A 461,373-nucleotide genomic window follows, 5' to 3' on the forward strand; every position below is an offset into this window, starting at 1 on the left:
AAAAATATCCACATCATCATCAACTAAAATGACTGTCTTCAATTCTTTAAAGGCTGACAAAGCTAAGATAGCAGCTTGTCGTTGCAAACCTTCATCAGCTTCATTATCCTTATGAATTTGCATAATAGTCATCAACTTACCACCACCAGCAGGCGGATTATAAACGTTAACTACTTTACCCGGAATAGCTTTATCAACTAATTCCAAAATTGATGCTTCAGTTGGAATACCTGCCATAGAAACATGTTCCTCACTAGGTCCAATCATCGTTTGGAAAATTGGATTTTCACGGTGGGTAACGGCCTTCACCTTAACCACGTTCACTGCGGGGTTAGCATCCCCATCGTATCCCGGAAATTCAGGCATTGCCTTGCCAGTATTCGTATTGATATCTTCTTGCATCGTTTGATTTGGCATAATTTCAGCTTCAATTACATATTCAGCTCGAGCAATCGCTTTTTCATTGACTGTTTTAGCATTAACTAATTGAACTGCTTGTTGACGCAAAGCTCCTGCAACATTCAATTCATCGTAACCTAATGGCGTTGTAGGTGGTTCAAAAGTTGCTCCAATGGTAATCGCCGGATCCAATCCGATATTAATCGTAATAGGCATTGGTTTATTCAATTTCTCAAATTCCTTTTGAAAATGACCGATATGACGACCACCAGGCATAATATACATACCTAAAGTATCTTTATCCTCCAAAACCATGCGATGAATTGTTACATCAGTCATCGTTTTATCAGGATTAGACCCGAGGACTACCCCAACCGTAATATAAGGACCAGCATCATATTCAGTATTCGTCGCTGCCGGTAAAATTTTACGAATATCAAAGCCTTTATCAGTTACTTTATGCACAACTTCTTGCACAGGAGCATCCTTTTCATCAACCACTACCGGTGCAATTGGATTATCTACTGAATCTTTCAAAAAACGACCGAGAGTCTTGTAATCGTGATGCAAAATCTTTCCGACACGCTTACGACTAGCCATTGACCCAATATAAATTCGAGAATCAGGAAAACCTTTGATATTATTAAACATCATTGATGGGCCAACCTTTGTCGGACGTTTTACCGTACCACCGGCACCGATATAACGATAGACACCAGATAGTTCTGCAATCTGATCAACCTCAACATTAGTTTCATGATATTCATCGGGCAATTGTTTTAATTCCTCAATAACACTTCGCAAATCATATAATTGTTCTGACATACGATTACCTCTCTTTCTTAACAGTGATTAGTATAGGGCTTGAGATAGTCACAGAACAATTCAAGATAAAGCAAAAAGCATTCCATAATGGAATGCTTTATTATTACTTAAAATTTTAATAACCTGAGCGATAAAAACAAAATGAATACTAGTACATTGGTTTTACCCTTGTTCCATAGACAAAACAGCCACAATTAAAGAAATAACCCAAACCGCAATCATATAACCATAGAACAATCGATTTTGCCTCTTATATTTAAGATTCCGTGAAGAATTAACCATTGCTTCAAAGAATGAAATTACCGGAATATAAACACTCAAACCAGTAATACTAATTACAAACGAATTATTCCAGACACCACCAGACATTCGCAATGACAAGCTATAAAAATAAATTCCAATTAAGATAAGTGTCGGAATAACCTCAATAATACGACGAATTTTCATTACTTTCCCCCAATAATATGTAATCTGCTAAACACAGTAATATCTTGATTTTTTTACCATGATTTTGAATCATTTTTGCATTCTTAACCTAAGATTAAACCTTCATAAACCCAACTATCTATCCAAAACAACGAATAAACTAACCGGAAGGAATAAGAAATTTTGGTCGCTGTGAAAGTGGCGTTATGGCTTTAGCCATTACATCACGGGACGACTTTTGAAACTCGCGTACCTTGCGAGGTTCAAAATCGAGGTTGGAGACCTTGGCTCCAACCGGTCCCCATAGCGACCAAAATTTCTTACTCCTGCAGGTGGCATATTTAAACTACGCACAACCATCATACGCTAATAACTACTTCTTAGTTTTCTTCTTAGGCAATCTCATTTCAAACAACAACGGATTTGAATCAGGAGCAATTCGTAAACACAATTCCTGTTGTGCCCGCGTCACCCCAACATATAGTAACCGGCGCTCTTCCTCAATAAATGCCGAGTAATTTTCCACTTCTTTGTAAAAAATATGAAACATCGAAAATTCTTTTTTCTTATCCAATGTTTTATCCAAATTGATTGGATTAAAACCATTATTATTCGTAATATCTTTATAGTTATCAATATGTGCTGACTGCAAAGCTCGTTCCAAAAACTCATAACTCTTGTTATAAACCAACTTCCACTTTTTAACAAATTGATCAAATGGCATTTCAGGTGGGAACCAGTTATTCAAAGCGACGGCGGCACTTTCAACTTCCTTGTTCGTTAAACCATACAAATAAACGTACTTAAACTCCAATCCTTTAGCCTGATGCAATGACAAAAATTGGATTCGATGTTCTTGTTTTCCCTGTTCCATTCGACTCGAAAGAATATTCTTTTTCTGTTCTTCATCTAAAAAGAACGCATCCACATCGGTATAAGTTTCAATTTCTTCTTCCAGATATGCCTTGATGTCGTTAACTTCAACTTTGGACATGAAATTTTTATCTTCCATGAAATCAAAATATTTATCAGTTAACTTAATCGCAGCTTTGTACAAATCCTTCATCAAACTTTTAGATAATTTCTGCTTAGTTGCCTCATCGTCAGAATCATTCATTTTATTTTTAAAACGTTTAATACTATTGAAATAAACTTGCACACGCTCATCGGTCCGCTTATAGGGAGTGTTTGTTTCGGCGTTATACGCTTCAGCGGCTAACAAATATTTACTCAATTTATGAAATTCATCATTGGCTCGAGTCTCAACTTTTATCGTATGGTCTTTATAAGCTCGAAAGCCGATACGGTTAGCTTGATTAGCAAAATACTTATATTTATCCTGCCAGAGAGCTTTCATCAGTTCAGTTATAATTCGATAAATTAAATTATTTTGCAGAATTGCACCAGAATTATTAATATTGGCATATATTTCTTGATTGGCTAACCAATCAGCCAGTAACATTCTGGAAGAGTTGTACCGCACTAAAATAGCAATATCATCATTGTTGATTTCAGGATCGTTAATTTGCTTAACTAGTCGTTTTAACATCTTTGAAGTCCGACTAAAGCCTGATTTCTTACTGCTATATAAGACAAATTTACCAACATCGGGACGACCAGATAATAAATCTTTATCGAGTCGAACATGATTATGCTTAATTAAAGGAACAACACGTTTAAGAATTTTCTCACCCGTCCGATAATTAGTTGATAGATTCAACTTCTGAGCATCTGGCAGTAGCCGCTTGTAATTCAAAATATACTGTGGATTACTACCCCTAAACGAATAAATACTCTGGTCATCGTCACCAATCACAATTAAATGTTGCATCGTTTCGGGACTGAGTAATTTAGAAATTATTTGCCACTGCAAATTATCGATATCTTGAAACTCATCAATCACCGCTATCTTATAACGTGACATGATATTTTGATAATATTGCAAATACTCAGGATTGTTCATACTATCCAACAGCAACATCTTCATATCATTGAAATCGATATATCCATCGCGGCGCTTTAATTCTTGATATTTATCAATCACATCAACATAATCTTCATAAAAATTATCATCATGGTTCTGACGTGAATATTCGGCCATAACCTTAATCGATTGTGATAATGGCTCGTTTTCGGTTACAGTTGGTAAAATACCGTCAGTCGTTAGACCTTGATTAATCATGTATTCGTTGAGGTCAAACATTTCTTCTAACATCTCAGCCTTCGTTATAACGTTACTAGGATGCTTAATTTGATCTGATAAATCACGCATAAATAGACGATAACTAGTTAAAACTTGAGCATCACGATACTCAGGGTTTTGTCGTAACAGTTGATAAAACAAGGCATGAAAGGTTGTGAAATTTGGTCGCCCGACCGGGAATTCTAACCCCGTATCTGATAGCTCGGTCACAAACTTATTAAATCGATTGCCCATATCAACTCGGGATTTATGCGAGAAAGTTATCCCCAAGATTTCGTCTGGGTCAGCATTTCCTTTGGCAACGGCAATTAACGCCATCAAAATAAAGATGGTTGTCTTGCCGGAACCAGCACACGCATTAACGAGTAGCGGTTTCGTAAAATCATTATTTAAAATTTTTATTTGTTCATCGGAGAACTTCATATTAAGACCTGATTCCATCAGATCAATTATTTCATTAGTTGATAATTCTTGAATCGTTTTGTCCCCCATTACTTTCATTTAAAACATAGTTCCAAAAGAGATCATTGGCTTGAGAATGATGTCCCTTAACTCTGATGAAACAAAGTTTATTATTAATATTCGATGTCAACGGTACAATTGCGACAGACGGGTTAGCAAATTGCTTGGCCGTTTTAGCTGTCATCACTGACACACCCATATTATTTTGAACCATTTGCATGATCAAGTCCACACGCGTGCCCCGATAAGTTATTTTTGGTTGAAAGCCAGCTTTTCGACAAAGTTGTAAAACTGGTTCATATAGATTAGTTGACGCACCCAAAATCAAAAACTTTTCATTCTTCAATTCAGCTAAATTCAATTCGTGCGACTTAGCTAATGCGTGATCATAGGGTAAAACGGCGACAAATTTATCGTCCTCCATGATTATTCGATCCAAATCGTTATCATTGAAGTCAAACGTGCGCGCAAATACAATTTCACATTTACCAGCCTTTAAAGACGTCAACAAATTATAACTTTCATCTTCCTTCAATTGTATTTGAATCTCCGGATAGGCTTTTAAAAATTGACTAATCAATGTAAAACTTTGATAACTAGGCATAGTTGGAATTGTCTGCATCTCAATGATGGAACTTTCAGAAGCTTGAAACTCGGCCAATTTAACTGTCATCTCAGAGTAATCTTTCAAAATTTTTTGAGCGTATGGCAATATCAATTGTCCTTCCGAAGTTAATTCAATCCTTCGATGGGCACGTTTAAAAAGCTTCGTTCCTAAATCCTTTTCTAACGCCAAAATTTGCTTTGAAATGTTTCCCTGCGTAGTAAACAAATTTTCTGCCGTATCCGTATAATTAAGCGTTCTTGATAAATCAACCAAGACCTTAAATTTATGAATATCCAAGACAACACCCCCCTCTAAAATATTCCACATTGGAATTAATTGTAGCATTTAATAAACTTCAGTTGAAAAAATAAATTTGAACCCGTATGGTTAACGTATGTTAATTAGAGGAGGAAATATTTTGACAAAGATTAAATTGATAGCTTCCGATATTGATGGAACGCTATTTGATTCTGAGCACAACTATGATGTAAAGCGTTTTAATAATTATTTAGATTTATTACATCAAAAAGATATTAAATTTGCTGTTGCTAGCGGCAATAATCGAGATCATTTGGAAAAAATCTTTCAACAGAGTCCTAACATTGATGTCTTCATTGCCGAAAATGGGGCCCAAATTTATAACCAGCAAGAAACACTTTACGAAAAAACGCTCCCCAATACATTAGTCAACGATATGATTCAAACTTTCGATAAAGAATTGGAACTCAAAGCACTTTCACTCTCAGGAAAAAAAGCCAGCTATTCCAATACTGCAGAGAATCAACCTCTTTATCACATCAATAATCTAGTATGTGTTGATGACCTGACGAGGGTCAATGACGAAATATTTAAATTGAACATTCAATTACAACACGAAGATCTTGATACCGGAGTCGAATTATTAAATGAAAAATATGGCTCAAAAATCTATGCGGCTGTCAGTGGCTTTGGAAGTATCGACATTATGAGCAACAACGTTAACAAAAGTTTGGGACTACAACATCTTTGCCAAAAATTGGATCTTTCTCTAAAAAATGTAATGTCATTTGGCGACAACACAAATGACTTAGAAATGTTAGCTGAATCAGGCATCAGTTTTGCTATGAAAAATGCTAAGCCAAAAATTCTCAAGACCGCTGATCATATTACTAAAGACGATAATGATCACGACGGCGTTTTAAATACACTCGCAGAATTTTTCCGGCTATAAAATTGCATATAAAAAGGCTAGATATTTTTTCCTTGGTATAATCCACAGAAAAAATATATCTAGCCTTTTTTACTTCAAATGATATATAGCTTATTCATCTACTCAAGAATAAACTAATTTTCATCCGGTCTTTCCATCAATAGTAACAAAATCAAATAAACGATAATTCCTGGAAACATTGGTGTCAACGATAGTGCCACATAAAGAATACGACCAATGGCAGGATTCCAGTCATACTTTTCACAAAAACCAGCAATAACTCCACCTAAAATTTGATTGTCTTTTGATCTCTTCACAGAAATATGCATTGTCTCTAACCTCTATTATTCAGGATTTTCCATTAACATCCAGAGAACTAAGTAGCCTATGATACCCGGAAATGGTGTCAAACTTAAAATAACCCATAATACTCTGGCAATTGTTGGATTCCACTGGAAATGCTCTGACAAACCACCGATAACACCGGCAAATACGTAATTACTTCTAGAACGTCTAATTGAAATATGCATAAGCTACTTCCTCCTCTTATCTTTAATTACATAATAAATGATTCCAAATAAATAGTACATTGAATTCACTTACATCAAACTTACAATTTTGTCACTTGGACTTCTAACAAATCCTTTAGTACCTGTAAGTTTTGGTTAAAAGCATGTTTAGCAATTGGGGCCAGTAAGGTTAGTGGTAAATGTAAATTATTTGTCGGATAAAGTGTCTCGGTAATTTTGGTTAATCCAGCTTGCTCAGCCAATTCAAAAATCAGTTGATATTCTAAACGACCAGTTGTACTTTTACAAACAATTTTATTATTTAAAGCTTTAATTTCAACAATTTCATCTTTATTTAACGCATCAACATCTCGATGAATCGCATAAGTATTTTTGGCAACCGGTTCAATTTTTCCAATCGCCCAATTCCACTTTAGCCAATTCGGAGCTGTTAATAAAAATTGTTGAACACTATTTTTATCAGCCTTAATTAAGATTTCATTTTGAAATAATTTTTCCATGATTATTACTCCCTTGATTTGATGAAGTAATCATATGAAAAAATCCTCTCAATTTGAAATCAGCATTCTGATATTTTAAAAATCAGTAAAAACTTTTTCACCATACAATTCTGAAAATAAGTCTTTACGCTGGTGGGCTTCCAAACGTTTATCGTCGTCATGTGCTTCTTGAGCTAAACGAGCCATCAAAAAATAGCAGTTAGCTAACATATAATGCGAATCATGCTTAGCAATGAAACTAATGCCATCAACTAAATAGGCTGTTGAATTTTGATAGTCATTCAACTTGAAATAAATTAAAGCTGCTAAGTAATAAATAATATTTTGATTTTCATCATAAGAAAATTCATTCCAATTACGAAAGGCCAAATCAATATTATCAATGGCACTCGTTTTATTATTTTGTAGCGCATCAATACATCCCATCGCCAAATAGCCTAATCGTGAAATAGTATTTAAATGTAAGTGATTAACCTCCGCCAAAGATAGCTTAAAAGATGCTAGTCCTTCATCCAAGGCCCCCGTTTGTAACTGCGAAACACCCAAGTAGTAATAGTACGCTTGCATTTGAGCTGCTGTATCCAAACTATCAAGTACATTATCTTGTTGTAGAAAAGCTAATAACTCCTTATATTGGTGCTGATTACACAACTTATCCACTGTTTGGTTAAAATCATCATTTTTACTAATAGTGTAATTAGATGCCAGACTAATTTCATTCAAATCAACATTTAGCTTATTCGCCAAATTGATCAACAAATTAGCGTTGGGAATATAAACATCATTCTCAATTGCTGACAACATTGATTGCGCACAAACACCCTCGGCCAGTTCCTTTTGCGTCAATCCTTTTTCTTTACGTAATTCTTTTAAGACAGTCCCTAAATTTTTCATATACAATCCCTGACTTCTACTTTTAATTACTTACTTCAATTCTAAAGTAAATTGGGAATAAATACACAAAAAAGGAACTGTGATATAACTATTTTTTTCTCAAAAATGCAACATAAACGTGCAACAAAACATTGCTTTTTCCGCTGAAAACAAATTAGACTCGCAATCCAAAAATCGGATTACGAGTCTAATTCGCCTTAATGCTCGAAAGCTAACCATGTTTGGTCACACTCTCTTATTAATTTTCTTGTGATATTTTTACAACTGGAGTGGTAATTCGAGTTGTAAAAGCAGCCTCTGGATTAAGTGGTTGCAATGCCAAAATAGCTGGTTGACCTACTTCGATTCTGAATGGATTCAAAACTTCAATATTTTCTGTGTCCATTCTCAATTCTTTACCCCGTAATTCATCACGTTTTCGATTCAAAAATACCTGTGAATTCTTAATTATTATTGTATAAACTGATCTACTCATCGTGATGAACTTATACGTTCCGTCCGGAAAATTGTATTCCAAAGCTTCCACTAATCCCACTCCTTTTAATCAATTCTTTGACGTGCAATTAATATTATCACTGAAGTTCTTTATAAGTCCAAGCTGGACTCTCGTAACCATGGAATTGTTTCTTAATTACGTCAGCAACTTCCTTCGTATGGTAGGCTTTAACAATTTTCTTGAAAGTTGAGTTATCTTTGTCCTTGGCGTTGGCTGAAAGAATATTGACATAAGGTTTAGATTTAGCTGTGATTTTTTCACGATAAACGGCATTTTTAGGATTCAATTTAGCGTCGCTGGCAACACCACTGTTAACACAAGCTGCTGTAACGTCATCTAATGATTTGGCTGTTTGACCAGCATCTAGTGAGGATATCTTTAATCCACGAGTATTTTCAGTAATATCACGCAAACTTGGAATCTTCGCATTGTTCAACTTAATCAAACCTGCGCTTTCCAACAATTGTAGTGCTCGACCCTCATTAGTTACATCATTAGGAATGGCGATTTTATCACCTTTCTTTAATTGACTAATATTGGTAATCTTTTTGGAAAAAAGTGACATTGGTGCAATTACTGTTGTACCTAACGTCACAATATTAGTTTTATGTTTCTTATTCCAATCACTTTGGAACGTATATGTTTGGAAATCATTCATATCAATCTCACCTGCAGCCAAAGCCGTATTTGGTTGACTGTAATCTGAAAATTCAACGATTTTTATATTGATACCCTCTTTTTTAACAATTTTGGCAACTTTTTCCAAAGCTGGATCATTAGCACCAGTAATACCAACTTTCACAGTCTTTCCAGAATTATTGCTGCCACAACCTGCTAAAATAAATAAACTAAGTGTGGTAATGAATACTAGTAATATCCCCTTAATTTGCTTCTTCATAATTTCTCCTCCTCAAATGGGTAAAGCTACTTCTTGGAGTAAGAAGTTTTGACTATCATTTTCAATATTTCTCACTCCAAGTAAGCTAGTTAAAAATGAATTTCGTGGTAGTAGTAAATCGTCTAATATACAAGAATTTTTAATTTCAGTGGTAATATATTCCTGCATTCAACTTAATTATTTAGTCGGAAGAGTGGAAAAGATTAACAGGCAGTGAAAGTGGTGTTAGGACGAGTGGTTTTCTCGTTCTTACAGCACCGGGCGTGTTTGGAGACTTGCTGAACTTGCAAGGCTTCAAACCGAGCCTCGAGACCTTGGCTCGAGGCGGTCCGCACAGCCCGTTAATTCTTTTCCACTCTGGAGACGGCATATAACAAAATAAAAAGACGCTACTATCAGGCAATGTTTGCCAAATAGCAGCGTCTTTTTGTGGCGCGGTATTTAAAAGCAAACTTTCTCATATTTACTTTTCAAAATACCAATCAATTTAATTACGATTGTGGTAGTAGTAATTAAATTAATGTTCTAGCTTGCGAACTGCGAAATCTCCCAGTCCTTGAATAACGAAAACCAATACCAAAATGAATAACATGGATACGATCGTGACGTCATTTTCAAATCGTTGGTAACCGACGGAAATCGCCATATTACCAAGACCACCACCACCAACGGCACCAGCCATGGCAGTTAATCCGATCAAACTAATAATTGTCAAGGTTCCAGAACGAATCAATTCAGGTAAACCTTCACGAAGGTAAACGCGGAAAATGATTTTCATTGGTGACAATCCAATTGCTTCAGCGGCTTCAATCACACCAGGATCAACTTCGACTAAAGCTAATTGAACTTGTCGTGCGAAGAATGGAGCTGTACCGATAACCAACGGTACTAAAGCACCTGTAGGTCCAATTGTTTGTCCAACAATCAATTTTGTAAACGGTCCGATAACCGCTAGCAAAATGATGAAAGGAATTGATCTGAACAAGTTAACAATCTTATCTAACCAATAGTAGAAATTCTTATGTGGTGTAATGCCATCCTTTGATGTGACTACTAAAAGAATTCCTAAGATGATACCAATAATACCGGCAAATAATGCACTGACAAAAGTCATATAAAGTGTTTGCCAGATTGCGGTAACGAAACCATTATCGCCTTCCCAGTTAGCAACTACGTTAGGTAAAAACTTATTTACTAATCCTGTCATGAATTATTTGCCCTCTTTCTTTAAATCAATTTCTTTAACATTAACTTTCAAACTATTTAAATACTTAATTGCTGCTTCAACTTTGTCATCTTCACCCGTTAAAGCAAATAACATAATTCCAACTGTGGTATTTTGGAGTCTTTCAATATTACTGAAAAGAATATTTGCTTCAACTTGGAAACGTTTATACAATTCAACAACTATCGGTTCGTTAGTTGAATCACCGATATAGTTCAATTCAATCAAGCGTCCAGAAAGTTTATCAACAATTCCACTATCACGAATTTCATCAAGAACTGAACCGATATGTGTTGAAGTATTAACAAAGTCTTTGGTCAATTGTTCCTTAGGATTACCGAAAATAGAAAGTAAGTCGCCTTCTTCAATTAAACGACCATTTTCCATGACGGAAACCCGATTACATACTTGCTTAATAGCGTCCATTTCGTGAGTGATAATCACAATAGTAATTCCAAGTTCCTTATTCAAACGACCAAGTAGATCCAAAATTTCTGTGGTAGTTTTCGGATCCAAAGCACTAGTAGCTTCATCAGAGATCAAAATCTCTGGGTCATTAGCTAGCGCACGTGCAATCGCAACACGTTGTTTCTGACCACCTGACAATTGAGATGGGTAGTTATTTGCCCGATCTGACAACCCTACGATGTCTAATAATTTATCAATTTTCTTCTTACGTTCAGCTTTACTCAAACCTGAATCACGTAAGGGAAAATCAACATTTCCATAGACAGTCAAAGAATTCATTAAATTAAAGTGTTGGAAAATCATTCCAATATTACGACGAGCTGTACGTAAATCTTTTTGACTTAACTCGAGCATGTTTTGACCATTTACGATAACTGATCCAGCAGTTGGTTTTTGTAATAAGTTGATTACTCGAACCAAGGTACTCTTACCAGCACCAGAGTAGCCAATCACCCCGAAAACGTCACCTTTCTTAACATCAATTGAAACGTCTTTGACAGCTTCAATCGTTTTACCTTCATTTTGAAAGGTAACATCAATATTCTTAAGCTGAATTATCCCATTTTGTTCTGCCATTTAATAATTACTCCCTTAACTTAAAATCTTTGAATCATGGTAGTTTGTCTGACTAAACGATCCCCAAATCATCAGTCATGTGGTTCTCCGGTAGTTATACTACTAATATATCTAAATATGTATTTCTACTATTACTTAAAGTTTAGCGTTCCAAGCAGGAATTTCGTTTCCGCCGTAAACCTTCTTGATTTCTTTTTCAACATCTTTAGTTTGGAAAGCTTTAACAACTTTCTTGTATGTCTTGTTATCTTTGTTCTTCTTTTGAGCAACGATGATGTTGATCCAAGGAATTGAATTCTTGTTGATTTTTTCTGTTACAACAGCTTTCTTAGGGTTCAATTTAGCATCGTTAGCAACGTTACCATTAACAACTGCGGCGTCAACATCATCTAGTGAACGAGCTGTTTGTGCTGCATCTAGGGTTGTGAACTTCAAGTTAAGCTTGTTTTCTTTAATATCTTTGGTTGAAGGCAATGTCTTACTATCATCAAGTTTTAAAACACCATTGTATTCTAGTAATTGTAAAGCACGAGCTTCATTTGAGGCATCATTTGGAATAGCAATTTTAGCACCATTCTTCAAATCACTAAGCTTTGTGATCTTGTGTGAATATAAAGCCATTGGTTGAATAACTGTCTTACCAATTGAAACTAGATCAGTCTTATGTGCCTTGTTCCAAGCGTTCAAGAAATCAGTATGTTGATAAGCATTGATATCAACTTCACCTTGAACTAAAGCTGTATTTGGTTGATTGTAGTCATTGAATTGAACAATCTTCAAATCAATTCCTTCACTCTTAACATTCTTTTGAACAACTTTCCAAATTGGTGCATCTGAAGGGTTGATTCCCACTTTAACTGTTTGGGTCTTACTTTGATTACCACAACCAGCTAGTACAAAAATAAATAATGCTGTGAAGGCTAATAAAATAACCTTGCCAAATTTCTTAAATTTACTCATATCTTTCTCCCACCTTACCTAATACTAATCGACTAAAAAATATCTATAGAAACAAAAAAGCCGCTTCAAAACTGAACATCTCTGTCCAATTTTAGAAGCGACTCCTCGCGGTACCATTCTAATTCGGAATAAATTTACACTTATCCCCTTAACAACATACAAAATTACTATATGCGTGTACTGTAAAGGGTACCAACCATTGCATCTTTATCCGAAGATTCAGCGCACCAATCACGGGTCATTTTCATTCAAGTCGTTGCCCTCATCTCAGCAAATAGAGGTTTTCTGTACAAACGAGGTTGAATTACTTCCCCCGATCAAATTGTTTAATAAATATCTTTTGTTAATCGTTGGTTAGATAATACAATCTAATTTTTGAAATGTCAATCAATAAAAATAAGTTTTTTCAGTCGATTTTCTAATTTTTCATTTATGTGCCAAATGGTATTTATACTAAGTTATGGAAAAAGTCTTTTATTTTCAATGGTTAACGAAGTTTGTCGTTGTGCGTTTTATAACGTTAAAATGATATTTTTTTAGAAATAAAAAATTTATAAATATCTTTTCAATTAGAGATTTACATTAGTAAAATTAAATATTTACTAATGTTGCCGCCTCCGGTTGCGAAGAAGAATACCCGCTATGGGACCGTCTGGAGCCAAGGTCTCCAGACTCGGTTTTGAACTTCGAGAAAACCACTCGAATTTCAAAACACGTCCTGTGTTGTAAGGACTAAAGTCCTAACAACACTATCACAGCGGGTATTCTTCTTCACAACCTCCAGCTAGTTTAACTGATATATCAAATATCTTATAAAAAAATAAACTCATAACTTAAATTCCAACTAATTAACCCCCAAAATGAGATAATTAATAAAAATACTAAGGACAAAAATATGTCATTGCCTATCGAAGATATTAAAAATTATCATCTTTCCCAAAATGAATTTGAATCGATGTATTTCTACAAAACCGAATTACAAACTATCTGTCGAAATCTAAACTTGAACACCTCTGGAACAAAATTTGATTTGAATCAACGAATCATTAAATATCTCAATCACGATCCGCAAACCAACGGCCCTTCTTCACAACATAACGGTATTACAACGGACTTAAAATTATCGACAAAAATCATTAATGGTGTGAAATTAAATCAACAATTACGTAATTTTATGGCTAATTACTATGGTAAAGAAACATTCAAATTTTCCAAAGAAATGGCTGTTACTTTTCGTGAAACTAAAGCTAATAATGATTCTTCAATAACAATTCAAACTTTAATTGATATTAATGATGGTAAAGTTTCAGTCAATACTGATAAAGACGATGCAAGTTATCAATGGAATCAGTTTGTTAAGGATTTTTGTGCTGATCTTGCTACTAAGCCAATCCAGAATAAACTAAAATCAGCCGCCATTTTGTGGAAATTAGTTAAAACTAAGGCCGATAAACGTTATTCTCATAATCTTTTAAAATATTTACCATAACAAAAAAGGCTTCCTAAATTAATAGAAAGTCTTCTTCGGCAATTGTCTGTTGCATCTATATTTTACCCTAAATTATGATAAAACTTCAACTGAAGCAGTTGTAACACCATATGATGGGATTGATGAACTAGGCATAGCAACATCTAATTGTTGTGAGTTAGAATTTGCGAATGTTCCTGTATCATTAACTGTTCTGTAAAGAACTGTTCCATCAGATAGAGTAATCTTCAATTGTGTACCCTTTGGAAATACTGAAAGGTTAGCGGCAACACCACTGTAACCCATATTTGAACCTAAAACGGCTGGATCATAGAAGGAAATTTTAAATGTTCCTTGTGATGTACCGGTTGTACTTGTTGATTGAGTTGTTGCTTGTGATGTTGTATCTGTTGTTTGTTGTGTTTGTGTATTGTCTGTAGTTGTGTCTGTTGAAGCAGCTGTTGTAGCAGCTTGTGTGTCAGCAGATGTATTTGTAGTTGTATTTGCGGTTGTATTTGTAGCACCAGGCAATGTGATTGTTTCACCTGGGAAGATTAAGTCAAATCCGCCAACTTCACGTCCGTTAGCTTGTTCTAGAGCAGAAATACTAATTCCATTAGCTTCGGCGATACTCTTGTAAGAATCACCCTTTTCAACTGTAACCTTGTTACCGTTAGTTACGGCAGCTTGGGCTGTATTTGTTGAAGCTAAAACTCCTGTCAAAGCCATTGCACTTACTAAAGCGATAGATAAAACTTTTTTCATAAATTAATTACATCCTTATTTTTTAAAATTTAATTTCTCTCAATTGCTATGGTGCTATACTAACAGGCTTATATTACATGACGACCACCTCAGAGTTACATTTTCAAAGTTTTATGTAATCTTAGTAACGTTATTGAAATATTTATATTTAAGGTAATTGTGACTTTTATTGCCATGGAGATATATTCATGCTATAGTTTTATATATGAAGAATAAAAAAACAAGATTGTCCGCAAAACTACTAATAATGTTAGTCGCTTTGGAACTTATCGCATTTAGTCTAAATATGTTCTTCGAGCCGCACAGCATAGCCGCCGGTGGAGCCACTGGAATTGCTATACTGTTGCAAGCAGGATGGAAAATCCCAACATTCATCTCGGTTCTTGTCATAAATATTGTGATGTTAGTACTGGCTTACTTACATTTAGACCGTCAAACAACGGTTAAACTAGCACTGGGAAGTTTCATGCTTCCGTTATTGTTATATATCACACCTGTTTATAACTTGATTCCAAACAGTCGAGTTCTTTCTATAATAGTAGGAAGTGTTATTTTCGGAATTGGTTTAGCAATTTTATATACATTAAATATGTCTAGTGGTGGTACAACTGTTCCACCAATGATCATTCACAAAAACTTTGGAATCGACAAATATATCAGTCTGTTCATCATCGATGCCCTCGTCTGCTTAGGAAACATTGCTCTAACAGATATCGTATCTTTCCTACTAGCAGTCATGTCAGTCGGAATTTCCAGTCTTTCCATTAAGGGTTTTGGAATTATTCATGCAAGAAGATTAGCACAAGCATAATAAAAGGTGCACATATCAAAGTATCGAAAATTCGAGTATTTTGACATATGCACCTTTTTTATTTGGATTATTTTAGATTCTGCTGTTCTTTAGAAACAATTTCATTATTAGAGATTTCAATTTTTATCATTGCATCAGCCGTTGGATCAGCCTCTAGCAGGTCAGATTCATAAGTTAAAGTTCTGACACCATTTACATCCGAATAATCATCAGGATCACCTAATTTATTGATGACTTTATTATAACTATCGCCTATTTGTAACTGATCATATTCTTTGAGAGTTAAAACTTTCTTCCTATCTATGTTCAAACCTTGAATCGATTTAGAAGTGGCTTTATCTTTTTCAAAAGTAATTTGAATCGTTACTCCATTGGTTTCATTCCAAATCAAAGTTGAAATGGGATTATTGACGTTTACTTTTTGAGTGGTCGTTGGTTGGCCTAACAATTGAATAATATCATCCCTACCGTAACCATTCTTACCAGTTTTAATGGAATTGTATCTGGCTACAACTGAAGGATTATCTTCAATTTTCTTTTTTTCAGCTAAACTTTTACTTTGACTAACGGTAGCTTTATCAGCTTGACCCATATAAAACGAATAGTTTGCGATGTAGGTTGTGGCTGAAACTATAATAAAAATAGAAAAGATTGTGATCCAAAACCAGTTTCTATGATAGAAAGGTTTTTCATCTTTTTCATTCATAATTTTTATGCCTCCATTCACATAGTGTATTTTAGCAATATTAATATTAAGTAGCACCTTTAATGCATTACTTTTCTAATTATATAAAAAAAGCCAATCATATTAAAACTTAAAAAGTCTTAATACGATTGGCTAATCTGCAAAATGGAGGTGAGGGGAAACCAACCGTGTTTCTTATAAACCCCGTAACACCAACGTATATAACAACTTAAATACACAAAAAGCGGTTTTGACTAAGTGACTGACTAAGTTTTTACTAGAAATTCACATATTTAGCAAATTTCTCGGATGTTTCTAACTTCTGTTTTTCGGTGACAGCCGTATAGATATTCATGGTTGTTTGAAAGTCAGAGTGTCCTAGTTGTTCCTGTACTTCTTTGATACTTGCACCCGCCTCAAATGCTAATGTGGCGTATGTATGTCTAAAGCCATGAACGGTTATACGTTTGAGACCGTACTTCTTAATGATCTTATATAACCAGTTTTGAGGTTTAACAGGTTGAATAAATTCATTGTTAGTATTTGAGAATACTAATTGGTTTTTATTCTTTAAGACGTTGAAACCAAGCATGAGTAATTCTTTTGCTTGTGTGGAGCGCCATTTCTTTAATATATCAATGGTCTTATCATCCAAGTTAACGACTCTTTCACTGGCTCTAGTCTTAGGTGTCTGGACTATCAAACGTGCATCAGCACCACGGGCAATTGTCTTATTGATAGATATTTGATTGTTCTCGAAATCAATATCTTTCCAAGTTAGTGCAAGAGCTTCACCTTTTCTCATCCCTGTAAATGCTAATACTCTAAAGAATGTTGCACGTTTAGGGTACTTGTCATTATCAAGATAACTAAAGAATTGTCGTAGCTCATCCACGGTGAAATAGTTCAACGTCATGTCTTTTACATGCTTGTTTTTAGGGATGATAACTCTTTTAGTAGGGTCATCATGAACCAGCCCCAATCTAATAGCATATTGAAATACCGAGGATATAAGACGAAAGAAGTCTTTATACTTCGTGTATTTAGCCTCATACCACTTATTAATTGCTAATTGACATTGCTGTGGCGTGATCTTACTTAGTATTTTGCTACCAAAGACGGGTAAAACATGATTACGGTACATTTGTTCAGTTTTAACCCAAGTTGATTCTTTGACAGTATTCTTATATTGTGGAAAATATTCTTTATAGACATCCTCGAAAGTAATACGCTCATTTTTAGTATATCCACGGTCAGCAAGCTCTACTTCTAGTCTGGCTAAAGCTAGTTTAGCTTGTCTGGCATCATTAAAGCCACGTCGTGTGGTTTGCATATCTTTACCAGTCAGAGGGTCTTTACCAAGATATAGACGGAACATCCAAGCAGATGAACCGTCTTTTTTTGTATATTCTTTTATACGTTTATCCATTGTTATTTCTCCTAACGCTGGCGGGCGGTAGAGAAATTCTATTGTCTATCTAAGGATATGTGATAAAGTTTTTCTTTTGCTTTTTTACCAAGTTCGCTGTTATCAGCCCAGTTATTGAATATTCCATCAATATTAAGATTATTTGAACTTTTAATTAAGTCATCCATGTTAGTAGAAAGATAGAAATCATTATTATTTAAATTAATTATATTTTTCCCTATTGTTCCAAAATTGATTGAAAAGAAATTAATAGAATCCCTTTTATTGAGTTTGCTTTTGGGAATTGTGTTTACTTCTTTTTTAATAATGGATTGCATTAATTTATCAGTAAAAATTTGAGTTTCAAATGAATTAATAAATTTAGGATTTATTGATTGGGTGAAAAGATAATCAGTATTTAATGCTTCAACGTTTATTTCATTAAAGATTTGCTGATCTAGGTAATAGATTTGATTTAAATCATCGGTATTCAAAAATTCACAGTCAATACCTAACCCCATTGCGAAGGATATTGTGATAAATAGTGGCTTTTTTCCATTGTTAAAATCACTTAAACACTTTAATAAATATATATGACTCTCATTAGAACCGATTAGATGATTGGTAATGGTGTAATATTTTTCAACTTTCCATGAAGTTACATTTTCATAAAGTGAATCAATTGTGACATTTAGTGCATTGGCAACTTTATTTAAAGTGTCAATTCTAGTTTGTTTTGGTAATTCGGCATTTTTACTTAAAGGTGTGATGGTTGTACGTGAAAGACCTGTTATTCTGCTTAGTTCACTAACACTAATACTATTTTTTTCCATTATTTCTGGAATATTAGATTTCATATAATCACCTCTAACTGTATTTTAACTGTACAAATAAACTATATCAACAAAAAATGTTGATATTTAAACTACACAAATATATAATTGTCACTATAAAAACAATATTTAGACACAGTAGCCTAAAATGTTCAGTATAAAAGCAGGAGGAAAGAAATGAATAATTTAGATATTAGAAATGAAATCAGATCAAATCGTTTAAGAAATTGGGAAGTTGCTGAAAAGGTAGGCATTTCAGATAGTCGTTTATCTGTATGGCTTAGAACTCCATTGAACGATGAACGCAGACAACGTGTATTAGAAGCTATCAAGAAACTTACATCAGAGATTCATTCTTGATATTAAAAAATGGAAAAATCTACGATTACAAGATTAGTAGTATATTTTATTTGGACATGGATAAATAATCTCTAAACGGAGAAATTTTTACTTTTAAATTCTGTGTTATATTGCATCTATCAACTTTAAGAGGAGGTGAAAATATGGCACAAGGAATAACTGTAATGCTTGATGAACATGATTCAGATGCTTTACGTAAACAGGTTTATACGATCGTTACTAATAGCATTGAACAGGCGCGTAGAGATTCTGGACTAGACAGACAATACTTAAAACGTAAGGATGCGGCGAAATACGCTGGCGTTTCTCCAACGACATTAGACAATTGGAAACTTCCAGTTCATAGAATTGACGGCATTGTTTTGTACAGCAAAAAAGATATTCAAGCATTTATAGAGAGCAATTAACTTGGGGGGTGTGTTGTGTGAACAGCAATGAACAAAGAATATTGAACAATATTATGAATGGACATATTGAGAACGAACAAATAGTCAATTTAGTAACTAATACTTTGAATATGACTATTGCACTAGCCAATGAGGATAGAAATAAGGCTATAAACGAATTGATATATGGCAAGGTGTTGGAGTCACTTTGTGACAATCTAATTAATGTATCAAGCTCAATGAATGGCATTGATAACGATCTAACTGATTTACAACAAGAAATTGAATCACATTAAATAATCAGTCTGGCGGGCGGTATTCGTGATTCTATTAATCTTTGATTTACAAATTATTTGAGGACTAGGAACATGAAAAAGTGCATAAAAAATAGACATTACTAACCGGCAAGTAAGTAATGTCTATCGAGTATTTCTCTAAGTAAAATACTATTTCATTTTATCATGGTTCCCAAGAAAATGAGGGATGAAACACATGAAAAAAGATACTAATTATTATATTGATCCTGTAATCATAGGACTTAAATTCATTATTGATGAGATGAGTAAGCGTAAACATCCAAGTAGCAGCGACCTAGAAATATTAGAAGTCGCTCAAACCGATCTAGTAACGTTGCAACGAGCCCAATCTTTAAACCGAGATGTAACAAACATCCCTATCTATAACCATATTAAGGCGGTACTTGAATGATGAAAGTTACTTTATTAAGAGCTCCAATTATGAAAGACAATTATAAATCTTTATTGAGTAACTTAGATTCCAAGTCATTCAGTGTTTATACGTATGTAGTTAATAAAGCTCGGCATAATAATATTCCCTACCTTGATTTCAATGTATCTGGTATCGAGCTGTATAAGGTATTTGAACGGCTTGAATTACTGGGGCTTATTTCTATCAAAACGGAGGATGTCAAACAATGAATATACATGCAAATTTAAATTTTAAAAAAACTACCGATCAAGAAATACTAAGTAAGTTGTCTGATGATACATTAACTACTTATATAATGCTCCAGAAATCAAAGATACCAGTATGTTTACACATTCCATTGAATGGCAATATACCCGGTTCTGACAGCGTAAAAAAGTCATTAGTTGAGTTGTCCAAGCTAGGACTTATTCATTTAGATTAGGAGGTAATCGGTTATTCATGGACTACTTCAAACAACGTAGAGCGTACCGAGATTTCAAAGTTTATGAAGGTAATATCTCAGAGACACAAAATAACTTATACCGTGAACTATTAGACTATGCTAATGACAAACGTCGGTTAGATCAAAGTTTCAGGTTAACCAATGATGTATTACTTAAATTAACAGGCTCTTCAATGAACGGGCTTGTCCAAGCAAGAAAGAAATTAGTTGAACTCAATCTTATTGAGTATTCAAAAGGACAAAGAAATTTAAATGCACCCTCTTATAAAATTGTAAAACTATATGATGATTTTATAACTCAAAAGCAGGTATACAACCCAGACCCCGAAATTTCAATCACTCAGGGTAATAAAACCATGGGTAGTCAGGGTAATAGGAATTCAAACAGTCAGGGTAATAAAATCCAAAGTAATCAGGGTAATAACATAAACTCTAGTGGCACAAGCATTCGGGGCAATATTTTACCCACTACTATACAACCCAGTAACGAATCAGATGACAGCCCAGATAGCAAAATTTCAATTACTCAGGGTAATAGAACTGGGGGTAATAAGGGTACTGAACCCCAAACACTTAGGGTAACGAACCTTTGTACTAGTACTATAACTAATACAGACTATTATCATAATAACGCGCGTAGCGCGAAAGAAAATGATGATGATGATTTCAAAAATTTAATAACTTACTACCAGAAAAACATAGGACAAACCAATTCGATTGTTATTCAAAGTATTCAAGAATCAGTTAATGATTTTGTAGAACATAAGACATCCCTAAAAGAATGCTATGACATTGTAAAGTATGCTATTGAGCTGACGGCTAAGAATAACGTTCACAACTGGAACTATGTAAACAAGATCTTAATGAACTGGCAAAAGGATAGTTTATTTACATTGGCAAACATAAAGGCTAGTCAAAACGAACGTAGCAATAAAAATAACCAATCGAGGGATGATAGTGATTCAGTATATCCCGAGTTGTTTTAGGAGGTATAGGCATGGAAATGTTTGGCTTTGACGATTACATGCGTAAAATTGCACGTAAACATGGTATTGATCTCAATAAAGCTAATATACAGGACGCCATTGATCATAGGGATGAACGTCAAGAACAGGAATCAATTAAATTCACGAAAGAAAATAATAAGGTTAAACGAAAGAGAATGTTTGATAGCTCAGTGGTAAGTGACCCAATCATTTTAAGTAAAACGTTTGATGACTTTAATATCACTGACAAAATTCAAAAGTCTGAATTTGATAAAGCTAGAAGTATAGCTGACAGGATATTGAACGGTGAGAAAGGAAACTTCACCTTTTCAGGAACTCCGGGAGCTGGAAAGACTTTATCTGCTGTAAGTATTTTAAACAAAATTCAGCATTCAGACAGTTCACTAACTTGTTATTTTGCTAGTGTTTCTATGCTCGCTCAAATGAATAAAGATTCGATACAATACCCCGAGATAAAAACCGATTTTATTAATGCTGAAAGGTGTATTAAGCAGTGTGATATTTTGGTGCTTGATGATCTAGGTAGCGAAACTTCGTTTCAGAAAAATATAAAAGAGGCATCAGACTACCAACAGGCAATGCTATTTAGACTTGCCGACTATCGGGCAGAGAATAAAAACAAAGTTAATATTGTGACGACAAACAATACATCAAAAGAGCTAAAAAGAATTTACAACGGGAAAATATATGACAGGTTAATAGCTAGTAATTTCGACAATGTAATTAAATTTACAAGTAAAGATTGTCGGATGTTTTAAGAGTTTCAAGGCACAAAAAAAGCCATTCACAAAGTGAACAGCCACTAATTAATTGATACGAGCAAATCAATTATATCACTGTGGAGGTTGTAAGCATGGGATTATTTCCAAAGCTCAATAAGAGAAAGACTATCAAGAATGTTAAAGATTATTTTGAAAAGGACTTTCCCAGACTAAAGGCAAGATCACATATGGACTTATCTAGTTTACAATCTCCTCAGTTTGATACGATCCCCAATACAGGTAACGTAAGAAATAATCAAGAGGACAACGTTATCAGTGGCATTGATGCTCAAGAGTTCGTTAAGTCAACGTATGATGTTATTAATAAAGCTCCAAGAATATACAAAATTATTCTTAAAAATGTCTATTTATTGGATCAAGGTAATTCGGTAGCTATGGAATTAACTGGCTACGAGACAAGCCAGTATGCAAAGTACAAAAATCGCTCATTGCTGTATTTTGCTGACACATACCAAGACATATACGATCTTAATGATTACAGTGAATGCACCAATGACTTAAAGAGTGTGTAAAACATTCTGGAGAAATTGGAGTCCCTAAAGAGAATTAATGCGTAGTTTATTTGATATTAGGGATGAAAATGCTGATGTGGTAAGCATTAGAGCTTTATTTTAATAATAAATAGTGTGTCCTAACCGTAGTTAATACCTATACCCGACAATTTGTCGGATATGAATAGTTTCGGTGTGATAATTCACAGTGGGAGTTTTGGGAACCCCTAAAAAGAATAAATAGTTTTGTGTATTTAAACATTTTATACACCCTAAAAGAGAAAAATATAAAATATGTCAGAATCTGCAGATTCTGCAGTCCCTAAAAAAAGAAAAATATTAGTGTATTCGGACATTTCAGACACCCTAAAAAAGGAATTAGAAAGGTAATTTTAAAAATGAAAAGCAATCAGATAGGGTTTCACGGTGTATTAACCAACAATGATTTACTCGAGCTATTAAATATGATTTATGACAGCCGTACACGTCTAAAAGCTGTACAGGGTTATGTAGACGAGCTGAAACAAGGTAGCAACGAGGATATTTCTAGCAAAGTTCAGGAATATACGCCAATAATCAAAGTGTTAGATAATGACATTGATAAGACGCTTGATACTACAATTTATTATTTGAACAACCTAAAGCCATAAATAAACGCCCCACGTCTTAAATAATTGAGATGTGAGGCGTTTTTATTGTAGTCACGATTAATTATATTAATTTATTTTATTGGGGCTCATACGTTCGTATAATGAATTAAAAATGCTAACATTTGATAACGTTTATTTTGTAACAACCTGTCAAAACCTGACATTGTTTTGTAGAGCACTATTAAAAGTTACTTTAAATCGCCTTGCATGGTATAATTAAGGCATAAAAAAGAGGGATGCTCGAACATCCCCCAGATAGCCCGTTTAAGACGGTAGCTACTAGGTTTTAATAAAAATAATCGTAAACCCGCTAAAGTTTAGACGATTATTTTTTTTGATTAAATTCGAGTATTAAAACTACCAAAGTCGCAAATGCAATCATTAGCGAAAGTGCTTGGTAAACACTCATGGTTATCCTTTCGAGAGGTAAAGCCATTTTATTAATCTCATAAGGCATCACCTCACATTATCATGAAGTTAGCCACCGTCATTAACTTGCTATCGTTTATTATTATCCAATATGAATCAGATCAAAGAAAGTCATTTATCGAAATCTTAATAGATAAATGGCTTTTTATTTTTTTTATTTTGCTCAAAAAAGGTATGCATACAAACATAAAAAGGGGTGCACCCTTTTTTGTAAAAGGTTGCACCCTAAAATAATGATGAAATTAGTATTTTAAACGCCATCTATGATGTCATTTGCGGTCATTTTATAGCTTGATAATACTAGGTTTTACTAGGGTAACATCCCTGACAAACCCTAACATTAATGTCAGCATTAATAAGCATTGCATGCTATTAAATACTAGTATTATTTGTTCGGAAAAGTTCGGATTATATGCTCGGAAATGCTCAGGTATTACTAAGAAATACTAAGATAAAGTGCAAAAATTTGAGGCATTGAAATGTTGAGTAATGTTGAGTGTTATACCCTAAGAAAACCTAAGATAAATGTCGGAAAATGTAGGAACAATTTTGTTATTTAGGTCAGATAAGTCAGTCCCTAAAAAACAATGTATTGGAGTGTCAAAAGTGGCGTGTGAAATTGTCTAGCTAATAGAGGGGTATCACCAAAATTGGCGACACCTTTCATTGTGTTTATAAGAGCTACCCTCGTGAATCACGACGGTATGTACATTAAGTACGCCCCTTTGATATTTACGAATTAACTTAGTATAAAAAGAATAGATTGTAATGAAAAAGGTCATTTATATATAACAAAAAGGACGCCTCAATTCGGGGCCCCCTTGGTTCGAGTTCAAAGTTACATAGATGAGTCGTCAATTTGAATTAGGTGACTAGATTCAGCATAGGCAGTAAGTACCGTATCTTAATAACCTGAGGTACTAAAATGGTACTTTAGCTGAGTGAACGAATCGTTCTGTTAGATCAAAATAAAAAAGCCACCACATAAGAATGTGATGACAACCGCCCGACCAGTAATATTATTTGTGTTTAAATTGACTAAGTTTTGACTAAGTAAAACCGCTTTTGACTAAGTTGTAATTGATTCATGAAAATAAAAAAACCAGTAATACCAAGGCCTTTAAGTCTCAATATAACCGGTTGATTTCTCATTATGGAGGTGAGGGGAATTGAACCCCTGTCCAAGCATAATGCTATGCAAGCATCTACACTCATAGTTGTATCATTTAATATTTCGCTACTCTGAACGCCATACAACCAGGCTAACCACAGTAGCTATCCCGATGATCTCTTTTTAACTATTCAGGATGCACAGTTAAACGTAGCCCAATTAATTTGAGACCCATTTCCAACCCTTGGGCGAAGCTAGAATGGATCACGCTTAGACTGTTTTTAGGCAGCTAATGCGTAGTTATTATTATTTTTTGCAGTTATAATAAACTGTGTGTTTTTAGAGGGACACGAAACCCTAAGTGCAGCCTGCACGCTACTACACATGTCGAATCCAGAACACCCCCAAGAATGTCCACTTAAATATAATAGCTAATTTTCTTGAATATAGCAAATCGTTTGACTCATCAAATACAATTTATTTGATAATATAAATAAGCTACCAACCACTACTAACAGGTAATGTAAGTTATTTTTTATTTTCTCTAAGTATTATATGTTCAAATCCACTCGACGCGGTTAAATCATATCATCCTGGATGGGATTATATCGTTTACAAAACACGAATATATTTTATAAAATGAATCCCCTTGATTCCAAAAAAAGACCGCCAGCACTAAGCTAACAATCTTATCATTCTAAAAACATCTATCAATATAATTATTTAACTACGGTTAACTCATGTAACGTCTTACCTTCAGGCGATTTCAACTGCAACCAACTGTTAGTCCCAGCAAAATACAAGAACGTCCCAACTTCATTGACACTTCTTAATTTGACATCTTGGATAAGAGTGTCATTTTTTATTTGTTCTGCATGCTCTTCACGTAAACGTAATCCAAATTTACCTGCAAAACCAATTACACCAGCCTTAGTTAGGGGTGCATTTTCGACTAAGGTAGCTCCGGCTTTAACAATAAATTCGTTGCGTTTGACCCAATAAACAGTTGCTTTACTTCCTTTATAATTAATTGAAAAAGGTACGTCTGCTAATGATTTGATATATTTATGGCGTGCTTTAGAAGTTTTCTTTTTAGCTTTAAACAATTTAACCCCACAAAGATTCAACAAGGGTAAAAGTTTTTGTAAGTATTCGTTATAAACCTCAATAGATTCCTTAGCGATGGTCATTTCATAACCGACGTTTAATTCATAGCCAGCTTTATCCAACTCTTTTGTCAAAAAATAGAAGAAATCAGCTGCAATTACATTTTCGGGTACCACAATTTCGACAAAGCGACTGTCATCAGACCAATCATCCAAACTGCCGTAACTAATCCCTGCCAGTAAATTGTCTTTTATAATAATAAAAATAGATTCTTCATCAACTTTAGTAGGTTGTACTTTATAATAATTGATCTCTCCTAGATTCTTCAAATTAAAGTTGATCCGCTGATCTGAAAAATCTCCTGAAAACTCGACTGTCATATAAATCCTTTCCAATACTTAATTATTACCATATTCATTAAAGTTTACCATATTACATTGCAGACAAATTTAGCCAAAATCATTACTGTAAAATTCATCCATCAGAAATGAATATTTTCCCAGTTTATAATAAAATCAATAACCTAATATTAATTAATTATATTTTCCCATTTAATTCCAATTTCATATAACCCAATTTATAAAAGATGAAATGTAAGCCCTACTCACAGATTATATAATATATCATGATAAGAGCATTAATATGACTATTTATGATTAATCATTGAGGAAGTATTTATTTTAAATATAATAATTATTTTTCAAAATATAATCATACTAAATACTTAAATCTAACCTGTGAGGGGTAATAACTATGGGAATGAATAAAAATTTCAAGTTATTTTTAATTGGTATTTTTTCAATCTTTTTAACTTTAATTAGCTTTACACAAACGGCATCAGCCGCATCTGTTACTATTGGCCCTTATGACTTTAATGATGGCATTACTAATTGGAATCAAGTCACCTCGGGTAATCAAGTAGCCAATATTCCCATCGATGGCACAAATCTACAATTGGGCTACGCTTTTGGTTTAGCTCAGGATACTAAAGGTAAAGTATCTACTGGTGGTGATACTACCATTACATCAGATAGTATTTCGACCGGAATGAATGTCCAGTATTCTAAAATGAATGTCTTTTTAAATCAAAATGGTAACTATGTCAGTTCAGTCTTTCAAGGTGGATATTCAAGTACCGGAACTAATCGGCAAAACGTTTCTCCTACTTCACCTGACTTTATGATTGCTCCCAATGGACCAACTTCATTACAAGGTATCACTGCACCAGCCTATAACATCTTAGGAAATCCCAGTGGTCCATCTAATGGTACTGGAAATACCGGTCTGGTATCAAAGAAATATTACGTTGGAACTGATGCTAACGGTCATCCAGCATACAAAATCATGGGGCACTTTACTAGAACGAATAATTCTGGATATAAAAATGGTACCTACGACCTGGAAATAGAAATTCTCCTGCGTGCCTCACCAACTAATTCAGCAATTGTCCAAAGAGAAATGTACGTTAAAAATTTATCAACTGATACGGCTGAATTTATCACCTTATTCGGTGAAGATACTAAATTAGGTGACAGTAATGGTCTGCACAATGATATGGTGCCAGTCTATGATCTTGGAAATAAGCAAGGAATCTACGTTCAAGATACGTATTCCGGCAATAATTATCGGTTATTCGTTACTAACAATATGCCCGACGGATTCGATAGTTATATTGGACAAATCGCATCTACTAATTGGGTAGACAAATTTGGTACAGTCACTGGCAGTGGCGACGAAGCTAAAGATAATCCTAAAGGTACATCACTAACAGGATTTGGCGATTCAACTTATACGTTGAAATGGAATCCCACAACTCTAAAAACTGGTGAAACTGCTCACTTTGGATCAACTATGGGAGTAACGTCTAAACCTTACTCAATCATGACTCCTGAAAAGACTTATACTAATGAAACTCGCTCTGATGGCACAAATATGGTCGGTGATAAATTAAAGTTCAACCTAAAAATCACCAATAACGGTTACGGAGCCAAATGGAACTACAACAAATTAGTCGATAAATTACCGGCTGGTTTACAAGTTGATGCATCTTCAATGACATTAAGCAACAACGGTGAAAAGCCACAGCCACTGGCCGAATCCGATTACGATGCAACAACTAATACGATTACCGTTCCACCTGGGATATCATTAACTGACGACCAATATGCCACCATAAGTTTTACTGCCACCCTAACTAAAGATGCTTTAACAAGTTCCGGAGAAGAAAACACTATTACAAATACAGCTGAATTTAGTGGTATCGATGTTGGTAATAACGAAACAGTCCAAAAGACCTTCCCCGCCTCTGTTGATATTAAAGTTCAGCCACCAAGACTTAACTATAGTTTTATCAAACAAGTTAAGAAACACGGTGATACAAGCTACTCACAAAGTATTGATGCTAAAAAAGGTCAAGTTGTTGATTATCAAATCATCTACTCTGTTGCTTCCGAAAGTAAAGATAGTGTAAATTCTGGAGCCACCTTAGAAGATACTTTGCCAGCTGGATTACAACTCGATACGTCCTCAATTAAAATCTGGGGACCTGGTGATCCCGACAGTGGTGGTTATCATCAAGATCACATCAATACTGGAGTAAATGCTATCGGCAAAGGTCAGCGTGTTAAAGTCGAGTTTAGTGCTACCGTCACTGCTTCTTCAGTCGGAAAAATAACCAATACAGCAACAATGTCCAATGTTAATACGACTGGCAATCAATACTTTGACAAGCAAACCTCAACTGCTGCAGATATTAATGTTCAAAATGTTGATGCAATAACTAAAGTTCCAACTAATATCGATTTTGGATCAACTAATATGTACGGTCAGAATAAAGTTCTGCATAACACGAGCACAACCGGTGAATTGATTGTCTCCCATCCAACTAATACGCCTTATAATGTGACGGTTGCTTATGATAATGACAATAAAGATTCACAATTAATAAACAGTGATGGTGATACCTTACCTTCTGATGCCACAGGATTGATTTTCATAAAACAAAGAACCGAAAATGATACTGATCCTGGTACATGGACACCGATTACACCATCAGGTACAACCCTTCAAAGTGATAACTTTACCGATTATAGTAGCGCCGTTAATTTAACGAATTATATTGGTGCTGGTAATTGGCAATTGAAGATTTCTTCAGCTACTTTACCAGGTGCATATAATGGTACTTTGACTTGGGGACTAACTGAATCAGTCTGAAAATTTATACGAATAACAAAAAGTCGTTCACATTGTGTGAGCGGCTTTTTGTTTAATCATTTTTTGCTTTTATTATTAATAATGATTTATCTAAACTACATATTGCTCAGTTCATTAAATTAAAAATTTATTTCAAATAATTTCATTAATCACTGGAAAAATGATGCGATAATGCTATATCATGGTCACATTGATAATATTTATAATGTTTTCCACATAAAATGTGTATTTTTGTAATAACTAATTAGTCATATTTTCATTAATAATCAATCTTAATTATGTTCAGTGTTGTCTATTAAAAAAATAATCTAAAGGAAATTAAAATTGAAATTTAGAGGCATCTTAGTATTATTGGCTATTAGCTTTTTTGCAGCATTCTTCACGTTTATTTACTTTACAAATACTATCACTGCAGAAGACATCGGACGCTACGACTTCGATGATGGCATTGATAAATGGAATCATCCCAGTAATATTATTAATCAAGTCGGAGAATTACCTATTAAAGATAATTTAAAATTAGGATATGCTTTTGGATTAGCCCAAAATACTTCTGGAAAAGTATCTACTGGTGGTGATGATACGATCGAAAAAAATTCAATTTCAACAGGTGATCTTTCTAGTTATTCCAAAATGAATATTTTTCTTAATGACAATAATGACTATATAAGTGCGATATTTCAAAGTGGATTTTCGAATACAAATAGCAACAAGGAAGGTGTTTCACAAACCTCACCTGATTTCATGATTGCTCCAAGTACATCTAACACTGCCAAAGGGATCACTTCAGCTGCATTTAGCGTCTTAGGTAATCCTGGAACAATAAATGGTTCCGGTAATGCTGGTTTATCATCAAAAAAATACTTTTGGGGTAAAGACAAAAACGGCAATCCAACCTATAAAATCATGGGTTATTTTGACCGTAAAAATAATTCTGGATTTCAAAATGGAGATTACCACTTTGAAGTCGAATTATTACTTCGTGCCTCGCCGACACATTCAGCCATGGTTCAAAGAGAAATGTTTGTTAAAAACTTAGATAATAAGCCTGCTGAATTTGTCACATTATTTGGTGAAGACACTAAAATCGGTGAAGATACATCTGGAGACGATTCTGTAGCCGTCAAAGATTTAGGAAACAGAAAAGGAATTTATATTGAAGACCTCAATAATGGCAAGTATTACCGACTTATGGTCTCTAATCAAACAATTGACGGATTCGATAGTTACAATGGACAAGCGCGTGTCTCAAACTGGGCTTCTGGGTTAACCAACGGCCTAGTTACAGGTTCAGGAGCCGAAACCCGCAATAATCCTAAAGGTACTCAACTCACCGGAGTAGTTGATTCAGCCTACATTCTCAAATGGAATTCTAGAACACTCGCCCCAAATCAAGTTGCGCATTTTTCATCCGCCATGGGAGTTAACAAAAGAAATTATTCAATTCCGACACCTTCAAAAACTTACATTAATGAAACAAGACGAGATGGTACTAATAGGATCGGTGATAAATTAAAGTTTACCCTTCAATTAACTAACAATGGATATGATTCTCAATGGAATGCTCAAGAAGTCATTGACCATATGCCAAAGGGATTACAAATCGATCCAAATTCTATCACCCAAACGTCTGATACCTTTTTAAATTCACAACCATCGCCAACAGACTACGATTCAACTACAAGAACTTTAACCGTACCCACGCCATATAAATTAACCGATGGAAAATCAGAAACTGTCACGTTTGAAGCCACGTTAACATCCGATGCTTTACAAAATTTAGATGGCAATTTAAACTTCACCAATACTGCCTATTTTTTAGGCTCTGATGCCGAAGTTTCATCTAATATAACGGATACCTTCAAAGCCTCAACCAGTTTCCCAGTGTTAACTTCAGGTTTTAAGTACACCTTTCAAACAAAAATTAAAAATATAACAAACAACGAAGATTATCGAGAATCTACGACTGCAAAAATTGGTGACCGCATTGGCTATCAAACTATATATAGAGTAGATTCCGATAGCCACTTCGATTTAGTTAGAGCCGACAATATCGATGATAAACTACCTGACGGATTGCTCCTAGACCCAAATAGTATCAAAACTCAAGGTGTTGATGGAAAATGGTATGGCCAAACCTGGGGGATCCATACGGGTGCGGTAAATACAATTAAACCCGGGCAACAAATAACAACTCAATTCGAGGTAAATGTCTCTGCTTCGTCCATTGGTACAATATCCAATAATGCTTTCATTACAAAAGTGGAAACCAACGAACCTTTTGATTTTAATCTAAAAAATACTACTTATGATGAACAAATTGCTACGGCGGCAATCCTAAATATTCAAAAGATGAATAGCTTTATAGATACACCTAAAACTATAGATTTTGGTTCCATAAAAATGCAGGGAAAGCCAGTAACCCTCAACAACATCAATACTGATGGAGAATTAATTGTTTCACACCCCGACAGCAATAATTTTAAGGTTAATATTTGCTACGACAACGATAATCCACACACACATATGGTCAATTCAAATGGTGAAACAATTCCAACTAGCGACTCCGATTTACTTTTTATAAAACAAAGGAATAACTCCTTTGAGGACATTGGAACTTGGCAACCAATCTTGCCTGGGGGGACACCCATTCAAACGGCCCCTTTTAAGGGAAATCAACAATCATTAAATCTAACTAAATACGTTGGAACAAATGATTGGAAAATAAAACTAGCCTCCAATACCCCCTCCGGTCTTTACAAGGGAACACTAACATGGGGTCTAACTGAATCAGTCTAACAACTAAACACCCTACCTTTAAAAATTCATAATAAAAATTAAGTTTCCTTAATAAAGGTACTACCCTAATAACAATTTGGTATTCTTATCTCGTAGGAATCAGTTGTTTTTATTAAAAAAAGTCGTTCACAATTTGTGAGCGACTTTTTTCTTGTCTTAGATAGCCTTTGATAAGACCCAATCCTTAACATCCCCATGACTCAAGTTAACTTTCTTAACTGAGCGCACTGAGAAATTATTCTTCTTATAAAATGTAACGTTCTTTTTAGTATTAGTTTCCAAAATAATATTGCGGTAACCAATCTTCTTAACGTAAGGACTAATGTGATTGTTCAACATTTTGCTACCGATACCTTGACCACGCAAGGATTTATCCACAGCTAAATATTCAACGACACATTTTTTCTTACCTTTAACTTTGTCGAAAAGATCTTCGAACTTAAAGATATCGAATGCATTGAAACCATTGAATCCACTCTTTAGGAGTTCAGGCAGTATTTTTAAACCATCCATTGTTAGATAGTCCCAATTACTGATCTGTCTACCTTGATTAAATTCAATTAGAGCAACAGCTCTAGGCGTTCCCTTTCCGTCAGCTCCAACATAAACCAAACCCTTTTTCATAAATACATTAACTTCGAGCGCAAAATATTTACGCATTAACTTGTCAAACTTAGCACTAGAACGGAACTCTTGTTGGAACATGTTCTTCGTAGTTATGTATTCCTTAAATGATTCTGTAAGTAAATTTATTATCTGGGGTTTATCACTGTTCAACCCACTCCGAAAATCCAAAAAAATGACCTCCTTTAAACAGCCATGTACCTATAATAAGCACTTAAATACAAAATGTCCATTAATCGAGCCATTTAAAATAATTTTATGTGCCAAAAGTTATTTTTGTTATATATTTTTAACAAAAAGTTTAGCTAAATTATTAGACATTAATATAAATACATAGTATGCTAATCAGTAATGTGAGATTTCCAGTTCAAACCGATATCTAAGTCCAACTTAGAATATCGGTTTTCTTATAACCAACTACTATCAGCAGATGGTAGTTTTTTTGAACTGAACAATTATTAACGAGGAGGGGAATATATGGGAAAAAATAAAAAATCGATTTATATTCTAGTATTTAGTAACTTTTTAATCTGTTTAGGAATTGGTTTGGTCATACCGGTCACACCATTTATCAAGAATGAATATCATTTTACAACCTCCCAAATGGGTGTTATGACTTCACTCTTTGCTTTCGCGCAATTTGTCGCATCACCAATTGTTGGTAAGATGTCCGATAAAATTGGTCGTAAGCCCGTGATTGTTTTCGGACTTTTCACTTATATGATTTCTGAATTCATCTTTGCGGTTGCCACAACGCTTCCTATCTTTAACATTTCTCGTATCATCGGTGGTTTATCAGCTGCCATGGTAATTCCAACCTCAATGGCCTTAGGTTCAGATTTAACTACCTTAAAAGATCGTGCCAGAGTTATTGGCTGGTTGTCTGCTGCTTTCAGTGGTGGATTGATTCTAGGTCCCGGACTTGGCGGTATTTTGGCTGGTATCAGTTATAAAACACCTTTCTGGGTCGCTGGTGTCTTGAGTATCACTAGTGCCATCTTCACGCAGATTTTCTTGAAAGAAAACAAAGAAGTTCTTGAACGTGAGGAACTGGAAGCTGAAAAAAAGGCACAAGAAAAGGGTTCGATTCGTTCAATTCTTACCTTACCTATGGTTATGCTATTCGGAATGATTTTGGTTTCATCCTTTGGACTACAAGGATTCGAAAGTATCTATAGTATTTACGTTAACCAAGTTTTCAATTTTGGTTTGAGTACGATTGCATTAGTATTGACATTAAACGGAATTATTTCTTTAATTCTACAAGTGGCAGCGTTCAACTGGATCATTAGTAAAATTGGGGAAATGCGTTTAATCAGCATTGCCTTCTTACTCAGTGCCGTCTGTGTCTTTTGGATCACTCAAGCACATACACACATTGAAGTTATTGTCGCAACGTTAGTTATCTTCTCATCATTTGATTTGTTGAGACCAGCGATTACAACTTTATTGACGAAATCAAGCCGTTCAAACCAAGGTTTGATCAATGGTATGAATATGTCATTGACTAGTGTTGGTAATGTTATCGGACCTTTGATGTCTGGTGCTTTGATGGATTGGAATACACACTATCCATATTTGGTCGTTACTTTTATTTTAGCGGCATCATATTTATTAACTTTCGTTGTTCGGAAGCATCCTCTTGTACAAGCAGAATAAAACTAAAGCCAGAAAACATTTAAGTCTCCTGGCTTTTTATTTATGCTTTTTAATAAAATATAACGTAATCAACTGACACAACCAAATGAATAAATAAAATCCTAACAATACCATTACTGAAACCATTTTAACTTGGGGCGTTTGAACCGCACCTGCGCCATCGACCTTTCGAACCAACACAAAAACGATTCCAATAATGAACAAAACTAACCAAATAATATTTAACCAATGCCAAACCTTCATATGATTATCCTTTATTCCAGACTAACTGATACTCTTTTTCATCATTGTCCGGATCAACATCTTCCAAGGAGACCGTAAAATCATTGTGATGATAAAATTTTCTAGCACCGTGATTTTTTTCATAAACATCCAAACTTAATTTATCATAATGTTGTTTCAAATAATCCAGCAGCTTTTTCCCTACGCCGTGATTACGAAATTCTTTCTTCACAAATATTCCGGCAATATGCTCGTCTTTCAAACCCGCGAATCCTTGTATCCCTTGCTCATCATAAACATAAATATCAGCTTGCTTAAGTTGTTCCTTAACATCGTCTAAATAATTCAACCAATAATTTTTATCAACGAAATCATGGGCTTCCAAGTTGCCATTAAGCCATATTTCACCAACTTCATCAATTTCGTCTTGTTTCATTCTTCGAATCATGTTTGCCATCCACCTTTATTTTTGCTAGAATAACCTGAAATCATTAAACACCGCCGGGTGTCACTTACAAAAGTATTCTTATTAATTCCGTTAGGCCAAAGAAGGAATTAATAAGGGTACTTATTTTTTTTGGAGGAAAATATTATGAATTGGATCTATTTAATCACTGCCGGACTGTTTGAAGTCGTTTGGGCAACCACTATGAAATTAAGCCATGGCTTTACCAAACTCAATTACACCATTATGACAATTGTCGGACTAGCTTTAAGTATGGGATTGCTAGCCTTAGCCGTCAAAAAAATGCCGATGAGCTTAGCTTACCCAATTTGGACTGGAGTCGGTGCCGTTGGCTCAATCATCGTTGGAGTCTTTCTCTTCGGGGATAAATTATCACCACTAACATGGGTCTTCTTCATTTTACTGCTAGTTAGTATCGTCGGGATTAAGTTCACTTCAGGTAGCTAATTAATTTTAACATTATTCAAGGTTATTTAATGACATCGGTTACATTTTAGCTTATGATTTAGTCAAAGTTGAAAGGATGGGATATTATGTTGACGCCTGAAGAATTACATCAAGAAATGAAAGAAAATAAAGAATTTAATATGGAGATGCTTCGCAAAAATCCTTGGTTGATTCCCGCTACGATTGCTTTAACAACCTTACCTGTAGCCGTTTGTATTCACGGCTTTTGGAAGAATCGCCAACTCCAAAAGAAACTAAAGATTGAACGTGAAAAGACTAAACAATTAGTTTTAGGTCATCATGAAGAAAAAAGAAACTATCGTCCATTCAAATTTCACTAATATAGTAGAATCGTGTTACCCATTAACCTTGCGGTAGCACTTTTTTTATGGGTAAAATAGCAGTGTCAAAAATCGTTTCAGAGGGGAAATAATGAAGAAATTTAAAATCACATCAATCTTATTACTTTTAACCGTTCTAACGTTACCTTTGGTTGCAACTAATGCTCTGGCCGCCGCTGCTCCTAAAGCTAAAAATCTAACTTCAGTAACTCAAAGTATCAATCATGCTGCACCCGATTCACCGATAATTTTTTCACATCGTGGTAGCCCTTATAACAAACCTGATCATTCATTTGCCGGCTACAATCAAGCAATCAAAGATGGTACACAATATATTGAACAAGATGTTTGGCTCAGTAAAGATAATAAGCTGTACGTTTCTCATGATGACAACCTAAAACAATCTACTGGCCACAATGTCACAATTTCAACCTCTAACTCTAAGCAAATTAATCAAGTAAAATTACATAATGGTGAAAAAATCCACCAGCTAAAAGATGTTTTTAAACGTTACGGTAAAAAGGTTCATTATATTATTGAAACCAAGAAAAATGCTGGTGACAATACCAACACTGAAAAAGCTTTAATCAAGGAATTAAAGAAAGCTAAAATGACCAATAACGTTATTATGCAAGATGAAAGTTTACCTGGCATTGAAGCTGTCCACAAAGCTTTGAAAAATGTCCCTACACTCTGGTTACTAGATTCCGTCACCGAACGTCAATATAGTGAACAAATCGAAAATGCTCCTCGTTACATCAAATTTATCTCCATCCGTTTGAATCAATGGACTCCCAAATTAGTTAAGCTGGCTCATAAAAATGGTTTTAAAACTAATGGTTGGATTCTGAATACTTATAATGATAATTATGATGCTTTAAATACTTTGAAATTAGATAGTGTCTTTACTAATAACACTAAAGAAACTTCACACTTAATCAATCGTTGGAAATAATTATGATTCCTGAATATAAAATATTTTTAAATAATGTTTGTTATACTCCACTAGTTTTTAATCGCGTGAATAAGAAACTTCAAGTTAATCTTTCTAATGAAGAAATTAAAACTTTAGTCAACCAAATCATTCAGGATAAAGTAACTACTATTGTTAAAGATGGTAAAAACTATTATCTGCAAAATGATGATATTGAATTAGTTATTAACTCATTCAATTATCGTTTAATCACCGTAAACAAACTTAAATATAATTCATTCTAAAAATCCCTATAAAATCAAATTAGATTTTACAGGGATTTTTTTAATCTTTATATAGTAAATCTCTATCTTGATGTAATTCTTGGCAACATCGCAAAAACCACCAAACCAATCAAGAAAAGCACACTAATTGATGCAGCTCCAATTGTTGACTTACCTGTTGCTTGGGTCACAATAGCAACAATAAATGGACCCATCACTGCTGAAAATTTTCCTAAAATATTATAAAAGCCATAGAATTCACTACCTGACTCCTTGGGAATAATTTTTCCAAAATAAGAACGGCTCAATGCCTGTAAACCACCTTGACTCGTTCCAACCAACAATGCCAAAATCCAGAAGTCTCGGCTGGTATTCAAGTTTAAAGCGTACAAACAAATAATGAAGTACATACTGATACCTAATAAGATACCTTTTCGAGTCGACGTCTTATCTGCTAACCAACCAAAGAAAATTGAAAATGGAAAGGCCACTAATTGAACGACTAGCATCACAATCATCAATTCATTAGTCTTGATACCAATATCCATTCCAATCGCTGTAGCCATAGTAAAAATTGTATCTACACCATCGATGTAAAAGAAGTATGCTACTAAAAACCAAGCTACTTTCTTATACTGCTTGATGTGCTGAACTGTTTGTAAAACACGTTTGAGACTATCAGTTAAAGGTGCTGAATTACTAGCAACTGAAAACTTTTGATGAACATTTTTTTGTAGTGGAATGTAAAAAATTATCCACCAAACGGCAGCAATAACAAAACTCCAGCGTGCAATCCCAGTCCCATCTAATTTCCCAAAGCCATTCGTCAACTGCAAGATTAAAAAACAGATAAAGGCTATTACGCCACCTAAATATCCGTAAGCATAACCATGTGTGGATATCCTGTTCATATCTTCATCTTCAGCAACATCGATCAAAAAGCTATCATAATACAAATTGCTGGCTGAATAACCTATTGCTGAAAAAATATAGACGATTAATAGCCATTGCCACTGATTTGCTGGGACTAAAGCTAATCCAAAGGTCATAACTATACCTAGCCAACAAAAAATATTCAACATTTTCTTTTTGAAATGTGGATAATCAGCTAATGCTCCCAAAAATGGCGCTAATAATGAAACTAACAACGTACTAAAGCTGTTTGCATAACCCCAAATAGCGGTCGAACCAGCTGCTGATACGTGTTGTGATTGAGCGATTGATTTAAAATAAATTGGCAAAACAGCCGTTGTTACAATAATTCCGTACGCTGAATTAGCCCAATCATAAAAAATCCAGCTCCATTGTTCTTTATTGATTCTCAAATAGACAACCCCTTTTCAGAGCTTTCTCCCCCAGTTATTTCAGTATAGCCTAGTTGGATTGGGGTTTTGATTGGGTTATTGATATAAGTTTTTATGAATATTTTAGTTTTTTTGTATAGAAAAATAGCGTTGGTAATCTGGTTAGGTTACCGACGCTATTTTTGATTTTTTTGTAAACTACTTATATTTTAATGTGAGTTGGGCATGCAGTGGCTCTGAAACGAGCTACACAAGGGCAACTCCCTCCGCTTTTCATAGAACTGTAAATCACACGCAAAAGCGGCGTGTAATTCACAGTTCTACGAAAATGCTCAGGAGCTAACCGCCCTTGTTCCGCTCTCTATTTACTTTCGATTCCTTTTCCGACGTAAACATCTTTCAATACTTGTTTCAATTCAGCAATCAATGGTTCTTTAGGATTTGTGAATGAGAATTGATCTCCGAAGGTTGCTTCTGCTAAGTCGTCTAACTTGCTATCAAAGTCTTTCTTATCGATGTAGTTATCTTTAAGACTTAGTTTAATACCAACGGCATGTGCTAAATCAACGATTTTCTTAACTAAGGCATCTTTCAATGCTCGTTCATCTTTGCCACTCAAACCAACGTAACTGGCAATTGCAGCATAGTCTGAATCTGCTCTGAAGCTTTCATATGCAGGCCACATTGTCATCTTTGTTGGTTGTTCAAAGTTATAGTTAATAACTTGTGGTAAAGCTACGATTGAAGCTAGGCCATGGTTGATACCATAGACGTTTGTCAATGCATCTGTAATTGAGTGAGCTACACCAGCAAAAGCATTTCCGTATGAAAGTCCAGCTAGTGTTGAAGCATTGTGCATTTCGGCTTGAGCATCTTTATCACCGGCTACAGCTTTTTCTAAGTTATCAAAGACTAACTTAATAGCTTGAAGTGCTGATGGTCTTGTGTAATCTGATGCCATATTAGCAACGTATGATTCAACAGCATTAGTCAATACATCCATACCAGATTCAGCCATGATGTCTTTTGGCATTGTTTCAACAAATTGTGAATCAATGATAGCAACATCAGGGGTCAATGCATAATCAGCGATTGGGTACTTAGTACCGGTCTTGGTATCGATGATTGAACTAAATGGTGTAACTTGTCCACCGTTACCAAAGGTTGTTGGAATAGCAACAAATTGAGCTTTTTCAGGCTTAGGGAACTTGTAAGTACGTTTTCTAATATCAATGAATCCTTGTTTGGCACCAAAGAGATCGACATCAGGGTGTTCATAGAAGAGCCACATATCTTTGGCTGTTTCCATAGTCTTGCCGCCACCTAAAGCAATAATTGTATCAGGTTTGAACAAGTTCATTTGTGTCACACCACGTTGAACGATATCAGTTGTCACAATGTTATCAACATCTGAGAACATTGAATATTCAACGTTAACTTTACTACGTTTCAATTCATCAGTAATTGTATCAACGTAACCTAGTTGAACCATGACAGGATCACAGACGATAAAGGCTCTCTTCATCCCTTCAAGGTCCTCTAGGTAACGGACTGATGTCTTTTCATAGTAAACTCTTGGTTGTTTAATCCATTGCATATTATTTCTCCGTTTTGCGATTGTCTTAATGTTAAGCAAATCAAATGAAGATACATTATGAGAAATAGAATTCTTCCCCATGAACCAGTACCAAGAGTAAGTGATGGGATCATTTCGTTATAAAGATTACCAATACCACCAATAGCAGCAGGAGTATTAACTAGTACACGACTAGCTTTCATCTTGATACCAAATTCAGTAGCTAAATCTTCGTCCATTGTGTGAATACCAACAGTATGACCTAGACCACCAAAGTGCAACAATTCATCAGCTTTTTCAAAGCCTTCTTTGTGACCAGCGACTTTGTAAACTGAAAGAACTGGTGAGAGTTTTTCAGCTGAAAGTGGTTCATCAGGACCAACCTTACTAATTTCTACACCGAGTACCTTTGTATCAGCAGGGACCTTGATACCGGCAAGATCAGCAATCTCTAAGGCTGAACGACCAGCGATAGGACCTTTAACGCCACCTTCTGGTCTAAACATTGCCTCAGCTAATTTCTTATAATCTGACTTTTTAATAAAGAATACTTTATTCTTTTCAAGCAATGACTTAACGTCACTATAAATGTCAGCATCAACAATGGCACTATTTTCAGCGGCACAAACCATACCATTATCAAAAGTTTTAGAAATCATAATGTCGTTTACAGCACGTTTGATATTAGCGGTCTTTTCGATGTAGGCTGGACCGTTACCAGGACCAACACCTAAAGCAGGTTTACCAGTTGAATAAGCAGCTTTGACCATACCAGGACCACCAGTAGCCAAGACACTGGCAACGCCATCGTTATTCATCAAGTATGAAGTAGCCTCGATACTTGGCTTTTCAATCCATTGGATAACGCCTTCAGGAGCTCCGGCATCAACAGCAGCCTTCAACATAACTTTGGCTGCCGCAACAGAACACTTTTGAGCTTGGGGATGGAATCCAAAAATAATTGGATTACGTGTCTTCAAGGCAATCAATGATTTAAACATTGCTGTTGAAGTTGGGTTTGTAACGGGTGTAACACCAGCTAAAACACCAAGTGGTTCAGCAACTTTGATTAAACGATGTTCTTTGTCGTCCTCAATGATACCAACTGTTTTGTCACGTTTGATTGAGTGCCAAATTTCTTCGGTCGCAAACATGTTCTTGATAACTTTATCTTCAACTAAACCACGGCCAGTTTCTTCATGTGCTAATTTAGCTAATTCAAAACTAGCATTCAAACCAGCAATCGCCATTTGATGAACAATGTGATCAACTTGTTCTTGTGTAAAGCTATCCATAATTTCCAAAGCTTTTTGAGCTTTAGCGACCATGGCATCAATAACTGGCTTTACATCTTCTTTTTCTTCAACCTTTGTATCTTTGGAACCTTTCAACATCTGATTACCTCCAAGAATAAAAAACTGTATTTGTTAACTAATTCACGTTTTATCTTATCACTGTGTATCTTTTGTTCAAGCATTTTATTTCAAATAATTAATGTAAACGTATTCACGTTGATATATCAACACGTAGCGTGCCATGATAATTAAAAAATAACTTTTCACATCAAAATAATTAGGTATCCAATTGTGAAAAAATCTTCACAAAGTGACTGATATCGGGCTTTTTTGATTCACAAAAAAAGAGCTGAATTGGTTTTCAGCTCCAGTTTGTGAATTATTTTATTATCTGAACATTGTCTTTGTGGCACGAGCCATAACTTTAGGATCTTTTTCGTAATGATGCATTGGTGTCATTTCTGACAATGGAATATTGAGCAATGTGTAAACAGCACGTTGAGCAGCACGGAATGAATATTGTTCCGTAAAGACCATATCGAATGGTTGTTCACAAAATTGACTAATAAAGGCCAAATTCTTGCTGTGTTCTGGAACAACATCAGGACGGTCACCAACAGCTCTTTGATTGAACAAAGCACTAGCATATGGCATATGAACAGGAATTACGTTGACAATACTGTCCATAATTTCTTGTTTGTGGTTTGCAATATTGTCCTTGCTTGGATCAACCGCAGCTAATTGACCAAGGAATTCTTCAAGCATTTCTTTACCTGTCATTTCAATAACTGGTTTTTGAACGTAGTCACCATTTCTTCTTGGATACATGAAGTAACCCCAGAAGACTGATTCGTTAGGCTTTTGGGCCTTGAAGTGTGGTTGGTGGTGCACAACGATTGACATCAATGGTGTACTGTGAATCCATGTGTTCAAGGCATTACCAGGTTCTTGTTGAGTAATACGTGAAATTTCGTTGACCAAGTAGTGGTTATTTGTTGTAACAGTGAAACTCATCCACTCACTTTGAGTCCGATCATTAAAGAATTTGTCAGGATTACCTAATGAGTAGAATTTCTCGGCGGCTTTCTTCCAAAGCATAGCACTTGGTGCGTATTCCATATTTTCCTTAACAGGTGTGTCATAATCACCGATTGATGAACTATCAGTAATTGAACCATTAGTATCAAAGACTAGATCATTTTCAGCAACGTCGATATGACCTTCTTTGTTATCATTGTCGACTTCTTCATACTTGATTCCCGTTACGATAATATCATCTTGGAGTGGAGTATCTTTAAATTCTAATTCAGTAACTTTGCGGTTATTGATAAAGGTTACGCCACGGTCTTCCAAATACTTACGCATTGGTAAAATAATGCTTTCGTATTGGTTATATGGTGTTCTTGTTACACCTTCCAAAGTATTGATACGACTGAATTCAAGAATCATTCTGTTCATGTAACGACGTAGTTCCATGGCTGAACTAGCACGTTTGAAAGCAAAAGTTGTTTGCCACATGTACCAGAAATTAGTTGTGAAGAAGTGTGGTGTGCTTTCGAACCATTCAGCAATACTAATATTGTTGAGCATTTCTTCGTCTTTTTCGGGCATCAACATCAACTTACTTAACAAATAACGTTCCTTGTTAGTAAATTGCATATGTTTGTAATTATCTTTATTTGGTTTATTACGAGGTCCATCGTCATCCATCAAACGACCGACATCATGTGTTGGATGAGCGTGGTCAAAATTCAAAATGTCATCAGTAACAGTTTGACCAGGATGATCAAGTGATGGAACTGAACGTAATAAGTCCCAAAGGTTTTCATATGTTTCTTCGTTCAACATACGACCACCTTTGGCTAAGAAGCCTTTGCTGTTACTTAAAGCTTGGTTACTATATTCATCCTCATAATCTTTAACTGGGGCACCATCATTAGCACCATGTGTTTCTAGACCCATCATAGTGATTTGTTCACCATTAAAGCCACCATCACGAATTAAATAGATACCAGCAGCTAAATTTCCAATACCAGTACCAATCATGTAGGCTTTTCTTGTCATAATAACTAACCTCCATTCAAATCTTCCTATTTCATCTATACACCTTAAATATAGCAGTTCCACGCAAAAAGTAAAGGCTTTCATTTTTGATATATCGAAAATTTGTAATCTATTTTTTGGTACAAATTTGGGATTTTGTAGCATTAATTTGGGGATATGAAAATAGCCGGAGCAATCTTTTAGGATTGTTCTGGCTATTTTTCGTTAGTTATATGTATTTATCTTATTTAATTAAAAGCCCTGTTGGGCATGCAGTGGCTCTTAAACGGGCTGCGGACGACAGCTTCCAATGGTTTCTACACTTCCCAAATCGCACACAAAAGCAGTGTGCAATTCGTGAAGCTAGGAAACTCATTGAAAGCTAAGCGTCGTCCTCCGCCCTCTGTCTAAAACGGGTTACGACATGGCAACTCCTTCCGCTTTTCATAACTATGCAAATCACACGCAAGACCAGCGTGTAATTCACATAGTTACGAAAATGCTCGGGAGCTAACCGCCATGTCTGCACCCTCTGCCATTAATCACTATACTTAGTTAATCTAACAACATCTCTAACAATCATCAATTCCTCATCGGTTGGTACTACAAGGACTTTAACGGTTGAATCTTTGGCACTAATGACACGAGTGTCGTCGCCATTTTCATTGGCTTCTTTGTCAATTTTTACACCCATATAGTTAAAACTATTGGCAATATCAGCACGGATTTCAGCATTTTGTGCTCCTGTCCCTGCTGTAAAAATCAACACATCGACTCCGCTTAATAGGGCAATGTATGAACCAATATATTTAACAATTCGGTTGACATAAATTTTAATTGCTAGGTCTGAACGATCATTTTCATCTCTTGTTGCTAACAAATCACGCATATCGGGTGACACGCCAGAGATTCCGAGTAATCCTGACTTAGTATTCAAGATTTTAACCATTTCCGTAGGATCAGTAATCTTCATTTTTTGCATCAAATAAGCAACAAGTGATGGATCAATATCACCTGAACGTGTACTCATTGTGATACCTGCTAGTGGAGTGAATCCCATTGATGTATCGACAGACTTACCATCTTCAATTGCATCGATTGATGCACCACTGCCTAAGTGGCATGAAATAATTTTCAAATCATTTAATGGTTTATGCAAGTAATCGGCGGCAGCTTGTGAGACATATCTATGACTTGTTCCATGAGCTCCAAATTTACGAACGCCATATTTTCATAATATTCGTAAGGGATACTATACAAATAATTGACTGGGTCCATTGTTTGATGGAATGAAGTATCAAATACTGCCACTTGTGGTACATCAGGAAGAATTTTTTCAAATGCTTCGATACCGGCAGCTTGACCAGGGTTGTGTAATGGAGCGAATTCTGAAAGATTTTTAATTTGTTGAATCACACGTGGTGTCACAACAGCGGAATCTTTAAAAATACTACCACCAGCAACTACTCGATGACCAACACCTGTAATTTCATCGTAACTACCGATGATTTTCAAATCGATCAATTTATCGAGCATTTTGTTGACAGCAGTTGTGTGATCAGGAATATCGCCCATCTCACTGATCTTTTTACCATCAAACTCAACTTCAAAAACTGAGTCAGATAGTCCCAATCGATCAACCATCCCTTTTGCAACAACTTTCTCATCAGGTACTGTGTATAGTTTCCACTTCAATGTAGAGCTACCAGAATTAACGGCCATGATTTTAGACATTTAATCTCACCTAACCTTTAAAATTTTTCGCCCAGTCTTGCAACTGGTCCTTAAATCCTTCGAATAATTTTGGATTATTGGTATCTGGTATTGTGCCCATCAAAACATTTCCCACTTGCTTAGCATTGCCACCGTGTTTTTGCAAAACAACAATTGCTTTTTGAGCTTCTTTTGAAGCAAATAATGTAGCAGGTAAATCAAGTACAGCTTGTAAGTAAACACTTGAAACCATCCATTCAGATAGTTTCTTAGCTTGATCTGTTTGGAAAATTTGTGAAGGTACAATGAATATACCGATTCCACCATCATTTAAATTATTCATCGTCTGTTCAATTAACAAATGATGAGCGTAGGAATGGCCTTTGTCAGCTTTTGTCTTGAATTTTAGTGCATTATCATCGACTGGATAATAACCTACTGGTAAATCGGCAATTGCCATATCAATGTCAGTGATATCCCATTCTGCAATGCTATCTTGGTGATATGCATCTAAGTTAAGATTCATCACTTCACTGAAAGATTTGGCCAAAGCCACCAAAGTATCGTCATTATCAAGTGCTGCGGCATTGATCTTGAATTTATCTGTCATATTCAATTGCTCAATAAACTCAATCAATAAGTTCCCTGTTCCCACTGTTGGATCAACAATGTTAACGCTCGTCTTCTTTTGAACATTGAGTACCTCATAAGCAATGAGACTAGCAATCAAGCCAATTGCGTCCGGAGTCATTAATTTATTAACTTCGGTGTTGTCATCCTTTTGAGCTTTGATAATAGCAACAGTAATAGCTTGCTTTAATTGTAAAGGCGTTAAATTCAAGTTTTTTAATTCCTGATAAAGTGCCTCTAATTTACTGACTGTTTCCTTATCTGGAACATCATTTTCCACATAAACTTTTCCATCAGAAATGTTTGTCAAAGTTTCAGCAAGTGCATCAATGTTACCAACCTTCAAGGATTTCTTCAAAATCGAATTGACTTCATTTAGCTTCTCAAAATACGATTGCATATCTTTTTCAGACATAGTTAACCTCTTTGCTTAATAATAAAATTTTAACGTTGGAACCGATTTTATTCAAGGATTCCTAAATTGCTAATAGTCTATTTTATTACTTTTATTAATTTCTTTGTTGATTTGTTGCTTGTAAATTTTGTCCAACTGCCGGTAGTCATTGATTTGTTCACTAATGTAAGACGTACTATAACCGACAACCATAATTGAAACCATAAGTACTAATATACTATTTAACAGTACGGTTCCGCTATGTTTTTGATTGTCGAAGTGCCTTTTACGGATCATTGATGATACACATTTGTGACTTTTGACCGGCTTTGTTCTCTGTTGTAATGATAACTAAATTCTGGATTTTTTCAATGTTAATCTTGTTTAAATTTGTCATTATTGGCTCATGACCTTTGTTATCTGCTGTCTTTATTCTTAACATCCTTCCTCCGTACGCTTCAAGAACCATTCTTTTATTTGGGTCATTTTGATAAATTATAATATCCTCATCAAGCTTGATTATTTGGGCTTTACCTAAGACATCTTGAAGTTTCTCTTGAGTAATATGCCATCTTACTTGATCGCGAAACGATGTTTTTTGAATTGTTTTTAATAATTGAATCGATTCCTGTAAAGCTCCTAAAGTCATAATCGCAATCATTAACGATAAAATCGATTCATACAGTACAAATCCCCTATGCTTACTTTTTAAATTTATAATCATTTTTACCGACTTTTACGTGATAATAATCGTCTAGCTGGGTGAAATAATATTCTTGACCTTTTATAACTAGATTATTGGGTACATCTTTATTTTTGAGATGTAATAAGACGATTTTATCCGCATTAACTTTTCTTTCCCAAGAATTTAATAGTTTGAATTGCTCATTTATACAATAATTCAGTGTAAATATTATCAAAATTGAAATAGTTAGAGCCGTTAAAGATTCTAAAAGTAAATAGCCTTTACGTCGTGTATTTCTTTTCAATTATTTCTCCCCACCCAAGTTGAACCTTATAAGTATATTTTCTACGCGTTAGAGTAGAAACGAAGGTTATCGTAACAGCTGGTGCTGATCCAGTCCCATAAATAGTATATTTATGAGAATAGTTTTCAGTAATAGTTAATGTTTCAGGTAACTTTCTATACACAGACTTAGTTTTATTTCCCACGTCTGTATCAAATTCGACTAAATTCTTTTCAAAAATCATTGTCGTAGACTTATGATTTAGATAACTATAATTAAATTTACTTTTAAAGGTGTTCTTAAACCAATCTATAGCTTGTCGTTCTTCCACCTCAGCTCTATAATTTTTTAAACTATAAATAGATATCGATAGTATGGAACAAAAGATGACCAAACTAATCACTGTCTCCAATAAGGTAAATCCATCTCTATTCATTTCTAATTATTTTCTTTCAATTTAGCAAAAATATCATCGTCTGTCTTTATTCCCAAGCTTTCTTCTGCTTTTTTTTGTTGAGATTCGGAAATATATTTTTCTGTAACTAATTCATTAATAGTAACTTTTCCAGATTCATTGCTTTTATTTTCCATATATAGTTCTGCCTGTGTTTTTAACGTTGTTCTAAAGGCATCATTTGACCTTTCATTTGCATGATTCTTTTGTTCAACCAAATTAGGAATCATAATCAAAAGCAACAACGAAATAATAAACAACACAATAACCATTTCAATTAAAGTAAAACCTTTACGAATTTTTTTCATTAGGACATCCCTTTCATCATTCCGTAGATTGGTAGTAAAACCATCAAATAAGTCACAACTACTACGACTGCAATAATTCCAAATAATATCGGTTGGACTAGATTCAATAGTTTTTTCAAGTTGCGTTGTGTTTCATCAAATTTCAATTCAGACATTAATAACAAATCCGCTGCCAATTGCGGTCCACTTTCCCCTGCCTGTAGTAAAACTTTCAACTGCTTGGGTAATAATGGCTCTTTATCAATCAAATCTAATAAACTTTTTCCCGCTGTTAAATTCCGAACAAATTTATTAGCTAAATAAACTTGGATCGATCCTTTTTGAAAGCGGTTGTTCGATTCACAAATATCGAATAAATTCATCCCACTCCCAAGTTGCATTCCTAGTCCTTGTAAAATCAAAAATTGAAAAAAGCTCAGATAAATCTTTCCAATTGTTGGTAATTTCACAAGTGTTAAAGCTCTTTGATATTCAGCTTTCTTACGTAAATTACAACTAAAAATCAATCCCCAAACTATGATAATCACAAGCAATATCAACAATATTTGTAAAAACAGATCAATGTTCTTTCCACCGTTTGCAATTTCTAGCTGAGGAATAATATAAATTTTCATCCCTACTAACATCGTTAATAGAAACGCTAGTATAAAACATGGATAAGCTAATAATTCTTGTAATTTGGCTTTTTGTTTGGCCTGACTTTGCAATAATTGTCCTGTTTGCTCCAAAGCTTGTGCAATATTTCCATGTTCCTGAGCGATGACCAATTGATTGAAAATTACGGCTGGTAGCTGTAAATGATGCAACGATTGTGAAATCATTGCGCCACTTTGCAGGTCTCGATTGATATTTTCAAAAATTTTGTTACCTTCATCAAGTAAGCGTAAACAATTTATTGATTGACTTAGTGAAAATCCATTCTTCAATAACTTACTAATAACCAATAAATATTCAGCCTGCTGGCTTGTTTTAATCTTTTTATCCGAAAATAAACTCTTGATAGATATCTTCATTTATTTGACCCATTTGATATGACTTTTCTAATAAATTTTTCCAATTATTGTCCGTAACATTATTAGAAATAAAAGACTTAATCTCTTCATTTTCCATAACATCTAAAAACAACTTTAAATCGTATTCCGTCGGTACCAGTCGTTGATATGAAATATAATTGATTGCATTAACAATCTCGATATCATTGACACCAAACTGACGTAATCGCTGAATAACCGAATACTTAGATTTGCCATGTATCGTCGTCATAACTGTATATCCACAGATTGCTGCTTGAATGGCTTGTTGAGCGGTCTGGCTATCACGAATTTCTCCAATGATCAATACTTCAGGACGATGTCGTAAGCTCGTCTTAATCAACTCTTCGTATGTCATCCCCGCTTCATTGTTGACTTGTAACTGTAAAAAATTGTCCTCAACAATTTCAATCGGATCTTCAATACACATTACTTTCTTATCCCAACTTAATCGTCGACCTAACGCATACATCAAGGAAGTTTTCCCAGACCCCATTGGACCGGCAAAAATCATCATTCCTTTACGTTGTGAGATCGGTAGTAATTTTTCGATTACCGTCTCATCTATATTTGCCGTTAATTCAGGCGGATAAATCAATCGAACGACCATTGATTCCCGATTCTTGAAATCACCAACTGAAGAAATACGGATAAAAATATTGCGATTTTGATAAACAAAATTAAATGCTCCTTTTTGTGACCTTCTACGCTCTGAAACATCTAACCCCGAATTAAATTTCAAGTAATTCATAATTGCCAAAGTTTCCTCAATTGTTAAATCCGCTACCGTATAACTTTGTAAAGAATTACGAGCTTCCAAATGATAAAAGTTATCACGTGGAAAAAAATAAATGTCAGAAATTTTATTCGTACATGCTTCAGTTAACAAATTATTAACCATTGTTTCCGCAGTCATATCTCGACCTCCCTTCTTGAAAAATTACGAAAAAAAAGACTACCAACTAAAAAAGTTGATAGTCTTTTTGAAATCAATTATTCTTCATCGTCATCTGCAGCAGCAGTATAAACTTCAGAAACATCCTCATCATCTTCCAATTGGTCGATCATGTGTTGGAATTGTTCCTTCTTTTCTTCTGGTACTGGAGTTGTGTTTTGAGGGATCATTGTCAATTCTGAATCGGCAAGTTCATAGCCCTTTTCGATCAATCCATCACGTACTGCAGCAAATTCTTTTGCTTCAGTGTAGATTTCATAAGCGTCGTCAGATGTTTGAAGATCATCAGCGCCAAGATCCATGATATCCATTAAAACAGTATCTTCATCTTGAGAGTTCTTTGAACGGTCAAGCACGATATAACCTTTACGGTCAAACATGTAAGCAACTGAGCCACTTGAACCCATGCTTCCTCCGTTACGGGTAAATGCAACACGTACGGCAGAAGCAGTTCTGTTTTTGTTATCTGTCAAAGCTTCTACTAGAACTGCAACTCCACCTGGAGCGTAGCCTTCGTATGTAACTTCATCATAATGTTCATCACTACCGCCATCAGCCTTGTCTAAGGCACGTTTAATGTTGTCCTTTGGCATATTGGCTGCACGAGCTTTATCTACTATTAAACGAAGGGCAGCATTATCGTTAGGATCGGAGCCACCCGCCTTAGCTGCCATAAATAATTCACGAGACAGCTTTTGGAAGATTTTACCACGTTTGGCATCTTGGGCACTTTTTCTACCTTGGATGTTATGCCATTTTGAATGTCCTGACATTTCTGTTTCCTTCTTTCATGATTAATTGTAAACCGCATATTATTTTATCAAAGTAATAGTGTTATTTCAATATTTGCAGCATAAATAACCATGAAATATTAAGCGTTTTTACTCTAATGGTGAAGTTTTTTGATATCGATTACACCAAGCGTCAAAATACCGATCAAAACACCCAAAACTTGCATCCATACACCACTATCATTTCCTGTTTGTGGGAACGTAGCAACACTCGCTTTTTGATAAGTTGGTTGGTAACCAGTTTCTATCAAAATACCAGGTTTTTTACCATTAGTTTCCGGTACATAATAAACTCTACCAGCAGTTATCGGTTGTTTCTCTTGATTATTGCTTGATTGTGTTATTGGTACATTGGGAATCGCCGGATCGGTTGGTTTCGTTGGGTCCGTTGGATCTGTTGGGTCCGTTGGATCTGTTGGATCGGTTGGATCGGTTGGGTCCGTTGGATCTGTTGGGTCCGTTGGATCTGTTGGGTCCGTTGGGTCCGTTGGGTCCGTTGGATCTGTTGGGTCCGTTGGATCTGTTGGGTCCGTTGGATCTGTTGGGTCCGTTGGATCTGTTGGGTCCGTTGGATCTGTTGGGTCCGTTGGATCTGTTGGGTCCGTTGGATCTGTTGGGTCTGTTGGGTCCGTTGGATCTGTTGGGTCTGTTGGGTCCGTTGGATCTGTTGGGTCTGTTGGGTCCGTTGGATCTGTTGGGTCTGTTGGGTCCGTTGGATCTGTTGGATCTGTTGGATCTGTTGGATCTGTTGGGTCCGTTGGATCTGTTGGGTCCGTTGGATCTGTTTTACTTTGTACAATTAGATGAACTGTCGTACTTTGTCCATCACTAGCTTTTAAAACCACTTCGTATGTTCCAGCAGTATTTAAATCTGCTGTTCCTAAATCAACGGTAACTTCCAATGGATTTCCATCAACATCAGTCGCCGATGCATGAAAATCTGCTGCTGTTGGAGTAGCATCACCAATATTCATCGTAAAATCACTGCCAACAAGACTTTGTTTAGAAGTGGTAATAGTAAAGGTTCCTGGAACTACCTTTACAGTGTAATTGGGATTATCGCTTACTCCATTAACATTAATTTGATAATTCCCAACTTTTTCTCCAGAATCACGACTGACGGTATAGGTTGGATTATAACCATCATTAATATCGGGCTTTTCAACATTTGCTGTTAATTCAGGATCATCTGTTCCTGCAAACTTAGAAGCATTATTAACAGTAATTATTATTTGAGCTGGTGAAATAACGAAATCAGTTGTATCTCCTCCAGCCATCGTCCAATCATATAAATTATTCTGACCATTAGTCTGCAAATAATTTGCAAGATTATTTTTACCTTGTTGTGACAACCCAACTTGATAAGTACCCGCATTCACAGCCGAATCAGTTGATTCAAGTTCTAAATCCCCATTTTGTGGTGTGTAAATTGTTCCATTAGATAAATTAATTTGAAAGTTACCGCTATTAAACTGATTTTGACCATTGTATGTAACGTTTGCATTTGTTCCACTTAAGCTATAGGTACCTGAACGTTTATAAACTGAAACTGTAACTGTGGTACTTTCAGAACCATACGAATAAACAACTGTATGATTGCCAGCTTGAGTCGTATCGATTGAACCACTTTCAACCCCATCGACTGTAACCTTAATTTCGGAAAGTGGAATCGTAGTATCCCCATTATTTACCGAAGCACTAATAAAATTATCACTCGCTGACCAAGTCGTCCCAGCTGGAATATTTGAATTAACCGCTTTAATATCTGGATCATTTAAAACAGCATCATAAACACCACTATAACCTTGGTCAGAACCAGGATTAAGTGAAAGCGTCCAATTAAAGGTAAAGTCTTTCACGCCACTGGGAATCGTGAAAACTCCATTGCTATAAGTAACACCATTGCTTAAATTGCTAATCCCGAGAGCCTGTTCTGTAATACCACCAATATTAACGTTAAAGTACGTTGAAATATTGTTATGAGCGGAATCGGTAAAAATAGCCGCAAATTGATTAACAGCAGCATTAGGGTTATAACCATTAATCATCTCTGCCGTAACATTCGGAGCTAAAACGGTGGTGATTCGATTATTTGAAAAGGTATTTGTTCCAATTTTAAAATTAGAAGCTTCCGTTGATACTCCGGTTAATTGATTGCTAAGAAAAGCTTCAGTCCCAATATTTTGAATAGTACTTGGAATACTCACCATCCCAGTTAACTCATTATATGCAAAAGCTGAATCACCAATTGTATTCAAACCTTCATTTAAATCAAGCCCACTCAAATGCGAACCAGCAAAGGCCTGATTTCCAATTGTCTGTAAACTGGTTGGTGTCTTCAAAGTTCCAGTCAAACCAGTATAGACAAAGGCACCATCATCAATCATGGTTAATTTGTTTGCATTCGAAAGATCAACGCTTGTTAACGCTGTGTCATAAACAAAAGCTTGTTTACCAATGCTAGTAACATTTGGTCCTATAACAATATTTTGTAATTTCAAATTAGAGGCAAAGGCTTGATCACCAATCGTTTGTAAACTGTCTGGTAGCTTAACCTCATAAGTTCCACCATTATCATTTCCGTTATAAGCAAAAGCTAAGTTGCCTATACTTATTAGATTATTGTTGTTACTCAAATCAATCCCCAACGTATGAGAATCCCCAGAAAAAGCTTCATCTCCAATAGAGGTCAAAGCTGTATCTTTAGAAAAATCAATCTTTTGCAAATTGTTATCATTTAAAAAGGCTTGTGTTCCAATAGTTTGTAAATTAGCTGGTAGCGTTACTTCTGTTAAATTTCCATTAGCAGCAAAGGCCTGATAACCAATGGATTTCAAATTTGCTGGTAACGTTAATGAAGTCAGTGCTCCATTATAAGTAAATGCTTGGTCACCAATCGTTTGAACTGAATCAGGTAAATCAACTGTTTTAATTTGATCACTAACAAACGCTAAATTACCAATATTAGTTAAATTATTTGCATCAGTTAAATCAAGGTTTTGTAAATTAGAATAAGCAAAAGCTGCAGTATCAATATCAGTAACGCCACTATTAATTTTCACGCTGGTTACAGTCTTATTGCCTTGGAACGCTGACTCTCCGATACTCGTAACATTGTATTGTTTACTAGCATTAGTCGTATTATTAGTCACTGTAATCTGTGTAGGAATATTAATTGATGAGTCAGTCAGTTTATCAGTTGTACCGACCAAAGAAGCCTCACCACTGTCGTCATCAGTACTCCAAGTGAAGTTATCGGCGTTGGTATGGTCAGCATCAGAAGTAACTGTATTTGCTGTTGTATCAACTAAGTTAAAATTTGTGGAAGTTGTTGCAGCTGTTTTATCCTGTGATGCTGTATTAGCTGTCGTTACAGTTGTCCCACTAGGTGTAGCCGTCGCTGGAGTTGGCGTTTGAACTGCCGTTGTTGATTCTGCAGCAGGACTTACTTCTGCACTTGTTGATTTTGGATCCACTGTTGTTGTGGTAGAGGTGTTAGTAGCACTCGATACTGTATTTACCGTTGAACTGGGTACTGTCGAGCTAGAATCTATTTTTTCATTTTCTGAATTATTAGTGGAATCAGAACTGCCCGTAATTGAAGCTGAATTTTCTAAACTCGAGGCAGTAACACTATTTGTACTTGAATCACTATTTGAATCAGTATTTACGGCACTGCTTTGTGTCGAACTTTGAACTCCTGAATTGGTAGGAACTGTTGCAGTACTAGTTGTTGCAGTTTTTTCGGAAGGTGTTGTTGCAGAATTAGTATTATTGTCGGCATCTGCATGAACAACAACTTGCTGGCCTATGGTAGTTCCTAAGCCAAGCGTCATTGCCGTACCCGCAGCAAGCAATAATTGTCTCTTGCTTAACGTGATCTTCTTATTTGCCATAATAATAAACCGTCCTAACTGAGATGATTGCTCTCTGAATATGTTTAAACATATCTTGAGCGTATAATACAATATTTTTTTAGATTTTTTAAATATTTAGTCTTAAATATTTGCACTTTAAAAAAACAATAAAAAAAGAATGGTCATAAGATATAACAAAAAAGCCGACCGTTTTGGTCGACTTTTATAATTTATTTTATAAAAATATGAATCACATTAAACTTGAGATGTCTTGGTAGACTTCCGCTGGCGCCAAATAACAAAGTACAAGACAATCACAACAATTAAAGCACCAGTTAAACCACCCATACTATCTAAAATGACATCTGACACTGAGGGCGTCCTACCACCCGTTAGACCTTGATGAAATTCATCAAATGCAGCTAATCCGGTTGTCATCATCCATGGAACAAATATTTGAAGAAAATGATTGCGTTTAAAATACGTATACAACGCCAAGCATAAAAAGACACCCAGTATTAAATAAATTCCAAAATGAGCACCTTTACGGATAAAGAATTCAACGAAATGATAATAACCATCATTTGCAATGGACTGTTCTTTACCACCATAGTTAAAGTGAATTTTGCTTAAACTATCACGTAACGGTTTACCCTGAATATATTTTTCTAAAAAGGGTACTGAAGTTTGTTGTTTGTAAGTCATAGACGAACTGTAAAATAAAACCAATTCAATTAAAACAACTCCACTCCAAAACCATTTCTCTAACCTTTTTAATCTATCCATTATTCTTCATCCCAGTTCACAGTAGAATTAAGTCTTCTTGCGTCATCGAAATACCCTGAATGATAAGAAGAATTAATTGCCCAATAATAAATCACAGTTGAAAAAATAACAATCACTAAGAAATCAAGCGGATATTGAATTAAATTCATCCCACCAAAATGTTGACTTCCAATCCATGAAATAAGCGATAATCCAAACAAATGAACAATCAGCCACAAACTCGCATAAAATTTTTGCTTAAACTCTTTAAAGCCTCGGCGAAAATCATATACAAAATAAATTGGCAAACCAACAATAATAATTATTATAACTTCGACCGTCGTTGGAAACATTGACCAATAGATTGCTAAACTAATCAAGTCAAAAACAACCGGAGCCAAATATTTCATACCACGAATCTTGGTTGGTCGCTTGAAATCAGGGCCCATTTTCCGAAGGCTACCAGCCACAACCGGACCTGATAATAACGAAATCAACGTTGACGCAGCCACAACTCGTGACAACAACGCCCAATTTTTAAATAAAAGTATTAAGACTACACTGACAAAAAAATCAACCATCAGCGCGATTCTAGGAGTGTTGTAACTATTATTAGACTTACTCAAAATCTTTGGCAGGTGCTTATTTTTAGGCATTGACGACAATGATTTACTAGCTGAAGCTGAAAAGGCAATTCCACTTCCAATTGGTGAAATAAAGGCCGTAAAGTAAATCAAAGTTGACAACCAATAAATATTTAGCAAAATAGCCAAATCTGCAAATGGTGAATTGAAACTAATTTTTGACCAACCACCACTCACGATTGAGCTTGGTAAAGCACCAATAAAAACAATTTGTAAAGCAATATAAATTAACGCACTGATTAATAATGAATAAATAATTCCCCGACGAATATTAACTGCCGGCTTGATAATATCATTTCCAAGATTAATAACCGTTTGAAACGCCACATATGAATAAATAATTCCGGCACTACCTATGGCCACAAAAATCGACGACGTTCCATAAGGCATAAATTGATGCACCGTCGTTCCCATATTATTCAAATCGAAATGAGCTGAAACTAACAGTATCATCGTGACGATAGGAACAACAATTTTGAAGACTGATATAAAGTTATTAAATTTGGCCATGATCGTAACTGACCAATAATTTATTAATGTAAAGATTAACAACATGACTGTTGCCATCATAATCCCGCTAAATGATAATTGCCCTTTTTCCATAAAGCCATGTGTCCATTGAGCCCATTTCCAAGGCCAAGTACTCATATATTGTGTAGACGCCACTGCTTCAATGGGCAAAATAGCCAATAGCGATAACCAATTAGCCCACGAAAATACATGTCCTAATAGTGACCCATGTGTATACATCGTAAAACGACTCATTGCCCCATCTTCAGGAAACATCGTTCCAATTTCGACATAAACCATCGCTATCATTGCTACTAAAATTGCTCCCAAGATCCAAGCGATAATGGCTGCTGGTCCGGCAATCTTAGCTGCCTGACTGGAACCAAACATCCAACCTGAGCCAATGATAGCGCTCAAGCCAAACATCACTGTTGAGAACAAATTTAATTTTTTATCTCTCATAAAACCACCAATCTAAAATTTTCTTACTTCGAAACTTCCGGGCACAAACATTGAAACTATTTGTAAAACCGGCTAGTTTATTATTTTCACATAGTCCGTTGTATCATTCAATTATCTTTTCAAATTATTATTTATTAAAAAAATAATCAAAAATTCAACTGACACCACGAGTACTGTCATATACACCAACAAAAAAATAGCCCCTATGACAGAGGCTATTTTTTTAAATACTATAGTGTAGGTTACTCTACCGTAACACTTTTAGCAAGATTTCGAGGTTTGTCCACATCATTACCACGTGCCAAACTTGCGTAATATGCAATCAATTGTGCTGGTACAACACTGATAATTGATGAAATCAATTCATCAATTTCAGGGATAATAATTTGATCACCAGCTTCAGCATATTTTTGACTAGCGATTACTAGAACATGTGCTCCACGGGCTTGAACTTCTTGGATATTTCCACGTGTATGACTAGCACCAATTCCATCATTAACGTAAGCAATAACTGGCGTATCCTTTTCAATCAAAGCAATTGTTCCGTGTTTTAATTCCCCAGCGGCAAAGCCTTCAGCGTGAATATAAGAAATTTCTTTCAATTTCAAAGCAGCTTCTAGTGACAAGGCATAATCAATTCCACGGCCAATATAGAAGGCATCATTTTTATCAGTTAAAAAGTCTGCAGTTAATTTTTTAATTGTAGCCTTTTCATCCACAATAGTTTGAATTCCATTAGCGGCCAAAGCCAATTGTTTCTTAACATTGAAATCCTTAGCAGCGTCCACTCCTTGAGCTTGTCCTAATGCTTGGGCTAAAACTGCTTCAACAGCAATTTGAGCTGTGTAGGCTTTAGTTGAAGCAACAGCAATCTCTGGTCCAGCTAACAATTCCATTGTGAAAGTAGCTTCACGTGAAAGTGTTGAATTTGGAACATTAGTAATTGTCAAACTTGGTAAATTCATTTCATTAACTTTAACAAGCACTTGACGACTATCAGCCGTCTCACCACTTTGTGATAAGAAGATGAAGAATGGATGCTTTGAAAGTTTTGGCATATGATAACCAAACTCACTACCTAACTCAACATCGACTGGAATATCAGCAACCTTTTCAAAAATATTTTTACCAACTAAACCAGCATGATAACTTGTTCCGGCAGCTACGATATATAAACGATCAGCTTTTTTCATTTCATCTAACAACTTAGGATCAATGTTCATTGTGCCATCGTCATTTAGATAATGCTGAGAAATTTTTCTCATTACATTAGGTTGCTCATCAATTTCTTTAAGCATGTAGTGGTCGTATGTACCTTTAGAAATATCACTAGCATCAAGATCAACTGTATATGGATCTCTTTGAATAGCAGTTCCATCAAGCTTACTAATTTCAACGGAACCCTTCTTGAGAATCACTACTTCACCATCATGAATTTCAACAAATTGATGTGTCTGATCAAGCATTGCCATCGCATCTGAACAAATTACATTGAAGCCATCGCCTAAACCAATCAACAATGGACTCTTATTCTTAGCAACAAAGATACGATCAGGTTGTTCCTTATCAACCATAGCGAAAGCATATGAACCTTCAATCAAGCCAAGAGCCTTTCTAAAAGCAGCTTCTCCATCAAGCCCTTCTTTTGCAAAATGATCAACCAATTGTACAGCAACTTCAGTATCAGTTTGACTGCTAAATTTAACATCAGCTAAATATTTATTTTTCAATTCTTCATAATTTGTCAAAACACCATTGTGAACCAAGTAGAAACGATTATCTTCTGAAAAATGAGGATGAGCATTTTCAACAGTTGGTGTTCCATGAGTAGCCCATCTTGTGTGCCCGATACCAACAAGTCCTTGAACATCGTCTGACACCGCATTTTCCAATTTACTAATTTTGCCAACTTCTTTAACTAAATAATCTTTACCGTTTTGATCATTAACGTAAATACCGGCTGAATCGTAGCCACGGTATTCAAGTTTCTCTAATCCGTTTAATAAAATATCAGTAGTTTTCTTATTTCCAATAACTCCAACAATTCCACACATATTAATCAATGCCTTTCTAATATTGGTATAGTTCATTATATTTTAAATGGTATAGTTCAATCGAATTAATTTTATCACCTTGCGACAATGACTAGAATACTAATCTAGTCATTTTTTGTCAAGAAAAGATTGATATTTTATTAAATTGGTACGGTTGGTATGTACCGATATAAACGATATGGTATATATGCCGTCTCCAGATTCGGACAGTGGTCACTGGCGATGCGGAACGGCCCGAGCCAAGGTCTCGGACCTCGGTTTAAGCCTTGCAAGTTCGGCAAGTCTTAAACGCGTCCGGTGCTGTAAGAACGACAAAAGCGGTCGTCCTAACACCACTTTCACTGCCAGTGGCCACTGTCCGAATCTTCCGACTAGCTCTTTCTTAACTCAAGAATAGCTTGATATCTCAAATATTTTTCGTGACTTTTATTACTGTCTTGATAGGATTCTGGAACAACCATGCTCTTAAAATATTTATCCATCTCAGAATAATTTGAAGACAGACCCTGGTCTCCTGGAAAAAGAAATCTAATTAATAACTTCAATATAGAAAAAGAGATTGAGGATTTTCCTCAATCTCTTTTTAACAATCTAAAAAATTTTCTAGTTTAATTCGTTCTTTACAACTTCAACAATTTGGTCACAATATTCGTTAACCTTTTCTTCGGTTGAAGCTTCACACATAACACGTAGTAAGGCTTGTGTACCACTAGGACGTACTAGTACACGGCCATCGCCAGCCATTTCATCTTTGACTGCTTTAATTGAGTCTAAGATTGGTTGGTGTTGATCCCACGAGTTTTTATCTGCTACTGGTACATTAACTAGCTTTTGTGGATAAATCTTTACAGGTGAGCCTAATTCAGCCAATGACTTGCCTGTTTCTTTCATGACATGTAGCAAATGGATACCTGTTAGCATTCCATCCCCTGTATTCATGTATTCATACAAAACAACGTGTCCTGATTGTTCCCCACCAATGTTGTAGTTATTCTTACGAATCTCTTCAACAACGTGACGGTCACCAACGGCTGTTTGAACTGACTTCATTCCATTAGCTTCAATTGCTTTATACAAACCGAGATTACTCATAACAGTTGTTACGATTGTATCCTTCTTTAAACGGCCACCATCATGCAAATATTTACCAAGGATAAACATAATTTTATCCCCATCAACAATATTTCCGTCAGCGTCAACGGCAATACAACGATCTCCGTCACCGTCAAAAGCTAATCCAGCAACGGCATCTGATTCTTTTACACGCTTAGCTAATTCTTCTGGATGAGTTGAACCAACATTTTTGTTGATATTGATTCCGTCCGGATGTGAAGCCATGATTTCAAAATCAACGCCTAAATCAGCAAACAAGGTGCTTGCAAGACGACTTGTTGAACCATTAGCAGTATCCAAAACAATCTTCATGCCGCTTAAATCATCTGACAATGTTTGTTTCAAGAATTGTAGATACTTTTGAGCACCTTCTGGATAATCAGAAACACTACCTAAACCTTCAGCTGATGGTCTTGGCAAAGTATCTTCCTTAGCATCTAGTAACTCTTCAATTTCGTCTTCAACATCATCTGGCAACTTGTAACCATCTGAACCAAAGAACTTGATTCCGTTATCTTCAGCTGGATTATGAGATGCAGAGATCATAATTCCGGCATCAGCTGAAACGGCACGTATTAAATAAGCAACGGCTGGAGTTGTAATAACGTCAAGATTTAAAACTTCGATTCCGACTGAAAGTAGTCCAGAAATCAAACTTGATTGCAACATTTGACCTGAAATACGTGTATCTCTAGCAACTAAAACACGTGGACGTGAGTCACTATTTTCTGAATGTTGTGTTAGAACATAGCCACCAAAACGACCTAGCTTAAATGCTAATTCAGGACTTAATTCTTTATTTGCAATACCTCTTACTCCGTCTGTTCCAAAATATTTTGTCATGAAAACTTACCCCCAGCGTATTATTGTTCGCTATTATTATTATCTTCAGTCGAGTCGTTGTTAGTCGAACTCGAATTATTTGTGCTATTACTATTGTTGTTTGAATTATTTGTATTAGCACTATTGCTACTGCTATTGTTTGTCGATGAACTGGATGAACCCGTATTTATCGAAACACTAATAGTTTCTGGATCTGTAAAAGCCACTTTATTACCCAAAACATCACCTAAATCGATTGATTTCTTGGTATTTCCAGTCACATCGCTCACATCAACAGGGATATCTACAGAACTGTTGATAGCATCTATTTGCGATTGCGTCCCGAAAACTCTAATGTTTTTCACATCAGATTCAAGTGATAAATTTGAATTATTTGAATCTCCCTGTTGTTTCAAATTAATTGAAACTTGTTTACTTTGGATAGTAATTGGAATTTTAACGTGAACTGTTTGCGGATCCAATGTAACATTTACAGTTTTACCATTTTTATCGAGAGCTTGCACTAAAACTTCTTGATCAAACGTCGATTTTATTCCCTTAGGTAAAATTGGCTTTACAATTACTCTAGCAATTTTTTCAATTTCAGATGCAGCACCAGTAACTGTCACAGTGTCAGGAGAAACTTCAGTTTTCCCTGCCTCATAGCCAGTTGCCAATGATTCTTTATTATAATCAACATCAACTGCAAACTTCTTCGTCTCACGGCGTTGAATGTTAACAGTGACATACTTCGGTTTAATACTATAAGTTAATTCACTATTCAAACCAGATTCCTTAATTTGAACCCGATGCTGTCCAATCGATAAATCTTTTAAATTCAAATAGAGATTAAAGTTTTGTGTATTTTTGGTTGCTGTAACAAGAGCCGATGGACCTTCAATTGTTACTTTGACATTTTCAGGATAGCCAGTGATGTAATACTTATCAACATCAGCTTGTAATTGCAACGGCACCGTTAAAGTAGCCCGTTTCGTCACTGTTGATGTATTCGATTGATTAGAATCTCTCGTTGAGCCTACGCCTGGTGTACTTACAAAAAAGAACAACCATAAAGAACAGCAGAGGGCGATAAAGGCATAAAAATAGTTACTATTTATTATCTTCTTTATCATCTTGGCCCTCCTTCTTCTTTCGACCAATCTTAAAGAAATCGAGTAGAGAGTGATTATCATTCTCATTTGGATCCTTTAATTGTGCATGAAGATACTTCAGATAATCCTCACGGGAAAGATCAAGCATCATATGTCCATTGCGGGTAATCATTACCCCACCGGTTTCCTCAGAAACAACAATGGTGATTGCGTCAGTCACTTCACTAATACCCACCGCAGCTCGATGACGAGTTCCTAATTCCTTGGGAATAGTGTTACTTTCCGATAGTGGCAAATAAGCGGCGGCAACGGATATTCGATTATTACGAACGATAACCGCCCCATCATGCAATGGCGTATTAGGAATGAAAATATTGATCAACAAGGCACCAGTAACTTCGGCATCCAAATCAATCCCAGTTTCGACATATTCTTCCAAACCAGTATTCATTTCCAACGTGATCAATGCACCAATTCTACGCTTACTCATGTACTGAATCGCTTGATCCAAACTTTCAATCAAATGATTCTTAGTCTTACCTTCTTCATTACTTGTCGAACTAAACAGCGGCATGCGCCCTAAGTGCTCCAAGCCCCGACGGATTTCTGGTTGGAAAATAATCACAATAACGATAATTCCCCAATTAATCAGTTGATCCATCAAAAAAGAAACAGTGTGTAGATTCAAAGCCCAACTAACAAGCTTTATACCAAAAATTATCACGATTCCTTTTAGAAGCTGTACCGCTTTGGTTCCTCGTAACATTGACAGAACTTTATAAAGGAAATACCAGACTACCAAGATATCAACCAAGTTAGCCAAATTCTGCCACGTAAAAATATTGCTTGGTATAAAATTCATTTTCCTAGCTCCTTAGCAGTTCGAACTAATTATAACAAACAATAAAAATTATAAAAGTTCACTATTTTTTATATGTTACTCAACTCCTATATTAATAACCTCTTCACTGTAATTGATATTTTGACGCAACTCATTTGCAGTTTTCTTGCTAATTTTACCTTGTTCTAACATATCTTGAACAAAAGCACGTTGATAACTCAAAGCTTTTACTTCCAAAGCAGCTCGATCACCACTAAATTGCGGTGTCCGTCCACGATATTTTCCTTGTAGTAATTCTAAGCGGTCTTCATAATGCCGCTGGAAAATATAAATTAAATTATCAGTAAAATCATCATTATCAGAATGTGCCAATTCTTGCAATTTAACCAGAGCTCGCTTAGCTCCAGCAGTAGAAATTTTAATAGAGTCTTGGTTTATTTGTTGCATATCATCGTACTTAACGGAACGATAAAACCAACGTCTAATTTGTAAATAAGTTCTTCTAAAGTAACTTAGGAAAAACTCAACTGTTGAATTATAACGACGGTGAACAATCTCTTTTTTATACTTAGCAATCTTGCGATTAGCCAGATCATAGGCCTCATCGGAAATTTCATGGTTTGTATATAATTCGTCAATTGCTTCTAACTCACAGTTAAAACAAATGTCCCACAATTCAGCATCCTTCTTACCTTTGACCCGACGCTTACTAATTTGATGACTAGCAAGTTTCGGACTGCGATTACGAATACTTAAATTACGAATATCATACAAATATTCAGCAATGACGGATGAATAAACTGCAGTATCTCCGTCATCCATTTCACTACGCAATTTTTTGATTGTCTTATCCAAAATAATTCGATTAGCCTCAGCTTGTGTTAATTTCACAACAACTGGAGTTTCATCTTCATCGTCATTATCGTCATCTTCATCAGAAACAAAAGTATTACCACGATAAGCAACGGGTGCACTATTTTTAGTTAATAAAGGAATTAAAATTGTCGCCCCTAACAAACTAAAAATAATCACGGTACTTGCTAAGAATAAAAGTAATGTTCGCGAAGGAAATGGTGCTCCACCTTTAATGGTCATTGGTAATGACAAAACACCGACCATTGTAACGGCACCACGAACACCAGAAATTCCAGACATTATACAATCATCAAACCGAGTTTTCGACCACAAAACGATTTTATTATCGGCATTATTGGAGAAAGTAGTGTATACATAACTCCACACAGCTCTAATAACCACCAGCATAATCCAAATAATAAAGGCTAAAAAGACTGCCCCAATCGTATTAATGTTGTCATTATGAACTAATTCCTCCATCGCAAATGGTATCTCGATACCTAATAAGACAAAGACGATCCCGTTCAAGACATAAACGACCAAATCCCACGTTCTCGAAGTGACCATCTTAATTTCAGGCGTAAAACTGCTAAGATTACGGTTCGACGAGATATTTAGAATCCCCGCAATAACGACTGCAACTACACCAGATACATCGAAAACATCTTCCGCTATGTAATAAATAATAAACGGAATAATAATCTGAATAATGGCATGAAGAATTGAGTCATCAACACCTTGGTTCATCAAGTACAATCTAATCCCATTAAAAATCCAAATCATCACAGCACCAACTAGAGCACCGACAATTGAGATATGAAAGAAGTCAATCGTGGCATCTTTTAGGGAAAACATCCCGGTAACTGTGGCGGCAACACCATATTTAAAACAAATCAAACCAGACGCATCATTGATCAAACTTTCTCCACTGATCAAATGCATCAATTTATCAGGAATATGGGCTTTTTTAGCAATTGACTGTACAGCAATCGGATCAGTTGGCGACAATACCGCCACTAAAGTGAATGCTGTTGCCCAAGGTAAAGTCGGAATAAGCCATTTTACAAATACTCCACCGACCACAGTAGAAATGATAACTAGAACAATTGCATTTCCTAAAATAGGCCCCTTTAATTTCCACAGTTCACGTTTAGGAAAATTATTCCCATCATTGAACAAAATCGGGGCAATAAAAGCTAACAAAAACCACTCTGTATCAACATAAATTTTGACGTGCATAAATAGTGCAGCCAAAACGCCGGCAGCAATTTGTAACAAACTGGGCGGAATCGACACAAAGTAGTGACTTACAATATTGGCAACAATTAAAAGTGAAAGAATCAAAATGATTGATTCAAGTATCTCCACGGACAGCACCTACCATTCTTTTTTTATTTTATTAACTAAATGTGTAAATAATAATATGCCGCCTCCAGGAACAAGAAATCAGGTCGCTGTGGGGACCGCCTTGAGCCAAGGTCTCAAGGCTCGATTTTGAACCACGCAAGGTACGCGAGTTTCAAAACTCGTCCCGTGGCGTAAGTGCTAAAGCACTAACGCCACCTTCACAGCGACCTGATTTCTTGTTCCTTCCGGCTAATTTACTCTTTGTTTTCTTAATCTTAATAAAGAATAAATTTGAATATTTTCTTTCATAACTACTATTCTATTATTTCGAATTGTTTGAATATAACGTTAAACACAATTTAGAAATTTCATCATTTAGTACATTAACAAAAAAATGTTAAATTAATTTATTCTGTTGGTTCTTCACCAATAATACGAACTTCTGTATGTAAGGAAACGCCTGAATCTTCCTTAACAACCTTTTGAATTAAGTGAATCAAATTCATGTAATCTGTTGCGGTTGCGTGTTTGATATTAACGATAAAGCCGGCGTGCTTCATAGACACTTGGGCTCCACCGACCATCTTTCCTTGCAAACCAGCTTTAATAATTAATGGACCAGTAAAATGCCCTTTAGGACGTTTAAAGACGCTACCACAAGATGGGTATTCCAATGGCTGTTTTGAACGTCTCAATTCATTCAAACGGTCCATTTCTTCTTGAATAGCTTCCTTATTGCCACGTTTCAAGCTGAACGTAGCGCTTATAACGATGCCACCGTTATCCTGAACGATACTGTGACGATAACCAAAGTCCATATCTGAATGTGTCAAAATCGTTATACGTCCATCTGGCATCAAAACTTCAGCAGATTCAAAGCAATCCTTGATCTCACCACCATAAGCACCTGCATTCATGAAGACTGCTCCACCAACACTTCCAGGAATTCCAGCGGCAAATTCAATTCCGGTTAAACCAGCCTTTTGTGCTTCAATCGTCGTATTGATGATTGTTGCCCCAGCTTCTGCTGTAACGCTCGTATCGGAAACCTCAATTTTGTGGAAATTAGGCAAAATAATTACGATTCCGCGAATACCGCCATCTTTAATAATCAAATTACTGGCATTTCCAATAACAGTAATTGGCACTTGATTATCTCTAGCTGTATCAACGATTTCGACTAATTCTTTACGAGTCTTAGGAAAAGCCAATGTATCAGCCGGACCACCGGTTTTGGTAAAGGTATATTTACTTAAAGGTTCATTTAATTTAAATTCAATATTTGGTAACTTTTCAACTGGAAAATTCAACATTCATCATCCTTTTTATCACAAATACTTACCGTATAATTTTATCACATAGTTAGATACTTAACGAACTAACAAGCCTAACAATAATGCTATAATTGTGGCGAGGTGATTTTATGAAGCTTATATCTTGGAACGTCAATGGTTTACGTGCCGTGGTTAAAAAAGACTTTGCGGAAACATTCAATCAATTGGACGCTGATATCTTCAGTATTCAAGAAACTAAATTGCAAGAAGGACAAATTGATCTCGACTTACCGGGATACCATCAATACTTCTTTTACGCTAAGAAAAAGGGTTATTCCGGAACTGCCATTTTCACCAAACAAAAACCACTCAACGTTACACAAGGACTGGGAATCGACGAGTTTGACGACGAAGGTCGGACCATTACCTTAGAATTCCCTGACTTTTATTTAATCAACAGTTATACTCCTAATTCACAGCCAAAATTGAAACGTGTCGATTATCGGATGCGTTATGACGATACAATGCGGGCATATATGTTAAAATTATCAGCTGATAAACCAGCTATTCTCTGTGGCGACCTAAACGTTGCACATGAAGAAATTGATCTAAAAAATCCTAAAACAAATCACAAAAATCCTGGCTTTTCTGACCAAGAACGTGATAAATTTAGTGAACTATTAGATAGTGGTTTTATCGATAGTTTCAGATCACTTCATCCAGATGAGATTAAATACTCATGGTGGAGTTACCGTTTCAATGCCAGAAAAAATAACGCTGGTTGGAGAATTGATTACTTTGTCGTTTCAAAAAATGGCAAAGATTTAATCAAAAATGCCGATATTCTCAATGACATTTACGGATCTGATCACTGTCCAATTGAATTAGATTTAAATATTAAAGGAGAATAATTAATGAATTTTGTTTCCATGGATTTTGAAACTGCCAATGGTAAACGTAGCAGTGCTTGTTCACTTGCTCTAGTTTTAGTCCGTGACAGTAAAATTGTCGACAGCTTTTACACATTGATCAATCCACAAGAATATTTCAGTCCTCGAAATATTCAGATTCATCATATCCATCCTGAAGATGTTGCAGATGCACCGACCTTTGATCAAGTTTGGTCACATATCAGCCCACTCTTTGACAATAGTCATTTAGTTGCTGCTCATAACGCCAGTTTTGATAATAGTGTTTTGAAAAATACTTTGTCGAATTACAACATCATGGTTCCGAAGTATTTGACAATTGATACTTTGAGAACAAGTCGAAAATTTTATCCACAATTTCCTAATCACAAATTAAATACTGTTTCTGAAGGTCTGAATATTGATTTAAGAAATCACCACAATGCCTTAGCCGATAGTGTGGCTTGTGCTGAGATTCTTTTAAGAACTGAACAACAATTTGGAACAGAGCAACTTAAGAAAATGGTTAAGTTGACTAGCTAAACGGGCCTTGCCGCCTCCAGAATCAAGAAATTTAGGCCGCTGTGGGGACCGAAGAAAGCCAAGGTCTTTCGTCTCGCTTTTGAGCCTTGCATAAACCGCAAGTCTCAAAAGTCGTCCCGTGGTGTAGGGGCTAAAGCCCCAACGCCACCTTCACAACGGCCTAAATTCTTGATTCTTCCGGCTAATTAATCTTTTATAAGAAACAATATTAAAGCTTTTAATTTACATAAAAACACCCATGAAATCACAAAATAAATTTCATGGGTGTTTTTTTATTTTAAATATTTTCATACTTTTTTGAATATGTCACAAAATCTTTTTCATTAACAAAGTTTTTTCAGTTTCTGAATCGGTTGTAAATCCATACTTTTGATAAAGATGAATAGCAATTGAATTATTTTTATAAACTTCTAGAAATACTTCTTTCAATGGTGAATCAAAAGCCCAATTGATTGCGTCTTCTAATAAGTACGATCCAATTCCATTATTCCAAAACTCTTTATCCACAACTACGCCAAATTCGGCCTTACTATCGTCACTATTTTCTAAACGACTATAACCAACAATTTGATCATCAAAAATTGCAACGATCAGTTCATCATATTTTGATTGATAAATTGCATCTAGCGCAATTTTCTCATCAGCAACTGTGACATCTTTCATATCAGAAAATGATATAAAATCACTTTGTTGGCTAGCTTTCTTCAAAAAAGTCAGTAAGTTTGTAGCATCTTCTGGAATGGCTTCACGTAATTTTAATTCTTCACTCATACCAATTCTCCGAAACCACGATCATTGAAAGTGTCACCATGCAATTTGAAAGTAACTTCTCTTTCAGTATCGGACAAGCGTGTAATATTGATTGAGATATGGTCTGCTGGAATCTCATCTTTAATAAATTGAGGCCACTCGACAATGGTAATCCCGTCACCATTGAAGTACTCATCAAAGCCTAGATCTTCGTCAGGACTGCTTTCCAAACGATAAGCATCCATATGATATAGTGGCACCCGTCCGTCTTTATATTCACGAATCAACGTAAATGTAGGACTTTTGACATTTCGTTTGATACCTAAACCACGAGCTAATCCGCGCGTTAAGGTTGTCTTACCAACTCCAAGATCCCCATTTAAAACGACAACGTCACCAGCTTGCAACAAGTCGGCAATTTTTTCTCCTAGTTGTTCCGTTTTTTCATAGGAATCGGTTTTTAATTGATATTCAAGCATAAATTTCTCCTTAAAGTGCTAAAGCGGCAGTTAAAATGGCTGACTTATAAACGTCTTCTTCGTTACATCCACGTGATAAATCAGAAATTGGCTTAGCTAGTCCTTGTAAAATAGGTCCAATGGCTTCAAAGCCACCAAATCTTTGGGCAATTTTATAGCCGATATTTGCTGATTGTAGTTCTGGAAAGACGAAAACATTAGCATGACCAGCAACTTTTGAGCCAGGAGCCTTTTGCGCACCGACACTTGGCACAAATGCGGCATCGAATTGTAATTCTCCATCAATTGGTAAATCTGGTGCTAATTCATGCGCAATTTTAGTTGCTTCAGCTACTTTAGTAACATCGTCACTCTTTGCACTACCTTTAGTTGAGAAACTAAGCATAGCAACTTTAGGGTCAATATCAAACAATTTTGCATCATGAGCTGTTTGAACGGCAATTTCTGCTAATTCTTGAGCATTGGGATTAATATTAATGGCACAATCAGCAAACATGTAACGTTGTTCACCCTTTTGCATAATGAATGAACCACTGATTCTCGAATTACCTGGAGCAGTCTTAACAATTTGAAGTGCTGGACGAACAGTATCACCAGTTGAATGAATTGCGCCAGAGACCATCCCATCAGCTTTATCCATATAAACAAGCATCGTTCCAAAGTAGTTGTTATCTAATAACATCGTTTCAGCTTGCTCTTTTGTATTCTTACCCTTACGACGTTCAACAAATTTTTCGACCATTGCGTCAAAATCTGCATAATGTTTAGGGTCCAAAATTTCAATATCAGCTAAATCAAATGACTTTTCAGTAGCAATTTTTTTGATTTCAGCGACATCACCGATTAAAATTGGTTTCAAAATATTTTCTTTTGCTAGTCGAGTTGCGGCACCCAAAATTCTTGGATCTTCACCTTCTGGGAGTACAATTGTTAAATTTTTTCCATCAATTTTACTTTTTAGGCTTTCAAATAAATCCATTACTTTTCCTCCGTTTCATCGGCATGTTCAGGTAATTGCCAATTGATTTCCTCTTCATTATAGTTTAAAAGTGCAGCGTTTGCTCTAGAAAATGGCTTTGAACCAAAGAACCCATAGCGAGCAGCGAATGGACTTGGGTGAGTTGATGAAATCACAGTATTTTTAGTTTCATCAATCAAAGGAATTTTACTTTTAGCAGCATTGCCCCATAATAAGAAGACAACTCCACCACGTTCAGATAAAGCATGAATAGCGTAATCAGTTAATTGTTCCCAACCTTGTCCCTTATGAGAATTAGCTTGACCACGTCTAACAGTCAAAACCGAGTTCAATAATAATACACCTTGTTTTGCCCAAGCCTTTAGGTAACCATGATTAACTGGTGTACATCCCAAATCATCTTGTAACTCCTTATAAACATTACGTAAAGATGGTGGAATTGTCACACCAGGTGCCACGGCAAAACTACAACCAATGGCCTGATTTGGTTCGTGATATGGATCTTGTCCCAAAATAACTACTTTTGTTTTTGAAAAGGGTGTCCAATCAAAAGCCTGGTAAATTTTGTGCATTTCTGGATAAATGGTTTGCGTATTGTACTCGTTTACAAGAAATTCACGTAGTTTTTCATAATACGGTTTGTCAAATTCACTATTTAAAACTTCCTGCCAATCATTGGTTATTAAGTTTTTCAAATTTACACCTACCTGTTTTGATATCAAAATACATAAAATATGGTAACATTCATTTATAGCATAACGCATTCGGAGGAAACTTTATGATTAAATTAATCGCATCCGACATGGATGGTACATTATTAAATGAGAAGATGGAGGTTTCAAGCCGCAATATCCAAGCAATTAAAGACGCTGAAAAAAATGGCATTGAATTCTTAATTGCAACTGGTCGCGGTTTGAGTGAAGCCAAACCATTTTTGAAAAATCATGTCCACCCTGGTTTCATCACCTTAAATGGTGCCGAAGTCTTTGACACTAAAGGTGATTTAATTTCAAGTAATCCTATTTCTAGAGAAGCTCAAAAACAAGTTATTGAAATTTTCAATAAATACAATGTCTACTTTGAAGTCATTACTGACAAAGGTATTTTTTCAAACGACCGTGAAGCTCGAGTTACTAATTTGGCTAACTTGCTCATGAAGTTGAATCCCGGAACATCTTTCAAACAAGCCCTTAAGGACACTCAAGAACGTGTCAAAATGATGCCCATGAATTTTGTTGATAACTACGATCACATTCTTGACAATGATTCGTATCAAATTATGAAACTAATTGGTTTCAATGAACATCAACACAAAGTTTTAGCTCCGTTAAAGAAGGAAATAACTAAGAAAATCAAAGATGTTGTTCCTACATCCTCTTCACCCAATAACGTAGAAGTTAACAGCATTCATGCTCAAAAAGGTATTGCCCTTTTGCAATATGCTGAAAACAAGAATATTTTACCAGAAGAAATCATGGCAATCGGTGATAATCTAAATGATTATTCAATGATTAGAGATGCCGGTGTCGGTGTTGCCATGGCTAATGCCATCCCTGCTATCAAAGAAATTGCTCAAATTGAAACTGAAAGTAATATTAACGATGGTGTTGCTAAAATAATTGAAAAAACCATCGCAGAAAACCAAAATCAAGGTTAATTGATGGAACTTTATATTCGAAAATCAGATTTGGCAGTTGGTAATATTCTTGTCATTGCAAATCAAAATAAAGAGACCACCTTCATCGCCTCACGTGATAAAGATAATCCCTTTTTGATTAAATTATATAATCGCTTAAATACGTTAATTGGTGAAATCAAACTTAAAAATAACTTTTTAAAAATTTATTCAATTGAAATCAACGGTGAAGAAAAAGCAACCATCAACGCTGTGCCAATGATCGACTTAAAGTACGTTTATCTCAGCAAAGCTAATTGGAACGTTGTTGGTAATCTGGTTACCGCCAAGTATCACGTGATCAAAGGTGGTAAGGAGATCATCAAAGTCCAACCGACGATTTTAAGCCAGGGACATCCCGGACTAGAATTGTCATTTGCAAACATGGATGACAGCCCTATGGGAACCTTGTTAGCAATCTTTTTGGATAAATACATCAAATTACCTACATTTGCTCCAAAAGCTGATTTAGATAATTTAGGCATGAAGTCGAAGATGTCTTATTTGAATAATTTTAAGAACAAGTGTGATTAAATATTCCGCCTCCAGGAGCAAAAAAATTAGGTCGCTGTGGGGACCGCCGAAAGCCAAGGTCTTTCGGCTCGACTTTGAACCTCGCAAAGTACACGAGTTTCAAAGCTCGTCCCGTGGTGTAATGGCTAAAGCCATAACGCCACCTTCACAGCGACCTAATTTTTTGCTCCTTCCGGCTAGTTTGTTTATGAAAAATGTTAAGTCATTGATGGCAATAGTATTAAGGATTGAGGTTGTTTTGGATTTTCGGTTAGAAATGTAAAAATAAATCATACTAAAAAATATATAGAAAAACATCTATGAGAAAGTGTGTAATTCTTTTTCTTAGGGTCTGTCTTCAAATTAGTCTGATAAGAATTTATTCTGTTACGGATAAATATTTTAAGAGCATGGTTGTCCCAGAATCCTATCAAGACGGTAAAAACATTTGAGGTATCAAGCTATTCTTGAGTTAATAAAGAACTAGTCGGAGGATTCGGACAGTGGTTACTGGCAGTGAAAGTGGTGTTAGGACGACCGCTTTTGTCGTTCTTACAGCACCTGGCGCGTTTAAGACTTGCCGAACTTGCAAGACTTAAACCGAGGTCCGAGACCGTGGCTCGGACCGTTCCGCACTGCCAGTGGACACTGTCCGAATCTGGAGATGGCATATTCAAATAAAAAATCAGTCACTGCAAAAATTGAATTTGCAATGACTGATTTTTTTATTTAAACAAAGTTAAAGGCCTAACATAATTCTGATAAAAAACAATCATAGTATATTTCTGTCATCATTTCCCAATCGCTCAATTTTAACCATTCATTCCCTTTGTGGGCAATGCCCTTTTGTCCAGGAAATGATGGTCCAAATGCTACTATATTTGGCATTGCTCGAGCATATGTCACTCCTGTAGTGGTCACAGGGGCACCATCCAATTTAGTATCTTCTGCATAAATTTTGGAGAATCGTTTAACAAAATCTGAATCTTTATGACGAATAATGGAAGGATAGTTGCGATTAATCGTCAAACTCATTGTCGTCGCCATCTGGGATTCTAATTGCGCTAAAACAATATGTTCTGAAATAGTCACTGGATAACGCATCGAAATACTTAGCTGTAATTTATTATCAACAATTTTCAATGAATAAAACGACAATTGCAGTTCACCTGACTCAAAATCTTGATAATTTAATCCTAAATTTTCTCCATTAGTCTGCTGACCTATCTTTTCATGAATCCACCGAAAGAAGTCACCAGTTTGCCCCTGTAAATCCCGACAATGTGCGACTAACTTTGGAAGGACATTATCAGCTAAATCTGGAGCATTGCTAGGTGATTTGTCACCTTTGAATATTGTTTGAATTCCATTTATCGTCACAGTTGCATAATCAGGCAAAAAACTATGGTTAAACTCACCGGTCAATTCATCAAGCTGATCCATCGATCCATCAGTAATTATTTTAGTAATCGTCAAGTCCACTAATCCACGTTCACCATACACAATCGGAAATTTACAATCAGGTGTTATTCCGGCATATGGAGGCTGTTCTACTTTTAAATAATGTGGAATATCTCGACTTCCCATTTCTTCATCAGTCCCGAACATTATTCGAATACGTTTTTTTAGTGGGACACCCTGCTTTTTAATTAAATAAAGTGCAAAGATCGCCGATATCATTGGACCCTTATTGTCTAATACACCCCGTCCATAAATATAACCATCTTCTATCGTCAAATCGAATGGATCATATTGCCAATCATTAACTACATCTACAACATCTAGATGACCTAAAACGCCAAAATATTCTTCAGATCTACTTGCCATCGGTCCAAATTCAGCCCAACCAACACAATTATCCACTTGGCCAGTTCTAAATCCTAGTTGACTAGACAATGCCAACATAAATTTCAGAGCCCTTCGCGGTCCAACTCCAAACGGAGCACCAAAAGTTTCGTTGCCATTGACACTTGGGATAGAAACAAGTTGCTGAAGATAACCTAAGAATTCATCTTTCGATTCTAAAAATAACGAATTAAAATCCTCTCTGACTTTTTTCAATTATTTACTCCTAATCATTTACGATTAATTAACCTCTAAATTGTTTTCCTTCAAAAGGTATTGTTTGTCCAGCGATTTAACAAATGGATAATATATTAACATCCCCACAACCAATTCAAATAACTGCAATACTGCCGCTAGCCAACTACCGGTTGAAAGCCAGCCTGATATTAATGGTGGCGTCGTCCATGGCAACATCACTCCGGTTGGATACGGAACCCAATGCATACTGAAAACTATGCCTGAGATAATTGTATTTACTACTGGTACCGCTACAAATGGTATCGCTATTTTCAAATTAAATATTACTGGTATACCAAAAACTACTGGTTCGTTGATACCAAAAATTCCTGGAACCAGAGCCAGTTTACCTAAGCCTTTTAATTGCTTTGATTTACACATTAAAACGACGATCAGTAGTAGAGATAAGGTACTACCTCCACCACCGTAAGTAGTAAAAATATCAATGAACTGTTGTGTATAAATATGAGGAATCTTATCCCCTATTTGAAAAGCACTCAAATTGTCTTGTGTCAGTGAAAACAAAATGGGCGACCAAAAGCTATTCGTCACGGTAGGTCCATTAATCCCAAAAATCCACAAAAAAGAAGCTAAAAAGTTATAAAGAATTACTGAGATTAACGAATCACCCAAATTCTTTAATGGTTCCTGAATCATTATAAAAATCAAATTGTGAATTGATTGGATACCAGTCATTCCAAGGACTATTTTTATAACTGCAAAGATTAAAACAACAAAACCAAACGGTAATAATTCTGTTAAGGAATCACCCACCGCCGGCGGAATAGATTCGGATAATTTTATTTTCCACTTTTTGTTAAAACTAAATTTATATAATTCAACGCTAATCACACCAACTAGAAGCCCTACAAAAATTCCATTTGGCCCAAAATATACTGTGGAAACATCGGCTCCAATTCGATTAGTCATTGGAATGAGAATTAAAAATGAAATCAAACCAACTAAACTGGGAATAATTCCTTTCAGGCCACTATTATTTCCATAGGTATGCGCGATAACTATACAAACTAATAAACCAATAAAATTAAAGACACCAACAAACGTTGAAGCAATAATTTCGGTTAGTTCATCTCCAAAAACACTCGTCCAAAAGCTTGACCAACCTGGAATGGGGAAATTTCCAATTAAAATAAATAAAGATAGGATCATTATTAACGGTGTAAGAAGTGAAAGTCCTTCACGTATTGACTTCAAAAAGACATTATTCGTGATTTTGGTGGAAATAGGAATTAAATATTTTTCAGCTTTCTCTTGCATCTATAACACCACTTCCTACTCAACAGGAGCTTTGATTCGTTTTGAATACGCATCTAACCATTCTTGTGTTATGGGCTCAATTTTAGTCTTGTCGTTATCATCTGGGTGAGCGATGAAAATAGCTGGTTTGTCATCGCTAGTTCCAGCGGCAAACGTAAATTCAACATTAGTTGCCACACCCCAATCACCGTGTTTATCTAAAGCTACTAACGAAAATTCACCAATCTTTCCATAGCGCTGCTTTAATTTTTTCGTAAACGAATAAACTGCTTGATCACATGCTGCCTGAGGTTTAACTCCTGTCCCCATTAATCGAACAATTTCATAACAGAGACATCCCTTCATAATATCTTCGCCAAGTCCCGTAGCTGCAGCACCACCAATTTCGCTATCGGCATAAAACCCATCACCTACTAATGCTGTATCACCGGTTCTACCTGGCTTTTTCATAAATAATCCGGAAGTTGATGTCCCAACTGCTATTGAACCTAATTGATCCAAACCAACCATTCCCACGGTATCATGACCGTCATATGGTGATAGATTTTTTTCAATAATTTCTTTCTTACGCTTTTCCCAGATCTTATGTGCACGTTCAGTTAACATATTTTTACGTTCAAAATTGTTGAGCGTGGCATATTGTGAGGCTCCCGCTCCGACCAAAACACTGTTAAAGTGCTCGTGACTTAAACTACGAGCTACTGAAATAGGATTTTTAACATCACTTATTCCCATAACCGCACCAACTTCAAAGGTGTCACCATTCATAAAACCAGCATCCATTTCAACTAGTCCATTTGCATTTGGCAGACCACCGTAGCCAACCGATTTAAAGAATGGATAGTCTTCAACTTCTTTAACGGCAGTTTCAATAGCATCAGCACTCTTTCCACCTTCACGTAACATATCAATTCCTTTAGATAATCCTTCATAAGCCATCCGCCAAGTTCCAATCATTGCATATGTCATTTCAAATACATCCCCTTTAAAAAAATTATTATAAATCGTTTCCAGCCCCAAAGGGGCACCCAAATGGATGCCCCTTTTTATGGCCTAACTAATCATTATTCTCGAGTTCTTTTACAGCTTTTAAATTATCAATTGAATTCATTGGGATACGACCAAGTCCATCTAAACCAACATTCAATAAGTAATTGATTCCTAAACCATTGAGATGTTTTTTATATTTATAAATATCTTCTGGTGCTTTCCAGTTTTGATCATGGTATGAAAAGCCCCATGAATCATTCATTGTTCCGGCTGTTTCATATAAACCATTTGGTGAAGGTTTCAAACCGTCAACCGCATTGTAATCAACTTCTGCACCATTTTCGGTAACTTCTGTCGTTTCAGGAATTTCATTGTCTCCTAAGGAAACATAATCATATTCTCCATTACCTAAACGGGAATTTATCAAACAATTTGGTTGTAATTTCTTCACAGTATCGTAAATACGTTTGCTTTGTGCTTCAGTCAAAGTCATTGGTACATCAAACCAAGCAGTAGAAATCTCCCCATAGTTAGTCATTAATTCTTCAATTTGTGGCATGATTTTATTTTCAAAACAGATGTCATAATCTTTTTCACCGGTAAAGTCCCAGCTATTATCCCAAGTTGTTCCAGCAGTTTCGATGTCATTGGACTTATATCCACCACCGTTATAATCGTGCCAGTCAAGATCTTGTGAGTAATAAATCCCAAACTTCAAGCCAGCTTTTTTACTAGCGTCCGCTAATTCCTTGATAATGTCACGATGAAATGGTGTTGAATCCACAATATTATATTTATCCACTTCAGATTTATACATTGCAAAACCATCGTGATGCTTTGTTGTAACAACTAAATAACTCATCCCTACATTCTTAGCTAAATTAACAATCTTATCAGCATCGAAATAAATTGGATTGAATGCTTCAGTTAACTTTTCATATTCGGCATTAGGGATTTGAAGCTTTGATTGAATCCATTCAGCATAATTGCTTGATGATCTTCCATCGTATTCGCCAGCCAGTAGTGAGTAAAGTCCCCAGTGAATCATCATCCCGTATTTTGCTTCTTTAAACCATTTCATATTTTCATTCATTATTTTGTACATCCTCCGACTAATTTAATTGATAATTTTATAGTGTAAGACGATCTCTTTTAACCGTATATACATCGTAAAGAGCTAACGCAACATAGAACAATCCTGAAACTAAAATGATAAATTGTGGTGTCGTATTTCCAAACACGCTTGAAATCAATTGGAAGGCGTATGGAGCTACTAAGAAACCAATATTGATACCGATAATAATAATTGATGTTGTTAAGTTCATTGAATTTTCTGGTGAATAATCAACCATTCTAGCCGTTAAAGCTGGATTAATTATTCCGTTACTAAAACCACAGATAAGAATTAAAACTAGCAATACTGGAATTGAAGTTGAAAGTGTTAAAGCAACCATGGCACCGGCAGTGATAACTTCGAAAATAACAACAGTCCACTTACCTAAAATCTTAGAAATTTTATCGAATAATAGTCCTGAGAAAATTGAACACAATGTCAAGAATCCGAAGATATATGTAGCTGTTGCAGCTGTACCAATTTTATTTTGAACAACATAGTTGGCAAACTTCAATGAAATGGCACTGTAAAACATGCACATGAATAAGAAAATTGCTGCTAATTTAATAACTTTAAGGTTAGTTGATGGCTTGACATTAGATGTTTTTTCGACAACTTCAGTTTCACCATTTTCATCAGTTATTGCTTCAAAATTGTCTAGTTCTTTTGGAACAAAGAAGATGATTAAAATAATAGGAATTAACAGGAAGAAGAAAACTAAGTAAGTTGTATTCCAACTAAATTTAATCAAGAACCCGGCAATAAATAACATAATCGAATCACCGATGGCACCAATAGCATTACGATAACCTAAGAGTCGATGACATTTTTCTTTTGAAAATGTATCAGTGATATATGAAACACTTAAAGGTGTAAAGATACCACATCCCACCCCAAACATTGCTCGGGATAGTAGGATCGTAAAATAATTAGCCCAAAAAGCTGGCAGTACCCCAGTTATTAGCGCAATCGTTAATCCTAAGAGCACCGTATACTTCTTACCAATGACATTTCCGATAGCTCCACTGATAACCGTACCTAAAAGTACCCCACCAGTTGGAATAACCACCAATAATTCAATATTAGAACTTGAGACATTTGAAAAATACTTCTGCATTAATGGAATCGTACCTGAAATAGCATTACTAACTGACATTAAAAATGAAATGGATAAAATACCCAGGGTAATTCTTTTTGAATTCTCTATATTTTGTCTATCCAAACTATTTTGCATTTTTCCCTCTCCTTAATATATGAAGTGTGTATTTTCGCTGATAATCCTTAAAAATTCACTTAACTTGTCCATAGTTTTCAAATTTTTTAGCCATCAAACTCATTTCCTCATCAGGTAAAATCACTGGATTTCCGATACTCTTAGCAATGCAATAAATTTTGGAACAATATTCAATTTCCTCAATAATATTAAATGTATTGGCTAGATTATAGGATCCAGCTAATAAACCGTGATTTGCCAAGAAAACGGCTTTTCTATCTTTCATTGCTTCAAATGAAGTCTCAGCCAATTCTTTACTTCCATAGGTTGCATATTGAGCGACACGGACATCTTTTCCAGCCACAGCAATCATGTAATGGGATGCTGGCAATGGTTCGTGTAAAACCGACAACACAGTTGCATATACTGTATGAGCGTGAATAATGGCATCAATATCATCACGTTCTTGATATTCTTTCAAGTGCATTTGCCATTCACTTGATGGAACCGTTTCGCCCTCAATAACCTCACCGTTAAGATTTAAAATTGTAATATCTGCTTTTTGAATTTTATAAAAATCGATTCCTGACGGTGTTATTGCTACATGACCATTTTGGCGATCATAAATACTTAAATTTCCACCAGTACCCTTCGTTAAATCTGTATCAACTAACTTTTTGCCATACTCAATTAACTGTTCGCGTTCCTTCTCCATCAACATCCGTGTCATCCCTCACTTATTAATTTTTATAAAATGGTCCTAACTTTTGACATGCTGCAAAATCGGCTGCTTCCAAATTTTTAGTTCCAAAGCCATCAAACATACTTGGTCTAAAAATTTTCTCTTTTGGAACATTATGTAAGGCAACGGGAATCCTTAACATACTAGCAATCGTAATTAAATCAGCTCCGATATGTCCCTGAACAAAGGCACAATGATTAGATCCCCAATGATTCATAACATCATAGGTGGTTTCAAAACCATTAGCCCCTAAGTTCGGAACAAACCAAGTTGTTGGCCAAGTTCTATCTGTTCGTTCATCTAAAATCTGATGTACATCGTCATCTAAAACGACGGTATATCCTTCAGCTATTTGAAGCGTTGGACCTACACCACGGACCAGATTCATTCTAATCAACGTCACAGGCAATTCGGCATTTGTCTTGAAATGAGAAGAGAAACCACCGCCACGGAAATATTCATAATTAGCTCGACACCAGTCTGTTTCAGCTAAGCACGCTGCTCGGTCATCCTCAGTCATATTCCAAAATTCTTTCATGGTTCGATTACCATCAACATCTTTTGCCGCAGCAGTTCCATCCAAGGCTGAAGCTCCAGAATTAATCAAATGTAGAAAACCATTAGCTGCACGTCCCGTTAATTTTTTCCCAGTAACTCGTTGGACTGCTTCTGGACTCCAATAGGTTCTAACATCAGAAAAAATAGGCGCTTTATTAGTCAACAATGTTCCCAAAAGCATCGATACACCGTTAAGAGTATCGTTTTCAGTGGCAAAAGCAGTCACTGGTCGAGGACCATTCCAATCAAAAGTTGATGCCATTATGGCTTCAGTGAAATCACCATTAGGTAACCAATCGGTCCACTGCCGTTGTCCTTGGAAACCACCGGCAATCGCATTGTGACCATGTGATTCTTCTTCCCAACCAATTTCAGCTAATTTCTTATTTCCAAATAAAATATCTCTAATAATAATTGCTTGTTTTGCAATGAATTCCCAATCTTTATCAGCTGGAATTACTTTTGATTTAGTAATTATTTCCGGTAAATCTTTACCTTGATTAATATCTAAACCTTCATGACAATTTTTCTTGATCCACGCAAGTGCCTTCTTATATTCATCCGGATCATAAATATTTAATGTGATTCGACGAAGGATTTCTGTCATGTCAACAAATTCTACTGGCATACCCAGATAATCTTTGAAGAAATTGCTATCAACTTGTGAACCAGCGATTCCCATTGAAGAAGCTCCCAGGTTCACATATGACTTTCCTTTCATCTGCCCAACTGCAATTGCACCTTTAGCAAAGGTCAAAATCTTTTTTGAACATCTTCTGGAATTGAATTATCATCCAAATCCTGCACATCATGCCCATAAATTTTAAATGCCGGATAACCTTTTTGAGCGTATCCACTCATCGCTGCAGCTAAATAAACTGCTCCCGGTCTTTCGGTACCATTGAAACCCCAGATTGCTTTAATGGTATTTGGCTCTAAATCCATTGTTTCAGTCCCATAACACCAACTAGGTGTGACAGATAAAGTGGCAATAATATTATGACCATCAAACTCTGTTTGAACGATTCCGGCATCACCACGACCACCAATAGTCCGACTGGCTAAAACACATTGAACAGGAGTACCATCGGCATATCTTAACGTGCTCTCGATTAAATTTTTTGCCGCTCTAGCCATGTCCATCGTTTTTTCTTCAAGTGACTCACGGACACCACCTTGACGTCCATCAATTGTTGGTCTAATACCAATTTTTGGATATGAATTCATGAAATTTATCACTCCACTAATTTTATTTTTAAAGGTGCAAACTTCTTGATTGTGACCGAATTACTAACAATTCTTCTAGCTTCTGACACATCACTGATTTCCCCTAATGAAATCAATTGTATTAACACATTTCCCATGGCTGTTGCCTCAGCAGGTCCCGCCAAAACATTTCTCTTAGTCACGTTAGCAATCAATTGACAGAAATAATCTGACTTAGATCCTCCGCCAACAACATGAATCTCTTGATACGATTCTCCTGTAGCATCCTCTATTTCATCAATTGTCTCGGCATACTTCTGTGCTAAACTCTCATAAGCACATTTAAAGAATTCGCCGGGATGTTCTGGAATTGCCTGTTGGGTTGCTTTGGAATATTGCACAATTCTTTGACGCATATCACCAGGTTCATTAAATAAATCGTCATCGGTGTCAATAAGACAAGTCTTATTAGTGGTTTCTTCAACCATTTTTGTTATTTGTTCATATGACCAAGCCATTCCATCTGCTTGATAATTGCGTTTCAATTCTTGAACGATCCATAGTCCCGTACAATTTTTCAAAAATTCAGTTGTCTTATCAAAACCACTTTCATTTGTTAAGTTATATTCCAATGCCTTTTTATTCAAAATGGGATGGTCTAATTCGGTTCCAACCAATGACCAAGTTCCACAAGAAATAAATAAAAATGGCTTTTGAGCGGGAATACTAAGCACGGCACTAGCAGTATCATGCTGACAAACGTTAATCACTTTAATATCACCAAAATTCAAACTTTTTCGAATGGACCCTAGTTGAGTCCCTTCATTGACAATCGGCGGTAACATCTGTGCGTTAAGATTAAAGTTTTCAATTATCTTCTTAGACCAATCTTTCGAATAAGGATTAGTTAGCTGAGTAGTCGAAGCAATACTCCGTTCACTTGCCATTCTTCCCGTCAACATATAATTGAATAAGTCCGAAATCATTAAAATCTTTCTAGTCTTAAAATATTGGTCTGGATAATATTCGCGAATTGATAACAATTGAAACAACGTATTAATCTTCATAATTTGATTACCAGTGCTGTCGTACAAATCTTGTAACGAAATAAAGTCAGAGATTCTTGTTAAAATTTTTTCAGTTTTAACACCTCGGTAATGCATTGGCATCCCTATCAAATCTCCGTATTCATCAATCAACCCAAAATCTACACCCCATGTATCAACTCCTAAACTAGTAATTTCATACTTTGCTAGTGAATTTTTTAACCCCACTTTTATTTGTGAAAACAATTGGTCAATATCCCAAGATAATTTATCTTCAAAATAAATTGGATCATTCGCAAATCTGTGTGTTTCAACCAGATTGATTTTTCCATTCTCAAAACAACCAACAATTGCTCGTCCAGATGAAGCTCCAAAATCCATTGCTAAAACATTTGTCATATTCTCCCTCCATTCCTTGCTTTGAATTTCCATAAAAAATATATCATCATTTCGTAAGCGGTTACATGATATGAACGAAGAATGAATTTTGTTCACCATCATGATGGTTATTTGTTCACTATCGTTCAAAAACTTGCTATCCTGTTAGAGGAATTTCTATTTATTTTGAGGAGGAGTTTCTTTGGATAGACAAGACAGAATCATGCAAATCACCGAAATTGTTCAAAAAAGAAGAAGAGTAAGTACCACTGATTTAGCAAATGAAACATTCTGCAGTATATCGACCTTAAGAAGGGATTTAATATATTTGGAGAAACAGGGATTAATTAGACGAGAGCGAGGTGAAGTTATTCTAAATACCTTTAATACTGCCGAACAAAATATTTGGTTACGCGAAAAGCAACATTTAGACGAAAAAAAATCCCTAGCTAAAATTGCTAGAGATTTCATCGGTCCTGGTATGTGTATTTATTTAGATTCAAGTTCGACTGTGTTTCAACTTTGCAAGTATATCAAAAATATCGACAACTTAATTGTCGTAACCAATAGTCTAAATGTAGCTAATACCTTGGCTGCCAATGGCAACGATACCATTAGAACTTTCATTACCAGCGGCGAAATTCAACATAATTCTTGTTCCGTTTTAAATAGTGAGTTTGAAAACCCCATCATTAATTATTTCAATATTGATTTGGCCTTCTGTTCCGCAAGTGGAATTGATCAGACTAGCGTTTACGAATCAAATATGAATCAAGCATTTTCGAAAAAAAGTATTATAGATAAATCTAAGGAGACAATTCTCTTGGTTGATAAATCTAAATTTTTCAAAACTAGTTTTTTTAAAATGAATACATTGACTAAATATAAAGTTATTATTTCGGACGCTCTACCAGTTGATCCTATTTCCCAAACAGTCAAAGAGAACGATATCGAATGGATATCTTCCAATTATTTACATTAAGCAACATTGGTTCGACCCCGACCACCAGTATTAATAATAAACAAATGAGAGTAGTAATCCGTTTTAGGTTACTACTCTCATTTGTTTTAAACGAAAAAATTTTCTTAAAAATATGATTTATTTACCTTCACTTGTTATTAAGCCACCATGCGATTAACCCAATCACCAATACCCACGCCATAATATCCTTTAATTTAGGTTTAGTCGTTTCAATTGTTAACTTTGAATTTTTAGTTTTGAAAAGTGTCTTTTCCATAAGATACTCCCTTTAACTTTATTCGATTTCACGATTAAGTATATAATAATTTTCAAAAAAAAGTGGGCTAATATTTCTAAAAAAAATCAATATTTTCTTTACAAAAAAACAGCAAATACTCAAATCCCCTAAGTATTTACTGTTAATTTATTTTGTTAAATCATATTGCATATGATCGTACAAATGACTACCAATATAAAGTTGACCTACTTTTTTAAAACCAGTCTTAACGTAGACATGTTTAGCAGGTTCATTATTTACATCAACGTTTAAACTCAAAATCTTTTCTCCACGATCTCGAATTACGTCAATAAAGTGTTCCATCGTTTTAGTACCAATCCCCTTGCCTTGGAATTCAGGAGCAACAGCAAATGAATCTAAATACCATTCACCAGGCCAAGCTTCTTTATCTCCAAACAAGTTCTTTTCTTTGATACCATAATTATGCATAATTTTGATCAATGGTTCATCGATCGTATCCTCTAATTCTTCTGGATAACCAACCATAATGGCTGCAATTTTACCATCAATCTCATTTACAAGAATATTTCCAAGGCCATAACGATAACCCGGTTGGAAGAAACCTTCCTTAATAACCTGAGCCATCTTTTCGTCGCCAACTTCTTTAAAAACATCTAATTCCATCTCATCGAAGATTTGGAACAAAATTGGCAATATCTGATCTGCATCTTCTTCTTTTGCATTTCTAAACATTTTTTCACCTCAATTATATATAATACAGTATTTAATAAATTTCTCAAATATAGGATGGAAATAGAAAAAGGCATCCCAATTTTGAGATACCCACTTTTGATTAAGGGAAGAAATTATTGTCCGTAATTCTCCTCTTTATGTTATTTTTTTGTTGTTCTTACTCAAAAGTTTTTCTATGGTAATCTAATACTCTCTTACGTATACCTTCACATTCTGAAGTGAGTTCTTCTTGAAACCATTCTTGCAGTACTCCGATATACATGGTAATCAAATTTACTCTAACTATTGCAGTGCATCCGTTCAAGTATCTTAATAACAAATTGTTCATTAATTCAATAACAGTTTCATATCTTAATGTTTGGAGAGTTTGATAATACAAATTTAAGCAAAAACTTTTGTTGGTGGAGACAAAATCAAAGAAATGATTGATCAAATCTTCAATTGTGGAACAATCTCTAATAATCTTTTTAAACATCACTTCTTCAAATAATACCGTATAAAGATCATCCAATGAGTTGAACATATCACGGATACTATTTGAATCTAACTCGGAAATCTTAGCCAGTTCGATAAACGTTAAACGGTGGTCAACTACTGTTGTCGCAAATTCGTTATGTATAGATCGAATTACACTATCTATGGTTTCCTCCATAATGTTTTTCTCCATTTATTTTTGCACTAAAGAAAAAATATGATAATCGGTACTATTTCTTTGGTGCAAAATTATAGTAACAAATGCATATGAAATTAGATAGTCTTTTTTGAAGATTTTTTAATTTACTTTATTATTAAAAAACGATTATTCCATAAATATAAAGTTTAATTTTATCAATATTTAGTTATGCACTTTCCTAGTAGTTTAAAGATACATGGAATTATAATTAACTAGTCAACTTTGAGGAGGTTTTTAAATGAATCGCAAAAGAATTGCTTTATTAACTGGTCTAACGATTTTAATGACTGCTGCCGTCAATACAACTAATCCTTTACGAAATGCTCTAAAAAACGATGCTGAAGCCGCACGAATCAAAACAAATTTAAAACCTAATTCTAAATATCCAGATATAGCAAATAAACTTGATTTAACGTCAATGGAACAATATAGTAGCGTCCATCTGTTTATGAACGTAACCTTAAAAGATTTTTACGTTAAAGAATCGACTATTGATAACTATGGCCAGTATCATCTCCTACTAGCCCCTATTAAGACGAGTGATCAATATTTCTTAGTTGTTACCAAATCTAAGGCCGCTATAAAAAAGGGCCATAAAATCACTGTACAGGGATTTCTAAATGGTAAAACAAAAATTGATGATACTCAATTAAATGCTGGTATAAATTCAAAATACTCTAATAAAAAAGTTGTTTCTATTTTAGCTGATAATATTGAAATTTGATTGTATTCGAGACCATGAAGATGGATTGGTCAATGAAGACCCTAAAAAGGTGCCCGAAAAGTGCCCTAAAAAGCAATTTCTCTTCACAAATAGTGATAACTTGGATAAATAAAAAAAGCCCTGAACATTGTTAGATCAACATTCAGAACTAATCGATAACTTGTTTTTATATAGTTTAACTATATCTTTTAATACCGGTGATCGGGGTCGAACCGATACTCCCTACTGGGAACAGGATTTTGAATCCTGCGCGTCTGCCAATTCCGCCACACCGGCATGATTGCGAAACCTCATGCCTGACTACTTAAGCATAACCAAAGGCGGTAACCGGATTTGAACCGGTGATGAAGGTTTTGCAGACCTCTGCCTTACCACTTGGCTATACCGCCATATTCAATTATTACAGCAATTGGGTTAGCTGGATTCGAACCAGCGCATGATGGAGTCAAAGTCCATTGCCTTACCGCTTGGCTATAACCCAATAAAAAGGGCGGTATGTGGGAGTCGAACCCACGTGTGCCGGTGCCACAAACCGGTGTGTTAACCACTTCACCAATACCGCCATGATAAAAGGTAGAAACAGGGATAGTAGGAATTGAACCCACACTGACGGTTTTGGAGACCGTAGTTCTACCTTTAAACTATATCCCTAAACTATGGAGGGGAGTGGATTCGAACCACCGAACCCGAAGGAGCGGATTTACAGTCCGCCGCGTTTAGCCAGACTTCGCTACCCCTCCAAAATGGCGCGGGACGGAATCGAACCGCCGACACATGGAGCTTCAATCCATTGCTCTACCAACTGAGCTACCGAGCCATTTAACGGTCCCTGCGGGAATCGAACCCGCGATCTCCTGCGTGACAGGCAGGCGTCCTAACCAACTAGACCAAGGAACCAAATTTAATTATTTAGAGCTAATTGCGGGAGCAGGATTTGAACCTACGACCTTCGGGTTATGAGCCCGACGAGCTACCAGACTGCTCCATCCCGCGATAATAAAAAGTAAATCAACTGACACCCACTAAGGAGGATGTGGGATTCGAACCCACGCGCCGCTTTCGCGACCTGACGGTTTTCAAGACCGTTCCCTTAAGCCGGACTTGGGTAATCCTCCATTGCTTAAAAAGTTAATCTATAATACTAAATGACGCATACACGTCAATGACCCCTACGGGATTTGAACCCATGTTACTGCCGTGAAAGGGCAGTGTCTTAACCACTTGACCAAGGGGTCATATTTAACGGAGAAGGAGGGATTTGAACCCTCGCGCCGCTTACGCGACCTACACCCTTAGCAGGGGCGCCTCTTCAGCCACTTGAGTACTTCTCCAGATATAGTGGGCCTAAATGGACTTGAACCATCGACCTCACGCTTATCAGGCGTGCGCTCTAAACCAGCTGAGCTATAGGCCCATAAAAGTGGCAAAGCGGGTGACGAGAATCGAACTCGCGACAACAGCTTGGAAGGCTGTGGTTTTACCACTAAACTACACCCGCATCTTACCTTGCGACTACTTCTACCTTAGCAAACATATCGATTTGCTAACGGTCCCTGCGGGAATCGAACCCGCGATCTCCTGCGTGACAGGCAGGCGTCCTAACCAACTAGACCAAGGAACCAAATTTAATTATTTGAAACTAATTGCGGGAGCAGGATTTGAACCTACGACCTTCGGGTTATGAGCCCGACGAGCTACCAGACTGCTCCATCCCGCGATAATATTAATAAAATGCAAGGTCCGTACTGAAGATGGACCTTGTAGGACTCGAACCTACGACCGAACGGTTATGAGCCGTTTGCTCTAACCAACTGAGCTAAAGGTCCGGAATGAATAGCGGCGAAGGGGATCGAACCCCCGACCTCCCGGGTATGAACCGGACGCTCTAGCCAGCTGAGCTACACCGCCAAAAACTATGTTACATTGAAACTGACAATTAATATTGTCTATCGGGAAGACAGGATTCGAACCTGCGACCCCCTGGTCCCAAACCAGGTGCTCTACCAAGCTGAGCCACTTCCCGAAAATAAAACTAATGCACCTAGTAGGAGTCGAACCTACAACCTTCTGATTCGTAGTCAGACACTCTATCCAATTGCGCTATAGGTGCATATTCATTATAGTGCCGAGGACCGGAATCGAACCGGTACGGTAATTACTTACCGCAGGATTTTAAGTCCTGTGCGTCTGCCAGTTCCGCCACCCCGGCGTTACTATAATGAAAGCGGAAGACGGGATTCGAACCCGCGACCCCCACCATGGCAAGGTGATGTTCTACCACTGAACTACTTCCGCATTATGCCGACTAGAGGATTCGAACCTCCGACCCCCTGTTTACAAGACAGGTGCTCTGCCAACTGAGCTAAGTCGGCATAAAACGATACTTTCATATTTTACTAAATGAAACTCAATATTGCAACAACAATATTGAATACGGGTGAAAGGACTTGAACCTTCATGTCCACTGGACACTAGAACCTAAATCTAGCGCGTCTGCCAATTCCGCCACACCCGCATGATGTGTATATATGTTGCAAATGAGCCGTGACAGGTTCGAACTGTCGACCCTCTGATTAAAAGTCAGATGCTCTACCGACTGAGCTAACGGCTCATGATATGGAGGATACAGGGATCGAACCTGTGACCTCCTGCTTGTAAGGCAGATGCTCTCCCAGCTGAGCTAATCCTCCATCATGAGACAGCGTAGCGACTCTCTATCCTCGCGGGTAGTTTCCCACCAACTACTTTCGACGCGGAGAAGCTTAACTTCTGTGTTCGGCATGGGAACAGGTGTATCCTTCTCACTATCGTCACTACACTGTATGATACTCGTACCTTCAAAACTAGATATTAAGTTAATGAATTAAATCTGAATCACTTCAAACTGCTGTAAACTCTTACTCGATTAAGTCCTCGATCTATTAGTACTGCTCAGCTCCATGTATCGCTACACTTCCACCCGCAGCCTATCTACGTCATATTCTCTAACGGATCTTACTTCCTTAACGGAATGGGAAATCTCATCTCGAGGGGGGCTTCACACTTAGATGCTTTCAGCGTTTATCCCGTCCATACGTAGCTACCCAGCGATGCGCCTGGCGGCACAACTGGTACACCAGAGGTATGTCCATCCCGGTCCTCTCGTACTAAGGACAGCTCCTCTCAAATTTCCTACGCCCGCGACGGATAGGGACCGAACTGTCTCACGACGTTCTGAACCCAGCTCGCGTACCGCTTTAATGGGCGAACAGCCCAACCCTTGGGACCGACTACAGCCCCAGGATGCGATGAGCCGACATCGAGGTGCCAAACCTCCCCGTCGATGTGAACTCTTGGGGGAGATAAGCCTGTTATCCCCAGGGTAGCTTTTATCCGTTGAGCGATGGCCCTTCCATATGGTACCACCGGATCACTAACTCCGACTTTCGTCCCTGCTCGACTTGTCAGTCTCGCAGTCAAGCTCGCTTGTACGTTTACACTCTGCGAATGATTTCCAACCATTCTGAGCGAACCTTTGAGCGCCTCCGTTACATTTTAGGAGGCGACCGCCCCAGTCAAACTGCCCACCAGACACTGTCCCCCACCGCGCTGAGCGGCGTGGGTTAGAGTTTTCATATAACAAGGGTAGTATCCCACCAATGCCTCCTTCGAAACTAGCGTTCCGAAATCAACGGCTCCTACCTATCCTGTACATGTCACACAAAAACTCAATATCAAGCTACAGTAAAGCTCCATGGGGTCTTTCCGTCCTGTCGCGGGTAACCCGCATCTTCACGGGTATTATAATTTCACCGAGTCTCTCGTTGAGACAGTGCCCAAATCATTACGCCTTTCGTGCGGGTCGGAACTTACCCGACAAGGAATTTCGCTACCTTAGGACCGTTATAGTTACGGCCGCCGTTTACTGGGGCTTCAATTCTCAGCTTCGCAAAAGCTAACTGATCCTCTTAACCTTCCAGCACCGGGCAGGCGTCAGCCCATATACGTCATCTTACGATTTAGCATAGACCTGTGTTTTTGATAAACAGTTGTTTGGGCCTATTCACTGCGGCTGGCTGTTACACCAGCACCCCTTCTCCCGAAGTTACGGGGTCATTTTGCCGAGTTCCTTAACGAGAGTTCACTCGCTGACCTTAGGATACTCTCCTCGACTACCTGTGTCGGTTTGCGGTACGGGTAGTTTATTTCTAACTAGAAACTTTTCTCGGCAGTGTGAGTTACTGTGCTTCGCTACTAAAATTTCACTCCCCATCACAGCTTGTCCTTAGAGATAAAAGCATTTGACTCTTATCAAGACTTACTGCTTGGACGCGCATATCCATCAGCGCGCACACATCATCCTCCTGCGTCCTTCCATCGTTCAAACAAAATAAACTAGTACAGGAATATCAACCTGTTATCCATCGATTACACCTCTCGGTCTCATCTTAGGCCCCGACTAACCCTGGGAGGACGAGCCTTCCCCAGGAAACCTTAGTCTTTCGGCCGACCAGATTCTCACTGGTCTTTCGTTACTCATACCGGCATTCTCACTTCTAAGAACTCCACTGCTCCTCACGGTACAGCTTCAATGCTCTTACAACGCTCTCCTACCACGTGTCTTACGACACATCCACAGTTTCGGTATCATGCTTAGCCCCGGTACATTTTCGGCGCAGAATCACTCGACTAGTGAGCTATTACGCACTCTTTGAATGAATGGCTGCTTCTAAGCCAACATCCTAGTTGTCTATGCGTTTCCACATCCTTTTCCACTTAGCATGAATTTTGGGACCTTAACTGGTGATCTGGGCTGTTTCCCTTTCGACGGTGGATCTTATCACTCATCGTCTGACTCCCGGGTATAGATTGATGGTATTCGGAGTTTATCTGAATTCAGTAACCCAAGACGGGCCCCTAGTCCAAACAGTGCTCTACCTCCATAATCCTAATCCCCGAGGCTAACCCTAAAGCTATTTCGGAGAGAACCAGCTATCTCCAAGTTCGTTTGGAATTTCACCGCTACCCACAACTCATCCCAGCATTTTTCAACATACACGGGTTCGGTCCTCCAATGCGTTTTACCGCATCTTCAACCTGGTCATGGGTAGGTCACTTGGTTTCGGGTCTACATCAACATACTAGATCGCCCTATTCAGACTTGCTTTCGCTACGGCTCCGACTTTTCATCTTAACCTTGCATGTTAACGTAACTCGCCGGTTCATTCTACAAAAGGCACGCCATCACCCATTAACGGGCTCTGACTACTTGTAGGCACACGGTTTCAGGATCTATTTCACTCCCCTTCCGGGGTACTTTTCACCTTTCCCTCACGGTACTGGTTCACTATCGATCACTAGGGAGTATTTAGCCTTGGGAGATGGTCCTCCCAGATTCCGACGGAGTTTCTCGTGTTCCGCCGTACTCAGGATACTGAATGGAGTGGGTCAGATTTCGTTTACGAGGCTTTCACTCTCTTTGGCCAAGCTTTCCAGCTTGTTCAACTATCGTCACCTTTTGTTCTCACAACATCAGTCCTACAACCCTAAAGAGCAAGCTCTTTAGTTTGGGCTATTCCCGTTTCGCTCGCCGCTACTCAGGGAATCGAATTTTCTTTCTCTTCCTGCAACTACTTAGATGTTTCAGTTCATTGCGTGTACCTCTTGATTGCTATGTATTCACAAACAAGTAAATATCCATTACGATATTTGGGTTCCCCCATTCGGAAATCCCCGGATCAAAGCTTACTTACAGCTCCCCGAGGCGTATCGTCGTTAGTTACGTCCTTCATCGGCTCCTAGTGTCTAGGCATCCACCGTGCGCCCTTTATAACTTAATCTTGACAAAATATGAAATTAATCATTTTTATCGCGCAGTTTTCGGTGTTTCTTTAATTCATTAATTCTTAATATCCAGTTTTCAAGGTACGAGTTTTTTGAGGGTAGACCCCTCAAAACTAAACAAAGTTTTAACAATTGTGTATTTCCGTTGATGCATAAGCATCATATCCTTAGAAAGGAGGTGATCCAGCCGCAGGTTCTCCTACGGCTACCTTGTTACGACTTCACCCTAATCATTTGTCCCACCTTAGACGGTTAGCTCCCCGAAGGGTTACCCCACCGGCTTTGGGTGTTACAAACTCTCATGGTGTGACGGGCGGTGTGTACAAGGCCCGGGAACGTATTCACCGCGGCATGCTGATCCGCGATTACTAGCGATTCCAGCTTCATGTAGGCGAGTTGCAGCCTACAATCCGAACTGAGATCGGTTTTAAGTGATTTGCTTGCCCTCGCGAGTTCGCAACACGTTGTACCGACCATTGTAGCACGTGTGTAGCCCAGGTCATAAGGGGCATGATGATTTGACGTCGTCCCCACCTTCCTCCGGTTTGTCACCGGCAGTCTCACCAGAGTGCCCAACTGAATGCTGGCAACTGATAATAAGGGTTGCGCTCGTTGCGGGACTTAACCCAACATCTCACGACACGAGCTGACGACAACCATGCACCACCTGTATCCATGTCCCCGAAGGGAAAGACTTATCTCTAAGCTTTTCATGGTATGTCAAGACCTGGTAAGGTTCTTCGCGTTGCTTCGAATTAAACCACATGCTCCACCGCTTGTGCGGGCCCCCGTCAATTCCTTTGAGTTTCAACCTTGCGGTCGTACTCCCCAGGCGGAGTGCTTAATGCGTTAGCTGCAGCACTGAAGGGCGGAAACCCTCCAACACTTAGCACTCATCGTTTACGGCATGGACTACCAGGGTATCTAATCCTGTTTGCTACCCATGCTTTCGAATCTCAGCGTCAGTTACAGACCAGAAAGCCGCCTTCGCCACTGGTGTTCTTCCATATATCTACGCATTCCACCGCTACACATGGAGTTCCACTTTCCTCTTCTGCACTCAAGTTTACCAGTTTTCGAAGCACTTCCTCGGTTGAGCCGAGGGCTTTCACTTCAAACTTAATAAACCGCCTACATTCTCTTTACGCCCAATAAATCCGGACAACGCTTGCCACCTACGTATTACCGCGGCTGCTGGCACGTAGTTAGCCGTGGCTTTCTGGTTGAATACCGTCAGTACGTGAACAGTTACTCTCACGCATGTTCTTCTTCAACAACAGAGTTTTACGATCCGAAAACCTTCTTCACTCACGCGGCATTGCTCCATCAGGCTTTCGCCCATTGTGGAAGATTCCCTACTGCTGCCTCCCGTAGGAGTTTGGGCCGTGTCTCAGTCCCAATGTGGCCGATTACCCTCTCAGGTCGGCTACGTATCATTGCCTTGGTGAGCTATTACCTCACCAACTAGCTAATACGCCGCGGGTCCATCCAAAAGCGATAGCAGAGCCATCTTTCAAGCTACGATCATGTGAAAGTAGTTGTTATGCGGTATTAGCACTTGTTTCCAAATGTTATCCCCCACTTTTGGGCAGGTTACCCACGTGTTACTCACCCGTCCGCCACTCACTCAAAACTGATTCATGAAGCAAGCTTCAATCATCAGCAGAGTTCGTTCGACTTGCATGTATTAGGCATGCCGCCAGCGTTCGTCCTGAGCCAGGATCAAACTCTCATATTAAAAGTTTGTGACTCATAAAAAATTATACTAGCGAATTGACTTCGTTGTAAATCCAACAAATAAATGTTGGCCTACACAATTTAGTGTTAAAACTTTGTTCAGTTTTCAAAGGTCTACCAGCTGATTAAGCGCTTACGCTCATCAGCGACTTAATTATTTTATCAAGCTGACAAATGAATGTCAAGAACTTTTTAAAATAATTTTTCTAACAAATTATCAATGAAATGATGATTTGTTAGAAGTTATCTCAACAGACAACTTAATTATCATATCGAAGTTACAAGACCAAGTCAAGAACTTTTTTAAAATAATTAATGGCGTTTGGAGAAGCGATAAAGCTTCAAACCGTTGACGCCGTTGCTCTGTCGCAACAACAAGATATATATTACCAATTAGATTAAGTGTGCGCAACCCTTTTTTACAAAAAAGTTGAATTTTTTTCATTTTTTTCTGAAATATGCTTCATTGCGGCCTTTACCCACTCATTTTTGTGCTCTGCAATCGTCTTATAACCAATATGATTACGATAATCAGTCCAAAAATGCTTATGTAAAATTGGTCTGCCGATCTTCTCTGGTTGCAATGCCCGCATTGATAAACTGATTTTTTGATTATATTCATCAATTCCCATTACAATAACATCTACTTTGTCACCGACTTTATACTTACTATTAAGATCAGACACAAAGCCATGCTTTAATTCTGAGATATGAATCAACCCTTGATGGTCATCATCTAGCTTTACAAAGACCCCATATGATTGAATCCCAGATATGGTTCCAGATAGTCTATCTCCAATTCGCATTGCTTTTCCTCCCTTTTTGGATTTCATTTGTGTAACAATGTATCTATAGATTATATAACAGAAAATGGTGATTAAGATTATGAATGACAAAATTTACGACATTTCTATTATCGGTGGTGGCCCTGCTGGTATGTTTGCTGCCTACTTTGCTCGCTTACGAAATCTGAAAGTAGCATTAATAGAAAGTTTACCAAAGCTTGGTGGTCAGCCTGAAACGCTTTACGCACAAAAACATATTTACGATGTTGCTGCTTTACCCAAAGTATCAGGAACTGACTTAACTAAACAGCTTAACGATCAGTTAAACATTATGAACTGTGATCAATACCTCAACACTTCCGTTTCTTCTATAGAAAGAAAAGATGATCTCTGGTTACTAACTACTAATAAGGAAACTATCTATACTAAAACTATTATCATCGCAATCGGTAATGGAGCATTTAAACCACGCAAGTTAACATTCGATTACGACCCTATAATAGAAGAAAAGAATCTCGACTACTTCGTTAATGACCTTAATGACTATCAAGATAAAGACGTTGTTGTTGCTGGTGGCGGTGATTCCGCTGTGGATTGGTCAATTGATTTATCTAAGGTAGCATCACATACATCCCTAGTACACCGTCGCAATAAATATCGAGCAATGGAGTCTAGTGTAGAAAAACTAAATCAATCAAACGTCGAACAACTCAATCCTTACATTATCAAAGAACTTAATTTCAATGCCCATGATAATTCTAAAGTAGACGTAACTCTAAAAATGATTAAGTCTAATGAAATTAAGATTGTGACAACCGACAAACTATTAGTTAACTATGGCTTTGTTTCTGATTCTAAAATTCTCCGTGATTGGAACGTTGAGCTCAATGGTCCTTTCATCAAAGTTACTCAAGAAATGGAAACTAACCTACCGAATGTCTTTGCCATTGGTGATATTGTGACCTATCCTGGCAAACTCCAACTAATTGCAACAGCTTTTGCTGAAGGACCCATCGCTGTAACTAAAGCTTTACGAAACCTTTATCCGGAAAAGGATTACTTCGAACACAGTACATCCCTCTTTGAAAAATAATCTTTAATTTCCATTAATTTTAAAGTTATTTTAAGTTATGCTGGTATAATGAAGTTTAATTTGAATTCTGGAGTTGATTGATTGAGTTACATAATGGGTTTGGTTGATTTTATCTTGCACATTGATCATCATATGGTCAATATCGTAAATAACTTCGGCCTTTGGACATATTTAATACTGTTTCTGATTATCTTTATTGAAACCGGAGTTGTTATTCTACCATTCCTACCGGGAGATTCACTAATCTTTGCGGCAATGGCTTTGGCAGCTAATCCAAAATACGGACTACTTGCTTGGCTAATGTTTATCATCTTCCTTGCGGCCGCCGTCTTAGGTGACTCCATGAACTATGAAATTGGTGAACATTTTGGAGAATACGCGACGAGGAATAAATACCTCAGTAAACTTATCAATAAGGATCATTTAGATGAAGCACATCATTTCTTTGAAAAACACGGTGGTAAAACAATTGCCATTGGTCGTTTCATTCCTTTAATTAGAACTTTCGTACCATTCGTTGCTGGTAGTGGAACAATGCACTACGGAACTTTCCTGAAATACAATTTCATCGGAGCATTCCTTTGGGTGTTAGTTTGTTCAGCTGCTGGTTATCTCTTTGGTAATATTCCAGTTGTACAAGAACACTTCTCAATGATTATCATTGGTATCGTCTTAGTATCATTGGTTCCAGTTCTAATCACCGCCATCAAAAATAGCAAAAAGAAAAAAGCTTAGGAAATTTTTCCTAGGCTTTTTTTGTACGTGCTTTCCAAAAGTTCAATCCTTCAAACATTACGAAAAATAAGATAAAGCATTGGGTAAAGAACTCTTCTGGCAAAACATTGATAATTGGGTCCTTATCCGGATCAAATAACCAATCGCTATTACGAAAGAGCATTTCATGAAAGACGACGAAGAATTCATCGAAATTCAGCATCATTAAAATTGCTAAGATTATCCCAACGATTCCAATCCAGAAAAAGACTCGATTAAAATGCGCTCGAACTTTATGAAACTTAGCAACAATAATTCCCGTCCCGATGAAAACTGCAAAATTCAACAAGAAAAGTTTTTTTACATCATAAAAATGCAAGCGACCACCAGCTGACGAGGCAAAATCACTCAAATGCCAATGCCAATTGAACGGATTAATCAAAAAATCCATCATCTGTGCATAGTTCTTCATAATCGTTCCATATTTCATCCCTACGGCATTTTCTAGATAGTAATGCTTAATAGCAAAGGCAAATAAGGGATAACTGGCAAATATCGTCACCGTGATAGCTAACGTCAACAAAAAGAATGCTAATGCAATAGTATACAAAAGGTCCTTTTGTGAATTAGACATCCCACTGATCCAGACTTTCTACTTGATGAGTGGGCTTGATAGGTGCATTGTCGATATCTTCATGGGTACTGACACCAGTATTGACCCACAACGTATCAACGTCAGCATTAATTCCACACTTGATATCCGTATTGTAATTGTCACCAACCATGACGGCTGTTTTCGGATCAAAATTACGTGCCTTGACTGCAAAGTCAATAATGTTACGTTCTGGTTTACCAATATAATGAGCCTTTTGTTGAGTTGATGTTTCAACTAATGAGATAACTGAACCAGCACCTGGTACTAAACCTCTCTCGTTAGGCAAGTTAGTATCAGCATTAGTACCGATAAAGAAGGCCCCACGTTTGATAGCCAAAGTGGCCAATTCAAATTTATGGTACGTCACATCATAATCTAACCCAACGATAACAACATCAGGATCTACTTCATTCAATTTGATACCTGTACCAAAAACAGCACTCTTTAAACCGTACTCACCGATTACATAAGCACTATGATTTTCAATATCATCACCAAACATATTTTTAATATAAGCCGCTGTGGCTAATGATGGTGTCAAAACTTGCTCAGCTTGGGCCGTGATCTGATGGTTATTTGTCAAATTATCAGCCACTTGCTGTGGAGTTTTCGTTGTATTGTTTGTTAAGAAATAATAATCAATTCCTGCTTTGTTCAAATTATCGATGAAAACTTTAGCTTCAGGAATCTTATCCTTACCACGATACATTGTTCCATCTAAATCTATTAAATATGTTTGATACTTCATTTATTCTTTTCACCTATTTTTCTAATTTTGAAGGTCTTCTTAGTCGAAGCTGTAGTCTTTTTCGTCACTCGACGTTTGGAGACTTTGTTCTTCCGACGCTGATTATTATGTGGCCTATTAGATTTATTCTCAGCCTTAGCATGCGTAGTCCGCGTGCGGAATTTATGAGTATGATTGCTGTGATTGTTATTTCGATGATGGTTGTTTTTCAAAGGAGCCTTTTGAACTTTCTCAAGTACAAAATAAGCACAACCAAAATTACAATATTCCAACAAATAATCTTCCAAATGCGAAATGCGATTATCTAAGGTACTTTCTTTACGTTCATCTTCATAAAAACCCTTAAAACGCAATTGATCGTAACCCCAGTCACCAACAATATAATCATATTTTTCTAAAACATTGTTATAACGTTCTTCAATACGCTCTTCACTAAAACCATTATCATGATTTTCTACTAAGCGATACTTCTTCTTATCAATGGAAATCAAATTATCATCTAACTTAATGACATCGACCAACTTAGTAGTAGCAGTATTATCCTCAATTTCTTGCAAGTAATCACCTCAAATCGGATATTTTTTACTCAAGTAATCAGCGAATACACCACGCAAAAACTTAGGATACATAATTTCATTGTTACCCGAAATCTCAATTGATGGGAAATACGGTACAAACAAATAATGATCCAATAATGCTAGGGTGTATTCTTGATTCTTGTCTAATTCTTTACCGTTTATGTAAACATTTCGTTTGTTATCAATCGTAATGCCCCGATAAACTAGTTCGCCAAATATCTTACCACGAAAACCCATTCCTTTTTGCATATGATTGCATAAAAAGAGTCGATTCTTTTCCATTTCCATAACTAAACGCCAAACATTGTCACCCGTCATTGTTGTTTTCATAACATGAATCGCATGAGGTAAGCAATCATGCAAATTTTTCTCAGTCACAATACCTTTTGGCAAATTTTCCAAAAACAAACCTGAACTCAAAACTGCCACATCTGACTGTGCAAAGTCTTGGACAGCAGTCAAAGCCTCTTGCATGATCGAATTGTCAGCTTGATAATCTGTACTCAAGGTGTTTGGTAAATTGGCAACTTGCTTTTGATCTAGCAATTGTTCGCCACGGTTATATTGATGTTCAATCCAATTTTTATCAGTAGGCAATTCCTCTAGCGTGGCAGTTTTCACAGTAAAGGCTGACTTTTGGACAACTTGCTTTTGTTCATCAAGTTCCAAATTAATCGTTCCGATATGCTGACCATATTTTCCGGCTGCCGCCAACAAAACGCCATTATCAACTTCCCCTTTAGGAAAGAGATGATGTGTATGAGCTCCAATAATAACATCGATTTCCGGATGCTTTTTGGCAATCAAACGGTCCATTGAAACACCTAAATGAGAAAGTAAGATAATCACATCACAATCTTTAACTAATTCCAAAGATTTAGGTAGCATTTCTTGAATTAACTTAATATCCCAATCTAGCAATGGATAAGTCAAAATATACGGTGCCGTCAAGCCCATGAGTCCAATCTTGGTTCCCTGCTTAGTAGTGATAACTTTAGCCGGTTGAGCAAAATCAGCTAATCGTGAAGGATTATTTTCGTAAAGATTGTTCAAAATCACTGGAAAATTAGCATGATCATACAGATGTTCCAAATGCTCATGACTGTTACCTAAACCTTCATTATTACCAATCGTAGCAGCGTCATAATGAAGTGGATTCATCCATTCAATATTTGCTTGCCCATTAGTTGCTTCACTCAGCGGATGTGCCCGGTCCATAGCATCCCCAATATCAAACAAATAAAAATCATCGGCGGTACTTTCTTGACGTGATTGATTAATGAACCGCTCAACACGTGGAAAGTTTTCGAAGTGAGAATGTAAATCATTCGTATGAACTATTTGAATTTTTTCCATAATATCCTACTTTCTCTGTAATCTAGCCAAATCTTCTTTCTTCTTATCATACATCTCTAAAATTTCTTCACCACGTAAAGGTGAACCCCAGGGCAAATTCTCTGATAAATAGTCACGTTCTGGGGCATCCACACCTACGTTAATATTTTCAGGAATTGGAACAGCGTAGTGATGAATATGACCATGCAAATTAATAATCTTATCAACCTTACCCAACAACAAAGGATAGTGTGTGCAATAAAATTGATGATGATCAAATTTCAATAACGCACCAACATCTTCAAATTCAAATCTAGGTTTACCATCAGACATCGTTTCATTATGCTTATCCAAAAATTTGAATAATGAACGATAGTCATGATTTCCCTTAATCAAAGTCATATGTCCATTCAATTGACGCAACATATCATAAGTTTCTTCATCCGTCGGTGTGTTCTGGGGCCGCATCGAAATATCCCCCAAGTGGTACACGCGGTCATTCTCATCTACCCGAGCATTCCAGGCATCAATCATTGCTTGATTCATCTCGTCAACATTACCAAAATGACGAGGAGCAAAATTATTTGGTTCTAGTAATTGATAATGATAAAAATGTGTATCAGCTATAAAGTAATTCATTAGTCAGCATCGTCTTCCCTTGAAATAATACCGTTAGCTTTTAAAATTTCATTGAAAGCATCGCGGACCTTGCCCTTAGGCTTATCGTACTCAACCCATTCTTTTAAATTCATTGGTGGAACTGTATAATTTGCGTTGACATAATCCTCATAAACACTAACAGCTGAAGAATGTGGGATATTAAGTTTCAAAATACGGACCTCTTTGATCATCCCCAATTCAGCCGCCTTCTCAGCGCGACCATTCATAACGATATTAGCAAGTTCATAGTATTTCGTACCATCGTTACGCGTAATTTGTTCAATAATATCTAAAATTTGTTTCTCGTTATCCATTTATAAAACCTCACATTTAAATGTTTTATTGCCTTTTTGACTAGGATGTGTCTTAGAGTAATGCCGTCTCCAGAGTTGGACAGTGGTTACTGGCAGTGCGGAACGGTCCGAGCCAAGGTCTCGGGCCTCGGTTTAAGCCTTGCAAGTTCGGCAAGTCTTAAACGCGTCCGGTGCTGTAAGAACGACAAAAGCGGTCGCCCTAACAGCACTTTCACTGCCAGTAACCACTGTCCAACTCTTCCGACTAGTTCTTTATTAATTTGAGAATAATTTGATAACTCAAGTATTTCTCTAATAATCTTTAATGCCAAAATAATTCTTTTCTTAAAATAATTATGCTCATTAGCACAAATACTTATTCGACAATTTGAAGATAGAACCTAGTTGCCTCGTAATTAATGACTTTATTTTCACAAAATTGAAACTAATTATGCGTCTGTACCAACCAACTAGCCGGAAAGAGTAAGAAATTTAGGTCGCTGTGAAGGTGGCGTTAGTGCTTTAGCACTTACACCATGGGACGAGTTTTGAAACTCGCGGTCTGTGCGAGGTTCAAAATCGAGATTCGAGACCGCCCCTTGGCTCGAATCGATCCCCATAGCGACCTAAATTTCTTACTCTTGGAGGCGGCATATTTAAATAGCATTTTTAAATAAATACATAATAATATATACTCATCTCATATAACTAATACACTAATCATGAAAGTAGCAGTATTTATTCTTTACATCTAGTATATAATATCTCAAAAATTAGGGAGTTAATTATGGTCTCAAAACGTTTTAATCTTCTCAAGTTATCATTAGCATGTCTGATTTTTTTCTTTGCTAGTGGTTTTACGGTTATCGGTCATCGTGGTGATCCTATTAATGCACCCGAAGAAACTTTTGAAAGTTTTGATAAAGCCTTCTCTGAGGGAGCCGATTATGTGGAACTTGATCTACATGTTTCAAAAGATAATGTCCTAGTCGTCTCCCATGATCGTGATCTCGAACGTGTTACTGGTACCTCAGAAATTGTCTCAGAACATAACTTTTCTGATTTAGCTCAATTACATCAAAAAAATGGTGAACCTATTCATAGTTTGAACCAAATTTTTGAACATTACAAAAATAATCCTAAAGCTAAGTTCTTAATTGAAACTAAGAAAACTAAAAAAGGTAATCCTCAAAATATGGAAGCCTTATTGAAGCAAGTTATCGAAACATATGGCATGCAAAATCGGGTCATGTTCCACTCGTTCTCAACTAAGAGTCTAGAAAACGAAGCGCAATTGATGCCAGACATCCCTCGGATTTTTATTGCTGGGACAACTAAGCGAATCAATTTTGATATTTTGCAATATGTGACTGGTGTGAACCTCTCCTCAAACATCATAACGCCACAAATCATCGACACCATGCACTTCATGGGCAAAAGTATTTACGCTTGGGACGAGATGAACGAAAGTCCTAAAAAGTGGAATACATTAATCAATATGCCAATTGACGGTGTGGTCACCAACTATCCAGCCACTGGTAACGAATATCGCGAATTAAAGGATCAATCGAAGTCGGAAGCACTTAACCAAAACGTCTACTATATGAGTAGTCAAAAGGAAACTATTTACGAAAACCCTTATCGGCTAATCAAAACTGGCAAGAAAGTTAATCCGTTAGATGGTTATCACATCACTAACATTATCAAATTTAATGGCGAAAAGTATGTTCAATTAGGTGAAAATAAGTTTGCTAATGCCACCGGCTTTAATTCTGAATATGCTCTCCGTGATCTACGCCAATATTTTGGTTCCAAAGCTATTTTCCGTAACCAACAACCAAATAACTTCCTATATAGTGACCCAACTGATTCCAGCTCGATTGTTAATCGCATGGAAATCAACAAGCCTCAACAAATTATTACGATTCAAAAGTATGGTACCCAAACATGGCTCAAGCTAAAAAACGGTTGGGTCAATGCGCACAATGTCTTAATTCAATTGAATCCTGAATCTTACTTTGGAAATAATTCTCTTGATGGTTATCAAGATTTACCTCGTGGTCAAAGAATCAAAAATATTGATTTATTACAAAATTTAGCAATTACTAGACCAACCAGTGATCAGACTTTGCAAAATGCTGATTTAATTAAGGATTTCAACAATTTTTATGTTGATTTTTCCCTTACCAATGACAACGATTCCATAAATAAGATTTAGGTAAATTAGCCTTTAAGGGCAACCTTTGGTAAAATATAAAAAACTCATGTGGAGGTCAGAGATATATGTCTATAGATTGGGAGAAGGAAGTTTCACATCGTTCAGACGAACTGATAAATGATCTTTCTGAATTAGTAAGTATTGATAGTTCTAGAGATACAGAACACAAGACTAGCGATTATCCACTAGGCCCTGGACCAGCAAAAGCTTTACAAACCTTTTTACACTTTGCAGATCGTGACGGTTTTAATACAAAAAACGTTGACAATCTTGCCGGAAGAATTGAATTTGGGGACAACGACGATGCCATTGCCATCTTAGGTCACGTGGACGTGGTTCCTGAAGGACCAGGTTGGAATACTAATCCATTTGAACCAGTTATCAAAGATGGTAACTTCTATGCTCGTGGAGCTTCTGATGATAAAGGACCTAGTTTAGCAGCTTACTACGCTATGAAAATTATCAAAGAACTCAACTTGCCAGTTAAGAAGAATGTTCAATTAATTCTTGGAACTGATGAAGAGAGCGAATGGGTCGGCATTAACCATTATATGGAAAAAGAAACCATGCCAGAAACTGGTTTCTCACCTGATGCTGAATTCCCTGCTATCAATGGTGAAAAAGGAATCGTTTCATTCCGAGTTAATTTCCCAACACCAACAATCAGTCTAGTTAAATCATTCGTTGCCGGAATCAGACCTAACATGGTTCCTCAAAACGCTGATGCTGAATTGAACATTGATGTCGTTTCAGCTGATGATATTAAAGCTAAGCTAAATGACTTTTTAGCTGACAATACTGAAGTTACAGGTAGTGTCACAGTTGATGATCAAACAGCTTCCGTTAAAATTATTGGTAAAGGTGCTCATGCTATGGAGCCATTCAATGGTATCAATGCTGCTACCTACTTAGCCAAATTTCTAACTACCTTAACTTTAAATGATAGCGAAAAATTATACTTCTCATTCATCGCTAATGACTTACATCTTGATTTTGCCGGTAAACACCTTGGCATTGCCAATCAAGACGACGTTATGGGTGAATTAACGCTATCACCTAACATTTACGAATATGATGCAGACAAAGCTAATATTTTGTTAAACATCCGCTACCCTAAGGGGGACACCGGTGATACTCTAACTGAAAAAATTAATAAAGCTTTGCCAGCAAATGTTTCAGCCGTGATAGAAGGACATAACCAATTACCTCATTTTGTCGACGCTGATGATCCATTGGTTCAAGCTCTTGTTGGAGCTTATCGTGATCACACTGATGACAACACTGAGCCATTCACTGTCGGTGGTGGTACTTATGGCCGTATTTTAAAACATGGAATTGCCTATGGTGCAATGTTCCCTGGTGACGAAAACGTCATGCATCAACCTAACGAATATATTAATATCGAAAAACTATTGAAATCGGCTGCTATTTACGCAGATGCTATTTACCGCTTGATTAAGTAGTTGTGTAATTAAAATAATAAATATGTGATGACTAGTTCTCAACTCCGGAGACGGAATATACAAATGACTTTTGAAGTTCTGTGGAAGTTCTTTTCTACAGAACTTTTTTTGTTTTTGCACTTCTAAATCGATTTTATTATATAATTACGGTATGTAACTTTTTAAGGGAGCTTATTTAAAAGTGAAAAATTTATGGAATAGCATTGTCAACAGCTTTAAAAGTATCAAGAGCTGGTCTGATTTTGCTAAAAAAGCTAATTTAACGATTGAAGTTATTCGAAGGATCGTGCTCTACTCAATTGCTGGGCTGGCCATTATCCTTAGTTTAGCTATCGGTTTAGGGATGGGTTACGTCTCTGCCTTAACTAATCAGGTCGATGTCCCTTCTAAACATCAGATGCAAACTGAACTTCAAGATGTTAACAATTCAGCTACTTTATATTTTGCCAATGGCGAAAAAGTTGAAAGTCTCCAAAAGGACCTTGAAGGTAAGAAAATTCCCCTTTCTGAGATGTCACCTTACTTAAAGAAAGCTATCGTCTCTACCGAAGATAGCGACTTTTACCGTCACAAGGGTGTCGTACCAAAATCAATTTTTAGAGCTATTATCTCTGATATAACTGGTATCGGTGCACAAACTGGTGGATCGACTCTGACTCAGCAAACTGTCAAAATGCAAATGTTGTCTTCAGAAACGACTTGGAAACGTAAAGCGGTCGAAATCTTCTTGGCTATGCGAGTGGATAAGTATTTCAGTAAAGATCAAATTTTGGAAGACTATCTAAACGCTGCTACTTTTGGTCGTAATAACAAGGGACAAAATATCCAAGGTGTGCAAGCTGCTTCAAAAGGATTATTTGGTAAAAATGCTAGTGAATTGAATCTAGCCGAATCAGCCTTTATTGCTGGTCTGCCACAAAGTCCTTCAATCTACACACCATACGACTATCGAGGTCGACTTAATGATGACCTCAGTCTAGGCATGAAACGGAAAGATATCGTTTTGTATCGGATGTATCGTGATAATCAAATTACTGAATCACAATACAATTCAGCTCGTAAATTTGATCTCAAGAACGATTTCCAAAAGACAGCCAAAGCAAGTACCAAGAAAATTAAATATGGTTATGTTTATAATTTATTGACTGAACAAGCTAGAAATATCTTAATCAAACGTTTGGTTAAGAGTGATGGTCTCAAGTATAGCGACGTTGCCAAAGATGAAAATCTTTATAAGAACTATTCAACACAAGCTGACAATGAATTACATAACAAGAATTACAAAATTCACAGTACCATCGATAAAAAGATGTATATTGCAATGAATCAACAGGCTCAACAATTCAAGGGCAACCTGGGAACGGTTCATACCGATAACGCTACCGATCCTACAACTGGTAAGCCGGTCAAGATATCAGAGCCGGTTCAAAATGGTTCAGTTATGCTAGATAATAGTACCGGCCAAGTTCTTGCTTTTGTCGGTGGAGTTAACTTTAAGAAATCGCAAAATAACCATGCCTTTAATACTAAGCGTTCTCCTGGTTCCTCAATTAAACCATTGATTACTTTTGCACCTGCCATTGAAAATGGTGTCATCGGTTCTCAAACAATGCTAGCTGATTTCAAGACTTCATTTCATGGCTACTCACCTACTGACTACGGACAAACAATTCAAAATCGTTTTGTATCAGCTCGTGAAACTTTGGAAGAATCATATAATATTCCATCAGTTAATTTGTATAACGAACTAATTAATCGTGACATTAGTTCCAAGAAATACATGTCTAAGATGGGAATCAACTTATCTAATAAAGAATACAAACAATTGGGAATTACCTTGGGTGGTACTGCCAATGGTGTGACTGTTCTTCAACAAGCCAGTGCCTTTTCAACCTTTGCCAACAAAGGTGTTCACGTCGATCCATACGTTGTAACAGACGTACAAGATCCCGCGGGTAAAACAATTTACAAACATAAAGGTTCAAGTAAACGTGTCTTCAGCAAACAGACATCTTACATCATTAAAAATATGCTACACGGTGTTGTTACCAAAGGTACTGCTTCAGCATTATCATACGAAGCTAACTTCAGTACAAAGAATCTCTTTGGTAAGACTGGTACTTCAAATGATTACCGTGATAACTGGTTTATCGGAAGTACTCAAGGTGTCACAATTGCTTCATGGATTGGTTACGATAACTTCTATGGAAATAATTACAACTTAGCAAGTAATTCAACCGACCTTAACCAAGAGCTATGGGCCAATATGGCCAATGCCCTTTATAAAGAAGACCAAGATGCCTTCAGAGTTAAAGAAAGCTTTGAGCGACCTGCAGGAGTTAAATCCTATAAAGTTGATAAAGAAACTGGTACTTACACTGGTTCTATTGGCTACAATGGGATTACAACTAAGGTCAACCAACATACAACTAATTCCTTATATTACAAAGGTAGCCCTAAAGAAATGTCTTACAGTGATTTTGCTATCGGTGGCAAAGATAAAAACTATAAGCTATTCTGGGATAACTACTTTGGTCGTGATAATGGCTACTCTGTTGTTAAACAACTCGGTTCCAATACAAAATCGGCTGACGAATTAGCTAATGAAAATGGTAGTGGCCGAACTTCTGGATTTAGTAATAGTACTAATAGCAATCAATCTTCCGAAGTAACTACTAATAGTAATACCACGACAAATTCTAGTGGTAACCGAACAAATTCAACGACTTCAAATGGTACATCAGAAACAGGTACCGGATCTGGTGCTGGTGCTGGGTCAGGTTCAGGTGCTGGATCTGGTAATGAATCCAGTTCAAACGGTTCAGACAGTTCCTCATCGTCAACTGGATCAGAAAGCGATACTTCTACTGGAGATACCGTTTCAACTAGTCCTGAAACAGGCAATACACCAACTGAATAGTCCATATAAGCTTTCGAGCATTATGGCAAAAAAAATACTAGTAATCCGATTTCTGGGATTGCTAGTATTTTTTATTTTAAGCAGAATAGTGATATTTTGTTGCACATTTATGCTTGCCATATTTAAAACAAAAATAGTTATGTCACAGCTCCCGTTCTTCTATGATAGAATAACAGTATTGTTTTGACTAAAGGTTGAAAGATTCTAGGTTATTGTGCTCTAATTTTTCAGAGTATAAAGAAACCAGCCGGAAGGAGCATTGCAATGTTCCTGGAGGAGACCAACCTTCAGTTACTTTGATTTAAGGAGACTTCAAATGTACTTCAGTCCAGAATTTTTACAAAATACACTTTATATCGTCGCTACGATTTTAATCATCTTTATGATTATCGTTATCGGCTACAAATTTAAACATAATATCAAAATCTGGGATAAATCACTCACTTTAGCAGTGATTGTCCTTATTAATACGTTATATTCCATTCTTGGTGGCTTTATTGACCTTCCCTATGAATTAAGTTCTGTAGTTACGGGGGCCTCTCACTGGTCGCATTTGGATATATCGTTGTTATTATTTGGGAATTACACAAACAACGTAAAACTAATTAGAAAATAATCAAAATAGGCATTTTTCCATCTATAATAAAGAAGACTCGCAATCCAATTTTGGGTTCTTTCTTAACTTTGGTTAGTTGCCGTCTCTGGGTGCAAGAAATGTTGGCGCTGTGGGGACCGACCTGAGCCAAGGTCTCAGGTCTCGATTTTGAACTTCGCAGAGTACGCGAATTTCAAAACTCGTCCCGTGGTGTAATGGCTAAAGCCATAACGCCACCTTCACTGCTGCCAACATTTCTTGCACCCAGAGACTAATACTTTTATTATTTTTAATACGATGTAACCAACTAATTCGATAAACAAGTGCTATATTATTTGAAATTGAACATAAGCAAAAGGCTAGATATCTTTCTGGATTTATACCCAGAGATACCTAGCCTTTTTTATTTTCTATTCTATAACCAAAATTAAGAAAGAACCCAGTTTTTGATTACGAGTCTTCTTTATTATAGACGCTCAAAAATTGAACATCTTTGTCATACTCTTGCTAATTATTTAGTTGAACCACGTTTTACAATGCTGTATGGCAACTTAATTGTATTGTCATCAATTTGTTCTTGATTCATCATCTTTGTCAAAAGACGCATAGCAACAGCACCGATATCGTACAATGGCTCTTCGATTGAACTCATCTTAGGGCGAGTTACTTCACAAAGAATTGTGTCATTACTTGTAACCATTTCGAATTCATCAGGAATCTTCACTCCAGCTTTAACTGCAGAATTTAAAATTCCTGAAGCTAATAAGTCATCAGTTACATAAGCGGCTGTAGCACCACTACTGTGAACTGCATCCCAGATAGCTTCGCCGGCACGAACAGAATATTCAGCTTCAAATACCAAGTTTGATGAGAAGTTCAAGTGAGCTTTCTTCAAAGCCTTCTTGTATCCATCAAGACGATATTTACCATCAATAGGGTTTTCAAGACTGCCACCCACAAAAGCAATCTTCTTGTGACCATTTTGTGTTAATTGACCAACAACACTAGCAACAGCATCTGTAAAATCAATATTTACACTGGCACTTTCATTATTCTTATCAACTGAACCAGCCAAAACGATTGGTGTCTTTGAGTTTGACAAGATTCGCTTTAATTTCTTAGACAATTGCTTGCCCATGTAAATAAGGCCATCAACTTGCTTTGATAACAAATTATTCAAGATTTGTTCTTCATCGCCAACTGATTCTTGCAAACTAGTTAGAATGATATTGTATTTGTACATTGAAGCAACATCATCAATCCCCTTAGCTAATGATGCATAATACAAGTTAGTGATATCAGGTAGAATTACACCAATTGTTGTACTCTTTTTACTTGCTAGACCACGAGCAACCGCATTAGGACGGTAATTCAAACGATCGATTACTTCCAAAACACGCTTTCTAGTTTCTTCCTTTACATTGGCGTTACCGTTAACTACACGAGAAATAGTTGCCATTGAAACATTGGCAGCCTCGGCTACGTCATAAATTGTTACTACTTTTTTCTCCATTAATATTCACTCTCTCAAACAATATTTTCATTAATTATCTCTAATTTATCAAACATTTTTACATTTTGCAAGCGGTTTCTGTATCATTGGCATATGTTTTCACATTTTTTCAAAAAGAAAATCATTTTCAGTGATATACTACATATAAATATCATCATAAAGGAGTGTTTTCATGAAGAAACAATTAATCGCACTACAAGAGTATTTAGCACAAAATGGACTTGATGCTGCTTATATTTCAAATCCAACAGATATTAACTATTTTACCGGATTTTATAGTGATCCGGTAGAGCGTATTCTTGCTCTTCTTGTTTTCCCTGACAAAGCCCCATTTATGTTTGCCCCTCAACTTGAAGTTGAAGCTGCCAAAGAAGCTGGTTGGGACCAAGATGTCTTTGGTTATCTCGATCATGAAGACCCATTTGCTCTAATGGCTGGTCACATTAAAGACGTTGCTGGTTCACCTGTCAATTGGGGTATTGAAAAAGATGACATGTCAGTTCAAAAGCTTGAGGCTTTAACACAACAATTTCCAAATGCCAAATTTCCAGTTAACCTTTCACGTTACATGGAAAATGCTAAACTTATCAAAACACCTGAAGAAATCGCTGAATTAAAAGCCGCTGGTGATGAAGCAGATTATGCCTTCTCAGTTGCTTTCAACGCTATCAAAGAAGGACGCACTGAACAAGAGATCGTTGCTGAAATCGAATATGCGATGATGAAAAAGGGTGTCATGCATATGAGCTTTGATACCATCGTTCAAGCCGGTGCTAATGCCGCTAATCCACATGGTGGACCCGAAAAGAACCCTATTAAAAAAGATGAATTAATCTTATTTGACCTTGGTACTGTTCACAACGGTTATATCAGTGATGCTTCAAGAACAGTTGCTTTCGGTCAACCAGATGAAAAATCACTTGATATCTACAAAGTAGATCTTGAAGCACAATACGCTGCTATGGATGCCGCTAAACCCGGTATTACAGCCGCTGAACTTGATAAAGTAGCCCGTGACGTCATTACAAAAGCTGGTTATGGCGAATATTTCATTCACCGTCTCGGACATGGTATGGGTACTTCAGAACATGAATTCCCATCAATCATGGAAGGCAATGATATGGAACTTAAACCAGGTATGTGCTTCTCAATTGAACCTGGAATTTATATTCCAAACGTAGCTGGTGTCAGAATTGAAGACTGTGTCTACATTACTGAAGATGGCTGCGAACCATTCACACATACAAGTAAAGAACTTAAATATATCAAATAAAATAACGTTCACTCATAAAATACCAAAAAACTCTCGATTGATTTAATTGAGTCTTTCTCAATTTTGGTTATAGAATCGAATATAAAAAGGCTAGACACATTTTCACTGGAATAAATCCAGGAAAAGCATCTAGCCTTTTTCTCATATTCAATTTCAAATAATGCGGAACTCTTTCATTGAATTAATTAGTTATATCATACAAAAAACAACGAATATATTAGTCTCTGGGCGCAAGAAATATTGACAGCAGTGAAGGTGGTGTTGTGGCTTTAGCCATTACACCACGGGACGAGCTTTGAAACTCGCGACTTTTGCGAGGTTCAAAGTCGAGATTTGAGACCGCCCTTCGGCTCGAATCGGTCCCCTCAGCGCCAACATTTCTTACACCCAGAGACGGCAACCATTTAGGCTTTTTAATCTTAATTATCGTTTAAAGAACTTTTATCATCCAAATCATCTTCATCAAAGACAATATCTGATGTATCTTCGTCTTCCTTAATCTTTGACATATGATCTTTCAAGGCATCTGTCTTTTCGTTAAAGGAATCAACTAAATCATTGTTTGTATTCAAGCCAACGCCACCGTTGTTGAAATCGCCACGAATAGTTTTGATGTTCTCTATGACCTTTTGACCTGATTCACTTGTTAAATACTTAGAAGCAGCATATCCTGATGCACAGCCTAAGATTAGGCCCAAAATAAAATGATTATTTTTCATAATTAATTATTCTTCTTTCTTGGCCAAATCTTCGAAGCCACTTTAGCAGCTGTTGCGAGATTACCTATTGTCATCAAACTTTGGAAATTAAAACCACTGTTAGGCTTTTCTTCTGTAGCCTTAGCTGACTTCTTACCAAGATTCTCAACTGTATCAAACAATGGGTTTAACTTACTTGATTTACTGTTAACATCATCCATCAAAGTATTTGTCTTGTCGACCAACTTAGTGCTTTGATCCATGATTTGTTCAGTATTCTTTGAAAGAACTTCAACCATCTTTGTAGTTTCCTTCATTGTTTCCTGTAATTCTTGAAGCAATTTAGCAGTTTGTACTAATGTTCTGGCTAAATATACAACCAATACTACAAAAGCAACTGCTGCGATTAATCCTGCAATTTGTCCACCAGTCATAATATTACCCTCCTGTATTTTAATAGCACTTTCATACTAGCATTTTATTAATTTAACGGCAATCAATTACCAATTAATCCAATCTTCCCATTGTGTTTCAAGTTTTCTAATGGCATTGCCTCGATGACTGATTTTATTTTTTTCATCAATCGTCAATTGGGCCATTGTCTTATCTAACTCAGGAAGGTAAAATAGCGGGTCATAACCAAAACCATCATCTCCGGCAGGAAATAATCCAATCAATCCCTTAACATCGCCTTCAACTACCAAATCATGGTCATTTTTAGGATTAGCAAAAACTAACGTTGAAACGAAACGGGCCGTTCTCTTTTCACGAGGAACACCGCCTAATTCACTCAAAACTTTGGCATTATTTGCGGCATCATTGTGGTCTCCAGCATAACGAGCTGAATACACTCCAGGTCGTCCGTACAATGCATCAATTTGCAAACCTGAGTCGTCAGCAATCGTTGGTAAATTAAAACGTTCCATCACTGCATGAGCTTTAATAGTCGCATTCTCCTCAAATGTCTGACCAGTTTCTCTTATTTCAGGAAAAGCTGGCAAATCTAATAAGGTCTTCAAAGTAAAATCTTCCTCATTGAAGATTCGCTTGAATTCGCGAGCCTTGCCGGGATTCTTAGTTGCTATGATTATTTCCTTCATCACTGCCTCCAATATTTACTAAACTAATTTCATCAATATCTGTTTGTAGCCAACGTTTTGCTAGCTTTGAAAATTCATCGATACTACCAGTAGCATACAATTTCAAACTATGGTCAACCTTGTCAGTCAAAAGATTATTTTCAGCTAAATATTTTTTAGTTACATCGACGGTACTGACTGCGGGATCAACTAAAGTAGTAGTTGGTAAATAATCGTTGATCTGCTTTTTCAACATTGGAAAATGGGTACAACCTAAAATTAAAGTATCATAATTGCTATCTTTAAAAGGTAATAACGTTTCAGCAATACTATCTTTTGTAGCTTGCGTATTAGTTTTATCACCTTCTACAAAGGCAACAAACTTCTGTGCAGCAACTCCCAAAACATTAACTTTAGGATTGATTTCTGCAATCGTTTGATTATAACTTTTAGAATTAACAGTTGATTCCGTTCCAATGATTCCAATGTTACCGGTCTTAGTAGTTTTAACAGCTTCTTCAGAACCTGGTTGAATCACACCAATCATTGGAATGGTAAATTCAGTTCTCATTTCCGCCAAAGCATTAGCGGTGGCTGTATTACATCCATAAATGATTAATTTTACATTTTTACTAATTAAATACTGTACCATTTCGCGCGTATAAGATATGATTTGTTCATGAGTCTTTACCCCGTAAGGCATTCGTGCTTCATCACCAATAAAAACGACATCCTCATTTGGCAACTGACGAATTACTTCCTTAACGACTGTCAATCCGCCTAGTCCAGAATCTAGCACTCCAATTGGTCTTTGATCACTCATAATGTTACCCCTGCCTTCATTTAAGTGAATTACTTGTATTTTATGAAAATATTTATGTCCTATCTTTTACAATGACTTAAAAAGCAATTATTCTAATGATATAATGAATTGTCTGAAAAAAGGAGCTATAGCAATGGCCGCAAAATCAAAAGATCTTAACAAACCAACGTTAACTGATGCATTACATAACAGCGAATCAAGCGAAAGTACAGACACGCTAACTGAAAACTACTTTGCAGTTTCAGTTCTTCGTGATTTTATTCTTCCCGATTTGCTTGATAAAGATACTGTCGAACTACTTTACTGGGCTGGTAAAAACCTCAGTCGTCAATTAATTCTCGATATGGAAAGCTTACCAGAACTATTTGCCAAAGCCGGCTTTGGTAAACTAGAAATAGTTAAACAAACTAAAAGTAGCTATACATATAAATTAAACGGCCCAGAAGTTGAACAACGTTTTGATACGAATAATGATGATCCAGAGTTTTCATTAGAAACTGGAATAATCGCTGAAACTGTTGAAAAAACAATCGCAGCATATTGTTTGGGAACATATACTGTAAACAGTAAAGCCAAAAGCGTGACAATTAAAATACAAATTGATCGAAACTAAAGTATACACCAAAAAACGATTAATGTGGCTTTGTTTATTACTTAAAAACGATAATTATGATAAAAGAGAGAACTATCAATCCTGATTTAGCAAGGTTTGTAGCTCTCTCTTTTTGTTTCCAGATATCATCCTTTCTTGAATATACACAAGAAAACTAGATTGTTTTAATATTACAAAGTTGAAGGTTAGTTTCATCTTTCCAAGTCAAAGTCCAAATTTCCTGAAATCGCTCAATATTGGTATCTTCCTGAATCTGTTGATTATATTCAGTCGTTTTATTATCGTATTGAAAATAATCTCGAGCTTGGGCAGTAACAATAACCTGCATCTTTTGGTCAGATGATGTAACAACCTGTTGTAAGTCAATTATAACTAAACCATCCAGTTGATCAATTTTATGGTGCCGAATATAGCCATTTATAATTCTTTTTTGCTTGGTGAAGTAAAAGGGCGACATTAATTCCCTCAAAGTAGCCAAATCATTTTTCGTCCAAGCGTCTTCAACTTGATAAAAAAAAGGCTCAAAGCAATCATTCAGTTCGGGGGTCAATTCATCATATGTCTCTGGCAATTTAAAATTCTTTCGTCGATTACGTCTAACAGATGTTAAAAATGAGAAACCGATAAAACCTATTATGACAACATCCATCATTGAAAATCTATTATTACCGTAATTGTTGTAACCACGGTATCCACGATAATTATCATAACCACTATCAGAAGTATCACTGCTACTTGTAGTTGACCCACTACTCCCCATACTGCCACCGGCACGAGCCATTGTTGTCGTAGGCGTTAGAAAAAACAGTAGTGATAAATTAATGGCTACAAGTATTAATATTATTCTTTTCACGATTTATTCCCCAATGTATTCTCATCAAAATAGATATCAGCACCAAATGTTAACTATGTATTGCACTTAATATGATATCAATAGTTCAGTAAAAATGTTTGCCTCTTTGAAATTTTTTCAATGCTTTGATTGGCTGCCGCATCTGGGTATAAGAAATGTTGGCGCTATGGGGACCAAAATTTCTTGCTCTTGGAGGCGGCATATCCCCATATCATTTGAAATACAACAAAAAAAGGACTAGACAAATATCTAATCCTTTTGACATTCGATTCTATAAACAAAGAAAGAACCCAATATTAGATTACTGAAACCATTTGCTTCAACGACTAGTCTGAATAGCCGTCAAGAATCTTTGTAAGTTGAGCTTTGTTATGGAAACCAGTTAATTTTTCTACAACTTCACCATCTTTTTTGATAACAAGTGTAGGAATTGCCATGATACCAAATTCCTTAGGTGTATCTGGATTAGCATCTACATCCATCTTCAAGAACTTAACTGAATCATCGTTTTCTGACAATTCTTCAATGACAGGTGATTGCATACGACATGGACCACACCATGTTGCCCAAAAATCAACTAATACAACACCATCTTTAGTTTCTTCAGCAAAATCTTTATCTGTTACTTCATCAACCATTTTATTCACTCCTTTTGACAAATTAAATACTATCATTATTGCCTACCCTTTAGGAAATATTTACTCTCTAAAGGTCAACAATTGTGGCACCCGACCCACCAGAGCTTGCTGGAGCGTATCCGAATGATTTAACACGAGGATTTCTCTGGAGGTAATTCGTGACACCTTTTCTAATTACGCCGGTTCCGAATCCGTGAACGATTGTGACTTGATTATAACCAGCTAACAAGGCTGAATCAATATATTGATCCAAGTCTGACATCGCTTCTTCATAACGTTTACCACGTAGATCAAGTTTACTTGAAAGGCCAGAACTCTTCGTCCGACGAACCATCGTTGGCTTCTTCTCTGGTTCAGGCTCAACGTTTTGAACTTTCTCAAGTTCATCAGCGCTGAACTTCATCTTCAAAATACCTAGTTGAACTTCATATTGATCATTTTTATCTTTACGAATAATCGTTCCAATTTGGTCATAAGTCAACGCCTTAACGTCATCCCCGACCTTCAAGGCTTGACGACGTTTATTCCGACGCAATACTTTGTTCTTCTTGATTGCTTCATCTTGATGAAGATTTTTCAAATTAGTCTTTGCTGAAATAATTTGATCTTCCTTGATAGCAACGCCATCTTGTTCCATCTTATGAAGTTTTTCAATAATCTTATCCGACTCTTTTTTAGCCTTAGCAACGATTTGATTAGCTCGTACTTTGGCAGCTTGTATTTCAGAATTTTTCGATTTATCAAGCGCATCGCTCTTCTTCTCGAAATCCTTTTGAACATCTTTATTCTTAGCCAATTGAATTTTCAATTGGTCATTCTTTTGTTCAAATTCTTTACGACGGTTCTCAAGATCAGCAATCATATTGTTCAAATCTTGACTTTCACCATCCATCAAAGCTTGACCACGGTCGACCACGCTCTTATCCATCCCTAAACGAGCAGCAATATTAAAGGCATTACTTGCTCCAGGAATACCAATCAACAAGCGATACGTTGGTTTCAATGACTTATCATCAAACTCCATACTAGCATTGATAGTTTCCGGAGTATTATATGCAAAAATCTTCAATTCTGGATAGTGAGTTGTTGCCATGATATCGCAACTTGACTTAGCAAGCTTTTCCAAAATAGCAATCGCAATAGCGGCCCCTTCTTGAGGATCAGTTCCGGCACCAAGTTCATCGATTAAGACCAAACTGTGTTCAGATACTTTATGAATGATATTAATAATATTATCCATATGTGACGAGAAAGTACTTAAGTTTTGCTCAATTGATTGTTCATCACCGATATCGACAAAGACTTCATCGAAAACGGCGACTTCACTAGCTTCACGAGCAGGAATAAACAAACCTGCTTGAGCCATCAACTGAATCAATCCTAAAGTTTTCATGGTAATAGTTTTACCACCGGTATTGGGACCAGTGATCAACATGGTCTTATAGCCGTCACCTAATTTAATATCATTAGCTATAACTTTGTCTGGGTCGATTAGAGGGTGTTTTGCCTGTTCCAAATCAACGACATGGTTATCGGAAATAATTGGCTCTGTGGCCTTAATTTCTTTAGCATACTTAGCTTTAGCATTAATTAAGTCAAATTGTGCCAAAACTTCGTTATTTTTAACAATTTCATCAATTTCTGGACGAACCATATCTGATAAATTATTCAAAATACGAATCTCTTCAGATTTCTCTGACAATTTGGCTTCATGAAGTTGATTGTTCATCCCAACAACAGCTTGAGGCTCAATATAAAATGTTTGCCCACTGGCACTTTGATCGTGCACTACACCACCAAATTTTGCTTTATACTCTGCTTTAACTGGAATAACAAATCTGTCATCACGCAAGGTTACCAATGCTTCAGTCAAATACTTAGTATTCTTACCACGGGTAAATTGAGACATTGTTTGACGAATATTATCGTTTAACTTACTAATATGACCACGAATATACTTCAAATCATCTGAAGCAGTATCTAATACCCGACCAGTATCATCTAGTGAACGCGCGATTCGACGTGTCAATTCTGGATTATCAATCAAATTATCATTCAAGTCATACAGTTGTCTTAACTCGACTTGATTATCTTTTAAATCTTCGAAAAATTCTTTTAATTCACTCGTATTTTGTAGGACTTGACCAATTGCGGCCAACTCAGTCCCATTTAAGTTACCATCTTTTTTCAAACGGTTAGCTTGATCATGTAGATCAGCTAACTTTCGAACCGGGATTTCACCCTTAATACGGACAATGTCAGCACCATCTTTTGTTTGGTCAATCAATCTTTGAACAATTGATTCCACTGACATCGGCATTAATTTCTTTAAGAGAGTTTTCCCGCGCGTTGTTATTAGATATTTGGCAATTTCATCTTTGATCTTGTCAAACTCCAATACTTTCAAAGCTTTATTGTTCATAAATCTCTCCCTATTACAAAATAAGACTGAAACAAATTGTCTCAGCCTTAAAGTTTAGATAGCTCCAATCCAAAGATGACTAAGCATGGCTGTTAAAACAGGCGTACTTTTAATCATGGCTGAAGCCACAAATGAATGTTGCAAAGCATGTTGAAAACCGGGAACTGGAATCATTGCCACTAACAAAAGCACCATAAAGATGCTGACATAAGTAACAACAAAACCAATAATTCCTCCGCTCAATAAATTTACATCACTGTACATTGGAAAATACGTTAGACGTTTAAAATACAAACCAACGAATCTTACAATAATCCATCCAATGAAACAAATAAAGATAAAGGCAAAGGCACGGTAAAATGCATCGTCTAGTTCCATACCAACTTTTGTTGAGAAAAAGGCAAATTCACTGCCCAAATTAGCTGATGGATATGGAACAATCATCTCAAATTTAGGTCCTAGCCACTTGAAAGAAACTAGCGCTAAACAAAAGAACAGTACATATCCAACTGCATAAAATGCCTCCATGGCTAAACCACGGCGAGCACCAATATAAAAACCATAAATCAAAAGTAAAATAAGTAACAGACTAAGCATTATTTCCCCTTACTTCAACCTTGCTAAAAAAGCGAATTTATAAATCATATTTCAAATTGAATTGTTCGATCTTTAAACAACCAAACGATTGGCTTACGCCAATCGTCACTTGTTTAAGAATCTATTCATCTTCGTCACTTGTGAAGGTGTTCAAAACCTCTTGAACCATATCCCATTCCTCAGGATCATCAATTGGATCTAAATCTCCGGCATCAACATCACCATTTTCGTCTGGTGTAAATGAAAATGCTTGGATTTCAATTTCGTCTGAATCTTCATCAGCCTTAGGATATAAGAATACGTATGATTTACCATAATCATCTGAATCGAAAGTAAAAAGAATCTTGTATACTTCTTCATTACCTTGGTCATCACTTAAAATAACTTCATTTAAATCTTTTGGTGGTTGTTTTTCACTCATAATTATCACCTTAATTTCGTGTTAGTTTACCTTTAGCATCAAGATAATTCTGTAGAATCATCTCAGCGGCAATCTTATCGATAACTTTCTTACGTTTTTTTCGAGACACATCGGCCTCATCAATCAACATTCTTTCGGCTTGAACAGTCGTCAGACGCTCATCAATAAAATCGGTTGGCAAATGAAACCTATCTTCGACCATTTTGCCATATTCACGAGATTTTTCTACTCTTGGTCCTTCAGTATTATTCATATTTTTAGGCAATCCCAAAACGATACCTGTGGGTTGTTTTTCTTTAATAATTTCGCCTAAACGATCTAAGCCAAATTCTTCTTTGTCCTCATTAATACGAATAATTTCAACTCCTTGAGCTGTCCAGCCTAACAAATCACTGCAAGCAACTCCAACAGTTCGCGAACCAACATCTAAACCTAATAATCTCATTTATTTACCTTGATTGAGATAACTCTTAACTAATTCTTCAATTATCTCGTCTCTTTCATGTTTCAAAATCAAATTACGGGCGTCATTGTGACGTGGAATGTATGCAGGGTCACCAGAAAGTAAATAACCAACAATTTGGTTAATTGGATTATATCCCTTTTCTTCTAGTGATTGGTAAACACTTTGCAATGTTTCTTTAACATCCTTGCCCTTATTCTCATTAAAGTCAAAACTCATAGTTTTATCAAGTGAACTCATGGCAAACCTCCATATAACTAAAATTTAAGTGACCGAAAAGCTTCATTTCAATTATAGCCCACTTTAATAAGATTTAATAATATCTTTAGCTAATTGTAACGCATTTGTTAAACCAGCCGGATTCTTACCACCAGCTTGCGCCATATCTGGACGACCACCGCCGCCACCTTGAATTTCCTTAGATATTTTCTTAATTAAATCTCCAGCTTTAACACCTTTAGCTTGAGCATCCTTGTTAACAGCTACGACTAGACTAGCTTTGTCATCACCACTGGCACCAAGAACTAAGATATCAGACTTGTTATCATTCTTCCAATTATCAGCCAATTGTCTAAGGGCTGACATATCTGTAGATAAGATATTTGAAATAACTTTGAAACCATTGATATCTTCAACATTGTCAAAGACTTCGGCAGACTTTTGACTTGTAAGTTGTGTCTTCAAGTTTTGGTTATCACGCTTGAGGGCTTTAATTTCATCGGCCATTTGTGCAGCACGACTAGGTACATCTTTTAATTGGTTAACTTTAATATTTTTGGCTGTTTCTTGCAATGTTTGTAATTGTTCATTGAAGTATTCAAAGGCTTCTTCACCTGTTACAGCTTCAATTCTTCTTGTACCAGAACCAATAGCAGATTCAGAAGTAATCTTGAATAGTCCTAGTTCAGAAGTATTTCTGGCATGTGTACCACCACAGAATTCTGTTGAGAAATCATCAATTTCAACAACACGCACAGTGTCACCATATTTTTCACTGAAAAGGGCAATGGCACCCTTCTTCTTTTTAGCTTCTTCAATAGGCAAGACTTCTGTTTTCACTGGAATAGCAGCCCAGATCTTTTCGTTAACGATTTTTTCAAGGTCAGCAATTTGTTGATCTGTCAAAGCGGTATTACTGTTGAAATCAAATCGTAAGTAGTCTGGTTCAACTAGTGAGCCAGCTTGATGTGTTCTTGAACTAACAACATCACGTAAAGCTTGATCTAACAAGTGAGTAGCCGTGTGATTGTGACGAACTTTCTCACGGAAGTTAACGTCAATCTTTAATTTGTATTGTGTATCAGCAGAAATAGCTGACATAACATTAACTAAGTGAATATTTTGACCATTTGGAGCATGTTGAACATCAACAACCTCAGCAACTTGGTTACCTTTTAGATCGTAAATGTTACCAACATCAGCAACTTGACCACCCATTTCAGCATAAAAAGGAGTAGTGTCAAAGATCAATTGTGCTTGACCTTCAGCAACGTTTTTAACTTCTTTATCATCAACCACAATATTTTTTAAAGTACTTTCAGTTTCATTGTGATCATAACCAATAAATTCACTAGGCGTCTTGATTTCCATCAAAGTTTCATCTTGCATACCCATTGATTGTAAGTTTCCACGGGCTTCACGAGCACGTTGTTTTTGTGCTTCCATGTTTTCCTTGAAACCAGCTTCATCAACTGTCAAGCCTTCATCGTTAGCATATTCACGAGTAAGTTCCATTGGGAAACCGTAAGTATCGTAAAGTTTGAAAGCATTGGCACCATCAATAACAGTTTCATTCTTCTTACGAAGATCAGCGATAACACCATTAAGTAGTGCAAGACCAGCATCAAGTGTTTCTGAAAATCGTTTTTCTTCTTGTTTAATTGTTTTAGCGATAAATTCTTGTTGTTCACTAACTTCTGGATAGTAACTATCCATGATACGACCAACGATTGGCACAAGTCTGTACAAGAATGGTCCATTAACACCAAGCTTTTTACCATTTAGAACCGCACGTCTGATCAAACGTCTAATAACATAGCCACGACCTTCATTTGAAGGCAACGCACCATCACCAATGGCGAAAGATACTGAACGAGCATGGTCAGCAATAATCTTAAATGAAATATCATCTTCAGCATTATCACCATATTTCTTATCAACAAGTGAACCAACATCTTCAATCAAAGGCATGAATAAATCAGTTTCAAAGTTAGTCTTTGTTCCTTGAATAACGGAAACTAGACGTTCAAGACCTAAGCCCGTATCAATATTTTTATGTGGTTGTTCAACATATTTACCGTTTGGCAAGTGGTTCAATTCTGAGAACACGATGTTCCAAACTTCAAGGTAACGTTCATTTTCGCCACCAGGATAATTTTGAGGATCATCTTCTGCCAAGTTATTGAACTCTTGACCACGGTCATAGAAAATTTCTGAATCGGGACCACAAGGACCTTCACCAATATCCCAGAAGTTATCTTCATCTTTTAAGATATGATCTGGAGCAATTCCGACTTCAGCCCAAAGTTTTTGAGTTTCAGTATCTTTAGGATAAGTTGTGATATACAAATTATCCTTATCCATACCAATCCAGTCAGGACTTGTTAAAAATTCAAACGCCCAAGGAATAACTTCTTTCTTGAAATAATCACCAACTGAAAAGTTACCCATCATTTCAAAGAAAGTTTGGTGACGAGCAGTTTTACCAACATTTTCAATATCATTTGTTCGAATACACTTTTGGGCACTAGTGATACGAGGATTGTTTGGTACAACAGTTCCATCAAAATACTTCTTCATTGTGGCAACACCGGAGTTGATCCAAAGTAAAGTTGGATCGTCATGTGGTACCAAAGATGCACTAGGTTCAATCATGTGACCCTTTGTTTCGAAAAAGTCTAAAAACATTCTTCTTATTTCAGCACTTGATAAATTTTTCATTTTATCTCCCTAAAAAAACGAAAAATCGCTGCAATTCCAAGGACGCCACTGCGCGGTACCACCTTGTTTGCAACGATTTTCGTTAGCCTCTCAACATTAATATATACAATTTAAATTGGCAGCATCTCTATACCAAATAATTAGGCTTTCTCACCAACTAGCCTTCTCTTAAAATATCTGGCACGAAATATATCCAAGGAAAATATTAACCATCAACTTAAAAATTGTCAATGTTTAAAGAGTCTAACTGTTTAAAATTTCAAATTGTCTTTTTTGTTTGCCGCCTACGGGAGCAAGAAATTTAGGTCGCTATGGGGACCGACTTGAGCCGAAGAGCGGTCTCAAGTCTCGATTTTGAACTTCGCAAGGTACGCGAATTTCAAAAGTCGTCCCGTGGTGTAATGGCTAAAGCCATAACGCCACCTGCACAGCGACCTAAATTCTTGCTCCCTCCGGCTAGTTTATCTGTTGATTTAGAATTATTGTTTCTAATCAATCAAACATATTAAAAGTAATTTAAAAACAATTCAGTAACAGAATCTAAATTAACTCTAAAACCAATTTAGATAGCTTAAATTTACTATTACTTATTAATTACCAATAATCAAATCCAACCAACACATTAGTCGGAAGAGCTGAGAATATTTATCTGCTGTGAAAGTGGCGTTAGAGCTTTAGCTCTTACACCACCGGGCGTGTTTGGAGCCTCGCGTTCTTTGCGAGGCTTCAAACCGAGGCCTGAGACCTTGGCTCAGGCCGGTCCGCATAGCAGATGAATGTTCTCAGTTCTGGAGACGGCAAACTACTAATTATTCTTGTTTTTTCTAGCTTCTCGTTCTTGTCGTCTATTTTGTCTAATTTGAATCTTTCTTTGTTGACGATGCTCTTCATTAATTGCTTGCTTGATCTTCTTCTTGTAACCAGGCTTCTTCTTGGTCTTTTGTTTTTTAACATAACCAACTAGCTTAGTATCAAGTTTCTCTTGTGTGGCACGTCTATGTACTCGACGATCACGTTCCACGGCATCAACGATTTCACCATGTTTGATATCTTTTGGCTCAAACTTGATTCCCATGTGTTCAATTTCATCAACCTTGTGTTCTTCACCAGGTTCATAAATTGTAATGGCTGTACCTGACATCTTATTACGACCAGTTCTACCTACACGATGAATGAAGAAGTCCAAATCATCAGGGATTTCAGCGTTGATTACATGAGAAACTCCGTTAATATCAATTCCACGTGCAGCTAAATCGGTTGCTACTACGTATTGATATTCCATATTTTCAACTTGTTTCATGGCACGTTTTCTCTCACGGGGTGTTAGTCCACCATGAATACGTGCGACTTTCAAACCTTGACTCCGAAGATAGTTATAAATTTCATCGACACTCTTCTTGGTATTGGCGAAAATTAATACCAAGTATGGTTCACCTAAAGTAATCAATTGGTAAATCAATTGTTTCTTATCACGGCCGTGACTTGACATTAACCAATTATCAACGTTCTTAGGAATAATACTACTATTCTTAATTTCCACACGTTGTGGACCAGTCATGTATTTCTTCAAGAATGGTTCTAGTTTTTGTGGGATTGTGGCTGAGAAAACCATCATTTCACGGTTTTCTGGCAACTTATCAGTAATGTGATCAACATCATCCAAAAAGCCCATGTCCAATGTCATATCAGCCTCATCTACAACGAAACGTTCAACATTTTCGATATGTAGGTCATTCTCACGAATCAAATCCCATAAACGACCTGGTGTTCCGATAGCAATTTGTGGTTGGTGAGCTTCAAGTTTTCTCTTTTGACGATCACGATCAGAACCACCGACGAAAATAAAGGCATTATATTCTTCCGGATAGTTCTTCAAAATTGCTTGGGTATCTTCATAAATTTGATAAGCCAACTCACGACTTGGTGTCGCAATCAACAACTGTACTTCTTGCTTATTTGTCAAAGCATTCATTGATGGCAACAAGAAAGCATGTGTTTTACCAGAACCTGTTTCTGATTGAACAATAATATCCTTCTTCTTATTTACTAAGGAAATTACTGCCTCTTGTACTGGTGTTGGTTCATCGAAATGTATTTCTTTTAATGATTTATTAATTGAATCATTGAAATTGTATTGTGAAAATTTAGTCATCTATTCACCCTTCTGGTTATATTCAGTAACTAACTCTTTAAGCTCTTCAAACATTTGTTCCACTTCAGCACGGTCTTTAGCAGTGGCACCACTCGCTAATGGATGTCCACCACCATCATGATTTTTAGCTAATCCATTGATAACTGGTCCTTGAGAACGCAAGTGCATTCTAAATGTACCGTCATCTTTTTGAACAGCTTCCATCCATGTGCAAACTTCCTTCAAACGACCTGGTGTTGAAACAACTGAATTGGCTTGTTCTTGATTGATACCTAATTTCTTCATTAAATCTAGATCGATTACCGCATAAGCAGCTCCTGAAGCATCTATTTGTAAGTTATCAAATAGAACGCCTTGAAGTTTAGCTTGCTGTAAAGTAATTTCATTCATCTTATTATTGATTGCTGCTGTATCAACACCCAAAGCAATGAATTTTCCACCGACTTCCATTGTATGTTGCGTCGTTGATGGATATAAGAATCTTCCTGTATCTCCCACGATTCCGGCATAGAGATAGTAAGCAACTTCTTTCGTTAATTGTAGTTCATCACTGCTATCAATCAAATCAGCAATAATTTCTGAACATGAACTAGCATCAGTATTAACAAAAAGTTGATCTCCATAAGCATCATCATTAGGATGGTGATCGATCTTAATTAAGAAATCTCCATCATCAAAACGTTGATCGTCAATTCTTGGTTGATTAGCAGTATCAGTGACGATAACTAATGCCCCTTGGTAATCTGCATCAGTTACTTCCTCTGCAGTTGATAGCCATTTGAGACCTTCAGTATCGTTACCACCAATCAAAACTTTCTTGTCTGGAAATGCTTGGCGAAGTGTAGTTGCCAAACCAGCTTGTGACCCCAATGCATCAGGATCTGGATTTTGATGACGTAGAATGATAATTCTATCATATTTTTTAATTGTTGCAATTATTTCGGCAAAGCTATTCATTAAGATTGTCCCCCTTGTAAGACAAGTTCAAAGAAACCTCTTCGTATGACAATGGATCCAAATTAGTCACAGTGATTCCTAATAAACGAATCTTTTGATCTGTCACCTTTAATTTATCATAAATATCCTTGGCAACACGATAAATATCTGTTTTTGTTTGTACATAGTCTTGAAAACTCTCACGTTTGGTAATTGTTTCAAACTCTGAATTACGTAACTTCAAAACGACTGTTTTTCCATGTTGGCGCTGTTTCTTTAAATCTTTGCTGACTAATCCAGCTAAAAAATGTAGTTCATCAGTTATTTGTTCATCCGTTACCAGATTACGATTATAAGTGCGTTCTCGACCAATCGATTTGCGTTTGCGATGACCTTCAACTGGGGCGTCGTCAATTCCGTGAACTCGTTTATAAATTACGTAACCCATTTTACCAAACTTCCTTAAAAACTCGTCTTGATCAATATTTTGTAAGTCTTCCCCAGTATACACGTTCATGTCATGTAATTTCTGTTGCATGGCTTTTCCAATCCCATTAAATTTTTCAATCGGAATTGGTTTGAGAAATTCTTTAGCATACTTACCCAAAATAATCGTTCGCCCAAATGGTTTTCGATAATCAGATGCCATCTTGGCCAAAAACTTATTATAAGAAATCCCTACGGAACAAGTTAAACGTGTCTCTTTAACAATTCTTTGTTGGATATAATTAGCAATTTTTATCGTATTAACTTCACCCAACTTATTTTCAGTCACATCTAAGTAGGCTTCATCCAGGGCTACAGTTTGATAATTATCGGTCACATCACCAAAAATATTGTGAATTTGGTCCGAAACACTTCGATATAACTCAAAATTAGGTGGCGTAATAACTAGTTTTTCCTTCGGAATCAAATCGACTGCTTGTTGTGCTGGCATGGCCGAGTGAGCACCGTATTTCCGAGCATTATAATTTGCGGTTGTTACAACACCATGATGATTGTGTTTTCGAGGATCTTGAGCAACAATCAGACATTTCTTCTTATATTCTGGATGTTCCCGTTCTTCCACAGAAGCGAAAAAATCATCCATGTCAACATGGATGATTTTTCGATTTTCTTCAATTTTAATTGGTATTTTTAAAAAGATGAAACAACACCACCTTTAGCTCCAAATCCAAGAATTTCCGTCACGTTCCAAAAGCATTTCTGAAGAATCTGGACCCATACTACCACTGATATAATTAGGAAAATCAGCCGTTTGACTGTCCCAACGTTGTCTAATGGCATCAATATATTTCCAAGTACTTCTTAATTCGTCCCAAAGGGTAAAGTGAATTCTATTGCCAGCTAGAATATCAATAATCAAGCTTTCATAAGCTTCACGTGAATTGTCAGCTGATTCTGCAGTTGGTAATTCAATAAAGTCTTGGTCAAGTTCTCGATAGTCGATCCCGTTGATCAAAATACTTTGACCATCAACCTTTTCAATCAACAATGTTACAACGGTATTTGGTCTAACCCCAAAGTCGGTTACTTTATCGTTAAAAACAATGTCGATTCGTGAAGACTTATCTGGCATTCTCTTACCTGAACGGACGTAGAATGGCACTCCGCTCCAACGATCTGAATCAAATGAAATCTTACCAGCTGTAAATGTTTCGATTTGTGAATCAGAAGCCACATTATCTTCTTGACGATAAGCTTTTTGCTCACCTAAATCATCAGTATCATATTGACCACGAACAAAGTCTTTATCAACTTCTTCTGGAGACAATACTTTTAGACTGTTAAACAAGGCGGTGCGATTCTTGTGAATAACTTTGGCCTCAGTAGCTTCAGGTTCATCACTAGCAACTGCCCCAATAATTTGCATAATGTGATTTTGAACCATGTCACGTAAAACACCGGCAGTTTCGTAATAGCCACCACGATCTTCAACGCCCAACGATTCAGCTAAAGTAACTTGAATATTTGAAACATATTTACTATTTAAAGCATCCTCAAACTTACTGTTGTTAGCACGAATTCTTGGAATAGCTTGAATCATTTCCTTACCTAAATAGTGATCGATACGGTAAATATCATCTTCTGGGAAGGCTTTAGAAATATTGCCATTTAATTCACAGGCAGAATCGAGATCACGACCGAATGGCTTTTCAATAACTAGACGGTTGTAACCATCAGCTTTCAAACCTTCAGAATTGATATGTTCAGCAACGGTACCAAAGAATCTTGGTGCAATAGCCATGTAATAAACGCGATTATGACCAGCATCGAACTGATCATCTAGTTTTGCAGCTAAGTTCTTCAAAGCAATGTAATGTTCCGAATCATTGACATCATGTGATTGATAGAAGAAATGTTGTGCAAAATCTTCCATAATCTTCTCGTCATCTTTAAATGATTCTTTTAAGGAAGTAACAACAGTTTCACGGAAATAATCATCACTCCATGGACGACGGGCAGTTCCAATCACGGCAAAATGATCCTTCAAATAGCCTGATTTATACAAACGGAATAATGAAGGATAAAGTTTACGGTGAGCTAGGTCACCAGAACCCCAAAAATAATAAAAATTGCTGATCTCTCTTTAACCATTTTAAACTCCTTTTGACAGTCTCATGTACTTATATTTTACATCATGAATTATTAAACATCTGCATTATTGACTTATTATTTTTTTGTTTGTGGTATTTTAGTATGCCGCCTCCAGGAGTAAGAAAAATTAGGTCGCTGTGGGGACCGCCTGGAGCCAAGGTCTCCAGGCTCGATTTTGAACCTCGCAAAGTACGCGAGTTTCAAAAGTCGTCCCGTGGTGTAAGCACTAAAGTGCTAACGCCACCTTCACAGCGACCTAATTTTTCTTACTCCTTCCGGCTAGTTCATTCGTTGATTTTTAATAAAATGTAATATCGATAATTTGATATGTTAATTACTATTTTTGCAATAATAAGTTACATCGTAAATTTTAAAACTTAGAGTATACTTTAAGGCAAGCTTTTACCCTTATATTTTTAAATTAAATATTTACTTCTTAAGGAAGCCTGTTAAATAATCAATTGCTTCATCGGTGGTTTTGAAACCTTGTTTCTTTTTGATTTCTTCTAACTTTTCTTGAGATTTCTTACTTAAATCTGAAGCCTTTACATGCTTGGAATCTTTTTCTTTATCGGTCATCTTATTTACTCCTAATATTTCAATATTATTCTTATTTAAAAGAGTGAAAATAATCAAGTTAAACATTATCGCTTGTATCTATTTGAATCAATCAAAAAACCTCAAAATAAATAATCTAATAATTAAAAGTTTCAAGACATCTCTCAATTATTATCGTGCTAGTTCATATAATCCATATATTTAACAATTTGATTACCACTATTTCTAAGTTATTAATACACCGTTCCAACCAAATGCTAGCATATATCAAAAAAACTAGCTGGAAAGAGCAAGAAATTTAGGTCGCTGTGCAAGTGGCGTTGGCACTTCAGCGCTTACACCACGGGACGACTTTTGAAACTCGCGGTCTTTGCGAGGTTCAAAAGCGAGATTCGAGACCGCCTTATGGCTCGAATTGGTCCCCATAGCGACCTAAATTTCTTGCTATTGGAAGCGGCCATATCCAATTTTTAACAATAAAAAAGATTGAAACCTTAAAGTTTCAATCTTTTTTTAAACACTATTTTGTTTCTTCTTTTGTATCATCTTTAGCAGCATCATCTGTCTTATCTGCTGTATCTGTTTCTTTATCAGCAGCTTTATCTTCAACTGGTGCTTCTTCTTTATCATCTTTTGTTTCAGTAGCTTCTTCAACCTTAGCTGGTTTAGCATCCTTAACAGCATCAGTAGTAGCAACATCAGCAGGTGTTGTACGACGAATGAAGTTTAAATCAAATGTTAGATAAATTCCATCACAGTCTACAACAACTTCTTTGTTTTCGCGATCGATTGATGCGATTTTACCTTTAATACCACCAAGTGTAACAACTTTGTCGCCTTTGCTCATTTCTTTAAGCATTTCTTGACGTTTTTGTTGTTGTTTCTTTTGGGGACGAATTGACAAGAAATACATACCAACGAACATAATAACAACGAAGATAATAAGTGTCATTGATCCACCAGCACCTGCGGCGCCTAATGTAAGCATATTCAAATTTTCCACCTCTTAATAATTTACATAAGTATAGAGTAACAAAGATTTTCATTCGTTTCCATACTAGTAGGTTTTTCTTATCAAAATATTCTAAAAATTCTTAGCATTTTCCTTGTTAAAACCATAATCTTCAAAAACATGTTCTCTAAATTCTAATAGATTATCATCCCTAATAGCTTGGCGAACACCCTTCATCAAGTTCAACAAGAAGTATAGATTATGATAACTAGTTAAATGTGTACCGAATAATTCATTTGCATTGATCAAATGACGAATGTAAGCTCGTGAATAATTACGACATACATAGCAATCACAATTGTCATCTAATGGGCCGAAGTCACGCGCATACTTGGCATTCTTAATAACTAAACGACCGTGGCTTGTCATACATGTACCATTTCTGGCAATTCTCGTTGGCAAGACACAATCAAACATATCGATACCACGGATAACACCATCAATCAATGAGTCCGCTGTACCAACGCCCATTAGGTAACGTGGCTTGTTTTCTGGCAACATTGGTGTTGTAAAATCAAGGACACGATTCATTTCGCTCTTTGATTCACCAACTGAAAGTCCACCGATTGAATAACCAGGGAAATCCATACTAACAAGATCTTGGGCACTTTGTTTACGTAAATCTTCAAAACCAGCACCTTGAACGATTCCAAAGAGTGCTTGCCAATCAGGATTACGATGAGCTTTGAGTCCTCGCTCAGCCCAACGACTCGTTCTAGCAACAGATTTTTTGATGTAGTCATAGCTTTCAAAGAATGGTGGACATTCATCCAAACTCATCATAATATCTGGTCCCAAATAGTTTTCAATCTTGATAGCTTTTTCAGGTGACAAGAATTCACGACGACCATTCAAATGATTCTTAAAATGAACGCCGGCTTCAGTAATATCACGAGTATTAGCCAATGAGAAAACTTGGAAACCACCAGAATCAGTAAGGATACCTTTATCCCAGTTCATAAATTTATGTAAGCCGCCAGCTTCTTTAACAATATCTTCACCAGGACGTAACCATAAGTGATAAGTATTTGCTAAAACAATTGTGGCTCCAATTTTTTCCAAATCTTCAGGTGCCATATTTTTAACTGACGCTTCAGTACCAACCGGCATGAAAATAGGTGTTTCAAATGTTCCATGCGGTGTTTCTAGCAATCCTAGACGTGCACCAGTATGCTTTTCTTTCTTTAATAACGTATATTTAACAGCTGGTTCCATAAATTCCCTCTACTTAATGAACATTGCATCACCGAAACTGAAGAAACGATATTTTTCCTCAACAGCATGGTGATAAGCGTTCAAAATATTTTCACGACCAGTAAATGCGGCTACAAGCATAACTAAAGTTGATTTTGGCAAATGGAAGTTAGTAATAAATTCATCAACTACTTTCCATTCATAACCAGGTTTGATAAAGATATCTGTCCAACCAGAGTCAGCCTTGATTTCGCCATTAAACTTAGTTCCGATTGTTTCCAAAGTTCTAATTGATGTTGTACCGGTGGCCACAATTTTGCCACCGTTTTTCTTAACATCATTTAGTGTTTTAGCTGATTCCTCATCCAAACGATAGAACTCAGAATGCATTACATGCTTATCAACATCAGTTTCAGTTACTGGTCTAAATGTTCCTAATCCCACGTGCAAAGTAACATAAACTAACTTAACACCTTTATCTTCAACCTTCTTCAACAAGTCCTTTGTCCAGTGAAGACCAGCAGTTGGAGCAGCAGCAGAACCATTTTCTTTAGCATAGACAGTTTGATAACGGTCAGGATCATCAAGTTTTTCTTTAATGTATGGAGGCAAAGGCATTTCACCTAATTGTTCCAAAATTTCCATAAAGATACCTTGATAATGGAATTCAATGATTTTGCCACCGTGTTCCAAATCTTCCAAAACTTCGGCTTCAAGTTGACCATCTTCACCAAATTGAACTTTAGTACCCACTTTGGCACGACGGGCTGGCTTCATCAAAACTTCCCACTTGTCACCTTCAATATTGTTCAATAACAATACTTCTTCGTGACCATCAGTGTCTTCTTTAGTTCCGTACAAACGGGCTGGCAAAACACGGGAGTTGTTCATTACCAAGGCATCCCCAGGATTTAAATAATCCAAAATATCGTAGAAATGTTTGTCTTGATACTCACCCGTTTTATGATCAAGCACCAAAAGTCTTGATTGGTCTCGGTTCTTGATAGGTGTTTGTGCGATTAGTTCTTCAGGTAAATCGTAATCAAAATCTTCTGTTGATAGTGACATGTAAAAAATCTCCTTTAATAACTGGTTTAACGACATTCTTTAGAAACGCCAAGAATGTGACAAAACATGGTCAGCTTTCGAGCATTAAGTCAAATACAACTAGTAATCCGATTTTGGATTGCTAGTTGTATTTATTTTGAGCAAAAAAAGCTATGTTACTGTCCATTTTCAGGATATGGTAGCCCTAAGTGTTCATAACCTTTTCTTGTTACAACACGACCCTTGGCAGTTCTCTTTAAGAATCCCATCTGCATAAGATATGGTTCATAAACTTCTTCAATTGTTTCTTGTTCTTCACCGATGTTTGCGGCAATAACTTTTAGGCCGACGGGACCACCGTTATACAGTTCAATAATCATTTCCAAAATCCGCCGATCAATATGATCCAAGCCAGCATCATCAACTTGTAATTGGTTCAAAGCCGATTCTGCCATATCGTAATCAATCGTATCTTTATTGGCAACTTGAGCAAAGTCACGAACTCGTTTTAACAAGCGGTTGGCAATTCTTGGTGTTCCTCGAGATCTTCGTGCAATCTCATGAGCACCTTCCTCATCGACATTAATATTTAAGACATTCGCAGAACGGAAAACAATCTTAGACAATTCATCTATGGTATAGTACTCCATTCTCTCAACAATTCCAAACCGATCTCTTAAAGGAGCTGAAAGTTTTCCGGCGGCAGTCGTGGCACCAATCAATGTATAAGGAACTAATTGGTGATGTAGTGAACGAGACTCACTACCTTGGCCCACAATAATATCAATGTAAAAATCTTCCATCGCCGAATACAAAACTTCTTCGACTGCTCGAGGCATACGGTGGATTTCATCAATAAATAACACATCACCGGGTTCCAATTCATCCAAGACGGCTACTAAATCTCCAGATTTTTCAATTGAAGGACCGGTCGTTGTGTGAATATTAACCCCCATTTCGTTAGCAATAATCATTGCCAAAGTGGTTTTACCTAACCCGGGAGGTCCATAAAGCAAGACATGGTCAAGCGTTTGTTGGCGTTGTTTAGCCGCTTTGATATAGACATCAAGTTCCTTCTTGGCTTTCTCTTGACCTAAATATTGGTCAAAGCTTTGGGGACGTAATGTTTGTTCGACAATATCTTCAATATTATCAAGCGAGTCAGCATCGGTTAAACGTTCGTCTTCATTCTCATTATTTTCGATTGTTAACACTCCCTTCATTTCAATTCCATAATCAAAAAATCAACTAGCACCACGAGTTTACTTACTCAACAGTTTCAATCCAGCACGTAGGTATTCATCGGCGCTCTTGAGGTGTTCTTTCTCAAGTTGCGACTTAACTTTTCCAATTTCTCTAGTTGAATAACCTAGTGATTCAAGTGCTGCCAAGCCGTCTTCTAATTCTTGATTACCACCAGTACTGAATTCAACTGGTGTCTCACCAAGGGTCATTTGACCTTCAGCGGTAAATTTACCTGACAAATCCAAAATAATTTGTTGGGCAGTCTTCTTACCGATTTTAGGAAATTTTGTTAAATATTTAACATCATCATTTTCAATCGCATGAATCAAGCCCTGTAAATCTTGACCGGCCAAAATCGCTAAAGCACTCTTAGGGCCGATACCGGAAACGCTAATTAGGTGTAAAAAGATATTTTTTTCATTCAAATCATAAAAGCCATACAACGATTGCTCATTATCACGAACAACTTGTTCAACATAAACACAGGCTTCTTGTTTTTCTTCATAACGATAAGGGTTGGCCACTTGCACCTTATAGCCCACACCTTTAACATCCACCACAATATATGAAGGGGTAACGGTTGCTATTAATCCATTTAAATATTCAAACATAATTTACTCACTCTCTCTAGTATCGTGTGGATCTTGAATTCGCTTAAACATTTTTTCGAGATCTTTATTACTAAATTCTACCAAGACTGGACGTCCATGGGGACAATTATATGGATTTTCAGCTTTAGTCAAATTATGAAGCAATTGTGCGGCCTCGCGGTCATCAATATGATGATTAGCCTTGATTGCTCGTTTACAACTCATCATAATCGCATTTTTTTCACGAAAAGCTGCCACACTGATTTTAGAATCATTTAAGACATAGTCAACCATCTCTTTAATCGTTGACTCCTCTTGTCCGGGAACAAACCAAGTCGGATGCGTGTTGACCACAAAACTATTCTGTCCAAAATCTTCCAAATACAAACCAATACTTTCTAGGACTGGTTTCTTTTCTTTAATTAAAATACTCTCTGAATTAGGATAATCCAAAACAATTGGTACGAGTAATTTTTGCTGGTCATTGGAAACTTTACCAATTTCTTGACGATAATATTCGTAATTTACTCGTTCTTGAGCCGCGTGCTGATCAATCAAGTAGAAACCACTCTGACTTTCAGCTACCAAGTAAGTCCCATGAATTTGACCAATATAACGTAAATCTGGGAAGTCAGATTCTGGTGCTGGAGTAGCTTCATGACCGTCAGTATCAATAACATTAACTTTTTCAGCTTTTTCCTGCTTCATTCGCTCATCCCAAGCATGCAAATGCTCTGGATCATCAAAAATTGGCATTCCCGTCATTGGCGTCTCGACACGTTTTTCTAACGAGTTATCTGGCTCATAACTTTCAGGCTCTGGTTCAACCGTTGCTGTATTTCCCAGAGGTTCATTAATTTTATCAATTGATTTGATGTCATCAAAACTAATTTGTTCCGGCTTATACGTATCAACCTTAGGTGTAGCTTCTTTACGCCCAAGATTCTTAACGGCATCAGGTATCAAGTTTTGATTAGATAAACGATTTCTAATTCCATCACTAATCAAATCTCCAATATGACCTTCATTAGACAAACGAACCTCTTGCTTAGTTGGATGAACGTTAATATCCACCAAACTTGGATCCATCTTGATATTAATTACCGCAATTGGAAAACGTGCCACCATCAATTTTGAACCATAGCCACGAATAACAGCATTCGTTAATTGAAAATTACGAATATAACGACCATTCAAAATCAATGAAATATATGACCGATTAGAGCGGGTCGTATCTGGTTTAGAAAAGTAACCGTTGATTTCGTAATCAGGGTCAGAATTTTCAAAATCCAACATATGACTGGCAATCGTTCGACCATAAATTCCCGCAATTGTTTGTTGTAAATTATCATTACCAGATGTCCAAACTAAATCTTTACCCTCGTGAATCAAACGAAACGAAATGTCAGGATAGCCCATGGCTAACCGATCAACGATATCAACAATTTTATTCAATTCCGTGTGCAAAGATTTCACATATTTCAAACGGGCTGGTGTGTTGAAAAATAAATCTTCAACAGTCATAGTTGTTCCCTTAGAACGAGCAAAAGTTTCCTTCTTTATTAATTCATTACCCGAAAATTTAGCTCTGACTGCTGACTTGCCATCTTGGCTAGTTACGACTGTCAGTTTGGATACAGAGGCAATACTGGCCAAGGCTTCACCACGAAATCCGAGTGTTCTGACATTGAATAAATCGTGGTCATTTGAAATCTTACTTGTTGTATGCGGTAAAAAGGCGACTTCAACATCGTCTGCTGAAATCCCCTTTCCGTTATCATTTACTTCAATTGATTTTAAGCCAGCTTGTTTGATAGTAATCAAAATTTGTGTGGCCTGGGCGTCGATGGAATTTTCAACCAGCTCTTTAACAACTGATGCGGGACGTTCAATAACTTCCCCAGCTGCGATCTGGTTACTTAGTTCTACTGGTAGTTCATGAATTATGCCCACATTTCCACCTTCTTCTATATATTTATCTGCCGCTTCCGGTTGCGAGAAAGAAAGCCTGCTGTGGGACCGCCTTGAGCCAAGGTCTCAAGGCTGATTTTGAGCTTCGCATAGTACCGCGAATCTCAAAATACATCCGTGGTGTAAGGGCTAAAGCCCTAACGCAACCTTCACTGCTGGCTTTCTTTCTCGCAACCTCCAGCTAATTTATTTCATTCGTTTCTTTCTTAATTTTTGGATTGTATCGGTTATTTAAAACCAAATCAAAAAATTATTTCAACTTCTTCTGCCATTTATAAAGCAAGTTAATGGCTTCTATTGGGGTTATCCCCATTAAGTCTTGATTATCAAGTTCCTTGATAACTTGTGACTCTTTGCTAGACAACCTCTTTGTCTGCTTGGGCGTTTCTGGGAATAGTGATAATTGTTGCTCTTCATCACTTTCAACTGATTCTGGTTTCACAGTTGCCTTCTCGGGTACGGTTTCTTTTGCTGGTTCGATTGGTTCTGCTTTAGGTTCTTGAATACTTTCTGAAGTCGTTGTATGGACTGATGTTTCTTCCAAACTACTTAATATCTTACCTGCTCGGTTCAAGACGTCTTCTGGTAGTCCGGCTAACTTGGCAACGTGGATTCCGTATGATTTATCAGCTGGTCCTGGTAAAACTTTATGTAGAAAGACTAAGTCACCATTCTCTTCTGAAGCATCGACGTGGACGTTTCTTAATCCCGGCAACTGGCTTTCTAGTTCGGTCAATTCATGGTAATGCGTTGAAAACAAGGTCATTGCTTTGACGTGTTTATCGATGTATTCAATAATTGCTTGAGCTAAAGCCATTCCGTCATAGGTGGCAGTTCCTCGGCCAATCTCATCAAAAATAATTAAACTGTTGGGAGTTGCATTTTTTAAGGCATCATTTGCTTCTCGCATTTCGACCATGAATGTTGAATCCCCAGAAATCAAATCATCTGCCGCTCCAATTCTTGTAAAAATATGGTCAAAAATTGGCAAACTTGCGCTGTCAGCGGGTACGAAACAACCAATTTGTGCCATGATTACAATCAACGCCATTTGACGCATATAGGTACTCTTACCTGACATATTTGGTCCCGTAATCAACAAAATATCAGTCTTGTCATCAAAGTTAACATCATTAGGGATGTAACTATTATTGCTCAAAACTTTTTCCACAACTGGATGGCGACCATTAGTTATTTGTAACTCGTGTTCCTCAATAAACTTAGGCGCAACATAATGATAATCTTCACTAACAACTGAAAAACTTTGTAACACATCTAAACGTGACAAAATATTAGCTAGACTTTGGATTCGTCTGATTTGATCTTTAATTTTACTTCTAATCTGATCAAAAAGGTGATATTCCAAACTCTTTGATTTTTCCTCAGCTTCAAGAATCAAACTTTCTTTATCTTTTAATTCTGGCGTAATGTAACGTTCAGCATTAACCAATGTCTGTTTTCGTTGATAACGATCTTCAGGAACTTTATCGATATTAGCACGACTGACTTCAATATAGTAACCAAAGACCTTGTTGTAGCCAATCTTTAAGTTACTAATGCCTGTTAATTCTTGTTCCTTAGCTTTCAAACTAGCTAGCCACTGCTTACCATTTTTAGAAGCATCAAGATATTTATCGAGTTGATCGTTATAGCCTTCTTTGATCAAGCCACCACCAGTGACTGAAATCGGAGCTTCCTCAACAATTGCCTTATCAATCAAATCACGAATATCGGCAACCTCATCAATCTTTTCCACATAGGCTGTTAATTCATCATCACCGATATCTAGTAAAATCGATTTAATTTCTGGAACTTGTTCCAACGAGGTCTTCAACTGAATCAAATCACGACCATTGACTGTTCCGTAGGCAACTCGACCTGCTAAACGTTCCAAATCATAAACCTTCGTCAAATAATCTTGGAATGAAGATCTTTGAAAATAATTATCCAAAAAGACTTGCACGAAATGTTGACGCTCTTTCAGTTTTTCGACATTAATCAACGGACGAGCTAACCATTGCTTCAATAAACGACTACCCATGGCTGTTTTAGTTTCATCTAAAAGCCATAAAAGTGTTCCCGACTTTTTGTTTGTCCGGATATTTTTGAACAGTTCCAAATTACGTTGGGCGGAATGGTCCATCAATAAATAGGAAGAAGTCTCATATGATTCAGCGGCCTTCAAGTGATCTAGTGAACGCATTTGAGTCTTTACTAAATAACTTATCAACAGCTTGACGGTATTAACTTCGGTATCAGATTCAATTTGTGAAAAATCAAAACTATAATTTTCGTCTAAATCATCTAATTTTGAAATTAAAATACCATATTTACGTAATTGATCAAGATACTTCTGTGGAAAACTTCCTGAAACAACTGTTTCTTTCGTATCCAAATTTTGTAATTCATTAGTTAAATCTAATTGACTTTCGACTGATGTAACTTTAACTTCCCCAGTTGAAAGGTCAGCATATGCTAAACCGAAGACATTTTGGTGTGCTGTAATAGCAGTAATATAGTTGTTTTCCTTGGCTTGATCAGATTTATCCATAATCGTACCAGGTGTAACTACTCGAGTCACACCTCGTTTGACCATCTTGCCCTGTGCATCAGCGGGATTCTCTAGTTGGTCACAAACCGCAACTTTGTAACCTTTATCCACAAGTGTATCAATGTAACCTTCGATAGCGTGATGTGGTACTCCACACATAGGAATACCTTCATCAGCCTTTTTATTACGGGATGTCAATGTAAGTTCCAGAATTTGTGAACCTTTAACGGCATCGTCATAAAACATCTCATAAAAATCACCGACACGATATAACAAAAAAGCATCTGGATATTGTTTCTTATACTCCAGATATTGCTCCATCATTGGTGTTTCTTTTGTTTTTTGAGGCATGAATTCCCTCCATTAATTTAAAAATGATTGATTATTTGGTGTTATAACATAGTTCTTAATACTACGAGCATTATTAGTTTGGTCGTTGATCTCAATCACAGCAAAGCCAATTTGCATGCGACCATCTTCATCAACATCAAATTTATTAGGTCTTTGCGTTAAGAATCGGTTGATAATCGGTTCTTTTTTATCGCCTAAAATACCATCATATGACCCAGTCATCCCGACATCGGTCAAATAAGCAGTTTGCTTGTTAATAACCTGTGCATCATTGGTTTGAACGTGAGTATGTGTTCCACAAACAGCAGAAACACGGCCAACCATATAATTAGCAAAAGCAATTTTCTCACTGGTTGTTTCAGCGTGGAAGTCGACAAACTTAATGGCATCTTTATCTAATTTACTAATTAACTTATCCGCCGCAATGAATGGATTATCAAGTGGCTGCATCAAAGCAGTTCCTTGCATATTGATAACATAAACTTCTTTAGTATTTACTTTAATCTTTAGAAAACCACGTCCGGGAACATTTTCCCCAGAAAAGTTATAGGGACGTAAAATATTTTTCTTTGGATCATCGATGAAATCTAAAATTTCTCGTTTATCCCAAGTATGATTTCCTCCCGTAACAACATCAGCACCAGCACGAGTAATTTTTTGATAATCAGGTTCTTTAGTACCCTTACCACCAGCAGCGTTTTCACCATTAACAATTGTTAACTGTGGTTTAACCTTCTTTTTGATCTCAGGTAGATATGTTTCTATAGCCTTAATGCCGATACTACCAACGACATCGCCAACGAAGAGTATTTTCATTATATTTTATCCCCAATCTTTACCTTTGATATTGTATCAATTTTGACAAAATTAAAAAAGAGAGCGGCACAAAACATGCTCAGCTTTCGAATATGTTTTGTAACACGTTTAGGCTGCATGTTTAAAGACAATAATAGTTTTGTCCCAACCTCACGATTGTAAATTTCACAATGTACGCAAATTCCAAAAATAAATAACATGAATATATAGACTATTAATATAATTATTATGATTTATAATAGTAATAGATAGAACTTTAACTAAATATTAAAAATACCAAACATACTTTAAGCCTTGATGCTCTAGTTATCACTGATACAAAAGTATTCAAGAATACAGTTTACTTACGGCTTATTCAAAACAAAGAATAAACCAGCCGGAAGGAACCAGAAAATTAGATTGCCGTGAAAGTGGAGTTAAGACTTTAGCCTTTACTCCACGGGACGAATTTTGAAACTCGCTTGCGTGGTTCAAAATCGAGGCTGGAGACCTTGGCTCCAGTCGGTCCCCACAGCAACCTAATTTTCTGGTTCTTGGAGGCGGCCGACTACATATTTATCTCTTATATAGAATTGCATGATTATACCGAAATTGTTGTTTATGAGCCAATTTTTTCCCAGGGAGGATAAAGATGAAAGTGATTAAGTCAATTCCAAAAGTACTACTTGCTTTTCTCACTAGCTTATTTGTGTTCTTTATTTTTAATCACTCTGAAATACCTATTCACGCCGCTTCGTCAGATGCTATCAACACGTCGGCCAATGTTATGGCACAATACGATGGCATCACTAATTGGAAATTGCAGCGGTACACGCCTTCTAATCAAATCGGAGAAATTCCTATTGGAGGAAATGTTTCTCTTGGTTACACTTTTGGTGCTGCTCGTAATGCCAGTGGTAAAGTCACAGGCGGTGACAATACAATCACGCTATCAAGTACAATTGGTTCAGCAAAATTAGGACCAAATAGTAGCGCTCCGACAATTAATAATTCCAAAATAAATATTTTTCTAAACAATAATGGTAAATACTATGGCATCCTCCACCAAGGTGATAGCTCATATATCGGTAGCGGTGGTCATCCCGAAAGAGCGTCTGACACTTCAATCGACTTTGCTTTAATTACTGGTAAACAGGATTCATATTTTTATAACGATATGAATGTGTTAGCCAATTTGGAGACCATCAGTTCTGAACCAGGCAGCAGTAAGTTATTTTACACTGGAACAGATGCAAACGGTCGACCTGCATATAAATTGGCTGGTTACTATGCTAAGAAATCTGTTTTTGTGCAAATTGTTTTAAAAGCCGACCCTAGCGGTGCACCTATCGTCTGGCGAGAATTGTATGTCTATAATCCTAATGGTCCAGCACAATATCAAACTTTCTATGGTGAGGATACTGGACTTAACCCTAACAACAATTTAACCGATACCGTAGACAGCGTCCCCATGTTCGCTATTGGTGATAAGAAGGGGTTATATCTACGCAGTGGTGCCGACTCTAATGGTGTAAACTATGATCCAGCATCAAAATTATTCATTACCAATGATGTAGCTGGTGGCTTTAAAGATTTTATGGGACGGACACTAACAAATCCCGGTAACTGGAGTATCAAGGGACGTTCAGGAAGTGGAAATGCTTCTTCAATCACTAACCCAACCTTGCCTTGGACTTCATCCCCCAATGAAACTCAAAATGGTGATACTAACTTACCTGCAAATAGTAACCTTCTAGTTTTAAATGAAAATACTCCACAGGAATATAAAGTTGTTGATTCTGACGGCAGACAGGATTCTGCATATACTTTAAGATGGCCTCAAACAAATTCAGCCTCCGCATCAGTCGAACGCTTTGTCTCTAAAATTGGAGCAACTATTTCCGGCTATGCTATTCCAACAATGAAACTAACGTACAAAAACATGAACCGTAACGACGGCACCAACCAAGTCAATGATAGGTTGCATTTTAATATATCCGTTCGAAATGACGGACTTAATTCTAACTGGACGATAAGTCGAATTTTAAATGCTATGCCAAAGGGATTAACTATCGATCCCAAAACCAGTGTCTCTCTCACCAATGGCAACTCAATTGATTACAATCCTAACAGTTCCATTGAAGTAGGAGAGTCAGCCGATTTTAGTTTTGATGCAATAATTGACAATACTGCTCCTTATAACTTAGATTCAAAAGGTAATCTGACTAATAAAGCTAGCGTATTTGGAAATAATAGTGGTCAAAACGATACTCGGGAATTGACTGATAGTGTAACGATTCCAGTTCAAATCCCCAAATTTAAATATCGTTTTACAGAACTATTAAGAAACGAAACTACCGATCCTAATGGAACCTTTACTAACAAGGTCACTGCTCAAAAAGACGACATTATCGATTACAAAGTGGATTTTGTCAGCAACGGCTCCAGTATTGTAAGCAATGCATACTTTTACAACAAATTCGAAGCTGATGACGGACTGGAATTAGTCCCTAACAGTGTCGCTTGGAATGGCAATAATTATAATACTATGGATGTTCCAATGGGAGCACTCCGGAACAATCAAACCTATACTGTTACTTTCAAAGCCAAGGTTACTGGCATTTCACAAAAGACCACTTCAAATTCCGCCTCACTCATCTATGGTTTGGATGGAGATACTGGGTATAGTAATCGTATGGATGTCGAAGAACCAGCAATAGTTGATATTCAAGATGCACCACAAACAACAGCGATTACCGAAGTCCCATCAGGAATTGATTTTGGAAGTGTTAACAGTGCTGGTTTTGAACGTCTCCTGAAGAATATCAGTACAACCGGCAATCTTCGTATTACCCATGCGGCTGATTCACCTTTCCAAGTGAGCGTTAGTTATGATAATGATGGTGACACACCTATTTCAAGTAATGGCAATAAGTTAGTTCAAGACGACGGTAATACTTTACTACTTAATCAAGCCAAAAAAGATACTACTGACCTTTGGAAACCACTAAATGCCTTTCCGACTGCAATCAACTTTGACGGCTTTAATGGTTCTTATAAAGACCTAGATTTAACTAAGTACGTTGGAAAAAATAAATGGCAACTGCGAGTTCCAGCTAACAGTCAAGCTGGCCAATACAATGGTCAAGTAACTTGGTCCATTGAAGATACACTTGCTGAATAGAAAGACATCTTATAAAAAAGTAGGGTAGATAAATTGAAATGAAATTTATCTACCCTACTTTTTTGGAATTATATTTTTTTAAACTTAGCTACGTCACATTAAAATCACTAATACCCTAGCCTCTGGTTGCAAGAAATTTTGGCAGCAGTGAAGGTGGCGTTAGGACTTTACTATTACACCACGGGACGAGTTTTGAAATTCACGTACTTTACGAAGTTCAAAATCGAGACGAAAGACCTTGGCTTTCGTCGGTCCCCACAGCGCCAACATTTCTTGCACCCAGAGGTGGCATCTATCAACTAAAACAATTGCATAATTGCAATAACTACAATCGGAACTATCAAAGCTGGTAATAAATTCAACACTTTTATTTTTTTGATATTTAACAAACCAAGCCCTGACGCCATAATCAAAATACCACCAACGATTGTCAATTCAGTAATCATATCGTTATTGATTGAATTTTGTAGCAACATGGCAATCAAATAAATACTTCCTTGCCAAGTAAAAACAGCGATAGCCGCCAAAGCCATCCCGATACCAAATGTTGATGCCAAAACAATTGAAGTAATTCCATCAAGCATCCCATTAGTAAATAAGAACGTGTAGTCCTTATTCAAGGCCGCTTGAATTGGACCTAGAATCGACAATGAACCAATACAATACAACAATACGGCCGTTGCCAATCCTTCAGCTAAATTACTGCTACCGTCAGGATTAGGTTTTGAAAACTTTCCTACTAGATTATCAAAACGTTTTTCTAAATTCAGCCATTGTCCTATCAAACCGCCGACTGCCAAACTGACAATGAACAGCACTGGATAATGACTTTTGGGCATATGTTGCACAACTGCATTCAAGCCGATAGCAATCGCTGCTAAGCCCAAAGCTTGTGTCAGGATCTCATTATACGCCGGCTTGATTCCTTTTTTAAAATAACTACCAGTAAAACTCCCCACTAAAATCATGCAGACGTTAAAGATTGTTCCTATCATAAGATTCCCCCCTATTTAATTAACATAACGTATTGTTTTTTCGTAATTTAAAATAGCCTTGCGACACAGTTTCAATTAATCGTTAATCTCCAGATTGCTCTTATAGGCGGCATATTTAACTAGCACAATACGTTAAGGATATTAACTTAGAATTATAAACTCTCTAGCTACTTGAGGGTCAATCATTTTCAATAGGAATACGAATCTCAGTAATATATTTTTCAACATCATCAGAAATACCATAATCAATCAAGGCAGTTTCAATTTGCCGGACCAGTAATTTTGAAATTATGCTTCTGACAATAATTAATCATTAATGGATACTGACGGGCTGCTGTATCGTGTGTGCCACGAAATCTCAGTCGAATATATTTTCCTGCCTTCAATGTAGTTGTTGCATCTCCCTCATCTCCTGGTTCCATAATCAGTAGCAACCCATTGTAACTGTCAAATCTTCTTGCCAAAAGATTAGCTTGATTAATTGTTAAAGCAATTTTGCCTAGAAAAATATTTTTATCGACGCCAAACTTTTGTCGCAATGTTGCTATAGGAAATTCAATATCATCATTGGGACGATAATCCTCGTTCAAGTAAATTACCGCCATTTCTGGTACATCAACAATTTCAATTTTATCAATAACGCTATTAACCGCATTGTCAACTTGACTGATTCGCGTATCGATTCGACGTTCAATATTTTTCAAAGTCAAAATTTGTTGCTGAACTTGTACTTTTTGTTCTTTGAGCATTTCTTCCAATTTATCAATATCACGTGCCTCAAAAAAATGCTTGATTGATTCAACCGGCAAATCTAATGCACGTAAATAATTAATGACATTCAGACGTTCAAATTGTTCGGTCGAATAATAGCGGTAGTTCGTCTGATGGTTTATTTTAGCGGGCTTTAATAGTCCAATTTCATCGTAATAACGCAACGCTGAAATCTTAACGTTAAAAAGGTTTGATAGTTGCCCAATCGTGAAAAATTGTTTCATGCCATACTCCTTCTTGGAAAACAATTCTCTATATCAATATTTAAAAAAAATAACATGAATATATGGAATAGTAATATAAATATTATGATTTATACTAAATTAAAATCAATTATTAACAAAACAGTCTAATTTGTATAAAAAAGTTTATTTTGTAGTTAATTTTGTTTTTATAGGGGGATAAAAATGAAGACTAGAAAAATAATTTTCAAAATCTTATTAGCGCTTTTTTCCAGTTTAATAATGTTTCTCTTTCTTAGCCATGTTACTACCATCACTAAGGCAGCGGGAGGACAAGGCGACATTGAACAAGCTGAAAAAATCATGCGAAAATACGATGGCATAACTAATTGGCAAGAACAATCAACTTCTCCACCAAACCAGGTTGGAAAAATACCTATTGGCAACGGTGTTTCTCTCGGTTATACTTTTGGATCTGCACGTAACGCTACCGGTAAAGTCGTTACAGGTGGAGATAATACCATAACTAAATATTCTCAAGGCAATAATACCGGTGCGCCCACAACACCAAATGGAAAAATTAATATTTTTATAGACCAAAATGGCACTTATTACGGAATATTACATCAAGGTGCCAATTCATTTATCGGCACTGGTGGAACTCCCGGAAATGCTTCGGATACCTCAATTGATTTTGCTCTAGTTAATGGATCTACTAGTTCTAATGAATTTTATGATTCATATAATCTACTTAGACAGATGCCTGTGTTTGAATCCAGTTCAAGCACCAACAAAATATTCTACACAGGAACTGATTCAAACAATAAACCTGTTTATAAATTAGTCGGGTACTTTTATAAAAAGTCAGTTTATGCAGAAATCGTTTTACGTCCTGACCCAACTGGAGCACCAATTGTTCGGCGTGAGTTATATGTTTACAATCCCAACACGTCAACAGCCCAGTTCCAAGTTTTTTTCGGGGAAGATACAGGACTCGACCCAAGTAATAATAATACTCAAACGGTTGATAACGTCCCGATGTTTGCACTTGGAGACAATAAAGGATTATTTATGTACAGCGGTCTCTCAACCTCTCCTTCTAAACTATTTGTAACTAATAATGTTCCCGATGGATTTCAGAATTTCATGGGGAGAGTTTTAACTAATCCAACTAGTTGGGCTGTCAAAGGTACCATTCCTGGGAAAGGACAAATATCTGACCCCTCGATGCCATTTTCCACGGCACCCACAGCCTCACAAATGGGTGATATCAATGCTAAAGCTGGTGACAATCTGCTACAAGTAATGGGAAATACTGGTCAAATGATAGATGTTGTAGATTCTAATGGCTTTCAAGATTCTGCTTACAGTTTAAGATGGCCCGCAGTTTCCTTAAGTACTGGTGAAGTAGCTCACTTCTCTTCAGCTATTGGTGCAACTGTCTCAGGTTTAGCTATTCCCTCACTTAGAATGACATATACGAATGCTAACCAAACAACCACTGGCTCAAATCACGTTGGAGACACCTTAAAGTTTAATGTCAAAATTAGAAATGACGGTTACAATTCTAACTGGATAATAAGCAGAATTTTAGATAGTCTTCCAAATGGTTTGGCCATTGACACTAACACGATCAATTCATCACTTGTAAATGGAAATACCATAGATTACAACCCCAACACTGGACTTATAGATAACAGGGAATCTAATCTCACTTTCTCCGCTCAAGTCACAAACAGCGCCCCTTATTATTTAGATAGCTCTGGAAATTTGACCAATACTGTAGCAGTCACTGGTCACAATGCCGGTCAAAATGACTCTACCACAATGAAAGATAGCGTTAAAATACCAGTTATAACACCATCTTTTAAATATCGTTTTACAAAACTAGTAAGAAATGAAACGACAAATCCTAATGGTGATTACACTCAACAAGTAACTGCTCAAAAGGGTGACGTAATTGATTATAAAATCGATTTTACTAGTAATGGTCAAGCCACCGTTAAATCTACTAGTATTTACGATAAATTAGATAGTAATCTGGAAGCCGTTTCGGGTAGTGCATACTGGAATGGAACTTCTGTCAGTGACCCCGACCCTACTTATCATGAATATTACTTTGCCGTTCCCGGTTCAATCAATAATAATCAAACCTATAGCTTTACCTTTAAAGCTAAAGTAACTGCTCCGAGTTCACAAGTTATATCTAACACTGCCACTTTACTAAATACCACACTTAGCAGCGGCACTACAGATTCACGTATCAACACAGAGGAACCAGCCCTCGTTAATGTTCAAGATGCTCCCCAAACAACTGCCTTTATTGAAGTTCCTTCAAAAATTGATTTTGGTAGCGTTAATAGTTTAAATCTCGAACGGATACTTAAAAATGTCAACACAACAGGAAAATTACGGATTTCCCATGGAGATAATACTTCCTTCCAAGTAAGCGTCAGTTATGACAACAATGGTGATAACCCTATTGCTAGTGGTGACAATAAATTAGTCCAAGATAATGGTGATACATTGTTATTCAATCAGACTAAAACAAATTCTAACGAAAATTGGCAACCATTGAGTACCTCGCCGATACCAATCAATTCCGATGGTTTCAGTGGTTCTTACACAGATCTTGACCTGACCAAATACGTTGGTTCTCAAAAATGGAAATTACGAATTCCAGCTGACACTAAAGCTGGCCAATACAGCGGTAAGATTACTTGGACTATCGCCGATGTACCAGCATTATAGATTTTAAATACCAATAAAAAGTGACATACAGAAAATTTATCTAATAAAGATATTTCTTGTATGTCACTTTTTTAATTATAAATATATAAGATTCATCAAAAATTAATTATGCGATAAACAATCATTATAATTATTATGTCTTATAATAATCCCAGAAGGTTTTCTTATTGTCGAGGGGGATAAAATGAGAAAATTCAAATTAATAATAAAGATATCATTAATGTTACTAACAATTTTCACAATATTTCTAAAAATTCAAACGACAGAGGTAAAAGCAGTATCAACTAGTGATCTTTATGATGCAGCTTCAGTTCTTTCCAGATACGACGGCATTAGGTGGACCCAACAAACCAACATGCCTCCTAATCAAGTCGGTGAGATTCCATTGAATGATAATGTCTCACTTGGATATACCTTTGGAGCTGCTCGTGACAAAAACGGTAATGTAGTAACTGGCGGTGACACTACAATTACTAAAGCCAGTACAACGGGTACTGAGAATGGTGCTCCAATTATCAAGAATTCAAAAGTTAATGTTTTCATTGATAATAATGGTACTTACTACGGTGTTATTCACCAAGGTGCTAATTCTTATATTGGCAGTGATCCAGGAAATGCTTCTAATACATCCATTGATTTTGCTCTTTTAACGGGATCCGCCAATCCCGGTACCACCTTTACCAGTTCCATGAACCTATTAGTACAATCGGCTTCGCTTGATTCATCAAGTAACGCCACTAAACTATTTTATACTGGTACAAGTAATGGCCACTTAGCACTTCGACTAGTCGGTTATAATGCAAAAATTCATAGTTTCTACGAAATTCTTCTGCGTGCTGCTCCTCATGGAGACCCCATCGTTCAACGTGAATTATATGTTTATAATCCTGAATCAAGTAGTGTTCAGTTCCAGACTTTCTTTGGCGAAGACACTGGCTTAACTTCATTGAATAGTGGTACTGACGTTGATAATGTTCCAATGAAAGCCATAGGTGGTGGAAAGGGACTATACATTGAAAGTGGTAGTAAAGACTTTGCAAGTCCAGCTTCAAAACTATACATTACTAATGAAATTGCTGACGGCTTCAAAGACTTTATGGGACGTGTCCTCACCCCTTCTGATTGGTCAGTTAAAGGGAAACAAGGATACGGAAGCAGTTCCGATATTGTCAGTCCAAAGTTAACTTGGGGAGACTCTGATAAAATTGGTAATCAGGGTGATACAGCCGATGCAGCTGGAACTGACCTTCTACAAATGCCAAATTACAAAGTTGTTGACAAAAATGATAAGCAAGATACAGCTTATATACTTAGATGGCCTGAATCTACCGTCCCAGCTGGGGGCGTGGCTCACTTTGGTTCTAATATTGGAGCCATGCTATCTGGCTTAGCTGTCCCTCTTCTTTCACAAAGCTATAAGAATATCACTAACACAAACGGAACAAACAATGTTGGTGATAACTTACAATTTACCTTCACTCTAAAGAATACCGGGTATAATTCAAGCTGGATTATTGATAAAATCCTAGATAGTTTTCCTAAAGGATTAAAAATCACATCTTCCGTAATCAATAACAGTAATAATACAATTGACGGAGCACCAAGTAGTTCTGCTGTCAAAGACGGAACTTCAGATGTACTTACGGTCGATGCCACAATTACTAATGAAGCACCTTTAAACAATGATGGTAACTTAGTCAATACCGTTACTTATACTGGACATACCTCAGGAAAAAGCGACACGCAATCCATTTCATCAAGCATTAAAATTCCTGTCAAAATACCAAACTTTAATTATAGTTTCCAAAATTACGTCAAAAATGAAACAACCAATGCAGATGGCGATTATGCAAGTAAAGTAACTGCTCATAAAGATGACGTTATTGATTACAAAGTCGATTTCAACAGTACTGGTTCAGACTCTCTAAAGGATTCTTATTTTTATGATGTCATTCCCGACGGTTTGGAAATAGTTCCTAATAGCTTTGCCTTGAATGGTACATCTATAACAAATAGTGAATCTGGCAATAAACTAGGCTTTATGACTGGATCACTTAACAACAATACGGACAATATCATCACATTCAAAGCTAAGGTCACTAGTCCAACAGCACTCACCGCTTCTAATACAGCCCAACTGACACATATAACTACTAGTCAGAAAGAAAATGTATCAACCATAAATGCCGAAGAACCGGCTATCGTCGATATTCAAGCTGTGGCTGCTGCTACCGCTTTTAAAGAAGTCCCATCTAACATTGATTTCGGTTCTATCAATAGTGTTAATTTAGAAAAGCTATTGCTTAACAAGAGTACAACTGGTAAATTACTCGTTTCACATGGTAGCGCAACACCGTTTGATGTAGATGTTAGTTATGATAATAATGGTAGCAATTCGATTGAAAGTAATGGCAAGAAATTGATTCAGGATGATGGCGATTCCTTGTTATTCAATCAAGCTGATACCAATACTTGGGCATCTCTTTCATCTGCAGAAACACCGATTAAAACTGACGGTTTTAACGGCTCCTATGATAATCTTGATTTAACTAAGTACGTTGGTTCTGAAAAGTGGAAGTTACGTGTTCCCGCTGCAACTGAAGCTGGAGAATATAACGGTCAAATAACCTGGGCCATTGCGGATACACCTCAGTAAATAAATATTAAAAAAAATGGAACCGATAATCTGATTATTGGTTCCATTTTTAATGTCATTAATTTCAAATAAAAAAGTGTTAGAAAATGAAACATTATTTTATTGGTAGTATTAATCTTTTCTCCAAAGGCGTGACTATAATAAACCATCAATGCCAGTACAGTTGAACAACAATAAATAAATATTCGATAAAGTATTTGTGAATTGTTGAGCAAATATTTTATCGATGGTAGACTGTAACTGGGTATTCTTTTACACATACACGATTCTAATTAAAACAGTTATCACAAAACTCTGGAGGTTAGCTATGAAGACTTACAATAAGAATAAAATGAATCCTATTTTTTCTTTCTCATTTGCTATTCCCTTAATAAGCTTGAACACTATGGCAATACATATGAACCGTGAACCATTAAATATTAATGAACAGATGAAAAATGACATTAAAATTATTAACTCAGAATTCTATCAAGCACAAGTGGTTCTAGACATATGAAAAAAGGAACTATATATTTATTAACTTTTTTTATTACATTTTTAAGTACATTCATTTGGTTTACAATAAAGAACAATCCAGTAACGTCAAGACTCTTAAATAGCTTGGGGATTTCATTATTAGCAGTTTTTTTATTCGGAATAATTAATTTCTATAACAAAAGAAAATAACCGTTACAAGAAATCGGAAAGGATTTCTCTATGACGGTTATTTTTGTTCATAATGTTTACCTTGACATTTTTTATATAACAAATCTTACCCAAATAAATGAAGTCAGATATCATGAAAATATAAAAATTAACTAATAACTAACTTTAAAACCGTTTGCATCACAAGAGCTACTATTCAAAATTACCAGTTATAAAACCTAATTTTCTTGTTTAACAATCTCTGCTGGAATATCAGCTTCCGAACAAATCACAGCAATCACATACTCAATTGTTTCTGAATCATCCCAATCGGCTGATAAGTCCAACTCAACTTCCCGACCATCGTTTAATTTCAATTCCAAATAATATGGTGTTGGCAAGTGAAACATAATCTTCTTAGGGGCACTAAACGAGCCTCCTAAGATGTTTGCGGGTGCGTTCATGTCTTTACCCACCACAACTGTTAAACTCTTAATATCGGCAAATTTGAAGGCAAATTGGCTTTCACTGAAAGGCAGCATAACTGACTGAAGTCTGGTACTTAAATTTTGATAATTATAACTTCTAATTCCTTCATCGTTAACTTCCCAATAGCCATAAAAGTCGGTCATTGAACGTGCATAAAGCAATGCCACAATAACCAGACCTGTAATCCCTAAAATAATCGCTAACAAAATAACTTTGGTAAATATATATACTAATATGCCAACAACCAATCCGGCCACTAGACTCACTGTCATGGGCACATAATTGATCTTACGACCGAATTCAATCTTATCCATATTGACTCTCTCTTCTATTTTCTTATTCGACAATAATTCATTTTATACTTTTCAAGGACTGATAGGAAATTTTAGTTCTGATTTCAGATGACAAATTACAACGACTACGCGTGGTGCTAGTTAAATATGTCACCTCCAAGAGCAAGAAATTAGGTCGCTATGGGGATCGATAAAAGCCAAGGACTTTTGTCTCGATTTTGAACCTCGCACAAATCGCGAGTTTCAAAAGCCGTCCCGTGGTGTAAGCACTAAAGAGCTAACGCCACCTGCACAGCGACCTAATTTCTTGCTCTTTCCGGCTAGTTCATTGTTTATTTTTGAATTAATATTAAATAACTTTAAGTATCATTTTGACATCAATAATTAGAATTATCGGATTAAGTACAGTTAGAATAACTAAGACAAAAAAAAGCGTTGATAGAAATTAATCTACCAACGCTTTGAATTTATCGTAATTTAGATTGATGCAAAAATTACATCATACCGCCCATACCACCGGCAGCTGGGTTAGCAGCTGGTGCAGCAGGAGCATTCTTATCAGGTTTGTCAGCAACAACAGCTTCGGTTGTCAACAATAGTGAAGCAACACTGGCTGCGTTTTGCAATGCTGAACGTGTAACCTTAGTTGGGTCGATGATTCCGGCGTCAACCATGTTTTCCCACTTGTCAGTTGCAGCATTGTAACCAACTTCGTTCTTTTCGTTCTTGATATGTTCAACGATAACTGAACCTTCCATACCAGCATTTTCAGCAATTTGACGGAGTGGTTCTTCAAGAGCACGAGCGACGATGTTGATACCTGTTTGGATATCACCTTCAGCTTTAAGTGCAGTAACTTTGCCTAAAACATTCATCAAGGCTGTACCACCACCAGCAACGTAACCTTCTTCAACAGCGGCACGTGTGGCATTTAGAGCATCTTCAATTCTATACTTGCGTTCCTTCAATTCAGTTTCAGTAGCAGCACCAACTTTAACAACAGCAACACCACCAGCTAATTTAGCTAGACGTTCTTGTAACTTGTCTTTGTCAAAGTCTGAAGTTGTTTCACTGATTTGTTTCTTGATCAAATCAACACGTTCTTGGATGGCAGCTTTGTCACCAGAACCTTCAACAATTGTTGTGTTGTCCTTTGTAACGGTAACTTTACCAGCTTGACCTAATTGATCCATAGTTGTGTCTTTTAGTTCAAGACCAAGGTCTGAAGTAATAACTGTACCACCAGTCAATGTAGCAATATCTTCAAGTTGAGCCTTACGACGGTCACCAAAGCCTGGAGCCTTAACAGCAACAACGTTGAATGTACCACGAATTTTGTTCAAAACAAGTGTTGGTAGTGCTTCACCTTCGATATCATCAGCAATAATCAATAGTGACTTACCTTGTTGAACAATCTTTTGTAGTAATGGCAAGATATCTTGAATGTTTGAAATCTTCTTGTCAGTAATCAAGATGTAAGGATTGTCGAGGTCAGCTTCCATCTTATCGTTATCTGTAACCATGTATTGTGAAATGTATCCACGATCAAATTGCATACCTTCAACAACATCTAGTGTTGTATCGATACCCTTTGATTCTTCAATTGTGATAACACCATCGTTACCAACTTTTTCCATGGCATCAGCAATTAATTTACCAGTTTCTTCACTAGCTGATGAAACTGAAGCTACTTGAGCAATATCATTCTTACCTGAAACCTTGTGTGAAATCTTGTGAAGTTCATCAACAGCAGCATCTGTAGCCTTTTCGATACCAGTTCTGATACCAACAGGGTTAGCACCGGCTGTAACGTTCTTCATACCCTCTTTAACGATTGCTTGTGTCAAAACGGTAGCTGTAGTAGTACCATCACCAGCAATGTCATTTGTCTTTGAAGCTACTTCAGAAACAAGCTTTGCACCCATGTTTTCGAAGTGGTCTTCTAATTCGATACTTTTAGCGATTGTAACACCATCATTTGTGATCTCTGGTGAACCATAACTCTTTTCAAGAACAACGTTTCTACCCTTAGGTCCGATTGTTGTCTTAACTGTATCAGCTAGTTTATTAACACCATCTAACATCTTTGAACGTGCATCTTCTGAAAATTTAATTTCTTTAGCCATTAATTTTCACACTCCATAATTTAAAATAAATTTTTCTTGTTTAAGTTTTAATTTTAATTAGTCAACGATTGCCATGACATCTTTTTCATGAAGGATTAAATATTCATTGTCTTCGTACTTAACTGTTGAGCCTGCATATTTATCAAAAAGAATCTTGTCACCCTTTTTAATACTCATAGGTAATTTAGTACCATTATCAGCAACTAGACCGTCACCTACGGCAACAACTTCGGCTGTTTGGGGCTTTTCCTTAGCGTTGTTTGCTAAAACAATGCCACCAACTGTCTTTTCTTCTTCTTTATCGACTGTTACAATGACTCTATCTCCAAGTGGTTTTAACAATTTAAATACCTCCAGTAATATTAATTCAATGTTTTTGTAAGTCTTTTAGCACTCAACTATCTCTTGTGCTAATCACAAGTTTTATATTAACATTATATTGTGAAGTTGCAAGTATTTACCTTTAAAAAATATGGGGGAAATTATGTCTTATCGAACAAATCAGTTTTTCACATTATTGGCCTATATCCTGTTATTATCATTAGGTTCCATCCTAACGATGTTCTCTATCACAGGCTCAGCCTACTTTATAACCGTTACGATTGCTGCATTGATTGTAACCGGTCTAATGATTTATTTAGTCAAACAGAGTGGTCCATTGGAATTTGAAAAAAGCTCAGACTTAAATCATGATTTGCAATGGATTATTTTAGGAACAGTTGGGGCACTAGTCGTTCAATTTGGAATCGGCTTTGCAGATAAATTACTTTTCCACGCTAGTACCGATTCTCAAAACACACTCAGTTTGTTACTAATGGTCAAAGAATATCCATACTATTTCATCTACGTGATGATTGCGGCTCCAATCATGGAAGAAATTATTTTTAGACGTGTCTTTTTTGCCAATTTGATTAAGCCAACTAACATTTATATTGCTGCAATTATTTCAGCACTCTTGTTTGCTTTTATGCATCAAGATACCAGATTTTTAGTTTACGTATTTATGGGCCTTTGGTTCTCATTCGTTTACTACAAGTCAGAAAATATTTACGTCAGCGCCGGCAGTCACATTCTGATGAATGCCATTGTATTGACGTTAGGAATCATATAGTAATTTCCATATGCATAAAAAATAGCCTACCATTTTTCGGTAGGCTATTTCTGTGTGTTTAAATCGTTTTTGACTACATGGAGTGTCTTTACTAATCCCCACGTGTATATGACGCAACATACTTTTCCCGTTTATCTTCATCAAATTCCTTTTCACTCTTAGCTATAATAACTGTAGCAAGTGAATTTCCGACAACGTTAACAGCAGTACGTCCCATATCTACGAGACGGTCGATACCAGCAATGAAGGTCAAACCTTGCATTGGAACACCGATTGTCGATACTGTGGCTAGGAGTACAACAAACGATGCTCCGGGCACTCCGGCCATCCCCTTAGATGTTAACATCAATACCACTACAAGGGTAATTTGTTGCCCAATGGTTAAGTGAATATTGTAAGCTTGAGCGAGGAATAATGCAGCCAATGATTGATAAATGGCTGAACCATCAAGATTAAATGTATAGCCAGTTGGAATTACGAAAGAAACGATTCCTTTTGATGATCCATAATCTTGCATTTTTTCCATCATTTTTGGCAAAGCAGCTTCTGAACTAGCTGTTGTAAAAGCTAATGTCACTTCATTTTCAATAATTCTAAACAACTCATAAAATCTAACATGAAATAAATGTCCCACGGCTGCCATAACGACAAATACGAAAAATGCCATTGTCGCATAAGCAATCAAAATAAATAGTCCTAACGGTTTCAATGAATTGAAGCCCATTTCACCGACAGTGACACCAATCAAAGCACAGACACCAATTGGAGCTAAACGCATAACCCAATTAGTAACCTTAAACATCACATTAGCTACGGCATTTAAAACTTCAGTAATAATTTTGCCTTGCTTGCCGATTGAAGCCGTTCCTAGTCCAAAGAGAACTGAGAAGAAGATAATTGGCAACATATCACCCTTACCTAGTGATTCAAAGATGTTAGTTGGGATGATACTCATCAAGATTGACCAAATACCCGAATGTTTTGCAGTTTTAGCAGTTGCAGTATATTGACTAATATCCGAACCTTTTAGGCTATGGATATCAATATAGGTACCGGGGTGGGTAACATTAGCCACCACAATCCCAATAATAATCGCTAAAGTAGTCATAATTTCAAAATAAATTAAAGTTTTTAACCCGATTCGACCAAGTTTCTTAATATCTCCCATATTGGCGATACCAACAGTCAAACAAGAGATAACGATTGGTAGAACAATCATTTGAATCATTGAAATAAACATGGTTCCAATGTTCTGCATTACTTGTATAGCAACCTTATTTTGGTAAAATACTTGTCCCAAAATAATTCCTAGGATCAGGCCAATAATAATTTGCCAACCTAGACTAACTCGAAAAAAACGTTGTCTTTGCAATTTTAAGTCCCCTTTTGAATTAACATGTCTTTAATTATAGAAGATTTTTTAAGAAATAGGGGAATGATAGCGATTTCAAATTAAAATATTTTTCATTTTCTTAATTAGTCCGAACAAAATCAGAATGTAACGTCATTATTGTTCTATTTTTACTTAATTTTGAGATAAAAAAAGTCGGAATATACGGATTTATTTTTCCGGTATTTCGACTTTTCTTAATGTTTTTTGGGTTTTTGATTAGAAATTACTATTTTTTGATTGTAATTGTATATGTTTATCTGCAACTGTAATCAAAAAAGAGGTTAAATATGCAGCGGCTCTGAAACGGGCTACAACAGGGCAACTCCTTCCGCTTTTCATAACTATGCAAATCACACGCAAAACCAGCGTGTAATTCACATAGTTACGAAAATGCTCGGGAGCTGACCGCCCTGTTTCCGCCCTCTTTTATTCTTCTCCAGACTCTGAAGCTATAATATCCAAGTCACCTGACAACTTCCAAGCATCAACTGTTGCTGGAACTATCAAATGGATACCTTTCTTCAAATCATAATCTTTACCATCAACGGTAATCTTACCTTCTCCACTTAACACAGAGATTAATGTATACTTACCAATTTGGTGGTGTAATTCAACTGGTTCTTTGATTTCCCAGTGATAAACTGAGAAAAATGGTGATACTGGTGGTTGAACGAAGGTTGTAAATTTATTTTGTCCAACTTGTTTTGATTCGATATTTAATTTTGGATCTTTATGAGGAACGGTAATTGTGTCTTCTGATTGTTTAATGTGAAGATCACGTTTCTTGCCTGTTGTCTTGTCGACACGATCATAGTCATACAAGCGATATGTTGTATCTGAACTTTGTTGGGTTTCCAAGGCCATGATACCCTTATTCAAAGCATGCACAGTTCCACTTGGTACGTAATAGAAATCGCCTGTCTTAACAGGAACTTTTCTCAATAAGTGGTCCCAATCGCCTGATTCGATCATTTGATCAAGTTCAGCTTTATTCTTAGCATTGTGACCGTAAATCAAGTATGAACCTGGTTCAGCATCAATGATATACCAGCATTCAGTCTTACCTAATTCATGCTCATGTTCAGCAGCATAGGCATTATCTGGGTGCACTTGAACAGAAAGACTTGCTTCAGCATCCAAAATTTTTGTCAACAATGGGAAGACTTTGCCTTTAGGATTGCCAAATAGTTCACTATGATTTTTCCAAAGGTCATCAACGTATTGACCAGCAAATTCGCCGTTTTCAACTTCTGATCTGCCATGTGGGTGTCCAGAAATAGCCCAGCATTCACCGATAGTGCCATCAGGAATGTTATAACCAAATTTAGTTTCTAATTTTCTGCCGCCCCAGATTTTTTCATGGAAGACAGGTTTCAAAAATAATGGTTCACTCATAAAAAAATTCCCCCAAAAGTTTAGTTTGTCTCTTCGTTCATTGACTTATCACGATCCAAGAAGAAAATCAGTGTCTGCAATTCATTAGCTAAGTCAACATAATGAACACGGATACTGTTTGGAACATTGATGATAACTGGTGTAAAGTTCAAGATTCCTCGAACCCCTGCATCAGCTAACAAGTCAGCCGTCGTTTGTGCAGCGTTTGATGAAACTGTCAAAATACAGACATCGATCTGTTGCAAGTTAAGTTGTTCCTTCAATTCACTAATATCGTAAACTGGAACTCCACTCTTAACTGTACCGACAATTTCCTTATTTATATCAAAAGCTGCCGCAATTCGAACATTATTCGTCCGAGAAAAGTTATAATTTAGTAAGGCGTTACCTAAATTACCAACTCCAACTAAGGCTACATTGGTTCGTTTATCTTGATTCAACAGCTTCTTAAAGAAGACCACTAAATCGTTTACATCGTAGCCATAACCACGTTTCCCAAGTGCACCTAGATATGAGAAGTCACGTCTAATTGTAGCACTATCAATCTTGACCCCTTCTGATAATTCACCAGAGGAGATTTTTTTTGTACCTTCATCCTTGAGAAATTGGAAGTAACGATAATAAATTGGTAAACGCTTTATTGTTGCGTTTGGAACTGTTGTTTTTGTCATAATTTACCACCATATGTGTGTCATTTCACTAACATTCATAGTAAATAAAAATCACTAAAAACGCAATACGTTAAACCTATAAAGGCATAAATTATTAATTAATGATAAAATTGTGAATACATAAAGGAGTTATATTTTGATTTTATTACAAGCACAAAACATTACGAAAAATTTCGGAACAAAGAAACTTTTTTCCAATGTCAGTTTTGAGATTCAAGACAACAGCCGCATCGGTTTAGTCGGTCGAAACGGTGTCGGAAAATCAACTTTGTTGAAGATTATCTCTGATCAAGAGAGTTACAACAGTGGCAATATTGCCCTAAAAAAAGATACTAATATTGGTTATTTAGCCCAGGATTCTGGACTCGATAGTGACAATCAAATCTTTTTGGAAATGGAAAAAGTTTTTGATTATCTTAAAGAACAAGAAAAGAAAATGCACGCTCTAGAAGAGAAACTTGCCAATCCAAATGTCGACGATTACGATGCCATTCTGAAACAATATGACCAACTACAAAATACTTTCCGTCAAGAAAATGGTTACGGTTATCAATCAGAAATCCGCAGCGTTCTAAAGGGATTCGGCTTTGATGAAGATGTTTGGAAAAACCAAATTTCTACTCTTTCTGGTGGTGAAAGATCTCGTTTAGCTATGGCAAAGATGCTTTTGGAACATCACGATATCTTACTTTTGGATGAACCGACTAACCATTTGGACATCAATACCGTCGAATGGTTAGAAAGTTATCTGAAAGGTTATCGTGGTGCATTAGTTATCGTTTCCCATGACCAATACTTCCTTGATAAAGTTACGACCGAGATTGTTGAAATCAATCAACATTCATCAACTCACTACTCTGGTAATTATTCTTTCTACTTGCAAGAAAAGAAAAAGAACCAAGAAGTTGCTTGGAAACATTACGAAGAACAACAAGCTGAAATCAAGAAAACTGAAGAGTACATTCAAAAAAATATTGTTCGTGCTTCAACAACTAAGATGGCCCAGAGTCGTCGTAAAAAGTTGGAACACATGGATGTTTTGGAACGTCCTGGCAGTGATCAAGGTTCAGTTCACTTCTCATTTGATATCGACAAAGAAAGTGGTAACGATGTTTTACTAGTCAAAGATGCTGCAATCGGATACGATAACGAAATCATGTCTGAGCCTATCAACTTAGATGTCAAAAAAGGTGAACGCGTTGGTATCATTGGACCAAATGGTATTGGTAAATCAACTTTTCTTAAATCAATTTTAGGTAAAATTCCTCTAATCAAAGGAACTAGTCAATTTGGTGCCAATGTTCAAGTCGGTTACTACGACCAGAATTTAAAGGGCCTTGATCCTAAAAAAGACGTTCTTCACGAAATCTGGGACCGTTATCCACGACTAGATGAACAAATTATCCGCAAAAAGTTAGGTGCTTTCCTATTCAGCGGTGATGATGTTCTCAAGCCAGTTGCAGGACTATCTGGTGGTGAAAAAGCTCGATTAACATTAACAAAATTATCAATGGAAAATAATAATTTTCTTGTAATGGACGAACCGACAAACCACTTGGACATTGACAGTAAGGAAGTCCTAGAAGATGCCCTCAAGAGTTTTGCCGGAACCGTCCTCTTCGTATCCCATGATCGTTACCTTTTGAATACACTAGCTAGCCGTATTGTCGATATCGGTAGTCACGGAAGCACAATTTATCTTGGTGACTACGATTACTACTTGGAGAAGACAACCGACAAGCCTACTGAAGAAGAAACTGAAAAGGCTTCAACTGTTAGTGAAAAGAAGGTTGAGTATCAACAATCTAAGGAACAACAAAAACAAGAACGAAAATTACGTCGTCAAGTTGAAGACCTTGAAAGTCAGCTTGCTGAACTAGAAGCTAAGAATACTGCTATTCAAAAAGAAATGACTAAGGAAGAAAATCTCACTTCATACAGCAAATTGGCCGATCTTCAAAAAGAACTCGACGAAAATAAAGCGCAACAAGATAAAATCGAAGAACAATGGACTGAAAAATCTATCGAATTGGAAGACTTTAATAGTTAATATTGTTCCCTTTTTTATTTTGAGATGGGCAATTATGGACATTAGAGTGTATGTTTTGGTTACTTTTATATAAAATTAATAGCTCCAGTAATCCAATTTAGGATTGCTGGAGCTATTTGCCTTAATCAGCTAAAGATTGAAAGTTTTAAAATAAACTTTAAGTTGTGATGTTCTAGTTCTTCAGAGTATAAAGATAGTAACTCATTCTGTATAAAAAATAACGAATAAATTTGCCGGAAAGAACAAGAAATTTCGGTCGCTGTGAAAGTGGCGTTAACACTTTAATGTTTACACCGCGGGATGACTTTTGAAACTCGCGGTTTTTGCGAGCTTCGAGACCGTTCTTCGGCTCAAATCGGCCCCATAGCGACCAAAATTTCTTGCTCTTGGAGGCGGAACATTTAACTATCACCACGCGTATTCCATATTTTAATTGCCATAACATATATTTTTTGATAATGTGAATAAAATAACTTTTTCTAAAGAGGATATATGAAAACAAAACGAGATAATATTTTTATTCGCTTTTTCAAGGGTGTAATCATCGCTTTAGGGTTCATTCTCCCCGGAGTTTCCGGCGGTGTCTTAGCGGCCATTATGGGTATTTATGCACGTCTATTGAGTTTCATGGCTCACGTTCGTAAAAACTTCAAACGTGATTTTCTATATTTTTACCAATAGGTATAGGTGGAATTGTCGGTATCGGTGTCCTATCCAAACCACTAGAATATCTCTTAGCCAACTATCAAATGATTGTCCTATGGGGCTTTGCTGGTACCATTTTTGGAACTTTGCCCACATTGGTTAGGGAATCCACTTCTCAAACAAAACGTGACAAAATTGATATCATTTGGTTTTTCAGTATGCTCATCGGCGGAGGATTATTCCTCTACTTCATGAGTGAAATTTTAGGAACCATCCCTGCTAATTTCTTTGGTTTCATTATTGCGGGTATTCTGATTGCTTTGGGTGTATTGGTTCCCGGATTAAGCCCATCAAATTTATTAATTATCCTAGGCTTGTACACTCCAATGTTAAAAGGATTCAAAACTTTTGATCCGCTCGTATTCATTCCCATTGCAATTGGAGGAATTATTTCACTATTGACCTTCTCCAAGGCTATGGAAAGTTTAATTAAACATCATCATTCCCGAGTGTATCATTTCATCTTAGGAATCGTTTTAGCCAGTACCATTTTGATTCTGATACCCAACCCCTATTTGGCCGAAAGTATTTCCTACCAAAATGTCACCGGCATGGACTGGTTGTTGAGCATTGCTTTCTTCATCGTTGGCTGTCTGTTAGCACTTTGGATGAGTCGATTAGAGGATAAATATAAATAGAAAATGGCTTCAGTAATACGATGTAACTAATTTGATAAAAAAGTGCTGTATTGTTTGAAGTTGAATATAATCAAAAAAGCTAGATATTTCTTCTTGGTATAAATCCCAAAAGAATATCTAGCTTTTTTGCTCTATTTCAAATTGACACTACAAATTTAAGGTCAAAATATTTTTTGTTACAAACTTATTTTTTTCAGATAATTGCTTTTAATTTTATAAGACGTAGTTAAACGGTCATCAACTATCGGTTGAATCGAATCTGAATATTGATTCTCAAATGTTGCATTATTGCCGGCTTTCAACGTTTCAATCCCCAACAAATCTTGATAATGGAAAACTTGTTTCATGGTAAATTTATTACCCGACATCAAGCCTAAGATTGGGAAATCATTCGTCTGCTCTGTTACGAAATGCATCACATTGTTGAATGTCAATTCATCTCTATCACGTGGATTAGCAGTGTAATCGGTAATCGCATCATTGGCAAATTTGAAATCAACTGGATCAGTTAATCCATTACCCCAAGTTAAATTCCAATATTGCTTGTGATGGTCATATTTAACTCGATGCCATGACTCGTAGTTTAACGATGAGAACATATCTTGATTAGACTCAAAAATTACTGCAACATATGTAAATACTTTAATATCATTTTCAAAAGTTACGTCAATAAAAGGAATAAACACGTGATTTTCATCAATAAATGTATTAAAGTCGACGAACTTTTCTATAATATAATTTTTAGCGTCTACCAATGTCGATTCTCGTTTTTGAACGTAATCAAAGGCAGGTACTTCATAAGCGTGGTTTTCATTATTGGAAGTTTTGGTATAAATATTATCTGTTTGGTCATCATACTTTAAAATGATGTATGAAATTTTAGTTCTGGTTTTCATTAATACACCTCCCATACTTTGTACCACAAATGACGTCATAATATAAGTAATTTTTCCAAAAAAATAGACTATGACAAAATAAATGAATTTAAACCTTCTGTCACAGTCTAGTATAAAACTTTAATTTTTGAATGAGTGGATTGGTGCTGGAATTCGACCACCACGATGGATAAAATCAGCCGGGCTATTTGTATTGACTGCCATTACAGGAGCTTTCCCAAACAAGCCACCAAATTCAACGACGTCTCCAACTTTTTTACCAGTGGCGGGGATAATTCTCACAGCCGTTGTCTTATTATTGATCACACCAATGGCAGCTTCATCAGCAATCATGCCACTAATTGTTTCCGCGGTTGTATCACCAGGAATCGCAATCATATCTAACCCAACTGAACAAACTGCTGTCATTGCCTCAAGTTTCTCAATATTTAATCTACCAGCAGTGACAGCTCGAATCATTTCAGCATCCTCTGAGACAGGAATAAAGGCTCCGGATAAACCACCGACATGTTCACAGGCCATGACACCACCCTTTTTAACGGCATCATTCAGTAAGGCCAATGCAGCCGTAGTTCCAGGTGCACCGACACTTTCCAAACCAATTTCTTCTAAGATTTCTGCTACAGAATCACCTTCATTTGGCGTTGGCGCTAAGGATAAATCAACAATCCCAAATGGAACATTTAATGCCTTAGAAGCCAGATCTCCGACAAATTGGCCCATTCTAGTTACCTTGAAAGTTGTCTTCTTAATCGTTTCAGAAACAACATCAATTGGTTGACCTTTGACATGTTCCAAAGCACTCTTGACGACCCCGGGTCCACTAATACCGACATTAATAACACAGTCAGCCTCACCAACTCCATGAAATGCTCCAGCCATAAAGGGATTGTCTTCAACTGCATTAGCAAAAATAACTAAGCTCATACAATTAACTGGATCAACTTTAGCCAAATCTTTCACAACTTGTCCCATTTGACCAACTGCATCTAAGTTAATTCCTGAACGAGTAGAACCAACATTAACTGAACCACAGACACGACTAGTTTCCGTCAAAGCTTGAGGTAGCGATTGAATCAATTTAACATCACCAGACTGATACCCTTTTTGTACTAAAGCTGAAAAGCCACCAATTAAATCAACACCTAATTCAGTGGCAGCCTTATCCATTATCTTGGCATAAGCCACATAATCCTTATCACCAGATGCAGCAGCTATCATTGAAATTGGAGTTACCGAGATTCTTTTGTTGACGATAGGAATACCATATTCTGACTCAATTTTGTCAGCAACCTTTACTAAGTCCTTAGCTTTAGTCATCAATTTATTATAAATTTTTTGACGAGCTTTCTCACCATCACTATCAATACAATCAAAAAGTGAGATTCCCATCGTAATAGTTCGAATATCAAGTTTCTCTTCAGAAATCATCTGAATCGTTTCTAAAATTGAATTAGTTTCCATAGGAACCCCCTAGAGTTTTTGAATAGCATCAAAAATTTCTTCACGCTGAATCCGAATGTCTAAACCTGAAGCCTTACCCAGTTCACTGAGACTGTTCTTAACCGTATCAAAATTAGTGGCATCATCCCATGTCACCATCATCATCATCGTAAAGTTGTCATGCATTAAAGTTTGCGAAATATCAATAATATTGACATCAAGTTCCGCTAACTTAGTTGAAACCTTAGCCACAATACCCACTTGATCATGACCCAAAACTGTCAAAATAGCTTTCATAGTGATTCCTCATCTTTCGATTGTTTTGAGGTTATCTTATATTATTTGGTTTGTGGGGGCAATAGGGAAAATTATTTGTGGGTATAAAAATAATCCTAGATTGTTTTTGTCTAGGATTATGATGGAGATTTTTCATTGTTTCTAAATTTTTGAAGGTACAAAAACACGAGCGATACAAGCGAACTCAAACCGTCGGGTACAAAAACATCAGAAATCAAATGATTATCATTAATTTTGTTTTACTGTTTCTAAATCTTTGAAGGTACAAAAGCCAATGTTTGCAAAGGGCACTGGTAGCGATGGTTTTACTGTTTCTAAATCTTTGAAAGTACAAAAGCCCAACTTCGATATACAGTTTGATGATAAGGGTTTTACTGTTTCTAAATCTTTGAAGGTACAAAAGCCCAGGCGGTTAGTTCAAATCCATTTGGATAGTTTTACTGTTTCTAAATCTTTGAAGGTACAAAAGCTGATGCCACCTTCCGCCGACACTCCACCAAGTTTTACTGTTTCTAAATCTTTGAAGGTACAAAAGCATACTAAGACGACTGACGGTACTCCTGATCGTTTTACTGTTTCTAAATCTTTGAAGGTACAAAAGCTGTCTCTGTTAGCTGCGACACTCATATGAAGTTTTACTGTTTCTAAATCTTTGAAGGTACAAAAGCAGATTGGATTGATATTTTCAACCATGCTTGGTTTTACTGTTTCTAAATCTTTGAAGGTACAAAAGCCTTTTTGGTTACATCAATAAGCCGCTCATCGTTTTACTGTTTCTAAATCTTTGAAGGTACAAAAGCCTCAAATTCAAAATTTCATCCGTCAATTAGTCTTTCAAAAATTCGGTTTCTGCTTTAGTTAGCAATTGATTCTTTAGATCAAACGACGTCTCGTAACCCAAAATATCATTTACCACCTTTAATAATACCAAATCTTTACTCGAGATAAAGGACTTTTCACTACTTCCTATAAATGGAGCAATTCTTCCAACTGCCTTTGAAAATTCAGTTTCCGTCAAATTAAATTCATTCGGATAGTGAAGTTTAACTGAATGCAAAAATTCTTCACATGGTAATAATTGATGAAAATTATCGGCTGACACAACAATCTTATCAATATCACTAATTTCTATGGGGACTGAATTAAGAGTATTGCCTAAATATAGTAATTTCAAATCATAATTAGTCATTAATCTTTTTACTTTAATTAAAAACGAATGCTTATCCTCTAAGGATATGAAATTATCCAAATTATAAAGCACCAGCCAGACAGGGTTACCATTGTCTTTTAGTTTAAATTCCAAAAAATTCAAATACTCATCTAACAACGTTTCAGTGTCCATAAACTCTAACGGATAACTGTCGTCATCACTTTCATAACCCATTAACAAATTATTCTTCAAAAAATCAAAATAACTTAAATCTTGGAATTCGACCCTTAAGTTATTAGAATAAACATCTAATAGTTTTTGTACAGTAATTTCTAATTGTAGATGTTCATCATTAATTTTCTCTATTGACCGATCAATTCCAAGATCATCACTTAAACTATTCAGCAAATCAAACAACAAAGAGTCCTTCTTATAAACCATTTGACCATAAATACTGTCACGATTGTTAATAAAATAAAAATCATTATTCTTCACAGATAATGGGTGCCCGTCTAAAATCAATTCTATTTTGTTATCACCATAAATGTTCTCAGTTAATTTAGGATTTTTATTAAAGTAATAATATAAACTACGAAAAATTTTCCATAATTGTTTTTGATTTGGTCCACTAATATAGGCAGCATCATCGAATTCAATATCTAAGAACTTCTGATTTTCCAATTCTATTTTTAAAATCATATACAAACCAATTCCTTACTACCAACAAGCTCTTCTTGCTTGCTTCGACTTCCAACCAAAATCTGCATATCATTAAACTGCTTCTCGCTTACAGAAATTAGTCGAACTTCCCCATGAATTGGCAAATATTGTTTAAGAGCTTTTTCATATTTCTTGCCACCTGCCCGATTTTGGATAGCACGATAGTAAACTGAGTATTGCAACATAGTAAAACCATTACGTAACAATTCTTTTCGAAAAATACGGTACTGTCGTTTTTCATTCGGCGTATCAACGGGCAAATCAAACATACATAACATTCTCATATTTTGATATTTCAACTTTCCTCACCTATAAGATTTTCCAATTTAATATCAACCAATAATGCAGGATCTTGTTCATCAATAGCAGATATAAAACTAGCAACATATTCTTGCATGGCATTATCAATTGTCATTTTTTTATTCTGAATTTTGATTTTCTGACTCATAAATTCAATGATTTTCAATCGTGCTTCATAGCTCAGATAATCTTGTTTATCGTTAATAACATATTCATTTACCCAGTAATCCATTAACGGACGAAATGGTTCCATCAAATCGTCAACCAAATTAAAACTATTGAACTCATTATGATGAAAAATACCTAACATAGTAACTAAACCATTACCAACAACAATTCGCGCCATACACGACCTTAAAATTGCATAACCAAAGTTCATAGCACCGTTAATTAAATTTTCATCATCCCTGGTAAATGACTTACCATATAGCGAATCAAAATATACTTTAGCAACTGGACCTTCCCGATTCGTTGTATCACCAATGAGCAAATTTGAGATTAAGTCTTGCATTAAATTCAAACGGTCCTCATCTACACCAGCAAATCTAGCATAATCAACCTGGTTCGTCATTTTTTGCTTAATCACACTCTGCCAAATAAGTCCCTTTTGTTCTTTAGTCCACTCAGCTTGTCGAATAACACGTTTAGAATAATGATGATACTGACCATATGGTAGGTAAATTCCAACTGGTAAATACTTATCATCGCAAATAACTAAACCAACATTATTTTGACTTAAGCTCGATAACAATTTTGTTGTAATAGTGGTTCGATTACCTTCTAAAACAATCATCGTTATATCCGATAAGGGTATATAAACCTTATTCTCTTTCTTTAAAACTTCAAGACTGTCTAGTCGTAACCGTAAAACATCTCCTTCTTTGACATGGACAATTCGCCATCCCAATAACATCACCTCCAAATTTGGATAAAAAAAACCACCTATTTTTTAAAATAGGTGGTAAATTCGGAATAAATCCTTATTTTTGTAGATCTTCAAAGATTTAGAAACAGTAAAACTAAATCTAAGTCGAATGAACGTTCAAACATATAAGGCGTCCCTTACAAACAAAATAATAGCAATTTGTAACGGATTAATCAAGGATATCTTGAGGATAATCTGACTCTTTTTCAATGTAATATGGATCACCTAATATATTTGTATTTACTTTCCAAATTTTACAATTTTTTGGTACTAAACGTTTTATGGTTTGCGTTTTCGTATTACCAAAGATTGGAATGGTTCCTTCAGAAAATACATATCTATCGATAGGTTTCAACTCTGCATTCCATTTGTGATCTAACTTGGATCTTGACCAAAATAGTAATTCTACGCTCTTTTCTAAACTATCTTTACTTTTAATTTTAATTCTATCCTTACGATACAAAGTAAACATAAATTCAGAATCATCAGCAACTTTTTCGCGTTTCTTGATTTCCAAATATTTATCCATCTTTATACCGTATACTCCCCCCTTTTGAAACTTCAAGTCAGCATACTTAATACCCATGATTTCATATTCACCAGTCTCATGGTTTAAATAAACATCTGTCCGCCAAGGATTCAAAGACTGCAAAACAACGTGTTTTCCATTAGCATTATTAGGTGTGATATCAATATGTGAACCTAACTTCTTATCCAAATACTTCAACTGTTTAATAACTGGACCGTTATTTTTCTTAGAATACTTCTTTATCATCCCATGATCTCGGCGATAAAGTTCAAATGGACTAATATCCACTGACTTAACTTTACCGTTATTTTGTGTCTGATCAATCTTGTCTGGATACATATCCAAGACTTTTTCTAATTCAGAAAAACTTCTTGCATCAAATTTAGCCAATAGAAATTTAGTCTTATCTTTATCGAAAACTTTCTTGAATTTCTTATATCCATCAACTGAATAAATATCTTTAACTTTAGCAACTACATATTCAGCCGCTTTTTTATCTTTGGCTAATTGACCCATTCTAGTTGAGTAAATCGTTGCATCACTAACCTTACGATTCATCTTCTTATCAACTTGATGCGAGAATTTAATTCGACCATCGGCATTTCTAACGTCATCTAAAAACCCTTCATATGGTTCTTTATACATGACTTTATCAAATCGCTTATCATCTAAAATTTCGCCTGTTTGAATATCAATTGATTCCTCACCAACTTTGTTAGGAAAAATACTGCTACCTTTTTTCCACATATTCAAAAATGGTGTTGCTGCAATAATCGATGCATCAATCGCATGGTGATGGAAAGTCTCTCTGGTCTTATTGATATCCCAGTGTTTACGCATATTAGAAGTGAACTTTCCTCTAATAACAGTTACCTTAGTACCGTCATTTTTTTCTGAGAAGAATTCTTGTAGGCTATTTAACACAACCCGTGACGAATAACGAGTATCGACTAGATTTCTGGAAATAAATCTCTTCCTAGTCTCAATATCACTGACATTTTCAGCAAAAAGATAATTTTGCCTTTTATTCTTATTAAAACGAGGGTTAGCGACAACTGTTGCTTTAAATTTAGCCCAACCTTGACCATGACCTTCATTAAGAAATTCATATGGTGTTTTCTTATCTTTAACTTGATTCATTGAAGCAAAGCAGAGCGTTTTATTATTGATACCATCATCAAAAGAAATTGATTGTGGAATAATATGATCTATTTGAAACTTATCAGGATTTTTTAATAGGTCAGTTGCTTCTATTGTTTTCCCATTGTAAGGATCAATTTCATTTTGTTGATACCACAAACGGATAGCCATCTGTAATTTTCGACTCTTACTCAAAGCTATCTTAACTGCTTTTTCATCACCAACTGACGAAACAAATGCTTGATAGGCGGAATCCTTAGCTGCCTTATTTTGCTTTTGAAAATCTTCAATCTGTTTCTTCTCTTCGTCAAGATTCTTATCACGAGGCATCTCTACGACTAGATAATCAATATGACCATACTTCTTCAAAACGGCATTGACTATTTTTAAAGCTTCGCGGACTGCTTTAGCTGCAACTGGATTATAAATATCCTGAGCTATTTCACGATATGGCAAATATTTATTATCAGCAAAACGTTTTGAATCTTTTCTGACTAATCCCAATTCATTCAGCAAAGTCATTTGTTCAATTGGCCGTTCCATCATAATTGGGACCAATTTATTCATTGTCTTAATTGAAAAGCGATGCCACTTATTATTGGTAGTTATATCAAAACTAGCCTTATGATCAATGATTATTTGAATCAACTCATCATCTACAAAATCAAAGTCAGGCTTTAATCGATTAACAATTTGTTTTCTAATCTCACCATTTTCAGTATTCAACGTCAAAATAAAGCTCAATTTATTAATAAATTCAATCGGCCACTTAGTAATATCGACGTCAGCTTTCAAGAATTCCTTATGAACTTTTCGATAAATTGCCATTGAACTAATTTCTGGTTTATCTTTATCATTAGTTCGATAACCTTTAATATCATCTTTTTCACAACCAGTAACTTTCTTAATTAAATTCATCATATTAACAGTTGTGACATTATTCTTTAATTCGTTAATAATTGTTTCTTTATCAGTTTGAGTTAACTTTTCATCTTCATAACTCAAGATTCTTAAATTATTTAAATCATTCAAGACATTAAACAACTGTGCAGTATACGATGCCGCAGATGCTCTTAATTCATCAGGATAAACTTTATCATGGCCGATTAACTCTTCAAACAAATTGTCTAGTGTCCGACCATCAGTCTTATAAATACCATAATCAGTCCGTGATTTTTCATTACCCGGTCCAACAAAATAATCGCGTTTACGCGTCAAGATTGAATAATATTGTTTCTCGAACTCATCTGTTAAAATATCCGGATAAAATTTCTTTTGCATGGCAATAATTCTTTGAGCTTCTTTTTCATAAGCTTTAGTCGGAAAAACATTTAACAAAACTTTTTGACTATCTAAATCATCCCCGACAACAACTTTTCCACGCACAGCTCCAAACTCATTCAAACGCTGTAATTGAATTTCAGCCGGTGTTTTATTTTCCAAAGCTTGATTATTCAGACGTAAACTACTTGAGTAATCAGTTCCACCATCTTCAAAATCGGCATCTTTTAAATCATAGCTAATTCCCCGTCGTTTAACGATTTGATATAAACTCTCAGCCAATTCATTTTTAGTTAACTGCTCAGTTAAACCTTTCACCCTTAATTCATAAGGATTTTCATTGTTATCAAATAATTCTGAAAAGTTCTCTTTATCATAATTGGCAATCAAGCCAAATTTTTCAAATAACTTAGCAGTATCTTGACGACGTTGTTTTTTTCTATTTAATAATCGTCTAGAACCACGCATGCTACGACGATCTTGATTACCTTCAGCCACCTTGGCATTAAACAATCTAGCGCCCAACTCAACAACTTTACCTTGGTCAATATTCAACACACTAAATCCAACCGATGCAACACCAATATCCAAGCCTAAACTAATTCTGTCTACCATGACTACAACCTCTAACAATTAAAATTTGAAATAATGCGAAAAAAATCACTAACTAAAATATATCATATAAAATTACTCAGTTTTCCGCTTATCAAAAAAAGATGCTATCGATAAAAAATTCGATAGCATCTTTATTAATTCCTATTATTTTTTGAAATATAGTCCCAATCTACCAATAAACTAGTCTCTAGGTGCGAGTACGGATACCAGCAGTGATAGTGGTGTTAGGACGTTTCGTCCTTACAGCACAGGACGTGTTTTGAAATTCGCGCACTTTGCGAAGTTCAAAACCGAGCTCCGAGACCTTGGCTCGGGGCGGTCCCACAGGTATCCATACTCGCACCTAGAGACGGCACCCTACTCCATATCAAAATCCAAGCTAGGATCAGCATTCAAATCCAAATCGGCAAAGTCACCTTTATCATATTGTATTTGGGCCATAGCACCAATCATAGCAGCATTGTCACCGCATAAACGCAATGGTGGGAAAACTAATTCCATGTCCATATGACGTTTTTCAATTTCAGCAGCTAGGCGTTTACGTAGTCCCTGGTTAGCTGAAACTCCACCCCCAACAATCAATTGCTTAACTGGATGAAGTTTTAAAGCTCTAAACGTCTTGTTTGTTAAAATATCCAACACGGCACCTTGGAAACTAGCAGCCAAATCATCCTTATTTAACTCCTCATGAACTTGATCTGCATGATGAACTGTATTGATGAAGGCACTCTTCAATCCACTGAAACTAAAGTCCAAATTATCTTCTTGAACCATCGCTCTAGGAAAATCAAATGTATCATTCCCCACAGCTGCCATTTCATCAACTTTCTTACCAGCCGGATAGTTGATTCCTAAGACACGACCAATTTTGTCATAAGCTTCACCAACCGCATCATCACGTGTATCTCCCAAAGTATGGAACACTCCGGGTGCTGTTACCAACACGAGTTCAGTATGACCACCGGAAACCAAGAGAGACATGAATGGATATTGCAAATCAGTCACAAAATTAGCTGAATAAATATGTCCTGCCAAATGGTTGACCTTAATCAAAGGTAAATCGTGTGCAAAAGCAACTGTCTTAGCTGCCATAATTCCGATTAACAATGATCCAACTAAGCCTGGTCCATAAGTTACTGCTACGGCATCTAAATCTTCATAACCAACTTGAGCTTTTGCCAAAGCTAAATTGATACATTTAGTCACTTCTTCAACATGGTGACGACTGGCAACTTCTGGAACAACTCCGCCGAAACGTTGGTGACTCTTTATTTGTGTTGCAATAATATTAGCTAAGATTTCCTTACCGTTCTTAATAACAGCAACTGAAGTCTCATCACAGCTACTTTCAAACGACAATATTAACGTATCTTTTTCCAAAATAATCTCCTCACAGATCAACCATCATTTCCCAAGCATCGTGATGATTTCTAAAATAATACTTTTTATGCACTGTTCGAACTTTAAACCCAAACGCATCATACAGTGCCAGTGCCGCCTCATTAGTCACATCAACTTCTAATGATATTTTGGCATAATCCCGATCTCGACAATAATCAAACACTTGATTCAGCAACAAATGGCCAATCCCCAAATTTTGATAATCAGCATCGACTGCCAAATTCGTAATATGTGCCTCGGCTTTATCCCCCAAAGACAAACCAGTAAACGCAACTACTCGATTTTTTTCCACAAGTGATAAATAGAGTGCTTTTTTATTGTCAATTTCCATTTGGACAATATCAATTGGCCACGGAACTGGAATTGGATAAATTGTTTCTTGAACTTTCATATATTGAATTGCATCTTTTGGTAATGCTTTTCTTAAAATAAATTTTCGATCTTCAATTGAAACATTTTGTTCTTCAAAATCAAATTTCACTGTTTTGTTAGAAAATAATTGCTTAAACTTCTTCAACATAGGAAACATTGCCGTCGTCCTTATGTCCCTTAGCATACCAATCGTGTTCCGCTTGTGTTAAACGCAAGTACGTAGGTACAAAATCATCGATATCAGTAACTGGTTTCTTTGATTCTGCTAATTTGGCAAGTTTGGCTGCATCCGGCAATGAATTTTCAGCAGTAATAATTTTGGCACTAGGAAATTGATTTTGAATTAATTCTTGTAACCTTGGTGTTGCATTAATAAATTCAAGTTGATCAGCATCATATTCTTTCAAAGCATCAAATAGCTTTGCCATTGACGTATGGTGATCACCCATGATGCTGACAAACTTATCACGTGAATTTTGATAAACACCAGCGAAAGCATTGTCATTACGAGCGTCCATTAATGGCACTAAAATATGCGCTTTGTCACCGTTAGCAGCTAACAATTCCAAGCTTGAAACTCCAACTAACTTCTTGTTCAATGTATCGGCCAAAGTTTTAGCGACCGTCACAGCAATTCTTACACCTGTGTATGAACCAGGTCCCTTGGCAACTGCAATCAAATCAATGTCATTTACGGTTAAATTTGCTTCCTGTAAAGCCTCTTTAATATCCGGCAAAATAGTTATGCTATGAGTCTTCTTTTCAGTCGACTCCAAATGAGCTAAAACCTTGCCATCAACTACAACGGCAACGGATAGCGGCTTATTAGATGTATCAAATGCTAATATTTTCATATTTATCCCTCATTCTTCATAACAACTATTCTAACACAGATTTTTTAGTTCTTTCCTATGTTTGGTTATCGAACTTTTGACATTTAAATATGCCGCCTCCAGGAGCAAGAAAAATTTAGGTCGCTGTGGGGACCTAATTTTTCTTGCTCCTTCCGGCTAGGGTTTATCCTCAAATTAATTTTTATTTCTGAGTCTAGTTTTATTAAACAAAGTAGGATTGTATAAATACAATAGTCAAAAGAACAGTGCTTGTTTTTCCCTACTCCGGATACAGCATCATTTGAATGTACAAAAAAAATCGGCCTTATTAGCCGATTTTATTAAATTTCGAATTATCAATCCATTTCAGGACGATATATAAAAGACCTGTTTGGTAAACCAAACTGAAAGCCTCTTTTGCAAGTCTTGGAACCAACAAAGTTACATATGGCAAATTAGTCATCATGTGAATCCACAAGGTATTTAAACCTGTATTCACAATAACTGTAATTAATAACACCGTTAGAAAAGTTCTCCAAACTGTCACCTTGTGGTTGTAAAGCATGTAACCATAAATTACTCCCGCAACTAAGGCTGAGAATGTAAATCCAATGAAGAATCCACCGGATGATGGCATAACTAAATTACTAATTACATCAGCTAATACGTTAGCTATCGCAGCTTTGAAGGGTCCGAAATAATAACCTAATAACCCTATTGCTATAAAACTAAATCCGACTTTCAAGGTATTGCTACCGACTGACAATTTTGCTAACACCATTTGCAATGCTATTAACAATGCCATCCATGTAACTTCTTGAACGCTTATTACTGTACTTCTACTGTTCATAATCGACATCTCCCCAAAGGAGCTGCCACCAGATATAGGCAAAAGAGACGTATATAAAGTGGCGAATGCGGAAACAAGATCGCGAGAAAACTCTTTGTCCGATGTTCACATTCCGTTCCATCAGCACTTGACGCCTTGAATCCTACCCCAAATTTTTTTTAAGTACTCGTCAATAATAGCACTATTTTTTCTGTAAGCAAGTAATTTGTTTGCAATTTACTTATTTTTCCACTTGAATTGTGCAATAACGTTCAGCACGTCACCATTCTTAATCCAATGAATAGATTTATTATTCGTATTATCAAGCTTAGCATATGAAATTGGTTGACTATCCATATTTAATTCTTTGTCATATTTAATATCCATACTTGTCAATGTGTGGTCAGCGATAAAGTCCATATCTAATGTATCGACCATCCAATCAAAATAATATGAATTATTAACATGTTTATTAACATCGATATTGTAATAACCGATATGTTGAGGTTGCTCAAAATCATAATCTTCCGGAACTTTTAAACGATTGAAGCGTTTTAGTTTCTTCGTCTCTTCAGCCCCAAACACATCATCCAAACGATCGCTTGCACTAACGATTTTACGTTCTTCAATATCAATCAATACAAAAGCACTCTCAGCTTTTACAATGGTTTCTCCAGATTCATCTTCAATCCAAAAATCACGATAAAAGAAATACTTGTTGTAACTAGTTGCTTGCGTCATAATCTTCAGCTTTTGGCCTAACTTGGGCATCTGCTTAATATCCATATGATACTGAACAACGACCCAGCCTAAGCCTTTATTCTTAACCATTTCTGCACTATCTACATCTGCTTGGTGAAGTTGTTTTTCTGAAGTTAATAACATCACGTCAATTAAAGCTGACAACCGCATGTCACCTGAAAAATTGACGAAATAATATGGTACTTCCATTTCAATTGCAAAAGTTTGTTTCTCTGCCACTATTATTCTTCTCCGATTCCATGATAAAGGTTATAGACATCTTGTTTCTTTAAGCCATTTTGAGCTGCGACTTCCTTGATTGCTTTGTTAGGCTTTTGACCTTGAGCAATCAAATCATCAACCGATTTAACTAAATCATCATCTGATTCAGCTTGTGTAGCTTCGACAGGCTTACCAGCAATGATCAAAACATACTCACCTTTGGGATCATTATCTTGATAATACTCGGCTACTTGTTGCAAACTACCGCGCAAAAAGGCTTCATGAATCTTAGTCAATTCTCGGGCTAACGTAATTTGTCTGTCAGCACCAAAATTATCCATCAAATCTTGAATGGTCTTTTTCACTCGATAAGGTGATTCATAGACGATTGTCGTTTCTGCACGTTTGGATAAATCGCTCAATGCCTCTGTTCTTTCTTTACCTTTACGTGGTAAAAAGCCGTAGAAATAAAACGGTTGTGGTGCAATTCCTGAAGCAATCAATGCCGTTACTGAAGCAGTTGCTCCAGGTAGCGGTACAACCGGAATATCTTCCTTGATAGCAGCTTTAACTAATTCTTTACCGGGATCACTAATTGATGGTGCTCCAGCATCACTAACTTGGGCAATTTTTAGACCGGCATTCATTTTTTCTATTAATTCCGGAATACGTTGAGCAGTATTATGCTCATGAAAACTTATTAATTCTGTTGGTATTTCGAAATGATTTAATAAATTTTTAGTATTACGTGTATCTTCAGCTGCAACTAAATCAGCCTCTTTTAAAGTGTTAACAGCTCGAAAAGTCATATCTTCCAAATTACCAATTGGTGTTGGCACTAAAAAAAGGCAGCCCTTCGAATTATCAACAAAACTCCTTTGTTCTTTCATTCAAATAGCTCCCCTTATCTAATCTTAATTTTCTTTTTCTTACCTTTGTCATTACTCCCGTAAAGTACGTTGGTACAGAAAATACATTCTTCCTTATCTTTACGGTGAGTTCCATAGAATTGTTGGCAAACATGAAATCCTTTACGATATAAACTCTCAAGATTTAATCGTGAGTAAGATAATTCATTGCCTTTAATATCTTTATCTTCATATCCCATTTTTTCCAAATGTTTACGAAGATTTTGATTTTCTATCTTCAACTCCTCTTTTTCTTCCAGAGTCTTGGATAGTTCTTCTTTCAGCAAAGAAACCTTTTTACTTATATCATTCAATTGATTTGTGATTGTCTCAAATTCATCATATAAATCCTTCTCTGCCATGATTTCACCTACTAATCCACAAATTTTAATGATAAATCTTCTAAAATAGCTTGAAACGATACATTACTTTTCCACATTTGTTCGGCTGTGAATAACTCATCGGACATAGCAACGATTTTTTTTATACTCTTTTTGTCCAAGATATCCACCGACGTCAATGTTGATTTTTCTAAATTGTACCTAATTGATAATATATCACTAAAAATTTGATTCAACATGTCGAAAACCAAATGTTGTTGATCTTTATTCTCAATTAAAGGCATGATATCAGTCTGTATGTCGACAAAACTATTTATTTTTTGTTTGTTAATTTCTTTGAGCCAACTGACGAGTGCGACACTCAATGATTGGTATTTATCACCAGTAATACTTTCCAAATACTTAACGTCAGTCACTTTTAAAGCTCGCTGTGCTTGTTCAGATTTAAAACCGACTGCTACCAAACTAGCAATTTCATCATCGTTACTTTGGTTTGATAAATGAAAAATTTGCACTCGTGATTGAATCGTCGGTAATAATTGTTTAGCTGAATCAGCCAAAAGAATAATCATCAAGTTACCTTCTGGCTCTTCTATTGTTTTCAACAAGTTATTCGCAGCTTGCACTGTCATCTTTTCAGCTTCATCAATGATTAGGATTCTTCGTTTACCTTGAGTCGCTGCCATATTGGCTTCTTTTTTAAAAAATTTAATATCATCGACACCGATGCTTTGCTTATCAGTCGTTACTTCTAAGACATCAGGATTATCTCCCAAAGCAATCGTTCGGCATTTTTGACACGTTTGGTCAGGTGCTCCATCTTGTAAATGATCACAAAACTGGCTTTGAGCTAACCAAATTGCCATTTGTTGTCTAACTTTTGAAGATGCACTGTCAATCAAATAAGCATGTGACAACATATTAGTGGAAATAATTTTTTGAAATTCATGTACAACTCTCGGTTGTTCTTCTAATAAACTTTCCATTATTAGAATCTCACAAATTTATCAACTGGCAAAATGAAGCAGGTTGCACCACCAACTTGGACTTCAACTGGTTCAGCCATACTTGAAGCTGCTTCCGGCATAAGAAAAGTTGGCGTTACATATTGGGCTCTAGTATGACAAGTCTTTTTGATTATCGCTAAAGCATCGTCAATCTTATCTTCCTCCACACCAATTAGGAATGTGCAGTTACCAGCTTTCAAAAAACCACCAGTTGATGATAATTGAGTGGCTCTAAAACCTTTTTTAACTAAACTTGTTTGTAATTGTTGACTATCTTTAGATTGAATAATGGCTACAATGAGTTTCATTGGTTATTCTCCCTTGTTAAAAATATTTGGAAATTGCTTAGTAATAACATTCAACGCATCAGAAACGACCTTCTCAGGAGCTTGTTCAGCATCGATTGTTTTAATTCTATCAGGATTATCTTTGACAATTTGCATGTATGAATCGTAGACCCGATTGTGGAAACTGATAGCTTCCTTTTCCAAACGATCCATTGCACCTTCATGGTCTTTTCTGATACGAGACAGACCAACCTCTGGTGAAACATCAAAGTAAATTGTCAAATCTGGTAAATGTCCATCAATGGCAAAATCATTGATTTCAGCCACTTCAGACATTCCAATCTCACGACCGCCACCTTGATAAGCAATGGAACTATCAACGAAACGATCACTCAACATAATTTTATCTTCCTTCAAAGTAGGTAAAATAACATCAATCAAATGTTGACGACGAGCAGCCGCATACAAAAGTGCTTCAGTCCGAGAATCCATTTCTTCATCATGGATATCCAAAATGATTTTTCTGATTTTCTCAGAAATAGGACTACCACCTGGCTCACGTGAAAGCACGATCTCTTGATCTGTTTTTGCCTGCAATAATGGCATTAGTGTTTTTAGAGCAGTTGTTTTACCTGCCCCATCTGGACCTTCAAACGATATAAATATTCCTGACATAAATTAATCTCTCCTAGATGATTACTACTATTTTACTTGAAATCAGGGAGAAATGAAACTTAAGGTCTTGGTTAATAACTAATTATTCCGTCTCCAGAACCGAGAAAAGATTAACTGGCAGTGCGGACCGGGCCGAGCCAAGGTCTCGTCCCTCGGTTTTAAGCCTTGCAAGCAAGTCTCAAAACACGCCCGGTGCTGTAAGGCCGAGAAAAACACTCGACCCAACACCACTTTCACTGCCAGTTAATCTTTTCTCGGTTCTTCCGACTAGTTATTGAAAGTTAACCTATTTAATATTATTACCTCATTAAATACACGATTTAATAACAAAACTTTAAATAGATTTCATACAAAATAAAAAAACAAGCATCCCTAAATAAAAAGGAATCCTTGTTTTAATTTGATGATTCAATTTCTTAAAAAAATAATTATATATACAGTTAACTTAGCCGGAGGGAACGATAAATTTATGTCGCTGTGAAAGTGGAGTTAGGGCTTTAGCCCTTACTCCACAGGACGACTTTTGAGACTTGCGGTTTGGGCAAGGCTCAAAATCGAGGGTCGAGACCGCTTTTTGGCTCGAGCCGGTCCCCATAGCGACATAAATTTATCGTTCCCGGAGGCGGCTCTACCAGTGCTTCTCGGCCCGACTAGGTTGTTTCAAAAATGTATCTTCATCACCAAAAATAATATTGGTCGTAGCTTTAGCTTTGGCTTTTCTTCTTCTGGCTTCTAAATACAAAAATTGATACTTCAACTGATCCAGCTTCAAATGAATTCTGGTTGTGTCGTCAACGTCCACTGAATTATTGATCATTCTTTGAGTATTCCCAATTCTTTGTTGAATTTGGTGAATATTGTCTAAAAGGCGATCATCTTCCATTTTTTGGACGGTAACTTTTTTTCTACCAAACATGTTAAATCTCCCTGCGTCCTTGCACGGCACTCTTCAAGGTCATTTCATCGGCATATTCGATATCAGAACCGACGGCTAATCCGTGTGCTAGTCTAGTTACTTTTATTCCTGCTGGCTTAACTAATTTGGCTAAATATTGGGCTGTTGCTTCTCCTTCTGGAGTTGCATTTGTAGCGATAATCAATTCTCTTACATTTTGATTTTCCTTTAAACGATTCAACAACAGCTTAATATTCAAATCTTCTGGTCCTACTCCATCAATTGGTGATAGGACTCCTCCTAGTACATGATACAAACCGTTATAACCGTTCATATCATCTAGCGACATAATATCTTTTGCCTGTTCAACTACTAAAATTGTTGATTGGTCACGACTTTTATCGCTACAAATCGAACAAATTTCATCTGTCGTAATATTTCCACAAATGCGACATGATTTTAAATCAGTCTTTGCAGAAACTAAATTATCAGCAAATTCTTGCACTTGATCTTTGTCCATCCCAAGCGTAAAGAATGCCATTCTCGTAGCAGTCTTACGACCGATACCTGGTAACATCATATAACTATCAATTAATTTAGATATTGGTTCTGGATATTTCATTACATCAACCCGTTTGTGTATTTACCTAGTTTAGATTGCTTATCTTTGTCGACTGCTTCAAAAGCATTGTTCAAGGCATCAATTAACATGTCTTGCAATGTATCTGGATCATCTGGATCAATGATTTTTTCACTGATTGTCATATCAGCAATTTTCTTTTCACCAGTAACTTTTACAGTCACAAAGTCATCAACTGAACTACCAGTATATTCTGTTTTGTTTAATTCTTCTGTTGCTGCTTGAACTTCTTTTTGCATCTTTTGGGCTTGGCGCATAATGTTGGCCATGTTGCCACCCATTCCGCCCATATTTGGCATACCTTTACTCATTACAATTCCTCCTAGTCATCTTTAACATCAACTATATCATCACCGAACAATTTTAACGCTTCATCGACGGTTGGATCAGTCTTTTTAGTTTCTTCTTTAGATTTTACATTTGTTGGCTTGTTAGAATCAATATTATTATCAATATATTCTTTACGGATTACCGGCCAATCTTTCTTCGGTACCAACACAATCTGACAATCTTTTTTCAACAAGCGACCAGCATTATCAGTTAATTCTTGTAAAAATTCACTGTCATCTTGAACTTGTTCGAACCACAGTGCATAATCAAATGCCACAACAATCCCATCAGGTGAAGCAGCCACTGGTTCGGAGACTTTCATCATAGCACGTTGTGAGATTGAAAGCATACTCATTAAATCGGGCCAAATATCTTTAGCTGAATTCAAATCACCCTTCGTCGCACTACCCAAAACTTTATAAATAGCAGTCTTGTTCAAACGCGTATTATTGGTACCCCGACGACGTGGCTTTGTTTTAACTGGTTCTGGTTTTTGCACTCCATTAGACAAACCTTTGACTTCGTTTTGCAAATGAGAAATTTCATCACGTAACTTATCGATTTCCACATTCTCGACTTGTTCATCGTGAGTATTTTGCTCTGATGGAGCTGTTGTTTGATCAACTTTAGGCTCACTGATTTTAACGGTCAAAATTTCCATATAAATGTCAGTTTGATTAGAGTTCTTAATATTTTTTTGTGTGGCACTGACTTGGTCAACAATATAGAATAAACGACTGTTGTCAAACTTATTAGCAATGGCTAGTAATTCATCTGTCATAACTGACTTGTCCATTTGATCAGACAGGTCGGAGTTAGAATTATATAAAATTAAATTTCGACAAACTCGAATAATCATTTCCGTAAAACGCAATGCCGAACGACCACTAGCCAAAATTTGGTACAAACTAGTTAGTGCCTCCGCCGGCTTATTATCAGCAATGGCCGTCATATATGAAACAATTTGTTCATTACTCAAGGCACCAGTTACTTCTTGAGCGTTCTTGAGCGTTAACTCATCGTCGCCATATGATAAAGCTTGATCCAAAATACTTAAAGCATCACGCATTCCACCTTCTGCTGAAGCTGCAATAATGTTTAATCCTTCTTCATCATATTTAATATTCTTATCATCTAAAATATACGTCATCCGTTGTAAAATATCTTGCTTAGAAATACGACGGAAATTAAAACTTTGCGTTCTAGAAATAATTGTTGCGGGAATTTTTTGTGGTTCCGTTGTAGCTAAAATAAACATTACGTTAGCTGGCGGTTCTTCCAATGTTTTCAACAAAGCATTGAAAGCTCCCTGTGAAAGCATATGAACTTCATCAATGATATAGACTTTGAACTTTGCTTCAGTGGGTGCATATTTAACTTTATCACGGATATCACGAATTTCTTCGACACCATTATTTGAAGCGGCATCAATTTCGATTACGTCGTTCAATCGATTTTCGTTTGCAGCCTTACAAATCTCACATTCATTACAAGGTTCACCATCATGTGGATTCAGACAGTTGACTGCCTTGGCTAAAATTTTGGCACAAGATGTCTTACCAGTACCCCGCGGACCACTGAACAAATAGGCATGACTGGTCATATGACTAGCCACGGCATTACGCAGGGTTTGGGTGATGACATCTTGTCCGATTACATCAGAAAAAGTTTGGGGACGCCAAACTCGATAAAGTGCTTGATATGCCATTTTTACTCCTTTTAAAAAACTGATATGTAAATTTTAACACAAAAAAACTCCTAATCCTGAACAGATTAGGAGGCTAATATACATAACAAAAGGCACATGGCACACCTTACTTAGTGCTGCTTTCTTCCGAACCTGACACGATTCGCAAGAGCACCATTGCCCTAAGGCCTTGCGGCAATAACTATAATACTATAAATTAACGAATTATGCTACTTTTTGCGTCTAATTTCTCGAAAGAAATTCCGTAATAATTGTGCTGATTCGTCGGCTTTGACCTCACTTAACACCTCTGGTTGGTGATTATACCGCGTCTCAGCTAAGAGATTATTAATTGAACCAACTGACCCAGCTTTTGGATCCTTGGCACCATAAATAACTTCTTCGATTCGACTATTTATTATCGCCCCAGCACACATTGGACAAGGTTCTAGAGTTACGAATAAACTCGTATGTTCCAAGCGCCAACTACCAACTTTGGCACATGCTGCTTCAATTGCAATAATTTCCGCATGCTTGATAGCATTCTGCGTTTCTTCACGCTCATTTGAGCCCTCGGCAATAACTTCACCGGTAATATTATCGACAATTATGCAGCCGATAGGAACCTCGCGTCTTGTCTCAGCTTTTTTGGCCTCTTCAAGCGCCAGATTCATGTATTCATTGATTTGATTTTCTGAAAATATCATTTTAGCTAATTAAATTCGTTACTTTCTTCTCTAAGTATTTTGGAAAAACTGGTTCCTTAAGTTTTAGTTGTTTTTGTTCACGTTGGATTTTTTCAAGTATCTCGAGTAATTCTTTGACTTGATCATCTGATAAAGTTCCAATAAATTGCATTATTTTTTCGTTGCCATGTAAATATTTCCCAACGTAATCTTCTAATTTCTTGCGATCTTGGTTGATAACTTTATTCTTCAAGAACTTAACTAGCGAATAAACGACGAAAAACATTCCTGCGGAAATAAACGATAAAAGAGCTACAATTAAAATTTTCTTCTTCATATGCAAACGCCTCCAACATGAATATACCACATTGGGAAATATTTTAAATCAATTTACTTCTTAAAATATAATATCCCTTATCACGTGTCACAACTTCAACATTGCCAAAAGTTTGGTCCATCAACTTTTTAGCAGAAGGTGCACCTTGTTTCTTTTGAAGCACGATCCAGAGTTCACCATTTGGCTCTAAATAATCCTTTGAATCGGCCAAAATTGATGTCACAACACTCTTACCTGCTCTTACAGGTGGATTAGAAACAATCAAAGCATATTTACCTTCAACGGTCTTATAAGTATCAGACTCAAAGATATCGACGTTACTTACTTGATTATTTTCAGCATTTTGTTTTGCTAACCCCAGTGCTCGCAAGTTAACATCAACCATTGTCACTTGACGTTTAGGTTGATCTTTGGCTAGTGCTAAACCAATTGGGCCATATCCACAACCAACGTCCAAAATATTTCCATTAGGCACATTTTGGAAATCAATTGCATCAATTAAAACACGTGAACCATAATCGATTGTTTGTCGAGAAAAGACTCCACTATCAGATGTAAAATCTAAACTGTGATTTCTCAAGATAAAGTTAAAGTTTTTAACTTCATGTTCCAAATTTGGATCATTTTCAAAATATTGATTAACCATTTGCTTTACCTGTCCTTTTAAGGGTAAAAAAAAATCCTCTTACGAGGATTAATTTTATCATTAAAGTGTATTACTTCAATGTAACTGTTGCACCAACAGCTTCTAGTTTTGACTTCATTTCGTCAGCGTCAGCCTTAGCAACGCCTTCCTTGATAACCTTAGGAGCACCATCAACAAGGTCCTTTGAGTCCTTCAAGCCAAGTCCTGTGATACCACGAACTTCCTTGATAACCTTAACCTTTTCTTGACCTGCTTCTGTAAGTTCAACGTCAAATGAGTCCTTTTCTGCAGCAGCGTCGCCACCAGCAGCACCGGCAGCAGCAACTGGAGCAGCAGCCTTAACGTCAAATTCTTCTTCAATAGCCTTAACAAGGTCGTTAAGTTCTAGAATTGAAGCATCTTTTAAATCATCAATAATCTTTTGTGTATCTAAAGCCATTATTGTATCCTCCAAATATTATGAGTTATTTTTTAAATTAATTAAGCGGCAGGTTCGTCGTTTTTGTCTGCAACGGCCTTAACAACCATAGCAAAGTCGCGAACTGGAGCTTGTAATACAGATACCAACATTGATAGCAAGCCATCTCTGTCTGGTAATGTTGCAAGTTCTTGAATTTGTTCAAGAGTTGCTGCTTTACCTTCGATGATACCACCCTTGATTTCAACGGCTTCAACATCTTTGGCAAATTTAGCTGCTACTTTAGCAGGTCCAACAGGATCTGTTTCTGAGTAAGCAATAGCTGTTGGTCCAACGAAGTATTCTTCTAGACCTTCAACACCGGCTTTTTCAGCTGCACGTCTCAAGATTGTATTCTTGATAACTTGCATTGTAGCACCTTGTTCACGTAATTCAGCACGCATTTCTGTTGCTTGTTCAACTGTTAGACCTAAGTAATCAACAACGATTACTGACTTTGCGCCTGTAAGTTGCTTAGCAATTTCATCAACTTGTGCTTGTTTTGCTGCTAATACATCTTGCTTCATTATTACGTTTCACCTCCACAATTTATTAGTTAATTATCTACAAATTTCGGCTTAAAAATAATAAAATCTCTGTGCCCTAAGGACACAGAGATTAAGTGAAATAATCTTCTGGCCTCGGCAGGATATTAAGACTTTCATCACCTGAGTCTTCGGTAGAAATCAACTATATTAATCTATCATTATTTTGGTAGTTAGTCAACACTAATTAAGCGTTGATCTTTAGACCAGGTCCAAATGTAGATGTCATGTTAACACTTGTTACATAGTTACCCTTAAGTGAAGCTGGGCGTGCTTTCAAGATTGCGTTGTAGAAAGTATCGAAGTTTTCTGTAATCTTGTTTGTATCAAATGAAATCTTACCGATTGGTGCGTGGATAAGACCGTTTGAGTCAACACGGTATGTAACTTGTCCGGCTTTAATATCATTAACAGCCTTTGTAACATCCATTGTAACAGTACCTGTCTTAGGGTTAGGCATCAAACCTTTAGGTCCAAGAACACGACCTAAACGACCTACTTTAGCCATCATTGGTGGTGTTGCAACAGCAACGTCAAAGTCTAGCCAGCCGTCTTGAATCTTTTCAACAAGGTCGTCAGAACCAACAACATCAGCGCCAGCTGCTTCTGCATCCTTAGCTTGTTGTCCTTCAGCGAAGACGATAACCTTTTGTGTCTTACCAGTACCGTTAGGTAGTACGATAGCACCACGAATTTGTTGATCAGCTTGCTTTGGATCTACATCCAAGTTAACAGCAACTTCAACAGTTGCGTCGAATTTAGCGAAGTCAACCTTCTTTAATAATTCAACAGCTTCTTCAGCAGTGTAAGTTTTGTTTTTATCTACTTGTTTTAATGCTTCTGTATATTTCTTTCCATGCTTAGCCATGCTAAGTTCCTCCTTGCTTTGTGGTCTTTCGGAGAATTATATTTTCTCCTCCCACTTGTTAAGAATGCTTTCACATTCCTGTAAACTGCTTAAATCTAGTCTTTTACTTTACTTCAAAGCCCATACTTCTTGCAGTACCAGCAACCATACGCATTGCAGCTTCAACACTAGCAGCGTTTAGGTCTTTCATCTTGGTTTCAGCAATTTCGCGAACTTGGTCTTCAGTAACTGTGGCAACCTTGTTAGTGTTAGGTTCGCCAGAGCCCTTTTCAACGCCAGCAGCCTTCTTCAATAGAACAGCAGCTGGTGGTGTCTTAGTAACGAAATCGAATGAACGGTCTTCATATACTGAGATAACAACAGGGATAATCATACCCTTTTGATCTTGTGTACGTGCATTGAAGTCCTTTGTAAAGGCAACAATGTTAATACCAGCTTGTCCTAAAGCAGGACCAACTGGAGGAGCTGGAGTAGCCTGTCCAGCAGGGATTTGTAATTTTACTACGTTAGCAACTTTTTTAGCCACGGTGCATACCTCCTTGTTCCGTGATGTGGTCATGATGAGAATCAGAATTTTCTCTCCCACATGTATGTGTCAAAAACATACCGTTATATAGTAGCACGGTCTACTAGGGTTTACAATAATTTTTTTAATTTCCGTCCCCGGGAGCAAGACGATTTTCCTGCTGTGGGACCGATTCGAGCCAAGGTCTCGAATCTCGCTTTTAAGCCTTGCAAGTTCGGCAAGTCTTAAAAGACGTCCGTGGAGTAAGGGCTAAAGCCCTAACTCCACCTTTACTGCTGGAAAATCATCTTGCTCCCTCCGACTAGTTCTATGGCTGCTTGTTACCCATTTCCAATCCAAAAGCTACTAACTAAGTAAGAATTTTTATAAACTATGTTAAATATCATTATCTTAATCAGTAAAGCAACAAATCTACAACCACTACACTAGTCGGAGGACATGAGCACTATTTTTATCTGCTGTGAAAGTGGCGTTATGGCTTTAGCCATTACACCACCGGGCGAGTTTGGAGACTTGCCGAACTTGCAAGGCTTCAAACCGAGGGACGAGACCTTGGCTCGGCCCGGTCCGCACAGCAGATAAAAATAGTGCTCATTTCCGGAGACGGCAAAATTTAATTAAGCTTGTTTTTCAACCGCTGTAAAGTCAACTTCAGCTGATGTCATACGTCCAAACATATCAACATCAACTTTAAGTTTTCTGTGTTCGTCATCGATATCAGTGATTTTACCTGTCATATCTGAGAAAGCACCATCAGTGATCTTAACTGTTTCGCCAATTTCAAAGTCAGATGGTTTTTGTGAATCCATGCCAAATTGACTAAGGATATTATCAATCTCTTCTGGTAATAGTGGTGCTGGTTTACTACCAGAACCGTGACTGCCGACAAATCCGGTAACACCTGGTGTATTACGAACGATGAACCATGATTCATCAGACATAACCATTTCTACTAGAACATAGCCAGGGAAAGTCTTTTCCATTTCTTTCTTTTCTTTACCGTTTTTAACTTTTGTTTCTTCTTCTTCAGGTACTACTGCACGGAAAATGTAATCTTCCATACCCATTGATTGAGCACGTGATTCTAGATTTTCCTTAACTTTGTTTTCATATCCTGAATAAGTATGTAATACATACCATTGTTTTTCGCCAGCTTCAGCCATAATTTCCTCCAAAAATTCAAAATAAAAAAACTCCGAACTAGGTCGAAGTTTTTCTCGTTACAAACATAATAACAAATTTTACGATGTCTTACAATCTATTTACCCATTACAAAGTGTTGTAATAATGTAATTAGACCCCAATCAACTAGAGCAAAGAAGACTGCATACATCAATGATGTAGCAATAACGATCCATGTGTCACGTCTGTTTTCTTTAAATGTAGGCCAAACAACTAATTTCATTTCTTTGTTGACACTACCAAAAAATTTAAATAGTTTCATTTGTTCCTCCAGAATTATCTTGTTTCTTTATGTAATGTATGTTTACCACAGTGCTTACAAAACTTCTTTACTTCAAGACGTTCTGTTCTGCTTGGGTTTTCAGTAATTGTATAATTTCTTGAACCACAGACAGTACAAGCAAGGGCGACTTTTCTTAATCCCATGTTTATCTCCAAAATCTAATCTTAATCTTATTAATTGTAAACTCTGGAGTCTTGTTTGTCCATTGCAATCTCATGACAAATCACTCATAAACAAGATTGTCTGATTTTTTCTTAATCATCTTTTTACATCGATACGTTATTATCAATAAGCTTCTACGATCAACTTTTGCCAAATCACAAGCTTCTTCAATCGAAAATTTTCCCAAAGTATATTGTAAAGCAGTCAATTCTTTAAGCGTCATACCTAGCGTAACTTGTTGAATATGATCACAATACTCAATTGAATCTTTCGGACTTTGCATAATCATGTGGGACTCATCAATATCATCTAATGATTCAGTCATCCCATTTATTTTTCTCTTTGCTGAATTAGAATAACGAACTAAATCTATTACACGATGCTTAAATTTCATTTTAAAAAAACTACCAAATTTCGAACCTTGAGAACCATCAAACTTGATGCAAGAATCATGGCAAACTATCCGTGCTTCTTGATACCAATCATCACGATCATAACTCGAAACAAAATACTGCCTGATTGTATTATCAATCATAGGACGATACTTCATGATAAGTTTTGCTAGGGCTTCCGAATCTCCGAAATCCCGAAGCTGTTCGATCCATAATGTCTCTGAGTTTTCCATTCAGTACGTATATTACGGACAACAATTTACTCTTATACGATAACACGGAATATTTCCTACATTCTAGCGAACGTTTGTTTACAAAAAAAGCGAATAATATTTAATCATTCGTTTTATAAGTTATTGATAAATTCCACTTTCGGAAGCAAATTTATTAGTAATACCGCGTAGTGCTAATTGGGTTCTTTCTCAACTTTAGTTGCCGTCTCTGGGTGCAAGAAATGTTGGCGCTGTGGGGACCGATTGGAGCCGGAGTGCGGCCTCCAATCTCGATTTTGAACTTCGCAAAGTGTGCGAAGTTCAAAACTCGTCCCGTGGTATAGGCGCTAAAGCGCCAACGCCACCTTCACTACTGCCAACATTTCTTGCACCCAGAGACTAATACATTTATTATTTGAAATTTAACATAAGCAAAAGGCTAGATATTTTTCCGGATTTATACCCGGAAGAGATATCTAACCTTTTTTATTTTCTATTCTATAACCAAAATTAAGAAAGAACCGCTAATTGATTTTTTAACCACGAATTTAAAATTACTTTTAAAATCAAAATATACTCCGTATCCTACAATTCTAGTCATCAACGACATAATAATACTTAAAATGATTCACTATGGATTCAAAAATAAAGAATGAACTAGTCGGAAAGAGAAAGACATGGTTAGCTAACACCACACGTTAATAGTATTAAGCATGTCTAGAAGCAAAAGCTTGATACAACAAAATACCTGTTGCTACACTAGCATTCAAACTTTGAACATGTCCAACCATAGGAATATTCAAGGTTTGGTCAGCTTGTTTTAAGACTAATGGAGAAATTCCTTTACCTTCGTTACCGATAATCAGAGCAACAGCTCCCTTGGCATTCCAGTTACGGTAATTGTCACCTTCCATAGCTGTTCCAAAGACCCAAATATTACGTTTCTTCAAGTCCTTGATAGTATTAACTAAATTAGTCACACGCACAACGGGCACATGTTCAATCGCACCAGTTGAAGTTTTCGCAACTACGGAAGTCAATCCAGTTGAACGATGCTTAGGAACAATAATTCCGTGTACACCAACAGCGTCAGCCGTTCTCATAATTGAACCCAAATTATGGGGATCTTCAATTTTATCCAAAATCAAGATGAATGGATCTTCACCCTTTTCTTCAGCATTTTTGAAGATATCATCCATTTCAGCATATTGATATGAAGCAATATAGGCTGCCATACCTTGGTGATTACCGCCATCACTAATATCATCTAATTTATTCTTTGGTACTTCTTGAACAATCAAACGATCTCTTTTAGCGAGCTTGATTGCTTCAGCAATATGTTCACTGGAAAGTCCCTTTTGCACTAAAACCTTATTAACACGTTGATTAGCTGTGGCCGATTTCAATAATTCGATTACTGAATGGACGCCATAAACTAACTCAATGTCATTACTATTTGAATTGTCTGTCATCTGCTTCACCTGTCTCTACTTCATTTATGCACCATTGTGCTAGTTCTTTCACACGTTCTTTGTTGCCAGTAATATCTAAATAGCCAAAAACTGCTTCAAAACCAGTGGACATATGATATGTGACGACACTTGTATTCTTTGCTTTTGTTTGTTTCTTCGCATTACGACCATTCTTGTAAATACGAATTTCTTCTTCAGATAAAACATCTTTATCAAGCATCAAAGTAGTTAAGGATGCTTGTGCTTTTGCAGAAACGTAATGTTTTGCTTGGTGCTGTAATTCATTAACTTTGACGATATTTTTTCGAGTAAGTGTTCACGAATAAAAACTTCATAAACAGCATCCCCTAAATATGCCAAAGTTACGCCATTAAATTTTTTAACATCAGTCATTAATATGCCACCGTGTTCCTTGTGGTGTATCTTCTAAGATCACACCCATATCCTTTAGTTGGTCTCGCAATTTATCACTTGTCGCAAAATCTTTATTTGCGCGAGCTTCATCACGTTGATCGACCATTTGTTGGATTTCTTCAGATAGATCTTGTTGATCATCTAATTTAACACCCAAAATACTAGTCAATTTAACCATAGCTTCTAGGATAACATTTGCTGCATTTTTAGCAACTGTCTCTGATGCAGCATAATTATTTGCTAAGCTAACCAAATTAAAGATTTCTGTCAAGCCATTTTGGACGTTAAAATCATCGTTCATAGCAGTCTTAAAATCAGTTACGATTTTAGCAACTTGTGTCTGAATGTCATTGATATCACTGGCATCTTCAGCACCATCGAGTCTGAATTTCAAGTTATTATAAGCTGTTTTGATTTTATCCAAATTATCGGCAGCTTTTTGTAAATTAGCTTTGGAATATTCAAGCGGACGACGGTAATGTGTTGACGACAAGAAGAAACGTAAAACTTGTGGATTAGTTGTTTTAACTAAATCATGGACCGTGACAAAGTTACCTAATGATTTACTCATTTTTTCATTGTTTTCAACCGTTACAAAACCATTGTGCATCCAATAATTAACAAATTTCTTACTGGTCTTGGCTTCACTTTGAGCAATTTCATTTTCATGGTGTGGAAATTCCAAATCTTGACCACCACCATGGATATCAAAGGTATCACCTAAATATTTTGTGGACATAACTGAACATTCAATATGCCAACCTGGACGACCTTCACCCCAAGGAGAATCCCATTTGATCTCACCTGGTTTAGCTTTCTTCCATAGAGCAAAATCAATTGGATCTTGCTTCTTAGAAAACTCAGTATCACCAACGTGTTCACTAGCACCTTCAACCAATTGGTCAATATTTTGATCAGACAATTCACCATAATGTTTAAACTTACGAGCACGGTAGAAAACATCCCCTTGTGATTCATAAGCATAGTCTTTGGCAACTAGATCCTTGATGAAATCAATAATTTCTTGAATATTATCAGTTGCTCGTGGATTAATTGTCGCTTTTTGAACATTGATTGCAGCAATATCTTCATAAAATGCTTTGATGAATCGATCAGCTACTTCCGGTACGGTAATACCTTCTTTATTAGCTTCTTTGATCATCTTATCGTCAACATCAGTAAAGTTTGAGACAAATTTCACGTCATAACCTAAGAATTCTAAATAACGACGGACAGTATCAAAAGCTACGATTGAACGGGCATTTCCAATGTGAATATAGTTATACACAGTTGGTCCACAGACATACATATTAACTTGGTTAGGTGTTATTGGTTTAAATTCTTCTTTTTCTCTTGTTAAGGTATTAAAAATTTTCAACATAATCTTCACCTATATAAAAAAGGGGTTGAGGCAAACTAAGTTTTCCTTCAACCTCTTTTCTGTTTTATTTTTATTTGAAACGAACTAGTTCATTTCCTTCAAAGTCTTGTCGATATTAGCAAGGGCTTTTTCTTTACCAAACAATTCGATTGTTTCAGCAATAGCTGGACCATGCATTGTTCTTGTAGCAGCAATTCTAGCTGGCATGTAAAGTTTTCTACCCTTAACACCAGTATCAGCTCTAACTGATTGAATAGCAGCCATAATTTGTGTAGCTGTGAAGCGAGTAATCTTTTCTAACTTACCCTTCAAATCAGTAATAGCAGCCTTGGCATCATCGTCAGCAAGTTCTTTTTGTTCGTCATCAGTTAGATGTTCTGGTTGATTAAAGAAGACATCTGACAAGTCAACGATTTGTTGTGTATAACTCATTTGTGGCATGTAAAGTTCTGTTAAATGTCTGACCCATTGAATTTCATCAGTACTTGGTTCAGCATCAATCCGTTTAGCTTCAATCAAATTACCCAAAACTAAGTCAGTAATTTCACTAACATCAGCTGTCTTAACGTATTGGTTGTTGACCCATTCAAGTTTCTTTTGGTCAAACTTAGCAGGTGATTTGCTCAAACGATGTTCATCAAAAATCTTGATAAATTGCTTACGTGTGAATAATTCATCTTCACCCACTGGAGACCAGCCAAGTAAAGTAATGAAGTTAAACATAGCTTCTGGTAAGTAACCTAATTCACGATATTGTTCGATGAATTGGAGAATTGATTCATCACGTTTACTTAATTTCTTACCAGTTTCAGTATTGATGATAAGTGTCATATGGCCGAACTTAGGTGCTTCCCAGCCAAGGGCATCATAAATCATCAATTGTTTTGGTGTATTAGCAACGTGGTCATCACCACGAAGCACGTGAGAGATTTCCATCAAATGGTCATCAATAACAACCGCAAAGTTGTATGTAGGCATACCGTCACGCTTTTGGATAACCCAATCGCCACCGATAGTGTCTGAACCGATTGAAACTTTACCCTTTACGATATCGTCCCATTCGTAATTTTTAGCATGTGGTACGTGGAATCTGACAACTGGTTGTAAACCAGCATCTTCAGCTTCTTTGATCTTGGCAGCTTTTTCTTCTTCTGTCATACCTGCAAATTCATATTCGTAGTGTGGCATTTGACCATGAGCTTCTTGATCTTCACGCATCTTTGTTAGTTGTTCTTCAGTCAGATATGATTTGTAAGCTAAGCCCTTTTCAAGTAATTCATCAATATATTTTTGATAAATTTCTTTTCTTTCTGATTGACGGTAAGGACCATAATCTCCACCGACATCTGGACCTTCATCCCAATCAACGCCAAGCCATTTAAGGTTTTCTAGTTGACTCTTTGTACCACCTTCAACGTTACGCTTTGTATCTGTATCCTCGATACGGATTACGAAAGTTCCCTTGTGACTACGTGCGAACAAGTAGTTAAAGATAGCTGTTCTAGCATTCCCAATGTGCAAGTGACCTGTTGGACTTGGTGCATATCTTACACGAATTTTGTTATCTGACTTTTTTGCCATTTCTGTGTTCTCCCCTTTTATTTCTCGAGTTGTTCCGATTTGAATTCCGTTTGCCATTACTGTTATGGTTTTTGTTTGAACCGCCATTATTATGGTTATTGGAATTCTCTTTGGCACTACTCTTTTCTTGGATACCATGCATTGAATGCTTAGGCTTTGCGAATATCATTTTACCAGCATCAGTTTGCAATGCACTAGTTACGACGACATCGACATCCTTGTTAATGAAGTATTTACCTTCTTCAACAACGACCATCGTACCATCCTCTAGGTATGCGACACCTTGCTCTCTTTCAGTACCCTCTTTTATAACTTTAACAGTCATCGTTTCTCCTGGCAAAACCATTGGTTTCAAAACTTTGGCTAGTTCGTTAATGTTAAGCACTTGAACATTTTGAAATTCACTTACCTTACTTAAATTATAATCATTTGTGATGACAGCACCACCGATTTCTTTAGCTAATTTAAGCAATTTCATATCCACTTCTGGAATATTATCATAATCACGCGTTGTTGTTTCGTAATTAATCGTTTGATCCATCTTAATTTCATTTAAGATATCTAAACCACGACGTCCACGTTCACGCTTTTGATTATCACTAGAATCGGAAATTAGTTGTAACTCATGAACAACGAAGTCCGGAATCATCAACTTACCTTCCAAAAATCCCGTTTGTGCTAATTGATGAATACGACCATCAATCACCACTGATGTATCCAAAATTTTATATGGATAAAAATCTTTTTTGGCTGAACGACGAGTTACTTCACCCTCAGAAGCAATCTCATTATTCTTATCTGCTGCTGTTTTATTATTATTTCGTTTTGAAATCGAAAAGTTGTTCCAATCATTCCGACGACTCGTTCCCATTCGAAAACCGATCCAGCCAAAAACAATCATTAAAATAACTGGAATAACATTTGAGAACATATTGTGCATCATATAAAACGGAATTGAAATAATATTAGCTAAAACTAAACCACCAATTAAAAATCCTGAGCCATAAATGATCCAGCCGGGTGATCTTGAATTAAGATATTTTTCAATTTGTTGATTCAAATTCAAGATTGGTTTAACAAACAAGAACGACACAAAATAAAATATAATACATCCAATAAGTCCATCAAAATAGCCGTTATTGATAAAAGCAATTCCTGCTAAACCTGATACTTCCCACAAGCTAGGTAAAACGGTAATTCCGACAGCGATACCTAACAGTGCAAAAATTATATTTATTACAATTTTTCGCATAAAAACCTCCTCATTAGAAAATTTTGTTCATTGCATCTGATACTGTACTAACACCGATTATTTGAATTTTATTGTCTTTCGACCAATCACCGAGATTATTCTTGGGAATGAAAATACGCTTAAAGCCTAGTTTTTCGGCTTCATTGACACGCTGATCAATGCGGTTAACGCGACGAACTTCACCTGTCAAACCAACTTCACCAACGAAACAATCTGTTCCAGGAATCCCAGTATTTTTATAACTTGATGCGATTGACATGGCCAAAGCTAAATCAATAGCTGGCTCATCCAACTTTACACCACCAGTCGACTTTAAGTAGGCATCTTGATTTTGAAGCATCAAGTTGCCACGTTTTTCCAACACTGCCATGATCACAGAAACGCGGTTGTGATCTAAACCTGTGGCAGTTCTTTTGGCATTCCCAAAAACTGTTGGTGTGATTAATGATTGGATTTCTACCAAAATTGGTCTCGTACCTTCCATGGAAACAACCACGGCGGAACCATTGGCATCAGCTAAACGTTCTTCCAAAAAGATCTCCGATGGATTAGCAACTTCAACTAAGCCCTTTGTCCGCATTTCAAAAATACCAATCTCATTAGTTGAACCAAAACGATTTTTCACTGAACGCAAAATTCGATAGCTGTGGTGAGTATCCCCTTCAAAGTATAGAACAGTATCAACCATATGTTCCAAAATTTTTGGACCGGCAATGGCCCCACCTTTGGTCACATGACCAACGACAAAAACAGTAATATTTTGTTGTTTAGCAATATTCATTAACTCGGCTGTTACTTCACGAATTTGTGAAACACTACCGACAGCTGAGGTAATTTCTGGCTCATCCATTGTTTGGACAGAATCAATAATCAAATAATCTGGGTGCATTTCATCAATCGTTTCACGGATATAACTCATATCGGTTTGGGGATAAAGGTACAAATTGTCACCCTTGACCCCAATCCGATCGGCACGCATTTTAATTTGTGAAGCACTCTCTTCACCAGAAACATACAAAACTTTACTACCATCTTTGGCCAATTGTCCTGATACTTGTGTTAACAACGTCGATTTACCAATACCAGGATCACCACCAATCAAAATCAATGATCCTGGGACGATACCGCCACCAAGTACTCGGTTTAATTCACCCAAATCAGTTTCAACTCGAGGCTCCTTCTCAAAAGATACCTCATTTAACTTCATAGGCTTTGCTTCAACGTCACTAACTCGACGACTGGGAGTTGCACTAGCTTTGGCAGCTTCTGGATGTTCAACTTCTTCAACCATTTGATTCCAGACACCACAGTTAGGACAACGTCCTAAATACTTTGGTGAAACATAGCCACAATTTTGACATACGAATTTCGTTTTAACTTTTGCCAATAAAATAGTTCCTTTCTTATTATATTCCTGAAGAACCAAATCCTCCATTACGTTTCGTTAATCCGCCTTCATCATTATCAGTTGTTAGATATTTGATGAAAATACCTTGTGCCAAACGTTCACCCTTTTTAACAGTATAATCAACTGGGAAAAAGTTGATCAATTGAACAAACAGTTCTCCCTCGTTGCTTTCATTATTATAATAATCAGCATCAACAACACCAATACCATTAGGAATTGATAAGCCACGCTTCAATGGGTTGCTAGAACGACTGGCAATAATTAACACTTCATCGTCTTGCATATATGCTTTAACACCGGTTGGAACTAAAACTGGTTTAATTGACTTTTGAACTTCAGCAATTTTATCATCATCCATTTTGCCTTTATTGAGCAAAAATTTCAAAACATTGAGCACACCGAACTTCCAAATTGAAGGCACTACAAAATCTTCAGCGCTCTCAATGTCATATCCTGCGGCATTTTTAGTTTGACGAACTGGTAAATTAATATCTTTACCTTCGTATTTTTTTACAATTTCAAATCCACGTTTTTTAGTCAAATCGAAAACTCCTTAAGCATTAGATATCTAAAATAATAGCATTTTAGAAGCTATAAAACTATTCATTACACTGACTTTCTTCTTATAATAGAGTAGTATTATATTAAATTTAACTTAAGGTGGTTTTTTTTGATGCCGCCTCCAGTCGTGATTGAGTCAGTCTGCTGTGGTGACCGCTTGGAGCCAAGGCCTCTAGGCTCGATTTTGAGCTTTGACAATTTGCAAATCTCAAAACTCGTCCCGTGCTGTAAGAACGGAAAATCACCGTCCTAACACCACCACTGCTAACTAACTCAATCACGACTTCCAGCTAACTTAATTGAATGATTACTAGATAATGATTATAAATTGATAATTAAACAATTAAATTCCATAGTAATTTAGCTGGAGGGAGGGAGAATTGTTATCCAGCAGTGATAGCGGAGTTAGAGCTTTAGCTCTTACTCCACGGACGTATTTTGAGACTTGCGGTTTGTGCAAGGCTCAAAATCGAGGTCTGAGACCTTGGCTCAGACCGGTCCCACAGCAGGATAACAATTCTCCCTTCCGGAAGCGGCATCCCTTAGTTAATTAAAAAGCAGGAGGTAATTTTATGGAAATGAAACATGAGGACGGTCGTTTCTTTCTTGAAGATAATGACGAAATGATTGGTGAAATCACTTATTCCGCTGTTAAAGATGGAGTTATTTCACTTGATCACACTTATGTCAGCGATTCATATCGTGGACAAGGATTGGCTGGTAAACTTTTGAACGCTGCTTTAGATTTTGCTGATTTGAAGGGGCTCAAAATCGTCCCAGTTTGTGAGTACGCTAAAGCTACTTTTGAAAGAAAACCAGAAATCAGATTTTTGTTAGCTGAAAATTACCAAGAGCTATTAAAAAAGGGGGAAAATTAGTTGGATCAAAATGAATTAAAGAAAGCCGTTGGCATCAAGTCTGTTGACTACATCAAGAGTGATTCTGTTGTCGGACTAGGTACTGGTTCTACTGTTTATTATATGATTGAGGAACTTGGCAAACGTTATCAAGCCGGTGAAATTAAAAATATCGTTGCGGTGACAACTTCATCCCGTTCAGAAAAACAAGCTAAATCTTTAGGTATTCCAACCAAAGATTTAAATGATGTTGATCATATTGACTTAACAATTGATGGTGCCGACCAAATCGATAAAAACTACCAAGGTATTAAAGGTGGCGGTGCTGCCCACTTACTTGAAAAAATGGTTGCAACTAATTCCACCAAAAACATTTGGATCGTCGACCAATCAAAATTGGCTGACACTTTGGGAAGTTTTCCATTACCACTTGAAGTTATTCCTTTCGGTTGTGAAAAGACTTTTGTCGATCTTCAAAAAGAAGACTTGCATCCTGAATTCCGTTTAGATGATAAAGGCGACCGTGTTTTAACACATAATAAAAATTACGTTATTGATTTAAAGATGGGCGAAATTAAGCACCCTCATCTACTAGCCGATTGGTTAGATCATCAAGTTGGAATAGTTGCACATGGACTATTTCTTGATATAGTTAATACTATTATCGTTGGTTATGACGATGGACCTAAAGTAATTGAAAATATCAGATAGAGGAGATTATTGTATGACTAAAGAAATCACATCATCAGAATTAGATAAATTTAAAACTGCATTTGAAAACACACCTGGTTCTTCTGCAATTAAAAATGCAGTAGCTAACAACGGTTTGTTCAAATCAAGTGAAACAATGGCTTCAAAAGTTGCCATGGACCCTACTTTCTCAGTTGAAATTGATACTGGTAAAGTTGCCGATCAAAAGCAATCTGGATTATGCTGGGTTTTCGCAGCATTGAACACAATGAGACACCCTCTTCAAGATAATTTCAAAATTAAGGGATTCGAATTATCACAAGGCTACATGCTTTTCTGGGATAAACTAGAAAAATCAAATTACTTCTTTGAAAATGTTATCAACACAGCTGCCCTACCTACTGGCGACCGTAAAGTTGACTTTTTAATGGCAACACCTCAACAAGACGGTGGTCAATGGGATATGGTTATGGCACTAGTTCAAAAATATGGTGTTGTTCCTAAGGCTGTTATGCCAGATACATTCAGTCGTACAAACTCTTCCGAACTAAATAATGTTCTTAATAAAAAATTACGTAAAGATGCTATTATCTTGCGTGACCTTGTTAATGATAATAAATCTGCTGAAGATATCGAACGTAAGAAGAATGAACTTCTAAGCGAAATCTACAAGATTTTGGTTTACACAGTTGGCGTTCCACCTACCAAATTCGACTGGGCTTACCGTGACGATGATAAAAATTATCACAAAGAAACAGGTATCACACCTCAAGAATTCTTCAAGAAATATGTTGGCTGGGACTTAGACAGTTATATCTCAACAATCAACGCCCCAACAGCTGACAAACCATACAATCACGTTTATACCGTTGAAATGTTAGGTAATGTCGTTGGTGGTCGCCAAGTACGCCACTTGAACCTTGAAATCAATGACTTCAAGAAGTTAGCTGTTAAACAACTCCAAGCCGGCGAAACTGTTTGGTTCGGTAGTGATGTTGGTCAAAGTTCAGACCGTAAGATTGGTATCATGGATACAAACATTTATGATCTTGAAGGCCTACTAAATACCGACTTGAAGATGACCAAAGCAGAACGCCTTGATTACATCGAAAGTATGATGACACACGCCATGGTTATTACAGGTGTTGACTTAGACGAAAATGGTAACCCATTGAAGTGGAAAGTTGAAAACTCATGGGGTGAAAAAGTTGGAACTAAAGGTTACTTCGTAATGAGCGACTCATGGTTCGATGAATTCGTTTATCAACTAGTTATCAACAAGAAATACTTACCAGAAGATCTTAAGAATACCTTTGAAACAGAATCAAAAGATCCAAAAGTATTGGCACCATGGGATCCAATGGGCGCATTAGCTTAATATCTAAATATCAAAAATAAATCAAAAGAAGTCCTCGAAAGCTCAGAACAAAAGGTTCTAGTTTCTGGGACTTCTTTTTTATAAATAACGATAGTTTCATACATTTCATAGTTCAATGAATTTAAATTAAATAACTAAAAGTTAGAAATTTAAAAATATACTTTAAGTATGGTGCTCTAATCTTTAAGGCAATAAAAATAGTAATCTGCAAATTCAACATGCTGTATAAAAAACAACGAATAAACTAGCCAGAGGGAGCAATGAAATCAGGACGCTGTGAAAGTGGCGTTAGCTTTAGCTCTTACACCACGGGACGAACTTTGAAACTCGCGGTCTTTGCGAGGTTCAAAGTCGAGATTCGAGACCTTGGCTCGAATCGGTCCCCACAGCGACCTGATTTCATTGTTCCTGGAGGCGGCATGCCTAACTTAATATCTTTCAGTAAACAGGTAAAAACTTCCCCACTGCTCTATAATAAAATTAATATCTAATAAAGGAGTTGTTTCTATGAAAAATAACCAATTTGCAATTCGTCCAACAGACTTTACAGATCAATTAAAAGAGCTGACTGAAATTGGATTCCTTGATAAAGATAATGAATCTGAAACCAATCCGATTCAATTGTGGATCAGTTTTTTAAGTAAAAGTTTTTTAGAAGCTAAAACTTCCTCAACTTTTGAAGAAGAATTAAAAACTTATATGGCAACACCAGAACAAAATTTAAATGATTACTTAGATTCAGCGACACATGTTTCAGTTACCGCTTTTTATAATGTAGCGTTACAACTTTTAAAATTTAACCCAGACGTTGATTTTTCATTCTCTGATCCTTTGGCCGCAATGAAGAAAATCCAATTGATGATTGCTGATCATAACGGCGATACATTTACGATTGAAGAATTAAAATCTGCTTGGTATTGGTTATTGGCAACTCATAATAAAGTTGGTCAAACTTATCTTGACTCACTTGCTACTAAAGGATATTTCACTAAATTTTATGGCAAAGTAACTAAGCCGCTATTATTCAATGGTAAAACCTTACCCGTCTTTGATCCACATGAATTAATTCGTGAAGTTGTCTATGTTGAATCTCCACAAGACAGTGACCATGACGGCAAACGTGACCTTTTAAAAGCTGAGATTTTGCGTCCCAGTGAAACTGAAAATGGCTTGAAAGTCCCAGTTCTTTACACAGCCAGCCCATACAACCAAGGAACTAATGATGAAACTGGTGAAAAACTCACCCATAACGTCAACGTACCTTTAACACGTAAAACACCAAACAATCTTCAATACTCTGACATTGAGTATCATAACGATGACCCAATAATTCCCGAGCCAAGAACGGTTAACGGTGAAACAAAACGTGCTGAACAAACTTTTGCTCGTGAAAGTTCTTATACATTAAATGATTACTTCTTAGCCCGTGGCTTTGCCGTTGTCTACATGGCCGGTATCGGAACCAAAGATTCAGATGGCTTTAGAACAACTGGTGATCCTGAAGAGACTACTTCAACTGTTTCAATCATTAAATGGCTAACTGGTCAATTACCTGCCTTTACTAATCGAACTGACAATATTGAAATCAAAGCATGGTGGTCTAATAAAAAAGTCGCCATGACTGGTCGCTCATACTTAGGAACCTTAGCCACAGCCGCTGCTACTACTGGTGTTACTGGACTCAAAACAGTTATCAGTGAAGCCGCTATCTCTAGTTGGTATGACTACTATCGTGACGGTGGTTTAGTCATTGCCCTGGTGGTTTTCCGGGCGAAGATGCCGATGTTTTAGCTGAAGAAACTTTCAGTCGACGCCTCCAACCTGGTGATTTCCACAACATTAAAGACAAGTGGTCAAACCAAGTTAAAGCTATTGAAAAAGGTCAAGATCGTACCACAGGTGATTACAATACTTTCTGGGACGCTCGTAACTATCATAAGAACTTCAAAAATATTACGGCAGATGTTTTCATGGTCCATGGTCTGAATGATTGGAACGTTAAGCCTCGTAATGTTGAACGTCTTTGGAACGGAATCAAACATAACGGCGTTACGCAAAAGCTCATCTTGCATCAAGGCCAACATATTTATATCAATGCTTTTCGTTCGATTGACTATAACGATATCATCAATCTCTGGTTGACTTATGAACTACTCGGTATCGATAACCAAGCAAAGGAAATCATTCCTAATGTTATTATCCAAGATAATACGAAGCCAGAAAATTGGATAACTTGCAAAGACTGGTCTAACGCCGAAAATTCACAAATTAAATATAATTTATCAATTGATAAATTAACAACTGAACCTGTTACAGAAAATCTTCAAACATTCCAAGATCATTTAGATCAAACCATCTTTGACAATTATGCCAAGCATAACGATACTTGGGAGCAAAATCTAGTTGCGGCTGACGATAAACTATCCGATAACCAACTAATTTATAAGACCAACCGCCTATCCGACGATTTAACAATTGATGGTAAAGTCAGCTTGAATCTGAAAGTCAGTTCAAGTAACGATATTGGATTACTTAGTTTCCAATTAATTGACTACGGTGATGCCAAACGCTTAACCGTTTCTCCAACTTTATTAGCTAAAAATAGTCTAGCTGAAACTTACGACTGGCGTGAGGATGACTTACGAGAATTTACAACTGCTGCCTCAACCCCATTCAAAATGATCACTAAAGGTCATATAAACTTACAGAATCGTGAAAATAACTATAAAGTAGATGAACTAAAGCCAAATATTTTCTATAATGTTGGTGTTGAACTACAACCAACATTTTATAAGTTGCTCAAGGGACATCAATTAGGTTTGATTGTTTATGCCACTGACTTTGGTATGACCGTTCGTGGCAATCAAAATATCAAATACACAGTTCAAGCAAATGATTCTTCATTAGTGGTTCCAATTCAAACAGATTAATACCATTATCAAGTGATTGCTTTGATATATAGCGAAACCCACTAGACCAAAATTAAGTGGTTTCATACTAGCAATTCTAATGTTATAATCGCGGTTGAACTGTTTATTTTTGGAGATTATTTATATGGAAAAGACACAACTAAATTCATTGAAGAATAACCCCCATTCAAAGAAAAGTGTTGCAGGATTCCTAATTGCTTTGGGAATCGTATATGGGGACATTGGTACTTCTCCTCTATACGTTATGCACTCTTTGATGGTTGGGAATGGTGGACTGGAAAAAATGTCCACCAACTTTATTCTAGGCAGTGTTTCATTAATTTTTTGGACACTGACTTTAGTCACGACAATTAAGTATGTTTTAATTGCTCTTCGTGCTGATAACCGAGGTGAAGGTGGAATTTTTGCCCTCTATACCTTAGTCAGGAAACGCGCTAAGTGGCTGATCATTCCGGCTATGGTCGGTGGGGCAACCTTCTTAGCCGATGGTATGATGACACCAGCTGTTACTGTTACAGCCGCCATTGAAGGTTTAAAGGGCATTGCGATACACAACACTGTCCTAATCAGTACGCAAAACCAGGTAATCATAGTCACGCTGATTATTTTGTCGACCCTCTTCTTTATCCAAAGATTTGGTACACAATTAATTGGTCGTGCCTTTGGTCCCATCATGTTGATATGGTTCGCATTCCTTGGATTAATGGGAATTCTTAACCTTTCATCTGACTGGTCAATGATCAGAGCTTTGAATCCGTACTATGCTTTTGAATTACTCAGAAGTCCAATCAATATTCGTGGCGTCTTCATCCTAGGTAGTATTTTCCTTGCTACTACTGGTGCTGAAGCCCTTTATTCTGATATGGGACACGTTGGTCGACCAAATATTTATACTAGTTGGCCTTTCGTTAAAATCTGTCTGTTACTAAGTTATTTAGGACAAGCTACATGGATTTTGAGTGTAAAGGATAATCACGCACTTCAAAACATGGGTTCAGCGATGAATCCGTTCTACCAATCCATTCCTGCTGACTTCAGACTCTTTGGAATCTTCCTCTCAGCTATGGCAGCTATCATTGCTTCTCAAGCATTGATCTCTGGTTCTTACACATTGGTATCTGAAGCTACTAAGTTGAAGATTTTCCCAAGATTGAAAACTTACTATCCAACTAACTTCAAGGGTCAACTTTATATCCCAACAGTTAACTCAATTATCTGGGTCGTTTGTTTGTTCATTGTTTTCTATTTCAAAACTTCAGAAAACATGTCAAATGCCTATGGTCTAGAAATTACTATCACAATGCTTATGACAACAATTTTGCTCCATCAATGGTTGTTGATGAAACGTGCCAACCGGATTTTTACAACGGTTATTATCAGTTTCTTCTTTATCATTGAAAGTATCTTCTTCGTAACTAACAGTAGTAAATTTATTCACGGTGCTTACATTACAATGTTTATTGCCGCTTTACTTATTGCTGTTATGTTCATTTGGAGATACGGCGAACGTCTCAAAGACGATAACACTTACCGGAGCCACTTTGTTTCATTACTAGCTTTTAAACATCAATTAAACGATTTAAGAAAAGATCCAAGTTACCCACTTTACACTACTAACTTGGTTTACCTAACAAAGATTCACGACGGTTATCGTATTAAAAAGAATATTCTTTATTCAATTCTTGATAAACGTCCAAAACGAGCTCAAGTTTATTGGTTTGTAACAGTTAATGTTACTGACGAACCTTATACTGCAGCTTATAGTGTTGAAACTTTTGATACTGACTACATGGTCAGCGTTCAACTTTACTTAGGCTTCAGAGTTGACCAAAAGGTTAACGTTTACTTACGTCAAGTTGTTAACGATATGATGTCAAATGGTGAAATCAAGCCACAACCACAGAAATATACAACTATTCCTGATCGTGATGTTGGTGACTTCTCATTTGCTATTATTAAAGAAGTTCTCTCACCAGATACGAAAATCAGTAGTTTGAAGAAGAGTGTTATTCATATGCGCTTCTTCCTACAAAAGTTTATTTCACCAGCTAACTGGTTTGGACTATCATACAGTGATGTAGTTGAAGAACGTGTTCCATTAGTTCTTGGTAAAGTTTCACTCAATCGATTACGCCTCGTCCGTAAAGATCGCTCAGCCTTGAAAGATATTAAAGTTGACGAAGAAATCGACGATGACGACGAAGATTAAAGAGTGGGACAAAACAGTTTCAGCTTTCGAACATTAAAACAAAAGGCACCAGTAATCCGATTTTGGATTGCTGGTGCCTTTTGACTTAAGGGGAAAAACTGTGTTTTGTTCCACGTTTATGCTGCACGTTTAAGACAAAAATAGTTATGTCACAGCCCTTACTTTTTTATATTCTAACGGACAAAAATTCTATACTTGTAAAACTTGAACTGTTTTTTGATGGAGCTTATTCGTAATAAAATCAACAACCCATTCAACATCCTTACCTGGTTCTCCTGATTTCAACAAGTTCCAAGATAAATCCAAGGCGACATTATGACCGTTATCCAATTTCAATAAAATATAATGTGGCGTCCACTTATCGGCTTTTTTGGAAACTACTAGCGAATACGACATAATATTATCAAATGAGACGGATTTTTGCTTTTTCACAACTGGTAAGAATATAGCTTGAATCCGTTTCGTCCAAGTACTGTAATCGTAATATGAGACAGCTCCTTCAGAAATCTTCCAGCACCCATAAAGACTAGGTAGATAACGTGGATAAATGATGACGCTCTGAATCAAGAAAGCAATCACTCCTACGACAATGCCCAGCAACAAATCATGTTTTAATAAAATATAAATAAAAGTCCCAATTGCAGTACCAAAAATTAGACTATTAAACAGAGGTTTCCAATTTAACTTACGTGCAAAAACCTTCACCATTTTTATCGCCTACCTTTATTAAGAAACCAGTAAATTCTGTTAATTATTAGTTGATTAATAATTTTAAATTAAAAATAGACTGTCTCAATACTTTTAGCAAAGATAAAGCCCACTGATAGACAATTTGTCATGTCATGAAGCCCCTTATAGCAAGAAAATATATCGCCCATTCCCCTTAAACCAAACAAGACTAGCAACCCAAAATTGGATTACTAGTCTTGTTTGGTTTAACACTCATTTTATCTAAATCATCTTAAAGCTTATTTTTCGTCTCTGAGTACATTTTAAATATGTGTATTTCTCTCATATGGCAACAACATCAAAACTCTCTTAGAACTAATTTTTAAGCTATCTATCATTACAACTAGATATTTAACTAAAGACTGGAGAATTGCGAACATACTTTAAGCACTGTTACTCTTATCCTTATTGACACAGAAGTAGCCGAGTTTAAGACATAACTCAAACCAACGAATACACTAGCCGGAAGGAGCAAGGAAATTAGGTCACTGTGAAAGTGGCGTTAGCACTTTAGTGCTTACACTACGGGACGAATTTTGAGACTTGCGGTTTATGCAAGGCTCAAAATCGATCCTGGAGACCTTGGCTCCAGGCAGTCCCCACAGCGACCAAATTTCCTTGCTCCTGGAGGCGGCAAACCCAACGTCACTTATCTGTTAAATAATTCAAAATCCCGTATGCCACTCCGTCGTTATCATTATCTTTCGTTACATATTTAGCGTATTCTTTAACACCTGGCAGAGCGTTATCCATCACAATTGGTGTACCAACTTGCTTTAGCATGACTAAATCGTTATAACCATCACCAAAAGCTGCTAAATCATCTTTGGCCAATTCTTCCAACTCTTGAATATACTGAACCCCACGGGATTTTTTGGCTAAATTATCTGTAATTTCCAAATAATTTCTTGCTGATTGCGTGACTGCGAGTCCAGCCTTATTTAGATGTTGTAGTTTTTCATTTAATGCTTTCATTTCTGCATCATCAAACGAAATCAGCATAATTTTAAAAATTTTTAAGTCAGTCTGTTTTAGTAAAGAAACAAAATCAACAATAACTGGGTCGAAATCACAAACCTGTGCTTCATATTCAATACCCTTATCGACTTTTTCAATGTACCAATTCTCCAAATCATACAAAGAACAGCTAATGTCCGGAAAATCTTGTCTCAGAATCGTCAGGACTTGTTTAATGCCCTCTGGATTAATTGGAGTTTCCTGTAAAACTTTCTTACCATTTGGTGTTTGTTGAAAAATCAGGCCACCATTGAAAGCTATTTGAGGTTCATGTAATTCAAGGTCAGCAATGGATTCAACCATTTCTTGTGGTGAGCGAGCCGAAACCAATGTAAACGGAATTTGGCTTTCCTTAATTGTCTTGATAGTATTTTCACTAATTTTACAGTTGCTTTGTAACAAGGTCCCATCCATGTCAGAAAAGATATGTTTGATCAATTTGTTCTCCTCCTAAATCGCATTAATTCTCGAACTAGTTCGATACAAATCTGATTTTTTTACGCTCTATCCTTGCCTTAAAACGCGTTCTACATCTTATGATAAAGGTGAATCAAGAAAGGGACGTGAAAATTATGTTTGCATACATTCAAATCATTAATCAAAAATCAGGTATCAACTACGGCTATGTTAGCTTTAAGTTCTCAAATAATAATCTCTATATCTCAGCACTAAAAGGTATCGTTAATACCGATAAAATCACTATCCCTATTTCTGAAATTACCGATATTGATGAAGATACTTATTATGGCTGGAATAGAATTAAGTTTAATTATAACGGAAAGCGCTTTATTTTCCTATATAGTGGCTATGGTGAATTTGACTACTTAAGGAAAAACATGATGGGAGCTATCAGTATTAATTAAACATGCCACCTCCAGAAGCAAAAAAATTTAGGTCGCTATGGGGACCGACTTGAGCCAAAGAACGGTCTCAAGTCTCGCTTTTGAACTTCGCAAAGTACGCGAATTTCAAAAGTCGTCCCGTGGTGTAATGGTCGCGACCATTACACCACTTGCACAGCGACCTAAATTTTTTGCTTCCTCCGGTTAATTTATTCTCTGTTTGGAATATTCTTACCTTTACAGCATCGATGACTGTTCAAAATATTTTTATCAATCAATTGTCTGCTAAAGATACAAAAAAAGGATAAACTTTGAGATTTTATCCTTCTCAAAATCTATCCATCTTTTTTTAATATCTTTAACTATGCAAATGACGTAGCAACACTACCAACGACGATAAGGACAATTCCCAAAATCGTAAAGGTTAGTTCGTGGCGGCTCTTACGTTCATGAAGTACGAAAATACCACCAAATGTTCCGATCACTACGTTTAGTTGTGTCCAAATGAAAGCTGATGTATTACCGTTTGCCTTAGCTGAGAAAATGTAAGCAAAAGCAGCGATTCCCCAAGCAACACCGGCAATAATATTTTGATATTGTTCTTTTTGTTTAAATGAATTCTTATCGGTAAATAAAGCGTAAATAATTGATCCTAATAAGATTCCTAACATTTCAGGTAGAAAAATTCCAGTTGAACTTTCTGCCTTAACAATTGGCATATTTGGAAATGATGAGTAGATCCAAAAACCTACGGTTGTACATAATAGGAAGAGGGCATCTTTTAATTGCATCTTTTGACCATCAGTACTATCAGATACTGAGGTCAACAATGCACCTACTACAACAATAGCTAAAGCAATGATTCCGATAACCTTGGCTTGTGCACCTGCCCAATCACCGAAAATCAACATCCCGATAATCGAATTACCAACTAATTGAAAGACAGTTGATAATGGAACTGTTCCTGAAACGCCAATACGCTTGAAAGAAATAAATTGTCCAATTTGTCCGATTGTCCACAAAGCGCCACAAAGAACTGAGAACCAAAAGGCTTGAGCGCTTACACTCGGTTGTGTAACGAGGAATGAAATTAACCCAACAATGGTGGCACCGGCACCGATACCGAACATTTGGTTAACTGGGGATCCCCCAACTTTTCCAGTAATGATTGGCATAAAGCCCCAACCAAGCGCTGGAATTAAAGCAATTAAAATATTCATTATGAAACTCCTTCTTGTTTTAACTGAATATTAGTAATAATCATTTTTTAACGTGGTATATTTTGATTGGCATAAAGAATTTTGTGTTTCTTATTAATACAATCTCTATTACTCGTGCTGAATATTATTACAATTAATTTGTCTAAATCAGTCGAGTTGGCACAAAAAAATGTCATGACTTATCTAGACCATTTTAATAGTTTAACGCATTTCAAAAAAATTGAAAGCATTTTCTTCAAAAAATCAAAAAAAATGAAAGTGCATCCAAAGTCTTTCTCGACTTCAATACTACTTTCATAATTTTCAAATTAATTTATTTTTCAACACGATTACTGCTGACAATATTTAGTTTTTCATCAAATTCATAAATCAAAGGTTTTCCATTTTCGACTTCAACACCATCAATATCTTGATCACTAATACCTTCAATATACTTGATCAAAGCTCTGATAGTACTTCCATGAGCAACAATCAATTGATTCTTGTTATCCAGTAGTTCTGGTGCCACATGATCAACATAATATGGAATGATTCGTTGATAAGCTTCATATAAGCTTTCTGCAACTGGCATAATACTAGACTCGTAGTATTTATATGGGCCAACGTTTGGATCAGGCTTTTTCAATTCTGGTGGAACAGAATAAAAACTTCGCCGCCATTGATGCACTTGTGCTACACCAAATTCTCTTCTAGTAGCATCTTTATTTTGACCACGTAAAGCTCCGTAATGACGTTCATTTAAGCGCCAAGTTTTAGTAATCGGCACGTAATTAAGGTTCAAATCATCTTGAATGATATAAGCTGTGATAATAGCTCTTTGTAACACAGATGTATGTACATGATCAAAATAAAAACCCTGTAATTTTTTTGCAGCCACGTGAGCTTGGACAACACCCTCTTGCGTCAAACCAACGTTATTCCACCCTGTATATTGATTTAAAGCATTAGCAATACTCTCTCCATGCCTGACCATGACAAGTTTTACCATATTACGACATTCCCAACTTTCATATAGAATTACCTACTAATATTAGCACAATTCGGCTTTCTTATTAATCGATCAAAGAATTATCTAACCCTCTTGAGCATTCAGCCTGTAAGGTTACATGCGTAATATTGAACTTATCTTTTAATAATTTATCGACTGTATCATATAAACCATCAAGTTCACTCATATTGCAATTTCTTTTTACATTGATATGGGCATCTAGCATGATATGATTTTCATCAATCATCCATACATGGACATGGTGAACCTTGACAATTTCCGGAATAGTCAAAATTACGTCCTGAACGGCATCTAAATCAATTTTTGGACTAGCCTCCATCAGGATATTAATCGTTTCTGAAACGACCGTGTATGCCTCTTTTAAGAGCCAAATAGCAATAACGATTGTTATAAGTGGGTCGACCCAATTCCAATTAAACAAAATAACAAAAATTGAAGCTACGAAAACACCAATTGAAGACAGTGTATCTGTCAACATATGTAGAAATGTTGCCTTAATATTTAGGTTATGTTTCGATCCCGACAATAACATAAGCATTGAAATAAAATTAGCCGCTAAGCCAATCAATGAAACAATCATCATCAATTTACCATTAATATGTTGTGGTGTTGATAAACGTCTAAATGACTCAACTACCATCATTAACGTTATTACTACTAAGACAATCGAATTGACAAAAGCAGCCAATATTTCGGCACGCTTGTACCCAAAAGTCTTCTTAGTATTATTTTTGCGCTGACCAATTACATTAGCCACATATGAAATTACGATAGAAAGCGAATCTTCTAAGTTATGGAAGGCATCTGAAATCAAACCAAGACTTCCTGAGAAAAAGCCTCCGATAAATTCAGTAATTGTAATAACTACATTCAGTACGGTTACATAAAAGAAACGCTTCCCCGTTACTTTCTCATGATCCATAGCCGTCACCTCCTCGTGTCTATCATACCAATGTTTTCGACAAACAGTTAGCGACAAGTAACGGTTCAAAACAAATGACTCCAGCAATCCTAAATCGGACCACTGGAGCCATTCGTTTTAATACTCGAAAGTAGAACATGTTCTGCTCCACTCTCTTAAACGGTTATATTTTATCCTTCTATTTAGTTGTTAACTTTGCAACAACTTTAATGGGATGAGCTACATCAATGATATCAGAGAATCTGTTTGTAACATAATCTCTCATACCGTCACGGGCTTCTTTCTTAGAAACGTTGTGACAAATGCGCTTCTTAGCAATTGTTTGGCCTTCCTTGCTAAAGAAATTACAAGTAACTTCATAATCGCCATGATTACCAAAAAACAACATCATTGTGACCCCCTTCTACACAAAATAACTATCTCATTAACTTCGACCAGATATTTATACCACTTTTTCAAAGTCAGTTCAACACCGTATTTTTAAATTTCTTTTTTAAAGAAAAACTAAGCATTTTTTAGTTAATTAATTCAAATTAACTAATTATGATATTATGGTCTTAACGAATTATTCACAGGGGAGTAACGTTATGAAAAGGCAAAACGGCAATAACAGGACGCACATGACTCGTGAAGCGCTTCGTCGTAAAAGATTACCATTTTATAAAAAAAATTCTTTCATCATTTCCATCTTTTTGATTTTGATTGTACTGATTGGTCTATTCGTTTTTTGGAAAGCAAATACTTCCCACAACACTGATTCTACACAACCTTCACATAAGGTAGAAAAAGTTAAAGCTAAGAAACCAGCTAAAAAGAAAACTACTAAAAAAGCCAAACAGAGTAACAAAGCACAAAAAGTCACCAAAGAACAACCAGCTAAACAAGTGGAGAAACAACCTGAGAAAAAACCGGCTGCACCACAAATAAAGAATGCCGGAACTTACAGTGATTTAACTTATGATACTGATTGGTATACATTTAAAATTTCCAATGAAGTTAAGCTGATCAAAGATGCTAACGGGGATGCGGCATTATTAGTAAAATACAATTACACTAACAAAACTAATAACAACGAAGTTCCTCAACAAGTTCAAAACAATGCTATTATGTTGAAACAAGATGGCAAACAATTATCAGCCACTTCAGCAACTGGAGATAATGCAGCTATCGTCAATAGTAGTAATAATGGTCAAGTTCAGCCAGGCAAGAGCTTTGACGGCGCCCTTTTAGTTAAGGTAAACAATACGACCTCAGAAGTAACCATGTACTTCAAGAATATCCAAACTAATGATTGGCTCGATAGTACCCAACCACTTAAATTAGATTAACAAGTGCCACATTATTTGAAATTGAATATCATCAAAAAGGCTAGATATTTTTCTGGATTTAATACCAAAAAAATATCTAGCCTTTTTATATTTGATTACAAAAACTTGAGAAAGAATCCCCAAATGACGATTTCCATAATCTGCACTGGAAACTGGTCACACAGAGCAAAAATTAGTTATTCCGACCAATCTTTTACAACGTAATCTTGCAACTGAATATGGGCAATAAATAGCGCAATTAACAAGAAAATGACTGTAACATATAGCGAGGCTGCTGAAAATTCCATTTTACCAGCTTCTGCCATCATTTTATTTGAAAACATAGGAAACATGTCACGCAAAGCATGTAAAGCAATTACAATACTCAAATTACGTGTTTTAAGATATATTGTTCCAAAAAGAATCCCGATTGCTGCCGCAAAAATTACTTGTGCTGAAACATATCCGAACGACAAAGCTTTCAAATTCATCATGTGGATCAAGCCAAACATAATACTAGAACCAACTACTGCTAACAAAGCATTATTGTGCGTTAATTTTAAAAATAAGCCGATCAAAATGCCACGGAAAACATACTCCTCGGCTAAACCAACTAACAGACAAATTACAATCACTTTCAATTTAATTTGAAAATCGGCAACCGCCAACATCGGTGAATCTAGAAAAGCGACAATGATAATCGCTGGCAAAGCAGTCATAAACTGTGCTTGGAAATTTTTGCGACTGAACCAATAAACTTTTTGTTGAAAATACTTAGCATTTAAAGCATATGCCAACGCAAAGACTAACAAGTCCCCCATGGCTTGCCAAACACTACTAGAAGACTGTCTTGTTACAAATAAAGCTATCAAACTCAACCCAATTGGAAAGATTAAACTGGCAATAATAATTTTCGTAATGTTACTTTTTAATAGTTTCATATCTACCCCTTTTCATTTTGTCCTTATCACAATTATATTAAATTATTGCTTGACATGAAACGCGTTCGATACAGTATTCTTTAATCGTTGAAATACGAGTTAGGCAAAAGGCACTGGATAATTCTCCTCCACCAAACTCACCCTTCCAATATCATTTTAAGTATTTCACGTAATTATTTATTTGTTAGTTCAAGTCCACGATGTGGGCTTTTTTGCTAACTTCAAATGAAAATTATTGTCTTTAAACATGCGGCTTTTCCACTTAACCCAAACGAGACTAGCAATCCAAAATCGGATTACTAGTCTCGTTTACCTTAATGCCCAAAAGCTGAACAGGTTTTGTTCCACTCTTTTAAATATTAATTACAGCTTCGAATTAAGTAGCGCAACTACTCTTTGAATATCGGCAGTCGTTGTTGGAATCCCTGAAGCCTTCCAAGCACAGTTCAATTTAACATCATAATGACCCGTTTTAATCACCAGATAATAAATTTTGCGTGCTAATGGAACGTTCAAAGCTCCGCCTAACGGATATTGTGTGTTCATGATAGATTTACCATCTACGACTGAAAAAGCTTTGATAGCGGAATATGGTACTACAATCGGCTTTTCATATGATGGTAGAAAAATAGCTCTAATTTTCTTTCTCCAAGTACTGTAATCATAGTAGTAAATGCCTTGGTCATCGATTTTCCAGTAACCATAGGAATTTGACAGATATCTTGGATAAATCAGCATACTTTCGACAATAAAAGCCAGTACACCGCAAAGAGTCCAAATCAGTGGAGAGTTAGGAAACATCGAGTAGGTGATGGTTCCCACAACGAGTCCGAAGAAAATACTGATCAACAATGGTTCAAAATTGATTTTTCTAGCAAAACTCAATTCTTTTTCCATTTTAATCACCTTATTTTTACTCTATGATCACTATAAAAATAATACTGAATGACTATTTTTGCCAAAAATTAACACTCAAATTATCCCGATTGTCTTTTTTATAATAAATTACAAGGGGTGTTTGGTTAGTTGCCGTCTCTGGGTGCAAGAAATGTTGGCGCTGTGGGGACCGACTTGAGCCAAAGTACGGTCTCAAGTCTCGATTTTGAACTTCGCAAAGTACGCGAATTTCAAAACTCGTCCCGTGGTGTAATGGCTAAAGCCATAACGCCACCGTCACTGCTGCCAACATTTCTTGCACCCAGAGACTAATATATTTGTTACCTTTTATATGATATAACTAACTAATTCGATTAAAAAGTTCTATGTGATTTTAGATTTAACATAATCAAAAAGCTAGATATTTTTTTTTGATGTATACCAAGAAAAATACCTAGCCTTTTTTATATTCACTTCTATAACCAAAGTTGAGAAAGAACAGATTTTGAATTACTGGAGATATTTATCTTCATACTCAAAAATCAAAAGTTTCCTATTACATTTTCTTAAAAACCTTGTTCAATTACTTTTTATTCTTCTTAGACTTCTTTGCCTTTTTAGACGGATTCCTTGTAAAGGCTCGCTTAATAACTTGGAAAAAGCTCAACGAACGAACAATATGATCTGCTTTAATATAAACCCGAACAGCACGTAAAACTTTCTTAGGGTCTCTTGCAGAAAATGAGAAAGTCCCATTCTTCTTGGTCTCAATTGCAAATCGTGGAATCCATTTACCACCAAACATAACTGAAACGATAACTAATCGTACTTCAGTCCAAGGAATTTGAATATAGTTTTTAGCATCACGATCATCGTAAAATTCGAAGCCCTTATCTCCGACCATGATTTTTCCGTAATCTGCCATTCCTAAGTGAGAAGTTGCATTCATGACCAAATCCGACTTCGTATTTAATGATTGAACCATTTAAACTAACCCCTTTATTCTTTATATAAAAAGTATTATACGTCTTTATCTATTATCAAAAAAGAGGCGGAACTCGTTTGAGTCCACCCCATATGTGAAAGTTTCGAATAATTACATAACGTGAAGTACGTGTAGGACAACACCGACAACGAACAATCCAAGAATGATAACAATTGGAGAAACTTTCTTCTTTAGTAACCACATACAGAACAATGTTAGTAGCAAAGCTGCTAAACCAGGAATCAATTGATCCAAGTTATCTTGCAATGTTGTTACCTTATGTGCAGTCAATGATAGACCTGCTTTTTGTTGAATCAAGGCTTCCTTGATTCCTTGTGCACCGGCTGGTAGATGTGCCCAGTCAATATAAGCACCTTTATCTTGTTTAATTGATGAAACCACTGGTGTGAACTTAACAACAACCCAACGGTTAATCAATGAACCTAGAATGAACATACCCAAAATTGAAGCACCCTTTGTGATATCTTGTAAAATACCACCAGAAAGGTCATCTGTAATCTTTGAACCGGCTTTGTAGCCAAGTTCTTGTGTGTACCACATGAAGGCCATACGAATAGCGTTCCATGCTACGAAATAAATGATAGGTCCCATAATGTTACCTGTCATAGCAAGTGAAGCAGCTAAAGCACCAATAATTGGCTTAACAGTGAACCAGAACACAGGATCACCAATACCAGCTAGAGGACCCATCATACCAACTTTAACACCTTGAATAGTAACATCATCAATAGGTGCACCATTAGCACGTTCTTCTTCCAAAGCCATTGTAACACCTAGGATAGGTGAGGCTAAGTATGGGTGACAATTGAAGAATTCCATGTGACGCTTCAAAGCAGCGGCACGGTCTTCTTTTGTTTTATATAATCTTTTTAGTACTGGAATTAATGAATAAGTCCAGCCACCATTTTGCATACGTTCGTAATTCCATGAACCTTGAAGGAATGTTGAACGCCACCAAACGGAAATTCTATCTCTTTTAGAAATCTTTACTTGATCTGCCATGTTTGTGTGTTCTCCCCTCTTAGTAGTTATCTATAATGTCGCCGACTGGATCACCGGTGTTAGAGTTTCCTCCGTCACCGTTGCCACCGTTACCACCTGATTTAGATAATTTCAAGTAGATAAGCGCCATAGAAATACCGATAGCACCAAGACCGATAAGTGTTAATTGTGTAACTGTAGCAAGTACGAAACCAATTGCGAAGAATGGCCATACTTCTCTAGTAGCCATCATGTTGATAACCATTGCGTAACCAACGGCAACAACCATACCACCACCAAGTGATAATCCATCTGATAGCCATGCAGGCATAGCATTTAGTAATTCCTTAACGGGACCAGCACCAATTGCTAAGATCAATGCAGCAGGGATAGCGATACGAATACCTTGCATTGCAATAGCAATATATTGCCACATTTCAACTTTTCTAAAACTACCTTCTTCGGCAGCTCTATCCATAATGTGGACAATAGCAGTTGCTATTGTACGTGCCAAAATAGTTAATAGTAATCCGGCAACAGCCAATGGAACAGCAATAGCAATAGCTGAACCAACGCCAGCTTTACCTTTACCACCTAAAACAAGAATAATAGCTGAAGCAACAGCTGCCAAAGCAGCATCAGGTGCTACGGCAGCACCGATATTAGACCAACCTAAGGCGATCATTTGTAATGAACCACCTAGGATAAGACAAGGTAATAATTGACCTGTAACTAAGCCGATTAATGTACAAGCAATAACTGGTTGGTGAAAATGGAATTCATCCAAGATACCTTCCATACCAGCTAAGAAAGATACAATAACGACTAGAATCATTTGAATAGCATTCAATTGCATGATTATAATCCTCCGTGTTATTTCTTACTTATATAATGAATTAAAAATTAATTTTTGTTCAATTCGTCTTGAGCTTTCTTCATAATGCTATCAAGATTATCCTCAGAATCTGTTGGAACTTTACGAACATCAAACTTGATGCCTTCTTTTTCCATTTCCTTGTAAGTATCGATATCATTTTGATCAAAAGCCAAAACCTTGTTTGGTTGAACTTTACCAACTGAGTGAGCCATTGAACCAACGTTAACTGTCTTCAATGGAACTCCTCCGTCAATTGCCTTCTTAACATCTTGTGGTGTTTCGAAGAGCAATAGTGCACGTTCGCCACCAAAATGTTTGTCATCCTTAGCAATCTTGATCATTTGATCGATTGGGATAACGTGAGCGTGAACACCAACTGGTGCAGCTTGCATGATCAATTGCTTACGCAAATCATCTTTAGCAACATTATCAGAAACAACAATGATACGTGTAGGGTTTGTTGTCTTTGTCCATGCAGTAGCAACTTGACCATGCAATAGACGTGAATCAACACGTGCCAAAACATACTTCATTGATCCTGGTTGACCACCCTTTGGTCCTTGTTTTGGTGCAGCAGCCTTAGGAGCTTCCTTTGGTTGTAGAGATTCTGGACGAACCTTAACACCATCTTTTGCTGTTTCAATAATATGTGCAGCAATTTCTTGTGCTGAGTTCATTGATAGACGTGAAGCATATGCTTCAATCAACATAGGCAAGTTAAGACCAGCAACGATAGCCCACTTGTCTTTATGTGCCTCGAACAAACCATTTACTTGGTTAAATGGTGTTCCACCCCATAAATCAACTAAGAACAATACTTGTTCTTGGTCTTCTAGAGAAGAAACAGCTTTTTCCAATTTTGCCTTAAGATCATCAGGACCCATGCTAGGTTGCAATGTAACGGATTGAACATCTTTTTGTTCACCGAAAATCATTGAACCTGACATCTTGATGCCATCGGCAAAGTCACCATGGCTTGCAATAACAATTCCAACCATGTTTAATCCTCCTTTATTTTTATGTCATTAAAGCGCTTACTTTGACCTCCCATTTCAGGTCAATACTGACAATAAAAATAGAATAATTTCTAAATAAACCGCTTTAATAGAGCTCACCCTTCATGTGAACCCTTACATAATATCATTTTTTCAGAAAAAAAACAGCTTTTTTAACAAAAAGTATCAAATTAAAACAAAAGTAAACTTTAAAAATAAAAATATTAATTCATTTTTCATGTATCTGGTTCATCAATCATAGTTATCAGAACGGGAAGTTCAAAAAATAGGTATTATTTAGTCAAAGTAAATTAAGTCGCTATTTCCCTAATTAATGACACTTTGTGATAATTGAAAGTTTGGCGAATTTTTCACCATTTTCAATTATCACAGAGCTCAATCCCATTTATATCAGCATTTTCAATTTAGTTAAAAAAGATGATAAATTACGATAAAGATTTTTTCACATGTTACTTCTATGTAACAGCTTGTCACATATGTTTCTACGGATTTAAGTTTGAGAAAAATATTGTCGAACAGATTGTAATTTACTGAAACTGGTAGTTACCAATTTGTATAGCCCATTTTTAGTAAAAATAAATTCTTAAGATTTTTTAAAGATGGGCTAAACCAAAAAATATGCCGCCTCCAAGAGCAAGAGATTAGGTCGCTATGGGGACCGACAAAAGCCAAGGTCTTTTGTCTCGATTTTGAACCTCGCACAAACCGCGAGTTTCAAAAGTCGTCCCGTGGTGTAAGAGCTGAAGCTCTAACGCCACCTGCACAGCGGCCTAATTTCTTGCTCTTTCCGGCTAGTTCATTGTTTATTTTTGAATCAATATTAAATTATTTTGTCATCAACGACTAGAATTTCAGGATATAGAGTATGTTCTGAATTTTTTGACTTTAAAACAAATCCATAGAAAAAAATCAATCAGCACTACAAGTAATAGCATTATATTTTTAGACATATATAAGATACCAATTTACTTTTCTAAAAAATACCTTTAACGACAAATAATCTAACACCACTTAAATATGAAGTTAAAAATAAGTTAGATATTAAAAACCTCATTGTTCAAATGATAATCTTTGAAATTAAATTTATCTTGAAAGCGCAATTTCAAATTCTCTTTGAAGATAAATATGCCGTTCGCCTTCAGAAACAAAAAATTAAAGTATATTTTTATATTCTTCAATATTTAGTCCCTATTAATAGTAGGAATCAATTCGTAAATTTACTCCGTCACAAATAATCTTTTAGATTTAATAAATATCTAATATCACTTTATCTTTTTAATCTTATTCAAAATTCATCATATGAAAACATAATATTTTAATATAAAAGTAGAAGTCACGATATAACCGCTTTTTCCGTATAAGATAAATAGCCCCAGCAATCCAAACTCGGATTACTGGAGCTATTCTCTTAACGATTGAAAGCTGAACATCCTCCGCCCAACTTCCAATAGCAAAACACTATTATTTTTATTTAGCTAATGGTTTCATTTCAATCATCTTGCCTGTTAAACCAACTTCGACTCCAATAGCAATCTTATCTTTACGACTTGGATCAACTAATTGGAACTTGTTTTGTTTAACGATTCGTTTGTTAGTGCTCTTGAAATCTGCAGGTAACTCTTCATTAGTACCTTTAATCAACATAACAATGATTGAGAATCCAGAATCATGAACCTTGATAGGTGCATAATGCAAGGTTGAACTATAAAATTCAACTACTGTACCAGCTGGAACAAAGAATGTTTGACCATCGTCGGCTGGACTGTATGAACCTTTAGTATCAAGGATTGAACGTTGTCCTAAAACCATGATGACATCAGTCAACATAATATTAGTTTCGCTACCTTGGTGATATTCGATGGCTGAAAAGTTAGTTGATTGACCTGTACATTCCCCAGCTTCAATTGGCATGTTGGCATAAATATCCTTGCCCATTTCTTGAATAACTGGAATTGCTTCTAGTCCTTTATTTGACGGAGTATAGAAATTAGCTGGACTTGAAATTTTAACATTCTTATCCATATAGTCAGTTACTTCACTAATATCATAGTTAGTATAAACTTTTCCGTACTTCTTAAAGTCTGGATCATCAATTGAGAGGATCTTATATTCTGGATTTAATTTTTGAAATTCTTCTAATGAACTCATGCTGTTCCCCCATGTTTACTAATGTTTATTTCAAACATAATCTAACAGTTGAAAACGTTTTAGTCAATAGTTATGTAAATACTTGTAGCTTTTTTCACAATAAATCCCGTATAATGGTGAAGTAGAAAACTTAAGGAGAGAACACTATGAAAGTTATTATTGCAGGTGCGGGTGCTATGGGTAGCCGCTTCGGAATTATGCTTCATCAAGGTGGCAACGACGTTACTCTAGTCGACGGTTGGCCTGATCATGTCAACGCCATTAGAAACAACGGTTTAAAGGCTAACTTCAATGGTGAAGATATCACAGTCAATATCCCCGTTATGCTTCAATCAGAAATTAAGGCTGATGCGAAAGCCGACTTAATTATTTTATTCACTAAATCTATGCAGCTTGATAAAATGTTGCAAGATGTTAAACCTTTAATTTCTGACAAAACAAAGATCCTCTGTCTGTTGAATGGTATCGGTCACGAAGATACTATCGAAAAATACATCCCTATGGAAAATATCTTCATTGGTAATACAATGTGGACTGCCGGTTTAGTTGGACCTGGACAAGTTAAACTATTCGGTAATGGTTCGGTTGAACTACAAAACCTTGGTCAAAATCAAGAATCAGCTGCTCAGGACTTGGCTAAAGTTCTTTCGGATTCTGGTTTAAACGCCAAATATTCAAACAACATTCACTACTCAATCTATCGCAAGGCTTGTGTCAACGGAACAATGAACTGCCTTTGCTCAATTCTGGATGTTAACATGGCAGAATTTGGTGCCACTAAACCAGCCCATGACATCGTAGTCACAGTTGTTAATGAATTCGCCGCAGTTGCTCATGCTGAAAGTGTTGATTTAGACGTCAAAGAAGTAGTTGAACACGTCGAATCATGCTTTGACCCTGAAACAATTGGTAAACATTACCCATCAATGTATCAGGATCTAATCAATAACCATCGTTTAACAGAAATTGACTATATCAATGGTGCTGTTTCACGCAAAGGTAAAAAATATAATATTGCAACACCATACTGTGATTTATTAACGCAATTAATTCACTGTAAAGAAGATATTCTTGGCGCTAAATAATTAAATTACAGGAGACCCCATTTATGAAAGACAAACTAACAGCCAAAATTTTCCTTAATAAGGTTTTATCAGGAACTGCAACTGGTATCATTATCGGTTTGATTCCCAACGCTGTTCTAGCCGCTATCTTAAAAATTTTTGGAGACAACCCCTTTGCCGTGGCTATTGGCCAAATGGCGATTATTTTTCAACTAGGAACACCGCTCTTAATTGGCGCCTTGATTGCTCTACAATTCGGTTTAAAACCAATGCCAATGATGGTCGTTGGTGGAGCTGCCTTTGTTGGTTCTGGTGTTATTAAATTCAATGAAAAAGCTCAAGCATATATTGGTGCTGGTACTGGTGACATTATTAATACCATGTTGACTGCCGCCATTGCTGTAGGAATGATTTTACTAATCGGCGAAAAATTTGGTTCAGTTGCCATCGTTTTAACACCTATCGTTGTCGGTGTCGGAGCAGGATTAATTGGTTTTTACCTTTACCCATACGTTACCGATATTACCAAAGCTATCGGTGATGGAATCAATTCCTTCACTGACCTTCAACCAATCTTGATGTGTATTCTAATCAGTTGTGCTTTTGCAACCCTAATTATTTCCCCAATTTCGACTGTTGCAATCGGTATGGCAATCCAATTAAATGGAATTTCAGCCGGTGCCGCTGCTATGGGAGTTGCTGCTACAACAATCGTGCTTGTCGTTAACTCATGGAAAATCAACAAGCCTGGTGTTACCATCGCCATTGCCTTAGGTGCAATGAAAATGATGATGCCTAATCTCTTTAGAAAACCAATCATTTTACTACCATGTCTAATTACAGCAACTATTTCAGCCATTCCGGTTGCTCTCTTCAGTATTTCCGGAACACCTGCTTCAGCCGGATTTGGATTGGTAGGATTAGTTGGACCTTTAGCCTCATTAGAAGCTGGGTTAAACGTCGTCTTACTGTTAATCAGTTGGTTAATCGTTCCAATCGTTGTAGCAATCGCACTTCAATTCTTATTTGAAAAAGTTTTACATTTATACAAACGTAAAGATGTTTTTGAATTCTTAGGTTAATATCAAAACATAATCAACTTTAGAGCATTAAAATAATGACGCCAGTAATCCGATTTTGGATTGCTGGCGTTATTTGTTTTAAGTGAAAAAAGCAATACAAATATTTTGGCTTCCATCCGCTCCTTATATAACGCGTGGTGCTAGTTGATTTTTTGATGATGAATTTGAAATTATTTTTTTAAGCAATTTTTTTAATCAAAAGATTCAAATATGCCTTACATCCTATTGCTTTAGTCATTAATAGCATAATAATACTTATAACTATTCATTATTAATTAAAAGAACAAAGAATAAACTAGCCGGAAAGAGCAAGAAATTTTGGTCGCTGTGAAGGTGGCGTTAGGGATTTATCCCTTACACCACGGGACGACTTTTGAAATTCGCGGTTTTTGCGAGGTTCAAAATCGAGATTCGAGACCGCTTTTTGGCTCGAATCGGTCCCCATAGCGACCAAAATTTCTTGCTCTTGGAGGTGAAACCTTTAACTAGCACTACGCGTTATATGGAAAATAAAAGAGCATTGGAATCTTTCCAATGCTCTTACGTGACTATGAAGGGTGTAATACTCTATTTGGTTGTTACTTTAACAACTTCGGTATCTAACTTAACATCCTTGTCTAAGACGTTATATTTCATATAGCTAACACTAGGCATATTAGTTACGATGACCATCATGTCAGTCTTCTTACCTGCTTGTTTAATTTTATCTAAATCTACTTGAGCTAATTGATCACCATGTTTAACAACTTGGCCTTCTTTAACTTTAAGATCAAATGGCTCTCCCTTTAGTTGAACCGTATCAATACCCATATGTACCAATACTTCTAAGCCATTAGTAGTTTTAATCCCCATTGCATGCTTAGTTGGGAAAATCGTGGCAATTGTTCCATCAACTGGAGCAGTAATCTTGCCATCAGTTGGAACGACTGCATAACCATCGCCAAGCATTTTTTGTGCAAAAGTTGGATCAGAAACTTGTTCGATATCTTCCAAATGTCCATTAGCAACACTATAAAAGACATCTGTCTCACCTGATCTAATATCGCTAACTGGTTCAACCTTTTCTACCGGCTTATCGTTAGCTTCGTTAGTAGTTGTAACAGTAGCATTATCAGCATAAAGCTGCTTCAAAGCATCGGCTACGAATTGAACTTCAGTTCCGACAACAATATGAATATTGGTTTTATCTAAAACATTTACACCGGCGACACCAGCACTCATAATTTGTGACTTATTAATTTTTCCAGTATCTTTCAATTGCAAACGTAAACGTGTCGTACAATTATCGATCACACTAATATTATCGTGCCCTCCGATACCAGCATAAACTTTTTTCGCCATAATCATATATTTGTCATCAGTCTTAGAAGTCGAAACCTCTTCAACCGGTGCATCGTCAGCTTCAATTGGTTCACGACCTGGAGTTAACAAATTAAACTTCTTAATTGCAAAGTCAAAACCAAAGTAATAAATAACCGCCATAACTAAACCTTGAACGATTAACATGTAAGGCTTATTAGCAATTGGCATGTGGAAACTCAAAATATAATCGACCAATCCAGCACTGAAAGTAAAACCGGCTGTCCAATGCATGAACGCTGCAAAGGCCATTGATAAACCAGTGAAGATAGCGTGAATCACATAAAGTGGCCATGCTACAAACATAAACGAGAACTCTAGTGGTTCAGTAACACCTGTAAAGAACGAAGCAAAAGCACCAGCTAACATTAAACTGGCAGTAGTCTTTTTACGTTCTGGCAAAGCATTTTTATAAATTGCCAAAGCTCCGGCTGGTAAACCAAACATCATCACTGGGAAATATCCAGCTAGATACATCCCTGTGATACCCTTGGTACCCTTATTGGCCCAGAAATTTCCAATATCATTAATACCAGCAATATTGAATTCGAAGACTTGATTCAAAGCTTGATGTAAACCAGTAGGAATCAACAAACGGTTGAAGAAACCGAAGAGACCAGCTCCGACCCAACCCAAATTAACAATAAATTTACCAAATGTGATTAAGGCTCCATATAAAACGGGCCAAATAAATAACAAAACAACTGACAAAACTAACATTACTAACGTTGCCAAAATTGGCACTAAACGTTTACCACTAAAAAATGATAACGCCATTGGCAATTTAGTTTCATGGAAACGGTCAAACAAAGCTGCAGCAATTAATCCTGCTACAATCCCGATGAAGACATTTCCAGCAATCGCGTTAAAAGCAGGATCAACTTGTCCCACCTTGATACCCTTTAATAGAGCAACTTGTTTTGGTGCTAATACATAAGTTGGAACGATATAAGCAACAACACCAGCCATAGCAGCAGCACCATCTTTGACCTTTGCCATCCCAACTGACAAACCAATCGCAAATAATAATGCTAATTGACTAAGAATTGCTGTACCACCAACTTGCAAGAATTGTGATAATCCCCAATTTTGTGGCAACCAGTGACCAATACCCTCAAGTAGAGCGGCGGCTGGTAAAACAGCTACCGGTAATTGAAGAGAACGGCCCATTCTTTGAAGATAGGTTTTCATTTTCCTATTTTCCTCCCTCAAATCAAAATAAATCTTTACCGATTCCAATCATACTGGTATACATGCCACATGGCAATAACTTTATTAATATTTATCTACCATGTAAGGTAGTTAAACGTTTTCAGACAGCAATTGGACTAGATGGATTTGATATTGGTATATTCCGAAATAGTCTATATCTTCAAATGTGTTTTCCCATTTCCAGTATTAGTCATTATTTTTAATCACTTTTATATTTCTAATTTAAAAATTAAAAAACTTTAAGTCCTGACACTCTGGTTGCGAATGATACAAAACAGCAAGACTTATACAGCAATCTAAAAAAATATCTAAAGCAAAGATTACACTAGCCGGAAGGAGCAAGAAAATTTTGGTCGCTGTGACAGTGGAGTTATGGCTTTAGCCATTACACCACGGGACGAGTTTTGAGACTTGCGGTTCGTGCAAGGCTCAAAATCGAGACTGGAGACCTCGGCTCCAGTCGGTCCCCATAGCGACCAAAATTTTCTTGCTCCTGGAGGCGGCCACACATAACACATTATTAATTTCTAATAATAACTTTAATATTGACTTAATATATACATCCTGATATATTTATATCTACACATAACTGAGGGAGTGAACTTTTAACTGAAAACGAATCTTATATATTTCTTGCATCGAATTCGGAGCTGAGTGACTGCACATTACTTTTTATAGCAATGCGCTTTTTTTAACCCTAAAAAACGAATGAGGAGATGCTAATGAAACCTAAACCCTATCAAATAGGATTTAAAGCTTTAAAAGAAACATATAACACAAATGAATTTAAAGAAGGACTATCTACAAAAGAAGCTCAAAAACGTTTGAGTGAAAATGGTCCTAACAAATTAGAAGCGCACAAGACACCTAAATGGAAAATCTTTTTCCGTCAATTTAATAATATGGTTATCTACGTCTTGATTGCCGCAACAATTATTACTCTATTAATGCAGCATTATTCAGATGCCATAATTATCTTTTTGGTTGTAATCATTAACGCTATCATTGGTTACTACCAAGAATCTAATGCATCCGATGCCTTGGATAAAATTAAACAAATGTTATCAATCGAGGCGACTGTCTACCGTGATGGTCAGCGAAAAGATATCCCCGCTGAAGATCTAGTTGTTGGTGACACCGTATTCTTAGAAGCTGGTGACAATGTGCCAGCCGACTTAAGAATCATTGACTCTGATAACTTGCGAATTCAGGAATCAGCTTTAACTGGTGAATCAAACTCGGTCGCGAAAATTGCTGAAGCTTTACCAAATGATGCTCCACTTGCTGAACAGATCAATATGGCTTTTGCTTCAACTGCTGTTACCAATGGTAATGGTAGTGGTGTCGTAATCGCAACGGCCAAAGATACCGAAATTGGTAAGATTTCTGACGAAGTAAGTTCCGTTAAACAACGTAAAACACCTCTGATGCAAATCATCGATAGTTTAGGGACAAACGTCTCATACTTCATCGTTGCCGCCTCAATTGTAATTTTCATTATTGGTTTAATCTTTGGAACTTACTCACTACCTGTACTTTCCTTAGCTGTTGTTGCCATGATGGTTGGGGCTATTCCTGAAGGTATGCCTGCCACAACGTCCGTTATTTTGGCTAAAGGTGTTAGCGACATGGCTAAACGTCAAAATACTATTGTTAAAACTTTACCAGCTGTTGAAACTTTGGGATCTGTTGACGTGGTAGCAACTGATAAAACTGGTACCTTAACTAAAAACGAAATGACTGTTACCGATATTTTAATTGATGACCAAGAATATCAAGTAACTGGAACTGGCTATGAACCGACTGGTGAAATCATGCAAAATGGTCAACCAATCGAAGCTTCTAAACGTTTGAAATTATTCTTAGAAGCTGGTTACCAAGCCAACGATACAACGCTAGTTCATGAAGACAATCAATGGCTTGTGAATGGTGAACCAACTGATGGGGCCTTCTTAACGCTTTATCACAAGGTTTTCCCTTATGGACAAACTAACCCTTATCAAGAAATCGACATTTTACCATTCGATTCCGATTATCGTTATATCGGTAAAATCGTTCAAGATACTGATGACAATCGTTTATTATTCGTTAAGGGTTCACCTGACAAACTATTAGAAATGGCCCAAAAACAAGATGCTAACTTTAATTACGATTATTGGTTGCAAAAAGTAAAACAATTCTCTGCTGAAGGCAAACGAGTTATCGCTGTTGGGTATGAAGAAGCACCAAAGAACGCTGATGAAGTAACTCACGAAATGATTGTCGATGGTCTAAACTTCCTAGGTTTAGCCGCCATTATTGACCCACCTCGTGAAGAAGTTATTGAATCTTTAAAAATCATGCGTGGAGCTGGTGTTGAAGTTAAAATGATCACCGGTGACAATGCTATTACTACTAAAGCTATTGGTGAAAAACTTGGCCTAGCCGATGAAATCCATGCCATTACCGGACCTGAATGGGACAAACTTTCTGATGAAGAAAAAGTTATTGCTGCGGATGAAAACCAGGTTTTTGCTCGGACAACCCCTAGTAACAAACTAGAAATCATCAAAGCCTTACAAAAAAATAATAAGGTTACAGCAATGACTGGTGATGGAGTTAACGATGCCCCTGCCTTGAAACGAGCCGATATTGGTGTCGCTATGGGTATCAAGGGTACTGACGTTGCTAAAGACTCTGCTGATATGATTTTAACTGATGACAACTTTGCTACGATGTCATCCGCCATTAAAGAAGGTCGAAGAATCTTTGATAACATCAAGAAAAGTATTCTCTACTTGTTACCAATTTCATTCTCCGAAGGTTTGATTGTTGCTTATGCCATTTTGACTAAACAAGAAATTCCATTACAACCTACACAGTTGCTTTGGATCAACATGGTCTCAGCTATTACAATTCAATTTGCTTTAATCTTTGAGCCAGCTGAAGACGGCATTATGAAACGATCTCCACGAAAAACTGGTAGTAAATTAATGAATCGCCATGATGTTTTCCAAATGACTTACGTTGCAATCTTGATTGCTGCAGTCAGTTTGATTATTGATATTTACCTGAACAACCAAGGCGTTGGTGAAGTAATATCAAGTACAACCATGGTTAACACCTTGATTATTGGTAAGATTTTCTACCTATTTAACATAAGAACACCTAAACTAGCACTTTCCAAAGAACTCCTCTCTAATCCTAAAGCCTTCGTTTTCGTTGGCTTGATGATCTTGCTACAAATTTTCTTAACATACGTTCCATTTATGCAAGGAATTTTCTACACAGGTTCAATCGGATTAGTTGAATGGGGTATGGCAATCGCTGCTGGGGCAATTGTTCTAGTTGTAACTGAATTTGATAAATTAATTCGGTTAAGCATTAAACGATAATAAAAAACACGTTCGAAAAATTTGGTTATAGAATCGAATGTAAAAAAAGGCTAGATATTTTCCTGGTGGTATAAATCCAGAAAAAATATCTAGCCTTTTACTTATATTTAATTTCAAATAAAGTGTAACCTTCTTATCAAATTAACTAATCATACCATATAAAAAATAACAAATATATTAGTCTCTGGGTGCAAAAAATGTTGGCTGCAGTGAAGGTGGCGTTAGAACTTTACTATTACACCACGGGACGAGTTTTGAAATTCGCGCACTTGGCGAAGTTCAAAATCGAGACCTTAGACAGCCCTTTGGCTCAAGTCGTTCCCCACAGCGCCAACATTTTTTGCACCCAGAGACGGCAACTAACCAAAATTGCGGACGTGTTTTTTTACTTACCCGAAACTAACGGATAATCATTATCTAAAACATAACCAAAGCCACGAACTGTTTTTATACAATCCGGTGACTGCGATCTCTCTGCTAACTTATCACGCAAATGACTGATGTGGATATCTATTGTTCGACTGGATCCGGCTGAATCATATCCCCAGACCCCCTCTAATAACTGATCACGACTCATGACTTTGCCGCGATGCTGTACTAAATACCAAAACAAACTAAACTCCTTAGGTGTCAGGCCAAGATCATAACCGTTATGAGTTACACGATAATGTTTAAAATCAATCACGATATCATTGAATTTAACTGTTTCATTTTTTAATTCTTTGCGCGTATTTTTAGGAACATCCTTTGTTATTGAAAAACGGTCATAAACCCAAAAAAGCTGTTTAACTTTTGCAACCAACTCTGGATATTCAAAGGGTTTAGTAATGAAACTATCAATGTTGATATTGTAAAACAGCGACCGACGCTTCTTTTCTTTAGCGGGAGCCAGTACAATGATAGGTCCAGAGATTTTGCTACGTAATTCTTTTAATATTTTTAAAGATTGATGCAGATCAGTAATCGAAAAATCCCATAATAAACCAGCAATTTCTTCTTTTTCAACTAACTTCACTACTTCATTTGGATCAGTTATATTTCGAATAAACCAGCCTTGATTATTGAAATACCCGTTAATTTCAATAAAAAGTGGTAACTTATTGCTTAGCAATACTAGAGGTTGCATGTAAACTACTTCCTTCCTGTCATTTAATATTGCAAGGGCAAAAACTATTACAATATTAAAATTCAAGGCATCTTTGCTAACAGATTTCTTGAAATAAACTCAACTATAGCCAAATTATATTTTGATTATAACAATGCAGTTGCGGCCGGTCATTTATATCGACCGAATCGTCCATTGTCTTTCAATATATACAAATACAAATCTTATAATAATTAGCTGTCTCTTAATTCCCCTGCGTTTTTCAGTCTACAAAGTAAATGTATATTTTTTTCACAACTTTACAAAAACTTTACATTAAATAAACATTATTTATACACCCCACCGTTATCTTTATAGGTGTTCACTAAAAGATTTCATCAATTTGAATTTGAATAGGGGTTTTAGAAATGAAAAAGAAAACTATTATTTCACTAGTTTTAGGTTTCGCCGCATTGATGTTGGTTCTAACTGGTTGTGGAAATAACAGCAGTAAGAGCTCTTCATCAAAGGATTCTAGCAGTGAAGCTTCGGGCAAGATTACAGCAGTTGGTTCAACAGCACTACAACCACTTGTAGAAAAAGCTGCAACTAACTTCCAAAAGAAGAACAGTAAAGTTACTATCACCGTTCAAGGTGGTGGTTCTGGTACTGGTTTAAGTCAAGTTCAAGACAAATCTGTTACTATTGGTAACTCAGATATCTTTGCTGAAGAAAAACAAGGTATCGATTCAAAGAAGCTAGTTGACCACAAGGTTGCCGTAGTTGGTATGGCACCAGTTGTTAACAAAGATGCTAATGTTAAGAGCCTTACAATGGAACAAGTAAAACAAATCTTCACAGGTAAGATTACAAACTGGAAAGAAGTTGGCGGCAAGGACGAAAAGATCACTGTTGTTAACCGTGCTAAAGGTAGTGGTACACGTGCCACTTTCGAATCAGCCGTTCTTAAAGGTGAAGAAGCCGTTAAGTCACAAGAACAAGACTCAAACGGTACTGTTCAAAAGATCGTTGAAAGTACACCAGGTGCCGTAAGTTACCTAGCATTCTCATACATTAATGACAAAATTCAACCAATCTCAATTGACAATGTAAAACCAACTGACGAAAACGTTGAATCAGACAAGTGGAAGATCTGGTCATATGAACATATGTACACTAACGGTAAAGCCGACAGTGCAACTACTAAGTTCCTTGACTACATGAACTCAAAAGATGTCCAAGACTCACTAGTTAAAGACATGGGTTACATCAGCATCCACAATATGAAAGTTCAAAAAGATTCAAAAGGAACAGTTAGTTCAAAATAAATAATTGAGAAGAGAACTTCAACCTTGTCCAATCTTGGTCGAGGTTCTTTTTTTAATCTACAGGAGTGATTCCCGATGGATGATATTCAAAAAAAATTACAAGCGAAATCCAAAGCCACATTTCAAGATTACTTTGGCAAGGGAATTTGTTACCTATGCATAGGTCTAATTATTTTATTAGTTACTTGCATTCTCTACTTCATTGCTTCCAAAGGTCTAGCAACATTTACTCAAAATCATGTACGCGTGTTGGACTTTATAACAAAAACAAACTGGAACCCTGGTGCTACTGATGCTAAAGGACATCCCGACATTGGTGCCTTGCCAATGATCGTAACATCATTTAGTGTGACTCTACTAGCAGCGTTGATTGCTACTCCTTTCGCATTAGGCGTCGCCATTTTTATGGCTGAATTCTCAAGTAAACGTGGTAGTAAAATCTTACAACCAGTTATTGAATTACTAGTTGGTATCCCATCAGTTGTTTATGGATTCATTGGTTTATCAGTTATTGTTCCTTTTATCCGCGGAATCTTTGGTGGAACTGGTTTTGGTATTTTATCTGGTACCCTCGTCCTCTTCGTTATGATTTTACCAACGATTACTTCACTATCCGTTGATAGTTTAAAGTCAGTCCCACTCTATTACCGTCAAGCATCATTAGCACTTGGAGCAACCAGATGGCAAACCATTTACAAAGTTATCTTACGTGCTGCCGTACCCGGAATTTTAACTGCAATTATTTTTGGTATGGCTCGTGCTTTCGGTGAAGCTTTAGCTGTACAAATGGTTATCGGTAATGCGGCATTAATGCCAAAGAACTTAATTTCTCCAGCTTCCACTTTAACAAGTAAATTGACCACCGACATTGGTAATACTGTCATGGGTACTTTACCTAACAATGCTCTTTGGTCATTAGCACTAATCTTGTTATTGATGTCCTTAATTTTAAATATGCTTGTTAAATTCATTGTAAAGCGAGGTCGTTTCTAGATGAATGCAAAAAAATGGGATCATATTGCTACCGGTGTCATTTATGCTCTAGTAGCAACGGTCGTACTTATCTTAATTGCAATTTTGGGTTACATCCTTTTTAATGGTGTCCCTAATATTTCTTGGCACTTCTTAACATCACCTGCACAATCATTCAGCGCTGGCGGTGGTATTCGTGACCAACTTTTCAATTCACTTTACCTACTAGTTTTAACAATCATTGTTTCACTACCAATCGGTCTGGGTTCAGGAATCTATTTGTCTGAATACGCTTCTGACAATTGGTTTACCGACCTAATCAGAACTAGTGTCGAAGTTCTGAGTTCTCTACCTTCAGTCGTAGTTGGTCTGTTTGGTTACTTACTGTTTGTTATCAAATTGAACCTTGGTTTCTCCATTTTATCTGGGGCCATTGCGTTAACATTTTTCAATTTGCCACTATTAACTAGAAATATTGAAGAATCACTACGAAGTGTTCCTAACTTACAACGTGAAGCTGGTATGTCACTAGGATTATCTAATTGGAAAACAACTACTAAAATCGTATTGCCAGCTGCTTTACCCGGTATTTTAACTGGTCTGATCCTTAGTGCTGGTAGAATTTTCGGTGAAGCCGCTGCTTTAATTTACACTGCTGGTCAAAGTGCTCCAACTGTTGACTACACAAACTGGAATATATTCTCAGCAACTAGTTTTCTTAATCCAATGCGTCCTGCCGAAACTTTAGCAGTTCATATTTGGAAAGTTAATACGGAAAGTGTCACTCCCGATGCTAATTTAATTTCCAGTGCATCATCTGCTGTCTTGATCATCGTTATTTTGATTTTCAACCTAGGAGCACGTTTCTTGGGTAATAAATTGTACAAAAAAATTACTGCCACGAAATGAGGTCCTAGCTCTTGAAAGAATATAACTTGAACGATTCATACATTACAGATATCTCCGAAAAAAAAGCACTCTCGACTAAGGACTTACAAGTCTACTACGGTGACAACCATGCTATCTTTGATGCCAATTTAGATTTCCCACGTTATAAAATCACTGCGTTAATTGGAGCATCTGGTTGTGGTAAATCAACTTTCCTACGTTGTTTAAATCGGATGAATGATAAAGTTGCTCGCGTTGACGGTGAAATAATGTATCGTAATGTCGATATTAATAGTCCTAAAATCAACGTTTACGAAGTTCGCCAACATATTGGAATGGTATTTCAAAGACCTAATCCCTTTGCAAAATCCATTCAAGAAAACATTACTTTTGCTTTGAAAAATACCGGCATAAAAGACAAACATGAATTAGAAGAACGTCTAGAACAAAGTCTTCGTGGCGCTGCTTTATGGGACGAAGTTAAGGATGACTTAAATAAAAGTGCTTTAGCTCTTTCTGGTGGCCAACAACAACGACTTTGTATTGCGAGATCAATCGCTATGCATCCGGATATCTTATTACTAGATGAACCCGCTAGTGCCCTTGATCCAATCTCTACTTCTAAAATTGAAGAAACCTTGCAAGAACTCAAGAAAGATTATTCAATCATCATCGTGACGCATAATTTACAACAAGCCTCGCGTATTAGTGATTACACTGCTTTCTTACACTTGGGACACATCATCGAATACAATTCGACGGTCAATGTTTTTACTAATCCTAAAATTCAAACTACTGAAGATTATGTTTCCGGAAACTTTGGTTAATAATCTAAAAATATCAAACATTATGTCAAAAGACTCCAGCAATCCGATTTTGGATTACTGGAGTCTTTTGTTTTAAGCAAATGTCACACCCTTTAAGAACGAAAGAACATGGTTCAAGACAAACTTTAAATCAAATATAAAGCCGATGTTAAAATTATTGTGTAAAAGAAAAGAGGCTTAATCTTATGGAGGAACAACGTCAAAAACTTATCGACCTAATTGACACCGCTTATAATAATGTTCAAAATCCTAAATTCAAAGACTTTCAAAATAATCTATTGAAACTCGCCAAGGAATTAAATAACAATGGTGATTATATTAAAGTAATGCTTGCTTTAAGAACCGATTTACTACAGGCGGATTTATCTCTAAATATCAAAAAACGCATTTCGGGATTACCTGATGAATATAGTGCAATCTATTATTTTATTGAACCTCAATTAAAAACAATCGATGCTAAAGTTTTGGATCAGTACACACATTGCGGATTCATTCCCCTTAAATTTGGTAGTACCGTTAAATATCCCTAAGCAGGTCCGCCTTTAAGTACAAAACAGCTCCAGTAATCCGATTTTGGATTGCTGGAGCTGTTTTGTTTTTACCAAAAAAAATTTTGTACATGTTTAAAATAATGTCACGTTACTTTTATCTAGATTAAACCATCAACATTTTGATAATCATTAATCACCCTATCAACTCTCAACTTAGCGGGTATTTTAACTGGAGCTAAATTTTTATCTTCAACTAAAACAACTTTACCTGCTTGAGCATTATTAGCTGCCTTAATGCCTGACAAGGAATCCTCAAAGACAACACTCTGCTTCGGCGTAACTCCGAGATTTTCAATGGCTTTCAAAAAAATATCTGGGGCTGGTTTCCCCGCTAACCTTCCATCATTTAAAGCCACCTTTTCTCGATCAAACCACTTTTCTAAATGTAGATGCTCAAAGAAGAAATCAACATTACTTGGTTCGGAAGCTGTGGCAATATTTAACCGTATTCCTTTTTCTCTACAATAATCCAAAAACTCAGGTAACCCATCAACTAGCTGAAAAAGTTCAGAACGCTTTAAACATTCAGAACGATACAATTGTTCCTTTTTTTCAGACGTCTCAGCCAACTCTTGTTCACTTAACTTTCGACCCAAATAGTATTCAAAAGTATGTTGATTATTTCGGCCAGCAATATGTTGCGCAAATTCATTTTCTGTCATGCTGCGATTAAATTCCTGCTTAATAAATTTTTTCCAAGAACTTTTTTGAATCTTCCCATCAAAAATCATCGTACCATTGAAATCAAAAATCATTACTTTTTCCATGATGAATGCCCTTTCAATTTAGTTATCTTAATTCTTGCATCAAACTAAATTTTCTTCAAGACAAATAGATTACTTAGAAACGTATTTCACATTATGAAATCAAACTAAGCTTATTTACGTAAGATCAACTTATATTTAGTCTTGTCATCTAACTTCCTTATAATATATTGGCGTGAAATAATATGCTTTAAATCTTGTAAATCACGTTTTTCTTGACTCATAAAAGCCCGATGAATTTTATGATTAAGGGCTGTTATCAAAGCCATCCAACCGTGAGTTACCGCAATTGACCAATCAGCACCACTACCAACGATTTGTTCCATACGAATTTGGTCACAAAAATCAAACGCTGCTTCGGAAACTTCAAAATCTGTTTGTTTACTAGCGATTACCTGTTTTAAATCTTCAGTATTCTTAATTAACATAGATAAACTCCTCATTTACTCAACAAAAAAAGACGAGTTATTACGACTCGTCTTTTATTTTACTTGTTTATTTGTTAATTATATAGTCCAACTAATCATTGTCTCCTTGTGCTCTTAATAATTCACCTAGAGCTGGTTGATCTTTAGGATTGATTTCATATTTTTTAGCATAAGCATCAACAGTTTCTTGACCATACAATTTTGCATCTAATGGCATAAAGGCTGTCGCAATTGGATCAACTTGTCTAATTACCGCATTAACAACAATCGGTTTCTTATTGCCTGAAGCTTGTAATTCCTTAATTTTGGCAAAAACTTCATTAGCCTCTTTAATTGACGTGATCGTGAAGCCAATAGCTCCAAGTCCTTCAGATACCTTAGCCCAGTCAGCTCCAGTTAAATCAACTCCATACAAGTGCTGCTTTGAAGCAACTTGTTCATAGTAGATAAAACCAAGGCGTTCATTAGACAATACAATATTGATAACTGGTAAATTATATCTGGCTTCCGTAATGATATCCGGTGCAACCATTGAAAAACCACCATCACCCGATAACGTCCAAGCTTGCGCATCAGGGACACTCAAGGCACCAGCTAAACCAGCTGGCAAACCAAAGCCCATTGTGGCAAACAAACCCGATAATGCAAAACGCTGATTGTGATTCATTGGTAATCCACGCACGCCGAATTCAGTGACATTACCAGTATCAACACCATAAGTATCATTCGGACCAGCGAGTTCAGCCATCTTCTTAGTAACAGTTTCAGGATTCAAACCTTTGCTATCGTCATTTGCACGCTCATCCAGCCACTTATCCCAGTTAGCTTTATTTTCTTGGTTTGCTTTCAACCAAACGCCTGCTGGCAAGGTTTCTTTAGTATCAATTAAACCTTGAAGATAACTCTTGGCGTCAGCGATAACTGCATAGTCAACATCAACCGTTTTACCAATATCATAAGGATTATTATTAACATCAATAATTTTGACACCCTCAGGCCAAAATCTAGCAAATGGAAATTCCGAACCAATAAACAAAATCAAATCAGTATGTTGTAAAGCTTCAAAACCTGATTTGCTACCTAAACGACCAAACGTACCAATAAAATTAGGATGGTCCGAGCTTATGACCCCAATCGCAGGTACCGTAGTCATAACTGGAATATTAAATTGTTCTGAGAACTTGGTCAAAGTATCCTTAGCTCCCAACAGTCCACGTCCAGCATAAACTAATGGGTGTTTAGCTGCTTTTAACATTTTTAAAGTATTTTGAATATCTTCAGAGTCGATTGTTTGAGTGTAGTTTTGCTTAACAACTTTTGGTGTCTTGGTAGGCACATAATCAATTTCTGTACTTGTTAAGTCCTCTGGCAAGATTACGACAGCAACACCATTTTGACGATATGCTTCACGAATAGCCTGGTTAATTACATATGGAATTTGTTCAGCAGTTGTTACAGTACGATTATAGACTGCAACGTCCGCAAACATTGGACCCTCATCCATTTCTTGGAAATAATTGGTATTCATATTTTCAGTAGGAACTTGACCGACAAGAGCCAACACCGGAACATGGTCCATTTTGGCATCATATAAACCATTGAATAAATGCGTTGCCCCAGGTCCAGCAGAACCAAAGGCTACCCCAATTTTTCCTGTAAATTTAGCATCAGCAGAAGCAGCAATCGCTCCAACCTCTTCATGACGAACTTGAATATATTTAACTTGGTCTTTTTCCAAATATAGACCTTCAACAGTATGATTAATTGAACCGCCGGGTACACCATAAACGTGATCAACACCCCAGTCCTCAAGAACCTTTACTAAAGCTTGTCCAGCAATCATTTTTGTCATAATTTTCACTTTCCCTCTTAAAAAGTTTCAATCAAGGTACAAATAACATATGCCTCTTGTAAACGTTATCATCAAACAAATTCAAACAAAAATCAAATAATTAATCTTGTTAATAATTTAATTAGTAATAAAAAAAAAGCTAGATATTTTTCTGGATGTATACCAAGAAAAATATCTAGCCTTTCTTACATTCAACTTTGTACCCAAAATCGGATTACTGGAGCCATTTTTAATACCCGAAAGCTGACTATATTTCGTCAAACTTTCTCTGATTTGATACTTTAAGGAAAAAATATCTATCAATTAATTATTAAAGAACTGTGATATGACTAAGAAAACTATTCCACCTACAATTACCCCAATACCAATAATCAGATAATTCCACAATCCTAATACCCCTAGCAAAATTAAGATAATCCCGATAATTGGATGATGTAACAAAGCAATCCCCGTTTTAATAAATAACCAAATAATCACGAGAATAGCCACGCCAATAGCAATCAACAAAGGAGCTGCTGAACTACTGGAACTGGCTGCCATTAATGTGAGCATGTTAAGCCTCCTTTTAGTAAAACAAATTATATCATTAATACAATCAAAAAGTATATTTACATACGTTTGGTACTAGTTGGCCTTTGACTTTGGATTAAAAATTACTTTTAAAATCAAAATATACTCCATATCCTATAACTCTAGTTACAGTCATCAACGGCACAATAATACCTAAAATTACTCAATGCTAATTCAAAAATATGGAATGAACTAGCCGGAAAGAGCAAGAATTTTTGGCCGCTGTGCAGGTGGCGTTGGCGCTTCAGCGCTTACACCACGGGACGACTTTTGAAACTCGCGCTCTTTGCGAGGTTCAAAATCGAGATTGGAGACCGCTCTTTGGCTCCAATCGGTCCCCATAGCGACCAAAGTTTCTTGCTCTTGGCGGCGGCATATTTAACTAACCCGCACGTATAATTGTTGAAACATTATAATTTTGGATATTCATTTAAATCAAATATATTCTAAATTTTTATATAATTTCCTGTATTTATTACTAAAATAATATTACAATCAAGGCTTAAGGAAATGATAGGGGCGTTTTCTTATCATTCTGACTTCAAAGGAGCTTATCTTGCAATTAGAGGAAAATACTCATCGAAAATGGCTTGCATTAACTTATGCGGTCATCTTCTTTCTTTTAGAAATAATGGTGATAACTAACAGTCCCATTGTTACTAGTTTCGACAAAACAGCACAAAATATCTTAGGTATGATTGTTTCACCTTTCAGCACTAGGATTTTCACAGTTATTACCTTTATTGGCAGTCCGGTCATGGACGTTATCTATTTAGTTATCATGGCCTTATTGCTCTACCGAATTGGTAAAAAAGACGCAAGTTTCTGGATTGGGTTTATTTTAATAGGTGGAAATATTATTTCTTACTTAATTAAAATAACGGTCAAAAGATCCAGACCGACTGATAAAATTATTCCTGCATCAGGATTTAGTTTTCCCAGTGGACATGTATTTGGTACCATGCTTGTGATTTTAACCTTAATTTTTTTAATATTGCCACTGATTAAAAATCTATCAACGCGACATACCATTACTGCTATTTTGATTATTTGGTTGTTACTTGTGGCCATATCACGAGTATATTTACGGGGACATTTTCTCAGCGACGTAACGGCCAGTACTTTACTAGCTGGTGCTTGGTGGGAATGCTCAGAATTATTGTATTTAAAGTATTACAATGTATTAGGTAATTTTTTAAATTTAAATAATCAAGACAAATAAAAATCACGGAATGAATTTAAAAATTCACTCCGTGATTTTTTTTGTTACCTATTTGGCCATAATGTTTTTGATAGCTACTAATAATTCAGTAATATCTTCATCATAAACTTCACCAATATTACCAATTCTAAATGTTGGCACTTGGGAAATTTTACCTGGGTAAATAACAAACCCATCTTGTTTTAATTCTTGATAAAACTCGTGGAAATTAAAATCTGCAGTTGGATAAATGAATGAAGTGATAATTGGTGACTGGTACTTCTCGTCGATCAATACCTTGAAACCAAGTTCTTCCATTCCAGTAGCCAAATGTTTTTGATTACTTGCATAACGTTTATGGCGTGCACCCACACCACCTTCAGCATTTAATTCAGCCAATGCTTCATAAAATGCATGAACAACGTGTGTTGGCGAAGTAAATCTCCACTTACCATTATTGCGTTCCATCTCAGCATATTGATCATATAGATCCAATGACAATGTACGTGACATACCTTTAGTAGCTTCAAGTATTTGCTTGTTAGCAATTACAAATGAAAAGCCAGGTACACCTTGAATACATTTGTTAGAACTACTAATTAAATAATCAATTTTTTCTTCTTTGACATCAATCGGAACACCACCAAAACTGCTCATAGCATCAACAATTGTAGTGATTCCTTGTGCTTTAACATAAGGAATAATATCTTCGATTGGATTAAGGATACCGGTTGTTGTTTCACAGTGAATCATTGCAAAGTGTGAAATATCAGGATATTTGTCCAAATATTCAGTTACTTTTTCAAGTGTTATTGGTTCTCTTTCATCAACAACTAAGTCAACGTGATCAATACCATAGATATCGGCCATTTCACTGATTCTCTTACCGTAAGCTCCATTAATGGCAATCATCAATTTATCATCATTAGATATCGTTGAACTAATAACTGATTCCACACCATACGTTCCGCTACCTTGAATAGGAACAGCCGTATATTCATCTTCAGTTACTTGTGCAATATCTAATAGTGAGTGACGAAATGATTGGGTGATTTTCTTATAATCATCATCCCAAGTACAATAATCAAAATCCATTGCTTCCTTAACTTCTTCACTAGTTGTTAAGGGTCCAGGTGTTAAAAGTAAGTATTTTTCTACCATTTTTTATCCATCGATTCATTTAAGTATTCAATAATTTGAACTAAGTCATAAATATTCTCAATCACAAAGTCAGTATTTACTGCCTCAAACTTGCGTTTGACTTCATTACGTTTAGCAATTTGTCCTTCAGTATTCAGTTCATCAAATTCAATCTGTGATAATCCCATCAAACTGCTTCCTTCAACTATCCCAACGGTTTTGACACCAGCATTTTGACCTTCTTCAATATCAACCAAAGTATCCCCTACTTTGATAACTTTTTTAGGATCATCAATATTAAATTTCTTCATAATGAATTGAATCATCGCTGGGGATGGACGTCCCAATCCGTCAACATCTTCAGATGTGACAACAATTTCTGGTGTATAACCTGCTTCAGCAGCCTTGTCCTCAACAATTTTCATCATCTCTGCAGTATAACCAGTAGTTGTCGCAACTTTAATTCCGTATTCTTTTAAATAGTTAAAAGTCTTCAGTACCCCAGATTTTAACTCCGTTGATTCCTTCAAATAATGAAGTAATGCTTCTTGAAAATCAGCATAAAGTTTTTTACGATCATCATCATCTGGTGTCTTCGAATACTTTTGTTCCCATTGTTGTTTAACGTCATCGAGTTCTAAGATTTTACCGATATGGTCCCACTTGGCCATACCCATATCTTGACGGATCTCACCGTCGCTCAAATCAATACCGGCATCTTTGAACGCCTTTTTAAATGCGATAACTGGTGCCAAACTACCATAATCAACGGTGGTGCCGGCCCAATCAAAAATTACTGCTTCAATCATAAAATTTTCTCCCTAACTTAACGGTTTAAATAGATTTGTCTAATCTTAACCGCAATAAACTCAAGTGCAAATGTTACTAAAATAACTAAGTAAACAATCAAACCTGTCTCATGAAAGTCGAAACTCATTCCACTAGCGACAAATAATTGATATCCAATTCCACCAGCACCAGCAGCTGCACCCACGGCAATTGCATTTGCAAAATTAATTTCTAGACGGATGAATGTCCAAGAAACAATTGAAGCAACGATTGTTGGCCAAATGGCTTGAAATACGATCACCCAAAATTTGGCTCCCGTAACTTTTAATGACTCAATTGTAGATTTATCAATTCCTTCGATACTTTCAGAATATGCTTTAGTCAAGTAAGCAATACTATGAAAGCTCAAACCTAAAATAGCAGCGGTTGAACCCAATCCACAAACAATCGAAAAAATCAAAGCCCAGATAATTGTAGGAATTGCTCTAACAACAGCCATGATCACACGAATACCTGCTCCCAGATACGCGTTAGTTAGGTTCTTTGAAGCCAAAACGGCAAATATAAAACCGAAAAAGGCACCAATAATAGTAGTTAATATTGAAAGTACGACTGTACTTGCCAATGCTTGAAGTAATAATGGTAAGCCATCAGTACCTGCATTGGGTTGCAAGAACATTTGATTCAAGGTTGTTGCCAATTGTTTAAATGCTTCATCTACTTTGACACCAGCGGTATCTAGATGCGTTAAAGTAAACCCAGTAATCAAAACTAAACTGACAAAAACAATGAGGATCATTGTTCTTGAAAGAGACTGTTCGTGCAATTTAATTTGAGGAGATCGTGGTGTCTTAGGTTTTTGAATAATATTCTCTTCACTATTTATCACAAGATCACCCTCCTAATTTGATTTGAAATCGTCTCTAATGCAATTACAACTACGATAATCGCTAATACGGTCATACCAGCAGCATCAAAGCGGAAACTCTTATAATAAATATCGAAAAGAAAACCAATTCCGGTACCCGTCAAAATACCAACTAAGGTAGCGTCACGAACATTATTTTCAATCATATAAAGAATCCAACTTAAAATACTTGGTAAAATTTGTGGCAATACTGCCTGAAAAATAACTTGGAAATAACTAGCACCAGTCGCTTTTAAAGCTAACATGGTTTCACTAGCTTCATCTTCAATAATTTCCATGAATGCACGGATCAAGTAACCAATAGACATTAACAATAAAGCCAGGAACCCAGTGAAATCACTTTGTTTGAAAGAAAAAAGTAAAATCATTGACCATGCAACTAATGGAATGTTTCTAAAGAAAGAAGCAACCCCTCTAACAATCATTTGAACAAAGCTATTAATTCCCGTAACTTTTGACCCCAAGAGTGCCACAAAGATTGAAACAACTGCAGCAACAACCGTAGATGAAATTGCTAGTAATACGGTTTGAATTAATTTTTGCCAAATTTTTGGAAGATATTGCACCGAATGTGCTGTTGGCTTGAAATAGATTCCTAGCCATGCAAACGCCTTTGGTACCCCAATAAATCCGTTGACACTATCAAAATTTAACACCCAGCTACCGAAAACATACATGCCTCCGATTAGAGCGATAATTGCTGTCTGATGCCATCCTTTGTGTGCTAAATACTTTTTAGGTGATTGCATCATTCAAGCTCCTTCGTAATGTCTTGATCATACAAGGTTCTTAAAATATCCTCTGACAATAAATCAGCATTCTCATCGAAAACTAACTTTCCCTTACGAATACCAATAATTTGATCAGCATATTTTTTAGCCATATTGATTTGATGAAGATTAGCAATACAGATTAGGTTATATTCTTCGGTTAAGTCTTTTAGCAATTCCATGACGTTTTGTGCAGAAGCTGGATCCAATGAAGCGATTGGTTCATCACACAAAATTACTTTAGGGTGTTGAATCAAGGAACGAGCAATCCCCACACGTTGCTTTTGACCACCACTAAGTTCAGAACATCGCTTTAAAGCAAAGTTTTCCAAACCAACTTTCTTTAATAGTGACATCGCTTCTTCTTTTTCTTCTTGCGTATAGCGTCCGAAAACACCCGCTAGTGTAGATTTATAGCCGAGACGTCCGTGCAGAACATTTTCAATTACTGTTAATCGTTCAACCAAATTATAATTTTGAAAAACCATTCCAATTTGACGACGATATTTACGTAACTGTGTTTTGTTAGCTGTACGAATATCATTTCCGTCTAATAAAATCTGACCATCATCATCCTTGATCAACTGATTCAAACTTCTTAAAATAGTTGTTTTACCAGCACCAGAAGGTCCAATAATGGCAACGAATGTTCCTGGTTTGATGTCGAAGGAAATATCTGTTAATGCAGGTCGATCCTTCTCGTAGCTTTTTTGTAAATTCTTAACCTCTAACATAGCCTTACCTCGTTATTTACCAATTAGTTCATGAGTTGGTTTGTACCAGTCATCATCAACTTTTAGAAGCTTCATCTTGTCACTCTTCTTTTGCCATAGTGTTGGTGTCTTACCTTTACCATCTGAGAATAGATCTTTGTTGTTTGTAAATTCTTTTGCAGTAAAGTGTTTTGCGATTGCGTCTGTATCTTTCTTGCTTAGAGCTTTTGTATTAACTACGAAAGGTCCATTTTGAACAGGTAGAACTGAAATATTAACTAATTCCTTACCCTTAAATTGTGCAAATGGTGCATCAGCATCATCTTTAACCTTGAATGTTGAACCAACCTTGTCATAACTACCTTCTGAAACTTTTAGGAATGGTGTTAGATCAATATCATCAAATGCAGCAACGTCAACGTCACCCTTCAATAAGTTAATAGCTGAACCTGGATGAGTACTTCCATAAAGAACCTTTTCAAAGAACTTGCCACCTTCTGAAAGGTCATCTTTGTTCTTCAACTTAAAGTGCTTTTGAATTTCATCTGTTGGAACTGCGAAACCTGATGTTGAACTTGTTGAAACGAATGAAGCTTTTTCACCTTTGATCTTGTCGATGTTGAACTTGCCGTCTTTCTTGTATTGATCGGCTTTATCTTTGTTTACCATTAGGTATGAACGGTAACTAGCACCCTTTGTTGTACCATCTGGACCTGATTGTAAAAGAAGTGGTTCAATCTTGCTGTTTTGTGCATGTGCTTGAATATAACCATCGGCACCCATGAATGCCAATTGTGCTTTACCTGATGCAATAGCTTCAATAGCTACGTTGTAATCAGTTGTTGTTTGAATGTTAATCTTCTTACCTGTAGCCTTGTGTAATTCTTCTTGCAAAGCTTTACGTGAAGCAGTAAAGTTCTTTGCTGATTCATTTGGATAGAAAACCATAGTAATTTCTTTATTATCTGCACTACCTGCTTTTTCTGAAGCTGAACTCTTTGATGAGCAACCAGCTAGAACACCTGTAAGTAGCAAAAATACCCCTAGAAAAGCGGTCAAAATTCGCCCTTTTTTCATAAATAACTCCCAACTTTCTTTGTCTTTTTTTCGAACAAGATAAGGTTAACAAAGCTATGTAAAGTAATAATAAATTTTCTGTAAAATAATAATTTGTAACATTTACATTATTTATACATTTTATATACATTTAACTAAGCTATAATGGAATTGAAAAAACACAGGAGGTAAATTTATGGCTACAAATATTCCTTATATCGAATTAGCAAATGGCGTAATGATTCCCCAAGTTGGTTTGGGAGTCTTCAGAATGGATGATGACCAGGTTTTAGATAGTGTCAAGTGGGCTATCGAAAGTGGTTACAGACATATTGATACCGCCAGTTTCTACGATAACGAAGAAGCTGTCGGCAAAGCTATTAAAGCATCCGGTATTGATCGTAAATATCTTTTCATCACAACTAAGGTTTGGAACAATATCCGTGGATATGATGAAACAATTGCACAGTTCAACAATTCATTACAAAAATTAGGTTTAGACTACTTGGACCTTTACTTGATTCACTGGCCTGCAGCAGGATTTGAAGAGAATTGGCGTGCCATGGAAGACCTCTACAAAGCAGGTAAAATCCGTGCCATTGGTGTATCTAACTTCAAAGCTCATCACATTGAGCAACTAATGAAGACGGCGACAATTGCTCCAATGGTTGACCAAATTGAGACTCATCCATACTTACAAGAAACCGATCTACACGAATATCTTCAAGAAAAACACATCGTTCACGAATCATGGAGTCCACTTGGTGCTGGTTTGAACAAGGTTGTGGACAACCCAGTTATTAAAGAACTCGCTGAAAAATATGGTAAGTCACCTGCTCAAATAATCTTACGTTGGCACATTCAACGTGGCGAAGTTATTATCCCTAAATCAACTCATGAAAATCGTATCAAGGAAAACATCGACTTATTCGACTATCATTTTGATTTAACTGCTGATGATATGGCTAAAATCGCTACATTAGACAGTGACCAACGTGTCGGTGCCGATCCTGATGACAAAGAATTCTTGGAAAAATCAACAACTTACACAAATCAAAATAATGCTAAATAGGAAAGTGTGACCAATACTCAAATTTCGAGCATTAAAACAAAGAAGACTCGTAATCCGATTTTGGATTACGAGTCTTCTTTGTTTTACACCATATTTTTGGGGAGGATTAACTAGGAACTGTCTTAAAATTAGTCTGATAAGAATCGGTTCTGATACGGATGAATATTTTAAAGACATGGTCATTCCAGAATCCTATCAAGACAGTAATAAAAACCATAAAAAATATTCGAGATATCAAGCTATTCTTGAGTTAATAAAGAACCAGTCGGAAGATTCGGACAGTGGTTACTGGCAGTGAAAGTGGTGTTAGGACGACCGCTTTTGTCGTTCTTACAGCACCGGACGCGTTTAAGACTTGCCGAACTTGCAAGGCTTAAACCGAGGTCCGAGACCGTGGCTCGGACCGTTCCGCACCGCCAGTGACCACTGTCCGAATCTGTAGACGGCAGGCATATAATTTGAAGACACATCCTAGGCTGAAATCTTTTTAAAATGATGTTCCATTGATTCTCGATAAATTCGTTTGATAGTTTTTTCGTAATCATCATTATTAACACCGAAGACAATTTTCAAGTCACTGCCTTCTTGGAAGACGAATCGTACATGTATCAAGCTACTATCTAGATAATTTAAAATCTTGCCAGCAATCGCCGGTCTTTTGCTCAACTGCAATGACACCGCTGCGACAAGGGCAATGTTTTGATTAACTTCGACGGAATCGACACCACATGTTTTTTTCAATTTAGAAATAATAGCTGATAAATGAGTAGCAATCTCGGCATGCTGACACAAGAAACTAAATCCATCATTACCCGATGGCACTGAATTAATTGCTAAATCAAACTTCTGGAATACTGCCAAAACTTTTTGCAAAACTTCCAGATGTTTATTCAACTGATACTTTCTAATTGTTATTACGGTACAGTCTTTCCGTCCAGCAATCCCTGTCACGATTTGATCTTTTTTCTCATCTTCATGGGCACTGACAACTAATGTTCCGCCAGCTTCAGGTTGATTTGTATTCAAAATGGCTGTCGGAATGTGTTTTTCTCGCACGGGTCGAACGGCTTCTTCTTGGAAAACACCAATTCCCATATAAGAAAGTTCTTGCAATTCATCATAAGTCAAACTATCAATCTTTTGAGAATTAGAGACAATGCGGGGATCGGCCATTAAGATACCTGAGACATCTGTCCAATTTTCATACAATTCAGCATCTACTAAATTGGCCAAAAGAGAACCTGAAATATCGCTACCTCCACGAGGCATCAAATGAACGGAACCATTCTCATTAGCACCATAAAAACCCGGTACTACTATTTGCGAATGTGTTGCTAGAACATTTAACAACCTTTTTTGCGACTGAACATAATTTATGCCTTGATTATCAAATATCAAAATATCTTTTGCATCGACAAAATAATAGCCCAGGTATTTTGCCATTAATTTAGCAGTTAAATATTCACCACGAGAAATTAAATAATCATGTGAACATGTACCTAACTGTTGATGAATAATTTGTAAATCCTTTTCAATCTTAATAGATAAGGCTAAATCATTTCTTATTTTAATAATACGGTCACTTACAGCTTGAAAAAGTGGTTCAGAATCAGCAGCCTGTTCTAAATTTAACAACATATCAGTCATCTTGACTGGCTCGCTGGAACTTTTTCCGGCTGCACTGACAACAACTATTTGTCGCTTTCTATCGCTGTTTATAATTTGTTTTACCTTCTTAAATTGTCCAGCATCTGCTACCGAACTACCTCCAAATTTGACGACTTTCATATTAAGCGACCCCCTGACTAGGAAGACTAACCATGAAAGCAGCGGCATCCATTTGTAAAACTTTTCTCATTAACCGGTGCATTTCGCCTACTGGAATTTGATGAACTGCTAGATAAGCCCCATCATTAGTTGGCTGATAATCGACAAAAATATCACTAATGTCGACTTTGCTCCGGACTAAATAATCGCCTTTAGTTAATTCCGGACAATATTCCATCTTTTTGTTAAAATCACGACGTAAATGCGATTTCCGTTCTTTAATATCCAAGACATCTTGAACGACCGCATTAGCTGTTGGAAACATCCCTGCACCTTGACCAAAGAAATCAAGTTTGCCAATGGTGTCACCGTTCAAAGAAATTAAGTTGTAGTTATCAGGTGTATTAGCTTCCAATGTCCGGTCTAAAAACAATGCTGGCTCCACAACATAATCAAATTTGTTGCCCTTTTGATGTGTTCGGCCAATTAATTTAACTGCTAGACCTTTATCTTGAAAATACTTCACATCTGCGCAAGTAATATTTCGGATACCGAAAATAGGTAGATTTTGATGATTATGAATATCAATATCATAGGCAATATCAGCACTGATACACAACTTATTGGCAACATCGATTCCGTCAATGTCAGCACTAGGATCAGCTTCTGCATACCCCAGTGCTTGGGCCTTCTTTAAGACTTCCACAAATGATTCACCATTACGACTCATTTGGTCCAAAATAAAATTACTTGTACCATTAAAAATACCTGAAATTGCATTAACATTATCAATTCTTAAGGCTTTCTCTAAACCTTGAATCCAAGGGATCCCTCCACCAACGGAAGCTTCGAAATAAAATTTAACATCGTTTTGTTCAGCAGCTTCAGTAAATTCTTTCAAGTAACGAGCAATAACGGCTTTATTAGCAGTAATCACATGTTTACCATGCTTCAAAGCTTCCAAAATATATTCATGTGCGGGTTCGATTCCACCAATTGCTTCAACTACAATGTCAGTTTGCTCATCATTCAAAATCTCATTTATGTCATCTGTCATTTCTGGTAACGAACGTACTTTGTTCTTTCTAATTAAGATATGGCTAACAGCGAGGTCTTGCGTTTGAACATTAGCCTTCTTAATAATTTTATAAACACCTTTTCCGACTGTTCCAAATCCTAAGATTGCAATTTTCATAGGTTTAACCTCCTGTTTCCATTCTTGGATGTGTTTACATACAGTAAACACTTGTTTTTAATTTATGGACAGTTTACTATATAGATAATTTAAAAGCAAGGAGTTAATATGATGAATAAAAACTACACAAGCACTCGTAATGAAAAAATTAATATTTCAGCTAAGGAAGCCATAAAAAAAGGCTTTGCTGATGATGGTGGTCTTTTCGTCTATCCTGAATTATCAAAACTAAAAGTTGACCTTGCATCCATGCAAAACTTCACTTATCAACAAACTGCTCAAATTATATTAGAAAAATTATTACCAGATTTTTCTACTGCAGAAATTAAAGACGGCATTACTAATGCATATAATGATAGTTTTGACACCAAGGAAATAACTCCGCTTGTTAAGGTTGATGATTTTCATGTTCTTGAACTTTTCCATGGCCCAACTAGTGCCTTTAAAGATATTGGCCTACAAATGCTCCCTCAATTGATGAAACGGGTGCTAAAAAAAGATAATCGGGTCATGATTTTAACAGCCACAAGCGGTGACACTGGCAAAGCCGCTCTGGAAGGTTTCAAGAATCTCGACCAAACTGCTATCACTGTTTTCTACCCTCACAATGGTGTCAGCAAAGTTCAACAACTACAGATGGAAACAACTAGTGGTAACAATACTGAAATAACAGCTATTAAAGGTAATTTCGATGATGCTCAAAGCAACGTTAAAAAGATCTTTAACAATCAAGCTTTAAGACAAAAACTAGGCACAAACATTAGTCTTTCAAGTGCCAATTCAATTAATATTGGTCGCTTGATTCCCCAAGTCGTTTATTACTTCGATGCTTATTTCCAATTAATAAAACAAAACCAAATTAAGCTCGGTCAAAAAGTTAACTTCACTGTCCCAACTGGTAACTTTGGTGACGTCTTAGCTGGTTTTTATGCTAAACAAATGGGTCTACCCGTGAATAAGTTCGTTGTTGCTAGCAATGCCAATAATGTGTTAACTAAATTTTTCAAGACTGGGATTTACAATCGAAACATTCCGTTCTTACAAACCGACGCTCCTAGTATGGATATCCAGATTTCCAGTAACTTTGAACGCTTACTCTACTATAAAAGCCATGAGGACACTAATTACGTTCAAAAATTGATGGCTGAGCTCGAACAAACTGGTTCTTATCAAGTTTCTGAACCAGTCTTACGAAACATTCGTGCTGACTTCTACTGTGGTTTTGCCACTGATCAAGAAATCGAATCAACTATCAACAATGTTTATCAACAAGCTGGTTACTTAATGGATCCCCACACAGCCGTTGGGTACAAAGTTATGCGAGACTATCAAGCTAATGATCCTGACACACCAATGATTCTCTTGAGCACTGCTAGTCCATACAAATTCGTCCACGTTGTTACAAAAGCTGTTCTAGGTGAAAACTTTGAGAATGATCAAGTAGCAATGCAACAATTACAAAAATTTACTCGTCTACCGATTCCACAAAATTTGGCCCAAGTCTGGGATTTACCAATTTTGCACCAAGATGTTATTGACCAAACAAAAATGACTGAATACGTTTTGCAGAAAGTCGAGGCTAATTTCAATGATAAAAATTAAAGTCCCTGCTACTAGTGCTAATTTAGGTGTTGGCTTTGACTGCTTAGGTCTAGCTGTTTCGCTTTATTCCTATGCTTCTTTCACTGAAAACTCTGAGAAGTTAACAATTACTGGTTGTGACCCTAAATATCAAAATACTGATAATTTAATTTACCAAGCTTTTGTTAAGGGATGCCAAGCACTTGAACAAGATGTTCCTAATGTAAAAATAACGATTGAAAATCAAATCCCTATTTCTCGAGGTTTAGGTAGTTCAGCCTTTTGCGTCGTTGCCGGCCTAATGGGAGCTAACGCCTGGTTTGGCAATACACTTAACAAGGAACAACTGCTCGATTTAGCTACACAAATTGAAGGTCATCCAGACAATGTTTCTCCAGCTATCTACGGTCAATTGGGAGCATCCTTTATTGATCATCAAGACGTCCAGACGGTCCATTTTCAAGTCCATCCTAGTTTGCATTTTGTCGCCTTAATTCCCGATTACCAAGTTAGCACTGAACAAGCTCGAAGTATCTTACCAAAAGAAATGTCTTATCAAACAGCTATCTATCAAATCGGTCATGCAGTCGCCTTAACTAAGGCATTTGAATTAGGTGATCTGGAACTGATCAAGACAGCTATTATCGACAAAATGCACGAACCATTCCGTTCAAAACTTATTCCCGATTATCCACTTGCTAAAAAAATTGTTGAGGAAAACTCAGGTATTTTATACATCAGTGGTAGTGGTTCAACTTTAATGGCAATTACAAATGATAATCACACCGCTGATAATATTATCGCTGACATCAAAAAAGACTTCCCAGCTTGGGAAGCCCATCATTTAACTGTTGATAATCAAGGAGCAACAGTTGTTTGAGTTAGATTTTGAATATGTTTGCGATATTCTAATGGTGTTTGATGATAACGATCTTTAAAAGCAGAATAAAAGCTCTTTTCATCTGGAAAGCCTGTCTCTGCGACAATCATAGTAAATTTATCATCCGTCTTTTCAATTAACTCAGCAGCTTTTTGAATTCGGAGGAAAGTTAAATATTTCTTAGGTGACAAACCGAGATACTTTTTAAAAAACTTAGAAAAATAAGCATAGCTGTAATTATATTCTTTCGCCATATCCGACAATTGAATATCGTTTTGATAATCGGCGTGAAATTCAGCAATGATTTGCGAAATAACTTCCGGAATATCACTAGTTACCTGCTTATCCACAGCAAAATTCTTAACCAGCACACTAATCAATTCCACTGACATCGCTAATTGATGCAGATGATTATCCTCCGACGTATCATGGCATTGAAAATCATTAATATTATTTATTAAAGCCGTCAATTCATGAAAGGCAGTCATTTGACTGTCTTTTTTTGGTGCCTTGATAAGTTCAAAATTTTTCTTCCGAACCGTTTTAGGCAAACTGTGGCGCAACCAATCATAGTTGATCAAAATCGTAATAATGCGTGAACCATCATTGATAACCGTGTCAAAACTATGAATCAAACGAGAATTGATTACATAAATGTCCCCTTGATTTAATTGATATTCTTTATCCTCAATATACATGGTTCCGGGGTGTCCCTTAGCCACATAACAAATCTCAATAGCTTCATGCCAGTGAGGTACGACATACTTTTTTCCAATTGGGCGGTGATAAATACACTTAATGGGATTCGTGTAGTCGAACTCTAATAATTCCATTGGTGTGGTCATTATCTCTCCTCCTTTTCTTGACAAAAAATGGTAGTTGTGTAAACAAATAATAACTTATTGGTTTTATTGTAAACGTATACAATAAGCTTGTCAATGAGATTTTACCAGACTGCCACCACATCGCGCCACTCTGGAGGAACAAAAAATGGCACATATTAAATTAAATTACTTTTCTAATGCTCTTTTAAAGGATTGTCAAATGGATGTCTTGCTTCCTCAAATGACGGCTGATCATCCTGATTAATAAGCTTTCAAAAAACATAATTAGAAAATAATGACGCCAGTAACCCGATTTTGGATTGCTGACGTCATTTATTTTAAGTAGATAAAGCAATATTCTATCCCACGTTTACGCCGCATGCTAAAGATTGAAAGTTTCCAAATAAACTTTAAGTTGTGTCGCGCGCTCGTTTCACATTTGCTTTTTAAGTCATGATAAGTTACTATCACGTTAGAACTTAAAATAACTTAATTGGTGATTATTATCATGCAAAAAGAACGATTAGATCTTATCTTAAAAACACTTCAAGAAAAACAAACCTTGTCCTTAAAAGAAATTATCGAACTGACCCACTCTTCCCGTGATACCGCTCGAAGAGATATCGTTAAACTAGCTGAAAATGATTTAGTTGAACGTAATTATGGTGGTATCAGTCTCCCCAACACTTTTAAAAAATTAGACAATTATCTGCAACGAAGTGACGATTACGTTAATGCCAAAAGAGAATTGGCTAAACGAGCCGCTGTCTTTACCAATCAAGCCACTCAAGTCTATTTAGATGTTTCCACAACCGTAGAATTTATGCCTAAATACATAACTAATCCTAATTTATTCACGGTTACCAATTCTCTCGACATTGCTGATCAACTCCTAAGAAATTCACCATGTAAGACCCGTATCCTAGGTGGAAATCTTGATGCTGAAAAACGCTGTGTCACTGGTACTAGACCCTGTCTGGACCTTGAGAATTACACATTCGACTATGCCTTTTTGAGCAGTGTAGGTATTGACGAAAACGGTATTTATTATGCCTATGATGACGACATTGACTACAAAGCTAAAATCCGTAAACAATCCAAGAATTTAGTTCTATTGCTCGACAGTAGCAAGGTGAATGTTAAACACAACTTTAAGGTACTTAATTTGAATCAAATCGACTACATCATTACTAACGACAATCTGCCAAGGAAACTCGAGAATCGGCTTTTAAAATCAAAAACACAAATGATTTACATTTAAGGAGAATTTATTATGTCTAAAACAATTTTATTTGATGTTGATGGAACACTTGTTGATACAGAAAAAACAATTATCAAATCATGGCAAAAGACCTTGAAAGATACTTTGAATATTGAACCAAAGGCTGAAGAACTATTTTATGTTCTAGGCATTCCAGGTACTAAAGCCGTTCAAAAATATTCAAATAATCCCCAACAAAGTAAAGAACTACTCGAATTGTGGGAACACAACGACCATCAGATGTTTCACTATGCTAAGCTCTTCTCTGGTATTGAAAATATGTTGCAGCAACTAACAGCTAAAGGTGTGCAACTAGGCATCGTTACATCACGGACTAACCAGGAAATGAAAATTGTTTTAGATAAGTTCAATTTGGAAAAATACTTCGATACCTTTATTACTGCTTCAAAAACTAAACTTCACAAACCCAATCCTGAACCGATTCTTAAAGCCATCGAAACTTTAAAAGTTGACCCTGCTGAAACACTTTACATTGGTGATTCTATTTATGATTTCCAATGTGCCAAAAATGCTAAAGTTGAATTTGCTCTCGCAAGCTGGGGTGCTAAAGACAATCCTGAATTTTCTAAGGTAGATTATCTACTCCAAAAGCCCACTGATTTAGTTAAATTGGTCTAACTTCATGAAAATTTAATTAGCATTATTGCCCATAAACGTGCAGCTTAAAACAAAAAAATTAGCAAACCAAACTCAGGCTCTTTCTCAAGTTTAATTATAAAATCCAACATAAAAAAAGCTAGATATTTTTCTGGATTTATTATACCAAGGGAAAATATCTAGCTTTTTGTTTATATTCAATTTCAAATAACACGACACTCTTTTAATCTTGCAAATACTTAAACACTTGTTGTCCAGCCTGACGACCGAAGATAACCGTTTCAGCGATGGAATTACCACCGATACGATTATTTCCATGCAAACCACCAGCTACTTCACCTGCAGCAAACAACCCTTTGATTACCTGACCCGATTCATCAAGCACTTGCGTTTGATGATTAATCGCTATGCCACCCATCGTATAATGAACGGCTGGAGCAATATGGATCGCATAAAACGGCGCATCAGAGATATTACGTTCCATTCCGGTTGTACGCCCAAATGAAGAATCATTTTGACTCTCAACCGTTTTATCCCAATCAGCAACTGTTTGTTCAAGATTCTCAGCATCAATATTAATTTCAGTGGCTAATTCAGTTAAGGTTTGCCCTGTTTTCACTAAACCAACATGATTATAAAATTCGATTGCTTTAACACGATTACGAATATCGCGATCAAAAATTAAATAGGCTCCCGTTCCACCTAAATCATCAATTGCTTTAGTGACATTTTTTCTCGTATCCAACTCATTAACGAATCTTTGACCATTATTATTAACTAAAATAGCCCCTTCGCCACGAACAGCTTCACCAATCAAAAAGGCATGCGGTGTATCTTGTTGAACTGTTGGGTGAACTTGTATCTGATCCATATCAACTAATTTGGCACCCACTTTTTGAGCTAACTTCAAGCCATCTCCAGTGGCCCCAGGCTGATTGGTCGTCCGTAAATTCAATAAGTCTGAACGATATTCAGCTAACAAATCTTTACCAGCGCCAAACCCTCCAGTGGCCAAAATAACTGCTTTCGCATGAATATCAACTTCTCGATCAGTTTCAGCTTTTACACCAGAAATTCGACCATTATCTTTCAATAAGCCAGTTACCTTAATACTAGTAAATAATGGGATTTCGTCCTTAGCAACCCACTTCAATAGTTCCGTTACCAAATAACCACCAATTGGCGCTAATGAACTTGGGCGATGTGTCCGCATTGTTTTCATCCCACCAGTAATGGTTAAATCATCTAATTTAATACCATGTTGGGCTAACCAATCAATTGCTAAAGCCCCATGTTCAGTGAAAAATTTAAGCAACTCAGTATTATTTTGCTTGCCACCACCGAGATAAGTTTCATTGTAAAAATCTTCAAAACTATCAACAATTTTGTGGTCCAATTGAACTGAAGTTTCGGCCGCATTCATTCCTGAAGATGCCCGTGTCGTATTTCCACCGATTTTATCCATCTTTTCTAAGATGACTGGCTTCAAACCTAATTCATAAGCTTGAATAGCACTCGTTAAACCAGTTCCACCGGAACCAATAATAATAACGTCATAGTTATCCTTTAATTCACTCAAATCGCTCGATTCAAAGACAAATTTTTCTGCCATTTTACTTCTCCTCAATATTAGTCATATCAATCGGTACAACCCATTTGTCAAATTGTTTCTCAGTTACCTTACCTGATTTCAAAGCAGCGACTTTCAAAGTTGTTCCTTCACGTAAAGCTTGTTGCGCAATTTCTGCACTTTCATGATAACCAATGTGAGGTGATAATGCTGTGACAGTCATTAATGATTGGTCTACTAATTCAGCCATTCGTTTCTCATTAACAGTCAAACCGGCAATCATCTTATCGGCAAAACCATTCATTGTTCCTGTCAATAAATCAGTTGATTCTAGGAAGGTATAAATCAAAACTGGCTTATAAACGTTCATTTCAAAGTTACCTTGACTGGCAGCCATATTTACCGTTACATCGTTACCCATTACTCGCACGGCCGCCATTGTAATTGCTTCTGCCTGAGTCGGGTTAACTTTTCCAGGCATAATCGATGAACCCGGTTCATTTGCGGGAATATTCAATTCACCGTAACCCGATCTAGGACCACTAGCTAAGAAACGGACGTCGTTAGCAATCTTTAATAAATCGCTAGCCAAAGTTTTGATAGCACCGTGAACCACATTTAAGCCTGAGTGAGCTGCCAATCCATAAAACTTATTGGTTTCCGCAGTGAATTCATGATTATAAACTTGGCTCATCTGCTCAGCAATTTTATCAGCAAAACCAGGAGCAGCATTCAAGCCTGTTCCGACAGCTGTTCCACCCATTGCTAACTCACCGAGTGTCTTGTTCAAAGTTTGCAAATAGTCTAAATCATGTTCCAACATACTGACCCAACCACTGACTTCTTGTCCAAAAGTTAATGGTGTAGCATCTTGTAAATGTGTTCGACCAATTTTGACAACTCGCCAATATTTAGCTTGTTTTTGCCTCAATTCATTAATCAAATGTTTGGTTGCTTCTTCAAGTTTATCAACCGCCATAGCGGCCGTAATGTTCATTGCAGTAGGGAAAATGTCATTGGAACTCTGACCATGATTGACATCATCATTAGGCAAAATTTCAATTTTAGCATTGATTCTTTGAGCCACATGAGCCACAACTTCGTTAACATTCATGTTCGTTTGTGTTCCAGAACCTGTTTGATAAACGACTAAAGGAAAATCTTTACGCAAATCAGTGTCTTCAAGACTTAGCAGTTGGTCGATGGACTCAACAATTAAATCTGCCTTAGCAGCATCAATTGCTGAAACTTCTTTGTTGGCAATCGCAGCAGCCTTCTTAATTTGTAATAAGGCCTTGATAATTTCAAGTGGCATTTTTGCACCAGTTGAGAAATTGTTACGACTACGCTCAGTTTGAGCACCCCAGAGTGCATTAGCGGGGATTTTTACGGCACCAAGTGTATCTTCTTCAATTCTATAATCAGACATTTTTTCCCTCCAAAACAAAGTAATTAACTCAATTATAGCGGAGATGAAAGATGGGGCAAAATGAAAAGGAATCGTTTTTCAAATTCAGTTACTTAAATATGCCGCCTCCAAGAACAAGAAATTTTGGTCGCTATGGGGACCGATTCGAGCCAAAGTGCGGTCTCGAATCTCGATTTTGAACTTCGAGAAGACCATTCGAATTTCAAAAGTCGTCCCGTGGTGTAGGCGCTGAAGCGCCAATGCCACCTGCACAGCGACCAAAATTTCTTGTTCTTTCCGGCTAGTTTATCCTTTATTTCTAAATCAATAGTGAATAACTTTCAATATTATAATGTCACTGATAACTAAAGTCATATGATAAGGGGTATATTGAATTTCAAATCTATAGTAAAAAATCAACTAGCACCACGCGTATTGAAGATACTAAAAAAGGCTAAATATTTTATCTCGATATATTGCCTGAGATAAAAAGTATCTAGTCTTTTTTTCACAAATAGTACTAATTTTAGGCCTTAAATTATTTCTAAATCAACACTCCGACACTCAAGAAGACCAGTATCAAAACAACTATCATAATTAGTAGTTTCATGACAAATTTCAACCACTTGTCAAAACCGACATTAACCATTGCTAATGATACTAAAATCAATCCAGTTGGTGCAATTAGTCCAATCAAACCTTGACCCCAATTATAGGCGTTGATAATCATGGATCTATCAATTCCAACCACATCGGCTAATGGCGCCATGATAGGCATGGATAGTACGGCCAAGCCTGATGATGATTGAATAAAGAAACCTAAAATAATGTATACGAAGAATAATACGCAGATGAACAAAACGCTATTCATCCCTTTGATCTGGTTGGTAAAGTAATTCATGATCGTATCACTGACAAAACTCTTTTCCATTACGATACCAACTGATCTAGCTAAACCAACTGTTAGAGCAACGCCCAGCAAATCTCCAGCCCCGGACACGAAACTATCGACAAACTTGCTCTCTTTTAAGCCAGCTGTAAAAATCAAAATATACGTTACAGCCAAGAAAACAACCGCAATTTCAGTAAAGTACCAGCCTAATTGTTGTACACCATAAATCATGACCACGAATCCTAGTGCAAAAACAATCAAGGATAACTTCTGGCGCATTGTGAAATCACCTTTAGTCGTTAAATCTAAGTCACCTAAAAATTTCTCCTTATCAGTCTCTGCCTGGTCAGCAACAAATGATTTGGAAGGGTCTTTTCTAACTTTTTCAGCATAATGAATTGTATAAATAATCGAAATACCGATTGAGGCAACCCACATTAAAACTCTCATTGGCATACCGTCAGTAAAATTAATTCCAGCAGCGTTGGAAGCAATAACCGTTGAAAATGGATTGATTGTCGAACTCATGGAACCAATCGCGGTACCCAAATATACCGCTGCGACCACGGTCAACGTGTCATACCCTGCCAATAAAAAAATTGGAATAAGGATTGGATAAAAGGCAATGGTTTCTTCAGCCATACCAAAAGTTGTTCCACCTAATCCAATCAAGGCTGTGACAATAAAAATCAGCCACTTCTGTTTACCTTTCAATACTTCAGACAGTCGCATCATTCCGGAGTTCATCGCCCCAGTTTGATTAACGACCCCAATAACACCACCTAGAATCAAAACAAACACGATGATATCAACACTATCAACAATCCCTTGAACTTGTGACGTTAAGAATTGATTGATTGTGCCAAAAACACCTCGTTTTGGTTTCTTAATTTGATGATAAGTATTTGGAATAGCCGCTGGACGGTAAATTGTCCCATCCTTAAATTTTGAAACATTTATTTTAATCTTATAATCATCGAGTGTCTTTTGAGTGGCACTCTTCTTAATTGTCTTACCAGAAGCTTCGGTAATAACAAATTTGTCCAAGCCCGAATTATATTCCAAGGTACTGTACTTCCCTGATGGAATAAAGAACGTTAAAGCTTGAACCAAAATCAAAACGATAATAATAACAGTATACGCGGAAGGAAAGCTGTGCTTTTTCTTTTTTGCATTAGCCATAATTGTCCCCTCTTTTCCCATTAATTAAATCCTTCACAAGTTAATTATATCAGGAAAAGAAAGCGTTTCCATTATATTATTATAATCTTAATTTATTTACGTTTATTATCCTTAATGGCACGTAACGCACGCTTACGAGTCTTGATATTAGGACTCCTGAGCTGACGGTAAGCTGTTGCTGTAGACATTTTTTTCATAATTTTTCCCCTTATTACCAACTAGCTTTTTTCACACCAGGAATTTGACCGGCATGTGCTAACTGTCTAAAATTCAAACGAGACATCCCAAATTTACGCATGTAGGCGTGGGGGCGTCCATCGATTGAGTCACGATTCTTTAAACGAACTGGACTAGAATCTCTTGGTAGCTTTGAAAGAGCAATATAATCACCCTTAGCTTTTAATTCTTTTCGGATTTGAGCATATCTTTCAATTAATTCCATTTGTTTCTTATTTCTAACAATCTTTGATTTCTTTGCCATAATTACTTAACCTCTTTAAAAATTTCTCTTTGTTTTGTTTTTGGTGAATATTTCATTAATTCTAAACGATCTGGATGGTTCTGTTTATTTTTACTGGTTAGATATAGACGTTCATTCGTCTTACTACATTCCAAAATAATATTTTGACGCATTTTAAATCCCCACTTCTAAATAGTAATTTTTACCATTCGTACATACTATTATTTTTTTAATTTAATGTCAATCAATTAGTTTTGGTTAGTTGCCGTCTCTGGGGGCAAGAAATGTTGGCGCTGTGGGGACCGCATGAAGCCAAGGTCTCCATGCTCGATTTTGAACTTCGCATAAAGCGCGAATTTCAAAACTCGTCCCGTGGTGTAATGGCTAAAGCCATTACACCACCTGCACTGCTGCCAACATTTCTTTCACCCAGAGACTAATATATTCGTTGTTTTTTATACGGTCTAATTGATTCGATAAAAGGGTTACACATTATTTGAAATTGAATATGAGTAAAAGGCTAGATGCTTTTTCTGAATTTATACCAGGAAAACATATCTAGTTTTTTTATATTCGATTCTATAACCAAAATTGAGAAAGAACCCAAAATAACTTCTAATAATGCAGTTCAATATGAACCAAGCAACCTACTTCTCCCACAATTACTATCTTCTCAAAAAAATAATAAAATTTCGTTGACATTAATTCGGTACCGAACTATAATTCTTCTTGCAATAAAGTTCGGTACCGAATTAATTTAATAAAAACGAAAAGAGGATTTTAAATATGAGTCAACTTACAGATGATTTAATGAAACAACTACGTTTTATCAGTGAAGCTGGTAATTACTTTATGAGTCAAAAAAAACAAAAATTAACTGGTCAACAACGGGTCCTAGCTATTCTTAAACTGGAAGACGGCTTAACGCAAAACTACCTTGCCGAAGTTCTAGACCTTCGTCCTAGTTCTATTGCGGAGCTATTAAAGAAAATGGAAAACAATGGTGACATCACTCGTACTGAAGATGAACGAGACAAACGTACCAAACATGTGCACTTAACCGAAGCTGGTCAAAAAAAAGCTGAAGAAAATGCATCCCTAAAAAATGAGGACTACAGTGAGACTTTCTTTGCCGGTTTAAATTCAGATGAGCAAACCCAGTTCAGCGATTACCTTCAAAAAATTTCTGACGGTTGGGATGAAGATTTCAAAAAAAATTCAGCTAAATTCGTTGATCCAACGGACAAATTCAAAGCTATGTTGAATATGCGTAATCAAATGATGCATATGCGTGAAAATATGACCGATGAGGAAATCGATCAAATGCGACATGAAATGCGTCAAAATATGCACAATATGCCTTTTAATGGCCATTGCCGTCCTAATTTTGGTGGAGCAAGGGGCCATGAGAATTTTGGTCACGGACATGGGCCTGATTTTCGTAACAATTTCTGGCGTGGTCCAGAATATTAATTTCAATTTTGTGAGGATAGTACAATGCACAATGGAGCAATGATAGGACACGAATTACCTAAGCGTAATGGTACATTCAAGTTCCGAGATTTTATGCGTTTGATTAACAGTGTTAATCCTAAAAAGAGCTTATTCATGCTCGGTATGTTGTTAAGTTTAGTAACTAGTGGTGCCAGTTTGGTCGTGCCACAATTAACCAAAGGCTTAGTTGATACAAGTGGACTTTCCAAAATTGACAGTAAGATGTTAGTTGTTTTAGTCTTAGCATTCTTAGTTCAACTTGTTTTTGGGACCGTTGGTAGCTTTATCCTGCGTTATGTCGGTGAAAGTTCGGTTAAGACATTACGTGAAAAATTATGGGCTCACTTATTACAATTACCCGTTGATTACTTTGACGATCATAAGTCAGGTGAAACAAGCTCTAGATTAGTCAATGATACGAGTGTGATCAAAGATTTAATTACTTCTCAGTTCCCTAATTTTATTACCGGAGCTATTCAATTAATTGGTTCCATGATTATCTTATTCTTCATGGATTGGAAAATGGCATCACTTATGTTTGGCATCATCCCTATCTTCGTCTTGATTCTCTTACCGATTGGTCGAATCATGTCAAAACTAGGTCGGAAACTGCAGGCCGCCACTGCTGATTTTAATGCCGATGCTAGCGAAAAATTAGCCGAAGTTCGTTTAATCAAATCAAGCAATGGTGAAAACTTTGAACGTGCAACTGGCGGCAACTTTATCGACAAGATTTTCAAAGTCGGAATTAAAGATGCCCGTGTAGAAGCCGTTTTACAACCAATTATGACAACAGCTATGTTAGGTGTTTTTGTCGGTATCTTAGGTTATGGTGCTGTTAGAATTCAACAAGGTACCCTCTCAAGCGGTTCCTTGGTCGCCTTTCTACTCTACCTATTTAATATCATTACTCCAGTAGCCAGCTTTGCGACCTTCTTCTCCCAAGTTCAAAAAGCAATGGGTTCAACTGAACGCATTCAAGAAATTTTACAAACAAAACCAGAAGTTACTACCGCGGGAAAAGCAATTGATGTCGAGGGACAAACTATTACAGCTACTCAGCTTGATTTTAGTTACGACTCTGATAAACCTATTTTGAAAAATGTTTCTTTTGAGGCTAAACCTAATACAGTTATTGCCTTTGCTGGACCTTCTGGTGGTGGTAAATCAACTATTTTCTCTCTACTAGAAAGATTTTATCAACCAGATAGTGGTTCCATTTTAATTGGCGACCACAATATTAAAAATATTGATTTAGCTAATTGGCGTTCCCAAATCGGCTACGTTTCCCAAGATAGTGCCGTTTTTGCTGGTAGCATTCGAGACAACTTACAATACGGATTGGATAAACAATTGACCGATGAACAACTTTGGCACGGTTTATCATTAGCTTATGCCGACGAGTTCGTTCGTAACTTTCCTGATCAATTGGAAACTCAAATCGGTGAACGCGGTGTCAAACTCTCCGGTGGACAAAAACAACGAATTGCTATTGCTCGGGCCTTTCTCCGTAATCCAAAGATTTTGATGTTAGACGAAGCCACCGCCAGCCTTGATTCGGAATCAGAAGAAAAAGTTCAACGAGCCTTAGATCAATTGATGGTTGGCAGAACTACTCTTGTTATCGCACATAGACTTTCAACAATCGTTGATGCAGATCAAATTTACTTCATCGAACATGGCTCAGTCACAGGTCATGGAACTCACCAAGAATTAATGAAAGACCATAGTTTATATGCCCAATACGTGAAAGAACAAGTTGTTAACTAGAGAGTGGAACAAGCCCGGGAATTTTCGAGCATTTACATGACTTCACGAATTGTCCGCGTTTTTTGCGGATGATTTGGGAAGTTAGGTAAAGCGGAAAAAATTGGCTTGCGTAACTCGTTTCAAATAGAGAGTGAAACAAGCCTGGGAATTTTCGAGCATTTACATGACTTCACGAATTTCTTATTAAAACTTAAAAAGCAGGTATCTGGAACCCCCTCCAGTTACCTGCTTTTTTAGCTATAAATTAAAAGATCGTTGGCACTAATCCACCATCAACACGTAAGGCTTCTCCAGAAAATGATGAGGAATCTGGACTAGCAACAAATGCCGCAAATCGACCTATCTCTTCTGGTCTAATTAAACGTTGGATTTGGGAACGAGAACGATGATGTTTCATGAAGTCCTTTTCCCACTTATCCTTAGGCAAATCACTATCTTTATACATATCATCGAGCATCTTTTGAACGCCTTCAGTCAAGGTAGACCCTGGCATAATTGTATTAACGGTCACATGAGTATCAACTGTTAACTTCGATAGACTCTTAGCCAAAGATAGATTCATTGATTTGGTCATACTGTATTGTGGCATTTCACCAGAAGGCATTACGGCTTCTTCACTTGCAATAAAGATGATACGACCAAAATCTTGGTTTAACATTTTAGGTAGATAGAATTTAGCCAAAGAATTTCCTGCTAAAACATTAATATTGAAAAAATTTTCCCAAATTTCATCCGTAATATCTTGGTACTCCATTGGTTGAAAAATACCCATATTATTAATTAAAATATCTACTTCTGGAACTTGGGTGAACAATTTCTGACGTTCTGCTTCATTAGCTAAATCAGCAGCTACTCCAATAGGACTAGTTTTAGGAAAATCATGTTTAATTTCAGCCACAATCTGATCAACTTCTGACTGTTTTCTTCCATTAATAATGACATTCGTACCTTCACGGGCCATTTCAATAGCAATTGCTTTACCGATACCTTTGGTTGAGCCAGTTATTAAAGCCACTTTATTTATTAAGTGAAGATCCATAACATTACCTCCTAATTAGAAATCAAATTCATCTGGGTTTGGACCCACGCGCAAATCTTCGTTCAAAGCATTTATTTTATCCATATCTGCTTGATCCAAAGTAAAGTCAAAAACGTCGGCATTGCTTGCCATACGGTCAGGGTGAACTGATTTAACAACTAATAAGATATCCCTTTGAATATCCCAACGTAAAATAATTTGAGCGGTCGATTTACCATACTTGGTAGCAATCGACTCCAAAGTAGCGTCCTTTAGAATTTTACCTTGCATCAATGGTGACCAGGCTTGAATTTTAATATTATGCTTGGCAGCAAATTCGCGAAGTTCAGTTTGAATCAGCTTGGGATGTGATTCCACTTGATTTAAAACCGGTGTAACTGTCGCAAATTTAGCCAATTCTTCCAAATGATGAATTTGAAAATTGCTGACACCAATGGCTTTGATTTTGCCTTCTTTATAAAGTTGTTCCAAAGCTAAGTATGAATCTTTGAAAGAATCATCACCAGGCCAATGAATCAAATAAAGATCCAAATAATCTAAGCCCAATTTTTGCAGACTGTCATTTGCTGCAGCAAGTGTCTCATCATAAGTTAAATGATTGTTCCAAACCTTTGAAGTAATAAATAAATCTTCACGTTTCAAGTTATTTTCTTTGAGTCCGCGCTTGATACCAACACCTGTGCCCTCTTCATTGCCATAAACTTGTGCAGTATCAATCAAGCGATAGCCTTGCTTAATTCCATTGGCAACAACATCCGCTGTGTCTTCGTTAGGAATCTGGAAAACACCTAAGCCCAAACCAGGAATAGCTGTGCCGTTATTTAATTTAATGCGATCATTTAATGAAGTAATCATATTATGCTCCTCGTTATTGAATTCGTATTATTAATATAAACCGAATTGTAATAATTGGATAGTATGTACTTTTTAGTGGTATAGGTACTTTTTAGTGCCTATATTGTTACTCTTTAATAAGATTCCTCTTCACCATGTTGAAATATTCACGATTAAATTTTACTGGGAATGGAACAACAGTCGCTTGATTTATACGTACAAAATCAACATCGAACATTTCTGATAACAATTTATTGTACTCTTCTGAAAATCTGAAGCCTTTATTTATAATTCTCCTGATTGGATATCCCTTCTCATATGTTTGCTTGATGTTTGAAGTACCTTCCGCAACAGAATAGAATTCATGATTAACAGGTACTTGTTTACCTCTTGCATAAACAGTTTTATCAATTCCTGGAATATTTCTAAAGAAATGAGTCCAATATAAAGGCGAATAATCTTCTTTAAAATCTCTCCCCCTATGATTACTGAAAGCTATGTAAGGGCTATTCAATTTAATTAGGTAATCTGTATAAGCCTTTCCAATCTTTTTTCTTCCCGTAATATTACATTTACTCAATAACTGACGATATTCGTTTAGACTTATTTTTTCCTCATCAAATTCAAGTAAAAGTTGCTTTACATTCTTCAGATCGACATCATTTTTATACTCTGTATATTGATTTTCAAAAAGCTCTAAATCATTAATAAGTCGTTTTACATAAGGCTTCTTTCTTCCATCGGCGAGCCTTAGTCTTTCACTAATGGTTTCCATTTTAGGTATTTCATAAATTCCAATATTTAAAATTACATTTGGATTTTTTACCTCATCATAAAATATGCACTCCACTGTACCTTTATTTTTTTCTTTAATTCCCAAATCAGCTAAATTCTTAGCGAGTACTGATTCTTCATTAAAGAAATCCTCTGATTTTTCTAAATCAAAAATAATATTGCCATCATTATCAAATTGGGAAGTCACTGCATAATCCTTATAAAATTTTCCATAATAATACCTATGAAAAGTCACAAACTTATATTTAGTATTTATTTTTTCTTTGGGAATAAAAGTAAATTCAATTTTATTCTTACCGATACTATCCTTTACCATCAATTCCTGTAAGATTTTTAAACATATTGGATTTTTAATCAAACTACTTTCCTTTTTTATTTCAAGATTATCCTCAGTTATGTTTTGTACTATTATTTCTTTTGAAAAAGATTTGTAAGGATCATCTTTATCATTTCCCGAATAATACTTAGGATCCTTCGTTATCGAAATATTTATACCTTTTTTTAATTTATTACTTCGTGTAACATCTAAATTTTCAATTTCTTGATTTAACATTAAAATGATTTTTTCTACAAACTGCACTGATTTGTCTTCATTTATATAATCTACAACATTAATTTTCTTACCAGAAAAATATTTAATTGCACTTTCTAAGAACAACTGTTTATTTGAAGACAATTGATAAACAACCTCTTCATCCTTGGACATTTCATATAAATGAAATTCAATATATTTTCCCAAACTTTCATTAAAATCATCGATTATTGTATATAAAACACCAATTTTAGAATTCTTATATTCTTTAAAACTATTAAGGGATAGAAAAGTTATTAAATTTTTCTCACTACTTCGTCCACCCTGAATCCAATAGTCATTCGCTTTATCCTTAGAGTTATAAATTCTTGATGGTACCAAGGAGTCGTTATCCCAAAAATACTTAACTTTATGATTATCGATTTTTTTCTTAAAAGACTGAACACTAATATTCAAGCCTTTATAATACTTAAGACTTAGTACATGTCTATTGTATGGATCGTCATTCTTACCCACGGGATAAAAAAGTTCACCATATATAGATGACGTACTTTTACTAATTTTTGTTTGAGGAAGAATTTTAGAACCATACAAATTCAAAAATAAATTAACTAAACTTGCACGATGTTTCTTCAAATCATTAATATCTATTGAACTAACTTGATAATCATCAATCTCCAAACCTTGCAAATAATCTAAGTTAGTTACACCTTTGACAACAATTAGAAATACTGAAAAATATTGATTCGTCACAGCACATTTCTTGATTTCAGAGAGCTTTTCGAATGGAAAGTTTATATATTCTTTTGACTTGTCCTTAGATTTATTTTTTTTGAATTCAAAAATATCAAAATCAGATCTTATCTTCTGATCGTGTGTAACAAAGTCAATTGTATTAACTTGTTTGAGCGATTCTTTTTGCGATGTATCTAATATTTCCATCATTCAAAATACCATCCTTATTCATTAAACTTTGTACAATTACAATCCGTTCATCGTTAGTCTCATATGGCAGATAACTTCCATCACCAATTAAATTAATAATAAATGCTTTTTTACCATTAACTTCATCTAATTTTTTTGATACTCGATCAATTTCTTGTTCGAACTCCTTATCAAAGTTTTTCCAATTTTTAAAATCAAATACGATTTGCCCATTCATAAACTCATAATCGAATTTTTCAAAAAAACCTTCCTTAGAAAAACGTTTCAATTTGATATTCAATTGATTCTCTAATATAGCAATCCCAGCTTTTTCAGCAACTATCGCCTTATAGATAAATTGAAAAAGATATGAACACATTATTCTGCCATCTGTTCGAAATTTTGTAGGCCAGCCATTATCTACAAAATATTTACGAACTATTGGATTCTTCATAAAATCAGGTAATGTGGAGCTGCGTTCAGAAATTTCTATTAATGATTCATTTGTCATATCTTTTTTAAAATAATAATTCGGATTTTTATCACTACTAATCCAATATTCAGGGCCATCCATTTCAATATAAAACTCACTATAATCAGTCTGCTCCCCTTCAGTAAGAACTGGGTGTTTCAAAACAGATTCTCTCAGATCATCATAATCTTGACCAGATTCATAATTTTCAGCCTGACGAAAGCTACTCAAAATACGATAAACAAATAACTCGCAATCCTCATTTCTGTTCTTAGCATTATTCCGGCGATTTTTATCAGATACTGATTGAGAGATTTCTGATTTATCTGGTAATAGTTCAAAAACACTAATCATTTCCATTGTTAATAACCCAGCATCCTTCATCTCTTTTAAATCATCGTATGGAAGATTTTTTAAAAGATTGTCAGAAATAAGAATGCTTATTTCATTCTTATTAAATGTTCGACTTAGACGCCCCACTGCTTGAATAACAGTAGTCAAAAGTTTTCTACGACTTGATTCTTTGGTTATCAGTTTAAGATTGCTATAAACTTTTTCATTCGAAATCTTTTGTAATCCTCTATTTATAAGATAATTCTTTTCGTTAATACTTATTTCATATGATTTAGCTAAATACTCAATTTGAAAAAAATAATTCAACAATTCTTTTACGTCAAAATCAGAATCTGACAAACTCTCGATAACATACGTTATCTCCCCAAGATATAAACCATCAAAGTCCTTTTTTGTATAACGTTGGTCTGTTTCGGAAAAATTGCTTATATTAATCTGCTTTAATTTTTCTGAACTAAAAGGAGTATATTGTAAGTTTTGGCCATCTCCTATAGTCTGGTACGTACTTAAAACAAAAACTCTACCGCCTTTATGTAACTTACTTTTTATTTTTGCCTTTGTCTCTGCAAAATTTTCACCTTGTAAATTAAACAGATATGCATCATCAGAATTTTCTTCGTTAAAATAATCAAAAACATTTTTCAATAAATTTAAATCCAATTTATTATCATTTTCTTTAGCAGATTTATTATTCAAACATAAGAATGACTCCAAATTTTTATTTTTAAAAAATATTGCCATAGAATAAATAATTTCTAGATACCTTTTCATGAGATAATTTTCGGTCGTTCGACTTTGTATCCCATTTCCTATAGCCGTTATTTTATCTATTGAGAATTTTTCTCCCATTATTTTTTTCAAAATATTATTTAAATCCCCAGGGTTTGAACGATCTCCGTAATCCAAATACTCACCTATTTGTTCAGTTGAAGACGAATTAATTGGTATGCTTTGATTCGTATATTCTTTGTCCTGGTTATTTAATTCAATTAATGTTTCTTCTGAAATCAATTTATCATCAATGGCATTAACGTAACTATCTTTTAGACATCCTTCTAAATAATCCAAATCATAATTAGAAAGTTTGCTTTTTATACCAGCTGTTGCGGATAAACCGACTACATGGTTTTTCTTTGCTAAATAGAGCATTATCTTTTCTGGTGTATCCCAGATAGTATATGTATTAAAAACAGTACTAAGGTTATGACTAATTCCATTTTCCAAAGAAATTAGACGTAACCCATAATCGTAGAAAGAATTCGTCTTATATTTAAATACTTTCTTAGGTAAAATTTTACCTGTATAACGCATCTCATCCAGGATAATGCCGGATTGCTTATCATCCAATTTAAATATATGAATAATGGTTGATAGAGCATTGTTGTAGTCGATTTTAATATCTTGATTACTATGGACATTCGCTTGATTTTCCAGATACTTATGAGCAAAATTATTAAAATAATAACCTAATTTTTTATAAAAACTATTTATTTCAAAAATTGCTCCCAAAATACTGATATTATCTTCACTCACATCTTTTTCATCAACAATCCTCATAGATACTTCTGGGTTATTTGTATTATAAGAACTGTACAATCTTTTTTTGAGTCATTATTTAAAAATGTATTCACCTTTCCATCAAAAAACATGAATTCATGGACGGTATTACGTTCATTAAGATACCAATTAGCATTTGTATGATATTTATTTTTAATTTCAACATATTTCTTTTTTATATCCTCAAAGCTTTCAATCATCTTAGGACTTTGAAGCTTCTTCAAATCTTCAGAAATTTTACAATCAAATACCTGTTGAAACCCTTGAAAATCTTTAAAAAGATCCCCAATATTTCTTATGGCTTGATCCTCTATTTTTCTCAAAATGACCTTTTTAGTTTGATCAAATTCGTCAATAATAATCAGAGCATTATTGATTATTACTTTATTAGTTAAAAATTGTTGAGGACCCCCCACTATAGTGCTGTAGGAGGTAAGAAACTTAGATGTATTCATCATTAATATCTGATAATCTTCTATAAAAATCGTTGGAAAAACCGAAGAAATCCACCTGAAACTCTTGTCTTCCCTAACGGTCTTCAACATATATTCCTTTATAGATAAATTTGAATCAGAATTTTCTAACTGCTTAATCGCAAAATGTCGTAATTTTGTATATATTTCATGTCTAAATTCTTTCTCAAGTCCTCTGCCTGAGTCGATACCATTTTCAATATAACTTCTCGCAAACTTTTGTAAATCATCATCCTTATCATTACCTGAATGATTTATGTATATATCGATTTGTTTGATTAATTTGTGATACGTATTTGATTGAAACATCGAAGGAACATTAGCTTTAGGCAAATTTTCTACAATCGAGTCAAAATTTGATTTAACAATTAAAACCTTATTTTTAAAACTTGATTTTTCTGATTGATTTCTTTTAAAAGCTGCCCGTAATTCTTCTATCGGAAGGTTATTATTCTTATTAGTAATATAAATTATCCGATCATATTTTGAATTATTAGACTGGCTAACAAAATCCATTGCTGTATATGTTTTTGAAGATCCAGTTCTCAAAGGTACGATGGTCAAACCTTTAATCTGATTATCGGTAATATTTTTAAAATCTTTAATATTCAATCTATCTTTCACTCCTATTCTATAACCTAGTATTTTTAGAATATTCAAAAAATCTTATTTAGACTACTAATAAGGGGCTAATACAACAAAAACGAATATAATTACAAACCAATTTTTTATTATTTTATTTTAAGTAAATTCAAATCAATCTAAAATATAAAAAAAAGCATCCATCTATGTTGATATAGGTGGGTGTTTCTTATTTTTAAACTTATATTCGAATATTTAATATTACTTTTCGTATCATTCTTAACATTGCAAGCATACTTATTTTTTAGCACTTAGATATTTCTTCGCCAATTCTTCCGTCGTATCGTCAAATGCCACAAAATAAATCTTTGCATCTAAATCAAATTTTTTAACTGTATCAATTGCCACTGCAATGGCTTCTTCCAAAGGATAACTGTAAATACCCGTACTGAGAAACGGTATTGCTAACGAGTTGACCTGTAGTTTCTTTGCCATTTCCATGGAAGCTTTATAAGCATCACTCAATAACTGTTTTTCCCCATGTTCACCATCGTTATAACGGGGACCAACGGCATGAATTACATAGTCAGCGTTTAAATCATAGGCCTTAGTGTAGACGGCAGTTCCGGTAGGAGTACCACCGAAAGATATCATATCACGTCCCAGATTGGGACCGGCTTTTCGATTCAAAGCCCCATCAACACCCCCACCTGGAACTAAGGCACTATTAGCTGCATTAACAATTGCATCAACGTGAAATGGTAAATATGAAATATCTCCTCTAATAATGGAAATCTTATCCATAATAATTACTTCTTTCATTTTAAAACATATTTCTCAATGGCTTTAGAAACACCATTTTGATTATTGCTCTTCGTGATTACCTTAGCACAATTTCTGACCTCGGTTGGGGCATTTTGCATTGCAACACCTAGTCCAGCCAATTTCAACATTGGAACATCATTGAAGTTATCACCTAGAGCCATTGTTTTATCAAGTGATAAATTGTATACCTTTGCTAGCTCTCTTAGTGCTTTTTCCTTAGACACCTGACTACTAGTTATTTCCAAGTAATTAGGTTTTGATAAATAAAACAAACTATTGGGCATTATAGCGTTACGAAGGTAGTCTAAAACTTGCTCTATTTCTTTAGGCTCACTGATCAATAGAAGCTTATGAATTGGACTTTGATGCTCACTAACGAATTGATTTATGTCCGTTATGATTGGTTGTAATTGGGTAATTTCAGATTCAATTTCTGTCCACTTATCTCTTCTTTCAACATACCAATCTGAACCTGAATATAAATTAATTGAAACGTTAGGAAAACGTCGACGAACTATCTGAACTACCTGACGAACTTCTTCAATTTCCAGTTCATGACTCAATATTGTTGTATAGTCTTTTTTATTGAGATCTTTAACAACTAAAGCACCGTTATAACACGCAATCGGGTTATCCATAACATCCAATTCTTTGGCAATGGGTAACATCCCTTCAGGTGAGCGCGCTGATGCTAAAACAAAAGGAATACCTTGTTGACGTAATTCAGAAATGACTGATTTTAAATCACTATCAACCATGTTTTCGTCATTTAAAATTGTTCCATCAATATCACTTAAAATTAATCTAATATCCATAATTGCCCCTCCCTAATATTTAACCGAAGTAGCAGTCAAATATTTTTCCTCTGGTTTCACATCTGTCAGTAAATAATCAAACTCACTCAAATCACCAATTGAATATGTGGCTTCTTTAGTAAATTTAGCATTCTCAGCTAGTAAAATTTTAACCTTGGCATTTTGTAAAATTAATCGCTTAAGATATGCATCTGTCTGATCTTCAAAACTAACTTGGCCATCTTTTAATCCAGCAGCCCCAATGAATACCACGTCAAAATGTATATGTTTCAAGATTTCGGCCTCTTGTAATGAATAAAAGAAACGGTTTTTAGGATAAAATTGGCCTCCCAAAGCATGTAAATTAATTTTGGGATTAGCGCTTAACATAATGGTATTATCAAGCGAATGCGTATAAATTGTTGCTTCTGTATCGACAATCTGAGCTAACTTTAAAATCGTCGTCGAAACATCAAAGAAATATGTACCTTGAGATTGTACAAATGGTAGAGCTAACGTTGCTATGTGTTTCTTTGCCTCACTAAATTCATTCAATCGTTCATTAAACGAAACAATTTCATTACTAGTTGGTAATTGCATGATACCGCCGTGAACTCGTTTAACCTTACCTGCTTGTGACAATTTGGCGAAATCCCGTCGAACTGTATCACGAGAAACATGAAAGTATTCAATCATTTGTTCACTAGTCAAGCTATCTGAATCTCGTAATAGCTTTAAAATTTCTTCTAAACGTTGTTCTTGATACATATTTCCACCTCCTTTAAATAGTTTAACATTTTATAAGTATCTGTAAGTATTAATAAGTCTAAATAAGTATTTCGGTTTAATACGCTGTGACATATTTTATTATTCAAACAAAGGAGGAGCAAGATGCGACACATTAAAGTAGTTCCTGGTGAACTAAAAGCTAAGTTAGCCTCCCAATACCCAGACTACGACGATTCCAAAGAAGTTTTCGTTAAAAAATACGAGACATTGGCAAAACCAGTGACTCTTACTCGGCCTTGATACCGCATTATGATAGAATTAATATGATTGTTTTGGGGGAAACTACATTTTGTCATACTGAGGTGATTTTATGAATCAATTTTCTTCGTATTTGGACATCTTGCAAAAAACTTCAATCTATTTGGGGATTGCAACAATTGTTCTATTCGGAATTTTCTTATTCTTTTGGCTTAGAGAACCTCGACGACTAATCCATGGAATAACATTTACGATCTTCTTTATTACTTTTCTCACTGAATTAGCCGTTCTAATATTTACAACTGGTAATTCAGAATTCATTGTCGTTATGGGCGTCTTGTTCGTACTAATTGTGGGTGTCATCTTTCTGACAATGTTCTTCATGTGGGCGTTATTACTATGGAACGCCATTGTTGTTTGGAAGCGTGAGAGTCATACTTTATCGAATATGTTAACTTTATTTTTAGCGATTTTCTTGATTGCACTCTGGTTTGCCAACTCATTTATGGTTGGTCATTCTCGTTTTCTTCCAGACTGGTTTAACACTTTAATATCTGGCTTACCGCTCATCGGGGTATACTTACTTCTATGTTCTTACAACTACTTAGCAAGTGCGTTACTATACCAATTCGTCCCTCGACGTTACAAAGCTAACTACTTGATTGTTCTAGGAGCTGGCTTAATCAATGGTGACACAGTTTCTAGATTACTTGGTAATCGAATTGATGCCGCGATTAAATTTGGTAATAAGCAAATCAAAAAGGGACGTCCAGCACCTAAAATTGTCTTCTCAGGCGGACAAGGACCTGATGAAAAGTTATCCGAAGCAGCCGCCATGGCCAACTATGCGATTGAGCATGGGTGGAATAAAGACTTGGTTATCTTGGAAGATAAGTCCCGTAATACCTTACAAAATATGCAATTTTCTAATGCTATCATTCAAAAAGATTACGGAACTGATGATGCTTATATCAAATTTTTCAGTAATAATTATCATATCTTTCGTGCCGGTCTATACGCTAAAATGGCTGGTCTAGCAGCAAATGGTATTGGAGCACCAACAAAATTCTACTTCTTACCCAATGCTCTAATTCGAGAATTTGTGGCCGTCTTCTTAATGAATAAGAAACGCCATCTGATTGTTTTGAGTCTAATCGGAATTGGCATTCTACTCATGGTGGCAATTACAATTTATACCGATCTTGTAGCAAAATAGGATCAAGCTAGTGGAACAAAACACGTTTAGCTTTCCAGCATTAAAATAATGGCGCCAGTAATCCGATTTTGAATTCTTTCTCAACTTTGGTTATAGTAGCGAATATAAAAGGGTTAGATATTTTTTCTTGGTATATATCCAGAAAAAATATCTAACCCTTTTTTAACACATTCAATTTCAAATAATGTAGCACTTTTTATTTACTGTGGAAAACTTTTTCCATAATAACCATTGTGTATCCTGGAACCGGTACTTCACGATCCATAGAAATAAACTTATTCTTCAATAAAAACTGTTGGCTTTGAGCATTGCCTTTTGGATAGGCCACTTCGATACGCTTTAATTTAGTCCCTGACAATGCGTTAACTAAATCCGTCATAATTGTTGAACCAATACCTTGTTTTTGCACACTAGCATCAACCATGAAAAATCCAATCCAGGCATCCATTTCCGCTGGATAACCGACGATTAGATCAACAATTGCTATTAACTTATTAGCTTGATAAAACCCTAAATAATACTTATCAGCCAACGTTTTATCTGCCGGAACAACCTTCATATCCTCTAAAATACTGTGTCTTGTCGGTGCCGGTGGGCAGAAATTGAAAAAACTGGAATTACTCTGAACTAAGTTCAAGGCATGGTCAGCATCCGTTGTTGTTAACCTTTTGACTTGATACTTTGTGGATAACTTTTCAATATTTAACATTTTAGATCCTCTTTTCCCACATTTATAATAACAAAAAAAGTGAGATTAAACATGTTCAGCTTTCTAGCATTGATGCTTGAAATATGAATATCAGGCAGTAATTACCATTAATACCCACATCCCCAAACGTCACGACGCCTAAAAAATGGTCGTTGTGACGTTATTTCTATTAGACAAACATACATTTTACCGTCTTAAGTGGCACACAATGAGTTAATAGACAGCGAGCCAATCTTGATTACCTATACAGTAAACTGTATAATTTATACAGTCTGCTGTATAAAATTAAGGAGGCATTTTATGGATTTTAATCAAGAATATATCGTGGCACGGCGTATCCTTGAGCTTGCCAACCAACTGGTTGCGACTCGTAACCAGCACATTCGCATGTTAAATATCACCACATATCAAGCCGATACGCTAAATTTTTTTGCTGATTATCCAAACAGTACGATTTCAAATTTGAAAGATTTTCAACATATTAAACATCAAAGCGCCCAAGCAATCACACAGAAATTAAATGAAAAAGGTCTGGTTGAACTAACCGAAAATCCCAACGACCATCGTGCCAAGCTGGTGTCACTAACGGATGCCGGACGTACCATGCGCAATCACTTACAAGAAAATGGTTCGCATACGGGGGAACAGCTTCTTAATGGCTTTTCTGATGAAGAGAAAGCACAGTTTCTGGCACTAATAGAACGATCTGTAAATAATTTGAATCGAGGTAAAGAATGAAGAAACATGTTTATAATCGCAACATCATATTAATCTTGGCAGCCAGCTTCTTTTATCTGTCTAGTCCCATGCTGATAAATCCCCTAATTACAGGCTTCTCTGAGAGTTTGGGTAGTTCTACCCTCTTGGCTGGAATGATTGCCGGGCTCATGAACATCACATCACTAATACTACGTCCGATAGCTGGAAACCTTGTTGATAGGTATTCCAAATACCGACTATCTTCACTAGGAGGAATTTTCCTGATAATTGCATCTGTTGGTTATGTGATTGCCACTAACCCCGTTTGGTTACTAGTAATTCGAGTAATCAACGGTATCGGCTATGTGTTGTGCACCGTTTGCATGGCAACTTGGATGGCCAATCTATTGCCTAGAGAACGTGTCGGTTCTGGTATGGGAATTTATGGTTTGATGAATGCACTTGGTATGGCTTTGGCCCCTGCGCTAGGTATCTTTCTTTACCAGCACTTTGGTTATCGTTATGTGTTCATAGCTTCTGTAGTTTCCAGTGTCTTAATGGTTGCGCTCGTGCAACTAGTAACAGATCATGGGCACCCTGTGAAAAAGCCTGCTGGTACAGAACAACACAAAAAGTTCCGTCTTGTTCAACCACAAGTATTACCGATTGCTATGATTCTCATGCTATTTGCATTACCATATTTCTCCACACAGGCATATATCGTTAGTTACGTGGCATCAATTCATTCCAAAGTAGCGGTTGGCAGCTTCTTTCCAATCTACGCCATCCTCTTGTTAGTTTTGAGAATGTCACTAAAGGACCTTTTTGATTCGGTGGCATTTGGTAAGTTTTTGTACGTAAGTCTAGGGAGTACCCTAATTGGCTTATTAGCATTGGCTCATCTGTCCAATAATATCATGATGTTCATCGCTGCATTAGGTTTAGCTGGTGGTTATGGCCTTATGTTTTCAATTTGTCAGGCGACCGCGCTCTTAATTGCACCACATCACGAGCAAGGATTAGCGAATAGTACGTTCTATATCGGTATGGATCTCGGTATGTCATTGGGACCAATTCTTGGTGGTTTGATTAGAAGTACCGTTCCAATTACGTGGTTCTATCCGGTGATGCTGGTAACCATTCCTATCATCTGGCTAATCTACTTCATGAATCGAAAGAGTCTTAACCATGTATTCTAAAACGGAAAAATCAATGTTTACTTGCCACTTCATACTGACTTAACAATTGACGCTACAATAATTCAATTATTCAAAGTATTGGATAAACCGTGACACATTCAGCTTTTGAGTGGTATTCAAATCAAAAATCCCCCCAGTTAGATACTGGGGGGATTTTTCGTCCTACTAACTCTGGGGACAAAATAACTCTGTCTTTAAACATGCAACTTTAACGTTGACTAAACTACACTCGTTCCAGGTGTAGTTTATTGATATTCTGTGGATAACTTTTCAATATTTAACATTTTATATCCTCTTTTCCCACGACTATCATAACAAAAAAACATCCCTCACACTGAGAGATGTTTTTTGATCCAAAACTGGAAATATAAATATTAACGTTTTGAGAATTGTGAAGCCTTACGGGCTTTCTTAAGACCTGGTTTCTTACGTTCCTTCATACGAGGGTCACGTGTTAGGAAGCCAGCTGACTTGAGTGATGGTCTGAAATCAGGATCAACATCAAGTAGTGCTCTAGCGATACCATGTCTAATTGCTCCAGCTTGTCCTGAGAAGCCTCCACCGTTAACGTTAGCAATAACGTCATAGCTGTCTGCTGTTTCAGTGACATCTAAAGGTTGTTTCATATCAGCAATCAAATTGTCAAAAGGAATGTAATCTTTGACATCACGTTTGTTGATAGTAATTTTTCCGTTTCCGGGTACTAGGCGTACACGAGCAACTGAGTCCTTGCGACGGCCTGTTCCGGCATATGATACTTGTGCCAAATTCTTTTCCTCCTTAAATTAGTTTGTTGATATCCAACATCTCTGGATTTTGTGCTTGGTGGTTGTGATCTGAACCTGCATATACATGCAACTTCTTGATTTCTTGACGACCAAGTGTGTTCTTAGGCAACATACCACGAATTGAGTCTTCTACGAAGCGTTCTGGCTTTGTAGCTCTCTTTTCGCCGGCACTGATACTCTTCAACCCACCTGGGTGATCTGAGTGAGAATAATAAATCTTATTCTTAGCCTTTTTACCTGTTAATCTAACTTTATCTGCATTGATGATAATAACATTATCACCTGTATCAACGTTAGGTGTGTAAGTTGGTTTGTTCTTACCTCTAAGAATAGAAGCAACAACTGATGAAAGTCTACCTAAGACAACATCTTCACCGTCGATTACATACCATTTACGTTCAACTTCACTTGCTTTTGCTAATGGTGTTGTACGCACTTTAATTTCCTCCAGTTTCTACGTCTGTTTGACAACTCAATAAGTTTCCGGGGCTTATCGTGGGGCAAACAATACCAGTTACAATAATACTGTGATTTCGACTTCAAGTCAATATTTATCCACAGATTATTCGTAAAAAACTTCTTTTAAATATAGCCCACTAGCAGGTGCTGTTCCACGTGCTTCTTGTCGGTCCTTCACTTCAAACAACCTCAAGAAGTCGTGTACATCCCTGCGCCCATTACCGATCTCTAACAGAGTAGCAACTAAAATTCTAACCATATTATATAGGAAGCCATTGCCTGTAAATTCGAAAACTAATTCGTCATTGTTCTTATTATACACACATGACGCAGAATAGATAGTCCTAACTTTATTTTCTATTACCCCACCCGAAGCAGCGAAACTTGTAAAATCGTGTTCACCTTCGAGATCTTTAATAGCTGTTTGAATTTTATCCACAGACAACGCATATGGGTAATGACCTGTGTAAAACCTTTTAAATGGGTCCGTATAATGTCCACAATCGACCCGATATTGATAAGTTTTGCGTTTGACACCGAATCGTGCATGAAAGTTTTCGTCCACGATTTCGGCAGCTTTAACTAAAACATCTAGCGGCATTAAAGAATTAATTGCTCGTAGCATGTTCTCTGCCGGCATACTACCAGGATAATCAAAATGGATCACTTGTCCAAAAGCGTGTACCCCAGCATCGGTCCGACCAGAGCCAAACACATCAATATGTTGACCCTTAGTCATCTTACTTAATGCTTTCTCTAAAACACCTTGAACCGTTCGTAATTCATTTTGACGCTGAAAACCATGAAACTTTGTCCCATCGTATGCAATGGTCAGTTTGTATCTTGTCATAAATTAATAACTCCGTAAGAATAATAAAATAATTGTCACAGCAGCCATAGACAATACCATAATTGTGTCCCGTTTATCCCAACTGAGAACTCGGTACTTACTACGGCCTTCACCATCTTTATAGCCACGTGATTCCATAGCAATTGCTAAATCATAAGCAATTGAAAAACTACTGACAAAGAGTGGAATCAAAATTGGTACAAACGACTTAATCCGCTTGATTAATCCACCTTCACCGAAATCGACACCACGCGCACGTTGAGCATCCATGATTTTTGTAGTCTCATCCACTAATAACGGTACAAATCGCAAGGCAATCGACAACATTAAAGCAACTTGAGTCACTGGAAAATTGATTTTCTTCAATGGCTTGAGAATGCTCTCGATTGAATCGGAAATCTCGATTGGCGTCGTCGTTAATGTTAACAATGTGGAAATAAAAATAATTAACACGAACCTGATAAAAATATAACCAGCGATCACTAGCCCCTCTTTAGAAAAGGTAAAAATCCCCCAATGCCAAATCGGATGACTACTTGGTGTGAATAACAACTGCAGCGCAACTGTAAACAAAATCAGCCAAAAGATTGGCTTCAATCCTTTCAAGAAGAACCCAAAATTGATTTTTGATAAATACACTGCAAATAAGACGAATGCTAACAAAAACGCGTATGAGACGACATTATTTGCTAAAAAGACAATCCCCACAAAATAAAACGTTAATAAGAACTTACCACGTGGATCCAGACGATAAATTATCGAATCCCCGGGCAAGTATCTCCCCAATATTATTTTATCCATTACTTAATCACCATTTAACTGTTGTTTAATCTCAGTTCCTAACTCGTTAATTGTAATCGGTAGTCGGTCAAAATGAAAACCTTTTCTTGATAAATCTTTTGCAAATGCGGCGCTCTTAGGTAACGTCAACAAGTCATCTTGCAATAACTCTTGCTTGTTGAAAACTTCTTGTGGTATGCCCTCAGCAATTAGTTTTCCACGGTGGATAACTGCCATCTCATCAGCAAAATTAGCCACATCGTCCATATTATGCGTTATTAGGATAATCGTTTTCCCTTGCCGTTGTAAATTTTTAAAGAGTTCCATTATTTCCTTACGACCAACTGGATCTAGACCAGCGGTAGGTTCATCTAGAATAATCGTTTCCGGATCACTAGCTAAAACACCAGCAATCGCCACCCGCCGCATCTGTCCACCTGACAAGTCGAATGGTGACTGGCTCAAGTGTGATTCATCTAATCCTACCAATTTAATCATTTTGTGGGCAGCTTCTCTAGCTTCCGACTCACTTGCACCAAAGTTCATTGGCCCAAACATGATATCTTTTTCCACAGTTTCTTCAAATAATTGACTTTCTGGAAATTGAAAAACCATGCCAACTTGCTTACGTAGTGGTTTAAGATTCTTATTATTCGTCTCTGGTGTAATAACACGGTCCCCAACCGTAATCGTTCCCGAAGTAGGTTTCAAAAGTGCATTAATATGACGAACTAAAGTCGATTTACCACTACCAGTTTGCCCAACGATAGCAGTAAATTTCTTATCTTGAATCTTAAAAGAAACATCATCTAAACCAAGATTCACTGTTGGACTATTAGGGTCATATGCATGTGTTACATGTTCGAAAATAATTTCCATAATTGTTCCTTTAGCTCCTCTTCATTTAGATACCCTTTAGGGAGTTTAACTGTATCCCTTAGTGTTGAGACCAATTCACTAGTAAAAGGCTCCTCAAGGCCAAATTTTTCCAAATCAGACCCCAAATTGTATATATCTTCCGGTTTCCCATCTCTAACAATTTGACCATCATTCAAAACGACGATTCGTTGTGACAATTCGGTCTCCTCAATATCGTGAGTAATCGAAATAATAGTCAAGTCTTGTTGACTCCGTAATTGCTTAACCAAATTCAAAACAGTCCGACGTCCATCAGGGTCCAACATACTAGTCGATTCATCCATAATCACAATCTGTGGTTTAGTTGCTAAAACACCAGCAATCGCCACCCGTTGCTTTTGACCACCAGACAATGATTGCGGATCACGCTTTTTAAAATCAGACATCTTAACTAAAGCTAAAGCCTCATCGATTGCTTTAACCATCTCTTCACGTGGCATACCTTGATTCTCTAAACCAAAAGCCACATCATCTTCGACCGTAGCTCCAACAAATTGATGATCAGGATTTTGAAAGATAATACCAATTTTAGTCCGAGCGTCCCAAATACTCTTTTCATCAATAATTTGACCATCAATTTCAATAGTTCCCGAATCCGCCTCGATAAGACCATCAATCAATTTTGTCAGTGTCGATTTTCCACTACCATTTTTACCAACAATTGATAACCACTCATTCTTATAAATATCGAGTGAGAGATTCTTAATAGCCGAACGCTTAGCTTCTGGATATGTATAATTTAAGTCTTTAATAGAAATGATTTTTTCCAAAAGTTATCTCCCCTAATGTAACGTGTTTTATTTAAATATTCTGTTTCCAGAGTGGAGAAATATCAACTAGCTAGTTTTGATTCAAAAGATAAATCCAATTAAAGAAATTGAACCATTAACAGTAAGTATATATTCTCAATAAAACAATTCAAAGAAATTAATACACTAGCCTCCGGGTATGAGAAATTTAGGCCGCCGTGAAAGTGGCGTTAGCACTTTAGTGCTTACACCACGGACGACTTTTGAGACTTGCGGTTTATGCAAGGCTCAAAATCGAGACCTGAGACCTTGGCTCAGGTCGGTCCCATGGCGGCCTAAATTTCTCATACTCGGAGGCGGCATCCAAAACACGTTTTAAATATATAATAACAAAATTTGGGTAAAAAAAAATCATTCGATAAATTAGTGTCCCTTTTTACAGAGATCTCAGAGATAGACTTAGTCGTAAACGACCATCATCTTAACACTCACTAATTCATCAGAATGACTGATTTTTTAAATATTAATAAACAATTACTATTAAACTAATTCAATAATAACCATTGGAGCAGCATCTCCACGACGTGGAGTTGTCTTCAAAATACGTGTGTATCCACCATTACGTTCTTTGTAACGAGGTGCGATGTCACTGAAAAGTTTTTGAAGAGCTGATTGAACAACAACTGCGTCATCATCTTCTGTAATGTTAGCAACTTCGTTTCTAACATAAGCAGCAGCTTGGCGACGAGCATGCAAATCTCCGCGTTTACCTAAGGTTATCATTTTTTCTGTTGTACGACTGATTTCTTTAGCGCGAGTTTCAGTTGTAACAATGTGTTCATTAATGATTAAATCAGTAGTTAAATCGCGTAACATTGCTTTTCTTTGTGAACTGTTACGTCCTAATTTGCGGTAGCCCATGTCTATACCTCCTGTTTGAATTTGATATTATTAGTCTTCTTGCTTCAATGATAATCCAAGATCAGCAAGCTTTTCTTTAACCTCAACAAGTGACTTGCGTCCTAAGTTACGAACACGCATCATATCTGCTTCGGATTTTTCAGTAAGCTCTTGCACAGTATTAATACCGGCACGCTTCAAACAATTATATGAACGAACTGATAAATCAAGTTCTTCAATAGTCATTTCAAGTTTCTTTTCTTTTTGAGTTTCCTCTTTTTCGATCATCATATCAGCACTCTTAGCTTCTTCAGTAAGGTTTACAAAACTGTTTAGATGTTCTGTAAGAATCTTAGCTGACAAACTAATAGCTTCGCGTGGTCCAATTGAACCATTTGTCCAGATATCGATTGTTAATTTGTCGAAGTCGTTTCTCTTACCCACACGAGTGTTTTCAACTTGATAGTTAACTTTTTCTACAGGTGTAAAAATTGAGTCAACTGGAAGAACACCAATAGGTGTTTCGTCCGTCTTATTTTGTTCTGCAGGAGTATATCCACGACCATTTTTAATTGTCATTTGCATGTGGAAGTGTCCACCCTCGGCAACAGTACAAATAAATTGTTCTGGATCGAGGATTTCCAAGTCATCATCAGCTTTGATGTCATTTGCTGTAACAGTAGCAGGACCAACAATGTCGATTTCTGCCTTTAAGCTGTCTTCAGCATAAGACTTAAGCTTTAATTTCTTCACGTTAAGCACGATTTGTGTAACGTCTTCGATTACGCCATCAATAGCTGAGAATTCATGCAATACACCATCTATTTGAATATCAGATACCGCAGTACCAGGCAATGATGCTAACAAGACTCTACGTAATGAATTACCTAAAGTTGTACCATAGCCTCTTTCAAGCGGTTCGATAATATATTTACCATAGCTACTACTTTCTTCAACAGAAGTAATAGATGGCTTTTCAAATTCGATCATTCGGTTAGTTCCCCTTTCAAAACGAAATGTGTGTAGCGTAGTTCATATGGGTATACAACCATTCTATACACGACGACGCTTTGGAGGACGAGAACCATTATGAGGAACTGGTGTAACATCACGAATAGCAGTAATTTCCAAACCAGTAGCTTGTAATGAACGGATTGCAGCTTCACGACCTGAACCAGGACCCTTAACAGCTACTTCGACTGTTTTCATACCATGTTCCATTGATTCTTTAGCAGCTGCTTCTCCAGCCATTTGTGCGGCAAATGGTGTTGATTTACGACTACCCTTGAATCCTAGTGCACCAGCTGATGACCATGAAACGGCATTACCGTTAACATCAGTGATCATAACAAGTGTATTGTTGAATGTGGAGTGGATATGTGCAACACCAGATTCAATATGCTTCTTAGTACGGCGCTTACGACCTTTACTTTGTGCCATGATTAACCTCCTATCTTATAATTACTTCTTCTTACCGGCAATGGTAATCTTCTTACCCTTACGAGTTCTTGCGTTATTCTTTGTGTTTTGTCCACGAACTGGCAAACCACGACGATGTCTCATACCACGATATGAGCCAATTTCTTGTAGTCTCTTGATGTTCATGCTTACTTCACGACGTAAGTCACCTTCGACACGCACTTTATCAACTTCTGCACGAATTTTATCTTCTTGATCAGGAGTTAAGTCTCTTGTACGAACGTCTTCAGATACGCCTGCATCTTTAAGCACTTTTTGAGCTGTTGTTTCGCCAATACCAAAAATGTATGTTAGAGCGATAACAATTCTCTTATCACGAGGTAAATCTACACCTGCTATACGAGCCATTAATCACTGCACCTCCTATTTTATTATCCTTGTCTTTGTTTGTGCTTTGGATCTGCAGAGCAAATAACCATGACGCGACCGCGTCTCTTAATTACTTTACAGTGTTCGCACATAGGTTTAACGGATGGTCTTACTTTCATATTGTGGAACCTCCATTCCATTAAAAAACTTATTATCTATATCTATATGTAATTCTTCCCTTGGTTAAATCATAAGGGGATAATTCCACGGTAACCTTGTCACCGGGTAAAATTCTAATGTAGTGCATACGGATTTTACCTGATACATGGGCTAGTACTGTAGCTCCATTTTCAAGCTTTACCTTAAACATCGCATTAGGCAATGTTTCTGAAATTGTACCTTCTACTTCAATGACATCTTCTTTTGCCAAAGATATTAACCTCCATACGGGATGAAATTATTCTGCATATACTGGCGAATTATACAATAATTTTCCGTACATGTAAACATTCAAAGCAAAAAGTCTTACAAGTTTTGTAAAACTTTCTTAACTTCGTTATAAACTTCATCTATTTCTTGTTCACCATTGATCTTGTGTAACAAGTTCAACTTGTCATAAAAATCAATTAATGGTGTATTCATTTCAATATTAACTTTCAATCTATTCTTAACAGTTTCAGGCTTGTCATCCTCACGTTGATAGAAGTCATGGCCGCCACAGACGTCACATGTACCTTCAACCTTTGTAGGATTATAGATCTTATGATATGTTGCTCCACAATTAGAACAAATATATCTTCCAGATAAGCGATCAACTAGTGTTTCAGGCTTTACATCGATATAGATGACAGCATCTATCGGTTTGTTTACATTCTTTGCAATTGTCTGTAAAGCATTAGCCTGTTCAAGAGTTCTCGGAAATCCATCTAACATATATCCGTCTTTTTGAACATCATCTTCAGCTAAGCGTTCTTCGACGATAGCTTCGGTAACATCATCCGGAACAAGTTCACCTTTATCGATGAACCCTTTAGCCTTAAGACCAACTTCTGTCTTGTTAGCCATGGCTGCTCTAAACATGTCACCAGTTGAAATATGAACAACTTTAAAATCTTCAACAATCTTTTCTGCTTGAGTACCTTTACCTGCACCAGGCAATCCCATCAATACAATATTCATTGTCACATCTCCAATTATCTAATAAATCCAACGTATTCACGTTTCATCAAAAGACCACGTAATTGACGATCCATTTCCAAAGCAACACCAACGATGATCAATAAACTCGTACCACCTAATCCAATAGATTGAGGTAAATTGAACAAGTTAGCTGCCAACAATGGAAGCAATGAAACTAGACCTAGGAACGCAGCTCCGACGGTTGATAGTTTCATCAATACACCTGACATGAACTTGATTGTTTCATTACCAGGCCAAACGCCAGGGATATAAGCCCCTTGCTTTTGTAGGTTTTCTGCAAGCTTTTCAGGATTTACTTGAACAAATGCATAGAAGAATGTAAATAACACAATCAACAATGTATAAATAATAGAACCTGTTGTAGTTTGCATACTGAATATTTCTGTTAATACTTGATACCATTGATCTTCACTGTGATTTGCTTGGAATGCCATCAAAATTGTTTGAGGCGTTACAATAAATGAACTAGCGAAAATAACAGGAATAACACCAGCAACGTTAACCTTCAATGGTAGAAAACTTTCACTACCGCTACCAGCAGCACGTCTTGTGTATTGAATAGGAATTCTTCTATTTGCTTGTTGAACAAATGTAACAAATTGAACAACAATCAAAATGATGACCACAAGGCCAACAAGGAATCCAATATTCTTAGCAAGATCAGCGGAACTAGCATTTGTAATATAATCACGGTAAATTTGTTGAATTCCATTAGGGAATCTAGCAATAATACCAGCGAAGATAATTACGGAAACTCCATTACCCAAACCTTTATCAGTAATCTGCTCACCAATCCAAGTAAGAAGCATCGTACCACCTGTTAAGATGATACCGATAGTTATGAAAGCTCTCATATTAGGAGATTTAACTAATCCTAAACCACTTAATTGGTTAAAACCGGCAGTAATACCGATTGACTGAACAAAACCTAAAACAATCGTCAAATATCTCGTTACTTGATTTAACTTTCTACGACCAACTTCACCTTGTTTACTCCACTCAACAAATTTAGGAACAATGTCCATTTGCAAAAGTTGAACAACAATTTGGGCCGTGATGAATGGCGAAACACCCATTGAGAAAATAGAGTAGTTTGAAAGACCACCACCGGTTACAGTATCCAATAGGGGAACTAATCCGGTAGAACCAACTTTATCCATCGCCGCGGCATTAACACCGGGAACGGTAATTTGAGATCCCAAACGATATATAACAAGTAACATCAAGGTAAACAGAATCTTCTTACGAATTTCCTTTACCTTTAGAGCATCTCTGATAGTTCTAAGCATTAGATCACCTCTACAGTGCCACCAGCGGCTTCAATTGCTTTAGTAGCTGCGGCTGAACTCTTAGCAACTTTAACAGTTAACTTAGCACTAACCTCACCGTTAGCAAGCAACTTAACACCATTATATTGTTTCTTAATGATTCCGGCTTCTTTTAATGTTTCTGCATTAACTTCAGCACCATCATTAAACTTACTTAAATCACTTAGGTTTACAATAGCATATTCCTTGCGGTTGATGTTATTGAATCCACGTTTTGGCATACGACGGAACAAAGGCATTTGTCCACCTTCAAAACCGATACGTGTCTTACCACCTGATCTAGCCAATTGACCTTTTTGACCACGACCAGCAGTTTTACCTGTACCACTTGAAGTACCACGACCTAGACGCTTTCTTGAGTGTCTTGAGCCTGCACTTGGCTTAAGTTCGTTTAGTTCCATTATTGCACCTCCTAATCTCTTATAAATTTATTAATCTTTAACTTCTTCAACGCTTACTAAGTGAGCGATTTTACGTACAGCACCACGAATTGCAGCATCATCCGGCTTAACAACAGAACTTGAAACTCTTGCGAGTCCTAGTTCCTTAACTGTTTTACGTTGAGCAGGAAGGCGGTGAGCTGCACTTCTAATTAGAGTAATTTTAAGTTTAGCCATTATTACACACCTTTCTTCTAGTTAAGCAATTCTTGGGCTGAGATTCCGCGCATTTCAGAAACGCTTTCGGCAGTCTTAAGTTGTTTTAATCCTTCGATTGTTGCACGAATTACGTTAATTGGAGTGTTTCTTCCAAGTGACTTACTTGTAACATCACCAACACCTGATAATTCGATGACGGCACGAACGGCACCACCAGCAGCAATACCAGAACCTTCTTCAGCAGGCTTCAACATGATTCTACCAGCACCGTAAGTACCGATAACTTCATGAGGAATTGTTGAACCAACCATAGGAACACTAATAAGGTTCTTCTTAGCATCTTCAACAGCTTTACGAATAGCTTCAGGAACTTCTTGAGCTTTACCAGTACCGAAACCTACGTGACCATTCTTGTCACCAACGATTACGATAGCAGCAAAACGTAGACGGCGTCCACCTTTAACAACCTTAGTAACACGGTTGATTGAGACAACGCGATCTTCTAATTCTAATTGAGATGGATCGATATATGTCATAAATTTGGTTTCCTCCTTCTAGAATTTTAGCCCATTTTCACGAGCTGCTTCAGCAAGACTTTGAACACGTCCGTGGTATAAGTAACCACCACGATCAAAGATTACATTGCTAATTTTAGCTTCTTGTGCTCTTTGTGCAACCAATGCACCAACAGCTTCAGCTTGTTCAACTTTTGAACCGTCTTTAATTTCTTTATCAAGAGTTGAGGCACTTGCTAGCGTTACACCCTTTACGTCATCAATAATTTGAGCGTAAATGTTTTTATTCGAACGGAATACGTTTAAGCGTGGGCGCTCAGCAGTACCAGAGATTTTGGCACGGATACGTCTTTGACGCTTTTGACGTGCTTTGTTTTTGTCTGGTTTGTTAATCACAATTTTCACCTCATAGATTTATTTACTATTTACCAGTTTTACCTTCTTTACGACGTACATATTCGCCAACATAACGAATACCTTTACCTTTATAAGGTTCTGGAGAACGTACATCGCGGATTTCAGCAGCAAATTGACCAACCTTTTGCTTTGAAATACCTAGAATGTTGATTTCTGTGTTTGAAGGAGATTCGATCTTGATACCTTTTGGTGCATCCATAACAACTGGATGTGAGTAACCAACTGAAAGTGTTAGTGTGTCACCTTTAACTTGTGCACGGTAACCAACACCTCGTAGTTCAAGTTTCTTTTCGTAACCTTCTGTAACACCAATAATCATGTTGTTAAGGTTTGAACGCATTGTTCCGTGAAGAGCTTTATCATTTTCACTTTCACGTGTGAACTTAGCTTCGTTACCTTCGATAGTCAACTTGATTTTTGGACTGAATTCTCTTGTTAATTCACCCTTAGGGCCTTTAACAGTGATGTTTTCATCTTTTTGAGTAACTGTAACTCCTGCAGGAATTTCAATTACTTTATAACCGATACGACTCAAATTAGTGCACCTCCTTACTTTTTAAGTATATTACCAAATATAAGCGATTACTTCTCCACCAACGTGTTGAGCGCGGGCTTCTTTGTCAGTAATAACACCTTTTGAAGTTGAAAGAATAGCGATACCTAATCCATTAAGAACCTTTGGCACGTTATCTGAATCAACATAACTACGTAGACCTGGTCTTGAAATACGCTTCAAGCCTGAAATAACGCGTTGTTGATCTTTACCATATTTTAAGAAAATACGAAGTACGTTTTGTTTGTTATCTTCGATAACTTCGTAATCCTTGATAAATCCTTCATTCTTAAGAATCTCTGTCATACTCTTCTTGATGTTTGAAGCAGGAATTTCTAGAGATTCATGTTTAACCATGTTTGCATTACGAATACGTGTTAAGTAATCTGCAATAGGATCTGTCATGACCATTTGATTTGCCTCCTTTTTATATTAAAAATCTTACCAGCTAGCTTTTTTCATACCAGGGATTTGACCTTCATGAGCCAATTGACGAAGGCAAAGTCGGCAAAGCTTGAACTTACGATATACAGAATGTGGACGTCCACAGCGTTCGCAACGTGTATAAGCTTGTGAAGAGAACTTTGCGGGTCTATGATTACGTACGATTTGTGATTTCTTAGCCAATGAATTTACCTCCTATTATTTTGTGAATGGCATACCGATTTGAGTTAATAGTTCACGTGATTCTTCATCGGTGTTAGCAGTTGTAACAATAACGATGTCCAATCCACGAATTTTGTTAACCTTATCGTAGTCAATTTCTGGGAAAACCAATTGTTCTTTAACACCTAGTGTGTAGTTACCACGGCCATCGAATGAACGTGTTGATACACCACGGAAGTCACGAACACGTGGTAAAGCAATGTTGATTAGTTTGTCAAGGAAGTCATACATACGGTCGCCACGAAGTGTAACCTTAGCACCGATTGACATACCTTCACGAAGTCTGAAACCAGCGATTGATTTCTTAGCTTTTGTGATCAAAGGTTTTTGACCTGAAATCAAACCTAATTCTTCAACAGCTTCGTCAAGATTCTTTGAGTTAGCAATTGCGTCACCAACACCCATGTTCAAAACGATCTTTTCAACTTTAGGTGTTTCCATGATTGATGAATAGTTGAACTTCTTCATCATTGATGGTGTGATTTCGCTAACGTACTTTTCTTTTAATGCGTTAACCATTTAGTTTTCTCCTTTCTTATTTATCTTCTTTATCAGTCTTACTTACAACTTTAACGTTAGTTGCACTAATAGGTCTTTCAACGTCAACAATTCCACCTTGGGGTTGAGCGCTGGTTGCCTTTGAATGTTTCTTTACGACGTTAACGCCTTCGACGATAACTTTGTTGACAGCAGGCATAGCTTTTTTAACTACACCAGTTTTGCCTTTAGCGTCACCAGCAATAACTTTGACATTGTCTCCAGTTTTTACAAACACTGTTCAGCACCTCCTGAATTTAATTGTTCTTTTTATAGCACTTCTGGTGCTAGGGATACGATCTTCATAAAATCGTTATCACGTAGTTCACGAGCAACGGGTCCGAAGATACGTGTTCCTCTAGGTGTTTTATCAGCATTAATAATAACTGCGGCGTTTTCATCAAATCTGATGTAAGAACCATCTGTACGGTGAGCACCTGATACAGTTCTTACGATAACAGCTTTAACAACGTCACCCTTTTTAACAACGCCACCTGGTGTTGCTTGTTTGACAGTAGCAACGATAATATCACCGATATTAGCTGTCTTGCGGTTTGAACCACCAAGAACTTTAATTGTTAGAATTTCACGAGCTCCAGAATTATCTGCAACTTTTAGACGACTTTCTTGTTGAATCACGTTTTGGCCCTCCTCTCATCAGTTATAGTCTAGATTGTGACTGCTTTTTCGACGATTTCTAATAAACGGAAGCGCTTTGTCTTTGACAAAGGTCGAGTTTCCATGATACGTACAATATCGCCAACTTTTGCTTCGTTGTTATCGTCTTGAACGTAATATTTCTTAGAATATCTTACACGTTTTCCATAAACTGGATGTTGTTTTGTAGTTTCAACAACGACAACGATTGTCTTATCCATCTTATCTGAAACAACGCGTCCTTGATATACTTTACGACGGTTACGAGTTTCTTGTGTTTCGCTCAACTTGATGTCCCCTTCCTGTTTATTATTTTTCGTTATTCTTTTGGTTTTGAGCTGTTCTTAATCTTGCGATATTCTTTCTTACAGCCTTTAGACGAGCTGTGTTTTCCAATTGGCCAGTAGCTTGTTGGAAACGCAAGTTGAATAGTTCTTCTTTATATTCTTTAACCTTGTCTTGCAATTGAGCAGCAGTTAGCTCTTTGATTTCATTAGCCTTCATCAGCGCCACCTACTTCCTCACGTTTTACAAACTTAGTTCTAACAGGTAGTTTGTGTGATGCAAGTCTCAAAGCTTCACGAGCAACTTCTTCAGAAACGCCACCGATTTCAAACAAAATCTTTTCGCGTTTAACTGGAGCTACCCAACCAGCTGGAGCACCTTTACCATTACCCATACGAACACCTACACCCTTAGCAGTGTATGATTTATGAGGGAAGATTTTAATCCAAACCTTACCACCACGCTTCATGTAACGAGTCATAGCAACACGGGCTGCTTCAATTTGTCTGTTAGTGATCCAACTTGAATCAAGTGATCTCAAGCCGTATTCACCGAATGTAACAGTTTTTCCACCTTTAGCTTCTCCGCGCATCTTTCCACGGAATTCACGACGGTGTTTTACACGTTTTGGTACTAGCATAGATTATTCTCCTTTCCCTTCATTTTTTGTTTCGTTGTTGTGTTGTGGTTTAGCAGGAAGAACTTCACCACGGTAGATCCAAGTCTTAACACCTAAATTACCGTAAGTTGTCTTTGCTTCAACCCAAGCATAGTCGATATCAGCACGCAATGTGTGCAAAGGAACAGTTCCCTCTGTATGCCATTCACGACGAGCCATATCGGCACCGTTTAAACGACCAGAAATTTGTACCTTGATACCTTTAGCACCGGCACGTCTTGAACGTTGAACTGCTTGACGTTGTGCACGTCTGAAAGCAATACGAGCTTCAAGTTGACGAGCGATACTTTCACCAACAAGTTTTGCATCTAGATCAGGTTTCTTGATTTCGATGATGTTGATGTGAATGTTTCTGTTAGTTAGACTGTTTAGTTCATTACGTAATTTTTCAACTTCAGAACCACCCTTACCAATTACCATACCTGGCTTGGCAGTGTGAATTGAAACAGTAACGTTCTTAGCAGTACGTTCGATTTCGATTCTTGAGACAGAAGCATTTGAAAGTTTGTCTTCAATATACTTACGAATCTTAAGATCTTCATGTAAAAATGTTGAAAAGTCTTTGTTGTTTGCATACCATTTGGCATCCCAGTCACGGATTACACCGACACGGAATCCGACTGGATTAATCTTTTGACCCACTAAAAGTTACCTCCTATACTATTCTTTCTCACTTACAACTACTGTAATGTGACTTGTTCTCTTGTTAATTGGTGATGCTGAACCTTTTGCTCTAGGACGGAAACGTTTTAGAGTTGGTCCTTCGTCTACGAATGCTTCGCTAACGAATAAGTTTTGTGCATCTAAATCAAAGTTATGTTCTGCGTTTGCAATTGCTGACTTAAGAGCTTTAGCAATAATTGGAGAGCCTGCTCTAGGTGTGAATTGCAAAATTGCAAGTGCCTCAGCAGCTTGTTTGCCTCTGATTAAGTCAATAACAAGGCGAGCCTTACGAGGTGCAATACGCACGTTAGTAACTCTAGCTGTTGCAGATGTAATTTCTTGTTCTGCCATCATTTAAGTCTCCCTTCTTATTTCTTAGCTGTCTTCTTATCATCTGTTGCGTGACCATGGAATGTACGTGTAGGTACGAATTCACCTAACTTGTGTCCAACCATATCTTCTTGGATATAAACTGGAACATGCTTACGTCCATCATGAACTGCGATTGTGTATCCTACAAAACTAGGAAAAATTGTTGAACGTCTTGACCATGTTTTGATAACTGACTTTTTGTCAGAGTCTGCTTGTGCATCGATCTTCTTTAGAAGGTGTGCATCAGCGAATGGTCCTTTTTTTAAACTACGACTCATCTTATGTCCTCCTTATATTATTCTAATGAATAGTTTACTTACCTTTTCTATGACGAACGATAAGCTTTTCAGATTTGGCATGAGTTGAACGAGTTTTCTTACCAAGAGTCTTCTTACCCCATGGTGACATAGGAGATGGATGACCGATAGGAGCTTTACCTTCACCACCACCGTGTGGGTGATCGTTAGGGTTCATTACTGATCCACGAACTGTAGGTCTCATACCTAACCAGCGCTTACGACCAGCTTTACCAATCTTAATAAGTTCATGTTGTTCATTACCGATTGAACCAACAGTTGCACGGCAAGTTGAAAGAACCAAGCGAACTTCACCAGAAGGCAAACGTAAGATTGAATACTTTCCATCTCTACCAAGCAATTGGATTGAAGTACCGGCTGAACGGCCAAGTTGACCACCCTTACCAGGTTTCAATTCAACGTTGTGGATTGTTGTACCAACAGGAATATCAGCAAGTGCAAGTGCGTTACCTGGTTTGATATCTGCATCTTTACCAGATTCGATAACTTGTCCTACTTCAAGACCCTTAGGAGCTAAGATGTATGATTTAACACCATCTGAATAGTGAATAAGTGCAATATTAGCAGTACGGTTAGGATCGTATTCGATTGACTTAACTGTAGCCTTTACACCGTCTTTGATACGTTTGAAATCAATAACACGGTATTTTTGTTTGTGTCCACCACCACGGTGACGAACTGTAATATGACCGTATGAGTTACGACCAGCAGTATGGCTTTGTGATTCTAGAAGTGTCTTTTCAGGAGTTGTCTTAGTGATCTCAGAAAAGTCAGAACCTGTCATATTACGACGACCGTTTGTGGTTGGTTTATACTTGATAATCGCCATTATTGGACCTCCTTATTTATTCTTCGTCAAAAATCTTAATTTCATCTGAATCTGCTGTAAGTGTAACAATAGCCTTACGACGTTTTGCTGTAAAACCAACATAACGGCCTTGGCGCTTCTTCTTACCAGAAACATTCATGATATTTACTTGTTTAACTTTAACACCGAAAACTTCTTCAACAGCTTGTCTAACAAGAACCTTGTTAGCATCTAGGGCAACATCGAAAGTATATTTCTTGTCGCTCATAGCATCCATTGAGCTTTCAGTTACAACGGGGCGAATAATTACGTCTCTTGCGCTCATTATCCAAGCACCTCCTCAATCTTAGAAAGTGCTGCTTGTGTAACAACTAACTTGTTAGCGTTAATAACGTCAAGAACGTTAACACCTTCTGGTGCAACAACTTTAACTTTATCAATGTTTCTTGCTGATAAAGCAACGTTGTCGTTACCATCTTCAACAACTACAAGAGCTTTATTGTCAGCACCTACTGTATTTAGTAATTGTGCAAAAGCTTTTGTACTTGGTTTGTCGTATGAAATTGAGTCAATAACGATTAGGTTACTGTCAGCAGCCTTTTGTGAAAGTACAGACTTCAATGCCAAACGGCTAACCTTCTTAGGAAGGTGATATGCATAAGATCTTGGTGTAGGGCCGAATACGACACCACCACCTACCCATTGAGGTGATCTAATTGAACCTTGACGAGCACGTCCTGTACCCTTTTGACGCCATGGTTTTCTACCACCACCACGTACTTCGGAACGGTTCTTAACATCATGAGTACCTTGTCTCATTGATGCACGTTGCATGATGACTGCATCTGTAACAACACTATCATTTGGTTCGATACCAAAGATTGCATCTTTTACTTCAACAGCACCGTTCTCAGCACCGTTATCTTTGTAAGCTGTGATTTTTGTCATAACTCATTTCCTCCTTCCTATTTTTGATTAGCTTTAACAGCTGTTTGAATTTTAACTAATGATTTGTTAGCACCGGGAACATTTCCCTTGATCATAATTGCATTGTGTTCAGTATCAACTTTAACGATTTCAAGGTTTTGTGTAGTAACACGGTTGTTACCCATGACACCAGGAAGCATCTTACCCTTGAATACACGGTTAATGATGGCACCCATTGAACCAGCAACACGGTGATATCTAGAACCGTGAGTTTCTGGACCTCTGGCTTGACCAAAACGCTTGATGTTACCTTGCATTCCGTGTCCCTTTGTTGTACCTGTAACGTCGACAATATCACCAGAATTAAATGTATCAACTGTAACGTTGCCACCTAATTCGTAGTCTCCCATTTCAACATCGCGGAATTCGCGAATGTAATGTTTAGGAGTTGTATTTGCCTTTTCTGCATGACCTTTGGCAGGTTTGTTTGATAGAACTTCACGTCTATCTTCAAAACCTAGTTGAACGGCCTCATAACCATCATTTTCAACTGTCTTAAGTTGCATAACAACGTTTGGTGTTGCTTCAACAACTGTTACGGGAACAAGTTCACCGTTGTCAGTGAAAATTTGAGTCATTCCGACTTTTTTACCAAGAATTCCTTTTCTGGCCATGTTTGCACCTCCAATAATTTATTTTTTAATAATTATAATTTAATTTCAATGTCAACACCTGATGGTAGATCCAACTTCATAAGTGAATCAACCGTCTTCTTTGTTGGGTTAACAACGTCGATAAGTCTTTTATGTGTACGCATTTCGAATTGTTCTCTAGAATCCTTATGCTTATGTGGTGAAGCTAACACTGTATATAGTGAACGTTCTGTAGGCAATGGAATTGGACCTGAAATTTGAGCTCCAGTTCTCTTTGCTGTTTCCACAATTTTGTCAGCTGATTGATCTAGAATACGATGTTCATAAGCCTTCAAACGAATGCGAATTTTTTGACTTGCCATGGGGTTACCTCCTTTTTGTCTCTTTCAAGATGACCGGCTCCGTGAAAATATCCGCCAGCCCTGCCGTGGCAAAGCGGCCGGGTGTGTCGCAACCTCTCACTTCTAAGCCGTCGATATTATTTTAATATCACTTTGGTACATACTTCCATACGAAATAAGCACTCTTATAATACTACACGATGAACTCCACATTTTCAAGGTAAAATCAAGCATTTTTTTAAATGTCAGCCGCTTTCTTAAAAAACGATTTTCATCTATACTCTAAAAGAAACCATGGAGGTGTGAATTGAATAATAATCTCGAATTTAGTTATAATAACAGGTTTCCAACAAATAATAAAGACAAATTTTATTTTATTTTGTTCAAGGTTCAAGTAATCCTTAATGCACTCATTATTTTTAGCTATAGTGCGGTAACCAAAAACCTTTATTTGTTTGGGCCAATCATTCTTAATTTATTAGCTTTGTATCTTAAACCTAATCCAGATAAAATTTTGGATCGGATGAATTTTATTTTTCAGTTATTCTTCCAGGTTTTTATCATTGCTGAATCCTATTACTACCTAATCAATGTCACAATGCATCTATATAATTGGAACTTACCGACCTCAATCGGTTTGTGGTTAGTTTCAATGTTGGTCATGTATCTTCCTTATATGATTGTCTTCTATGGAAGAATTAGGAATAAGCTGCTACAACTACTTACAGTCTTTTTTACTTTTGAAGTTATTGCAATGGGTGCATCCAGTATCGTGACATATGGAACAATTTTATATTTTAATCCGTTTATTGGTTTATTAACTAACTCTTCTTTTCTAGGAGCTTTGATTTTCTTAATCCTAACTTTGACCATTATGCACCATTGGAACTACGAGTACCCTAAAATGCGTTTATCGCAAGCTGCAAGTTTTAAAGTTATGGTGCCATTACTAGTAATCAGTATTTGGTTTATTATGTGGAATGCATTTGGTGGCGGCAATACCTTATTAAAGTCCTTTTTTACATTCAACTTTTCAGGCATTTCATTTAAACCTCAATTTGTTCTTAGTGGTCTAGAAGCTGGTTTGGCGGAAGAATTACTATTCAGATATGCTTTCTTAACAATTCTATTGAAAGCTTTTCAAAACAATCGTTATCAAATCTTTTACGCCGCAGGTATTAGTAGCCTTTGTTTTGGTCTAATTCATTTAGGTAATATTTCTGCAGGTCAGAGTTTAGGTAACACAATCAATCAAGCCATTTTTGCTTTCGGTATGGGCTTATTAATGTGTGGTGTTTACTTATATACTGACCTCTTCTATGTACCGGTTATCTTCCATACCCTACTTGATACCCTAGTCTTTAGTGTCTCAGGTGAATTAATGTCTGGCAAAGTAACTATCATAGACAGCTTATTAACCGCGCTAGAGACTGGACTATTTGTAATCGTGGCCATTCTGTTACTAGTTGCTGTTTATAATAGAAGAAACACGTCATTTAATTTTAAATATAGCTATTAAATTCATAACCTAAAATTTAGTCAAAAAGGCTGTTACAAGAAAGTGACGTTCTATACTTTCTTATAACAGCTTTTTTGATGGATTACATTTCAAATCAAAATCGAGGTCAATAATATGATTATTTACAAAGAAAACAGTCATGTGACAAAAAAGAATTTACAGCAATTATATTCAAGCGTTAACTGGACCGCATATACAAACAATCTTGATGTACTTGAAAAAGCCTGCAATAATTCTTTATCAGTAATAACCGCCTGGCATAGTGAACACCTAATAGGTTTAATTAGAGTGATTGGCGATGGATACACAATCATGTACGTTCAAGATATTTTAGTCGAGCCAGCTTTTCAAAACCAAAAGATTGGAACTACTCTAATGAACAAAATTTTGAGTCAATATAAGGACGTCAGACAAAAGGTTCTACTAACAGAAGACGCCGCCGATATAAGACACTTTTATGAGAAATTTGGTTTTAAATCATGTGATGAAGGTTCAACAGTCGCTTTCTATAGAGAATTTTAATTAATAATCAATTTTCCACAAAAAAAGAGAAGATCGAATGATCTTCTCTTTTTGATTGGTTTCACTCTAAAGACTAAGCTTCAGGGTTACCACCGTTCTTCTTAATAATTTCAGCTTGAATTGACTTAGGAACCTTTTCGTAGTGATCCATTGTCATTGTAAATGTACCACGACCTTGAGTTGCTGAACGAAGTGTTGTAGCGTAACCAAACATTTCTGCAAGTGGAACGAAAGCATTGATAAGTTGTGCATTACCACGTGCTTCCATACCTTCAACACGTCCACGACGAGCAGTAACTTGTCCCATAACATCTCCAAGATATTCTTCTGGTGTAACAATTTCAACCTTCATAATAGGTTCAAGAATTACGGCACCAGCACTCTTAGATGCGTTACGTAGTGACATTGAAGCGGCAATCTTAAAGGCAGCTTCTGATGAATCGACTTCGTGGTATGAACCATCATACAACTTGGCCTTAACATCGATCAATGGATAACCGGCAAGAACACCGTTTTCCATAGCTTCCTTCAAACCTTGTTCAACTGATGGAATGTATTCACGAGGAACAACACCACCGACGATAGCGTCTTCGAATTCGAAGCCTTTACCTTCTTCATTAGGTGTAAATTCAACCCATACATCACCATATTGACCTTTACCACCAGATTGACGAACGAACTTACCTTGAGCACTTGTTTGTTGTGTAAATGTTTCACGGTAAGCAACTTGAGGTTCACCAACCTTACATGCAACGTTAAATTCACGTTTCATACGGTCAACCATGATATCCAAGTGCAATTCACCCATTCCGGCGATAAGAGTTTCACCAGTTTCAGGATTTGTTTCAGCTTGGAAAGTAGGATCTTCTTCAGATAGTTTTTGGATAGCAACATCCATCTTATCTCTATCTTCCTTTGAGTTAGGTTCGATAGAAACTTGGATAACTGGATCTGGAATATCCAATGATTCAAGAATCAATGGATCTGAAGGATCTGTTAGAGAATCACCAGTTGTAGTGTTCTTCAAACCGATAACAGCAGCGATATCACCTGAGAATACTTCTGGGATTTCCTTACGGTGGTTAGAATGCATTTGTAGCAAACGACCAACACGTTCACGTTTGTCTTTTGTTGAGTTCAAGACATAAGAACCTGATTCTAGTGAACCTCTATATACACGAATGTATGTTAGACGTCCAACGAATGGGTCAGTAGCGATCTTAAATGCTAGACCAGCAAATGGTTTGCTATCGTCAGCCATAAGTTCAACTTCTGAGTCATCTTTAGGATCTGTAGCTTTATAAGGACGTACATCAAGTGGTGATGGTAGGTAATCAACAACCGCATCCATCAACATTTGAACACCCTTGTTCTTGAAGGCAGAACCTGCAAGAACTGGGAAGAACTTCAAGTTGATTGTAGCCTTACGAATAGCTGCACGAATTTCGTCGTTACTGATTTCTTCACCTTCAAGGTACTTGTCCATGATATCATCATCAACATCAGCAACAGATTCGATCAATTCAGAACGTTTCTTTTCTGCTTCGGCACGGTATTCTTCAGGAACATCAACTGTATCCCACTTTGTACCTAATTCATCTTCATCATAAAGGTCGGCTTTCATTTCGATCAAGTCGATAACACCTTCGAATTTGTCTTCGGCACCAATAGGCATTTGAACAGCATGCGCATTAGCTTGAAGTCTTTCGTGAAGTGTTTCAACTGAGTAGTCGAAGTTAGCACCGATTTTATCCATCTTGTTAACAAAAACAATACGTGGAACACCGTATGTTGAAGCTTGACGCCAAACGTTTTCAGTTTGTGGTTCAACACCAGATTGAGCATCAAGAACTGTAATAGCACCATCTAGCACACGTAGTGAACGTTCAACTTCAATTGTGAAGTCAACGTGTCCGGGAGTATCGATGATGTTGATACGGTTACCTTTCCATTCAGCAGTTGTAGCAGCTGATGTAATAGTAATACCACGTTCTTGTTCTTGGGCCATCCAGTCCATTTGTGAAGCACCATCATGTGTTTCACCAATTTTATGGATTTTACCAGTATAGTACAAAATACGTTCAGTAGTTGTAGTTTTACCGGCATCGATATGGGCCATGATACCAATATTTCTGGTTTCTTCTAGTGGAAATTCACGTTTATTAGCCATGAAAAATTGTTTCTCCTCTCAAATTAACTAGTTTATAAACTAGATCCTACCAACGATAGTGAGCGAATGCACGGTTAGCATCGGCCATCTTATGTGTATCTTCACGTTTTTTAACAGCAGCACCAGTATTGTTAGCTGCATCCATAATTTCATTTGCAAGACGTTGGTCCATTGTATGTTCACCACGTAGACGAGCATAACTTGTGATCCAACGAAGTCCTAAAGTAGTACGACGGTCTGGACGAACTTCGATAGGAATTTGATAGTTAGAACCACCGATACGGCGAGCCTTAACTTCAAGAACAGGCATAACATTGTTCATTGCTTCTTCAAACACGTCCAATGGTTCGTTGCCTGTCTTATCCTTAATAATATCGAATGCACGATATAGAATTGATGAAGCTGTACCTCTTTTACCATCATACATTAAGTGGTTAATCAAACGAGTTACTAGCTTTGAGTTGTACATTGGATCTGGCAAAACATCACGTTTTGGAGCTCTACCTTTACGCATAAAAAATTCCTCCGTTATTACATTATTTCATTAAATAATTAATTTATTGTTATTTCTTAGGTCTCTTAGCACCATATTTTGAACGACTTTGCATACGTCCATCAACACCGGCTGTATCTAAGGCACCACGAACAACGTGATAACGAACACCAGGTAGATCCTTTACACGTCCACCACGGACAAGGACAACACTATGCTCTTGTAGGTTATGACCAATACCAGGGATATATGCTGTTACTTCAATAAGGTTTGATAATCTAACACGGGCGTACTTACGTAGGGCAGAGTTAGGTTTCTTAGGTGTCATTGTTCCGACACGAGTTGCAACACCACGTTTTTGTGGAGCTGGGTTCTTTGTGGCAACTTTCTTCATACTATTGTAGCCGTAGTTCAATGCAGGTGCATCGGACTTAGAAGTTTGTGACTTACGGCCTTTGCGAACTAATTGATTAATTGTAGGCATTCAAAGTTCCTCCTAAAAATTTAAGTACACACATCCAGGTGGTTCATAATTTTGTAAAATAATAAACCACGTGAGTGGCGTACGTTATGAGCTTTATATTTAATAAACAAACTAATATTGCTGCCAATAAAAGCACGTCTACTAGAATACCATCTAAAAAAAGCCATGTCAATGCAACATTTCTAAAAAGTTATCCACAGAACCTCGTAATTTTATCTGAGGTGATTAATTTGAAATACTTTCTATACTTTACTATTTTCATACTAGGAGCTTGCATTATCTCCTTTCTAAAAGTCATTGCACATGATTATCCACAGATCAACACAACACGTCGATCACACTGTGATTACTGCGGTAGGATCTTACGATGGTACGAAATCATCCCTATTGCAGGCTATTTCATAACTAATGGTAAATGCTCAAGCTGTAAAAATCAAATCAATTTTTGGCATCCAATAATAGAGGCTATTGGCGGTTTGATGTTTTTATTGGTTGTCTCTTTAGGAGATTATAAATACTTACCATTACTTATTGGATTAACAATTTTAGGATTTAGCGATGCAGAGTATGGTTATGTCTACCCTGCCACTTACTTAATAATCCTGCCGACCATCTTATTAAGTCACTTGCACATCTTAAATGCTTTATTAACTTATTTAATTCTCCTATTAATAAGTCGCAAATATGCTTTTGGTTTAGGAGATATCGAAATACTGGCCATGCTCAGTTTGATATTTGGTTTAATTATCACACTGTGGATACTTACCATTGCCTGTTCAATGTGTATCGTTACTTTCCTAATCATTAAAAAAAGATCATTTAGATTTATCCCCTATCTAACTTTCGCTACGGGTATCGTCTATCTGATCTTATCGTTTAATATGCGTGGTGCTAGTTGATTTTCGACTATGGTTTTAAAATTACTTTTTAAAATCCAGATACGCCCCATATCCTATAACTTTAGCCATTAGTAACATAATAATACTGAAAATTGTTCACTAATGATTTAAAAGTAAAGAATAAACTAGCCGGAAAGAGCAAGAAATTTTGGTTGCTCTTGGAGGTGACATATTTAATATCTTATCTATTAGGCAAAATCTTTTCTAATTTAAGCCAGTTAACACAAAGTTCCCACCATTTAGTATCGAACTCATTCAAATTGTCTTCATTACCAGGATTTTGAGTTATGTAATTTCCTAGAGACAATCCATGAGCACCTGATCCAAATAAGTGCATTTCATACGGAATATGCAACATATCCATCTTTTGCGCATAAAGAATCGAATTCATTACTGGCACTGTGGCATCGGTAACTGTCTGCCAAATAAAAGTTGGCTTCCCATGTTCAGTTAAATGTTCTTGTGCTTGCCAATAATAAATATCTGGTGCAATCTTCATAGCCCAGTCTTCGTCTTTAGGCCAACCAATCGTCATATCGATCACTGGATAGCATAAAATATTGGCTGCAGGTCGAACTGACAATTCATCGCTGAAAAATTTAGTTCGTTGCTCCTCATCTAACATAATAGAATTAAAGTTTGCCACCACATGACTTCCAGCTGAAAATCCGACTAGAACTACTCTACTTAAATCAATATGGTGCTCATCATCTTGTGTTTTCAACCAGTTTAAAGTAGTAGCAAGTTCTTGCAATGCCAATGGATAAACCGTTTTGTCATCGTCAACTAATTGATAATCTAAAACTAAGGCATGCATACCTAATGCATTAAACTTAAAAGCAATCGGCTGAGCTTCTCTGTCAGTTAAAAATTTAAAAGCTCCCCCTGGACAAATAATTGCCAATGGACGTTTTGTTGGTGCTCCAAAATCGGCAATTGGATCAACCCAATATGTATCTAAATTGAATTTGGTATCTTGATAAGCTAGCTCTTGTTTTTGCAAAATCTTAACCCCCAAATTATTTTTTCATGTTTTTATTATACAACTAAAGATTGAAAATACGCGTGGTGCTAGTTAAATATGCCACCTCCAAGAGCAAGAAGTTAGGTCGCTATGGGGACCGACAAAAGCCAAGGTCTTTTGTCTAGATTTTGAACCTCGCACAAATCGCGAGTTTCAAAAGTTGTCCCGTGGTGTAAGCACTAAAGTGCTAACGCCACCTGCACAGCGACCTAATTTCTTGCTCTTTCCGGCTAGTTCATTGTTTGTTTTTGAATCAATGACTACAATTACTGGATATGGATGGAGTATGTTCTGAATCTTTTGTCTTTTAAAACTTAAAAATTATTTCAACTACATAATCAAAAAATCAATTAGCACCACGAGTATTGAGAATCGTTTTTTAAGCGGTTCAATCCTATTAATTGCACAAAAAAAGTCGACCTGATGGTCGACTTTTTACTATGATTAATGCTTTTCTTCTTTAGCTGCATCTTCAGCTTTCATTTGAGCTTCGATGTCAGAAATTGTGTAGGCACCATTCAATGAGTTATCTGCCATAGGACCAACTTTCTTTGGTTCCATGTGGTTGTACTTAGCCATACCAGTACCGGCAGGAATAAGTTTACCAATAATAACATTTTCCTTAAGTCCAAGAAGTGGATCATTCTTACCACGGATTGAAGCGTCAGTAAGAACTCTTGTTGTTTCCTGGAAGGAAGCGGCTGACAAGAAACTGTTTGTTTCAAGAGAAGCCTTAGTGATACCAAGAAGTACTGGACGACCAGTAGCTGGAATACCACCATTGAACAATGTTTCACGGTTATGGTCAGTAAATTGAGCAATATCCATCAATTGACCAGGTAAGACATCTGTATCACCAGGATCAAGAATACGGATCTTTCTGAGCATTTGTCTGATCATAACCTCAAAGTGCTTATCAGAAATATCAACACCCTGCATACGGTAAACTTTTTGAACTTCAGCAAGCAAGTAGTTTTCTGTATGTAGAACGTTTGTAACTTTAATCAATTCCTTAGGATCGATTGAACCTTGTGTCAACTTACCACCACGTTTAACGTGATCACCTTCGGCAACCGCAACACTTGATGTGTAAGGAACACTATAAGATCTAGAATCAATGTCACCTTCGACAGTGATTTCCTTAGTATGTTCTGCTTGGTTTTCATCGATTGATGTGACAATACCATCAACTTCAGAAATAATAGCAAGACCTTTAGGGTTTCTAGCTTCAACAATTTCTTGAACACGAGGAAGTCCTTGTGTAATATCGTCACCACCAGCAACACCACCGGTATGGAAGTTTCTCATTGTCAATTGAGTACCTGGTTCACCGATTGATTGAGCAGCAACAGTACCAACTGCTTCACCAATTTCAACTTCTTCACCAGTAGCAAGGTTACGACCGTAACATTTCTTACATACACCATGCTTTGTATCACATGTGAATGCTGAACGAATTGTAACGTGTGTAACACCAGCATCAACGACTTTTTGAGCAATTGCTTCATCCATCAAGACACCACGAGGTACAAGTACATCGCCAGTCTTAGGATCTTTAATAGTCTTTTGTGTATAACGACCAACAAGTCTGTCATACAATGGTTCGATCATATCTGTACCTTCCATGATTGAACTTACAACAAGTCCACGGTCAGTACCACAATCCTCTTCACGAACAATAACATCTTGTGCAACATCAACCAAACGACGAGTCAAGTAACCAGAGTTGGCTGTCTTCAAAGCCGTATCAGTCATACCTTTACGGGCACCGTGGGTTGACATGAACATTTCCATGACAGATAGTCCTTCACGGAAGTTAGAAATAACAGGGATTTCCATCATACCACCGTTAGGGGCAGCCATAAGTCCACGCATACCAGCTAGCTGAGTAAAGTTTGAGATGTTACCACGGGCACCGGAATCAGACATCATTGAAATAGGGTTTGTAGGATCAAATGAGTCGATCAACAATTGTTGAATTTCATCCTTTGTATCGTTCCAAACACTAATAACACGATCATGTCGTTCAGCATCTGTGATAAGTCCACGACGGAATTGCTTAGAAATTGAAGCAACTTGTTTGTGGGCTTTTTCGATGATTTCAGGTTTTTGAGTTAAGTTAGGAACATCAGTAACACCAACTGTCAAACCAGATAGTGTACAGATTGTGTAACCTAATTCCTTCATATCATCAAGCAATGAAGATGTTCTTTGAACACGGTAGATCTTAAATACTTGAGCAATGATATCTGATAAGTAGCTACTCTTCAATGGGTCAATAAGATCCATTTCATCAAGGCGCTTGTTAATATCTTCACCTTTGCCAAGGAAGTATTTGTCAGGAACACCATGCATCAAGTTGTCATCTGTTGGTTCGTTCAAGTATGGGAAATCTTCAGGAAGAATTTCGTTAAAGATTACTTTACCAACGGAAGTAATCATAACCTTATCTCTTTGGTCATCCTTGAATGGCTTGTTAGGCATTGAATTAACAGCGATACCAATTCTTGTGTGATAGTGAACATCACCATTTAATAGGGCTGTTTGAACTTCATTAGAATCCTTGAAGATCTTACCTTCACCAGTCATATGTCTTGTTTCAATTGTTAGATAGTAGTTACCTAAAACAACATCCTGTGAAGGAGTAACGATAGGCTTACCATCTTTAGGAGCAAGAATATGGTGGGCAGCAAGCATCAACATACGAGCTTCAGCTTGAGCTTCGTCTGATAGAGGAACGTGGATAGCCATCTGATCCCCATCAAAATCGGCATTGTAAGCTTCACAAGCAAGTGGGTGCAAACGCATTGACTTACCATCAACCAATACAGGTTCAAAGGCTTGAATACCAAGTCTGTGAAGTGTAGGGGCACGGTTAAGTAATACTGGACGTTCTTTGATAACGTCTTCTAGTACATCCCAAATGTCATCATCTTGACGATCGATCTTTCTTCTAGCGTTTTTAACATTAGAAGCAATTTCACGTTTAACAAGTTCATGCATAACGAATGGCTTGAACAATTCCAAAGCCATTTCACGTGGAAGTCCACATTGATAGAACTTCAATGTAGGTCCAACATCAATAACTGAACGTCCTGAGTAATCAACACGCTTACCAAGTAAGTTTTGACGGAAACGTCCTTGCTTACCTTTAAGCATGTGAGAAAGTGACTTCAATGGACGGTTACCAGGTCCTGTAACGGGACGGCCACGACGACCATTATCAATCAAAGCATCAACAGCTTCTTGCAACATTCTCTTTTCGTTTTGAACAATGATGTTAGGAGCATGTAGATCCAACAATCTCTTCAAACGGTTATTACGGTTAATTACACGACGGTACAAATCGTTCAAATCAGAAGTAGCGAAACGGCCACCTTCTAGTTGAACCATAGGACGTAAATCAGGTGGGATAACAGGAATTGCTTCCATTACCATCCATTCAGGTTTGTTACCTGATTTTTGGAAGGCACTTAAAATATCCAAACGTCTGATAGCACGTGTACGTTTTTGACCTTGAGCACTCTTTAGAGTCTCACGGAGTTCTTTAACTTCTGCATCCATATCAACTTGGCTAAGTAAATCACGGATACCTTCAGCACCCATCTTAGCAACGAACTTGTTACCAAATTCTTCACGTTTCTTACGATATTCAGTTTCAGTTAAAAGTTGTTTCTTTTCTAGATCTGTTTCACCTGGGTCGATAACTACATATGATGCAAAGTAGATTACTTCTTCCAAGTTTCTTGGACTCATGTCCAAAACAAGTCCCATACGTGATGGGATACCCTTGAAGTACCAGATATGTGATACTGGGGCAGCTAGTTCGATATGAGCCATACGTTCACGACGAACCTTTGAACGAGTAACTTCAACACCACAGCGGTCACAAACAATACCCTTATAACGGATACGTTTGTACTTACCACAGGCACATTCCCAGTCTTTAGTTGGTCCGAAAATTCTTTCATCGAATAGACCATCTTTTTCTGGTTTCAAAGTACGGTAGTTGATAGTTTCTGGTTTCTTAACTTCTCCATAAGACCAACTACGAATCTTGTCCGGAGATGCTAAACCAATTTGCATACTTTCGAATTTATTAACGTCTATCAAAAGGTAACCTCCCTAAAGTTTTGACTAGTTTTCTGATTTTGTACTAGTTGATTCAGCTGAATCTTTTGAGGCTTCAAGCTTCTTAGCTTCCTCTTCAGCACGTTTTTGTTCTTGTTGTTTAGCAAACTTAGATAGAGCGTCGATACTTACAGTATCTTCATCATCATCCATGTCTCTAAGTTCAATTTCCTTCTTGTGTGAATCAAGAACTTTCATGTCTAGTCCAAGAGCTTGTAATTCTTTGACAAGAACACGGAATGATTCAGGAACACCAGGCTTAGGAATACTTTCACCCTTAACGATAGCTTCATATGTCTTAACACGTCCAACAACATCATCAGACTTGTATGTCAAGATTTCTTGAAGTGTATAAGCGGCACCATAAGCTTCAAGGGCCCAAACTTCCATTTCACCAAATCTCTGTCCACCAAATTGTGCTTTACCACCAAGTGGTTGTTGAGTAACTAGTGAGTAAGGTCCTATTGAACGAGCATGAATCTTATCATCAACCATGTGGGCTAGTTTCAAGTAGTACATGACACCAACGGCAACACGATTCTTAAATGGTTCACCAGTACGTCCATCATAAAGGATTGACTTACCATCAGAATCCATATCAGCTTCTTTAACGATGTCCCATAATTCATCATTTTGTACACCATCAAAAACAGGAGTTGAAACGTGGATACCAAGTTTTCTAGCAGCCATACCTAAATGAAGATCAAGAACTTGTCCGATATTCATACGTGATGGAACACCCATTGGGTTCAAGAGGATATCTACTGGAGTACCATCTGGCATGTAAGGCATGTCTTCTTCTGGTACAACGATTGAAACAGTACCCTTGTTACCATGACGACCAGACATCTTATCACCAACTTGAATCTTACGCTTTTGAGCAATGTAAACACGAACTAACATGTTAACACCAGGATCAAGTTCGTCACCGGCTTCACGAGTGAAGACCTTAACGTCTTGGATAATACCGCCACCACCATGTGGTACACGAAGTGAAGTATCACGAACTTCACGAGCTTTTTCACCAAAGATAGCATGTAGCAATCTTTCTTCGGCTGATAATTCAGTAACACCCTTAGGTGTAACCTTACCAACTAAGATATCGCCATCGCGAACTTCAGCACCAATACGGATAATTCCGAATTCGTCAAGATCCTTCAATGAATCTTCACCAACATTAGGAATTTCACGTGTGATTTCTTCAGGTCCAAGTTTTGTATCACGTGCTTCTGATTCGTATTCTTCAATATGAATTGAAGTATAAGCATCTTCACGCACTAATTTTTCTGAAAGTACAATCGCATCTTCATAGTTGTACATGTTCCATGTCATAAAGGCAATCAATGGGTTTTGACCAAGAGCTAATTCACCGTTTTCCATTGCTGGACCATCGGCAATAATATCACCCTTCTTAACCTTTTCATCCTTGTGAACGATAGGTCTTTGGTTGTAACTCTTACCATTATTTGAACGACGGAACTTAGTTACTTTATATTCATCAGTTGTGCCATCTTCGTCACGTTTGATTGTGACCTTCTTAGCATCAACATATTCAACAACACCGGCATGATCAGCTAACAATGCAGCACCTGAATCATGAGCAGCGATGTATTCCATACCAGTACCAACTAGTGGTGCATGTGGATTGATCAAAGGAACAGCTTGACGTTGCATGTTAGCACCCATCAAGGCACGGTTCGAGTCATCATTTTCCAAGAAAGGAATACATGCAGTAGCTACAGAAACTACTTGCTTAGGTGAAACGTCCATGTAATCGACTTTTTCTGGAGTAGTTTCAATGTTGTCATCTTTGTGACGAGCCAAAATTGTGTTGTCAGAGAATGAACCATCATCATTCAATGGTGTATTAGCTTGGGCAACAACATAGTTATCTTCTTCATCAGCAGTTAAGTAATCGATCTTGTCAGTTACTTTATGTGTATCCCATGAAACACGACGATATGGTGTTTCGATAAAACCATATTTGTTGATGATGGCATATGAAGCCAAGTTATTGATAAGTCCGATATTAGGACCTTCAGGAGTTTCGATAGGACACATACGACCATAGTGAGTATAGTGAACATCACGAACTTCATATCCGGCACGATCACGAGTCAAACCACCAGGTCCAAGAGCTGATAGACGACGCTTGTGTTCTAGTTCTCCAAGTGGGTTTGTTTGATCCATGAATTGTGACAATTGTGATGAACCAAAGAATTCCTTAATTGAAGCAACAACAGGTCGAATATTGATCAATTGTTGAGGTGTAACGGTAGCTGAGTCTTGAATTGACATTCTTTCACGAACAACACGTTCCATACGTGACAAACCAATACGGAATTGATTTTGTAGCAATTCACCGACTGAACGAATACGACGATTACCCAAGTGATCAATATCATCAGTGTTACCAATACCTTCTTTAAGGTTCAAGAAGTAGTTGATACCAGCTAAGATATCTGCAGGTGTAATTGTACGGTTTGTTTCTGGAATATGACCGTTACCAATCATATTAACAACTTTTTCATTATCGTTTTCTGAATAAACTTTAATACTTTGAATAGTAATAGGATCTGTTAGAACACCTTCATCAGATGGTTCCAATGTAATAGTCTTAAAGTCATCACGATCAAGATATGGAGATAGAGTCTTCATAGCATCACGATCAAGCAATGTATCTTTTGCTAAAACAACTTCACCAGTATCTGGATCAGCAAGTGTTTCAGCCAAAGTCTTGTTCATAAGTCTTGTCTTAAGGTTTAGTTTCTTATTGATCTTGTAACGACCAACAGGAGCTAAGTCATAACGACGTGGGTCAAAGAATCTAGCATATAGCAATGAACGAGAACTATCAGCAGTCTTTGGTTCACCAGGACGAAGTCTTTCATAAATATCCTTCAAGGCTTCTTCAACACGGGAATCAGTTGCTTCTTTATGAACATCTTTATCAAGAGTAAGGTTCAAAGTATCGTTATCACCGAAAATATCAAGGATTTCTGAATCTTCGCCAAAACCTAAGGCTCTAACAAGTTCAGAAATAGGTAATTTTCTAGTTCTATCGATTCTTACATAGCCTAGACCCTTTGCATCTGTTTCATATTCCAACCAAGCACCACGGTTAGGGATAACAGTTGTACCAAAGTTAACACGACCGTTTTTATCTGTATCTTGATTGTAATAAATACCAGGTGAACGTACTAATTGAGAAACAATAACACGTTCAGCACCGTTGATGATGAAAGTTCCTTCATCAGTCATGATAGGGAAATCACCAAAGAAAACATCTTGAGTCTTGATTTCACCAGTTTCATGATTAGTCAACTTCAAAGTTACGTGGAGTGGTGCTGAGAAGTTGGCATCATGTGCTCTAGCTTCTTCAACAGTATATTTTGGTTCTAGTAACTTGTAATCAACATATTCCAAAGAAAGATTTCCAGCAAAGTCATCAATTGGCATTATGTCGTCAAACATATCTTTAAGTCCTTCATCTAAGAACCATTTGTAAGAATTTGTTTGAATGTCAATTAAATTTGGCAGTGGAAGTACTTCCTTGATCTTTGCATAACTACGACGAACACGGTGTGCACCATAATTAACGTTATGATAAGTCAAATTTTTCACCTCAACATTTAATTTGTTCAAATCGCAATCAAATTTAAATGTTACAATTTGATTACATTTTGCATGAAAACGGTTTTTTAACCTATTTTTAGGCAAAAAAAAACCAAAAATAGAATCAAATATCTATTTTTGTTTTTTTATTTAGCATAATCACGGACAATAGATCGCGATTTGCGATTTGAACTTTGAATCTCAAAAAAGATAATACTCTTAACCACTATTCTTGTCAATAGTCAAGGTCTTACTTTTGATGAGTTAGTGTTTTCTTTACTTCTGGTTTATCAACCGTCACAGTCAACTTACCTTTCTTAGAACCAACCTTGATTGAATCACCAGCTTTAACATTCCCCATTAGGAGTTGTTCACTAACTGGATCTTCAATTTCACGTTGGATAGTTCTTCTCATTGGACGGGCACCATATTCTGGGTTGTAACCATCCTTAACCAAGTCATTGTATGCAGTTGGTGAGATAACTAATTTAATCTCTCTTTCAGCAAGACGCTTTCTCAAGTTGTTGCTCATGATCTTAGCAATGGCCTTAAGTTGTTCCTTGTTAAGTGACTTGAAGACGATTGTTTCATCGACACGGTTCAAGAACTCAGGACGGAAGAATTTCTTCAATTCAACATTGATTCGTTCTTGCATTTCCTTATAGTCATCGTGAACATCACGTGCACCGAATCCAACTGACTTATCTTCTTCAAGAGCACGAGCACCCAAGTTAGAAGTCATAATGATAATTGTATTTCTAAAATCGACTTTACGACCCTTGGCATCGGTCAAAATACCATCATCCAAAACTTGCAACAAGATATTGAAGACATCTGGATGAGCCTTTTCAACTTCATCAAGTAAGACAACTGAATATGGTTCATTTCTAACTTTTTCAGTTAGTTGACCACCGTCGTCGAACCCAACATAACCAGGAGCTGAACCAATCAACTTCGAAGTACTGTATTGTTCCATATATTCTGACATATCAACACGGATCATATTATCTTCAGAACCAAACATAACTTCAGCGATTGACTTAGCCAACTCAGTCTTACCAACACCAGTAGGACCTAAGAACATAAATGAACCAATTGGACGATTAGGATCTTTCATACCACTTCTAGCACGACGAATGGCACGAGAAACAGCATTGATGGCATCTTCTTGTCCAATGACACGCTTATGAAGCTCTTTTTCAAGGTTAAGTAGCTTTTCACTCTCTTTACGAGTAATTTGCTTAACTGGGACACCAGTCCATTGAGCAATAACTTCAGCAATATCATCAGCTGTGACAACTGGTTTCTTGCTAGAAACCTTCTTATCCTTTAATTTGCTGAGCTCTTCTTGAACATCTTGTTCTTGCTCACGAATTTGAGCCGCCTTTTCAAAGTCTTGATCTAAGATGGCATTATTCTTATCACTCAACAATTTCATCGACTTGTCAGTTAATTCTTCTACTTTATTATTCTTAGAAACGTTGTGAATTCTAACCTTAGCGGAAGCTTCATCCATCAAGTCAATGGCCTTATCAGGTAAGAAACGATTTGTTAAGTAACGCGTTGAGAAACGGACTGCAGCTTCAACCGCTTCATCAGAAATTGTCAAACCATGATGTTGCTCATATCTTGGACGAAGTCCCTCCAAAATCTTAATTGAATCTTCAGCACTAGGTTCCTCAACATGAACTTTAGCAAAACGACGTTCGAGGGCTGTATCTTTTTCAATGTACTTTTGATATTCATTTGAAGTTGTAGCACCAATCAATTGCAACTCACCACGAGCCAAAGCTGGTTTTAGAATATTAGAAGCATCAATAGCCCCTTCTGCACCACCGGCACCAATCAAAGTATGTAATTCATCAATAAATAAGATAACGTGCTTATCTTGATAAATTTCTTCAATAACTTTCTTCAAACGATCTTCAAACTCACCACGATACTTAGTACCAGCAACTAATGAACCCATATCAAGCATCATGATACGTTTGTTTTGCATATCAAGAGGAACTTCTTTCTTCACGATAGCAATAGCCAAGCCTTCTGCAATAGCTGTTTTACCAACACCGGGTTCACCAACTAAGACCGGATTGTTCTTTGTCCGACGACTTAAAATTTGAATAGTTCTTTCAACTTCAGACTTACGTCCGATAACTGGATCAATCTGATTATCTTGAGCCATCTTGGTTAAATCACGAGCTAAAGAATCAAGTGTTGGTGTACCACCATTGCCTTGAGCTTGTTGTTTCTTTTGTTTAGCAGCCATGTTTGCTGCAAAGCCACGACGAGCAGTCTTGTTAGAAATGCCCATCTTACTTAATAGCAATGACTTTGTTTTGGCCAAACTTAAACCTAAGTTAACTAAAATTCGATTTGCTAAATTATCAGTATCATCAAGAATAGCTAATAGAATATGTTCAGTTCCGATACGAGTAGCTTTATATAAGTTAGAAGTTTCCTCTGCATCGCTTAAAATTAGTTGTCCCTTAGGTGAATAAGGTAAATAAATTCCCTTGGCAGTATTAGATGAGACATCACCGTAACCAGTCAGATGTTCAATCTCTTCTTCAACATCCTGATCACTTACGGCCAGATCCCTCAAAGTAATACCGGCGATACCATCATTTTCCATTACTAAACCGAGTAAAATGTGTTCAGTTCCAACAGCATTATGGTGAAATGTTTTAGCCTGCTCTTGAGCCAAAACAAGTGCGTTCTTTGCGCTTTCGGTAAATACTTTGTCCATTTTAACTACCTCGACTTATAAATTTCTTAGTGTAGAAAGTATAATTCTGTTATGTAAAAATGCAAGTTATTTAACTCATATACCAGTTAAACGACTAGCCTACTTACATTCTCAACTACTATTATTACATATTTGTTGCAATCAAATTAGTAATCGGCATAGATAATCAGTATTCATTTTTTGTAATTACTCATTATTTATGCTGATTACTAATTTTAAATTTATATTTCTTGCTGAAAAAATGATTTTCGGCAAATTATAAACTGATTGCCTCAAAAGAATAATCTAAAAACAATAACATAAATTTCTTTTATATCAAAAAGATTGCCCTCATCAACATCATCCTACCAAATCAACCATCTAGTCAAAAGTTAAATATAGACAAAACTTCAATGATTTTAATAGTTGTTTAGTAGGCCGCCTCCAGGAACCAGAAAATCAGGTTGCTGTGGGGACCGGCTGGAGCCTTAACGCCACCTTCACGGCATCCTAATTTTCTGGTTCCTTCCGGTTAGTTTATTCTTTGTTTTGAATATGCCTTAAGTAAATTGGAATATTACATTATAATCTTGACTACTTTTGTATTAATAATGACTAGATTTCAAAGACTTAAAGCATATTTGTAATCTTTCAACCCCACAAATAATTTTGAAAAAGATATAGACTTACAAAAACTCATTATCGGCATTTCTATAGAAAACAAAAAGATTGCTATTCAAGATAACACTCCTGAATAACAATCTTTATTATTTAAGCGGAAGACGGGATTCGAACCCGCGACCCCCACCATGGCAAGGTGATGTTCTACCACTGAACTACTTCCGCATTTTAACATGCCGACTAGAGGATTCGAACCTCCGACCCCCTGTTTACAAGACAGGTGCTCTGCCAACTGAGCTAAGTCGGCATTATGTCAACAACAATTAACATAATACATAATAATTAATTCTTTTGCAAGTTAATTATTAATACGGGTGAAAGGACTTGAACCTTCATGTCCAAAGGACACTAGAACCTAAATCTAGCGCGTCTGCCAATTCCGCCACACCCGCAAAAAACTTAATTAATCCACTAAGCATTTTGCTTAATGGAGGATACAGGGATCGAACCTGTGACCTCCTGCTTGTAAGGCAGATGCTCTCCCAGCTGAGCTAATCCTCCATGACTGTTTCGCTCGAAACAACTATATTAGTATACCTTTTGGGAAATAAAAAAGTCAACAAAAATTTTCGATTATTTTTTAAATTTGGTCCATTAAAAAAAATCACTTAATAACTACAGTCAGATATGATTGTGGGCCGCCTCCAGGAACCAGAAAATTAGGTCGCTGTGGGGACCGGCTGGAGCCAAGGTCTCCAGCCTCGATTTTGAACCTCGCAAGGTTCGCGAGTTTCAAAAATCGTCCCGTGGTGTAAGTGCTGAAGCACCAACGCCACCTTCACAGCGACCTAATTTTCTGGTTCCTTCTGGCTAGTTTATTCTTTGTTTTGAATAATCCATAAGTAAATTTGCGTATTACATCGTAACCCTGACTACTTTGGCATCATATCCAGACTTTAAAAGTATATTCGTAACCCTTTAACCCTTAAATAACTATCAAAAAAAACTTAAACAAAACTACTATTGTTTTTAAACATGCAGCATAACCCTGAAACAAGCCCTAGTCTTTCAACTTAAAACAAAAATAGCCCCAGCAATCCAAAATCGGATTACGGAGCTATTTTCATTAATGTTCAAAAGCTGAACGTATTTTGTCCAACTCTTTTTAACTATTCTTCGTTATTTGTATTATCTTCTGGTCTCATTGTTGGGAACAAGATGACATCACGAATTGAAGGTGCATCCGTCAGTAACATAACCAAACGATCAATACCGATACCTAGTCCACCTGTTGGTGGCATACCATATTCCATGGCTTCTACATAATCGTTATCAATATGTTCGGCTTCATCATTACCCTTTTCACGTTCTTCAGCTTGAGCTTCAAAACGTTCCTTTTGGTCAATTGGATCATTCAATTCAGTAAAGGCATTACCGAATTCATGACCTAAGATGTAAACTTCAAAACGATCTGTGAAGTTAGGGTTATCCTTACTCTTCTTAGCCAATGGTGAAACTTCTAGTGGATATTCATAAACGAATGTTGGTTGCTTCAAAGTATCTTCAACAAATTCTTCAAAGAATTCAGCAATAATATGGCCGACGCCCCAGAAGTCTTCGTAATGAACGCCCTTTTCATCAGCTAACTTACGTGCTTGTTCAAGGTCCATATCTTGACTAAAGTCGATACCAGTTTGTTCTTTAATGGCATCAACCATCTTAATACGTTTGAAAGGCTTGCTCAAATCAACTTCTTCGCCTTGATAACTAACAATTTGTGAACCATTAGCTTTATCAGCGGCATGTCTGAACATTCCTTCAACTTCCTTCATAACATCTGTCATATCCCAATAAGCGGCATATGTTTCCAATGAAGTATATTCAGGGTTATGTTGTGGATCCATACCTTCGTTACGGAAAGCACGACCAATTTCATAGACACGTTCAAAACCACCAACAATCAATCTCTTCAAAGGTAGTTCCAAAGCAATACGAAGATACATTGTCATATCCATTGCATTGTGATGTGTAATAAATGGACGAGCACTGGCACCACCCGCTTGAGTATTTAGAACAGGGGTTTCAACTGACATGAAACCTTCACCGTCTAAGTATTCACGAACAGCTGAGATAATCTTAGTACGTTTCTTGAAACGATCAAAACTATCTTGGTTTGCAATCAAATCCAAATATCTTTGACGATAAATTTGTTCAACGTTTGTTAAACCGTGGAATTTATCTGGTAGTGGACGAAGTGACTTAGAAAGCATTGTGATGTGAGTAGCTTTAACAGTCAACTCACCCATATCTGTTTTCATAATTTCACCGTGAATACCTAGGTGATCACCAATATCTGAACGTTTGAAGATGTGATAGTTTTCTTCACCAACAACATCCTTACGAACGTAAATTTGAATCTTGCCACTTCTATCGCGGATATCAGCAAAACCAACTTTACCCTTACCACGTTTTGTCATCATACGACCGGCAATAACAACAGGTAAATCTTGTTCTTCAAGAGTTTCCTTATCTTCATCACCGTACTTATCATGAATTTCTTGTGCTAAAGCTGTCCTTTCAAATCTTGAGCCAAATGGATCTACGCCTTCATCATAAAGTTCTTGAAGTTTTTCACGTCTAACCCGTAATTGGTCATTCATGACTCTCTTTTTCTTTATATCTTCTTTAGTTGGTTGCTTTTTCTTATTTTCGTTACTCAAAATTTTTCCCCCTGTCTACGAAATTTTTGATGATCTCGCTTCTCGTTGTTCGTAACTTTCAACAAATTGATCTAGTGCATCAAAAACTCCCTGCATTGAATCTTCATTCACTACTTTAGCACGAGTTCTGACTGCATGGGGAATCCCCTTTAGATAATATGCTGCCTGTTGACGAAATTCTGGAACACCAACATGCTCACCTTTTAAGTCTACCAGACGTTGGAGTTGAAGTTTAGCTATATTAATTTTTTCTCTAACACTTGGTTCAGGGAGTATTTCTCCGGTTTCCAAATAATGATTCATTTCATTCAAACGCCAAAGATTTCCGAGTACAGCCCGACCAACCATAACGGCGTCAGCCCCAACTTCTTCAATCATATTTTTGGCATCTTGAGGTGTCACAACATCACCATTACCAATAAATGGAATTGTCAATTGTTGCGCTACTTCATGTAAGAGATTCCAGTCGGAATGCCCAGTATACATCTGTGCTTTAGTACGTCCATGCATCGCCACGGCTGAAGCTCCGGCCTCTTGAGCTGCCAAAGCATTTTCAACTGCTAAAATATGATCACTGTCCCAGCCAGTTCGCATTTTAACCGTTACCGGCTTATCGACCGATTGACTGACAGTTTTTACCATTTGATAAAGCTTATCAGGGTCACTCAACCAACTAGAACCAGCTCCAATTTTAGTAACTTTTTTCACTGGACAGCCCATATTAATATCAATAATATCGGCACTAGTCTTTTCAGCAACATATTGAGCGGCATTAACTAATGATTCAGTGGTACCACCAAAAATTTGGATACTGACCGGATGCTCCTTAGGATCAACAAACATCATACCCAAAGTTTTCAAATTACGATACTTAATACCTTGGTCACTGATCATTTCACAGACAACCAATCCAGCTCCAAATTCCCTAGCAGTCACTCGAAAAGATGAATTGGTAATACCTGCCATAGGTGCAACAACAATCTGATTAGGGATTGTAACGTTACCTATCTTCCATTCCATGTTTTTACCTCTTATGTTTAAAGATTAAAAGTTAAATATCCGAGATTTTATGGTATGCCGCCTCAGGGAACAAGAAATCCTTCAAAAATACCAAACATCTTAGTAATAAATTAGTCGGAAGAACTGAGAGTATTCTCCAGCTGTGAAAGTGGCGTTAGGACTTTAGTCCTTACACCACCGGGCGTGTCGTGTTTGGAGACTCGCTGAACTTTCAAGGCTTCAAACCGAGACCTGATACCTTGGCTCAGGTCGGTCCGCACAGCAGGTGAATACTCTCAGTTCTGGAGACGGCATCCTTTAATCTTACAACTCGTAATAATAACAAATATGTTATTCACATGGCAAATATGATTAATCTTTTTGAGCCACAATATCCTTCAATTCTGTTTCATCAAATTCATATTTAGTTCCACAGAACTTGCAGACAGCCTCTGCACCATGATTTTCTTTAATCATTGCTTGTAACTCAGCTCGTGAAAGTGTTGCTAAAGCTTTGGAGAATCTTTCCTTTGAACAGTCACATTTAAATTGCACCGGCATATCTTGAAGGTACTTCATTTCAATACCATTCATGATTTTTTCCATTACATCTTGATTGCTCAAGCCTTCTTTTAACAAAGTGGATAAGTTAGGAATAACTTTCAAATTAGCTTCAATTTTATTAATATCGTCGTCAGTTGCACCTGGTAAAGTTTGAATCAAAAATCCACCAGCAGCACCAACTGTCTCATTGGGGTTAACAAAGACTGAAACACCGATAGCTGAAGGAATTTGTTCTGATTTAGCCATATAATATGCAAAATCCATCCCAATTTCACCAGAAACTAATGGCACTGACCCAGTGAATGGTTCTTTAAGGTGAAGGTCCTTAGTGATACTCAATGTACCCTTAGTCCCAACGGCCGCTTTGACATCAATATGTCCATCTTCACGTGCCTTCAAAGCAACATGGGGATTAGCAATATATCCCTTAACGTCACCTTTAGCATTAGCATCGACTACGATAGCACCAACTGGTCCATCACCTTGAACTCTAGTTGTCAAAACCTCATCTTCTTTCAAAGTCGAAGTTGCAACTAGCATTGAGCCAATCATCGTTCTACCTAATGCGGCACTCGAATTTCTCCATGTATCATGTCTTTTTTGTGTTTCTTGGATTGTCTCAGTCGCATTAACTACATACGCTCTAAACTTTCCATCCTTTGAAACAGCTTTTGTTAGTGTATCGGTCATATTTGTTTCCTCCGTTCAAAAAAGCGACTCTCACGAGTCGCTTTTTCAGATTGATTATCATTATTGATTATCATTATTATTGTCATTTGAATCATCAGAATTATTATCTGCAGGTTTATCAGTATCTGACTTCTTATCATCAGCTGGTTTATCTGCATTTTCTGAAGGGAAGGTCGTTTCGTCAGTAATATCTTCTGACTTAGTTGGCTCCTCTTTGCTTGATTCTTCAGACTTTTGCTTTGCAGCATCTTTGGCTTCAGCAGCCTTCTTAGCTTGTTCAAATGTTGCAGCACTTTCACTTGGGAATTGTTGATTTGCATCATTGGCAGGCATTTCTCCTGTGTTATACAAACTCAAGATTTCCTTTTCATCAAGTGTTTCGTACTTCAATAGAGCTTCCGCGATAATCTTATGTTGTTCACGATGTGATTCAAGAATTTCTCGAGCACGTTCATGATCTTCATCAATAATTCGCTTAACTTCTTGATCAATAGCCTTGGCAGTATCTTGTGAATATGTAGGTTCAGCACGATAATTGCCACCACTAAATGGTTGACCATTCTTTTCAAGTTGAACAGTACCAAGACGGTCTGTCATACCATATTCAGTAACCATTGTACGAGCAATTTGAGTTGCTTGTTCAAAGTCATTTGAAGCACCTGATGAAGGTTGACCGACAATAATTTCTTCGGCTGTACGACCACCAAGTAATCCAGTAATTTGTTCGTTCAATTCCTTCTTAGTAGCAAGGTTTTGATCGTCTTTAGGAAGCATGATGGCATAACCGCCGGCACGTCCACGGGGAACGATAGTAACCTTTCTAACAACACGAGAATCACTCAATACTAAACCAATCAAAGCATGTCCTGCTTCGTGGTAAGCAACAGTGTGACGTTCTTGTTCAGGAATAACACGGTTCTTCTTAGCTGGTCCCGCAATAACACGGTCTTCAGCTTCATCAAGGTCAGTTGGGTCAATCTTTTGCTTACCACGTCTTGCAGCAACAAGTGCAGCTTCGTTAAGTAAGTTTTCAAGGTCAGCACCAGCAAAACCTGGAGTTTGTTGAGCAATAGCTTTCAAATCAACATCATCTGTAAATGGTTTGTTCTTAGCGTGAACTTTAAGAATAGCTTCACGGCCTTTAACGTCAGGACGACCAACAAGAATCTTTCTGTCAAAACGACCTGGACGTAGTAAGGCTGGATCAAGGACATCAGAACGGTTAGTAGCAGCCATAACGATGACACCTTCATTACCTGTAAATCCATCCATCTCAATCAATAATTGGTTAAGAGTTTGTTCACGTTCATCATTACCACCACCGGTACCAGAACCACGTTGACGACCAACAGCATCAATTTCATCAATAAAGATGATTGATGGAGCGTCTTTCTTGGCATTTTCGAACAAATCACGAACACGTGATGCACCAACACCAACGAACATTTCAACGAAGTCTGAACCAGAGATTGAATAGAAAGGAACTTTAGCTTCACCAGCAACAGCCTTAGCTAGTAAAGTTTTACCAGTCCCGGGAGGGCCCTCTAGAAGTACACCAGATGGTATTCTAGCACCCAAGGAAACGAATTTTCTTGGATCTTTTAGAAATTCAACAACTTCAACAAGTTCTTGTTTTTCTTCTTCAGCGCCGGCAACATCAGAAAATCTAACTTTATTTTTCTTTGGATCTTCTGGTTTGACCTTGGATTTACCAAAGTTCATGACACGATTAGCGCCACCACCTTGGCCTCCTCGACCCATCATTGCAAAGATTATAAAGAAGAATAATGCAAATGGAACGACGACAGTTAAAATCAATGAAATCCATTGACCAGACTGTGACTTAGGAGCAGCAGTAGTCTTGACATCCTTAGCCATAGCGGCGTTATTGATTCTCTTTAACGTATCGTTGTTAGGCAAAACAGTTGAACTAAATGAAGTTACTTCACTAGAAGTCGTAGCTTGGTTACGGCTGAACAATGACACAGAACGTGTTGTTTCAGCTTTTTGAGCTTTCTTGTATTCACCAGTTACTTGATAAGCTCCACCAATAGGTTCTAGTTTGAAACTCTTCACTTTGCCTTGCTTCAATTGTGTGATGAATTGGTCTTGGCTTAATGTTTTTGATTGGTCTGAGGATTGACCACCAGCAAACCAACTTGCTGCAAGAACCAAAACAACAAAGAGCAAGATGTAAAACAGGCTATTATTAATTAACCTATTTCGATTATTTTTCATACATTTCCTCCTAATTACTTAGACGTTACATATTGTAACATTGGTGAACAGTAACACAATAATAATTGTAACTCTAACCAAATTATTTTGTACTATATACTGCTCGCTTTAGAACTCCAACATAAGGTAAATTACGATAATGTTCATTATAGTCCATTCCATAGCCAACCACGAACTCATCTGGAATTTGAACACCAACATAGTCAACCTTTACATGTTTGATACGACGAGCTGGTTTGTCTAAAAATGAGACGATTTTTATTGATTTAGCATGACGAGCATCAAAAAGTTCCTTCAAACGATCCAAGGTATAGCCTGTATCAATAATATCTTCCACGATAACAACGTCACGATCACGAATTGAAGTATCAAGGTCTTTAATGATACGAACATCTCCAGTTGTTACAGTATTTTCACCACCATAACTAGACACATCCATAAAATCATATTCCATTTCAATATCAAGTTCCTTTACAAGATCCATCATGAACATTGCTGCTCCACGTAAGATACAAACGAATAGTGGATTTTTACCACGGTATTCTTCGGTTAATTGCTTTCCAAGACGTTGATTAGCTTGTGCTATATCTTCTTTGGAAACTAAAACCTTTTCAATATCTGAATTCATTCTTTTACCTCATCCAAGTTAATTTTGTAATGTTTATTACCTTTTTTTAAATAATCACTCATCTGATAGATTTTTTCAACCCAAACTATCTGATTATCAAATAATAAAACTAAATAATTATCACGTTCATATGCAGGTACTTTTTCATTAATAAATCTCTTGCTTAATTTTTGATGTTTACCATCAGCTAAGAGTAGTCTATCGCCGTCACGTCGGGTTCTCAACGTAATTGTTTTCGGAACATGCTCAACAGACAAAGTGTAATCATCATCATTGGCCGTAATCGTTAGTGTTCTTTTACCAAAGTTAACTGGTTGATTGATGGCGACCCGCACTGCTGGCAAATTTAGCTTCTGAACTTTCTTTACAACAAATTGGTCATAGGTTCGAATAAATCGCCAAGAATCTTCTAAATCGACAGTCGCATTAGCACTGTCAGAACAAATGATGTCAATAATCTGATTGATTTGACGATTACTAATAGAAATATCAAGTTGGCGTTTCGTAAAAAAGTTCCCCCAAAACAAGGTTTGTTCTTCTGCATCTAATTTCAATATCGGTTTTATAAAACCGATAATTTCTTTTGGGCTTTCTTGCAATGACATTGCCGTTTCAATTTGTTCAAATTGTTTTTTCGCCAAATTAACTAATGCCGTAACTTGCTGATCAAAAAAACGAAAGTGGTTCAATAATTGGCCATTTTCCTTTTGCAACTCTGGAAAAATATTATTTCGAAGTCGATTACGTAACGTTATGTTATCAAAATTAGTTTCATCCTGAACATGTTTTATATCATGGATATCCGCATATTCAGCCAGATCGCGCTTGGCAAAATCCAATAACGGACGAACAATCTGACCACTAGCAAATGGACGTTGTTCCTTCAAACTAACAACTTCATACGCATTTCCTGAACGAATCAGCTTCATCAAAATATTTTCGGCCAAATCATTGCCATGGTGGGCTGTTAACAAAGTATCAAATTGACCATCTGACATTATCTTTTTAAAAAATTGATAACGAAACTTACGTGCCGCTGCTTCCATACCAATATCATTATTCGGCTGCTTTTCCCACTTAGTAGTGAAAAATTGATAACCTTTCTTCAAACAATGTTCTTGGACAAAGGCTACTTCCGCCCCACTTTCTGGACGTAAATTATGATCTACATTTACAACTGCCAATTGATCCTTAGGTAATATTTCAGCAACTACATTCAGCAAGACCATTGAATCGACTCCGCCAGAGACAGCAATCAGAACTTTGTGTGCACGATAACGTTTCAAAACTTTTCTCACTGTACCTATAATTCTGTTATCTAGTTCCATTACCTCTACCTCGAATTAAAAAAGGTTGAGACATCGTCCCAACCCCAATATGAATTTATTAGCTCCGGCGTCCACCACGACCGCCACGTTTGCCTTCAGTATTTTTCTTAAGGATACTTAGTCTTTCTTCACTTTCTTTCATGAATCCTGACATCATATCATCGAAACTTTCTGGTTTGCGTTGTTGCGGCTTTCTATCATTACGTTCATGTGAACGATGTGAATGATATTTTGGCTTAGGCTTATCAGATGCTTGCTTAATTGAAAGTGCAATCTTATGGTCCTTTTCACTAAGAACTAAAACTTTAACAGTATCACCAACGCTTAGCACATCATGAATATCTTTGACATAGCCGTCTGCGACTTCACTGATATGCACCATTCCGCTTTGTCCTTCTCCGAGGTCTACAAATGCCCCAAAATTTGTAATTCCAGTTACCTTACCTTCTGTTTTAGCTCCTATTTCGACTGTCATCTAATTAAAAAAAATTCCTTTCCCTATTTTTGAATCGTAGTGGTTTCAACATCGTCAGGTAAATTATAAATTTGTTCGCCCGGCTTGCTATACATATACTTTTCCCGAATATATTTTTCGACATAGTTCGTATCATGAAGTTGTTTCACTTCAAGCTTTAAATCACGCTGCGTTGATTTTTGCTTATCTAACTTTTGCTTACTAACTTCAATCTGTTCCATTGTATTGGCGTAGGTTCTGTGCGCATTAAAGATTTGAACACCAAATACAACCAAAATCAACGCAAAAACAATTCCAATCATGACCATTCTTCTACGATGAACTTTTTTAACGTAGTCGTGATGACCAGGATTAGGAGTCGGTGCTTTTTTTGGTTGTAATACAGAAACATTTGAATTAAGTTTACGTATTTCCATACCGCTACTCCCCTAGAAATGATTACTTTGAGTATAACAAGTTTAAGCCATTATTTGAATGATTAAATTGCTTATTTTAATCTATTTCTAATTTTTATTTGAGAATTTTTTTGATGCCGTCTCCAGAGTGGAGAAAGATTAACTGGCTGTGCGGACCGACTTGAGCCAAAGTCTCAAGTCTCGGTTTGGAGACTCGCAAAATACGCCCGATGGTGTAATGGTTAAAGCCATAACGCCACTTTCACTGCCTGTTAATCTTTCTCAACTCTTCCGACTAGGTTATTTAAATAACTAAACTACTCGTGGTGCTAGTCGATTTTTAACTATGAAATTGAAGTAATTTGCGAGTAATTTTTAAAGTCAAAAGATTCAGAATATATTCCATATCCTACAACTCCAGTCATTGACGGCAAAATAATACTTAAAGTTATTTAATATTGATTCAAAAACAAACAATGAACTAGCCGGAAAGAGCAAGAAATTAGGTCGCTGTGCAGGTGGCGTTAGCACTTTAGTGCTTACAGCACGGGACGACTTTTGAAACTCGCGATTTGTGCGAGGTTCAAAAGCGAGACAAAAGACCTTGGCTTTTGTCGGTCCCCATAGCGACCTAAATTGCTTGCTTTTGGAGGCGGCATATTTAACTAAACTTCCTCGTACATATCCGCAGATTCGTCTTTTTTAGTAGTCTCTTTGATGTTAAGAACGCGAATCTTCATCGTTTTCTCTCCAAAGTGTAATTCTAATACATCCCCTACACCAACTTCACTAGACGATTTGGCTACTCGATCATTGATCAAGGCACGGCCGTTGTCGGCAAATTCTTTTGCTACTGTTCTTCTTTTGATAATGCGACTTACTTTCAAATACTTATCTAATCTCATAATTAATCCTCTATTTTCATAAACTTCGTAATATATTTTCCCATGGGCAAAATTTCCCACTCTGCTTTAGTTAACATATGCCAACGTTTGGAAAGCTTCAAATACACTAACGCCCCCAAAGGGATAGCAATTATATTAACTAAAACGCTATTGGCTCTGGTCATAGCTAAATAGTTATTCAAAAAACTCACAACTACCCTAACAAAAACTGCCATAATCAGGCCTAACTTAATTAAGTTAGATGTAAATTTCTTATCTAATGCTAAAAATTTTCGATCAAACTTATAAATAGTCAAAATTCCAAACATGATGACACACTCACTTAAAACTGTCGCTAAAGCACTGCCAGCAATGCCGTACCTTGGAACTAAGATAACGTTTAAAGCTGCTTTTGCCACCAGAGACATCCCAAACAAAACTAATTTATGAATGTTTTTTTCATCATCACCACTAGTTACTGCTATTAATAAATTAATAAAAGACACAATCAAAATCGACAGCATATAAATACTCAAAGTTCTAGAACCACTGTCATTTTTGAACAGCATCGTATTAATTTGGGGCATCAAGGCAATTATTCCGGCTGTTTCAGCCACTGATAGCCACAAACAAACGCGAACCATCTTTTGAATCATGGTCTTATTTTGTGACACACGATTAGTCTCTTTAAGTTGCGGCATGATAGTAGAAACAAACGACAGGGAAATAACAATTCCTAACTGTAACAGCGGTTGACCACGATCAAAATCCCCTTTTGAATTTCCGCTTGGCCCAAAGACATTCCCGCGTGCAAAAGTAACCGTACAGTTGAGAAAGAATCGATGAACTGATAAAAAATGGTAATCCCTGTAAACACGACGATCAAAACAATTTCTAAGGCTAAACCGTGTTCCAAACGAATTGTTTTATCAGCTTTTTTCGGGTCAGGATCAGTTTGTTTATTTTTCAAAAATGTATAAATTAATATACCAACTGCTAATAATCCACCAATGAACGCTCCAGAATTGGCTAATGTTCCCATTTGATAGACATTTAAAATACCATGTCCAAACATCAAGGCACTAGCAATAATAATCACAATTCGAAAAAATTGTTCCGAAACTTGCGAAATAGCACTTGGTTCCATCACTAAATCACTTTGAAAATAGCCTCTTAAACTAGCTTCAAAGGGAACTAATAAGAATGTCAGTGCCACAACGCGAACTTCTGGATACAAGTTAGGATCACCCATCAAATAGGCTAAATATTTAGCCGAAAACCATAGCCAGCCTGTAATAACCAAAGCTCCGGCCATTAAAATAATGAATGTCTTCTTCAACAAATTATGCTTAGCCGCCATCGTTTGCTGTTGAGCGAAGGTCTTCGATATCACAACTGGCAAGCCTGATAGAGCTAGAACTGAGAAAATACCGTAGATTGGATAAACTTGTTGATAAATAAAATAACCACGATCCCCAACAATATTTTGTAATGGAATCCGATAAATAGCACTCAATAATTCTGAGAACAATGAGGCGATAGTCAGAATCCAGGTCCCCTTAATAGCCCTAGACACTTCTTTTTGCATATTAGTTTTTAATTTTTTCTTTCTTTAAATTGTCGAATCCTGCTGCCATCTTCTTAGCAAACGTTTGAAGTTGCGCAAACCATTCATCTTTTTTGACGCTGCCAGAGTCTAAAGTGATCGTAAATTCACCCTTCTTATCATTAACTTTGGCTTTCATCGTAGTATTTGCTAGAAATTTAAATACTAAATCACCAGTTAAATAATCACTCGCTTTTTTGGAGAACTTAATTGCAATTAAGCCATCTCGCATCACGACACGTTTAACTAATGCTTGGTCAAATGAATCTTTCAATAAGCTGATATCCAAAAGATTTCCAACTTCTTGTGGATAGTCACCAAAACGATCCAACAATTCAGACTTAACTTCTTGATAATTTTCCAAAGAATCAATCTGGCGGATACGTTTGTACATTTCAACCTTTTGACGTTGATCAGTAATGTAGTCCGCTGGCAAATAAGCTTCCAACGCTAAATTGACTTCTGAATTAGTCTTCTCAGCTTTAGTGTGACCACGTTTCTTAGCCACAGCATCATTCAACATTTGTGTATAAAGATCAAATCCAACCGAATCAATGAAACCGTGTTGCTGTTTACCTAACAAGTTACCGGCACCGCGAATGGACAAATCACGCATTGCTATCTTGAAGCCAGAACCCAATTCAGTAAAGTTTTTAATTGCTTCTAGACGTTGTTCACCAACTTCAGTTAAGACCTTATTAGGCTTATACATCAAATAAGCATAGGCAACTCGATTTGAACGACCAACACGACCTCTGATTTGGTACAACTGTGAAAGTCCATACCGGTCGGCATTTTCAACAATTAAAGTATTGGTATTAGGCATATCTACACCAGTTTCAATAATGGTTGTGGTTACTAAAACATCATATTCACCAGCTAAATAATCGGCAATAACACCTTCCATTTGTGTTTCATTCATCCGACCATGGGCCGTAGCAATACGTGCTTCTGGAACGAGTGCCTGCAATTGACCAGCCACTTGATCCATATCTTCAACCCGATTGTGCAAATAAAAGACTTGGCCTCCACGAGCCATTTCCCGCTTGATTGCACCAGCAATGACTTCATAGTTTTGTTCCATAACATATGTTTGAACTGGGTAACGATTGCTTGGAGCTGTTTCGATCAACGACAAATCACGGACACCCAACATCGACATATTCAAAGTTCTTGGAATCGGTGTAGCTGTCAAAGTCAAAACATCAACGTTGGCTTTCAACTGCTTGATTTTTTCCTTGTGCTTAACGCCAAACCGTTGCTCTTCATCAATAATCAATAGACCGATATCGTGAAATTTAACATCTTTTGATAACAAACGATGCGTCCCAACAACGATATCAAGTGAGCCGTCTTCAAGTTGTTCAATCGTTTCTTTACTCTGTTTCCTAGTTTGGAAACGTGACAAGACACCGATATTCACAGGAAATCCTTCAAAACGGTCTTTCATTGTCTCGTAATGTTGTTGTACTAGTAGCGTCGTTGGTGCTAAGAAAATAACTTGTTTACCTGCTTCAACGGCTTTAAAAGCTGCTCTCAAAGCAACTTCAGTTTTACCAAAGCCAACATCCCCAACCAGTAATCGATCCATCGGATGGGGTTTTTCCATATCACGCTTAATTTCATTGACTGAACGTAACTGATCGGGAGTTTCAGGATAAGGAAAGGCATTGTCGAAATCATCTTGCATTTGGTCATCTTTAGGAAAAGCAAAACCTTTTTCAGCCTCACGCTTGGCATACAAGTCAATCAAATCATCCGCAATATCTTCAATATTTGACTGAACTTTACGCTTAGTCTTTTGCCACTCATTACCACCTAATTTATTAATCTTTGGCGACTTGCCTTCAGCTGAAACATACTTTTGGACCATGTCCAACTGAGTTACTGGAATAAATAGGCGACCATCGTCACGATATTCGATCGTAATGTAATCTTGGTGTTTTCCATCAACTTCCATCGTCTGCATACCGATAAATTTACCGATACCATGGTTGACGTGAACAACGTAATCGCCAGGTTTTAATTCGTTATAACTCTTCAAACGTTCCGCATTGGCCAAAGTTTCGTGACGACGTTTCTTAGGTTGCTTATTGAAGAGTTCCTTTTCAGTAATAATGGCTACTTTTTCATCTGGCATTTCAAAGCCAGAACTCAAGCTAGCATTCAAAATCTGTGTCTGACCTTCGACTACTTTATCAGCAGTCGTTAACGTTGCTTTGATACCAAAATCAATCAACGTATCATTGATAGCATTGATTCTTTTTTCGTTACTAATCGCTAAAATAACGGTATAACGCTGTTTTTGCCAACGCTCCACTTCAGATTTCAACAGAGGCATTTGGCTGAAAAACTGTTGCATTGAACGAACTGAGACATTGTGCAATTGATTTAAGCGAATGTGTCCCATTCCTTGTTGAAAAGCTGAAATATAAATTTGAGGATGCTTATCCCCTTTAACTAACTCAATAAAACTTTGACGGATTTTTTGTTCTGGCAAAGCCTTACCAAACTCTAATTGACTAGCTAACCAAGACTGATTTTCTGCAGCACTATCATTTGATTGCTCAACTAAACGGTTATACTCATCAAATAAAATAATATCGTCAGCTGCCAAATAATCTAACAAGCTACTTGGTTGTTCCAAAAGATAGTCTGCAATTCGACCGATATTTTCTGGACGCATACCTTCAGACAATTCTTCAATTGTTTGAGCAAAGTTTACTTCTAAATTATCCTTGATATCTTTATCATCGGTAGCATCAAATTGGCTTTGATAACTCTTTTGAAGTTTTTTTAGACCGGTTGTTACTTGTTCGTCAGTGACGATTCGGTCCTTGGCTGGCAAAATATTAATTTCATCAAGTTCTTCCATACTTCTTTGTGTCTCAGTATCAAAGAACTTAATTTTTTCAACTTGATTTCCAAAAAAATCAATTCGCACAGGGTTATCAACATTAAGTGGATAAATATCGACAATATCCCCACGGATCGCAAAATCCCCGGGTTTAGCAACTAATTTATCCTTAACATATCCCATCTGCACGAATTCTTGATTGAGATTTTCTAAGTCATACTCTTCATTTATTTTAATATCTAATTGTGCTGCTTGAAATAATGCCTTAGCAGACAGTTCATATTCCATACCAGCTATTGAGGTTACTAAGATTCCCGACTGATCACTTGCTAAAAAGCTCAAAGAATCAAGCCGTTGACTCAACTCATCCGGTGAACTCGTAGCTAGTTCCGTCGAAATCGACTCTTCAACTGGAAAGATATGTACTGAATCACTATCTAACAAGTTGAGATCATCATATATTTTATTGGCATGAAAATTTGTATTCTCGACAATCAGGAGCTTTTTCCCTGTTTGTTTCAAAGTTTCCAATGCAAAAAGGGAAATTGTTGATCCCGTTAAACCAGTTAATAAATTTTTAGTATCTGGCTTAACTTGATTAATAAATTCCCCAAGGTTGAGCTTATTTGTAATGAAATTTATTAAATTCAATTTTTGCCCCCTTACGTATTAATTATACTTATTCATTAATTGATCGGCTGACAAACCACTGACCCAGTCTTTGACCATATCACTTGCTTTGTCGATACCTGATAATGCTACTGGCTCTTGATCCTTGGAAAAAGGCGTCAAAACCCAATTAACAACTGTTTGCTTGGCAGGATGCTGTATACCAATTTTGATACGACTAAAATCTTTAGTCCCCACAGCTGAGATTATACTCTTAATCCCATTATGTCCTCCAGCAGAACCCTTTGTTCGTAATCTTACCTTACCAATTGGCATATCCAAGTCATCTTGAATCACCATCAACTCTTCAGGCTTAATTTGATAATATCCCATCAAAAAATTAACTGCCCGACCAGATTCATTCATAAACGTTAATGGCTTGACTAAAAACACTGTTTCGCCATCAACTTTAAATTTACAATATTCAGCTTCAAAATCTTTTTTCATTTGTGTTTGACCGTATTCGTCCATCAACTTATCGATGGTCATAAAGCCCATATTATGCTTTGTACGATCATATTTTTTACCAGGATTTCCTAAGCCAACAATTAGTTTCATATCTTAATACCTCATTTCGAACCTATATTATATCATGTTAGTTTCAGGAAAGGTTGATTAGAAAACTACTACCTTTAGGATTTACTATTTTTCATTTACTTAAACCGATATAAATTGTACGCATCCGATAAAAATAGTTTTATCACAAGCACATTTACACTCATTGTCCGCATATGAAAAATCTAAAAACTAAGGGTTCCAAAATATTTCTTGTAAGAAAACAACAATAACCTAGCCGGAAGTCGCAAGAAAATTAGGTCGCTGTGAAGGTGGCGTTGGTGCTTTAGCACCTACACCACGGGACGAGCTTTGAAACTCGCGTACCTTGCGAGGTTCAAAGTCGAGGTCTGAGACCTTGGCTCAGACCGGTCCCCATAGCGACCTAATTTTCTTGCGACTGGAGGCGGCCCCTGAAAAATCACACGATTTCACGATTTTTTCACTTTTTTCACAATCAACTTGTTAATTACCCTTAATTATTTGTATAATGAACCACGGAACATATTATTTTCGAAGGGATGATATTTTATAATGACAACTCCAACAAATGAAAAGAACCACCAAAAAGTACTTCTAGTTGGTGACGGTGCCGTAGGTTCAACTTTTGCCTACGCAATGACACTTCAAGGTATTGCACAAGAACTAGTTATCTGTGATATCGCTAAAGACAAGATTAAGGGTGACGCAATGGACCTTGCTGATGCACTTCCATTCTCATTCCCTAAGAACATTCACGCCGGTGAATATTCAGATGCTAAGGATGCTGACATCGTTGTTATCACTGCTGGTGCTCCACAAAAACCAGGTGAAACAAGACTTGACCTTGTTAACAAGAACTTGAACATCTTGAAGACAATCGTTGACCCAATCGTTGAATCAGGATTCAATGGTATCTTCTTAGTTGCTGCTAACCCAGTTGATATCTTGACATACGCTACATGGAAACTTTCAGGCTTCCCTAAGGAACGTGTAATTGGTTCAGGTACATCACTTGACTCAGCTAGATTACAAAAATTCGTTGGTGAAGAATTAGATCTTGACCCTCGTTCAGTTAACGGTTACATCATGGGTGAACACGGTGATTCAGAATTCGCTGCATGGTCACACTTGTCAATCGGTGGCGTTACAATGGCTGAATGGATGAAACAACATCCAGAAGTTACAAAAGATACTCTTGACGCTATCTACAAGAAGGTTGTTAACGCAGCTTACGACATTATCAATACTAAGGGTGCTACATTCTACGGTATCGGTACTGCTCTTGCAAGAATCTGCAAGGCTTTGCTAAGCGACGAAAACACTGTTCTTCCATTATCAAACATGATGACTGGTCAATATGGCGTTTCAGACATTTATATCGGTTCACCTGCTATTATCAACCGTAAAGGTCTAAAACAAATCATCGAAGTTCCATTGAACGATGAAGAATCAGCACAAATGAAGAAATCAGCTGCAGAACTTGAAAAAATTCTTAAAGATGGTTTCGAAGCAACAGGTATCAAGGGTCGTCAATAATCCAAAATATCATGCTAAAAAAAGCCGAAGCAAATGAATAATTTGTTTCAGCTTTTTTTTATTCAGAATTACTGTATTATTAATTCAATTATACTTGATTGGATGTGAATATATATGTTAGTTAAATCACTTGTACTGAAAAAGGACAAGCTTACTACAGTTAAAGAAACTGTAACGCTCGAAGAAGCATTAAAAGTGCTTGAAGATTCCGGCTATCGTTGTGTACCAATTCTTGACGAAAGCGGACAAATATTTAGGGGTAACATCTATAAGATGCACATCTACCGTCACAAATCACGTGGTGGCGACATGAGTTTACCAGTAACAACTTTGATGAAAAATGCTACAAAGACAATCAGTGTTGACTCACCTTTCTTCAAAGTATTCTTTAACATTAAGGATTTGCCATACATCGCTGTTCTTGACGAATCAAATCTCTTCTACGGTATTTTGACTCACTCAAGACTTTTGAGCATGTTATCAGATTCATGGAACTTGGACATTAGTAGCTACGTACTAACTGTTAGTTCTTCTGGTGATCGTGGTGATCTTGAAAAGATGTCAAAAATCTTTGCTAAATATGTATCAGTGGCTGCCTGCATGACCTTGGATGCTAAATCAAATGAGGTTGTTCGTCGAACATTGTTCACATTGCCTTCAGGTACAGATATTGAAACTTTGAAAGAAATTATCAAACGTTTGGAAAAGAAGAATTTCATCGTTTCAGAAATTGATGATTTGAAGTCTGGTAAGATTCTCGATAAGAACACTTTGTAATTTGCATTAAATTTGTTTCTAAAAATAAAACTATAAGCATATGATTTCTAAAACAAAACCGTTTCTAAACAAAACCAAAAAACTCCTTACTGACTGCTACGGGTTAGTAAGGAGTTTTTTTTTATCTTCCCCTTCCGACTATTTATATTTCATATTTATTATCAAATTTTTAATTATAGTAACCTGAGAAAAGCCTGATGCAAAAAAAGAAAGTTCACCATTTTAGGGTTCTTTCTCAATTTTGGTTATAGAATAGAAAATAAAAAAGGTTAGGTATCTCTTCTTGGTATAAATCCAGAAAAATATCTAGCCTTTTGCTTACGTTAAATTTCAAATAATATAGCGTTTTTTTATCGAATTAGTTAGTTACATCATATTAAAAATAATAAATGTATTAGTCTCTGGGTGCGAGAAATATTGGCAACAGTGACGGTGGCGTTGGCGCTTTAGCGCCTACACCACGGGACGACTTTTGAAATTCGCGCACTTTGCGAAGTTCAAAAGCGAGATTCGAGACCGCCTTACGGCTCGAATCGGTCCCCATAGCGACCTAATTTTTTTTTGCTCCTGGAGGCGGCGCCCCCAAAAACCTGCTTAATTTTTATAAACTCGTGGCAAACGTTCACTCAATGAACAAAGAATTTCATAATTAATTGTTCCTGCATATTGAGCTGCATCCGTGGCAGTAATTTCTTCATCACCATCTTTACCAAGGATCGTAACTTTAGTTCCCACTGGTAATTCTCCTGGCAAACGCACCATGAATTGATCCATGCAAATCCGACCAACATTTTGACAACGTTGTCCATTGATCAAGACATCAGAACCTTGCATCCGACGTAACCAACCATCTTCATAACCAATTGGCACTGTTCCGATCCACTCATCTTTATCACTGGTATATGTAGCACCATAACCAATGCTTGTTCCAGCCTTTACTTTCTTCACGAAAACAAGTTCTGAATACAAGCTCAAAGCTGGTTCTAATTCATAAGGCAATTTCGTAATATCGGTTTGTGATGGATTCAAGCCGTACAAAGCAATCCCATCTCTGACCATATTAACCGCCAAGTCTTGGTGCCAAAGAGCTGTTGCTGAATTTGCACAATGAACATAAGTAAATTTAGTTGGCAAATCACTTGTCATTTCTTTGAAACGTTTGACCTGTTTTTCAAAATACTTTTCATCAGGGTTATCGGCTGTAGCAAAGTGGGTAAATAATCCTTCAGGAATAAAGGCTTCCTTATGTTCATTCAAAAAGTTGCAAGCTTCAATTAAATCAGCTTTTTCTTGGAAACCAATTCGACCCATTCCGCTGTCGATACCTAAATGAACACGCAAATTAGTTGTTCTTAGTTGAACAGCAATCTTCAGCCAGTCTAAACTGCCCACAGTTAGCGAAATATTGGCACGTGCGGCCACTTTAGCGTATTCGACAGGAACTATACCTAAAACTAAAATAGGAGCGTCTACGCCGTTATTACGAACCTCTAATGCTTCATCTAATGTTGCAACACACAAACCAGCGGCACCAAATTCAATTTCGGCTTTCGCAACACGAACTAATCCGTGACCATATGCATTAGCCTTTACAACTGCAAATACCTTTGTACCAGCTGGTACGGCATCTAGTTCATTTTGAAGATTATGATGTAACTTTCCTAAGTCTACTTCTACATAAGCTGGACGGTGAATTGATGGTAACATCTTTCTATGCCTCCTCTAGAATAACTTCTGTTATTACTAGTTCATCTGTATCTGAGATTGATACGTGAATATTGCCTTTAAAAATATCGGTCTTAATATATGGCTGCCCTGACTCATGGTTTAATACACTCAAATCATGAAAACCGATACCTCTAAGGCCAGTTCCCATAGCTTTCGTGAAAGCCTCTTTGACCGAAAATCTAGCTGTTAAATAAGCAATTTTAGATTTTTCAGTATTCAAAGAGTTAAAAACTTCAATTTCATCAGCATTCAAGATTTTTTCTAAAAACCTTGGATGACGACCGTAAATTTTACGCACACGATCGGTTTCTGCAATATCAATACCTAATCCTTTGATCATATGTACTCTCCGTTTTTATAAATTTTTTAAAACTCACTATCTAAAGTATACTCAATTTTTCTAAATCAAACAGCTGTGGAAAACTTTCTTTTGATTTAAATAATTTATCCACAAGTGACTAGAAATTTGTCTAACTGAATTAATTAATGGTCAGTTTTAAAATATCTTTTATTCTTTAAAAAAGAAATACGTGTTAACTCCGTTATATTAAGCCTAAATAATAGCATTTTGACTTATTTTTGCAAGTTGCTGTGAACTATTCTTATAATCATCCCTGCAATTATCTTACGATATAACAAATTTAAAGTCTGTTATTATGCACAACTTTTTCAAGTTGGGGTAGTTGCCGTCTCTGGCTGCAAGAAATGTTGACGCTGTGGGGACCGACCTGAGCCAAGGTCTCAGGTCTCGATTTTGAACTTCGCAAAAAACGCGAATTTCAAAACTCGTCCCGTGGTGTAGGCGCTGAAGCGCCAACACCACCTGCACTGCAGCCAACATTTCTTGCACCCAGAGACTAATATATTTGTTATTTTTAATCCGATATAATTAATCTAATTCGACAAACAAGTGCCATATTATTTGAAATTGAATATAAACAAAAAAACTACCTTTTATATTTTCAATTCTATAACAAAACTTGAAAAAGAACTTTCGCCTTAAATATGCAGCATATTTTTTCGCTTAAAACAAAAATGGACCCAGTAACCCAAATCGGATTACTAGAGCCATTATTTTAATACTCGATAACTGAGCATTTTTTGTTAATAATTATTTTTCAAGATTTGTTCTGATCTTAAATGACTTTTTGCTACGACCATTACGTCTGTTGTCATGTTCGCGGCGTTTGCCACCTTTATCATCATGGTTACGTCCACCATCACGACGATCATTGCGACGTCTGTTTCCACCGCCACGGTGATCACCACCACGACCATTTCTACGACGACCATGACCTGAACGGCTATGGCTAACTTTTCTTGATGGAAGTGGTCTTTCAGGAGCAATCTTAACAGGAACTGATTCTGCATCCTTAATTGATTCACTCAAGAAAATACGGGCAATATCTTCAGCTGAGTATTCTGAAAGTAATTCTTGAACGGCTGAATCGAAACGATCCAAGTGCTTGTCATGTTCCAAAGTATCCTTGATATCTTGCTTAACAGCTTCAAGTTGACCTTTAAGAACTTCTTTATCAGTTGGTGGAGCCAAAGGTTCCATACGTTTCTTAGTTAGGTTTTCAATAGTACGTAAGTAACCCATTTCGTTTGGTGTAACGAAAGTTACTGACACACCAGAGTGTCCGGCACGACCTGTACGGCCAATACGGTGAACATAACTATCTGGATCTTGTGGAATATCGTAGTTATAAACATGTGATACACCAGAAATATCCAAACCACGAGCAGCAACATCAGTTGCAACTAGGAAGTCTAACTTACCGGCTTTGAACTTACGTAAAACGCTAGTTCTCTTATCTTGTGATAAGTCACCATGAATTCCTTCAGCATTGTAACCACGAGCTTGTAAACCACGTGTTAATTCATCAACACGGCGCTTTGTACGACCGAAAATCAAAGCAAGCTCTGGAGCTTGTACATCGAAAATACGTGTCATTAAATCAAATTTTTCAAATTCCTTGGCTTTAACAAAATATTGTTCGATCTTATCAGCAGTCAATTCCTTTGACTTAATCTTAACAACTTTTGGTTCAGTCATGAACTTGTCAGCAATCTTCATGATTGGCTTAGGCATTGTTGCAGAGAACAACAATGTTTGGTGCTTGTTAGGAACGTTTGACAAGATACTTTCAATATCTTCAACGAATCCCATGTCCAACATTTCGTCGGCTTCATCAAGAACAACGGTCTTAACGTTGTGCAACTTCAAAGTGTGACGGTTGATATGGTCAAGCATACGACCTGGTGTACCGACAATAATTTGAGGATGACTCTTCAAAGCACGGATTTGACGTCTAATGTCAGAACCACCATAAACACTTTGAACTTTAACCTTCTTTTTACTACCTAAACGATATAACTCTTCTTGAGTTTGGATAGCTAATTCTCTAGTTGGTGAGATAATCAATGCTTGAATATCACTTGATTGAGTATCAACGGCATTTAGCAATGGTAAGCCAAAGGCTGCCGTCTTACCTGTACCAGTTTGAGCTTGTCCGATGACGTCATCGCCACTCATAACTAGTGGAATAGTTTGAGCTTGAATAGGTGTAGTTTCTTCAAAACCGGCTTCGTCTACGGCACTCAATAATCTGGGATCTAAATCTAATTCTTTAAATTTCACAAATGTCCTCCATTTTTTAAAACACGATAAATAACAATTTGACTACTTTACCACGTTTTATACACAAACTCAAATGACAACTTCTACATTAATTCATGTAAAACGTTTTCTAAGTGGATTCCATGACTTGCTTTTAACAAGACGGTGTCATTTGGTTTTAATTCTTTTTCTAAATCTTTGGTTAAATCAGTTAGTTGATCTTTTCCATACCAAAGCAAATTTGTGTCATCATACTTAGCGCTTAATTTAGCACGCAAATATTTCATATCTGGACCAACTAAATAAACTTTTTCAAAGTCTGTTGGAGCAATATGGTCTGCCAAAGATTCATGCAATGACTTGGAAGCATCCCCAAGTTCTAACATGTCGCCTAAGACGATCACTTTACGTCCATCCGTGTGGATATCTTTGAGACTGTGCAAAACTTCAATCGCTGCTGTGGGATTAGAGTTATACACATCACTCAAAATATCAGCACCATTTTTGGCTTTAAGCCATTCAGTTCTGTTCTCAGTCACAAACAAATCACGCAAAGCTTGTTGCATTGCAAGTGGTTTAATATGAGACGCTTGACCAACTAATAAAGCTGCCAAGGCATTATTGACGTTATACTCCCCCATCATTGGAATTTCAAACTTAACGTCTGGCCATTGATTGGTTGTAAAACTAGTTGTTGTCTTCTTAGCTTCAATTTCAGTTGCATATAAATTGTTGCTATTGTGACTACCAAAAGTTAATTGATCTTGGTTAACCTTTTTAGCACGTTCCAACAGTAGTGGTTCGTCCCCGTTATAAATGAAAGTACCATCTTCATGCAAGTGATCAGTGATTTCCATTTTGGCATCAGCAATCTTATCTCTTGTTCCAAAGAACTCAATATGTGCTTCACCAATCATAGTAATAACTGAAATATCGGGATTAGCGATACTACTCAAATGATCAATTTGACCAGGACGATCCATGCCCATTTCCACAACTAATACTTCGGTGTTAGTTGGCATGTTCAAAATTGTAAAAGGTACACCAATCTCGTTATTGAAATTTTGTGGTGTTTTAGCAACATTGTTACTTGTGCTCAAAACCTTGGCAATCATATCTTTAGTCGTCGTCTTTCCATTACTACCAGTCACGGCAACAACCTTGGGATTAACTTTATTCAAATAATACTTGGCTAATGTTTCAAAAGCGTTCGAAACATTCTTAACGACAACATAAGGTATCTTGTCATTAGGAATATCATGATCACTTTGCCAAATTGTCGCGCTCACGCCATTTTCTATTGCGCTGTCGATAAATTCATGTCCATCACGTTCCCCTTGTAATGGAAAGAACAAATCGCCTTGTTTGGCCTTACGACTATCGAAGCAAACGCCAGTTATTTCAACGTCCTCGATTGAGTCGCTTTGAATTTTTAATGCAGAGTAGACTTCCCTTAACTTCATTTTCATGAATAAACTTCCTCAATTATAAAAAATTAAATTTGTCAGATATAAACAAAAAAAGAGTATACTAAGATACTTAGAAAGGATTTGATGTATATGACATCTAATACAGATGATACTGCTGAGCCGAATAATTATTGGAAAAGAAATCTAATAGTTCTCTGGTTCAGTACTTTTGTATCTGGTATTGGCTTCAGTATGATAACACCCTTTATGCCATTATACATTAACCAGTTAGGTAATTTCACAAAAAGTCAGCTCGTCATTTGGAACGGGATTGCCTTTTCATCGACCTTCTTGGTCATGGCTATCATCTCTCCAATTTGGGGTAAGATAGCTGATCGTAAAGGCCGTAAGTTGATGCTAATTCGAGCATCTTTAGGTATGGCAATTGTGATTTTCCTACAAGCCTTTGTCACTGCTCCTTGGCAGTTGGTTGTTTTAAGACTCCTTCAAGGTGTCTTTTCTGGGTTCGTTAGTAATTCTAACACCCTAATCGCATCCACAGCTCCAAGATCTGAAAGTGGAAAAGCGTTAGGAACCCTAAATACCGGTGTAATTTCCGGTACCTTGTTGGGACCACTGGTCGGTGGTGTTATCGCTCAATACTTCGGTTATCGAATTCCATTCATGATAACTGGGTCATTACTATTTATAGCTTTTATTCTTGTGACGATTTTTATTAAGGAAGATTTCAAACCTATCCCTAAAGGACAGGAAGAATCAACCAAAGAAATTTTCCACAAGTTGAAAAATCCTAATATGATTTTGGCCATGTTTGTCACAACGATGATTATCCAGACTTCTAACAACTCGATTAACCCGATTATTAGTTTGTACGTCAAACAATTGATGCACGATTCTAGTCAAGTTACTTTAGTTGCTGGTATTGTCGCAGCTATGCCAGGTATTGCTAATATTATTGCCGCACCAAGATTTGGTGCTCTAGGTGACAAGATCGGTACTGGGAAAATCCTAGTCGGTGGTTTAATTTTCGCCATCCTAGTCTATATTCCCCAAGCCTTTGTTACTAATGTTTGGCAATTAGCCGCCTTACGATTCTTAGTCGGAATCTCCGATGCTTGCTTGGTACCTCAAGTACAAACCATTTTAGCCAAATATACTGATCCCAAATATACTGGTCGAATCTTTGGTTATAACCAGTCCTTCCAGTCAGTTGGTAATGTCTGTGGGCCACTACTTGGTTCCTCAATTTCAGGCATCCTTAGCTATTCCGCAGTCTTCTTAAGTACTAGTGTTCTAGCTATGATCAACTTTGTTTGGGTCTTTACACATCTGAAGCCAAAGCATACGAAAGCAAAAAAATAAGCCATCCGAACGGATGACTTTTTTTATTTGTTTGCCAAACCATATTTCTTGTTGAAACGATCGATACGTCCATCTGCTTGAGCAAACTTTTGCTTACCAGTGTAGAAAGGATGTGAATCTGATGAGATTTCAACACGAATCAATGGATATTCTGTACCTTCATAATCAGTTGTTTCTTGTGAGTTCATTGTTGAACCAGCTAAAAACTTCTTACCTGTTGATGAATCCATAAATACAACTTGGCGGTACTCTGGATGAATTCCTTGTTTCATTCTATGTCGCTCCTTTGCCATAAATCCTTGACGGAAATATAGATTATATTAACTAACAGTGTTTAATATTATCATGACTTGTGCAATTATTCAACACCATTATAAAAATGCCGTTTCAGGCGGGGAGATTTTTGCCTGCTGTGGGACCGCCTGGAGCCAAGGTCTCCAGGCTCGGTTTTAAACTTCGCCCAAACCGCGAATTTTAAAACACGTCCGTGCTGTAAGAGTAGAAGTTCACTACTCTTACAGCACCTTCACTGCTGGTAAAACTCTCCCCACCTGAAACTAACGTATCTCTAAACTACAAATAAAATAATAATTAAATTTTTTAAAATAAACTATCCGAAAGGAGTAAGAAATTAGGTCACCGTGAAGATAATATTGATGCCTTTGTACTTATAATACAAGACAATTTTTGGCTCAAAATAAAAACGGAAAGCCTTAGTTTTCTTGCTCCTGCAGGCGGCCTACCCTAATTCAATTTTCTTAGTTGCCACTGCTTCTATCAAATCTTGGTCATGGTCAATCAACAACATTGTTGGATGCTGTTTTTTTATGGCATCGATAATTTGTTGTCGCGTAATGACATCAAGATAATTCAATGGTTCATCCCAAAAATATAAATCAGCTGGTTCCGACAAACTAATGGCTAAGGCAACCTTGCGGCGTTGGCCTTGGCTCATTTGCTCGACTGGTTGTTCAAATAAATAACGCTCAAATCCTAGCTTTCGTAAATTTGAATACACCATTTCTGGTTCTATCTTTTTGGCAATTGCTAATTCCTTAATACTACCAACTAGCTCATTGTCTTGACGTAAGTAGGAAATTTTCAAATTATTGGCTACATGAATCTCTCCTGTTTGAGTAAATGGTTGTGGTAATCCCAGAATCTGTTTAAAAATCGTTGTTTTACCAATTCCATTTGGACCTAGAACTGCTACGACGGCATTTCTTTTCACCTTGAAATCAACCAAGGGTGTTTTGATTTCGTCATGTTGCAGTTGTAAGTTATCCACCGTTACCAGAACGTCTGGGTGTTTAACTTCTTCGTAATTCAAAGTAATTGGTTCTTCAATTTCAATATTTTTCAACAAGCTTTGTTTTTCATCAATTGCTTCATTGGCTCGCTTGGTGGCTGTCTTGGCTTTTTTCATCATTTTGGCTGACTTGTGTCCTAAGAAACCTTTGTCCAAATTAACTTTTTCAGTGTAATGCTTTTTATTTTTTTGTGACTCGGATTGATTAGACCAGTTCTCACGTTTCACGGCTGTTTCATGCAAGCGATGAATATCTTTTTTCAACTGATCCTTTTGATTAAGTTCTGATTGATCTTGGCGGTCCTTATTTTCTTGCCATGTATCAAAATTGCCCTTATACACATCAACGTCTGTTCGATTAATTGAAATAACATGGTCAATCACTGGATTCAAAAATGCCTTGTCGTGACTAATGACGATAAAACCTTTCTTATTCTTCAAGTAATCAGAAACAATTTTACGTCCCTCAATATCCAAGTGGTTAGTTGGTTCATCAATCAATTGAAAACCAGATTCATCAATAAACAAGATTGCCAATAAGACTTTTGTTTGTTCACCTGGACTCAAGGTAGCAAACTCTTGTTGCAAAACTTCGGAGTCAACTTGGAGTTTATCCAGTTCGATTTCAATCTTCCAAAGATCATAATCTTCTAAATGTGCCAAACTTTTCACCACTTCAACAGTTGGAACATTTTTATCAACAACGGTTTGTGGATAATAATAAAAATTCAAATTAGAAACAACTTTACCTTGGTAATCTAGTTTTCCCAGCAATAATTTAAGTAACGTCGTCTTGCCACGGCCATTTCGACCAATTAAACCTAGCTTCCATGACTCATCAATTTTCAAATTCAAAGAGTCGAATAAGTTATCCACCATCTGATCATATTTGAAGCTTACATTTTCTATTTGTATTGTTCCCATTTAAAAACACCCTCATTCAGGTGTAGATCGATTCAGCTACTATAAATTTTCGTACAAAAAAGGACGCTAAACAGCGTCCTTAATTATTTTAAGGAAGCACTGTTGGGAAAATAAGCCAAATCAAACTACACACAATATTTAACATATTTGTATAATTTAAAATTTGAACTTAATTTCTCAACGGCGCACTTCCTCTCTGGTTTTAAACTATAAATAAATTTATCAGGTTAAATCATTTCTGTCAAGACTCAATTAAATCGTCTTCACCAATCAATTTAACATCTGCACCTAAACAATGTAATTTCCAAACAACTTGATCGTAACCGCGCAAGATATTTTCAGCATGGTCAATAACTGTTTGACCTTCAGCCAAAAGTCCGGCAATCATCAAACAGGCACCAGCTCTGATTTCATCAGCACTCACGTTAGCACCTTTCAATTTGGCACCACCATGGACAAAAATCAAATCGTTTTCACTTGTAATATCGGCACCCATCTTCGTCAATTGTGAAATATGTTTTACACGCTTGGGATAGATTGTGTCAATAACCATTGCCTCACCGCTCGCTTTCATCAAAAGTGGCGTGATCGGTTGTTGAAGGTCAGTCGCAAAACCTGGATATGGCATTGTCTTGATATTAACGGCTTTCAAATCTGGAGATGGCTTAACATAAATACTATCTTCACCAACTTCCAAATTAACGCCCATTTCATCTAATTTAGCTAAAAAGGCATCTAAATGTTCACTAATGATATTTTTAACTAAAATATCTCCGCCGTTAGCAGCAGCTAAACTCAAATAAGTTCCGGCTTCAATTCGGTCAGGAATAATTGTATGTGCATTGTTAGAACGAAGCGTATCAACACCTTCGATACGAATCGTTTCCGTACCAACACCACGAATAACCGCACCCATGTTGTTTAAGAATGTTGCTAAATCAATAATTTCTGGTTCTTTAGCCGCATTTTCAATCACAGTTGTCCCCTTAGCCTTAACAGCTGCCAAGATAACGTTGATTGTTGCACCAACAGAAACCATATCTAAAAAGATTTTTGCTCCCTTGAGGCCTTCTTCAGGAGTGGTAATAATGATTTGCCCATGTTTGTTCTCAACGTGTGCACCTAATGCTTCAAATCCCTTGATATGTTGGTCAATAGGACGTGGTCCAATATCATCACCGCCAGGAAAACCTACGACAGCCTTACCAAAACGACCCAGCATGGCACCCATGAAATAATAAGAAGCACGTAAACTACTTACCTTACCACTAGGTAACTCGGCAAATTGGATTTTGGTCGGATCAATTTGCAATACATCATTATTCATTTCTGAAGTAACGTTCATATCTTTCAAAATAGAACGTAAATTTTTTACATCTCTAATTTGGGGAACAGAATCTAATACTACAGGCGTATCAGATAAAATGGCTGCAGGAATCAACGCTACGGTGCTGTTTTTAGCACCACCAATAGTCACTTCACCCGATAATTTCTTTCCACCGTTGATTACAAGTTTTTGCATAAGCTTTTTCCTAACTATATTTAACTACTTCAAAAGAAGACTACATGTTATCTTCTTCAAGGCCTGAAGCTGCACCGATAAATCCTTTGAACAAGCCTTCTGGTCTAGTAGGTCTTGACAAGAATTCTGGATGGTATTGAGCAGCAACGAAGAACTTGTTTTCAGGAATTTCAATTACTTCGACCAAACGGTTGTCTGGTGAAACACCTGAGAATACTAAGCCAAGATCTTCGAATTGTTTACGATATTCATTGTTAAATTCGTATCTGTGACGATGTCTTTCTTGGATAACTGATTGATTGTCATAAGCAGCAGCTGCTTTTGAACCTTCTTTTAGTTTACATGGATAAGCACCTAAACGTAAAGTACCACCACGATCTTCAACATCTTTCTTATCAGCCATGATGTCGATAACCTTGTTGGCAGCATTTTCATCAACTTCACCAGTTGTAGCATCCTTGATACCAGCTACATTTCTAGCAAATTCGATACTTGCCATTTGCATACCTAAACAAATACCCAAATATGGAACATCATGTTCACGAGCATACTTAATTGTTGTGATCATACCTTCAAGACCACGGCTACCAAAACCACCAGGTACTAGAATACCATCTGAATCTTTGAGGTAATCAGCCACATTGTCTTCAGTAATTAAATCTGCTGAAATTTTTTCTAGTTCTATCTCTGTATTATAAGCATATCCAGCGGCACGTAAAGCTTCCGTAACGGAAATATAGGCATCTTGTAACTTTGTATATTTACCAACTAAAGTGATCTTTGTCTTATGTTTCAAGTTGTGAACACGGTCAACTAGCTTGTTCCAGTTTGCCATGTCAGCTTTCTTTGTATCTAAGTGCAAGTAACGACAAACGATATCATCAAAGTTTTGAGCTTGTAGGTTCAATGGAATATCGTAAAGTGAGCTTGCATCACGTGATTCAATAACTGCTTCAGGATCAACATCACAGAATGAAGCAATCTTGTCTTTCATGTTTTGTGGCATTGGTAATTCAGTTCTAACAACTAAGATGTTAGGTTGGATACCGATTCCACGAAGTTCTTTAACACTGTGTTGTGTTGGCTTTGTCTTCATTTCGCCAGCAGCCTTCAAGTAAGGTACTAGTGATGTATGAATATAAACAACGTTTTCTGAACCAACTTCAGCTTTCATTTGACGTAATGCTTCAAGGTATGGTTGTGATTCGATATCACCAACAGTACCACCAACTTCAGTGATAATAACATCTGAATCAGTTGTTGAAGCAGCACGCATAATTTTTTGTTTGATCATATCTGTAATATGTGGAATTACTTGGACAGTTGCACCGTTGTAATCACCGTGACGTTCGCGACGAATTACTTCAGAATAAATCTTACCTGTTGTAACGTTTGAGTATTTGTTCAAATCGTTATCAATGAATCTTTCATAGTGTCCCAAATCAAGGTCAGTTTCTGTACCATCGTTAGTAACATAAACTTCACCATGTTGATAAGGACTCATTGTTCCTGGATCCACGTTAATATAAGGATCAAATTTTTGCATTGTCACCTTAAGGCCGCGATTCTTTAATAGTCTACCAAGGGATGCGGCAACAATTCCCTTACCTAATGATGAAACAACTCCACCTGTAATAAAAATGTATTTAGTCATATCTTCCTCCACATATTAATTCTAGGGATTTCTTAATCGCAAAAATAAAAAGTCCCCTATTCAACATGAACAGGGAACTTGAATTTGTCTATCCTAATAGAGCCCGAACTATATAATACCGTGATATGTTCGAGTCGTCAAACTTTTAATTCAAAAAATTAAACTTATTTATTGCTGTCTTCGTCGTCATCATCTTCGACGTCGTCATCATCGTCATCATCTTCGTCTGAAAGATCGATATCTTCATCGTCATCATCCGCATCAAATTCTGACAATTGGCCTTCAATACCATCTTCAAGACTATCATCATGTTCATCGTCGTCATCGTCATCAACTGATGTCAAATCTGAGTTAGTGAACTTAGATAAGTCCGGACCATTGTCTGATGAACCATCACTGTCATCGTCATCATCCATATCAGATACACTTAAATCAGTATCATCATCGTAATCGACAACATCGTCATCTTCATCATCGTCACTCAAGAAGGCATTAACCTTTTGAGCAGCTTTATGAGTATTTTCGGTACCATTATCCTCAGGGTGATTTACTTCTTCATCGACTGAATCATATGGATACCACTTACGTAGACCCCAAACATTTTCGCCGAGTGAAAGAAAACTACCGTCATTATTTAAATCTGTATAGAATTGAGGAAGTGATTCCTTAATATCATCATCAGACTTGCCCAAATAATCTTGAATTTCATTAACGATATCTGAGAAGTTCATTACTTCTTTATTGTTGTTGTTTAGAATCTCATAGGCAACCTCAATCAATGAGAGTTCGTCCTTGTTTTGATCCTTGAATTTATCAAACTTCAAACGTGTACACGTCCTTTCGCAGCGTCTTACTTATAATGATATAGACCTAGGCACTAAAAATCAATCTAAACTTATAATTACCTATTACATTATTGTCGTAAATCAAATCATAATCAATGTTTATTTTTCCAGAAAGCGGATTACTTACAATTTCGACCTTGGAATCCTTCGTATATGTGTCTAAAGGTAATACTCCATATTCAGTTTCCAAATGACCAGTATTGTGCTCTTGATGGGTAAAATACAACAATGATGCTAAATTGGTCGACTTAGCAACACGTTTAACATGAATTTCACCTTTTTCCGTAATCTTAACTAGGATTGATGCCTTATCATTATTTTCTAGACTTTCGTTAAATCTTAAATAAATTGAATTTCCGATTTGAGTAAATTTACCCGGTTCAGAAATTTTAGTATGTGTTAATTCTCCCGATTGCAATGTCTCAATATTTAAATCGACATTTATATTAAAACTATTATTTTCCAATACCCTATAGCCTCTACATGATAAAATTATATTAATAAAGTGCCGCCTCCGGGTGTGCTCAACATTAACCTGCCGTGGGGACCGATTCGAGCCAAGGTCTCGAATCTCGCTTTGAAGCCTTGCAAAAACCGCAAGTCTCCAAAGTCGTCCCGTACTGTAAGGACTAAAGTCCTAACAGTACCTGCACGGCTGGTTAATGTTGAGCACACCCTCCGGCTAATTTATTTTTTGTTCCAATTATTCTTAAACTTTGAGTTACAAATTAATAATAATTTTCTATTACTAAAATGTTAACTATTTCAACTGAATAAGATATGCGACAAATAGTAACTTATTTCTGACTAAACTAAAGTTTACAAATTTCAAAATTGTGATTACCTTTGATAAAGAAAACCTAGCTGGAAGAAACAAGAATTTAGGTCGCTGTGAAGGTGGCGTTAGTGCTTCAGCACTTACACCACGGGACGAGTTTTGAAATTCGAGCGATTTTCTCGAAGTTCAAAATCGAGATTCGAGACCGCTTTTTGGCTCGAATCGGTCCCCATAGCGACCTAAATTCTTGTTTCTGGAAGCGGCCTATACAATATATTTAACTTGTAACATTTAGACTAAATTAAAAGAAGTGATTAAGTGAACAACACTATTATATTATACGACCAAAAAATTAGCTCTAACAAAGATATGCTTGTTCCATTTTCAGACACTGGGGCTATTTTAAAATTTGTTTCTGAGAATCATCAACCCGTAATCCACTTTTGGACTACGCCGCCAACGGTTATTTTAGGAATGCAAGACAAGCGATTGCACAATTTATCGGCTGGCCTGCAAATGTTATCTGATAAAGATTATCTTTTCTACTTACGAAACTCTGGCGGTCTGGGAGTTGTGACAGATGCTGGTATTCTCAATTGCACGCTTTTTTTACCTGATAAAGATAACCTTTTAATCGATGATGCTTACGAAAAAATGTATTCTTTATTACGAAAGGCTTTTTCAAATCGGATTGAAACTGGTGAAATCACTCATTCTTACTGTCCCGGAACTTATGATTTGAGCATTGATGGCAAAAAATTTGCTGGTATTTCACAACGACGTGCTGGTAATGCGGTGGCAGTCATGGCCTATATTAGCATTAATGGCAATCAGAAAAAACGTAGTCAATTGATGAAGGATTTTTACGAAATAAGTAATTTTCCCAAACATCAAAAGTTTGACTATCCTGAAATTGACTTGCACGCTATGGAAAATCTAGACTCATTATTGAATCGGAAGCTTTCCATTGATCAAGCTAAGCAGGAAATTATAAACGTTATTTCCACTGAATATCAAATCAATCGCGAAGAGTTTTTCATCATTCAAAATTCATTGCCTTACCAAGAAGCCTATAATACCACCTTAACCGACCTAATTAAACGTAACAAAATTTTATTGGAGGACAAATAATGTCATATAACGTTCAAATGCTACCTCGCGAGAAAGTTTTCCGCGATCCGATTCATAATTACATTCATATTCAACACAAAGTCATTCTCGACTTGATAAATACCAAAGAATTTCAACGTCTTCGTCGGGTTAAGCAATTGGGAACTTCATCTTTTACTTTCCAAGGCGCTGAACATTCACGCTTCACTCACTGCATGGGTGTCTATGAGATAACTCGTCAAATTTGCGATAATTTTCAACGTAACTATCCCACTAAAGCACCTGGAGACGGACTTTGGGATGATAACGAACGTATTGTAGCGCTCTGTGCCGCTCTTTTGCATGATGTTGGCCACGGTGCTTACTCACATACATTTGAACACATCTTTAAAACCGATCATGAAATGTGGACGCAAAGAATCATTACCTCACCTGAAACAGAAATCAATGCCGTCTTACGACAAGTTTCTGATGATTTCCCTGAAAAAGTTGCTGGTGTCATTGCTCACACTTATCCCAATCCACAGGTTGTACAAATGATTTCTAGCCAAGTTGATGCCGATCGAATGGATTACTTGTTACGTGATGCTTACTTCACTGGCACAAAATATGGGATGTTTGATTTAACTAGAATTTTACGGGTAATGCGTCCCTACAAAGGTGGTATTGCTTTTGACAAAGATGGTATGCACGCCGTTGAAGATTATATCGTCAGTCGTTTCCAAATGTATCAACAAGTTTATTTCCACCCCGTTTCTCGTGGTATGGAAGTTGTTTTAACTAAATTATTGCAACGCGCTAAGGACTTATATGAACATAACCACATGAACGGTTTTGAAATGCCAAGTTTATTAATTCCATTCTTCGAAAATAAAGTAACAATTAATGATTATCTATTGCTGGATGACGGCATTTTGAACACCTACTTCACCCTTTGGCAAAGCTACCCCGATGAAATTCTAAAAGATTTAGCTTACCGTTTCTTATCCAGAAAACCATTCAAATCATCTGAATATGATAAAACAACCGAACACATGCTACCCGACCTAGCTGATATCGTAGAAAACGTCGGCTTTGACAAAAACTACTACACAGCCACTAACACTAGCTACGATTTACCATATGATGTTTACAACCCTAATTCCAATAAGAGCCGTACACAGATTGAAATTATGCAAGACGACGGCTCCTTACTAGAATTATCAACCATCAGCCGACTAGTCAATGCCTTAACTGGCCGCATCTTAGGTGATGAACGATTCTATTTCCCTAAATCAATGCTAATCAAACACTCCGACGATATCTTTAGTGAAGATTATGAAAAATTCCAGAAACACATTCATAACGATAAAATCGTGAAGTAAAGACATCAAAAATAAAAATAATTCTCTATCATTCTAAGTAATTAATTTCACATCCACTTATATACACTCAAAAACCCTAGCCAGCGGGGATGGAAACTTTTGGCAGCAGTGCAGGTGTTGTTGGTGCTTTAGCACCTACAACACGGGACGAGTTTTGAAATTCGCGGTTTATGCGAAGTTCAAAATCGAGACTTGAGACCTTGGCTCAAGTCGGTCCCCACCGCAGCCAAAAGTTTTCATCCCCGTTGGTGGCATATTTCAAAGCAAATGATAGAAAACGCTTTCAACTTCTCCATTATTTTATTAAAATAAAACTAACATATTTTGATATCTTTTTTGTGCAATTTTCAGCAGATGAGTTTATGCTTATTTTGCCAGAATGTACGAAATACAGGAGGTTATCATGACAGAATTTTCTAACAAAACTAGATCCGACAATTTACAAAAAATGCAAGATCAAGTCTTAGATTTATTAGTTATCGGTGGTGGGATTACTGGTAGTGGAATTGCCTTAGATGCTCAAACCCGAAATATTCAAACCGGCTTAATTGAAATGCGTGACTTTGCTTCGGGAACTTCGAGTCGTTCAACCAAATTAGTTCACGGTGGATTACGTTATCTCAAACAAGCAGCCATCAAAGAAGTTCACGAAGTCGGTAGTGAACGTGCTCTTGTTTATAACAATGCCCCTCATGTAACAACACCACTTAAAATGATGCTACCCTTTTACGAAGATGGAACTTTCGGTCCTTTCACAACTGCCATTGGCTTAGATGTGTACGACCGCTTGGCACAAGTTAAACGCTCCGAACGTAAATACATGCTGAATGCCCATGACGCCTTGGAACGTGAACCTTATCTTAAAGGTGAAAATATGAAAGGTGCTGGTGTTTACGTTGAATATCGTACCGACGATGCCCGTTTAACACTAGAAGTCTTGAAAAAAGCCAATTCTGAGGGTGCTTTAATTGCTAATTATGTTAAAGCAACTGGTTTACTTTACGACTCTAACAATAAAATTTGTGGTGTTATTTTCAAAAATCTTATCGACGGTTCAACTGGAGAAATCCATGCTAAAAAAGTTATTAACGCCTGTGGACCTTGGGTCGATGAAATTAGACAAATGGATAATTCCGATAAAGGCAAGCACCTTCATTTAACAAAAGGCGTCCATTTAGTTATCGATAGCGATAAATTTCCAATTTCTAATTCAGTCTACTTTGATACCCCATTCCACGACGGTCGTATGATGTTTGCCATCCCTCGTGAAGGCAAAACTTATATCGGAACAACCGACACTACTTGGACAGCAGATCCAAAGGAACCAAATATTACAGCGAACGATGTCACATATATTTTAGCCGCTGCCAATCAAATGTTTGATTTGCCACAATATTTAACACCTGATGATGTTGAAAGTGGTTGGTCTGGTGTTAGACCGTTGATTCAAGAAGAAGGCAAATCACCTTCCGAAATTTCACGAAAAGATGAAATCTTCCAATCAGATACCGACCTCTTATCTATCGCTGGTGGTAAATTAACGGGCTACCGCAAAATGGCTGAAAAAATTGTTAATCGAGTAGCTGAACAATTAGCTGTCGAAACAAATTACGAATATAAAGATACTATCACTCAAGATTTAACCTTATCCGGTGGTGACGTTGGCGGTGACGATGGTTGGATGGAATTCTTTGATAAAGAAGTTCACGAAGGTATCATTAACTACGATTTAGACCGCGAAGACGCTGAAAAATTAGTTCATCGTTATGGTTCTAATGTTTCCAAAGTCTACCAACTATTGCCAGAAACTAAAACCAAAGCTCGCTTGCCAAGAATTGATTGGGCCATGCTAAATTATGGTCTCGAATCAGAAATGGTTGAGCATCCGATTGACTATTTACTTCGTCGTAGCAGTCAAATGTTATTTAATATTAGTCACATGAAGAGTATTAAAACACCCGTTATTGAATATATGAGTAAATACTATGATTGGGACGATGATACCAAACAAGCGATGACTGATGAAGTTAACGAGAAACTGGCACTAACGGATTTAAGTGAAATTAAAAAGAAATACGCTGAATATCAAAAGAAATAAAAACATTTACAAAAAATCACAACATGACTTGAGAGGAATTCTCAAGCTATGTTGTGATTTTTTATTATCTTATGTATTGTTGGATCCAATTCCATCAATCAAAGACCAAGTTATCTTTCCTGTATACGTCCCACTGGTATTATTATTATCATTAACTTTCAAAAACATTCCCAACTTGCTATTCCATTCATTTGTCACATTGATTGTTTGCTTGGAATCAGAATCTTTACTATTAGTGTATATGCCTGTCAAATTTTTCAATGGTAATATTTTCCCCATAATATTTTTGTAAACTATTTCGCCCTTGAATACTTCACCTGTTGGCTTGCCTGACACTTCTTTCTCTAACGGTGAAGCACTTGCCTGCAATGTCCAGCTATTCTTACCAATACGACCATCAACAACTTCAAGCTGCCATTCGCCTTTTCTTGGAACAAGTTGTCCAGCATATCCGCCCTTAACAGTATCAAATGCCACATCTTTACTAACCGTACCAAATTCTAATCCACCACCGATAAATATGTTGATTAAACTAGGAGATGTCCTTTTTCCAAAACTATCTTCTGCATAAATTTTTACGGTATTATTGCCTAAAATCAACTGTGTCTTTAGAATATCTAAATCAAAAAGTGCCTTGTCCGATAAGCTACCACTTAATTTAAAACCTTCGTAGTCCTTGTTATTAACACTGTAATGCACCGTAACATTCGAAGGACTAATATTCTTTCCGCTGGAATATCTAACCGTTCCCTTAATAGGAGTTTTTTCAGGTGTAAGATCCATCGATTTGTAATTTATCGTTCCAGAAGGATCAGTAGTCAACGACATTTCCGGAATCGTGATGGTAAATGGAGGTGTATCATCATCCACAATAAAATTGTCACTAGCAAAATGGGCATGTTGCTTACCAATGTCAATCTGTTCACTTTGATTATTGACCGTAGTGTGTAACTCAATTTTTGCATGATTATTTTCATTAGATAAACTTTTTTGCAATAAATGTTCAACTTTACCATTTTTAAATTCATTACTAGAAATATTTTCTCGATAATCTGGATTATTATCATAAGTTATCGTTCCATTAACAAAAGTGACTTCTTTGGGCAAATTCATTGAAGCTAGAATTTCACTCCACTCCTTAGAACCATTCTTATAATTTAAATCATAAATAAAGTCGAGCTCATCACCAACATTTACTTTATTATCATTTCCAGGAATAGTATTTCCTTTAGTAGTATCTTTTAGACTAACCGATGAATCAGCATTAACAAATGATGGAATAGATTCAAAGACAATCAAATTATTTTCAGAGAACCTACCTGTACTACCAGTAAAGCCCCACCTTAATTTATTACTATCTCCAAGCTTGAAATGACTCATTTTTAACTTTTGTGTCTTGGTAGTATTCGAATTTAACATATTTCCATTAATATCTTTATCATCAAAGATGTATGTCAAACTACTAGTTGAGTGATCAAATTTAACAGTCATATGATGCCACTTAGAATTTGTTAGATTCAAATTATCTTCAAGGTTTTTATGATTCATTTTAAAAAATGCCCTAGTACCTATATTTCCACTTCCGGTACCTAATACATACGTGGCATCATCATTTGGACCATCAAAATCAAAGTCATCATAAGAAGGACCATCAGGATAATCCATACTAATATGTTGTCCCTTGATCTGTTGAATATACTTCATACTTCCATCATCATTTCTCCCAAAAGCCAAATCAGCATCAAATGAAACACCCTTACCGTTAATATCATTTGCCAATGTTAAACGGTTTAAAAACGTATCGAATTCAATTGCAAAACTATTAGGAATTGCTGTTTGAGATATAGGAATATTAAATATAGAATTTGCGTTATCGAAGTCAGCTCCCCAAACTCCCAAAGTCTCACCAGGGGCCGGATTTCCATGAAATCTTGATATTGCCTTAATCCCTCCCCACTTATTCATTGCCAAGGGATTATCCTGCGCATTTTGAAGAACAAAAGCCATTCCGTCACCAACTTCTAATGGCTTACTTTGATCTATCGGTCTTCCAAAATATAACCACATTGACATCGACTGGTCTTGGGAAATATCCAAAAAATTAGATTTATCTATATTACTCCAAATAGACCCCAATTGATTAAACCCGTGAGTTACTCTTAATATACCGGTTTTATCAGTCGTACCTTTTCTGATAACCTTTGAGGAGTTCATATTTTCACTTGAACCTTCGTTAGAAAAATCCCCTCTCAAAAAAGTTGGATCCGAAATATCCAATCCTCTAGGTGCGCTATTAATAGCATTTTTCAAATCTTCAGGATCCGCTGCTTCTTCATCAACCTTAGAAACGTATTCGACATCCGCATATACTTCATTAGTATTTAGCATTAATTCATATACAAAGATTAACTCAAAAAATATTAAAATTATAAGTAGTTTTTTATAAGTTTTTTTATCGGAAACCATAGACACGGCCTTCTTTAGTTTTTTTATTGTCAGCTTTATATACATATTGTATCAAAAGAATGACGATAAAAATCATAAACTTGATTTTATTTTTTTAAAAAATGAGTTATTTTTACTTGTGATTATTAATCCACCAAAGTACTTTTAAAATGTAATTAATTGAAAACCAAATAGGCCAATCCCTTTGCGTAAACGCATGCGCGAGGATTGACCTATTTTTATAATTTAAAATTGCTTTTATTCAACAACAAACTTAGTTCAAAAAAACTGAACTTATAAAATTGATCCAATATTAAAACAATAAATTAATATCGGTTGTTATGGTCGTTTCTTTGTTGATAACGTAATAAATCACGGATTTGTTGTAAGTATTCAGTTTGTGGGTCAGGTATTTCTTCACCATTTTTATCAAACTTACTACGTGAACCGTCACGGCGCATTCTGTTCATCATCTTAACAATCATAAAGACCACAAACATAATGATTAGAAAATTGATCAAAGCATTAATCATGTCACCGATTAAGAAATTAGCACCTAAAACTTGAAATTTCATATCTGATAGATCAATTTGTCCAATGATAAGTCCGATTAGCGGATTCAAAAGGTATGTAGTAATCGCTGATACTAAGTTATTAAAAGCAGCACCAACGATAACACCGACAGCTAAGTCAACAACAGTACCACGGGAAATAAATTCTTGGAATTCCTTAAACATCCTCGCCAAATCTCCTTCATTGATATTACCTTTTTTCAAAGTACAAACTTCACTTTACTATATTTTGAAAAAAATTAAAGTGGCATGATTAATTTTTATTTAAATTTTAATTGGTTTGAAATGTGCCGTCTCCGGGAGGAAGAAATTTAAGCCACTGTGGGGACCGGCTCGAGCCAAGGTCTCGACCCTCGATTTTGAACTTTGAGAAAACCACTCAAATTTCAAAACTCGTCCCGTGGTGTAAGCACTAAAGTGCTAACGCCACCTTCACAGCGGCTTAAATTTCTTTCCCCCTCCGACTAGTTTATTAATTATTTTTGACCTAAATATGCAGCATAAACGTGGAACAAAACATAGTTTTTTCTGCTTAAAACAAATGACGCCAGTAACCCAAAATCGGATTGCTGGCGTCATTTGCCTTAATGCTCGAAAGCTGAACATATTTCGTTCCACTCTCATTTTTAAATAATGTCATTTTAGAACCATAGTTTTGGCATTGGCTCTGAAACGGGTTACGGACGACTGAACCACAAATTTTTCTACACTTCCCAAATCATCCGCAAAGTACGCGGGTAATTCGTGAAGCTAGGAAAACTTTCTGGTTCAAAACGTCGTCCTCCACCCTCTTTTTATTTAAGGTTCTTTCTTTCAAAACGTGTGTTGAACAATGGACTAACTGGTTCGTTATCATGAACACGTTTGATTGCTTCACCGATAAGTGGTCCAACTGAAACTTGAACCATTTTATCAATAATCTTTTCCTTAGGGAGATTGATTGAATCTGTAACAACCAATGTCTTGATTGGTGAAGCTGAAATCCTTTCAATAGCTGGGCCTGAAAGAATTGGGTGTGTACAACATGCGTAAACTTCAGTTGCACCAGCATCGATAAGTGCTTGTGATGCAAGTGAAATTGTACCAGCAGTATCAATCATATCATCGATAATGATGGCACGTTTGCCTTTAACATTACCAATAATGTTCATAACTTCGGCCACATTAGCACGAGGTCTACGTTTATCAATAATAGCAATTGGTGTCTTCAAGAATTCAGCCAATTTTCTAGCACGTGTAACACCACCATGATCAGGTGATACAACAACGGCATCTTCTTCTAGGTGATTTGTTAGGAAGTAATCAGCTAATAGAGGTGCACCCATCAAATGGTCAACTGGAATGTCAAAGAATCCTTGAATTTGTGCAGCATGGAGATCAAGTGCAAGCACACGATCAACACCGGCACGTTCTAGCATATTAGCAACTAATTTAGCTGTAATAGGTTCACGTGAACGTGACTTACGATCTTGTCTAGCATATCCATAATATGGAATCACAACATTAATAACTGAAGCTGATGCACGTCTAAGTGCGTCAACCATGATCAATAGTTCCATCAAGTTATCATTAACTGGAGCTGAAGTTGATTGAATCAAGAATACTTCTGAACCACGAATACTTTCATCAATATTAATTTGGATTTCACCATCACTAAAACGTGTAACTGATGACTTTCCTAGTGGTACACCAACCTCTTTAGCAATTTTTTCTGCCAAAGGCTTGTTTGAGTTCAATGCAAAAATCTTCATTGGTCGTTCGTTATTTTGACATGACATTTAATTATTCACCCTTATTTCCATTCTTCACTTTTTGATAGTGGTAATCTATCCCAAAAATCTTCTTTATTTGTTTGTCTTTGACGTGCAATAGCCATTGCATGTTTAGGAATATCATTAGTAATTGTAGAACCTGCAGCGATAAATGAATGATCAGCCATTTCAACTGGGGCAACAATATTTGAGTTGCTACCAATGAATGAATGGTCACCAATATTACTATGCCACTTCTTGACACCGTCATAATTTACAAAGACGACACCACAGCCAACATTAATATCAGTTCCAAGTGTAGCGTCACCAACATATGTTAAGTGTCCTACCTTAGTTCTGTCACCAATTTTAGCATTTTTAATTTCACAGAAATTACCAATATGAACATCGCGGCCAATTTCAGCTTTTGGTCTAAGATGTGAGTTAGGGCCAATGTTACTACCCTTGTGCATAATGGCACTTTCAATCGTTGAGCTAATTACTTCAACGTTATCTTGAATCTCTGAATCAGAAATTCTTGAACCTGAACCAATAACACATTCTGAACCAATCTTTGTTTGGCCAAAAATCTTTACGTTTGGTTCGATAACTGTATCGTTACCAATTTCAACATCGACATCAATATAAGTATTGTCAGGGTCGACAATTGTAACACCATCACGCATATGTGCTTCATTGATTCTTCTTTGCATGATTTTTTCAGCTTTAGCCAAAGCTACACGGTCATTAACACCTAATGATTCAGAAAGGTCAGCCATTTGATATGCAGAAACCTTCTTACCTTGTTGCTTAAGCAATGAAATTACATCTGGCAAATAATATTCACCTTGAGCATTATCATTCTTAACTTTGTGCAAGTTTTCGAACAATAACTTGTTGTCAAAGCAAATTACACCAGTATTAATTTCTTGAATTTCTTGTTCACTTCTTGAGGCATCTTTTTGTTCAACAATCTTTTCAACATTACCATTACCGTCACGGACAATACGACCGTAACCAAATGGATCATCAGCATGAGCCGTCAAAATAGTGGCAGCAGCGCCCTCTTTTTCATGAAAATCAAACAATTTTTCAAATGTATCAGCAGTAAACAATGGTGTATCACCAGTCGCAACTAGTGTAATACCCTCTTTGTCACCTAAATCTTTTTCAGTTTGTAAAACAGCATGTCCTGTACCTAATTGTTCAGATTGCAAAGCATACTTTGTTCTATCGCCTAGCAATTCCTCAACTTTATCAGCACCATTACCAATAACTGTTTCGATCATATCCGGTTGGATTTTTTCTACTTGAGTTAAAACATGGTCGACCATAGCTCTACCAGCAACAGGATGTAATACCTTGTACAATCTAGACTTCATTCTTGTGCCTTTTCCAGCAGCAAGAATTATTACATAACGATTCGACATCAGAAACTCCCTTCAGTCATTCAAATATCCTTATATATAATAGCATTATTATATATGACTGCTCAATCAAGAATTTATTCAAAATAACTGAAATCGGTATTAGCTAAATAATTCCCTGGTTCAACGTTTAAAATTTTATTTTGTGTATCGATTTTAGTTACTTTAAAAATTGATGTAATCTCTGCATCACTAAATTGACTGTGCATATTAATGTTTTCCGCAAAGACCGTTGCACCAACAAAGATAGCGTTAAATTCAGAAATCAAACTACGCAATCCATTGATAGTACCGCCGCCTTTCATAAAGTCATCCACAACTAATACACGTGAACCCTCATCAAGACTACGTTTTGAAAGCTCCATCTTTTCAACTCGATCAGACGAACCTGATGCATAGTTAACACTGATAGTTGAGCCTTCAGTAATCTTAGAATCACGACGAACAATCACAAACGGAATGTTCAAGAAATTGGCAACACTTTGAGCAATTGGTATACCCTTAGTTGCCACCGTCATAACGACATCAATTGAACTTTGAGAATATTGAGTAGCAATCATTCGACCAACCGTTCTCAATAATTCAGGATCAGCCAATAAATCAGTTAAATACAAATAGCCACCTGGTAAAATTCGATTAAGTTCTACAAGGCGTTTTGAAGTACTTTCAACAAATTCAGTAGCTTCTTTCTTAGAAATTCCCGGTGTAAAAATCACACCACCACCAGCTCCAGGCAAAGTTTCAAGAACTCCAATCCCCCGAATCATGAAAGTTCTACGCAAAATACCTAAATCCTCAGAAATTGATGACTTAGCTGATTCATAACGATCAGCAAAAAATGCCAAAGAAATCAGTGTATGTGGTCGTTCCAGTAAATAGCGAGTCATGTCAATTAATCGTTCGCTTCTTCGTGTTTTCATCTTTTTTTCTCCTAAAAACATATCTTCCTACAAGATTATAAAGCAAAACAATGAACAATTCATGTTTTTTTAGCAGGAAACTCAGCGATTCCGTTAACTTTCAAATATGATGACCAAAATTTTCTGCTCTTTCCGGCTAGTTCATTGTTTGTTTTTGAATCAATATTAAAGCATTATTTTCCCATCAATGACTAGAATTATAGGGTATAGAGCATGTCCTTAATCTTTTGACTTTAAAAATTATTTCAATTACATAATCCAAAAATCAACTAGCACCACGAGTACCTAGATTGATTTTAAACTTAATCACCAATAAGAATAAATCCCATATCCGAACAATCAACCCAATCGAACACACGACTAAGGCACTCTATACCTAGCCATTTTTTCTCATAACGATTATCCTAAAGTTCATTTGAAATCTTTAACTCTATTCTTTAAATATTCCAATAAACCAGATACAAAAACTACCCCAAAAAACATTACTTATTCAAATACCCTAGCCAGCAGTTGCGAGAAATTCAGGCAGCCGTGAAAGTGGCGTTATGGCTTTAGCCATTACACCACGGGACGAGTTTTGAAATTTGAGCGAACTTCTCAAAGTTCAAAATCGAGGTCTGAGACCTTGGCTCAGACCGGTCCCCACAGCAGCCTGAATTTCTCGCAACTGCTGGCGGCATCTTTAAAACAACAAAAAAAAGCCTGAACAAGAAATGTTCAGACCATCTAATGAACGCTTATTATAGTTATTCTGCTTCAGCCTCAACGTCTGAGTCTGAATCTAATTCAGCAGGTTCATCGCTATCAAATTGTATATCAATTGATTTTGTTAACAAATCAGCATAGCTGTATGAAACTCTTTCAAAGGAGTTTTCATTTTGATCTAAATCTACGACAAAAACTGAATGGAATGTTTCTGATAAAGTTCCGCGACGGCGGACAACCTTTTTACGACCTGCTTGTGCAACAATCGTCAAATTCTCACCTAAGTGTGAATCTAAACGGCTCTTTATTGTCTTCAATGATGTTGGCATTATAATAATCACTCCTTAGGAGTGAAATTTTACCACGTCTCACTGAAAATTTCAACAAAATAATACAATTGTAATCTAATTTTTGCTAAATTCTAATGCCATTTGTTTAAATTGTTCAATTGAAACCTGCTCACCACGGGCGTTTTCCGCGATACCACATTTTTCAAAAACATTTTTTATTTTTTCACGATTTTCATCCGTACGACCTAACCAATTTAACAAATTGTTCATCAAACTCTTTCGTTTTTGCATGAAAGCTGAACGGACTAATTTATTGAAGAAAACTGGATCTTCAATATCAATTTGGTCCTTTGGCAAGCGATCCAACACTGCAACTGCTGAATCAACTTTCGGTCTAGGAATAAACGATTTACTACCAACGATGCGGTCAATTCTCGCATTCATTTGTGTTTGCACTGCTATGGAAAGTGAACCATATTCACGATGCCCCGGATTAGCCGTGATTCTTTCCGCAACTTCCTTTTGCATCATCAAAACTAATGATTGGAAAGGATAATCGCTATCAATCAAGTTCAACATGATTGGCGTTGTAATGTAGTAAGGCAAGTTAGCAACAACCTTAATTGTCTTACCTTCAAGCTTGTTATCTTTAACGAATTGATCGAGATCAACTTTCAAAATGTCTTGATTGATGACATCAATATTTTGGTAATACTGCAATGTATCTGCCAAAACAGGAATCAAATTATCGTCAATTTCAAAAGCATAAACATGTTCAGCAACTTGAGCTAATTTTTCAGTCAACGCACCGATACCAGGTCCGATTTCAATCGCAATTTCATCAGACTTTAAACCACTGGCATCAACGATGTCGTCCAAAACTTTTTCATTGGTTAAGAAATTTTGTCCTAAACTTTTCTTTGCGCGTAACTTATATTTACGCATAATATCGTTTGTCCGAATAGGATCAGCAATACTTAATCTATTTTGTGTCATGAGTACTTCCCTTATCAAAATTTTTAACCGCAGCTAGTAAATCAGCTGGTGCAACTTGAAACATATTCAATCGATTCAAAAATTGTTTAGCATTCGTATAGCCAATTTTTAATTCCGAGCCGACCGCCAAACGACGTTGTTGTGAATCGGGTTCACCAATTAAACCTAAGTCGACCATATCGGCATGATTATAATCAGCAAAATCAGCCTCGGTGTGGGTGTAAACAGCCGCTAATGCTTCCTTAATGTCAGCGTCTTTAGCATGCTCAATACCCAAACTGCCATCACTGTGCTTGGGAACGGCCTTACTTCTTGGCAAAAAGGCTTGCTTAGCATCGGGAACAGCTTTTTGAATGATTGTTCGCAAACGATTGCCATTAAAATCAGGATCAGTAAAAATTATTACGCCCCGTTTTTGTTGAGCAATTTTTATTTGTTGAATGGTTTCCTCGCTTAAAGCTGAACCAGTCGTTTCCAAAGTATCAATCCCATCATCACCAAAACAATCTTTTAAACGGTTCGTATCGGATTTTCCTTCGACTACAATAATTTCTTTTATTTTTTTCATAATTATAGATTATACACTTGGTGAGCATTGTTAAATGTATGTTCAGCAACCTCATTTGGTGTAATACCTTTATACTTAGCTATCGCGTCAACCACATAACGGGTGTACGCTGGCTGATTGGCATGACCTCGATATGGTTCAGGGGTCAAATAAGGGGCGTCAGTTTCCACCAATAAGCGGTCAAGTGGTGTATGTTTGGCTGATTCATGTACTTCCGGGGCGTTTTTAAATGAAACGACGCCACTGTAAGAAATCCAAAGACCCAAATCCAAGAATTTATTGAGCCAATTAAGATCACCGTTGAAACTGTGCATGATAATACCAGACTTTGACATATCATGATCTTTTAAAATTTGATACATGTCATCAAAAGCATCTCGACAATGAATTGAAACTGGCATGTTATATTGTTGTGCCACATCCAATTGTTGAATCAAAACCTTTTGTTGAATCTTAGGATCTGGATCTTCTTCCCAATGATAATCGAGTCCAATTTCACCAATACCAACAACTTCAGGCAACTTAATCTGATTGACTAATTGCTCTTCATTGTATTCTTTGGCAAATTCTGGATGCCAGCCGACAACAGCATGTAATGGTTGATAATTTTGAGCCAAACGAATCGCTTCGATGTTGAACTCTTCGTTAGAACCAATAATTGCCATCTCAACAACATCTAACTCTTTAGCGTTATCAATAAATTGTTGTGTTTTCCCGGCAAAAGCCTCGTCATTTAAATGTGTATGTGTATCAAAGATTTTCATTAGCCTAAAATAGCTCCATTTTTGTGTGAATTATCAACGATAGCTAGTTTTACTTCATCACCCATTTCAGTTGAAAGTAACATTCCGTTACTCCATTCACCAACCATTTTACGTGGCTTCAAGTTAACAACAGCAAGCACTTTCTTACCGATAAGTTCCTTATAGTTAGGATAGAATTTGTGCATTCCGGAAAGAATTTGACGATCGATACCTGAACCATCATCAAGTTTGAATTGTAATAACTTACTTGAGTTTTCAACCGGTTTAACATCCAAAATTTCTGTTACGACCATCTTAACCTTAGCAAAGTCATCAAATTCAATTTCCTTAGGGAATTCATCATCAGTTTCTTTTTGAGCCTTAGCTTTGGCTTGAGCTGACTTACTCAACTTACCGCTACCATTTTTAGCTTGTTCTTCTGCCATCTTATCCTTGATATACTTCACTTCTTCTTCAGCATCAAGACGTGGGAAGATTGGTTCTGGCTTAGCAGTAACAGTCTTACCAACAACTGTGTCACCGAATGTAAGTGACTTATCTTTGTCATAGTCCAAACCTAATTGCTTGAACATCTTGACTGGTGATTGTGTCATAACTGGGCTGATCAATAAGGCAATCAAACGTAATGATTCTGCCAAATGACCTAGAACTGATTGTAATTCAGCTTTCTTAGCTTCATCTTTGGCAAGAACCCATGGTTGTGTTTCATCAATATACTTGTTAGCGCGGCTGATGAATGACCAGACACTAGCTAAAGCATCTGGAAATTCAAACTTGTCCATGTGTTCACGATAAGCTGTTAAAGTATCGGCATATGATTTTTCAAGATCCTTATCAAGGTCAGTAGCAGCTTTAACAGTCACAACTTTACCATCATCGTACTTGTTGATCATAGAAATACTTCTGTTCAAAAGATTTCCTAAATCATTAGCTAAGTCATAGTTGATTTTATCAACGTAATCTTCTGGAGTGAAGACACCATCACTACCAAATGGCATGGCACGCATTAGATAATAACGTAATGAATCAAGGCCATAACGTGAAACTAACATTTCTGGATAAACGACGTTACCTTTTGACTTAGACATTTTACCGTCTTTCATCAATAACCATCCGTGACCAAAGACTTGCTTAGGCAATTCAACACCTAAAGCCATCAAAATAATTGGCCAGTAGATTGTATGGAAACGCACAATTTCTTTACCAACAAATTGCACATTGGCAGGCCAGTATCTCTTGAATAGAGAATCATCATCACTTTCATAACCAAGGGCTGTGATATAGTTCAACAAAGCATCGACCCAAACGTAGACAACGTGTTCAGGGTTACTTGGAATCTTAACACCCCAGTTGAAAGTTGTTCTAGAAATAGCCAAATCTTCAAGACCTGGTTTGATAAAGTTGTTGATCATTTCATTCTTACGGATTTCTGGTTCGATGAAAGTTGGATTGTCTTCATAATATTTCAAAAGGCGATCAGCGTATTTGCTCATCTTAAAGAAGTAACAAGGTTCTTTAACTAGTTGAACTTCGTGACCTGAAGGAGCTTTACCACCTGTGACATTACCGTCAGCGTCATGATAAACCTCAGCCATTTGTGATTCAGTGAAATATTCCTCATCGTCAACTGAATACCAGCCAGAGTATTCGCCTAAATAAATATCCCCTTGTTTAATTAGACGTTCGATAATTCTTTGTACAGCTTTAACGTGATAATCATCAGTTGTACGGATAAACTTGTCGTTTGAAATGTCCAATGACTTCCAAAGTTCTTTGATACCCTTAGCCATCATGTCAACGTACTCTTGTGGTTGCATGTTCTTCTCTTCGGCTTTTTGTTCAATTTTGAGACCATGTTCGTCAGTTCCTGTTAGGAAGAAAACATCATAGCCTTCATTACGCTTGTAACGAGCCAAAGTGTCCGCTGCAATCGTTGTATATGAATTCCCAATTGTTAATTTTCCTGATGGATAATAAATGGGTGTTGTAATGTAAAAAGTTTTTCTCTCTTCAGTCAATATGTTAACCTCCACCGCTACTAAATTGATATTAAGTATAGCATTTTTTTTATTTGTATTTAATGTGTCTGCCGTCTCCGGTCACAAGCGTTAAAGTCTGCTGTGAGGACCGACTTGAGCCAAGGTCTCAAGTCTCGATTTTGAACTTCGCACAAATCGCGAATTTCAAAATACGTCCTGTGCTGTAAGTGCTAAAGCACTAACACCACCGCCACGGCTGACTTCAACGCTTGTGACCTCCGACTAATTTATTCAAAATTTATGTTTAACTTCTCGACCATCTAGATTTACAAAGTAAGAAAATAAGAACCAAATAACCACTGCTGATACCTTAAAATCGAGAATTAAAATAAATTGAATTATCAAATCTAACCAATACACTGCCTCCGGGTGTGAGAAATTTAGGTTGCTGTGTAGATGGCTAAAGCCCTAACGCCACTTTCACTGCCAGTAACTATATCTCGATTCTTCTGACTATTTTTTTGAATTTAATTTTTAGTCTGTTTAAATATACTAAATCATGACGAATTTTCTTCCAAATTGATAATAAAAAATAATATCAAATATATAACTCATCAATTAATTACATCCAAACAAACCAATACATTAGCCTCCGTGGGCGCAAAATATAGGCAGCAGTGCAGGTGGCGTTAAGGCTTTAGCCTTTACACCACAGGACGAGTTTTGAGATTCGCGTACTTTGCGAAGCTCAAAATCGATCCCGGAGACCTTGGCTCAGGTCGGTCCCCACAGCAGCCTATATTTTGCGCCCACGAAGGCGGCTCTATATAAAACCCTAAATCTTTGAAAAAACATTTGTGGCATCATCTGAGATGGCCAAAATGGATGAATCTAAATTTAAATCTTCTTTATTAATGACAACCAATTTAGCTTTTGGTGAACTGTATTCTAGTAATCCTGCAAATGGATATACTTTAAAACTAGTCCCAACAACTACTAACAAATCAGCTTTTTGAACGGCCAAAGCTGCATTTTGAAAGTTTTCTGGATTGATATTCTCACCGTACAAAACCGTAGTTCCGGGGCGAATAATGCCATTATCTTCATGATGGCGATAATCTTTTAAATAATACGTGTAATCAAATTCTTTACCGCAGGTCAGGCAATGAATATTATCGTATAAATTGCCGTGAAATTCTACGACATTTTTAGCCCCTGCTTTGGTATGCAATTTATCAACATTTTGTGTAACAATAGCACCTTTTTGATTACTGATTTCGGCCATCTTTGTATGAATAATATTAGGTTGAGCATCTGGAAAGTACATATTGTGAATCACAAAGTCATGAAAGATATCTGGATGTTTAACTAAATTATCATGGCTTAACATATATTCAGGTGGAAAGTTGAATTTTTCTCGCTTGTACAATCCATTCTTTGAGCGATAATCAGGAATCCCTGATGGTACAGACACGCCAGCACCAGTTAGAAAAGTTACAAATTTAGCTTGTGCTAGTAATTCTTTAAACTCTTCAATTTTATCGACCATTAGTTTCCTCCCAAAATTGCCGTCTCAGGGGATGAGAATTATACCTGCTGTGGGACCGGTCTGAGCCAAGGTCTCAGACCTCGATTTTGAGCTTCGCAAAAACCGCGAATCTCAAAATACGTCCGTGGCGTTTGCCACCTTCACTGCTGGTATAATTCTCATCCCCTGAGACTAACGTATTGTTCTTTTGTTTTACATACTTTGATTTTTTTTAGCAAAATATAGTTCAAAAAATATATTTCTAATATCAAAACAAACATCGAACAACCTAGCTGGAGGTTACAAGTAAATCTGTCCGCCGTGAAAGTTCTGTTAGAGTGGCGCTTTTCCACTCTTACAGAACGGACGTCTTTTGAAATTCGCGGTCCTTGCGAAGTTCAAAAGCGAGGTTCGAGACCTTGGCTCGAACCGGTCCCATGGCGGACTGATTTGCTTGCAACCGGAAGCGACCTATCTAATTAAATACTTCGTTCCTTGTTCCTTAAACACTTGTTCAACTGTGTATTGGTAGAAAGTTTTATAAAACTCTGGTGTCACTTTTTGTGGATCTAAGTTTAGTGTTGCTACTCCTTGTCCGTCATTAATACCAATCAAGACAAATCCATCGCGACCGGTGGCACGGTTTCTAAATTCTGAATGTTTAATTTGATAAACTTGGTTCAAGCTCAAGCGTAACTGGCGTTTTGAAACTACTGGTGTGATATTTAAGAATGTATGGAAATGCAATCCTTGATATCCATTAGAAATAATAATCTCATTGTAAGCATCCAATGCATTAACCAACGCACGACGGAATTGGAATGGCACTGTTAAATCGTTGTCTTCAATGATTTTGGCCATTTTATCAGCATACTTATATGACATTGCAAATTCTTGTTGCCACTCATCGTCACAAGCGTGTTCACTAAAAATCATACCGTCTAACATAATTAAAGTACGGTAAAAACGCATATTTGCTCGGTCTAATTCTACTTTAGGATGAAGTGCAGCCTCGATACCCTTTAAGTATTCAGTTTTAATCTCATCGGTATAGGTTCCATCTTCTTTTTGCTTCTTCAAAACAGTCACATGTTCCAATGTTTCAAAAACTGAATTAGCGATTGCCAAAACTCGGCCATCAAAATCTTGTTTGCCAGTAGTTAAGGCTGACGAAATACTGGGTTCATCAGAAAGTTCAAGTTCAATATGATGTAATTCATGGCTTAACACAAACTCGGCATATTTCTCGTTTGTGATAGAAATTTTAATCATGTCATCTTTAATAACATGATCTGCTTGATCTAAAGTCAAAAAATCTTGTTGTTCATAGTCAGAAAAGACTTCAATTTTCTTACTATATTGTTGTTCAATGTTTTCTACCTGTTTTACAATAAGTTCAGGTAACTCTTTAAGTTCTATTCGTTTCATTATCTATACCTCATATAAAGGAGATTTTTGTATGGAAATAACTGTATCTCTACCAAATAATTTATTGCCCGACAAATACGGCAAATATGCCGCACCTGACGATATAAAAAATGGGAAACCTATTATTAGTTTCCCAATTAAATTATCAGATATTCCAGCAGATGCAAAAACAATTGCTTTGACTTTCACAGATCCGGATTCAATCCCAGTTTGTGGTTTTGAATGGATTCACTGGACAGCCGCTAATATTCCAAGTTCTCAAGTTGAATTACCTGAAAACTTTAGTCAAATAGCAACCACTCCAGTCGTTCAAGGCAAAAACAGTTCTGCAAGTCCATTATTAGATGGTCCTAAAGACGTGGCCACTGGTTACAATGGACCTTATCCACCAGACCAAACCCATGATTACGTACTCAAGGTATTTGCTCTAGATGACAATCTTAATTTGGAAAATGGTTTCTGGATGAATGAATTATTGCATAAAATGAACGGTCATATCGTTGCTTCAGCTCAAAAGACCATCCCTAGTCGTGCATAATTTCTAATTATCTTGAAGATTCATTTTGTGGAAATAATTGAAGACATAACCTTCTCTAACACCGAAATTCGAAAAACGGATTTCTTTAGAGGGGGTTTTTTTGATGATTTCTGATATTATCAAAATCCCACCCAAAATGACTTCATATCTGCCATCGCTCAACTCTTTGATTTGACTTCTTTCTTCCAAAGAAGTGTGAATCAACTGGTTAAATAACTCATCAATTTGGTCACACGAAATGACAGAATTGTGTAGAGTCTTTTTATTTTTACCCTCACGATTCAAAATACTTGTCACGGCCCGTAAAGTCCCACCGAGTCCAACAAAGGTTGCTGGTGAACTCATCCAATTGAGACTTTCTAAACGTTGACTGATATCTTTTCTTGCTGCTTGTAATTGGTTCTCTTTTATTGGATCACTCGCTAAATACAAATCAGAAATTGAAATGGCACCAATCGGTATACTCAAGCCGTGCTTCAGACGACCTTTTTTAGCCAAGCTGATTTCACTACTACCGCCACCAACATCGACAATCAAAGCATCTTTGATCCGCATCGTACTTCTAACAGCTACGTAGTCATAGTAGGCTTCTTCTTGTTCATTGATAATGTCTAGTTGTAATCCTGTTTCTTTGAGAACAGCAAAAATCAATTGGTCTTGATTCTTGGCCATTCTTACTGCCGCGGTAGCAATCAAGCTGGTTCTATCAACTTGATATCTTTCAATTCGAGTTTGAAATTTCTTTAAAACATCAATTGTTTCTTCAATTTGATCATTAGTCAAAAGTCGACTCTGAGTGATTGATTTTCCTAGTCTAACGGGCTCTCGCCAACGATCCAAAGTCTTAAAACGATTTTTTTTAGAAGACCTATAAACTGATGTTCTAATGGAGTTAGATCCTATTTCTATAACTGCTAACTTCAAATCTACATCACATCCCATTGTATCAATTATATAAAAAAATAGCCTTATATAGTAGGGCTAATTCATCAAAGGTCATAATTTAGTCTAAAACTTTAATCCAGAGCCAATAAATTTGGCCCTTTCTCAACTTTGATTATAGAGTCGGATGTAAAAAAGCTAGATACTTTTCTCGGTATACATCCAGAAAAAATATCTAGCCTTTTTGATTGTATTCAATTTCAAATAATACAGCACTTTTTATCGAATTAGTTAATTGTATCGTATTAAAAATAACAAATGCATTAGTCTCTGGGTGCAAAAATGTTGGCTGCAGTGCAGGTGGTGTAATGGCTTCAGCAGTTACACCACGGGACGAGTTTTGAAATTCGCGTACTTTGCGAAGTTCAAAATCGAGGTTCGAGACCGTATTTTGGCTCGAACCGGTCCCCACAGCGCCAACATTTTTTTGCACCCAGAGACGGCAACTACCCCTTCAATTGCTTTCGTTCATTGAAGAATTGTTTATAACCCAAGTAGCAAGAAATAATTGAGCCAATACTTGTCGAGGCCAGCAGCATGAAAGTAACCATAATTTGGTACTTGATGGCCTTAACTGGATCAACACCAGCAAAAATCAAACCAGACATCATACCTGGTAAACTAACTAATCCTAAAGTTTTGATTGAATCAATTGTTGGTTGCATCCCACTTTTGATTGAATCACGCAAAATATCTTGAGAAGCCAACTTAATATCTGCACCTAACGCTAGTTTTTCCAAGACTTGTTGATGACGGTCAGTATAGGTTTGCATCATATTGCGATAACAAAGCCCAATTGCAACCATGATATTGCTAGCAATCATCCCTGTCACCGGCACGATTTGTTCAGGCACAAATTTAATTGAACCCGTCAATACTAATGTTGCCAAAGTTATCGTTGTACCTACAAAAATTGCCAAGAGTGATGACTGAAATGCTTTAGGAATCCCATTCCCACGCTTTCCAGCATTCCAAGACGCATTAATCACAATGATAATAAAACATGCTAAGGTCAACCAATTATCATTAGCCTTAATAACAAATTTTAAAATATAACCCACGATGGATAATTGAATAATTGCTCGAACAACACCAATAATAATGTCCTTATCAATCCGTAACTTTTCCACATAACCAATTATCAAAGCTACCAACACTAAGACGAAACCTAATGCCAACGTTGAATTGGAAACTGTTAAATTAGACATCTTGCACCTCCCCATTTTTAATCGTAATTTTGTCGGTTGAATCTTCAATTTCAGATTCATCGTGCGTCACCCGCAAAATTGTTAATCCCCGGGAATTAAATTCGTTTAACATTTTATGCACAATAGCTTTATTTTCAGCATCCAATCCGGCCGTAACTTCATCAGTTATCAACACCTCTGGTTGGAAAAGTAAGTTCCGTAACAAAGCAATCCGCTGTTTTTCGCCACCAGAAACATCATTGACACTTTTATCAATATAATCTTTATTCAAATTGACCATTTCCAAATACTTTATAACCTTTTCTTCATCAAAGTCCTGTTTACGAACTTCAAATGGAAAAGCCAAATTCTCGCGAACAGTTTTCCCAAAAAGAGTTGGCTGTTGAAAAGCATACGAAACCTTACGACGATATTCAGTTGGCTCAAACGTATTAATATCCGTTCCATGGAACAATACTTCCCCTGAAGTGGCACTGATCATAGACGCTAAAATTCGCATCAAAGTGCTTTTTCCACTACCAGAAGGACCGACAACGGTTAGATATTTTCCTTGTTCGATACTCAAATTAATATCTTTTAAGATTTTAGTTTCACCAACCTGATAAAAGAGATTTTTAACTTCAAATATTTTTTCCACAATCACACCTCTATTTCATTTTTTATTATCAACAATCCTTGTGTATAACCTAATACGTAGTGCTAGTTAAATATTCCGCCTCCAAGAGCAAGAAATTTTGGTCGCTATGGGGACCGCCGAAAGCCAAGGTCTTTCGGCTCGCTTTTGAACCTCGCACAAATCGCGAGTTTCAAAAGTCGTCCCGTGGTGTAAACACTAAAGTGTTAACGCCACCTGCACAGCGACCAAAATCTCTTGCTCTTTCCGGCTGGTTTGTTATTTGCTTTTAAAACAATAATGAACAATTTTCAATATTACTATGTTACTGACGGCTAAAGTTATAGGATATGGGGGTACATTTGGATTTTAAAAATCATTTTAAACCCATAGTCAAAAATCAACTAGCATCATGCGTTAATCTAGTAATCAGCTTATAAAAAGTTTCAAAATGCACCTTAATCCTTAATACTTCAGTCGTTACTGAAGCAAAAGTAGTCAAATCTACAATGTAACGACCAATTTACTCACGATTTATTCCAAACAAAATAAATTAGCCGGAAGGAGTCAGAAAATCAGGTCGCTGTGCAGGTGGCGTTAGGGATTTATCCCTTACACCACGGGACGATTTTTGAAATTCGCGTATTTTGCGAAGTTCAAAATCGAGATTGGAGACCGCATTTTGGCTCCAATCGGTCCCCACAGCGACCTAATTTTCTGACTCCTGGAGGCGGACTACTACCACATCCACAGCATATTTATCTTTCAATAATTAGCTTACAAAATTATTAACATAAAGCCAAATATAACTATTAATTCCTTGGTATTTTTTTACCGTCCAACTTGTCTAGCGTTAGAATTTTAATTTTGTCCGATTCGAACTTAAGATAACGGCGAAATCTAAAAAAAAGAAGGATTAATATTATGTTATTGAACAAAAAATGTGTTTATTTAGGTATTTCATTATTTTCTGCGATGCTGCTTACTGCTACTTCAACTCAAGAAGCAAAAGCTGCAACGACTACAAGTACGACTACCGCGACGACGTCTCCCACCAGTACTTCCACTTCAACAACGTCTACGCCTGCAAAAACAACTACAACATCTCAGCCTATGACAGCAACGGCCACGACTTCAAGTACAACCACAGCTCCTACTGCAACGCAAACTACAACAAGTGCAACTCCAGTCTTACCGGCTACCACTTCAACTAGTTCTACAACAACTGCTCAGCCCACCACTACAACAGCCAAAACTACTACAGCAACGACAGGTTCAACAACCACTCCAGTTACTACGACATCCGCTAGCTCATCGACAACACCAACCACTGCAACGCCAGTCGCAACTACAGCCACATCTTCCACCTCAACGACAGTCCCAACAACTAGCACTACGACGACTACCGCAACAACAGCTGCTACTACAACGCAAACAACAACAACTTCTACAGTTACAACTAATCCTTACGCAATCCCAGCTAACGTAACTGATGATACGGTCATTACCTTTACTGACCCTACTTTGGGCTATGCTGTCAAAGATGCACTAAAAATTCCTTATAATTCTAACTTAACGGTTGGTGATATCAAGGCTTATTCAAACCCATACCTATCAGTTTCGATGGATAACTATGACCTTAGACATCCTAATGGCCCTGCTTCAACTCCTGACCCAAATATAAATCACATGGCTGACATTGACAGCACGCCTATCGAAAGCTTAAATGGTATGCAATATTTTCAACTCTTGCCAGCTAAAGCTGGTCTTATCCTTCAAGTAAATTTAGCTTCAGACCCTAAAGCCGATCCCGATTTGACCCCTTTGGAAAATATTAACTTAGCTGGTCTAGATTTGGCAGGTAATTTCAGTGATCCTACTGCTAAAGAAATTGATCCGATTCAAGTGGAAAAGTTAAATTTATCTAATTCCTCATCACTCAAATTTGAAGGTACGAAAACTGGCAACGGAATTACTCAAGCCCAACTAACCCAATTAGCTCCAACAATCAATAAATACGCTAATAATGGTCAAGGTTTCAACATGATTGGATTTGGCAATTCTTCAATTAGTGACTTTTCACCACTCAAAGGCACTGAAACTGGCAAAGGTGCAATGATTAATGCTGTTACCAACACGATTAATGACCCTACCCCAGTTTACGCTGTCACTGGTCAGCCAATTGCCTTCACAGCGCCGAAATTGCTCGATCCAAGTGGTACTGACATCGCACCTTTGTATAATTATTCTGGTTCAACGACTAGTGCTTATTTGAAGATGGGAAATTTAACAAACGTCGGCGGAGACAATTTTGTTTTGAATAATGCTGATCCTACTGCGACGGTTTTAAGTTACGGCAACTATGGATTCCACAATGGTTACGTTAGTGGTTCAATGGTTCAAGAAAATCTCGGAAACACTTACTTTCAAACTGCCACAACTGTCAATCAGCCACTTATTTTTCAGGCACATCCAACTGTCACTATTAATTACGTTGATGCCACTGGCAAACCTATTATGGTCAAAGGAACTGCTCTCACTAAAACACTCAGTGGTACTACAATTGGCTCAGCTTTCGACTTAACTGCTGACAGTACCGTTGACGGTTACAAATTAACCAGTCCAGTCTCTCTTTTAAAGGGAACCTATACTCAAAATCCCCAAACAATCGAGCTAGCTTACAGCGCTTTGCCTAAGAAGGAATCATCTTCTACAACAGCTAAACCAACTAAGCCTGTTAAACCAAACAAGCCAATTGATAAACATCCAGCCAAACCTTCTGGTGGTCGTGAACAAATTGTCATTCACAACACCACTGACGGGTCTTATTTAAGTGACATCGGCGTCCACGGAACGACAACTATTAATGGCAAACCATTCTATCTTTTGGACGATGGTGAATTGATTGAAGTTCAAGATTACGATGCTACTGCCTCAACTAAAACAGGTATCCTCATTACTTATGAGTCTCCAGTTAAATTAATGGACGGCCATGGAAGATATCTCAATTTGGACTCCGAACCTAATACAAAGTGGAAATACGATGAATTAGTCGCCATTAACGGCAAAGGATACTATCGAATTGCTACTGACAAGTATCTTGTACTTGATCAAGCAACGGAATTTACCCCTGCTCCTCCGAAATCCAAAGTTCATTTGACAGCTAAAACTTATTTGTACGATTCTCGTGGTCGTAGACTACGCCGAGCTTTACCAGCTAATAGCTATTGGAGAACTGACGGATATATTATGATTCATGGCATCAAGATGTATCGTGTTGCAACCGATGAGTACGTCGAAGCAAAACTATTTTAAAATTTAAATACTTACGCACAAAAACAGGTCTGGGACAAAACTATTATTGTCTTTAAACATGCAGCATAAACGTGTAACAAACATAGCTTTTTCCGCTTAAAACAAATAGCGCCAGCAATCCAAAATCGGATTACTGGCGCTATTTGCCTTAATGCTCGAAAGCTGACTGTGTTTTGTTACACTCTCTATTTTTGACTCTTAATTTCTTGAATCAATTTAGCTTGAGCTTCGGCCTTAAAGGCTTTTTCAGCTTGTTGTGTAACTTGTTTTTGTTCATCTGGAGTCATCTTAGGATTAGCTTTCATAGCCTTCATGACAGCAGCTTTAACGTAAGCTTCACCTTCTTGTTTCATTTGAGCTTGGAAAGCTTTACTCTTCATTTTCTTTTGTAATTGACTAGCTTGAGTCGTCGTCAAAACTAACCAATCCTTACCAACTTTAAAGGTATTTGTTTGTTTAACAAATTCTTTATTGTTATCTGAAAGTCCAAAGAGGAATGAATAGAAACCATTCTTATATTCCCAGCGAGTTGTCTTACGTTCCAAAGTAGCGGCTGAATAATTGCCAGTTTTCACTTTGTTTGTAACGTTGACATCAACTTTAGTTGTCGTTGGTTTCTTCTTATTAGCAGTTTCAGGTGTCCGGTAAATATAAACATCTTCCTTACCCTTCGTACCTAATTCTTTCTTTAATAGAAGATTTGAACCCTTTTGAACAGATTGGATCTGATACGTCTTTTCACTATTAACTTTTTGCATACCAAAGTGACTATATTCATTTGAAATCAACAATACCAAACTCAAAATGAATAAGGCAACGAAGGTAAATGATAATGAATAACCAACTTTTTTATTTTTCAAGAAGACAGCGAAGTAATATGCCAGTACGGCGAAAACTAAAATAGAAATAAGAATCATTATTCTTCACCTGCCAATCTTGTGTTTTTCAATGTGTCAGTATCAATTGTTTTTGATTTAGAACTGTTTGTGACCATCAAACTAATTAAGTAACCAATGACACAGAATAAAATAGCTACCGCAAAGGCTGCATGATAACCACTTAATGTGGCATTGAAGAAATTATCTTTATATTGAAGTGGTGCTTGACTCAAAAGTGACTTGCCAGGTTTCAAATTGTTTGTAACGTTAGTCAAGACACTGACCAAAATAGCTGTACCCATTGAACTGAAAATTTGACGAACGGTGTTATTTACGGCAGTACCATGACTCATCAAGTTAAATGGCAAAGCGTTCATACCATCGGTTGTAACAGGCATCAAGACCATTGAAATACCAAACATACGAACCATGTAAAGTACCACAATATCAAGAACTGGCGTTGTCTTTGTTAAGAATAAGAATGGAATTGTACCGGCAGTTAACAAGAACATACCCATACGTGCCAAATCCTTAGGTCCGAATTTATCAAAGGCATTCCCAGTAATCGGACTCATGACACCAATCATCAAAGCACCAGGTAACAATGTTAAGCCTGAATGGAAAGCTGACATACCTTTAACAATTTGAAGGTATAGTGGTAGTACCATTTCAACACCGATCATGGCCATGTTAGTAACTGATGACAATGCGGCCGCAATGGCAAATTTCTTTTCTTTGAAAACACGTAATTCCAAGAATGGTTTGTCCATATGTAATTGACGGTAACCAAACAATAGAATGAAAACAATCCCAATAGCGATAGAACCAATAACAGTCATTGAACCCCAACCGTCATTACCAACTGATGAGAATCCATAAAGAATGGCACCAAAACCGATTGTTGATTCAATCAATGATAAAACATCTAGTTTCGTTCTGTGCGTCTTAATAACTGGTCTCATAAAGAAGAAAGCCAAAATTAAAACTAAGACAACGATAGGAATGATCATTCCAAAAAGATCTCTCCATGTCCAGTTATCAATGATGAAACCTGAAAGTGTAGGTCCAATAGCTGGAGCAAGTCCGATAACTAATCCACCAAGTCCCATGGCAGCACCACGTTGGTTAGCTGGGAAAATTGATAGCATAACGACTTGCATAAGTGGCATTGTAATACCAACACCGACCGCTTGAATCAAACGACCAGCCAAGATAACACCAAAAGTTGGTGCTACGAAACACATAATTGTTCCGACTAAGAAAGTCGACATAGCAATAATGTACAAAATCTTTGTACTAAAGTTGTTACTTAACCAAGCAGTAACAGGAATCATAATACCGTTAACCATTAGAAATCCAGTTGTTAACCACTGAACATCTGAAGTTGTCACACTGAATTCTTTCATCAATGTAGGAAAGGCGGTAGTTAAAATAGTACCGTTCAAAACAGTACAGAATGTACCCACAAGTAAAACCAAAACCAGCAAATTACGGTTAAAAGTTTTGCCATGTGCATCCACAATTGCTTTATTATTAGGCATAATAATAAAATCCTCTTCTCTAAATTTTATTTAGAAGGTATCTCGATGCTGTCTAAATTTTTATAAACCTTTTCTAATATACTCTCTAGTTGTGTTTGTTCTTCTGAAGTGACACCTTTAAACATCACTTCATTACTGGCACGAAAAGCACGGCGAATCTTGTCATAAAGTTTTTCGCCTTTCTCGGTAATCTTGACGATTTTTCGTCGTCCATTTTCCGGATCAGGTTTTCGTAACACGTAGCCATAGTTTTCAAGTTTTTTCAATGAACGAGCAATACTTGCACCATCAGACATGGTAATTTCACCAATTTTATCTTGAGTGCAGGATTTGTTCTTATAAACGATTGATAAAATGATACTTTCAAAAGCATTTAGCCCCTTATCCTTGAGATAACTGGCGGCAATGCGACGTTTGATAGAAGTATATTTCATAACAAAACCAATCAAATTATAATCATCCATAAATTCACCTCATTTTATTTAAAAAAACTTCTCGTTTTTTAAGAACAAGAGCTATTCTATACCCGACTCTTGATAAAATCAAGAGTTATGTTTGAATTTATTTTCATAAAATTTATATTTAGTTTTCAGAAAATTTATATTTAGTTTTCAGAAAAGAGTGGTTTATTGAGAATGCCGTCTCCAGAAGCGGGGAAAATGGGCTCACTGTGGGACCGATTTGAGCCAAGGTCTCAAATCTCGCTTTTGAACTTCGCACAACCCGCGAATTTCAAAAGACGTCCGTGGAGTAAGGACGAAACGTCCTAACTCCACCTTCACGGTGAGCTCATTTTCCCCGCTTCTTCCGACTAAGTAAACTATTCATTAGAAATAAATATTCCAAGACTTTTTTTAATCTAACAGTCCAACCATAAAAACATTCAATTCTCTACTGATGCTTGTCGATTTTTTGATTGTGAAATTGAAATAATTTGTAAGGTCAAAAGATTCAAAACATACTCCATATCCTGTAAATCCAGTCATTGATGCCAAAATAATACTTAAAGTTATTTAAACAGCGAACTAGCCGGAAAGAGCAAGAAATTAGGTCGCTGTGCATGTGGCGTTAGCACTTTAGTGCTTACACCACGGGACGACTTTTGAAACTCGCGATTTGTGCGAGGTTCAAAATCGAGACAAAAGACCTTGGCTTTTGTCGGTCCCCATAGCGACCTAATTTTCTTGCTCTTGGAGGTGGCATACTTAACTAGCTCCACGCATAAACTACTCTAAAAAGTACAAAAAAAGAAGTAATTCTTGAATATTCCCATACTCAAAAATTACTTCTTATTCATTTTTATTTATTTCTGTCATAAAACGATTAGCTTGCAAACTAATTAGGAAGAAATCCACTGCATCCTTCCATACATTAGCTGGAGGGTGCGAGAAATTTTATTCCGCTGTGAAGGTGGAGTTAGGACAGGTGCTTTTCCTGTTCTTACTCCACGGACGTCTTTTAAGACTTGCGGTTTGTGCAAGGCTTAAAAGCGAGTATCGAGACCTTGGCTCGATACGGTCCCATAGCGGAATAAAATTTTCTCGCACCCGGAAGCGGCCCTAGTCAAAATAGTTGACACCAATTGCCTTACGAACTTCTGACAATGTTTGGTTAGCCACGATATTAGCGTTGTCGCTACCTTTTTTAAGAATGTCATAAACGCCAGGAATATCTTTTTCATATTCGGCACGACGGTTACGGATTGGTTCAAGAATTTCTTGTAAAACGTCGTTTAGATAACGTTTAACTTTGACATCCCCAAGACCACCAGCTTGATATTGTTCTTTCAATTCAGCAATCTTTTCTTTATCTGTACCAAAAGCATCAAGATATGTGAAGACAGTGTTGCCTTCGATTTTACCTGGATCTTCAACGTGAATGTGATCTGGATCAGTATACATTGACATAACTTTCTTAGTTACCACGTCAGCTGGGTCTGACAAGTAAATACAGTTACCTAATGATTTACTCATTTTTGCGTTACCATCGATACCAGGAAGTCTACCTTGGCCCTTAGGTGGGAAGTAACCTTCTGGTTCAACTAATGTATCAACGTTATAAGTATTATTGAATGTCCGAACGATTTCACGTGCTTGTTCCATCATTGGTTCTTGGTCATCACCGACTGGCACTGTATCAGCTTTAAAGGCGGTAATATCGGCTGTTTGACTAACTGGATATGTTAGAAAGCCGGCTGGAATACTTTGACCAAAACTCTTTTGTTTAATTTCTGACTTAACAGTTGGATTTCTTTCCAAACGGGAAACACTCACAAGGTCAAGATAGTACATTGTCAATTCATTCAAAGCAGGAATTTGTGATTGCACCAAAATATTAGTTTTAGCTGGATCAATTCCAACTGACAAATAATCAAGCGCAACTTGAATCAAACTATTACGAACTTTTTCAGGATCTCTAGCATTATCTGTCAAAGCTTGCATATCGGCAATCATGATAAACATCTTGTACTTGCCTTCATCTTGAAGCTTAACACGGTTCTTCAATGATCCTAAATAATGTCCAATGTGTAACTTACCTGTTGGACGATCCCCAGTTAAAATTGTATTTGTTTTCATATTCTTTCCTCCTGAATTCATTAATGCAAAGACGTTTTTAAGGTGTTATAATAACTCTTCGACTAAAAAAAGCGCCCTATCATATTTAAAAATATAATAGGACGCTTCAGCGTGGTGCCACCTGTTTTGTAGAAATCACTCTACCACTCAAAGTTATAAGGTAACTACCCATACCATTTCCTAAAACAAGGTCGATAACTTTTTCAGACTAGAAGTTATTCTCTGGACCAACTTACTTGAATTAGTACTCAAAAATGTCTATGCTTTAATGTACTCTAATTGCTATTAGCATAATTAAAAATCAACAAATTGTCAACGAGAGGTATTTTAATGTCGATTAATCAATCTAAACAAGAAGAACAAGCTCGCGTCAATGTCGTTGCTGACAAGATTGACAAAAAAATTGAACGCGTCGATCAAAGTATCGCTCAAGCCCACCAAGAAACACATCGGATTGAACGTAACTATGGTGAAAACACTAAGGTCAATACAACTGAAGTCGATGACCAAATGGAAACTAACGCCTCTGTTCAACAACAGAAACAATTGGTTGCTTTGGCAGTCGAAAATGAAAATATTTTAAACTCCAACAAATTAAAACTCGAAAACCTCCAAGGCTCACCTTACTTTGGCCGCATTGATATCGTTGAAGATGGTGAAGAAGATACCCTTTATATTGGAACTTCAACACTGCAAGACGATGATGGAGAATTTCTCATTTATGACTGGCGTGCCCCTATTTCTGGGATTTACTACAACGGGATGCTTGGTAAAGTTCACTACCAAACACCAAATGGTCCCACAACTGTGGATCTTAAAAAGAAACGTCAATTTCAAATTATCAACAATAAAATCAAGACCATGTTTGATACCAATGAAACCGTTGGTGATGAGATTCTCCAATCGGTTCTAAGCGAATATAGTGATGAATATTTGAAGAATATTGTTGCAACGATTCAACATGAGCAAAACACTATTATCCGTGATACTCATTCTGACGTCCTCTTAGTCCAAGGTGTCGCTGGTTCTGGTAAAACCTCTGCCATCTTACAACGGGTAGCTTACTTGCTTTATCACAGCCGTTCAACGATGAACGCTGACAACATTGTCCTCTTTTCACCTAACAAACTTTTCAGTAATTATATTTCAGAAGTTTTACCAAGTTTGGGTGAAAGGAACATGCGCCAGGTTACTTTGAATGAATTCATTTCTTTACGTCTAACTGGTGTTCAAGTCGAAACACTGTTTGAACGTTATGAAAAAGATGAACGCAACTTACCCGAAACAACCATTAAGATTCGCCTCTTCAAAGAAAGTGGTGAATTTCTCGACCAGTTATCACAATTGGAAGAAGAACATCCCGACCACATTTTACATTTTGAAGATGTCATTTTTGATGGCAAACCTTTCTTCACTAAAGAAGAAATTTCTGAGATTTATGATCACGTCAATCATGCCTATCACATTCCCGATCGTTTCTTAAAAACTAAAAATGCTCTTATCAAACGACTTCAGAAACGTATCCATGATGACCGCAACGAAGATTGGGTTCAAGCTGAAATTGATAATCTATCGGATGAAGACTTCCAACAAATCATTACCGATCACAATATCGAAGAATCAACCAACCAACGGGAAATCATTGCTGAAGAATTCCTAAGAGACCGCTATGCTCCAATTTACAATGCCCTAGTCAATAACTATTTCTTTAACCCCTACAAAGAATACCTTTTCCTATTAGGCAAAATGAAACAAGAACTTGTTTCTGATAGTGTCTGGCAAACAATGGTTGAAGCCATCGACGACAATATCGAAGCTCACAAGCTCAATCTGAGCGATTCCGTTGCAGTGCTTTTCTTACGTGATTTGGTAACCGATAGTGGTATTAATCACGCTATCCAACATATCTTCATTGATGAAGTCCAAGATTACACAATGGCTCAATTGAAATACATCGCCCACGCCTTTCCTAATGCCAAAATGACATTGCTAGGTGACCGTGCTCAAGATGTTTTGACTAGTTCTTATCGTAAAAAAGACCTTGTTACCGAAGTTAATGAACTTTTCAATAAGAAAAAAGTCACTACCATTACACTCAATCAGAGTTATCGTTCAACTGCTGAAATCACTAACTTTGCGACAAAACTGTTACCAAATGGCAGTGAAATCAAAGCATTCTCTCGTCAAGGTGAAGAGCCAGTAATCAAAGTTTTTGATGATAACGACTATTATCAAGGATTAAAAGATACCGCACGTGAATTAAACAAAAAGTACGATACCGTGGCTATTTTGACGCGAAACCAGGCCCAAGCGGAACAAATTTATGCTCATTATGGGGATGAATCATTAGTGACCCTAGTCGATGCCAATTTCCGTTCTATTCCCAAAGGAATCCTAGTCTTACCAATTTATTTAGCCAAAGGCTTGGAATTTGACGCTGTTATTGCCCACGATGTTTCAGCTAAGAACTACCCTGACGAACGTAGCATTGATGTTTTATACACAATTTGTACACGGGCTATGCATAATTTAACATTGTGCGTTGATACAGAAGTTTCACCTTTATTGAGTCATGAATCAGCTGACTTAATTTCAGAACAATAATGACACTAAAAAAGCTGGCTCCAGCAATCCCAAATCGGATTACCGGAACCAGCTTTTTTTAACGCTCGAAAACTGAACATTTATGTTTCACTATTTTAAATAATAATTGTACCAACAGCAGCACTGACCATCGCAACAAAGATAGCCATTTTTTCATCTTTTGTATATAAATAAGTTAAGGCATAGCACCAGCCTAAGGCCATCATCATCATAAATTGCAAGAGTGAACCAGGTAAACTGATCAAACCAGCAATGATACCACTAAAAATAATACCCATGATTGCACTGTATGCGGATGTTTTTCTAAAGAAGTAATTAAAGAAAAATCCTGTCTGAACCAACTGTTGTTGAATTGCAATGATAAAGACGTTACCCACCATATTGAACAAGAAAACATTTTGGTCTGAACTCAAAACATCATCATTCGCAAAACTTGGCAGCTTACCTGTCACTTGCAAATAACTAACCATGATTCTCAATAAACAAACCATGACAATCATTAAACAAACTAGACCAATGTTAGAAACTAACGAATAAACAAAACCATCCGCTGTATCCGAAAATGACTTTTCCTCACGAATATACTTTCTAATCATCAAAAATAATGTAATCAGTCCAACGGCAAAGAATGCAATAACCATTGGCATATCTAATCCTTTTTGATTAGCAGCATTATTTTTCAACATTAACGTTCCAATCGAAAAAGCAATCCAAATTAAATATCTAACAAAATCAGTCCCTGGGGAATCTCCTACGCGCATAATAACTTCTTCCAATCAATAATTTTACTTTGTCATTATATCATACGCTAATACTTCATTTTCAGTCGGTTTTCAACTATTATTAATAGAGCGTTCCGTCTACAGAGCCTAGAGTAGCCATCTGCTGTGCGGACCGGTTCGAGCCAAGGTCTCGAACCTCGGTTTGAAGCCTTGCAAGCAAGTCTCCAAACACGCCCGGTGCTGTAAGAACGGCAAAACCAGCCGTCCTAACACCACTTTCACAGCTGATGGCTACTCTAGGCTCTTCCGACTAATTTAATTTTTTCGTTTATGCAATAATTTAGAAACTTAATAATAATTTAAACTGATGGTTATTAATATGTATTTTTAGCTTAATAGATATTATTTAAATAAATAATCATCATATATACATTAAACTAGCCGGAGGTTGTACATGATAAATTCTGCAGTGGTAGTTGAGTTAGTGCTTTAGCACTTACTCAACTGGACGTATTTTGAGACTTGCGGTTTATGCAAGGCTCAAAATCGAGGGTCGAGACCTTGGCTCGAGCCGGTCCTCACAGCAAATTTATCATGTACAACCGGAGGCGGCACCCTTTTCAATCTACGGAGGAATTCTCAATGAACAAAAATCATCGTATTTTTTATCTCGACTTTATTCGAGTCATCGCTATTTTTTTGGTCATTTTTATTCACGTTTCTGCTATCGATACCATCAAAAATATCGGTACGGGACAATGGCAAATAACTAAAATCCTTAATTATCTAGCCCACATCAGTGTTCCGGTTTTCTTCATGATTTCGGGATCACTCTTGCTTAATAGTAAAAAAACGACTTCTCTTTCCTATACTTGGAAACAGCGAATTCCGCGAGTGACGATTCCTTTTATTATGTGGTCGATCATTTCACCGATTGTTGTCGGAATCTATGCTCATTCGTTGTCATTTAAAAACGTTTTTAGCGTAGTCAAAATGATTTTGTATCATCCTACATCACCTACACTCTGGTTCATGTATCCTTTGATTGGAATTTACATCTTGTCTCCAGTTATTAAGACGTTTGTCCAAAACGCTACCACAGAAATGTTGGTCTACGTTACAGCAATCTGGCTAGTTACGTGTTCGCTTTTGCCATCGCTCGCTGTCCTTCTCCCCAAAGACATGCAAACTATCTTAGAACTATCACCAGTAGCTAGTTTCTTCTTAGTTGGTGGTTTTACAGGTTACTTCATTCTCGGTTACTTATTAACTAAAGTTAAAATTGAAAATACTAATAATTGGGTCTTGCTAGCAATCTTTTTAATCGCTGGAATCAGTGGTAACTATGTTTCCACAGCCGTTCCCCAAATTTACGACGTTAACAACGGTTATTATGTAACTTCAATTTTTATCCCAATTATGTCAGTTGCTGCATTCATTCTTTTGCAAAAATGGGGCAGTAGAATTAAATCACCAACAACTATTAAAACATTTGAATTTTTATCACCATTAGTCTTCGGTGTTTATCTTGTGCATAACTTACTCATTTTGTATGTTGAGCCTTGGTTTACAAATCACGTGTCAATTCACGGATTAGCAGCAACATTCATGCGCTATATTGTCGTTGCTATTTTATCAATTGTTATTATTTGGATTTTGAATTTGATCCCTGGAATTAATTATTTATTAACAGGTAATTCACGTAAGAAAAAATAGTTTATAAAAAAAATCTCGTCACAGCCATTTTGGTTGTAACGAGATTTTTTAGATTAAACTGTTCTGACTAATTATTAATCTTCTTTTTTAATATGTGTAGCTTTCAAAATCAAACCAAATGCCAACACAATCAAACCAAGGATTGTTGCTAGAACACCATCAGTTTCACTTGTTTGTGGCAAGAGACCTGATTCATTTGCAGCATTAGTCTTAGGGTTTTGTGAGACATCTTTGTTATTACCGCCAACGTTTGGCAAAAGTCCATTGTTCAAATCACCATTAGGGTTAGTGCCTTCAGAACCACCATTGGTGATTAAGTCTCCACCTTCACCTAGGTCGTCTTCATCGGCATCCTTTTCCTCTTCGTTACCGTTGTTCTCTTCAGAATCTTTATCTTCTTTACCAGGTTCTTCAGTATCTGTTGTTTCATCGGGATCTTCACCTTCAGAACCACCTTCAACTAATTCACCAGTATCAGTATCGATATCTTCTTCCTCTTCTTCATCAGGATGTTCAACGTTCTCTTCATCCTCATTATCTTCTTCATCGGGAAGTTCAGGTAATTCTCCAGGGATTGTTACGATATGATCGTAATCAGTTTCGATATTAGAGTTATCTTGTAAGTCCCATCTGTGAGTTTCGGCATTAACAATGACTTTATCAGCCGCAATGTTACCATCCAAGTTAGAGTTAACTTCAATTTCAGCCTTTGGAGCTAAAACACTGCCTTGGAATGGACGGTTGATGTTAATGTGACCAGTGTAAAGCTTATCGTTAGCTGAACTGTCATAAAAGTTCCATAGCAAGTGATTATCGTCGAAAAATTCAGTTTCTTGATTAGGACGTTCAACGTTATTATTAGCTGTTCCGTCGTTGTAAATCAATTTAATTTGTGAATTAACATCGTATGGGTCGTTACCTTGGGTATCAACATTGATAATGATGTTAGTACCACCCTTATCAGCTGATAATCCATAAATATAGATTGGTGTATCTTTAGCAAGAACGCTAGGATCCAAGTTAATCACAATCTGATTATCATCGGTTACTTCATAATCTTCCAAGTTAATAACACGTTGGTTTTGATCAGGAAAATCAGAATCTGTAACGGTAACTTGTGGTGTCTTATTAGTAAGTGATGTTGATCTATTGCTTAAAAAGTTATCAAGATAGTTAGCAACATCAATATATTCATTGCCGTCTTTATCTTGGTAAATCTCTTGACTATTGATGTGATCCAAACTTGTTCCATTAATACTTGGACGTTGTTCGTTTGAGACATCAATATCATTGTCATTTCCAAAGACAACTTTGTTTTCACGAGTACTACCACTAGTTACAAATGAACTGTTGGCAATATTATGTGGACGTTGAATATATGAAACTTCCTTATCAACGCCACCTTCTTTAACATTAGTACCAAAGTTAACATTACCGTAGAAATCACCAACTGCAACATTACCATTCGTATGAGCATTCAAATGTGCTTCATTAGCGAAAATATGGAAATTAGATGCATAGCCTAATTGGTTTTGACCTTCATTATTGTAGTCATCACTAACATTTCCACCATCTTTAACTGCATCATTAGTTGCTTGTGTTGTTGCAGCGGTATTCGTAGATTGTGTTACCGCAGAATTATCAGCATTGGTAGTTTGTGTTGTTGACGCATTGCCAAGTGCATTATAAACTGTGCCCCCATTATTAGTATTCGTACTTGTGTTTTCAGAATTGACATTATTGTCAGTTGTGGCATCAGCATGTACAGTTGTACTCATTCCCATTAAAACTGCAGCGCTTACTACGACGCATGATAAAGCCCATTCTTTTCCCTTTTTCATTGACATAATTACTAAACCACCCTCATTAATTAAAGTAATTATTATCTGTAATAAATCTGGTAATAATTATATTCATGAAAATTATTACGCTACTCTAAAATATTGTCAAATAAGGATTTAGTTATACCTATCAATTTAAGAAGGTTATCCTAACAGAAATCTCAAGTCTAAAATAAACATAGCTTTTTCCACTTAACTCAAAAGACGCCAGCAATCCAAAATCGGATTACTGGCGCCTTTATTTTAATGATTGAAAGTCGAACATGTTTCGTTCCACTTTCATTTTTTTATTTTTCTATATCGTCGAATCGGGGAGGAATTCAACATTAAACTCGTGGAGCTTCACCCATAGCGAAGACTGCCACACAGCCAAATCCAGTATGGCTAGAGATAGTCATACCAATTGGATAAATTTGAATATCAGCTGTACTGACTTTCTCGATTATTCGTTCTTTAACAACTTCAGCAGCATCATAATCGCCACTGGTTGTGATTATAATTGGTTGACTCGGATTCTCCTGAATAATTCCAAGGGTTAAATCGGCCAACTCCAATAATGATTTTTTACGCGTTCTAGTTTTCATGGCAACTCTTAACTTGCCGCTAGGATCAACATCTAAAATAGGCTTAACTTTCAACAAAGTTCCAACAGTAGCTGAAGTTCTCGAAATACGCCCACCGTGATAAAGATAATTTAAATTATCAACAGTAATGTTTGAACGTAGACGCATTTTATTTTCGTCAAACCAGCTAACAAGTCCGTCTAAAGTTGCACCCGCTTTTTGCAATCGTATAGCCTTAAGGACCATTAAGCCCTCGCCACCACTGGCAGCTAAGGTATCAATGATTCTTATATCCGCCTCGGGGTAGCTTTCTAGCAACATTGACTTTGCTTGATGAGCACTTGACATTGAGCCGCTCAATCCACTAGAAAATCCAATATAAACAATTGACATTTTATTTTCAACGTATGGTTTAAAGAATTCAAAATATTCACCAACGTTAACTTGGGTTGTCGTGGGCATTATACCAGACTGTATCTTTTGATAAAATTCGTTAATATCATAACTTTTACCAAAATCATTGATCAAATCTTGATCACCAATCTTAGTGTGAAAACTGATTGCATCAACGTTACTTGCCTCCAAAGTTGCCAGTGGCAGGTCACATTCTGAATCAGTCAATATTTGATACATACCGCACACCTCCTAAAGTTTTATTAGTGATTTAATTACAATTTGTACTTAAGCCACTGAATAATAATACCATTTATTTTGGTTTTGTAAACTATATTATCTAGTTTTTGAAACTAGGTATACATTATAAGATTTCTAATACGCGTATCCTTGAGATAGTTATTAACCGCATTATCCTGCTTAACCTGTAATAAATTAGAAGCTGCGCTCTCATCATTTTCCTTGATAGTAGATTGAAGATTTTCAATTTGATTATTTAAATCATCGCTGTTATTAGCCTTTTTCGTTAAGACCTCTGATTTGGTCTTCGACTGTGACTTTAAGCTATCTCTTTCTTGTTCAGCTAATGCAAGTTTAGAGTTGCTGTCTTGAACATCTTTACCATATTCAGTCATGACCTTTTCGATAACTTCATCCGTTAAACCTAAATCTTTTAAAAATTCTCTTTTCATGCTAATCTCCTTTACGTTTTTAATACGGTGCAACGACACCGATAGAATTTATTGCATAAAAATAAGCAGTTTAATGACTTACTCAGGTCAAATAAAAAATACCCAGATTACTTATCTAGATATTCAGGTAATTTATATTCAATTATATCTTCATTATTTGCAGCAAACGAATCATCATTATCACATTGGGAATGGGGATAATATTCAACTAAATAATTAGGTTTTTTACCATCATCATACACTTCAACAATAGTACCGGTAATTCCATCTTTAGTTTTAATCCATGTAAATTCTGGCAAAAATGTTCTAATTTTCATATCTACTATCCTTTCTTTTTATGATTAACAAATATACTAGTTAGTCTTAATTCACCACTCTGTGCATCCTTAATCCACGCGGTACAAACCTCTCTGATATTTTTATTAGGTCCCTTTATAGGCATATCAATTCTATATCTTTGTCCACTACCATTATCAGATTGAGGAATAGCTTCGTACTTTGTAATGCCATTATATACCTTATCCATCAAATCGGTATAGTTATTTAAATCATATCCTAGTGCAGATTCAAATACCTTTGTCTTATTAGCTCCACCACTTTTTATAGCAGTAGTAGCAAGTGCGTATTTTGTTAATTTTTCTTTTGGAAATACTGCATTCTTGGCATCAGGCATAATATATTTTTCAGTATTGGTTACTACTCTAAGGCCCGTTGCTTTTATTGAATATCACCACTCTTGATGGCTTTTTCAGTATTAGGATGCTTAAATGGATTGGTACTCACACCCTCGATAAATAGATACAAAGAATGATGGCAATTAATTTCTTGAGTTCCAGCAGGCTCACCATATCCATGATTGTAGATAGAATCATATTTAGGATTGTATCTTGGAGCACTAGATGGGACTGTATTAACTATTTTCCCTTGAATCGGTGCACATGCTGGACGTGAAGCAGCATGACTGGACATTGCAGCAAGTGTCACATCGTACTCACTCATTGTGGACATCCTAACCTGATTAAATGTGCTATGTGCTGTGGTGTTAATAACCATTCGGCTATAACCTTCAAGCAACCAACTTAATAAAAAGATACTCTTTTAATTGAACTACTAGAAAACTTCCCTGATGAACTAGGCTTATTATTTATTAAATATTGGAAAAAAATGTCTATATAAACTTTTGAGATGAATAAAAAGGCCAAAAACACTAACTTAATAGTATTTCTAGCCTTCATAATTGGAACCCAATGTTTTAGAGATTTTTTGATAAGCCGTCTATCGGATTTGAACCGACGACCCCCACCTTACCATGGTGATGCTCTACCTATCTGAGCTAAGACGGCATAAACACTCTCTACATTTTAGCAAATTTTCTAAATGTAGAAAATGCTTTTTAAATTAAAATGCTTCAATAATTTCGGCAATTCCTGTAGCAAAAAAGAAGAATGCCAACATGAAGACGATGAAGCTTCCAGCCAAAACTGGATTAAACAATAAGATGATTGCGAACAATAAGTTCAGACAAGCTAAAATCACGATTAAAATATAATACTTTTTACCAAAGAAGTGGTAGAACCGCGATGTGAAAATCTGAAAAATTGCATCTAATAGGAACCAAATAGCAAACATATACACAATGACGACGATTCCTACTTTAACATTTGAAATAAAAATAATACCGATAATAATATTAACAACGGCCGAAAAAATGGTCCAACCACTGCGGACACCTAGAAATCGAGTCATTTGTGATCCAAACCACAATTGATAAACCCCACGCAAAATTACGAAAGCCCCGAAGATAACCGCAATAGTTGATAAACTATTCAACGGATACCAAATCACTAAGTAGCCAGCATATAACGAAATTAGCCCAATAATAAAACCGAACCAGTCAAAACGACGCTTAGGTTCACTCATAAATATCCCTCCTCTCTCGAAAATATTTTAACATTATCCATTATCAAAGTTGAATGATATGCGCTATAATAGAGGGGCTAATAATATTATTAGGTCAAACGAAAGGTTGTAAAATTGTCCCCTAACAAAGAAAATTATCTTAAAACTATTTATGAACTAAATTATGATTTCACTAAAATAACTAACAAACGTATTTCCGAGATCATGAACGTATCTGCACCATCAGTCACAGAAATGCTAAATGCTTTAGCTAGTGAAGGATACTTGACACACTCACCATATAACAAGATTGTTTTAACTCCCAAAGGAAATAAAGTGTCTGAAAAGTTAGTGCGGACACATCGTCTCTGGGAAGTCTTTTTACATGAATGTCTAAAGTATCCGGTTGACAATGTTCATCATAACGCCGATGCACTTGAACATGCTTCAGATGAAGATCTCATCAATCACCTGAATGATTTTCTTAATCAACCACAACGCTGTCCACATGGTGGAATTATTCCTGGTAATGGTCAAGGTGAAACTGATGCCGATGATAAACTGCTCAGCATGATTCCTGATGGTGACAAAGTTCAGATTGTCAGAGTTTCTGATAATTATGATTTCTTACAATACTTTGGTAGTTTAAATCTCGAAATTGACGATACAATTGAAGTTATCAAACACGAAAAATTTGATAATTCGCTTGTTGTTCGTAAAGAAGATGGAACAAATATTACGATTGGTGCGAAAGCTATCGATTATATTTTCGTTGAAAATAGATAATTAAATATTACGAGAGTGGAACAAAACGTGTTCAGCTTTCGAGCATTAAGACAAATAGCGCTAGTAATCCTATGGGATTGCTGGCGCTATTTGTTTTAAGCGGAAAAAGCTATGTTTTGTTCCACATTTATGCTGCACCTTTGAGGAAAAACAGTTATGTAACAGACCATTCAGGCATTAAAATACGTACTTTTTACAACTTTTACTTTACATAAATTCTAATGGTTATTAAATCCTGTAACAAAGCCTGTCCAAAAGCTATAGACATTAGGCCACATGACTAAAGCCAGCCAGATGATACCTAAAATAACTGTCCATTTGGAAATAATCTTATCAATGTTTTTCCACTTGATACTCCATGCGAAAGCGACAAATGAAATGGTCGTTGGCAAAATTAACCAATCATTTAACTTACTTTCCGAAATATGAAATATTCCTGATGAAATAATAAAAGCGACCAAAGCTAAAACAATACCAACAATCGTAATCAACAATGCTTTATTGATTTTAGAATCATGTTCAAATTTTTCCATAAGAGTAGTATCTCCTTTAATCAATTCATCTAAAGAGATATCAAACAATTCACTAATGGCAATGACATTGGCAAAACTAGGCAAAGCAGCCCCACTTTCCCATTTAGAAATCGACTGACGTGAAATATTAAGTTTCCGCGCCAAATCTTCTTGAGACATATTACGTTGTTTGCGTTGAAATTGAAGTTGCTTACCTATTTCCATGTATATCTCCTCGATTCATTGTCAGAATAAAGCATTCAACCAAAGTTTACTAGCACCGTTTGGTTGCATTACACTCAGGCGTTATAACGATGTGATTTTTAACTGACTATTTATATGCCTTGTCCGTTCTTTAATTACAACTTGCTTATTTTGAATATACAACATATTTTTAACACAAAACATAGCTTTTTTTGTCTAAAAAATTAAACCTGCAATCCCATCGGGATTCTTTCTCAATTTTGATTATAGAATCGAATATAAAAAAGCTAGATATGTTTTCCTGATATACTTCCAGAAAAAATATCTAGCCTTTTGATTATGTTAAATCTAAAATCACATAGCACTTTTTATCGAATTAGTTAGTTACATCATATAAAAAGTAACAAATATATTAGTCTCTGGGTGCAAGAAATGTTGGCGCCCAGAGACGGCAACTAACCAAATTTAAGAAAGAACCTCACATTTTTAAGAATTTTTTTGATTATTTTCTAAAACCTTTTGATAAAAAATTGCCATCGTTAACTGTTCATAAGGTTGCAACCAAATAGACAACAACTCATGTGTCATAGCGTTCAAAATTTCCCAGAAAAAGAATTCCAAGCACAATGAGAAATATGCCCATTTATAGCCCCGCATCAAAACAGCACTACGATTGAACGTTGAAAATGCCATTCTTAACGTCCACTTACCTTGATCTTCAACATCATCCTTAAAGACTAAAAAGACTTGTGAGAAAATCATCAGAAACCAAATTCCCGGAATGATGTACAGCATGAAGCCTGCTTCTAGAAACAGTGCGAATAATGCTGTAATAAAAATCATTGGAAAGAAGTATCGTCCGGAAAAAGTTTGTAAACTGTCACGTAACGCATTGACTTGATAATCTGGATTTCGATATTTCTCCAAGGCTGTATATGATACACCAACACAAACCATAATGAAGAAAAACATAAACGCATAGACGATAACACTTGTTTCTGGTGTCAACGTCAACATATATTTACTAGCAGAACTTGGATTACTAGCCATATCATTTGAAATTTCTGTCAAACGGCGGGTGGTTTGTCCAGGATCAGCCAAATTGACATTTAAATTTGCCATCCAAGTAGTATAAAGCTTTGTTCCAAAAAAGACTGCCAAGAACCTCAATAAGATTGGAATTACATTTAAGGAAATATTTCCCCTAATGTCTTTTCGAAAAGCATGGTGTGCTTCTCGGCGAATTTCTATGGCAGATATTCGATTATAGTTATTATTCATCAACATCCCTCACACTCAATAACGCCATTATAACAAAGTTGACTATAACAACCTAATCTACTTAATTGTAATTGTTCCTTTTGTTGCTTTCACATCTAGCAAGTTTGTTTCATCAGTCTTATTTTCAAAACTTGTTCCATAACTCTTATCGAAATATCGCACGATTCCTTTATCAGTATTCAACTTCAAGCCATCAACAGTTAACTTTTCACCTGTAAAGCGACCTTTATTAAGGATTCTGACTTTATTTTTATTCATTAAAGTTGTCTTGGAAATTTCAACCTTGCCATGATTAACAAAAGCCTTGAGTGAATCAATATTCGAACTCTCAATATCCATATTTGACTGATCTAAATTAATATTAGCATTCTTCAAAGTCGTATTCTCTGACTCAACTTCTGAATAGGCACTGCCTGTTAACGATAAATTAGTAATATTAGAATTCTTCATTTCTAACTCGGCGTTATACAAACTAAGTTTATCAACGTTATGAATCGTTACGTCATTCAACTCTAAATCAGCGTCATAATCCATATCTTTTGCCGTTTTAATCAAATTATTTATCGTTACATCACTAATGCTGATCTTACTATTAGCCGTTTTCAAATTAACATTATCCAATGTTTTGTTCATTGGAATCGTAATTGTGATTTTCTCACGTCCTAAAACATCAACACCAACGCGGCCCTTTCTAGTGCTACCAAGCACGGTTAAAGTACCATCTTTTACCTTATAAGTTGGAGCTTGAGATCTGTCACCATCAATATGAATTTTATAACGGTCACCAAACTTAATACTTACGTTAGCATCTCGGCCTTCAACATAAATATTTTTGAAATCATCCAAGGGATAAGTTTCATTTTTTACTTGGGCAACTTTGAAACCATGGTCCCAAATAACGGAGCGATTAGCACCCATCAGAATACCACCTAAAAGCAAAATACCACCAATAACTAATAAGTAAAAACCAGTCACAAAATACTTACGCATTTTCCTTTTCCCCCTTCATTGGAGTTTTTCGACCGTGTAATAGTTTCTTACCTAACCAACGGAAGAAAATGACAATCACACTAAAGAACCATTTTAATAACGCCACGATGATAGGAATCACGAAGAAATCTACCCCTAGAATCAATAATCCAATTCCGACGTAAAAAATAGTTGTTCCAAAGGATTGGAAAATAACCGACAATCCCATGAAAATGGCACCTATACCACCGACAACTGACATTGCTATCGTAAATAAAAATAGGAGTACAAATAGAACACCTAAACCAAGGAATAGCAAAATCAATGGAATTAAGATGATAGCAATCAAAATGGCAACTGGAGAAGCCATCAGAGCTAAAATAACTAAGCCAATCATCTTCAAGTTTTTGGAAAAGCGCTCATTACTAGTCATCTGTCCGTTATTAACATTTTGATAATTTTCCTCGGACATTTTGATGGAATAATCTGCTAAAACCTTTCGTGCTAAGTGTTTAGGCGTTCCCAATTCGTTGATAATTGCGTCTGACGTCTGTAAATTTGCATCAATGATATATTCACGATAAAACTCAAGTACATCTTGTTTTTCTTTATCATCCAATGGATGTAGATATATTTCAAATTCATCAATATAAGAATCGATTACTTTATTCTTCATTTTTCCCCTCCAAGATAGCATCCGTAGCTGCCTTTAATTCTTGCCAATTACTTCGTATTTCTTCTAAGCGTTCTAAACCCTGATCAGTAATTTTGTAGTAACGACGATTACGACCCTCATAGGCCTCATCGTATGTACTCAACCAGTCCTCTTTTTTCAGACGACGTAAAATTGGATACATGGTCGATTCTGAGATAGGAAAAACCTTTTTAATCTCTCTTGTAATTGCATAACCGTAGTAATCCTCTTTAGTCAACAGAGCTAAAACTGAACCCTCAAGAATCTCAGTCGAAACTTGAATTGCCATATTATCTCCTCGTTTCTATAATATTATACGTCGTATAATATGATTTCATTAACAATATAATATAAAAAAGGGTGTGTGTCAATTTTGCCACCTCCAGAAGCAAGAAATTCGTTGATTCTAATAACTAATCAGGGAAATTAAGCGTCACAGTATAAAATTGATGATTTTTTTACGTAATAATTGAATTTCCATAAATTAAATCACTTTTCGAAGATTTCAATCTCTTGTTATTAAAATACTAAATCATAAAAAACAACCTATTAGTTCGGAAGAGCGGGAAAAGTTAACTGGCTGTGAAAGTGGCGTTATGGCTTTAGCCATTACACCACCGGGCGTGTTTGGAGATTTGCGATTTCCAGCAAAGCTTCAAACCGAGGCCTGAGACACACGGCTTGCGCCGGTCCGCATAGCCAGTTAACTTTTCCCGCTCTGGAGACGGCATCATTAAATAAACCTTGACTTTATTTCTCATAGGACGTAAGATGATTTCAACATTTTAAAACAAATAGAAAAAACGACGACAGAAGAGTAATCAAGCAAATCAGTTCAGAGAGTCAACGGTGGTGTGAGTTGACCTGATTCTTGACGAAACACATCTGTAAGTTGAATGATTGAAACAAGTAGGTCATTTCGGTAGCCCCGTTACAGCTGAAGTTATTGTAACTTCATGAGTCTAATATCGTGAGATATTAGTAACCAGAGGTGGTACCGCGAATAGTCGCCCTCTTAGTCATTTTGACTAAGGGGGCTTTTTTATTTTATTTGCGATCTTACAATAACTTTTTGAGGTCAGTATCGTGAGGTACTGGCAAACTCGAGGTGGAACCACGTCAAAGACGTCCTCTAGCACTTTTGCTAGCGGACGTCTTTTTTTATTTGTTAAAGGGGAGAAAAATTATGATGAATTATATCTTGGAAATTTTACCGTCATTATTAAGCGGAACAATGATGACTTTAAAAGTCTTCTTTTGGACAATTATTTGTTCATTACCATTGGGAATACTAGTCTCATTGGGTCGCAGTTCTAAATTCAAGCCACTAAGTTGGCTATTATCATTTTACATTTGGGTCATGCGTGGTACGCCATTGCTATTACAATTAATTTTCGTCTTCTATGGTTTACCTAATATGCCGTTCGCACATATTGTTTTTGAAAGATATGACGCCGCACTCTTTGCCTTTATTCTTAATTACACTGCCTACTTCGCCGAAATTTTCCGTGGTGGTTTTGGAACTATTAGTAAAGGACAATTCGAGGGTGCCAAGGTACTTGGTTTAAATTACTGGCAAACAATTCGAAAAATCATTATTCCTCAAGTTGTCAAAATTGTTTTACCTTCAATTGGAAATGAAGTCATCAACTTGGTTAAGGATTCATCATTAGTTTACGTAATTGGTTTAGGTGATCTCTTACGTGCCGGAAACATTGCTAGTTCCCGTGACGTTACCCTACTACCGCTAGTCTTGGTTGGTATCATTTACTTACTATTAACCCTTGTCTGCACTTGGCTTTTGAAAGTCTTGGAAAAACGTTTTAGTTATTACCGTTAGGAGAGAAAAAATATGTTGAAATTAGAGAATATTACAAAAAGTTTCGATGGTAAAACCATTCTAAATAATTTAAATCTTGAAGTTGAGGACAATTCTATTCTCAGTATCGTTGGACCTAGTGGAGCTGGTAAAACTACTCTTCTACGTTGTATCGCCGGACTTGAAAAAGTTGATTCCGGAACTTTCTCACTCAATGGAAAACCTTTTGATCCTGCAGACGAATCAGCTAAAGAACGTGTCATCGGCGTTGTTTTCCAAGATTTCAATCTCTTCCCTCATCTATCAGTTATGGAAAATATCGCTCTAGCTCCCGAGATGGTACTCAAACAAGACAAAAAAACTGCTCAAAAAAATGTAGATGACTTGTTAGCCCAATTAGGTTTGACTAGCTTAAAAAACCAATACCCATTTGAATTATCCGGCGGTCAAAAACAACGTGTCGCCATTGCCCGTGCTTTAGCCATGAAGCCACAAATACTTTGTTATGACGAACCAACATCAGCTCTTGATCCAAGCTTGCGTGATACTGTAGCTCAAATTATTCTCGACTTAAAGAACACCGGTATCACACAGATTGTCATTACCCATGATCCAACTTTTGCCAAAAAAATAGCTGATCAACTACTCGAAGTTAAACCACTAAATAATTAATCATAGGGGGATTAATAACATGAAGAAAAAGATTTTTATACTTTTAAGCTTATTAGCCTTCTTTAGTCTAACTTTAGCTGGTTGTAGCGGCAGCCAAAAATCAGTTGCACAAGAGGCTAACACCACTGATACATGGTCTCATATCAAAAAGCGTGGCCGAGTCATTATCGGTTTAGACGATACCTTTGTGCCAATGGGTTTTCGTGAAAAAGACGGTAAACTAGTCGGCTACGATATTGATTTAGCTAAAGCTGTTTTTAAGCAATATGGTATTAAAGCTGACTTTCAGCCGATTGATTGGAATATGAAAGAAACCGAATTGCGTAATCGGACAATTGACTTAATTTGGAACGGTTATACTATTACTCCCGCTCGTCAAAAACAATTGCTTTTCTCACGTCCATACATGGCTAACCGACAAGTATTGGTTACTAAGACAGCCGAAAAAATCACATCGTTTAAAGGTATGGCTGGTAAAACGCTGGGGGTCCAAACTAGTTCTTCTGGTGCCAGTTTGTTAGACGAACACCCAACGATGTTAAAAAATTATATCAAGGGCAAGACCCCAGTACTTTACGACTCTTTCAATAACGCCTTAATGGATCTTGATGCTAACCGGATTCAAGGACTTTTAATCGATAGTGTCTACGCTGGTTACTACATTAGTAAAGAAAAAGACCCTGCATCTTATCATGTAACTGCTGGCGGATTTGATGGTGAAGACTTTGCTGTTGGTATGCGTAAAGGTGACAAAACCTTAAAGAAAAAAATTGACCAAGGATTGCAGGAATTAGCCAACAAGGGCGAATTACAACGAATCAACAAAAAGTGGTTTGGTAATTCTGATAACTCCTTAATTAAACCCGAAAATAAAAAGAAGCCTCTAGACTAATGCCCTAGAAGCTTCTTTTTTTGCGAATGGCACAATAATGCTAGCCAGTAATTCTGGATTTCTTAGTTGATTTTTCCATTCTGCTTTGACACTATCTTTCAAGTTCTCACAACTACTAATTGTTGCTGTAAGACTCGCTATCGTGTCCGTATCGTCGCCTAAATTGACGGCTAAAATAATTGCATTATCAATACTCGTGCTATTCAACACACACCAAACACTAGCTAATAAACTATCTACAACATAGCCAGTAGATTTGATTTCTTTTCGTAAAGTCATTCCAAAATTATTTTGAAAGACTTCATCATATTTTGGTAATTCTGCCAGTTCATCTGGACGATTTTGCAAAGCTTGATTTAATTGGTCTGGCAAACGGTCTAAAACTGACCGTAATGCATAGCCATTCAATAAGCCGTGCAAAATTTCTAAATAAATGTAACTACCAACAATAGCTCGTGGATGACGGTGTGTTAAACAAGTATATTCATATGTTGCTTGCAGGCGCTTTTGCAAATCTGGTTCGTCTGCCAAATGAATCGCTAACGGAGCAAGGCGCATCAAAGCTCCATTGCCGTTAGCATATACGCTTGGATCGCCACATTCCAAAGCAGAATAATGATTAACTGACCAATTTCTAACTGCTTTAGCACACGAATGGCCAATTCCGAATGCTAAATTGTCTGGTGTATATTCGTTGTGAAACATGTAATTCTCGAACTTTTTCATCAATTGCTCATAATCGCCGCCGGCCGTTAAATTCTCCATCAGTGGCAAGGTAAATGACGTATCATCTGACCAGCTTCCTGCAGGTTGTTCCCACGTGCCACCAGCAGTCATTGAATTAATATAATAAGAATCACGTTTTGCAAACTCAACAGGAACTCCCAATGCATCCCCGACTACACCAGCGTACAAAATATTTTCAATTTGACGCTTTTGCAATAATACTCATCTCCCGTTTAAAAAAGCTGAGACTAAATTATTCATCTAGTCTCAGTTCAAGTTTAGTCTTCTAAGTTAGAATACTACAAATCTTTTCCCATCTATAAGCACGTTTAATCCTAAAAAATTAATAAAATAAATGCCAAAAAGATACCAAACATGGCAAGTATACTGACCGATTTTTTGTCATCGCGAGTATTTCGTAAATTTTTATTCATAAGCATTATGCCTCCGCGCCTACAAGAGTTATATCATCTAATCATAGGAATGAAAAGGCTTTTTTTAAAACTTAAAACTTATTTTTCAAATTATATTTCGCAGAAATTGCTCTTTACCACAGAAAAAATAATAATTTTTGAAGGATTTTTACGGGCTTTTTCCGAACATTTCAGTATAATTAATTAAAGGTTGTAAGTTTTTATGCCGCCTCCGGTTTTGCACGATGAAATCGCTGTGAGGACCGCTTCGAGCCAAAGCCTCGAAGCTCGATTTTGAACTTCGCCCAAAACGCGAATTTCAAAATACGTCCTGTGCTGTAAGGCCGAGAAAACCACTCGCCCTAACACCACTGCCACTGCTGACTTCATTGTGCAAAACCTACGACTAGTTTAACTTGGAATCATGACTAGCAAAATACGTTTCCATATCCTGTAATTCTAGTCATTGATGACAAAATAATGCCTTTTAATATTGATTCAAAGCCAAACAATGAACTAACCGGAAAGAACAATAAATTTGGTCCCCATAGCGATCTAAATTTCTTGCTCTTGGAGGTGGCATATTTAACTAACACAATACATTAACCATAAATAACAAAGAGGAGTCACTACTACACTCATGGAAAAAAAGAATCGTGTTTACTTAGCTGGACCATTTTTCAGTGAACATCAAATCAAACGTCTTGATGAAATTCAAAAACTATTGGAAGCCAATTCAACTATTGGTGACATCTTCCGTCCTGGTAAAGATGAATACACTGGTGCTGAATTTGGCTCATTCGAATGGCAAACTGCTGTTTACAAGCATGATATTAATAACATTAATGTTTCAGATGTTGTTGTCGCAATGTTAGACTATAAAATAGAAGAAAATGAATTAGAACCTGATTCCGGTACAATGTGGGAATGTGGTTATGCAATTGCTAATAACATCCCTGTTATCGGTGTGAGAAACATGACTGACGAACCATTAAACTTGATGCTTGCTGGTAGTTTAACTGCTTTCTTCAATGGTAAAGATAGTATTCAAGAGATCAAAGATTATAATTTCAATACATTAATGACACGCTACGAAAACGTTAAGGTACTTTAGGAGGATCAACCATGTCACAAGTAACACAACGAACCGAAAAATCCATTATCACAGCAATGATTTCTCTCTTACAAAAGAAACCATTCGAAAAGATCACTGTCGGTGATATTTGTGACGAAGCATTGATCAACCACAGTACTTTTTATCGCTACTTTAGTGATAAATATGCTCTACTACATGCGGTATTTTCATTTTTACTAGATGATTTGCTTAACAACACATCCAACGCAAAAACGATTGTCTATCAAATTGCGGATTTCATGGAGAAAAATAGTAGTTTTATTCATCATATTTCACCACAATATCAAACAAAGGCTAATCTTTACCCTGAATTTCGTAGTATCTTACAAGATATCGTGAAATCAAAGAGTAATGATCCGGCCAGTCAAAATGATCCATTAATCAAAATGATTACTGAATCAGACTCCCCAGAATTAATGATCAGTTTCATTGTCGGTGGTTTAATTGGTTTAGTTGAATATCTCGAAGATAATGATTTCAATGTTTCACGCGATAAGTTCATCGAATTTACCGCTAACTTCTTTGCAAAATGGTCAAAATAGAAAAAGCAAACGGATTGTGTCAATTTGGCACAATCCGTTTTTGGGTTTACACTTGTAATATTGCGTTTATTTAAGGGAGGAAAAAAATGCAGTCATCAAAACTAAATAAAAAATGGTTCCTATTGAGTATGATGTTAGTAGCTGCAAACTTGCGTCTACCAATTACGATCATCCCACCATTGTTGAGTACTATTGAAAAGGACCTTGGTATTCCCAAATCATTGGCTGGTTTGATTACATCGATTCCCCTAATTACTTTTGCTATTCTTTCACCAGTTATCGTTAAAGTAGCCAAAAAACTTGGTAACGAATTAACGATTTTTGTTTTCTTTATTCTATTAATTGCTGGTAGTTATTTACGAATCATTCCAACTGTTTGGGCCTTAATGTTGGGAACATTTTTAGCTGGAGTAGGAATTGACAGTGGTAATGTCTTAGTCCCAGCTCTAATAAAAGATCATTTGCCCCATCAAATTCCACTAGGAACAAGCCTTTACACCATGTCAATGCTACTAATTGGTGCCATTGGTACAGCTTTATCAGGTGTTTTAATTACTAAAGTTAGTCTTCAATCAACATTAGCTATTTTATCTGTCGTTGCGATTGTTGCGCTAGTATTTTGGATTCCTAATCTGCGTTACAACCATCGTGAAACAGCCAAAAACTTTGAGCGGAAACAGTATCGAAGTGTTTGGAATCAAAATCTAGGTTGGTTGATCACTGCATTCTTTGGATTACAATCAATTGTTTATTATTCATTCGTAACCTGGTTGCCATCAATTTTGCAAAATCATGGTATCAGCACTATCTTTGCAAGTAACCTATTAACACTATTGCAATTGAGTGGTTTACCTTGTTCATTCATCGTACCTTTCCTATCAATTAGAAAAAACGGCCTAAGAAATCTGTTGATAATGTTATTCGTTGGTTATGCAATCGCACCACTTGGCTATCTTATTTCCACAAGTAATGCAGTCTACTTAACAATCATCACTATTGTGACTGGTTTTGGATCTGGTTTAGCCTTCAATATGGCCGTTGTTTTCTTCACTGAAAAAACAACCAATCCTACTCAAACGGCTGAAGTTTCAGGAATGGCACAGTCAGCGGGTTATCTGTTAGCTGCCGTTGGCCCTGTCCTATTCGGATTCATCGAAAATGTTTCAGGTTCTTGGAATATGATTATTTTAATTCTAGTTGCTTTGTCTACCCTACTTGCACTATCCGGTTTACTTGTTGCACGACACAAACCTATTGAAGAATAAAATACTTTATATGCTGTAGAATTCCGCCTCCAGGAACCAGAAAATTTGTTCTTTGGCTTGAATAAGCCGTAAATAAATTGGAGCATTAACTATTTTTACTTCAATAACGACTAGGGGTCCAAAATTTAAAGCATACTTGTAATCTTTCAAATTTTAATTATAAAGTCTATATTTATGAGGGCTAGATATTTTATCAGGATTTATCGGATAAAATATCTAGTCTTTTTTATATTTTAATTCTTGGTAATCTATGGTCGGTCTTCAAATTAATCTGATAAGAATTTATTCTGATACGGATAAATATTTTAAGAGAATGATTGTTCCAGAATCCTATCAAGATGGTAATAAAAGCCATGAAAAATAATTCTTGAGTTAATAAAGAACTAGTCCGAATCTGGAGACGGCATATCCACAATATAAAAAGTTTCATCCGCCTCTTTGTATTATTTTATAATCAACTTTATAATGAAACGGTTACATTATGAATAAGGAGACTACTACATCAATGAAAAATCTTTTTTTTGATTTCGACGGTACAATAGCAAATACCCAAGAGGGTATTGTCAATGCATTAGAATACATGGCTAACGATTTAAAGATAGCTAATTTAGGAGTACAGACCTATCAAAAATTCATCGGACCAGCAATCACCGACAGTATTCAAAAATACTATCCTGACTTTCCTAAATCACGCTATCCAGAAGCAATTAAATCGTACCAATCATTCTACAATTCCAAAGGTGTCTATCAATTAAAACTTTATGACAAAATGCCCGAAACACTAGCAAAATTACAAGCTGACGGATATAAACTTTACGTTTCCTCAGTCAAACCAGAATCATTGGTCAAAATTTTAATTCCTCATCTCGACTTAGATAAGTACTTCTCAGGTATTTATGGTGCCTCTGATGATGAAACTACCCGCAACACAAAAAAAGCAATCCTACGTTATGGTATGGACAATGCCGGTGTTTCTGCATCTGACTCTGTTATGATTGGTGATCGTATGACTGATATGGAAGGTGGAGTTGCCAATGGCGTTCACACTCTAGGTGTAACTTACGGTTTTGGCGACTACCAAGAATTATCACATTCAGGAGCTGAACATATTGTTGAACATGTAACTGACATCCCTGAGGGAGTAAAACAATTTGATTAGTCAAACGGATATCAATTACTTTAATCTATTGGGAAAATACTGCAGTCAACGAGATATCGATACCCTTACACCATCTGCACTTCAAGAAAAATACAGTATTAATCAAGCTGACGTTTTCGTTTTATTTGGTGGGAGCATTCTTTACGGTGTCGACATTTTGGCAAAGGCGTTACAAAATAAAATTGCTAAGAAATACATTATTGTCGGTGGCTTTGGGCACACAACTGCAACGTTACAACGCACCGTAACACAGCAATTTCCCGATATTTCGGCTACCCATATGCAAGAGTCTGAAATCTTTGCAACTTTGTTAAAAAGGCGGTTTGGACTAACTGTTGATTACTTAGAAACCAAATCAACTAATTGTGGTAACAACATTACTTACCTATTAGATTTACTCAACCAAAAACGAATCGACTTTCAATCAATCATCCTAGCTCAAGATGCCACAATGCAAAAACGTATGGCAGCTTGTTTAGCAAAATATATTGATTCTCAAAAAGAAATTATCAATTTCGCTACTTATCAAAATGAATTAACAATCAGTCATAATCAGCTTACTTTTACTCAAGAAGTTCCTGGTATGTGGACTCCTGAGCGTTATATGAAACTATTAATGGGTGAAATTCCCCGTCTAACAGATGATAAAAACGGTTATGGACCACATGGAAAGAATTACATCAGCCATGTTGATATTCCTCTAGATGTCCACTCAGCTTACAAATTTTTAGCCGAAAAATACCCACAGATCAACCGTCCTAGCAATTCTCAGTTTTTTTCTTAAAACAATTTGAACTTTCCCCTTGCTATGAAACGGGTTCGATAGAATATCATATTTCATGTAGAGAAGTTAAGACATGTCGAACCGCTTCGTTGAATTTCAAAAAATGCAAGGGAGATAGATATTATGTTTAAAATTTTTAGAAAAAACCACACAACCGCAAATGTTGAATTAGAAGATAACAATCAATTAAGTGCTCTAAAATTAGCTGCTAAAAAGACAGCTGAAGAATTTAATGTTGATGAACAAAATATCCAAAGTAGTATCTTTGCTAGTGCGGCATCAGGCAACATTATTATCGAAAATCGTGCTGTCTTCATGTATGCCACAAATGACAAAAAGAGCCGTGCTCATACTATGATGATAACTTTCAAGAATCCCGTTGCTTGGGGAAATGACAAGACTCCTGTTGACTATTTAATCGTCGGAATGTTCCCTAGCGATACTACTCAAGCAACCGTTGATGCTTTAACTGAAAAAATCACAAATATCATGCATGACAAGTCAGACCAACTTGATGACATTAAGTTTAATGACAGCGATTTGAACAAGCTAAATCAAGCATTCACCGACTAATTTAGAGTTTTGGGATTCACTATTGCCACAAAAGTAGTCAGAATCACAATATAATAATTTACTTACAACTTATTCGAAGAAAAGAATAACTTAGCCGGAAGGACCCAGAAAATTAGGTCGCCGTGAAGGTGGCGTTAGGGATTTATCCCTTACACCACGGGACGACTTTTGAGACTTACGGTTCCCAGTAAGGCTCAAAATCGAGATTGGAGACCTTGGCTCCAATCGGTCCCCACAGCGACCTAATTTTCTGGGTCCTGGAGGCGGACTTCCACAGCATATTTAATTTTCAGCTTCAAAATAACTAATATAAAAAAATAAATACAGCCATTGCTTATCCATAGCAGTGGCTGTATTTGTCTATCTTATAATTACTTTTTTCTAATGGTCATCCTTGTCTGAAAAAAATTCCTGTGCTATTATACACACAAGCAAAATTAAACGACGTCAGAGAGCGTCCATTTTGGAGGGAATAAAAATGAAAATAGCATCATCAAAATCGAACCAGCTCGATAGCTACCAAGCTAAAGTGGTTGCTTCCACAGCCTCAGGATTTGGATTAGAAAATATGGACGTAATGTTTTTGTCCTTTGCCCTTTCATCCATCATCGCTGATCTGCATTTAAGTGGAACACAGGCGGGACTTATCTCGACTATCACAAATATTGGTATGTTATTAGGTGGTATTTTTTTTGGAATTTTAGCCGATAAAATCGGTCGTGTGAAAACTTTTAGCCACACAATCTTTATCTTTGCTTTTGCCACCGCTGCAATGTACTTTGCCAACAACTTAACAATGGTTTATCTTTGCCGCTTCATCGCCGGTATTGGTGCTGGTGGTGAATACGGAATCGGTATGACGGTCCTTGCTGAAAGCTTTTCAAAAGAAAAACTTGGTCGAGTTTCATCTTGGGTCGGTATGGCTGGACAAGTTGGTGCCATCTTTGCCGCACTTCTAGCAGCCTTGATTTTACCAAAATTTGGCTGGCACGCACTCTTCTTATTTGGGATAATCCCCGTAGTTATTACTTTCTTTGCCAGACGACATCTTCGTGAAAGCAAAACATTTACTAATTCCTCCAAGAAAACTAAAGGTAACATCAAACAACTTTTCGCAACACCTAAGATTGCTTATCAAACACTTGCCCTAATGGTTATGGCTATTGTTCAAATTGCCGGCTACTTCGGTTTAATGAACTGGCTACCAACCATCATGCAAAAGCAACTCAATTTAACAGTTGGTTCATCAACTTGGATGATTGCTACTATCCTTGGTATGTGTGCCGGAATGTTAACCTTTGGCTGGATTTTAGATAACTTAGGACCACGCCTAGCCTTCGGTATTTTCTTAACAGCTTCAGCTATCGGTGTCTATGTATTAACTTTGCCAAGTAACGTATGGTCATTAATTGTCGTCGGCGCTATCGTAGGTTACTTCTCAAACGGAATGTTCGCTGGCTACGGTGCGATCGTTAGTCGCCTTTATCCAACCGAGGTTAGAGCAACAGCCAATAATGTCATCATGAACGTCGGACGTTGTATCGGTGGTTTCTCAAGTTTAGCCATCGGATACCTACTTGATAACTACAACATTATGACAGTTATGATGTTCATCTCAACACTTTATATCATCAGCTTGTTAGTAATGTTAACAATCGGTAATTTGAAAGCCGCTAATTATAAAAATATCTAAAGTATGACAAAATATAATCACATTTCAAGCATTAAAATAAACGAGACTAGTAATCCGATTTTAGATTGCTGGTCTCGTTTGCTTTAGGTGGAAAAAGCTATTTCATGCTACTTAAGACAATTTCATAGCCCCAATTTATATTTATTTAAAATAATTTTTAGTAAAGTGGTGGACAAAGTCCACTAAAATGCTATAATAATTTTCATTAATACGTGTGGTCTTAGCTAACTTTTTGAATACGAGTTTAAATACTTCGTATCCTACAACCCCCGTCATCAATAACATAAAAACACGTTAAATTATTCAATATCGATTCAAAAACAAAGAATAACCTAGCCGGAAAGAGCAAGAAATTTCGGTCCCCATAGCGACCAAAATTTCTTGCTCTTGGAGGCGGCATAATTAATCAACACCACCATCAGGAGGTCTAATAACTTGCTAGATCAAGCAGCAATTTCAAAAATCAGAAATTTCAACCGTGATTACACAAAATTACTCGGCATCATGAATAAAAAAGTTCTTAACACACCTTTGAGTTGGACTGAAGGACGCGTGCTACTGGAAATCTCTTTTAATAACGACAAAACTCCTATCGAAGTAGCCAACAATCTGGAACTCGATAAGAGCTATACAAGTCGCATTCTCAAGCGTTTTGAAAAAAATGGTCTCATTAGTAAGTCTCCTTCAGCCACTGACTCTCGTTCAGTTGATTTGTGCTTAACAACGGCTGGTCAAGAGTTGGTTAACGAACTAAATGACCGTTCCAATCAACAGATTCAAAACTTATTAACTGACTTATCAACAGCTGAGCAAAAACAATTTTATCAGGCAATGACTACCCTTGATAATTTACTCTTTACTAGAAAGTAGGCCCTAATATGTGGCAAATAAAAACCTTTTCAGAATTATCTACCAAAGAACTTTACGAAATCTTCTATCTTCGCACCAAAATTTTCGTTGTCGATCAAGAACGAATCTACCAAGAAGTTGACGAAAACGACCTCAAAGCAATCCATATTTTCAAGATGATTGACGGAAAAGTAGCCGCCTATGCTCGAGTCTTCCCACAAGAAAATAAGGTCACATTTGGACGTGTTGTAACTGATCCAAAGTATCGCGGCCAAGGACTTGGCAACCAATTAATGGAACAGATCATGCACGCGATTCAGCAAAACTTTCCCCATCAAGAAATCGAAATTGAAGCACAAGTTCAAGTGGAAGGCTTCTACCAAAAATTCAATTTTGAAAGTCATGGGCAACCATTCCTATTCAACCACACACCACATATCAAGATGACTCACGCAGCGCTTTAAGCTAGTACATCCCAATGCGAATATTTGGAATCGGTCGCAATAAACTTCTTCATCAAAATATACTCTTTAGCTTTCAAAACTAACGGTGAACTATTTTCCAAATTTAAATCTTCTACGTCAATCCACTGTGAACCAGTCGAATTTTGTCCGACAAATTGCGAGACTTTCATCTTAGGAGTACCTAGATAATCATCAATAGAATAAAACACGCAGACATGATTATTCCACGTAAAATGTTGATAATTCCATGGGTAAGAGAAACTAATAGTGCCCAGTTGTTTTGAATCCAAAACCTTTAAGCCAGTTTCCTCTTTAACTTCTCTTGCAACAGCTTGGCTTAAAGACTCGCCTTCATCTAAACTACCTCCAGGCAAATCGTACCGATTAATGTACGGACCACCATTTTTATTAATTACCAGTAGTTTATTATCAGCTGCAATAATTCCATAAACTCCAAAAGCAAAATGAACTTTCTTCTGACTCATAATCGACACCTCGTATACAATTTTAGACTACAACAAAAGCCCTTGAGAATGCAATCTCAAAGGCTTTTTCTGATTTATTAAAGATAACTAAGCTTCCAAACACACCTTAATACTCTAATAATTATTTAAACAAAAATAATCTTTAAAGGACATTAACCAATCCTAAAATTTTAATTACCCCCATCGACAGGACAATACTGATAATGGCATGGAACATGAACAAGACCGAAAACGCAATAAAATACACTGATCCGCTAATGACGGCTGTTCTGACATTCAATACATAAAAGATTGACCCCAAAATTAGTAATGTCACAACCCAAGGTAAAATTCCTTTATTAACAGTCATCAAGTCATTACTGCTTAAATCATAGCCTGTACTAGCAATCATAATCGTCAAGACAATATAGAGTGCAATCATCCCCAACGAAGCATTAGCAAAACTAGCTTTCAAATTGTCCAAAACTGAATCAAAAATCATGCTAGCTGACAATGTTGTATTAATATTTAAACTTTGCGTTAAAGAACTAATGCTGAATTGAGCATTCAGCAAGTATTTTTGTAACAAAAACAATGCTACCGAGCACATATAATATGGTGCCAAACCGATGAAAAAGTTTCCTAACATCTGATAGACATTGCGATCATTCCAACGATGGTCAACTGAACCTAAGGCCCCAGATTGACGGTAATTCAAGTTTAACAACTGAACATTAGTAACCTTATGTCCAAAAAGATAGGCAAAGATAGCATGACCTAATTCATGAATAATTACGCCTAATCCGCCAACTACCAATTGACTGCTATTACCTAAATTATTCACTAACGTCCTTTTTGAAAGGTGTCCTAATAAAGACGTTATCAAAGACGTTAAATACGGTATCAAAGTAAAAATGGCCACGAAAGTTATAACAAATCCAAAATAACTATTCCACACATCAATCGCTCCTTGTGTAATTTCGTCAATTATACCTTAGGTTGATTTTCCAAACGCCGATTTGCTTCATTCTTAAACAATTGATAAATTGTTGCCGCAACTGGTACACCTAACAGCATCCCGACGATACCACCGAGTCCGCCACCAACAGTAATGGCCGCTAGCACCCAAATACCTGGTAAGCCAATTGATGTTCCAACAACTCGTGGATAGATCAGATTACTTTCTAACTGTTGTAAAACGATAATGAATATAACGAACAACACCGCCTGTAAGGGTGAATCTACTGCAATCAATAAGAAACCAACAGCCCCACCAGCCCAGGCACCAAAAATGGGAACTAATGAAGTAATTCCTACAAAAGCACCTACTGGTAAAGCATATGGGAACTTAAAGAGCAACATCCCCAACGCACACAACGTTCCCAAAATAATTGCTTCAGTTACTTGACCAACGATAAAGCTACTGAACATTTTATTAGTTATATCAAAAACATATTGAATTTTTTGACGATGCTTTTCTTTAATAAAGGCACGACCAGCCTTCTTCACTTGCGCCGTCAATTTCTCCTTAGTTGCTAAAATATAAATAGCAAAAGTGAACGCCAAAATAAAATTGAATAGCCCTTTAGCTACGCCAGTAACAATTTTAAACGTCGATCCAAAGAGACCACTGGCACCGGATGTCAAAAATTTCATTACTTTAGCTTGTACAGAAGACCAATTTACATTGATAGTATCCAGTTGATCAGATATCTCTGAATGACTATTTATCTTTTCAGCAAAGTTAGAAATATCAGTAACGAAAGCTGGTATTGATTTAAAAAAGTCAGTCAAAGCACTAATAAACTGTGGTAAAACCAAACGAAATACACCCGTCATGACTAAAATAACAATAATCAAAGTAATCAAAATAACAATCCCACGTCGACTATTTTGTAGCCATTTCATTTTAGTATTAGGAAAAAAATGATTTTCTAACCTAACAACTAAAATGTTTAAAGCATAGGCTAAAACACCACCCAAAATCAGCGGCATAATAATTCCGAGTAGGTTCAAAAAAATATTATAAATTTGAACCGGATAAACCATTAAAGCCAATACCAGTACAACAATCGAACCGTACTTAAAGATGTTCTTTTGTGTTAATTCCATAGATATTCCTCACATTTATACTTTCTAATTTATATATCATAACAAATTTTTTACTATGCCGCTTACAAGAGCAAGAAATTTAGGTCGCTATGGGGACCGCCGAAAGCCAAGGTCTTTCGGCTCGATTTTGAACCTCGCACAAATCACGAGTTTCAAAAGTCGTCCCGTGGTGTAATGGCTGAAGCCATAACGCCACCTGCACAGCGACCTAAATTCTTGCCCTTTCCAGCTAGTTCATTATTTTCTTTTGAATTTAAAAATTATCTCAAATCTATAGTAAAAAAATGGTACCGCGCTTAATTAAGGGTAGAAAGTGAGAAAAAACATGGTCAACTTTCGCGCATCAACTAAAAATGGACAGCAATCCCTTTCAGATTGTTGTCCATTCTTTTAATCTCTAGTGCTTTATATAAAAGTAGTGTAGCTTACATGCTGACCCTCAAGTCATTCTCTTACTTTCTCAAAACATAGAATAAACTAGCCGGAAGGAGCAAAAAAATAGGTCGCTGTGAAGGTGGCGTTGGCGCTTTAGCGCCTACACCACGGGACGAGTTTTGAAATTCGCGCACTCTGCGAAGTTCAAAATCGAGATTTGAGACCGCCGTTCGGCTCGAATCGGTCCCCACAGCGACCTATTTATTTTGCTCCTGGAGGCGGCACATTTAAACCTTATTGCTAGCCACCCAACGCTTAATAACCTCAATCTCTTTTTCATTTTGATTAAACTCTGAAAAGACTAAAGCCTTATTCATCAAGCCACGTACCTTCTTATTATTGCCATTAACTCGGCTCTCATTCATTGCCAATTGAGCATAAATCCGTGCAATATAATATGTCACATGGTTCTCGGCACAAACTTTTACACCATACTCTAACAAAGCATTAGCAGTTTCTAAGTCGTTACGTTCGGAATAATATAACGCACAGTAGAAAATAATATTGATATAACGCCAAATTTTTGAAACATCATCAATCGACATCGTATAAATATCATTGAAAACTTTGCTGAAATAATACTCGCTCTTACTATTATCACCTTGCTTAGCATAGACCATACCCATACCTACAAATGATAAGAAAGTAAATATTGTCTCACCATGTATATCCAATTCCGATAAGATACGATTAAAATCAAACACTGCATCGAAAAGATCACCGTCATCTAAGACATTCAAGTAACCTTTCAAGTAATAGTATTGCATCAAAGCATCACGGTCTCCTTCGAGATCTTTGGGATCGATTGCTTTGATAATACCCCATGAATCATCATATTCTTGAATTATTAGGTTAAATTCAGCCTGGTTCATCTGTTTGATGACCCTTTGGCTCTTACCGTCAGTAACACCTATTATGCTGTCCAAAGACAACCCTAAACGATTACATAATTGAATTAGAATCTTTAGTGATGGTATCTTTCCGTTATTTTCAAATTTACTCAAAGTTGCTTGCGTACAAATTCCATTGCTCAACTCTTTTTGAGATAATCCTAACTCTTTTCTTTTATCAATAAACGTCTGTATATCCACGCCATCGCCCCTATATAAAAATTTTATATATTGTTTGAACTTAATTATATACCCTACCTTATGTCATGTCATGTTGTTAAAATTTTAGTCTCCATTCACATTATATATAATTGTGTTTCTATATGATATATAAAATAAAACCTGTTTTAAATATTCCAAATTCAAATAAAAAGGAAATATTTACAAAAAAAAACCGGAATTTCTTCCGATTTTTAATTACTTTTATTTATTCTTTAAATCCTCAACGGAATTAATATTTGTCATATATTTTGGCACAGCAAGTCCAACTTTAGCACCTTCTAAGTTTGGTCCTAAGTCATCGAATCTACCTTTATAGTCTTTATAAAAGAGACCTGATGTTTTAGGCAGCCAAGCACTGACTTGTGCATCAGCGGCACCAGTTGCAATTGAAGCCCAAACAGGTTGAATTTCCATTGCTTGAATAGTTACTTTGTAACCTTGATTTCTCAAGACTTGAGCAATCACATTCGTTGAAGCAATTTCAGAATCCCATGAAACATAAGTCATCTTTAATGTTTTACCATGGACTTTCTTAACACCCTTAGTCCATTCATTAACTAACTTGGGATTAGCCTTGATCCATTGCTTAGCAGCTTTTTGGGGATCAGCGCCATTATTAACCTTCAACATAACTTGTGACATTTGTGCTGGAGTCCAATGGAAACGATCCAAAATTGTGTAGGCTTCCGGCATATCAGTCTTCAAGCCCTTACGAACAACGGTATTGATATGTTCTGCTTTACCATAGACATTTTTAGGATCCTTCAAAAACTTAATTGGATATTTAGTAAACATCCAATGTGGTTGCCAACCAGTAACAACGATTGGTCGTTTGTCTTTAATGGCTTTATCCAAAGTACTAGTCATAGCAGCGGTTGAACTGGTTTGTAATTGCCAATTATCACTAGCTAAACCATATGATTTCAAAGCTTTTTGAGTTGAAGACATGATTCCGGCACCAGCATCGATACCAGTAATTGTATAGTTGATCTGTGGTCCCAATTTTTCTTTACTGTTGTAAGAAGCAGTTTGGGAGCTGCAGGCAGAAATAATTGGGATAATTAGTAAAGCTAGTAAGAAAAGTTTAATAAACTTTTGTTTCTTCAAATAATCCCTCCTAATGTTTTCTGTGTGATCTAGTTAATGATTGTGTTAAACGATCCAAAATGATAGCCAAGATAACAATAGCTAAACCAGCGGCGAAACCATTACCAGCATCATTTCGACCAACAGCGAAGTAAACTTTTGTTCCCAAGCCCATAGCACCAATCATTGAGGCGATAACAACCATTGATAATGAAAGCATCATACTTTGGTTGACACCGGCCATCAAACTAGTTTTGGCAATTGGTAATTCAACTTTAAATAACTTTTGCCATTCAGTTGAACCAAATGAATCAGCAGCTTCAATTAATTCATCAGGTACTTCACGAATACCCATGTTAGTCATTCTAACTGTTGGAGGCATAGCGAAAATAACTGATGCTACGATACCAGGAACCATACCGATACCAAACAAAGCAACGGCTGGAATCAAGTAAACGAAAGCTGGCATTGTCTGCATGAAGTCCAAGATTGGCTTCAAGATAATCTCAGCTGTATGACTCTTAGCCATCAAAATACCAAGTGGAATCCCGATAACTAACGCAATCAAACTAGCTGTTAAAACAAGTGTTAATGTTTGTGTCATATCACGCCAAAAATCTAAGTTCCAAATCATCAATAAACCAAGGAACTCGAAAATCAATAAGCCCCAGTTTTGTTGATCACGATTGACATAATAAGTTAAAGCTAAAACTAAAACAATAAATAACCAAATTGGAATTAAATCAAAGACCCATTGAAAGGCATTGTTGATTGATCCAATAAAATTAGTAACTGCATTGAAAAATCCTGTAAATTGAACTAACCAGTCGACGAAATTGTCGATCCAGTGAGCTAATGGAAGTTGTGGAATACTACTAAAAATTAAACTATTCAAAATCGCTCACCTCATTTCCGGCTAAAGCACCTAGAACGGCACCACGCACGATAATACCCATTAATTGCTTCTTATCATTGATAACAGCAAATGGAATCCCTGTTTGTGAAATATCATCCATCAAGTCAGAGATAGGTGTGTCTTCAGTAGTTGTTGGAACCTTAGTTTGCACGATTGATGTTAAGTCGCCATTCTTTTCTCGAACTAGTTTGATAACATCATTGGCATCGACGATACCGAGTAAGTTACGACGGTTATCAACTACATAAGCAGTTGAAACTTCAGTATCCTTCATCATCTTCAAGGCCAAACGTGGACCAGCTTTTTCAATATTAACGATTGTTGGACGAATCATAACGTTACTTGCAGTAAGAACCTTACTACGATCAACATTTTCAATAAATTCTTCAACATATTCATTAGCTGGGTGAGTCAAAATATCTTCTGGAGTACCAGTTTGAATTACCTTAGCATCCTTCATAATCATAATTCGATCACCGATTTTTAGGGCTTCGTTCAAATCATGACTGATAAAGACAATTGTCTTGTGTAATCTTTCTTGGATATCCAACAACTGATCTTGCATATCAGTTCTGTTCAATGGGTCAAGAGCTGAAAAGGCCTCATCCATTAATAAGATTTCGGGATCATTAGCTAACGCACGAGCAAGTCCAACACGTTGTTGCATACCACCTGATAGTTGATCAGGATACTCATCGTTATAACCAGTAATACCAACTGTTTCTAGCGCTTCTTTGGCTTTTTGTTCACGGGCTTCTTTATCAACACCTTGAATTTCCAAACCATATTCGGTATTTTCCAAAACTGTTCGATTAGGTAATAACCCGAAGTTTTGGAAAACCATACTCATTTTCTTACGACGAACTTCACGAAGTTCCTTTTTGTCGATTTTCATTAAGTTTTCACCATCGATCAAAACTTCACCCTCTGTGGGTTCGATCAGACGGTTGATCATTCTAACTAAAGTTGACTTACCACTACCAGATAGACCCATGATAACGAAAATCTCACCATCATAAATCTTAAAGTTGGCGTTATCGACACCTAATGTGGCACCTGTTTCCTTTAGTATTTCTGCTTTATCTTTTCCTTGACGGCTTAACTCTTTGGCTTTATTAAGATGCTTACCAAATATTTTAGTTAAGTTTTTGACTTCTAGTTTTGTACTTTCTTGAGTACTCATTAAATCCCCCATTCTTGGAATTGAAAATGCATACCTGCTGTGAAGTATGCATTATATGGAAATAAAAAAGCTATTATTTAAACAATGTAAATAACAGCGACCTATATAACCCTAACAAATATAATTTTCTTATGCAAATTATCAGTTTTGTTGTAAGCATTTTACTTGACAAAAAAGGGTCATTTTCAGTTTAAAAATTATCGCTCAATAGTAGTTATAGTATACGATAGCGAGTTATATCTACATGACGATAAATTAATTAAAATTTTTTTGATTTTTTTTATTTTAAACCTGAAATTTGAACAATTACGGTCTAAATTAACTCAATATTGAAAAATTTCTACTATTTTTAAAAACTTGCTGCACTGGTCGTTATTAGCCTTTACTAGAATGAATCAACCGAAAAGAGCCAGAAAACCAATCTCTACAGTGACATATTTTTCTGGCTCCTAAGGGCATTCCCTAAACGTATTTAATTAACTAACACTTATATAATACTTAAAGTTATTCAATATTGATTCAAAAACAAACAATGAACTAGCCCGAAAGAGCAAGAAATTTAGGTCCCCACAGCGACCTAAATTTCTTGCTCTTGGAGGTGGCATATTAACTAGCGCCACACGTATATAATAAATATTTCTACAAAATTGCTTCAAGTGCGCGTGAAAACTCTAAAGCATTTCCAACAAAATAATAATCAGAATACTTGAAGATTTGCGCATTCTCGTCAGTATTAGCTGAAACGACAACTTTGGCATTAGCAATTCCGGCTGTATATTGCACAGCACCAGAAACACCTAAGTTCACTAATAGCTCAGGTGCAACTGTTTGACCACTTTGACCAATTTGTTCATTAATTGTGTATTGATCTAGGTCAGTTAACGGACGAGTTACACCAACTGTGGCGTGTAATTTTTGTGCTAATTTATTAGCGACGGTGATTCCAGCATCAGTTTTATCACCACGTCCCAACGCAACAATTCTCTTAGCTTGCGTAATATCATCACTTGTCTTTGGAGGTAAAACTTGGCTCTTAATTTCTAGTTTACTATCTTTTTCCCAATCAAGTTGACTAATTTCTTCTACTTTAAGGTCAGGATTTGTTTGCTTCTCAGCCGCAAAAACATTTGGTCTGGCAGTTGCCATTTGTGGATGGTGATTAGGAATCGTGATTTCACACATAATATTGTCACCATACGATGGTTTAGTTTGAATCAATAAATCGCCCTCAAACTTCAAATCCAAGCAATCAGCGGTTAAGCCAGTTCTCAAACGTGCTTGAAGTCTTGGGGCAACAGAACGTCCCACAACCGTTGCTGGGAAAATAAAGGTATTTGGTGTGCCTTGTTTTTGAATCAACTTATTTAAAGCATCGGTCAATTCAAGGTCATCCCCATCTACCAATTGGTCATCTTTAATGAGAAGGATTTTATCTGGACCATATTCAGCCAATTCTGTTTCTAAGTTAGCATCAGTCTTCTCAATCAAAACGGCAACAACGGGATCATGACTGATCTGTTTCATCTTCGTAATCAATTGATAAGTAACTGGATTAATTTTTTGCAAATCTGTTTCTACGAAAACCCAATTTTCTTTAATCAATACCATCCTAATCTTCCTCCGCTAACATATTTTGTTTTTTCAAAGCTGTTACTAATTCTTTAGCTGCCTCCATTGGATCATCGGCCAACTTATGACCAACCTTGGCGGTTTTTTCTGGAGATGAAATTGAACGAACAATCGTTGGTGAACCGGCTTGCCCAACACGCTCACTATCTAGTTGTAAATCACTAGCATGCCAAGTTGTGATTGGTTTAGCAAAGCTCTTGGTAATTTCAACGACATTAGTATATTTAGGTTGATTGATCGTATCTGTAACAGTCAATAGTAGTGGCAATTGAGCTGTGATTTCTTGAGCAACATTATCTAAATTACGTTTGATCACTAATTTATTATCTTGAGCAGTTACTTCATTAGCATATGTGACTTGTGGTACCTGCAATAGCTCGGCCATAATTGGTCCCACTTGTCCCGTATCGGCATCAACTGATTGTTGTCCTAAAATAACTAAATCGACATCACCAATCTTTTTAATGGCTTTACCCAAGACGTAACCAGTGGCCAAAGTATCGGCTCCAGCAAAGGCACGGTCAGATAAAAGAACTGAACTATCAGCACCCAAAGCTAAAGTTTCACGTAATGACACAGCAAAATCATCAGGTCCCATAGTTAAAGTAATTACTTCTCCACCAACATTTCGTTTGATTTCTAAAGCGGTCTCTAAAGCGTGAAGGTCATATGAATTTATTACGCCACCTAGACCACGACGATCGATATTTTTCGTTTTTTCATCAATTTTGACATTCGTAGTTTCTGGTACTTGCTTAATACAAACAACTATTTTCATAATTTTCCTCCTAGGCCCGATTCTTTGCTTCAATGAGTGCAATGGCTGTCCGCATCTTTTCTACGGTTCCTTCAGCTATTTCCATAGCTCTAGCATCTCTAATTAAATGTTCAACTGGATAATCAAGACTGTATCCATAGCCACCTAAAATCTGTAAGGCATCATCTCCAGATTTAACCGCACTACGACTTCCATAAGCCTTAGCCATAGCAGCTTCTTCTTCATAATCTTGACCATGATCTTTTAACCAAGCAGCTTTTTGATAAAGCAATTTGGTTGTTTCTTTGGCAACAGCAATATCAGCTACTTTTCTTTGAATACCTTGCATCTGAATAATCGGCGTATCGATTGCCTTACGATGAGTTGCATAATCAGTGACAATATCTAATTCATGTTCCATAATTCCGGTCAAAACTGCTCCCATGAGCACACGAGCATCATTATGGGCGCTATCACCAATTTCCTTTCCCATACCAACTTTACCTAAGAGATGATTTTCATCAACTTCTATATTATTCATGACGATTTCGCCAACGGGTACACCTGTCAAGCCAAGGAAGTTTTCTTGTTTACCATATTCGAAACCTTCCATATCTTTATCAACGACAAAGAATGATAATTCTTCCGGAGCAGTCTTCACTAAGACACAATATATTTCAGCCAATCCACCATTAGTGATCATGATTTTATCACCATTGATGATCCACTTATCGCCCTTCTTTTCAGCATGTGAGGTTATTCCTAAAGGATTGGAACCTCCACTTGGTTCAGTCATAGAAAAAGCTATGATTCGTGATTTAGCTTGTGGAAGATACTCATCTTTTAAAGCTTGATTACCATACTTCACAATCTGATCAACCGATTTGAAGTGACCTTCAAGAGTAACACCTAAACTAGCATTACCACGCGCGATTTCATTGATCATTGCAGCAGTAGTTTCACCATCAAATCCAGCTCCACCGTACTCTTCAGGCAACATTGTACTTAGAAAATCATATTGCTTGATCTTGTTCAAGAGATCATTGACATAAGAACGCGTATGATCAATTTCCATATCATACGGAGCCACTTCATTTTCAGTAAACGACTTGACCATTCTTAAAAGGATTTCTTTACTTGTTTGTTTTTGATCCATCAGAATTCTCCTCACATGTTAATTTTTTCACATACATATGTAAAAAAATATCCAACGATATTTTAATGATTTCATCATAAGATATTTATTTGAAATTGTCCATATAATTATTTTATATATAAAAAGATAACGTTAATATATGTAAGCTATTCATTTATTCAAAATATACCTTAATTCTTAGACAAATTGCTAACTCATAGTGGCCCGAAGCGCTTGACACATTTGACTAATACAATGCGTTCTTTAGTTCTTAGCTAAATCAAAATATACTTTAAACCTTAAGACTCTGGGAGTTATTGATGTGCTTTAAAATGTAATACTTCCATTTACCAACTATTTATTCAAAACAAAAAATAACCTAGCCGGAAGGGCCCAGAAAATTAGGTCGCCGTGAAGGTGGCGTTAGGGATTTATCCCTTACACCACGGGACGACTTTTGAAATTCGCGCACCTTGCGAAGTTCAAAATCGAGATTGGAGACCTTGGCTCCAATCGGTCCCCACAGCGACCTAATTTTCTGGGCCCTTCCGGCGGACTAATACCATCTCCACATCATGCTTAACCTTTAGCTATACACAAAAAAGCTGACGATAAAAATCGTCAGCTTTTAATTATTTATTGTTTGAAAATTTCGTATTGTTAGCCCAAGTATCAGTTAAGAAGTAGCTATCCATCTTATATTGAGTATCTTTAGGATTTGCTTTCTTATCCTTATAGAAGCCCTTTAGGTGATGGTCAAGCATCAACCAACCACGCCAACCCATGTGAATAGTATCTTCGGCGATATAGTTTGGATTCTTAACATGTGATAGGTCCACAATATTGTTGAAACCTTGTGATCTTAATTGATATTTGATTTTTGTATCAAAGTTAGTAATCGTACTCATTGGCATCCCAGTATACTTGACCCAATGTGGGTTAACCGGTTGGATAACGAACATTACTTCGGTCTTGTTTTGTGCAAACATATATAACAAAGCTTGGAAGTCATTGTATTCAGGTGAATGAGTATATGTTACATGACGGTGCGCATTCTTATATCTAACGATTCTCTTTTTCAATTCCTTCTTATAAAAGGAATTTCCGATTTGCAAATCATTATCACTTGAGTGCTTAGCTGCTAATTTAGTAGCTAGTTTATTTAAATCTTTGTAATCATACTTATCGGGTAATTGACTAGCTGCACGATCAATTGCTTTTTCATGGTCATTCATGGAAATTGAACCAAACAAATCATCTTGGCTCTGCAAACTAGAACGAGCAAAGTTTTTAATATAGAAACGTTGGAAGCTAGTAATTTCCTTACCTTCAGAGATTCGTTTCAAAGCACCATCTTCAATCGGTCCTTTATCAACATCCAAATCAAGCATTCGATTAGCAATGTATTTATTCATTGCTTTATCTCCATTGCTTGAATTTAAAATAAAACCGGTCAATTGTAATGGTGACAAGAAATATTTAAATGCATCAGATGGTACACCGGATTTAGTAAACCATTGTGGGGAAATGATAAAGACGGCCTTATTCCCCTTCAAGTTAGTCATCCCTCCGACATTCATTGCCTGTGTCAATGAAGCCGTTCCGGGATTACCTTGCAAAAATGGCTTATTCTTCCAATGATATTTTTGCGCCATGGAAGATGGATGGAACGGATCCATTCTAGAAAGTTCCGATGAACCAATAATAGGGATATAGTTTTCCTTCTCAGCAGCATTCTTAACGCTTTCACCTTTTAAGACCCGAACATCCAACGAAGTAGCAGCTTGTCTAACTTTTTGTGGTGTAACGGTTTTAAAGTTGATTGGAGCCCAGAGAAGGATTAACAAAGCGGCAATAGCAACTATAACAGGTCCAAAAATCATCCATAACTTTTTTTTCATAATCTATTCCAATTCTTGTACTTGTTGAGCAATTTTGTTAACTGTTGACCATTGTGAACGGTCGAATTCTGAAACTGGGACCGTAATATCAAACTCGTCTTGTAAGTTAACTAAAACTTCTACAGTTGCCATTGAATCTAGAACACCGTCTTTGAATAAGTCTTGATCTGCATCTTGACCAGCATCATCCAAACCTGTTACATCTTTTAGAATATCAACAATCTTTGTTTTAATTTCATCCATAATAAATTCTCCTAACTAAACCATAGTGTATTTAAAAATCCTGAGAAGATTAAGAAACTGAAACATACAATATTAAACGTCAAGAAGACGGCAAATGCATGTGTAAATTTGTTGCTTGGAATGCTTTCGCGGTGTTTCTTCTTATACCGTAGCCAAGCATCGTTGGTGATCATTGCAATGGCGTGGAAAATACCATAAACAATGTAGTACCAAGTCTCACCGTGCCAGAATCCCATGATAAGGAACAATGCCACATAACCAAGGTTGGCAATCGTGACACGATTCTTGATCCACTTGTGCTTGATAATTGTGAACATCAAACGCATGTAGATAAAATCACGGAACCAGAATGATAGTGTCATGTGCCATCTGTTCCAGAAATCTTTAATATTCTTGGACTTGAATGGCGCATTGAAGTTCATTGGAGTCTTGATACCCATAAAGTTACTGATTGCGACCGCAAAGAGTGAGTAACCAGCAAAGTCAAAGAACAGATACATACTATAAACATACATGTAAGCTAGAACCCACCAAGACAATCCTAGTGGAGCTTGATATCTGTATGACATAGCCAAAATTTGAACTTTTGGTAGTAATAACGTTCCAAAGAAGTAACCGATAATAAACTTGTAAAGGAGTCCCTTCATCAACTTATCAACACCGCTGTGTAAAAGTTCAACATACTCTTCACGACTAGGAACTTTATCCACATCTTTTTGGAAACGTCTGAAACGGTCAATTGGTCCGGAAGTAATAGTTGGGAAGAATAGTAAGAATCTCCCAAATTCATATGGTGTAATTTTTTTAATCACACCATCACGAATTTCCATGATAATTTCAACTGACTTAAATGTTAAATAACTGATACCCATGAAACCAAAGAGCGAAATCGTTTGATTCTTAAGCAATGGATCCAGTTTGACGAAGACTAATGGCACAATGGCCAAAATAACGAACATAGTAAAGATCCAGAAATTATTATGTTTCTTGCGATACGACAAGAAGATGAAAACTAAAAGCATTTCGTACAGGACGTAACACAATAGTGAAATCCCCTGTGTCATATTTCCACCAAAGAAAGCGGTAATCAAGATAACAACTGTTGCGAAGAAGTCATAAGCTTTAAAGCGTTTACCAAACCATAATCCGATGATTATTGGTAATAAAAGTAGAAGTAGATAGATAAAGTAATGCGGACTGCTGTAAGGTGTAATGTTATCCATTAATTTCGCCTATCAAAGTCTTTCTATCAATTTTTCCATTTTTACTAATTGGTAATTGCTTTACGAACTTCAACACATTTGGAATCATATATTCCATTGTTGTTTCTTTAAGTGAATCTTTAATATCTGCTGTTAAATCTTTCTCGTCATCGTCATTAAATTCATTCTCAAGCACAATGCAAGCAATCATCTTGCTGACTTGTTTTTTGTTGTTATATAAAGGAACGGTACATGATTGCTTGATTTGTTTAAGGTTACCAAGCATTGAATCAACTTCTTCTAGTTCGATTCTATAACCGTGCATCTTAATTTGGAAATCAGTTCTACCGTGATAGAACAACAATCCATCATCACCTTCACTGATCATATCGCCAGTGTGGTAAAAGATTTTGCCATCAATTTCTTCAAAGGCTTTAGCTGTTTGCGTAGGATTATTCAAATAACCCTTAGAAACATCTGGACCACTGACTAATAATTCACCAGTTAAACGGCCAGTTGTTTCATCAATTTCGCCGTTGATCATGTGCTCCATATTGCCCTTCAAGTAACCAATTGGTAGTCGATCATAAGTATCTAAGGATTCTTGATCAATTTTGATTGAAGTAATGGCAACTGTGTTTTCAGTTGGACCATAAGTGTTGTAAAGTTCAGCATCTGGGAACTTCTTCAACAACTTTTTAGCTGTGGCATGTGTTAACTCCTCACCACAGAAAATAAATTTGTTCAAGTGTGGCATATGTTCAGCATCAAATCCTCTGAACAAAAGGCACATTTCAAAGAATGATGGGGTTGAAACCCAGGTATTGAAATCTGAATTAACGATAGCTTCTTGCAGCTTACCAAAATTCTTAGTTGTATCTTTATCAACAACATTAAGCGTTGCACCGCTCATCAAGCCTGGATAGACATCGAAAACTGATAAGTCAAATGAGAAAGGTGCTTGAAGTAACATATTCATTTGATCTGAATAGTTGAACTCCTTTTCAGCCCAATCTGAGAAATCCAAAATATTATTTGTACTGATTTGAACACCCTTTGGTGTTCCGGTTGTACCTGATGTAAAGATGATATAGAAGTTGTCATCAGGCCCAACGCTGCGATTGCTATCGTAAATATTATTATCTGAAGTAAAGATTTGTTCTAACTCAGCCTTTGTGACTTGAGGTGTTTCTACTCCAAAGTCTGTGATGTCACTCCAGTTTAAAATCAACGCTGGTTTAGCAACTGAATTAATTTGAATAACACGTGATGGATCAGAACCATCATCTACTGGAATGTAAGCATGTCCAGCCTTAATTGCGCCCAAGAACATTACTAACATTTCAAATTGTTGTCCACCGAAGATAATCACTGGGCTCTTAGCAGGTAAAAATTGATTTTGTAAGAAACTAGCCACACGATCCGATTTTTGTAGCAATTCTTGATACGTATGTGTTTCATTACCGTTCTCGTAACATACTTTTTCAGGTGATTGCAATGCAGTAGTGGTGATTTTTTCAATGATTTTATTCATATATTTTTCCCTTCTTCCTGCTAAAATTCGTTATAAATAAATTTGGCGCTTCCAACACCGTTATATCCATAGATATATAAGAGCACTAAGAAAATAGCGAAAAATACAACAGTTTTAAGAATAAAAACTGTTACTGGTTTCTTCAAGAATGTCAGCAAATTATTTTTCATAATCTACACCTCACTGAAAGAATTTACTTATGCGGAAATTAATATAACCATTCTCAACAAATGGTGTCAAACCGAAAAATGAATCAAAATAATCAAATATAGTTATTTCTATATCACCTGTATAAACATTATAATAAAAATTTGCACCATACTAATCGGCATATTTCGTAAAAATATTTTGCCTTTTTTAGAGAAAAGCAGTAAGTCCGCTGGCTCAGGCGATATTTGTTTAAACAAGTACATTATAAAAATTTATTCGTCAATTTTCAAACTATACGCATTGTAGCTTGCGATTGTCATTCTAACGTTTGACAAACACAGCCTGTATCGGAATAAGAATCTATTTCCTATTACCGTGTTTTATTATTGAACGTCGTAATTTAAAAGTAAATAACTCTTGTTTACAATGACCAAAGTGTTAGTCTCATGTGACATTTTTGTAAGATAATACGCTTACATTGACCGATACTTTATCGCTTATTTTTTATAAAAATATTCAACATAACTAATATAATAGAAGATTATAAAAATGAGTCTGGGATAAAACACCCTTTCTCCGGTCAATTTACTAGCAAACAAGAGAGCTGTTACATAACTATTTCTTTCTTTAAATGTGGAACAAAACATAATTTTTTATCTTAACCAAACAAGACTAGCAATCCGAAATCGGATTACTAGTCTTGTTTGCTTTGACACTCAGGCCCTCTTTTTCTATATTTTTGAGCTAGTCAACTTAATCATTACATATCAAATGTTTTAAAAAAATATGTTCGTTACTTATTTATTAGAAAATAATCGGTGGCATTTTTAACATTATAAACATATTTTTTGAATATCGGCCAAACCTTTTATAAACATAGATACAGTAGACTTATTTCAGTTTAGATAAAAATCATTTATAAATTACGATACAATCTGTAAAGAATATTTTGCTAAACTCTAATTATGGAGCGGGTCCGTATGGATCTACTAATAAATAAAGTTAGGGGGACATCTGATGAAAATCTTTAAAAACATCGTACGCTTATTAGTACTAACAAGCCTTAGTATGTCCCTCACACCCTTAACTACAGCTAAAGCTACTACTAATAATGAAGCTATTAAAGTCAATAACACCACTGATTCTCTTGCTATTTCCTACTCTGCTAATACAACTCCAACTACTGAGGCAGCAAGTACTGATACTAGCTCTAATACAACAACTACTAAAGCAGACGGCTCCCCAGCTACATCAACTGTTAGTGTCACAGTACTTTCAGGTATTTTGACATTGGAAGCTGTTCCCGATTTTAACTTCGGCACAATGACCGTTGGATCAATCGGTAAATTAAAGAGTAACGTTGTTAATACCGATGGTTTTACAGTTGACGATGGTACTAACACAAGTGACGCAACTGCCGGTCGTGATGGTAATACTGACGGTACACTTTCAGTTATCGATTCACGTAATAACTTAAAAGATATGCCCGGATTTACTCTTTCTGCCGCAATTGGAAAATTGAATCCTACTAACACTGACGGTGGCTCAACACTTGATGCTATCTTACATTTGAATCCAATGCCTCTAGTTAATGAAGAAAACAATAACGTTTCCAATTCAGCAACACCACTCAAAACTGACAAAATTTCTGTAAGCAGTGTAACTGGTAATTCCGCACCAGTTATGAACTTAACAAAGGGCTCATACAATGGCGGATTAATTAAAGCAACCTTCAATACACCAGATTCAGCTAGTCTAGAAATTCCTAATACTGCTGACAATACCAAAACCTCAGCCAAAAATATGAACGCTGTTGTTACTTGGACATTGAATGCTGCACCCGCTACTACAAATTAATTGATGGCCGGCTTTGAATCATTAAAACAAACAAATAGGTCCGTAATCTGCTGCTTTTGGATTACGGGTCTATTTATTTAGAGGACTATGTTTTTGACCTGAAAATAGTTCTATACCAGTCTTCATTTTTTTACAAAAAAAATTAAATAATTTAACTATAACGCCTTTTAAATGTTTAAACATGTTATGATGACTATGAAAAGCCTTTCCATTCCAAAGGGGGACTAATTATGATAACAACTACCACTTGGCAACACACTTTTACAAACTACCAAAATATTAACAACATCAATCCCACCGGACACCAGCATCTAAAAATATTCCAACCACTGGCGACTAAGCGAATTCGTTTACAATTAAACAATTTGTACGATGAAATTCCCTTACAAATTTCAAAACTGGAAATTTACATTGATCCACAAGATAAGAAAACCGTGACCTTAGATGGGAACATAGATTTTCAAGTCGAAGCTCGGTTGATTGAATGGTCAGACTGGATTGATTTTGATATACCTGAGAATTCTTTTTTAAATATCGATATCAGCTCCCCCAATCAAACTATTCATTCAGTTGGAATGACGATTTCGAATAACCTGATTGAAACTGATTTAACTGATACCGCGATTCCCAAATATTTTTTCGGTGTCTCTGGTATCCAAATTAATACTGCTCAAACTTACAAAAAAATTGCATTCTTTGGTGATTCTTTAACTAATCAGGGCAATTTTTCAGCTCCTTTATCAAAGGACTTAGAAAAGGATTTTCAAATCATGACTGCAAACTATGGTATAGCCGGGAATCGTCTCTTGCGACCTGGCCATAGTACCTCACCTTGGTCTGACAGTTTTGGAGAAGCCGGATTCACACGTTTTGATCACATGCTAGCCGATTATCAACCTAATATTGTCATCTTCATGGAGGGTATTAATGACTTGCTACATCCCGGAACAGGCTCACCTATCACCGAATTACCGACTGCTAAGGCAATTGTTACCGCCATTCGTATTCTCAAAGAAAAATGCCGTCAACACGATGCAAAGTTTGTACCAATGACTATTACTCCCGCTGAAGGCAATAGTAACGACAATATTGCTGGATGGAATTACGAAAAGGAAAGTCTACGTCAAGCTATTAATTCTGAATTACGACAATTACCACACGTTATTGATCTTGCTAATCTGACATCTGAAAATAACCAGCTTAAGCCTGAATTTGACTGTGGAGACCACGTTCATTTCTCAGTTACAGGTGGAAAAATTATTGCCCAATATATCAAAGATCAGCTAATTCGTAAAAAAATGGTCTAAATATTCTTAGTTTTTTTGTAATATTTATGAGAATGGAATATATTTTTATTAATTTTATTAACAACTTCCAATTATTATGTTTAAATCATTTTCAATATAATATATTATTAAATAGTATATACAAACAATTTATTGGAGCGCTAAATATGGCTGAAACTACTAACAAAAATATTTATCAGGAACTTAAATCACGTGTCATTAATGGAAAATACAATATCAAGATGCGCTTACCTACAGAAGAATCATTAATTGACGAATTTAATGTTAGTCGCTACGCTATCCGTAAGGCTATCAAGCAATTGTCGGATGAAGGTCTCGTATACAGCGTAAAAGGAAAAGGCGTCGTCGTTTTGGAACACACGCCCCAAACTCAAGAAATCAATTTAAGTCTTAAGGAAATTGACAGTTTGCACACGTTGAATAACTCTGAAGATGTAAAAAGAACAACAATTATCGCTGATTTTCAACAAATAATCGTCGATGAAAAGCTCAGTCACAAAACTTCATTTGCTGTAGGCATTCCCGTCTACGCGATTAAACGTGTTCGTCGTATCAACAATAAAAATGCAGTCCTAGATATTAATTATTTTAATGCTCAAATTGTTCCAAATATAACACCTGAAATTGCTAAAGGCTCAATCTATTCCTATATTAAAGATAATTTGGAAATGAAAATTGCTGTCGTCAAGCGTCAATTAAGAATCGAACATGCTGAACAAGTCGATTACGAAAATTTAAACTTAGGTATCAACAATTGTGTCGGAAACATGATCAGTTTTGCTTTTAATGATGACGGAAAGCAATTCGAGTATACCGAATCACACTTTATTCCTGATAACTTCATATTTAATCAAATCATTAAGTTTTAATATTTTTTGGGGATTGGGTATTTGCCGTCTCTGGGTGCAAGAAATGTTGGCGCTGTGGGGACCGACGAAAGCCAAGGTCTTTCGTCTCGATTTTGAACTTCGCAAAGTACGCGAATTTCAAAATTCGTCCCGTGGTGTTATGGCTGAAGCCATAACACCACCTGCACTGTTGCCAACATTTCTTGCACCCAGAGACTAATGTATTTGTTGTTTTTTAGTATAATTTAACTAACTAATTCGATAAAAAAGTACCGCATTATTCGAAATTGAACACAGAAAAAAAGGCTAGATATTTTTCTGGATTTATATCAAGAAAAATATCTAGCCTTCTTTTATATTCAATTCTAAAAACAAACTTGAGAAAGAACCCATAATCTCAAGTTTGATGTTTTTACTAAAAATTCCAAACAACGAATAAACTAGCCGGAAGGAACAAGAAATTTAGGTCGCTGTGAAAGTGGCGTTATGGCTTTAGCCATTACACCACGGGACGACTTTTGAGACTTGCACGGTTTATGCAAGGATCAAAATCGAGGTTGGAGACCTTGGCTCCGACCGGTCCCCATAGCGACCTAAATTTCTTGTTCCTGGAGGCGGAACCCCTTAATACGACTCGAATCCAACTAATGAATAATGGTTAGGAATATATTTAGTCTCTGTACATTCAAAGAGGTTACCTAAGTCAGTATAGACGTACTTTTTCAATACACCGACACAATTAGCATCCCCAAGATTCAAATTTTTAAATTCTTTTTCAGTGGCAGTTTCAACTGATGCAATGGATCGTGCAGCAGCTATCTTAAAAAGATTTTCGTCGCGAATATATTGATATATCGAACCTTCAGCATCAGCGAGTGACAAATTAGGTACGCTGTCTTTTCTGAAATAACTAGCATCAATCGCCATAGCTTGTCCATTGACCATCCGTAATCGCTCAACATAGTAAGCTGTATCACCCAGGGTAAATGAAGTATGTTTTGATAGTTCTTCATCAATTTGAACTTCTTTAAATTCGAGCACTTTAGTAGTTAATTGTTTGATGAATTTATTTTGGGGAAAACTCATTAAATCTTGAAATCCGAAATGGTTGGCAGCTGAGAAAATCACTCGGTTGTCGACAATTGGTTCCAAAACCACTACACCACGGCCTTTTACCGTATAAACTAAACCGTCAGCTTGTAATTTTTTTAAAGCCCGACGAATTGTATTTCTAGTCACACTAAAACGTGATGACAAATCTTCTTCACCTGGCAAAATTGATTTTGGCGGATAAACATTACTATCAATCTCGCCTTTTAAAATATGGTATATATCTGAATATAAGTTCTTTGGCATATTGTCTCCTCAATTAGTCCTGCAATTTATTAAATTACCCTCTAATGAAAATAAATAGCAATACCCCTCACAGTATTACTTATTTTCTAACATTACAGATTCGTATGGCCGTAAAGTTACCGTTTTATTGCTCATTTCTACGTCCTCATAATTCCCCAACAATAAGTCGAAGCCATCAGCAATTTCTCGCGTTTGAGTTTCTGCAGTAAAATTAGCCATTATTAAAATTTTACCCTTGTCATTAAATCTTTCATAGCTATAAACACTATTATCTTCGGCATTTAGTAATTTATATGCCCCATCTGTTAATAATACCTTATTTTTACGCAAGAAAATCAATGCACGATAGAAATTAAAGACATTATTTTTCATTTTTAAGACTTTTTCAACAGAATAGTCATCATGATGCAATGGTTTTAACCATGGTTGACCAGTAGTGAAGCCGTGATATTTACTAGAATCCCACTGCATAGGCAACCGAGAATTCTCACGTGATTTTTGTTGTAAAATTTTAATTGCTAATTTTTCATCAACACCGTTTTTCATCAATTCGTTGTAGGCGTTGATAGATTCATGATCCTGATATTGGCTGATATCCGTAAAATACGCATTTTTCATTGCAATTTCATCGCCTTGATAAATATACGGTGTCCCTTGCAAGCCAAATTCGACCATTGCTAAAAGCTTGGCCGATTGATCACGATATTTGTCATCATCCGTAAAACGAGAAATAGCTCGTGGCTGGTCATGATTGTTCCAAAAGAGTGCATTCCAACCACCTTGGCGATTCATTTTGACTTGCCAATCACTCAATATCTTCGTCAAGTCAGTCAATTTGTAGTGACCCAAAGTCCACTTATTACCGTCAGTATAGTCAACCTTCACATGATGGAAAGTGAAAGCCATAGAAAGTTCTTGGCGCTTAGGATTAGTATACTTAACAGCTTCAGAAATAGGTGTCGACGAAAGTTCCCCAACAGTCACAAACTTATTAGGTCCAAAGACTTTCTCATACATTTCATGAATATATTCGTGTACGTGTGGTCCATTAGTATAGAAATTACGTCCATCATCTAATGGTGTTTTAAAAGTATCGTTAGGAAGGTTCTTATCTTTAGAAATGTTATTGATAACATCCAAACGGAATCCATCGATACCTTTGTTAGCCCAGTATGTGAGCATCTTAAAAATTTCATAACGTAATTTCTCATTACGCCAATTCAAGTCGGGCATTGTAACATCATATAAGTGCAAATAATATTGACCTAATGATGGTACAAATTTCCAAGCACTACCGCTAAATTTGGAAACCCAATTATTTGGTTCATGACCGTCCACTGGGTCGCGCCAAATATAATAGTCATGATAAGGATTATCTTTTGACTTCAAGGCTTCTTGAAACCAACGATTCTCATTTGAGGTATGGTTCAAAACCATATCCATAATAATTTTGATACCACGTTTATGAGCTTCCTGTAACATCCTCTCGAAGTCATCCATAGTACCAAAAACAGGGTCAATTTGATAATAATCTGCTATATCATAGCCATTGTCATTTCCTGGGGAACGATACATTGGCGTTAACCAAATCAACCCAATGCCTAATTCTTGTAAATAATCTAGACGCGATATAATTCCATTAATATCACCAATCCCATCTCCATTTGAATCTTGGAAACTGCGTGGATAAATTTGATACACAGTTTCTTTTTTCCATTCCTTCATTTAGTCAGAACTCCTCGATTTTAAATTAATTTAAGCCTACTTGACGCGGTAAAGTTTATAATATGTTTATACATCTGTCAACGATTTGATTTTTATATTTTTTAAAAATTGTTACTTAACTACTGTCATGATAGTTATTCCATAGTAATTTAGCAATTATAAATTTTTTTAATTTTTAAATATGCCATTTCAAAGTTATGATAATTCGTTAGTTTTTAATTTTAGATATATTCTCATATTCTTAACTGAGAACCGAAAAATTAAAGATGCCACCTCCAAGAGCAAGAAATTAGGTCGCTGTGGGGACCGACAAAAGCCAAGGTCTTTTGTCTCGATTTTGAACCTCGCACAAATCGCGAGTTTCAAAAGTCGTCCCGTGGTGTAAGCACTAAAGTGCTAACGCCACCTGCACAGCGACCTAATTTCTTGCTCTTTCCGGCTAGTTCATTGTTTGTTTTTGAATCAATGACTAAAATTACTGGATATGTAGTATGTTCTGAATCTTTTGAATTTGAAAATTATTCCAATTCTATAATCAAAAAATCAACTAGCACCACGAGTATTTCTACTATAATTATGAGTAAAATTTAATACGATATAAGCCCCATTATTTTTCTTTTGACTAATTGTACCTGCGGTTTAAAAACTCACGTCAAAACGTACGAATTCGCTAAATAAAAGTATTTATCACTCTGTATCGTTTGCAATTCAAAGTCTAACTTTCTAACTTATTATTTAACCAACTTCTAGCGACTAGATTTACTAACTACGAGACGAGTTTCCAGGCCGAAATTTAAGGCCAATTCTTTTGCGCTAATGGGCGGCATATCAACCTTTGCACGGACACTTTAGCTTTTAAAACACTGTCTCCGAAATAAATTTGTTTACAGTATTGGAATAATAGTTTATATTCAAATTCTAATTTAATATTTGGAGAAAAAAAGGATGCGTCAAATTATAACAGAGAGATTAATCATTCGTCCGATCAAAATGACGGACCATGATGAATTAAAAGCGATTTTGTTGGATCCAAAAGTCGTTCGATACACACGCTATCGTGACGTCAAAACGCCAACTAATTTCACTGCGATTTTTGAAAGCCACTTTTTAAATACGGCTTATACATTTGGAATCGAAACAAAAGATGAACATAAGTTGATCGGTTTCTATGAATTCCATCCTGAAGATACGACTGGCATTTTGACTTACGCTTTAGCTCAAAGTGCTTGGGGCAAAGGTTATGTGGCCGAAGTTGGCATTGGTATGATGGCTTATGGCTTCAACGCCTTGAATTTCAAACGTATCGAAGCCCACTATGCAAGCAGTAATCCACGTTCTGGCAAAGTTATGAGCAAAATGGGCATGCATGATTTAGGTTCAATTGGAACTTTCCCTTCACCACACACAGGTGAAGTTCGCAAAGTCATGGCTTACGAACTGACTAAAGAAGACTGGCTCTTAAGCAACAATCAAGAACAAGCAGTTTAGCACGAGCATCATATTATTAAGACATACATTTTAAACCTAGTTATTCCACTTAAACCAAACAAGGCCCGCAATCCAAAATCGGATTACGGGCCTTGTTTTACTTAATGCTAGAAAGCTGACTATATTTTGTCCCGCTCTCTACTCTTTTTGTATTAAATCAATTCTTTATGAATTCCTTGCATACCACGTTCAATTTGTTCCAATTCTTCCGCATAACCCTTCAAACGGTCACCATATTTACTGACTAGTTCAGGATTTGCATCCGTCTTATAACGTAATTTATGTTCTAAACTAGCCCACATATCCATACCGACGGTTCTAATTTGAATTTCAACAGGTACATCAATCGGACCAGTGGCTTGAAAGACCGGAACCTTAACGACAATATGCAAACTACGATAGCCACTATCTTTAGGATTCTTAATGTAATCCTTGCGTTTTAATAGTGTCACATCAGTTTGATCAACTAACAATTTTTCAACATTGTAAATATCATCAATGTAATTCGTAATCACTCGAATACCAGCTATATCGTATATATTATCTTCAATAGCCTTTGTCGTAAGATCATAGCCCTTGCGTTCAGCCTTTTGTAACAAGCTTTGCATTTCTTTCATCCGCGATTCCATATGATGAATCGGATTATAATCATAATTAACTTGAAATTCAGAATCCAAATTTTCTAGTTTGGTACTAATTTCTTTTTGACCAGCTTGATAAAGTTGATACATCTTAATTAATTCAGATAATTCATCCATATCGGGGCGATTAACGATACCATCTAATTCCGACTGCAATTTTTTCAAATTAATAACGCTGGGTCTTTCTAATATCATATATTTATCCTTTGACTTTAAATTTCAAAAGTTATTTCGATTCCATAATTAAAAATCAACTAGCATCACAAGTACTAAATATATAATTCAGTTTCAGCTGGCTTGGTTTTACCGATAACCTCACCGTTATGAACGGACAACAATACTTCAGCACGTTTGTTCAAAGCATCATAGAAATTATGGGCATTGAGCATAACAAAGTTGGCTGGTTTACCTACTTCAATTCCATACTGATTTTGGACATGCATAACTCTAGCACTGTTGGTTGTAATGAATTTGTACGAATCCATAATTTCTTGATGTCCCATCATTTGCGTAGCGTGTAGACCTTCTGCCAAAACATCATACATATTACCGTTACCCATTGGATACCATGGGTCCTTAATATCATCTTCACCAAAAGCCACATTGATACCATTTTCGTTAAGTTCTTTGACTCTTGTTAAGCCACGACGTTTAGGATATGTATCAAAACGGCCACCCAAGTACATATTGACCAAGGGATTAGAAATAAAGTTCATATTAGACATCTTCAACAAGCGCATCAATTTATACATATAAGCATCGTTATACGATCCCATTGCGGTAGTGTGTGACGCCGTTACACGATCACCTAGACCACTTTCATAAGCTAAGGTAGCTAGTGTTTCTAAGCTACGTGAACTGGGATCATCAATTTCATCACAGTGTGCATCAAACAACAAGTCATTTTTTTGTGCCAAGTCAAAAGCAAAGTGCAACGATTCTACTGAATATTCTCGATTAAATTCAAAATGTGGAATAGCTCCAACAACATCTACACCCAAATCAACAGCTTTTTCCATTAATTCTTTTCCGTGTGGATATGAAAGGATTCCTTCTTGTGGAAAAGCAACAATCTGCAATGTCATCCAGTCTTTAACTGTTTCACGAACATCAATCAAAGCCTTCAAGGCCTTCAAACTCGGATCAGTCACGTCAACATGTGAGCGGACAAACTGAATACCATGACTAGCTTGCATCTTCAAAGCCAAAATAGCCCGTTTTTTAACGTCTTGATAGGTTAAATCCTTTTTACGTTCAGACCAAATGCGAATTCCATCAAACAACGTACCATTTTCATTCCACTCAGGTTGGCCTGCTGTCAAAGTACTATCCAAGTGCACATGAGGATCAACGAATGGTGGTAAAACCAATTTTTCATGACCAGCAATTACTTCTTCACCATCTTTAGGCGTTAGGTGTTCAGCAATTTCAGTAAACTTACCGTCTTCGATTCTGATATCTTGAGCAGGTTGATTCTCAATTCTGACTTGTTGTAATAACATCGCGATACACTCCTTTTATTTTTGATATAGTATACAATTTCTGTATTGACAATGCCAAATTTCTCAATTAGACTTACAGCAATATAGATCTTTTTAAGGGCAGTCCAGCGAGGCTGACAAAAGAGCGGTAAATTTTGAAAATTGAGGGGCCTGCTCATTTTAGCAGTCCCCCTTTTTTACTGCTCACAAGACAATATGGGGGTAAAAAATATGGCAACAAAAGAACACATTCAAGCAACCACATCCGACCAGCGGGCCATGTCCAAATGGGATATGTTCGCTACTTGGATCGGAGCCAACGCTAACAACGGAACATGGTATATCGGTGGTGTTATCGCAGCTGTTGGTCTAATCAAAGCATCTACACTGTTGGTAGTTGTTGGTTCACTTTCTTATATTCTATTAGGATTAGCATCATATATGGGCTATAAAACAGGACTCCCAGCTATGGTGTTAACTCGACCATCTTTCGGCGTTAAAGGCTCTATCATCCCTTCAATCGTCAATGTTGTCCAATTCATCGGTTGGGCAGCAATCAATACTTTTATCGCTGCAACATCAATCAGCTTTATTCTAAAAGATCTTCTCGGTTGGGACAATTCATCCTTCCACAACCAATTCAGCATTATTATTGGTATTGTCGTTATGTCCATTCTACATCTAATTTCTATTTCATTAGGTGAAAAATCAGTTAAATGGATCGAACGTTTTGGAATTATTCTAGTTATTATTTTAGTTACTTGGGAATCTATCGTTGTTTTGAAGACAGTCCCTTTTCACGATATCGTTAAATATCAACCCGCCGCAAAGTTTCAACTGCCCAGTGGTAAAATCGTTGATATCTTAGCCGCTTTTAACCTAGCTTGGGTCACGGCCGCAGCTGACTTCAGTCGTTTTACAAAAGATAAACACGCTGCCACAACTGCTTCATTTTTAGGAGCAAATATCGGTTTGTTCTGGTTTGCCTTTATTGGTTTGATCGCCACTATCGCAACAGCTATTACCATCAATAAATTTGATCCTAACAACGCCGACCCTAGTACAATCGCTGCTAAGTTAGGCTTAGGTATTTTAGCAATGCTAGTTATCGTTATCACAAGTACAACTGCTAATGCGGTTAACTTAATGGCCGCCGGTTCCGCTCTAACCAATATCTTCCACCGTCTTAAACTAACGCCAGCCTTATGGATCGTTACGTTAGTCGCAACCGTTATGACATTTATTCCTGTCTATATCGCCAGTTTCTTAACAACCTTTGAGACATTTCTCGACGGTATCGGAATGTTCTTGGGACCAGAGATTGCCATTTTCCTAGTTGATTTCTTCTTTATCAAACGCAAGGATTACGAAGTTTCTCAATTTTCAAAAGTTAATGGTAGCTACTGGTACACCAAAGGGGTCAATTTAATAGCCATTGCCACTTGGGCTATTGGGGTTATTAGTTACCTCGGACTAAATAAACTCGATTTCATCGTCAATACCGTTGGTGCCACTTTCCCAGCAATGTTAATCACTGCTATTTTATATTACGTAGTTGCCAACATGAAAAATAAACAAATTAACTAAAAAAAAGAGTTTGGGACAAAACTATTATTATCTTTAAATATGCAGCATAAACGTGGAACAAAACATAGCTTTTTCCGCTTAAAACAAACAGCCCCAGCAATCCAAAATCGGATTACTGGGGCTGTTTGCCTTAATGCTCGAAAGCTGAACATGTTTTGTCCCACTCTTTTTAATTTTGCATTCTTTTAGCTTTACGATGCCACAAGAAAATACCCAATAATAAAGCCACACTAATTAAACAAGATAATCCAAAGGTAAGGTGCATTCCATCAATAAACAACTGTGGATTATTAGGTGTGTATGATTTAACACGACTTCCATTTAGAATCGACATCGAGCCAAACAATAACGTCGTTGATAAGGCTGAACCAACGACCATTCCCACCGTTCTGGCTAAACTGTAGACACTACCTGCAGAGCCATAATCTTTGGCAGCAACATTACTCATAACTAAAACATTATTTGGAGAATGGAATAACCCATTTCCTAATCCTGCCAAAGCGGCTCCAATCGCAAAAATCCAAACGGGATTATGTAGTCCACTAAAGACATAGAAAATTTGTCCGAAACTAATTATTGCCAAGCCAACTAAAGTAATCTTAAACGGATCGTGACGATCTGCCAATGAACCTGACATCGGTGCAATAAATAATTGAACCACTGGAAAAATCAACAAGAAAAAGCCGCTAAATAATGGACTAAATTCACGTGCATTTTGTAAATAAAATGGCGCTAAAACATCGAAAAAGAAATCAACGATGAAGACCATAAAACAGGCTAATAACTGCATCGTAAACCATTTATTTTTGAATAACGAAACTGGTAAAATTGGTTCTTTTTGTTTTGACTCATAACGATATAAGATTATTAATAAAATCAATCCAACCAGCGTTAAACTAAGAATCCGCCAATCGGCCCAGCCCCACTGTTGGCTCAAAAGAATTCCGATAAACATACTGGTGAAACCAACTAATAATAAAATTGATCCCGCCAAATCAAAGCCATCGCTGACAAAAGTTTTATCCAATTTACTAGGAAGATATTTTACTAAAAGATAAATTGCAATTGCTCCCACTGGGACATTCAACCAAAAGATAATATGCCATGGAAAGAAATTCAATAATATTCCACCAAGACTGGGTCCAATAATTCCACCTAGTGAAACGAACGACCCCATCCATCCCAAGGCTTGACCACGGCGATTATCTGGAAAACCCTCGACAATAATCCCATTTGAAGTTGCCATTGTCATTGCTGCACCAATTGCCTGCAAACTTCGAGCTAATATTAGTGACAGCCAGTTTAGTGATAAGGCACAGAGCATTGAACTAATAACAAATATAGCTGTTCCCCATTTGAAAAATCTGATTTTTCCATATTTATCACCAAGTTTTCCAAAAATCATCAAAGTACTACTCATTACTATCAAATATAAAGTAACGACCCAATTGACTAAACTCATATTGGTATGAAGTGCCCGACTCAACACTGGTAGCGCCACGGTAACAATGCTACTATCGAGAGTAGACATAAAAATCACAATCCCAATACCTAGCAAGATCATTGTTAGGTTTTTATTTTTAACTTGTTTCATAATTTTCCTCAATACTATATATTAATATATATAGTTTAATACATAGTAAAAAATTGTAAAGGAGCTTTTTATGGCACGTTCTAACACATTGCAATACATGATTCTAGGCCTACTTACTCGTCGACCAATGACTGGCTACGATATCAAACAAACTTTTGATAAAGAAAAAGCCGAATTTTGGACAGCCCCATTTAGTCAAATCTATCCCGAGTTGAATCGGATGCTTAAAGATAACCAAATTAATCTCCTTAAAACTGATCCCAAAAATAGTCGTCGAAAAACCTATCAGCTAACCAATCAAGGACAAAGTTTTTTCAAAGATTGGCTAATCCTACCATTATCATCAGAAAGTACAACGCTAGATAATGACAATTTCATTTTACGGTTACACTTTCTAGGAACCCAACAACAATCCACTATAAATCAACTACTAGAACTAAGAATCAAAACGATAAATATTGAAATTGCTCAGCTAGAATTAGAATTAACTGAAGTGATCAATCATCCGGAACAACTAGGTCGGGAATTGATTATCAAAAAAGAGTTAACTAATAAAAAGGCTGACGTGAAGTTGTGGAAAAATGAAATCAAAGGATAGAAAGTGGGGCAAAACAGGTTTAGCTTTCTAACATTAAGGAAAATGTCGCCAGCAATCCGATTTTGATTCCTTCTCAACTTTGGTTATAGAATCGAATATAAAAAGGCTAGATATTTTTTTGGTATACAAAAAATATCTAGCCTTTTTATTATGTTAAATCTCGAATAATATAGCACTTGTTTATCGAATTAGTTAGTTACATCATATAAAAAATAACAAATATATTAGTCTCTGGGTGCAAGAAATGTTGGCTGCAGTGCAGGTGGCGTTATGGCTTCAGCCATTACACCACGGGACGAGTTTTGAAATTCGCGCACTTTGCGAAGTTCAAAATCGAGGTTCGAGACCGCTTTTCGGCTCGAACCGGTCCCCACAGCGCCAACATTTCTTGCACCCAGAGGCGGCAGCTAACCAAACTTCAGAAAGAACCCAATTTTGGATTACTGAAGTCTTTTTTCTTAAATGGAAAAATCTATGTTTTATTCCAAATTCTATTTTTTAAATTTTAACCATTCCGATACCAACTAAACCTGGTCCAGTATGAACGCCAAGGGCTGGTCCAACTTGACCTAAGAATTCTTGTTGACCATGGATATCGTTAGCATGTAGTAAATCAAGCATCTTTTGCCCACCAGCTTCATCAGCTCCATGTCCGACTGCCAAAAGATAATCCTTGTCATCACCCAAGAAGTCTTGAGCAAAACCCAACATCATCTTTTGACCTTTTTTCATACCACGCGCTTTAGCGGCAATCGTATATGATCCATCGGCTTTACATGTAATGATTGGTGCTAACTTTAACATGCCACCGACGGCTGCAGCAGTTGCGCTAATTCGACCACCTGCACGTAAGTAAGTCAACGTAGGAATGCAGAAGTACACAATCGTATTAGTTATCATTTCAGCAACTTTAGCTGTAACATCGGCAAAGTCTTTACCGTCGTCAATCATATTTTTAGCACCGACAGCGATTAATCCTGCCGCCACAGCTACTTGTTTCGTATCAAAATAAGCTGACTTAAAGCGATCATCTTCATCAAGAAAAACCTTCAAAAAATTAAACGTTCCACTTAAACTTGAAGAAACCGAAATTGAGACAATATGGTCATAACCATCTGCCGCAATCTGATCAAGCGTTGTTTGAATTGAATCACCTGATGGTAAGGACGTTTTAGGAATTTCAATCGGTAAATTTTGATAAACCTCTTCGGCGGAAATTTCTATCCGATCACGGTAAGTCTTATCATGGTAAGCAATTTGCATTGGTAATTCATAGATACCAGTTTTATCGAGATATTCTTTTGGCAAATCACAGCAGGAATCTACCAATACAGCAATCTTTTCCATTTTAATTAACTCTTTTCGTCTAAATTATGTGTTTCAATCATCAATATTTTTTTAGTAATTAATTTTGTGGCAAAGGCGATTGTTACCATTTCGACTAGCAAATAGGCTGCTGACTGATTCTTTTCAGACAGTACCTGCCCCTCTTCTCGATGATTCAACATCTTTAAGGCCAATTCCTGTTTCTCACAGAAAAAGTCGTAGGCTTTGGCAATCCCACCATTTAGTTTGGTTTGAACGTCTAGACCTTCTTGAATCTCACTAATTGAAACGACCTGTTTCAAGAAAGTAATAGCAATCAAATAAGCTAAATGTTCACGAGTGTAACGTTTCTTTTCTGGATGTGGCATCAGACCATTTTTCACATAGTTATTAACCATTGAAGTTGTAACAACTGGACCATCTTCCAACCAAACAGGACCGATATACTTATCAACTAGCGTCAACAGTTGATCACGATATAAGTCCAATTCAGGCAGTTCATCAAATCTTGGTAAACGATAATCCTCCATTTTATCTAGCCAAACTTGCAATTCATCCATATACGTACGCACTCCTTTTGTAATTACTGTTATAATTTATCATAGTTATCTTAACTATTCAATCTAGTTTTAATAACTAGATGTAAAAATATGCTCATTTTATTTTCTAAAGAACGTGTCTTTAAGTATGCCGTCTCCAGAGCAGAGAAGCAGTCACTGGCAGTGCGGAACAGCCCGAGCCAAGGTCTCGGACCTCGGTTGAAGCCTTGCAAGACCAGCAAGTCTCCAACACGTCCGGTGCTGTAAGAACGACAAAATCAGTCGTCCTAACACCACTTTCACCGCCAGTAACTGTTTCTCTACTCTTCCGACTAGCTTTTTTAAACTGAAAAACATTATGATAATTCGAATATCATATAATACCTGATAAAATCTTGAAATCATTGAATTGATACAATCTAATGCTGTTATATACTTTCATCTCCGATACCCAGCTATTAAAATTTATTAATCAACAACATCCAAACCACCAAATAAACTAGCCGGAAGGAGCAAGAAAATTTAGGTCGCCGTGAAGGTGGCGTTATGGCTTTAGCCATTACACCACGGGACGACTTTTGAGACTTGCGGTTTATGCAAGGCTCAAAATCGAGACAAAAGACCTTGGCTTTTGTCGGTCCCCACAGCGACCTAAATTTTCTTGCTCCTGCAGGCGGCATACAAAAAAAGCCCTGAATACTACTATTCAAGACTCTCCTTCAAATCATGTTCGCGCCAACCCATAGCTATCGTCAGTATGAGTCCTGCGGCTGTTAATAAAATGATATACCCAATGTTACGATTGAAATTGGCATCGCCCAAATACAAATCGCCTAATAACGTTGCCATAACTGCCACACCAATTCCGAAACGTTGTATTTTCGTAAAGGCTGTACCAGTTTGACTGCGTCTTTCTCTCTTTGTTATGTATGGTAATACAAATCCTAAGCCAATTAAAACAATAATGGCTACAAAATTTATCACCAATTCATACCACCACATTGATGAACCAAACGGAACATCTTGTGGTCCAATCGCTGCAATCGTCGCAACGCCTGTAACTAACAGACACCACCAGCCGACTGCCAACGACATTGTTTTATTTTTTATATAAACATATCCAGACTTATACTTATCGTCATCCATTCTAATCTTAATATAAGACCAGAAAATCCAACAAGTTACCCCTGGCGAAATAATTCCATTTAAATTTAATAGCCAATTAAAGATATCTTTCATATTAGGTAACAAAATACCTAAAAACATAATGAAAGCACTCAAACCAACCGTTAGTAGATAACCGTTAATTGGCAAGCCTGCTGAATTTGTTTTCCGCAAGAACTTTGGCATATAACGATTACCCGTATCAGAAATCAACATTCTAGTCATTGCATTTAGCAAAACAGCCAACAAAGCTGCTAAATAAAAGATTTCTGTAAAGGCGAAGAGATACATTAATGTATTGCCCATGTGGAATCTTTGACCCAAGGCTTGAAAGGCATAATAGGAACCATTGATTTTCAAATCATCTGGTAAATGGTAAGCGTTGAAAAATACGCCCAGAGAAAATGATCCGAAAATGGTCAAAAATCCCGTCATGATGGACAACATAATCATTGCTTTAGGAAAGTCACGGTTAGGATTACGCATCTTTGTTACAAAGGGCGCAATTCTCTCGGCACCATTAATTGCAAAAATCAAAAACCCTAAGGTAGTTAAATAATGCAAATTAAATGTTGGTACGATTGTATGAACCGTCAATGGTTTCGTCGCAATATGACCACCCATCGACAGTGCCGTCACAGTCATCAAAACGAATAAAACCGTCATTCCAAACATGGCAATTCCACCGATAGTACTCAGTACTTCAAGTGATCGCTCAAAGCGGGATTGAATAATTATGAAGAAAATAAAAATCAATAACGTGAATAATGCGAAATGACTATTCGACATCTGTGTCTGCAAACGTGCATCGCCATTAACGACCCAGCCCATTGCCACAGCAATTGTATTCGCGGTATCAACAACGTAAGGAATTGAAGCAGCCCAATATGTCCAAGCTGCGAAGTAACCTAAGAATTCCCCACTAGTTTCTCTTACCCATGATGTTAACCCGCCTCCATCATCATCAAACGTCGAGCCAAGTTGGCCTACCATTAATGAATACGGAATAACATACAGGAGAATCATAATGATCCAGGACGTTATTACGCCCATTCCCTGATTTTGGAAGTTGTAAGTCAGGTCATCGAACCCAACAACTGTCACAAAATCCATAAGGGCCAATACTGGCCAGCTGATATACTTCTTCTTTGTATCTAATTCTGTCATGGCGTTTTCCTCAAGTGAAAATAAATCATTCTTTCTAATTTATTCACCTAACGGTTACTTCAAATATACAATATTTTAAGCTTAATAGTAGAAAAATGATTTAAAAATATCAAAAAATTTAAGCGCTTACTTACCCGACATGACCGCAATCCTTGAGATTGACCTTTTGGTATACATTATGGAAAGTTAAGCAACTCGAAATATTTTACCATAAAAGAAGAAGCTAGGATATAAAAATATTTTACTCAGATTGACCAACCAAAATAACCTAGTGTCTATTAAAGCTTTTTAACTACCAAGGCAAATGTCAACGGAATTTGTGGAGCATCTTCCGGCAATACAAACCAGCCATCTTTTTGAACCAAATCTTTCAAGGCTGGCCATTCAGTTCGCGGATATTCACCTAAAAATTCAATCGTTAATCCAGCTTTCAATAAGGCGGATGTTATTTCTTGAAAATCATGATTCCAATTATGGTTTAGTGTATGGGTGATTTTAATTCCAGCATTATCAGTATACGATTCGTCACTTCTATAAGTATCAACATCAAGATTGAAGTAATCCGCCGTCATATTAAACGTTTCAAAATTTAAGGTATTTAAAATCGGATGATCATCTCTAATCATGAACGTTCCACCATCTTTCAAAAGTTGGTAGATTGATTTTGCCCAGTTATCTAATTCAGGTAGCCACGTAATCGTTCCCATACTAGTTACAATCACATCAAATTTGTCAGTAATTTTATCAGACGCAAAACGGGCATCCCCTTGGACATATGTAATTTCCGCTTGAGCTTTTTGGGCAATCTCTTGAGCATAACGTAACGACCGATTCGAAAAGTCTAAACCAAAAACTTTCTTGGCACCCAAACGCTTCCACGACAATGTATCTGTCCCAATATGACACTGAAGATGTAACAAATCTAACCCTGAAATATTACTATTTGGCAAAAAAGGCTTGAGAACATCGTAATCATGTAGCGTCGTCTCTGAAATTTTATGAGAATCATTTATTAAATTCTCAACGTCGTAAAATTTTGAATTGATATGAACCTTTGCACGATCATTCCAGTTAGCCTGATTGTCGTTAATATCTTGTCGAATATCTTCCTTAGCCATAAACTAGCGTCCAGTTTTTCCAAAGTCTATCAGATACTAGGAGCTTCTTCAAATATAATTCGATATAATACATGTGATACATATTCAGACACAAAACGGAGGTGCCACATGCCACAATTACAAACTGGTTTTACTAACATTCAAGCTCTTGATTCCAGCATTATTGTCGACCTGCGCTACGCCACTACCAATAATTTTACTAATAAAATAATTTATGATTTTACCACAGCAATCGCTCGAACTGGAACTGCAAAAAAACTGGCTATTGCCAATGCAGACTTAAGAAACCAAGGTTACCGAATTAAGATTTGGGACGCCTATCGACCAGTTAAAGCTCAAGAAAAATTATTTCAAGTTTATCCTGATCCAACCTTTGTCGCTAAACCTAATCCCAATTTCTCACATCAAAAAGGTGTGACCTTCGACGTGACGCTCTGCGACTTAGACGGAAATGAATTAACCATGCCCACACCATTTGATGATTTCAGTGAAAAAGCTCATCGAAATTCCACCTGGTCTCCCAAAGCAGAAAAGAATTATCAAATTCTCAATACTGCTATGGAAAAAGCAGGTTTCATTGGCTATGAAAACGAGTGGTGGGATTATCGCGATGCTGATATGGATGAGTATGAACCAGCAATCGCTGACCCAAACGAATACTAAATAGTTGCCGTCTCTGGGCGCAAGAAATATTGGCGCTGTGGGGACCGATTCGAGCCAAGGTCTCGAATCTCGACTTTGAACCTCGCAAAGTACGCGAGTTTCAAAGCTCGTCCCGTGGTGTAATGGCTAAAGCCATAACGCCACCTGCACTGCTGCCAATATTTCTTGCGCCCAGAGACTAATACGTTTGTTATTTTTTATACAGTCAAACTAACTAATCTGATAAACCAGTGCTACATTATTTGAAATTGATTACAATCAAAAAAGGCTAGATATTTTTCTGGATTTATACCAAGAAAAATATCTAGCCTTATTTATTTTCGGATTCGGACAAAATACCTACAAAAGATACTAATCCTCTCCTTTAAGATTTGAAACTCTAATCATCATTGACATAAAAGTAACAAAATTTACACCATGAAATTCAAGTAATCCGACCATCTATCCACAATAACCTAGCCGGAAGAAGCAAGAAAATTAGGTCGCTGTGAAGGTGGCGTTGGCGCTTCAGCGCCTACACCACGGGACGACTTTTGAGACTTGCGGTCTATGCAAGGCTCGAATCGGTCCCCACAGCGACCTAATTTTTCTTGCTTCTGGAGGCGGCATATTTCAAAAAAACTAATCTTCAATCAAGTTATATTCTTTCCAACCAAAGACAATTACCAAAATAATCCCCAAAATACTAATACCAACAATTGAGACAATATTATGTTGATAATTTGAACCACCTAAGTATAAATCACCAACAATCGTTAGGAACAATGCTGCCAAAATTCCACTCCATTGAAGACGTGTAAAGGCAGAACCTGTTGTACTACGTTCTTCACGACGAGTTACATATGGCAAGACTACTCCTAATCCAATCAATACAATAATTGCGACAAAGTTAATAACTAATTCATACCACCAAGTTGAACCACCAAATTTAACATCTTGTGGTCCAATTCCAAAAATAGTTGCCAAGGCTGTGACAATCAAACACCACCAACCGACTGACAATGCTAACTTGTCATTTTTGATATAAACATAATCTGATGGATACTTTTTACTATCTTGACGAATCTTAATAAATGCAAAGAAAATCCAGCAAGTAACACCTGGTGAAATAATTCCGTTCAAGTTCAAGAGCCAGTTAAAAATATCATTCATACTTGGCAAGAAAATACCTAATAACATAATAAAGGCACTCAATCCACAAGTTAGTAAGTAACCATTAACTGGTAATCCATTACCATTAGTTTTACGCAAAACTTTTGGCATATACTTGGCGCCAGTATCTGAAATCAACATTCTGGTCATTGCATCCAACAAGACGGCTAACAAAGCTGCCAAATAGAAAACTTCGGTCCAAGCAAAAATATACATTAATAAATTACCCAGATGATATTGCTCACCTAACGCTTGGAACGCATAATATGAGCCATTCATCTTCAAATCATTTGGTAAATGATAGGCATTGAAGAAAACGCCTAGTGAGAATGATCCAAAGATTGTTAAGAAAGCTGTCATAACAGCTAACATAATCATAGCCTTAGGAAATTCTCGTTTAGGATGACGCATTTTCGTAACGAACGGTGCAATCAATTCTGCACCATTAACCGCATAGATCAATAAACCAACGGTCGTTAGATAATGCAAATCAAACTTAGGAATAATCGTGTGAATATTCATTGGTTGTGTAGCAATATGACCACCACGAGCTAAGGCTGTAAAAGTCATTAACACGAATAAAACAGTCATTCCAAACATGGCAATTCCACCAATAGTACTCAAGAATTCCAATGAACGCTTGAAACGTGACTGTACAAAAATAAAGACAATAAATGTGGCTAATGTCCAAAAAGCAAACCAGCCATTTGACATATGATCTTGCAAACGAGCATCCCCGAAGTATGCCCAACCTAGACCAACGACAATTGAATTGGCCGTATCGACCACATAAGGAATTGAAGCTGCCCAATAAGTCCAAGCAGTAAAATAGCCTAAAAATTCCCCACTAGTACCACGAACCCATGACGTCAAACCGCCACCTTCGTGATTGAAAACTGATCCTAATTGACCAACCATTAATGAATATGGGATGACATATAAAAATAGCATGATAATCCATGAAGTAATAACACCCATACCTTGGTTTTGAAAGTTATAAGTTAAATCATCAAAACCGATTACAGTAACAAAATCCATTAAGGCAAGAATTGGCCAGCTAATATAGCTCTTTTTTGGTTCCAAATCTTCCATAATAAGCTCCCCGATAAAAAAATTAATAAAACACAAAGATATATTTTACAACTTATCATTTTCTATAAATAGAGCTTAAAAACGTTTTCTTAAAATAATGGTATTTTTTTGGTATGCCGCCTCCGGGAGTAAGAAATTTAGGTCGCTGTGAAGGTGGCGTTAAGGCTTTAGCCTTTACACCACGGGACGAGTTTTGAGACTTGCGGTTTTTGCAAGGCTCAAAATCGAGATTCGAGACCGCACTCTGGCTCGAATCGGTCCCCACAGCGACCTGAATTTCTTGCTCCTTGTGGCGGCATATTTAACCAACACCAATCGTCATCTATTCATTTACTTCGTCATTATCCAATTCTTCGATTCCAAGTGTCACGTTCTTCTTAGAATTTTCAACGGCATCAATCCCAACCAATGCTACCATATCAACTCCAATGCTGTGATACTTCTCGTCTGTATCTACTTTATCATCGCTTGTTACCATCGTCGTTGGACGAATAATAACGGTTCTGAAATCACGCTTATTTAGGTTAGCTTCAGCATCGCGTTTTGTTTGAATATAACGCTTGTTGGCGTTAGGAATATCTTCAGCTGAAATATAAACAAAGACAGGAACTTTGTTCTCTTCTGCTGCATCGGCAATATTCAAAGCACTTTGATAGTTAACTTTTTCAAAGGTTAAATTCTCATTTGGTTGTTCTTTATATTCTCCAATTGTGTCCACAACTACATCGGCATCTTTTAGATTTTCACTCCAGAATCCCTTTGACAAAGCATTCCCAATCTTCCAATCAACTTGTTTGTGCCAAGCATCGTTGCCTAGAGGTTCTCCGGTTCTTGAAACACTTGTTACTGAATCACCATTTTCAATAAATGCTTTAGCAAACTCACTTCCTAAAAAGCCATTTGCTCCAAAAATAACTACTTTTTTTGCCATAATACTATTTCTCCCTTATTATAAATACTCTCTATTCGAAATCGGAAAATGCTTCGTCAATTGTATGATAATCGGTATTCCCTAAATCTACGTTCAATGCTTTAACATTTTGCTCAACTTGTTCTGGCTTTCTTGCACCTGGGATAACAATAGAAATGTCAGGATTCTTCATGTACCAAGCAAGTACAACTTGGGCAACAGTAGCGTCGTATTTCTTAGCCAATTTACGTACTGAATCAATTGCTGCCAAAACTTTATCAAACTGAGATGGTGTATATTGACTAAACTTCTTAGCATCCGCAGCACTATACTTTCCAGTTAACAAACCTGATGCTAGTGGGAAATATGGTACGAATGAAATATTATTTTTCCGCAAATATGGGAACAATTCTTTTTCTGCATCCCGGTGCAACAGACTGTAATTGTCCTCAACGATATCAACTAACCCCTCTTGATTAGCCTCTTTAATTTGATCTAAGGAAAAGTTTGAAACTCCAATAGCTCTAATCTTGCCTGCTTGTTTAAGCTCATTTAATGCAGCTACAGCCTCATTCTTTGGCGTTTTTTCATCTGGAAAATGAATATAAAAAATATCAATATAATCAGTTTTAAGGCGTTTCAATGAATCATCTACAGCTCTTTTCAAAAACTCAGGATCATTATTATTCTTTAAATCATTATCAGGATCTTGAGCGCCTTTAGTTGCAATAACCAATTTACTACGGTCATAGTTTTGAATCACATCACCAATGATTTCCTCAGAACGACCCACACCATACACGTAAGCTGTATCTAATGTCGTAATTCCACTGTCGATTGCTTCCTTAACAACCGCATAACCGTCCTCATCTTTTAGATTCTTAAAAAGATTATGTCCACCAACCTTGTTAGTTCCTAGGCCGATTTTCTTACTCGTTACATCTGTGTTACCGATTTTAATCAATTCATCCATTAACATTAAACCTCCACATTACAATCGGGTTGTTTTGAAACCGTTACCTTTATAATAGCTCAATGAAACTAAAAAAATAAGATTATGCATATTTTGCATAATCTTATTTTTATATTTTAATCTTCTGAAGGTAACTCGCGACTTTCGCGTTCTTCTTCTAATGAATTGCGAACCGCTGCTTCAGTTGCTTTACGGCGTTTAGCAAGTTCACTGTTTTCAATTTTATCTTTAACAACTTCTAATTCATCAACTTGAGGATGTGCTTCCGGATTATTACGTCTAAAGATAGCCATAACACTGTAAGCAATCTTTTCGCCAATAAGTGTGATCAATGAACCAAGTAAAATTATCACGATACCAACAATGGTATTGGCTGTCATTGATTCACCTAAAACTAATAGTGCTAGGACTGGTGCCAAAGCTGGTTTTACTAAGAAAATTAATGAGGCTTGCAAGATACCAACTTTTTCCATTGATAAGAAATACAAACCAAAAGCTACACCAGTAACAAGTACAGAAATATAAAGAATCAATGGTAATGTTTGAAGGCTAATGCCTTGGAAATATGGAATTCTACTAAATTCAGAAAAGCCGCTAGGAATAGCTTCAGCAACTGCAGGAATATGAGTAATACCCATTAAAATTCCTAATTCAGTAGCACCAAACAAGAATGCTAAACAAGTCATTGATAGACCGTTTAAGTCAAGTTTGCCACCATAAACACGTGACATAACACCGTAAATACCAAAGATAATTGAGGACAAAAGTCCTAAGATGATGCCCATAGCCCCGGATAGATGGAATGGGTTGATAATAACTAATAGACCTACCAAAGTTAAAATCAATGCTAAAACATTAGTTCTGGATAATTTTTCTTTGAGAAATACGAAACCAATGATCAAACCAAAGATTGGGTTGGCACTCAACATAATGGCAATGACAGATGCTTTTGTCATTCCAATTGAAAGTTGATAAAGTGTCATACTCAAAACAACGATAACGAAACCAGTTAACGCAATCTTGAACCAACCTGATCTATCGATATGAACATTGTTCTTCTTCAGGTAAAGAATTGTAAATGGTAATAAAGCCAATCCACCAATCAAGAAACGAATAAAATTCAATTCGATTGGATTGAACTGTCCTCCAGCAATCTTCAATGCAATTTCCATTGAACTGAATAAGAATGTTGGTATCAATATGTAAAGAAAACCCTTTAAATTCAAAACTTAATGTCATCCCCCAAATTTTTGTAAATGAATATCTTCAGTGTACTCTCATTTTGGGGCTTCAAAAAATGTAAATGTTTTCATGTGCTGATTTTTAAGTTCTTTATCGAATTTGGTTAGTTGCCGTCTCCAGATTCGGACAGTGGTTACTGGCAGTGCGGAACGGCCCGAGCCAAGGTCTCGGACCTCGGTTTAAGCCTTGCAAGTTCGGCAAGTCTTAAACGCGCCCTGTGCTGTAAGAACGACAAAAGCGGTCGTCCTAACACCACTTTCACTGCCAGTAACCACTGTCCGAATCTTCCGACTAGTTCTTTATTAACTCAAGAATAGCTTAATAACTCAAACATTTTCCATGGCTTTTATTACCGTCCTGATAGGATTCTGGAACAACCGTACTCTTAAATTATTTATCCATATCAGAATAAATTCTTATCAAACCAATTTGAAAACAAACCTTAACTAATTAGATAGACAAGACTTGTATTATTTGAAATTGAATATAATAAAAAAAGGACGAATCCAGTAATTTAATTACCAAATTTATCCTTTATATTTGAATTTAATATAATTAGCCTAATTTAGGTTGCTGTAAAGGCACCTATCACGACACATTAATAAAACGCGTGGTGTAGTTGGTTTTTGACTATGATTTTAAAATTCAAGTATAATCACATATCCTATAACTTTAGTTATCAGTGACATAAAATAATACTGAAAATTGTTCACTATTGATTCAAAAACAAAGAATGAACCAGCCGGAAAGAGCAAGAAATTTTGGTCGCTGTGTAGGTGGCGTTAGTGCTTTAGCACTTACACCACGGGACGACTTTTGAAATTCGAGCGATTTTCTCGAAGTTCAAAATCGAGCCTGGGGACCTTGGCTCCAGGCGGTCCCCATAGCGACCAAAATTTCTTGCTCTTGGAGGCGGAACTCCACACGCATTAGTAAAGAATCTACTTATTGATTGTTTTCTTACTATAACCTTTACCGACGGTCAAATCGTATTGAACTAATTTATAATCGTGCAATAATTTCTTTTGTTTATCAGTTAAGTCCTTGGTTGTAACTTGCTTACTATCAGCATCTACGTACAAGTTTTCATTTTTACCCACACTATTTTTTGCCATGGCAGGAATTTCTTCTTGAACTTTTGTTAACAAAGCATAATACGGTGTAACTTTTTGTTGCATCTGCTTCAAAGCTAACGGAATAAAACCATTGGGATCAGTTACTTCGGTTGAATCGGTAAGCTTTCGCGTACCTTTGCCGTGATCAATGGCGTATTTATTACTATAAATAAAGTAATCCGTTTCGTGTTGAACGACGTTATACTTTTTCATCGAATTTTTGGCATATAGACCTGGTAAATGATCGCCGTACCAAACAACTGTAATTGGCTTTTTAATTTTATCCAATTTATCTAAAAAGGCCTGTGTGGAATCATCCGTAAAGTTAATACTTTTAGCATAATTAGAAACTTGTTGTGGTATCTCGGCGGCTTTACCATCGAGAACTGTAAATTGGTCATTGTCATACATAACGTTATAAGGCATGTGATTTTGCATCGTCACTAAACTAATAAACTGTCCGCCCTTAGTTTGATTAACTTGCCAAAGCGTATTTTTATATGAAGCCTCATCACTGACAAAGGGATCACCGCCAATAGTATCAGTGTATTTCAGTGCCAATTTACCAGTTGAATCAATATTACGGAATGTTTGAAAGCCAAATTTAGGATAGACGGTTTGACGATCGTAGAAATTACCGTGATATGGGTGAATGGCAGCCGATGTATTGAAACTATTAACAATATTCACAGGATGATCTTGCTTTGTAACTAACTGTGTATATGGTGATTGCAATGATTTGGAGAACTGGTTATAAGCTAAGCCGGTAAAAGTCATATATTCCATATTGGCAGTCCCGCCACCGTAACCTGAACTTAGCATTAAGCCGGAAGTGTTCTCCTTCTTAATATTCATAATTTTAGGTGCAGCTTCTTGGTTAAGCTTAATATTGGGAACTCGACTTGGATCCGCAAAACTTTCACTCAGAACAAAAATCAACGTCTGTTTGTGTAAATCGTTATTAGGTCGATTTTGATTAATCCCATTTGCAACGTTACGATATTTTTTCACTAATTTATTCATCGTGGCTTCGTTATAACCACTAGGTTTATCCATGATATCTACATGCATATTACCTAAAAAGGTTAGTAACGGACCATTCGTTGTGGCTGTCATACTAATATTCGGCGTAAAATTAGAATAACCAACTTTGGACATCAATTTATTGATTGTTGAACCCTCTTGGTTAACATTATAAAAGCCACCAATACTAAGTCCCGCTAGTAACACTAGAATGATTCTTGTAACGATGTTAAAACGCAGTAATTCTTTGGAAAAAATTTTCTCTAACATAACGCATATCGTAACAATCAACAAAATTGCCACAACTGCTAAGACAAGAATCTTAGTGCTAATCATTGGCAACATTGCCTTAGCATCCGATATGAACTTCAAGTCATTAGGTAAAACGGGTTCAGAACGATAAATAACTTTTAACTTATTGGCGACAATATAAATGGCAAAGAAAACGTAAAAGACTGCCGTCGCATAAAAGAAGCGATTAAATAATCCATAAACACCTAAATAAAGTAACGTTAAGATTAATGCTGTGACCAAGTATGGTGCAACGTTTGTCTTAAATAAAATTCCATTCGTAGTCTGTACTGAAGCGGTTTGCGAATAACTCAAAAGATATCCTACTAAAAACGCTGATAGGACAATAAATATTAACTGTAAAAAATATACCGCAATAGATCTTTTTGTATGCATGATTAAAAACACCCTTATTTGTTGAGTCACACGTGATGATGCTAGTTTATTTTTTGACTATGTGTCAAAAGATGCAGAATATACCCCGTATCTTATCATTCTAACCATTATTGACAAAATAATAAACTAACCGGAAAGAGCAAGAATTTTTGGTCGCTGTGTAGGTGGTGTAGGCGCTTTAGCGCCTACACCACGGGACGACTTTTGAAACTCGCGATTTGTGCGAGGTTCAAAAGCGAGCCGAAAGACTTTGGCTTTCGGCGATTCCCATAGCGACAAAAATTTCTTGCTCTTGGAGGTGGCATATTTAACTAGCACAACACGATAACATCTATATTAACCCATTTTTATCAATGCACGACTGATAATTCAAAAAACAGTTTCCAATTTTCTTATGAATCTGAAGAGAACTACTTGTTTATTGTACTTTTAGAATAATTATTACCAGCTGTCAGATCGTATTGGACGAGCTTGTAATCGTCGATAAGTTTCTTTTGTTTAGCGGTTAAATTCTTTTCGTCTACTTCCTTACTATTTTTATCAACATATAAAGAATTAGTGTTATCAGAAATACTTTTGGCCATTGCTGGTACTTCTTCTTGAACCCTAGTCAAAAGAGCGTAATATGGCGTAACCTTTTGATTCATTTGCTTCAAAGCCAACGGAATAAACCCATTTGGATCAGTTACTTGTGTCGCGTCATCAAGTTTAGTTGTGCCATAGTTATGTTCACGAGCATATTTATTACTGTAAATGAAGTAATCTGTCTCATGTTCTGGCACGTTGTAAGTGTACATATCGTTATTATCATAAATTCCGGGCAAATGATCACCATACCAAACGACTGTAATTGGTTTATCAATTGCATCCAGCTTATTCAGAAAATCCTTTGTCGCTACATCAGTAATACTCATGCCTTTAGCATAGTTATTGACTTGGTCACGATTTTTATCCGTTACACCAGCACCAGTATTTTTAAATTCATTGCTAGAATACTCATTCACATAAGGCATGTGATTTTGCATCGTTATCAAATTGATAAATTGACCACCACTAGTTTGATTAATTTGCCACAGAGCATCGTTATAGGCTGAGTCATCACTGACATATTCCATCCCCGGCAAAGTATTTTTATACTTCAGTGCTAATTTTCCACTAGTGTCAATATTTCTAAATGTTTGTATTCCAAAATTTTGATAAACAGAATTACGATTATAAAAATTCCCATGATAAGGATGAATAGCGGCAGACGTTTGAAAATTATTAGCAATATTGATTGGGTTTTCCTGCTTATTCACAACCTGTGTATATGGTGACTGCAATGTATCTGAAAACTGATTCATTGCCAAGCCCGTTAACGTCATATACTCCATATTAGCCGTTCCACCGCCATAGCCAGAACTCATCATCAAACCAGACGTAGTTTTATCTTTGATAGCCCTAATATTAGGCATCGGATCTTGATTCATTTTAATATTGGGAACCCGTGTTGGATCAGAAAAACTTTCACTTAAAACAAAAATCAATGTTTGCTTACTCAAATCGTTATTGTCACGATTCTGATTGATTTTTTTAGCTTCCTGTTGATATTTGCTAACAATCGATAGCATTTTTTCCTTACTGTAATTAGCAGGTTTATCCATAATATCAACATACATATTACCCAAAAATGTCAGCATTGGGCCATTGCTATTAGCCGATCGATTAATATTTGAATCTAAATTAGTATATCCTGAAGCGGCTAAAATTTTATACGTCATAGAATTAGTGTCACTCGCCGTATAAAAAATACCGATACTAAATGCCGTCAAGGCAACAAAAATCAATCTAGGTATCGTTTTAAAACGCAACATGAATTTACCAAAACGGCGTTCTAGCAAGACAAATATCACAATCGCCGCAATCAAAACTATCACTAATGCAACGATTAACTTTGTCGTAACCATCGACATCAGACTCTTAATATTTTTCAAAAGTAATAGATCACTCGGCAAAATTGGTTCTGAACGATAGGTAACCTTTAATCTATCCGCAACGGCATAAATCAAGAAGAAAATAAAATAGACCGCCGAAGCATAGAAGAACCGATTAAAAATCCCGTAGAGACCCAAATATATTACAAATAAAATTAGAACTGTCAGTAAATATGTATTTAAATTAGTTTCAAAAACAATTTGTGTTGTAAAAATTAAATCATTAGTTTGAGCGTAGTTTAAAACAAACCCGACAGCAAAAGATGACGCTATCATAAATAGTATCTGTAAAACCCCTACTGCCCTATTTTCTTTATGCATTAAATAAAACATCCTCATCTTATAATCATAGTATGTATTCTAAACCAAATTATTTTAATATCTAGAGAAATATTATAACGCTTGCACAATAATAGCAACTTAACTAACGCGTGGTGCTAGTTAAATATGCCACCTCCAAGGGCAAGAAATTAGGTCGCTATGGGGACCGACAAAAGCCAAGGTCTTTTGTCTCGATTTTGAACCTCGCACAAATCGCGAGTTTCAAAACTCGTCCCGTGGTGTAAGAGCTAAAGCTCCAACGCCACCTGCATAGCGACCTAATTTCTTACTCTTTCCGGCTAGTTCATTTTTTGTTTTTGAATCAATATTAAACAGCTTTAAGCATTATTTTGCCATCAGTGACTAGAATTATAGAATATAAAGCATGTTTTGAATCTTTTGACTTTATAAATTATTTCAATTACACAATCAGAAAATCAACTAACACCACGAGTTAACTATGATGCCCGTATATGTGAATAGGGTTATCATTAGCATCGAAAAATAGACTAGATATTTTACCGAGATACACCCAGATTAAAAAATATCTAGTCTATTTTATTGTTTTCTACTTTTTTGCATAAAGGTCAGGTATTTCATTTAAGAATTGTTCACGTTTTTCATCCGTCGTTACATTGACCTCTCCAAAGTGAATCCAATTAACATTTTGAGGAGAGATTCCGATATCTGCCAAAGTCCGATTTATAAAGATTTGCCGAATTGGGTCGCCACATTCTTCTTCTAAATAACTCTTTGTCACAGTCGAAGTAGTTATGACCGTCACCTTTTTAATATACGTCAATAACCCTTTCCAACCATCATCTTCGTTATAAGCAAAATTATTCAGCATTACTTTATCAAAGAACCCTTTTAACATTCCAGGCATATTTTGCCACCAGATTGGGAAAATAAAAATCAATTCATTTGAGACAGCAATTTTTCGCTGGTACCTTCTTACCAATTCATCATCCGTTTTTCCTTCACTGTACAAAGCCAGTTCTTTTTCCGTAAAAGTGGGATCGAAGTTATCAGCATATGGATCGATTATTTCATATTCTTCATCATTCTTTGAAAAGCCATTCGTCAATCGATTCAAAATCTCATGATTAAAACTTCCCGCATATGGATGAGTATAAATAATTGTTTTCATATTCAAAATCTCCTTGTCACTTTATAACTCTAGTATATTACGTTTTTAAGGAATTAAAGAATCAATTACCAGTGATATTTATAGTCAAATTTGAGCTAAGACGTTCAACCTTTAAGCCTGTAATAGCAAGCAATTCCTAATCTTTTTGAGCCTATGAAGTTTATTCCAATTTAATATTGTATTACATAATTTTTCTATATAGAATGCTGTAAATCTCAAGTGTCATATTAGCCCATTAGCAAAGAAGACTAGTAATCCTATTTTGGATTGCTAGTCTTCTTTATTTTAAGTAATTTTTCTACATATTCCATTTATTAAAGATGTCATATTCTTACTCAGTACTAATGGATTCTTTGACTACGGAATCAAAATTATTATTTATTGATTCAAAAGCCAGGAATAACCTAGCCGGAAAGAGCAAGGAATTTTGGTCGCTGTGAAGGTGGCGTTGGAGCTTCAGCGCCTACACCACGGGACGACTTTTGAGACTTGCGGTTTATGCAAGGCTCAAAATCGAGATTGGAGACCGCTCTATGGCTCCAATCAGTCCCCATAGCGACCAAAATTTCTTGCTCTTGGAGGCGGCATAAATAAATTTAATTATCGTTAAACTTACCTGAAATCGACATTGTTGGTTGAATATTGATAAACGCTTCCGGATCAACTTTCATTACAATCTTCTTTGCAAAGAACAACTGATACTTTGTCAAAACTGTTGTAATCGAGCCAATTTCCTCACCTGAATACGCACCACGTAAATGGTAATCAAGCGTTAAACCACGATTTAATGATTTCAACAATTCCTTAGATACTTCATCAACTTTATGTGAATAAATCGTAACAGTAATTTTTTGTTGTTGAATGTACATCTTATCAATCACCACATTGGTAATATAGATTGAAATAATAGTGTAGAGGGCTAATTCCCAGCCAAATGTAAATCCAGCAATTGTAATAATAACTGCATTGATAGCAAAACTAACTTGTCCTACTGAACGACCAGTGCTCTTTTGGACTATCAGTGCAATAATATCAGTCCCACCGGTTGAAAATCCGTAACGGAAACACAATCCGATACCCGCACCAGACAAGATACCACCAAAGACGGCTGACAACAAAGGATCTTTAGTTATGGGATATAACGGCACTACTAAAATACATAACGATGCCGAAACGACTGAAATAATTGATAGAATTGTAAATTTTTTCCCCAATTTAAACCACGCCAAAATAACTAATGGTAGATTCAACAGAGCAAACCAAAGGTAAACAGGTGTGTTCGTGTGAGCAAATTCATTTAACAAGTTAACAATCAACTGTGAAGCACCAGTAACACCACTGGTATAAAGCTTAGCCGGCTGTAAAAGTAATTGAATACCTAAAGCCGAGGTTATTCCATAAAATAAAGCTGCTAAAATACTTTTATAATAGTTCTTTATGAATGTCATGAAATCCCTCCCATGTCTATTTAAATTTGATTACGCATCATCTGAATTATAGCAAACAAGCACCATTAAAAAATAGCCAAAGCATATTATTTTGGTTCTTTCTCAAGTTTGATTGGCTGCCGCCTCTGGGTACAAGTAAAAGGCCAGACGTTTTTTTAATTTATACAAAGGGAGCATAACTAACTCAATCATTACATAAAACAAATACTTAGTTAATAATGTTAAATTAAAGGTATACTACAAAAATAATCACGAACGGAGGACTTAATATGCAAAAAATTGGTTTTATTGGTACTGGCGTCATGGGCAGCGGCATTATTAACAATCTTCTCAAAGCTAACTATGATGTCGATATTTATACTCGAACTGAATCTAAGGCCGAACCGTTGATTTCTAAAGGCGCTCGTTGGTTTCAAAATCCTAAAGAAATTGCTGAAGATGCTGATATCATCTTCTCAATGGTTGGCTTTCCCCAAGATGTTGAAGATGTTTACTTCCAAGATAACGGTATCTTTGCCGGTTTAAATTCTGGTAAAATCATCGTTGACATGACTACTAGCACTCCTACTTTAGCCAAAAAAATCGGTGAAAAAGCTGAAGCAGATAACATTGAATGTCTTGATGCTCCCGTATCCGGCGGTGATGTCGGTGCCCGTGACGGTAATCTGACCATTATGGTTGGAGGTTCTAAATCCGCCTATGAAACTTTGCAACCCATTTTTAATATCATTGGTAAGACAAATCACTACTTTGGTTCTTATGGTGCCGGTCAACATGCCAAAATGGCCAACCAAATAATGATTGCGGGAACTATGACTGGTTTAACCGAAATGTTTGTTTACGCTAAAGCTGCTGGACTTGATCTACAGGCCGTTCTTAACACTGTAACCGGCGGTGGCGGTGATAACTGGAGTCTAGAAAACTATGGTCCACGTATTCTTAATAACGACTTCAAGCCAGGCTTTTATTCCAAGCATTTCCTAAAAGAACTCCGTATTGCACTTGATGAAAGTGAAAAAATGGGATTGAATCTTCCCGCAACTAGACAAGCCAAACAGCTTTACGAAAAACTTGTCGACGAACAAAAGCTTGGCAATGATGGTACACAAGCTTTAATTAAATTATGGTGGTAAATTTACATTTTACGACGAGAGTATTCAGCTTCTGAACCTTAATGCAGAAGGACCCAGTAATCCGATTTTGGATTGCTGGGTCCTTCTATTAGCGGAAAAAACTATGTTTTTGTCACTTAATCCAAATTCAACAGACAATTCATCAATTGAAAATGATGCATTAAGGATAACTTCTTAATCTTTCCCAATCCGGGAAACTTACTTTGGTCGTTATACTTTATCAGTTGCTCAAGGGCTGGTGTCATATTGATTCCATGCATATTTTGACTACACCATGTGACTAATTTGGCTAATGCTTCAAAAAATTTATCTTTTTGACCACTCATGTGCTCGTTGCTATCCGAAACAAAGTGATGTATTCGCAATGTTCCGTCAACTGTAACGTAGATCAAGTGCAACGCAATGGCCCGCGCTGGCATCCCCTTATCAAAATACACATGTCCTACCATTGAGTAATCACCGAAGCCATTATATCCATCAACTTGTTGATACCAATTAGCCGGTTCAAAAAATTCATCCTCCAAATCAGCATAATCTTCAACATGACGAACAAACGTCAACGGATCAGTTAATAATGTCGCCTTAGTTTTCACTAATTGATACATCCTAGCTTCATCGGGAATTAACACCTTATCCACAGCTTGTAAAACTTTTGTCTTCTGATAAGTCTTGAGCAACTCATAATTGTTAGCTATCAACAGTGATTGTTGATTTTTCCCCGGCTTAACAAAGTCACTGCTGAAATCAGCTGCCAAAATTGCACTTGGATAATAAAAATCCAAGTTATTCAACTCTGGTAGTGTATAAATCTTCGTATCATTTAGACCATAGACACTAACCTGTGGATTCGCAATTACACTGAATGGTTGTTGGTGATCAATCAGCGTTTGAACCGTTTGTTGCAACTCTTTTGAATCCCTCACTGGTTCAATAATCGGCACAATTTTAGAACTTAATTGGTCTTGTTCAACTAATTCTTTTAATGCTAATAAATCATACATTCGCCCACGCAAATAAGGAAAATAAATCATAATTTATCCTCCAAATTAGGTTGTTGTAGTTGCTGCAATTGTAATTTCAATTCCTGATACTCTGCATTACGGGCATCAAGTTCTTCCTGTAACGCCGTTATAGCATCATCTTCTATCTCATCGACAAAACGGTCATACAAGTTATAATCTGGTTTATAAACATCATAACCTGCCTTCGAACGTTTTTTTAATTCCTTAAATAACTTATCATCCGAATACAATTGCAACCCTTTTTCCACACGTTTGGCTTTATCCACTTCACGAAAAAGTGAGGCTACAAAATGACTAGTCAATTGCTTTTCATCTACCTGTAAATCTTGATACTGCGCTTTTTTGGCGACGGTTAGAAAACCTGGTGCCCGTAGCGTCTGTGGCGAAGCTTCCATTGCTTTTTTATCAAACGCACGATAAATCAATACCCCAATGTGAGTCGGTATCTCATCAGCAACTTCTTCATACAACTTTTGCGGTAGAACAAAATAATTGTAGTTACCAATAAAAGATAATTTAGCTTTCGAATGAAAGTCGGCTTTAGTTACTTTCAATTCGTAACAGCGCCATTCAATCTGATTATCTGATAGCTGTTGATAACTCAGCGTATCAACAATCCCTTTTTTATCTGGCATTGATACTTCTTCAACTACATAAGAACCTTGTTCAAAACAATATTGATACAAGGTGCTCTCTAATTCTTTTGTTAACTTAGTTTTCATGCTCTCGCCCTTTCCAAAAGTTATGCACAGCAGTGGTTAATTGTGGCAATGAACTGACACGTTGATAATGTTGCCAATGCTGTGGAAAAAGTCTGGTATACCTAGAACTGCCAAACCGTTGATCCATTAATAAAATTACTCCGGCATCATGACTACTACGAATCAATCGTCCCGCCGCTTGCAAAACATTGTTGAATCCCGGCATTTGATACGCGTACTCAAAGCCATGACCATTCTCTTTATCATAATAATCACGAATCAAGTTATTCTCAGCACTCAAACCAGGCAATCCGACACTGACAATCGCCACGCCAATCAACTTATCACCTCTTAAATCAATCCCTTCTGAGAAAATACCGCCTAACACGCAAAAGGCAACTAATGTTTCCTGAGGTTTTTCCACAAATCTATCTAAAAATCTTTGTCGAGCATCATTATCCATTTCTCCTTGTTGGGCAATCACTTGAATATTAGGATACGCCGTTTCAAAGGCATCCTGAACTTGCTTCAAATAGCTATATGACGGGAAAAAGACCAAATAATTTCCCGTTTTGCTACTGATCAAAGTATTCAAACTTTGAACGATACTATTCTGACTATATTGACGCTGACGGTATGTGGTTTGAATATATTGAGTTATTAAAATATTTTGGTTTTGAGCCGGAAATGGCGATGGCAACTGATAGGCCAAACTATTATCAATTCCACCAAGAACGCTTTGGTAATAATCCATTGGTGATAAAGTAGCAGAGAACAAAACTGCTCCTAAGCCTAGGTTCAGTGATTCATCAATAAAGTGACTAGGATCCAGACAAAGTTGCTTCACGACCAAATTTTTACCATCTAGGACCAATCTAGTCTTATAACTGTCATCAAACAATGCACCGATTTTGACAAAGGTTAATGATTCAAAGAAATAATCTTTTACACTGTCTAAAAACGCTGATGGCTGCTGATCTTGCATCCAATCACCCATGAAATCATTGAATTTACCTAAGGTGTTAATTAATTTATCAGGTACATCTGAAGTGATTTTCTCTTCTTGAGCGTCTTCTTTTAATATCTTTTTCATCTGATTAAATACACGCCGAACTTTCTTCAACTGCTTTTGAAAGTCCTCACTGGCCTTAGTATCAATTGTTTTAGCAGTCTTTAATAGTTTAGCAATCGGTTCATCAGTTATCGTTGCGGAATACATATCACGAGCGCGACTAACTAAATTGTGTACCTCGTCAATCAAGAAAAAGTTATCGGTATCTTTTTCAACAAAAAAGCGCTGTAAATAAACTAAGGGGTCAAACAAATAGTTATAATCACAAATGATTAAATCACAAAACAACGAAGCATCCAGCGAAAATTCAAACGGATCAACCGTATGTTTCTTAGCATATTTCTCAATCACAGCACGCGTTATAGCGTCCTCATTAGTTAACAAATCAGACAAAGCTGGTTTCAATCGATCATAATAACCAATCATATAAGGATTCTCTTCGGGGGCACATCTTGTTCCTCTGGAAAACGAATTTTATCCTTAGCGGTCAAAGTAATACTTTTTAACTTCAGACCCTTTTTAGCCATTAAAGCAACCGTTTCTTCAGCGACATGACGCGTACTCTGTTTAGCTGTTAAATAGAACAGACGTTGAACCTTTTCCTCTCCCATCGCCTTGATAGCAGGAAAAAGCGTTGAAATCGTCTTACCTGTCCCAGTCGGAGCTTCCACAAATAAGCGCTTTTTCAATAAAATTGTTTTATAAACAGCCGCTGCCATCTCATGTTGTCCAATCCGAAATTCTGGGAATGGAAAAGCCAATTTCTTAATCGACGTATTACGCGTCTTACGTAACTTAGCCCGAAGAACTAACCAATATTCATACTCATTGATTAAATCTTGGAAAAATTGTTGTAATTCTTCACGATTAAATACCTTCTCATCAGTCATAACTTTTTCAGTGCTGACTTGAAAATAAGTCAATTGTAGCGTTACATGATCAAATTCTGGATGTTCTTGCAAAATAATATAACCGTAAACTTTTACTTGTCCCCAATAAAGTTCCAATGTATTATCACTCAATTCATCGTATGCTTGATCAGACGTTTTAATTTCTTCAATTGAAACCTTATCATCAGTTAGCGTTATGCCATCAGCACGACCAGAAATGACATACTGCGTATCATTCATCGTAACGTCCGTTTTTAAATAAACTTCACTTTCATAAGCAGAAACCTTTGAACGTTCCTTTTGGAGTCGACGATGGATTCGAGCACCATTTAGAGCTGTATTTTGACTATTCTTTGTTTCATTTAAATCACCGCTACGCAAAACAAACTCTACCAACTGGCGAATCCCAATTTTAGTCGTCATAAATTACCTCCATAAATTACTAAATAACATTGTAAAACATGTGTTCGTTTTTGTCTTTAACTAAACTACCCATAATAACTAAAATATATTTTCTCTTACTCTTGGAGACACCAGATTTAACTAACAAAACACATGCTATAATATAAAACATTGATTATTTTTTGAAGGGGAATTCATCTTTATGACAAATGATACAAAAAATATCTTGAAGGAATCTTTATGCGCGGTATTACATCACAAAAACATCGATAAAATCACTATCAAAGATGTCGTCAGTGAATGTCACCTAACGCGTCAAACTTTCTACAATCATTTCTCAGATATTTATGCCCTCGTTGAATATTCCTCTAGCCAAGTAGCTGACGATGTTTTGAAAAATGCCGACTATGATAATTGGCAAGAAGCTTTCTATCAAATTATGATATTGATTCAAAACAATCAAAAATTAGCTAAAAACGTCTACCTCTCTGTTTATCGAGATGTTATGCACAAGTATATTTACGAAGTTATTTACAAATACATTATCCAAATTGTCGAGGAGCAAGCTAACGGTCTCAATGTCGATCAAAGTCATAAAAACTTCATTGCACATTTTTACAGTTTGGCCTTCATTTCCATTATTTTTGAATGGGTTCGTAACGATATGAAAGAAGATCCTCGCAACATTGTTGACCAAATCAGCGTTTTAGTACAGGGTGATTTTAAAAAAGCCTTACGCAAATATTCAATTTAAGTATTCTAGAATAAAACGTGTGACACCAAGTTGAGTTAGTTGCCGTCTCTGGATGCAAGAAATGTTGGCGCTGTGGGGACCGGTTCGAGCCGAAAGGCGGTCTCGAACCTCGATTTTGAACTTCGCAAAGGACGCAAATTTCAAAACTCGTCCCGTGGTGTAATGGCTGAAGCCATAACGCCACCTTCACTGCTGCCAACATTTCTTGCACCCAGAGACTAATACATTTATTATTTTTAATACGATGTAACTAACTAATTCGATAAACAAGTGCCATATTATTTGAAATTGAACATAAGCAAAAGGCTAGATATTTTTCTGGATTAATACCCGGAAAAATACCTAGCCTCTTTTTATTTTCGATTCTATGGTCAAAGTTGTGAAAACCAATTTTGGATTGACTCGACAATAAATCTACTTCACTTTTCCAACAAGAATTGTTGAACCAACAGTAATTTGCTTAACTTTGGTCCAATCAATCAAAGAGTTATCCACATTAAATAATAACGGCGTCATACCGATGAAAGCTGTTCGTTCTTCGGGTGTAACGTTATAAGTCTGGGTAGCATCAATTTGATCGACCAATTGATAATGTTCTTCGAAATAATCCAAGACCTTTTTATTGGAATATTTTTCTTGCTTTAATTGGTCTTTTGCCTGCTCGCGCAACTCTTGGACATGGTATTGGTTGGGGATAACTTTCAACACATAGCCGCCTGTCTTCAAAATACGATTAAATTCTTGGTAATTAGCGGGTGAAAAGATATCCACAATTCCGTCAATTGATTGGTCTTGAATCGGTAAATGTGCTAAATCACCTACGAACCACTCTACCGGTGTATTAGGCCCCTTAGCTGCTAACTGAATGGAATCCTTTGAAATATCAAAAGCAAACACTTTTCTATCAGGTAGTTCAGCAATCTTTTTAGCATAATAGCCTTCTCCACAACCAACATCGAGAACACTGGTCAATTTTAATTCTTTAACCAAAGCCAATATTTTCGTAGCTATATGATCATACATCCCATGCTCTAAAATTAAATGACGATTTTCAAAAGAATCTAAATCATAATTTTTCGATTGCTTATTATTCAACACAAAATCCACAAATCCTTTTTTGGAAATGTCAAAATTATGATTTTGTCCACAGGTTAAACTATGACCATTCAATTCCAGTTTTTCCCTACAAATTGGACATTGGAAATACTCATTACTATTATCAAATTTTTGAATTTTACTATTCATAAAACACCTATTCTTCTACTTGTGATATCAATTGTGGCATTGAACTATGTATGAATTTCTTAGCAAATTCATCGTTATATATCCACGAATTGATCTGATTTTTAGCCAAGATCAATGGCATCCGATCATGAATTTGAATCATCGATTCGTTGGGCTCGGTTGTAAACAAAATACTTTGTGCTACATCATCAAAATAATTATAACAGCCTGCAATGAACAACGTCTGTGGATCATTACTAAAATTAAACTTATATTTCTGCTTAGCTTTACTCCACTCAAAAAAGCCCGTTGTTGGATAGACACAACGACGTTTCAAAAAAGAGTCGGCAAACATCGTTTTCTGTTGAACCGTTTCAGAACGGGCATTAATAATTGACTGGCCCTTTTTAAAACCCGGAAAGCCCCATCTCATACCAACAACTTTGACCTGCCGCTCTCCAGCAACAATTAAGGCTGTTTCATCAGTTGGAAAAACTTCACCCGTTTTAGGAGAAAAACCAGCATCAACAGCCAATTGATAAATACGCTTTATTTCCGGATTCTTATCCGGTTGAAACATGTAACGTCCACACATCGTTGTATCCTCCTCGCTTTATTATCTACTTT

413 protein-coding genes, 31 tRNA genes, 3 rRNA genes, 2 other RNA genes, 8 pseudogenes, 1 CRISPR repeat array, 1 riboswitch and 2 other annotated features (1 of these 461 cut by a window edge) are annotated in these 461,373 nt (G+C 36.6%); of the genes and pseudogenes, 101 read left to right on the forward strand and 356 right to left on the reverse strand.

What is annotated here, in order from left to right; translation table 11 throughout:
* The 4 genes from D1B17_RS08675 to D1B17_RS08690 all read right to left on the reverse strand — a co-directional run.
* Nucleotides 1-1,224, reverse strand: partial view of a UbiD family decarboxylase gene (locus D1B17_RS08675; protein WP_120142067.1) — the 5' portion only. The gene continues 249 nt to the left of window position 1, outside the view; the window shows 1,224 of its 1,473 coding nt (coding positions 1-1,224); its start codon is at nt 1,222-1,224; its stop codon lies off the left edge, out of view.
* Between the two features lie 162 nt (nt 1,225-1,386).
* Nucleotides 1,387-1,671 (reverse strand): LasU family protein, encoded by a 285-nt coding sequence (locus D1B17_RS08680; RefSeq protein ID WP_120142066.1) that lies wholly within the window; start codon nt 1,669-1,671, stop codon nt 1,387-1,389.
* 352 nt (nt 1,672-2,023) lie between these two features.
* Nucleotides 2,024-4,354, reverse strand: a complete 2,331-nt coding sequence (locus D1B17_RS08685) for a UvrD-helicase domain-containing protein (protein WP_120142065.1) — start codon at nt 4,352-4,354, stop codon at nt 2,024-2,026.
* A complete protein-coding gene (locus tag D1B17_RS08690; RefSeq protein ID WP_120144204.1) occupies nt 4,311-5,219 on the reverse strand; it encodes a LysR family transcriptional regulator in 909 nt (302 codons plus the stop codon). Before D1B17_RS08690 ends, D1B17_RS08685 begins: the two co-directional genes overlap by 44 nt.
* Nucleotides 5,220-5,340: 121 nt before the next feature.
* Between D1B17_RS08690 and D1B17_RS08695 the strand changes: the two genes are divergently transcribed.
* Nucleotides 5,341-6,132, forward strand: a complete 792-nt coding sequence (locus D1B17_RS08695; RefSeq protein WP_166806662.1) for an HAD family hydrolase — start codon at nt 5,341-5,343, stop codon at nt 6,130-6,132.
* Nucleotides 6,133-6,245: 113 nt separating this feature from the next.
* Here D1B17_RS08695 and D1B17_RS08700 read toward each other — a convergent pair whose 3' ends face one another.
* The 9 genes from D1B17_RS08700 to D1B17_RS08740 all read right to left on the reverse strand — a co-directional run bounded on the left by D1B17_RS08700 (nt 6,246) and on the right by D1B17_RS08740 (nt 12,658).
* On the reverse strand, nt 6,246-6,428 hold the full coding sequence (locus D1B17_RS08700; protein WP_420868395.1) for a PspC domain-containing protein: 183 nt from the start codon (nt 6,426-6,428) through the stop codon (nt 6,246-6,248).
* Between the two features lie 27 nt (nt 6,429-6,455).
* Entirely contained in the window at nt 6,456-6,641 is a 186-nt protein-coding gene (locus tag D1B17_RS08705) for a PspC domain-containing protein (protein WP_120142062.1), read from the reverse strand.
* A gap of 80 nt (nt 6,642-6,721) precedes the next feature.
* Nucleotides 6,722-7,141 (reverse strand): hypothetical protein, encoded by a 420-nt coding sequence (locus D1B17_RS08710; RefSeq protein WP_120142061.1) that lies wholly within the window; start codon nt 7,139-7,141, stop codon nt 6,722-6,724.
* 75 nt (nt 7,142-7,216) lie between these two features.
* A complete protein-coding gene (locus D1B17_RS08715) occupies nt 7,217-8,035 on the reverse strand; it encodes a helix-turn-helix domain-containing protein (protein ID WP_120142060.1) in 819 nt (272 codons plus the stop codon).
* A gap of 238 nt (nt 8,036-8,273) precedes the next feature.
* Nucleotides 8,274-8,561, reverse strand: coding sequence for a hypothetical protein (locus D1B17_RS08720; protein WP_120142059.1), 288 nt, complete (start codon nt 8,559-8,561; stop codon nt 8,274-8,276).
* Between the two features lie 46 nt (nt 8,562-8,607).
* Complete coding sequence (locus tag D1B17_RS08725) at nt 8,608-9,429, reverse strand: MetQ/NlpA family ABC transporter substrate-binding protein (RefSeq protein WP_166806663.1); 822 nt, start codon at nt 9,427-9,429, stop codon at nt 8,608-8,610.
* A gap of 517 nt (nt 9,430-9,946) precedes the next feature.
* Nucleotides 9,947-10,636: a methionine ABC transporter permease gene (locus D1B17_RS08730; protein WP_120142057.1), complete on the reverse strand. Its 690-nt coding sequence runs from the start codon at nt 10,634-10,636 to the stop codon at nt 9,947-9,949.
* Between the two features lie 3 nt (nt 10,637-10,639).
* Nucleotides 10,640-11,698: a methionine ABC transporter ATP-binding protein gene (locus D1B17_RS08735; RefSeq protein ID WP_120142056.1), complete on the reverse strand. Its 1,059-nt coding sequence runs from the start codon at nt 11,696-11,698 to the stop codon at nt 10,640-10,642.
* Nucleotides 11,699-11,833: 135 nt separating this feature from the next.
* Nucleotides 11,834-12,658 carry a MetQ/NlpA family ABC transporter substrate-binding protein gene (locus D1B17_RS08740; RefSeq protein ID WP_120142055.1) on the reverse strand — a complete coding sequence of 275 codons (825 nt, stop codon included), beginning with the start codon at nt 12,656-12,658 and terminating at the stop codon, nt 11,834-11,836.
* 895 nt (nt 12,659-13,553) lie between these two features.
* On the opposite strand from D1B17_RS08740, the gene D1B17_RS08745 reads away from it, so the two are divergent.
* A complete protein-coding gene (locus tag D1B17_RS08745; protein WP_120142054.1) occupies nt 13,554-14,147 on the forward strand; it encodes an SAP domain-containing protein in 594 nt (197 codons plus the stop codon).
* A 72-nt stretch (nt 14,148-14,219) separates the two neighbouring features.
* On the opposite strand, the gene D1B17_RS08750 is transcribed toward D1B17_RS08745, so the two are convergent.
* Nucleotides 14,220-14,891, reverse strand: a complete 672-nt coding sequence (locus D1B17_RS08750) for a DPBB and LysM peptidoglycan-binding domain-containing protein (protein ID WP_120142053.1) — start codon at nt 14,889-14,891, stop codon at nt 14,220-14,222.
* A 205-nt stretch (nt 14,892-15,096) separates the two neighbouring features.
* On the opposite strand from D1B17_RS08750, the gene D1B17_RS08755 reads away from it, so the two are divergent.
* Complete coding sequence (locus tag D1B17_RS08755) at nt 15,097-15,702, forward strand: YitT family protein (RefSeq protein ID WP_120142052.1); 606 nt, start codon at nt 15,097-15,099, stop codon at nt 15,700-15,702.
* Nucleotides 15,703-15,769: 67 nt separating this feature from the next.
* Here D1B17_RS08755 and D1B17_RS08760 read toward each other — a convergent pair whose 3' ends face one another.
* From D1B17_RS08760 to D1B17_RS08770, 3 genes are all read right to left on the reverse strand, one after another.
* Nucleotides 15,770-16,408 (reverse strand): DUF3862 domain-containing protein, encoded by a 639-nt coding sequence (locus D1B17_RS08760; RefSeq protein WP_120142051.1) that lies wholly within the window; start codon nt 16,406-16,408, stop codon nt 15,770-15,772.
* A gap of 256 nt (nt 16,409-16,664) precedes the next feature.
* Nucleotides 16,665-17,816, reverse strand: a complete 1,152-nt coding sequence (locus tag D1B17_RS08765; RefSeq protein ID WP_120142050.1) for a tyrosine-type recombinase/integrase — start codon at nt 17,814-17,816, stop codon at nt 16,665-16,667.
* A gap of 38 nt (nt 17,817-17,854) precedes the next feature.
* Nucleotides 17,855-18,652 (reverse strand): helix-turn-helix domain-containing protein, encoded by a 798-nt coding sequence (locus D1B17_RS08770; RefSeq protein ID WP_120142049.1) that lies wholly within the window; start codon nt 18,650-18,652, stop codon nt 17,855-17,857.
* A 153-nt stretch (nt 18,653-18,805) separates the two neighbouring features.
* Here D1B17_RS08770 and D1B17_RS08775 point away from each other — a divergent pair, with 153 nt between their 5' ends.
* From D1B17_RS08775 to D1B17_RS08815, 9 genes are all read left to right on the forward strand, one after another.
* Nucleotides 18,806-18,988 carry a hypothetical protein gene (locus D1B17_RS08775; RefSeq protein WP_120142048.1) on the forward strand — a complete coding sequence of 61 codons (183 nt, stop codon included), beginning with the start codon at nt 18,806-18,808 and terminating at the stop codon, nt 18,986-18,988.
* A 143-nt stretch (nt 18,989-19,131) separates the two neighbouring features.
* The gene (locus D1B17_RS08780) at nt 19,132-19,395 is read left to right on the forward strand and encodes a helix-turn-helix domain-containing protein (RefSeq protein WP_120142047.1); all 264 of its coding nucleotides are present in this window, start codon (nt 19,132-19,134) and stop codon (nt 19,393-19,395) included.
* Between the two features lie 17 nt (nt 19,396-19,412).
* On the forward strand, nt 19,413-19,670 hold the full coding sequence (locus D1B17_RS08785) for a hypothetical protein (RefSeq protein ID WP_120142046.1): 258 nt from the start codon (nt 19,413-19,415) through the stop codon (nt 19,668-19,670).
* A 196-nt stretch (nt 19,671-19,866) separates the two neighbouring features.
* Nucleotides 19,867-20,082, forward strand: a complete 216-nt coding sequence (locus tag D1B17_RS08790) for a hypothetical protein (RefSeq protein ID WP_120142045.1) — start codon at nt 19,867-19,869, stop codon at nt 20,080-20,082.
* Nucleotides 20,079-20,312: a hypothetical protein gene (locus tag D1B17_RS08795; RefSeq protein ID WP_120142044.1), complete on the forward strand. Its 234-nt coding sequence runs from the start codon at nt 20,079-20,081 to the stop codon at nt 20,310-20,312. The genes D1B17_RS08790 and D1B17_RS08795 overlap by 4 nt, the downstream gene beginning before the upstream one ends.
* A 229-nt stretch (nt 20,313-20,541) precedes the next feature.
* Complete coding sequence (locus tag D1B17_RS08800) at nt 20,542-21,531, forward strand: DnaD domain-containing protein (protein WP_120142042.1); 990 nt, start codon at nt 20,542-20,544, stop codon at nt 21,529-21,531.
* A gap of 11 nt (nt 21,532-21,542) precedes the next feature.
* Nucleotides 21,543-22,310, forward strand: a complete 768-nt coding sequence (locus D1B17_RS08805; RefSeq protein WP_120142041.1) for an AAA family ATPase — start codon at nt 21,543-21,545, stop codon at nt 22,308-22,310.
* A 95-nt stretch (nt 22,311-22,405) separates the two neighbouring features.
* A complete protein-coding gene (locus D1B17_RS08810) occupies nt 22,406-22,846 on the forward strand; it encodes an ArpU family phage packaging/lysis transcriptional regulator (RefSeq protein WP_120142040.1) in 441 nt (146 codons plus the stop codon).
* Between the two features lie 377 nt (nt 22,847-23,223).
* Complete coding sequence (locus D1B17_RS08815) at nt 23,224-23,475, forward strand: hypothetical protein (RefSeq protein ID WP_120142039.1); 252 nt, start codon at nt 23,224-23,226, stop codon at nt 23,473-23,475.
* 325 nt (nt 23,476-23,800) lie between these two features.
* Here the strand turns inward: D1B17_RS08815 and D1B17_RS13005 are convergent, their stop codons facing one another.
* The 3 genes from D1B17_RS13005 to D1B17_RS08825 all read right to left on the reverse strand — a co-directional run bounded on the left by D1B17_RS13005 (nt 23,801) and on the right by D1B17_RS08825 (nt 26,502).
* A complete protein-coding gene (locus D1B17_RS13005) occupies nt 23,801-23,932 on the reverse strand; it encodes a putative holin-like toxin (protein ID WP_420868396.1) in 132 nt (43 codons plus the stop codon).
* Between the two features lie 1,123 nt (nt 23,933-25,055).
* Nucleotides 25,056-25,421: a transfer-messenger RNA gene (gene ssrA / locus D1B17_RS08820) on the reverse strand.
* Between the two features lie 313 nt (nt 25,422-25,734).
* Complete coding sequence (locus D1B17_RS08825; protein WP_120142038.1) at nt 25,735-26,502, reverse strand: hypothetical protein; 768 nt, start codon at nt 26,500-26,502, stop codon at nt 25,735-25,737.
* A gap of 373 nt (nt 26,503-26,875) precedes the next feature.
* Between D1B17_RS08825 and D1B17_RS08830 the strand changes: the two genes are divergently transcribed.
* The gene (locus D1B17_RS08830) at nt 26,876-29,335 is read left to right on the forward strand and encodes an isopeptide-forming domain-containing fimbrial protein (protein WP_120142037.1); all 2,460 of its coding nucleotides are present in this window, start codon (nt 26,876-26,878) and stop codon (nt 29,333-29,335) included.
* Between the two features lie 351 nt (nt 29,336-29,686).
* Nucleotides 29,687-32,134, forward strand: a complete 2,448-nt coding sequence (locus tag D1B17_RS08835) for an isopeptide-forming domain-containing fimbrial protein (RefSeq protein WP_120142036.1) — start codon at nt 29,687-29,689, stop codon at nt 32,132-32,134.
* Between the two features lie 156 nt (nt 32,135-32,290).
* Here D1B17_RS08835 and D1B17_RS08840 read toward each other — a convergent pair whose 3' ends face one another.
* Nucleotides 32,291-32,929, reverse strand: a complete 639-nt coding sequence (locus D1B17_RS08840) for a GNAT family N-acetyltransferase (RefSeq protein ID WP_120142035.1) — start codon at nt 32,927-32,929, stop codon at nt 32,291-32,293.
* Between the two features lie 306 nt (nt 32,930-33,235).
* Between D1B17_RS08840 and D1B17_RS08845 the strand changes: the two genes are divergently transcribed.
* On the forward strand, nt 33,236-34,417 hold the full coding sequence (locus D1B17_RS08845; RefSeq protein WP_120142034.1) for an MFS transporter: 1,182 nt from the start codon (nt 33,236-33,238) through the stop codon (nt 34,415-34,417).
* A 36-nt stretch (nt 34,418-34,453) separates the two neighbouring features.
* Here D1B17_RS08845 and D1B17_RS08850 read toward each other — a convergent pair whose 3' ends face one another.
* Together D1B17_RS08850 and D1B17_RS08855 are read right to left on the reverse strand one after the other, a co-directional pair.
* Nucleotides 34,454-34,660, reverse strand: a complete 207-nt coding sequence (locus tag D1B17_RS08850) for a DUF3923 family protein (protein WP_120142033.1) — start codon at nt 34,658-34,660, stop codon at nt 34,454-34,456.
* A gap of 4 nt (nt 34,661-34,664) precedes the next feature.
* The gene (locus D1B17_RS08855) at nt 34,665-35,087 is read right to left on the reverse strand and encodes a GNAT family N-acetyltransferase (protein WP_120142032.1); all 423 of its coding nucleotides are present in this window, start codon (nt 35,085-35,087) and stop codon (nt 34,665-34,667) included.
* A 144-nt stretch (nt 35,088-35,231) separates the two neighbouring features.
* Between D1B17_RS08855 and D1B17_RS08860 the strand changes: the two genes are divergently transcribed.
* The 4 genes from D1B17_RS08860 to D1B17_RS08875 all read left to right on the forward strand — a co-directional run bounded on the left by D1B17_RS08860 (nt 35,232) and on the right by D1B17_RS08875 (nt 37,111).
* Nucleotides 35,232-35,552: a DMT family transporter gene (locus tag D1B17_RS08860; RefSeq protein ID WP_120142031.1), complete on the forward strand. Its 321-nt coding sequence runs from the start codon at nt 35,232-35,234 to the stop codon at nt 35,550-35,552.
* A gap of 68 nt (nt 35,553-35,620) precedes the next feature.
* The gene (locus D1B17_RS08865; RefSeq protein WP_137432122.1) at nt 35,621-35,893 is read left to right on the forward strand and encodes a transposase; all 273 of its coding nucleotides are present in this window, start codon (nt 35,621-35,623) and stop codon (nt 35,891-35,893) included.
* A gap of 91 nt (nt 35,894-35,984) precedes the next feature.
* A complete protein-coding gene (locus tag D1B17_RS08870) occupies nt 35,985-36,848 on the forward strand; it encodes a glycerophosphodiester phosphodiesterase (RefSeq protein WP_120142029.1) in 864 nt (287 codons plus the stop codon).
* Between the two features lie 2 nt (nt 36,849-36,850).
* Nucleotides 36,851-37,111, forward strand: a complete 261-nt coding sequence (locus tag D1B17_RS08875) for a DUF3781 domain-containing protein (RefSeq protein WP_120142028.1) — start codon at nt 36,851-36,853, stop codon at nt 37,109-37,111.
* 62 nt (nt 37,112-37,173) lie between these two features.
* Here the strand turns inward: D1B17_RS08875 and D1B17_RS08880 are convergent, their stop codons facing one another.
* The 23 genes and pseudogenes from D1B17_RS08880 to murB form a co-directional block, all read right to left on the reverse strand.
* On the reverse strand, nt 37,174-38,415 hold the full coding sequence (locus D1B17_RS08880; RefSeq protein WP_120142027.1) for an MFS transporter: 1,242 nt from the start codon (nt 38,413-38,415) through the stop codon (nt 37,174-37,176).
* Between the two features lie 340 nt (nt 38,416-38,755).
* A pseudogene (adhE, locus tag D1B17_RS08885) lies at nt 38,756-41,364 on the reverse strand (bifunctional acetaldehyde-CoA/alcohol dehydrogenase).
* A gap of 288 nt (nt 41,365-41,652) precedes the next feature.
* Entirely contained in the window at nt 41,653-43,329 is a 1,677-nt protein-coding gene (locus D1B17_RS08890) for an oleate hydratase (RefSeq protein ID WP_120142026.1), read from the reverse strand.
* A 517-nt stretch (nt 43,330-43,846) separates the two neighbouring features.
* A pseudogene (locus tag D1B17_RS08895) lies at nt 43,847-45,042 on the reverse strand (acetate/propionate family kinase).
* Nucleotides 45,043-45,052: 10 nt separating this feature from the next.
* Nucleotides 45,053-46,066 (reverse strand): class I SAM-dependent methyltransferase, encoded by a 1,014-nt coding sequence (locus D1B17_RS08900; RefSeq protein ID WP_120142024.1) that lies wholly within the window; start codon nt 46,064-46,066, stop codon nt 45,053-45,055.
* Between the two features lie 69 nt (nt 46,067-46,135).
* On the reverse strand, nt 46,136-46,270 hold the full coding sequence (locus D1B17_RS12915) for a hypothetical protein (protein ID WP_272928352.1): 135 nt from the start codon (nt 46,268-46,270) through the stop codon (nt 46,136-46,138).
* Between the two features lie 61 nt (nt 46,271-46,331).
* The gene (locus tag D1B17_RS08905; protein ID WP_166806664.1) at nt 46,332-46,706 is read right to left on the reverse strand and encodes a ComGF family competence protein; all 375 of its coding nucleotides are present in this window, start codon (nt 46,704-46,706) and stop codon (nt 46,332-46,334) included.
* A gap of 40 nt (nt 46,707-46,746) precedes the next feature.
* Nucleotides 46,747-47,034, reverse strand: coding sequence for a hypothetical protein (locus D1B17_RS08910; protein ID WP_120142022.1), 288 nt, complete (start codon nt 47,032-47,034; stop codon nt 46,747-46,749).
* Nucleotides 47,012-47,257 (reverse strand): hypothetical protein, encoded by a 246-nt coding sequence (locus D1B17_RS12795; protein WP_240704395.1) that lies wholly within the window; start codon nt 47,255-47,257, stop codon nt 47,012-47,014. Before D1B17_RS12795 ends, D1B17_RS08910 begins: the two co-directional genes overlap by 23 nt.
* 147 nt (nt 47,258-47,404) lie before the next feature.
* Nucleotides 47,405-47,449: pseudogene (locus tag D1B17_RS13010) on the reverse strand (hypothetical protein); the annotation flags it as partial.
* Between the two features lie 2 nt (nt 47,450-47,451).
* Entirely contained in the window at nt 47,452-47,775 is a 324-nt protein-coding gene (gene comGC, locus D1B17_RS08920) for a competence type IV pilus major pilin ComGC (protein WP_120142020.1), read from the reverse strand.
* On the reverse strand, nt 47,775-48,788 hold the full coding sequence (locus tag D1B17_RS08925) for a type II secretion system F family protein (protein ID WP_120142019.1): 1,014 nt from the start codon (nt 48,786-48,788) through the stop codon (nt 47,775-47,777). Before D1B17_RS08925 ends, comGC begins: the two co-directional genes overlap by 1 nt.
* Entirely contained in the window at nt 48,754-49,722 is a 969-nt protein-coding gene (gene comGA, locus D1B17_RS08930; RefSeq protein ID WP_120142018.1) for a competence type IV pilus ATPase ComGA, read from the reverse strand. The genes D1B17_RS08925 and comGA overlap by 35 nt, the downstream gene beginning before the upstream one ends.
* A gap of 77 nt (nt 49,723-49,799) precedes the next feature.
* The gene (locus tag D1B17_RS08935) at nt 49,800-50,534 is read right to left on the reverse strand and encodes a YebC/PmpR family DNA-binding transcriptional regulator (RefSeq protein WP_120142017.1); all 735 of its coding nucleotides are present in this window, start codon (nt 50,532-50,534) and stop codon (nt 49,800-49,802) included.
* 113 nt (nt 50,535-50,647) lie between these two features.
* Nucleotides 50,648-54,448, reverse strand: a complete 3,801-nt coding sequence (locus D1B17_RS08940; protein ID WP_120142016.1) for a leucine-rich repeat protein — start codon at nt 54,446-54,448, stop codon at nt 50,648-50,650.
* A gap of 216 nt (nt 54,449-54,664) precedes the next feature.
* Nucleotides 54,665-55,195, reverse strand: coding sequence for a VanZ family protein (locus D1B17_RS08945; protein WP_120142015.1), 531 nt, complete (start codon nt 55,193-55,195; stop codon nt 54,665-54,667).
* Nucleotides 55,195-56,790: an APC family permease gene (locus tag D1B17_RS08950; RefSeq protein ID WP_120142014.1), complete on the reverse strand. Its 1,596-nt coding sequence runs from the start codon at nt 56,788-56,790 to the stop codon at nt 55,195-55,197. Before D1B17_RS08950 ends, D1B17_RS08945 begins: the two co-directional genes overlap by 1 nt.
* Nucleotides 56,791-57,032: 242 nt before the next feature.
* Nucleotides 57,033-58,844, reverse strand: coding sequence for a glutamine--fructose-6-phosphate transaminase (isomerizing) (gene glmS / locus D1B17_RS08955; RefSeq protein WP_120142013.1), 1,812 nt, complete (start codon nt 58,842-58,844; stop codon nt 57,033-57,035).
* 603 nt (nt 58,845-59,447) lie between these two features.
* Nucleotides 59,448-60,800 (reverse strand): phosphoglucosamine mutase, encoded by a 1,353-nt coding sequence (glmM, locus tag D1B17_RS08960; RefSeq protein ID WP_120142012.1) that lies wholly within the window; start codon nt 60,798-60,800, stop codon nt 59,448-59,450.
* Between the two features lie 20 nt (nt 60,801-60,820).
* Nucleotides 60,821-61,912: a CdaR family protein gene (locus D1B17_RS08965; RefSeq protein ID WP_240704396.1), complete on the reverse strand. Its 1,092-nt coding sequence runs from the start codon at nt 61,910-61,912 to the stop codon at nt 60,821-60,823.
* A complete protein-coding gene (gene cdaA, locus D1B17_RS08970; protein ID WP_120142011.1) occupies nt 61,890-62,753 on the reverse strand; it encodes a diadenylate cyclase CdaA in 864 nt (287 codons plus the stop codon). The genes D1B17_RS08965 and cdaA overlap by 23 nt, the downstream gene beginning before the upstream one ends.
* 75 nt (nt 62,754-62,828) lie before the next feature.
* Nucleotides 62,829-64,955, reverse strand: a complete 2,127-nt coding sequence (locus D1B17_RS08975; protein WP_120142010.1) for a cation:proton antiporter — start codon at nt 64,953-64,955, stop codon at nt 62,829-62,831.
* A gap of 386 nt (nt 64,956-65,341) precedes the next feature.
* Entirely contained in the window at nt 65,342-66,247 is a 906-nt protein-coding gene (murB, locus tag D1B17_RS08980) for a UDP-N-acetylmuramate dehydrogenase (protein WP_120142009.1), read from the reverse strand.
* A gap of 110 nt (nt 66,248-66,357) precedes the next feature.
* Between murB and D1B17_RS08985 the strand changes: the two genes are divergently transcribed.
* Nucleotides 66,358-67,119 (forward strand): exodeoxyribonuclease III, encoded by a 762-nt coding sequence (locus D1B17_RS08985; RefSeq protein WP_120142008.1) that lies wholly within the window; start codon nt 66,358-66,360, stop codon nt 67,117-67,119.
* A gap of 3 nt (nt 67,120-67,122) precedes the next feature.
* Entirely contained in the window at nt 67,123-67,659 is a 537-nt protein-coding gene (locus tag D1B17_RS08990; RefSeq protein WP_120142007.1) for a 3'-5' exonuclease, read from the forward strand.
* 306 nt (nt 67,660-67,965) lie between these two features.
* Here the strand turns inward: D1B17_RS08990 and D1B17_RS08995 are convergent, their stop codons facing one another.
* The 4 genes from D1B17_RS08995 to D1B17_RS09010 are packed head-to-tail and all read right to left on the reverse strand — an operon-like array spanning nt 67,966 to nt 70,562.
* A complete protein-coding gene (locus D1B17_RS08995) occupies nt 67,966-68,430 on the reverse strand; it encodes a GNAT family N-acetyltransferase (protein ID WP_120142006.1) in 465 nt (154 codons plus the stop codon).
* On the reverse strand, nt 68,427-68,888 hold the full coding sequence (gene tsaE / locus D1B17_RS09000; protein WP_120142005.1) for a tRNA (adenosine(37)-N6)-threonylcarbamoyltransferase complex ATPase subunit type 1 TsaE: 462 nt from the start codon (nt 68,886-68,888) through the stop codon (nt 68,427-68,429). The genes D1B17_RS08995 and tsaE overlap by 4 nt, the downstream gene beginning before the upstream one ends.
* Before the next feature lie 10 nt (nt 68,889-68,898).
* Complete coding sequence (gene pta, locus D1B17_RS09005) at nt 68,899-69,867, reverse strand: phosphate acetyltransferase (RefSeq protein WP_120142004.1); 969 nt, start codon at nt 69,865-69,867, stop codon at nt 68,899-68,901.
* A complete protein-coding gene (locus D1B17_RS09010) occupies nt 69,867-70,562 on the reverse strand; it encodes a uracil-DNA glycosylase (RefSeq protein WP_120142003.1) in 696 nt (231 codons plus the stop codon). The genes pta and D1B17_RS09010 overlap by 1 nt, the downstream gene beginning before the upstream one ends.
* Before the next feature lie 83 nt (nt 70,563-70,645).
* On the opposite strand from D1B17_RS09010, the gene D1B17_RS09015 reads away from it, so the two are divergent.
* Together D1B17_RS09015 and D1B17_RS09020 are read left to right on the forward strand one after the other, a co-directional pair.
* A complete protein-coding gene (locus tag D1B17_RS09015) occupies nt 70,646-71,524 on the forward strand; it encodes a Cof-type HAD-IIB family hydrolase (protein WP_120142002.1) in 879 nt (292 codons plus the stop codon).
* Between the two features lie 3 nt (nt 71,525-71,527).
* On the forward strand, nt 71,528-72,076 hold the full coding sequence (locus D1B17_RS09020; RefSeq protein WP_120142001.1) for a hypothetical protein: 549 nt from the start codon (nt 71,528-71,530) through the stop codon (nt 72,074-72,076).
* A 726-nt stretch (nt 72,077-72,802) separates the two neighbouring features.
* Here the strand turns inward: D1B17_RS09020 and D1B17_RS09025 are convergent.
* The 8 genes and pseudogenes from D1B17_RS09025 to D1B17_RS09060 all read right to left on the reverse strand — a co-directional run bounded on the left by D1B17_RS09025 (nt 72,803) and on the right by D1B17_RS09060 (nt 82,683).
* Nucleotides 72,803-74,116 carry a Sapep family Mn(2+)-dependent dipeptidase gene (locus tag D1B17_RS09025; RefSeq protein ID WP_120142000.1) on the reverse strand — a complete coding sequence of 438 codons (1,314 nt, stop codon included), beginning with the start codon at nt 74,114-74,116 and terminating at the stop codon, nt 72,803-72,805.
* 24 nt (nt 74,117-74,140) lie between these two features.
* A complete protein-coding gene (locus D1B17_RS09030; RefSeq protein WP_120141999.1) occupies nt 74,141-75,415 on the reverse strand; it encodes a PTS sugar transporter subunit IIC in 1,275 nt (424 codons plus the stop codon).
* Nucleotides 75,416-75,430: 15 nt separating this feature from the next.
* On the reverse strand, nt 75,431-76,384 hold the full coding sequence (locus tag D1B17_RS09035) for a glycosylasparaginase (RefSeq protein ID WP_120144200.1): 954 nt from the start codon (nt 76,382-76,384) through the stop codon (nt 75,431-75,433).
* 88 nt (nt 76,385-76,472) lie between these two features.
* Entirely contained in the window at nt 76,473-77,498 is a 1,026-nt protein-coding gene (locus D1B17_RS09040) for an alpha-L-fucosidase (RefSeq protein ID WP_120141998.1), read from the reverse strand.
* A gap of 37 nt (nt 77,499-77,535) precedes the next feature.
* On the reverse strand, nt 77,536-78,753 hold the full coding sequence (locus D1B17_RS09045; RefSeq protein WP_120141997.1) for an MFS transporter: 1,218 nt from the start codon (nt 78,751-78,753) through the stop codon (nt 77,536-77,538).
* 55 nt (nt 78,754-78,808) lie between these two features.
* Nucleotides 78,809-79,453 (reverse strand): L-fuculose-phosphate aldolase, encoded by a 645-nt coding sequence (locus tag D1B17_RS09050; RefSeq protein WP_120141996.1) that lies wholly within the window; start codon nt 79,451-79,453, stop codon nt 78,809-78,811.
* Between the two features lie 19 nt (nt 79,454-79,472).
* Nucleotides 79,473-81,259, reverse strand: a pseudogene (locus D1B17_RS09055) (L-fucose isomerase).
* Nucleotides 81,260-81,267: 8 nt separating this feature from the next.
* Nucleotides 81,268-82,683, reverse strand: coding sequence for a rhamnulokinase (locus D1B17_RS09060; RefSeq protein ID WP_120141995.1), 1,416 nt, complete (start codon nt 82,681-82,683; stop codon nt 81,268-81,270).
* A 202-nt stretch (nt 82,684-82,885) separates the two neighbouring features.
* Here D1B17_RS09060 and D1B17_RS09065 point away from each other — a divergent pair, with 202 nt between their 5' ends.
* Nucleotides 82,886-83,644 (forward strand): DeoR/GlpR family DNA-binding transcription regulator, encoded by a 759-nt coding sequence (locus D1B17_RS09065; protein ID WP_420868412.1) that lies wholly within the window; start codon nt 82,886-82,888, stop codon nt 83,642-83,644.
* A gap of 127 nt (nt 83,645-83,771) precedes the next feature.
* Here the strand turns inward: D1B17_RS09065 and D1B17_RS12920 are convergent, their stop codons facing one another.
* From D1B17_RS12920 to D1B17_RS09075, 3 genes are all read right to left on the reverse strand, one after another.
* Complete coding sequence (locus D1B17_RS12920) at nt 83,772-83,900, reverse strand: hypothetical protein (RefSeq protein ID WP_276606938.1); 129 nt, start codon at nt 83,898-83,900, stop codon at nt 83,772-83,774.
* 147 nt (nt 83,901-84,047) lie between these two features.
* Nucleotides 84,048-84,614 carry a GNAT family N-acetyltransferase gene (locus tag D1B17_RS09070; protein ID WP_120141993.1) on the reverse strand — a complete coding sequence of 189 codons (567 nt, stop codon included), beginning with the start codon at nt 84,612-84,614 and terminating at the stop codon, nt 84,048-84,050.
* Between the two features lie 157 nt (nt 84,615-84,771).
* On the reverse strand, nt 84,772-85,266 hold the full coding sequence (locus D1B17_RS09075) for a hypothetical protein (RefSeq protein WP_120141992.1): 495 nt from the start codon (nt 85,264-85,266) through the stop codon (nt 84,772-84,774).
* A gap of 259 nt (nt 85,267-85,525) precedes the next feature.
* On the opposite strand from D1B17_RS09075, the gene D1B17_RS09080 reads away from it, so the two are divergent.
* Nucleotides 85,526-86,011: a hypothetical protein gene (locus tag D1B17_RS09080; protein ID WP_120141991.1), complete on the forward strand. Its 486-nt coding sequence runs from the start codon at nt 85,526-85,528 to the stop codon at nt 86,009-86,011.
* A gap of 192 nt (nt 86,012-86,203) precedes the next feature.
* Here the strand turns inward: D1B17_RS09080 and D1B17_RS09085 are convergent.
* From D1B17_RS09085 to D1B17_RS09230, 30 genes are all read right to left on the reverse strand, one after another.
* Nucleotides 86,204-86,287: transfer RNA gene (locus tag D1B17_RS09085), tRNA-Leu, on the reverse strand.
* Between the two features lie 42 nt (nt 86,288-86,329).
* Nucleotides 86,330-86,400, reverse strand: a tRNA-Cys gene (locus D1B17_RS09090).
* A gap of 20 nt (nt 86,401-86,420) precedes the next feature.
* Nucleotides 86,421-86,492, reverse strand: a tRNA-Gln gene (locus D1B17_RS09095).
* 8 nt (nt 86,493-86,500) lie between these two features.
* A tRNA-His gene (locus D1B17_RS09100) sits at nt 86,501-86,573 on the reverse strand.
* An 18-nt stretch (nt 86,574-86,591) separates the two neighbouring features.
* Nucleotides 86,592-86,662: transfer RNA gene (locus tag D1B17_RS09105), tRNA-Trp, on the reverse strand.
* Nucleotides 86,663-86,668: 6 nt separating this feature from the next.
* Nucleotides 86,669-86,751 (reverse strand) — tRNA-Tyr (locus D1B17_RS09110).
* A 4-nt stretch (nt 86,752-86,755) separates the two neighbouring features.
* Nucleotides 86,756-86,828, reverse strand: a tRNA-Phe gene (locus tag D1B17_RS09115).
* Nucleotides 86,829-86,834: 6 nt separating this feature from the next.
* Nucleotides 86,835-86,908: transfer RNA gene (locus D1B17_RS09120), tRNA-Asp, on the reverse strand.
* Nucleotides 86,909-86,930: 22 nt separating this feature from the next.
* Nucleotides 86,931-87,004, reverse strand: a tRNA-Met gene (locus D1B17_RS09125).
* 32 nt (nt 87,005-87,036) lie between these two features.
* Nucleotides 87,037-87,126 (reverse strand) — tRNA-Ser (locus tag D1B17_RS09130).
* Nucleotides 87,127-87,174: 48 nt separating this feature from the next.
* Nucleotides 87,175-87,246, reverse strand: a tRNA-Glu gene (locus D1B17_RS09135).
* A gap of 8 nt (nt 87,247-87,254) precedes the next feature.
* Nucleotides 87,255-87,342, reverse strand: a tRNA-Ser gene (locus D1B17_RS09140).
* An 8-nt stretch (nt 87,343-87,350) separates the two neighbouring features.
* A tRNA-Ile gene (locus tag D1B17_RS09145) sits at nt 87,351-87,425 on the reverse strand.
* Nucleotides 87,426-87,438: 13 nt separating this feature from the next.
* A tRNA-Gly gene (locus tag D1B17_RS09150) sits at nt 87,439-87,509 on the reverse strand.
* Between the two features lie 49 nt (nt 87,510-87,558).
* Nucleotides 87,559-87,632 (reverse strand) — tRNA-Asp (locus D1B17_RS09155).
* A gap of 22 nt (nt 87,633-87,654) precedes the next feature.
* Nucleotides 87,655-87,728 (reverse strand) — tRNA-Met (locus D1B17_RS09160).
* A 35-nt stretch (nt 87,729-87,763) separates the two neighbouring features.
* Nucleotides 87,764-87,837 (reverse strand) — tRNA-Ile (locus D1B17_RS09165).
* 8 nt (nt 87,838-87,845) lie between these two features.
* Nucleotides 87,846-87,919: transfer RNA gene (locus D1B17_RS09170), tRNA-Met, on the reverse strand.
* Between the two features lie 41 nt (nt 87,920-87,960).
* A tRNA-Pro gene (locus tag D1B17_RS09175) sits at nt 87,961-88,034 on the reverse strand.
* Between the two features lie 13 nt (nt 88,035-88,047).
* Nucleotides 88,048-88,121, reverse strand: a tRNA-Arg gene (locus tag D1B17_RS09180).
* Nucleotides 88,122-88,134: 13 nt separating this feature from the next.
* Nucleotides 88,135-88,220: transfer RNA gene (locus D1B17_RS09185), tRNA-Leu, on the reverse strand.
* 14 nt (nt 88,221-88,234) lie between these two features.
* Nucleotides 88,235-88,306, reverse strand: a tRNA-Gly gene (locus D1B17_RS09190).
* A gap of 4 nt (nt 88,307-88,310) precedes the next feature.
* Nucleotides 88,311-88,383 (reverse strand) — tRNA-Thr (locus D1B17_RS09195).
* A gap of 60 nt (nt 88,384-88,443) precedes the next feature.
* A tRNA-Leu gene (locus tag D1B17_RS09200) sits at nt 88,444-88,526 on the reverse strand.
* A 23-nt stretch (nt 88,527-88,549) separates the two neighbouring features.
* Nucleotides 88,550-88,622 (reverse strand) — tRNA-Lys (locus D1B17_RS09205).
* A gap of 6 nt (nt 88,623-88,628) precedes the next feature.
* Nucleotides 88,629-88,701: transfer RNA gene (locus tag D1B17_RS09210), tRNA-Val, on the reverse strand.
* Nucleotides 88,702-88,712: 11 nt separating this feature from the next.
* Nucleotides 88,713-88,829 (reverse strand): 5S ribosomal RNA (gene rrf / locus D1B17_RS09215).
* A gap of 83 nt (nt 88,830-88,912) precedes the next feature.
* Nucleotides 88,913-91,830: ribosomal RNA gene (locus D1B17_RS09220) — 23S ribosomal RNA — on the reverse strand.
* Nucleotides 91,831-92,005: 175 nt separating this feature from the next.
* A 16S ribosomal RNA gene (locus tag D1B17_RS09225) occupies nt 92,006-93,572 on the reverse strand.
* Together the 16S, 23S and 5S rRNA genes with 26 tRNA genes alongside form the textbook arrangement of a ribosomal RNA operon.
* A gap of 418 nt (nt 93,573-93,990) precedes the next feature.
* Entirely contained in the window at nt 93,991-94,377 is a 387-nt protein-coding gene (locus D1B17_RS09230) for a CvfD/Ygs/GSP13 family RNA-binding post-transcriptional regulator (RefSeq protein WP_166806665.1), read from the reverse strand.
* Between the two features lie 79 nt (nt 94,378-94,456).
* Between D1B17_RS09230 and D1B17_RS09235 the strand changes: the two genes are divergently transcribed.
* Together D1B17_RS09235 and D1B17_RS09240 are read left to right on the forward strand one after the other, a co-directional pair.
* On the forward strand, nt 94,457-95,449 hold the full coding sequence (locus D1B17_RS09235; RefSeq protein ID WP_120141989.1) for an NAD(P)/FAD-dependent oxidoreductase: 993 nt from the start codon (nt 94,457-94,459) through the stop codon (nt 95,447-95,449).
* Between the two features lie 93 nt (nt 95,450-95,542).
* Nucleotides 95,543-96,184: a DedA family protein gene (locus tag D1B17_RS09240; RefSeq protein ID WP_120141988.1), complete on the forward strand. Its 642-nt coding sequence runs from the start codon at nt 95,543-95,545 to the stop codon at nt 96,182-96,184.
* Between the two features lie 10 nt (nt 96,185-96,194).
* Here the strand turns inward: D1B17_RS09240 and D1B17_RS09245 are convergent, their stop codons facing one another.
* Genes D1B17_RS09245 through D1B17_RS09270 form a run of 6 tightly spaced genes read right to left on the reverse strand, consistent with a single transcriptional unit; the run spans nt 96,195 to nt 100,453 of the window.
* Nucleotides 96,195-96,797, reverse strand: a complete 603-nt coding sequence (locus tag D1B17_RS09245) for a TIGR01906 family membrane protein (RefSeq protein ID WP_120141987.1) — start codon at nt 96,795-96,797, stop codon at nt 96,195-96,197.
* Nucleotides 96,790-97,566: a TIGR01457 family HAD-type hydrolase gene (locus D1B17_RS09250; RefSeq protein WP_120141986.1), complete on the reverse strand. Its 777-nt coding sequence runs from the start codon at nt 97,564-97,566 to the stop codon at nt 96,790-96,792. The genes D1B17_RS09245 and D1B17_RS09250 overlap by 8 nt, the downstream gene beginning before the upstream one ends.
* Nucleotides 97,563-98,123, reverse strand: a complete 561-nt coding sequence (locus tag D1B17_RS09255) for a YutD family protein (RefSeq protein WP_120141985.1) — start codon at nt 98,121-98,123, stop codon at nt 97,563-97,565. The genes D1B17_RS09250 and D1B17_RS09255 overlap by 4 nt, the downstream gene beginning before the upstream one ends.
* Before the next feature lie 9 nt (nt 98,124-98,132).
* Entirely contained in the window at nt 98,133-99,500 is a 1,368-nt protein-coding gene (locus D1B17_RS09260) for a bifunctional metallophosphatase/5'-nucleotidase (protein ID WP_120141984.1), read from the reverse strand.
* 6 nt (nt 99,501-99,506) lie between these two features.
* Nucleotides 99,507-100,118 carry a metallophosphoesterase family protein gene (locus tag D1B17_RS09265; protein WP_120141983.1) on the reverse strand — a complete coding sequence of 204 codons (612 nt, stop codon included), beginning with the start codon at nt 100,116-100,118 and terminating at the stop codon, nt 99,507-99,509.
* The gene (locus D1B17_RS09270) at nt 100,118-100,453 is read right to left on the reverse strand and encodes a hypothetical protein (protein ID WP_120141982.1); all 336 of its coding nucleotides are present in this window, start codon (nt 100,451-100,453) and stop codon (nt 100,118-100,120) included. Before D1B17_RS09270 ends, D1B17_RS09265 begins: the two co-directional genes overlap by 1 nt.
* 766 nt (nt 100,454-101,219) lie before the next feature.
* Here D1B17_RS09270 and D1B17_RS09275 point away from each other — a divergent pair.
* The 4 genes from D1B17_RS09275 (at nt 101,220) to D1B17_RS09290 (ending at nt 107,649) form a co-directional block, all read left to right on the forward strand.
* Nucleotides 101,220-102,650 (forward strand): glycerophosphodiester phosphodiesterase, encoded by a 1,431-nt coding sequence (locus D1B17_RS09275; RefSeq protein ID WP_120141981.1) that lies wholly within the window; start codon nt 101,220-101,222, stop codon nt 102,648-102,650.
* 65 nt (nt 102,651-102,715) lie between these two features.
* Nucleotides 102,716-104,113 (forward strand): dipeptidase PepV, encoded by a 1,398-nt coding sequence (gene pepV, locus D1B17_RS09280; protein WP_120141980.1) that lies wholly within the window; start codon nt 102,716-102,718, stop codon nt 104,111-104,113.
* Between the two features lie 181 nt (nt 104,114-104,294).
* Complete coding sequence (locus D1B17_RS09285; protein WP_120141979.1) at nt 104,295-107,033, forward strand: transglycosylase domain-containing protein; 2,739 nt, start codon at nt 104,295-104,297, stop codon at nt 107,031-107,033.
* 316 nt (nt 107,034-107,349) lie between these two features.
* Entirely contained in the window at nt 107,350-107,649 is a 300-nt protein-coding gene (locus D1B17_RS09290; RefSeq protein WP_240704397.1) for a hypothetical protein, read from the forward strand.
* A 490-nt stretch (nt 107,650-108,139) separates the two neighbouring features.
* Here D1B17_RS09290 and ccpA read toward each other — a convergent pair whose 3' ends face one another.
* Nucleotides 108,140-109,141, reverse strand: coding sequence for a catabolite control protein A (ccpA, locus tag D1B17_RS09295; RefSeq protein WP_120141978.1), 1,002 nt, complete (start codon nt 109,139-109,141; stop codon nt 108,140-108,142).
* 172 nt (nt 109,142-109,313) lie between these two features.
* Here ccpA and D1B17_RS09300 point away from each other — a divergent pair, with 172 nt between their 5' ends.
* Nucleotides 109,314-110,414, forward strand: coding sequence for a M24 family metallopeptidase (locus tag D1B17_RS09300; RefSeq protein ID WP_120141977.1), 1,101 nt, complete (start codon nt 109,314-109,316; stop codon nt 110,412-110,414).
* A 419-nt stretch (nt 110,415-110,833) separates the two neighbouring features.
* Here the strand turns inward: D1B17_RS09300 and D1B17_RS09305 are convergent, their stop codons facing one another.
* From D1B17_RS09305 to murI, 4 genes are all read right to left on the reverse strand, one after another.
* Entirely contained in the window at nt 110,834-111,133 is a 300-nt protein-coding gene (locus D1B17_RS09305) for a hypothetical protein (protein WP_120141976.1), read from the reverse strand.
* Nucleotides 111,134-111,135: 2 nt separating this feature from the next.
* Entirely contained in the window at nt 111,136-111,546 is a 411-nt protein-coding gene (locus D1B17_RS09310; RefSeq protein ID WP_120141975.1) for a DUF948 domain-containing protein, read from the reverse strand.
* A 66-nt stretch (nt 111,547-111,612) separates the two neighbouring features.
* Nucleotides 111,613-112,212, reverse strand: a complete 600-nt coding sequence (locus D1B17_RS09315) for an XTP/dITP diphosphatase (RefSeq protein WP_120141974.1) — start codon at nt 112,210-112,212, stop codon at nt 111,613-111,615.
* Nucleotides 112,187-113,014, reverse strand: a complete 828-nt coding sequence (murI, locus tag D1B17_RS09320; RefSeq protein WP_120141973.1) for a glutamate racemase — start codon at nt 113,012-113,014, stop codon at nt 112,187-112,189. Before murI ends, D1B17_RS09315 begins: the two co-directional genes overlap by 26 nt.
* Before the next feature lie 133 nt (nt 113,015-113,147).
* Here murI and D1B17_RS09325 point away from each other — a divergent pair, with 133 nt between their 5' ends.
* Complete coding sequence (locus D1B17_RS09325) at nt 113,148-113,627, forward strand: DUF2507 domain-containing protein (RefSeq protein WP_120141972.1); 480 nt, start codon at nt 113,148-113,150, stop codon at nt 113,625-113,627.
* Between the two features lie 154 nt (nt 113,628-113,781).
* On the opposite strand, the gene D1B17_RS09330 is transcribed toward D1B17_RS09325, so the two are convergent.
* The 21 genes from D1B17_RS09330 to D1B17_RS09425 all read right to left on the reverse strand — a co-directional run bounded on the left by D1B17_RS09330 (nt 113,782) and on the right by D1B17_RS09425 (nt 138,982).
* Nucleotides 113,782-114,480: a TIM44-like domain-containing protein gene (locus D1B17_RS09330; RefSeq protein ID WP_137432124.1), complete on the reverse strand. Its 699-nt coding sequence runs from the start codon at nt 114,478-114,480 to the stop codon at nt 113,782-113,784.
* Nucleotides 114,481-114,806: 326 nt separating this feature from the next.
* Nucleotides 114,807-115,118: a thioredoxin gene (trxA, locus tag D1B17_RS09335; RefSeq protein ID WP_120141970.1), complete on the reverse strand. Its 312-nt coding sequence runs from the start codon at nt 115,116-115,118 to the stop codon at nt 114,807-114,809.
* 67 nt (nt 115,119-115,185) lie between these two features.
* A complete protein-coding gene (locus D1B17_RS09340; RefSeq protein ID WP_120141969.1) occupies nt 115,186-117,540 on the reverse strand; it encodes an endonuclease MutS2 in 2,355 nt (784 codons plus the stop codon).
* Between the two features lie 54 nt (nt 117,541-117,594).
* On the reverse strand, nt 117,595-118,137 hold the full coding sequence (locus tag D1B17_RS09345) for a CvpA family protein (RefSeq protein WP_120141968.1): 543 nt from the start codon (nt 118,135-118,137) through the stop codon (nt 117,595-117,597).
* A gap of 121 nt (nt 118,138-118,258) precedes the next feature.
* Nucleotides 118,259-118,558 (reverse strand): DUF1292 domain-containing protein, encoded by a 300-nt coding sequence (locus D1B17_RS09350; protein ID WP_120141967.1) that lies wholly within the window; start codon nt 118,556-118,558, stop codon nt 118,259-118,261.
* Between the two features lie 10 nt (nt 118,559-118,568).
* On the reverse strand, nt 118,569-119,003 hold the full coding sequence (ruvX, locus tag D1B17_RS09355; RefSeq protein WP_120141966.1) for a Holliday junction resolvase RuvX: 435 nt from the start codon (nt 119,001-119,003) through the stop codon (nt 118,569-118,571).
* Nucleotides 119,004-119,261, reverse strand: coding sequence for an IreB family regulatory phosphoprotein (locus D1B17_RS09360; protein WP_010018752.1), 258 nt, complete (start codon nt 119,259-119,261; stop codon nt 119,004-119,006).
* 63 nt (nt 119,262-119,324) lie between these two features.
* Entirely contained in the window at nt 119,325-121,961 is a 2,637-nt protein-coding gene (gene alaS / locus D1B17_RS09365) for an alanine--tRNA ligase (protein ID WP_120141965.1), read from the reverse strand.
* A gap of 805 nt (nt 121,962-122,766) precedes the next feature.
* Nucleotides 122,767-124,113: a DEAD/DEAH box helicase gene (locus D1B17_RS09370; RefSeq protein WP_120141964.1), complete on the reverse strand. Its 1,347-nt coding sequence runs from the start codon at nt 124,111-124,113 to the stop codon at nt 122,767-122,769.
* The gene (locus D1B17_RS09375) at nt 124,114-125,070 is read right to left on the reverse strand and encodes a DHH family phosphoesterase (RefSeq protein WP_120141963.1); all 957 of its coding nucleotides are present in this window, start codon (nt 125,068-125,070) and stop codon (nt 124,114-124,116) included.
* Complete coding sequence (dinB, locus tag D1B17_RS09380) at nt 125,063-126,139, reverse strand: DNA polymerase IV (protein WP_240704398.1); 1,077 nt, start codon at nt 126,137-126,139, stop codon at nt 125,063-125,065. The genes D1B17_RS09375 and dinB overlap by 8 nt, the downstream gene beginning before the upstream one ends.
* Nucleotides 126,140-126,211: 72 nt before the next feature.
* Entirely contained in the window at nt 126,212-127,561 is a 1,350-nt protein-coding gene (gene zwf / locus D1B17_RS09385; RefSeq protein ID WP_240704399.1) for a glucose-6-phosphate dehydrogenase, read from the reverse strand.
* A gap of 515 nt (nt 127,562-128,076) precedes the next feature.
* Complete coding sequence (locus D1B17_RS12640) at nt 128,077-128,226, reverse strand: hypothetical protein (protein WP_166806666.1); 150 nt, start codon at nt 128,224-128,226, stop codon at nt 128,077-128,079.
* A gap of 499 nt (nt 128,227-128,725) precedes the next feature.
* Nucleotides 128,726-129,193 (reverse strand): preprotein translocase subunit YajC, encoded by a 468-nt coding sequence (yajC, locus tag D1B17_RS09390; RefSeq protein WP_120144198.1) that lies wholly within the window; start codon nt 129,191-129,193, stop codon nt 128,726-128,728.
* A gap of 96 nt (nt 129,194-129,289) precedes the next feature.
* A complete protein-coding gene (gene tgt / locus D1B17_RS09395) occupies nt 129,290-130,432 on the reverse strand; it encodes a tRNA guanosine(34) transglycosylase Tgt (protein ID WP_120141960.1) in 1,143 nt (380 codons plus the stop codon).
* 9 nt (nt 130,433-130,441) lie between these two features.
* On the reverse strand, nt 130,442-131,479 hold the full coding sequence (queA, locus tag D1B17_RS09400) for a tRNA preQ1(34) S-adenosylmethionine ribosyltransferase-isomerase QueA (RefSeq protein WP_120141959.1): 1,038 nt from the start codon (nt 131,477-131,479) through the stop codon (nt 130,442-130,444).
* 155 nt (nt 131,480-131,634) lie between these two features.
* Nucleotides 131,635-132,681 carry a Holliday junction branch migration DNA helicase RuvB gene (gene ruvB / locus D1B17_RS09405; RefSeq protein WP_120141958.1) on the reverse strand — a complete coding sequence of 349 codons (1,047 nt, stop codon included), beginning with the start codon at nt 132,679-132,681 and terminating at the stop codon, nt 131,635-131,637.
* Between the two features lie 39 nt (nt 132,682-132,720).
* Nucleotides 132,721-133,314: a Holliday junction branch migration protein RuvA gene (gene ruvA, locus D1B17_RS09410; protein WP_120141957.1), complete on the reverse strand. Its 594-nt coding sequence runs from the start codon at nt 133,312-133,314 to the stop codon at nt 132,721-132,723.
* 3 nt (nt 133,315-133,317) lie between these two features.
* Nucleotides 133,318-135,246 carry a DNA mismatch repair endonuclease MutL gene (mutL, locus tag D1B17_RS09415; protein ID WP_120141956.1) on the reverse strand — a complete coding sequence of 643 codons (1,929 nt, stop codon included), beginning with the start codon at nt 135,244-135,246 and terminating at the stop codon, nt 133,318-133,320.
* Between the two features lie 268 nt (nt 135,247-135,514).
* Entirely contained in the window at nt 135,515-138,166 is a 2,652-nt protein-coding gene (gene mutS, locus D1B17_RS09420) for a DNA mismatch repair protein MutS (RefSeq protein ID WP_120141955.1), read from the reverse strand.
* Between the two features lie 12 nt (nt 138,167-138,178).
* A complete protein-coding gene (locus tag D1B17_RS09425) occupies nt 138,179-138,982 on the reverse strand; it encodes a TIGR00282 family metallophosphoesterase (RefSeq protein WP_120141954.1) in 804 nt (267 codons plus the stop codon).
* A 631-nt stretch (nt 138,983-139,613) separates the two neighbouring features.
* Here D1B17_RS09425 and D1B17_RS09430 point away from each other — a divergent pair.
* Entirely contained in the window at nt 139,614-142,145 is a 2,532-nt protein-coding gene (locus tag D1B17_RS09430) for an isopeptide-forming domain-containing fimbrial protein (protein WP_120141953.1), read from the forward strand.
* Nucleotides 142,146-142,444: 299 nt separating this feature from the next.
* Here D1B17_RS09430 and D1B17_RS09435 read toward each other — a convergent pair whose 3' ends face one another.
* A complete protein-coding gene (locus D1B17_RS09435) occupies nt 142,445-143,140 on the reverse strand; it encodes a DUF554 domain-containing protein (protein WP_120141952.1) in 696 nt (231 codons plus the stop codon).
* Between the two features lie 260 nt (nt 143,141-143,400).
* Nucleotides 143,401-144,135, reverse strand: coding sequence for a MerR family transcriptional regulator (locus D1B17_RS09440; protein WP_120141951.1), 735 nt, complete (start codon nt 144,133-144,135; stop codon nt 143,401-143,403).
* A 183-nt stretch (nt 144,136-144,318) separates the two neighbouring features.
* Between D1B17_RS09440 and D1B17_RS09445 the strand changes: the two genes are divergently transcribed.
* Both D1B17_RS09445 and D1B17_RS09450 read left to right on the forward strand, forming a co-directional pair.
* Nucleotides 144,319-146,844, forward strand: a complete 2,526-nt coding sequence (locus tag D1B17_RS09445; RefSeq protein ID WP_120141950.1) for a DUF11 domain-containing protein — start codon at nt 144,319-144,321, stop codon at nt 146,842-146,844.
* A gap of 184 nt (nt 146,845-147,028) precedes the next feature.
* Nucleotides 147,029-149,500 carry an isopeptide-forming domain-containing fimbrial protein gene (locus D1B17_RS09450; RefSeq protein ID WP_120141949.1) on the forward strand — a complete coding sequence of 824 codons (2,472 nt, stop codon included), beginning with the start codon at nt 147,029-147,031 and terminating at the stop codon, nt 149,498-149,500.
* Between the two features lie 863 nt (nt 149,501-150,363).
* Here D1B17_RS09450 and D1B17_RS09455 read toward each other — a convergent pair.
* From D1B17_RS09455 to groES, 3 genes are all read right to left on the reverse strand, one after another.
* Nucleotides 150,364-150,927: a hypothetical protein gene (locus tag D1B17_RS09455; RefSeq protein WP_120141947.1), complete on the reverse strand. Its 564-nt coding sequence runs from the start codon at nt 150,925-150,927 to the stop codon at nt 150,364-150,366.
* A gap of 473 nt (nt 150,928-151,400) precedes the next feature.
* Nucleotides 151,401-153,032, reverse strand: coding sequence for a chaperonin GroEL (gene groL, locus D1B17_RS09460; RefSeq protein ID WP_120141946.1), 1,632 nt, complete (start codon nt 153,030-153,032; stop codon nt 151,401-151,403).
* Between the two features lie 57 nt (nt 153,033-153,089).
* Nucleotides 153,090-153,374 (reverse strand): co-chaperone GroES, encoded by a 285-nt coding sequence (groES, locus tag D1B17_RS09465; RefSeq protein ID WP_057892210.1) that lies wholly within the window; start codon nt 153,372-153,374, stop codon nt 153,090-153,092.
* Between the two features lie 142 nt (nt 153,375-153,516).
* On the opposite strand from groES, the gene D1B17_RS09470 reads away from it, so the two are divergent.
* The gene (locus D1B17_RS09470) at nt 153,517-154,143 is read left to right on the forward strand and encodes a CPBP family intramembrane glutamic endopeptidase (RefSeq protein WP_240704400.1); all 627 of its coding nucleotides are present in this window, start codon (nt 153,517-153,519) and stop codon (nt 154,141-154,143) included.
* A 91-nt stretch (nt 154,144-154,234) separates the two neighbouring features.
* Here the strand turns inward: D1B17_RS09470 and D1B17_RS09475 are convergent, their stop codons facing one another.
* The 3 genes from D1B17_RS09475 to D1B17_RS09485 form a co-directional block, all read right to left on the reverse strand.
* Entirely contained in the window at nt 154,235-155,515 is a 1,281-nt protein-coding gene (locus D1B17_RS09475; protein WP_120141945.1) for a cation:dicarboxylate symporter family transporter, read from the reverse strand.
* Between the two features lie 447 nt (nt 155,516-155,962).
* The gene (manA, locus tag D1B17_RS09480; protein WP_120141944.1) at nt 155,963-156,931 is read right to left on the reverse strand and encodes a mannose-6-phosphate isomerase, class I; all 969 of its coding nucleotides are present in this window, start codon (nt 156,929-156,931) and stop codon (nt 155,963-155,965) included.
* Nucleotides 156,932-156,951: 20 nt separating this feature from the next.
* A complete protein-coding gene (locus tag D1B17_RS09485; RefSeq protein WP_120141943.1) occupies nt 156,952-157,602 on the reverse strand; it encodes a redox-sensing transcriptional repressor Rex in 651 nt (216 codons plus the stop codon).
* Nucleotides 157,603-157,738: 136 nt separating this feature from the next.
* Here D1B17_RS09485 and D1B17_RS09490 point away from each other — a divergent pair, with 136 nt between their 5' ends.
* Complete coding sequence (locus tag D1B17_RS09490; RefSeq protein ID WP_120141942.1) at nt 157,739-159,652, forward strand: ABC-F family ATP-binding cassette domain-containing protein; 1,914 nt, start codon at nt 157,739-157,741, stop codon at nt 159,650-159,652.
* Nucleotides 159,653-160,144: 492 nt separating this feature from the next.
* Nucleotides 160,145-160,995 (forward strand): annotated as a pseudogene (locus D1B17_RS09495) (DUF368 domain-containing protein).
* Nucleotides 160,996-161,171: 176 nt separating this feature from the next.
* Here the strand turns inward: D1B17_RS09495 and D1B17_RS09500 are convergent.
* The 40 genes and pseudogenes from D1B17_RS09500 to D1B17_RS09695 all read right to left on the reverse strand — a co-directional run bounded on the left by D1B17_RS09500 (nt 161,172) and on the right by D1B17_RS09695 (nt 195,804).
* Nucleotides 161,172-161,891 carry a hypothetical protein gene (locus tag D1B17_RS09500; RefSeq protein ID WP_120141941.1) on the reverse strand — a complete coding sequence of 240 codons (720 nt, stop codon included), beginning with the start codon at nt 161,889-161,891 and terminating at the stop codon, nt 161,172-161,174.
* Between the two features lie 120 nt (nt 161,892-162,011).
* Entirely contained in the window at nt 162,012-163,355 is a 1,344-nt protein-coding gene (locus tag D1B17_RS09505; protein ID WP_120141940.1) for a PFL family protein, read from the reverse strand.
* Between the two features lie 9 nt (nt 163,356-163,364).
* Nucleotides 163,365-163,631, reverse strand: coding sequence for an ACT domain-containing protein (locus D1B17_RS09510; protein WP_120141939.1), 267 nt, complete (start codon nt 163,629-163,631; stop codon nt 163,365-163,367).
* A gap of 129 nt (nt 163,632-163,760) precedes the next feature.
* Nucleotides 163,761-164,431: a CRISPR direct-repeat array (repeat unit 36 nt; unit sequence GTTTTACTGTTTCTAAATCTTTGAAGGTACAAAAGC).
* 26 nt (nt 164,432-164,457) lie between these two features.
* Nucleotides 164,458-165,480, reverse strand: coding sequence for a P-loop NTPase family protein (locus D1B17_RS09515; protein WP_137432125.1), 1,023 nt, complete (start codon nt 165,478-165,480; stop codon nt 164,458-164,460).
* On the reverse strand, nt 165,477-165,785 hold the full coding sequence (gene cas2, locus D1B17_RS09520) for a CRISPR-associated endonuclease Cas2 (RefSeq protein ID WP_120144193.1): 309 nt from the start codon (nt 165,783-165,785) through the stop codon (nt 165,477-165,479). Before cas2 ends, D1B17_RS09515 begins: the two co-directional genes overlap by 4 nt.
* Before the next feature lie 11 nt (nt 165,786-165,796).
* Complete coding sequence (gene cas1 / locus D1B17_RS09525; RefSeq protein WP_166806667.1) at nt 165,797-166,714, reverse strand: type II CRISPR-associated endonuclease Cas1; 918 nt, start codon at nt 166,712-166,714, stop codon at nt 165,797-165,799.
* 181 nt (nt 166,715-166,895) lie between these two features.
* Nucleotides 166,896-170,291 carry a type II CRISPR RNA-guided endonuclease Cas9 gene (gene cas9 / locus D1B17_RS09530; protein WP_120141936.1) on the reverse strand — a complete coding sequence of 1,132 codons (3,396 nt, stop codon included), beginning with the start codon at nt 170,289-170,291 and terminating at the stop codon, nt 166,896-166,898.
* Between the two features lie 357 nt (nt 170,292-170,648).
* Nucleotides 170,649-171,671 carry a tRNA (adenosine(37)-N6)-threonylcarbamoyltransferase complex transferase subunit TsaD gene (gene tsaD, locus D1B17_RS09535; RefSeq protein WP_120141935.1) on the reverse strand — a complete coding sequence of 341 codons (1,023 nt, stop codon included), beginning with the start codon at nt 171,669-171,671 and terminating at the stop codon, nt 170,649-170,651.
* A 10-nt stretch (nt 171,672-171,681) separates the two neighbouring features.
* Nucleotides 171,682-172,212, reverse strand: coding sequence for a ribosomal protein S18-alanine N-acetyltransferase (gene rimI / locus D1B17_RS09540; RefSeq protein ID WP_240704401.1), 531 nt, complete (start codon nt 172,210-172,212; stop codon nt 171,682-171,684).
* A complete protein-coding gene (gene tsaB, locus D1B17_RS09545) occupies nt 172,196-172,918 on the reverse strand; it encodes a tRNA (adenosine(37)-N6)-threonylcarbamoyltransferase complex dimerization subunit type 1 TsaB (protein ID WP_120141933.1) in 723 nt (240 codons plus the stop codon). The genes rimI and tsaB overlap by 17 nt, the downstream gene beginning before the upstream one ends.
* A 307-nt stretch (nt 172,919-173,225) precedes the next feature.
* A complete protein-coding gene (locus tag D1B17_RS09550) occupies nt 173,226-173,747 on the reverse strand; it encodes a folate family ECF transporter S component (protein ID WP_120141932.1) in 522 nt (173 codons plus the stop codon).
* A gap of 57 nt (nt 173,748-173,804) precedes the next feature.
* Nucleotides 173,805-173,899, reverse strand: a riboswitch (THF riboswitch).
* Between the two features lie 64 nt (nt 173,900-173,963).
* Nucleotides 173,964-174,707: an acyl-[acyl-carrier-protein] thioesterase gene (locus D1B17_RS09555; protein ID WP_120141931.1), complete on the reverse strand. Its 744-nt coding sequence runs from the start codon at nt 174,705-174,707 to the stop codon at nt 173,964-173,966.
* 2 nt (nt 174,708-174,709) lie between these two features.
* The gene (gene rsmI / locus D1B17_RS09560; protein ID WP_120141930.1) at nt 174,710-175,579 is read right to left on the reverse strand and encodes a 16S rRNA (cytidine(1402)-2'-O)-methyltransferase; all 870 of its coding nucleotides are present in this window, start codon (nt 175,577-175,579) and stop codon (nt 174,710-174,712) included.
* A 14-nt stretch (nt 175,580-175,593) separates the two neighbouring features.
* On the reverse strand, nt 175,594-175,959 hold the full coding sequence (locus tag D1B17_RS09565; RefSeq protein ID WP_057892193.1) for an initiation control protein YabA: 366 nt from the start codon (nt 175,957-175,959) through the stop codon (nt 175,594-175,596).
* A gap of 11 nt (nt 175,960-175,970) precedes the next feature.
* Entirely contained in the window at nt 175,971-176,924 is a 954-nt protein-coding gene (locus D1B17_RS09570; RefSeq protein ID WP_120141929.1) for a DNA polymerase III subunit delta', read from the reverse strand.
* Between the two features lie 2 nt (nt 176,925-176,926).
* Entirely contained in the window at nt 176,927-177,253 is a 327-nt protein-coding gene (locus tag D1B17_RS09575; RefSeq protein ID WP_057892191.1) for a cyclic-di-AMP receptor, read from the reverse strand.
* A 3-nt stretch (nt 177,254-177,256) separates the two neighbouring features.
* Nucleotides 177,257-177,907, reverse strand: a complete 651-nt coding sequence (tmk, locus tag D1B17_RS09580) for a dTMP kinase (RefSeq protein WP_120141928.1) — start codon at nt 177,905-177,907, stop codon at nt 177,257-177,259.
* 628 nt (nt 177,908-178,535) lie between these two features.
* On the reverse strand, nt 178,536-178,823 hold the full coding sequence (locus D1B17_RS09585) for a YaaL family protein (RefSeq protein WP_057892188.1): 288 nt from the start codon (nt 178,821-178,823) through the stop codon (nt 178,536-178,538).
* Between the two features lies 1 nt (nt 178,824).
* Complete coding sequence (recR, locus tag D1B17_RS09590; RefSeq protein ID WP_120141927.1) at nt 178,825-179,424, reverse strand: recombination mediator RecR; 600 nt, start codon at nt 179,422-179,424, stop codon at nt 178,825-178,827.
* A complete protein-coding gene (locus D1B17_RS09595; RefSeq protein ID WP_237389390.1) occupies nt 179,424-179,732 on the reverse strand; it encodes a YbaB/EbfC family nucleoid-associated protein in 309 nt (102 codons plus the stop codon). Before D1B17_RS09595 ends, recR begins: the two co-directional genes overlap by 1 nt.
* Before the next feature lie 32 nt (nt 179,733-179,764).
* On the reverse strand, nt 179,765-181,480 hold the full coding sequence (gene dnaX / locus D1B17_RS09600; protein ID WP_120141925.1) for a DNA polymerase III subunit gamma/tau: 1,716 nt from the start codon (nt 181,478-181,480) through the stop codon (nt 179,765-179,767).
* A gap of 83 nt (nt 181,481-181,563) precedes the next feature.
* An RNA gene (gene ffs / locus D1B17_RS09605) (signal recognition particle sRNA small type) lies at nt 181,564-181,646 on the reverse strand.
* Between the two features lie 43 nt (nt 181,647-181,689).
* Nucleotides 181,690-182,166: a nucleoside deaminase gene (locus tag D1B17_RS09610; protein WP_166806668.1), complete on the reverse strand. Its 477-nt coding sequence runs from the start codon at nt 182,164-182,166 to the stop codon at nt 181,690-181,692.
* 1 nt (nt 182,167) lies between these two features.
* Nucleotides 182,168-182,482, reverse strand: coding sequence for a hypothetical protein (locus D1B17_RS09615; protein WP_120141924.1), 315 nt, complete (start codon nt 182,480-182,482; stop codon nt 182,168-182,170).
* 43 nt (nt 182,483-182,525) lie between these two features.
* The gene (locus D1B17_RS09620) at nt 182,526-183,128 is read right to left on the reverse strand and encodes a class I SAM-dependent methyltransferase (RefSeq protein ID WP_120141923.1); all 603 of its coding nucleotides are present in this window, start codon (nt 183,126-183,128) and stop codon (nt 182,526-182,528) included.
* A 70-nt stretch (nt 183,129-183,198) separates the two neighbouring features.
* Nucleotides 183,199-183,567, reverse strand: coding sequence for a 50S ribosomal protein L7/L12 (gene rplL, locus D1B17_RS09625; RefSeq protein WP_120141922.1), 369 nt, complete (start codon nt 183,565-183,567; stop codon nt 183,199-183,201).
* Between the two features lie 41 nt (nt 183,568-183,608).
* The gene (gene rplJ / locus D1B17_RS09630; RefSeq protein ID WP_120141921.1) at nt 183,609-184,112 is read right to left on the reverse strand and encodes a 50S ribosomal protein L10; all 504 of its coding nucleotides are present in this window, start codon (nt 184,110-184,112) and stop codon (nt 183,609-183,611) included.
* Between the two features lie 51 nt (nt 184,113-184,163).
* Nucleotides 184,164-184,283, reverse strand: a sequence feature (ribosomal protein L10 leader region).
* 34 nt (nt 184,284-184,317) lie between these two features.
* Complete coding sequence (gene rplA, locus D1B17_RS09635; RefSeq protein ID WP_120141920.1) at nt 184,318-184,998, reverse strand: 50S ribosomal protein L1; 681 nt, start codon at nt 184,996-184,998, stop codon at nt 184,318-184,320.
* 103 nt (nt 184,999-185,101) lie between these two features.
* Nucleotides 185,102-185,524 carry a 50S ribosomal protein L11 gene (gene rplK / locus D1B17_RS09640; protein WP_041498799.1) on the reverse strand — a complete coding sequence of 141 codons (423 nt, stop codon included), beginning with the start codon at nt 185,522-185,524 and terminating at the stop codon, nt 185,102-185,104.
* A gap of 617 nt (nt 185,525-186,141) precedes the next feature.
* The gene (gene nusG / locus D1B17_RS09645; RefSeq protein ID WP_120141919.1) at nt 186,142-186,687 is read right to left on the reverse strand and encodes a transcription termination/antitermination protein NusG; all 546 of its coding nucleotides are present in this window, start codon (nt 186,685-186,687) and stop codon (nt 186,142-186,144) included.
* Nucleotides 186,688-186,782: 95 nt separating this feature from the next.
* Nucleotides 186,783-186,968, reverse strand: coding sequence for a preprotein translocase subunit SecE (gene secE / locus D1B17_RS09650; RefSeq protein WP_120141918.1), 186 nt, complete (start codon nt 186,966-186,968; stop codon nt 186,783-186,785).
* Nucleotides 186,969-186,982: 14 nt separating this feature from the next.
* The gene (gene rpmG, locus D1B17_RS09655; RefSeq protein WP_082330626.1) at nt 186,983-187,132 is read right to left on the reverse strand and encodes a 50S ribosomal protein L33; all 150 of its coding nucleotides are present in this window, start codon (nt 187,130-187,132) and stop codon (nt 186,983-186,985) included.
* Between the two features lie 80 nt (nt 187,133-187,212).
* Nucleotides 187,213-187,776 (reverse strand): sigma-70 family RNA polymerase sigma factor, encoded by a 564-nt coding sequence (locus tag D1B17_RS09660; RefSeq protein WP_120141917.1) that lies wholly within the window; start codon nt 187,774-187,776, stop codon nt 187,213-187,215.
* Between the two features lie 686 nt (nt 187,777-188,462).
* Nucleotides 188,463-189,227, reverse strand: coding sequence for a 23S rRNA (guanosine(2251)-2'-O)-methyltransferase RlmB (gene rlmB, locus D1B17_RS09665; RefSeq protein ID WP_202240392.1), 765 nt, complete (start codon nt 189,225-189,227; stop codon nt 188,463-188,465).
* Nucleotides 189,208-189,620 (reverse strand): annotated as a pseudogene (locus D1B17_RS09670) (Mini-ribonuclease 3). The gene rlmB and the pseudogene D1B17_RS09670 overlap by 20 nt, the downstream one beginning before the upstream one ends.
* On the reverse strand, nt 189,613-191,022 hold the full coding sequence (gene cysS / locus D1B17_RS09675; RefSeq protein WP_120141916.1) for a cysteine--tRNA ligase: 1,410 nt from the start codon (nt 191,020-191,022) through the stop codon (nt 189,613-189,615). The pseudogene D1B17_RS09670 and the gene cysS overlap by 8 nt, the downstream one beginning before the upstream one ends.
* Nucleotides 191,023-191,106: 84 nt before the next feature.
* Complete coding sequence (gene gltX, locus D1B17_RS09680; protein ID WP_120141915.1) at nt 191,107-192,603, reverse strand: glutamate--tRNA ligase; 1,497 nt, start codon at nt 192,601-192,603, stop codon at nt 191,107-191,109.
* Nucleotides 192,584-193,855, reverse strand: coding sequence for a PIN/TRAM domain-containing protein (locus D1B17_RS09685; RefSeq protein WP_120141914.1), 1,272 nt, complete (start codon nt 193,853-193,855; stop codon nt 192,584-192,586). The genes gltX and D1B17_RS09685 overlap by 20 nt, the downstream gene beginning before the upstream one ends.
* A 13-nt stretch (nt 193,856-193,868) precedes the next feature.
* Complete coding sequence (radA, locus tag D1B17_RS09690; protein ID WP_120144186.1) at nt 193,869-195,242, reverse strand: DNA repair protein RadA; 1,374 nt, start codon at nt 195,240-195,242, stop codon at nt 193,869-193,871.
* A gap of 19 nt (nt 195,243-195,261) precedes the next feature.
* On the reverse strand, nt 195,262-195,804 hold the full coding sequence (locus D1B17_RS09695; protein WP_120141913.1) for a dCTP deaminase/dUTPase family protein: 543 nt from the start codon (nt 195,802-195,804) through the stop codon (nt 195,262-195,264).
* 592 nt (nt 195,805-196,396) lie between these two features.
* Here D1B17_RS09695 and D1B17_RS09700 point away from each other — a divergent pair.
* From D1B17_RS09700 to D1B17_RS09720, 5 genes and pseudogenes are all read left to right on the forward strand, one after another.
* Entirely contained in the window at nt 196,397-196,702 is a 306-nt protein-coding gene (locus D1B17_RS09700; protein ID WP_120141912.1) for a GNAT family N-acetyltransferase, read from the forward strand.
* Complete coding sequence (rpiA, locus tag D1B17_RS09705) at nt 196,703-197,392, forward strand: ribose-5-phosphate isomerase RpiA (protein WP_120141911.1); 690 nt, start codon at nt 196,703-196,705, stop codon at nt 197,390-197,392.
* A 13-nt stretch (nt 197,393-197,405) separates the two neighbouring features.
* Nucleotides 197,406-198,749 carry a C1 family peptidase gene (locus tag D1B17_RS09710; RefSeq protein ID WP_120141910.1) on the forward strand — a complete coding sequence of 448 codons (1,344 nt, stop codon included), beginning with the start codon at nt 197,406-197,408 and terminating at the stop codon, nt 198,747-198,749.
* Nucleotides 198,750-199,256: 507 nt separating this feature from the next.
* Nucleotides 199,257-201,679, forward strand: a pseudogene (locus D1B17_RS09715) (Xaa-Pro dipeptidyl-peptidase).
* Between the two features lie 124 nt (nt 201,680-201,803).
* The gene (locus D1B17_RS09720) at nt 201,804-203,888 is read left to right on the forward strand and encodes a KUP/HAK/KT family potassium transporter (protein ID WP_120141909.1); all 2,085 of its coding nucleotides are present in this window, start codon (nt 201,804-201,806) and stop codon (nt 203,886-203,888) included.
* A gap of 189 nt (nt 203,889-204,077) precedes the next feature.
* On the opposite strand, the gene D1B17_RS09725 is transcribed toward D1B17_RS09720, so the two are convergent.
* Both D1B17_RS09725 and D1B17_RS09730 read right to left on the reverse strand, forming a co-directional pair.
* Nucleotides 204,078-204,596 carry a hypothetical protein gene (locus D1B17_RS09725; protein ID WP_120141908.1) on the reverse strand — a complete coding sequence of 173 codons (519 nt, stop codon included), beginning with the start codon at nt 204,594-204,596 and terminating at the stop codon, nt 204,078-204,080.
* A gap of 666 nt (nt 204,597-205,262) precedes the next feature.
* The gene (locus D1B17_RS09730) at nt 205,263-206,072 is read right to left on the reverse strand and encodes a Cof-type HAD-IIB family hydrolase (protein WP_120141907.1); all 810 of its coding nucleotides are present in this window, start codon (nt 206,070-206,072) and stop codon (nt 205,263-205,265) included.
* Between the two features lie 134 nt (nt 206,073-206,206).
* Between D1B17_RS09730 and D1B17_RS09735 the strand changes: the two genes are divergently transcribed.
* Nucleotides 206,207-206,497: a hypothetical protein gene (locus tag D1B17_RS09735; RefSeq protein WP_120141906.1), complete on the forward strand. Its 291-nt coding sequence runs from the start codon at nt 206,207-206,209 to the stop codon at nt 206,495-206,497.
* Between the two features lie 341 nt (nt 206,498-206,838).
* Here D1B17_RS09735 and D1B17_RS09740 read toward each other — a convergent pair whose 3' ends face one another.
* The 4 genes from D1B17_RS09740 to D1B17_RS09755 all read right to left on the reverse strand — a co-directional run bounded on the left by D1B17_RS09740 (nt 206,839) and on the right by D1B17_RS09755 (nt 210,018).
* Nucleotides 206,839-207,696, reverse strand: coding sequence for a GRP family sugar transporter (locus D1B17_RS09740; protein WP_120141905.1), 858 nt, complete (start codon nt 207,694-207,696; stop codon nt 206,839-206,841).
* 313 nt (nt 207,697-208,009) lie between these two features.
* Nucleotides 208,010-208,684: a 2,3-bisphosphoglycerate-dependent phosphoglycerate mutase gene (locus tag D1B17_RS09745; RefSeq protein ID WP_120141904.1), complete on the reverse strand. Its 675-nt coding sequence runs from the start codon at nt 208,682-208,684 to the stop codon at nt 208,010-208,012.
* A 64-nt stretch (nt 208,685-208,748) separates the two neighbouring features.
* A complete protein-coding gene (locus tag D1B17_RS09750) occupies nt 208,749-209,627 on the reverse strand; it encodes a cation diffusion facilitator family transporter (protein WP_120141903.1) in 879 nt (292 codons plus the stop codon).
* Between the two features lie 178 nt (nt 209,628-209,805).
* Nucleotides 209,806-210,018 carry a hypothetical protein gene (locus D1B17_RS09755; protein ID WP_232230838.1) on the reverse strand — a complete coding sequence of 71 codons (213 nt, stop codon included), beginning with the start codon at nt 210,016-210,018 and terminating at the stop codon, nt 209,806-209,808.
* 196 nt (nt 210,019-210,214) lie between these two features.
* Between D1B17_RS09755 and D1B17_RS09760 the strand changes: the two genes are divergently transcribed.
* Nucleotides 210,215-210,955, forward strand: coding sequence for a DUF5067 domain-containing protein (locus D1B17_RS09760; RefSeq protein ID WP_166806669.1), 741 nt, complete (start codon nt 210,215-210,217; stop codon nt 210,953-210,955).
* 176 nt (nt 210,956-211,131) lie between these two features.
* On the opposite strand, the gene D1B17_RS09765 is transcribed toward D1B17_RS09760, so the two are convergent.
* From D1B17_RS09765 to D1B17_RS09795, 7 genes are all read right to left on the reverse strand, one after another.
* Nucleotides 211,132-211,875 carry a CPBP family intramembrane glutamic endopeptidase gene (locus tag D1B17_RS09765; protein WP_120141901.1) on the reverse strand — a complete coding sequence of 248 codons (744 nt, stop codon included), beginning with the start codon at nt 211,873-211,875 and terminating at the stop codon, nt 211,132-211,134.
* Nucleotides 211,876-212,238: 363 nt separating this feature from the next.
* On the reverse strand, nt 212,239-212,772 hold the full coding sequence (locus D1B17_RS09770; protein WP_120141900.1) for a hypothetical protein: 534 nt from the start codon (nt 212,770-212,772) through the stop codon (nt 212,239-212,241).
* Between the two features lie 562 nt (nt 212,773-213,334).
* Nucleotides 213,335-213,736: a DUF956 family protein gene (locus D1B17_RS09775; RefSeq protein WP_120141899.1), complete on the reverse strand. Its 402-nt coding sequence runs from the start codon at nt 213,734-213,736 to the stop codon at nt 213,335-213,337.
* Between the two features lie 111 nt (nt 213,737-213,847).
* Nucleotides 213,848-214,759, reverse strand: coding sequence for a PTS system mannose/fructose/sorbose family transporter subunit IID (locus D1B17_RS09780; protein WP_120141898.1), 912 nt, complete (start codon nt 214,757-214,759; stop codon nt 213,848-213,850).
* Between the two features lie 19 nt (nt 214,760-214,778).
* Entirely contained in the window at nt 214,779-215,594 is an 816-nt protein-coding gene (locus D1B17_RS09785) for a PTS mannose/fructose/sorbose transporter subunit IIC (protein ID WP_120141897.1), read from the reverse strand.
* A gap of 47 nt (nt 215,595-215,641) precedes the next feature.
* Nucleotides 215,642-216,613 carry a PTS sugar transporter subunit IIB gene (locus D1B17_RS09790; RefSeq protein WP_120141896.1) on the reverse strand — a complete coding sequence of 324 codons (972 nt, stop codon included), beginning with the start codon at nt 216,611-216,613 and terminating at the stop codon, nt 215,642-215,644.
* 1,485 nt (nt 216,614-218,098) lie between these two features.
* Nucleotides 218,099-218,779: a DUF4867 family protein gene (locus D1B17_RS09795; protein ID WP_120141895.1), complete on the reverse strand. Its 681-nt coding sequence runs from the start codon at nt 218,777-218,779 to the stop codon at nt 218,099-218,101.
* Between the two features lie 146 nt (nt 218,780-218,925).
* Here D1B17_RS09795 and D1B17_RS09800 point away from each other — a divergent pair, with 146 nt between their 5' ends.
* Nucleotides 218,926-219,864: a 2-dehydropantoate 2-reductase gene (locus tag D1B17_RS09800; protein WP_120141894.1), complete on the forward strand. Its 939-nt coding sequence runs from the start codon at nt 218,926-218,928 to the stop codon at nt 219,862-219,864.
* A 23-nt stretch (nt 219,865-219,887) separates the two neighbouring features.
* The gene (locus D1B17_RS09805; RefSeq protein ID WP_120141893.1) at nt 219,888-220,925 is read left to right on the forward strand and encodes a PTS sugar transporter subunit IIC; all 1,038 of its coding nucleotides are present in this window, start codon (nt 219,888-219,890) and stop codon (nt 220,923-220,925) included.
* 567 nt (nt 220,926-221,492) lie between these two features.
* On the opposite strand, the gene nagE is transcribed toward D1B17_RS09805, so the two are convergent.
* Nucleotides 221,493-223,475, reverse strand: coding sequence for an N-acetylglucosamine-specific PTS transporter subunit IIBC (gene nagE, locus D1B17_RS09810; protein ID WP_120141892.1), 1,983 nt, complete (start codon nt 223,473-223,475; stop codon nt 221,493-221,495).
* A 743-nt stretch (nt 223,476-224,218) separates the two neighbouring features.
* Here nagE and D1B17_RS09815 point away from each other — a divergent pair.
* Nucleotides 224,219-226,870, forward strand: coding sequence for an HAD-IC family P-type ATPase (locus tag D1B17_RS09815; RefSeq protein ID WP_120141891.1), 2,652 nt, complete (start codon nt 224,219-224,221; stop codon nt 226,868-226,870).
* 385 nt (nt 226,871-227,255) lie between these two features.
* Here the strand turns inward: D1B17_RS09815 and D1B17_RS09820 are convergent, their stop codons facing one another.
* A complete protein-coding gene (locus D1B17_RS09820) occupies nt 227,256-227,996 on the reverse strand; it encodes a response regulator transcription factor (protein ID WP_120141890.1) in 741 nt (246 codons plus the stop codon).
* Between the two features lie 386 nt (nt 227,997-228,382).
* Here D1B17_RS09820 and D1B17_RS09825 point away from each other — a divergent pair, with 386 nt between their 5' ends.
* From D1B17_RS09825 to D1B17_RS09845, 5 genes are all read left to right on the forward strand, one after another.
* Entirely contained in the window at nt 228,383-229,282 is a 900-nt protein-coding gene (locus D1B17_RS09825) for a phosphate ABC transporter substrate-binding protein PstS family protein (protein WP_120141889.1), read from the forward strand.
* A 75-nt stretch (nt 229,283-229,357) separates the two neighbouring features.
* Complete coding sequence (gene pstC, locus D1B17_RS09830; protein WP_120141888.1) at nt 229,358-230,275, forward strand: phosphate ABC transporter permease subunit PstC; 918 nt, start codon at nt 229,358-229,360, stop codon at nt 230,273-230,275.
* Nucleotides 230,276-231,163 carry a phosphate ABC transporter permease PstA gene (gene pstA / locus D1B17_RS09835; protein ID WP_120141887.1) on the forward strand — a complete coding sequence of 296 codons (888 nt, stop codon included), beginning with the start codon at nt 230,276-230,278 and terminating at the stop codon, nt 231,161-231,163.
* A gap of 11 nt (nt 231,164-231,174) precedes the next feature.
* Nucleotides 231,175-231,969 (forward strand): phosphate ABC transporter ATP-binding protein PstB, encoded by a 795-nt coding sequence (gene pstB, locus D1B17_RS09840; RefSeq protein ID WP_120141886.1) that lies wholly within the window; start codon nt 231,175-231,177, stop codon nt 231,967-231,969.
* A gap of 185 nt (nt 231,970-232,154) precedes the next feature.
* Nucleotides 232,155-232,499, forward strand: a complete 345-nt coding sequence (locus tag D1B17_RS09845; RefSeq protein WP_120141885.1) for a hypothetical protein — start codon at nt 232,155-232,157, stop codon at nt 232,497-232,499.
* A 119-nt stretch (nt 232,500-232,618) separates the two neighbouring features.
* Here D1B17_RS09845 and D1B17_RS09850 read toward each other — a convergent pair whose 3' ends face one another.
* The 4 genes from D1B17_RS09850 to D1B17_RS09865 all read right to left on the reverse strand — a co-directional run bounded on the left by D1B17_RS09850 (nt 232,619) and on the right by D1B17_RS09865 (nt 236,116).
* A complete protein-coding gene (locus D1B17_RS09850; RefSeq protein WP_120141884.1) occupies nt 232,619-233,287 on the reverse strand; it encodes an HAD family hydrolase in 669 nt (222 codons plus the stop codon).
* Nucleotides 233,288-233,397: 110 nt separating this feature from the next.
* Nucleotides 233,398-233,712 (reverse strand): hypothetical protein, encoded by a 315-nt coding sequence (locus tag D1B17_RS09855; protein WP_120141883.1) that lies wholly within the window; start codon nt 233,710-233,712, stop codon nt 233,398-233,400.
* Between the two features lie 91 nt (nt 233,713-233,803).
* Entirely contained in the window at nt 233,804-235,564 is a 1,761-nt protein-coding gene (locus tag D1B17_RS09860; protein ID WP_120141882.1) for a thiamine pyrophosphate-binding protein, read from the reverse strand.
* Between the two features lie 303 nt (nt 235,565-235,867).
* Nucleotides 235,868-236,116: a hypothetical protein gene (locus D1B17_RS09865; protein ID WP_120141881.1), complete on the reverse strand. Its 249-nt coding sequence runs from the start codon at nt 236,114-236,116 to the stop codon at nt 235,868-235,870.
* Between the two features lie 574 nt (nt 236,117-236,690).
* Between D1B17_RS09865 and D1B17_RS09870 the strand changes: the two genes are divergently transcribed.
* Nucleotides 236,691-237,356 carry a phosphatase PAP2 family protein gene (locus D1B17_RS09870; protein WP_120141880.1) on the forward strand — a complete coding sequence of 222 codons (666 nt, stop codon included), beginning with the start codon at nt 236,691-236,693 and terminating at the stop codon, nt 237,354-237,356.
* A gap of 48 nt (nt 237,357-237,404) precedes the next feature.
* Here D1B17_RS09870 and phnW read toward each other — a convergent pair whose 3' ends face one another.
* Genes phnW through D1B17_RS09900 form a run of 6 tightly spaced genes read right to left on the reverse strand, consistent with a single transcriptional unit; the run spans nt 237,405 to nt 242,752 of the window.
* The gene (gene phnW, locus D1B17_RS09875; RefSeq protein ID WP_120141879.1) at nt 237,405-238,496 is read right to left on the reverse strand and encodes a 2-aminoethylphosphonate--pyruvate transaminase; all 1,092 of its coding nucleotides are present in this window, start codon (nt 238,494-238,496) and stop codon (nt 237,405-237,407) included.
* Entirely contained in the window at nt 238,490-239,284 is a 795-nt protein-coding gene (phnX, locus tag D1B17_RS09880) for a phosphonoacetaldehyde hydrolase (protein WP_120141878.1), read from the reverse strand. Before phnX ends, phnW begins: the two co-directional genes overlap by 7 nt.
* A gap of 17 nt (nt 239,285-239,301) precedes the next feature.
* Entirely contained in the window at nt 239,302-240,153 is an 852-nt protein-coding gene (locus D1B17_RS09885; protein WP_120141877.1) for a PhnE/PtxC family ABC transporter permease, read from the reverse strand.
* Nucleotides 240,150-240,944, reverse strand: coding sequence for a PhnE/PtxC family ABC transporter permease (locus D1B17_RS09890; RefSeq protein ID WP_240704402.1), 795 nt, complete (start codon nt 240,942-240,944; stop codon nt 240,150-240,152). The genes D1B17_RS09885 and D1B17_RS09890 overlap by 4 nt, the downstream gene beginning before the upstream one ends.
* Nucleotides 240,941-241,696: a phosphonate ABC transporter ATP-binding protein gene (gene phnC, locus D1B17_RS09895; RefSeq protein WP_120141875.1), complete on the reverse strand. Its 756-nt coding sequence runs from the start codon at nt 241,694-241,696 to the stop codon at nt 240,941-240,943. Before phnC ends, D1B17_RS09890 begins: the two co-directional genes overlap by 4 nt.
* A gap of 12 nt (nt 241,697-241,708) precedes the next feature.
* Nucleotides 241,709-242,752: a phosphate/phosphite/phosphonate ABC transporter substrate-binding protein gene (locus D1B17_RS09900; RefSeq protein ID WP_120141874.1), complete on the reverse strand. Its 1,044-nt coding sequence runs from the start codon at nt 242,750-242,752 to the stop codon at nt 241,709-241,711.
* A gap of 175 nt (nt 242,753-242,927) precedes the next feature.
* Here D1B17_RS09900 and D1B17_RS09905 point away from each other — a divergent pair, with 175 nt between their 5' ends.
* Nucleotides 242,928-243,803 (forward strand): aldo/keto reductase, encoded by an 876-nt coding sequence (locus D1B17_RS09905; protein WP_120141873.1) that lies wholly within the window; start codon nt 242,928-242,930, stop codon nt 243,801-243,803.
* Nucleotides 243,804-244,274: 471 nt separating this feature from the next.
* On the opposite strand, the gene D1B17_RS09910 is transcribed toward D1B17_RS09905, so the two are convergent.
* Nucleotides 244,275-245,591 (reverse strand): aspartate kinase, encoded by a 1,317-nt coding sequence (locus tag D1B17_RS09910; protein WP_120141872.1) that lies wholly within the window; start codon nt 245,589-245,591, stop codon nt 244,275-244,277.
* Between the two features lies 1 nt (nt 245,592).
* On the reverse strand, nt 245,593-246,765 hold the full coding sequence (locus tag D1B17_RS09915; RefSeq protein ID WP_120141871.1) for a homoserine dehydrogenase: 1,173 nt from the start codon (nt 246,763-246,765) through the stop codon (nt 245,593-245,595).
* A 111-nt stretch (nt 246,766-246,876) separates the two neighbouring features.
* Between D1B17_RS09915 and thrC the strand changes: the two genes are divergently transcribed.
* Nucleotides 246,877-248,367: a threonine synthase gene (thrC, locus tag D1B17_RS09920; protein WP_120141870.1), complete on the forward strand. Its 1,491-nt coding sequence runs from the start codon at nt 246,877-246,879 to the stop codon at nt 248,365-248,367.
* Nucleotides 248,354-249,226 carry a homoserine kinase gene (gene thrB / locus D1B17_RS09925; RefSeq protein ID WP_120141869.1) on the forward strand — a complete coding sequence of 291 codons (873 nt, stop codon included), beginning with the start codon at nt 248,354-248,356 and terminating at the stop codon, nt 249,224-249,226. Before thrC ends, thrB begins: the two co-directional genes overlap by 14 nt.
* On the opposite strand, the gene D1B17_RS09930 is transcribed toward thrB, so the two are convergent.
* Nucleotides 249,205-250,071, reverse strand: coding sequence for an AraC family transcriptional regulator (locus D1B17_RS09930; protein WP_120141868.1), 867 nt, complete (start codon nt 250,069-250,071; stop codon nt 249,205-249,207). The two genes, thrB and D1B17_RS09930, sit on opposite strands and share 22 nt — an antisense overlap.
* A 487-nt stretch (nt 250,072-250,558) precedes the next feature.
* Between D1B17_RS09930 and D1B17_RS09940 the strand changes: the two genes are divergently transcribed.
* Both D1B17_RS09940 and D1B17_RS09945 read left to right on the forward strand, forming a co-directional pair.
* The gene (locus D1B17_RS09940; protein ID WP_120141867.1) at nt 250,559-251,311 is read left to right on the forward strand and encodes a DeoR/GlpR family DNA-binding transcription regulator; all 753 of its coding nucleotides are present in this window, start codon (nt 250,559-250,561) and stop codon (nt 251,309-251,311) included.
* Nucleotides 251,312-251,323: 12 nt separating this feature from the next.
* The gene (locus tag D1B17_RS09945; protein WP_120141866.1) at nt 251,324-251,950 is read left to right on the forward strand and encodes an HAD family hydrolase; all 627 of its coding nucleotides are present in this window, start codon (nt 251,324-251,326) and stop codon (nt 251,948-251,950) included.
* Nucleotides 251,951-252,152: 202 nt separating this feature from the next.
* Here the strand turns inward: D1B17_RS09945 and D1B17_RS09950 are convergent, their stop codons facing one another.
* The 6 genes from D1B17_RS09950 to rpmG (D1B17_RS09970) all read right to left on the reverse strand — a co-directional run bounded on the left by D1B17_RS09950 (nt 252,153) and on the right by rpmG (D1B17_RS09970) (nt 257,614).
* Nucleotides 252,153-253,541 carry a flavocytochrome c gene (locus D1B17_RS09950; protein ID WP_120141865.1) on the reverse strand — a complete coding sequence of 463 codons (1,389 nt, stop codon included), beginning with the start codon at nt 253,539-253,541 and terminating at the stop codon, nt 252,153-252,155.
* Nucleotide 253,542: 1 nt separating this feature from the next.
* The gene (locus tag D1B17_RS09955; protein ID WP_120141864.1) at nt 253,543-254,928 is read right to left on the reverse strand and encodes a class II fumarate hydratase; all 1,386 of its coding nucleotides are present in this window, start codon (nt 254,926-254,928) and stop codon (nt 253,543-253,545) included.
* 523 nt (nt 254,929-255,451) lie between these two features.
* Complete coding sequence (locus tag D1B17_RS09960; protein WP_120141863.1) at nt 255,452-256,981, reverse strand: YfcC family protein; 1,530 nt, start codon at nt 256,979-256,981, stop codon at nt 255,452-255,454.
* Between the two features lie 92 nt (nt 256,982-257,073).
* Complete coding sequence (locus D1B17_RS12645) at nt 257,074-257,178, reverse strand: putative metal homeostasis protein (protein ID WP_166806670.1); 105 nt, start codon at nt 257,176-257,178, stop codon at nt 257,074-257,076.
* 14 nt (nt 257,179-257,192) lie between these two features.
* Nucleotides 257,193-257,462 carry a 30S ribosomal protein S14 gene (gene rpsN, locus D1B17_RS09965; RefSeq protein WP_120141862.1) on the reverse strand — a complete coding sequence of 90 codons (270 nt, stop codon included), beginning with the start codon at nt 257,460-257,462 and terminating at the stop codon, nt 257,193-257,195.
* A 2-nt stretch (nt 257,463-257,464) separates the two neighbouring features.
* The gene (gene rpmG / locus D1B17_RS09970; RefSeq protein ID WP_120141861.1) at nt 257,465-257,614 is read right to left on the reverse strand and encodes a 50S ribosomal protein L33; all 150 of its coding nucleotides are present in this window, start codon (nt 257,612-257,614) and stop codon (nt 257,465-257,467) included.
* A 613-nt stretch (nt 257,615-258,227) separates the two neighbouring features.
* Here rpmG (D1B17_RS09970) and D1B17_RS09975 point away from each other — a divergent pair.
* A complete protein-coding gene (locus D1B17_RS09975) occupies nt 258,228-258,914 on the forward strand; it encodes a MarR family winged helix-turn-helix transcriptional regulator (RefSeq protein WP_120141859.1) in 687 nt (228 codons plus the stop codon).
* Nucleotides 258,915-258,938: 24 nt separating this feature from the next.
* Nucleotides 258,939-260,705, forward strand: a complete 1,767-nt coding sequence (locus D1B17_RS09980; RefSeq protein ID WP_120141858.1) for an ABC transporter ATP-binding protein — start codon at nt 258,939-258,941, stop codon at nt 260,703-260,705.
* Between the two features lie 244 nt (nt 260,706-260,949).
* Here D1B17_RS09980 and D1B17_RS09985 read toward each other — a convergent pair whose 3' ends face one another.
* From D1B17_RS09985 to D1B17_RS10020, 8 genes are all read right to left on the reverse strand, one after another.
* A complete protein-coding gene (locus D1B17_RS09985) occupies nt 260,950-261,744 on the reverse strand; it encodes an SDR family NAD(P)-dependent oxidoreductase (RefSeq protein WP_120141857.1) in 795 nt (264 codons plus the stop codon).
* 15 nt (nt 261,745-261,759) lie between these two features.
* Nucleotides 261,760-262,599 carry an aldo/keto reductase gene (locus D1B17_RS09990; RefSeq protein ID WP_120141856.1) on the reverse strand — a complete coding sequence of 280 codons (840 nt, stop codon included), beginning with the start codon at nt 262,597-262,599 and terminating at the stop codon, nt 261,760-261,762.
* Nucleotides 262,600-262,705: 106 nt separating this feature from the next.
* Nucleotides 262,706-264,850 carry a hypothetical protein gene (locus D1B17_RS09995; protein WP_120141855.1) on the reverse strand — a complete coding sequence of 715 codons (2,145 nt, stop codon included), beginning with the start codon at nt 264,848-264,850 and terminating at the stop codon, nt 262,706-262,708.
* The gene (locus tag D1B17_RS10000) at nt 264,801-267,212 is read right to left on the reverse strand and encodes a hypothetical protein (RefSeq protein WP_120141854.1); all 2,412 of its coding nucleotides are present in this window, start codon (nt 267,210-267,212) and stop codon (nt 264,801-264,803) included. Before D1B17_RS10000 ends, D1B17_RS09995 begins: the two co-directional genes overlap by 50 nt.
* On the reverse strand, nt 267,209-268,297 hold the full coding sequence (locus D1B17_RS10005; RefSeq protein WP_120141853.1) for a hypothetical protein: 1,089 nt from the start codon (nt 268,295-268,297) through the stop codon (nt 267,209-267,211). Before D1B17_RS10005 ends, D1B17_RS10000 begins: the two co-directional genes overlap by 4 nt.
* Nucleotides 268,298-268,564: 267 nt before the next feature.
* Complete coding sequence (locus D1B17_RS10010) at nt 268,565-269,089, reverse strand: macro domain-containing protein (RefSeq protein ID WP_240704403.1); 525 nt, start codon at nt 269,087-269,089, stop codon at nt 268,565-268,567.
* Nucleotides 269,086-269,907 carry a Cof-type HAD-IIB family hydrolase gene (locus D1B17_RS10015; RefSeq protein WP_120141852.1) on the reverse strand — a complete coding sequence of 274 codons (822 nt, stop codon included), beginning with the start codon at nt 269,905-269,907 and terminating at the stop codon, nt 269,086-269,088. The genes D1B17_RS10010 and D1B17_RS10015 overlap by 4 nt, the downstream gene beginning before the upstream one ends.
* A 12-nt stretch (nt 269,908-269,919) precedes the next feature.
* The gene (locus tag D1B17_RS10020; protein WP_120141851.1) at nt 269,920-270,654 is read right to left on the reverse strand and encodes a DeoR/GlpR family DNA-binding transcription regulator; all 735 of its coding nucleotides are present in this window, start codon (nt 270,652-270,654) and stop codon (nt 269,920-269,922) included.
* Nucleotides 270,655-270,777: 123 nt separating this feature from the next.
* On the opposite strand from D1B17_RS10020, the gene D1B17_RS12650 reads away from it, so the two are divergent.
* Together D1B17_RS12650 and D1B17_RS10025 are read left to right on the forward strand one after the other, a co-directional pair.
* Nucleotides 270,778-270,915 (forward strand): hypothetical protein, encoded by a 138-nt coding sequence (locus tag D1B17_RS12650; RefSeq protein WP_166806671.1) that lies wholly within the window; start codon nt 270,778-270,780, stop codon nt 270,913-270,915.
* Between the two features lie 70 nt (nt 270,916-270,985).
* Nucleotides 270,986-272,089 (forward strand): YdcF family protein, encoded by a 1,104-nt coding sequence (locus tag D1B17_RS10025; RefSeq protein WP_120141850.1) that lies wholly within the window; start codon nt 270,986-270,988, stop codon nt 272,087-272,089.
* A gap of 196 nt (nt 272,090-272,285) precedes the next feature.
* Here the strand turns inward: D1B17_RS10025 and D1B17_RS10030 are convergent, their stop codons facing one another.
* A complete protein-coding gene (locus D1B17_RS10030) occupies nt 272,286-272,798 on the reverse strand; it encodes a GNAT family N-acetyltransferase (protein WP_120141849.1) in 513 nt (170 codons plus the stop codon).
* Between the two features lie 300 nt (nt 272,799-273,098).
* On the opposite strand from D1B17_RS10030, the gene D1B17_RS10035 reads away from it, so the two are divergent.
* Together D1B17_RS10035 and D1B17_RS10040 are read left to right on the forward strand one after the other, a co-directional pair.
* Nucleotides 273,099-273,536 carry a MarR family winged helix-turn-helix transcriptional regulator gene (locus tag D1B17_RS10035; protein ID WP_120141848.1) on the forward strand — a complete coding sequence of 146 codons (438 nt, stop codon included), beginning with the start codon at nt 273,099-273,101 and terminating at the stop codon, nt 273,534-273,536.
* On the forward strand, nt 273,533-274,696 hold the full coding sequence (locus D1B17_RS10040; protein WP_120141847.1) for an MFS transporter: 1,164 nt from the start codon (nt 273,533-273,535) through the stop codon (nt 274,694-274,696). Before D1B17_RS10035 ends, D1B17_RS10040 begins: the two co-directional genes overlap by 4 nt.
* A gap of 374 nt (nt 274,697-275,070) precedes the next feature.
* Here D1B17_RS10040 and rpsI read toward each other — a convergent pair whose 3' ends face one another.
* The 35 genes from rpsI to rpsJ form a co-directional block, all read right to left on the reverse strand.
* Nucleotides 275,071-275,463 carry a 30S ribosomal protein S9 gene (gene rpsI, locus D1B17_RS10045; RefSeq protein ID WP_010018559.1) on the reverse strand — a complete coding sequence of 131 codons (393 nt, stop codon included), beginning with the start codon at nt 275,461-275,463 and terminating at the stop codon, nt 275,071-275,073.
* A 13-nt stretch (nt 275,464-275,476) separates the two neighbouring features.
* Nucleotides 275,477-275,920, reverse strand: coding sequence for a 50S ribosomal protein L13 (rplM, locus tag D1B17_RS10050; protein ID WP_120141846.1), 444 nt, complete (start codon nt 275,918-275,920; stop codon nt 275,477-275,479).
* Nucleotides 275,921-276,046: 126 nt separating this feature from the next.
* A complete protein-coding gene (gene truA, locus D1B17_RS10055; protein WP_120141845.1) occupies nt 276,047-276,793 on the reverse strand; it encodes a tRNA pseudouridine(38-40) synthase TruA in 747 nt (248 codons plus the stop codon).
* A 3-nt stretch (nt 276,794-276,796) separates the two neighbouring features.
* Nucleotides 276,797-277,594 carry an energy-coupling factor transporter transmembrane component T family protein gene (locus tag D1B17_RS10060; protein WP_120141844.1) on the reverse strand — a complete coding sequence of 266 codons (798 nt, stop codon included), beginning with the start codon at nt 277,592-277,594 and terminating at the stop codon, nt 276,797-276,799.
* A gap of 3 nt (nt 277,595-277,597) precedes the next feature.
* Nucleotides 277,598-278,452 (reverse strand): energy-coupling factor transporter ATPase, encoded by an 855-nt coding sequence (locus D1B17_RS10065; RefSeq protein WP_120141843.1) that lies wholly within the window; start codon nt 278,450-278,452, stop codon nt 277,598-277,600.
* Nucleotides 278,428-279,261 (reverse strand): energy-coupling factor ABC transporter ATP-binding protein, encoded by an 834-nt coding sequence (locus D1B17_RS10070; protein ID WP_120141842.1) that lies wholly within the window; start codon nt 279,259-279,261, stop codon nt 278,428-278,430. Before D1B17_RS10070 ends, D1B17_RS10065 begins: the two co-directional genes overlap by 25 nt.
* 519 nt (nt 279,262-279,780) lie before the next feature.
* A complete protein-coding gene (gene rplQ / locus D1B17_RS10075) occupies nt 279,781-280,161 on the reverse strand; it encodes a 50S ribosomal protein L17 (RefSeq protein WP_041501353.1) in 381 nt (126 codons plus the stop codon).
* Nucleotides 280,162-280,191: 30 nt separating this feature from the next.
* On the reverse strand, nt 280,192-281,130 hold the full coding sequence (locus tag D1B17_RS10080; protein WP_057891233.1) for a DNA-directed RNA polymerase subunit alpha: 939 nt from the start codon (nt 281,128-281,130) through the stop codon (nt 280,192-280,194).
* Between the two features lie 63 nt (nt 281,131-281,193).
* Nucleotides 281,194-281,580: a 30S ribosomal protein S11 gene (gene rpsK, locus D1B17_RS10085; protein WP_025023834.1), complete on the reverse strand. Its 387-nt coding sequence runs from the start codon at nt 281,578-281,580 to the stop codon at nt 281,194-281,196.
* A 21-nt stretch (nt 281,581-281,601) separates the two neighbouring features.
* A complete protein-coding gene (gene rpsM, locus D1B17_RS10090) occupies nt 281,602-281,967 on the reverse strand; it encodes a 30S ribosomal protein S13 (protein ID WP_120141841.1) in 366 nt (121 codons plus the stop codon).
* Nucleotides 281,968-281,990: 23 nt separating this feature from the next.
* Nucleotides 281,991-282,107 carry a 50S ribosomal protein L36 gene (gene rpmJ, locus D1B17_RS10095; RefSeq protein WP_010018546.1) on the reverse strand — a complete coding sequence of 39 codons (117 nt, stop codon included), beginning with the start codon at nt 282,105-282,107 and terminating at the stop codon, nt 281,991-281,993.
* A 32-nt stretch (nt 282,108-282,139) separates the two neighbouring features.
* Nucleotides 282,140-282,358 carry a translation initiation factor IF-1 gene (gene infA / locus D1B17_RS10100; RefSeq protein ID WP_010018544.1) on the reverse strand — a complete coding sequence of 73 codons (219 nt, stop codon included), beginning with the start codon at nt 282,356-282,358 and terminating at the stop codon, nt 282,140-282,142.
* Nucleotides 282,359-282,453: 95 nt separating this feature from the next.
* The gene (locus D1B17_RS10105) at nt 282,454-283,107 is read right to left on the reverse strand and encodes an adenylate kinase (RefSeq protein WP_057891235.1); all 654 of its coding nucleotides are present in this window, start codon (nt 283,105-283,107) and stop codon (nt 282,454-282,456) included.
* A gap of 14 nt (nt 283,108-283,121) precedes the next feature.
* Nucleotides 283,122-284,417 carry a preprotein translocase subunit SecY gene (gene secY, locus D1B17_RS10110; RefSeq protein WP_120141840.1) on the reverse strand — a complete coding sequence of 432 codons (1,296 nt, stop codon included), beginning with the start codon at nt 284,415-284,417 and terminating at the stop codon, nt 283,122-283,124.
* Entirely contained in the window at nt 284,417-284,857 is a 441-nt protein-coding gene (rplO, locus tag D1B17_RS10115; RefSeq protein ID WP_120141839.1) for a 50S ribosomal protein L15, read from the reverse strand. Before rplO ends, secY begins: the two co-directional genes overlap by 1 nt.
* A gap of 30 nt (nt 284,858-284,887) precedes the next feature.
* A complete protein-coding gene (gene rpmD, locus D1B17_RS10120; RefSeq protein WP_057891238.1) occupies nt 284,888-285,073 on the reverse strand; it encodes a 50S ribosomal protein L30 in 186 nt (61 codons plus the stop codon).
* Nucleotides 285,074-285,090: 17 nt separating this feature from the next.
* Nucleotides 285,091-285,591 carry a 30S ribosomal protein S5 gene (rpsE, locus tag D1B17_RS10125; RefSeq protein WP_120141838.1) on the reverse strand — a complete coding sequence of 167 codons (501 nt, stop codon included), beginning with the start codon at nt 285,589-285,591 and terminating at the stop codon, nt 285,091-285,093.
* An 18-nt stretch (nt 285,592-285,609) separates the two neighbouring features.
* Entirely contained in the window at nt 285,610-285,975 is a 366-nt protein-coding gene (gene rplR, locus D1B17_RS10130) for a 50S ribosomal protein L18 (protein ID WP_276606940.1), read from the reverse strand.
* A 16-nt stretch (nt 285,976-285,991) separates the two neighbouring features.
* Nucleotides 285,992-286,522, reverse strand: coding sequence for a 50S ribosomal protein L6 (gene rplF / locus D1B17_RS10135; protein ID WP_120141836.1), 531 nt, complete (start codon nt 286,520-286,522; stop codon nt 285,992-285,994).
* Between the two features lie 30 nt (nt 286,523-286,552).
* Nucleotides 286,553-286,951 carry a 30S ribosomal protein S8 gene (rpsH, locus tag D1B17_RS10140; RefSeq protein WP_102196865.1) on the reverse strand — a complete coding sequence of 133 codons (399 nt, stop codon included), beginning with the start codon at nt 286,949-286,951 and terminating at the stop codon, nt 286,553-286,555.
* A 30-nt stretch (nt 286,952-286,981) separates the two neighbouring features.
* Nucleotides 286,982-287,167 (reverse strand): type Z 30S ribosomal protein S14, encoded by a 186-nt coding sequence (locus D1B17_RS10145; protein ID WP_010018530.1) that lies wholly within the window; start codon nt 287,165-287,167, stop codon nt 286,982-286,984.
* Nucleotides 287,168-287,182: 15 nt separating this feature from the next.
* Nucleotides 287,183-287,725: a 50S ribosomal protein L5 gene (gene rplE / locus D1B17_RS10150; protein WP_057891242.1), complete on the reverse strand. Its 543-nt coding sequence runs from the start codon at nt 287,723-287,725 to the stop codon at nt 287,183-287,185.
* 16 nt (nt 287,726-287,741) lie between these two features.
* Complete coding sequence (gene rplX / locus D1B17_RS10155; RefSeq protein ID WP_120141835.1) at nt 287,742-287,981, reverse strand: 50S ribosomal protein L24; 240 nt, start codon at nt 287,979-287,981, stop codon at nt 287,742-287,744.
* Between the two features lie 32 nt (nt 287,982-288,013).
* Nucleotides 288,014-288,382, reverse strand: coding sequence for a 50S ribosomal protein L14 (rplN, locus tag D1B17_RS10160; protein WP_025084417.1), 369 nt, complete (start codon nt 288,380-288,382; stop codon nt 288,014-288,016).
* A gap of 29 nt (nt 288,383-288,411) precedes the next feature.
* Nucleotides 288,412-288,687 (reverse strand): 30S ribosomal protein S17, encoded by a 276-nt coding sequence (gene rpsQ / locus D1B17_RS10165; protein ID WP_120141834.1) that lies wholly within the window; start codon nt 288,685-288,687, stop codon nt 288,412-288,414.
* A 22-nt stretch (nt 288,688-288,709) separates the two neighbouring features.
* Nucleotides 288,710-288,904 carry a 50S ribosomal protein L29 gene (gene rpmC, locus D1B17_RS10170; protein WP_057891245.1) on the reverse strand — a complete coding sequence of 65 codons (195 nt, stop codon included), beginning with the start codon at nt 288,902-288,904 and terminating at the stop codon, nt 288,710-288,712.
* On the reverse strand, nt 288,894-289,325 hold the full coding sequence (rplP, locus tag D1B17_RS10175) for a 50S ribosomal protein L16 (protein ID WP_120141833.1): 432 nt from the start codon (nt 289,323-289,325) through the stop codon (nt 288,894-288,896). The genes rpmC and rplP overlap by 11 nt, the downstream gene beginning before the upstream one ends.
* A gap of 3 nt (nt 289,326-289,328) precedes the next feature.
* Complete coding sequence (rpsC, locus tag D1B17_RS10180; RefSeq protein ID WP_120141832.1) at nt 289,329-290,006, reverse strand: 30S ribosomal protein S3; 678 nt, start codon at nt 290,004-290,006, stop codon at nt 289,329-289,331.
* 18 nt (nt 290,007-290,024) lie between these two features.
* Complete coding sequence (gene rplV, locus D1B17_RS10185; protein ID WP_120144181.1) at nt 290,025-290,378, reverse strand: 50S ribosomal protein L22; 354 nt, start codon at nt 290,376-290,378, stop codon at nt 290,025-290,027.
* 17 nt (nt 290,379-290,395) lie between these two features.
* Complete coding sequence (gene rpsS / locus D1B17_RS10190) at nt 290,396-290,677, reverse strand: 30S ribosomal protein S19 (RefSeq protein WP_120141831.1); 282 nt, start codon at nt 290,675-290,677, stop codon at nt 290,396-290,398.
* A 34-nt stretch (nt 290,678-290,711) separates the two neighbouring features.
* Complete coding sequence (gene rplB / locus D1B17_RS10195; RefSeq protein WP_120141830.1) at nt 290,712-291,545, reverse strand: 50S ribosomal protein L2; 834 nt, start codon at nt 291,543-291,545, stop codon at nt 290,712-290,714.
* A gap of 16 nt (nt 291,546-291,561) precedes the next feature.
* Entirely contained in the window at nt 291,562-291,849 is a 288-nt protein-coding gene (gene rplW, locus D1B17_RS10200; protein WP_041501332.1) for a 50S ribosomal protein L23, read from the reverse strand.
* Complete coding sequence (rplD, locus tag D1B17_RS10205; protein ID WP_119325783.1) at nt 291,849-292,472, reverse strand: 50S ribosomal protein L4; 624 nt, start codon at nt 292,470-292,472, stop codon at nt 291,849-291,851. Before rplD ends, rplW begins: the two co-directional genes overlap by 1 nt.
* A 17-nt stretch (nt 292,473-292,489) precedes the next feature.
* The gene (gene rplC / locus D1B17_RS10210; protein ID WP_120141829.1) at nt 292,490-293,125 is read right to left on the reverse strand and encodes a 50S ribosomal protein L3; all 636 of its coding nucleotides are present in this window, start codon (nt 293,123-293,125) and stop codon (nt 292,490-292,492) included.
* Between the two features lie 32 nt (nt 293,126-293,157).
* Nucleotides 293,158-293,466, reverse strand: coding sequence for a 30S ribosomal protein S10 (rpsJ, locus tag D1B17_RS10215; RefSeq protein WP_010018513.1), 309 nt, complete (start codon nt 293,464-293,466; stop codon nt 293,158-293,160).
* 286 nt (nt 293,467-293,752) lie between these two features.
* Between rpsJ and D1B17_RS10220 the strand changes: the two genes are divergently transcribed.
* Both D1B17_RS10220 and D1B17_RS10225 read left to right on the forward strand, forming a co-directional pair.
* Complete coding sequence (locus D1B17_RS10220) at nt 293,753-294,964, forward strand: CPBP family intramembrane glutamic endopeptidase (protein ID WP_120141828.1); 1,212 nt, start codon at nt 293,753-293,755, stop codon at nt 294,962-294,964.
* Nucleotides 294,965-295,078: 114 nt separating this feature from the next.
* Complete coding sequence (locus tag D1B17_RS10225; RefSeq protein ID WP_120141827.1) at nt 295,079-295,486, forward strand: GNAT family N-acetyltransferase; 408 nt, start codon at nt 295,079-295,081, stop codon at nt 295,484-295,486.
* A gap of 73 nt (nt 295,487-295,559) precedes the next feature.
* Here D1B17_RS10225 and fusA read toward each other — a convergent pair whose 3' ends face one another.
* The 3 genes from fusA to rpsL are packed head-to-tail and all read right to left on the reverse strand — an operon-like array spanning nt 295,560 to nt 298,633.
* The gene (gene fusA / locus D1B17_RS10230; RefSeq protein ID WP_120141826.1) at nt 295,560-297,656 is read right to left on the reverse strand and encodes an elongation factor G; all 2,097 of its coding nucleotides are present in this window, start codon (nt 297,654-297,656) and stop codon (nt 295,560-295,562) included.
* Between the two features lie 46 nt (nt 297,657-297,702).
* On the reverse strand, nt 297,703-298,170 hold the full coding sequence (gene rpsG, locus D1B17_RS10235; RefSeq protein WP_120141825.1) for a 30S ribosomal protein S7: 468 nt from the start codon (nt 298,168-298,170) through the stop codon (nt 297,703-297,705).
* 49 nt (nt 298,171-298,219) lie between these two features.
* Nucleotides 298,220-298,633, reverse strand: a complete 414-nt coding sequence (rpsL, locus tag D1B17_RS10240; RefSeq protein WP_041501325.1) for a 30S ribosomal protein S12 — start codon at nt 298,631-298,633, stop codon at nt 298,220-298,222.
* 86 nt (nt 298,634-298,719) lie between these two features.
* On the opposite strand from rpsL, the gene D1B17_RS10245 reads away from it, so the two are divergent.
* A complete protein-coding gene (locus D1B17_RS10245; protein WP_120141824.1) occupies nt 298,720-299,532 on the forward strand; it encodes a prepilin peptidase in 813 nt (270 codons plus the stop codon).
* Between the two features lie 181 nt (nt 299,533-299,713).
* On the opposite strand, the gene D1B17_RS10250 is transcribed toward D1B17_RS10245, so the two are convergent.
* The 21 genes from D1B17_RS10250 to pth all read right to left on the reverse strand — a co-directional run bounded on the left by D1B17_RS10250 (nt 299,714) and on the right by pth (nt 328,259).
* Nucleotides 299,714-300,535: an alpha/beta hydrolase gene (locus tag D1B17_RS10250; protein ID WP_120141823.1), complete on the reverse strand. Its 822-nt coding sequence runs from the start codon at nt 300,533-300,535 to the stop codon at nt 299,714-299,716.
* 465 nt (nt 300,536-301,000) lie between these two features.
* Nucleotides 301,001-304,669 carry a DNA-directed RNA polymerase subunit beta' gene (gene rpoC / locus D1B17_RS10255; protein ID WP_120141822.1) on the reverse strand — a complete coding sequence of 1,223 codons (3,669 nt, stop codon included), beginning with the start codon at nt 304,667-304,669 and terminating at the stop codon, nt 301,001-301,003.
* 24 nt (nt 304,670-304,693) lie between these two features.
* Nucleotides 304,694-308,302 carry a DNA-directed RNA polymerase subunit beta gene (rpoB, locus tag D1B17_RS10260; protein WP_120141821.1) on the reverse strand — a complete coding sequence of 1,203 codons (3,609 nt, stop codon included), beginning with the start codon at nt 308,300-308,302 and terminating at the stop codon, nt 304,694-304,696.
* Nucleotides 308,303-308,552: 250 nt separating this feature from the next.
* The gene (locus D1B17_RS10265) at nt 308,553-311,048 is read right to left on the reverse strand and encodes an ATP-dependent Clp protease ATP-binding subunit (RefSeq protein ID WP_120141820.1); all 2,496 of its coding nucleotides are present in this window, start codon (nt 311,046-311,048) and stop codon (nt 308,553-308,555) included.
* Nucleotides 311,049-311,801: 753 nt separating this feature from the next.
* Nucleotides 311,802-311,873 (reverse strand) — tRNA-Gly (locus D1B17_RS10270).
* Between the two features lie 9 nt (nt 311,874-311,882).
* Nucleotides 311,883-311,955: transfer RNA gene (locus D1B17_RS10275), tRNA-Thr, on the reverse strand.
* A gap of 62 nt (nt 311,956-312,017) precedes the next feature.
* Nucleotides 312,018-312,100 (reverse strand) — tRNA-Leu (locus D1B17_RS10280).
* A gap of 36 nt (nt 312,101-312,136) precedes the next feature.
* Nucleotides 312,137-312,209: transfer RNA gene (locus tag D1B17_RS10285), tRNA-Val, on the reverse strand.
* Nucleotides 312,210-312,817: 608 nt separating this feature from the next.
* Nucleotides 312,818-314,308 (reverse strand): lysine--tRNA ligase, encoded by a 1,491-nt coding sequence (gene lysS / locus D1B17_RS10290; RefSeq protein ID WP_120144179.1) that lies wholly within the window; start codon nt 314,306-314,308, stop codon nt 312,818-312,820.
* Between the two features lie 75 nt (nt 314,309-314,383).
* Nucleotides 314,384-315,388: a tRNA dihydrouridine synthase DusB gene (gene dusB / locus D1B17_RS10295; protein ID WP_120141819.1), complete on the reverse strand. Its 1,005-nt coding sequence runs from the start codon at nt 315,386-315,388 to the stop codon at nt 314,384-314,386.
* A gap of 351 nt (nt 315,389-315,739) precedes the next feature.
* A complete protein-coding gene (hslO, locus tag D1B17_RS10300) occupies nt 315,740-316,621 on the reverse strand; it encodes an Hsp33 family molecular chaperone HslO (protein ID WP_120141818.1) in 882 nt (293 codons plus the stop codon).
* 60 nt (nt 316,622-316,681) lie between these two features.
* Entirely contained in the window at nt 316,682-318,859 is a 2,178-nt protein-coding gene (ftsH, locus tag D1B17_RS10305; protein WP_120141817.1) for an ATP-dependent zinc metalloprotease FtsH, read from the reverse strand.
* An 82-nt stretch (nt 318,860-318,941) separates the two neighbouring features.
* Nucleotides 318,942-319,487, reverse strand: a complete 546-nt coding sequence (hpt, locus tag D1B17_RS10310; protein ID WP_120141816.1) for a hypoxanthine phosphoribosyltransferase — start codon at nt 319,485-319,487, stop codon at nt 318,942-318,944.
* Nucleotides 319,484-320,815, reverse strand: a complete 1,332-nt coding sequence (gene tilS, locus D1B17_RS10315; RefSeq protein WP_120141815.1) for a tRNA lysidine(34) synthetase TilS — start codon at nt 320,813-320,815, stop codon at nt 319,484-319,486. The genes hpt and tilS overlap by 4 nt, the downstream gene beginning before the upstream one ends.
* 58 nt (nt 320,816-320,873) lie before the next feature.
* Complete coding sequence (locus D1B17_RS10320) at nt 320,874-321,290, reverse strand: S1 domain-containing RNA-binding protein (protein ID WP_120141814.1); 417 nt, start codon at nt 321,288-321,290, stop codon at nt 320,874-320,876.
* Between the two features lie 23 nt (nt 321,291-321,313).
* Complete coding sequence (locus D1B17_RS10325; protein WP_120141813.1) at nt 321,314-321,706, reverse strand: FtsB family cell division protein; 393 nt, start codon at nt 321,704-321,706, stop codon at nt 321,314-321,316.
* A 644-nt stretch (nt 321,707-322,350) separates the two neighbouring features.
* Nucleotides 322,351-322,590 carry an RNA-binding S4 domain-containing protein gene (locus tag D1B17_RS10330; protein WP_120141812.1) on the reverse strand — a complete coding sequence of 80 codons (240 nt, stop codon included), beginning with the start codon at nt 322,588-322,590 and terminating at the stop codon, nt 322,351-322,353.
* A gap of 2 nt (nt 322,591-322,592) precedes the next feature.
* Nucleotides 322,593-323,270, reverse strand: coding sequence for an MATE family efflux transporter (locus D1B17_RS10335; protein ID WP_120141811.1), 678 nt, complete (start codon nt 323,268-323,270; stop codon nt 322,593-322,595).
* 35 nt (nt 323,271-323,305) lie between these two features.
* Nucleotides 323,306-324,157, reverse strand: a complete 852-nt coding sequence (locus D1B17_RS10340; protein WP_120141810.1) for an oligosaccharide flippase family protein — start codon at nt 324,155-324,157, stop codon at nt 323,306-323,308.
* A gap of 1 nt (nt 324,158) precedes the next feature.
* Nucleotides 324,159-327,683, reverse strand: coding sequence for a transcription-repair coupling factor (mfd, locus tag D1B17_RS10345; protein WP_120141809.1), 3,525 nt, complete (start codon nt 327,681-327,683; stop codon nt 324,159-324,161).
* Nucleotides 327,684-327,701: 18 nt separating this feature from the next.
* Nucleotides 327,702-328,259 (reverse strand): aminoacyl-tRNA hydrolase, encoded by a 558-nt coding sequence (gene pth / locus D1B17_RS10350; RefSeq protein ID WP_120141808.1) that lies wholly within the window; start codon nt 328,257-328,259, stop codon nt 327,702-327,704.
* A gap of 531 nt (nt 328,260-328,790) precedes the next feature.
* Here pth and D1B17_RS10355 point away from each other — a divergent pair.
* Both D1B17_RS10355 and cbpA read left to right on the forward strand, forming a co-directional pair.
* On the forward strand, nt 328,791-329,774 hold the full coding sequence (locus D1B17_RS10355; protein WP_120141807.1) for an L-lactate dehydrogenase: 984 nt from the start codon (nt 328,791-328,793) through the stop codon (nt 329,772-329,774).
* Nucleotides 329,775-329,888: 114 nt separating this feature from the next.
* Nucleotides 329,889-330,551, forward strand: a complete 663-nt coding sequence (gene cbpA / locus D1B17_RS10360; RefSeq protein WP_120141806.1) for a cyclic di-AMP binding protein CbpA — start codon at nt 329,889-329,891, stop codon at nt 330,549-330,551.
* A gap of 594 nt (nt 330,552-331,145) precedes the next feature.
* On the opposite strand, the gene alr is transcribed toward cbpA, so the two are convergent.
* The 4 genes from alr to D1B17_RS10380 form a co-directional block, all read right to left on the reverse strand.
* Nucleotides 331,146-332,258 (reverse strand): alanine racemase, encoded by a 1,113-nt coding sequence (alr, locus tag D1B17_RS10365; protein ID WP_120141805.1) that lies wholly within the window; start codon nt 332,256-332,258, stop codon nt 331,146-331,148.
* A gap of 4 nt (nt 332,259-332,262) precedes the next feature.
* A complete protein-coding gene (gene acpS / locus D1B17_RS10370; RefSeq protein WP_120141804.1) occupies nt 332,263-332,619 on the reverse strand; it encodes a holo-ACP synthase in 357 nt (118 codons plus the stop codon).
* A 771-nt stretch (nt 332,620-333,390) separates the two neighbouring features.
* Nucleotides 333,391-334,923 carry a degradosome RNA helicase CshA gene (gene cshA, locus D1B17_RS10375; RefSeq protein ID WP_120141803.1) on the reverse strand — a complete coding sequence of 511 codons (1,533 nt, stop codon included), beginning with the start codon at nt 334,921-334,923 and terminating at the stop codon, nt 333,391-333,393.
* 83 nt (nt 334,924-335,006) lie between these two features.
* Nucleotides 335,007-336,371: a UDP-N-acetylmuramoyl-tripeptide--D-alanyl-D-alanine ligase gene (locus tag D1B17_RS10380; protein ID WP_120141802.1), complete on the reverse strand. Its 1,365-nt coding sequence runs from the start codon at nt 336,369-336,371 to the stop codon at nt 335,007-335,009.
* A gap of 90 nt (nt 336,372-336,461) precedes the next feature.
* Here D1B17_RS10380 and D1B17_RS10385 point away from each other — a divergent pair, with 90 nt between their 5' ends.
* Nucleotides 336,462-337,694: a multidrug efflux MFS transporter gene (locus D1B17_RS10385; RefSeq protein WP_120144177.1), complete on the forward strand. Its 1,233-nt coding sequence runs from the start codon at nt 336,462-336,464 to the stop codon at nt 337,692-337,694.
* Between the two features lie 23 nt (nt 337,695-337,717).
* Here the strand turns inward: D1B17_RS10385 and D1B17_RS10390 are convergent, their stop codons facing one another.
* The 6 genes from D1B17_RS10390 to D1B17_RS10415 all read right to left on the reverse strand — a co-directional run bounded on the left by D1B17_RS10390 (nt 337,718) and on the right by D1B17_RS10415 (nt 344,414).
* Complete coding sequence (locus tag D1B17_RS10390) at nt 337,718-337,966, reverse strand: type B 50S ribosomal protein L31 (RefSeq protein ID WP_120141801.1); 249 nt, start codon at nt 337,964-337,966, stop codon at nt 337,718-337,720.
* 467 nt (nt 337,967-338,433) lie between these two features.
* On the reverse strand, nt 338,434-339,927 hold the full coding sequence (gene abc-f / locus D1B17_RS10395; protein ID WP_120141800.1) for a ribosomal protection-like ABC-F family protein: 1,494 nt from the start codon (nt 339,925-339,927) through the stop codon (nt 338,434-338,436).
* A gap of 241 nt (nt 339,928-340,168) precedes the next feature.
* The gene (locus tag D1B17_RS10400) at nt 340,169-341,449 is read right to left on the reverse strand and encodes a UDP-N-acetylglucosamine 1-carboxyvinyltransferase (RefSeq protein ID WP_120141799.1); all 1,281 of its coding nucleotides are present in this window, start codon (nt 341,447-341,449) and stop codon (nt 340,169-340,171) included.
* 40 nt (nt 341,450-341,489) lie between these two features.
* Complete coding sequence (locus tag D1B17_RS10405; RefSeq protein ID WP_120141798.1) at nt 341,490-343,103, reverse strand: CTP synthase; 1,614 nt, start codon at nt 343,101-343,103, stop codon at nt 341,490-341,492.
* Nucleotides 343,104-343,267: 164 nt separating this feature from the next.
* Entirely contained in the window at nt 343,268-343,927 is a 660-nt protein-coding gene (gene rpoE, locus D1B17_RS10410; protein WP_120141797.1) for a DNA-directed RNA polymerase subunit delta, read from the reverse strand.
* Nucleotides 343,928-343,973: 46 nt separating this feature from the next.
* On the reverse strand, nt 343,974-344,414 hold the full coding sequence (locus tag D1B17_RS10415) for a YwiB family protein (RefSeq protein WP_120141796.1): 441 nt from the start codon (nt 344,412-344,414) through the stop codon (nt 343,974-343,976).
* 681 nt (nt 344,415-345,095) lie between these two features.
* On the opposite strand from D1B17_RS10415, the gene D1B17_RS10420 reads away from it, so the two are divergent.
* From D1B17_RS10420 to D1B17_RS10430, 3 genes are all read left to right on the forward strand, one after another.
* Complete coding sequence (locus tag D1B17_RS10420; protein ID WP_137432126.1) at nt 345,096-345,857, forward strand: lipoate--protein ligase family protein; 762 nt, start codon at nt 345,096-345,098, stop codon at nt 345,855-345,857.
* Entirely contained in the window at nt 345,857-347,200 is a 1,344-nt protein-coding gene (locus D1B17_RS10425) for an HD domain-containing protein (RefSeq protein ID WP_120141794.1), read from the forward strand. The genes D1B17_RS10420 and D1B17_RS10425 overlap by 1 nt, the downstream gene beginning before the upstream one ends.
* Nucleotides 347,201-347,603: 403 nt before the next feature.
* Entirely contained in the window at nt 347,604-349,298 is a 1,695-nt protein-coding gene (locus D1B17_RS10430; RefSeq protein ID WP_120141793.1) for a glycerol-3-phosphate dehydrogenase/oxidase, read from the forward strand.
* Between the two features lie 69 nt (nt 349,299-349,367).
* Here D1B17_RS10430 and D1B17_RS10435 read toward each other — a convergent pair whose 3' ends face one another.
* From D1B17_RS10435 to D1B17_RS10490, 12 genes are all read right to left on the reverse strand, one after another.
* Nucleotides 349,368-351,686 carry an L-type lectin family protein gene (locus D1B17_RS10435; protein ID WP_137432127.1) on the reverse strand — a complete coding sequence of 773 codons (2,319 nt, stop codon included), beginning with the start codon at nt 351,684-351,686 and terminating at the stop codon, nt 349,368-349,370.
* A gap of 383 nt (nt 351,687-352,069) precedes the next feature.
* On the reverse strand, nt 352,070-352,480 hold the full coding sequence (gene mscL / locus D1B17_RS10440; RefSeq protein WP_120141791.1) for a large conductance mechanosensitive channel protein MscL: 411 nt from the start codon (nt 352,478-352,480) through the stop codon (nt 352,070-352,072).
* A 629-nt stretch (nt 352,481-353,109) separates the two neighbouring features.
* Complete coding sequence (locus D1B17_RS10445) at nt 353,110-354,093, reverse strand: ribose-phosphate diphosphokinase (RefSeq protein WP_120141790.1); 984 nt, start codon at nt 354,091-354,093, stop codon at nt 353,110-353,112.
* Nucleotides 354,094-354,107: 14 nt separating this feature from the next.
* Nucleotides 354,108-355,496, reverse strand: a complete 1,389-nt coding sequence (gene glmU, locus D1B17_RS10450; protein ID WP_120141789.1) for a bifunctional UDP-N-acetylglucosamine diphosphorylase/glucosamine-1-phosphate N-acetyltransferase GlmU — start codon at nt 355,494-355,496, stop codon at nt 354,108-354,110.
* A gap of 74 nt (nt 355,497-355,570) precedes the next feature.
* Complete coding sequence (gene purR / locus D1B17_RS10455; RefSeq protein WP_120141788.1) at nt 355,571-356,413, reverse strand: pur operon repressor; 843 nt, start codon at nt 356,411-356,413, stop codon at nt 355,571-355,573.
* A 746-nt stretch (nt 356,414-357,159) separates the two neighbouring features.
* Complete coding sequence (locus tag D1B17_RS10460) at nt 357,160-357,447, reverse strand: Veg family protein (RefSeq protein ID WP_120141787.1); 288 nt, start codon at nt 357,445-357,447, stop codon at nt 357,160-357,162.
* 75 nt (nt 357,448-357,522) lie between these two features.
* Nucleotides 357,523-358,404 carry a 16S rRNA (adenine(1518)-N(6)/adenine(1519)-N(6))-dimethyltransferase RsmA gene (gene rsmA, locus D1B17_RS10465; protein WP_120141786.1) on the reverse strand — a complete coding sequence of 294 codons (882 nt, stop codon included), beginning with the start codon at nt 358,402-358,404 and terminating at the stop codon, nt 357,523-357,525.
* Nucleotides 358,391-358,972 carry a ribonuclease M5 gene (rnmV, locus tag D1B17_RS10470; protein WP_120141785.1) on the reverse strand — a complete coding sequence of 194 codons (582 nt, stop codon included), beginning with the start codon at nt 358,970-358,972 and terminating at the stop codon, nt 358,391-358,393. The genes rsmA and rnmV overlap by 14 nt, the downstream gene beginning before the upstream one ends.
* A gap of 2 nt (nt 358,973-358,974) precedes the next feature.
* Entirely contained in the window at nt 358,975-359,736 is a 762-nt protein-coding gene (locus D1B17_RS10475; protein WP_120141784.1) for a TatD family hydrolase, read from the reverse strand.
* The gene (gene metG / locus D1B17_RS10480; protein ID WP_420022535.1) at nt 359,736-361,757 is read right to left on the reverse strand and encodes a methionine--tRNA ligase; all 2,022 of its coding nucleotides are present in this window, start codon (nt 361,755-361,757) and stop codon (nt 359,736-359,738) included. Before metG ends, D1B17_RS10475 begins: the two co-directional genes overlap by 1 nt.
* Before the next feature lie 793 nt (nt 361,758-362,550).
* Complete coding sequence (locus D1B17_RS10485) at nt 362,551-363,252, reverse strand: NAD-dependent protein deacylase (protein ID WP_420868413.1); 702 nt, start codon at nt 363,250-363,252, stop codon at nt 362,551-362,553.
* 462 nt (nt 363,253-363,714) lie between these two features.
* Entirely contained in the window at nt 363,715-364,671 is a 957-nt protein-coding gene (locus D1B17_RS10490; protein WP_120141781.1) for a hypothetical protein, read from the reverse strand.
* 31 nt (nt 364,672-364,702) lie between these two features.
* Between D1B17_RS10490 and D1B17_RS10495 the strand changes: the two genes are divergently transcribed.
* Nucleotides 364,703-365,209, forward strand: a complete 507-nt coding sequence (locus D1B17_RS10495; RefSeq protein ID WP_120141780.1) for a YbhB/YbcL family Raf kinase inhibitor-like protein — start codon at nt 364,703-364,705, stop codon at nt 365,207-365,209.
* A 3-nt stretch (nt 365,210-365,212) separates the two neighbouring features.
* On the opposite strand, the gene D1B17_RS10500 is transcribed toward D1B17_RS10495, so the two are convergent.
* The 4 genes from D1B17_RS10500 to D1B17_RS10510 form a co-directional block, all read right to left on the reverse strand.
* Nucleotides 365,213-366,151 carry a Ppx/GppA phosphatase family protein gene (locus D1B17_RS10500; protein WP_240704404.1) on the reverse strand — a complete coding sequence of 313 codons (939 nt, stop codon included), beginning with the start codon at nt 366,149-366,151 and terminating at the stop codon, nt 365,213-365,215.
* Nucleotides 366,152-366,326: 175 nt separating this feature from the next.
* A complete protein-coding gene (locus D1B17_RS12655) occupies nt 366,327-366,584 on the reverse strand; it encodes a hypothetical protein (RefSeq protein WP_120141779.1) in 258 nt (85 codons plus the stop codon).
* Nucleotides 366,585-366,597: 13 nt separating this feature from the next.
* Complete coding sequence (locus D1B17_RS10505) at nt 366,598-367,359, reverse strand: ABC transporter permease (protein WP_120141778.1); 762 nt, start codon at nt 367,357-367,359, stop codon at nt 366,598-366,600.
* Nucleotides 367,352-367,996, reverse strand: coding sequence for an ABC transporter ATP-binding protein (locus tag D1B17_RS10510; protein WP_120141777.1), 645 nt, complete (start codon nt 367,994-367,996; stop codon nt 367,352-367,354). Before D1B17_RS10510 ends, D1B17_RS10505 begins: the two co-directional genes overlap by 8 nt.
* A gap of 900 nt (nt 367,997-368,896) precedes the next feature.
* Between D1B17_RS10510 and D1B17_RS10515 the strand changes: the two genes are divergently transcribed.
* Nucleotides 368,897-371,287: a MucBP domain-containing protein gene (locus D1B17_RS10515; RefSeq protein ID WP_120141776.1), complete on the forward strand. Its 2,391-nt coding sequence runs from the start codon at nt 368,897-368,899 to the stop codon at nt 371,285-371,287.
* 185 nt (nt 371,288-371,472) lie between these two features.
* On the opposite strand, the gene D1B17_RS10520 is transcribed toward D1B17_RS10515, so the two are convergent.
* From D1B17_RS10520 to trpS, 4 genes are all read right to left on the reverse strand, one after another.
* On the reverse strand, nt 371,473-372,204 hold the full coding sequence (locus tag D1B17_RS10520) for a DUF4811 domain-containing protein (protein WP_120141775.1): 732 nt from the start codon (nt 372,202-372,204) through the stop codon (nt 371,473-371,475).
* On the reverse strand, nt 372,204-373,706 hold the full coding sequence (locus tag D1B17_RS10525; RefSeq protein WP_120141774.1) for an MDR family MFS transporter: 1,503 nt from the start codon (nt 373,704-373,706) through the stop codon (nt 372,204-372,206). The genes D1B17_RS10520 and D1B17_RS10525 overlap by 1 nt, the downstream gene beginning before the upstream one ends.
* 26 nt (nt 373,707-373,732) lie before the next feature.
* The gene (locus tag D1B17_RS10530; protein ID WP_120141773.1) at nt 373,733-374,170 is read right to left on the reverse strand and encodes a MarR family winged helix-turn-helix transcriptional regulator; all 438 of its coding nucleotides are present in this window, start codon (nt 374,168-374,170) and stop codon (nt 373,733-373,735) included.
* Nucleotides 374,171-375,265: 1,095 nt separating this feature from the next.
* Nucleotides 375,266-376,282, reverse strand: coding sequence for a tryptophan--tRNA ligase (trpS, locus tag D1B17_RS10535; protein WP_120141772.1), 1,017 nt, complete (start codon nt 376,280-376,282; stop codon nt 375,266-375,268).
* A gap of 330 nt (nt 376,283-376,612) precedes the next feature.
* Between trpS and helD the strand changes: the two genes are divergently transcribed.
* Nucleotides 376,613-378,886, forward strand: a complete 2,274-nt coding sequence (helD, locus tag D1B17_RS10540) for an RNA polymerase recycling motor HelD (RefSeq protein WP_120141771.1) — start codon at nt 376,613-376,615, stop codon at nt 378,884-378,886.
* A gap of 95 nt (nt 378,887-378,981) precedes the next feature.
* Here helD and D1B17_RS10545 read toward each other — a convergent pair whose 3' ends face one another.
* Nucleotides 378,982-379,647: a CPBP family glutamic-type intramembrane protease gene (locus D1B17_RS10545; protein WP_120141770.1), complete on the reverse strand. Its 666-nt coding sequence runs from the start codon at nt 379,645-379,647 to the stop codon at nt 378,982-378,984.
* A 603-nt stretch (nt 379,648-380,250) separates the two neighbouring features.
* On the opposite strand from D1B17_RS10545, the gene D1B17_RS10550 reads away from it, so the two are divergent.
* Nucleotides 380,251-381,324, forward strand: a complete 1,074-nt coding sequence (locus D1B17_RS10550; protein ID WP_120141769.1) for an acyltransferase — start codon at nt 380,251-380,253, stop codon at nt 381,322-381,324.
* A gap of 74 nt (nt 381,325-381,398) precedes the next feature.
* On the opposite strand, the gene D1B17_RS10555 is transcribed toward D1B17_RS10550, so the two are convergent.
* The 8 genes from D1B17_RS10555 to D1B17_RS10590 form a co-directional block, all read right to left on the reverse strand.
* Entirely contained in the window at nt 381,399-383,171 is a 1,773-nt protein-coding gene (locus D1B17_RS10555; protein WP_120141768.1) for an LPXTG cell wall anchor domain-containing protein, read from the reverse strand.
* A gap of 320 nt (nt 383,172-383,491) precedes the next feature.
* Complete coding sequence (locus D1B17_RS10560) at nt 383,492-384,361, reverse strand: DegV family protein (protein WP_120141767.1); 870 nt, start codon at nt 384,359-384,361, stop codon at nt 383,492-383,494.
* A 113-nt stretch (nt 384,362-384,474) separates the two neighbouring features.
* Nucleotides 384,475-384,813: a phage scaffolding protein gene (locus tag D1B17_RS10565; RefSeq protein WP_120141766.1), complete on the reverse strand. Its 339-nt coding sequence runs from the start codon at nt 384,811-384,813 to the stop codon at nt 384,475-384,477.
* Between the two features lie 107 nt (nt 384,814-384,920).
* The gene (locus D1B17_RS10570; RefSeq protein WP_120141765.1) at nt 384,921-385,130 is read right to left on the reverse strand and encodes a hypothetical protein; all 210 of its coding nucleotides are present in this window, start codon (nt 385,128-385,130) and stop codon (nt 384,921-384,923) included.
* Nucleotides 385,131-385,135: 5 nt separating this feature from the next.
* Complete coding sequence (locus tag D1B17_RS10575; protein ID WP_120141764.1) at nt 385,136-385,486, reverse strand: DUF6883 domain-containing protein; 351 nt, start codon at nt 385,484-385,486, stop codon at nt 385,136-385,138.
* 44 nt (nt 385,487-385,530) lie between these two features.
* The gene (locus tag D1B17_RS10580; RefSeq protein ID WP_120141763.1) at nt 385,531-385,866 is read right to left on the reverse strand and encodes a phage minor capsid protein; all 336 of its coding nucleotides are present in this window, start codon (nt 385,864-385,866) and stop codon (nt 385,531-385,533) included.
* Nucleotides 385,867-386,082: 216 nt separating this feature from the next.
* Nucleotides 386,083-386,156: transfer RNA gene (locus tag D1B17_RS10585), tRNA-Thr, on the reverse strand.
* A gap of 55 nt (nt 386,157-386,211) precedes the next feature.
* A complete protein-coding gene (locus D1B17_RS10590) occupies nt 386,212-386,733 on the reverse strand; it encodes an HdeD family acid-resistance protein (RefSeq protein WP_120141762.1) in 522 nt (173 codons plus the stop codon).
* Nucleotides 386,734-386,847: 114 nt separating this feature from the next.
* Between D1B17_RS10590 and D1B17_RS10595 the strand changes: the two genes are divergently transcribed.
* Nucleotides 386,848-387,498, forward strand: a complete 651-nt coding sequence (locus D1B17_RS10595; RefSeq protein WP_120141761.1) for a metal-dependent transcriptional regulator — start codon at nt 386,848-386,850, stop codon at nt 387,496-387,498.
* 218 nt (nt 387,499-387,716) lie between these two features.
* Here D1B17_RS10595 and D1B17_RS10600 read toward each other — a convergent pair whose 3' ends face one another.
* The 5 genes from D1B17_RS10600 to D1B17_RS10620 all read right to left on the reverse strand — a co-directional run bounded on the left by D1B17_RS10600 (nt 387,717) and on the right by D1B17_RS10620 (nt 391,447).
* The gene (locus tag D1B17_RS10600; RefSeq protein ID WP_120141760.1) at nt 387,717-388,235 is read right to left on the reverse strand and encodes a helix-turn-helix domain-containing protein; all 519 of its coding nucleotides are present in this window, start codon (nt 388,233-388,235) and stop codon (nt 387,717-387,719) included.
* 465 nt (nt 388,236-388,700) lie between these two features.
* Complete coding sequence (locus D1B17_RS10605; protein ID WP_120141759.1) at nt 388,701-389,495, reverse strand: DUF975 family protein; 795 nt, start codon at nt 389,493-389,495, stop codon at nt 388,701-388,703.
* 57 nt (nt 389,496-389,552) lie between these two features.
* Nucleotides 389,553-390,485, reverse strand: coding sequence for a DUF4097 family beta strand repeat-containing protein (locus D1B17_RS10610; protein ID WP_120141758.1), 933 nt, complete (start codon nt 390,483-390,485; stop codon nt 389,553-389,555).
* On the reverse strand, nt 390,478-391,140 hold the full coding sequence (locus D1B17_RS10615; RefSeq protein ID WP_120141757.1) for a DUF1700 domain-containing protein: 663 nt from the start codon (nt 391,138-391,140) through the stop codon (nt 390,478-390,480). The genes D1B17_RS10610 and D1B17_RS10615 overlap by 8 nt, the downstream gene beginning before the upstream one ends.
* Complete coding sequence (locus tag D1B17_RS10620) at nt 391,130-391,447, reverse strand: PadR family transcriptional regulator (protein ID WP_120141756.1); 318 nt, start codon at nt 391,445-391,447, stop codon at nt 391,130-391,132. Before D1B17_RS10620 ends, D1B17_RS10615 begins: the two co-directional genes overlap by 11 nt.
* 508 nt (nt 391,448-391,955) lie before the next feature.
* Nucleotides 391,956-392,176 (forward strand) — a binding site (T-box leader).
* 168 nt (nt 392,177-392,344) lie between these two features.
* Here D1B17_RS10620 and D1B17_RS10625 point away from each other — a divergent pair.
* Genes D1B17_RS10625 through D1B17_RS10635 form a run of 3 tightly spaced genes read left to right on the forward strand, consistent with a single transcriptional unit; the run spans nt 392,345 to nt 394,541 of the window.
* Nucleotides 392,345-392,998 carry an amino acid ABC transporter permease gene (locus D1B17_RS10625; RefSeq protein ID WP_120141755.1) on the forward strand — a complete coding sequence of 218 codons (654 nt, stop codon included), beginning with the start codon at nt 392,345-392,347 and terminating at the stop codon, nt 392,996-392,998.
* A gap of 12 nt (nt 392,999-393,010) precedes the next feature.
* Nucleotides 393,011-393,649, forward strand: a complete 639-nt coding sequence (locus tag D1B17_RS10630; protein ID WP_120141754.1) for an amino acid ABC transporter ATP-binding protein — start codon at nt 393,011-393,013, stop codon at nt 393,647-393,649.
* 19 nt (nt 393,650-393,668) lie between these two features.
* Nucleotides 393,669-394,541, forward strand: coding sequence for an amino acid ABC transporter substrate-binding protein (locus D1B17_RS10635; protein WP_120141753.1), 873 nt, complete (start codon nt 393,669-393,671; stop codon nt 394,539-394,541).
* On the opposite strand, the gene D1B17_RS10640 is transcribed toward D1B17_RS10635, so the two are convergent.
* The gene (locus D1B17_RS10640; RefSeq protein WP_120141752.1) at nt 394,533-395,483 is read right to left on the reverse strand and encodes an ADP-ribosylglycohydrolase family protein; all 951 of its coding nucleotides are present in this window, start codon (nt 395,481-395,483) and stop codon (nt 394,533-394,535) included. The genes D1B17_RS10635 and D1B17_RS10640 overlap by 9 nt on opposite strands.
* A gap of 837 nt (nt 395,484-396,320) precedes the next feature.
* On the opposite strand from D1B17_RS10640, the gene D1B17_RS10645 reads away from it, so the two are divergent.
* From D1B17_RS10645 to D1B17_RS10685, 9 genes are all read left to right on the forward strand, one after another.
* On the forward strand, nt 396,321-396,794 hold the full coding sequence (locus D1B17_RS10645) for a nucleoside 2-deoxyribosyltransferase (RefSeq protein ID WP_120141751.1): 474 nt from the start codon (nt 396,321-396,323) through the stop codon (nt 396,792-396,794).
* An 11-nt stretch (nt 396,795-396,805) separates the two neighbouring features.
* On the forward strand, nt 396,806-397,357 hold the full coding sequence (locus D1B17_RS10650; RefSeq protein WP_120141750.1) for a TetR/AcrR family transcriptional regulator: 552 nt from the start codon (nt 396,806-396,808) through the stop codon (nt 397,355-397,357).
* A gap of 86 nt (nt 397,358-397,443) precedes the next feature.
* Nucleotides 397,444-398,622: a CynX/NimT family MFS transporter gene (locus D1B17_RS10655; RefSeq protein ID WP_120141749.1), complete on the forward strand. Its 1,179-nt coding sequence runs from the start codon at nt 397,444-397,446 to the stop codon at nt 398,620-398,622.
* A 505-nt stretch (nt 398,623-399,127) separates the two neighbouring features.
* Nucleotides 399,128-399,781, forward strand: coding sequence for an HAD hydrolase-like protein (locus tag D1B17_RS10660; RefSeq protein ID WP_166806672.1), 654 nt, complete (start codon nt 399,128-399,130; stop codon nt 399,779-399,781).
* Entirely contained in the window at nt 399,774-400,565 is a 792-nt protein-coding gene (locus D1B17_RS10665; RefSeq protein ID WP_240704405.1) for an ElyC/SanA/YdcF family protein, read from the forward strand. Before D1B17_RS10660 ends, D1B17_RS10665 begins: the two co-directional genes overlap by 8 nt.
* 123 nt (nt 400,566-400,688) lie before the next feature.
* Nucleotides 400,689-401,138 (forward strand): PTS sugar transporter subunit IIA, encoded by a 450-nt coding sequence (locus D1B17_RS10670; RefSeq protein WP_120141747.1) that lies wholly within the window; start codon nt 400,689-400,691, stop codon nt 401,136-401,138.
* Between the two features lie 478 nt (nt 401,139-401,616).
* Nucleotides 401,617-402,831, forward strand: coding sequence for an MFS transporter (locus D1B17_RS10675; protein ID WP_120141746.1), 1,215 nt, complete (start codon nt 401,617-401,619; stop codon nt 402,829-402,831).
* A 435-nt stretch (nt 402,832-403,266) separates the two neighbouring features.
* Nucleotides 403,267-403,701 (forward strand): MarR family winged helix-turn-helix transcriptional regulator, encoded by a 435-nt coding sequence (locus D1B17_RS10680; RefSeq protein WP_120141745.1) that lies wholly within the window; start codon nt 403,267-403,269, stop codon nt 403,699-403,701.
* 8 nt (nt 403,702-403,709) lie between these two features.
* Nucleotides 403,710-404,144: a GNAT family N-acetyltransferase gene (locus D1B17_RS10685; protein ID WP_120141744.1), complete on the forward strand. Its 435-nt coding sequence runs from the start codon at nt 403,710-403,712 to the stop codon at nt 404,142-404,144.
* On the opposite strand, the gene D1B17_RS10690 is transcribed toward D1B17_RS10685, so the two are convergent.
* The 15 genes from D1B17_RS10690 to D1B17_RS10760 all read right to left on the reverse strand — a co-directional run bounded on the left by D1B17_RS10690 (nt 404,141) and on the right by D1B17_RS10760 (nt 420,023).
* Nucleotides 404,141-404,629 (reverse strand): NUDIX hydrolase, encoded by a 489-nt coding sequence (locus D1B17_RS10690; protein ID WP_120141743.1) that lies wholly within the window; start codon nt 404,627-404,629, stop codon nt 404,141-404,143. The genes D1B17_RS10685 and D1B17_RS10690 overlap by 4 nt on opposite strands.
* Before the next feature lie 142 nt (nt 404,630-404,771).
* Nucleotides 404,772-405,566 carry a hypothetical protein gene (locus D1B17_RS10695; RefSeq protein WP_120141742.1) on the reverse strand — a complete coding sequence of 265 codons (795 nt, stop codon included), beginning with the start codon at nt 405,564-405,566 and terminating at the stop codon, nt 404,772-404,774.
* A gap of 29 nt (nt 405,567-405,595) precedes the next feature.
* The gene (locus tag D1B17_RS10700; protein WP_120141741.1) at nt 405,596-406,720 is read right to left on the reverse strand and encodes an AI-2E family transporter; all 1,125 of its coding nucleotides are present in this window, start codon (nt 406,718-406,720) and stop codon (nt 405,596-405,598) included.
* 662 nt (nt 406,721-407,382) lie between these two features.
* Entirely contained in the window at nt 407,383-408,246 is an 864-nt protein-coding gene (locus tag D1B17_RS10705; RefSeq protein WP_120141740.1) for a helix-turn-helix domain-containing protein, read from the reverse strand.
* 222 nt (nt 408,247-408,468) lie between these two features.
* Complete coding sequence (locus D1B17_RS10710) at nt 408,469-409,374, reverse strand: glycine betaine ABC transporter substrate-binding protein (RefSeq protein ID WP_120141739.1); 906 nt, start codon at nt 409,372-409,374, stop codon at nt 408,469-408,471.
* Nucleotides 409,375-409,384: 10 nt separating this feature from the next.
* Entirely contained in the window at nt 409,385-410,248 is an 864-nt protein-coding gene (locus D1B17_RS10715) for an ABC transporter permease (RefSeq protein WP_202240246.1), read from the reverse strand.
* Nucleotides 410,241-411,452 carry a quaternary amine ABC transporter ATP-binding protein gene (locus tag D1B17_RS10720; RefSeq protein WP_120141738.1) on the reverse strand — a complete coding sequence of 404 codons (1,212 nt, stop codon included), beginning with the start codon at nt 411,450-411,452 and terminating at the stop codon, nt 410,241-410,243. The genes D1B17_RS10715 and D1B17_RS10720 overlap by 8 nt, the downstream gene beginning before the upstream one ends.
* Nucleotides 411,453-412,091: 639 nt before the next feature.
* Nucleotides 412,092-413,060 (reverse strand): electron transfer flavoprotein subunit alpha/FixB family protein, encoded by a 969-nt coding sequence (locus D1B17_RS10725; RefSeq protein WP_120141737.1) that lies wholly within the window; start codon nt 413,058-413,060, stop codon nt 412,092-412,094.
* Nucleotide 413,061: 1 nt separating this feature from the next.
* On the reverse strand, nt 413,062-413,859 hold the full coding sequence (locus D1B17_RS10730; RefSeq protein ID WP_120141736.1) for an electron transfer flavoprotein subunit beta/FixA family protein: 798 nt from the start codon (nt 413,857-413,859) through the stop codon (nt 413,062-413,064).
* Nucleotides 413,860-413,869: 10 nt separating this feature from the next.
* Nucleotides 413,870-414,994, reverse strand: a complete 1,125-nt coding sequence (locus tag D1B17_RS10735; protein ID WP_120141735.1) for an acyl-CoA dehydrogenase family protein — start codon at nt 414,992-414,994, stop codon at nt 413,870-413,872.
* A gap of 611 nt (nt 414,995-415,605) precedes the next feature.
* Nucleotides 415,606-416,874 carry a D-alanyl-lipoteichoic acid biosynthesis protein DltD gene (gene dltD / locus D1B17_RS10740; RefSeq protein WP_120141734.1) on the reverse strand — a complete coding sequence of 423 codons (1,269 nt, stop codon included), beginning with the start codon at nt 416,872-416,874 and terminating at the stop codon, nt 415,606-415,608.
* 3 nt (nt 416,875-416,877) lie between these two features.
* Nucleotides 416,878-417,117 (reverse strand): D-alanine--poly(phosphoribitol) ligase subunit DltC, encoded by a 240-nt coding sequence (gene dltC, locus D1B17_RS10745; protein WP_120141733.1) that lies wholly within the window; start codon nt 417,115-417,117, stop codon nt 416,878-416,880.
* 11 nt (nt 417,118-417,128) lie between these two features.
* Nucleotides 417,129-418,340: a D-alanyl-lipoteichoic acid biosynthesis protein DltB gene (gene dltB / locus D1B17_RS10750; RefSeq protein WP_120141732.1), complete on the reverse strand. Its 1,212-nt coding sequence runs from the start codon at nt 418,338-418,340 to the stop codon at nt 417,129-417,131.
* Nucleotides 418,333-419,853, reverse strand: coding sequence for a D-alanine--poly(phosphoribitol) ligase subunit DltA (gene dltA / locus D1B17_RS10755; RefSeq protein ID WP_120141731.1), 1,521 nt, complete (start codon nt 419,851-419,853; stop codon nt 418,333-418,335). The genes dltB and dltA overlap by 8 nt, the downstream gene beginning before the upstream one ends.
* Before the next feature lie 20 nt (nt 419,854-419,873).
* Nucleotides 419,874-420,023 carry a teichoic acid D-Ala incorporation-associated protein DltX gene (locus D1B17_RS10760; RefSeq protein ID WP_120141730.1) on the reverse strand — a complete coding sequence of 50 codons (150 nt, stop codon included), beginning with the start codon at nt 420,021-420,023 and terminating at the stop codon, nt 419,874-419,876.
* A gap of 997 nt (nt 420,024-421,020) precedes the next feature.
* Here D1B17_RS10760 and D1B17_RS10765 point away from each other — a divergent pair.
* The 3 genes from D1B17_RS10765 (at nt 421,021) to D1B17_RS10775 (ending at nt 424,036) form a co-directional block, all read left to right on the forward strand.
* Nucleotides 421,021-421,860 (forward strand): hypothetical protein, encoded by an 840-nt coding sequence (locus D1B17_RS10765; protein WP_120141729.1) that lies wholly within the window; start codon nt 421,021-421,023, stop codon nt 421,858-421,860.
* Between the two features lie 230 nt (nt 421,861-422,090).
* Complete coding sequence (locus D1B17_RS10770; RefSeq protein WP_120141728.1) at nt 422,091-423,167, forward strand: SGNH/GDSL hydrolase family protein; 1,077 nt, start codon at nt 422,091-422,093, stop codon at nt 423,165-423,167.
* A 146-nt stretch (nt 423,168-423,313) separates the two neighbouring features.
* Nucleotides 423,314-424,036, forward strand: a complete 723-nt coding sequence (locus D1B17_RS10775) for a GntR family transcriptional regulator (protein WP_120141727.1) — start codon at nt 423,314-423,316, stop codon at nt 424,034-424,036.
* Nucleotides 424,037-424,639: 603 nt separating this feature from the next.
* On the opposite strand, the gene D1B17_RS10780 is transcribed toward D1B17_RS10775, so the two are convergent.
* Together D1B17_RS10780 and D1B17_RS10785 are read right to left on the reverse strand one after the other, a co-directional pair.
* Nucleotides 424,640-425,371, reverse strand: a complete 732-nt coding sequence (locus tag D1B17_RS10780) for a GntR family transcriptional regulator (protein ID WP_120141726.1) — start codon at nt 425,369-425,371, stop codon at nt 424,640-424,642.
* A gap of 75 nt (nt 425,372-425,446) precedes the next feature.
* The gene (locus tag D1B17_RS10785; protein ID WP_120141725.1) at nt 425,447-427,096 is read right to left on the reverse strand and encodes an alpha,alpha-phosphotrehalase; all 1,650 of its coding nucleotides are present in this window, start codon (nt 427,094-427,096) and stop codon (nt 425,447-425,449) included.
* Between the two features lie 945 nt (nt 427,097-428,041).
* Here D1B17_RS10785 and D1B17_RS10790 point away from each other — a divergent pair.
* Complete coding sequence (locus tag D1B17_RS10790) at nt 428,042-428,584, forward strand: GNAT family N-acetyltransferase (protein ID WP_120141724.1); 543 nt, start codon at nt 428,042-428,044, stop codon at nt 428,582-428,584.
* 152 nt (nt 428,585-428,736) lie between these two features.
* Here the strand turns inward: D1B17_RS10790 and D1B17_RS10795 are convergent, their stop codons facing one another.
* Nucleotides 428,737-429,420: a GTP pyrophosphokinase gene (locus tag D1B17_RS10795; RefSeq protein WP_120141723.1), complete on the reverse strand. Its 684-nt coding sequence runs from the start codon at nt 429,418-429,420 to the stop codon at nt 428,737-428,739.
* Nucleotides 429,421-429,494: 74 nt separating this feature from the next.
* Complete coding sequence (gene codA / locus D1B17_RS10800; RefSeq protein WP_120141722.1) at nt 429,495-430,727, reverse strand: cytosine deaminase; 1,233 nt, start codon at nt 430,725-430,727, stop codon at nt 429,495-429,497.
* Nucleotides 430,728-430,937: 210 nt separating this feature from the next.
* On the opposite strand from codA, the gene D1B17_RS10805 reads away from it, so the two are divergent.
* Nucleotides 430,938-432,293 (forward strand): cytosine permease, encoded by a 1,356-nt coding sequence (locus tag D1B17_RS10805; RefSeq protein ID WP_120141721.1) that lies wholly within the window; start codon nt 430,938-430,940, stop codon nt 432,291-432,293.
* 169 nt (nt 432,294-432,462) lie between these two features.
* On the opposite strand, the gene D1B17_RS10810 is transcribed toward D1B17_RS10805, so the two are convergent.
* The gene (locus D1B17_RS10810) at nt 432,463-433,887 is read right to left on the reverse strand and encodes an MFS transporter (RefSeq protein ID WP_120141720.1); all 1,425 of its coding nucleotides are present in this window, start codon (nt 433,885-433,887) and stop codon (nt 432,463-432,465) included.
* A gap of 70 nt (nt 433,888-433,957) precedes the next feature.
* Between D1B17_RS10810 and D1B17_RS10815 the strand changes: the two genes are divergently transcribed.
* Complete coding sequence (locus tag D1B17_RS10815) at nt 433,958-434,485, forward strand: PadR family transcriptional regulator (protein ID WP_120141719.1); 528 nt, start codon at nt 433,958-433,960, stop codon at nt 434,483-434,485.
* Nucleotides 434,486-434,983: 498 nt separating this feature from the next.
* Here the strand turns inward: D1B17_RS10815 and D1B17_RS10820 are convergent, their stop codons facing one another.
* From D1B17_RS10820 to D1B17_RS10835, 4 genes are all read right to left on the reverse strand, one after another.
* Nucleotides 434,984-435,832: a DegV family protein gene (locus D1B17_RS10820; protein ID WP_120141717.1), complete on the reverse strand. Its 849-nt coding sequence runs from the start codon at nt 435,830-435,832 to the stop codon at nt 434,984-434,986.
* Between the two features lie 5 nt (nt 435,833-435,837).
* Nucleotides 435,838-436,371 carry a DUF1836 domain-containing protein gene (locus tag D1B17_RS10825; RefSeq protein WP_120141716.1) on the reverse strand — a complete coding sequence of 178 codons (534 nt, stop codon included), beginning with the start codon at nt 436,369-436,371 and terminating at the stop codon, nt 435,838-435,840.
* A gap of 681 nt (nt 436,372-437,052) precedes the next feature.
* Nucleotides 437,053-438,681, reverse strand: a complete 1,629-nt coding sequence (locus D1B17_RS10830) for an APC family permease (RefSeq protein WP_166806673.1) — start codon at nt 438,679-438,681, stop codon at nt 437,053-437,055.
* Between the two features lie 278 nt (nt 438,682-438,959).
* A complete protein-coding gene (locus D1B17_RS10835) occupies nt 438,960-439,799 on the reverse strand; it encodes a class I SAM-dependent methyltransferase (RefSeq protein ID WP_120141715.1) in 840 nt (279 codons plus the stop codon).
* Nucleotides 439,800-439,907: 108 nt separating this feature from the next.
* Here D1B17_RS10835 and D1B17_RS10840 point away from each other — a divergent pair, with 108 nt between their 5' ends.
* A complete protein-coding gene (locus D1B17_RS10840) occupies nt 439,908-440,462 on the forward strand; it encodes a M15 family metallopeptidase (protein WP_120141714.1) in 555 nt (184 codons plus the stop codon).
* 621 nt (nt 440,463-441,083) lie between these two features.
* Here D1B17_RS10840 and D1B17_RS10845 read toward each other — a convergent pair.
* The 8 genes from D1B17_RS10845 to D1B17_RS10880 all read right to left on the reverse strand — a co-directional run bounded on the left by D1B17_RS10845 (nt 441,084) and on the right by D1B17_RS10880 (nt 453,548).
* Nucleotides 441,084-442,706 carry an APC family permease gene (locus D1B17_RS10845; protein WP_120141713.1) on the reverse strand — a complete coding sequence of 541 codons (1,623 nt, stop codon included), beginning with the start codon at nt 442,704-442,706 and terminating at the stop codon, nt 441,084-441,086.
* Nucleotides 442,707-443,028: 322 nt separating this feature from the next.
* Nucleotides 443,029-443,637: an NAD-dependent epimerase/dehydratase family protein gene (locus D1B17_RS10850; RefSeq protein ID WP_120141712.1), complete on the reverse strand. Its 609-nt coding sequence runs from the start codon at nt 443,635-443,637 to the stop codon at nt 443,029-443,031.
* A gap of 31 nt (nt 443,638-443,668) precedes the next feature.
* On the reverse strand, nt 443,669-444,589 hold the full coding sequence (locus D1B17_RS10855) for an aldo/keto reductase (protein ID WP_120141711.1): 921 nt from the start codon (nt 444,587-444,589) through the stop codon (nt 443,669-443,671).
* 116 nt (nt 444,590-444,705) lie between these two features.
* Nucleotides 444,706-445,761 carry a DMT family transporter gene (locus tag D1B17_RS10860; RefSeq protein WP_240704406.1) on the reverse strand — a complete coding sequence of 352 codons (1,056 nt, stop codon included), beginning with the start codon at nt 445,759-445,761 and terminating at the stop codon, nt 444,706-444,708.
* A 1,011-nt stretch (nt 445,762-446,772) separates the two neighbouring features.
* Nucleotides 446,773-448,575 (reverse strand): LTA synthase family protein, encoded by a 1,803-nt coding sequence (locus D1B17_RS10865; RefSeq protein ID WP_166806674.1) that lies wholly within the window; start codon nt 448,573-448,575, stop codon nt 446,773-446,775.
* Between the two features lie 491 nt (nt 448,576-449,066).
* The gene (locus D1B17_RS10870) at nt 449,067-450,950 is read right to left on the reverse strand and encodes an LTA synthase family protein (RefSeq protein ID WP_166806675.1); all 1,884 of its coding nucleotides are present in this window, start codon (nt 450,948-450,950) and stop codon (nt 449,067-449,069) included.
* A gap of 568 nt (nt 450,951-451,518) precedes the next feature.
* Nucleotides 451,519-452,100, reverse strand: coding sequence for an NAD(P)H-dependent oxidoreductase (locus tag D1B17_RS10875; RefSeq protein ID WP_120141707.1), 582 nt, complete (start codon nt 452,098-452,100; stop codon nt 451,519-451,521).
* Nucleotides 452,101-452,696: 596 nt separating this feature from the next.
* Nucleotides 452,697-453,548: a YitT family protein gene (locus D1B17_RS10880; RefSeq protein WP_120141706.1), complete on the reverse strand. Its 852-nt coding sequence runs from the start codon at nt 453,546-453,548 to the stop codon at nt 452,697-452,699.
* Nucleotides 453,549-453,817: 269 nt separating this feature from the next.
* Between D1B17_RS10880 and D1B17_RS10885 the strand changes: the two genes are divergently transcribed.
* Nucleotides 453,818-454,681 (forward strand): NAD(P)-dependent oxidoreductase, encoded by an 864-nt coding sequence (locus tag D1B17_RS10885; RefSeq protein ID WP_120141705.1) that lies wholly within the window; start codon nt 453,818-453,820, stop codon nt 454,679-454,681.
* 116 nt (nt 454,682-454,797) lie between these two features.
* Here D1B17_RS10885 and D1B17_RS10890 read toward each other — a convergent pair whose 3' ends face one another.
* From D1B17_RS10890 to D1B17_RS12925, 4 genes and pseudogenes are all read right to left on the reverse strand, one after another.
* The gene (locus tag D1B17_RS10890) at nt 454,798-455,712 is read right to left on the reverse strand and encodes a sce7725 family protein (RefSeq protein ID WP_120141704.1); all 915 of its coding nucleotides are present in this window, start codon (nt 455,710-455,712) and stop codon (nt 454,798-454,800) included.
* Nucleotides 455,709-456,425 (reverse strand): hypothetical protein, encoded by a 717-nt coding sequence (locus D1B17_RS10895; protein ID WP_120141703.1) that lies wholly within the window; start codon nt 456,423-456,425, stop codon nt 455,709-455,711. The genes D1B17_RS10890 and D1B17_RS10895 overlap by 4 nt, the downstream gene beginning before the upstream one ends.
* A pseudogene (locus tag D1B17_RS10900) lies at nt 456,415-458,789 on the reverse strand (ATP-dependent DNA helicase). Before D1B17_RS10900 ends, D1B17_RS10895 begins: the two are co-directional and overlap by 11 nt.
* A 19-nt stretch (nt 458,790-458,808) precedes the next feature.
* Nucleotides 458,809-458,940: a hypothetical protein gene (locus D1B17_RS12925; RefSeq protein WP_276606942.1), complete on the reverse strand. Its 132-nt coding sequence runs from the start codon at nt 458,938-458,940 to the stop codon at nt 458,809-458,811.
* 30 nt (nt 458,941-458,970) lie between these two features.
* On the opposite strand from D1B17_RS12925, the gene D1B17_RS10905 reads away from it, so the two are divergent.
* Nucleotides 458,971-459,522 (forward strand): TetR/AcrR family transcriptional regulator, encoded by a 552-nt coding sequence (locus tag D1B17_RS10905; RefSeq protein WP_120141702.1) that lies wholly within the window; start codon nt 458,971-458,973, stop codon nt 459,520-459,522.
* A 414-nt stretch (nt 459,523-459,936) separates the two neighbouring features.
* Here the strand turns inward: D1B17_RS10905 and D1B17_RS10910 are convergent, their stop codons facing one another.
* On the reverse strand, nt 459,937-460,767 hold the full coding sequence (locus D1B17_RS10910; RefSeq protein WP_120141701.1) for a methyltransferase domain-containing protein: 831 nt from the start codon (nt 460,765-460,767) through the stop codon (nt 459,937-459,939).
* 7 nt (nt 460,768-460,774) lie between these two features.
* Entirely contained in the window at nt 460,775-461,341 is a 567-nt protein-coding gene (locus tag D1B17_RS10915; protein WP_120141700.1) for an SOS response-associated peptidase, read from the reverse strand.
* Nucleotides 461,342-461,373: the final 32 nt, after the last annotated feature.

It is taken from the genome of Companilactobacillus zhachilii (genome assembly GCF_003606365.2).
GTDB classification, from domain to species: domain Bacteria; phylum Bacillota; class Bacilli; order Lactobacillales; family Lactobacillaceae; genus Companilactobacillus; species Companilactobacillus zhachilii.

Excerpts from the sequence above, each read along its gene's own strand:
- D1B17_RS10820 (WP_120141717.1), bottom strand. The coding sequence starts at position 435,832 with ATGGAAAAGATTGCTGTATTGGTAGATTCCTGCTGTGATTTGCCAAAA.
- cas9 (WP_120141936.1), bottom strand. The coding sequence starts at position 170,291 with ATGGTAGACAGAATTAGTTTAGGCTTGGATATTGGTGTTGCATCGGTT.
- D1B17_RS10020 (WP_120141851.1), bottom strand. The coding sequence starts at position 270,654 with ATGTATCAAGAACAACGTTTAGAAGAAATTTTAAAGCTATTACGAGAT.
- D1B17_RS10545 (WP_120141770.1), bottom strand. The coding sequence starts at position 379,647 with ATGCGCGTAGGAGATTCCCCAGGGACTGATTTTGTTAGATATTTAATT.
- nusG (WP_120141919.1), bottom strand. The coding sequence starts at position 186,687 with ATGGCTGAAGCTGGCGAAAAACAATGGTATGTATTACATACTTATTCA.
- D1B17_RS09435 (WP_120141952.1), bottom strand. The coding sequence starts at position 143,140 with ATGATAGGAACAATCTTTAACGTCTGCATGATTTTAGTGGGGAGTTTT.
- D1B17_RS09275 (WP_120141981.1), top strand. The coding sequence starts at position 101,220 with ATGGTCTCAAAACGTTTTAATCTTCTCAAGTTATCATTAGCATGTCTG.
- D1B17_RS10425 (WP_120141794.1), top strand. The coding sequence starts at position 345,857 with ATGTCATATAACGTTCAAATGCTACCTCGCGAGAAAGTTTTCCGCGAT.
- rsmI (WP_120141930.1), bottom strand. The coding sequence starts at position 175,579 with ATGAAAGAACAAAGGAGTTTTGTTGATAATTCGAAGGGCTGCCTTTTT.
- groL (WP_120141946.1), bottom strand. The coding sequence starts at position 153,032 with ATGGCTAAAGAAATTAAATTTTCAGAAGATGCACGTTCAAAGATGTTA.
- pta (WP_120142004.1), bottom strand. The coding sequence starts at position 69,867 with ATGGATTTATTTGAAAGCCTAAAAAGTAAAATTGATGGAAAAAATTTA.
- D1B17_RS09440 (WP_120141951.1), bottom strand. The coding sequence starts at position 144,135 with ATGAAACAATTTTTCACGATTGGGCAACTATCAAACCTTTTTAACGTT.
- D1B17_RS10735 (WP_120141735.1), bottom strand. The coding sequence starts at position 414,994 with ATGGATCAAAAACAAACAAGTAAAGAAATCCTTTTAAGAATGGTCAAG.
- alaS (WP_120141965.1), bottom strand. The coding sequence starts at position 121,961 with ATGAAAAATTTATCAAGTGCTGAAATAAGAAGAATGTTTTTAGACTTT.
- D1B17_RS10840 (WP_120141714.1), top strand. The coding sequence starts at position 439,908 with ATGCCACAATTACAAACTGGTTTTACTAACATTCAAGCTCTTGATTCC.
- D1B17_RS08855 (WP_120142032.1), bottom strand. The coding sequence starts at position 35,087 with ATGATTCGAAGAATGAAACAAGACGAAATTGATGAAGTTGGTGAAATA.
- hslO (WP_120141818.1), bottom strand. The coding sequence starts at position 316,621 with ATGACCGATACACTAACAAAAGCTGTTTCAAAGGATGGAAAGTTTAGA.
- rplC (WP_120141829.1), bottom strand. The coding sequence starts at position 293,125 with ATGGCCAGAAAAGGAATTCTTGGTAAAAAAGTCGGAATGACTCAAATT.
- pepV (WP_120141980.1), top strand. The coding sequence starts at position 102,716 with ATGTCTATAGATTGGGAGAAGGAAGTTTCACATCGTTCAGACGAACTG.
- D1B17_RS09850 (WP_120141884.1), bottom strand. The coding sequence starts at position 233,287 with ATGGAAAAAGTAATGATTTTTGATTTCAATGGTACGATGATTTTTGAT.
- rpmC (WP_057891245.1), bottom strand. The coding sequence starts at position 288,904 with ATGAAGGCTAATGAAATCAAAGAGCTAACTGCTGCTCAATTGCAAGAC.
- D1B17_RS08730 (WP_120142057.1), bottom strand. The coding sequence starts at position 10,636 with ATGACAGGATTAGTAAATAAGTTTTTACCTAACGTAGTTGCTAACTGG.
- D1B17_RS09820 (WP_120141890.1), bottom strand. The coding sequence starts at position 227,996 with ATGCAACCTCTAGTATTGCTAAGCAATAAGTTACCACTTTTTATTGAA.
- lysS (WP_120144179.1), bottom strand. The coding sequence starts at position 314,308 with ATGAATGACCAATTACGGGTTAGACGTGAAAAACTTCAAGAACTTTAT.
- secY (WP_120141840.1), bottom strand. The coding sequence starts at position 284,417 with ATGCTTAGAACTATCAGAGATGCTCTAAAGGTAAAGGAAATTCGTAAG.
- D1B17_RS10590 (WP_120141762.1), bottom strand. The coding sequence starts at position 386,733 with ATGAGTGAACCTAAGCGTCGTTTTGACTGGTTCGGTTTTATTATTGGG.
- D1B17_RS09985 (WP_120141857.1), bottom strand. The coding sequence starts at position 261,744 with ATGGATCTTCACTTAATAAATAAAGTGGCTTTAATAACTGGCTCAACC.
- nagE (WP_120141892.1), bottom strand. The coding sequence starts at position 223,475 with ATGAAAACCTATCTTCAAAGAATGGGCCGTTCTCTTCAATTACCGGTA.
- D1B17_RS09470 (WP_240704400.1), top strand. The coding sequence starts at position 153,517 with ATGTCTTATCGAACAAATCAGTTTTTCACATTATTGGCCTATATCCTG.
- rpmJ (WP_010018546.1), bottom strand. The coding sequence starts at position 282,107 with ATGAAAGTAAGACCATCCGTTAAACCTATGTGCGAACACTGTAAAGTA.
- D1B17_RS10490 (WP_120141781.1), bottom strand. The coding sequence starts at position 364,671 with ATGAAACGAATAGAACTTAAAGAGTTACCTGAACTTATTGTAAAACAG.
- D1B17_RS09060 (WP_120141995.1), bottom strand. The coding sequence starts at position 82,683 with ATGACAAATGTTTTAGCAATGGATTTTGGAGCTTCATCTGGACGAGCA.
- D1B17_RS09245 (WP_120141987.1), bottom strand. The coding sequence starts at position 96,797 with ATGTCTAATTCACAAAAGGACCTTTTGTATACTATTGCATTAGCATTC.
- trpS (WP_120141772.1), bottom strand. The coding sequence starts at position 376,282 with ATGAAAACAAATACAATTTTAACTGGGGATCGTCCAACAGGTAAGTTA.
- pstC (WP_120141888.1), top strand. The coding sequence starts at position 229,358 with ATGGATGATATTCAAAAAAAATTACAAGCGAAATCCAAAGCCACATTT.
- D1B17_RS10505 (WP_120141778.1), bottom strand. The coding sequence starts at position 367,359 with ATGTCTAATTTAACAGTTTCCAATTCAACGTTGGCATTAGGTTTCGTC.
- D1B17_RS10525 (WP_120141774.1), bottom strand. The coding sequence starts at position 373,706 with ATGCCTAATAATAAAGCAATTGTGGATGCACATGGCAAAACTTTTAAC.
- D1B17_RS10400 (WP_120141799.1), bottom strand. The coding sequence starts at position 341,449 with ATGCAAAAACTTGTAATCAACGGTGGAAAGAAATTATCGGGTGAAGTG.
- D1B17_RS09775 (WP_120141899.1), bottom strand. The coding sequence starts at position 213,736 with ATGGTTCAATCATTAAATACGAAGTCGGATTTGGTCATGAATGCAACT.
- tilS (WP_120141815.1), bottom strand. The coding sequence starts at position 320,815 with ATGGAACTAGATAACAGAATTATAGGTACAGTGAGAAAAGTTTTGAAA.
- D1B17_RS10460 (WP_120141787.1), bottom strand. The coding sequence starts at position 357,447 with ATGCCAACATCATTGAAGACAATAAAGAGCCGTTTAGATTCACACTTA.
- D1B17_RS10690 (WP_120141743.1), bottom strand. The coding sequence starts at position 404,629 with ATGAGTCAGAAGAAAGTTCATTTTGCTTTTGGAGTTTATGGAATTATT.
- D1B17_RS09270 (WP_120141982.1), bottom strand. The coding sequence starts at position 100,453 with ATGGATAACGAGAAACAAATTTTAGATATTATTGAACAAATTACGCGT.
- D1B17_RS09815 (WP_120141891.1), top strand. The coding sequence starts at position 224,219 with ATGAAACCTAAACCCTATCAAATAGGATTTAAAGCTTTAAAAGAAACA.
- D1B17_RS09745 (WP_120141904.1), bottom strand. The coding sequence starts at position 208,684 with ATGGTAAAACTTGTCATGGTCAGGCATGGAGAGAGTATTGCTAATGCT.
- D1B17_RS09910 (WP_120141872.1), bottom strand. The coding sequence starts at position 245,591 with ATGAAAGTCGTCAAATTTGGAGGTAGTTCGGTAGCAGATGCTGGACAA.
- D1B17_RS09505 (WP_120141940.1), bottom strand. The coding sequence starts at position 163,355 with ATGGAAACTAATTCAATTTTAGAAACGATTCAGATGATTTCTGAAGAG.
- truA (WP_120141845.1), bottom strand. The coding sequence starts at position 276,793 with ATGACAAGATACAAACTGACCATTGCATACGATGGGACAAAGTTTCAT.
- D1B17_RS08760 (WP_120142051.1), bottom strand. The coding sequence starts at position 16,408 with ATGAATGAAAAAGATGAAAAACCTTTCTATCATAGAAACTGGTTTTGG.
- D1B17_RS08755 (WP_120142052.1), top strand. The coding sequence starts at position 15,097 with ATGAAGAATAAAAAAACAAGATTGTCCGCAAAACTACTAATAATGTTA.
- D1B17_RS12645 (WP_166806670.1), bottom strand. The coding sequence starts at position 257,178 with ATGAAAAAAATGTCTACAGCAACAGCTTACCGTCAGCTCAGGAGTCCT.
- D1B17_RS09860 (WP_120141882.1), bottom strand. The coding sequence starts at position 235,564 with ATGACAAAAATGATTGCTGGACAAGCTTTAGTAAAGGTTCTTGAGGAC.
- cas2 (WP_120144193.1), bottom strand. The coding sequence starts at position 165,785 with ATGAGAATGTTATGTATGTTTGATTTGCCCGTTGATACGCCGAATGAA.
- D1B17_RS08945 (WP_120142015.1), bottom strand. The coding sequence starts at position 55,195 with ATGGATAGATTAAAAAGGTTAGAGAAATGGTTTTGGAGTGGAGTTGTT.
- D1B17_RS12795 (WP_240704395.1), bottom strand. The coding sequence starts at position 47,257 with ATGATTTTTGAAAAGAATTTAGTCGAATTTGATACAGACGTGGGAAAT.
- D1B17_RS09370 (WP_120141964.1), bottom strand. The coding sequence starts at position 124,113 with ATGACTAAATTTTCACAATACAATTTCAATGATTCAATTAATAAATCA.
- rpmG (WP_120141861.1), bottom strand. The coding sequence starts at position 257,614 with ATGCGTCAAAATATTATTTTGGAATGTAGTAAGACGAATGAACGTCTA.
- cbpA (WP_120141806.1), top strand. The coding sequence starts at position 329,889 with ATGTTAGTTAAATCACTTGTACTGAAAAAGGACAAGCTTACTACAGTT.
- D1B17_RS10015 (WP_120141852.1), bottom strand. The coding sequence starts at position 269,907 with ATGGATATTAGATTAATTTTAAGTGATATTGATGGAACAATTTTAAAT.
- D1B17_RS10845 (WP_120141713.1), bottom strand. The coding sequence starts at position 442,706 with ATGGAAGATTTGGAACCAAAAAAGAGCTATATTAGCTGGCCAATTCTT.
- D1B17_RS10330 (WP_120141812.1), bottom strand. The coding sequence starts at position 322,590 with ATGAGATTAGATAAGTATTTGAAAGTAAGTCGCATTATCAAAAGAAGA.
- D1B17_RS09855 (WP_120141883.1), bottom strand. The coding sequence starts at position 233,712 with ATGTTAATTAAGAATACTGAAGATTTAAAACAGGTAATCGCTAGTAAA.
- D1B17_RS10760 (WP_120141730.1), bottom strand. The coding sequence starts at position 420,023 with ATGAAAAATAATTTGCTGACATTCTTGAAGAAACCAGTAACAGTTTTT.
- thrC (WP_120141870.1), top strand. The coding sequence starts at position 246,877 with ATGAATAAAAACTACACAAGCACTCGTAATGAAAAAATTAATATTTCA.
- D1B17_RS10855 (WP_120141711.1), bottom strand. The coding sequence starts at position 444,589 with ATGGATGAATTGATTAAAATCGGTAACACAGATGTAACGAGTAAGAAA.
- D1B17_RS10870 (WP_166806675.1), bottom strand. The coding sequence starts at position 450,950 with ATGCATAAAGAAAATAGGGCAGTAGGGGTTTTACAGATACTATTTATG.
- D1B17_RS08890 (WP_120142026.1), bottom strand. The coding sequence starts at position 43,329 with ATGACAAGAAAAGCCTACATGATTGGTACTGGTATTGGAAATTTAGCT.
- D1B17_RS09735 (WP_120141906.1), top strand. The coding sequence starts at position 206,207 with ATGTTTGCATACATTCAAATCATTAATCAAAAATCAGGTATCAACTAC.
- D1B17_RS10010 (WP_240704403.1), bottom strand. The coding sequence starts at position 269,089 with ATGAAAGAAGTAATTATTATGGATAAGATTTCCATTATTAGAGGAGAT.
- helD (WP_120141771.1), top strand. The coding sequence starts at position 376,613 with ATGTCGATTAATCAATCTAAACAAGAAGAACAAGCTCGCGTCAATGTC.
- D1B17_RS10830 (WP_166806673.1), bottom strand. The coding sequence starts at position 438,681 with ATGACAGAATTAGATACAAAGAAGAAGTATATCAGCTGGCCAGTATTG.
- yajC (WP_120144198.1), bottom strand. The coding sequence starts at position 129,193 with ATGCTTACATTAGGCGCCGCAGGTGCTGGTGGATCAATGACACTTATT.
- D1B17_RS10340 (WP_120141810.1), bottom strand. The coding sequence starts at position 324,157 with ATGCAAAAAGAAGTGTCTAGGGCTATTAAGGGGACCTGGATTCTGACT.
- D1B17_RS09610 (WP_166806668.1), bottom strand. The coding sequence starts at position 182,166 with ATGATATTTTCAGAAAATCAAATCAATGAATACATGAATCTGGCGCTT.
- D1B17_RS10850 (WP_120141712.1), bottom strand. The coding sequence starts at position 443,637 with ATGGCAAAAAAAGTAGTTATTTTTGGAGCAAATGGCTTTTTAGGAAGT.
- D1B17_RS08875 (WP_120142028.1), top strand. The coding sequence starts at position 36,851 with ATGATTCCTGAATATAAAATATTTTTAAATAATGTTTGTTATACTCCA.
- D1B17_RS09845 (WP_120141885.1), top strand. The coding sequence starts at position 232,155 with ATGGAGGAACAACGTCAAAAACTTATCGACCTAATTGACACCGCTTAT.
- D1B17_RS09020 (WP_120142001.1), top strand. The coding sequence starts at position 71,528 with ATGGAACTTTATATTCGAAAATCAGATTTGGCAGTTGGTAATATTCTT.
- manA (WP_120141944.1), bottom strand. The coding sequence starts at position 156,931 with ATGAGTGAACCATTATTTTTGAAACCTGTCTTCCATGAAAAAATCTGG.
- glmM (WP_120142012.1), bottom strand. The coding sequence starts at position 60,800 with ATGACAAAATATTTTGGAACAGACGGAGTAAGAGGTATTGCAAATAAA.
- rplP (WP_120141833.1), bottom strand. The coding sequence starts at position 289,325 with ATGCTAGTACCAAAACGTGTAAAACACCGTCGTGAATTCCGTGGAAAG.
- gltX (WP_120141915.1), bottom strand. The coding sequence starts at position 192,603 with ATGGCAAAAAAGTCAGATAACAAAATTCGTGTAAGATATGCACCAAGT.
- D1B17_RS09250 (WP_120141986.1), bottom strand. The coding sequence starts at position 97,566 with ATGAAGTATCAAACATATTTAATAGATTTAGATGGAACAATGTATCGT.
- D1B17_RS10905 (WP_120141702.1), top strand. The coding sequence starts at position 458,971 with ATGACAAATGATACAAAAAATATCTTGAAGGAATCTTTATGCGCGGTA.
- D1B17_RS10885 (WP_120141705.1), top strand. The coding sequence starts at position 453,818 with ATGCAAAAAATTGGTTTTATTGGTACTGGCGTCATGGGCAGCGGCATT.
- abc-f (WP_120141800.1), bottom strand. The coding sequence starts at position 339,927 with ATGGGAACAATACAAATAGAAAATGTAAGCTTCAAATATGATCAGATG.
- rpsE (WP_120141838.1), bottom strand. The coding sequence starts at position 285,591 with ATGACATATATCGATCCATCTCAATTAGAATTAGAAGATCGCGTTGTC.
- D1B17_RS09740 (WP_120141905.1), bottom strand. The coding sequence starts at position 207,696 with ATGAATATTTTAATTGCTTTAATTCCAGCGCTTGGTTGGGGCTTTATG.
- D1B17_RS09325 (WP_120141972.1), top strand. The coding sequence starts at position 113,148 with ATGGCCGCAAAATCAAAAGATCTTAACAAACCAACGTTAACTGATGCA.
- D1B17_RS09685 (WP_120141914.1), bottom strand. The coding sequence starts at position 193,855 with ATGCGAAAAATTGTAATAAATATAATTTTTGCACTGTTAGGTATCGCT.
- rplD (WP_119325783.1), bottom strand. The coding sequence starts at position 292,472 with ATGACAAAAATCACAGCTTACAAAGATAACGGTGCTGAGAACGGTGCT.
- D1B17_RS08860 (WP_120142031.1), top strand. The coding sequence starts at position 35,232 with ATGAATTGGATCTATTTAATCACTGCCGGACTGTTTGAAGTCGTTTGG.
- D1B17_RS10320 (WP_120141814.1), bottom strand. The coding sequence starts at position 321,290 with ATGACAGTCGAAATAGGAGCTAAAACAGAAGGTAAGGTAACTGGAATT.
- D1B17_RS12915 (WP_272928352.1), bottom strand. The coding sequence starts at position 46,270 with ATGGTTTCAATTATGGTTGTCGGTTATAGTACGTCTTACATTAGTGAA.
- ftsH (WP_120141817.1), bottom strand. The coding sequence starts at position 318,859 with ATGAAAAATAATCGAAATAGGTTAATTAATAATAGCCTGTTTTACATC.
- fusA (WP_120141826.1), bottom strand. The coding sequence starts at position 297,656 with ATGGCTAATAAACGTGAATTTCCACTAGAAGAAACCAGAAATATTGGT.
- D1B17_RS09430 (WP_120141953.1), top strand. The coding sequence starts at position 139,614 with ATGAAAGTGATTAAGTCAATTCCAAAAGTACTACTTGCTTTTCTCACT.
- D1B17_RS10335 (WP_120141811.1), bottom strand. The coding sequence starts at position 323,270 with ATGCCGCAACTTAAAGAGACTAATCGTGTGTCACAAAATAAGACCATG.
- D1B17_RS08990 (WP_120142007.1), top strand. The coding sequence starts at position 67,123 with ATGAATTTTGTTTCCATGGATTTTGAAACTGCCAATGGTAAACGTAGC.
- dinB (WP_240704398.1), bottom strand. The coding sequence starts at position 126,139 with ATGGATGATTTTTTCGCTTCTGTGGAAGAACGGGAACATCCAGAATAT.
- D1B17_RS10500 (WP_240704404.1), bottom strand. The coding sequence starts at position 366,151 with ATGGGATGTGATGTAGATTTGAAGTTAGCAGTTATAGAAATAGGATCT.
- rplA (WP_120141920.1), bottom strand. The coding sequence starts at position 184,998 with ATGGCTAAGCATGGAAAGAAATATACAGAAGCATTAAAACAAGTAGAT.
- rpsS (WP_120141831.1), bottom strand. The coding sequence starts at position 290,677 with ATGAGTCGTAGTTTAAAAAAAGGACCATTCGCTGATGCACACCTTCTA.
- D1B17_RS09770 (WP_120141900.1), bottom strand. The coding sequence starts at position 212,772 with ATGGAAAAAGAATTGAGTTTTGCTAGAAAAATCAATTTTGAACCATTG.
- D1B17_RS09615 (WP_120141924.1), bottom strand. The coding sequence starts at position 182,482 with ATGAAGAAGAAAATTTTAATTGTAGCTCTTTTATCGTTTATTTCCGCA.
- tmk (WP_120141928.1), bottom strand. The coding sequence starts at position 177,907 with ATGTCAGGAATATTTATATCGTTTGAAGGTCCAGATGGGGCAGGTAAA.
- D1B17_RS12920 (WP_276606938.1), bottom strand. The coding sequence starts at position 83,900 with ATGGAAAAGACACTTTTCAAAACTAAAAATTCAAAGTTAACAATTGAA.
- D1B17_RS08985 (WP_120142008.1), top strand. The coding sequence starts at position 66,358 with ATGAAGCTTATATCTTGGAACGTCAATGGTTTACGTGCCGTGGTTAAA.
- D1B17_RS09930 (WP_120141868.1), bottom strand. The coding sequence starts at position 250,071 with ATGACCACACCAATGGAATTATTAGAGTTCGACTACACGAATCCCATT.
- dltA (WP_120141731.1), bottom strand. The coding sequence starts at position 419,853 with ATGAATAAAATCATTGAAAAAATCACCACTACTGCATTGCAATCACCT.
- comGC (WP_120142020.1), bottom strand. The coding sequence starts at position 47,775 with ATGAAAAAAATTCGTAAAGGTTTTACTTTAATTGAAATGGTTATTGTG.
- rplQ (WP_041501353.1), bottom strand. The coding sequence starts at position 280,161 with ATGGGCTACCGCAAATTAGGACGTAACAGTTCACAAAGAAAAGCAATG.
- D1B17_RS10880 (WP_120141706.1), bottom strand. The coding sequence starts at position 453,548 with ATGACATTCATAAAGAACTATTATAAAAGTATTTTAGCAGCTTTATTT.
- D1B17_RS10325 (WP_120141813.1), bottom strand. The coding sequence starts at position 321,706 with ATGGAAATACGTAAACTTAATTCAAATGTTTCTGTATTACAACCAAAA.
- D1B17_RS08815 (WP_120142039.1), top strand. The coding sequence starts at position 23,224 with ATGAAAAGCAATCAGATAGGGTTTCACGGTGTATTAACCAACAATGAT.
- D1B17_RS08710 (WP_120142061.1), bottom strand. The coding sequence starts at position 7,141 with ATGGAAAAATTATTTCAAAATGAAATCTTAATTAAGGCTGATAAAAAT.
- rplO (WP_120141839.1), bottom strand. The coding sequence starts at position 284,857 with ATGGAACTAAACGAACTTAAGCCAAGTGCAGGCTCAAGACACTCAAGA.
- trxA (WP_120141970.1), bottom strand. The coding sequence starts at position 115,118 with ATGGTTGATGAAGTAACAGATAAAGATTTTGCTGAAGAAACTAAAGAT.
- D1B17_RS09305 (WP_120141976.1), bottom strand. The coding sequence starts at position 111,133 with ATGAAAAATAATCATTTTATTTTGGGCCTAATCTTAGGCTGTGCATCA.
- D1B17_RS08765 (WP_120142050.1), bottom strand. The coding sequence starts at position 17,816 with ATGGATAAACGTATAAAAGAATATACAAAAAAAGACGGTTCATCTGCT.
- ccpA (WP_120141978.1), bottom strand. The coding sequence starts at position 109,141 with ATGGAGAAAAAAGTAGTAACAATTTATGACGTAGCCGAGGCTGCCAAT.
- D1B17_RS08715 (WP_120142060.1), bottom strand. The coding sequence starts at position 8,035 with ATGAAAAATTTAGGGACTGTCTTAAAAGAATTACGTAAAGAAAAAGGA.
- rplB (WP_120141830.1), bottom strand. The coding sequence starts at position 291,545 with ATGGCGATTATCAAGTATAAACCAACCACAAACGGTCGTCGTAATATG.
- D1B17_RS09950 (WP_120141865.1), bottom strand. The coding sequence starts at position 253,541 with ATGGCAGAAAAATTTGTCTTTGAATCGAGCGATTTGAGTGAATTAAAG.
- D1B17_RS09620 (WP_120141923.1), bottom strand. The coding sequence starts at position 183,128 with ATGGTTAATCAATATTTTGAAAATGATCCAAATTTGGAACATGAAGTT.
- D1B17_RS10655 (WP_120141749.1), top strand. The coding sequence starts at position 397,444 with ATGCAGTCATCAAAACTAAATAAAAAATGGTTCCTATTGAGTATGATG.
- D1B17_RS09310 (WP_120141975.1), bottom strand. The coding sequence starts at position 111,546 with ATGACTGGTGGACAAATTGCAGGATTAATCGCAGCAGTTGCTTTTGTA.
- D1B17_RS09360 (WP_010018752.1), bottom strand. The coding sequence starts at position 119,261 with ATGAGTTCACTTGATAAAACTATGAGTTTTGACTTTAATGAGAATAAG.
- D1B17_RS10765 (WP_120141729.1), top strand. The coding sequence starts at position 421,021 with ATGAAAATCTTTAAAAACATCGTACGCTTATTAGTACTAACAAGCCTT.
- D1B17_RS09765 (WP_120141901.1), bottom strand. The coding sequence starts at position 211,875 with ATGAAACTATTAAAAAGTAACATTACGAAAATTATTATTGCCAGTTTA.
- D1B17_RS08770 (WP_120142049.1), bottom strand. The coding sequence starts at position 18,652 with ATGAAATCTAATATTCCAGAAATAATGGAAAAAAATAGTATTAGTGTT.
- comGA (WP_120142018.1), bottom strand. The coding sequence starts at position 49,722 with ATGACTGCGGAAACAATGGTTAATAATTTGTTAACTGAAGCATGTACG.
- D1B17_RS09755 (WP_232230838.1), bottom strand. The coding sequence starts at position 210,018 with ATGATGTTGTTTTTTGGTAATCATGGCGATTATGAAGTTACTTGTAAT.
- D1B17_RS09425 (WP_120141954.1), bottom strand. The coding sequence starts at position 138,982 with ATGAAAATACTCTTCGTTGGCGATGTCGTTGGTAGTATCGGCATTAAG.
- phnX (WP_120141878.1), bottom strand. The coding sequence starts at position 239,284 with ATGATTGAAGCAGTAATTTTTGATTGGGCCGGCACCACCGTTGATTAT.
- D1B17_RS12640 (WP_166806666.1), bottom strand. The coding sequence starts at position 128,226 with ATGACCGATAAAGAAAAAGATTCCAAGCATGTAAAGGCTTCAGATTTA.
- D1B17_RS10910 (WP_120141701.1), bottom strand. The coding sequence starts at position 460,767 with ATGAATAGTAAAATTCAAAAATTTGATAATAGTAATGAGTATTTCCAA.
- murI (WP_120141973.1), bottom strand. The coding sequence starts at position 113,014 with ATGAGTGATCAAAGACCAATTGGAGTGCTAGATTCTGGACTAGGCGGA.
- D1B17_RS09485 (WP_120141943.1), bottom strand. The coding sequence starts at position 157,602 with ATGACAAAAACAACAGTTCCAAACGCAACAATAAAGCGTTTACCAATT.
- D1B17_RS09565 (WP_057892193.1), bottom strand. The coding sequence starts at position 175,959 with ATGGCAGAGAAGGATTTATATGATGAATTTGAGACAATCACAAATCAA.
- D1B17_RS09660 (WP_120141917.1), bottom strand. The coding sequence starts at position 187,776 with ATGGAAAACTCAGAGACATTATGGATCGAACAGCTTCGGGATTTCGGA.
- D1B17_RS09045 (WP_120141997.1), bottom strand. The coding sequence starts at position 78,753 with ATGCAAAATAGTTTGGATAGACAAAATATAGAGAATTCAAAAAGAATT.
- D1B17_RS10605 (WP_120141759.1), bottom strand. The coding sequence starts at position 389,495 with ATGAATAATAACTATAATCGAATATCTGCCATAGAAATTCGCCGAGAA.
- ruvA (WP_120141957.1), bottom strand. The coding sequence starts at position 133,314 with ATGTTTGAATATTTAAATGGATTAATAGCAACCGTTACCCCTTCATAT.
- D1B17_RS09500 (WP_120141941.1), bottom strand. The coding sequence starts at position 161,891 with ATGAAAACCAGAACTAAAATTTCATACATCATTTTAAAGTATGATGAC.
- murB (WP_120142009.1), bottom strand. The coding sequence starts at position 66,247 with ATGTTGAATTTTCCAGTTGAAAAGTTACCAAATATTGAATTTAAATTA.
- D1B17_RS09040 (WP_120141998.1), bottom strand. The coding sequence starts at position 77,498 with ATGAATGAAAATATGAAATGGTTTAAAGAAGCAAAATACGGGATGATG.
- D1B17_RS09575 (WP_057892191.1), bottom strand. The coding sequence starts at position 177,253 with ATGAAACTCATTGTAGCCATTATTCAATCTAAAGATAGTCAACAATTA.
- ruvX (WP_120141966.1), bottom strand. The coding sequence starts at position 119,003 with ATGAGATTATTAGGTTTAGATGTTGGTTCGCGAACTGTTGGAGTTGCT.
- D1B17_RS09750 (WP_120141903.1), bottom strand. The coding sequence starts at position 209,627 with ATGGATCATGAGAAAGTAACGGGGAAGCGTTTCTTTTATGTAACCGTA.
- codA (WP_120141722.1), bottom strand. The coding sequence starts at position 430,727 with ATGTTATTACAACAAGTCAGAATTGAGAATCAACCTGCTCAAGATATC.
- D1B17_RS09315 (WP_120141974.1), bottom strand. The coding sequence starts at position 112,212 with ATGAAGGAAATAATCATAGCAACTAAGAATCCCGGCAAGGCTCGCGAA.
- D1B17_RS10445 (WP_120141790.1), bottom strand. The coding sequence starts at position 354,093 with ATGTCATGTCAAAATAACGAACGACCAATGAAGATTTTTGCATTGAAC.
- D1B17_RS09700 (WP_120141912.1), top strand. The coding sequence starts at position 196,397 with ATGGAAATGAAACATGAGGACGGTCGTTTCTTTCTTGAAGATAATGAC.
- dltB (WP_120141732.1), bottom strand. The coding sequence starts at position 418,340 with ATGGATAACATTACACCTTACAGCAGTCCGCATTACTTTATCTATCTA.
- D1B17_RS09995 (WP_120141855.1), bottom strand. The coding sequence starts at position 264,850 with ATGATGGAAATATTAGATACATCGCAAAAAGAATCGCTCAAACAAGTT.
- rpsJ (WP_010018513.1), bottom strand. The coding sequence starts at position 293,466 with ATGGCAAGTCAAAAAATTCGCATTCGTTTGAAGGCTTATGAACATCGT.
- D1B17_RS08795 (WP_120142044.1), top strand. The coding sequence starts at position 20,079 with ATGATGAAAGTTACTTTATTAAGAGCTCCAATTATGAAAGACAATTAT.
- D1B17_RS09710 (WP_120141910.1), top strand. The coding sequence starts at position 197,406 with ATGACTAAAGAAATCACATCATCAGAATTAGATAAATTTAAAACTGCA.
- D1B17_RS09015 (WP_120142002.1), top strand. The coding sequence starts at position 70,646 with ATGATTAAATTAATCGCATCCGACATGGATGGTACATTATTAAATGAG.
- D1B17_RS09585 (WP_057892188.1), bottom strand. The coding sequence starts at position 178,823 with ATGTTTGGTAGAAAAAAAGTTACCGTCCAAAAAATGGAAGATGATCGC.
- rplW (WP_041501332.1), bottom strand. The coding sequence starts at position 291,849 with ATGAGCGCAAGAGACGTAATTATTCGCCCCGTTGTAACTGAAAGCTCA.
- D1B17_RS09035 (WP_120144200.1), bottom strand. The coding sequence starts at position 76,384 with ATGACATATGCAATGATTGGAACTTGGCGGATGGCTTATGAAGGATTA.
- D1B17_RS10835 (WP_120141715.1), bottom strand. The coding sequence starts at position 439,799 with ATGGCTAAGGAAGATATTCGACAAGATATTAACGACAATCAGGCTAAC.
- rnmV (WP_120141785.1), bottom strand. The coding sequence starts at position 358,972 with ATGAAAAAAATAAAAGAAATTATTGTAGTCGAAGGAAAATCCGATACG.
- D1B17_RS10630 (WP_120141754.1), top strand. The coding sequence starts at position 393,011 with ATGTTGAAATTAGAGAATATTACAAAAAGTTTCGATGGTAAAACCATT.
- thrB (WP_120141869.1), top strand. The coding sequence starts at position 248,354 with ATGATAAAAATTAAAGTCCCTGCTACTAGTGCTAATTTAGGTGTTGGC.
- D1B17_RS09720 (WP_120141909.1), top strand. The coding sequence starts at position 201,804 with ATGGAAAAGACACAACTAAATTCATTGAAGAATAACCCCCATTCAAAG.
- D1B17_RS10390 (WP_120141801.1), bottom strand. The coding sequence starts at position 337,966 with ATGAAACAAGGAATTCATCCAGAGTACCGCCAAGTTGTATTTATGGAT.
- pstA (WP_120141887.1), top strand. The coding sequence starts at position 230,276 with ATGAATGCAAAAAAATGGGATCATATTGCTACCGGTGTCATTTATGCT.
- D1B17_RS10265 (WP_120141820.1), bottom strand. The coding sequence starts at position 311,048 with ATGGACAAAGTATTTACCGAAAGCGCAAAGAACGCACTTGTTTTGGCT.
- D1B17_RS09780 (WP_120141898.1), bottom strand. The coding sequence starts at position 214,759 with ATGGCAGATCAAGTAAAGATTTCTAAAAGAGATAGAATTTCCGTTTGG.
- D1B17_RS10875 (WP_120141707.1), bottom strand. The coding sequence starts at position 452,100 with ATGAAAACAATTATTTATACTCATCCATATGCGGGAAGTTTTAATCAT.
- D1B17_RS09795 (WP_120141895.1), bottom strand. The coding sequence starts at position 218,779 with ATGAGTTCATTAGAAGAATTTCAAAAATTAAATCCAGAATATAAGATC.
- D1B17_RS08905 (WP_166806664.1), bottom strand. The coding sequence starts at position 46,706 with ATGATTGCGATTATGACTTTAGGAGCTTTACAGGAATCGATTCAATTA.
- D1B17_RS10770 (WP_120141728.1), top strand. The coding sequence starts at position 422,091 with ATGATAACAACTACCACTTGGCAACACACTTTTACAAACTACCAAAAT.
- D1B17_RS10065 (WP_120141843.1), bottom strand. The coding sequence starts at position 278,452 with ATGGAAATTATTTTCGAACATGTAACACATGCATATGACCCTAATAGT.
- D1B17_RS10580 (WP_120141763.1), bottom strand. The coding sequence starts at position 385,866 with ATGGTTATTAACACCACAGCACATAGCACATTTAATCAGGTTAGGATG.
- tgt (WP_120141960.1), bottom strand. The coding sequence starts at position 130,432 with ATGGAACCAGCTGTTAAATATACGTTATTAAAGAAAGAAAAGCATACT.
- D1B17_RS10430 (WP_120141793.1), top strand. The coding sequence starts at position 347,604 with ATGACAGAATTTTCTAACAAAACTAGATCCGACAATTTACAAAAAATG.
- D1B17_RS10610 (WP_120141758.1), bottom strand. The coding sequence starts at position 390,485 with ATGCGTAAGTATTTTGTGACTGGTTTTTACTTATTAGTTATTGGTGGT.
- D1B17_RS08950 (WP_120142014.1), bottom strand. The coding sequence starts at position 56,790 with ATGAGAGATAAAAAATTAAATTTGTTCTCAACAGTGATGTTTGGCTTG.
- rpsG (WP_120141825.1), bottom strand. The coding sequence starts at position 298,170 with ATGCGTAAAGGTAGAGCTCCAAAACGTGATGTTTTGCCAGATCCAATG.
- D1B17_RS10520 (WP_120141775.1), bottom strand. The coding sequence starts at position 372,204 with ATGATTCTTATTTCTATTTTAGTTTTCGCCGTACTGGCATATTACTTC.
- D1B17_RS10725 (WP_120141737.1), bottom strand. The coding sequence starts at position 413,060 with ATGGTATTGATTAAAGAAAATTGGGTTTTCGTAGAAACAGATTTGCAA.
- D1B17_RS09350 (WP_120141967.1), bottom strand. The coding sequence starts at position 118,558 with ATGAGTGAAAAACAACCACCAAAAGATTTAAATGAAGTTATTTTAAGT.
- D1B17_RS09905 (WP_120141873.1), top strand. The coding sequence starts at position 242,928 with ATGGCTACAAATATTCCTTATATCGAATTAGCAAATGGCGTAATGATT.
- D1B17_RS13005 (WP_420868396.1), bottom strand. The coding sequence starts at position 23,932 with ATGCCTTATGAGATTAATAAAATGGCTTTACCTCTCGAAAGGATAACC.
- D1B17_RS09240 (WP_120141988.1), top strand. The coding sequence starts at position 95,543 with ATGGGTTTGGTTGATTTTATCTTGCACATTGATCATCATATGGTCAAT.
- D1B17_RS09900 (WP_120141874.1), bottom strand. The coding sequence starts at position 242,752 with ATGAAAAAAGGGCGAATTTTGACCGCTTTTCTAGGGGTATTTTTGCTA.
- rpmG (WP_082330626.1), bottom strand. The coding sequence starts at position 187,132 with ATGGGATTAAGAAAAGTCGCCCTTGCTTGTACTGTCTGTGGTTCAAGA.
- D1B17_RS09065 (WP_420868412.1), top strand. The coding sequence starts at position 82,886 with ATGCAAATCACCGAAATTGTTCAAAAAAGAAGAAGAGTAAGTACCACT.
- D1B17_RS10685 (WP_120141744.1), top strand. The coding sequence starts at position 403,710 with ATGTGGCAAATAAAAACCTTTTCAGAATTATCTACCAAAGAACTTTAC.
- D1B17_RS09515 (WP_137432125.1), bottom strand. The coding sequence starts at position 165,480 with ATGATTTTAAAAATAGAATTGGAAAATCAGAAGTTCTTAGATATTGAA.
- D1B17_RS10385 (WP_120144177.1), top strand. The coding sequence starts at position 336,462 with ATGACATCTAATACAGATGATACTGCTGAGCCGAATAATTATTGGAAA.
- D1B17_RS10225 (WP_120141827.1), top strand. The coding sequence starts at position 295,079 with ATGATTATTTACAAAGAAAACAGTCATGTGACAAAAAAGAATTTACAG.
- tsaE (WP_120142005.1), bottom strand. The coding sequence starts at position 68,888 with ATGCTTGAATATCAATTAAAAACCGATTCCTATGAAAAAACGGAACAA.
- D1B17_RS08790 (WP_120142045.1), top strand. The coding sequence starts at position 19,867 with ATGAAAAAAGATACTAATTATTATATTGATCCTGTAATCATAGGACTT.
- D1B17_RS09975 (WP_120141859.1), top strand. The coding sequence starts at position 258,228 with ATGAGTCAACTTACAGATGATTTAATGAAACAACTACGTTTTATCAGT.
- D1B17_RS10575 (WP_120141764.1), bottom strand. The coding sequence starts at position 385,486 with ATGCCTGATGCCAAGAATGCAGTATTTCCAAAAGAAAAATTAACAAAA.
- D1B17_RS08735 (WP_120142056.1), bottom strand. The coding sequence starts at position 11,698 with ATGGCAGAACAAAATGGGATAATTCAGCTTAAGAATATTGATGTTACC.
- D1B17_RS09595 (WP_237389390.1), bottom strand. The coding sequence starts at position 179,732 with ATGGGCGGAATGGGTGGCAACATGGCCAACATTATGCGCCAAGCCCAA.
- rpmD (WP_057891238.1), bottom strand. The coding sequence starts at position 285,073 with ATGGCTAAACTTAAAATTACTCTAATTAGAAGTGCAGCTCACCGCCTT.
- mscL (WP_120141791.1), bottom strand. The coding sequence starts at position 352,480 with ATGTTTAAGGAATTCCAAGAATTTATTTCCCGTGGTACTGTTGTTGAC.
- D1B17_RS08810 (WP_120142040.1), top strand. The coding sequence starts at position 22,406 with ATGGGATTATTTCCAAAGCTCAATAAGAGAAAGACTATCAAGAATGTT.
- D1B17_RS09570 (WP_120141929.1), bottom strand. The coding sequence starts at position 176,924 with ATGGAAAGTTTATTAGAAGAACAACCGAGAGTTGTACATGAATTTCAA.
- D1B17_RS10660 (WP_166806672.1), top strand. The coding sequence starts at position 399,128 with ATGAAAAATCTTTTTTTTGATTTCGACGGTACAATAGCAAATACCCAA.
- D1B17_RS09300 (WP_120141977.1), top strand. The coding sequence starts at position 109,314 with ATGAAGAAACAATTAATCGCACTACAAGAGTATTTAGCACAAAATGGA.
- D1B17_RS10615 (WP_120141757.1), bottom strand. The coding sequence starts at position 391,140 with ATGAAGAATAAAGTAATCGATTCTTATATTGATGAATTTGAAATATAT.
- rpsM (WP_120141841.1), bottom strand. The coding sequence starts at position 281,967 with ATGGCTCGTATAGCAGGTGTAGATTTACCTCGTGATAAGAGAATTGTT.
- D1B17_RS08705 (WP_120142062.1), bottom strand. The coding sequence starts at position 6,641 with ATGCATATTTCAATTAGACGTTCTAGAAGTAATTACGTATTTGCCGGT.
- D1B17_RS09450 (WP_120141949.1), top strand. The coding sequence starts at position 147,029 with ATGAGAAAATTCAAATTAATAATAAAGATATCATTAATGTTACTAACA.
- D1B17_RS09340 (WP_120141969.1), bottom strand. The coding sequence starts at position 117,540 with ATGAACAATAAAGCTTTGAAAGTATTGGAGTTTGACAAGATCAAAGAT.
- D1B17_RS09890 (WP_240704402.1), bottom strand. The coding sequence starts at position 240,944 with ATGATGCAATCACCTAAAAAGTATTTAGCACACAAAGGATGGCATCAG.
- D1B17_RS10675 (WP_120141746.1), top strand. The coding sequence starts at position 401,617 with ATGAAAATAGCATCATCAAAATCGAACCAGCTCGATAGCTACCAAGCT.
- dltC (WP_120141733.1), bottom strand. The coding sequence starts at position 417,117 with ATGGATGAAATTAAAACAAAGATTGTTGATATTCTAAAAGATGTAACA.
- D1B17_RS10420 (WP_137432126.1), top strand. The coding sequence starts at position 345,096 with ATGCTTGTTCCATTTTCAGACACTGGGGCTATTTTAAAATTTGTTTCT.
- D1B17_RS10895 (WP_120141703.1), bottom strand. The coding sequence starts at position 456,425 with ATGAAAACTAAGTTAACAAAAGAATTAGAGAGCACCTTGTATCAATAT.
- pth (WP_120141808.1), bottom strand. The coding sequence starts at position 328,259 with ATGAAACTAATTGTTGGCTTAGGAAATCCTGGTAAAAAATATGATCGT.
- D1B17_RS10040 (WP_120141847.1), top strand. The coding sequence starts at position 273,533 with ATGAAGAAACATGTTTATAATCGCAACATCATATTAATCTTGGCAGCC.
- cdaA (WP_120142011.1), bottom strand. The coding sequence starts at position 62,753 with ATGAATTTTATACCAAGCAATATTTTTACGTGGCAGAATTTGGCTAAC.
- D1B17_RS10780 (WP_120141726.1), bottom strand. The coding sequence starts at position 425,371 with ATGCCAAAGAACTTATATTCAGATATATACCATATTTTAAAAGGCGAG.
- D1B17_RS09790 (WP_120141896.1), bottom strand. The coding sequence starts at position 216,613 with ATGGTTGGAATTGTTATTGCAAGCCATGGTGACTTTGCCGATGGCATC.
- D1B17_RS10815 (WP_120141719.1), top strand. The coding sequence starts at position 433,958 with ATGGCACGTTCTAACACATTGCAATACATGATTCTAGGCCTACTTACT.
- D1B17_RS08775 (WP_120142048.1), top strand. The coding sequence starts at position 18,806 with ATGAATAATTTAGATATTAGAAATGAAATCAGATCAAATCGTTTAAGA.
- D1B17_RS08900 (WP_120142024.1), bottom strand. The coding sequence starts at position 46,066 with ATGTCTGAAAAAGATATGCAATCGTATTTTGAGAAGCTAAATGAAGTC.
- D1B17_RS10530 (WP_120141773.1), bottom strand. The coding sequence starts at position 374,170 with ATGGATGATTATAATTTGATTGGTTTTGTTATGAAATATACTTCTATC.
- D1B17_RS10550 (WP_120141769.1), top strand. The coding sequence starts at position 380,251 with ATGAACAAAAATCATCGTATTTTTTATCTCGACTTTATTCGAGTCATC.
- D1B17_RS09075 (WP_120141992.1), bottom strand. The coding sequence starts at position 85,266 with ATGGAGGAAACCATAGATAGTGTAATTCGATCTATACATAACGAATTT.
- D1B17_RS08845 (WP_120142034.1), top strand. The coding sequence starts at position 33,236 with ATGGGAAAAAATAAAAAATCGATTTATATTCTAGTATTTAGTAACTTT.
- glmS (WP_120142013.1), bottom strand. The coding sequence starts at position 58,844 with ATGTGTGGAATTGTTGGAGTTATTGGAAATAAGAAAACTACTGATATT.
- D1B17_RS09760 (WP_166806669.1), top strand. The coding sequence starts at position 210,215 with ATGAAAAGGCAAAACGGCAATAACAGGACGCACATGACTCGTGAAGCG.
- D1B17_RS08825 (WP_120142038.1), bottom strand. The coding sequence starts at position 26,502 with ATGACAGTCGAGTTTTCAGGAGATTTTTCAGATCAGCGGATCAACTTT.
- D1B17_RS09375 (WP_120141963.1), bottom strand. The coding sequence starts at position 125,070 with ATGAATAGCTTTGCCGAAATAATTGCAACAATTAAAAAATATGATAGA.
- acpS (WP_120141804.1), bottom strand. The coding sequence starts at position 332,619 with ATGATCAAAGGATTAGGTATTGATATTGCAGAAACCGATCGTGTGCGT.
- D1B17_RS10570 (WP_120141765.1), bottom strand. The coding sequence starts at position 385,130 with ATGAAAATTAGAACATTTTTGCCAGAATTTACATGGATTAAAACTAAA.
- rpsH (WP_102196865.1), bottom strand. The coding sequence starts at position 286,951 with ATGGTCATGACAGATCCTATTGCAGATTACTTAACACGTATTCGTAAT.
- D1B17_RS09960 (WP_120141863.1), bottom strand. The coding sequence starts at position 256,981 with ATGGCTAATGCAAAAAAGAAAAAGCACAGCTTTCCTTCCGCGTATACT.
- D1B17_RS10060 (WP_120141844.1), bottom strand. The coding sequence starts at position 277,594 with ATGGATAAAATAATATTGGGGAGATACTTGCCCGGGGATTCGATAATT.
- D1B17_RS10555 (WP_120141768.1), bottom strand. The coding sequence starts at position 383,171 with ATGTCAATGAAAAAGGGAAAAGAATGGGCTTTATCATGCGTCGTAGTA.
- D1B17_RS10565 (WP_120141766.1), bottom strand. The coding sequence starts at position 384,813 with ATGAAAAGAGAATTTTTAAAAGATTTAGGTTTAACGGATGAAGTTATC.
- D1B17_RS10000 (WP_120141854.1), bottom strand. The coding sequence starts at position 267,212 with ATGAGGATTGTTGATGAAAAAGATGTGAGTGAAGATAATATCAGTATT.
- D1B17_RS10600 (WP_120141760.1), bottom strand. The coding sequence starts at position 388,235 with ATGGAAATAGGTAAGCAACTTCAATTTCAACGCAAACAACGTAATATG.
- D1B17_RS09990 (WP_120141856.1), bottom strand. The coding sequence starts at position 262,599 with ATGATTACTTCATTAAATGATCGCATTAAATTAAATAACGGCACAGCT.
- D1B17_RS09825 (WP_120141889.1), top strand. The coding sequence starts at position 228,383 with ATGAAAAAGAAAACTATTATTTCACTAGTTTTAGGTTTCGCCGCATTG.
- D1B17_RS10380 (WP_120141802.1), bottom strand. The coding sequence starts at position 336,371 with ATGAAAATGAAGTTAAGGGAAGTCTACTCTGCATTAAAAATTCAAAGC.
- D1B17_RS10810 (WP_120141720.1), bottom strand. The coding sequence starts at position 433,887 with ATGAAACAAGTTAAAAATAAAAACCTAACAATGATCTTGCTAGGTATT.
- rplE (WP_057891242.1), bottom strand. The coding sequence starts at position 287,725 with ATGGTTAACGCATTAAAAGAAAAGTACGTTAGCGAAATCACACCATCA.
- D1B17_RS08750 (WP_120142053.1), bottom strand. The coding sequence starts at position 14,891 with ATGAAAAAAGTTTTATCTATCGCTTTAGTAAGTGCAATGGCTTTGACA.
- D1B17_RS10625 (WP_120141755.1), top strand. The coding sequence starts at position 392,345 with ATGATGAATTATATCTTGGAAATTTTACCGTCATTATTAAGCGGAACA.
- D1B17_RS10030 (WP_120141849.1), bottom strand. The coding sequence starts at position 272,798 with ATGTTAAATATTGAAAAGTTATCCACAAAGTATCAAGTCAAAAGGTTA.
- D1B17_RS10435 (WP_137432127.1), bottom strand. The coding sequence starts at position 351,686 with ATGCTAAATACTAATGAAGTATATGCGGATGTCGAATACGTTTCTAAG.
- D1B17_RS10035 (WP_120141848.1), top strand. The coding sequence starts at position 273,099 with ATGGATTTTAATCAAGAATATATCGTGGCACGGCGTATCCTTGAGCTT.
- D1B17_RS09030 (WP_120141999.1), bottom strand. The coding sequence starts at position 75,415 with ATGCAAGAGAAAGCTGAAAAATATTTAATTCCTATTTCCACCAAAATC.
- rpsN (WP_120141862.1), bottom strand. The coding sequence starts at position 257,462 with ATGGCAAAGAAATCAAAGATTGTTAGAAATAAGAAACAAATGGAATTA.
- D1B17_RS08925 (WP_120142019.1), bottom strand. The coding sequence starts at position 48,788 with ATGAAGATATCTATCAAGAGTTTATTTTCGGATAAAAAGATTAAAACA.
- rsmA (WP_120141786.1), bottom strand. The coding sequence starts at position 358,404 with ATGACACAAAATAGATTAAGTATTGCTGATCCTATTCGGACAAACGAT.
- D1B17_RS08800 (WP_120142042.1), top strand. The coding sequence starts at position 20,542 with ATGGACTACTTCAAACAACGTAGAGCGTACCGAGATTTCAAAGTTTAT.
- D1B17_RS08965 (WP_240704396.1), bottom strand. The coding sequence starts at position 61,912 with ATGATAAAGAAGATAATAAATAGTAACTATTTTTATGCCTTTATCGCC.
- rpsK (WP_025023834.1), bottom strand. The coding sequence starts at position 281,580 with ATGGCACAAAGTAAAGGTCGTAAGCGCCGTACTAAGAAGCATATTGAA.
- D1B17_RS09290 (WP_240704397.1), top strand. The coding sequence starts at position 107,350 with ATGTACTTCAGTCCAGAATTTTTACAAAATACACTTTATATCGTCGCT.
- D1B17_RS10635 (WP_120141753.1), top strand. The coding sequence starts at position 393,669 with ATGAAGAAAAAGATTTTTATACTTTTAAGCTTATTAGCCTTCTTTAGT.
- phnC (WP_120141875.1), bottom strand. The coding sequence starts at position 241,696 with ATGTTAGAGGTTAAGAATTTACAAAAAAGCTACGAGAAGGATCGACCT.
- mutS (WP_120141955.1), bottom strand. The coding sequence starts at position 138,166 with ATGCCTCAAAAAACAAAAGAAACACCAATGATGGAGCAATATCTGGAG.
- D1B17_RS10105 (WP_057891235.1), bottom strand. The coding sequence starts at position 283,107 with ATGAATATTGTATTGATGGGATTGCCTGGTGCAGGTAAAGGTACTCAA.
- D1B17_RS10025 (WP_120141850.1), top strand. The coding sequence starts at position 270,986 with ATGAATCAATTTTCTTCGTATTTGGACATCTTGCAAAAAACTTCAATC.
- D1B17_RS08740 (WP_120142055.1), bottom strand. The coding sequence starts at position 12,658 with ATGAGTAAATTTAAGAAATTTGGCAAGGTTATTTTATTAGCCTTCACA.
- D1B17_RS10355 (WP_120141807.1), top strand. The coding sequence starts at position 328,791 with ATGACAACTCCAACAAATGAAAAGAACCACCAAAAAGTACTTCTAGTT.
- ruvB (WP_120141958.1), bottom strand. The coding sequence starts at position 132,681 with ATGAAGGGAGTGTTAACAATCGAAAATAATGAGAATGAAGACGAACGT.
- D1B17_RS08725 (WP_166806663.1), bottom strand. The coding sequence starts at position 9,429 with ATGAAGAAGCAAATTAAGGGGATATTACTAGTATTCATTACCACACTT.
- D1B17_RS10805 (WP_120141721.1), top strand. The coding sequence starts at position 430,938 with ATGGCAACAAAAGAACACATTCAAGCAACCACATCCGACCAGCGGGCC.
- D1B17_RS09955 (WP_120141864.1), bottom strand. The coding sequence starts at position 254,928 with ATGTCTGATTATAGAATTGAAGAAGATACACTTGGTGCCGTAAAAATC.
- secE (WP_120141918.1), bottom strand. The coding sequence starts at position 186,968 with ATGAAACTATTTAAATTTTTTGGTAGTGTCAACAAAGAAATGAAATTA.
- tsaB (WP_120141933.1), bottom strand. The coding sequence starts at position 172,918 with ATGAAAATATTAGCATTTGATACATCTAATAAGCCGCTATCCGTTGCC.
- D1B17_RS12925 (WP_276606942.1), bottom strand. The coding sequence starts at position 458,940 with ATGTTTTATATTATAGCATGTGTTTTGTTAGTTAAATCTGGTGTCTCC.
- D1B17_RS09800 (WP_120141894.1), top strand. The coding sequence starts at position 218,926 with ATGAAAGTTATTATTGCAGGTGCGGGTGCTATGGGTAGCCGCTTCGGA.
- alr (WP_120141805.1), bottom strand. The coding sequence starts at position 332,258 with ATGTTACCATCAATTCACCGTCCAGCTTATGTAGAAGTAGACTTAGGA.
- D1B17_RS09980 (WP_120141858.1), top strand. The coding sequence starts at position 258,939 with ATGCACAATGGAGCAATGATAGGACACGAATTACCTAAGCGTAATGGT.
- D1B17_RS09070 (WP_120141993.1), bottom strand. The coding sequence starts at position 84,614 with ATGTTTAGAAATGCAAAAGAAGAAGATGCAGATCAGATATTGCCAATT.
- D1B17_RS09945 (WP_120141866.1), top strand. The coding sequence starts at position 251,324 with ATGTCTAAAACAATTTTATTTGATGTTGATGGAACACTTGTTGATACA.
- D1B17_RS09785 (WP_120141897.1), bottom strand. The coding sequence starts at position 215,594 with ATGCAATTGAATGCTATTCAAATGATTCTAGTCGTTATTGTATCTTTC.
- D1B17_RS10475 (WP_120141784.1), bottom strand. The coding sequence starts at position 359,736 with ATGAAAATCTTTGATACACATACACATTTAAATGACGAGGCTTTTGCC.
- recR (WP_120141927.1), bottom strand. The coding sequence starts at position 179,424 with ATGAAATATCCAGAACCAATATCTAAATTAATTGATAGTTATATGATG.
- D1B17_RS08870 (WP_120142029.1), top strand. The coding sequence starts at position 35,985 with ATGAAGAAATTTAAAATCACATCAATCTTATTACTTTTAACCGTTCTA.
- D1B17_RS10620 (WP_120141756.1), bottom strand. The coding sequence starts at position 391,447 with ATGGCAATTCAAGTTTCGACTGAGATTCTTGAGGGTTCAGTTTTAGCT.
- D1B17_RS10700 (WP_120141741.1), bottom strand. The coding sequence starts at position 406,720 with ATGGAATTAACACAAAAGAACATCTTTAAGTACGGTTCGATTGTTGTA.
- dusB (WP_120141819.1), bottom strand. The coding sequence starts at position 315,388 with ATGGAATGGAAGATAGGTAACGTTACAATCCCTAATCAGATTGTTGTT.
- D1B17_RS10915 (WP_120141700.1), bottom strand. The coding sequence starts at position 461,341 with ATGTGTGGACGTTACATGTTTCAACCGGATAAGAATCCGGAAATAAAG.
- D1B17_RS09235 (WP_120141989.1), top strand. The coding sequence starts at position 94,457 with ATGAATGACAAAATTTACGACATTTCTATTATCGGTGGTGGCCCTGCT.
- D1B17_RS09550 (WP_120141932.1), bottom strand. The coding sequence starts at position 173,747 with ATGAACAGTAGAAGTACAGTAATAAGCGTTCAAGAAGTTACATGGATG.
- D1B17_RS10245 (WP_120141824.1), top strand. The coding sequence starts at position 298,720 with ATGAGCTTTATATTTAATAAACAAACTAATATTGCTGCCAATAAAAGC.
- D1B17_RS10560 (WP_120141767.1), bottom strand. The coding sequence starts at position 384,361 with ATGTATCAAATATTGACTGATTCAGAATGTGACCTGCCACTGGCAACT.
- dnaX (WP_120141925.1), bottom strand. The coding sequence starts at position 181,480 with ATGGCATATCAAGCACTTTATCGAGTTTGGCGTCCCCAAACTTTTTCT.
- D1B17_RS10860 (WP_240704406.1), bottom strand. The coding sequence starts at position 445,761 with ATGGAAATTGCATTGAAGATTGCTGGAGGACAGTTCAATCCAATCGAA.
- D1B17_RS09455 (WP_120141947.1), bottom strand. The coding sequence starts at position 150,927 with ATGGATAAGATTGAATTCGGTCGTAAGATCAATTATGTGCCCATGACA.
- D1B17_RS10645 (WP_120141751.1), top strand. The coding sequence starts at position 396,321 with ATGGAAAAAAAGAATCGTGTTTACTTAGCTGGACCATTTTTCAGTGAA.
- hpt (WP_120141816.1), bottom strand. The coding sequence starts at position 319,487 with ATGAATTCAGATATTGAAAAGGTTTTAGTTTCCAAAGAAGATATAGCA.
- rplV (WP_120144181.1), bottom strand. The coding sequence starts at position 290,378 with ATGGCAGAACAAGAAATTACATCTGCAACAGCTAGAGTTACTAACGTG.
- dltD (WP_120141734.1), bottom strand. The coding sequence starts at position 416,874 with ATGAAAAAAAAGTTATGGATGATTTTTGGACCTGTTATAGTTGCTATT.
- D1B17_RS10890 (WP_120141704.1), bottom strand. The coding sequence starts at position 455,712 with ATGATTTATTTTCCTTATTTGCGTGGGCGAATGTATGATTTATTAGCA.
- D1B17_RS08680 (WP_120142066.1), bottom strand. The coding sequence starts at position 1,671 with ATGAAAATTCGTCGTATTATTGAGGTTATTCCGACACTTATCTTAATT.
- D1B17_RS10730 (WP_120141736.1), bottom strand. The coding sequence starts at position 413,859 with ATGAAAATAGTTGTTTGTATTAAGCAAGTACCAGAAACTACGAATGTC.
- D1B17_RS08850 (WP_120142033.1), bottom strand. The coding sequence starts at position 34,660 with ATGAAGGTTTGGCATTGGTTAAATATTATTTGGTTAGTTTTGTTCATT.
- queA (WP_120141959.1), bottom strand. The coding sequence starts at position 131,479 with ATGTCACTATCAACAGAAGATTTTGATTACGATTTACCTGAAGAACTA.
- D1B17_RS09260 (WP_120141984.1), bottom strand. The coding sequence starts at position 99,500 with ATGGAAAAAATTCAAATAGTTCATACGAATGATTTACATTCTCACTTC.
- phnW (WP_120141879.1), bottom strand. The coding sequence starts at position 238,496 with ATGGTAGAAAAATACTTACTTTTAACACCTGGACCCTTAACAACTAGT.
- D1B17_RS09050 (WP_120141996.1), bottom strand. The coding sequence starts at position 79,453 with ATGTTGATGGAGAAGGAACGCGAACAGTTAATTGAGTATGGCAAAAAG.
- D1B17_RS09915 (WP_120141871.1), bottom strand. The coding sequence starts at position 246,765 with ATGAAAATTGCAATCTTAGGATTTGGAACAGTCGGAAAAGGTGTTTAT.
- D1B17_RS10790 (WP_120141724.1), top strand. The coding sequence starts at position 428,042 with ATGCGTCAAATTATAACAGAGAGATTAATCATTCGTCCGATCAAAATG.
- D1B17_RS09865 (WP_120141881.1), bottom strand. The coding sequence starts at position 236,116 with ATGCTCACATTAATGGCAGCCAGTTCCAGTAGTTCAGCAGCTCCTTTG.
- rimI (WP_240704401.1), bottom strand. The coding sequence starts at position 172,212 with ATGTTGAAGAAGTTTAAGCAATTATTTTCTAACAAAACAGTGAAATTT.
- glmU (WP_120141789.1), bottom strand. The coding sequence starts at position 355,496 with ATGTCGAATCGTTATGTAATAATTCTTGCTGCTGGAAAAGGCACAAGA.
- D1B17_RS09725 (WP_120141908.1), bottom strand. The coding sequence starts at position 204,596 with ATGGTGAAGGTTTTTGCACGTAAGTTAAATTGGAAACCTCTGTTTAAT.
- D1B17_RS09345 (WP_120141968.1), bottom strand. The coding sequence starts at position 118,137 with ATGCTTAGTCTGTTACTTATTTTACTTTTGATTTATGGTTTTTATATT.
- D1B17_RS09265 (WP_120141983.1), bottom strand. The coding sequence starts at position 100,118 with ATGAATTACTTTATAGCTGATACACATTTTTATCATTATCAATTACTA.
- rplJ (WP_120141921.1), bottom strand. The coding sequence starts at position 184,112 with ATGAAGCAAGATGTATTAGCAGCAAAACAAGCACAAGTTGATGAAATT.
- D1B17_RS10495 (WP_120141780.1), top strand. The coding sequence starts at position 364,703 with ATGGAAATAACTGTATCTCTACCAAATAATTTATTGCCCGACAAATAC.
- D1B17_RS10670 (WP_120141747.1), top strand. The coding sequence starts at position 400,689 with ATGTTTAAAATTTTTAGAAAAAACCACACAACCGCAAATGTTGAATTA.
- cas1 (WP_166806667.1), bottom strand. The coding sequence starts at position 166,714 with ATGTTATTGGGATGGCGAATTGTCCATGTCAAAGAAGGAGATGTTTTA.
- D1B17_RS08685 (WP_120142065.1), bottom strand. The coding sequence starts at position 4,354 with ATGAAAGTAATGGGGGACAAAACGATTCAAGAATTATCAACTAATGAA.
- D1B17_RS09940 (WP_120141867.1), top strand. The coding sequence starts at position 250,559 with ATGCAAAAAGAACGATTAGATCTTATCTTAAAAACACTTCAAGAAAAA.
- D1B17_RS10795 (WP_120141723.1), bottom strand. The coding sequence starts at position 429,420 with ATGATATTAGAAAGACCCAGCGTTATTAATTTGAAAAAATTGCAGTCG.
- rlmB (WP_202240392.1), bottom strand. The coding sequence starts at position 189,227 with ATGACAGACAATTCAAATAGTAATGACATTGAGTTAGTTTATGGCGTC.
- cysS (WP_120141916.1), bottom strand. The coding sequence starts at position 191,022 with ATGTTGAAAATTTTTAATACCTTAACAAGAGAAAAAGAAGAATTTAAA.
- D1B17_RS10720 (WP_120141738.1), bottom strand. The coding sequence starts at position 411,452 with ATGAGTACTCAAGAAAGTACAAAACTAGAAGTCAAAAACTTAACTAAA.
- D1B17_RS08780 (WP_120142047.1), top strand. The coding sequence starts at position 19,132 with ATGGCACAAGGAATAACTGTAATGCTTGATGAACATGATTCAGATGCT.
- D1B17_RS10515 (WP_120141776.1), top strand. The coding sequence starts at position 368,897 with ATGTTATTGAACAAAAAATGTGTTTATTTAGGTATTTCATTATTTTCT.
- D1B17_RS10080 (WP_057891233.1), bottom strand. The coding sequence starts at position 281,130 with ATGATCGAATTTGAAAAGCCATCTATTACTTCTGTTGAAGAAAGTAGT.
- D1B17_RS09510 (WP_120141939.1), bottom strand. The coding sequence starts at position 163,631 with ATGAAAGCTATTTTGACAGTTTTGGGTCATGATCAAGTGGGTATTGTG.
- D1B17_RS08805 (WP_120142041.1), top strand. The coding sequence starts at position 21,543 with ATGGAAATGTTTGGCTTTGACGATTACATGCGTAAAATTGCACGTAAA.
- D1B17_RS09080 (WP_120141991.1), top strand. The coding sequence starts at position 85,526 with ATGAATCGCAAAAGAATTGCTTTATTAACTGGTCTAACGATTTTAATG.
- D1B17_RS08935 (WP_120142017.1), bottom strand. The coding sequence starts at position 50,534 with ATGTCAGGACATTCAAAATGGCATAACATCCAAGGTAGAAAAAGTGCC.
- D1B17_RS08745 (WP_120142054.1), top strand. The coding sequence starts at position 13,554 with ATGTCATTGCCTATCGAAGATATTAAAAATTATCATCTTTCCCAAAAT.
- D1B17_RS10650 (WP_120141750.1), top strand. The coding sequence starts at position 396,806 with ATGTCACAAGTAACACAACGAACCGAAAAATCCATTATCACAGCAATG.
- rplL (WP_120141922.1), bottom strand. The coding sequence starts at position 183,567 with ATGGCTTTAGATACACAAAAGATTATTGATGATTTAAAAGATGCTTCA.
- D1B17_RS09230 (WP_166806665.1), bottom strand. The coding sequence starts at position 94,377 with ATGCGAATTGGAGATAGACTATCTGGAACCATATCTGGGATTCAATCA.
- D1B17_RS10405 (WP_120141798.1), bottom strand. The coding sequence starts at position 343,103 with ATGACTAAATACATTTTTATTACAGGTGGAGTTGTTTCATCATTAGGT.
- D1B17_RS08995 (WP_120142006.1), bottom strand. The coding sequence starts at position 68,430 with ATGAGTGAAGAATTAAAATTACGTGAAGCCATTCCAGAAGATGCTACA.
- D1B17_RS08940 (WP_120142016.1), bottom strand. The coding sequence starts at position 54,448 with ATGGCAAATAAGAAGATCACGTTAAGCAAGAGACAATTATTGCTTGCT.
- D1B17_RS09805 (WP_120141893.1), top strand. The coding sequence starts at position 219,888 with ATGAAAGACAAACTAACAGCCAAAATTTTCCTTAATAAGGTTTTATCA.
- rpsL (WP_041501325.1), bottom strand. The coding sequence starts at position 298,633 with ATGCCTACAATTAATCAATTAGTTCGCAAAGGCCGTAAGTCACAAACT.
- purR (WP_120141788.1), bottom strand. The coding sequence starts at position 356,413 with ATGAAAACACGAAGAAGCGAACGATTAATTGACATGACTCGCTATTTA.
- D1B17_RS10785 (WP_120141725.1), bottom strand. The coding sequence starts at position 427,096 with ATGAAGGAATGGAAAAAAGAAACTGTGTATCAAATTTATCCACGCAGT.
- D1B17_RS09445 (WP_120141950.1), top strand. The coding sequence starts at position 144,319 with ATGAAGACTAGAAAAATAATTTTCAAAATCTTATTAGCGCTTTTTTCC.
- D1B17_RS12650 (WP_166806671.1), top strand. The coding sequence starts at position 270,778 with ATGCGACACATTAAAGTAGTTCCTGGTGAACTAAAAGCTAAGTTAGCC.
- D1B17_RS08830 (WP_120142037.1), top strand. The coding sequence starts at position 26,876 with ATGGGAATGAATAAAAATTTCAAGTTATTTTTAATTGGTATTTTTTCA.
- D1B17_RS10825 (WP_120141716.1), bottom strand. The coding sequence starts at position 436,371 with ATGGATGAATTGCAAGTTTGGCTAGATAAAATGGAGGATTATCGTTTA.
- D1B17_RS10775 (WP_120141727.1), top strand. The coding sequence starts at position 423,314 with ATGGCTGAAACTACTAACAAAAATATTTATCAGGAACTTAAATCACGT.